The sequence below is a fragment of the Coriobacteriaceae bacterium genome (genome assembly GCA_025992705.1).
Classification (GTDB): Bacteria; Actinomycetota; Coriobacteriia; order Coriobacteriales; family QAMH01; genus QAMH01.
In genome coordinates, this window is record DAJPGJ010000001.1 from 922,742 (window position 1) to 1,384,114 (window position 461,373).

Sequence of the window (461,373 nt, forward strand, 5' to 3'; positions counted from 1 at the left end):
CAGGACGCGCGAGTTCGTGATGAAGGACGCGTACAGCTTCAACGCCGACGAAGAATCGCTTGACGAGAGCTATCGCGATATGGAGGTCGCCTACGCGCGTGTCTGCGAGCGGCTCGGCCTCGAGTATCGCATGGTCGAGGCCGATTCTGGCCAGATCGGCGGCTCGGAGACCTGCGAATTCATGGCGCTGGCCGATGCCGGCGAGTCCGACCTCGTGCATTGCACCTGCGGATTCGCGGCAGACGCCGAGGCGGCAAACGTGGGCGTGACGATGGCGCTCGGCGAGGAGCGCGCACTCGAGAAGATCGAGACGCCAGGCGTGCATACCATCGCCGATCTTGCGGGCTTCCTCGACGTGCCCGAGAACGCGACCGTGAAGGCCCTATCGGGCACCGGTGACGACGGCAAGATCTATGCCCTGTTCATCCCCGGTGACCACGAGCTCAACGACATCAAGGCTGAGAAGGCCATCGAGGGCTGGCGTCTGCTCACGGACGAGGAGATGCTCGAAGCGGGTTTGCACAAGGGCTCGATGGGTCCGGTCGATTTGCCGGAAGGCGTTGTCTGCATCTGCGATGCCGCGCTCGAGGGCACGCATGCGTGGGCCGTCGGTGCCAACGAGGATGGCTACCACTTCCTGGGTGCCGAGCCCGGTCGTGACTTCACGCCGGATGCGTGGATCGACCTCGTGCTCGCCGAGCCGGGCGACCTGTGTCCTGTCTGTGGCAAGGTCCTCTCGGGTTCGCGTGGCATCGAGGTGAGCCAGGTCTTCAAACTTGGCACGAAGTACTCCGAGGCCATGAACGCCACGTACATGGATGCCGATGGTGTCGAGAAACCCTACGTCATGGGCTGCTACGGCATTGGCGTGACACGCTCGATGGCGGCTGTCGTCGAGCAGCGCAACGACGAGAACGGCATGTATTGGCCCGTGAGCATCGCGCCTGCGCAGGTATGCGTCATTCCCCTCCAGATGGGCGATGACCTCGTCGAGCCCCTCGCGTTCAAGCTCGCCGACGAACTCGAGGCCGCGGGCATCGAGGTCGCCCTTGACGACCGTGACGAGCGCGCCGGCGTCAAGTTCGCCGATGCCGACCTTATCGGCTGGCCATATCAGCTGATCATTGGCAAACGCGGTGCGCAAAACGATATCGTGGAGTTCAAGGACCGCGCGACGGGCGAGAAGGTCGAGCTCGATACGAGCGAGGCCGTCTCGCACATCATACGCACGGTGCACGATGCGCTTGCCGCTCTCGAGCCCGTGACCACCTCGATGTAGAAAAAACCTATTCCATCGCGTGAAGTTTGCGTTACAATGTCGGTTCGTGCGCGACCCGTCATCGCGCCAGGTCTCAATTTCACGCCTGCAATGGGTGCAGGCGATAGATTGAAGGAGAAGTTTTGGTAGTCATCCGTCTGGCACGTCATGGTGCCCACAAAGCCCCGTTCTATCGCATCGTGGTCGCCGATCAGCGCAAGAAGCGCGACGGTCGTATCATCGAGCAGGTCGGCACCTACGACCCCGCGGGGGATCCTTCGGTCATCGATCTCGATGTTGCCAAGGTCGATGAGTGGATTGCCAAGGGCGCTCAGCCGTCCGATCGCGTTGCCAAGATCATCGCGAGCGTGAAGAACGAGCCGCTGCCCGAGAAGCTCGCTCAGCGTATCGCCAACAAGACCGAGGCCAATCGCATCGCCGCCGAGGAAGCCGCCAAGAAGGCCGCCGAGGAGGCAGCTCGCAAGGCAGCCGAGGAAGCCGCCGCTGCGGCTGAGGCTGAGGCCGAGGCTGAAGAGGGCGAGTCCGAAGAGGCCGGAGAAGAGTAGGCCATGGTCGAGTCGTTCGAAGACGTCACGCAGCTCGTCCGCACGCTCGTCGAGCAGATTGTCGAGAATCCCGAGGCGGCGACCGTTACCGGTACCGACCAGGAAAACGGCGAGCTGTTCATCGAGATTGAGGTCGACGAGAGCGATATCGGTAAGATCATCGGTCGTCAGGGCCGTATCATCAAGGCGATTCGCACGCTTGCTCGCGCTGCTGCCTCGCAAGACGGTTTCCGTGTCGAGGTCGAGCTCGCCGAGTAGCAGCTGTATGTCTCGTACAGAATACGAACTTGTTGCCCGTGTCGGTAAGGCACGCGGGCTTGAGGGGGAGGTTACGGCCACGACGGCCGGCAACCTTCCCTTTTCCGTCTATGAGGGCTTGCACGTCCACGTCGTCCCGCCCACGTTGCAGGGCCCGCGCGAGCTTGATGTCATATCGGTGAGCGAAGGTGCGGGCAATACCTACCAGCTGCGCTTCGAGGGCATTGACACGATCGATGCCGCCGAGCAGATTGCCGGACGCTTTCTTCTGGCTGACGTGCGCAATCTCGAAGGCCTCGATAATCCCCTGCTCGAGATTGGACGCACGGTCGTTGACGAGCGTCATGGCGAGCTTGGCGAAATACGTGAGGTCATCGAGACAGCCGCCCATGACGTGTGGGTCATTGACGGTCCGTATGGGGAGGTGCTCGTCCCGGTCGTGGACGAGGTCATCGTCTCGTATCCCGAAGCTGCGGACGAGGCCATTCGTACGCGCGTCATGGACGGTTTGATCGAGTCATGATTGCCGAGACGCTCTCCGTTTTCCCCGAGATGTTCGAAGGGGTCATGTCAAGCTCCATACTTGGCCGCGCCCGCAAAAAGGGCATACTCGACTTTCACGCCTATGACCTACGTGATTGGACTCATGACAGGCACCGCACGACCGATGACGAGATTTACGGGGGAGGGGCCGGACTGCTCATGTGCTGCCCACCCATTTTCGAAGCCATCGAGAGCATCTGCTCGACGGGCCCCAAGCCTCACGTCATCTTCTTCACGCCTACGGGCCGTCCCTTCAACCAGGATATGGCCGCCGAGCTTGCGGGCTATGAGCGCCTGCTCATGGTATGCGGGCGTTACGAGGGTATCGACGAGCGTGCCTATACGCTTGCGGATCGCTGCATCAGCCTCGGTGATTACGTTTTGACGGGCGGCGAGCTTGCTGCCATGGTCGTTACCGATGCGGTGTGCCGTTTGCTTCCCGGTGCGTTGGGAGATGAGAACAGCGCCGTCGAGGAGTCCTTTGCCGACAACCTTCTCGAGTTTCCGCAGTATACGCGACCCGCTGTCTATCGGGATATGGAGGTACCCGAGGTGTTGCTCTCGGGCAATCACGGGGCGATTGCGGCATGGCGCCGACGTGCCGCCATCGAGAGGACGGCTCTGCTGCGCCCCGACATGCTCGATGCCGCCAAGCTCACGGACGAGGAACGAGCGTACGCAGATACCATTCGTTCCGATTCTGACTGAGATACCGGTCTGGTCGCGCTATCATATACGCTTACATGTTTGTTTTTGAGGGAAGGAAAGGGGTGCATTCGTGAAGAAGAACTCGCCATTACGCCTGGTCATCGAGATACTTCTCATCATCGTGGTTGCCGTTGGCCTGGCCACGCTCTTCACGCGTTTTGTCATGCAGCCCTACGAGATTCCCTCCGGCTCGATGGAGCAGACCATCGAGATAGGCGATCGCGTCTTTTCCGAGAAGCTGAGCTACGCCTTCGGCGAGCCTGCCCAAGGCGACATCATCACCTTCGAGGATCCGTCCGACCCAGAGCGCGTGCTCATCAAACGTGTCATCGCCACGGGCGGTCAGACAGTTGACCTGCGCGATGGCGCCGTATATGTGGACGGCGTACGCCTCGACGAGCCGTACACGCAGGGCAAGCCGAGCAACGACCTGAATTCGGGCATCCAGTATCCCTATGTGGTACCCGAGGGCTATGTTTGGGTCATGGGAGACAATCGCACGAACTCCGCGGACAGCCGCGCCTTTGGCGCCATCAACACGGAAGACATAACGGGACGTGCCGTGTTCAGGTACTGGCCCCTCGACCGCATCGGCACATTGTAGAAGCAAGCAGACCATATCGCATGGTACGCACGATTGGATAGAGAGCATGCTGACCTTTCAAGACATCATTTTGACCCTGCAACAGTACTGGGCAGACCAGGGCTGCGTCATCTTGCAGCCATATGACTCCGAGGTGGGGGCGGGCACCTATCACACCGCGACGGCGCTGCGCGCGCTCGGTCCCGGTGCCTGGAAGACGGCATACGTGCAGCCGTGCCGTCGCCCGACCGACGGTCGCTATGGCGCCAACCCCAATCGCATGCAGCACTACTACCAGTTCCAAGTCATCCTCAAGCCCTCTCCCGATGACGTCCAGGAGCTCTACCTCGGCTCCCTGCGCGCCATCGGCATCGAGCCGCATCAGCATGACGTGCGTTTCGTCGAGGACGACTGGGAAAGCCCCACGCTGGGTGCCTGGGGTCTGGGCTGGGAGGTCTGGCTCAACGGCATGGAGGTCACGCAGTTCACGTACTTCCAGCAGGTCGGTGGCATCGAGTGCGATCCCGTTCCCGCCGAGATCACGTACGGCCTCGAGCGCCTCGCCATGTACATCCAGGGCGTTGACAGCGTTTACGACCTTGTCTGGAGCAAGGGGCCTGATGGCTCGATTTTCACCTATGGCGACGTCTTCTACGAGAACGAGCGCGAGCAAAGCGCATATGACTTCGAGTTCGCCGATGTCGACATGCTCTTCGCGCGCTTCGATGCTTCCGAGCGCGAGTGCATGCGCCTGCTCGACTTGGGACTGCCGCTTCCCGCCTACGATTGCGTCATGAAATGCAGCCACGCCTTCAATCTGCTCGATGCGCGCGGCGCAATCTCGGCGACCGAGCGCATGGCCTACATCCTGCGCGTGCGCACGATGGCAAAGGCCTGCTGCGAGTCCTATCTCGAGCATGTGATCGAGAAGGGCGGCGCCTACATCGCCTCGCAGGATGGCCCGCGCGAGCTAGACGGCGACGCCGAGAAGGAGGGGGTCGCATAATGAATGCATCCAAGCTTGTCCTCGAGATCGGAACCGAAGAAATTCCCGCCATGCCCCTCTATGCGGCAACGCGTGATCTTGCCGATGCGGCACAGCACGCCCTCGACGAGGCACGCGTCGCCCACGGCGAGGTCGTCACCTATTCAACGCCACGTCGCATGATTCTCGTGGTCGAGGACCTTGCCGACGCAAGCGAGGCACTCTCCATGCGCGCCAAGGGCCCCGCCGCCGCGATCGCCTTCGACGATGATGGCAAGCCCACGAAGGCTGCCGAGGGCTTTGCCCGTGGCAAGGGCGTTGACGTCTCCTGTCTCGTGCGCGAGGCGGACGAGAGCGGCAAGGAGTATGTGTACGCCTTGGTCGAGGAGCCCTCCCGCAAGACGGCGGATATCCTGTCCGACCTGCTTGCCGGCCTCATTGCAGGCATCAGCTGGCCCAAGTCGCAGCGTTGGGGCAGCGGTCATGTCACCTTCTCGCGTCCCGTGCGCTGGCTCATGGCCCTGTATGGCGACGAAGTCGTGCCCGTCGAGTATGCCGGCCTGGTTGCGGGCCGCATCTCGCGCGGTAATCGCCTCATGGCCGACCGCGAATTCGAGTTCGCGAATGCCTCCGACTTGCCGGCCGCCTACGAGGAGATGAAGGTCATTCCCAGCGCGAAGAAGCGCGCGCAGGCCATTCGCGGTCAGATCAACGCCATCGAGGCCGAGACGGGCCTCAAGGCCGACACTCCCAAGGGCACCTTCGACGAGGTCGTGAACCTCGTCGAATATCCCACCGTCATGCTCGCGCACTTCGATGAGCGTTTCCTCGACGTCCCGCCCGAGATCATCACCGACGCGATGCTCGAACATCAGCGCTACTTCCCGATGTACCAGCCCGATGGCACGCTCGACAACGCGTTTCTCATCGTGAGCAACGGTGATCCCGCCTACACCGAGACCATCGTCGCAGGTAACGAGCGCGTCGTGCGCGCCCGTCTCGACGATGCGGCCTTCTTCGTGGTCGAGGATCGCCGTGAGCCGCTCGAGAGCTACGTCGATGGCTTGAAGCGCGTCGTGTTCCAGGAGAAGCTCGGAAGCGTCTACGACAAGACCATGCGCATCGTGAAGAACGCCGAGGCCGTCTGCGACGCCGCCGGCATCACGGGCGCCGAGCGCGATGACGTCGTGCGCACCGCGCTGCTGTGCAAGGCCGACCTCATCACCAACGCGGTCGTCGAGTTCACCTCCCTGCAGGGCATCATGGGTGGTCACTATGCGCGCTTCTCGGGCGAGACGCCCGAGGTCGCCCTCGGCATCACCGATCACTATCGTCCGCGTTTTGCCGGAGACGAGCTGCCGCGCAACCTTGCAGGCACCGTCACCGCGTTCTCCGACAAGCTCGATACCGTCTGTGGCATCTTCGCGATTGGCGCGGGGCCCACGGGTTCTTCCGATCCCTTCGCGCTGCGTCGCGCCGCCATCGGCATCATCAACATCCTGCTCGATGGCCTCGACGTCTCGCTTGCCAAGCTCATTGACGTTGCGCTCGATAATTACCGCGACGTGGTCGATTTCGACTTCGACGAGGTGCGTGAGCAGGTGCGCGCCTTCTTCGCGACGCGCCTCGAGGTCATCGCACGCGATCGCGGCTACGCGCCCGATTGCATCGCCGCCGTCATGGCGACGGGGATGTTCGAGCCTGCCGAGACGCTGGCGCGCATCGATGCGCTTCAGACAGCACGCAACGAGCAGCCCGAAGTCTTCGAAAACCTGGCGACGGCTTACACGCGCGCGGCAAATCTTGCCGATGCCTCCCTTGGTTGCGATGCTGACACATCGATCATGGAGGCACAGGAGCTTGCGCTGGCCGATGCCGTTACTGCTGCCCGTGACGCGGTTACGGCCGCCCTTGCGGATGGCGCCCATCTTGATGCCATCGAGGCGCTTGCAAGTCTGCGCACGCCCATCGACAACTTCTTCGACGCCGTGCTCATCATGGATGACGACGCGGCCTTGCGTGAGATGCGCCTGCGCCTGCTCAACAGCTTCGTTGCCGTGTTCGCCAACGTGGCCGATATCGGCAAGATGGCCAAGAAGTAGGCACGTCATGGGCGATATGCCTACGCTGCCGACCATCCATGTCATCAGTGACTCGATGGGCAATACGGCCAAGACCATCGCTCGCTCGGCAGCGAGCCATTTCGGCGAGCTCGACCCGAATATCACGGTGCTTCCGTACGTCAGGTCCTTCGACCAGATTCGCTCGTTTCTCGAGGAAGAACAACGCCTGCATCGCCAGATGTACAACGACGATCGAATCATCGTCTACTACACCCTTGTCATTCAGGAGCTGAGGGATGCGCTGGAATCGTATCTTGCAGATCATCCCAACATTTACGCTGTCGACGTCCTGTCGGACTCCATTGCGGTCATCGAACAGGTGAGTGGCAAGACTCACAATCCCGCTCCCGGCGAACAGCATAAGATCAACGATCAGTACTTCCAGCGTATCGAGGCAATCGAGTTCACCGTCAGTCACGATGACGGTCTGCTCACGCAAGACCTGCCCGAAGCCGACATCGTGATTCTCGGCGTCTCCCGCACGAGCAAGACGCCGACGTCCATCTATCTGGGGCAGCAGGGGTACAAGGTTGCAAACGTTCCTCTTGTCGAGGGTCTCGAGCTTCCCAAAGAAGTCTACGAAGTTGACCGCGAGCGCCTCTTCGGCCTCATAACCGATCCCTCCGTGCTCGTTGGCGTGCGCAAGACGCGTATGGGTGGCCAATTGGGGCAGTCGAGGTATGCGGACATCGATGCCGTGACGTTGGAGCTCGACCGTGCGCGTACCATCATGCGCGGGCTCGGTTGCGTCATCATCAACACGAAAGACCGCGCTATCGAGGAGACGGCACAAGAGATATTGCGCCATTACAATGCCGCATTCCCCCGTATTCCGTCTCCCCACGGCTCGTTCGTTCTTCCCGTGTAGGGTCATGGACCAAAGGCGTTTCAAATACCCTATAATATCGAACATTGGAAACGGGGATTCTCGCACTTTGCAATGCACCGCTTCCTCTCCGACATGAAAGAAAGGATAGGCAAGATGGATCGTGACAAGGCATATGTTCTCTGGTTCGACGAGCTTCGCCGCGAGGACGTCGAGATCGTAGGCGGAAAGTCCTCTTCTCTGGGCGAGATGACTTCGGAGACCGATGTCCCCGTACCCTATGGCTTTGCCACCACGGCATACGCATACCGTCAGTTCATGGAAAGGACGGGTCTCGACAAGGAAATCCGCGAGGAGCTCAAGAAGCTCACGGACGTCGAGGACTCCGCGCTGCTGCGTGAGGTGACCGACAACATCCGTGCCATGATCGTCGCCGAGGAGATGCCCGCAGACATCGTCGAGGCCATCAAGGACGCCTACGCCGAGCTCGGCAATAAGATGCACGTGGATGATCCGTTCGTCGCTGTGCGCTCTTCTGCCACTGCAGAAGACCTTCCCGATGCCAGCTTTGCCGGCCAGCAGGACACCTACCTCAACGTGCACGGCCCCGATATGGTCGTGCAGAAGATCAAGGAGTGCTACGCCTCCACCTTCACCGATCGCGCTACCTACTATCGCGAGAAGACGGGCTTCGATCACCTGTCCATCGCACTTTCCGCGACCGTCCAGATGATGGTCTTCTCCAAGGCCGCAGGCGTCATGTTCTCGCTCGATGTCACCAACGGCAATGACAAGGTCGTCACCATCGAGGGTTCCTACGGTCTGGGCGAGATGGTCGTGCAGGGCGCCGTCACGCCCGACAACTTCGTCGTTGACAAGGCAACGGGTGAGATTACGCGTCGCATCATCTCGGACAAGCACATCAAGATGATTCGCAAGCCCGAAGGCGACGTCGAGGAAGTCGATGTTCCCGCCGATGAGCGCAAGCAGCAGGTCATTACCGACGAGCAAATCAAGGAGCTCGCAGACTACGCCAAGCAGCTCGAGAAGCATTATGGCTGCTACATGGATATGGAGTGGGGCATCGACGAGCGCGACGGCAAGGTCTGGCTGCTCCAGGCGCGTCCCGAGACGGTCTGGTCGCGCAAGAAGGCCGATGGCGAGGTTGCCGATGAGGCAGACGACGCCGCAACCGAGAACCTCGATGTCATCGTCACCGGTCTGCCGGCCTCTCCCGGCAAGGTCGCCGGCAAGGCACATGTCATCACCGATCCCGCCCTCATCGACGAGTTCAAGGATGGCGAGATTCTCGTCACCACGATGACCGCTCCCGACTGGGTTCCCGCCATGCAGAAGGCACTTGCCATCGTCACCGATGCCGGTGGCATGACCTGCCACGCCGCCATCGTCAGCCGCGAGATGGGCATTCCCTGCATCGTCGGCACGGCGAGCCGCTCGCAAGAGGCCACGGCCTCGATCCAGGACGGCCAGGAGATCACGGTCGATGCCTCCAACGGCACCGTGTACGCCGGTATCGTCAAGAGCATGGTCTCCGAGGCACCTGCTGCCGATGCCGCACCTGCGGCTGCTGCCTACGTGGCTCCTGTCACGGGCACCAAGATTTACATGAACCTCGGCAATCCCGACCTCGCCGAAAAGCACGGCAAGCTCCCGTGCGACGGCGTCGGCCTCATGCGCGAGGAGTTCATCTGGACCACCTTCATCCACGAGCACCCCATGCATCTCATCGAGACTGGCCGCGCCAACGAGGCTGTCGACATGCTCGCCGAGGGCATGCGCAAGGTCGCGAGCGCTCTTTCCCCGCGCCAGGTCGTGCTGCGCCTCTCCGACTTCAAGTCCAGCGAGTACCGTGGCCTCACCGGCGGCGACAAGTACGAGCCCGAAGAGCCCAGTGCGCTGCTTGGTTGGCGTGGCGCGTCGCGTTACTACGATCCCAAGTATCTTCCGGCCTTCAAGCTCGAGCTCCAGGCCATCAAGAAGGTTCGTGACGAGTACGGCTTCAAGAACCTCCAGGTCATGATTCCGTTCTGCCGCACCGTCAAGGAGGCCGAGATCGTCACGGGCATCATGGCCGAGGAGGGCCTGGTGCGCAGCCCGGACTTCAAGATCTGGCTCATGGCCGAGATTCCCAGTAACATCATCATGGCCGATCAGTTCAACAAGTTTGTTGACGGCTACTCCATCGGCAGCAACGATCTCACCATGCTGATTCTGGGCCTCGACCGCGATAACGAGATTATCCAGGATGTCGCCGACGGCCGTGACCTCGCCGTCAAGCGTGCCATCCGCCATCTTATCGAGGTCGCTCACAGGGATGGCAAGACTGTGTCCATCTGCGGTCAGCTCCCGAGCATCTATCCGGAGTTCTGCGAGTTCCTCATCAAGAGCGGCATCGACTCCATCTCGGTCAATCCGGATGCGGTCATCCACACCAAGCAGATTGCGGCTCAGATCGAGCACAAGATGATGCTCGACAAGCTCACAGGTCGTGGCAAGGAAGAGGCCGAGGACCTCACCTGGTAAGCAATCCAGCTTCACCACATCGAGCAGGAGAGGGGCGACCGCATTGCGGCCGCCCCTTTTTTCATGTGCCAAGGACGCACGTGTCAGGGGGTCTGACCCCTTGGCATATGCATCGTGTTGGGGCTGATGGCCCGGAGAGGGTAGGGCCGAGGTTTAAGGGAGCGCACCGTTAAGACCGCGAAGCGGGCCGTCGGGAAGCGACCATCGAGGCCCCCCGGACCATCAGACTCGCTATATATCCCACTGGTACGTGCGCATGTCAACGTGGCCGTCGTCTTTGAGCTCGATGCCCTCTTCGGTCAGGAGCGCAGCCTGCTCGTTCCAACCGGGCACAAGACGACCTACGGCGTTTACGACGCGATGGCAGGGATACTCGCCGTAGAACTGCGATTCCTTGAGCACCTTGCCCACGAGGCGCGCGTTCTTGGGCCTGCCGATGAGTCGGGCAATTTGCCCGTAAGTCGCGACGCAACCTGAGGGAATCTCGGCAACGGTCTCGAGAATCTCATAGACGAGATCATCGTCGAGCACATGACCGTTGCTTGAGCTTCGTGCCTCGCGAGAGAATATCTCCTCGAAATCCAATTAGATCCTCCTGCAAATGAATGGGCTGCGGCCAGCGAACAGACGCGCAATGACCGAAGCATCTATACGCTGCTGCCCATTTTCTAGAAAGTATACGCAAAATTGCACGGCTCACTGTGAACGAAGTGTCGCCTGAATTACAATTACCGCATCTGTGTAATCTCAACCATGAAGGAGCTTGCATATGGCTGACGCTATTGCTGGCGAACTGACCATCGCCGAGGATGTCATCACCGACTTGGCCGGTTATGCCGCCCTCGAGAGTTATGGCATCGTGGGCATGGCCGCCCCGACGCTTTCCGATGGAATTGCCAAGCTGCTGCCCGCGAGTCGCCTGCGTCGCGGTATCAACGTCGAGAGGACCGATGATGCCATCGACATCGACCTGTACGTCATCATCGAGCACGGGACCAATCTCGCCGAGGTGAGTCGCATGCTCGCCGACAAGGTCAAGTTCACGCTCGAGGATGGCGCGCAATTGCCCGTTCGCAATGTGAACGTCCACGTGCAGGGCGTGAAGGTTCGCGATTAGCAGCTTGTAGGATTCGATACTCAACAGGGATATATCCATGAACATTGACGATATTCGCACATGCATCGCCACCGCTTCCGCAGAGCTGTCTGCGCGCAAGGAAGAGATCAACCGCCTCAACGTCTTTCCGGTGCCCGATGGCGATACGGGAACGAACATGTCGCTGACGATGGAGTCTGTGGCTCGTGAGGTTGCTGCCTTGCCGTTGAATGCCGATGGCGCCGCCCTGTGCAAGGCCGTAACGCACGGCTCGCTCATGGGCGCACGTGGCAATTCGGGCGTCATAACGAGTCAGATTCTGCGCGGCCTTTGCGAGGGACTTGTGGATGCCACCGAGTACAGCACAGAGACCATTGCCCGCGCGATGGCACGTGCCGTCGAGGTTGCCTTCCAGGCCGTACGTAAGCCGGTAAAGGGCACGATCCTCACCGTACTCGAGGATTGTGCCGCCGTTGCGCAGCAAGCCTACGAGGAGGGACTCGACGTTACCACGACGCTGCATGCCATTTCGGACGAGGCCCTTGCTTCGGTCAAGCGTACGCCGGAGCTTCTGCCCGTTCTCAAGGAGAATGGCGTTGTCGATTCGGGCGGTTTTGGCCTGGCCATTCTTACCCAGAGCTTCATCGCCGCGTTGACTGGCGAGCAAGCCCACCTTGCCTCTGCCGAGGATTTTACGCATGCCGAGGCGAAGGTCGCCATCGAGCATGTACGTGACTGGGCGGGTTCGGACTACATGTACTGCACCGAGTTTCTCCTACACAGCGACGAAGTCGATACGGTCGAGGCACTCGAGTTTCTCGCGTCTGTCGGGGATTGCGAGCTGCTTGTGGGCGCTCACCCCGACTTCAAGGTGCACGTGCACACGGACACACCGGGTACGGTGCTTACCTACATGACGGATCGCGGTCAGGTCTCCGAGGTCTTCATCCACAACATGGTGCTCGAGAGCGAGGAGCGTGCCGATGGCATCGCTGCCGATGAGGCATCACGCCAGCCCGCCGAACGCAAGCCCATAGCGTTTATCGCCGTTGCCGCGGGTGAGGGCATGGCTAACATTTTGCGATCCCTCGGTGTTGACCATGTCGTTTCCGGCGGTCAGACCATGAATCCCTCGACGAAGGACCTGCTCGATGCCATCGAGCAGGTAAACGCCGACTCGGCCATCCTGCTTCCCAATAACAAGAACATCATCATGGCCGCCAACGCCGCTGCTGATAATGCCGATATCCCGTGCAGGGTCGTTCCCACAAAGTCAACGCCCGCGTCGTTTTCCGCAATGCTCGTCGCAAGTCCGGAAGGTGATCTCGATGAAATCGCCGAGGCCATGACCGAGGCGCTCGACGAGGTCAAGTGCGGCGAGGTGACAACCGCCATCAAGGACTCCAAAACTTCGGATGGTCACGAGATTCATCCGGATGACGTTATCGGTATCGCCGACGGCTCGCTCGATGTTGTGGGCAAGAGCGTCGAGGAGGTTACGCTCGCCCTCATCGACGAGCTTAACGATGACCTCGACTCGCTCACGCTCCTTGCGGGAGAGGATTTTGCCCAAGAGGATTTCGAGAAGCTCGTCGAACAGGTCGAGGAACTGTATCCCGACCTTGAAGTCGATGCGCAACGCGGTGAGCAGCCGCTGTATCCCATCGTTTTCTCGATCGAATAGGACCGGATAATTCAGGAGATGCAGATGGAGAAGATAGCGATCGTTACCGATAATTCATGCGATGCGTCTGATGCCGAGCTTGCCGAGCTTGGTGTCGAGTGTGTGCACCTCAGGGTCATCGAGCCCGACGGCACGCATTTTCCCGAGGACAACACCGTCGAAAATATCGAGGCCTTCTACGATTACATCGTCGATTGCGACGAGCTGCCCTCGACGTCCATGCCACCGCTGCTTGACTTCGCCCAGCTTTACACCGACCTTTCCCTTGCCGGCTACACGCACGTGATTTCCCTGCACATCTCGTCGCGCATGTCGGGGACCGTCCATACCGCCCGTATGGCCGCCGAAAGCGCTCCCATCCCCGTCGAGGTCATTGATACGCGTTGCAATACCGTCGCTCAGTTCCTTTTCGTGCGTCGTATTGCGCAGTTGCGCGAGTACGGTCTGAGTTTCGACGAGCTGGTCGAGGCCGCACACGAGCTTGTGGGAAAAACGAGTATCTGCTTCATGCTCGACAAGCTTCGCAATCTCGTCAAGGGGGGCCGCACCGGCAAGGCGACCGGTCTTGCCGCGGCTTTGCTCAAGATCAAGCCGCTTCTCACGGTCGATCCGGAAGGCGAGGTCGAGATGTTCGGCAAGGCCAAGTCACCCAAGCGCGCCGTCACCAAGCTCGTGCAGCGCTACAAGGAGCTCGAAGAGCACCTCGGGCCACTCGAGTGCTGTTTTGCCCATACGCGCAACATGGGTGGCGTTGATGACTTGCGCGAGGCCATGATCGAGGCGGGCATCAAGCTGGTTGAGGTCGGCGTGCGCATGGTTGGTCCTGTCATCACGACGCATGTCTCGACCGGCTGTTTCGGCTTTGCGTACATCCCGCAAGACGAGCGGGTACTAGGGCTTGCATAATGACATCACGCGGGGATTCCGACTTTCTGCTTGATTGCGATGTCGGCAAGATACGTGCCGTGAGTCCTGCACGCGCGAAGAACCTCTCCAAGCTCGGTATCTCAACGGTGCGGGGATTGCTCGAGAACTACCCACGCCGCTACATAGACCTTTCCAACGTCGAGACAGCCGCCCGCGCTCCCATCGGTCAGTTTGTGACCGTTGTGGGCACGGTCGATGAGGTTGTCGAGAAACAACCGCGCAGGCGCCTGCATATCCTCGAAGTGTCCGTCTTCGACGGTACGGGCGTCATCATCGCCACCTGGTTCAGGCAGCCCTGGATGGCTGCCAAGTTCGAGCGTGGCATGCGCGTCGCGTTTTCGGGGAAGGTCACGTTCGAGTACGGGTTCAAGCGCATGGCCAATCCCTACGTCGCCTTCTTGGGCGAGCCGGGTCAGGAGCAGACGCGCCTTGTCCAAATGCTCGCCGTGCACCCGGCTACCGAGGGTATCTCGACAACGTGGATGCGCCGCTTCATCGCAAACGCGCTTGAGCAGACGGCGGATATGAGCGACCCGCTTCCCGTCGCCTTGCGGCTCAAGCATAGGCTCATCGGCAAGAAGGCGGCCCTGCGCCAGATCCACTTTCCCGAGAACCGCACGCAGATGCTTCAGGCTCGCAAGCGCCTGGCTTACGAGGAGGTCTTGCGCCTGCAAATCGAGATGATGCGCTTGCGCCGTGCCGAGACACGCGATGGCGAGCCGACTGCCCACGTGCCAGGGCAACGGATGGATGAGCTACGCGCGCAGCTTCCGTATACGCTCACAAGCGAGCAAGAGCAGGCCATTGCAGACATCGTGGACGATATGACCGCACCGCGCAGCATGAACCGGATGCTCCTGGGAGATGTCGGTACGGGCAAGACCATCGTCGCGGCCTTCGCCTTGGCGCTCAGTGCCGACAGCGGATGCCAGGCGGCCATGATGGCGCCGACCGAGGTGCTTGCGCGCCAGTACGCGAGCAAGCTCGGCCCGCTCTTCGATGCGGCGCACATCAGCTGGGGCATCCTTACGGGAGCGACCGATTCCGAGGAGCGCGAGCGGCTCCTGGAAGAGGCGCAAGATGGCACGCTCCAAGTGCTCTTCGGGACACATGCCCTCATCGAGCCCACGGTGAGTTTCGCGCATCTCTCGCTCGTCATCATCGACGAACAGCACCGCTTCGGTGTCAACCAGCGTGCGGCCCTGCGCATGAAGGGGCCAGGCTGTGACCTACTCGTCATGACGGCTACCCCCATTCCACGCACGCTTGCGCTCACCCTATACGGTGACCTCGAGACGAGCTACATACGCACGCGCCCGGGCAACGTTCAGCCAACGCATACGGAGCTCATCTCACGCGACGCGCGGGGAAGGGCCTACGAGGCGATCAAGGAGGCCCTTGCACAGGGGCGGCAGGCCTATGTCATCTGCCCGCTCGTGGGTTTGACGCGCGAACGCAGGGCCGAGCGCATCGAGGACGGATCGCTTTTTGCCTCGCTCGTGAACGGAAGCGATATCTCCGATCCCAAGGCCGCCGAGGAGGAAGCCGCTCGTCTGCAGCGCGATGTCTTCGCGGGCTACCACGTTGGGCTGCTTACGGGTCGCATGAACGCGGAGGAGAAACAGCGGGCCATGGATGCCTTCAATGTGGGCGATATCGACGTGCTCGTTGCCACGACGGTTGTCGAGGTGGGTGTGGACGTCCCCAACGCGACGATGATGCTCATAGAGGATGCCGAGCGCTTCGGCCTCTCGCAGTTGCATCAGTTGCGTGGACGCGTGGGACGCGGTGCGTATCCGGGGACGGTCTTTCTCGTGGCAGACCCTGGCAAGGACGATGTCGATATGCGAGCACGCCTCGATGCTTTCGTGAGTACGACGGATGGCTTCGAGCTTGCAGAGGCGGATTTGCGCACGCGTCACGAGGGTGACGTGCTCGGCAGTAGGCAACATGGTGCCGAGACGCTCAAGCTCGTCAACGTCATCGATGACGCGCAGCTCATCGCCTGCGCGCATGCAGATGCGCTCGAGATCCTTGATGCCGATCCGGATCTCGTCGCGGCCGAGCACAAGGCGCTTGCCGCCGACATCGAGCGGACATTCGCAAATCTGGACGAGACGACGAGCAGGGGAGCGTAGCATGCGCATTATCGCTGGTGAGTTCAAGGGCCGCATCATCGAAAGCCCGAACGAGAAGACGACGCGTCCGACGACCGATCGCGTGCGCGAGTCCATCTTCTCGTCCATCTACTCACGTCTGCCCGAGCTTGCCGCCGTGGATGTCCTCGATGCCTTTGCGGGCAGTGGTGCCCTGGGTATCGAAGCGCTTTCGCGTGGTGCGCGCAGTTGTACCTTCATCGAGCGTGACCGTACCGCCCGTGACGTGCTTGAGCGAAATCTCGCTTCCCTTTCCCTGAAGGCGCCACGCGTGCGCGTCATTGCCGCCGACAGCTTCGATGCCGTCGCGCAGCTTGCGCCTCATGGCCCCTTCGGGCTCGTCCTGCTTGATCCGCCCTATGCCGAGGTGCCCGCGCGTGTCCACGAGCTACTTGGTGAGCTCATCGATTACGGGAAGCTCGTCCAAGGGTGCGTCATCGTCTACGAGCACGCCCTGCAAGGCAAGGAGGCCGTTGCCGAAGAGTTCGGCATAGACAGGCGCTTCGTGCTCGATGGCCAGAAGAGATATGGCAAAATCGGCGTGACGTACCTGAAGTTCCACGATCGCGAGGATTAGGCATGCATAAGCTCTTGGTTCCCGGAACCTTTGACCCCATCACCTTTGGCCACCTGGACGTCATTCGACGCGCGAGCTGCATGGCCGACGAGGTCATCGTCGGCGTCGCCGCATCGCAGGGCAAGCGTGGCGGAACGCTTTTCACGCTCGACGAGCGCATCGAACTTGCCCGCGAGGTCACGGCGGAGTTCGCCAATGTCGAGGTCGTCGGCTTCGATAACCTGCTTGTTGATTTCGCGACCTCCATTGGCGCCACCGCTATCGTCAAGGGCCTGCGTGCGACGAAGGACTTCGAGTACGAGTTCCAGATGGCCATGCTCAACTTCCGCCTTGCCCCCGAGCTGGAGACCCTCTTCGTCATGTCATCCCCCGATTACATGTACGTCTCCTCGTCCATTGCCAAGGAGCTCGCCTCGTTGGGTGGCAGCACGGAGGGCATCGTTCCCCCGATCGTGGGAGAGGCCCTCGCCAAGCGCCTGGGGTAGGATGAGGCGGGACGACATGGAAGGGGCACCGCCTCGACGGTCGCTTCCCGACAGCCCGCTTCGCGGTCTTTACGGCGCGCTCCCTTAAACCTCGGCTCAACCCCTTCCATGTCATCTGCGCCCCATCCATGCGCACAAGCGCTGCTGCTTCGTATATAATCAAAGGCTCTATAGCTAAACCTGGGCTCATGCGAGCCCATGCAACTTGAGAAAAGGAGGCGATACGTGAAACCTTTGCACATCATGGACACGACCTTGCGTGATGCCCACCAGTCACTGTGGGCGACGCGCATGGAGACGGGCGACATGCTCCCCATCCTGTCAAAACTCGATCAAGTTGGGTATTGGTCCATTGAGATGTGGGGCGGTGCGACATTCGATACCTGTCTGCGCTTCCTCGACGAGAATCCCTGGGATCGTTTGCGCGTCGTCAAGCAACACTGTCCCAACACGCCGTTGCAGATGCTCACGCGCGGACAGAACCTCATCGGCTATCATCACTATTCACGTGATATCGTCAATCGCTTCATCAAGGCCGCCCATCGTAACGGCATCGATGTCTTCCGCGTCTTCGACGCACTTAACGATATCCGCAATGTCATCGACAGCGCCGAGGCGCTCAACGAGTGCGGTGCCCATTTCGAGGGCGCCATCAGCTACACCATGAGCCCGGTGCATACGCTTGATTCCTACATCGAGTATGCCTCCGAGCTCAAGGCGCTTGGCGCCAAGTCCATTTGCATCAAGGACATGGCGGGCATGCTCACGCCGTATCGTACGGAGCGCCTGGTCAACGCCCTCAACCAAGAGGTGGGCCTGCCCGTTCACGTGCATTGTCACTACGTGGGTGGCATGGCCCCGGCCAACTACATCAAGGCTGCCGAGGCCGGTGCCTCGATTGTCGACACCGCATCCGCACCGCTCGCTTTCGGCAACTCCCAGCCGGCCGTCGAGATGATCGTCGCTGCGCTCAAGGAGTCCGAATACGATACGGGCCTCGACCTTGACCTCCTCTTCGAGATTTCGGATTACTGGGAGGAAATGCGCATCAAGAAGGGCTTTAAGCGCGGCATTTCCACGCTTTCGCATATGCGCGTCTACAGCCATCAGGTTCCTGGTGGCATGATGAGCAACCTCGTGAGCCAGCTCGAGATTCAGAAGGCGTCCAATCGCATGGACGAGGTTCTCAAGGAGATTCCCCGCGTACGCGCCGAGGTCGGCTATCCGCCGCTTGTCACGCCCATGTCGCAGATCGTCGGCACGCAGTCTGTTTTCAACGTGCTCACCGGCAAGCGCTGGTCGGTCATCTCCAAGGAGATGAAGGACTACATCGCCGGTTACTACGGCAAGGCACCCGGCAAGATCGATCCCGCGATCCAGAAAGCCGTGCTCGGCGACGAGCAACCGCTCGCCCCGGACGTTGCCCCGGGCTCGCTTGTCACGACGACCTACGACGAGCTTGCCGAAGAACTCGGGGATCTCGCCAAGAGCGAGGAAGACGTCCTCATGTACGCCATGTTCCCCAACGAGGCACGCCAGTTCCTCGAGAAACAGCGCAAGATCGAGAATACAAACTTCTTAATGAACGATGCCGTGAGCATCACCAAGGAGGAGGACTACGTGGACATCGCACAGATTCGTGACCTCGTGAAGCTCGTCGAGGAGTCCGGAGTCGGAGAGATCACCGTCGAGGAAGCCGGCGCCAAGGTCACCATTCGCACCCCGGGCATGCAGCCTGCTGCCTACGCCCCGGCCCCCGTCATGCCCCAGGCCGCTTCGGCGCCTGCTGCGGCGGAGGCTCCCGCACCCGCTGCCGCTTCGACGCGACCGGCGAGCTGGAAGCCCGTTACCGCCCCGATGGTCGGCACCTTCTACGCCGCGCCTTCGCCCGACGCCGATCCCTTCGTGACGGAGGGCGCAACGGTCGGCGCAGGCGAGACGCTGTGCATCGTTGAGGCCATGAAGCTCATGAACGAGATCGCCGCCGAGGAGGCGTGCGTCGTGCGCGAGGTCTGCATCGACAATGCCGCGCCCGTCGAGTTCGGCACCGTCATGTTCTACGTCGAGCCCACCGCCGAGTAGGAAAGGCCCGGATCGCGAATGCTTGACAAGATTCTCATCGCCAATCGTGGCGAAATCGCCCTACGCGTCGTGCGTGCCGCACATGAGCTCGGCATCAAGTGCGTCGTCGTGTATTCGGAGGCCGATAAGGACACGCGCGCTGTCGAGATGGCAGACGAGAGCGTCTGCATCGGTCCGGCGCCATCCGCGCTCTCGTACCTCAACATCCCCAATATCATCGCGGCTGCCAAGATCACCGGCGCGCAGGCCATCCATCCGGGCTACGGCTTCCTTTCGGAGAACGCCGATTTCGCCCGTGCCTGTGCCGATAACGACATCATCTTCATCGGCCCGTCACCCGAGTGCATCGATTCGCTCGGCAACAAGGCGGCGGCCAAGGCGACGATGAAGGAGCTTGGCGTTCCCACCGTGCCCGGTAGCGACGGCCCCGTCGATACCGTCGAGGAAGCACGTGCGTTTGCCCACGAAGTCGGCTATCCCGTGCTTATCAAGGCATCGGCTGGCGGCGGCGGCAAGGGCATGCGCGAGGCCAATGACGACGACGAGCTCGAGAAGATGTTCGTCGCCGCGCGTACCGAGGCGGCCAACGCCTTCGGCAACGACGAGGTCTATCTCGAGAAGCTCATCCGCCGTCCGCGTCATGTGGAGATTCAGATCATCGCCGATACGCATGGCAACGCCATGCACCTCTGCGAGCGCGATTGCTCGATTCAACGCCGTCACCAGAAGCTCATCGAGGAGGCGCCCTGTCCCGTCATCGACGAGGAAACGCGCCAGGCGATGGGCGAGGCCGCGCTCAAGGCGGTGCGCGGCGTGGGCTATGTCAACGCCGGCACCATCGAGTTCCTGCTCGATACGGATGGCAGCTTCTACTTCATGGAGATGAACACGCGCGTCCAGGTCGAGCATCCGGTTTCCGAGCAGATCACCGGTGTCGATATCATCAAGCAGCAGCTCATCGTCGCTTCGGGTGACCCCATCACCTGTGCGGACCTCGCACCGATGTCGCCGAAGGCCTGCGCCATCGAGTTTCGCATCAATGCGGAAGATCCGGCGCATGATTTCCGTCCCTGCCCGGGTACCATCACGCGCTTCGACATGCCGGGTGGTCCAGGTGTGCGCGTCGACACGCACCTGCGCACCGGTGACGCGATTCCTCCCACCTATGATTCGCTCATGGCAAAGCTCATCGTATGGGGTGACACGCGCGAGGAGGCCATTGCACGTGGCAAGCGCGCCCTTGACGAGTTCGTCATCGAGGGTGTCGCCACGACGATACCCTTCCATCGCCGCGTGCTCGACAACGCGACGTTTAACTCAGGTATGGTGTACACGGATTTCATCGAAACCGAAACGAATGGGGGACAGCTGTGAAGGAAATCGACCAAGGCTACGTGATTGATGGCATCACCATTGCTCCCGGTGTTGTCGAGACAATCATCTCGCTTGCCGCGGCGGAGGTCCCCGGCGTTGCCGGTGTGGGCACTGCCGGTGCCATCTCGACCATCCGCTCGGCCTTCAATGCGGGCAATGCCATCCCCACCAACGGTATACGCATCGAGCCGCTTGGCGATAAGCAAGTCGCCGTGACCATCTCCATTCAAGCGTATTACGGCTACCGCCTCGTCGAGATCGCCGAGAACGTACGCAAGGCCATCGTCGATGCGCTCGCTGCCCAGATTGGCGTCACGGTGACGTCTGTCGACGTGCACGTAGACGCGCTCTCTTTCGAGGCGTAGGCGAGCCATGGCCGCACTTCGGCATGAACACACGGCTGCCCGCCGCGAGGCATTGCAGCTGCTCTACACCGGTGAGCTCATGGGTCTTCCGCTCGATCAGGTTGCCGACGGTAACGAGACCGAGCTCTTGCTCGTTCCCGAGTGTCCTCAGGGCGTAAGCGATGCCGACCTCGTGGGCGTCGATCTCGTTGCCTATGCCTCGACGTTAGTCAACGGCATTGCCGGTCATATCGACGAGCTCGACGAGCGCATCGGGTCGACAGCCGAGAACTGGACGCTCGAGCGCATGCCCATCGTCGATCGCAACATCATCCGCATTGCCACCTATGAGATTCTCCATTGCGATGAGATTCCCACGGGCGTCGCCATCAACGAGGCCGTCGAGTTGGCAAAGGCCTTCGGGACCGACGAGTCACCGAAGTTCGTGAACGGCGTCTTGGGACGCATCGCGAGCGAGGTCTGCGGCGAGGATGCCGCTCAGCTCGATGCGAATGCGCTCGAGCCGCAAGCTTCGATAGATGAGGTATGACGATGTCAGAGAGTTCCAAGGAAACATTCGGCGAGGTCCGAGCGCGGCTCGATGAGATTGTCTCCGAAGTGCGTAGCAAGGACGTCTCCCTCGAGAAGAGCCTCGACCTTTACGAGGAGGCTATCAGGCTTGGCAATCGCTGTGCCGAGCTCATCGACAAGCCCGATTACACGGCGGCCGAGATTGCCGAGGCCAACGAGGTCGTCGAAGCTGGTCAAGAAGAGGGTCCCGAGATTACGATCTAACATCGAAGATCGGACAGGATTTGACTGAGAAGATTCTGGATACGATAGAGTCGCCCGCTGACCTCGCTGATCTAAGCTATGAGCAGCTTAATCGTCTGGCCTTCGAGCTGCGCGCCGAGATGATAGCGGCGACGTCGCTGCATGGCGGACACCTTGCGCCATCGCTTGGTAGCGTCGAGCTCATCATCGCGCTTCATCGCGTGCTTGACTGCCCCCGTGACCGTCTCGTTTTCGACGTCGGCCATCAAGCGTACGCCCACAAGCTCTTGACGGGGCGGCGCAAGCAGTTCAAGACCTTGCGCACGTATGAGGGCATTTCCGGATTTCCCAAGATTACCGAAAGCGCATACGATGCCCACGATTCGGGCCATGCATCCGATTCGCTCTCGACGGCGCTTGGCTATGCCCTTGCACGTGACCTTGACGGATCGGATGCGACCATCGCCGCGCTCATCGGCGATGCCTCGTTTACGGGCGGCATGGCACTTGAGGCGCTCAACGACATCGGTCGTGCCAATACGCCGCTTCTGATCGTGCTCAACGATAACGGCATGTCCATCTCGCCCAATGTCGGTGGCTTTTCGACCTATCTTGCCAAGGTGCGCATGTCGGATCAGTACACGCAGCTGCGCAACCATGTCGAGGACGCCTTCAACGCGAGTGGTACGCTGGGACGCCTGCTCATGCGTGGCGGCAACGCCGCGAAGGAGTCATTCAAGCAATTCGTGCTTCCCGGCGCGACCTTTCTCGAGGGCTTCGGCGTCACGTATATCGGCCCGGTGGACGGACACGACATCCAGACGCTTGAGGAGATCCTCCGTGATGCCAAGGCGCTCGAGGGCCCCGTTGTCATCCATGCGGTGACGATGAAGGGCAAGGGCTATGGTCCCGCCGAAAAGAACCCTGCGCTCTTCCACGGCGTCGCCCCCTTCGATATCGCGTCGGGTACGCCCAAGCCCAAATCGAACGCGAATCCTACCTGGACGCAGGTCTTCTCCGACGAGCTCATCAAGCTTGCCGAGGATGACCCGTCAATCGTCGCCATCACGGCGGCGATGGCGAGCGGTACGGGACTTTCCGCTTTCGCGAAGGCCTACCCCGAGCGCTTTTTTGATGTCGGCATAGCCGAGGAACATGCCGTTGGCATGGCAAGTTCGCTTGCGCTTGCAGGCAAGAAGCCCGTCGTCGCCATCTACTCGACTTTCATGCAGCGCGCCATTGACCAAGCTATCGTCAATGTCGGTCTACAGAAGGCCCATGTCGTCTTCTGTCTTGATCGAGCGGGGCTCGTGGGTGATGATGGCCCTACGCATCATGGTGTTTTCGACCTTGTCTACCTGCGTATGATTCCCAACATGCGCATCCTCGCCCCTTCCAGCGATGAGGAGCTGCGCATGGCGCTGCGCTGCGCCATGGCGCTCGAAGGGCCCGTGGCCATTCGCTATCCGCGCGGCAGCGCCCCCGTCGCTCCAGGTGTATGCGAGCCGTGGCAGGAGGGCCATGCCGCCAAGGTCAGGGACGGTGCCGACGGGGCGTTACTCGCCTTGGGTCGCATGGTCGATGTCGCGTGCGAGGTTGCCGAGGTAGCCGCGCATCAGGGAGTCGAGCTTTCCATCTGGGACATGCGCTGGGCCAAGCCCATTGATGCCGACGCGTTGCGTGATGCCGCCCATACGGGCCATATCTTCACGCTCGAGGATGGCGTCATCACGGGAGGATTCGGTTCGGGCGTGCTCGAGCTGCTTTCCGATATGGGTGAGAGTTGTCCGGTCAGGCGCTTCGGCATCCCCGACACCTTCGTGACCCAAGGTCCGGTCGACAAGCTCTTTGAAGTGCTCGGACTCGATGCGGAAAGCATCAGCGCCGAGGTGCTCGCAGCGTATCAATCCTAGAGGTTACCCATGCGACTTGACGAGCTTCTCGTAGAGCGCGGGCTCGCGCGTGATCTGCATGATGCTCAGGCGTATGTCATGGCTGGCGAGGTCGTGGTGGGTGAGCATCGCGCCACGAGTGCCGGCATGAGCGTGAAGCCCGATGTTGCCTTGCGTCTTAAAGACGATAAGCGGCGTGGTGGCTTCGTGTCGCGCGGTGGTCTCAAACTCCAACAGGCCCTCGATACCTTCGGCCTTGAGGTCGGGGGCCTTGCATGTGCTGACTTAGGCGCTTCGAGTGGCGGTTTTACCGACTGCCTGCTCCAGCGAGGTGCTGCGCGTGTGAGCGCAGTCGATGTGGGCGTGGGACAATTCGACTGGCGTTTGCGCAACGACCCACGTGTGAGCCTTTTCGAGCGTACGAACATCCGCAACGTGAGTGCTGCCGACATAGACGGTCCTTTCGATCTGGTTGTTGCCGACCTTTCGTTCATCAGCCTTGCGTCTGTCATGAGCGATGTCGCCGCGTTCCTGAAGCCCCAGGGTTGCTTCGTCTCGCTTATCAAACCGCAATTCGAGGCATCCAAGGAAGACGTTGGAGAAGGGGGCGTCGTACACGATCCCCAGGCACACGCTCGCTGCATCGAGGCGGTTTTCGAGAGCGCGCGTGCCTGCGGATTCGAGGTCTGCGGTCTCACGTATTCACCCGTCACGGGCCCTGCGGGTAATATCGAGTTTCTCTTTTGGGCGAAATCCCGGCCATGCGATTCCCCGCGAGAGGGTAGTATGTGCTTCGATGAAATCGAGCGTGTCGTCGCAGAGGCGCATGCCAAGCTGAAAGGTGAATCGTGAAGGTTCTGATCGTGCCAAGCAACGTGGACGAGGTTGGTACCGCGGCCCACTATCTCGCTTCGCGCCTTGTCATATCCGGCATCGATGCCCTCGTCCAGGACTCCAAGGCGCCTGACCAGCTGTCTGTCCCCGTCGACGAGCTCGCGCTTGTCGTTTGCATGGGTGGCGACGGCACCTTCCTGCGTGCCGCACGTCTTGTCGATTTTGCTCCCGTGCCCATGCTTGCTCTCAATTACGGCACCCTCTCGTTTCTTTCCGGCAATCCGGCACGCGATGATGTCGAGCTCGTCACGAACGCCCTGGCTGGTGACATGGTCTTCGAGCATCGCTCGACAGCCGACATCACGATAGAGCAGGCTGACGGCCAGGTCATCAACGCGACCGCTCTCAATGAGATTGCCTATACACGCGGTCGTAGCGGGCGCGTGGTCGAGTATCGCTACGGCATCAACGGAATCACCATTGCGCAGCTCAAGGCCGATGGCCTGGTGGTTGCCACGCCCACAGGATCGACGGGCTACGCGCTCTCGGCTGGTGGCCCCATCGTGTCTCCGGCCTATACGGGTCTTGTCGTCGTGCCGGTTGCGCCCCATGCGCTCAACACCCGTGCCATTGTGCTCGCGCCTTCGGATGTGCTCGAGGTCATCATGGATACGACGCGTTCGCGCGATGCGTCGGTGTTCGTAGATGGGGTCATGATCGATGTCGACCAGCCCTCCTCGATAGAGGTGCGCCGCGGAGAGCGTGACTTGCTCCTGGCACGCGGTGGCGACGCCTTCTTCCGCAATGTCTCGCGCGTCTTCTTCGGTGGTCCGCATCCGGACATGCCCGAGCGAGAATAGGGGAGGGGCGCATGCTCGACGAGCTCCATGTATCCAATATCGCCCTCATCGAGGACGCGACCATAGCCTTCGCACCGGGTTTGACCGTTCTCACGGGCGAGACGGGTGCGGGTAAGACGGCGCTTCTCGCGGCCCTCAAGCTCATATGTGGTGCGCGTGCCGACAATTCGGTGGTGCGTGATGGTGCCGAGGAGGCGCTTGCCGAAGCACGCATCGTCGATGAAGACGAGCATATCGTTCGTCGGCGTCTGAGTGTCGCCGGGCGTAGCCGTTGTACGATTGACGGAGCAATGGCCACCGTTGGCGAGCTTGCCGTACTCACGTCGTCGATCGAAGTGCACGGGCAACATGAGCAGGTGCTTCTCCTGGAGCCGGCTCGCCAGCTCGCCTATCTCGATGCGTGGGCGCAAGATGACGAGCTCTGTGCTCGCTACGCCGAGGCTCGCACGGCCTACCAGCAGGCGCGGGCCACTCTTGACGAGCTCGAACAGGCTCAAGGCAAAAACGAGCAGGAGCTCGAGTTCATGCGCTTCACCTGCGAGCAGATCGAGAAGGTCAATCCGCAGGCAGGTGAGCTCGAGGAGCTTGAGGAGCAATTGCCGCGTCTGCAGCATGCAGACCAGCTCGCTCAGGCTTTGCAAGGTGCCTGCGCCGCGCTGCATGATGACGATGGCGCCCTCGACCTCATTGCTCGGGCGACTTCGGAGCTCATGCGGCAACAGGGAATCGATGAGGATCTCGATGAGCTCATTGGTCGACTTGACGTCCAGATGCAGGAGCTCGAGGACCTCACCCGTGACCTAAGCGCGTATGCGCAGGGCATCGACACGGATCCGAGCAGGCTCGAGGAGACGCTTGATCGTCTCGATAAGCTCAATGGCCTTATGAAACGCTTTGGCCCTGGCATGGACCAGGTTTTCGTCACCTGGGAGGCGGCGAAGCGCTCGCTTGAACAAGCCCAGGACTCGCCCGAACGCATGGAGCGGGCACGTGCATTCCTCGCTCAGGCGCAAGACGCATATCGTCAGGCCGCCGCAGCACTTAGCGCTGCGCGACACGAGGCAGCGCAGAGCTTCTGCGAGCAGCTCGCAAAGACCGTAAGCGAGCTTGCGATGGAGGGGGCGAGCTTCGAGTTCTCGTTTGACGAGCTACCCTTCGAGCGTTGGGGTGAAGCTGGTAGCGAGCAGGTCGAGCTTCTCTACCAACCCGCCCCGGCGTCTAAACCCCGTCCGTTGCGTCGCATCGCATCTGGTGGCGAGCTCTCGCGCATCCTGCTTGCGCTCGAGTGCCTGCACTACGATTCTTCCGATACCGGTGCGTCACGCTCGACCATCGTCTTTGACGAGGTCGATTCCGGCATTGGAGGTGCCACGGGTAATGCCGTGGCACGCAGGCTCGCGGCGCTTTCGAAAGACGCGCAGGTCATCGTCGTCACGCATTTGGCGCAGGTTGCCGCACTGGCCGACGAGCACTATGTGGTGAGCAAGCAGAATGGCGCTGACGGGATGCCGCATACGAGCGTCGAGCCCGTCGTGGGCGAGGCGCGCGTGACGGAGATTGCCCGCATGCTCTCGGGAGACGATGACGAGCGTGCGCTCGACCATGCACGCTCCCTGCTCGAAGGGACGCGCTGATGACGGCCTCCACGCTTTCTCGGGCGCTACGCGATGGACAAGCCGTGATCGTCGCGACCGATACCGTCTACGGCCTTGCGGCTCTTCCCGGCTCTATGGGATACGCGAGCATCTTCGAACTCAAGGAGCGTCCCGCCGATCAGGTGCTGCCCTGGCTCGTGCATGATGTCCACGTGCTCGATGCGCTCGCAGACGACGTTCCAGCCTATGCCCGTCGTCTGGCCCAGATGTTCTGGCCTGGTGCGCTCACCCTCGTCGTGCGTGCCTCGAGTGCCGCGCGCGAACTTGGTGACGTCGCAGACGATGGGACTATCGCGCTGCGCAGCCCTGATGCGCCCGAGCTGCTCGCGCTCCTCGCAGAGCTCGATGCCCCGCTCGCCTGCACGAGCGCGAATGTCCATGGCGAACCCGCGCCCTCGCGCCTGACGGATGTCCCCGCATCCATGCGCGAGTTGCCTGGTGGCGACTCTCTACCCGAAGTGTGTTGCGTTGGCCGCGCGTCAACGATCGTGGATTGCACGGGCCCTTATCCGAAGATACTGCGTGAAGGGCCGATACCCGAGCAAGTCCTACTCGATGTAGCTGCCTTCGGTGCTACACTTACAAGCCACGAGTAAAACGGCATCACTAGTGGGGACGTACCGCATTTTCGAGCATCTGGAGCAGATGAGCGATTTTCGCGAAGCGGTCTTGCGAGGACTGTCTGAGCACGCGGTCTTTGCGTGCGAGTTCCGCAGCGGCTTCGCGACAATCGCTCATCGGGTGCGAGAGCAAGCTCGAAAATGCGGTACCTCTCTTGACTGATTTGCACATAGCGACGAGAGGGCATGACAATGGCACAACTGCGTATCGCCTTGGCATCGGACCATGGCGGCTTCGAGCAGAAGGAAGCGCTTAAGCCGTGGCTCGAGGATCTTGGCTTCACGGTTGATGACTTCGGCTGCGATAGCGAGGAAAGCGTCGACTATCCCGATTACGCCAAACGTGCCGCCCGTGCCGTGGCACAGGGCGATGATGATTACGGCGTGCTCGTCTGCGGTACGGGTATCGGCATGATGATTGCCGCCAACAAAGTGCATGGTATTCGTGCCGCCAATCTTACGTCCACCGAGTTCGCCAAGCTTTCGCGCGAGCATAACAACGCGAACATTGCAACGCTTTCGGGACGTTTCACGTCCCTCGAGGACAACAAGGCAATTCTTGAAACCTTCCTCGGTACCGAGTTTTCGGGTGATAGGCATGCCCGCAGAGTCGAGAAGATCATGACCATCGAAACCGAAGAGTAGGAGAACTTCGCCCATGAATAACGAGTTACTTGCCCAAGCAGACCCCGAGATTTCCGCCGCCATCAACGACGAGCTGACGCGCCAGCGCAACACGCTCGAGCTGATTGCATCCGAGAACATTCCCTCGCTGCCGGTCATCGAAACGATGGGCACGATCCTTACCAACAAGTATGCCGAAGGCTATCCCGGCAAGCGCTATTACGGTGGTTGTGCCAATGTCGATACCATCGAGACCATCGCGCGCAACCGCGCTTGCGAGGTGTTCGATGCGGCATACGCCAACGTCCAGCCGCATTCGGGCGTCTGCGCCAACTCGGCAGCCTATTTTGCGCTGCTCGACCCGGGTGCCACCATTCTGGGCATGTCGCTTCCGGCGGGCGGTCATCTTTCGCATGGTGCCAAGTTCTCGCTCTCGGGTCGCTTCTACGACGCCCACTCCTACGGCTTGAATCCCGAGACCGAACGCATCGACATGGACGAGGTTCGCGCCATTGCCCAGGAGGTCAAGCCTGATCTTATCGTTGCCGGTGCGTCGGCTTATCCGCGCATCATCGACTTCGAGGCATTTGCCGACATCGCCCATGAGGTGGGTGCCTATCTTATGGTCGACATGGCGCATATCGCGGGTCTCGTTGCCGGCGGTGCGCATCCCTCGCCGGTGCCTCATGCCGACATCGTTACCTCGACCTCGCACAAGACCTTGCGCGGTCCGCGCGGTGGCTTCATGGTCACGAACAACGAGGAGATTTACGAGAAGTACAACAAGGCCGTGTTCCCCGGTTGGCAGGGCGGTCCGCTCATGCACGTCATCGCCGCCAAGGCCGTCGCCTTTGGCGAGGCTGCCCGTCCGGAATTCTCCGACTACGCGCATGCCGTCGTCGAGAACGCCGCCGCCCTGGGCGAGGGCCTCGTCGAAGGTGGTCTGCGTCTCGTTTCGGGCGGCACCGACAATCACCTCTGCCTCGTCGACCTCACGCCTGCCGGCATCACCGGCAAGGAGGCCGAGGAGCTGCTCGAGCCGCTCGGCATCACGACCAACAAGAACGCCATCCCCAATGATCCGCTGCCGAGCAGCATCACGAGCGGCGTGCGCGTAGGCAGCGCGACGATTACCTCGCGCGGCTTTGATGCCAACGAAGCTCGTGCCATCGGCGGCTTCATCGCCCAGGTTATCTTCAACCGGGATAATCAAACCGTTCTCGACAAGGTAGCGGGCGAGGTGCACGACATGCTCGAGAAGCACCCCCTGTATCCTGAGATTGCTTAGTAAATAGATAGTAGGAGGAAGACGCATGGCTGATACGCGCCCGAGCTGGGACGAGTATTTCATGGATATCACGAAGCGGGTCGCCACGCGCTCGACCTGCCTGCGTCGCGCCGTCGGTGCCATACTCGTGCACGACAAGCGCATCATCGCCAGCGGTTACAACGGCGGACCGACGGGGCTTGCGCATTGCCTCGACATCGGATGCCTGCGCGAGAAGCTCGGTATCCCGTCCGGGCAGCAGCATGAGCTCTGCCGTGGCATTCATGCCGAGCAAAACGCCATCATTCAAGCCGCGCGTTACGGCGTTTCCATCGAAGGCGCCACGCTCTACTGCACGACGCAGCCCTGCACGCAATGCACCAAGATGCTCATCAACGCGGGCATCACGGAGATTGTCTATGCGGAAGGCTATCCCGATGACCTCGCGCGTGAGCTTCTGGACGAGTCGGGAATCGTCGTCCGAAGATTCGAGGACTGACGCCGTACGGTCGTTTCATGATCGCGAGTTCGTGACCTTAGGTTTTTGCCAAAGCTAACTTACGCATGCCGTTCGCCTGAAATAGCGGCAGTTCACTGGGATTGCCACTATGAAGTACTGCGGCCGCCATTATACTTTGGAGTGTTTTGTGTGAGTGCTGTCTTTGGGGAGAACTAGCTACATGGCGATAGCGATCATCGCGGGCATTCTCGCGGGTTTGGTAAGCTTGGTTCCCATGTGGGCTGGAGTTCGCAGCGCGAAGCGAATGGATGCGCAGCAATCGGCTGCCGGGTACCTCACTCCGGTATTGCTGGCCGTCGGAGGCTCGTTTGTGGTCCTCGCTTTGGCGACAGTCATTTGCGTTGTCGTGGCTCGATCGAGTGTCGTGCCCTTTGCTTTGGCAGAGGCCTGCACACTTGTTGTCGCGGCGCTCGGTTATGGAATAGCGAAAGCTATACGTAAGTAGAACGGAGAGGGCGAAAGTGGATATCAATCCGTTAGAGGTACTTCAAGGAGAGCCTCTCGAGGAACTGCAACACTCGTTCGATTCGATGTACCTTATTAGTGGAGGCGGCGAGGTCGGCCTCACGCAGTACATCTTCTGGATGATCATCTCGATGGTGCTTACCGCGCTCGTCGTCATTCTTGCCGGCAAACGTCTGAGCATCATCCCCACCAACAAGTTCGCCAATATGGTCGAATGGGGCTATGAGCGCATTTGCGTCAACATGGGCGAGAACGCAATCGGCAAGGGCTATCAGAAGTTCATGCCCGTCATCCTCACCTTCTTCTTCTTCATTCTCATCTCAAACGTCATCGGACTCATCCCGGGTTGCAAGACTCCCACGGGTTCGCTTTCCGTGACGTGGGCGCTTGCAACGGTCGCCTTCATCTACTTCAACTGGCAGGGCATCAAGAGCAAGGGCGGTCTTGGCTATATCAAGTCCATCGCCCCGTCTGGTCTGCCCGTCGTGATGGTTCCCATCATCTGGCTCTTCGAGTTCATCTCGCTCGTGCTGCGTTGGCTTACCCTTGCCGTCCGACTTTACGGCAACATGTTCGCCGGCCACATGATTCTTGGCATCTTCGCCCTTATGACCACCATCTTCCTGCAGTGCAGCATCGAGGCTATGAACTTCGTCATCGGCCTGCCTGCCATTGCATGGGTTCTCTTGCTTATCGTCATGTATGCCATGGAGTGCCTCGTCGCGTTCCTGCAGGCATACGTGTTCTCGATACTTACGGCCGTTTACGTCGGTCTTGCGGTTTCCGAATCGCACTAATTTGGTTCTCGGTCGGGTACCGTGCCCGACTGGTTCATAGGAAGTTAGGCTTGCACGGAGAAGGCCGTGCAGGTCGTCACTTAAGGAGGAACAAGTGGAAACTACCCTCATCATCGCCGCCCTCAAGGTTGTCGGCTACGGTCTTGGCGCCATCGGCCCAGGCATCGGCATCGGTATTGCTTGCTACGGCTGCTGCGTCGGCTCCGCCCGTCAGCCCGAGCTCGCAGGTCGCCTCTTCACCAACTTCATCATTGGTGCGGCACTTGCAGAGGCCCTTGCACTTATCGGCTTCGTGCTCTTCTTCCTTGCCTAGTCAGGTTTCGTTACGTTGGAAACAATGCCTAGGGAGGGATCAGTGAAAGCACAAGTCAAGAAAATTGCCACTCGCGGCACTGCCGCATGCGCGCTCGCGAGTGCCATGGCTTTCGCAGCCCCCACGCTTGCATTTGCGGCCGAGAAGGAGACCGCGGGCATTTCGGCGATTCTGCCGGCAATGGATGAATTCATCCCGATGCTCGTCGCCTTCCTCATCCTGCTTGCGATTCTCGCCAAGTTCGGATGGCCCATGTTCAACGGCATTCTCGAGAAGCGCGAAACCACCATTCGCGAAGCACTCGAGAAGTCCGAGCAAGCTCGTATCGAGGCCGAGCGTGTGCTTGCCGAGTACCAGGACAAGCTCATCGAGGCCCGTCAGGAAGCGGCTACGATCATCTCCGAGGCCAAGCAGCAGGCTGAGGCGCAACGCGCTGCCACCACTGCCAAGGCCCAGGAGGAAGCCGAGAAGATCATCGCCAAGTCTCGCGAGGCGATGCAGGCCGAGAAGAACGCCGCCATCGCCGAGCTTCAGGCATCCGTCGCTGACATCGCATGTGCTGCCATGACACGCGTCGTGCAGGAGGACTTCACCGATGCGGATCATCGCAGGCTCATCGAGAAGAGCATCGAAGAGATAGGTACGCTCAATGCCTAAGAATCGCCTGCTCATCAAGAAGGAAATCGAAGCGTACGCCGAGGTCTTGCTCGAACTTGGCGAGTCCAAAAACGACGTATACTCGATTTCCGCACAGCTCGAGGAGATGAAGAAGGTCGTCAACATGCATCCCGGTCTCAGGGAAGTGCTTGCGAACGACTCCATCGACGAGAATACGCGTGCGACGGTCATGCACGAGGTTTTCAAGGAGTTTGATATCGAGCTCATCCAGTTCGTCATCTTCATGGCCTCGCGCCATGACATCACGCTTCTTCCCCGTGTGGCCGAGCGCTACGACAATATGGTGCAGGACAAGTACGATGTCGTCATTGTCGACGTCGCGACCGTCATCCCGCTTGACGACGAGCTGCGAGAGAAGTTTAAAAGTAAATTTTCCGCCCAATTTGGCAAGGAAATCGTCCTGCGCGAGCATGTCGATGCCTGGCTGCTTGGCGGTACGAACGTGAGAGCAAATGGAAGGCGTGTCGATTGTTGCACTGCTACGCGGATCGAGATGGTCCGTGCCGAGCTCTCTTCAGCAATGACTGGAGGTGAAAGGTAAATGGCGGAAATCACCGCGAGCGACATCGATCAGATTCTGCGTGAGAAGCTTGCTTCTCTGCAGACCAGCGTCGAGACTCGTGAGTTTGGTCATGTCATTCAGATTGGCGACGGCATTGCGCGCGTCAACGGTCTGAAAAGCGCAATGGCCGGCGAGCTCCTCGAGTTCGTCGCCCATGACGGCACGACTGTCTATGGTCTCGCCCAGAACCTTGAAGAAGACGAAGTAGGCGCCGTTCTCCTGGGCGACTACACCTTGATCAAGGAGAACGACGAGGTCCACACCACGGGCCGCGTCGTCGAGGTTCCCTGCGGCAAGAGCCTGCTCGGCCGCGTCGTGAACCCGCTTGGCATTCCGCTGGACGGCAAGGGCCCCATCGAGGCCGAGGGCTATCGCCCCGTCGAGTTCCGCGCCCCGGGCGTCATCGAGCGCCAGCCCGTCCACGAGCCCGTCCAGACCGGTCTCATCGCCATTGACGCGATGATCCCCATCGGACGCGGCCAGCGCGAGCTGATCATTGGCGATCGCCAGACGGGCAAGACGTCCATCGGCATCGACACAATCATCAACCAAAAGGGCAAGGGCATGATCTGCATCTATGTCGCCATCGGCCAGAAGGCCTCCACGGTCGCGACCGTGGTCGAGGCCCTCGAGAGCCATGGTGCCTTGGATTACACGATCATCGTCTCCGCTCCCGCATCCACGTCCGCACCGCTGCAGTACATCGCTCCCATGGCGGGTGCCGCAATGGGCGAGTACTTCATGTACAACGGCGAGGATGGCCAGCCCGCAAGCGCCACCAACCCTGGCCGTCACGTGCTCTGCGTCTACGACGACCTTTCCAAGCAGGCCGTCGCATATCGCCAGATGTCGCTGACGCTGCGCCGTCCGCCGGGACGCGAGGCCTATCCTGGCGACGTCTTCTACCTGCACTCCCGTCTGCTGGAGCGCGCCGTCAAGCTCAACGACAAGAACGGTGCCGGTTCACTTACGGCGCTGCCGATCATCGAGACCCAGGGCGGTGACGTCTCGGCATACATTCCGACCAACGTCATCTCCATTACCGATGGCCAGATCTTCCTGCAGCAGGACCTGTTCATGCAGGGCCAGCGCCCGGCCGTCAACGTCGGTATCTCGGTTTCCCGCGTCGGCGGTTCCGCGCAGATCAAGGCAATGAAGCAGGTTGCCGGTACGCTGCGTCTTGACCTCGCCGCATACCGCGAGCTGCAGGCGTTCTCGCAGTTCGGTAGCGACTTGGACAAGGCGACGCAGCAGCAGCTCTCCCGTGGTGCTCGCATGACCGAGCTTCTCAAGCAGGGCCGTTACGCTGCCATGGATGTCGAGGACCAGGTTGTCGCGATTTTCGCTGGTGATCAGGGCTTCCTCGATGGCATGCCCGTCTCCGACACGCTGCGCTTCCGCGATGATCTCGTGCAGTACATGCACACGGTTCGCAAGGACCTCAAGGATAAGATCGCGACCGAGAAGCAGCTGACCGATCAGATCAAAGAGGAGCTCCTCGAGGCCATCACGACCTTCAAGCAGAGCTTCATCATTGCGAAGAAATAGAGGTTAGCGCATGCCCAGTCAACGCGATATCAAGAGGCGTAAGCTCTCGGTCGAGAGCACGAAGCAGATTACGCGCACCATGGAAATGGTCGCCACTGCCAAGATTCGCCATGCGACTGAGCGCATCGCCGCGGCTACCCCGTATTCCGAAGCCATGGTCAAGACTCTTTCCGGTGTGGCTGCTCATTCGCTTTCCGTCGAGCATCCACTCCTGGAGGAGCATCCGGAAAAGAAGAACGCGATTGCAATCGTCGTGGTTTCCGATCGCGGACTTGCCGGTGGTTTCAACAGCAACGTCTTTCGCATGGTTGACAAGTACCGTGCGGATAACACCGCTGCCGGCATCAAGACCAATGTCATAGTCTGCGGTAAGAAGGGCGCAAGCTACTTCCACTACCGCAGACTCGAACCACTCATGGTGTTTCGTGACATGTCCGCGGATCCCACGCTTCAGGAGGCACGCGAGATTTCCTCGTACGTGCGCAGCAGTTTTCTCGACCATGCGGTCGACGAGGTCGTGATTTTCTACAATCACGCCCGCAACGCCGCTGATCAGGACTTGCGCCAAGAGGTTATCCTGCCTGTCCAGGCCGATGCGCTGAAGGCAAACGAAGACGAAAACGGCGAGGCGGAAATCGCTGCCGACACGAGCTTCGAGCCTTCGTCAGAAGAAGTACTTGACCGCCTCCTCCCGGCCTATGTCGAGACGGTGGTCTATCACGCGCTTATCGATTCAGCCGCTGCCGAGCAGGGCGCTCGCCGCAAGGCGATGAAGTCCGCGACCGACAACGCGACCGAGATGATCGAGACGCTGGATCGTCTGTACAACCGCGTGCGCCAAGGTGCCATCACCACTGAGATTACCGAAATCGTCGGTGGCGCTGCCGCTTTGGAGGATTAGAGAATGACGAGTAATGATAAGGACACAACTATGAAGAACGTTGGACGCATCGTTCGCATCGTTGGTGCTGTCGTAGACTGCGAGTTTGCGGCTGATTCCATCCCTGCGATCTACAACGCGCTCACGGTGGATGCCGATACTCCAGTCGGTCACGTTTCCACCGTGCTCGAGGTCCAGATGCACCTCGAGGGCAACATGGTTCGTACGGTCGCCATGACCAGTACGGATGGCTTGCAGCGTGATACCGAGGTCGTCGATACCGGCGCACCTATCCAGATGCCCGTCGGCAACGAGACCCTCGGCCGCATTTGGAACGTCATCGGCCAGCCGGTCGATGGCAAGCCGATGCCCAAGATCGACCAGACCTATCCGATTCACCGTCCGGCTCCCTCCTTTGACGAGCTGACGACCAAGACCGAGACCTTCGAGACCGGCATCAAGGTCATCGACCTCCTCGAGCCCTACATTCGTGGTGGCAAGACCGGCCTGTTCGGTGGTGCAGGCGTCGGCAAGACGGTTCTCATCATGGAGCTCATCAACAACCTCGCCCAGGAGCACAACGGCACGTCGGTGTTCACGGGCGTCGGTGAGCGCACCCGTGAGGGTACGGACCTCTACCTCGAGATGAGCGAGTCGGGCGTTATCAACAAGACCTGCCTTGTGTACGGTCAGATGAACGAGCCTCCCGGAGCGCGTCTGCGCGTCGGTCTGGCGGGCCTGACGGTTGCCGAGTACTTCCGCGACCAGGGTCAGGACGTTCTGCTGTTCATCGACAACATCTTCCGCTTTACCCAGGCTGGTTCCGAGGTTTCCGCATTGCTCGGTCGTATGCCGTCTGCAGTCGGTTATCAGCCCACGCTGGCCACCGAGATGGGCGACCTGCAGGAGCGCATCACCTCGACCGCCACGGGCGCCATCACCTCCGTCCAGGCCGTCTACGTTCCCGCTGACGACCTGACCGACCCGGCTCCCGCCACCGCGTTCATCCACCTTGATGCGACGACGGTTCTGTCGCGCTCCATTGCCGAGCTCGGCATCTACCCCGGCCGTTGACCCGCTGGCTTCCACGAGCCGCGCCCTCGATCCTTCTGTTGTGGGCGACGAGCACTATCGTGTCGCCGTGCAGGTGCAGGAGATCCTCCAGGCCTATTCGGACCTTCAGGACATCATCGCCATCCTTGGTATGGACGAGCTTTCCGAAGACCAGAAGCTGGTCGTCGCTCGTGCCCGTAAGGTGCAGCAGTTCCTGGGCCAGCCGTTCCATGTTGCCAAGCAGTTCACTGGCATCGACGGTAAGTACGTCAAGGTCGAGGATACGGTTCGCTCGTTCAAGATGATCATTGACGGCGAGATGGACGACGTTCCCGAGCAGGCGTTCCGTAACAAGGGTGACATCGAGGAAGTCCTCGAGGCCGCCAAGGAACTCGCTTAAAGAAAGGGTGCAATCAAACCATGCTGCAATGTGAAATCGTCACTCCCGAAAGCAAACTGTATTCCGACGAAGTCAATTTCGTGGTAATACCCGCTTCCGAGGGCGAGATGGGCATCTACTCCAAGCACGAGCCCGTCGTGACTACGCTCAAGGCCGGTACCGTGCGCGTGACCGAGACAGAGGGTCAGGAGCCCGTACGCTACATTGTGGCCGGTGGATATGCACAGATTGAGGCGAATCGCGTCATCGTGCTCGCCGATCACGCGGCCGCCCTGCAAGAGCTCGATGAGACTGCCATCAAGGTCCATATTGACGACCTCAAGGAGAAGATGGCCGACCTTAAGGATGACGATCCTAATCGTGCGTTCATCGAAGACGAGGTCAAGTGGAACCAGGTTCTTCTCGAGCAAACCAAGTAGTGCCAGCGAGCAAGTTTCCACTTATGCGAGGGGCCGCCATGGGCGGCCCCTCTTGCGTTTGCGTGTGGATTTGCGATGGCTTGCTTGCGCACGCTATTGTGCAACGAAGCGCATTTTCGCGATGTCGATGTCGGTAAACGTGAGGGGGACGAGTTCTCCGACGGGCAAGCTCGGGTCACAGGCCACGGTGTGGTAGGACTCGCTCGTGCCGATTCCTGGTCGCTCGATAATCACCTGCTCATTCGTGCCTATGCGACGCTCCATGTCTGCGAGCGCAAGGCGCTGGCCAAGTTCGATGAGCTTCTGGGAGCGCATGGCCTTCACGCGGGCGTCAATCTGGTCGATGCGCGCGGCTGCTGGTGTGCCCGGACGCTTCGAGTAACGAAAGACATGCAATCGCATGAAGCCGCAGTTCTCGACAAGCTCGCATGTCTGCTCGAAGTCCTCATCGCTTTCGCCGGGAAAACCGACGATGACGTCGGTTGAGAGGGCGCACTGCGGTATTGCAGTACGTAGCTGCGTGACAAGTGATGCAAATGCATCAGCGTCATAGTGGCGGTTCATCTCGCGCAGCACCTTGGAGGAGCCTGACTGCAAGCAGAGGTGCAGGTGGCGGCAGAGACGCCCGTCGGAGCGCGCCAGCACATTGACGAGCGAAGGCGTAACGCTTTGGGGCTCGACCGAGGATATGCGGACGCGTCCTATCGTGCTTTGCGTGAGGAGCAGCGAGCTCAGACGTGCGAGGTCAGTGTCACCGTCGGCGTATGCGGCGAGGTCGATGCCAACGAGTACCAGCTCGCGCACGCCTCTGTTGGCAAGTTCTTGAGCCTGATGGAGCACCGTGGCTGCAGGTATCGAGCGCGCTGGCCCACGAGCAATGTGGACGATGCAATAGCTGCACGCATTATCGCAGCCATCCTGAATTTTGAGGTCGAAACGCGTCCTGAAACCGTAGCTGCCATGAGCTCGAAGCTCGATATGCTCGAGCTCGTCGAGACGAGAGGGCTCTGCGTTACCAAGAAGACGTGCCGCAAGGCTCGGCACCTTGCACTTGTCTGCCTCACAGCTTATGCGGGCGTCGATTCCACCATATGCATTGTCATCGATGTTGATGGCACATCCCGTCACGATGAGCGGCATGTCTCCTACGCGAAGTAACGAGCGAATTGCCTTGCGGTTCTTGGTATCCGCCTCGCCCGTGACCGTGCAGGTATTGAGAATGTTGACGTCACTTGTATCGGCGGTTTCGGCGCGCGTCCATCCAGCGCTCAATAACGCGGCGGCTATGGTCTCGGACTCGGCCTGATTGACCTTGCAGCCCAGGGTATGGATGTGAAAGCGCGGAATGGGAGCCCTCGCGTTCTTGGTATGGTGCTGATGTCTCTAGCGATGGTTGCCGAGGCCACCGAGTGTGTACATGCACAGGGCTGTGGCAACGGTACCGGCAGTCTCGGTGCGCAAGATAAGCTCGCCGAGCGAGACGATTTTGACAAAGCTTCCCAGAGCCTTGATCGCCTCGACCTCCTCGGCGGTAAGACCGCCTTCGGGACCGATGACGAGCGCGACATGGCTATCGATGTCGCAGCCTTCGAGCGCATCGGTGACAGACAATGGTGTGCCGTCAGCACGCTTGTCGGCTTCCTCCCAGGCAATGACGACGCGGTCGTAGTCCATGAGCTCGCGGCAGATATCATCGAGGCCCGTCGGGTCGTCGACGATGGGCAGGATGTTGCGCCCCGACTGCTTGGCAGCGGAAAGCGCGATGCGGCGCCAGCGATCCCCCTTGCGACCGCGCTCGTCAAGCGCGAGACGCACGACCGTGCGTGCGGAGAGGAAGGGGATGATGCGACCGATGCCGAGCTCGGTTGTCTGACGGATGGTCTGTCCCATGCGGTCGCCCTTGGAGATGCCCTGCACGAGCGTAAGGTCGGGCAATTTCTCGAGCGGCATGTTTTGGATGCAGCGACCCGTTACCTCGAACTCGTCAATCGTGACGATTTCGACCTCCCAGCACTTGCCGCCAGCGGCGACAGCGGCGATGTGCTCGCCCTCCTTGATGCGGCGTACGGTGAGGTGATGGAGCTCCTTATCGGAGAAGGGGAGGGTGACGATATCGCCTTCGGGCAATTCGCCTTCCATGAAAAAACGAGGTATGGACATGTACATCTCCCATTGGGACGCGTGCGAAAGACACTCGCTGATTAGTACCTTGGCTATCTAAACAGGTGTATTGTAGCGGTTTTCAGGTCATGCTATAGTGGCACAGTCAAAAGGCGCGGCAAGCGTCTCGACTTTCCTTTTCACAGTCAATCCCCGTTTGAAATTTCGTTCCTTGCATACCCCTGCTCAGGTTCACGAACGGTGAAGACAATCAATGTACGAAGGAGCCACAGTGAAGTTTTTCCTGGATACTGCCGACCTGTCCGAAATCGAAGAGGTTGCATCGTGGGGAGCCCTCGCCGGTGTCACCACCAACCCGAGCCTCTATGCCCGTATTGGTGGCAAGCTTGAGGACTTCGAGAACCACCTTGTCAAGATTTGCAAGCTTGTCGATGGTCCCGTGAGTGGCGAGGTCACCGCCGAGGATCGCGATGGCATGATCGAACAGGGCCGCACGCTTGCGGCGCTTGCCGATAACATGGTTGTCAAGATTCCCGTCTGCGTCGAGGGTCTTGCTGCGACGCGCGTGCTTGCCGAGGAGGGCATCGACGTTAACATGACGCTCGTGTTCACCGTGCCCCAGGCTCTGCTTGCCGCACGCGCTGGTGCACGCTACATTAGTCCCTTCGTCGGACGCTTCGATGATATTGCCGAGGATGGCCTTGGCCAGCTTGATGATATCGTGACGGCTATCCAAAACTACGATTTCGGCCATCCGGTCGAGATCATCGCCGCGTCTGTGCGCTCCGCCAATCATGTGACGCAGGCAGCTCTTATGGGCGCAGACATCGCGACCGTTCCCTACGGTGCGATGAAGCAATGTATCTATCATCCGCTCACCGAGCAGGGCCTCGAGAAGTTCAAGGCCGACTGGGAAAAGGTTAAGAACGCATGAGTGAAGAGACCGTAGTCCCCGCCGAGGCAACCGAGGAGAAGCCTGCGGCAAAGAAGACCACGCGCAAGCCCGCTACCAAGACGGCGGCTAAGGCAACGGCGTCAAAGAGCGCTACAGCCAAGAAGACGGCGGCTGCAGCCAAGAAGACAACGACGGCTGCCAAGAAGACCACGACGCGCAAGACGGCAACGCGTAAGACCGCGGCGAAGAAAGCCGAGGAAACCTCGGCAGCTCCCGTTGCCGAGGAGCAGCTCTCTCTCGTCGACGTGCCCGAGCTTCCGGTTGCAGATGAGGCTCCCGAGGCTGTACCCGAGAAGAAGCCCGTGCGTAAGCGCAGGACATCCAAAAAGGCCGAGGATGCCGAGAAGCCCGTTGAGGCCGAGGTCGAGAAGACCGAAGATACGGATAAGCCTGTTGAAGCCACAAAAGCCGAAGATACCAAGGCGGCCGATGCGGAAACCGCGAGCGAGGAGGCTGCGTCCCAGGATAAGGCTGACGCGTCTGCACAGGCGGGTTCCGAAGCCGAAGGTGGCTCCACGCCCGATGCGCCAAGCGCCGAAGGCGCTGATGACGGCGAGGCCGGTGAGCAGCGCGAGGGTAAGCGCAATAGGCGTCGCAATCGCCGTAGTCGCAACAACCACCAGCGCAAGGAGATCGTTCCGTCGGCGACGCGCGATGAGCTCGCGTTGCTCGATGACGATGCGCTCACGGCCAAGGCCATCGAGCTCGGCGTTGACGCGAGCGAGTACGGTGAGCGCGACGATCTCGTATCCGCGGTCTACGATGCGCTGCTCCAGGCCGAGGGCTTCGTCATGGTCGAGGGCATACTCGATTTGCTGCCCGATGGCTACGGCTTCATCCGCACCAACGGTTACCTGCCCGGCGAGCATGATGTCTACGTCGGCGTGAGCACCGTGCGACGCCAGGGTCTGCGCAAGGGCGACTACATCACCGGTCGCGTGCGCCCGCCGCGCGAGAACGAGAAGTACCCGGCACTCAACACGATCGTCACCCTCAATGACGAGCCGTTCGAGGGCCCCACGCATCGCGTGAAGTTCGCGAACCTCACGCCTGTCTATCCCGACGAGCGCCTCTTCATGGAACATGGCAAAGACACGCTCACCGCACGTTCCATTGACCTGGTCGCCCCCATCGGCAAGGGTCAACGTGGCCTCATCGTCTCGCCGCCCAAGGCCGGCAAGACGACCGTCCTCAAGGACATCGCGGCTGCCATCAGCGCCAACAATCCCGAGGTGCACCTCATGTGCCTGCTTGTCGACGAGCGCCCCGAGGAAGTCACCGACATGGAGCGTAGCATCAACGGCGAGGTCATTTCCTCGACCTTCGACATGCCCTGCGAGAACCACATCGCCGTGGCCGAGCTTGTGATCGAGCGTGCCAAGCGCCTTGTCGAGAACGGTCAGGATGTCGTCATTCTGCTCGACTCCATCACGCGCCTGGCGCGTGCGTACAACCTCGGCCAGCCGGCTTCCGGTCGCATTCTTTCCGGCGGCGTCGATTCCACGGCGCTGTATCCGCCCAAGAAGTTCCTTGGCGCGGCCCGCAACATCGAGGATGGCGGCTCGCTCACCATCCTGGGCACCGCTCTGGTGGATACGGGTTCGAAGATGGACGAGGTCATCTTCGAGGAGTTCAAGGGCACGGGCAACATGGAGCTCAAGCTCGACCGCGCCCTGGCAGATAAGCGCGTTTTCCCCGCCATCGACCCGGTCACGTCTGGCACGCGCAAGGAGGAGCTACTCATCGACCCGCAGGAGGCTCCCCTCATCTGGGGCGTGCGCAGCCTGCTCGCCAACATGAACAACACCGAGCGCGCGATGAAGATGCTCGTTTCGTCGCTCAAGGCGACCGAGACCAATCGCGAATTCCTCATCAAGTCGGCTCGCAAGGCATCCAAGGCGGCACAGAGTCTCTAGGCTGTTTCTTATGCATATGCGATGGTGACGCCCCGGCTCATTGTGAGCCGGGGCGTTTCTTCCTGCTCCGAGAGACTATCGTAGGCTAGAAATGGTATCCGAAGCTATCCGCCGTCAGGATGTCAAAGCTGTATCCCTGGGATTTGAAGAAATCGATGATTTGCGGCAGTGCATCGGCCGTCGTCGGTTTGAAGTCCGAATCGTGCATGAGCACGCAGCAGGAGTTGCATCCTTCTGCCTCGCGTTTGATGTTCTCCACAAGTGCCTCGACCGGGGCGGGCGGTTGAGTCGAGTCCCCGATGCTCACGTTCCAGTCGAAGTAATGCCAACCCTGGTCGGCTGCCGCTTGCTTGAAGGCGTCCGAACGACCGGCGTTGTAGCCATTGACGCTGCCACCTGGGAAGCGAATGAGTGTTGGCATGAAGCCGATCTGCTCGCTCACGGCCGAGCCGATTTTGTTAATGTCGGCGACGAAGTTATCCGCGTTCGCGTAGATGTAATCGTAATCATGCTCATCGGAATGCAATCCGACTTGGTGACCGGCATTCCAGATGTCCTTGACCGTATCGATGTGACCGGTATTGCCGAGGATGAACCACGTGGCTTTGATGCCGTAGCTGTCGAGCGTATCGAGTATCTGTTGGGTATGTCCCGAGGGCCCGTCGTCGAAAGTGAGGTAGACGACCTTTTCGGTGGGCTTGACGTCATTGGCACTGGCGCTCGTCTTGGTGCGATCCTGGGGATCAGTCGCGATTGCAGTCGCCTTATTGTCTGCAGGATCGCTGGCTGCAGATACATCGGTGCTTGTGGAGGAAGAAGTGGCGATGCTCTGCGTGGATTCGTTGGCGGGTGCGCAGGCGACGAAGCGGATGATGCACACAATCACGATGATGACGAGAATGGGGATGACGAGCAGGAAACGGTTGCGGGGTGGCCGAGCGTTGGAAGAGCCTCGTGACACCTGACGCTGCGTGTAGTTGCTTCTCTGGTACTGCTGATGATATGGCTGTCGCGTGCGAGTCGAATGCTGGGTTTGCGGCGCGCGTCGGGATTGTGTTTGGCGCCGAGGCTGCGACGAGCGATATCTTCTCTCGACCATGACCTGCTCCTTGGTCTGTTGTCTTTCGCCCAAGGGTACACCCGTTTTCCAAATACGATGCGAACAAATCGATATGTGGCGATATGGCGAAATAAGGGCTGGATATGCGGTTGCGATGCTGGTATCATACTTTAGACTGTTTCACGCCTTGGTCGGAAACTAAGGCACATCAAAGGAGCAAGAATGAAACCCGATATCCATCCCGATTACGTCGAGTGCACGGTGCGCTGCAGCTGCGGCAACACCTTCAAGACCCGCTCGACCAAACCCGAGCTCGTCGTCGATCTGTGCAACGAGTGCCACCCGTTCTTCACGGGTCAGCAGAAGTTCGTCGATACCGGCGGACGCGTCCAGCGTTTCTCCAACAAGTTCGGTTCTGCTGCAGACCAGCTCAAGGAGCGCAAGGCAGCCGAGAAGGCCGCCAAGCAGGCTGCCGCCGCCGAGAAGGCCGCCAAGGCCGCCGAGGAGCGCGCTGCCAAGCAGGCCGCCAAGGAAGAGCGTGCCAAGAAGTATGCCGAGAAGGCCGCTCGTGATGCCGAGAAGGCCGAGAAGGAAGCTGCTGCTGCCGAGGACGAGGCCAAGGAAGAGGAAGGCGTGTCCGAGGTCGCCGAGGCTGCTGCGGAGGCAGCTGAGGCCGAGCAGGCCACCGAGGAGGCTACTGCCGAGGAGAGCGCCGAGTAACCCTCGCATCCAAAGAAGCGTAAAACGCCGTCCCATTCGGGGCGGCGTTTTTCGTTCGTCTGCGCAATTACGTTCAAGAATGTTTCTCGCTATGGCAGTATGCTTGCGAGACATTGGCAATGGCAAGCGTGTTGACTGGAATGGCACGGCATGGTTCACATCAGAAAAGACGATGCGGTCAGCCCGACGCAAGCGAATCCCGCATGCGTGGTTGCGCCACTGCGCCATATCGAGGGCGAACGGAGGACCTACGAAGGCTTTCTACAGCCGTTTGCATCTCATTCCCATAGCCACTATGCCATCGGCTTTGTTCGTCGTGGCATGCGGACGCTCGAGTGCAATGGCGAGACACATGCGCTTGTGCCCGGTGATGTCGCCGTATTCAATCCCGGTGACGTGCACGGGTGCGTTCAGAGTGGGGAAGGACCCTTCGCGTACGACAGTTTCGCCTTGCCTGAACGCGCGTTTGGCTCGACAAAGCTTGCGGGGCCGGTTCTGAGAAACTGTGGCGCGCGTGATGCGTTCACGATGTTTGCGGATGCCGTGAAATGCGCCGCTGACAGACATGGGGCCGAGGATGCGCTGTTCGCCTTGCGAGATGCCCTTTCGAAGGATGGTGTGGCGGAATCGATCGCATCGGTCCCGCGGCGCAATCGTGAGGCCGCGTTAAGGACGTACGCCTACCTTCGTGGGCACATGGCAGACCCTGTCGTGGTGGGGGAGCTCGCGCAATGGGAGGGAATCTCGGAGTTTGCGCTTATCAGGGCGTATAAGAGCGAGTTTTCCATCACGCCGTCCCAGCACCTCCTCTCGATGCGGGTCGACTGCGCTCGCGATCTTCTTGTCCGCGGGGTGAGTCCTGCTGACGTGGCGGCCGCAACCGGCTTCTCCGATCAGGCCCATCTCACGCGTGCTTTCAAGCAGCGCATCGGTTCTACGCCCGCTGCCTATCGTGCGATGGTTACCGGGGGCGACGTTCAGTGAGGTACCATCTTGTCGCGTTGTTCACCATTCTCGTCTGGGGTCTCACCTTTGTCTCGACCAAGGTGCTCCTCGTCGATTTCACGCCATTGCAGATCCTGGCGATTCGCTTTGTCATCGGCACGATCGCGCTTTGTATCCTACGTCCGCACGCCATGCACCTGCACGAGCGTCGTCATGAATGGCTCTTCGTTCTTGCCGGGGCAACGGGCATCGCCGCATATTACCTGCTCGAGAACATCGCGCTCGTGTTCACGACGGCGACGGCCGTGGGCGTCATCGTGGCGGCTTCGCCGTTGTTCACGGCAATCATCGCGATGGCGCGCGGGGATCGCTCCGCCCTGAGCGTGCGCTTCGTCATCGGCTTTCTATTGGCGATGGGCGGTCTCGTGCTCGTCGGCGTGAGCACGGGTGGCGAGGACGCGATGTCGGCCTTTGGCGGCCTCTCATATCTCGGCGACCTGCTCGCTCTTCTGGCGGCCGTCGTCTGGGCCGTCTACTCGATGCTTGTCAAGCGCATCGGCGAACTTGGCTACGAGACCATCGCGTCCACCAAGCGCACCTTTCTCTGGGGTCTCGTCTTCATCATCCCGACGAGCATTTTGCTTGGTGGCGACTTGCTCGCGGTGCACGAGGCGCTTGCCTGGTATAATCTCGCGAATCTGCTTTTCCTGGGACTAATCGCCTCCGCGGCGTGCTTCGTAACCTGGAACGTGGCGGTGCGCAGGCTCGGCGCCGTGGTCTCGACGACGTACATCTACCTCGTCCCCGCTATCACGGCGACCGCCTCGATCATCCTGCTGGGCGAGCCACTCACCGTGCCCATCGTCACCGGGTTGGCGCTCACCATCGCGGGCCTGGTCCTCTCGCAGCGTGGCCAGGCCGAACGAGAGGTATAATCTCGTCGTGCTTTCGATGATACCTGCAGGGGACATTCGAGACGTATTTTTCGAAGACGAGGAACGCATGGCTCTCGAGAACAAGCTCGGCATACAAGATGATATTGAGTTGGCTCACGAGGAGGAGAAGCTCAGCAAGATGCGAGCGCTCGAGCTCTTCGAGAGCGGTATGTCCGATGAATTCGAAATCGGGACGTTTGCAGGTCTTGCGCAAGTTCACGCGCAGCTTTTCCAGGATGTCTACGACTTTGCTGGTCAGATGCGGACTGTCGACATCGCAAAAGGCGGTTTTCGCTTCGCCTCTGTGCTCTATCTCGATGATGCGCTTGCGGCGATAGATAGGATGCCGCAATCGACCTTCGACGAGATAATCGAGAAATACGTCGAGATGAACGTCGCCCATCCTTTCAGGGAAGGAAACGGTAGGAGCATGCGCATCTGGCTCGACGCGATCTTGAGACGTGAGCTCGGCGTCGTGGTGGATTGGAGTCGCGTGGGTAAGGAAGACTACCTCTCCGCGATGGAGCGCAGCCCCTTGAAGGACGTCGAGATCAAAGCGCTTCTTGCGGAGGCATTGACCGACCGCATCGATGATCGCCAGGTCTACATGAAAGGTATCGACGCGAGCTATCGCTACGAAGGCTATGGCACGTACACGACCGCCGAGCTCGGTGCATAGCGAAGGTGACGCAGGACGTAGTATTGTTCTTTCCAGGACGAGACGAGGTTTTCATCTACGGTAAGAAAATACCACCAAGACGGCTTTACATCGTTGGCTTGGAAGCGCCCTGCCATGTCAAAAGGTCTTTACATGAGTCGCTGGGCTGGGGTTTGCCGAGGCTGCCTCATTGCATAGGGTCCAGGGCGAGCAGCGCATCGCATATGTCGTTCTGGACGAGCGACCTCATGCTGTCAGCATATGCCGATGTGTCGGCGTGCCTGAGCGAGGAAACGATACGCGGCATCAAATGCGGTTTCGTTTCGGCAAGCTTCGGGAGGGATTTTATGCACTGTCGGGCGGTGATGGGCTTGACGTCGGTCACGTGATCCAGATACTCATCGATGATTCCATCGATCTTTCCCGCCTCATCCCATTTCGCATTGCAGGCAATCAAGGCCAGCCCACGAGTCCGGACATAGGAATTGGAATCGCGCATCATCTCGATGAAGCTGTCGATGTGAGCATAGACGGCTTCGTCCGAGTCGCTCGTCCCTTGCAGCGATTGCAAGGCGCGATAGGCATCGCGGTTGTTCGGGCATCGGAGCATGCATACCTGTTCTGCAATGTTCAAGCAATCAGGCAATGCTCTTCTTCCTTCTCAATAGTTTGCAGTGGGGACGAATCGTTGCAGCCCCGGCTTCTTTTCGCCTCGTCCCAATTCAGTCGCCTGTGGGCCGTTGAGAACCTGCATGTGCTTTCGACGGCGTAGTATAAAACATCGAATCATGCTTAACTCATCCTTGTTTGTCTTGGCGCTAGGTTGGAGGAATGATCATCCTGATAGGTGGAGCAAGCCATACAGGCAAGACCCTTTTAGGCGACCTTGAGGTCGACTCCCTGCTTGCCGACGATTACGATGCGGCTGCACGGTTGTTTTGCGACACGGTTCATGCGGTCAACGCTCGCGATTACGCAGCCGATCAGCTCGATGCTTGGGCGCCCTGCGACGACCAGCACCGTGCGCAAATCGTCAAGAAACTTGCGGGGCAGAAGACGGCCAGCGTCAAGGAACGCGGCATCATCGTGGGATTCGGGAGTCTGGATGACAAGGGCGACGTCGACATGCTCTTCGTGCATAAGGACAGACAGGGTCAGGGCATAGGGAGCACCATCCTAGAAGAGCTGGAGCACATGGCGGTCGAACGAGGAAAAGAACACGTTTCATTGTTCTCGTCGATAACGGCAAAGCCGTTCTTTGAGCATGTGGGATATGCGGTCGAGCGCGAGAACAGTGCGGTCAGAAACGGCGTGCCGCTTGCGAATTACCTGATGAGCAAGCGGTTGCAGGAGGGGAAGACGCCGCGAGACGTTGATGCCGGCTGGGCCTAGGTCGACGGACAGCCCCGATATCCATGCCCCAACAGTCCACAACCAACTAGTCCGCCTCCTACTAGGTTTCGAGATTCTTCTGTAAGGTAGTGTATTGCAGAGTCTTATCGACGCGCATTTTTGCCGAAAGTCTAGGATTGCGGGGCATCTCGTGCGCATTTTTGCCGAGAGTCTAGGGCTTGTCGGTGCTGCATGCGCATTTTCGACGAAAGTCTAGGATTCATGGCGAGAATTCCTAGACATGCAAGGAAAATGCGCAGAGGCTTCGACAGTGCGTGACGCGAGCCATTGCATGAACCCCTTGACTTCTCATATCTTCATTTCAACTTGCTCATCGCGTAGTCCGGACCTCCGTCGTTTCTGGTGAAGAGTTCGACGATCTCCACGTCGAGGCCCGATGCGATTTTGGAAAGCGCATCAAGGGTGGGATTTGCCTTGCCGCCCTCGATGCTGCAGATGTAGGCATAGTCCATGCCGACCATGTGGGCGAGCTTACGCAGGGAGAGGCCCTGTTCCTCTCTGAATCTGTTGATCGCGGCGCCGACCAGACGCCTGTTCTGCAGGCCCTGCGAATCCATTTCCTGAGCGTATGTGATAGCATGATGCGGGCGTTGGGCTAAGAAACAACAAACCGTATATGATTTATAGCAAAGGCAGATAAGAGCGTTTTGCACAGCGTATATCGCTCTGTAGAAGCTTTTTCGTGTATGAAAGTCGATATGACATTTCGAGACATATCACATATGGGCGCCGAGGACCTGACTTGTCAGGTTAACGAGCTTTATTGCGAGTTGGGCAAGCGCATCTTCGAGGACAAGAAGGCCGACGAGGAGCTCTATCTCCAATATTCCGATCTCTTCTTCCGGATTACGCAGGCGCTCGAGGCACGGCAATCTTCTGCTGCCGATGACTCATCAGGAAGCGCGACGCCCTAGCTTACGAGCGCCGCTGATTTGCGAATTCTGACGATTCGGTGCATGTTTACGCTCTGTTCTCATACTAGTTCGCGCTTTTGACTAGTATGGTGCAATCACTGACGATGAGGCTACGCACTTCATATCTCACGCCCTTGGAAAGGATGCTTTCATGAACGTCGAGCTGCTTTATCACACGCCCGATCCTCAGCGTGCCGTTGCGACGGCAGCGCGGCTTTGCTATGCCCCCGTGGGCGCCGCCGAGCTCATGGAGGCCCTGTCCGAGGAGCGCATCGAGAAGGTCCTGCACACCATTCTCGAGAGCGGCCACTTCTCGACACTCGAGCATGCGAGCTATACCTTTGCCATCGACGGCGTCTCGCGCGCGATGACGCATCAGCTCGTCCGTCATCGTCTCGCTTCGTACAACCAGCAGTCGCAACGCTACGTCACCTTCAAGGAGGAGCCGGAGTTCATCGTACCGCAGACCGTCATCGATGCCGGTGCCGAGGCCGAGTATGATCAGGCTGCCCGTGCCGCGTTCAAGGCGTATGCCGACCTCGTCGAGCGAGGCGTCCCCGCCGAGGACGCTCGCTATCTGCTGCCCAACGCATGCGAGACCAAGATAGTCGTGACCATGAACATCCGCGAGCTTCTTCACTTCTTCGAGCTACGCTGCTGCAATCGTGCCCAATGGGAGATTCGTGCGGTCGCTTGCCGCATGCTCGAGCTTGTACGCCCCACCGCGCCGCTCATCTTTGCCCAGGCGGGTCCCGGTTGCGTGAAGGGCGCATGTCCCGAAGGCAAGATGACCTGCGGTAATCCCTGGCAGCGAGTGGAGTTGTAGGCTTTGAGCGAATCACGCAAGGCATTTGCTGCGGATTGCGACGTCCAAACGCGGACGCATATCGGTGGGCAGGCGCTCATCGAGGGCATCATGATGCGCGGTCGCTACAATTGGGCGGTTGCCGTCCGCCAGCCAGATGGTGAGATCTACACCGAGGAACACGATCTGGCTTCCGGGCGCAAGAAGAACGCCTGGATGTACTGGCCCGTTATCCGTGGCTGCACCGCCTTCGTGGAATCCTTGGCGCTTGGTTACAAAGCGCTCGGTATCTCGAGCGAGCATGCTTACGATTGGGACGAGGAAGAGGACGAGCTCGCCGAGGACGGCGAGACGAAGAAGAAGTCCGCTGGTACGAGCGTCCTCATGACCGTCTCGATGCTCGTCGGCATCGTGCTCGGCATCGCAATCTTCATCATCCTGCCCGCAGCGCTGAGCAATCTCGTTCTCGGTGAATCGAACATGAACTCCGTTGCCTGGAACATCTTCGACGGCATCGTGCGTGTGGCCATCTTCATCGTCTACATATGGCTCATCAGCCTCATGAAGGATATCCGGCGCATGTTCAGCTACCACGGAGCCGAGCACAAGACCATCCATTGCTTCGAGCATGGCGAATCGCTTGAGCCCGGGGTCGCCATGCGTTTTCCGCGCTTGCACGTACGCTGTGGCACGGCCTTCATCATCATGGTCATGCTCATCGCCATCTTCGTCTACACGGCGCTCGGTCAGCCCATCAACGCGCTTGTCGATCTGACGGGCGTCACCGAAGGCCCGTTGCGCTTCGTCCTCATCATGCTCACGCGCATCATCCTGCTGCCGCTCATTGCTGGCGTATCCTACGAGGTGACGGTCAAGTGGGCTGGTACGCATCCAGACAACAAGCTTGTCCGCATCATTCTGTGGCCTGGCATGCAGATGCAGCGTCTGACGACGAATCCTCCTGACGAGGGTATGATTGAATGCGCTATTGCGGCGATGAACATCGTGCTGGCGCGTGAGGAGCTCGAGGCACGCAAGGCCGCGCAGCAAGATGGCGCGGGCCAATAGAGGGAAAGGGAAGAGCATGGAGTTTGTCACGGCAGGGGAGTCGCATGGACCAGCGCTCACGGCGATCGTCTCCGGCATGCCGGCGGGCGTTTCCATCGACATCGATGCGATCAATCGCGATCTTGCACGTCGCCAGGGCGGCTATGGTCGCGGTGGTCGCCAGAAGATCGAGCATGACACCGCGCAGATACTCTCCGGCGTGCGCTTTTCCCAAACGCTCGGCACGCCCATTACCCTGCAGGTCGTCAATGACGATTTCGCCAACTGGACTGACCGCATGGCGCCAAACGGGGAGGCTCCAGACGACCTGAAGCGCGAGACCTGTCCGCGTCCTGGCCATGCGGACCTCGTCGGTATGCTCAAGATCGCGACCGACGATGCCCGCGACATCCTCGAGCGCTCGAGCGCACGCGAGACGGCGGCGCGTGTCGCAGCTGGCGGCATTGCCAAGGCGCTCCTGGCTGAGCTCAGCGTCGAGGTCTATTCCTACGTGCGCCGCATCGGCACGGTGGAGCTGCCCGAAAACGCGCAGATCGAGCGCGCAGCCATCGGGGCATCCGAATGCCGATGCCCCGACGAGGAGACGACACAGGCTATGAAGGCGCTTATCGATGAGGCGCGGACCAAGGGCGAGTCGCTCGGTGGCGAGTTCGTCGTCGTTGCCGATGGTCTCGTTCCCGGCCTTGGCAGTTACGCCTCCGGTCCTGACCGCCTCACCTCGCGTCTGGGCGCAGCGGCGTTTTCCATCCCCGCCATCAAAGGCGTCGAGTTTGGCTTGGGCTTCGAGGCAGCGCGGCGTCCTGGAAGCCTCGTGCACGATTCCATCTACTATGACGAGGCGCGTGGCTTCACCCGTTCCGGTAACAATGCCGGCGGCCTCGAGGGCGGCATGACCAACGGCGAGCCCCTCGTCATGACGTGCGCGATGAAACCCATTCCAACCATGATGCAGCCACTTGATACCGTCGATACCGATACGCTCATGCCCGTCAAGGCATCCAAGGAGCGTTCGGATGTGTGCGCGGTGCCTGCCGCGGCCGTCGTGGCCGAGGCTGAGGTCGCCTTCGTGCTCGCCGATGCCTATCTCGAGAAGTTCGGTGCCGACGTGATCGATGACATCATCGCTGCACGCGATGCATATCGGGAGCGCATCGCATTATGACGCGCGAAACATGCAACGATCACATACTCCTCGTTGGGTTCATGGGCTCGGGCAAGACAAGCGTCTCGCGCAAACTGTCTGCCATCACGGGACTTTCGCTCATCGACCTTGACTATCGTATTGAGGCAATTCAACACCGCAAGATCCCCCGCATCTTTGCCGAGGAGGGCGAAGCGGGTTTCAGGCGCATCGAGACCGAGACCCTCCGTGGCCTCGAGCATGAGGGCCGCTCCATCATCTCCTGTGGCGGTGGCATCGTCTGCAATCCGGTCAACCGTCCCATACTCAAATCCCTCGGTACTGTTGTCTTTCTTGACGTGCCATGTGATGAGGCCATTGGGCGCATCTCGAATCCCTCCACGCGACCGCTGCTCTCGGGCGAGCGTCCCGTCGATGAAATCTATGCCGAACGCATGCCCTGGTACCGTGAAGTTGCGGATATCACCATCGAGTCATCGGGTAAAAGCGTCTATCAGGTGGCCAACCAATGCAAGGAAGCTCTGGAACGAGAGGGGCTGTTATGAGCCGAGACCGCATCATCCACGTCGCCTTACCGGGCGGCCATGTGTACGATATCCGCATCGGGAGCGGTGCCCTTTCCGCACTCTCCTCGACGGCACGCGATCTCAAGGATTGCCAGCGTGCCCTCGTCATCTCGGATGAGAACGTGGGGCCTGCCTATGGCAAGCTCGTGAAGAAACGTCTCGAAGAGGCTGGATTCGAGGTCTACGACCTGCTCATCGCGCCGGGGGAAACCTCCAAGTCCGTCGAACTCGCCAATGAGCTCTGGGAGGCTATCGCCCGCTATGGTTTCACTCGCGATGATTTCATCGTTGCGTGCGGCGGTGGCGTCGTGGGCGATTTGGCCGGCTTCGTCGCCTCGACCTACATGCGCGGCATCGACTTCATCCAGGTGCCCACGACCCTGCTTGCGATGGTCGACTCGTCCATTGGCGGCAAGACGGGGGTCAACCTTCAGTCCGGCAAGAACCTCGTCGGCACCTTCCATCAGCCCATCTTCGTGTGTTCCGACATCCGCTGCCTCAAGACCCTTCTCGAGGAGGACTGGGCAAACGGCTTTGCCGAGATAGCCAAGAGCTCCTTCGTGGCCCCGCGTCGTTCCTTCTACGAATGGCTGCGTGACAACGCCGCGGGTCTCATGGCACATGACGTCGAGTTGCTTGAGGAGGCGGTCTACATGACCGCCGAGTTCAAGGCATCCGTGGTGAGCAAGGACAGCACCGAATCCGCCGGTGTGCGCGAGTGTCTCAACTACGGACACACTCTCGCACATGCCATCGAGAACGCCGCGGGCTATGGCACTATCGCGCATGGACGCGCCGTTGCCGAGGGAATGCGTTTCGCAGCACGTCTATCCGTCGAGATGCTTGGCTGCGACATGAGTGTCGTGAAGGCGACGGATAGCCTGCTCGACTCGCTGGGCTTGCCAGCGCTTCCGTGGGTGGCGCCACCGGAGCGCCTCTTCAAACTCATGAAGGGCGACAAGAAGGCACGCGGTGGCCAGGTCAGGTTCGTTTTGCTCGAGGACATCGCCAAGTGGAAGCTCGTGGCCGTGCCCGATAACGTCATCATGGAACACTTGCGGGCATGGTGCGCGGCCAAGGAGCGCTTCATCGAGCAAAACGGCGGAAAGATGTGGGGGCAGGCATGAGGCTGCTGTTGATGAACGGCCCCAATCTCAACTTGCTGGGGCAGCGCGAACCTGACGTCTACGGCACGACGACGCTCGCCGACATAGAGGCCGATACGGTTACCTATGCGCGTGAGCACGGTGCCGACATGGACTGCTTCCAGTCCAACCATGAGGGCGAGCTTATCGACAAGATACATGCGAGCCAGGGTGTCTATGACGGTATCGTCTACAACCCCGGCGCGCACACGCACTATAGCTACGCCTTGCATGATGCGATCAGTTCGGTCACCACACCGGTTGTCGAGGTGCACATCTCCGATATCTCGAAGCGCGAGGAGTTTCGCCGGCATTCGGTGCTTGCCGATGCGTGCATCGGGCAGATCAAGGGGCTCGGACCTCAAGGCTACCTGCGCGGCGTCGACATGCTGCTGGAGCATCTGGGGTAAGCGTGATATGACGTGGCTCCGCCATTTCGAGCGGAGACGCCACGTCGCACGCTGTCATTTCGAGCGAAGCGAAGCGAAGTCGAGAAATCTCTGCTGTTGGAGATTTCTCCACTCCGGCGCTGCGCGCCTCCGGTCGAAATGACAGAAGTGGCCGCTGCGCGCCTCCGGTCGAAATGACAGAAGTGGCCGCTGCGCGCCTCCGGTCGAGATGACGGCAGAGGTATAGATATGCCTTACTCAACCACCATGAGCTCGTGCGTGATGTCACAGAAGCTCTCGAATCCGGTCTCGGTGACGACACCGCAATCCTCGATGCGCACGCCCATTTCGCCTGGTAAGTAGATGCCCGGCTCGTCGGTCACGACGTTGCCGGCGACAAGCGCTTCCTTGTTGGTGGGCGAGAGCAGGGGAAGCTCATGGATATCGATACCCACGCCATGCCCGAGCGAGTGGCCCATCTTGTGCTCGAAGCCCGCCTTGGCAAGCTCGCTTTCGGCGAGCGTATGCATCTGCGCGCCTGTTACATCCGGTTTGATGTTTGCGGCAACCCATTCGTTTGCCCGGCGTACGGCCTCGTAGACGCGTATCTGCTCCTCGCTTGCCCCACCGATGCATACCGTGCGTGTCGTGTCCGAGCAGTATCCGCCTACGCGTGCACCGAAGTCGAAGACGATGAAGTCGCCCTGCTCGAACTGGCGCTCTGACGGTATGGCGTGGGGTTTGGCGCCGTTGGGTCCGCTTGCGACGATGTTCGCGAACGCGAGCTCGCTTGCTCCCAGGCGTTTCATGTTGAACTCGAGCATGATCGAGGCGTCACGCTCGCTCATGCCGGGCTGTAAATCCTCCAGCGTTTCCATGAACGCCTCCGAGGCGATGGCCTGGGCTCGTTTCATGAGGACGATCTCGTCGGCATCCTTGACGGCACGCAGCTTGAGAATGTCATCGGAGCGCTCCTTGAAGCGCGCGTTGGGCATTGCATCCGAATACTTGCGATAGAGGCTCAACGGCATGGTCTCGTCAATGGCGACACGTCCCGTGACGAGCTTGAGTTCCTTGAGCATGTGGGCGATGAACTCGACCTCACGCTCGCGCGAGGCGTCAATTTGCCAGATGCCTTCCTCGTGGGCCTTCTCGCGCATGGCGGTCACGTAGCGCGTGTCCGTATGCAGGATGCAGTCCTGGCGCGTGATAATGGCGACATGAGCTTGCTCGCTGTCGAAGACGTCCTCGAAACCCGTGAGCCAGAACAGGTCGCTGTTCGCCCGTACGATGATTGCATCGAGAACCTGGTCCTCGAGAAGTCTCTGCACTTGTTCGATCCTGTGTAACGCCCGCATCCTCCATGCCTTTCCATATCCATTGTCATTCCAAGCGAAGGCCGTGCCCCATTGTCGTTTCGAGCGAAGCGACCGAAGGTCGCGAAGTCGAGAAATCTCTGCCGTTGCTTGAGATTTCTCCACTTCGGCGCTTCGCGCCTCCAGTCGAAATGACAGGACGTACGCTTGCACATGCGCTTCATTGTATGGAAACGCGTGCTTCGTGCAAGAATCGGATGCGTTTCGCACGATTACGGGCATTTTGCGCACGCTCAAAGCTGACCCTCACGTTTGCGGGTCGATAGAGTAGAATAGTGCGGATATGTCGAGAGAAAGGCAGTGAAAAGTGAGCGTTCAGCCCTCAAACTTTAAAAACGGCATGTGCATCAAGTACAACAACAAGCTTTGCACCATTGTCGAGTTCCAGCACGTCAAGCCCGGCAAAGGCGGTGCCTTCATTCGCACCAAGCTCAAGGACGTCTCTACGGGTCGCGTCGTCGAGTACACCTTCAGGCCCAACGACAAGTTCGACGATGTGCGTCTCGAGACCAAGGAGATGGAGTATTCCTGGACCGACGGTGACACGTTCTACTTCATGGACCCTGTGACCTACGAGCAACCCGAGGTCCCCGCGGCCATCATCGGCGATAACGAGAAGTGGCTCAAGGAGGGCGACACCTGTCTGGCACAATACGCCGACGGCGAGCTCATCAACGTCGAGCCCCCCATGTTCGTCGAGCTCGAGATCACGGAGACCGAGCCCGGCTTCAAGGGTAACACCGTTCAGAGCGGCACCAAGCCTGCCGTTTGCGAGACGGGCGCCGAAATCAAGGTTCCGCTCTTCCTCGAGATTGGCGACAGGGTCAAGATCGACACGCGCGACGGCCGCTTCGTCGAGCGCCTCTAATTGCGATTCCATCCCGAGAAGGGGAGCCACATGGGCAACTACAAGTACAAGCGTGTCTTGCTCAAGCTGTCGGGCGAGGCGCTGCAAGGCGAGCAAGGCTATGGTATCGATCCCAAGGTCATTAGCGAGATTGCCTCGCAGATTCGCGAGATTGTCGATGGCGGCATCGAGCTTGCCATCACCGTCGGCGGCGGCAACATCTTCCGCGGTCTTGCTGGTGCTGCCGAGGGCATGGACCGCGCCCAGGCCGACTACATCGGCATGCTGGCGACGATCATGAACGCTCTCGCCCTGCAAGAGGGCCTCGAGCGCGCCGGCGTCTTCACGCGCGTGCAGTCTGCCATTAGCATGCAGGAAGTCGCCGAGCCCTATATCCGTCGCAAGGCCATCCGCCACCTCGAGAAGGGACGCGTCGTCATCTTTGCCGGTGGTACGGGCAATCCGTACTTCACGACCGATACGACGGCTGCGCTGCGTGCTTGCGAGATCGATGCCGAGGCCATCCTCAAGGCGACGCAGGTCGATGGCATCTACGATAGTGACCCGCACACGAACCCCGATGCGGTCAAGTTCGACGAGATTTCCTACATGGAAGTGCTCTCGCGCGAGTTGCACGTCATGGACTCGACCGCCACGACGCTGTGCATGGACAATGATATTCCCATCATCGTGTTCAACCTGCATAAGCCGGGCAATATCGACCGCGTGCTCAAGGGCGAGCACGTCGGAACGACCGTCAGCTAGAGAAGGAGACCCAAAGTGTCAGAAGAACTCGATCAGGCAAAAGAGGCAATGGCCCGTGCGGTCAAGGCGCTCGACCAGGATTTTTCGAAACTCAACACGGGTCGTCCCTCGGCGAGCATCCTCGACAACGTGAAGGTCGACTATTACGGCGTTCCCACGCCCGTTTCACAGGTCGGTGCCATCAAGATTCCCGAGGGCAACCTCATGACCATCGAGCCGTGGGACAAGTCCCTGCTCGGACCCGTCGAGAAGGCCATCCTCTCTGCCAATCTGGGCATCACGCCCAATAATGATGGCTCGGGTATCATCCGCCTGCCGTTCCCCGCTCCCACCGAGGAGCGCCGCCGCGAGATCGTCAAGGAGTGCAAGGCCGCTGCCGAGAACCGCCGCGTTGCCGTGCGCAACGCTCGCCGCGATGCCAAGAACAAGATCGAGCGACTCAAGAAGGACGGCGAGATCAGCGAGGACGAGCAGCATCGCGAAGAAGAGCAGCTCCAGAAGCTCACCGATGACTTCATCGCGAAAATCGACGCGGCCCTTTCCGTGAAAGAGGCCGAGGTCATGGAGATCTAGGGAGCATTTTTGAGCGAGAGACCATCCACGCTGGAGGAGATCTTTCCCGAACCTCCCGCAGAGCTCGACGTATACGCACTCGATACGAGCAGAATCCCCGAGCACGTTGCCATCATCATGGATGGCAACGGGCGCTGGGCCAAGCAGCGCGGCCTTGACCGCGGCGAGGGCCACAAGGCTGGCATCCGCGCCGTGCGCGAAGCCATTACCACCTGCAACGATATCGGCGTGCGCTACCTCACCATCTACTCGTTTTCCACCGAGAATTGGAACCGTCCCAAGACCGAGGTCACGGGCCTCATGGATCTCTTCGCCAAGACCATGGGCGCTGAGGTCGACGGCCTTGACGAGGAGAAGGTTAGGATCAAGCTGCTCGGTCGTGTCGAGGATCTGCCACTCACGACGCGCACCATCTTCAAGCAGGCCGAGAAGCGTACAGCCAAGAATGGTGGCATGACGCTTGCCATTGCGGTCAACTACGGTTCGCGCCTCGAGATTACCGATGCGGTCCGCGCAATCACGCGCATGGTCGAGACCGGAGATCTCACGAGCGAGGCGGTTTCGGAGGACCTGCTATCCGCTCATCTGTACACGGCCGGCATGCCCGATCCGGATCTCCTCATTCGCACGAGCGGTGAGATGCGTCTTTCCAACTTCCTGCTCTGGCAGCTTGCCTACTCTGAGTTCTACGTCACCGACGTGCTCTGGCCCGACTTCGATCGCTACGAGCTGTTGCGCGCGCTTCTCGATTACCAAGCGCGCGATCGTCGCTTCGGAAGGGTCGATGAGTAAATGATCGGTGGTGCGTGATGGCAATTAACGTCAAGGACCTCGGTCGTCGTGTCGGTGTCGGTGCGGTGTACGTCACCATTACCTCCGTCGCGACCTTCGTCTCGTGGTATACGACGGTCATTGTCATCGCCGCAACGGCTGCCCTGTGCTGCTACGAGTTCCTTCGCATGGCGCAGGGCAATGGCTATCACCCTTACATCATCATCGGCACCGTCACGGCTGGTCTCATACCCCTGGCCATGTGTCTTATTGTCCAGACCGGGCATGTGGCCGTTGCCGCTTTGACCGTCTCGTTCATCGCGGGCATCATCATGCTCATGCGCTACTTCGCGCACGTGGAGGACACGATTGTCGACGTCGCGCTCACGCTGTTCGGCTATCTGTATACGGGTCTCATGCTCTCCTCCTTCGTGATGCTGCGTGGTGTCATTCCCGGTTTCGAAGGTGGTCTCATGTGCTTCCTGGTCTTGGGAAGCATCTGGGCCAATGACGGTTTTGCCTACCTTGGTGGTTCGGCATTTGGCAGGCACAAATTCGCTCCGCACATCTCGCCCAAGAAGACCTGGGAGGGTGTCGCATGCGGCATGGTGTTCAGCGTGCTTTTCTGGGTGCTCATCGTCGTTTTCGTTCCCGATTGCGGCTTTGGTTGGGTCTGGGCCGTCATCTCCGGTTTGGTCGTGGGCTATGCGGGCATCATCGGCGATTTGACGGAGTCCCATATCAAGCGCGGGTTTTCTGCGAAAGATTCGGGTGACATCATGCCTGGGCATGGTGGTCTGCTCGACCGCTGCGATTCGGTCATTTTCGGCTCCGTGGCGGCATATGCCATGGTCGCCGGTGCCCCCTACATATTCTCATTCATAGGGTTCGCACTGTAGGAAAGGAACGCACATGAGCAAGATGCGTCTCGTCATTCTGGGCGCGACTGGTTCTATTGGCACGCAGACGCTTGATGTCGTGCGCATGCATGCTGATAAAGTCGAGGTCGTTGCGCTCGCGGCAGGCCGACGTGTCGACGAGATGGTGCGCTATGCGCAGGAGTTCGGCTGCAAGCACCTTGCCTTCGGCGATGAGACCGTGCGCGACGCTCCCGCGTTGGCACAGCTCGATGACAAGGTGTCTGTCGGTTTTGGCGCCGCCGCCGTTGCGGCCCTCACGCAACTTGACGATGTCGACATCGTGCTTAACGCGCTTTCCGGCGAGGCGGGCATGCGCGCCTCCTACGACACGCTCAAGGCGGACCGCATCCTCGCGCTTGCCAACAAGGAGTCGCTCGTCGTGGGCGGCGACCTCATCATGCCGCTCGCCACGCACGATACCCTGCTCCCCGTCGATTCCGAGCACTCGGCAATCTACCAGTGCTATCTGGGAGAATTCGCAAACGAGGCGCGTAGGATTTGGCTCACCTGCTCGGGTGGCCCCTTCCGTGGCATGACGCGCGACGAGCTTTCGCAGGTGACGGCTGCGCAGGCGCTTGCGCATCCCACATGGAACATGGGACCCAAGATCACCATCGATTCGGCAACGCTCATGAACAAGGGCCTCGAGGTGATCGAGGCACAGCACCTCTTCGACGTGAAGACGGATGACATCCGGGTTGTCGTGCATCCGCAGTCATGCGTGCACTCGATGGTCGAGTACGTCGATGGCTCGGTCAAGGCTCATCTGGGTGTTGCCGACATGCGCATACCCATCCAGTTCGCGCTGAGTTATCCGCATCGCTGGGAAAGCCCGGCAGCGCAGGTCGATTTTACCCAGATGGCGTCACTCGAGTTCCTCGATCCGGATTTGGATACTTTCCGTTGCCTGACGCTCGCGCTTGAGGCGGGTCGCGCAGGTGGCACGCTTCCCTGCGTGATGAACGCGGCAAACGAGGTCGCCGTGGCGGCCTTCCTTGCCGATGCCTGCCGCCTGACCGATATCGACGCGACCGTCGAGCAGGTTATGGAGCGTATGGGAAGCGAGCCGGTCGAATCGCTCGAGCAGCTCGAGGAAATCGACGCGCGCTCTCGTGCGCTCGCGTCCGACATTCTGGCGAGGGGATAGTCCGCCTCGTGAACATCCTCGCGATCATATTCTGGTTCATCGTCATTATCGGCGTGCTCACGCTCGTGCATGAGCTTGGCCACTTCATCGCTGCGCGAGCCTTTGGCGTGCGTGTGACCGAGTTCATGATCGGCATGCCGGGCCCCAACATCGGCTTCGAGAGAAACGGATGCCGCTACGGTGTCACCTGCATTCCGCTAGGTGGCTACAATCGCATCGCGGGCATGGAAGGCGATGTCGAGAACCCGAATCTGGCCAAGGTGCTCGCCTACGTATATCGACACGGCACGGCTGACGTATCCCACGTCGCGCTGGGCTGCGACCTCGATGCGGAGTCCGCGGAGCTGGCGCTCGTCATTCTGGATGGCTGGGGCTCCATCATCGCGCCCAAGAAGCACGGTCCTGACGATGTCTATTCCGCACCGGCACGCGATGGATTCGAGCTTGGGCAGGCACGTGAGGTCGATGATCCGCAAGCGTTGCTCGACGAGGAGCGCTCGCACACCTATCGCGCGCTGTCGTTTCCCAAGCGGCTCGTCACGCTCTTTGCCGGCCCGTTTATGAACGTGCTGCTTGCCTTCATCCTGCTCATCGTCATCTTCTGCGGCATCGGCTTGACCGTTGCCTCGACGACGCTTGGCGATGTCGTCGAGGGCAGTCCCGCGCAAGAGGCGGGTTTGCAGGCGGGTGATACCATCGTTGCCATTGACGGCACCGACGTGCCCGATTGGCAGACGTTGTCCACCGTCATCGCCGGACTTGCGCCGGGCGAGGCGATAGACGTCGCCTACGAACGCAATGGACAGACGACGAGCACGACGCTCATCGTCGGGATGGACGAGAACGGCTCGCCGCGCCTCGGCATATACGCTGGCCAGGAGCAGTATCGTCTGCCTATCTGGGAGGCGCTGGGCGCGTCTTGGGAGTACCTCGTGCTCACCGTGCAGGGCTACCTCAGCCTCTTCAATCCCTCTACGGCGGGCGAGACGCTCAGTCAGTCGACCTCGGTCGTCGGTATCGCCGTCATGAGCGAGCGGGCGGCATCTGCCGGCATCGTCCCGCTGCTCTTCATCATCGCAATCGTATCGCTGTCGCTTGCCGTCGTGAACCTGCTGCCCCTGCCACCGCTTGATGGCGGGCGTATCCTCATCGAGGTCATTCAGCGCGTCACGCATCGCGCGGTGCCGGCGCGCGTCGTCAATGTGATCACCTTTATCGTCATCGCGCTGCTACTTGTTCTGTTCGTCTTCCTGTTGCGACAAGACATCGTCAATTTCTTCCTGAAGGGGTAGCCCATGGACTTCGAAACGCCTCGTAACGCGACGCGTCGTGTACATGTCGGCAAGGTTGCCGTTGGGGGAGGGGCGCCTGTCAGCGTGCAGTCGATGACCAATATCCCCATGATTGATGGTCCCAACGGCCCGTGGCTTGACGTTGAGGGCAACCTCGCGCAAATCGAGCGCCTGGCCAAGGCCGGCTGCGAGATTGTTCGCGTTGCCATTCCCAATCGCGCGTCAATCGCGCGTTTCGGGCAGGTCGCGGAGGCAAGCCCACTGCCCGTCGTTGCCGATGTGCACTTCGATTATCAAATTGCGGTGGGAGCCTGTCATGAGCATGCAGCGGGCCTGCGCATCAATCCGGGCAATATCGGCGCCATGAACAAGGTCGATGCGGTCATCGAGGCGGCGGGGGAGGCCGGCATTCCCATACGCATCGGTGTCAACGCGGGCTCGCTCGAGGATGCCCTTGCTGCGCGCAGTGACCTCACCCAAGCGGAGAAGCTCGCGCTCTCGGCCGAGGGCTTCGTGGAGCATTTCCGCGAACGTGATTTCGATGACATCGTCGTCTCGGCCAAGGCGCATGACGTGATGACGACCGTGAACGCGTATCGGAGCCTCTCGCGGAGCTTGCCCGAGGTGCCGCTGCACATCGGCGTCACGGAAGCCGGCGGTGTGCGCCAGGGTACGATCAAGTCTGCTGCAGGGCTTGGCATGCTGCTTGCCGAGGGCATAGGCGACACCATGCGCGTCTCGCTCACGGCTGATCCCGTCGAGGAGATTGCCGTGGCCTTCGATATCCTCTCCGCCGTCGACGTGCGCCGCTGCAAGCCCGAAATCGTCTCCTGCCCCACGTGCAGCCGCTGCCAGGTCGATCTCATCCCCATCGCCGACGAGGTCACGCGCCGTCTCGCGATGATTAACAAGCCGCTCAAGGTCGCGGTCATGGGCTGCGTCGTCAACGGGCCGGGCGAGGCGCGCTTCGCCGACGTGGGTGTGGCCTGCGGTCGCGATGAGGGCGTGCTCTTCGCGAAAGGCGAGAAGCTGCGTCGCGTGCCCGCCGATGCAATCGTCGACGAGCTGTTCGCGCTCATCGAGACGCTTTAAGGGAGGGAAAGCCATGCCGCCTATTCAGACTTGCTCTCACACCCGATGAGCGTTTTTCGCAAAGCTGCTGCGGCGACGCGAAGCTAGTCCTTTAGGGAACTCGCACGCAAAGACCGCGTGCTCAGACAGTCCTCGAACTCGCTTTGCGAAAAACGCCCATCTGTTCGAGATGTCTGAATATGCGGCAGGCTTTTCCTAGGTTTATGAGGTAATAATGGTTCATTCCGAGACATACGAAATCGAACCTATCGCGCACATCCGCACACCGTTTCCCGAGAAGTTCGGGATTCCGCGGCAAAGCGGACTGGTCGCCGAGGCGAAGGGCACCATCGTCTTCGATCCCAAGTACCGCGACCCCGACGCCCTACGCGGTATCGAGGGATTTAGCCACCTCTGGCTGATCTGGGGATTCTCGGCTGTCGAGCAAGACGGGTTTACGCCGCTCGTGCGACCACCGCGTCTGGGAGGCAACGAGAAGCGCGGCGTGTTTGCGACACGATCGCCCTTCAGGCCCAACGAGCTCGGGCTGTCCGTCGTCAGGCTCGAGGGCGTGGAGAAGACGAAAGGCAAGGGTGTGGTTCTGAACGTGAGCGGCGTTGACTTGCTAGACAAGACGCCCATTTACGACATCAAGCCCTATATTCCCTATGCTGATGCACATCCGGAGGCTTCGGGTGGCTTCGCATCCGACCCTGACGAGGGCGTGCTCATCGTTGATTGCGATGACGAGATTCTGGAGCGCCTGGACGATGACGCGACGGCCGTATTGGCTGCCCTGGCACGCGATCCACGCCCGGCTTATCACGATAACCCCGAGCGTGTCTACGAGATGCGTTATGGATGCTGGACCGTGCGTTTCTCCGTCGATGGCGATACCCTCACCGTACATTCGGTGGAATGATGAGACACATTGGACAGGTACATCTGTCTCATTTGGGTTTAAATGAGACAGATGTACCTGTCCAATGTGTCTCATCTGCCTTGTCGTTCTCTGCTAGAATACTGCGAGCTGGCTCTGTAGCTCAGGGGATAGAGCACCGCTCTCCTAAAGCGGGTGTCGTACGTTCGAATCGTATCAGGGCCACCATGAAACCTCAGGCCAGCGGCTTGTGTCGCTGGCCTTTTAATATCGAGTCAACAATGAACGAGGAGACCCGTTGGACCAGCAACATCTCATCGCCTACTTCGATCGCATCGGCCTTGACGAAGAGCCTACGCGTGATATCGCGGGCATCGGCATGATGCAGCGGGCCCATCTCGAGACGGTCCCTTTCGAAAACCTCGACATCCTTGCGGGCAAGGTTCCCCTAGATTTGAGCGAAGAGGGGCTTTTCGACAAGATCGTGGGGCGTGGGCGTGGCGGCATCTGCTACGAGCTCAACTTTCTCTACGCTGCGGCTCTCCATGCTCTCGGCTTCGACCTCGAGCTTAGGGGCGGACGCATTTACGATGACGGGGACGAATTCGACCATGTCTTTCTCATGGTGACCGACCCCGATAATCCCGCATCGGACCCCTGGATCACGGATGTCGGCTTTGCCTACAACATCGCCGCACCCATTCGCTTTACGCCGGGCATCGTACAGGATGACGGGCGCTGCCAGTACCGCATCGACGAGATCGACGTCGATGGCGAGTCCTGGTATCACGTCATACGCATCGTCAATGGCGACGAGTCGCTCATGTTCGCCTTCCGCGACGTGGCTCGCGAACCGACCGACTTTGACCCACGCCGCACCTTCTTCGAGACCGACCCGTCGTCGCGGTTCCTCAAGGGTCCGCTCGTATGCATCGATGGCGAGGAGGGTCGTGTCACGCTTTCCATGCGCCGCATCAAGGAAACGAGGGATGGCGTGGTCACCGAACGCGATATCGACTATCCTGACGAGTTTGACGACCTGCTCGCGAGTGTCTTCAAGATGCGCGTTAACGATCAAGCGAAACCAGATGTCATTGCATGAGAGGGGATGGCACCGTGGCCGATAAAAAGAAAGACAAGCGCAAGCAGATTCCGCTGACCGTACGGCCCAACGCCTTTGCCCGCACGGAGCGCAAGGCACAGCACGCGATTAGGGAAGTAAGGGAAGACGTCGAAAAGCGCGTAGAGGACTCTGTCGAGCGCATCGAGCATTCTGCCGAGCACTTTGGCGAGGAGCTGCACGAGACGGTGCCGCCCTCGACCATTCCCAAGGCCAACCGTATCATCGCCGCGCTCATCATCATCTCGCTCGGCATTTCGGTATTGCAGGTCATCTCGCAATGCGTGCTGAGCTGGGGACACCTGACCGAGCTCTTCACCGGCACGGTCAACAGTTACGGCATCGTCGCCATCGTCTACGGCTTTCTCGCCGCGCTCAACTTCGCCGGCCTTATTGTTCTCATCAGGCTCGACCGCAAGGGCAAGATATTCGAGGCACGCATGCTCCTGCGTGTGCTCATAGTCTTCTTGCTTGCCGGCTTGCTTACGAGCGTTGCCCTCAACGGCGTTGTCTGGCTCGAAATCACCTACTTGTTCCAGTTCATCTGTGCCATTGCCTACCAAATCTACAATGATCCCAACCTCAATCGCGCGCCGGCGTTCAAAAACCCCTTCAAGGAGGGCAAGGAGGCTCGCAAGAAGGTCTACGAGCAAGACCCTGATCGTCGTGGCTACATCCCGCTTAATTTCTTCAACTTGTTCTGGATTTTCATGACGGCGTGCGTGCTCGGCCTATGCATGGAAATGATCTTCTGCCTGCTCGTCAATCACGTCTGGGAGAGTCGCGCAGGGCTTCTATGGGGGCCGTTCTCGCCCATCTATGGCTTCGGCGCCTTGCTCATGACCATTGCGCTCAATCGCATGTGGTATCGCAATGCGCTCTTCATCTTCGTCGTCTCCGGTCTCATCGGAGCCGCCTTCGAGTTTTTCGTCTCTTGGTACATGCAGACGGCTTTCGGCGTGGTTGCCTGGGATTATTCCGGCACCTTCCTCTCGATCGACGGCAGAACGGATTTCGCACACGCCTGCGCTTGGGGGCTTTGCGGTCTCGTGTGGATACGCATCCTCTTGCCCGGCGTCATGCAACTTGTCGATATCATTCCGCTCAAGTGGCGTGCGATCATTACGGTGCTTGTCTTCACGTTCATGGTAGTCAATGCCATCATGACCTTGCTCGCACTTGATTGCTGGTCGCAACGTGAGGCTGGCCTGCCCGTCGAGAACGAGGTGCAGGTGTGGTTTAACGAACATTACGATGATGCGTTCATGAAGGAACGTTTTTCGACCATGGGCATGAGCGAAGAGAGCGCCTTGCGTGCTCAGCAAAACCTGCACTAGGTCTTGCGTCTATCTGCTAAACTAATGGTTCCTTTTGTCGAAATCGAGGCGAAGCATGCAAGTTTACACATTTCCCGATCCCGTGTTGCATGAGGTCTGCGAACCGGTCGAACCCGGTGACGAGACCGTCTTGCGCTATGTCGATAACATGTTCAAGGAGATGTACGGGTCGGATGGTGTCGGCCTTGCCGGGCCGCAGGTTGGCCTGCTCAAACGCATGGTCGTCATCGATACCGATTACGTGACCGAAGACGAAGACGGCGAGCTTTTGCCCAGTCGTCCGCTCGTGCTCATCAATCCCGAGATTATCGAGCATTCAGATAACAAGATTCCCTCGACCGAGGGTTGCCTCTCCCTCCCAGGTCTATCCGTCAACGTGAAGCGCTGGGAGTGGGTGAGGGTCAAATGCCTGGATGCCGATTTCAACGAGGTCGAGCATTACGGCGAGGATCTCTTCGGAATATGCATGCAACACGAGATGGACCATCTGGACGGCGTGACGCTCATCGAGCGTGCCGATCCCATCGCCCGTCTCAAGGCGCTCAGGGAATATCGCGTCGCAACTGGCCAGTAGGAAAGCTCGCTATCTGGGTCCTGACCGCTGATGGAGGTGGATGCACAATGAATATCGTCTTCATGGGCACGCCCTCCTTTGCCCTACCCGCGCTCGATGCGCTCGCGGCATCTCCCGATCATGTCATCAGCGCGGTCTATACGCGTCCCGACGCACATGCCGGCCGCGGCAACAAGATGCAGCCGACGCGTGTCAAGATGCGCGCCGAGGAGCTGGGCCTGCCGGTCTTCACGCCCTATTCGCTGCGTGAGGACGGTGTCGTCGAGCATCTGACCTCGCTTGCCCCCGACGTCATTATCGTGGCGGCGTTCGGTGCGTTGCTCACGCGCGAGGTTCTGGACATTCCCCGTTTTGGCTGCCTGAACATCCATGGCTCTCTGCTGCCGCGCTGGCGTGGCGCCGCACCGGTACAGCGCGCCATCCTCAATGGCGACGAGCTCGCTGGCGTCTGCCTCATGCAGATGGAGGAGGGTCTTGATACGGGTGCCTACCATACGCTCGGTGCAGTCGAGATTGCACACAAGACGACCGAGGAGTTGCTTCACGAGCTTGCCGAAATCGGTGCTACCGGTTTGCTCGAGGCGCTTCCGCAAGTCGAGGCGGGTACCTACGAGTGGTTCGAGCAGGATACCGAGTTCGTGACCTATGCCGAGAAGGTTGCCAAGGACGAGACGCTGCTACGCCCCGGCCTTACCAACGCAGAGTTTTTGCGACGCGTGCAGGCCTCCTCGCATCGTACGCCATCCCGTTGCGTGGTATGCGGACGCCGGGTCACCATCTTGCGCGCCCATCCGGCCGATATCGTCTTGGAGCGCGGCGAGGTCGTGCTCGAGAAGAAGCACATCTATCTTGGCCTCAAGGGTCGTGCGGTCGAGATTGACGAGGTCAAACCCGAGAACAAGCGCGTGATGTCTGCCCAGTCGTGGATTGCCGGTCTGCACGACTGCGATGATCTTACCTGGAACGTCCTGCCCGAGTACTACCACAAGCTGCCGGTCTATGGCTAACGGACGTCGTGCGAGCAAAGCGACGCCTGCTCGCCTGCTCGCTCTCAAGCTTACCCGCGAGGTTCGTAATCGCGACGCCTACCTGCGCGAGCTCGTGAGCAGTGCACGAGAGACAACGCAGCTTCCTCCCGAAGAGTTCGATTTTGCCCAGGTGCTCGCCTTTGGTGCCGTGATGTGCCGGGGCACCCTTGACGAGGCTATCAATCGTTCGCTCTCCTCGCCACGTGATGTCAAGCCCAAGGTACGGGATGCGTTGCGCATATCAGCCTACGAATTGCTGTTCCTGCACAAAGCCGAGCACGTGGTCGTGGACCAGGGTGTCGAGCTCGTGCGCTGCGTGACGCCACGCGCTGCGGGTTTTGCCAATGCCGTGCTGCATAAGATGGCCCGTGACGCGCGTGACTTTCCCTGGGGCGATGTGAGTACGGACGATGCCGCCTGGGCGCGTTCCTTCGGCATGCCGCTGTGGCTCGCCGAGCGTCTCGCTGCGCAGTACGGGCGCGATGTTGCCACGGCGGTCATGGAGGTGGATCTACGACCGGCGCCGCGCTATCTGCGGGATAACCCGTTTGATCCCGATAACCCCTTCGCCTGCGATCTCTCGGCCCAACGTGTGGCGGACCTTGTGCCGCTTGATGGGACGATGCTCGAGATAGGGGCGGGGAGAGGCACCAAGACGATGTTGCTGGAGAGCCGGGCGTTCGAGACGCTCGGTCATACGGTACCCATTCATACTGTCGACCTTCACGAGTACCGCGCGCGGCTCCATGCCGAGCGCATGCAGCAGGCGGGTATCGAGGACGTGCTCTCGCTCACGGGCGATGCGCGTGATCTTGACGGTATCGATGGGGTGTTACCGCTTTACGATGCCGTGTTGCTTGACGCGCCGTGTTCGGGAACGGGCACGATGCGCCGTCATCCCGAGATACGCTGGAACCTTACGCCCGATGACGTAAGCGACCTCGCGGAGCTGCAACGCGCGTTGCTCGATGAGGCAGCGTGCCACGTTGCCGTGGGTGGCACGCTCGTCTACGCGACCTGTAGCATCCTCGATGAGGAGAACCAACAGGTCGTCGACACTTTTCTCGCGGCACAGCCACAAGATGCCTGGTGCATCGACGAAGGCTCGTTTGCGACGCTTCCCGCGCTCGACGGCCCCGATGGCCACTTCGCCGCCGTATTGCAGCGGGTGAAATAGTCGCGAACATGTGTGCAGGGAAGTCGTCGAGCGGAGGTCCAAGGGAGCGCTTGGGCGCGTGGCGCGCCGCCCGATGAGCAGAAGCTCCAAAATCGTGAGGCGGTCTTGCGAGGACTGTTTGAGCGCGCTGGTCTTGCGCGCGAGTTCCGCAGCAGCCGAACGATTTTGGAGCTTCGGGTGCGAATCATTGGCAAGCACCATGCGCCTGAGCGCCACTCTTAACGTGGCGCAATCTCCCTGGCTTCGGTGACAATCGTCTTCGTGTCTTTGTCGAAGCTCTTGATGGCATAAAGCGTGAAGTGCTCGTCTGTGCGCGTGAGCGCGTATCCCTGCAGTCCCGTCGTCTTGCTGTACGCCGCCGACATGCCGCCATCGATGCAGATGACGCGGCCGCCCGCCTTAACGGGATTCTCGCCGTCCTTTGCCTTGACCGGCACGTGACCGCAGATGATGCGGGCGTGAGCGGGGTCGAGCCCGAAATCCTCGAAGATGCGCTCGTACGGCTCTGCCTCGTCAAGTAGCAGGTAGAAGGCGTTCTTGACCTCCTTGCGCGCCGTCTTGTCCTTGCAGAGGTAGATCTCGAAGGTCGCCATCTTGCTCTTGGCGAAAAGCGGTGAGCCCGGTCCGAGCCACAGATACCAGATGAGGTCGCGGCCTTTCTCGCGCATGGCCTCGTCATCGGACTCGAAAGCCGTGCGCACCCATTTCTGCGCCTCATCGTAGAGACTTTTGCCCTTGCAGGTTACTCCGAAGATGTCGACCTCCTTGAGGGTGCCATCGTCGTTGAGCGGCACGCAGGCATGCGCAAGCAAATTGCCGTCGCAAATCTTGTACAGGCTTCCGTGCTCGAAGAGGAAGCGAATGTGCCGCGCGAGCTTTTCGCAGCCGGTGAATGCGTCCACGAGGTAGTCCATGACGGCCTGCTCCTCATCGGTGAGCTTATACGGGTCATCGCGGTCGACGGTGGGAAAGTAGATGTCGGTGAGTTCGTAGGTCACGCCATCGACGACGACGGTCTTGGCGTCGTAATCGATGAGATGCAGAAGCTTCCTATCTTCGAGCCCAAAACTGGGATACTTGTCTATGAGCGCCGCCTCGACCTTGAACTGCAGAACTGCCATTGCCTTTTGGATCTTGACGTTCATTTCGAGTTCCGCGTCAGTGAGCCCGGGGTTTGACTTGAGCGCGAATGCGTCGCAGGGGTCATCCGCATAGGCGGTGAGCGCGAACGTCGCCAGGGGTTCCAGATTGATTCCGTATGAACTAGTCAAGATGTCTAGATTACCATAGCGTGCACAGTTACGCACAACATGGGCAATGCAACCAGGCTGCCCGAGCGCAGCACCCATCCACACCACATCATGGTTGCCCCATTGGATGTCGGCATCAGGATAGGCCATGAGCAGATCGATAATCTTGTCCGGGGCGGGACCGCGATCGTAGATGTCGCCGACGAGATGAGCCCAGCGCAGGTCATCGCGCCAGCCATCGAGCAGATAGGCGAAGGTATCGAATTCGCCGTGAACGTCCGAGAGGTAGAGTACGCAATTGCTCTGCGCATCGCTGTGTGTCATGACGAGCTCCTCGGGTCGAGTCTTTCGGTGTACAGGTCCATTGTACTGTTCGAAAAACGATGAGGATGCCACGCGAATCCGTTCGCGTGGGTATTTGGCCCAAATCATGCGAAATCCATAAAAATTTTTGGGGAAATGCCCCACCCCTCAAAGAGCCCACAAATGCGATTAGACAAAATGGCGAACACAACATCTTGTGCAGATTTCGATAATCTCCGGGGAATGGGAGGATATTTAGATGGGTCATATGGGGAGAAATGCCCATAATAGTGTTGTGAAGTGGGATGTGATGGGATATTATTCTCGCTGCGACCCTCCAAGAAACGTAGAAATCAAACATAGCCAGGAGGGTCGCCAAATTTTCGGGACGGCGAGGGATGTGACGAAATGCGCTTCCGCGGTGAATATCAACATAGCGTTGATAACAAGGGCCGCGTTTCCCTGCCGGCTAAGTTCCGTAAGGCCCTGCCAGATGAGGTGACGATCGTTCCGGTCGCCAATGCGGATTTTGGCAAGGCGTTGTACGTCTTTTCAGATGAAGCGTACGACGAGTGGATGGATTCGTTCTTCGATAGCGAAGAGGGGGGCTATAACCCGCGCAGCAAGAAGCACATCGCTTTGCACAAGTATCTCAACTCGAGTGCGGAGTCGGTTGCTGTCGATGCCGCTGGGCGTGTCAAACTCTCTCCGAAGCAGTGTGAAAAAGTCGGCATCGACAAAAACGTGACCATCATCGGCGAGGGCGATCATATCGAGATCTGGGATAGCCAGGCCCTTGATGAGTACATGGATTCCATCGATCCGTTCGGCAGTTTCCTGGAAGACTAGGGACGGCACGTTGACAGCTGAATACCGGCACATTCCCGTTCTGCTCCATGAGTGCATCGATGCACTCGCATTGTACGATGGAGCCACAGTGCTCGATTGCACACTCGGCGGAGCGGGACACTCCGAAGCGATAGCAAGAAGCATCGCGCCTCATGGTACGCTCATCGGCATCGACCAGGATGACATGGCGCTTGAGGCGGCGAGAAAGCGACTTGACAGTGCGGGACTTGACTCGGACCCGATTCTGCTCAAGGGAAACTTCGCTGATTTGGATGAGTTGCTCGTCGTGGCGCGCGTACCAGGCGTCGATGCCGTCCTCTTCGACCTCGGAGTGAGTTCTCCACAATTCGATTTTCCTGAGCGTGGCTTCTCGTATAGAGAAGACGCTCCCCTCGATATGCGCATGGACCCGAGTACACATACTCTAACCGCAGCAGAGATTCTGAACTCCTACACCACAGATGATCTCGCTCGGGTCCTGCGTGAATACGGTGAGGAAAAGTGGGCTGCCCGTATCGCTCGCTTCATTGTTGACGCGCGTTGCGAGCAGCCCGTCAATTCAACTTTTCAGCTGGTAGACATCATCAAACGAGCAATACCCGCAAGCGCGCGTAAGAAGGGCGGTCATCCCGCCAAACGTACGTTCCAGGCGCTGCGCATAGAGGTAAACCATGAACTTGACGTCTTGTCTCGCGGGCTTGAGGCGGCCATACGCTGGCTCAACCCAGGTGGCAGGATCGCCGTCATCTCATATCACTCGCTTGAAGACCGCATCGTGAAAGACTGCTTCCGTCAGATGGAGAATCCCTGCACCTGTCCTCCGGAGCTTCCGGTGTGCGTGTGTGGGAAGAAGCCGGTATTGAAGGTCGAGACGCGTAAGCCGCTTGTGCCGGCTGCGGATGAAATTGAGGAGAACAACCGGGCGCATAGCGCTCGATTACGGGTTGCAACGAAGCTGTAATGTAGAAAGGACGCCCGTCTATCATGGCGCAGGCTGCTCGACAATACTACGGTTATTCTCGGTTTGCCGGTCAGGCTGCCCGTGACCTGGCGCCCGAGCGCCAGGCGCGTCCCGATGTCCATGTCATTCCCGGACAGCGCACGTCGAATCCCGCGCTGCAGGCCATCTCCCCCGAGCATGCCTTCGCCTTCAAGCTCGCTCTCGTTATCATCGTCACCATCGCCGTGCTGTGCTCCGTGCGCGTATGGCTCTCTGCCTCGACAGTGGCGATGCTCGACAACGTCAATACGATCGAGAGCACGTTGACGAGTGCCCAGGCCAAGACCAACGAACTTGAGATTCAGCATTCCATTCTGTCGAGCTCGACGCGCATCGAGGAAGAGGCAAGCAAGATTGGCATGATCGCGCCACCTACCGTCAAGTATCTGAAAGTCGTCATTCCCGGCAAGGTCGTTTTGAATGCGGACGGATCAATATCGCTTACGGGCACGCTCCAAAACGTCGAAGACTACGTTGCCGCAAGCACGGGGTAGGTTCTTTGTATGAGGCATAGTCAAGACAGAGCACGCAGCGTGATGCCGGAGCGATGGTCCAGGGACTGGATCATCCTCGTGCTTTTTGCGGTATTTCTCGTCGCCATCATCGCAAACCTCATTTACATCCAGGTCATCCGTGGCCCGGCGTATGCCCGCATGGCGCAATCTTCCCATACGACCGAGGTGAGCCTCTCTGCGCGACGTGGCACCGTCTACGACCGCAACGGAGAGGTCATAGCATCCAATGTCGATGCGACGACCATCTACGTGAATCCTCAGGAGGTCACGAACCCTGACCGTCTCGCCACCGTGCTTGCCGAGGTCCTGGGGCAGGATAGCGGCAAGACCAAAGAAGACTACCTCAAGATCATCGACCAGCCCGACCTCTCGTTCGCCTACATCCAGCGCAAGGCGGATACCGTGTCTGCCGAAGCCCTCAAGAACCGTCTGAGCGATGAGAAGCTCAAGGGCATTCACTATCTCGATGATACGAAACGCGTGTATCCCAACGGGGAGGTGGGCAGTCAGGTCGTCGGAGTGGTCGACATCGATGGCAAGGGCATTTCCGGCCTCGAGCTCGAGTACGACGAGTTGCTCAAGGGCGTGGATGGCAGCATCGTCTTCGAACGAGGCATGAACGACATTCCCATCACCAACGGCGAGACCTCCCGCGTCGAGACGGTCGATGGCACGGACATCGTGACGAGCATCGACATCAACCTGCAGAAGCTCTGCGAAGAGCGGCTTCTGGCGACGGTCATAGACACGGAGGCGCAAGGCGGTAGCATTACCGTGATGGATGCGGCCACGGGCGAGATCTATTCGGCCTGTTCATACGCGAAGAAGAGCGACGAGGAGCGCAACGCCGAGTATGAGGCGGCCGAGAAGGAAGCGGCGGCGATAGCGGCGTCGGGTCAGCCGAGCGAGGTAAACCCATTCGACGAGCTGTGCGACTACAAGCTCGAGGTGGGCAAGCTCGCCTCCGTGACCGACATCTACGAGCCGGGATCGACCTTCAAGGCGTTCACGGCATACTCGGTGCTCGCCAATAACGCCAATATCGACGAGAGCACGACCTACAAGGTTCCGTATGCCCTTGAGGTCTACGATACCGTCATCACCGATTCGCATGACCATCCCTTCGAGGATATGAGCCTGCGCAGGATTCTGGCCGATTCCTCGAACACGGGCACGACGCTCGTCTCTCGCGAGGTTGATCTCGCGCAGCTCTACGACAGCTATCACGCCTTCGGGTTTGGCGCGAAGACCGGGTGCGACTTCCCCGGCGATACGGCCGGCCAGCTCGAGGAGAGCAAGGACTGGGATGGCGTGCAGAGTGCGACGGTCACGTTTGGGCAGGGCCTTACCGTGACGCCGCTGCAACTCGTACGCGCCTATGGTGTTTTGGAGCAGGGTGGTACGCTCGTGACCCCGCACTTCCTCACCGATGTTCCCAACGACGCCGAGACTGCGCAACGTCTTATGCAGGACTTGACGAAGCGCGAGACCGTTGCCGATGCGGGCGTATGCAAGGAGGTAAGCGAGATGCTCACCTCCGTCGTGACCGAGGGAACGGGCGAGGAAGCCGCCGTCGACGGATTTACCGTCACGGGCAAGACGGGCACGGCCGAGATCGCAAGCGTCTATGGCGGCTACGAGGAAAACGCATACGTCATGTCATTTTGCGGCTGGCTCTACGGCTCCTCGAGCGATCTTATCTGTCTCGTGACGGTAAACAGACCTCATACGAATCTTGGCGCCGGCGGCCTGTGTGGCCCGGTCTTTTCCGAGATCATGACATACGCAACGAAGCGCTACCAAATTGACGCGCAGAGCAAGTAGGGAAGAGCGAAGAGACGATGATGCGGAGTGCATGCAACATAGAATCCTTGTTCGCGGGTGTGGCCCATGAGGCGCTGCATTGCGAGGATGGCCCGTACGAGGTGAACGCCCTCGAGTTCTCCTCGCGTGACGTCAAACCGGGTGCGCTTTTCTTCTGCGTTCCCGGTACCGTCGTCGACGGGCATGATTTTGCCGCCGATGCGCTCGAGCATGGTGCCGTTGGCCTTGTGGTCGAGCGTGAACTCGAGATTGATGCGCCGCAGTTTCTCGTCGAGGATGCGCGCGCTGCCTTGGCGCTTTGCTCGGCGAACTTCTACGACAGCCCGTCGCGCAAGCTCGACGTCGTTGGCATTACGGGCACGAATGGCAAGACGACCACCTGCTTTCTCGTCGAGCATCTCCTGAGACATGCCGACATGCGCGCCGGTCTCATCGGCACGGTCGAGTGCCATGTTGCCGACGAAATCTACCCTTCCGCGCATACCACGCCGGAGTCACGTGATTTCCAGGAGCTCCTTGCCCGGATGGTCGATGCACATGTCGATGCCTGTGCATGCGAGATCTCGAGTCACGCGCTCGATCTCGGGCGTGTCAGGGGAACGCACTTTAGGGTGGCTGCATTCAGCAATCTCACGCAGGATCATCTTGACTACCACAAGACGATGGAGGAGTACTTCGCGGCGAAGGCGCGTCTCTTCACCGAGTACGAGCCCGATGCATGCGTCATCTGCACGGATTCGAATGCGGGCAAGCGCATGGCGCAGCTCTGCAGCGATGCGGGCCGTGCGCTGTATCGCGTCGGCTCCGATGCCGATTGCGAGGTGCGTCTCGTGGAAGCGCGCTTTGATGCCCGCGAGACACGCATCGACGTGGAGGCCGCGGGGGAGTGGCTGCATCTGACGCTGCCGCTCGTCGGCCGCTTCAATGTCGAGAACGCGCTTATCGCCTTCGGCATCGGTATGGCGCTTGGCCTTACCAACGAGGTAATCGTTTCCGGTCTCGAATCTGCGCCCCAGGTCCCCGGACGTCTCGAACGCGTCACGGGCGCCAAGGGAACGCATGCGCCTTTCGGCGTACTCGTGGATTACGCGCATACGCCCGATTCGGTCGCGAAGGCCATTGATGCGGTGCGGGCCGTCACGCAAGGCCGCATATTCTGCGTTTTCGGTTGTGGCGGAGATCGGGACCATGGCAAGCGCCCCAAGATGGGCGCTGCCGCACTCGCAGCCGATTTCGCCATCGTGACGAGCGACAATCCGCGCACGGAAGATCCTAATGCGATCATCGAGCAGATCGTCGCAGGCATGCAGGATTGCGAGGAGCGCTACACCGTCATACCGGACCGTGCCGAGGCCATACGCTTTGCTATTGAACAGGCCCGTGAGGGCGATGTCGTTCTCATCGCCGGCAAGGGTCACGAGGACTATCAGATTATCGGAGATGTCAAACACCACTTCGACGACCGCGAGGTCGCCGCTGCGGCAATAGAGGAGTTGGAGTCATAGCAATGGATATTTCTGTTTCCGACATTGCCAAGGTCACGGGCGGTGAGTATATCGGTGACGAGACCGCGTTGCGTCGCATCGTCTCGGGGCTGACCTGGGATTCGCGCACCATCATGCCCGATAACATCTTCCTCGCCATGCCCGGCATGCGTGTCGATGGCAACGATTACGTGCGTGCGGCGATCCAGCGCGGAGCGGGCGCCGTCGTCTGCACGCGCATGCCCACCGAGAACGTCATCGCCGTTGCCGGTGAGTTTGCCTGTCCCATGATCGTCGTCGATGATGGCGTCGAGGCACTCGAGAAAATCGCGGGGTCCTGGCGCGACAGACTGCATGCCATCGTCATTGGCGTGACGGGCTCCACGGGCAAGACCTCGACGAAGGATCTCCTGAGCTCCGTGTTCTCCCAGCGTTTCAAGACTACCGCAACGCAAGGCAACCAGAATAACGAGATTGGCGTGCCGGCGACGATACTTGCGGCCGATGAGGACACCGAAGTGCTCATCGTCGAGCTCGGCATGCGCGGCATGCATCAGATCGAGCACCTTTGCACCTTCGTCAAGCCGAGCATCGCCGTTGTGACGAACGTCGGCGTGAGCCATATGGAGCTGCTCGGTAGCCGCGAGAACATAGCGCATGCCAAATCGGAGCTGCTTTCGGCTCTACCGGATACGGGATATGCGGTCCTCAATGCCGATGATGAGTATACGCCCCTGCTCGAGAACTTCGCGCATCTCGCGGAACGCGGCGTGACCGTGCATAACTACGGATTTTCCCCCGAGGCCGAGACGCATGCGCAAAATGTCAGCTACGATGCCGAGGCCTGCGCGAGCTTCGAGATCGTCACGGGCGATGCCGCACCGGTGCCCGTCACGCTTGGCATGCCGGGCCGGCACAACGTCCTCAACGCGCTTGCAGCCTATGCGGCTGGCATCAACATGGGCATAGCTCCCGATGACATCGCACGAGGCCTTGCCGAGGCAAAGGCAAGCGGGATGCGCATGGAAATCGAGCATACGCCTGACGGCGTGACCATCCTCAACGATGCGTACAACGCCAATCCGGATTCGATGCGCGCCTCGATCAGCACGCTCATGACCCTCGAGGGGGATGGAAGGCGCATCGCGGTCCTGGGCGATATGGGCGAGCTTGGCTCGGATGAGTATCAACTGCACGTTGACGTGGGAACCTTTGCAGCACAGGCAGACCTTGATATGCTCGTGTGCATTGGAACGCTCAGTGTCGGCATCAAGGCAGGCGCGCTCGCGGCAGACATGGACGCCGCACGCGTCAAGAGCTTCACGGGCGTTGACGAGGCGATCGCGTTTCTCGAAAAGAACGTCCAGGAGGGTGACCTTGTTCTGGTTAAGGCATCGCGTTTCATGGAGTTGGAGCGCATAGTCAAGGGGATAATGCAACGATGATCAGCGTTTTTAGCCAATATCCGACGTATCAGGTCTTCCTTGCCTTCATTTTCTCGATGGCATTGACCATGATCGTCATGCCCTTCTTCATCAAGCTTCTCAAGGTGCGCCAGATTGGCCAGCAGGTACGCGCAGACGGCCCGCAAGGTCATCTCGTCAAGCAGGGTACGCCCACCATGGGCGGTATCGTCATTTTGCTCATGATGACCGCCTCGATCTTCCTCGTGGGCACGCCCGATCCGCCGCTGCTGCTCATCCTGGCGGCAACGCTGCTTACGGGTTTGCTGGGATTCGTTGACGATATCTCCAAGGTCGCCAAGGAGCGCTCGCTCGGACTGCTTCCCTACCAAAAGATGGTTGCGCTCACACTCATATCCGTGAGCTTTTGCCTTATCGCAGTCAACTACCTGGGCATCGAGCCGTACGTGACCATCCCCTTCACGCAGTTCAACCTCGACCTGGGTGTTCTCACGACCGTTCTTCCCTTCGGGGATGGTTTCGAGATTCCCTGGCTTTACGTCATTTTCGTCTTCCTGCTCATGGCCGGTATGGCCAATGCCGTGAACCTCACCGATGGTCTTGACGGCCTTGCCGGTGGCGCGATCATGATTGTCATGCTCATCATGGCGGCCATCGCGTTTCGCACGGGCAAGCTTGACGTCGCGGTGTTCGCGACGGCCGCTGCAGGTGCCTGCGTCGGCTTCCTCTGGTTCAACTGCTATCCCGCGAGCATATTCATGGGAGATACGGGCTCGCTTGCGCTCGGCACGGCGTTTGCCGCCATTGCTGTCATCACCAAGACCGAGCTCTTCAGCATCATCATCGGCGGCCTCTTCGTCGTCGAGGCGCTCTCGGTCATGATCCAGGTGCTGTACTTCAAGCGCACGCGCAAACGCGTCTTCCTCATGGCACCGCTACATCATCACTTCGAGAAAAAGGGCTGGTCCGAGACCAAGGTAGTCATCAGGTTCTGGATCATCACCGGCCTCTGTGCGGGAGTGGGCTTCGCCGTCTACTTCATCGGGTCAATGTAGGGGAGGTGCTGTAACCATGGCTTCCATGCTCGTACTTGGTCTCGGGAAAAGTGGCGTTGCCTCCGCGCGGCATGCGCTGAGCGCCGGCGAGGAACTCACCATTTACGCGGGCACCGCAAATGATGCGACAAAGGCTGCCGCGCGCGAGTTCGAGGAGGCGGGCGTTCCCGTCATCTTCGATGTCGAGGATATCGAGGGCAGCTTCGACACCTGTGTCGTGTCCCCTGGTATTCCGCAAAGCGGGAACTTCTATGCGAGCGCCAAGCGCGCAAGCAAGGAGATTATCAGCGAGCCGGAATATGCCTGGCGTCTCTCGCCCCGGTCCTGGATTGCCGTGACGGGAACGAATGGGAAGACCACGACGACTTCGTTCGTGACGCACCTGCTGAATTGCTGTGGCAAATCCGCCTACGCCTGCGGCAATATCGGGATGACCTGCATTGGCGCTGTCGAGCATCGTGGCGAGGACGAGGTTCTCGTTGCCGAGATGTCCTCGTACCAATTGGCGTCGACTGTCGATTTTGCCCCGCAGGTTGCCATTCTGCTCAACATCACGCCCGATCACATCTCCTGGCACGGTAGCTTCGATGCCTACGCGCAGGCAAAGTTCAAGGTTTTCGAGAACATGGAGGCAGGTTCGACGGTTATTGTCGGCGCAAGCGTACTCGATGCCTATCCCGAACTGCACGCGCTGTTAGAGGGACGGGGCGTCAGGCTCGTAACTGTGGGCGTGCGGGTCGATTCGACGTGTGCGTTCGAGGATGCCGAGGGCATGCTCGTCTACCAGGATGAGTCCGGCCAGAGCCATGAGCTCGTCTCGACTCGGGAGCTTGGCATTCAGGGTGCTCACAATGTCGAGAATGCCCTCTGCGCTGCAAGCGCCGCTCTCGCCTGTGGTTGCGAGTTCGCATGTGTCCGGGAGGGTCTCAAGAGCTTCAAGCCGCTCGAGCATCGTCTCGAGCCCTGTGGCAGTGTCGATGGCATCGATTTCTTCAACGATTCGAAGGCAACCAACGTCGATGCCACCCTCAAGGCGCTCACGGCTTTCCCCGATCGCAAGATCGTGCTGCTGCTTGGCGGCAGGGACAAAATGACCGCGCTTGACGAGCTTGTCGAGGCTTGTGCGGACGTTTGCCGTGCTGTCGTCGTATATGGCGAGGCGGGCGAGCGCTTCCACGAGGCCTTTGCGGACAGCCCCGTCGATTCGTATCTCGAGACGGGCATGAAACAGGCGCTCGATTGTGCCTGCGAGGTCGCGCAGCCCGGTGACGCGATCGTGCTCTCGCCTGCATGTGCCTCCTTCGACGAGTTCGACTCGTTCGAGCATCGCGGACAGGTGTTCAAGGAGTGCGTTTCCCTGAGGACGCGGGCATAGGTGCATCATGGCGCGCAAGCAGGTGACATCCAAGACGAAGGCCAGGGCAGGCTCCTCTCGCTTGCTCTCGGAGCCATCTGCCATCATGGCACCGCGCCTGCTTTTCATTCTGAGCGTTGTCGCACTGTGCATACTGGGCATCATCATGGTCTACTCCGCCTCGTCGATAGCGGCCTATAACGAGTTCGGTGACGCCGCGTACTACGTCAAGCGCCAAGCGGTCTTCCTTGTCCTCGGTCTCGTCTTGTGCATCATCTGCTGCCGTGTGCCCTATTCCTTCTGGGGACAGCCGGTTGTCTTCATCGCCTTCTGGCTCGCCACCGTTGCCATGCTCTCGCTGACCGCGTTTGGCATGGGTGTAAGCGCCCTGGGTGCCGAGCGTTCCATCGTCATCGCCGGTTTCAATTTGCAGCCGGCTGAATTCGCCAAGATCACCGTGCTCATGGCCGTGGCTTCCATCGTGCAGATGCGCATGAATGGGGTAGTGAGCGGGCGGCGTTTCATCGTCATCGTGCTCGTGGCCACCATCGTTCCCTTGATCCTGATTTACCGCCAGCCCGATTTGGGCACGGCGATTATCCTTGCCGTCGGACTCATCGCATTGGCCTTGCTCGCGGGAATCTCCTGGAAACTCATCGCGCTGATCTTTGGCGTCGTCATCGCGTATATCGTCGTGGCCTGCATCACGCAGCCCTATCACCTCGATCGTATCGTTTCCATGCTTGACCCCTGGGTCGATCCGCAGGGTGATGGCTATCAGGCGATTCAATCTCTGTACGCTTTTGGAAGCGGCGGCGTCTTCGGTACGGGCCTTGGGCTTTCCCGTCAGAAGTACCTCTATCTGCCTTATGCGCACACCGATTTCATCTATGCGATCGTTGGCGAGGAACTGGGCCTCATCGGTGCCGTTTTCGTGGTGGTGCTTTTCGGACTCTTCATCTTTGCCGGCATGCGCATCTGCCGCAATGCACCGGACATGTTCGGATGCATGCTGGCCGGCTCGTTTACGGTCATGATCGGGTTTCAGGCCTGCGTGAACATGGCCTGCGTCACGGGCATTGCCCCCGTAACCGGCAAGGCGCTCCCGTTTATCAGCTACGGTGGCTCGTCCCTTATCGCGACGATGATCATGATCGGCATCATTCTGTCCGTCTCGCTGCGCTCGAAGGTCGGCATGAGCCACGAGCGCAAACGCGACAACCTCAGGGTCATCGATGGTAGGGACAGGATGCGGAGCGAGGCGCCATCGCCACATGTCGAGCGCGATAACGTCATCCGTCTGCATGATCCTGCCCGCAAGAGAGATGTCGCGGCATCGGGTCCGCGTGCTACTTCAACGCGAAGAGAGGGGCTTCGCTCGGCTCAAACGGCGAGGAGCACGGGTACGCACGGTGCGGTATCGTCGCAGCGAAGCGGATATGCCGGTTTGGCGAGAAGACGCAGCTCTGGGTATAGGCGCTAGCTGCCTGTCGTGATGCCCTGCTCTGCCAAGGGCCTTGGGTATGGGGTACACTTCTCGCTACGTTTGAAAGGGAGTCTGCCGTGTATTTCGTCATTTCTGCCGGTGGAACCGCCGGCCATATCAATCCGGCGCTTGCCGTTGCCGATGAGCTGCGCCACCGTGGGCATGAGATTCTCTTCGTGGGAACGCCCGACCATATCGAGTCGAGGCTTGCGACGCAGGCCGGCTTCGAGTTTGCGGGCTTCGCGGTAAGTGGCTTTGACAAGGCGCATCCCCTCACCATGCTGACGTCGGGCGTCAAACTCCTCAAGGCAACGCGTTGCGCCAAGAGGCTCTTCGCGCGCAAACGCCCCGACGCCGTCGTCACCTTCGGGGCCTACGTATCCATTCCGGTGGGCAGGGCCGCCTTCGAGATGGATATCCCTCTCGTCATTCACGAGCAGAACTCCGTGACTGGCATGGCAAACGTCTATCTTGCCAAGCACGCCACGGCAATCGCGCTCACCTACGCGGAAAGCGCCAAGGGCATCGAGGGCGCCCATTGCGAGCCAGTCGTTCTTGGCAATCCCGTGCGCGCTTCCTTCGAGAGCTGCACGCGCGAGCAGGCTCGGGCCGCACTCGGCATTTCCGATGATGCGACCGTCTTGCTCGTCATGGGCGGCAGCCTTGGTGCGCAGCATATCAACAAGGCGATTTGCGAGATGAAGGAACGCCTGCTTGCCATCGACGGGTTGCATGTCATTCAATCCACGGGCGAGGGCGACTACGAGAACGTGCTCACTCAGCTCAATCTATCCGATGACGAGCGCGAGCGTTGGCGCGTCTCGCCCTATATCGATTCGATGAACGAGGTTCTTGCCGCAAGCGATCTGGTCATCAGCAGGGCTGGTGCGACTTCCCTTGCCGAGATCATGACAGTTGGCGTCCCGGCGGTGCTCGTTCCCTATCCGCACGCCCGTGCAGATCACCAGACGCTCAACGCGCAATCATGTGTGGAGCTTGGTGCCGCACGGCTCGTTCCCGATTCCGAGGTGGAGACGGTAGGCTTTGCTGATTTGGTGATAGGTCTTCTCGACGATACCGCATGTCGTGATACCATGAGGCAAGCTTGTAAGAAACTCTCCGGCTCGGACGCGCGCATGCGTCTTGCCGATATGGTCGAACAATGCGCACGAGGGAACAATGGTGAATAAACCCAAGAAGATACACTTCATCGGCATCGGTGGTGTTGGCATGTCGGGCATTGCGCTCGTCGCCAAGTCACGCGGCGTGGAGGTGAGCGGCTCGGACATGAAGGAGTCGCGTGCCACCAAGCGTCTGGTGGATGCGGGCATCGAGGTCATGATCGGGCACGATGCGGCAAATCTCGCGGATGATCTTGACGCGGTCGTTATCTCGAGTGCCATTCCCGAGAGAAATCCCGAGCTCGCCACGGCGCGCAAGCGCGGTATCCCCGTATGGCATCGCTCTCAGGCGCTTGCCTCGCTCGGGGAGGGCAAGAAGACGCTTGCCTGCGCTGGCACGCACGGCAAGACGACTACTTCCTCGATGCTTGCGACGACCATCGATCGCATGGGGCTCGATCCGAGCTTCGTCATCGGCGGCACGGTCGATGGCTACAACACCAATGCCAAGAGCGGCACGGGCGAGTATTACATCGTCGAGGCCGACGAGTCTGATGGTTCCTTCGTGCATCTTTCCCCGCACGTCGCGCTCGTGACAAACATCGAGCCCGACCATCTCGACCATTACGGTAGCCTCGAGGCGATATACGACGCTTTCGCCGATTTTCTCTCGCTGCTGCCTGACGATGGCGCTGCCGTCGTCTGCGCGGACAATCCACGACTTGCGCAGGTTGCGCGTGGAGTTGGCAAGCGAACCATCGTTTACGGCGAGAAGGGGAGTGCCGATCGCGACGTCTGCTTCGAGGTTACGGGCAGACGCGGTCTCGGCTATGCCTTCACCGTGAGCTTCCCCGATGGCACGAGCGTCGAGACGGAGATTACGAAGAACCCCGGACGTCACAACGTCCTCAACGCCACGGGCGTGCTTGGCGTCGTGTGGGCCTGCGGTCTCGATGTCGCGCAGGCGGCTCGCGCACTCGCGACCTTCTCCGGCGTGCGTAGGCGCTTCGACCTCGTCGGCGAGGAAGGCGGCGTTGTCGTCGTCGATGACTACGCCCATCATCCCACCGAGATTCGGGCAACCATCGAGGCTGCCTCCAAACTCGATTTCAATCATGTGCACGTCTTGTTCCAGCCGCATCGCTACTCGCGCACCGAGTCACTCGCGCGTGAGTTCGGCCCGGCTTTCGACGAGGCGGACTCCATCATCGTCATGGATGTGTATCCGGCTGGCGAGACACCCATCCCGGGGGTCACCGGCAAGACGGTCATCGATTCCATCTTGCGACATAACCCCCGTCAGCAGGTTGCCTGGTTGCCCCATCGCCCCGAGATCATCCCCTTCCTGCTGCAAAGGCTCTCGGCGGGCGACCTCATCATCACGATGGGGGCGGGGGATGTCACGGCGATGGCACCGCTGCTCACGCATGCATTGGCCGGGGAGTAGAATTGCTCATACGTCGCGCGTGATCGCGTGAAGGAGTGCTATGGCATCAGCCTCTCGCTCGAGGTCAGATTCCTCGAGCTCCCGCTCGAGGCGGGGCAGAAAGCAGAATACAGGAGCTAGCTCGCGGGCACGGCGCTCGTCGGTCAAGGCTCACCAGAACAAGAAGTCCGCACGTCTGCAGCGTACCAACAAGGCGCGCCAATCATCCGAGAACGCCCAGAAGCAGGCCAACGAGTCCAAGAGGAAGGCCCTCGACAAGGGCAGGCGTGCCGGCGATATCCGTGCCGAGCAGCGCGCCAAGCGTCAACGCTGGCAGTACCTGCGCTATATCGCCCGCATCGCCATTGTCATCGCGGTCATCCTCCTCGTCATCTTCGGAAGCATCTTCATCTATCGCTCTGACCTCTTCCATGTTAACAACGTGCAGGTCAACGGCTCGGCTCATCTTACGAGCCAGGAGATTACGAGCATTGCCGCCGTGTCCGATGACTCGACGTTGCTACGTCTCGATTCCAAGGGCATCAAGGAGCGTCTCGAGGACAATGCCTGGGTGCAGAACGCGGCCATTCACCGCGTCTTTCCCGATACCATCGTGATTGACATCACCGAGCGCGAGCCGGGCGCTGTCGTCAAGATCAACGATCGCTCGAATTGGGTTATCTCGACGGATGGCGCATGGCTCTCCGCTGCCACGACCGACGACTGGGAAAACGCGATGAAGATCATCGACGTGTCACCGTCCATGCCGGCGCCCATCTCGGGTGCCATGTGCGCGGATGGTGGTATCAACAACGCGCTCGACATCCTCAATTCCATCAGCGATGACCTGCGCTCGCGCATCGTGAGCATCTCGGCCGAGTCCTCCATCAAGACCTCGCTCAATCTGGTTGACGGCGTGACGGTTGCCTTTGGCGATTCGAGCGACATCGAGGTCAAGGAAGCGGTCATCAACTCGCTGCTCAACGAATACGAGGGGAGGATCTCCTACATCAACGTCCGCGTCCCGACGCGCCCCACCTATCGCATGCTCGAAGGGGAGTAGGAGCAATCCGCAACCTGGCTTTTTCGTCAATCGTCTAGAATTACCAGGAACCCGAATGCTCGCATATCGCCATGCGAGCATGCTGGTTTTCCATGCAGGCGTATGAAGGGAAAGCGAAATGGATCGTTTGAAGGACAAGGTCGCCATCGTCACGGGATCGACGAGCGGCATCGGAACGGGAATTGCCAAAATGTATGGCGCCGAGGGCGCGAAGGTCGTCGTGTGCGGCCGTCGCGAGGAGCGTGGCCAGGCCGTGGTCGATGCCATTGCCGAGGCAGGTGGCGAGGCAATGTTCCACTTCCTCGATATCACCAAGCCCGAGACCGTGGACGCGCTCTTTGCCGATACCGAGGCTGCCTATGGCAAGATCGACATCCTCGTGAACAACGCTGCGGGCATGGCCCTCAAAGACGGTCGCGTTGACGAGATCTCGCTCGAGGAATGGGATGCCGTGTTTGCGAGCGACATTCGCAGCACCTTCTACTGCACCAAGGTCGCGCTGCCCTACCTGCAGAAGAACGGAGGCGGCTCCATCATCAACATCGGCTCGATGGCATCGTGCTCGGGCGATTTGGGCACGACGGCGTATGCCTGCGCGAAGGCCGGTGTCGAGATGCTCACCCAATACACCGCACTGCAATATGGCAAGCAGGATATCCGCTGCAACTGCGTGCGCCCTGGTCTCATTGTGACGCCCGAAAACGAGTCGAAGGTCCCCGACGCGCTCAAGCAGATCTTCCTGGATAACATCGAGGTGACGCGCTACGGAAGCCCCGAGGACATCGCCGCAATGTGCGTCTACCTTGGCTCTGACGAGAGCGCCTACTTCACCGGTCAGGTCGTCACCGTCGATGGCGGCCTCAACGCGCATGTGCCCACGGTGGCGCAGTTCCGCGCCATGGCATCGCGCACCTGGTAGAAAGCACCTGGCGGCCCGCATGACAGTGACATGCGGGCCGCATAGTATCTTGCGCCTTGCGGTTGAATAGCCGAGCGAATGCAACGGTTTGGAGTGATTCCAAGAAACTGGGAACGAGATGATCAACGCTCGTTTCAAAACCGTCGGCGGGAGAATGGTAGTCACATAGGTGTGAAAGGGCTTTGTTGATGTAAATTGCTCAAAACACTAAATTTGACTAGAAATCATAGAGGAAAACACGCAAAATTCACCTAAAAAATGATGGATATCGTGGCGATACTTTGCGCGAAGTGTATACTTGTCTGGACTGATTTTTCTAACATTTGACAGACTAAACGGAGCACAAAAAGGAATCCAGACGGATGACGAGGATTCCTTAAACGTAGGAAGGACTGACATGCCCGAGTACACAGGATCTGACCATCTCGCTGTAATCAAGGTGGTCGGCGTTGGCGGCGGCGGCACGAATGCCGTCAATCGCATGGTTGAGGCCGGCGTCAAGGGTGTCGAGTTCATCGCCATCAATACCGATAGACAAGCACTGCTCATGTCCGATGCAGACCGCACGGTTCACATCGGCGAGGAACTTACGCGTGGCCTCGGTGCCGGTGCCAATCCCGAGATTGGCGCGCAGGCGGCAGAGGAGTCCCGTGCCGATATCCGCGACGCGCTTGCCGGTGCAGACATGGTCTTCGTCACTGCGGGCGAGGGCGGCGGAACGGGTACGGGTGCCGCTCCCGTCGTGGCAGAGATTGCCATGGAGGAGATTGGCGCTCTTACGGTTGGCGTTGTTACCAAACCCTTCGGCTTCGAGGGACGCAAGCGCATGAACCAGGCCGAGGAGGGCGTCGCCCTGCTCGCCCAGAAGGTCGACACGCTCATCGTCGTTCCCAACGACCGCCTTCTCCAGGTCATTGAGAAGCGCACCTCCATGCTCGACGCGTTCCGCATCGCGGATGACATCCTGCGTCAGGGCACCCAGGGCATTACGGACCTCATCACGATTCCCGGTCTCATCAACCTCGACTTCGCAGACGTCCGCGCCATCATGAAGGATGCTGGCTCCGCGATGATGGGCATCGGCATCGCCTCGGGCGAGAATCGCGCGGCCGATGCTGCCAAGGAGGCCATCTCCTCGAAGCTCCTCGAGTCTTCCATCGTGGGTGCAGATCGTATCCTGTATTCCATCACGGGTGGTAGCGACATGAGCCTGCAGGAGATCGACGAGGCCTCGCAGATCATCAACTCCGCGGCTGACGAAGATGCGAACATCATCTTCGGTACCGTCATCGACGAGTCCATGGGCGACCAAATCCGCGTCACCGTCATCGCCACGGGCTTCGATGGCACCGAGCAGCAGGCGAGCATGGATCTCGGCGGCAGACCGAGCGTGAGCCAGTCCTTTGCGGCATCCGCTCCCGAGGACAACCTTACGCCCGCCTTCGATGACGACATCCCCGACTTCCTCAAGCGCAGCCGTTACTAATGCCTCGCGGGATAGCCAACTCCCACATGCACGCAACCAAGAATCTCCGCCTCCCGCTTCCGCAGCTGGCGGAGATTCCTTTTTGTGCTGACGATGCCGAGCTACGCGTTCTCAGCGATGAGACGCTCTTCGCGACATGTGGGACACGCATCGCATTCACGACGCGCGCCGGGGGAGTGAGCGAGGGCTCCTATGCTGGCCTCAATCTTTCGTACAGCGTTGGTGACGATGCAGGACGTGTCGATGCCAATAGAAGATTGCTCTGCGCTGCACTTGATGCAGATAATTGTATAGAAAGTCTAATTTCACCATTTCAGGTGCATGGAAGTGATTTCGTCGAAATTAGACAAGTTGTCGAATCGCAGCTGAAAACAGCTGGTGAAGCTGATGGCATCGTGTGCGTTCAGTCAGAGATACCCGTGCTACTTTGCTTCGCGGATTGCGTCCCCGTGATTCTCGTTGCGCCAGATGGATCGTTTGCTGTCATTCACTCCGGCTGGCGTGGTTCCATCGCCGGCATCGCGGGCAAGGGCCTGCGCAAGCTGCAGCTGGCAGCACGGTGTGCTGCATCGGATATCAACTGCTACATTGGTCCCCACATCGGGTCGTGCTGCTACGAAGTATCCGCTGAACTCGTTGGGCAATTTGTTGCCGAATTTGGCGAGAGCTGTGATGCAGGTAACAATCACCTGGATCTATCAGCTGCGGTCATAGCCTCGCTTACGCGGGCGGGCGCTGCGGAGGATAGAATTGCAGATGCAGGTGTCTGTACGTCATGTCACCATGACGCGTACTATTCGTATCGAGCCGATGCTGGCGTCACGGGACGCCATGGAGCATTTGCGATTCGGAAAGAGGAATCATGAGTCTGGAACAACGCTGGGAAAGCACCCGTGAGGATGTCGCACACATATGCGAGAACTGCGGCAGGGATCCACGGGGCGTGAGGATCATCGCCGTGAGCAAGACGGTCGAGCCTCCCGTCGTCGGAGAGGCAATAGCCTGCGGCGTCACGGATTTCGGAGAGAACCGTGACAAGCCGTTTAACGAGAAGTGCGCTCTCTATCCAGACGCGCGTTGGCATTTTATCGGGACGCTCCAATCGAACAAGGCGCGCCACATCGTCGGCAAGGCCTTCCTCATCCATTCGCTTGACCGTCTCACGCTTCTCGATGCCATCGAGAAGGCGGCTGCGCACGGGGAGTGCGTCCAGGATGTGCTCGTCGAGGTCTCGGTTTCGGGCGAGGAGAGCAAGGGCGGCATCCGCCCTGACGACCTGCCCGCCTTTCTCGAGCGCATTGCGCAGTGCGAGCATGTCGCCTGCAAGGGATTGATGACCATGGCTCCCCAAGGTGACATCGACATTGCCCGGAAAACATTTGCCGGGTTGCAAAACTTAAGCCAGATGATGTCAAAATATTGCGATGAGCGTGATAGTATTTCTATGAGCGAACTATCGATGGGCATGTCTGAAGACTATCCCGTGGCAATCGAGGAAGGCGCCACCATGGTTCGCATTGGTAGAAGGATTTTTGACGATAACTTCAAGGCACTCTAGCGTCACCACGAACCTGGGTGCCTGTTTCATATGAGCGAGGCACTGACTATGAGTCTTTTGGGCGGTATGAAGGACCGGCTCGGATTTGGCGGAAAACCTGAGTGGGCTGATGATGACGCCGAGTACTACGAGGACGATGTCGTCTATGACGACGATTACGATGATTACGGAGATACGGGCGTAGAGGAGAGGCGCGGTAGCACGCGTCGCAGCGAGGTCATTTCCTTCGACTCCTATAATCCCAGCAATTTCGAGCACGTGACCCTGTCGTCTGATCGCAAGCCACGTGTCGCCTCCTACGATAGTCTCGATTCGTCGACGCGCTCTTCGCGTGGGTACTCCTCGCGTTCGTCGTCGAGTTCGTATGGCAGGGGTGTTGGCACATCCTCTTCGCGTCGCGATACATCGCGTTCGGTGGGGGAGCCCACCTGGTCGGCTCCTCAGGACCCGTCCTTCCTGGACTCGCCGGCACCCACGCACACGAGCCGCGACCCATATGCGTCGCTCGGCTCCGACTTCCTCAAGATCAAGGGCAATCCTGCTGGCAGGCTCGAGATCGTCTGCCCCAAGGCCTATGCTGACATCGAGAAGGTCGCCAATGCCGCAAAGGCCGGCAAGACGGTCATCCTCAATGTCGTCGACACCAAGGCCTCACTTGCCAAGCGCATCCTCGACTTCTCCTTCGGTGTCGCAAGTGCTCTCAACCTCAACGTCGGCAAGGCGGCCGAGCGCGTCTTTGTGATTTCGAAGAGCTCCGAGCCTCTAAGCGAGGAGGATCGCGAATATCTCGTTTCGCAGGATGTTCTCAAGATAGAAGACGATAACGCACGATAGGGCAAGATGAAAAACACCATAGCAAACGAACTCCAAAATGTACTCATCGTCGGTGGTGGTCGCATGGGTCAGGCCATTGCCCAGGGTATGCTGCGTATCGATGGCATGTCTGCGGACAACCTGACCATTGCCAATCCCGGGCAGGAAAAGCGCGATCGCATCGCGGCCGAGCTCGGTGTGCGTACCGTTGCGAGCGCGGCAGCCGGCATGCCTGCCAGCTGCGTCGTTCTTGCCGTCAAGCCCGCCAAGGTTCCCGAGGTTTGCACAGAACTCGTCGATGCGGGCATCGATACCACGACCCTCGTCATATCCATCGCCGCGGGTGTCTCCACGGATAAAATCGCGAACGTGCTCGGCGCCGATGTCCCCGTCGTGCGCGTCATGCCCAATACGCCGCTTCTGTGCGGCTGCGGCATGTCTGCGGTGAGTGCCGGCAGTGCCGCAAGCGATCGGGATTGCGAGCTTGTGCGCGCGCTCTTTGCCAGCATGGGCCAGGCCATCATCGTGGACGAGTCCGAGCAGGACATCGTCTGCGCCGTGAGCGGTTCGGGTCCTGCCTACTTTGAGCTCTTCGCGGAGGTCATCGCACAGGCCGCAGCCAGCCTGGGGATGCGCTACGAGGATGCACGAGAACTCGTCCTGCAGACCATGCTCGGCACCGCGCGCCTGGTCATCGAGACGGGGCAGAGCCTGCCCGATGCCATCGATGCCGTCAGCAGCCCTGGTGGCACGACAGTCGCCGCACTTGACGCCATGCGCACGGCAGGTGTCGAGGAAGCCTTGAGGGATGGTGTCGTCGCGGCGGCGCGCCGATCGAAGGAGCTGGGCGCATGATCTCCTCGACGCTTATATTCCTGCGTTCGCTTTTGCTGGGCATTTGCGATTTATATGTTGCGGTCATCCTCATCTACATTCTCATGAGCTGGCTTCCCAACCACCAATCCGGATGGGTTGGCGACATCTATCGAGCGCTTGGTCGCATTTGCGATCCCTTTCTCAATATCTTTAGGCGTATAATTCCGCCTATTGGCGGTATGCTTGACATAAGCCCGATTTTCGCGATTATCGTCGTGCAGCTGGTGGGCCGGCTCATCGCCGCGCTCCTGTAGGAAAGGAAGATCAAACATGGCCATCACGATGCAGGATATCCAGGACGAGGGATTCGAGCACGCACTGCGCGGCTATGACGTTGGACAGGTCGACGTCTTCCTCGAGCGCGTCGCCAACGAGGTCGATGCGATGAACAAGCGGATCGAGGAGCTCGAGTCCGAGCTCAAGGAGGCAAAGGACGAGCTCTCCAAGACGCGCGAGGAGCTTGCCGAGGCAAGCGCCGCGTCGCTCACGTCGCCTGCCGAGCTCGAGCAGGCCGGTCTTGTCGAGCGCGAGCTGCGTAGCGAGCTCGAGATCGCCCAGGGCCGCCTCGCTGCCATGACCGTCCGTGCTGAGGAGGCCGAGGCCAAGCTCGAGCCCATGCAGGAGCAGCTCGGCGAGAAGAACAAGCTCGACAATGCCATTGCCGAGGCATTCATATCCGCCCAGCGCAGCGCTGCTCAAATCAAGGAGGACGCGCGCATCGAGGGCGACCGCATCTACCATGAGTCCGAGGCGAAGGCTCGCGAGTTCATCCGTGAATCCCTGGCCAAGAAGGCCGCCATCGACAACGAGATCAAGGCGCTTGACGATTACGCGCAAAAGTTCCGCGAGCAGTACCTCGACATGCTCGAGCGTTTCGCCGCCCATGCCAAGGAGGAATTCAACAACCTCACCACGCAGGGCGTGACCGAGGCTCAGGTCGAGGCAGAGCTTCCCAAGCTCAAGACGCGCGGTGCGCACGACCGCACGGATGGTGTACCCACCATCGACGAGGACGAGCTGCCGCGTCTCACGACCCAGCAGATTCCGCAGATCAACATTCCCTCCATCATGCCCGACGGTGACAAGTAGGGACGTGCTTCATGCGCCTACCCGTGCATGTCACGCCCAAGTCCGGGCGTGCGGAGGTCATTGGATGGCGTGAAGGGGCGGACGGCCAGTGCGAGCTCGAGGTAAAGGTCAAGGCGGCCCCGGAAAAAGGCAAGGCTACGAAGGAGGCGGTGGCACTCATCGCCTCCTTCTTTGATGTTCCCAAGAGTTCCGTCACCTGCGTGCGCGGCGAGACGAGTCGTCACAAGATGTTCGAGGTTCCTGATTCGGTGGGTATGGATATTTGACGGGGGGGGGGTCGAGGCAAGAGGACGCTCCGCTTCGCTCCGACGGTCGCTCCCCGACAGCCCGCTTCGCGGTCCTTACGGCTCGCTCCCTTGGACCTCCGCTACACGGAGCGTCCTCTTGCCGTGAAACCCAGGCGCTCCAAAATGGCATCCCCAACCCTCGTCAACTTCTCCGTTTCGTGTGTCATGGGGTCAGACCCCTTGTCACACTCCCTGTCGCCCGCTTCTTCGCTGACCCTTCGTTGCCGTTTCGCCCAATCGCATACGCTATAATCAAGCGCGCAAAAGCGGGCTGGATGATCGCGGCGCCCGCCCCTTCGCATGAAGGGGTCCGGGTGATGAGGAAAGTCCGGGCTCCGCAGGGTAGGATGCCGGCTAACGGCCGGGCGGGGTGACCCGACGGATAGTGTCACAGAAAAGAAGACTCCCCGTGCGCGCACGGAGAAAAGCTGAAACGGTGTGGTAAGAGCGCACCAGCGTCGTGGTGACGCGGCGGCTTGACAAACCCCATCCGGAGCAAGGGCAAATAGGGATGCCATGAGTTGACCCGACTCGCATCCGGGTTGCCTGCTGGAGGGTGCTGGTAACGGCACTCCTAGATAAATGATCGTCTTAGAAGACAGAACCCGGCTTATAGGCTCGCTTTTGCATTTAGCCTACTGGATGACCCAAGCGCGTGTAAGACCCGCCACGACACGTGATTGGCTCGAACCCCGGCACTCCCCGTTCCATGATTCGGCAAGCGGGATGCGTGACCCGGCCTTGTAGTTGGCGGGATCGGCGCAGTAAAAGGTGTCGGTTTCCTCGTCGTAGTCCGTCAGAAGAACGGCGTGGGGGACGTTCGGGTCGTATGCGGCGATGCCCTCGGGATGCTCGTCGAGGAGCTCACGCAGCGCATCGGAGGTACCTGCGACATCGATGACGCCGATATCGTAGCCAGCTGTCTCGAAGTTCCATTTGACGCCGGCGGAACACCAGCCATCGGCAGTGACCGAGGCAAGGCCAAGCTCTTGCCAATCCGACCTACCATCGAGGAAGGCGGCGCGGCGTACCATCATCGCAACGGATGTGATGGTGCAACGCCCCGATCCGTTTTGCGCGAAGTAGAAATCCTCGGCACGGGATTCATCGACGAATGCCTCGCGTTTGGCGCTACTGAGGGCATCGGAGAACGCTGCCTCGATGGTCTCCGTGAGAACCGGGGATTCTCCGGCGACAAGCTTCGTGAGCTTCTGGGAGAAGATGGTCGCCTCGTCTGCATGGGCAGTGGGAGCAAGACAAAGGGTAGCACCCAGAGCGAGTGCGATGCTCAGGAGAAGCGCTGCCAATGCGACACAAGCGCGAGATATGGAGCGTGACATAATCATCCTTCGGCGTGCATGTTCGTAGTTCGATTACCGAATCACCCGAATTGGACGGGTTGCTGCCGTATATTACTGGTTCATGGGGCGATGCACGCGTTTTTCGCATGCACGACACATCATCTGAACGTTTTCTTAACAGCTTCTTCTCGAAACCTTCACATTAGCGAAGCTCTAGAAGCGCAGTGCGCACACCCAATTTCCGCCGCTACCATAGCTTACGACGGCTCCCGTATGCGGCGCGTGAATGTAGTTGGTGCCGCCGGTGGAGATGGCGACATGACCCGGACGCCATAGGATGTCACCAGGCGCGGCATCGCGTGGATTGAGACGCGCGCGAGCTGCGGCGTATTGCGACCTGTCGTAGTGGGGTAGGCTGATGCCGATTTGGCGATAGCACCACATGGTGAGACCAGAGCAGTCAAAGGTGTTGGGTCCCGATGCACCCCAGACGTAGGGGCATCCCAGGCGTGATACCGCATAGTCGACGACCGATCCATGCGAGGGGATGCTCGAGCCAGAGCTATATCCGCCGCCCGAGGAAGATGACGACGACGATGACGAGGAAGAAGGGCTCGACATGGAGGGCGTGTAAGCGGCGGATGCTGCTGCCTGGCGACGGGACTCCGCCTCGCGTTCCTGTGCGATGAGCTGCTGGTATTCGGAGCTTAGGCTATTGTACTCAGCCTGGTAGGCAGCTTCCTGGGCTTCGATGGAGGCCTTCAGGTCGGCCTGCGTGTCGAGCTCGGCCTGTGCGGCTTGCTCGTTGGCGTCGAGTTCGGCCTTGGCGGCATCAAGCTGTGCCTTCGTTGCCTTGGCGTCGTCCACGAGCGAGGCGTCCTCGGCATTGAGCTGGTCGAGCATGTCCCAGGTGCTCGCGAAATCATCGAAGGAGTTCGAACCCATGAGGACGTCCAGATACGAAGTGGCCCCCTCGCGATACATGGCAGTCGCCCTATTGCCGAGACGGCCTTGCAGGGAGGATATCTTCACGTTTGCCTCGTCGATCTTCACTTGGCATTCGGCGACCTTCGCTGCGGCGGCATCGTATGCGTCCTGCGCGGCGTTGAACTGCGCGACGGTTTGCTCAAGCTGCGATGTCATCGAGTCGAGGCGGGCCTTTGCCGCTTGAACCTCGGCACGCTTTTCGGCGCTCGTGACGGCATGTGCCGAGGGAGTGGCGACAAGGCTTGCGAGACCGGCTATGCCACCGGCGATGGCGGCGCCGAGGAATGACCTGCGGTTCAATGATTCTTCCATGTTTTTCACCCAACGTTTCGATTGGTGATGTGCGTTCCTCTGTTGAGGTTCGTATTTAAACAGCAACTCATGGGCCTCACAAGGTTTCGGGGCATTCCAGACAATTTCACCATGATTCACGATTGCGGAGGCGCTGGCGCGAGTTTCCCACCCGCTTGTCATAGCATGAGGGGCATGCCGACGAAGCGCCGCGCTGTTGGTATAGAATGAAAGACGCAAAGAAGAATTGCCCCATCGCATGAACGTAGGTGAGAAGATGGATATTGCCAAGCTCCAGGATGCCGGTATCGATTACGAGGACGGGCTTCGTCGCTGCGCTGGTAATGACACGCTCTACGAGCGCTTGCTTGGAATGTTTGCTCAGGATACCAACTACGCCGAGTCCCTCGAGGCTTTCGAGAAACAAGATTGGGACGGCCTCTTCTCTCATATGCACGAGATCAAGGGCATGAGCAGCAACCTCTCCATGACCGAGGTCTACGCGGACGCCGCAGAGATCGTCGCCTTGCTGCGTGCTCAGGATTACGATGCGATTGCTCCGGTTATCGACAGGCTCAGAAAGTCCTATGCCCTTGTGATCGAGGCTATCGGAGCCTGATTCGTCATGAAATCATCGCCCGTGCGGTTCGTGTTGGGACGGAGTGGCCGTGTACGATAAGACTATTCTTATTGCAGACAACTCGATAATCAATCGTATACAAATGGGTGGAATCCTCGCTTCCGAGTACAACATCCTCGAAGCGGATAATGGTCGCGATGCCCTCGACATCATGTGCGAGCGCGGTGAGCAGGGCATTGACGTTGTGTTGCTCGATTTGCACATGCCCGGACAGACCGGCTTCGACGTGCTCGCCGAGAAGCAGGCGAATCCCGCCATTGCGGATATTCCCGTTATCGTCATCACGGCAGATAGCGTGACCGCCGCCGAGGTACATGCGCTTGATGCCGGTGCCTCGGACTTCCTCACCAAGCCCATCGAGCCCGAAATCATGCGGCGTCGCATTCACCTTGTCATCAACGCGCGTGAGCTCGAGGAGCAGCGCGTGCGCGTGCGCATGCTCGAGGAAGCGGCTTGGATTACCGACCATGACGATTTGACGGGTCTCTACACGCGAAAGGCCTTCCTGCGGGAGATGCAGGACATGATCGCCGTTCATTCGGAGAAGAAGTATCTGCTCGTCGTCTGGGATTTCGAGAACTTCAAGACCTTCAACGAGCTATTCGGCACCGCTCTGGGCGATAGGATGCTTATTGCGGCGGCGCACTGCATGAACAGGCTCTTTGCCAATGGTGGCGTCTATGGGCGTCTGGGAAACGACAACTTCGCCTTTTGCCTCGAAGAGGGCGAAGCCGATGTCGAAGTCATTATCGAAAGCATCGCCGATGAAATCAGTTCCCTCCTTGCGCAAAGCAACATCGACTTCACGCCCTCGCTTGTTGCCGGCGTCAACCGTATCGAGGATAACGACGTCGAGGCCAGCGTCATGCTCGATCATGCCATGATGGCGCGCGACACGGTCAAGAGGGATTATGATCGTCATATCGCCTACTACAATTCCGAGCTCACCGAGCGCATGCTCGAGGAACAGGATATCCTCAACAACATGGAACACGCGCTCGAGAACGGCGAGTTCCATGTCCAGCTTCAGCCCGTCTACGATGTCGCGACAAATCTTCCCGTCAGCGCCGAGGCTCTCGTGCGCTGGCATCGTCCGGGGCATGGCATCGTTTCGCCTGGCATTTTCGTCCCGCTTTTCGAGGAGAACGGCTTCATTTCGAAGATGGACCACAACATCTGGGAGCAGGTCTGCCAGATTCTCGCGAGCCGTCGGGATAGGGGGCTTCCCGAGATTCCCATTTCGGTGAATCTCTCCAGGCGCAGCATCTTCAACGCATCGCTCTTCGATGAGATCGTCGCCCTTGTCGAGAAATACGATGTTGACCCGAAGCTGTTTCGCATCGAGGTCACGGAGTCGTCGTATACCGAGACCGTTGACCTGATCATCTCGATGGTCAAACGGCTGCAAGATTACGGTTTCACCGTCCTCATGGACGATTTCGGCAGTGGGTACTCGTCGTTTAACGCCTTCAGTGACATTCCCGTCAACATACTCAAGGCCGATATGGTCTTCATGCAAAACCTCGAGCGCAATTCGCGCGTTGCGAGCATATTCACTTCCATCGTGAACATGGCCCATGGTCTTGGGATTCCCGTCATCGCAGAGGGCGTGGAGACAGAAGAGCAATACGACTTCCTTCGCTCCGTTGGATGCGACTATGCCCAGGGATACTTCTGCGCTCGCCCCATGGACCCCGAGACCTTCGAGGACCATGTCAACGAGCGGCTTTCGTGAGTTTTTGCCGCCGAGCGCACAACAGCATGCATAGCTCCCCGTTGCGGAAAAGAACGCAGAGCGGCGTTTTGGCGTAGTTCCAAAAAAATAATGCGCCAATCGGAATTTTTTCTTGCATACCCCTCATGAAGGTGTATAAAAGTGACCATTACATTCAGAAAGGGAGGAACGCCATGAATCCGAACATCAAGGAAATAAGCAACCGGATTCGCTCGATGCGCGAGGACCTCGATCTGTCGCTCCAGGAGATGGCCGAGGCCACGGGGCGCACGGTTGCCGAGTACGCGGCGCAGGAGTCCGGCGAGGAGGACCTTTCCTTCACCTTCCTATACAAGTGCGCGAACATCTTCGGCGTTGACGTCATCGAGCTGCTCACCGGCGAATCCCCGCATCTGCGCGGCTATTCGCTCGTACGTGCCGGCGAGGGTCTCTCGATCAAGCGTCATGCCGGGTTCGAGTACCTGCACAAGGCACCACATCTCGGCAACAAGCTTGCCGAGCCCTTCCTCGTCACGATTCCCTACGTCGAGGAGGACCAGGACAAGCCCATTCACCTTTCCTATCATAAGGGGCAGGAGCTAGATTACATTATCTCGGGCCACCTTCGGTTTTCGTATGAGGGTCATACCGAAGATTGCGGCCCAGGTGACGTACTCATGTACGACTCGGCGCGAGGTCACGGACTTCTCGCCCTCGATGGCGAGCCGGTCGTACTCTTGGCTGTAGTAATAGAGCCATCTGACAAACAGGTAATCTAGCATTATGAGAAGGAACCATGAGAAACATAAACCTACGCTACGTAGAGGAGACCTACGCAAAAGATAAGACCCTCCAGTCTTTTTCGCTTCACTATCCCGATACCTTCAACTTCGGCTATGACATCGTCGATGACATAGCCGTGAATGACCCCACGCGCCGTGCCATGATCTGGTGCAACCCGGAAGGCGAGGAACACGTCTTCACCTTTGCGGACATGAAAACGTGGTCTGACAAGACGGCGAATTTCCTCAAATCGCTCGGCATTGGCAAGGGCGATATGGTCATGGTCATCGTCCGCCGTCACTACCAGTTCTGGTTCATCGCAACGGCACTCGCCAAGCTCGGTGCCGTCATGGTGCCGGCTACCTTCATGCTCAAGGAGCATGACCTCGAGTACCGCCTCAATAACTCGGAGGCAAAGGCCGTTATCGCGACCTCGGTGGGGGACATCGCCGACATCATCGACAACGTGCGCGAGAGCTGCCCGAGCGTCGAGTCGTTCATTCTCGTCAATGGCGCCGGTGGGGGAACGACGAAGTTCACCGAGAACGGAGAGCTCGACGTCGAGGAAGGTGCGCTCGTCGGCGGCGTGCTCAGTGGTCCCGAGGGCATCTGCGCCGCTTCGATCGACCGGGACGGTTGGATCGACTTCAACACCGGCGTGCGCAACGCGTCGCAAGACTTCGAGCACGTGCAGACCAACGTCTACGATCCCATGCTCATGTACTTCTCGAGCGGCACGTCGGGCAATCCCAAGATGGTCCTGCACAATTCGACCTACGCGCTCGGGCATATCCCGACCGCAAAGCATTGGCATAACGTGCGACCCGACGGCATCCACTTCACGATCGCCGACACGGGCTGGGGCAAGGCCGTATGGGGCAAGTACTATGGTCAATGGATCATGGAGGCGTGCGTCTTCACGTATGACTTCGACCGTTTCCATCCAGCCGAAATCCTCAACCTCATAGACAAGTACCAGATCACCACGCTGTGCTGTCCGCCCACGATGTATCGCCTGATGATGCAGGAGGATTTCGAACGCTTCGACCTCTCGTCACTCGAGTACTCCACCACGGCGGGCGAGGCCCTCAATCCCGACCTCTTCGACTTCTGGAAGGCCAATACGGGTCTTACCATCTTCGAGGGCTTCGGTCAGACCGAGACGCCGCTTACCTGCGCGAACCTCACCCATTCGGTTCCGCGCCCCGGTTCGATGGGCAAACCCAACCCGCTCTACGAGCTCGAGATAAAGCGCGAAGACGGCAGTCGCTGTGACGTTGGCGAGACGGGTGAGATCTGCATCAAGATGGACCCGCGTCCCGAGGGCATCATGATGGAGTACTACCGCAACCCGGAGAAGACCGACGATGCCATTTACGATGGCTGGTATCACACGGGCGATATGTGCTGGAGCGACGAGGACGGCTTCTTCTGGTACGTCGGCCGCAACGACGACGTCATCAAGTCGAGCGGCTATCGCATCGGCCCCTTCGAAATCGAGAGCGTGCTCCTGGAGCATGACGCGGTTCGCGAGTGCGCCGTCACGGGTGTCCCCGATCCGGTTCGTGGCAAGGCCGTGAAGGCGACCGTCGTTCTGGCCGATGGCTACGAGCCCTCGGATGCGCTTACGACGGAGCTGCAGCGTTGGGTGAAGCGTCGCACCGCTCCATATAAGTTCCCGCGCATCGTCGCCTATGTCGACGAACTTCCCAAGACCGTCAACGGCAAGATCCGCCGCGCCGCGATTCGCGATAACGACGAGAACGAGAACAAGGACGGTCTGGTGTAATGTCGCATATGCCAGGGAGCCTCGAGGCGGCACTCGCACCCATCACGATCGTTGCCGGACACTATGGATCGGGCAAGACGAATTTCTCCGTCAACCTTGCGCTCGACCTCGTTGAGGCGAGACGTGAGGTGACGCTTGTGGACCTCGACATCGTCAATCCGTACTTCCGTGCGAGCGAGCAGCGCGCGCTGCTCGAAAGCGCCGGTGTGCATCTCGTCGCCCCCGTCTTCTCCGAAGCCGGGACAAGCCTCGACGTGCCAAGCCTCACGGGCGCCATCATGCCTACGCTTGAGGACGCAAGCGAGGAGCATCTCGTCATCGTCGACTTGGGTGGAGATGACGTGGGGGCAGGTTCGCTGGCCCGCTTCTCGGCAGCCGTGCGCAGGCAAGGCCATGCGGTGCTCTACGTGCTCAATCGCCACCGTAACCTCATGGCAGACCCGCACGATGCGGTCGAGAACCTGCGTGAAATCGAGGCGGCGACGCATCTGCAGGCGACGGGCCTCATCGACAACGCGCACCTCAAGGACGAGACGGACCTTGATGCCCTGATGGATGCTGACGCCTATGCCCAGACGGTAAGCGAGCTCTGCGGCTTGCCGCTCGTGGCAAAAACCATCCCCGAATCGCTCGTTGAGGATGGTAAAGAGGCATTCGCGGAGACCAAGCTTGCCTCGTTGGTCTATCCTATACGTCTATATGTCAAGAACCCCTGGGAATAATCGGGTCGAGAAAGGAGCTTACACATGGCGAAAATGATCGTTGACGATGCATTTTGCAAGGGCTGCGGCCTCTGCGTCGATGCATGTCCCGTGCACATCGTCGAGCTCGACCAGGACAAGATAACGGATAAGGGCTACCATCCGGCGCATTGCATCGATATGGATAGGTGCACGGGATGTTGCTCGTGCGCGCTCATGTGCCCCGATGTCGCGATTACGGTCTGGAGGTAGCACGATGTCAGAGAAAGTGCTCATGAAGGGAAACGAGGTCTTGGCAGAAAGCGCCATGCGCGCCGGCTGCAAGCACTTCTTCGGGTATCCCATCACGCCCCAAACGGAGCTGTCCGCCTACATGTCCAAGCACATGCCCAAGATCGGCGGCACCTTCCTGCAGGCCGAGAGCGAGGTCGCGGCCATCAACATGGTCTACGGCGCTGCTGCCGCAGGCGCACGCGCGATGACCTCCTCATCGTCGCCTGGCATCTCGCTCAAGAGCGAGGGCGTTTCCTACATTGCCGGTGCCGATCTTCCCGCCGTCATCATCAACGTCATGCGTGGCGGTCCGGGCCTTGGTTCCATCCAGCCCTCCCAGTCCGATTACTGGCAGGCTACCAAGGCACTCGGACATGGCGATTTCCAGATGGTCGTCTACGCACCCTCGACCGTGCAGGAGATGGCCGATTACACCTACAAGGCCTTCGACATCGCCGACGAGTACCGCATGCCCGTCATGATCTTGGCCGACGGCCTACTTGGCCAGATGATGGAGCCGGTCGAGCTGCGCGACCCCATCGAGAAACTTCCCGAGCGCCCCTGGGCCTGCACGGGACACAACAACGAGCGCGAGCACAACGTCGCGAACTCGCTCTACCTCACGGCCGAGGACCTCGACCGCATCAACCATGAGCGTTTCGAGCGTTATGAGCTCATCAAGGAACGCGAGCAGATTTCGGAGGAGTTCCTCTGCGATGACGCCGACATCATCGTCGTCGCCTTCGGCGCGGCGGCGCGTATCGCGCGCAATGCCGTGCGAGCCGCTCGTGAGCAGGGTATCAAGGCGGGCCTTTTCCGTCCTGTGACGCTTTGGCCGTTCCCGGTCGATGCGCTCGAGAAGACCGTCGGCCATGCCAAGGGCTACCTCACGGTCGAGATGAACATGGGCCAGATGGTCGAGGACGTGCGTCTCGTCATTGCCGGCCGTGCCCCCGTCGAGTTCTATGGACGTACGGGTGGCGTCATCCCGACGCCTGGCGAGGTGCTCGACGCCATTGTCGCCTTCGACCAGAAAGTGGGTGAGTAGCATGGCGGAAAAAGAGGAGAAGGTTGTCTTCGAGCGCCCCAATGCGCTGCTGCCTGTCGTTACCAACTTCTGTCCGGGTTGCACCCACGGTATCGTGCATCGCCTTGTCGCCGAGACCATCGACGAACTCGGCATCGAGGGCAAGACCGTCGGTGTGACGCCCGTTGGCTGCTCGGTCATGGGCTACAACTTCTTCGGCTGCGATATGGTCGAGGCCGCCCATGGACGTGCTCCTGCGGTGGCGACGGGCATCAAGCGCGTGCTGCCGGATAACGTCGTCTTCGCCTATCAGGGCGATGGCGACCTTGCATCCATCGGCACGGCCGAGACGGTGCATGCCGCAACGCGCGGTGAGAACATCACCATCATCTTCATCAACAACGCGATCTACGGCATGACCGGTGGTCAGATGGCCCCGACGAGCCTGCCGCACCAGGTCACGCAGACCTCGCCCTACGGACGCGACACCTCGAGCGCAGGCTACCCCGTGCGCATCTGCGAGATGCTCGCCACGCTCGACGGCCCTGCGTATCTGGAACGTGTCGCCGTGGATACGCCGGCAAACGTGCGCAAGGCCAAGAAGGCCATCAAGAAGGCATTCCAGAACCAGGTGGACGGTGTGGGCTATTCGCTCATCGAGGTCGTCTCGACCTGCCCGACCAACTGGGGCATGACGCCGCAGGATTCCTTCACGTGGATGCGCGAGAACATGCTGCCGTATTATCCGCTTGGCGTGTATCGTGACGTGCTCGCAGAGGGCTACGAGAGCGTTGCCGCTGCCGCGACCGAGCGCGCCAAGGACAGCAAGATCGTCGCCGAGGGAGGTGCGCAGTAATGAATCAGGAAATGCGTTTCATCCTCTCTGGCTTTGGTGGACAGGGTCTGCTCTTCGGCGGCAAGGTCATTGCCTACGCTGGTCTCATCGAGGACCGTCAGGTTTCGTGGCTGCCCTCGTACGGCCCCGAGATGCGAGGCGGAACCGCGAACTGCTCGGTGACGCTTGCCGACGAGCCCATTGGCTCGCCGCTCATCACCAATCCCACGGCGGTCATCGCCATGAACCAGCCATCGGTCGACAAGTTCGAGGATGCCATCGTGCCTGGTGGCATCATGGTCATCGACAGCGCGCTTACCAACAACGGTCCGTCGCGTAGCGACATCACCTCGTTCATGATTCCCGCGACCTCGGCTGCCGAGGAAGAGGGACTCAAGGGTCTCGCGAACATCGTGTGCGTGGGCAAGCTCTGGGCCGAGACGCAGTTCTGCGCGCGCGAGACGCTTGATGCGGCTATCCGCAAGGCCGTCCCCGCACGCAAGGTCGAGATGGTCGATAAAAACCTAGCCGTACTTGAGCTTGGCATAGCTATGTGATGAGCCCGACATGGTCTATTGTGGACGGCTCCTCAATGTGGGGAGCCGTTCTTGGATATACGTGGTACTGTATGGGATTTACTCGCTTGGATGGCGAGTGAAGAATAGCAAGGATAAGGAGAAAGGCATGAGCGAAGAAGCAAACAACAAGCTGGGAAACAAAATCACGACCCTGCGCGAGGCGCATCACCTTACGCAGCAGGATCTGGCAGATCGCTGCCAGTGCGAGCTCGAGACCATCGTTGGCCTTGAGAACGGCGAGCTTCCCCCTTCGCTAGCGCCCCTTATCAAGATCACGCGCGCTCTTGGCGTGCGTCTTGGCACGCTCATGGATGACGATGAGGCTTTGGGGCCCCTGTACATCTCGTCCGAGCAAATGGAGGAGGTCACGCGCCTCAAGAGCCTCGAGACGAATAACGATGCGGGCGATTTGTCCTACTTCAGCCTAGCTGCCGGCAAGCCATCGCGTCATATCGATCCCTTCATCATCACCGTCGATCCTTCTGGCGAGACGAGTCACAAGCTCGTCGGCCACGAGGGCGAGGAATGGCTCTATGGCATGGAGGGCGAGATCGAGATCGAGTATGGCAAGGAGCTTTTCGTATTGCATCCCGGCGAGTCCATCTACTACGACTCCATCGTTCCGCATGAGGTTCGTGCCCATGACGGCCAGAAGGCGAAGTTTCTCGCCGTCGTATATACGCCGGTTTAGAAGGGGGCGTTGCTGACAATGACAAAGGTTATGGAGGAATCTCCCGCCTACATGGCAACGGACCACCTCGTCGCGGAAAACGGGTGGACCCAGGAGGAGATTGACTTTCGCCTCGAGCGCGCGGAGGAGATCATGCATCCGTCTGCGCGCGAGGATGGTAGCGTTCCGCAGTTTGGTGACCAGGACTACCCGTTGCTCTCCGAGATGACGCTCGGCGATTACCTGCGCTTCCAGACTGCGATCGATCCCGATCATGAGTTTATGGTCTACCCCGATCGCGACTTGCGCTGGACCTATGCGGAGTTCAACGACAGGACCGACCGCCTTGCGCGCGGCATGCTCTACATCGGCATGCGCCCAGGCGATCATCTGGGTGTCTGGGCTCGCAATATTCCCGACTGGGTCACCTTCATGTACGCCTGCGCCAAGATCGGTGTCGTCATGGTTACGATGAATCCGGTCTTCAAGTCCAACGAGCTCGATTACGTGCTCAAGCAAAGCGATATGAAGGCGCTTTGCATCATCGACCAGTATCGCGACATCGATTACAAGGGAATTATTCGTGACCTCGTGCCGGAATCCCTCACACAGCAGCGTGGCTATCTCAACACAGAGGAATACCCCTTCCTCAAGAACCTCATTTACATGGGGCCCGAGAAGCATCGCGGTTTTTACAATGTGCCCGAGCTGCTCCTGCTTGGCGAATACGTCGATGCCGAGGAGCTCGTGAAGGTCACCCAGTCCTTCGATAACAACGATTGCTGCATGATGCAGTACACGAGTGGCACGACGGGCTTTCCCAAGGGCGTCATGCTCACGCATCGCAACATCCTCAACGACGGATTCTTCATCGGCGAGGGCATGAAGCTCACGCCCAACGATCGTGTATGCCTGCCGGTACCGTACTTCCACTGCTTTGGCTGCGTGCTTGGCATCATGGCCATACTCACGCACCGCTGCACTATCGTGGGCATCGAGGATTTTGACGCCGAGATGGTCCTGCGCGGCATTGACCGCGAGAAAGCCACCGCGGTGTATGGCGTCCCCACCATGTACATCGCCGAGCTCAACCATCCCGATTTCGACAAGTACGACATGTCCTCTCTGCGCACCGGCATCATGGCCGGCTCACCTTGTCCTCCCGCGACCATGCAGGAGGTCATCGACAAGATGAACATGCGCGACATCACCATCTGCTACGGACTCACCGAGACAAGCCCGGTGTTCACGCAGACGAGCGTGGATGACGATGTCGAGCACAAGTGCACGACGGTGGGTCGCAAGCATCCACCGGTATCGGTCAAGGTTGCCGATGTCAACACAGGTGAGCCCTTGGGTCCGGGCCAGCACGGCGAGCTGTGCTGCCGCGGCTACAACGTCATGAAGGGCTACTACAAGATGCCCGAGGAGACAGCCGAGGCCATCGATGAGGACGGCTATCTGCACTCCGGCGACATGGGCACGATCGACGAGGAGGGCTACTTCCGCGTCACGGGTCGCATCAAGGACATGATCATCCGCGGCGGCGAGAACATCTATCCGCTTGAGGTCGAGAACTTCCTGCTCACGATGCCCGGCGTTCTCGACGCGCAGGTCGTGGGCTGCCCCGACGAGAAGTACGGCGAGGTCGTGACCGCCTTCATTCGCACGCGCGAGGGCTACGAGGACATGACGCAGGAGGACGTGCGCGAGTACGCGATCCCGCGTATCGCCCGCTTCAAGGTGCCCAAGTTCGTGTTCTTCGTCGACGAGTTCCCCATGAACCCGGCCAACAAGATCCAGAAGTTCAAGCTGCGCGATATGGCCAAGGAGCTCACCGGTCGCACGGATCAAGAGGTCTTTGACGAGGAATAGCGTTTGGGGCACGCGCGATGTGCCCCAAACGAACATCTCTGTCGCTTTCTGACGAAAAGCGAACGTTGGGGCACGTTTCATGTGCCCCAAACGAAATGCTTCGTCACGCCGCAGAGGCGCGCATGAGCTTGGGAGTGTCGTCTTTCTCATTTCCCATCGTTGCATTGTCACCTGTATGCACATCCCTGGTATGGGTTAGTGCATACAGGTGCTTTCGTTTTAGCGGAGTATCCGATGATTCAAGAACGAGATAACGCCTTGCGCATGCATCTCACGCTTGCATGACTGCGCTCCACGGTGACATAACGCCAAGACGTTATGTCAGAACCGTGTAAGGAGTGAGCAAATGGACAAGGGAAACAATACATATGGGTATGCGCGCGTGTCGGCCCGGGACCAGAATCTTGCGAGGCAATACGAGGCGTTGCGTCGCTTTCCGATTGAAGAGCGTTTCATATACGCCGATACGGCCAGTGGAAAGAACTTCGACCGTCCTTCGTATGTGCGCCTCATGCATATGATGCAGCCCGGTGACGTCATGGTCATCAAGAGCATCGATCGGCTCGGGCGCAAGTATGACGAGATCATCGAGCAATGGCGCACCATTACCAAGCAGATGGGGTGCGCGATTGTGGTGCTTGATATGCCATTGCTTGATACACGAAGACAGGCGGATGGACTGACCGGCGCCTTTATAGCAGACCTCGTCTTGCAGGTCCTAAGTTATGTGGCGCAAATCGAACGTGAGAATATCAGGCAGCGCCAGGCAGAGGGCATCGCCCTGGCCAAGGCCCGCGGCGTGCGTTTTGGTCGTCCGGCGATCGAGCGCCCAGAAATCTATGGCAAGGTCAGTTGGCAGGTCATCCATGGGGAACTTTCGCGCGGGGAAGCAGCTCGGGTCTCCGGTGTGAGCGTTACGACCTTTGAGAAATGGATGGATGCGGACAACCCAGGATGGCGACATCTATCAAAAGGTGCACGTAACGAAGGGCATCACTGTAGATAAGCGGGGAAGGAAACCTCCGTTTGCCAAATAAAGGTAGACATATACGGGAAACCAAAAGTTGGCGATCGGGTCAGTGAGTCTAAGGCGTTTCCCAATGTAAAGGCATTATACGTGCTCGCTTTGCCTTTTCCCGTATATGTCTACCTTTGTGGAGGATGCGCTATGTACTGTTACTCATGTGGTAAAGAGAATAGTGATACTGCCAAGTTTTGCAAGTATTGTGGTACGAGAATGCCCGATGTAGGCGGAGCAGCAAACAATCCAAACGCCTCAAATCAATCGTCGCAGACATTTCAAGGTGCGCCTGGTACTCCGAACATTAATATGCCGCAGATTTCAGTAGATGCCTTTACCAATAACGAGAATGTAAGGAATGCAGTTTCTTCTAAGGTATGCACTGATAAGCGTTTGAATCTTTTTTTCGGCGTGGGGCATATTGCTCTTTTGCTCCTTACGTTTCTTCCCTGGTACAAAGCGGGAATAACTGATTGGAGCCCTTACTCAATGATTAAACAGCTTGTCGATTCTATCTCCCAGGGAGGGGGAGATATGCAGTATAAAATCGGCACCGTACTGGTTGTGATGGGTATCGGTATTATCATTCTTTCTAGTATCTACGGTGCATACATGCGATTTGCAAAATCCCGCACTGCAAATATAGCGAATATCGCTGCGGTTTTAGCATGCGTGATGGTTTTTGCCGGGGGTTTCATAATCGGATCATCTGAAGGCGTTAATGCGAGTGGAACAATTAATCCTATCTATGGGTTCTACATCACTTTCCTTCTTTCTATTGTGCTCTCTATTTTGGGTTCAGGCCGGATTGACGTGCAGAAGTATCTGAATGGAAATGGCGCTCCGAGACAGTAAACACAGGGGCTTGCCAAGTTCTTGCCTCATATAGCCCGGGGAGGGAATGGAATACATATGTTTTGTCCCAATTGCGGCATGGAAACCGAGGGCGATTCTGTTTTCTGCGATAACTGCGGCGCATCCCTTCTTGATGATGCGGGCGCTTCAGCTGTCCAAATGCCTTCGTCGCCTCCCTATGCTAACCAACCGGTCATGACACCGCCGGCGCAGCCTGTTCAGCAGATGCCGGCTCAGAAGAAGTCCAAGGCACCGCTGATAATTGTCATAGTCGTTCTTGTTCTTGTCATTGCGGGCATCGCAATCGCCTTCGCGATGGGAGGAGGAGACGGCAAGAAAGCGTCATCTGACGCCATCGAGCATCAGGTCGTCTTCGAGACTTACGGCGGCTCTCAGTATAAGGATGCGACCTTTAAGACCGGAACCATTATCGATACGCCGAATAATCCGGCACGAGCTGGATCGACATTCGAGGGTTGGTTTGCCGACGCGACGTTCACTGAGCCGGTCACGTTTCCGTACACCATTGCCGCCGAAGATCCGGAGACCATTACGTTTTATGCGAAATGGAGCGAAAACGCCTCAGCGAGTGCCGCTACTGGATCGATGGATTACATGAGTGACACCACCAGCGTACTTCCTCTCAGCAGTACGACGTATCTGACTGAGGCAGACTTGCGCTTGCTGACATCCGATCAGCTTCAGCGGGCGATAAACGAAATCTATGCGCGCAACGGCTACATATTCCAGCAGTCCATTACGGAAAAGCAATATTTCGAATCGAGGCCGTGGTATCGGGGGACGGAACTCAACCAGGATGTCGTGAAAGCGCGGTTCAATCAATTCGAAGACGCTAACGTCAGGCTTTTGCAATCCTATAGGGACAGCCATTTCTAGGCTTCCGAGGTGAAGTGAGATGGCCCTATCGGGAGATGGTTCCGCAATTCGTTCCAGGTCGGCATGGGCTCGCGCATGTGCGTGGAGCGTGCGGGTCGCCGTTGCACTCGGAGTCTTTGCCTGTCTGACGGGATGCAGCCTGCCCTGGCAGGGAGACTCTGATGTGGAATCGATGGCGGACGAGAAACACGAAGTCTATGTCCCCGTCGTTGTCGAGGAATCTGAATCTGCGGACACGATGTCGGTAGATGCCGATGCCCTTCTTGCCGATCTTGACCTGACTGTTAGCTATCGACCTTCTCTGTCACATGGTCCCAAGACGGGGGAGTATCAGAAATACATAGTGCTCCACGATACCGAGGGAGACGGATCTCCCATGTCGGTAATCGATTGGTGGGAGGGAAACGGCAACCTCGTCGCTGCGCAGTTTGTCGTGGGCAAGGATGGTTCGATCGTGCAATGCGTTCCCCTTGATGAGATCGCCCACCATGCTGGTTATGGAAATGCCGGACATAACGCGTTGTACGGAATCGTCGAAGACGGCAGGGATGACATGTTGGGCACACAGCCAATCGGGCTTCCCGACTATGGTATGAACGCCTGGTCCATAGGCATTGAACTGGTGCATAGCGGCGATACGACACCATATCCGGAAGCCCAACTCGTCGCGCTCGACAAGCTCATTGCCTATATCGACGCCTACTACGGATTCGAAAGCACGATCATCGACCATAAGGACTGGCGCGAGGGAAATAGCGATACGTCAAGCGCCTTTTCCGCATACCTGTCCAATTACAAGCAGGCAAGGACGCATACGGGCCTATAGACGATTGGCAACCATGGGTAATGGATGGAGGACGAGAGCATGAGCGAGCTGTTTTGCGTAAACTGTGGTAATCGTTTGGAACCGGGAACCGTGTTCTGCGAGAATTGCGGAACGCCGGTCGAAGACGAGGTGGGGCAGGCCTCTGCGGCACCCCCTCCCCAAGGCACCCCAGTGCACCCTCATGCTCCTGTTGCCAACGGCGGACAGTCCGGACAAGCCTCCAGAAAGTGGCCTATCTTCGTCGTTATCGCCATTGTCGCCATCGCAATTATCGTTGCCGTCGTCATCTTCACACAAGGTGAAAAGCCTGCGGAAAGCGAAGACGGGGCTATCGAGCAATCTCAGGAGCAGAGTTCTTCCGCGAGCAGCTCGGCTTCCACGGATTCCTCCTACGTCGCCGCGCCATCGGTTGTCGCATCGGCGCCGGTGTTTACGACGGTCGAGACTTCTTCGGTCCTTGCTCCCGATAGCACGACGTCGAATTACGGCGGCATAAATGTCGTCGATGGTCTTGCGGAGACTGCGTGGAATGAGGGAGCGGCTGGTGATGGGACGGGCGAATGGCTAGAGTTAATCGCACCCTCTCCGCAGCGCGTGTCCTCTGTGAGCATCATGGGTGGATATCCCAAGCCCTACCGCGACGGATCGGATGTCTATTACAAGAACAACCGCCCGAGGCAGATAACCATTTCCTACGATGGCGGCTCGCAGTCGTTCATGCTGCAGGATTTGCGCGGGCAGTTCCAGACCTGTACCCTTTCGCATCCCGTCGAGACGACGTTCGTCCGCATTACGATTAACTCGGTATACAAGGGTGCGAACTATGACGACTGTTGCATTGCCGAGGTAAAGGTCTCATGAGAAGGGGCCTGACAGTTCTTGTCATGACTGCGGCGCTGGCAGTTTGTCTGCTCTCATCCGGATGCGCGGGCAATGATGATTTGCGAGAATCTGCAGATTCATCTTCGCATGTTGTCGTGCAGCCCGAGATGCTAACTCCGCAAAGGGTGATCGACACACCCGATCCCGCTGATCTGCCTGCAGAGACGATGCTGACTTCCGAAGAGGTTGCCGCTTATGGGGAGGACGCGTGCTTTACCGTGAGCGCTATCTCTGACGACGTGTTTGCGCGCATGGTCGGCAAAACTTATAAGAGTAACTGTACCATTCCCCGTGACGAGCTGCGTTATATTCGCGTGCTTCACAAGAACATCGATGGCGATATCCTCACGGGCGAGATTGTCATGCACGAGTCTGTTGCAAATGAAATATGCGAGATATTCCACGAACTCTATCGGGCGGACTATCCGATAGAGCGCATGCGCCTCGCTGATGATTACGACGCCGATGACAGGGCGAGCATGGGGGACAACAACACGTCTGGCTTTAACTTCCGTCTTGTCGAAGGGACAGACCATCTCTCTAACCATGCGAGGGGACTCGCACTTGACATCAATCCGTTTTATAACCCCTATTGCATACCGAGTACGGGCTATGTCTCACCGCCGGGTGCGCAAGACTATGCCAACAGGTCTGCCGATTTTCCCTATAAGATCGCGGAAGGCGACCTGCTCTACACCCTTTTCATGGAGCATGGTTTTAGATGGGGCGGCCATTGGAATAGTCCGAAGGACTATCAGCATTTTGAGAAAAACGGCGCCGTAATATATTAAGGTGATGTTAGGAATAGATTGTTTTCGAAAATCTTCATCATCTATCGCTCCGGTGTCACGCGCATTCCCGTGCTGGAGAAGCCAACGCTGATAGCCCCTTGCTTGTCGGTGCGGTAGATACGTACTCCGTGGTCTTCGAGCATCTTTACGGTCTCGGTGCTGGGGTGTCCGTACTTGTTATCGGCTCCCACGCTGATGAGCGCGATCTCGGGGGAAAGCCCTGTGAGCTGTTCGTCTGTCAGGCCGCCCTTGCTGCCGTGATGGGCGACCTTGAGAAAGTCGATATCGCCTACCTGCGATACGACACGATCTAGCGCCTCGCTTTCGGCATCGCCTGTGAGCAGCCCGCGCGCCTCGGCATTGCCGTCACCGTCCGCGTCGAACTCGAGCAACCCGACGAGGCTATCCTCGTTCTCGCTCTTTCCGCCGTCTTGTGGCGCAATGATATCGAGGGAAAACCGTCCAGCCCGCAAGGTGGTACCAGGGCGCACGCCCTCGGCTTCGCGTCCGTTCGTCACCCAGCGTGCGGATTCGAGAACCTTCTCCATGAAAGCCCGGCCGATCAAGTCTGCATGCACGTATACGTGATCGACCGCGACGACACCAGCGAGCTTCTTGAGCGCTCCGGCATGGTCGGCGTCCTTGTGACTGATGATGACGGCATCGAGGTGCGTGATGCCCTGCTCGGCAAGTTCGCGCAGGAGCACATCCCCTTGTTCGCCTGTATCCACGAGGATGCTGGCCGCCTTGCTCTGGATAAGGATGCTATCGCCTTGTCCCACGTTGAGCATCACCATGCGTGTATCTGCTGTCTGCCATGGTCTTGTCGATTGTCCAAAACCCAGAAGAAGAACGAGCACGATGGGCACTATGAGGGCGGCGCATGTCTTGAGAAGCTTGTTGCGCGGCAGGGGAGGGCCCTGTCTTCTCTCGGGGTCTACACTACGTTGAGGAAGTGGCCAAAACACCCACAGCGCGACGAACAGAACGCAGAACAAGGCTGCAATTGCGTGCGTAGCGTTCGAAAGGGGAAGGCACGCAAGCGGCATATCGGCAAGCATGCGCACGAGTGCGGCACAGCATGATGCAAGGGTCGCCGCGATTTGCAGTAACAGGACTCCGAGAGGAGCGAAGACGCTGCCGGTAACGAGCGCGATGATACCGAGACAAAGCATGCCGGTGACAAGAGGCGCTGCGAGCAAGTTGGCTACAGGTGATATGAGCGGCAACTGCGCGAATTGCGTCACGGTCATCGGGAGCGTGGCAGACGACGCGACGATGGTTGCCGCCACTGATGAGACGAGACTCGGGGGAAGTCGCGGCAGCGCATGCCCGAGCCAGCAATCAGCAAGCCTGGCGAAGATGATGAGTCCAAGCACCGAGAGTACGGAGAGCTGGAATCCGAGGGAGAAGGCTATGGGCGGGGAGAGGCCAAGGAAGACGAGTGCGCACAGAGACAGCGCGCTCAGTGCCGAAGCGCGCGTCTTGAGCGCCCCCAGGACAAGGGCAACCGAGCACATCGTGGCGGCACGCAAAGCTGACGGGGCAAAGCCTGTAATCGCCACGTAGATAATGAGGCCAATGATAAGTACGGCGCTACGAACCTTGCGCCGCAGGGGGCTTCTCGCGAGCAATGCGGAAAGCAACATCGTCACGATGGCAAGATGCGTACCCGAGACGGCCATGAGATGCGCAAGTCCCGTTGTCTGGAACGCTTGCTCAAGCTCGGAACCGGCATAGAGCGTTCGGTTTCCGAGCAAGATCCCGGCAAGCAGGCCCGCTGCATCACCTTCAATCGAGGCAACGCGCGCGAAGGAGTCGTCGCGAAACGCGGTCACGAATCCGCGCAAGCCCGGAGAATATCCGAGCTCCTCGACGTGCGATGCTCGCAGCATGCCCGCAAAGCCGTTGCGATGGTTCCATCGGCCGCCATCGTCAAGTTTGGGAGATGATACGTTGCCCGTGACGGCGATGCGATGTCCCGCAGCGAGTGGCTCGGCACCTTCGGGCCAGATGAGCCGCATACTGATGCTACCGGCATTGCAGTTTATGCGCGCTGTCGAGATGGTGCCGTAATCTCTTGCTGCCGGATCTCCCGTCAAGTCAAGCTCGAGTGTCGGAGTCTGCTCAAGAAGGGTGGGAAGACGTTCGACGTCTTTGGCCCATCCGCCCCACCAGAAAAGCCCGCATATACATACGCTTATGAAGGCGATGCAGACGACCGCGAATCCATGATGCTTGATGGCAAGAATGATCGTGCCAATGGCAACCAGGACAATGAGGCACATAAGAAGAACGGCCGCCATGCGTGCGTCTGCATAGAGTTGCCAGCACAACTCCTCCGAGAGGCAGACTGCAATCCAAGCCGAGAGAGCGGCAAGCAGGAGAGGTGGCAATGATGGGCGTGAGGGAAGGTCTCTCTCATGGGAGCTCATACGCAGATCTTGTCCTTGAGGTTCTCGAAGCGGGTCTCGCCAATGCCCGAGACTTCCTTGATGTCCTCGATTGAGGAGAAGCGCCCCTTCGACTCGCGATAGTCGATGATACGTCCCGAGAGGGCAGGCCCCACACCCGAGAGCTCCTGTAGTTCTTCGGCGCTTGCCGTGTTGATATTGATCTTCCCATCTCGCTTCGATGATGGCATCGCAGCTTTTGAGACAGCGCTCGTTGCGCCCTGCGTCTCTTCGATGGTGGGGACGAAGATTTGCTCGCCATCGGAGAGTTTCTGCGCGAGGTTGGTTGCTCCTGGTTGGGCGTCTGAGGCAAATCCGCCCGCTGCCTCTATGGCCTCGCCTACACGCGAATCAGCTGCAAGCGTATAGAGTCCGGGCGCGTTGACGGCACCCTCGACGTCGATCACGATTTCGGCCTGCGTAGGGGCCGTTTGCTGCACGTTCGCGTCTGGTGCCTCCTGCTCTTGATTTGTGGCTACGACATAATCCGCATTTGCACGAGGCCAGAACTGCCAGATACCGGCAAGGATGAGTACGAGCCCGATGATGAGGATGCCTGCAAGAACGGGGCGGGGTAGCTCGGCCAGTCCTGCCTGCCTTAGGAGAGAATGTGCTCTGAGCTTTGCTTCCTCGATGTTCATGGCACCTCCATCATGCTTGCATTGCAGCGTGATGGTAGACGTGGGGCATCCGAGCAAACCACCCCGAGAATCTGAGCAAAACCAGACCATATTCGGAGAGAATTCGGACTTGACGGGTGCGCCATGATGCCGTCAGGCCAATACCGCAAAATTAATCGAGTCTTTCGCTTGACGTGGCCTGTGCGATTCCGTAATATGCAATCTCGCGCCACACAGGGTTCGGCACTTGTTACTGGGGTGTCGTCTAATGGTAGGACAGCGGATTCTGGTTCCGTCAGTGAGGGTTCGACTCCTTCCACCCCAGCCAATGGCGCATGAAATGGCCCGTTCGTCTAGCGGTTTAGGACGCCGCCCTCTCAAGGCGGAGATCACCGGTTCGAATCCGGTACGGGCTGCCAAAGATGACGCAGGTCAGGGCATGTAAAAGCTCTGGCCTGCTTTCTTTTCCCGGCTCGTTCGGTGCAAAAGAAGTGCAAACTCATTTTCGTCTCCCGCGTTAGCCGTTTGCCTGATTGAAAACGTCTGCGGCGCCCCCTCGTATTCATGGCGCGTATCCTGTGCAGTGCGGTTCTGGCAAACGGGGAGACGGTATGGAAACCATGACATTTGATCGCTATCGTAAGACTCTTTTGGGTGCATCTGGGGCTATGTTTCAAAAAGTGTGTCCGGCGGGACATCACTGACGGTACCTCGTCGGCATGTGAAACTCGTTCCAGTCGAGGGCTATGTTTCAAAAAGTGTGTCCGGCGGGACATCACTGACGGTACCTCGTCGGCATGTGAAACTCGTTCCAGTCGATGGCCTTCCCATACCTCTCCGGGCTTCCATCCGAATGCCGGCCCTCGCCCGAGACGGTTGCGAAAAGCCCGTCGACGTCTTCGTCCCTCGGCATGCGGCGCAGGATCTCCGCCGGGCTCTCGGGCTCTTCGGTGTGCATGTAGCACCACCACATGACGGCCTTCACGCGGTGCAGCAGCGGCAATCCCCGATGCAGCCTGAGCATCTCCCTCAGTTGCGCGTTCAGGCTCTCGATCGGGTTGTTGGTGGAATCCCAGCGCCCGCCGCGCTCCCTTTGCATCTCGATGAATGTGAAAAGCGTCCCTTCCTTCACCAGGCGGTTGAGGCTTCCCCTGGCCCGCCGCAGCCTCTCGTGCGTGTAGACCCTCCTGCCGTCTTTCACCGTGAACTCCTTCAGGAACTCGCTCCAATCGGAGCACCACTGCGCGTAGTCGACGAGCCACTCCCTCATCGCGTCCTCGTCTTTGGCCCTCGTCAGGCGGTTCGCGATGCCCAGGAGCTCGCGGCCGCACTCGAGCTTGGGACTCTTGGTCGTGTAGCGCTTGACCTGGCGCGCGGCATGCACGACGCAGCGCTGTATCCTGGTGCCGGGCCATACGGTGCGCGCCGCCTTCGCGAGCCCGGTGGATCCGTCCGACACCACCAGCATCGGAGCGGGTATCCTCATCATCAGCGCCGCCCAGGAGCTCGAGCACTCCCTTTGCGCCAGGTGCCATGCGATCACGTGCTCCTTGGAGCGCGCGACGAGCACGACGGCGTCGTGGGAAAACCAGATGCCGTCGAGAAAGACCGTGTCGAAGACCTCGCCGGTGAAAGGGGCGATGGGCCAAAGCTCCCAGAACCCGGCGCACTTTCGCCAGAAGGTCGACCTGCTGTATCCGAGATCGGCGATCGACCTCTTGGAGAGGATCCAGGCAAGGAAGGCCCGGAGCAGCTTGGCGGCGTTGTCAATCCTTCTCGTCTTGGAGGCACCGCACGACTTGCACCGCCAGCGCTTGGTCCCTGCCTTCGTGTATCCGTTCCCCTTCATCTCGCTTCCGCAAACGTCGCATCTCGGGCTACTCAAGGCGTCATCCTGTCCACTAGGCAACTTTTCCCTTCGGAAAGCTTGCCTGAACAGGCACGTCAAGAGGAAAGCGGACACACTTTTTGAAACACCTTCGAGTTGGGCGATTCCAACTCAAGGACCTGATTTGCTTGTGTTCAACTGGGGTAACGGGTCTTATTCGGACACACTTTTTGAAACATAGCCCTGCATCTGTCATCTTTCTGATAGGCATGCTGTTCATGTTGTTCGCTTCGGGCATCATGGCGGCGACGCCCGCCTACGCGGCAGAAGACGCCGGGACTACCGACACGACGGTTCCCGATGGCGCCGTGACGACCGATCCCGACGACGGCCAGGACGCGACCGGGCCTGACGATGCGGCGCCGGGGGACGCCGACGATCCCGGCGAGCCGACCGACCCCGACGCGCCGGCGACGCCGGACGAGGGCGACGATGGCGACCAGACGGACAAGCCCGCCGGTGACACGCCAGATGACCAGGATAAACCTGACCAGGATACCCCCGAGACTCCCGGTGAGACTCCTGAGGAGCCCGAGGTGAGCTACGAGGACTCCCACGCCAACATGTACCGCCTCTACAACCCCAACTCCGGCGAGCACTTCTACACCATGAGCCTCTACGAGGCCACGAGCGTGGCCGAGGCCGGTTGGCAGTGGGAGGGAATCGGCTGGGTCGCCCCGCTCGAGGGCACGCCGGTCTACCGCCTCTACAACGCATACGCCGGCGACCACCACTACACCACCTCCGACGTCGAGCGCGCCCACCTCATCAGCGTGGGCTGGAACGACGAGGGCATCGGCTGGTACTCCGACGGCGAGGACCACGTCGCGGTGCTGCGCCAGTACAACCCCAACGCCATCGCCGGCGCCCACAACTTCACGACCTCGGCGGTCGAGAACGACCACCTGGTCGGCGTCGGCTGGAACCACGAGGGCCTGGCCTGGTACGCGACCGACGGCCCCAGCCTCTCGATTGAGGGCCGGTGGCTCGTCACGAGCGCCTGGGGAAGCCTCGAGCGCTACTGGATCGGCGCTGACGGCAACATCGTCAAGGGTCGCCTCATCGACCCCGACGAGGGAACCGGCTACCACGCCTACGCCACCGACGACGGCGCCATCGTGCGCGGTGCGTGGGATGACGGCGCCGGTCATGTCTACGTTGCCGATCAAGAAGGCCGACTCGCCTCGACTGATTCGGGCGAGACTGGCTGGCTTGTCACCGATCGCTATGATGGCCAGCTTGAGCGTTACTATTACCTTGCCGACCTCCATGCCATGCGCTCGGGCCTCTTCGAGCTCGATGGAAACCAATACTTCGGCAAGAGTGGAAGCGGCAGCATTGCGCGTAATACGGTATTCACCGTTGATGGCACCACGTATTCCGCAGATAACGATGGCGTGCTTACCGTGACGCTTTCCGAACATGACATCACCCTTGCCCGTGCTGCTCAGGAGCTTTCCGCATGCACGAATGCGTCCATGAGTGCCGACGAAAAGCTCCGGGCCGCGTTCAACCACATACGTGATGATTTTGGCGAATACAATCCGCGCATCCCGCATATGAAGGAGCTCGGATGGGAGACCATCTACGCCAACGATATGTTTGTGGGACGTGGAGGAAACTGCTTCAGCTATGGGGCCGCCCTGGCATTCATGGCCAAGGCCATTGGCTTTGCAAACGTCTACGCCTGCAATAGCGGAGGACATGGCTGGGCCGAGGTAGACGGTCGCGTCTACGACCCCGAATGGGAGAGAAGCAATCGCGGAAATTCATATTACGGAGTGGACTATGCCACGAGCAGCAGTCCCAACTACAAGGTTGTCCTTGGCGGGGCGGACTGGATGCGTGTCGCGATTTAATCGTCGGCGGGGGCTACTCCAAGCATGGTATTCAGCTCGCTAGAATTTATCTGCGTTTTCCTCGTTGCAGTTTTTCTGCTCTATAGCGTGCTGCCCTCCCTTAAGCTGCGCAACGCCCTTCTCATCATCGCGAGTTTGGGCTTCTACGCCTATGGCGAGCCGGTCTATGTCCTGCTCATGATATTCAGCTCGCTCGTGAACTACCTATGTGCGCTTTGGGTGGCGCGATACGCCGGGCAGAACAATCGGTTCGCAGTCATTGTTGCCATCGTCATTAACCTTGGGATACTCGTCCTGTTCAAGTATTCGGGCATGCTCGTGTCGACGGCCAACAACGTTTTCGGACTCGGGCTTCCAGTACCGGATATCGCCTTGCCCATCGGCATATCGTTCTTCACGTTTCAGGCGCTTTCGTACGTTATCGACGTGTATCGTGGTGTTGTAGACGTGCAGCGCAACTACTTCTATGTCCTCCTGTACATATCGTTCTTCCCACAGCTTATCGCCGGTCCCATCGTCAAGTACCGTGACATCCAGGAGATGATCACCGAACGCCATCAGACGATCGAGAACATAGCGAACGGGTTCAGGCGGTTTGTCTGCGGCCTTGCCAAGAAGGTCATCATCGCAAATACGATGGGGCAAGTTGCCGATATCATGTTTTCCACTCCTGCTAACGAGCTCTCGTTTTTGGCGGCCTGGATTGGTGCCATTGCCTATCTCTTCCAGATTTACTACGACTTTAGCGGGTATTCGGATATGGCCCTTGGACTGGGCCTTATGTTTGGGTTCAAGTTCAAGGAGAACTTCAACTATCCATACTCTGCCAAGAACGTGCAGGATTTCTGGCGTCGATGGCATATCTCCCTCTCGACCTGGTTCAAGGAGTACCTCTATATCCCACTTGGCGGTAATCGAAAGGGGAAGGCAAGGACGGCCGCTAACCGCTTGATCGTCTTCGCGCTGTGCGGTCTTTGGCATGGCGCGAGCTGGACCTTTCTTATCTGGGGCCTCTGGCATGGTTTCTTTCTCCTTATCGAGGAGTACGCTCCCTGGATAAAGAAACTGCCCGTGGTTCTCGGTCGTATCTATACCCTGCTCGTCGTGTGCATCGGCTTTGTCCTGTTCCGTGCCGATACGCTCGGCTACGCTCTTCAGTTCCTCGGGAGGATGTTCTTCGGTTTCGATTTCTCCGACCCGGCTATGAGCCTCGTTGTTTCGCAACTCACGCCGTGGTTCATCTTCGTACTCGTGCTGGCCGTCATTGGGTGTGGCCCCATCCAACCGATCGCCGCCAAGATTCGTCATGAGCTGTACGAGGTCTCCGAAATCGGACCTCGGTGGAAGCTTGTTACGTATCTGCTTTACGCGGCCGCCCTCCTCGGCCTCATCTGGTGCATACTCATTCTCTCGTCGAGCGGATATAACCCGTTCATTTACTTCAGGTTCTAGGGGATGCCATGAAGAAGTCGCCGATGTTCGTGTTCATCGCTCTTTGCCTGTGCGTTTGCATGGTCCTTTCCGTTGGCATGCTGTTTAGGCCCACCACCGAGCCCATCGGCAACGAGAAACGCGCCATGCTTCCTTCGCTTTTCACCGAAGACGGCGCATTCAATACCGATTACATGACCGAGCTTGGGGAATACTTCGAGAAGAGCTTCGCATTCCGACCGGAAATCATCACCGCTGACGCTTGGGTCAAATCCAAGCTCTTTGGGGTATCCAATGTCGACTCGGTTATCGTCGGCACGGATGACTGGCTCTACTATTCCTCGACGCTCGATGACCACTTGGGGAGAAACACCCTTACGGACTGGCAGATTGCCGGCGTTGTTCATAATCTCGAGATGATCCAGAGTCGGGTCGAGCAGTCCGATGCGGACTTTCTCTTCACCGTGGCACCGAACAAGAATACGCTCTATCCGGAGCACATGCCCTATCAGTACGCTATCAAGGCGAGCGAGAACTTCAATCGCGACGCCCTCGGAGAGGCCCTTACGCGCAGCGAGGTCAACTACTGCGACCTGTTCGCCACGTTTCAGGACCGCGAGGAGGTGCTCTACTTTGCCCGCGACTCGCACTGGAACAGCAAAGGTGCGTTGCTTGCCTATGATGAGATTCTGGACAAGCTCGAAAAGCCTCATGACGACTATACGGCAGCCACCGTTGAGCGTAGAAAGGACTTCGTCGGCGATCTGGACAAGATGATTTTTCCTGCGGCGCCGCATCCGGAATACAACTACTACTACGGGGCCGAGGAACGCTACGAGTACGTTACGGCGACCACGTCGGTCGAGGACTCCCTCATTCGCACCAAGAATCCCGATGCCACGGGCTCGCTCTATATGTATCGTGACTCCTTTGGGAATTTGCTGCTTCCCTTCTTCGCCTCGGCTTACGGAACCGCGACGTTTACGAAGTCGTTTCCCATGATGCTCGACTACGACCTTCGCTCAAACCGACCAGATACGGTGGTTTTCGAGATCGCGGAGCGAAACATCGATTGGTTCATAAGCACGCCGCCCATCATGGAGGCCCCCGTTCTCGATGCATCGGGCCTGAATGTTCAGGATGGGGGACAAATTGACGTTGACGTCGCGCCCTGCGAGTACTCGCCGCTCTACCTCGTTTTGAGTGGCGTGCTTGATGCCGGCGAACTCGACTCGTCATCGGTCATATGCGTTTTCGTCGTCGGTGACGATGGCGAGGGTACCTTGTACGAATGCTATAATTACCTGACTTCTGAAGGCGATGATGGATTTCTCGCGTATCTCGATGCGAGTCGCTATGCAGGTCAATCGCAGCTTACGGTCTCCGTCGTCGTGCAGGAGGACGGAGGATATCGAACTCTCGGTACGGACGTTTCGACCATAAGGGAAAGCAATGAAGATTAAGAAATCACTCGCAGGCCTGATCACCGTTCTCGTTGCCGCCATGTTTACCATGGCGCTCGCGGGGTGTGGAGCCCAGGATGTCAACGTCACCATAGACGACAATGGCACGACCACCGAGGTCTCGGTCGCTTCGGGTAAAACCGTGGGCGATGCCCTGGCTGCTGCCGACATAAAAGTGGGCGATAAGGATGTCGTCGACCCGGCTCTCGACACCAAGATCGACGGGCAGACGAACAAAATCTCCATCAAGCGCTGCGTCACCGTCAAGGTGGACGATGATGGCCAGGTGAAGGATGTCGAACTTGTGGGAGGGACCGTCGCCGATGCGCTCACGCATGCCGAGATTGTCCTCTCTGATGGCGATAGCGTCGACGTCGATGTGAACGCTCCGCTCCAGGACGGCATGACCATTGTCGTTACGAGGGCGCAGGCGACTTCCCCGCAGTCCGGAGATGCCGGATACAGCGGCTCTTCCTATGATGGGGGCGCTTCGGATGACGTTGCTGCGGATGAGCCGCCAGCCGAGCGCAGCCTCGTGAGCAAGACGCCGGTTCCCAACTGCAATGACGAGAACCACGGATACTACGAGATCCTGTATTCCGATGGGTCGATGGAATACGAGGAATACTAGCGAGAGCTCTAGGTTTTCACTCTCATGGCAGACAACGATTTTCTCCCCGTATACCTCATTGTCGGCGCTGACGAGCTCAAGCGTGAGTTCGTCTTCGGTCGCCTTAACGAACGCATGGCAAAGCTCGGCGACCTCGACTTCAACAAGGACGTCTTCGATGGCGGCGCCCTCACGCCTGATGAGATCACGGGAGCCTGCAACACCTTGCCGTTCATGAGCGAGAAGCGCCTTGTGGTCATTCAGGGTGCCGAGCGTCTCAAGAAGGCGGCGTCAGAGGCCATCGTCTCGTATCTCGAGAATCCCAATGACACGACCGTCCTCGCGCTCATTGCCGAGAAGCTCGCCAAGAACACGCGCCTGTACAAGGCGATTGCCAAGGTCGACAAGAAGGCCGTTATCGATTGCGCGCCGCGTAGCGCCCGCGAGCTTCCCCAGCAGGTACAGCAGTTCGCGCAGAGCAAAGGCGTGACGATCACGCGCCAAGCGGCCGAGGAGCTCATCTCGCTCGTAGGCGAGTCAACCGTCCATCTGGATGGTGAGCTCACGAAGATGGCCATCGCCCTTGGACGTGGAGCACTCATCGATTTACCCGAGGTCCAAGCTCATGTTGCACGCGTGGCCGAGCCCAAACCCTGGCACCTAAGCGACGCGCTTTCGGCACGTGACGCGAAGAAGTGCGCGGTGCTCCTTACGCGTATGAACGCACAGTCGCCATTCGGCTTGCTCACCATGTGCGTCAACAGGATTCGTGACTTGCTTATCGCAAAGGACTTGCAGGGGCAGGGCACGGGCGCTCTTGCATCTGCGCTTGGCAAACCCGATTGGCAGGTCAAGAACTACGCTCGTTGGGCTGACGGCTTTTCGCAGGCCGAGCTCGAGAAGGCGCTCATCAGCGCCGCAGCGTGCGATCAGGCCATGAAGACGGGGGCGGATAAAGATGCCGTCTTCGAGCGTTGGGTTTTGGACGTTTGCGTGGCCTGAGTTTCGGAATCGATGCGTGACATGACGCGCAACTGTGATATTATCTCGTAGTTTCGTCGCACCCCACTGCGAGAGACAATGGGTTTTATCGAAAGGAAAAGCCGGAAATGGCGAACATCAAAAGTCAGAAGAAGCGTATCAAGACCAACGAGAAGGCCCGTCTGCGCAATCGCGCTGCCAAGGCCGAGATGAAGACTGCCGTGCGCCGCGTGCGCGAGGCTGTCGAGGCCGGCGACAAGGCTCTCGCGACCGAGGCTGCCAAGAAGGCCTGCCGCCTGTTTGACAAGGCCGTCAGCAAGGGCATCATCCACAAGAACCAGGCCGCCAATCGCAAGAGCGGTGTTATGGCCCTGGCTAACAGCCTCGACAAGTAGCTTTCGGGCTTTTTGGGCTTCTTGAGGAGGCCGCCCTCGCAATGGGCGGTCTCCTTTTTCACGTTGACGTTCCTGCGTTAGAATGGGCTTCATGGACCGCTCGCACATCAGAAACTTCTCGATCATCGCGCATATCGACCACGGCAAGTCGACCATTGCCGACCGCATCCTCGAGATGACGAACACGGTCGCGTCACGTGACATGGTCGAGCAGGTGCTCGACTCGATGGATATCGAGCGCGAGCGTGGCATCACCATCAAGTCGCAGGCCGTTTGCGTGTTCTACGAGGCCGATAACGGCGAGACCTACCAGTTCAATCTCATCGACACGCCGGGTCATGTCGATTTCACGTATGAAGTGTCGCGTTCGTTGGCCGCATGCGAGGGCGCCGTGCTCGTCGTCGATTCAACCCAGGGCGTCGAGGCGCAGACGGTCGCCAACGCATTGCTCGCGATGAACGCCGATCTCGAGATTATCCCCGTCATCAACAAGGTCGATCTGCCCGCCGCCGATCCCGAGCGCGTGCGCGCCGAGATCGAGGAGGGTCTCGCGATTCCCGCCGACGATGCGATACTGACCTCGGGCAAGTCGGGTATCGGCGTGCATGACCTGCTCGAGGCCATCGTGGAGCGCATTCCCGCGCCGCAAGGCGATGCGGACGCCCCGCTCAAGGCACTCATCTTCGACTCCTATTTCGATGCCTACCGTGGCGTCGTCGCGCTCATCCGCGTCGTCGACGGTTCCATCAAGGCGCGTCAGAAGATTCGCTTCATGGCGACGAAGAACGAGTGCGAAGTCGAGGAAGTCGGCGTGCGTCGTCCGGCGGAGACTCCCGTCGACGAGCTCAAGGTTGGCGAGGTTGGCTATCTTGTCACGGGTCTCAAGGATCCGAGAATGGTCAAGGTCGGCGATACGCTCACGCTTGCCAAAAACGGTGCCGACGAGCCCTTACCCGGATACCGTGACGTCAAGCCGATGGTCTACACCGGTCTCTTTCCCATCGATGCCGACCAGTATCCCGCGCTGCGCGACGCGCTCGACAAGCTCACGCTCAACGACCCGGCTCTCGTCTACGAACCCGAGACCAGCCAGGCGCTCGGCTTCGGCTTTCGCGTCGGCTTTCTGGGCCTGCTGCATATGGAGGTCGTCAAGGAGCGCCTCGAGCGTGAGTTCGGCCTTGACCTCATCGCAACGGCACCTTCGGTCGAATACCATGCCTACCTTACCGATGGTGAGGAGGTGACCGTGCACTCTCCACAGGATATGCCCGATCCGTCATCGATCGAGCGCATCGAGGAACCGTACGTCAAGGCCGACATCATCATTCCGCCCGACTACATTGGCGCGGTCATGGAGCTTTCGACCGAGCGTCGTGGTAAGTTCATCGACATGCAGTATCTCTCGACGACCACCGTCGAGCTCAAGTTCGAGATGCCACTCTCCGAGCTCATCATGGACTACTTCGATTCGCTCAAGAGCCGTACCAAGGGCTATGCCTCGCTCGATTACGACGTATGCGGCTATCAGGCGAGCAACCTCGTCAAGCTCGAGATCTTGCTCGCGGGCAATCCGGTTGACGCGCTCTCGGCCATCGTGCACAAGGATGCCGCCTATACGCGTGGCAAGGCCCTGTGCGAAAAGCTCAAGGAGATCATTCCGCAGCAGCTCTTCGAAGTGCCCATACAGGCTGCCGTGGGCAGTCGCATCCTGGCGCGCCAGACGGTGCGTGCGCGTCGCAAGGACGTGCTTGCCAAGTGCTATGGCGGCGACATCACGCGCAAACGCAAGCTGCTCGAGAAGCAGAAGGCGGGCAAGAAGCGCATGAAGAACATCGGCAATGTCGAGGTGCCCCAGGAGGCCTTCATGGTCATCCTCTCCGTTGACGACGAGTAAGCTCCTCGTGACGCAAATCGAGACATACCTTGCGACGCCCTTGTGGCTTGCGCCCATGGCCGGCGGGACCGATCGGGCCTTTCGTACCCTTTGCATACGCTATGGAGCGGGCCTGACGTTCTCCGAGATGGTGAGCGCCAAGGGCCTCGAGTACAACGGCGTCAAGACTTTCGCCCTGACCGACCCGGCCGAGGAAGAGACCGTGCTCGCCGTGCAGCTGTTCGGTTCGGAGCCCGATTGCATGGCGCGTCAGGCCGCGCGCGTTGCCGAGCGTCTGGGCGATAGGCTCGCGCTCATCGACGTGAACATGGGATGCCCCGTGCGCAAGGTCGTGCGACGCGGGGAGGGCTCGGCTCTCATGCAGACCCCCGAGCTGGCGGCCGATATCATACGCAGCATCGTCGATGCCGTTGACGTGCCCGTCACCGCCAAGTTCAGAAGCGGCTGGACGAACGAGGAGAAGAACGCCGTTGACTTCGCCAAGCGTCTCGAACAGGCGGGCGCCTCGCTTGTGAGCGTGCATGGGCGCAGCGCGCGCCAGATGTATCGCGGCAATGCGGATTGGGATGTGATTGCGCAGGTCAAGGAGGCGGTCGATATTCCCGTTGCGGGTAGCGGGGACGTGTTTTCCCATGACGATGCATGCCGCATGCGCGAGCGATGCGGTGTCGATGCGGTGCACGTCGCCCGTGGTGCACGCGGTAATCCGTGGATATTCACGGGCCATGAACCTTCGCATGCCGAGCGCGTCGCTGCCATGCGTGAGCATTTCGAGCTCTACCTCCATTACGCCGATCCGCTCAAGGTGCGTGACGAGCGTCCCTCGACGAGCGACGAGGCCATACCCGCGCCTCTCGATGCGCCTGCTCCGTACCTGAGCCCGCTGCGTGCACAGCTTGCCTGGTACGTGCATGGTCTGCCGTCTGCCGCTGCGTTGCGCCGTGCTCTGAGCGAGGCGCGAAGCATTGCGGATTTCGAGCGGATCTTCGACGAGGCGGGCAAGCTCGCGGAAGACGATTCGCGATGATTGAGGCTCTCTACCTGCATATTCCCTTCTGTGTCTCACGTTGCGCGTACTGCGACTTTGCGACGAGTGCTTGCGCGGATGAGCAGCGCATGGATGCGTATGTGGAGGCGTTGTGCCTGCAGCTGCGCCGTGCGGCGAAGGCGGGGTTGCTCGGCCAGGTCAAGACGATCTATATCGGCGGTGGTACACCCACGCATCTTGGCAGCAGACGTCTCAATACGCTCGTATACACGCTTTCGCTTTCGGTCAATCTCGAGAACGTCGTCGAGTTCACCTGCGAGGCCAATCCCGAATCCATCGACGAGCGCATGGTGGCAGATCTCTTCTCGCTCGGCGTCAACCGTTTTAGCATTGGAGCGCAGAGCTTTGACGATGCGGTTCTCGCAGGCTACGGTCGCATCCACGATGCCGTCGCGATCGATGCGGCTCTCGCCGCCGTCCGCACCCGCACCAACAACATCTCCCTTGATCTCATCTGCGGAGGCCCGGGCCAAAGTATGGAATCATGGACGCAGGACCTGCGCCATGCAATCGATGTCGATGTGCCGCATGTCAGCATCTACCCCCTTACCCTCGAAGACGGCACCGCGCTGACAAATCGTGTCGAGATAGGGGAGTACGAGGTCGCTGACGAGGACCTGCAGACCGACATGATGCTCGCGGCCGAGCACATGCTCACGGCCGCGGGGTTCGAGCGCTACGAAGTCGCTTCCTACGCCAAGCCGGGCTTCGCTTCCCACCACAACACGGCGTATTGGACGGGTGCTGAGTACCTCGGCCTCGGGGCCGGGGCGTCGAGCATGCTGTCGGCCGAAAGTGCTCAGGCAGCTTTCGATGCGGATATCTTTGATATAGGCAAGGAGACGGATGGGCGGCAGCGCAGTCGCTCGGACAGTGCTCGCTCGGTGCGACAGTCCACTGGACTGTCGCATTCGCTGCGCAACTCGCTTTGTGCATCTGCCACCCATCCTCAGTTTCCTCGTAACTCAACTGACATTGCTCGCGTTCGCATCGCGGCGTCTCCCGACGACGTTGCTTTCTCGCAATCGTTCGGCCGGCCCCATGTCGAGCTTGAGTTATTGGGCGGATATGAATCTGCCGTCGAAGACCTCATGCTCGGTATGCGCAGGAGCATCGGCATCACGCATGAGCAGGTGCTGGCCGTCGAGGGGGCACCTGCCGTCTTCGAACGTCTCGAAGCTCTCGGGCTCGTGCGCGAGCAGGGCGCTCGCCTCGTTCCCACGCAGCGCGGCTGGCTGCTTGGAAACGAGGTCTACGGTGCGATTTGGTCGCTGGCGGGCGACAGGTAAACGCTCACGTGTAGCTTGGTGACGAAACGCTTACGGTTCACGCCGTCTCCTGTCTGGTATCCCAAAATACTCGCAGTCCATTTGAGTGCGGGGAGTTATTGCGCATGGCGTATGAGTACTACGAGATTCTCGGCGTTTCGCGCGAGGTCAGCGTAACGGAGATAAAGAAGGCGTTCCGACGCAAGGCCCGTGAGCTGCATCCGGATGTCAATAAGGCGCCCGATGCCGAAGAGCGCTTCAAGGAGCTCAACGAGGCATACGACGTTCTTTCAGACCCCAAGAAGAAGTCGCTTTACGATCGCTATGGCACACCCGAGGCAGCACAAGGCTTCGGTGGCTATCAGGCCGTCGACATGAGCGACATATTCGGTGGCATGGGCGATATCTTCAGCTCGTTCTTCGGCGGCATGGGCGGACGTGGCGCCCAGCAGATCAGGCGCGATGGCCGCGACATGGGCATTGGCCTGCGCCTCACCCTTGAGGAAGTCGCTCGCGGTGCCAAGAAGGACATCGTCTATGACCGTCTCGCGACGTGCGAGGAGTGCGGCGGCAGCGGAGCTGCCGAGGATGGCCATGAGGTCGAGTGTCCCACGTGCCACGGCTCAGGCCATGTCGTGAGCGTGCAGCATACCTTCCTCGGCGATATGCAGACGGCTGTCACCTGTCCGGATTGCGGTGGCACGGGTCGTACCATCGACAAGCCCTGCCCCGAATGCCAGGGCCAGGGACGTGTTCCCGACCGCGAACACCTCACGATCGAAATTCCCCTCGGTATACACGATGGCCAGCAGATTCGCGTCCAGGATCGCGGTGAGGCTGGTATGCAGGGTGCACCGGCTGGCGATCTGATCGCAACGGTTCGCATTGATCCGCACGAATACTTCGAGCGCGATGGCGACAATCTCCACACGCGTGCAAACATCACCGTCGTCCAGGCCATGGTCGGCGCAGATATCACCGTCTGCGGCATTCTCGAAGACGAGGAAGTCCCCGTGCACATTCCGGAGGGCTGCCAGCCAGGGCAGACCCTGCGTATCAAGGGCTATGGCCTCCCGATGTTCCGTCGCAACAACAAGCGCGGTGACCTGCTCGTGCACGTGACGGTCGTCGTTCCGCGCAAGCTTTCGCGCAAGGCGAAGAAGACCGCCGAGGAACTCGGCGAGGAGATTGGCGATGAGGTCTCCAAGGAACGTGCCCCTCTCATTCAATAACACCTGAAGAAGCATCTCATGCCTATCAAGATTCCCAATGCCCTTCCCGCAACCGAGGTTTTGGAAGGCGAGAACATCTTCGTCATGACCGAGACCCGCGCCATGACACAGGACATACGTTCGCTCCATGTCCTCTTGCTCAACCTCATGCCCGATAAGGTAAAGACCGAAACGCAAATCGCGCGCGTGCTCTCCAACTCGCCTCTGCAAGTGGAGCTCGAGCTCATGCATACGAAGAGCCATGCGGCAGCCAATACGTCACCAGACCATATGCTCGCCTTCTACAAGACCTTCGACGAGATACGCGAGCGCAAGTTCGATGGCATGATCATCACGGGTGCCCCCGTCGAGGACCTCGATTTCGAGGATGTCGACTACTGGGATGAGCTTTGCGAGATTATGGAATGGAGCAAGGAACACGTCACGAGCACGTTCCACATCTGCTGGGGTGCGCAAGCTGCGCTCTATTACCATTATGGCATTCCCAAGTACCAGCTCGAGCAGCGTGTGCATGGCGTTTTCGAGCATACGGTCGATCGCAAGTCATCGATGCTCCTGCGTGGTGCTGATGACACGTTCTGGGCGCCGCATTCCCGCAATACCGAAAACCGTCTCGAAGACATCGAGGCAGTGCCCGAGTTGCGCGTCATCGCGACTTCGCGCGAGGTTGGTCCCTATGCGCTCATGACCGACAACGGCGCGCAGGTTTTCATCATGGGACATCCCGAATACGATGGTCGCACGCTGGGGGAGGAATACCGACGTGATCTTGACGCCGGCAAGAATCCGGCCCTGCCTGCGCACTATTATCCGCACGATGATGTGACCAAGTTGCCCATCAAGCGCTGGCGCGCGCACGCCAATCTGCTCTACAGCAATTGGCTCAACTATTACGTCTACCAGACCACGCCCTACGACTTCATCACGCTGGGTTAGAGGTGCATGGTATCGGCCATGTCCTGTTTGAACAGAATATGGTATTCCGTAAGAAATAAAACAATCACTCCACCTTTCAGACGGGAAATGCGTATACTTAGCAGCACATTGCACGGCCAATCCAAAAGGAAAGAGGATTACCATGGATTTGAAGGGCAGCCAGACTGAAATCAACCTCCAGACTGCTTTTGCGGGTGAGTCCCAGGCTCACACCAAGTACGAGTACTACGCCAGCCAGGCGAAGAAGGACGGCTACGAGCAGATCGCCGCTCTGTTCCTCGAGACCTCTCACAACGAGAAGGAGCATGCCAAGATTTGGTTCAAGTATCTCCATGGTGGCGAGATGCCCGAGACGCTTGCCAATCTCGAGGATGCCGCCGCAGGTGAGAACTACGAGTGGACCGACATGTACGCTGGCTTCGCCAAGACCGCTCGCGAGGAGGGCTTCGAGGAGATCGCCCTGCGTTTCGAGATGGTTGGTGCCATCGAGAAGACGCACGAGGAGCGCTATCGCAAGCTCATCGAGAACATCGAGGACGGCCTGGTCTTCAGCCGCGACGGCGACGCCATCTGGATCTGCCGTAACTGCGGCCATATCGTCATCGGCAAGAACGCTCCCGAGATTTGCCCGGTGTGCTCGCACCCCAAGGCTTTCTTCGAGCTTCGCGCCGAGAACTACTAGTAGCTTTTCAACAGGCAAAGACGACGGGCCATCGGGGTTTCCCGGTGGCCCGTCTTCATTGGTGATGCTATGAAACTTGTCGAAATCACATCTTTGGACCAGGGTGAGCTGGACGTGTACGCACGTCTTACCGAGGCCCAGCTGCGTAACAGACTCGAGCCGGAAAAGGGCATCTTTATTGCCGAGTCGCCCAAGGTCATAGTGCGTGCGCTCGATGCTGGCATGCAACCGCTCTCGCTGCTCATGGATCGTTCGCATCTCGATGGCTGCGCCGATCTCATCGCGGCTTGTGGCGATGTTCCCGTTTACACGGGTCCTACAGACATGCTCAAGAGCCTTACGGGCTTCGAGCTGACGCGCGGCGTGCTATGCGCCATGCGGCGTCCCCAGCTGCCCGAGGTCGAAGAATTGCTTGCCGGTGCGCGTCGCATTGCCGTACTCGAGGGGATCGTCGATCATACGAACGTCGGCGCCATCTTTCGCTCTGCTGCCGCACTCGAGGTCGATGCGGTCCTCGTGACGCCGACTTGCTGCGACCCGCTCTATCGTCGAGCAGTGCGCGTGTCGATGGGCACGGTCTTTCAGATTCCGTGGACGCGCATCGGAGATGCGGCAGGTGATTGGCCGCAGGCGGGCATGGAGCGCTTGCATGGACTCGGGTTCAAGACGGCTGCTTTCGCATTGAGCGATGAGTCAGTGCCTCTCGACGATGCGGCGCTTAACGCCGAGGAGAAGCTCGCGATGATATTCGGGACCGAAGGTGATGGACTGGCTCCCGCGACGATTGCGCGTTGCGATTACACGGTGCGCATCCCGATGGCGCATGGCGTCGACTCGCTCAACGTCGCCGCCGCAAGCGCTGTCGCGTTCTGGCAGCTCTGCAGATAGGGAAGTGTGATGGGTACGTTTTCCGGCAAGACCGTTATCGTGCGCGGATGTGACGCGCAGGCAAGCATGGCGCATGCCATCGCCGTTGGCTTTGCGGCGCAAGGCGCCAATATCGTGGCCGTCGGACCGCATGCGAGCGTGAATGACTTTGCCCGGTCGCTTACCGATGAGACGGGTGCCGAGGTCATGGCATTGCGCGTTGCGCATGAGGACACGCCAGCTGTGCGCAAGGCCACGCAGGATATCGTGAATCGTTTCGGTCGTATCGACGTGCTCGTGAACTGCTCGCTCGTCGCGCGTGCCGAGCTCTTGAGTGCAACACGCGACGAAGATCTCGAGCGTGCCTTCTCGAACTGTACTATCGAGGCCTTTGCCTGGATGCGTGAGTGCCGTCCGCACTTGGCTGCCGTGCACGGATCGATTATTAACCTTGGCTCGCGGATGGCGATGCAGGGTCAGCCCGGCCTTGGCATGCTGGCGGCCGCGGTCGAGGCGCTTGCCGGTCTCAGCCGTGTTGCTGCACGGGAATGGCTCGAAGATGGCATTACCGTCAACGTCGTTTGCGCACGGGCGGCGACTGCGCAGTTCGAGCGTTGGGCACGTGAGTTCCCCGATGCGCAGGATGAGGCGCTTTCGTCTCTGGGATGCGATGCGCTCTCCACGTCATATGATAGTCTCGTGGATACGTGTCTCTTTCTCGCGGATGAGGCGGGACATCATGTCACGGGCCAGGTGCTCGAGGCATCGTAGATTTGAGGGGTTGATTGCATGAAGTTCGTATCGTGGAACGTCAATGGTCTGCGTGCTGTTGCCAAGAAGGGCTTCGACGATATCTTCCGCGCATTCGACGCGGACATCTTCGCCATACAGGAAACCAAGCTCCAGGAGGGACAATCTCCGCTCGATTACGATGACTACTACGAGTATTGGAGCTATGCGGAAAAGAAGGGCTATTCGGGCACGGCCGTCTTCTCGAAGGTCGAGCCCCTTGCCGTCTCCTACGGTATCGGCGACAGCCGCTTCGACTGCGAGGGACGTAGCATCACGCTCGAATTCGAGAGCTTCTACTTCGTCTGCGTCTACACGCCCAACGCGCAGCACGAGCTCGCACGCATCGACTACCGTTGCGATTTCGAGGACTGTTTTCGCGAGTACTTGGCTGGGCTTGCGGCGAAGAAGGGTATCGTGGTCTGCGGTGACATGAATGTGGCGCACGAGCCCATCGACTTGGCGCGTCCCAAGGAGAACATCGGCAACGCCGGCTTTTCCGACGAGGAGCGCGGCAAGTTCGATGAGCTCTTGGCAAACGGCTTCGTCGATACCTTCCGGCTGCTTCATCCCGATACTACGGACGCTTACTCTTGGTGGAGCTATCGCATGAAGGCCCGCGAGCGCAATGTCGGGTGGCGCATCGACTACTTCCTCGTGAGCGATTCGCTCAAGGACCGCGTCGTCGAGGCAGATATCGAATCCGATATCTTCGGCAGCGACCACTGCCCCGTCTCCCTCGTGCTCGATATTGACGAGTAGGCATCAGCATACGCCCGCGGTCCCGCGGCATTATCTGTCTGCGGTATCATGTGTCCATGGATAGCTCGATGGACACGCTCTTCAGCGAAGTAGATGGGCAGACGCGCTTTGCGGCGGCTCCGCTTGCCGTGCGCATGCGTCCGCGCACGCTCAACGAGATCGTCGGCCAGGAAGATGCGGTTGGCAAGGACACCTGGCTCAGACGCGCGATTGCCAACGACACGCTTTCCTCGGTCATTCTCTTCGGTCCTGCGGGCACGGGCAAGACATCCATCGCGCATGTCATCGCCAATTCCACGAACGCCGCCTTTGTCGAGGTTTCGGCCGTTTCGGGTACGGTGGCAGACCTGCGGCGCGAGATCAAGGCGGCAGAGGAGCGGCTTCTTGCCTTCAAGCGTCGCACCATCCTCTTCATTGACGAGATTCACCGCTTCTCGCGCTCGCAACAGGATGCCCTGCTGCACGCCGTCGAAGATCGCATCGTAATCCTGGTTGGCGCGACGACGGAGAATCCCTTCTTCGAGGTCAACTCGGCGCTCATCTCTCGCTCGCGCATCGTCGAGCTCAAGCCCATCGGCAATCACGGCATCAAGATGCTCGTCAAGCGTGCGCTCGAGGACGAGCGTGGCCTTGCCGACGAGTACGAGATTACCGATGATGCGCTCAACGCCATCGTCATCACTGCAGGTGGCGATGCCCGTACGGCGCTCACGACGCTCGAGATCGCGGCCGCCGTCACGGAGCCGGGGGAGAAGATCGATGTCGAGCAGGTTCGTGAGGCATCGCCGCGCCGCCAGCTTCCCTACGACAAGGATGGCGACACGCACTACGACGTCATCTCGGCCTTCATCAAGTCGATGCGGGGCAGCGACCCTGATGCGACCGTCTACTGGCTTGCGCGCATGATCGAGGGCGGAGAGGATCCGCGCTTCATCGCGCGCCGCATCTTCATTCTGGCAAGTGAGGATGTGGGCCTTGCCGACCCGCGTGCGATTACGATCGCCGCGGCGGCATTCAAGTCGGCCGAGAGCATCGGGTACCCCGAATGCCGCATCAACCTGGCCGAAGCGGCCATCTACATGGCGCTTGCCCCCAAATCCAACGCGGCCTACCTCGCCATCGACGCCGCACTCAAGGAGGTGCGCGAAGGCCCGTTACGTAGCGTTCCGCCCCACCTGCGCGACCGTCATCGTCCCGGCTCCGAGAATTACGGCACCTATCTGTATCCCCATGACTACCCGAATGCCCAGGTCGAGCAGCAGTACCTACCCGATGGCCTCGAACGCGGATGCTTCTACAAACCGACCAGCATCGGCTGGGAAAAGCTCCGCTTCCCGAACGAGGGATAGGTTAGTTGCGCGCAGGCGGGCTGTCGAACGGAGGTACAAGGGAGCGCGCCGTAAAGACCGCGAAGCGGGCTGTCGGGAAGCGACCGTCGAAGTGAGACAGCACGCCTGCGCGCAAACCAAGCGGATTCTTTATGCGCAAAAGAGGACATCGCGTTTCGCAAGCGGGGCAAACTGCGCTATCATCTAGGTCTGTATATGCACACGTGAACCCGATACGATTTTGGGGGCTTTCATGGGAGACTTTCTTTCACAGGCATGGCCGTTCGCGGCAGCCGTACTCGTTATTCTGGGCATCGTTGCCCTCGTCTTTCTCATCATCATCCTCTATCGCGCGAGCGTGACGATGAAGTCGGTCCAGAACATCGCCGCTGACGCCGAGAAAGAGGTTGCGCCTGCACTTACCAAGGTCAACCCCATGGTGGACAAGGCCGAGCTCATGCTCGATACGGTCAATCTCGAGATGCTGCGCGTTGACGCCATACTCGAGGACGTCGAGCAGATCACCGATGTCGCTGGCAAGGCCGCCACTACGGTCGATGCCGTGACCTCCGCACCTGCCGAGGCCGTGACCTCGATTGTCGATCGCATTCGCGGTTCGCTTGGCACCAAGCGCAGCAACAAGGTGAAGCAGGAGCGTCTGGTCTATCCCATCGGTGGCGCGCGCGAGACGGACGAGCAACCCGCGCAGGACGCCCAGTCGCAGACGAGCCCTGCCGATGACGAGGCGATGAAGGCCGCCGCCCAGCAGGCCGCAGATACTGCAGCCGAAGGCGTGGTAGTCGAGGAAGTCGACATCGTCATCGAGGCAAACGGTCAGGCTGTCCCGCATGCGCCTGCTCAGGAGGAGCATGACGAGGCTGCGGCCACCTCGACCAAAACCGCGTAACACGTATCTCATATCCCTATAGAAGCACGAACAAGCAAGGAGCATCATGGCGTCCAAACCCATCACGTCCGCAGAGATTCGCGAGGCATATCTGAATTTCTTCGAGGAAAAAGGCTGCCAACGCTGGCCATCATCCTCGCTCATCCCCGATGACCCATCCTTGCTGCTCACCGTTGCGGGCATGGTGCAGTTCAAGCCCTACTTCCTGCAGCAAAAGCACCTCGATCCCCGCTACGTGGGCACGACCACCGCACAGAAGTGCGTGCGCACCAATGACATCGACATCATTGGCACGGATGGCCGTCATCTCTCGTTCTTCGAGATGCTCGGCAACTTCAGCTTCGGCGCATACTTCAAGAAGGAAATGTGCGCCTGGGCCTATGAGTTCTCCGTCGACGTGCTCGGTCTCGACCCCGATCGCATCTATGTCACGATCTACGAGGAGGACGAGGAGACCGCCGACATCTGGCAGGAGGTTGGCGTCCCGGCGGACCACATCTCGCGCCTCGGCGCCGACGATAACTTCTGGGTTGCCGGCCCCACCGGCCCCTGCGGTCCGTGCTCCGAGCTCTACTATGACCAAGGCGAGGACGTTGGCTGCGGCAGCCCGGATTGCAAGCCCGGCTGCGATTGCGATCGCTTCCTCGAGTATTGGAACCTCGTCTTTACGCAGTTTGACCGCCAGGAAGACGGCACGATGATTCCGCTCGAGAAGAAGAACATCGATACGGGCCTCGGCCTCGAGCGCATGGCCGCCATCATGCAGGGCGTGAGCTCCAACTTCGACACCGACATCCTCCATGGCCTCATCGAGGTAGGAGAGCGCCTGAGCGGCCGTCACTATGGCGATGACGAGCTCACGGATCTCTCGTTGCGCATCATGGCCGATCATTCCCGCGCCATCGTCTTCATGATCGGCGACGGCATCCTGCCCTCCAACGAGGGACGCGGCTACGTCCTGCGCCGCTTGCTGCGCCGCGCCGTGCGCCATGGCCGTCTCATCGGCATCGAAGGCCCCTTCCTCAAGAGCTTCCTCGACGCCATCTGCACGGAGATGGGCGCGGTATACCCGGAGATCATCGAGAACAAGGCCCTCATCGAGAAGGTGCTGCTCTCCGAGGAGGAGCGCTTCAATCGCACGATCGATACGGGCATGCATTACCTCGAGGAGACCATCGAGGATATGGACGAGGGTGACGTGCTCGATGGCGTCGCCGCCTTCACGTTGCACGATACCTATGGTTTCCCCGTCGAGCTCACCGCCGAGATTTGCCTCGAGCACGGAATTAGCGTCGATATGGAGGGCTTCGAGCGCGAGATGACCGCCCAGCGCGAGCGTGCGCGTGCGGCGCGCAATGACGAGGCCTGGAATGGTTTCGGCGACATCTTCACGCACATCCTTGACGTGCACGGGCCGAGCGAGTTCGTGGGCTACAAGGATGACGAGTGCGACGCACGCATCGTCGACATCATCGTCGATGGCTCGATTGTCGATGAGGCCAACGAGGGCGACGAGGTCGCCATCGTGCTCGACAAGACGCCGTTCTATGGCGAGATGGGTGGCCAGGTGGGAGACACCGGCACCATCACGAGCGAGCTTGGCACCATCGTCATCGATGACACGAAGCGCCCGGAGGAGGGTCTGCCCGTCCACTACGGCACGGTCACGTCGGGCTCCATGCACAAGGACGACGTCGTGCACGCCGCCATCGACAAGCGCCGTCGCGCGCTCATCGCCCGCAACCACACGGCGACGCACATCTTGCAGCGTGCGCTCACCGAGGTGCTCGGCGAGCATGTCAAGCAGGCCGGTTCGCTCGTCGCACCTGACAGGCTACGCTTCGACTTCACGCATTTCGAGCCCATGACGCACGAGCAGATCCTCGAGGTCGAGCGCATCTGCAACAACATCATCATGTCCGACCTGCCCGTATACGCCTACGAGACCTCGCTTACCGCCGCGCGCGAGGCAGGCGTCCTTGCGCTCTTCGGCGAGAAGTACGGCGAGTTCGTTCGCGTCATCGAGACGGGCACCTTCTCCAAGGAGCTCTGCGGCGGAACGCACGTGGGCAACACGAGCGAGATCGGCCTGTTCAAGATTACGCAGGAGACCTCGATTGGCGCCAACACGCGCCGTCTCGAAGCCGTGACGAGCATCAAGGCCTACGAGTACATGTCGCGCATGGAGGAGGAGCTGCGCGAGACCGCGCGCTTCCTCAAGGTGCCGCCCCTCGATGTCTCCGAGCGCGTCGCGAAGATGCAGACGCAGCTCGACGAGCTCGAGGGCATGCGCAAACGTCGCATGAAGGCGGCTGCCGAGGGCAGCGTCACCGATTTCGTCAAGGCCGCGGCTCAGGTCGATGGCTACAAGCTCATCGTTGCCGATTTGGGCGAGTCCGTTGTCCAGGGCATGCGCGAGATGTGGGACATCGTCAAACAACGTGCTGGCGGTGAGCCCTTTGCCGTCGTGCTCTTCGCGCGCAATCCCGAGGGCGGAAACCCGCTCATGTTGGCTGCCGGTACGCAGGATGCCGTCGATGCCGGCTTCAACGCCAAGGACGTTATCGCAAACGTCGCGCCGCTCATCGGTGGCGGTGGCGGCGGCAAGCCCGCGATGGCCCAGGCAGGCGGAAAGAACGCCGAGGGCATACCGGCGGCTATCGAGAAGGCGAAGGAGCTCTTCGGCATCTAGCCGTACGTATGCGAGTCTTGGGGCTTGACATAGGGGAGAAGCGTATCGGCGTTGCCGTTGCCGATACGACGACGGGCCTTGCCATGCCGCTGCGGGTCATGAATGCCCAAGAGGTGATTGACAACGCGCAACCCTGGCGCATGCTCGTGCAGGATAACGAGCCGGACTTGCTCGTCTGCGGTCTTCCCAAGACCATGCGGGGGGCTACGGGCCAGCAAGCGACGCGTATTCGAGAGCTTGCCGAGCGCATCGCGCAAAGCTGCGGCGTGCCGCTCGAGTTTGCCGACGAGCGCCTGAGCAGTGCGGAGGCAAAGCGCGTGCTTTGTGCGCAAGGGCTTTCCGAGCGCGAGATGCGCGGCAAGATCGACAGCGTGGCTGCCTCGCTCTTTCTCGAGACCTGGCTTGCCGCGAATAGTGAGTACAAGATGGAGGAACGATGACCCAGGGTCAGCATTATGCACCGTCAAACTACACGGAGAAGCGCAAGGGAAAGTCGCGCAAGCGCGGACTCATCATCGGCCTGATCGTAGTCATTGTCCTCGCTATCATCGCCTGCTTCTTTGCCTACCAGAACTTCTTTGGCGACAAGACGGGCGAGGTGAAGCAGGGTGAGGAAATCACGGTCGTGATTCCCGCCGGCTCCTCGACCGACAAGATCGCCTCGATACTCGTCGATGATGGCGTCATCGGCTCTGCGAACGCCTTCACGAATCGCGTCAAGCAGCTCAACCAGGCTGCGAGCCTGCAATCGGGCTCCTACGTGATGATCGGCGGCGATGACCTCGACAACATCATCAAGATGCTTGCCAATGGCCAGACGGGCAGACAGCTTGTCATCCCCGAGGGCTTCAACCTGCGCCAGATTGCCGATAAGGTCGAATCGACCTGCGGCATAGACGCCGAGGACTTCTACGCGCAGACGCAGAAGGCTTCCGACTACGTTGCCGATTATCCCTTCCTCGAAGGCGTGTACAACAACTCGATGGAGGGTTTCCTGTATCCGGACACCTATCGCGTCGACCCTTCGGCCACGGCTGACGATATCATCCGCATGATGCTCGACCAGTTTGCCGCGCAGATCGCCACCGTTGACATGAGCTACGCCGCCTCGAAGAACCTCACGCTCTACGACGTGGTGACGCTTGCCTCCATGGTCGAGAAGGAATACCAGGCCGAAAGCGACAAGGCCCCCATCGCCGCCGTCTTCTACAATCGCCTGCGTGATGGCATCACCTTGGGCAGTGACGTGACCACCTATTACGCCGTGGGCAAGGACATGACCGAGGAACTCACGGCTGCCGACTTGGCAAGCGACAGTCCCTACAACACGCGCAACCCAAGCCACTTTGGCTTGCCCGCGGGCCCCATATGCAACCCCTCCGTGTCGACCATCCAGGCCGCGGCAAGTCCCGCCGACGTGGATTACCTGTACTTCTTCTTCTCCAATAGGGAGGGGAAGACGATGTTCTTCAACAACGATGCCGATTTCAACGCCGCCTGGGCGCAGTACGGTGACTAGGCGATGCTGGGCATGAGGCCAGATGCGTATTACGTGTCCGTGCTCGACATCGAGCCGAACGCGCTTGTCGAGCACGGGTATCGCGCGGTGCTGCTCGACCTCGACAATACCTTGCAGCCGCGCGGCACATCCGAGCTCTCGCCCGAGGTCATCGCCTGGGTGCGGTCGCTCAAGGATGTCGGTCTTGGCGTGGCACTCGTCTCCAACAGCGTGCGCAAGCGCACGCTCGAGGCGGCACGTACGCTCGACATTCCCCTCGTGCGCAACGCGAAGAAGCCCTTTGCGCGTGGTTACGTGCAGGCTTGCGCGATGCTTGGCGTCGCCTGCGATCAGGCCGTCATGATCGGTGACCAATCGTATACGGATGTCCTGGGGGCGCATCGCGTGGGGATGGACGCCATTCTCGTCGTCCCGCAATCCGGGGCAGATCCGCTGCACACGCATTTTCTGCGCATGCTCGACCGTAGGGCCGTGCATGGCATGCGAGCCATCGGGAGCGCTTCATGAGTCCCGAGTTCGTTCTCATCGGCGATCCCGTTGCCCATTCGCTTTCTCCGGCAATGCACAACGCGCTGTACCAGGAACTCGGCAAGGTGAAGTGGCCCTTCTCGCGTTGGCACTATAGCGCGGTGCGCTGCGAGAACGCGCAAGATGCACGCGAGCAGATCAACCTCGTGCGTACCGGGCGTTACCGGGGCATGAACATCACGATGCCCTGGAAGAAGCTTGCCTTCGATAACGCCGACTTCGCCGATGCCGCCGTCGTCGCGGCAGGTGGCGCAAATGTGCTCGTGCGCGACGAGGACCTCAAACTATGCGCGTACAATACCGATGGCCTTGGCGCCGTGCGTGCCATCGAACGCATGACGGACAAACCGCTCGCGGATGCCCGCGTGCTCATATGCGGTACGGGCCCGACGTCCCTTGCCATTGCCACCGCGTCCGCGCAGGCGGGTGCTGCCGAGGTCACGCTTCTCTCACGCGACGAGGCAAAGGCGCTGTCCTGCGTGAACCGCATGAGGACGAACGTTGACCCGTCCGAGGCAGCCGTTCTGCATGGAAGGGACTACTCGCATGTCGAGGGACTCATCCCGCAGGTCGATGTCATCGTCGACGCGACACCGCGCGGCATGGCTCCGGACGACGAGGCCATCGTCGATACGGGCCTGCTGCACGAAGGTCAGGTCGTTCTCGATACCGTGTACGGCCATGGCGAAACGGCGCTTCTTGCCGGTGCCGAGCGTCAGGGTGCAACTTGCATGGATGGTTTGGAGATGCTTGTCGAGCAGGCGGCACTCTCGGTGGAGATATGGGCCGATGCCATGGCGCTCCCCGTCGAGGTCGATCGCGATATCATGCGCCATGCGGCCCTGCATGCCATTGCATGACACAGGTCCCTGGTACGCTAGTCTATAGATGAGTTTGATGGTTTCACGAGGAAGGCGAATGTGAAATGGCCGCAGAGGATGCCCCTTCGCAAGACAATCTCTTCGATTTGATAAACGATACGCCTGCCGACGCACCGGCAGATGCCGTCGAACGCGTCAACGAGCTGCGCGCGACGCTGCAGAGGGCCCGCGACCAGTACTACCTCGAGGATGCCCCCGAGCTTCCCGACGCGGTCTACGATTCGCTCAATCGCGAGCTTGCCGAGCTCGAGGGGCGCTACCCACAGCTGAAGACGGCCGATTCGCCCACCCAAACCGTCGGCGGCGGCGTGGCCGAGCAGTTCACGCCGGCCGAGCATCAGCACCGCATGTACTCGCTCGATGATGCGATGGACCTGGACGAGCTCGACGAATGGCTGCGCCGCACGCGCGAGGCAGTGGGCCATAGCCTGTCCTATTGCTGCGAGCTCAAGATCGATGGCTCCTCCATCGCGCTCACCTACGAGCGCGGCACGCTCGTGCGAGCCGCCACCCGTGGCGATGGCAGCGTGGGCGAGAACGTGACGGCAAACATCATGCAGGTCAAGGACGTTCCCAAGCATCTTTCCATCGAGAGCGGCGCCATGGGCTTCTCCCAACCCATCGAGGTGCGCGGCGAGGTCTACATGCCCCGTTCCTCCTTCGAGCGTCTCAACGACGCCATCAGCCTCGAGAACGACGAGATCATGCTCTACAACGCCGAGATCGATGCCGGTGAGCGCACGGGACGAAAGCTCGCGCTTAAGAAGAGCTTCGCCAACTGCCGCAATGCCGCGGCGGGCTCGCTGCGCCAGAAGGATTCGACCATCACGGCCGAGCGCGACCTGGCCACCTTCATCTACGCCATCGCCGAGACCACGCAGCTTGGTGTGGAAAGCCAACACGAGTTCCTGGAATGGCTGCGCACGGCGGGCTTCACGGTCAATCCCAACATCCGCGTCGTGGACAGCGAGGCCGCGGTGCACGAGTTCTGCAAGAACGCCCTGGAGCATCGCGGCGACCTCGACTACGACATCGATGGCGTCGTCGTGAAGGTCGATGACTTCGCCATCCAGGCCGAGCTCGGCTTTACCGCCAAGGCACCGCGCTGGGCCATCGCCTTCAAGTTTCCGCCCGAGGAGAAGACCACCATCCTGCGCAACGTTGCCGTGCAGGTGGGACGCACCGGCGTGCTCACGCCCGTGGCGGAGTTCGATCCCACGACGGTGGACGGCTCGGTCGTCTCGCGTGCGACGCTGCACAACTACGACGAGCTCGCTCGCAAGGACGTGCGCATCGGCGACACCATCATCATCCACAAGGCCGGAGACGTCATCCCCGAGGTCGTCGGGGCGGTCATGGATTTGCGTCCGCCCGATGCCCAGGTGCCGCCAGTTCCGAGCGTATGTCCGAGTTGCGGCTCGCCCGTGTTTCGCGACGGGGCCTTCCTGCGCTGCGACAGCACCGAATGCCCGGCTCAGCTGCAGACGCGTCTGGAACACTGGGTATCTCGTGGGGCCATGGACATCGACGGCCTGGGCACCAAGATCATCGAGAATCTCATCGCGACCGGCCTGCTCAAGGATGTCGTGGACTTCTACAAGCTCGACGTCGACACCCTTGCCGACGTCGCCACAGGCGAGGAGAAGAAGGACGGCTCTCCGCGTGTCTTTGGCCAGAAGAACGCCACCAAGGCGATCGAGCAGATCGAGGCATCCAAGCAGCGTCCCTTCGAGAACCTGCTCTTCGCCATCGGCATTCGCAATATCGGCAAGACGACGGCCGAGGCCCTGGCCAAGGCGTTCAAGACGATGGACGCCCTCATGGATGCGAGCGAGCCGCAGCTATGCCAGGTAGATGGCATTGGCGAGGTGGTGGCCGAGGGCATCCGCGAGTTCTTCGACACGCAAGACAATCGCGACCTCATCGAGCGCTTGCGCGAGGTGGGCCTGCAGATGGCCATCGACGAAAGCGATGCCAAGCCCCAGACGCTTGCCGGTTTCACCTTCGTACTCACCGGCTCGCTCGAGCGCTACGATCGCACGACGGCCGAGGAGCTGCTGCGCGAGTACGGCGCCAAGACGAGCGGCAGCGTGAGCAAGAAGACCTCGTACGTGGTGGCTGGTCCCGGTGCGGGCAGCAAGCTGCGCAAAGCCGAGGAGCTGGGGATTCCCGTGCTCGACGAGGACGCGCTCGTGCAGATCATCGACACGGGCGAGGTCCCGGCGTAGGACTGTCATTTCGAGCGAAGCCGCCGAAGGCGGCAAAGTCGAGAAATCTCACCACCCTCATGCCTAAATTACTTCCCGTACGCTCCGTTTTCATTCCGAAATCGGTCCGGTTTTGTTCAGGTTCTCGGGGTGGTTCGCTCGGTTCGTCCTGCTGCATAATCGCAAGCTAGCAAAATGCACGTATGGCCTATCCGTTGACGGTAAGGTGTGCATGTGCAGGGTGGCGGGCTAAGTAACACCCCGGTTTGGGGGTGATGCCTATGGTTACCTGGATGGAACTGTTGACATTCTGCCTGGTCGTCATCGCGGCAAAATCGCTCTACAAAGCGAAATAGCCGCCCCTAGCTAAAGGATCGGCTATCTCACGTGCCAAAAACACTTGGGGATTAGCCAAACCGCGGCAACGGTGGCCACCCTGTACAGCCCATCTTACCATCGGCAATAGGGTGCGTCCACCTGTTGTACAGACGTCTGCGGGTCTTTCTCTTGTGCTCGTGGGGTTGTCCTCGAGAAGAATGCATTTTCGGGACGCTCGCCTCGTCTCTTGGAGCGATTGTGACGTGGGTGTGCATGTGGCCTCATGTTTGTAGCCTTCCGTGCGCAGAATCCGCCAACCTCTAGGGCTCGCTGTCTCCGCATGCGCAGAATTCAGGAATGCCTAGCCTTCGCACGTCTCTGGTCCTAGACATTCGCTAAAAATGCGCTGGCTGACTGTATTCGCGATTCCCCGATCCTAGACTTTCGCCATTTTTGCGATGCTCTGGTGTCATGCCCTCTGCCGAGTGTCATTTCGAGCAGTGGCAAGGGCCTCTCTGTCATTTCGAGCGGAGCCGCCGAAGGCGGCGAAGTCGAGAAATCTCACCCTCACCATCTCCCGTCCTTCATGCCCTCTGCCGGGGTGTTGCACGCGCTGGCGACAAAACTGAGACAGGGCCATTGCAACTAACCGAGAAGAAGGTAGCGTTCATGATACCTTTGACGACTTGCCCAAAATGGATCATGGTTTCCTGGAGGTGCTTCATGCGTAAGGGCAATGGCATCTTAATCACCCTTCTCACGCTCGCGTTGACGATGGCGCTGTGCCCGGGAGTTGCACTTGCCATCCCGCAGAACAATGACTCGCCGTTGACGGCGCAGTCGCAGTTGCCGCCTGATGGCAGCTGGGGTACGTGCGCCTGGCACATCGACGATGCGGGTACTCTCACCGTGAATCCGGGTGAGGGCTTCGAGACGGTCGGCGAGTCTCCCTGGCAGGGATACGAGGCAGTCGTGAAGCGCATCGTCTTCGTCAAGAATGCGGAAGGCGAAATGGTCACCGCTCCTGTCGAATGCGGTGCGCTCTTTGCGGGCTTCGGATTGCTCGAGTCTGTCGATTTCTCGGGATTCGACACCTCGCAGGTAATGTACATGGACAAGATGTTCTCCGGTTGCTCGTCGCTCGCCGCCTTGGACCTCTCCGCTTTTGATACCTCGCAGGTGAGAAGAATGGACAGGATGTTCTCCGGATGTTCGTCGCTTGCCACCCTGAACCTTGCGGGACTTGACACGTCGAACGTGACGGACATGGGAAACATGTTCAGGAGCTGTACGTCACTAGTCTCACTTGACCTTTCTGGTATCAAGACCTCCCAGGTGACGAACATGGGCGAGATGTTTTCCGGCTGCTCGTCGCTCGCTTCCCTCGACCTGTCCGGTTTCGACACTTCCATGGTGACGGACATGAACTACATGTTCTACAACTGCTCGTCACTCAGCTCTCTCGATATTTCGGGGTTCGACACATCCAGGCTGGTGAACAGCTCTCTGATGTTTGAGGGCTGCGGGAAGCTCGCGTATGTCAGCATGTCATCGAAGGCAACGAACATCAGCTTGCCACGCATCGAAGTGAACGGCCATGCGGACTGGTTCTCCGTGGCTGAGAGAAAGTGGTTCACGGTCAGCGAGATCGAGTCGTCGCGACGTGGCATTGCGGATACATACGCGAAGGAAGAGATTGACATATCCCTTGATAGGCTGGCCATCGAGTTGAGCCAGAGGGAGTTTACGTACGATGGAACCGAGAAGAGGCCCTCTGTCACGGTCAAGCATGGTGATAGGACGCTTGTCGAGGGCAGGGACTACTCGATTACCTATCCCGAAAGCGCGATCAACGTCGGAACCTATAGCGTGACCGTGACTGGTATGGGAGCCTACTCGGGCACGAGGGACCTCTCGTTCGAGATAACGCCAGCTCCCGAGAAACCCGATGACCCCAAGCCTGTGGATCCGGACAATCCATCTCAGCCGTCGGACCCTGACGAACCATCGGATTCCGATGAGCCATCCAATCCCACGGTTCCCGATGATCCTTCAGCGCCAGATGATCCGGACGCCACCGATAAGCCGGGTGCTACCGACCCCGAGCCAGACGATGCCGACAAGCCGGGCACGAGCGACCCCGAGTCCATGGCCACCCAGGTGATGTACCGCGCCTACAACCCCAACTCCGGCGAGCACTTCTACACGGCGCACTATGACGAGGTGGAGAGCATCGTGGCCGCCGGCTGGCAGTACGAGGGCGAGGCCTGGACGGCACCGGTCACGTCCACCGTACCGGTCTATCGCCTGTACTCGGGTACCGATCATCACTACACCACCTCCGTCATCGAGCGGGATCACCTCATATCCGTGGGCTGGTCCGACGAGGGGATCGGCTGGTATTCCGACGACAACGAGGGAGTCGGGCTTCACCGCCTGTTCAACCCCAACGTGGATCCCTCGGCGCCCACCAACAACTCCGGAAGTCACCACTACACCACGAGCGAGGTCGAGCGAGACCACCTCGTCTCCATCGGCTGGCAGTACGAGGACTTCGGCTGGTACGGGGTGAGGTAGTCTTTGTAATCAGTTGCATCGCTATTTGTTCAACAATTTGTGTTTACGATTGTAAACTCCCCTCTTCTCGTTTATCATCATAAACAAATGGCGGAAGGTTAAATTGATGAACAAACAGGGGCTTCTAAGCGCTCGGCAAGCAGCGGCAATGCTAGGCGTGTCCAAAGTGTATGTGTGCCGGCTTTTCTCCAAGGGCATCATCCGCGCAGAAAAGGTCGACACCGATTGGATTGCAAAGGCAAAGGATATTCGGCGGTATCTCGACGAGAGGGCAGGCGTTCCGGTTTACTACCGCAATACGGACGGTTGGGAGTTCGGTGATTTCTACTTCCTGTACCGTGTTATCGACAAGATGGTGAACGATCGTCGAGGAAGGTATAACGACGAGCTCGCCACGATAGAGCCCAAGAAACTCAGCGAAGCGGCTGCCGCGATATTGAAGGCGGAAAAGGCGTACGAGAAGTTTCCGAATCTGGACGATATAAAGGAGCAGAGACCCCTATCTCCGCCTCTGATCCTCTCGGCCTATCCTAGCCTCGGGGCTTTTCCCTCGTTCGAAGAGATGGGTGTCATCCTATGATTCGAGAATTGAACACGGACGAGCTGTTGAGTCTCATTAAGGAGCTCGACGAAGAGATTGACGAGCCAATCGTTATTCGCGCGGTTGGCGGTTTCGCCCTCGCCTGGAGGGGTGTGAGGACAGAGGGTCTGACGGCAGACATTGATTCGGTAACTGATGATTACTCTCCATCCGTCTCTGCAGCAATAGCTGCTATTGGCGAGAGGCATGGATTAGACCAGTGGTGGCTCAACAATGATGCAGCGGCCGATGATGCTGATTTTCTTATCGAGTCAATGGGACTGAAGTGGGAGACCATTGAAATTGGATTCAAGAACATAACTCTATGCATTGCAGATAATGATTCATTGCTGATGCTCAAGTTATCAGCGATTGAAGACAGTGCGCTTTCAGGTCGGACGCGCGATCTTGATGATGCAATACGTCTTTTGAAGACGGCTGGGTTTGATAAGCCTACGTTCAAGAAGAAGTTCGCTTACTTGCGCGAGGAGCTACCTTACGCATTCGAATTGATTGTAAGGGCTGTTTGGTAAGACGCCCCTTGCACGCCCTTTGTCGATGTATTGCGCTCATCTGCGACTTTGCCGCTTCTTCGGGCTCTCGAATGGCTATTGGCTACGAGCCCAGGCGGTTCATGACATTGAGGTCGCCGAACATGAGCTCGCCGAGGAGCTCGCGAAGATCACTCCACTGTACAGCGTCGCGTAAACGCAGCGGCAACTTATAACAATCTTTTTGCCACACATCTCGCCGATGTATTGTGCTCACCTGCGATAAACACCCCTCATAACCATTGAAAATAGTCGGGGGGGGGGGGGGGTAGTTTTCTTAGCATCTTTGATGGACGGCTCAGGAAGGGCTGTGGCTCCGGAGGTGCTTCATGCGTAGACGCAATAGGATTCTAGCCGCTCTTCTTTCGCTCTCACTTGTAATCGGTCTGTGCCCGGGACTGGCGCTTGCCGCATCAGGTGACAGGAACGGCACCTGGGGGACCTGCAACATATCTTTTACTGCGGAAACAGGGACGTTAAGGGTAAGTTCAGGGAGAGGGGAAGAGTTTGATTCCAGAAATCCGAAATCCCCATGGTCTGTATTTGCCAGCTCAGTGGAACGCGCTGTTTTCTTCTATGACGTTGAATTACCCTATAACATATGCTTTCTTTTTAATGAATTTACTAACCTCAAATCTATCAGTTTATCTTCTATAGATAAAAGGTACAAACAAGTCAAATATATGCGCAGAACTTTTTATGGTTGCTCTTCGCTTGAGTCTCTTGATCTCTCTGACTTTTGCACCGCATATTTAGGTACCGTATATTTACTTAGCTTGGATGAAACCTTTGCTGGCTGTTCATCACTAACCTCTTTAGACCTCTCCAGCTTCGTTACCTCTAAACTGCAAGGCATGTCTGAGACTTTTTCCGGCTGCTCTTCACTTACGTCTCTTAATCTCTCAAATTTCGTTACTCCCATGGTGACAGATATGACGGGGCTCTTTTCTGGCTGCTCCTCACTTGAATCTCTTGATATTTCGGGCTTCGATACTTCTTCAGTGACGAGCATGACGGGTATGTTCGACGGCTGCGAAAAACTCACGACGGTTTCTCTGGGCAATGGGTTCTCTTTCAAGGGCGCCGGAAATGATGTTCAGACCGCTTTTCCGGAAGGCAACTGGTTCTCCGCAAGGGATTGTCAGGTTTATACCTCTCAGCAAATTGCAGAAAACCGAAATAATATGGCGGATACGTATACGAAGGTTCCAGATGCATCACCTTTAATTACACGAGGTGATGGTACCGTGTGGATTGCAGGTAGCGCTTCGGGAGTAACTTTTGCGTCCGATGCCGATTTTGTTTTCTTCTCTGGTGTGCAAATTGATGGTGTGGACCTCGAAGAATCCGACTATGTTGCTAGTGAAGGTTCGACTGTCGTCGAGCTTAAGCCTGAATGCCTGGAAAGTCTCACCGCAGGGGAGCATAAGATTGGTATCGTTTCTGCGAACGGGATAGCAGAGGCGACCTTCACGATTACGAAGTCGCTCGAATCTACCGCGGAGCTGAACCTCACTCAAAAAAAATTTGTCTACGATGGGACTCAGAAGAGACCGGCAATCACGGTCAAGGCCGGTGATGAGGTACTGAGGGAGGGCGTGGACTACATCGTCACGTACCCTGTCTCCTCTAGCGTAGTCGGCACCTATACCGTGACCATCACCGGCAAGGGCAACTACACTGACACGAAGAACACTTCCTACGAGATCGCCCCCGCCGCCATCACGGATGTCGCGCTGGACGCGACCAAGTTCACCTGCGACGGCGTGGAGAAAAGGCCGCCGGCCACCGTCAAGGCGGGGGAGGTGACGCTGCGGGAAGGCGTGGACTACATCGTAACGTACCCTGCCTCTTCTAGCGCGGTCGGCACCTACGCGGTTACCGTCACCGGTAAGAACAACTACACCGGCACGAAGCAAGCGACGTTCGAGATCGTCGAGACATCGAAGCCGACACCTGACGAGCCAAAACCAGACAATCCCGGCAGCGTTGATCCAAAACCCGATGACCCTAGCACGCATCCGGACAATCCTGGCACCACTGATCCTGGCCCTGGCAATCCAGGCACACAACCCGAAGGTCCTGATATCGCGGACCCGCAGCCGGATAATCCAGGCGCGATCGACCCGACGCCCGACGATGGCAACAAGCCCGGTGCATCCGACCCCGAACCTGTCGCCAACCAGATGATGTACCGCGCCTACAACCCCAACTCCGGCGAGCACTTCTACACCGCCAGCTACGGAGAGATCGAGGCCATCGTGGCTGCCGGCTGGCAGTACGAGGGCGAGGCCTGGACCGCGCCGGCAACCTCGGCGACGCCGGTCTACCGCCTGTATTCGGGCACCGATCACCACTACACCACGAGCGCCTACGAGCGAAACGAGCTCCTAAAGGTGGGCTGGTCCGACGAGGGCATCGGCTGGTATTCCGACGAAGCAATGGGTGTGGGTCTGCACCGCCTGTTCAACCCCAACGTGGACCCGAACGCGCCCAGGAACAACTCCGGCTCACATCACTACACCACTTCTGACGAGGAGCGCGACCACCTCGTCTCCATCGGCTGGCGTTACGAGGACTACGGCTGGTACGGGGTGAGGTAAGAGAAGCTTTGTCCATTAGGGCGTAGCTATCGACGATGTGAAGCGCTGGGATTAGAGATCGCTTGCCTTCTGTCGATAAAACCCGGCAAGTTTGAAAAGCTAGATGAGCCAGAGGCCTTTCCTGTTTACAATGTTCGTATCACGAGGATGCGCTTTTCGCCTAGGGAGGGCCCATGGCTCAGAACAAGTTCTGCACGCAATGTGGTTCGCCACTGGGACCGGAGGATAGGTTCTGCACCGAATGCGGTACAAGCTGCGTTGACGATGACAAGGTCTCAGGTCCATACGATGCATCCGCGCGTCCATCTGAATCTGCCAATCCAGTCGAGACGCCTTCCTCTGTAGAGGAGCCTGAAGCTCTGGCGGTCGAGCCAGAGCCAGAGCCAGAGCCAGAGCCAGAGCCAGAGCCAGAGCCAGAGCCAGAGCCAGAGCCAGAGCCAGAGCCAGAGCCAGAGCCAGAGCCAGAGCCAGAGCCAGAGCCAGAGCCAGAGCCAGAGCCAGAGCCAGAGCCAGAGCCAGAGCCAGAGCCAGAGCCAGAGCCAGAGCCAGAGCCAGAGCCAGAGCCAGAGCCAGAGCCAGAGCCAGAGCCAGAGCCAGAGCCAGAGCCAGAGCCAGAGCCAGAGCCAGAGCCAGACAAGAAGCCCGTCTCTAAGCCAAAGACAGCGAGCTCGCGCTCAGGATCGAAGTCTGCTGCAAAACCGAAGGCGAAGCCCAACAAGGTAAAACCCGCTACGGCATCCAAGCCCAAGGTCGCGCGAGGGTCTGCATCCAGGGCAACATCGGGCCCGGATAGCAAAGGCTCAGTGGTGTACGGAGCACGGGATGGGGTGCCGGTCTTGCGATATCCCGCGTCGGGCTCCGGTGGCAAATACGCCGCTTCCGCTGCGGCTGAACAGCCGATATCAAGCACACTGGAAGATTCGGAATCAGCAGAAGTCTCGAACGGGCTTCGAAAGGGACCCCTCGTTCTCATCATCGCACTCGTTATCGTCATCATTGCGCTGACCATCGCTGCGGTTGTGTCAATCTGGAGCCCCAAACCAAGTGTCGCTGATACTGCGGTGTCCGTGGTTCAACAACAGGTCAAGACCTCTGGGGACATGGCGCCGCGCATGGGTTCATAAGAGGTGCATGGACCAAGCTTGCCGGGCTCGGTTTCAGAGGCCAAGTACGATTAAACGAACTCAACTTTGAGGCGTTTGCCCATTCCCTGAGCAAGGCGATGAAGAGTCCCAAGGGTGGGATTCGTATCGCCCGTTTCTATGCGACTTATAGCGTTCTGCTTCATGCCTGTTTTTCGGGCGAGGTCAGCTTGCGTCATGCCACAGTTTTGTCGAGCATCAATGAGGGCAAGTCTGAAATTATATTCGTCTTCGCTATCCGCCCAGGCCTGTGCAAATTCAGAATCCTTGAGCTGCTTATCGATATATTCATCAAGAGTTGTCATTTTCAGCTTTCCTTTGTGCATAGTAATCCGCCCTATACTGTTTCGCTCGCTCTATTTCTTGTCGAGGCGTTTTGCGCGTCTTTTTGATAAAGCCGTGTGTAATGACGATGACCCGATGCTCTGCGTAAAAGAAGAGGGCCCTCTCTATATCGCTGCCAAACGAGGTCCGCAACTCGAATATGCCATCGCCTAGGTCGTCTGTTTCCGGATATCTGAGCAAGTTTCCCTTCTCTTGCAGTAAAGACATATTTCTCAACACCTTGGCGCGCATTCTGGAAGGCAGCATGTCCAGGTGCGTGATTGCTGGCTCGTCGCCGTTTGGTTTCTTGTAAAAGACAATCTTGAACATGATCGGCACTCCCTGAGTATATCACAAATATGTTATGTAACTGTGTAACGATGAGACGGAAGCATGGGGTTAACAAGAGAGCTGAGAACGGAAATTCAAAGGCGACACTTCATCATCTGGAATCAGAGTAAGCGATTTGAGGAAAGAATTCATCTCCTATTTTGCTCCGAAATCGCTCCTTATTTGCTCTGAGCTCACCCCGAAATCGTTCAGATTCTCGGGGTGGTTCGCTCGGTTCGTCCTGACGCACAATCGTAAGGCCTGGCATGGGGCCGGCGCGATGCGCGAAGGATGGCGAACGTGATGAAGACACATGTGCATATGGATACGCGGGGTGGGAGTCGCCTGCTCATGGCGTTGCTTGCTTTTGCGTTGCTCGCGTACGCGATGTCGGCTGGTGCGGGAATGGAGATGGTCTGGGGTGACGAGTCCGTTGGAGAGCCCATCGCAAGCGATGCTTCGTACAACGAAGCAGCTGGCTTGGATGATGCGCCAAGCGACGATGAGGACAATCGGGAAGCGCTCGAGCCCCGCGACAACTCGGAGCCCGAAGAGTCGAATGAAGAGGAGCGGCGCATGCTTGAGGGGCTGTCCTCCCTTCGAGCGGGGCTTGATGCTGCACGCACGCAGCTCGTGTCAGGGCGGACTGCCTTCGATGATGCTCGCGCCGCGTTCGCGCGAAGCACATGTGCGCAGGAGACTCTCATGCGTTCTGATAAGGATGCACAGGAACGCGTTGCCGGGCTCGAAAATGCGCGCCATAGAGCGCTCGTGCTCCTCAAGCTCGTTCAAGATGAGCTGATGCAAAGCGATGAATACACCACGCATGCACTCATGACAGGATCATTCACCTTGCGTGACGTCACGCTTCGGCACGATATGCTCGAGCGTCTCATGATCGCCGAGGGTGAGCAGATGCGCAGGTTGATATGCGACCAAAAGCGCTTGCGCGCAGCCATCATGTTAGACGCCGCATGCGCCCACCATGTACGGCAAGAGCTGCGTGCCTCGGTTCAGTCGATCAACGAACTGGCCTACAAGGTCGAGGAGGGGTGCGCACGCCTGAGACAGTGCGTGAAGGAGGTCGAGCATTCGATCGAGGGAGGAAGCGATAGCGTCCCGGCGCTTGTCGAGGCGAAAGATGCCATGCGCTCCGCAATCCGCGACGCCCTCTCTTTGCTTGCCGATGCAGAACAGGATGTTGGCTCATGGTATGACGAGCTCGATGCGCGGGCAGGTGCTCAGGGCGCTCTCTCGTTTGGCGAGGGCCTCGACTTTGCGCTTGACGAGGATGCATTCATCGAGATCTGGGGCGTTGCGATAGACGAGTATTTCGCAGATCGCGCTCGAACGGCTGGGGCGATGCCCCTGCAAGGTCACGGGCGCGAGATGGCGGCATCGGCCTATCTCCACAAGGTCGATCCGCGTCTGTGTGCGGCAATTAGCGTTGCCGAGTCCGGTGGTGGACAATCTTGCATCAGACCCTACAACGCCTGGGGGTGGGGTGCAGCCGATAGCGATCCATACGGCCTTGCTGCAGAGTGGTCATCCTTCACGGAGGCGATTGGGGCATGGCATGAGGGTATGGTGACGTCGACAAGCGGGCTCGCGTCGGCAAAGACCGTAAGCGGTCTGGGTGGCATCTACTGCTCATCGCCTGCTTGGGGCGTCACGGTTATCGAGGAGATGAGGCGCATCAGCGAATATGCACGCTAAGGGAATGGGCCCGCCTGTGCTACCATGCTCGGCATGTTAAACGAGCTGTATCATTCCATCGACCCTGTCCTTTTCAGCATCGGCCCGCTGAGCGTCCGCTGGTACGGGCTCGCCTACGTCGCGGGCTTCATTTGCGCGGGCCTCATCGTGTACTTCTATGCCAAGCATTGGAAGTTGCGCTTCAGCTCCTATGACACGCTTGTCTTCGTCTGCTACTGCGCGTTTGGCATCATCATCGGCGCGCGTCTCGGATACTGCCTCTTCTATGGAGACGGATACTACCTTGCGCATCCTCTCGAGATCTTCGCGGTTTCGAATGGCGGCATGTCCTTTCACGGCGGGCTTGTCGGCATTGTCATCGCCGGTCTCATCTACTCGCGCGTATACGACGTGCCCTTTCTCACGCTTGCCGATCTCGTCTCGTGCGCCGTTCCCGTGGGACTCTTCTTCGGCCGCTGCGCGAACTTCGTGAACGGCGAGCTCTATGGCGCCCCGACGGATCTGCCCATCGGCGTTGACTTCACCGGAACGGGGGTCATGTACCACCCATCCCAGCTCTACGAGGCGCTGCTTGAGGGCCTTGTCATCTTCTTCGTGCTTTTCGCGCTGTCGCGCAAGACGGATCCTCCACGTCCGCGCGGCTTCTTCCTCGGGACCTTCCTCGTGCTCTACGGCGTCTTCCGCATCCTCATCGAATTCGTGAGGCTACCCGATGTGCAGCTCGGCTACTTCTTCGGAACCTGGGGCACGATGGGACAGCTCCTTTCGCTCCCGATGCTCGTCGTGGGAATCTGCCTGCTTACATGGAGTCTCATGCGCAAAGACCCCCAAAGGGGCATGCCCGCGAATCGTGTATGAACGGTTTGCTACACGAACATAAGCGGGAGTGCTAGAATACTGCGGTCAATCCAATAGCACGGAAGGATTCATTCATGTCCGGACATTCCAAGTGGGCAACCACCAAGCATCGCAAGGCGGCGCAGGACTCCAAGCGCTCGGCGATGTTCTCCAAGCTCAGCCGTATCATTACCGTCGCAGCGAAGACCGGCGGCGATCCCAATCCCGAGAACAACGCCTCCCTGGCGGCAGCCATCGCCAAGGCCAAGGGCTATTCCATGCCCAAGGACAAGATCAAGGTCGCGATTGACAAGGCCTTTGGCTCGGGTGCCGATGCGGCGAACTTCGAGGAAGTTACCTACGAGGGTTATGGTCCTGCCGGTATCGGCGTGTACGTCGAGTGCCTGACGGACAATCGCAACCGCACTGCCGCGGACGTGCGCAGCGCGTTTTCGCATTCGGGCGGCAATCTGGGTGCAAATGGTTCGGTCGCCTACATGTTCGACCGCAAGGGCCAGATTACCGTCCTGAAAGAGAGCGAGACCGGCGACAAGAAGAACCCCACCGCCCCCAACGGCGCGGCTGCTGATTCCGACGAGTTCGAGATGGCCGTTATCGAGGCTGGCGCGGACGATTACGAAGAGGCCGATGACGAGTGGGTCGTCTTCACCGAGCCGAGCGACCTCATGGCCGTGCGCAGCGCCCTCGAGGAGCAGGGCATCGAGGTCAAGGGCGCCGAGCTCATCTTCGAGCCCAACAACCCCACGGCTATCTCCGTTGCCGATGCCAAGAAGGTGCAGCGCCTCATCGACAAACTCGAGGAGTTCGACGACGTCCAGAACGTCTACAGCACGATGGATATCACCGACGAGATTGCCGCAGCCCTCGAGGAGGACTAGGGATCATCTCATCCGATCGTCGAGAAGGCCCGTGCATTTCGCACGGGCCTTCTTTGTCACTATCTGAAGGGGTCGTCGCTGTGGGCTATGGCCTCAAGCGTTTTCCTGCGCCGATGCAGCGCATAGGCGCAGCAGACGCAGACACATGCCACGAGAGCGAGTGCCGCAAGAGCTACCCGTGCGAGAAAGTCACCGGTGAGAGGTGATCCTGCAAGGGTTGCGATGCCGGTTGATTTGCCGTCTGTCGTTGGTATCGCGGCGTCGGGGTCAAGCTCGCCGCTCGTCACCGTCTGGGCGACATCTTCGAGGTCCGCGTGCTCGGCAACCACGTTACCGTCGTGCTCGAGCGTTTCGAAGGCGACAAGCACCTGGCTCGATTGCGAACTTGCGTCAAACCCATATTCGACATCTACGGAGCCCGAGACCTCCTGCGGGACGAATGGCACCTCGGCGCTCACGGCAGCACCGTCTGCGGTTAGGGCGCAACCCGTCTCCTTGTCCATGAGCACGCCCTTGAACCGGTACTGCTCGCCAGGAACGAGATTTGCATAGCTGACCGTATCGATGATGGTCACGGCCTCGGCATGCGCGTCGATGACCTTGTCGCCATCAGATTTGTCCGTTGCGCTTGAGCTCAGCTTCACGGTCTTGACCGTCTGCCTTTCGTCCTCGAAGTCCTGGTGGCTGGCGATGAGGTGTCCCTCCTCGTCAGTGAGCTTGTCGAAGACGACGATATCATGGCCGGCTATTCCGGTCGTATCGACGGGAAGCTCCATGTCGACATGTCCCTCGGATGCATCGGGTGTGAACTCGGCACAGGCGAAGATGACCTTGCCCTGGGCGTCTCTGAGGGCGTTTCCGGTTGCCTTGTCGTTGAGCGTGCAGCTCGCCGTATACGATTGCCCGGGCTTGAGACCGTCGTAGCTGATGCATTCCATGATGGAGGCATCGGCGCCCATGACGTAGTTATCGAGATCTGCCGCGTCTTGCGCCGTTGCGATGATGATGGGCTCGACGCTGAGCGTTTGCTCGGCGGTATCCGCACCCTCGGATGTGATGCTCATCCCGTCATCAGAGACAAGCTCGACGCGTAATATGATGTTCTCGCCTGCGAGCTTCGAGGTGTCGAGCGTGACCTGCATGTCGAGCTTGCCGTTTTGCCGCTGGGCGACGAATTCCTGCGATGCGAAGGCGGGCGTGCCATCGGGTCCCGGTACGCTCTCGTCCGTGCTCTGGACGAATGCGGAACAATTGACGCGGTAGCTCTTGGCGATAACGAGATTGCGATAGTCGATTGACTCACTGACGATGGCGTTTTCTATGGGGCGGATGAGCTTGTCGGCATCAGCTGCATCGGTTGCTGAGCCCGAAACCCCAGGTCGCGTATTGACGATATTATCGAGTTTGACGGTGAAGTTGTCACGATTGATGGAGAACTGCGTCGAGATGAGGTTCGTCCCCGCGTTTGCGGCGCATGGCAGCTCCTGGAGCAGGTACGAGCCGTAGGGGAGGGCGCCACGGGTATCATCGGCAGGGGAGGTCATGCTCATCGCATCCATCGAGAACCAGGTGCCGCATGCACTCGTGAGCTTCGTCTCGTCGAGTTTGTAGACGCCATCGATGTTCGCGAGGATGGCGGCGTCGCTCCTGTTCGTATCGAGAGCGTGAGGGGAGCGTTCTGCGCTGGACGTGAAGTCCCCGTGCTCGTTCGTCACGACCACGTGGCTTTCGGTGAGATCAGGACCTTCGTCATTGGCATACGAGAGCAGGAAGGGAATCCCCGCAAGCGTTATGCCGGCCTCGTCCACTTTCCTGAACATGACGTCGCCACGCATGACGGCGAGGGTTTCCTCGAGGGACTCGAAGTTGAGCAGGGGCTCGACCTCGGTCCTGTCCCGTGTCGCGATATCAAAGCTCAAAACGTCGTTGACGGGGAAGAAGCCGGCGGGTGCGTGCTCGAGGGTCACCGTATAGTGCCCGAGGGGCAGGACGAGGAGGCCATGCGGCCCCTCGTAGAGGGGAGAGCCCTCGACAAGATGCTCGCGTGAAAGAAGCACTTCGCCGTTCTCGTCCGACGTGAAGGTCCAGCTGCGCGTGGGGCCGGCAATGATCTTGTCATCATCGAAGCTATCGAAGTGGGAGATGACGTAGCGGGCGTTGCCGAGGCGTGCTCCGGCAACATCGGCCGCATTACCCGTCTCCGCGTTGATCTCGCGGATGAGCAGCTCTGGCGCGGCAAAGCCCGGAGCTGCGCTTGCCTTGATGCAGGTGCTTGCCCCGACTGCGACGTCGACTTGCTGCAAATGCGTGGAGAGGGCAAACCCCGGGGAAGCGAGCTCTTCACGTACGAAGTATCTGCCGGGATGCAGGTTTGAGAGGCGTGCGTGGCCAGACTCATCGGTTATGAGCTCTCCGGCTTTTTGCGTGCATTGATAATCCACATACACGCCAAAGCGCGCATCCGCGAGGGAGTAGAGGGAATTACCGCTGCTCAAGCCCGGCAGGTCGCTCGTGTACTCGAGCTCGATACCACCCTCGTCGTTTGCCAGGGACCGTGCCATGGGAAACGCCGGTAGGGAGAAGAGAACGACACATGCAATGGTCACAATCAGGGCAGTGGCGGCCCGCCAATTAGAATCGTGCGTTCGACTGCGTGTTTTCATACGAATGTCCTTTCCGTGCTTCATGGGATAGCCTGAGTGCCCATGCGACGATGCCGCATGGGTAGCTGGGAAGCTATCGCAGATGCAACGGAGCGAACCACCCCGGGAATCTGAGCGTTTTCGGAGCAAAACAGGAGCGTTTTCGGAGCAAAATCAGAGTGAAACCGGAAAGCGGCAGCTAGGTGGGGCTGTTATTGTTGGAGAGATTTCTCGACTCCGCTGCGCTTCGCTCAAAATGACAATAATTGTCATCTCGACTGAAGCGGCCGTAAGGCCGCGGAATGGAGAGATCTCGCATTTTCCGAAATGACCGCGAATATCCTATTCAACAGGATATGGCACGCCCAGATGCGCGAATGCCTTGTGCGTTGCCTGGCGCCCTTTGGGGGTGCGGTTGACGAGACCCTGCTTGAGGAGGAAGGGCTCGTAGACGTCCTCGATGGAATCGACTTCCTCGCCCAATGCGCTTGCGAGCGCGGACAGGCCGACGGGACGGCCTTCGAAGGTGTTGACGAGCATGTCGAGGATGCGGTTGTCCATGGGGTCGAGGCCAAGCTCGTCGACTTCGAAGAAGGCAAGCGCCTCGCGGGCGACTTGTTCGTCTATGAAGCCGTTGCAGCGCACTTGCGAGAAATCGCGTACGCGTCTGAGCAGACGATTTGCCAGGCGTGGCGTCGCGCGTGCACGCGAGGCAATCTCGTACGCACCGGCATCGTCGATGTCGATGGAGAGAATGGTGGCCGAGCGTACGACGATGTCCTTGAGTTCGTCGCTCGAGTAGTAGTCCATGTGGAATGCCGCGCCGAAGCGGTCGCGCAGTGGGCCGGTGAGCATGCCCGTACGCGTGGTGGCGGCGATGAGCGTGAAGCGGGGGATATCCAGGCGTATGGAACGGGCTGCAGGACCCTGGCCGATGACGATGTCGATCGCGTAATCTTCCATGGCGGGGTAGAGGACTTCCTCGACGGCCCGGTTGAGACGATGTATCTCGTCGATGAAGAGGATGTCGCCCTCCTCGAGGTTGGTGAGGATGGCGGCGAGATCCCCTGCGCGGTCGATGGCGGGACCTGAGGTCGTGCGTATCTGGACGCCCATCTCGTTTGCGACGACGCTGGCAAGCGTCGTCTTGCCGAGACCCGGAGGCCCCGAGAAGAGCAGGTGGTCGAGTGCCTCGCCACGCATGCGTGCGGCTTGGATGAGAACGGAGAGGTTGTCCTTGATACGACCTTGGCCAAGGTAATCGTCGAGGGTCTTGGGGCGCAAGTTTGCCTCTGAGCGGGCGTCCTCGGGTTGCTCGTGCGCATCCACGATGCGTTGGGTGTTCTCGAAATCGGGGGCCTCCCAGATCATTGCGTGCCTCCCATGTGCTTGAGTGCATAGCGAATGATGCTGCTCGTGTCTGTCTCGGTGCAGCCCTTGAGCGCCGTGGCGACTTCCTCGGTGCTGAAGCCCATGGACTCAAGTGCTGCGGCGGCATCTTGCAGGGGGCGGTTTGCCTCGTCAAGCGCGAGAGTCTCGAAGGTGCTACTTGTTTTGAGGACCCCCTGAAGCTCGAGAATCATGCGTTGCGCGATTTTCTTACCAACACCGGGGATGGTCGATATGGCGGTGACGTCACCGGCGGCAATGTGCGCGACGAAGTCGGCGGGCTTGAAGGTGGAGAGGGCCGAGATCGCCATCTTGGGGCCGATGCCGCTCACGGCAATGAGCTTCTCGAAGAGCTCCCGCTCGGCGGGCTCCGAAAATCCGAAAAGCGAGACGTCGTCTTCCTTGACGTGCAGGTACGTCCAGACCTGGGCAGGGTTGCCGCAGGCGGGAAGCGTGGCGAGCGCATGGACGGACATCGCAAGCTCGTAGCCAATGCCACCGGCCTCGATGATGGCACTCTCTGCATCCTTGTAGGCGACGATGCCCTTGATGAAAGCGATCACGCTACTTCTCCTTGCCGTGTGCGATCTTCAAGCTGCTGTTGGACTTGTCTCTCGATGGACCTTGCCGTGCGCAGGCGCGCGTGTGTGATGGCTGCCGCCAGGGCGTCTGCCGCGTGGTCTGGCTTGGGCTCGTGGTCGAGCTTGAGCACGGCTCGTACCATGTACTGGATCTGCTTCTTGTCTGCCGAGCCCGTGCCCACGAGCGTCTGCTTGATCTGCATGGGGGTGTACTCGTCGTATTCGAGGCCCTTGTATGCACAGGCGACGAGAGCCGCACCACGCGCCTGTGCCGTGGGGATGGCTGACTTTGCATTGGTGCCGAAGTAGATGCCCTCGACTGAGAGCTCCGAGGGGAGATAGCGATCGATGATCTCGAGAAGGTTGTCGTGGATGATTGCGAGGCGCATGGGCAGGTTGTGGTTCTTGCTCGTGGTGATGCAGCCGTAGGCGACGGGACTTACCCGCGCGCCGTTGCAGCGGATGATGCCCCAGCCCGTATTGGCCAGCCCTGGATCGATGCCCATGATGATATGTGAGCCCACGCGCATTCCTTCGATACAAACAAATGTTCGTGAATAGGATACCCGTTCGATTCTGCGCATGCAAGCCGGTCTTGCCAGATGGCGAGTTTCAACTCGGTGGCATTGTTCTTCATCGAGAGTAGCGTTGTGATAACCTATCGCCTATATGTTTTTGGCCGTGCGCGGCCACGCTTCTAGGAGCTGCTGGTAATGAGCAAGAATTCGTATCTCTTCACCTCGGAATCCGTCACCGAGGGACATCCTGACAAAATCTGCGATCAAATCTCGGACGCCATTCTCGACGCGGTGCTTGCCAAGGAGATTCAGCTCGCCGAGGCAAACTACACTGCCCCCAACGGCATGCCCGCCGATCCCAAGAACGCGCGTGTCGCATGCGAAACGGTCACGAGCACGGGTCTGGTCATGGTCACGGGCGAGATTCGCACGCAGGCCTATATCGACGTCGATCGCATCGTGCGCGACACGATCCGCGAGATTGGCTACACGCGCGCCAAGTTCGGCTTTGACGGCAATACCTGTGGCGTCATCAATGCCATCCACGAGCAGAGCCCCGATATCGCCCAGGGCGTCGACGCGAGCTCCGAGTTCAAGGAAGACGGCGCCGACGAGCTCGACGTTTTCGGTGCCGGTGATCAGGGCATGATGTTCGGCTTTGCCTGCAACGAGACCTCTCAGCTCATGCCCATGCCCATCTACCTCGCTCATCGTCTGTCCGAGCAGCTTACCAAGGTGCGCAAGGACGGTACGCTCGAATATCTGCGTCCGGACGGCAAGACGCAGGTGTCGGTCCGCTACGTCGATGACAAGCCCGTTGCCGTCGAGAAGATCCTCATCTCGACGCAGCATTCCGACGACGTCACGCAGGATCAGATTCGCGCCGACATGATCGAGCACGTCATCAAACCGGTCTTTGCGAAGGAGGGCATCACCTACGAGGATGCCCAGATATACGTGAATCCCACTGGTCGCTTTGTCATCGGTGGCCCGATGGGCGATGCTGGCCTCACGGGCCGCAAAATCATCGTCGACACCTATGGCGGCATGGGTCGTCATGGCGGCGGCGCGTTCTCGGGCAAGGATCCCACGAAGGTCGACCGCAGCGGCGCCTACGCGGCACGTTGGGTCGCGAAGAACGTCGTGGCCGCCGGCCTTGCCGACAAGTGCGAGGTGCAAGTGGCATATGCCATCGGCGTGGCCCGTCCCTTGAGCCTCATGGTCGAGACCTTCGGCACCGAGCATGTCGATGCGGATGCCATCGAGAAAGCCGTCGAGGAGGTCTTCGACCTGCGTCCCGGTGCAATCCTGCGCGATCTCGACCTACAGCGTCCCATCTATCGTCAGACGGCCGCGTATGGTCACTTCGGCCGTGCGGAGTTCCCCTGGGAGCAGACCAATCGCGTCGACGAGCTCAAAGCTGCTTGCGGCCTGAGCTAACGGCTGCATGCTCGTCGCATCGGTCATAGTCGATATCGCGACTCGGGCACTTGACAGGCCCTTCAATTACCTCGTTCCGCCGCAGCTCGTGCCGAGCGCACAGGTGGGCTGCGCGGTCAGCGTCGATTTCGGGAATCGTCCCGTCGTCGGCTACATCATCGAGCTCGCCGAGATGGACGAGGCACGGTGTGCGGCGGTCGTCGGTGACATCTCCAAGCTCAAGCCCCTGCTCGGCGTGCTCTCCGAGCCGTATTTCGATTCGGTATCGGCATTGCTTGCCACCTGGATAGCGCACGAGTATCTCTGCACCTTGCCCGAGGCGCTCCATCTCTTCACGCCGCCTGGCGGTTCCCCCAAGGTGAAGCGCGTCGAGGGGGAGTGGCAACTCGTTTTCCCCGGCGTCGGTCCGGTCGATGACCGTTGGGCCGTCCTCACCGAGGAGGCATCGGGGTTCGTGCCCGCCAAAAACGCCGCCAAGCAGCAACGCGTCCTCGAGGCGCTCTCGTGCGGTGGCATGCGTGTCGTGGAGTTGTCCGCGCTCCTCGGCAACGTCAGTGCGACGCTCAAATCCCTCGAGAAGCGAGGCGTCGTGCGCATCGAGAACCGCAGGCACATGCGCGGCGCCATGCCGGCCGTACGTGGCGCGTGCTGTGCCGCCGACCAGCTCACGCAAGGCCAGGAGCATGCCCTTGCCGCGATTCACGCGACTGTCGCCGGCGAAACGGCTTCCAACGTTGTCGTGCTCGATGGCATCACGGGTTCGGGCAAGACCGAGGTGTACCTGCGTGCCATTGACGAGACCCTGCAAGCGGGAAAGTCCGCCATCGTGCTCGTCCCCGAGATAGCCCTCACGCCCCAGACGGTAGGCAGGTTCAGGGCGCGTTTTTCGGATGACGTCGCGGTTTTGCATTCGCGTCTCTCGGCGGGTGAGCGCTTCGATCAGTGGGACCTCATTCGCCAGGGCAGGGCGCATGTCGTCGTAGGCACGCGCAGCGCGCTGTTCGCGCCCGTGACAGATCTTGGGCTCGTCATCATCGACGAGGAACACGACTCCTCCTACAAGCAGGACAACGCCCCGCGCTACGATGCGCGTGTCGTAGCCCGCAAGTTGACCGAGATGCGCGAGGCGATGCTCATCTTGGGTTCGGCCACGCCGAGCATCGACACGCTTGCGTCATGCGCGGGTGGTGCGCGCTGCGAGCGCGCCTGGCAACGCGTCGTGCTTGGCGAGCGTCCAAGCGGTCAGCCCTTGCCCGACGTGCAAATCGTCGATATGGCACGGGAGTTCAAGGGTGGCTCGCGTTCGATGTTTTCCCAGGTACTTGTCGATGCGCTAGCAGGCGTATACGAGCGCAAGGAGAAGGCCGTGCTGCTGCTCAATCGGCGCGGCTTCGCCTCATTCGTGCTCTGTCGTGAATGCGGTTTCGTTCCCGAATGTCCACACTGCTCGACTTCGCTCACCTATCACGAGCGTTCGGCCACGCTCGTCTGCCACCACTGCGGCCACATCGAACCCATGCCGGCAACCTGCCCCCAATGCGGCAGTCCGTACCTGCGCAAGTTCGGTGCCGGTACCGAGCGCGTGGAGGCCGAACTGCGCCAGGTCGTTCCCGACGACATGCCCATCATCCGCATGGATGCCGATACCACCAAGGCAAAGGGCGCGCACGAACGCCTTCTTGGGGAGTTTTCCGCGAGTGAAGGGGGCATTCTCCTTGGCACCCAGATGATCGCGAAGGGCCTCGACTTTCCCGATGTTACGCTCGTGGGCGTCATCAATGCCGACACCACGCTCAAACTCCCCGACTTTCGCGCACCTGAGCGCACGTTCCAGCTGCTCGAGCAGGTGAGCGGCCGTGCGGGTCGTGCCGACAAGCCCGGTCGCGTCATCGTCCAGACCTACTGGCCCGAGCATCCTGCGATTCTCGCCGCGGCCGCGCATGATAGGGGGCTCTTTCTCGAACAGGAGCTACCCTCGCGCGAGGAGCTCGGCTATCCACCCTATGTGCGCCTCGCGAACGTGCTCGCGTGGGGCAGGAACGAACAGGCGGTGCGCCAGGTCATCACCGAGTTGACGCTTGCCATCAACTCGTCCATGATCTCGGCAGGGCAGGAATGGGAGGTGCTCGGTCCTTCACCGTGCCTGCTCTCGCGCCTACGCGGGCTCTACCGCTGGCATACCCTCATCAAGGCACCCGTGGGCGCGGATATCTCCGCCATAATCGAACCCGTCCTCAAGGCGCGCAAGGCCAATGACGAGGTGCGTATCGCCGTGGACATCGACCCCGACAACTTGTTCTGAGATGAGACAGTTGCTCAGGGACGCTGTCTCATTAACCATTATCCTGTGCAATGCGAAGATGGGGCAATCGTCCTTGAGACATTTGCCCATATGATGCGTGCAGGCAAGCTGTGAAGCGGAGGTCCAAGGGAGCGCACCATCAAGTAACCTAACGTCGGACAGGCCGTCGAGCCGAGGTCTAAGGGAGCGAGCCGAAAGGACCACGAAGTGGACCGTCGGGGAGCGACCATCGAGGCAAGACGGCCTGCCCGACGTCACCGCGAAGCGGGCTGTCGGGAAGCGACCGTCGAAGCGAAGCAGCCTGCCTGCACGCGTATTATGAGGTAGAGATCAAAAAATCGTTGCCTCGTACTTCGCATTGCTGTATTCTGTCTCTTCGCGTCGTTTCCTCCGTGAGGATAGGCCTGCACGTGAAACGAATGGCACGATGAGAAAAAGGATCAGACAATGGACTACATCCGCGCAATCGAGCAGCAGCAGATCAAGGAGATTCCCGAGTTCTTCCCGGGCTCCCATGTAAAGGTTCACTACCGCATCAAAGAGGGCAACCGCGAGCGCATCCAGGTGTTCGAGGGCGACGTCATCCGTCGTCATGGTTCCTCCAACCGCGAGACCTTCACGGTCCGCAAGGTGTCCTTCGGCGTAGGCGTCGAGCGTACCTTCCCCGTACATTCTCCCAAGATCGAGAAGATCGAGGTCGTTCGTCATGGTGCCGTACGTCGTGCCAAGCTCTACTATCTGCGCGACAAGGTCGGCAAGGCCGCCCGTCTGCGCGAGAAGGGCTTCTAATCGGCCTCACCAAACAAGAACGCGAAGAGCTCCGCAGGGTACATACCGCGGAGCTCTATTCTTATATGCGCGAGCTTGCGCCCGACGGCATCGTCGTCGGCATTGACGAGGTAGGCAGGGGAGCGTTGGCCGGCCCCCTTGTCGTTGCCTGCGTGGCCCTTTCCGATGAGCCGCAGATCGTGGGGCTCGATGATTCGAAGAAGCTCTCGCCCAAGCGGCGCGAGGAACTTGCCGCGCAGATCGACGAGCTGGCCCTTGGCGTGGGCATCGCACGCGTCGAGCCCGAGGAGATCGACGCCTGCGGTATGGCCGCATCCCTGCGCGTCGCGATGGTTCGCGCGCTCGCGGCGTGCAAAGGCGATCTTGCCGCCCGTGGCAACGATGACGATATCGCCACCGTGCTCATCGACGGCAATCCCGTGCACATTCACGAGGGAGAGCTTTGCGTTGTCAAGGGCGATGGAAAGATCGCCTGCATCGCAGCGGCGAGCATCGCCGCAAAGGTCGCCCGCGACAAACTCATGTGCGCGTATGCCCAGGATTATCCGGCATATGGCTTCGAGAGCAACAAGGGCTATGGTTCTGCCGCGCACATTGCCGCGCTCAAGGAGCACGGGGCGAGTGGTATCCACCGCCGGAGCTTTCTGGGCAACATACTCGCAGAGCAACAATCACTGTTGTAGAATGTTGGGTCATGCGCGTATGGCCCGCGTGCACGTATTACGAGCCTGCGCATACCGTATACACCGAGGAAACTTGCATCGAACGTACAGGAGTCTTTAATGGCGCAACGCAAGTCGTCCGCAGGCGGCTCAGGCAAGAAGGCCGAATCGGACATCGAGAAGCAAAAGCGCGCTAAGGAGCGCGAAAAGGCCGCCAAGAAGCGTGCCAAGGAGCGGGCAAAGCAGGAGCGAGATGTCGAGCGCTACCGCAAGGCGGCCGAGGCTGCTCGCAAACGCGCGGCAGAGGAGCGCTCCAAGCAGGCCGCTCGCGAGAACGATCCCGTCTATCAGGAGAAGAAGCGCAAGGAGGCCGAAAAGCTCAAGGAGCGCGGCAAGCGCGAGATGGAGAAGCAGCGCAAGCGCTCGGAGCGTCGAGGCGCCGCAGCCGCACGCTCCAAGGCAAAGATAGACGAGCGCGAAGCCCAGAAGAAGAACGGCATCTCGAGCGTGGAGCGCAAGCGTCGTCAGCGCGAATACGCCGATCTCGAACGTCGCCAGGCCCTTGCGAAGCAGAAGAAGGCCGGCGCCTCCAAATCCAAGCGCAATAGCAAGAGCCTCGCCTGCCTCGTCCTCATAATCATCCTTGCCATCGCCTCGGCAATCGCACTGTACCCGCCGCAAGACAAGATCACGATGGGTCTGGACATCCAAGGTGGCGTCTCCGTCAACCTCAAGGCATCGACCACCGATGGCTCGCCCATCACCGCCGAGCAGATGGAACAGACGCAGCTCGTCATCTCCAACCGCGTCAACGCGTCCGGTGCCGCCGCCGCGACCATTCAGCAGCAAGGCAGCGATGCCTTCCTCGTGCAGGTTCCGGGTGCGGCCGAGAATTCCCAGGCCATCCTCGACACGTTGAGTAGCCAGGGTGTTCTGGAGTTCGTGGATGTCTCCACCATTACCGACGAGACGGTACGCAACTACATCAACCAGGGTCTCACGGGCATGAACCTCAAGAAAGAGGGCGTGTCCTACACGCCGTTCATGACGGGCGAGAACGTCGAGAACGTCACGGTCGATCGTCCGCAGGCTTCGGCCGAGTACGCCGTCAACCTCCAGCTTGACGCGACGGGTACCTCCGAGTTTGCCTCGGTGACCCGCCAGCTCGTGAGCACTAACGGCAAGATCGCGATCTTGCTCGACGGCGTCGTCGAGTCGGCCCCGGCGGTCCAGTCTGCCATCACCAATGGCCAGGTGCAGATTACCGGCAATTATACCGTCGAAGAGGCAAACGCCCTCAAGACCATCATCGACTCCGGCTCGTTGCCCGTCTCGCTCTCCATCGAGCAAGCCTCGACGGTCGGCCCCACGCTCGGTCAGCAGGCGCTGTGGTCGGGCATACTCGCGGCCCTTATCGGCATCGCGCTTGTCGTGGTGTGGCTCCTCATCTTCTACAAGGGGCTTGGCTTGTTGCCCGCAGCGTCGATTTTCCTCATGTCCGTCGTGTACCTCGGCTTGCTTGCCCTGCTCTCCCAGGTGGGATGGTTCTCGCTCACCTTGCCTGGCATCGCGGGCATCATCGTCAACATAGGCATGTCCGCCGACTCCTCGATTCTCATCATGGAATGTTTCCACGAGCAGATACGCGAGGGCAAATCGGTCAAGACGGCGGCAACCGCGGGCGTCAAGGAAGGCATCTTCACCTCGCTTGACGCCGATGTGGTAACGCTCGTCTCGGCACTCATCCTCTACTTCTTCGCCATGGGTGACGTTCGCGGCTTCGGCCTTACGCTGGCCCTCGGCATCATCTGCGACCTTGTCGTCATGGCACTGTTCAGCGGCCCCATCATGCGTGTTCTCGGCCCGCGCGCCATCGATCGCCATCCTGCGTTCTGGGGAATTGTCGACGACGTCAACGAGGGCGAATACGTCGTGAAGGAGGCGATGTAAATGTACTCGTTGAGACCTCATACCAAATTCGATTTCGTCAGGCTCTGGAAATACGGTTTCAGGCTTTCTGGCGTCCTGATCGCACTGGCAATCGTCGGTTTCATCGTCAGCACGGTGCTTACGGGCGCACCCCTCACGCTCGGCACCGAGTTCTCGGGTGGCACCTCCATCCAGATCAATGACGCCGGTGACGTTACGGAAGACGAGATAAAGGACGCGTTTGCCACGGCTGCAAGCGAGCTCGGCTACGAAACGCAGATTTCGTCGATCCAGACGGCCGCAAGCATGTCCGGTGGCAATGGCTACATTGTCAAGACGACCGATACCGTATCGACCAACGCGAGCGAGATCATGGGCCACGTCGAGCAGACCCTTGGTATTGACGAGGGATCGGTCGAGATCGAGACCATTGGCGCGAGCTGGGGTGCTTCGGTCATATGGAGCTCCATCCTGGCGTTCTTCCTCTCATGTCTCGGCATTTTGGCCGTCATTGCCATTCGCTATCGCGAGCCGCGCATGGGTGTCGTCGCGCTTATCTGTCTGTTCCACGATATGATCGTCGTGCTCGGCATCTATGCCTGGGCCGGTTTGTTCTTCCACATGGAAATCACCTCCGACGTTATCGCGGCTCTGCTGGCCATCATCGGCTACTCGCTTTACGATACCGTCGTCGTGTTCCACCGCATTAGCAGGAATGCCTCGCCGCAGATGAAGTGCAGTCTTCTTACCTGCGCCAACCGCTCTCTCAACGAAGTTATCGTGCGTACCATCAACACGTCGATCACCTCGGTCATCCCCGTTCTGTTCATGTTGATCATCGGCACTGACACGCTCGTTGACTTCGCCTTCGCGATGTTCTGCGGCATGGTCGTCGGCGTGTACTCGACGCTGGCCATCTCGGCCCCGATCTACACCAAGTGGAAGGCGAAGGAGCCCGCCTACGCCCGCCTCGAGAACAAGTACCCCTACGAGGTCGTGCAATCGCCGTTCACCAAGCAGATGATGATCGAAGCGCGCAAGGAGACGGCTGCCAAGCTCAAGGTCGAGAAGGAGGAGCGCGCAAAGCTCAAACAGGAAGAGCGAGAAGCCGCTGCCAAGATCAAGCAGGAGGAGAAGGAAGCCCAGCGCGAGGCCGCACGGGGTGAGCATGACATCGCCAAGACGACCAAGCGCAAGGCCGATCAGGCGCATGAAGAGCTCAAGCAGGCCGAGAAAGACGCCAAGGCTGCCCTCGATGAGGAGTTTGCGCCTGATAGGCTCGCTGTCGAGGCGGAGGAGGCCGAGGCTGCCGAAACGCCTGCCGAGAAAGCGACAGGGGCTGACGATGAGAAACAGCCCACCACGCCTGCTGGCACCGAGTCACAGGTAGACGCCGTGCAGGATGCTCCCGTGGAAGCCGTTGAGGAAATCGACGAAGAAGTCGTCGAAGAGACCGCGCCTGCTGAGGCTGCAGGGTCTGACGAAGAAACCGAAGTCGAGGTAGGTGAGGAGACCACCGAGCAACCCGGGGAGCCGGCGGAGGAGTCCGAGCACGCACGTGGTCGCTACTCGGCCGAGAAACGCTCCAATCAAGATGACGATGTCATCACGACGACGAGCTTCTCGTATGGGTACACCACGGATGTAGACGAAGGGGAGGACCGTCGGGACTAACGGGTCGTGACCACTCGTCTTTTCGGTGCATGAACTACCAGGGCGGGCCGTCATGTGCGGCTCGCCTTTTTACATTTGATCAGGGAAGATGCCGGAAGGAAAAACCATGTCTCAACCCCGTGCGAGAATCTCAGCATGAGCGGATTCGATCAACATAACACTCTGGTAGCACAGCCCATCGACGAGGCAGCGGTGGCCAACGTTGCAACCACGTGCGCGGTCGGTCCGCTCGTTTCGCGCGTCCTCGTCGCACGCGGCTTCGATACGCCCGAGCGCGTGCACGAGTTTCTCTCTCCCTCGCTCGAGCGTGATTGGGTTGATCCTGCGTGCATACCCGGCATGCTGGAGGTTGCGGATTGTCTGCAAGCTGCCATCGAGTCTGGCAAGCGCATACTCGTATTCGGCGACTTCGACGTAGACGGCATCACGGCAACGGCCATCTCGGTGCGTGCGCTACGTGCGCTCGGTGCACAAGCGCAAGGTCTCATCCCGCATCGCTACGAGGAGGGCTATGCGCTCTCGGATGCGGCAATCGAGCGCGGCATGGCATATGAGCCAGATCTCATCATGACGGTCGATTGCGGTATCTCCTGCGCTCATGAGGTCGAGACTTTGCTCGAGCGCGGGGTCGAGGTCTGCATCACCGATCATCACGAGCCGGGTGACGCGGTTCCCGTCGGCGTTCCCATGACGGACCCTAAGCTCGACCCAAGCTGTCCCTCGCGCGACCTCGCCGGGGCGGGCGTCGCTCTCAAGCTCTTCTGCCTGCTGGGCGAGCGCATGGGCCAACCCGAGCTCTGGCTCGAGCTTACGGACCTTGCCGCACTCGGCACCATAGCCGATCTCATGCCGCTTCTGGGTGAGAATCGCGCGCTCGTTGCCCATGGTCTTGCACGTATGCGCAACGCAACGCGTGTTGGTCTCCTGGCACTTTCCGCTGCTTGTAATGTCGAACCAGAAGCGCTCACTGCCACGCGCCTCTCGTTTTCGCTTATTCCGCGCCTCAACGCCGCAGGTCGTATGCAGGAGGCAACGATTGCCTACGATCTGCTCATGTGCGATGAGCTCGATCAGGCGCAGCGCATCGCGGTCGAGCTCGAGCAAATCAACGACCTTCGCCGCCAGACGGAAGGCGAGCTCAACCTTCAGGTCGAGGAGCAACTCGCTGGAGCTGGTTCCGATGACGCGGTCATCGTGGCTGCCGGTGAAGGCTGGCACGAGGGTGTCAAGGGCATCGTCGCCTCGCGTATCGCGCGAGCCAAGAAGAAGCCCGTCATCATCTTCTCGATCGAGGACGGACAAGCTCGCGGCTCGGGACGCACCTATGGCGATATCAATCTCTTCGAGCTTGCCAGCACATGCTCCGACCTATTTGAGAAGTTCGGCGGTCATGCTGCAGCCATCGGTATCACGCTTCCTGCCAACAAGCTCGATGAGCTACGTCAGCGCCTTTGCAGCCAAGTGCTCGAGATGCGGCAAGAGGCACCCGATACCGGCATCCATGTCGACACCATCGCGTGCGTCGAGGAGTGCACGGTCGAGCAATTTAGCGAACTCGAGCTGCTGCAGCCTTGCGGCAACGGCAACCCGACGCCACTGCTTGCCCTGCATGATGTCTTTCTCGAAGACCGTGCCGCAGTCGGCAAGCAAGCCAATCACTTCCGCTTCAACGCAAGCGACGGCATTGCACAAGTGCCCGGCATCTATTTCGGGCCAGATAACATTCAAGAGCTCGTCGATTGCAATGCGATATGCGATGTCGTCTTCGAGCCGCTTGTCGACGAGTATCGCGGTCGCAAGAACCCCAAGCTCATGACGAAGAACATACTTTTGAGCTCTCGCGTGCCTTCGCAGACGGACATGTCTGCGCGCATCGACGAGCTCTTTCTTGTGCAAGATGAGATATGCGAGACGGGTGATTACGCGGGCATCACTCAGGTGGCACGTTTCAACACCAAGGTTGTGGGCGTGAGCTACGAGAACCGCCAGGATGTCCTCGCTGGGCTCGAGGCAGGTGTCGAGCTTGCTCTCAGACGCGATGCACACAACGAGTACGATGCCAACGCCATTGCCGTGACCTTGATCGACGGCACGCAACTCGGTTACCTCAACAAGCATCTCGCCAAGCAGCTTGCCCCCGCCATGGATTCCGGCATTGCCTATGACGCGGCTGTAAGCGCCCTGACGGGCGGACCGCTCGATGCAAACGCCGATATGCGCTCTCCCGGCCCTCTTGGCGTGCGCGATCCGGGTGCGACCACCAGGAGCTATGGCGTGAACATCGTCGTGCGGCGCATTGACCTCGACCTGAAGGAGCCTGCCGGTGATGCCGCTCCCTCGCTTGACGAGGCACGTGAGCGTTGGCAGACGCTTTCCCCTTCCGAGCTCGAGGATTCCCTGCGCATGGCGCTCATCGGCAATCATGAGCTGCATGAGGCGCAGGCCCACGCGCTCGATGCGCTTTCCCATGGGCGCAACACGCTCGCCATCATGGCGACGGGGCGCGGCAAGTCTCTCATCTTCCACTTGCATGCAGCCCGCATGGCGCTTCTCGAGGGCAAGGCGAGCATCTTCATCTACCCCTTGCGCGCCCTCGTGGCAGATCAGGCATTTCATCTGCAGGAGGTCTTCGCGCAGTTCGGGCTCGCCGTATCCGTGCTTACGGGCGAGAGTTCCGAGGAGACGCGCAAGGACGTCTACGCAGGCCTGGCGCAAGGGCGCGTCAACTGCGTGCTCACCACGCCGGAGTTCCTTGCCATCCATGCCGATCGCTTCGCCCAATCCGGGCGCATCGGCTTCGTCGTCGTGGACGAGGCCCATCACGTCGCCCTCGCACGTGCGGGCAATCGTAGCGCGTATGCCGGGCTTGCCACCACGCTCGATGCGCTCGGCAACCCCCTCGTGCTTGCCGTCACGGCCACTGCCGGTACGGACGAGTCCCAGACCATATGCCGGGTGCTCTCTATCGAGGAGCTCATCCTCGATCCGACGGTGCGCGAGAATCTCAAGATCGACGATCGCCGTGACATCCGCAATCGCGAGCAGTATCTCGCGGGCATCGTCGCAAACGGGGAGAAATGCGTCGCATATGTCAATTCGCGCGATCAGTCACTCTCGCTTACGCGCATGTTGCGTCATCGTCTGCCCGCGCTCGCCCCATATGTCGGCTTCTATAATGCAGGCCTGTCAAAGGCAGACCGAAAGGCGATAGAGGATGCCTTCAGGAGCGGCGAGCTGCGCTGCATCATATCCACGAGCGCCTTTGGCGAGGGCATCGACATTCCCGATATAGAGCATGTCGTGCTCTATCATCTTCCCTTCAACGACATCGAGTTCAACCAGATGTCCGGGCGAGCGGGCCGTGATGGGCGCGATGCGACGATTCACCTGCTCTTCGGCTACGGGGACGCTCGCATCAACGAGAACATCCTCGAGTCCGGCGCACCATCACGCGAGGCCCTCGTCGTTCTCTACCGTGTCTTGCGCGAGCTTTCCCAAGAGGCGGCCAAACGGGGGGAGGCCGGCTTCTCCTGTACCAACCACGAGCTCGCCGGGCGTGCCATGAAGCTCGACAGGCGCGTCAAGCTCGACGAGTCGAGCGTGTCTTGCGGCATCTCCGTCTTTCGCGAGCTTGGCTTCATCGAGACGAGCGGCGCGAGCGTCGCACGCTATATCACGCTCGTTCCCAATCCGGGGCATATGGAACTCGAGGAGTCCGTGCGCTATCGTGAGGGTCTCGAGGAGCTCGACACCTTCAAGGCATTCAAGAGCTGGGCACTCAAATCCGATGCGCAGGAGCTGCTCGAGAGGTTCAATCGTCCCATTCTGCCTGACGATGAGGTCAAAGGCGCATAAGATATAGAGGAGGTGATCCACGTGAGCGACCAGAAGAGCATAGTGACACAGGCGCAAGATGAGCCGGCAACCGATCGCATCGATGTACTCATCGAGAATGCGTCCGTATATCTGTCCGATGAGGATTGCGAGGCAATCGAGGAAGCATACCTCTTTGCCAAGGATGCTCACGAGGGCCAGTTCCGCAAATCCGGCGAGCCTTTCATCATGCATCCGGTCGAGGTTGCCATCATACTCTCCGATTTGCGCATGGACAGCGACACCTTGCGCGCCGCGGTCTTGCATGACACGGTCGAGGATACCGAGTACACCCTTGACGACATACGCAAGAAGTTTGGCGATACGGTCGCAGAGCTCGTGGACGGCGTCACCAAGATCAACAGCCTCGAGATCGAGTCCCTCAGCCACGCGCAGGTCAACAACCTACGCAAGATGCTCATGGCGATGAGCAACGACATCCGCGTCATCGTCATCAAGCTCGCCGACAGGCTTCATAACATGCGCACGCTCATGGCGTTGCGTGAGGATCGCCGCCTCTTCAAGGCGCGCGAGACCATGGAGATATACGCGCCGCTCGCCAATCGCCTCGGCATGGGCTCGATCAAATGGGAGCTCGAGGACCTTTCGTTCTTCTATCTCGAGCCTGCCAAATACCAGCAGGTCCAGAAGATGGTCAACGAGACGCGCGAGGCACGCGAGAAATACCTCGCCCAGGCCATGGAGGCACTGCGCGAGGAGCTCGACCGCGTGGGCCTCGCAGATGCGAAGATATACGGCCGTCCCAAGCACTTGTACTCCATCTACCAGAAGATGAAGAAGAAGGAAAAGGGCTTTTCGGAGATTTACGACCTCATCGGTTTGCGCATCATCGTCGATTCCATCCCCGAGTGCTATTCGAGTTTGGGCGCCGTTCACAACCTATGGCATCCCATCCCGGGGCGCTTCAAGGACTACATCGCGATGCCCAAGTTCAACATGTACCAATCGCTGCACACGACGGTCATTGGCCCGGCGGCGCGTCCCCTCGAGATTCAGATTCGCACCGAGGAAATGCACCGCATGAACGAGTACGGCGTTGCGGCGCACTGGCGCTACAAGGAAGGTGCCACGAAGGACCGCGCGGCGCGCAGCTTCGACGAGAAGCTCACCTGGTTGCGCGAGATGCTCGATTGGCAGCAAGAGACGAGCGATCCGCAGGAGTTCATGGAGTCGCTCAAGGTCGACCTCTTCGAGAGCGAGGTCTTCTGCTTCACCCCCAAGGGCGAGGTCATCAGCCTGCGCGCACGCTCCACGCCGCTCGACTTCGCCTATGCCATTCATACGGAGGTCGGAAACCACTGCGTCGGCGCGAAGGTCAATGGTTCGATCGTTCCGCTCACGTATACCTTGCAGATGGGCGATCGCGTCGAGATCCTCACGCACAAGAACGCCTCGCCCTCACGCGACTGGCTGTCCATTGTCAACACCCCGCGCGCTCGCTCCAAGATCAGGGCGTACTTCGCCAAGATCACACGCAACGACGATCTTGAGCGTGGACGCGACTACATCGTGCGTGAGGCGCGTAAGAACGGCGTCACGCTTTCGAGTGCCAAGATGACGCCGGCCTTCGCCGAAGTCGCCGAGGCGCTCAACTTCAAGAACGCCGACGAGATGTACGTCGCGGTTGGTGCCGGTAATCTCTCGCCCAAGCAGGTCATGCACCGGGCGGTGCGCATCATAAACAAGGCAGCGGGTGCCGGGGCCATCGCAGCGACAGAGTCGGCAACGGAGCACATCGTCCTTCCCGAGGTAACGCCACGCGGCGAGGGCAAGCGCAAGAGCAAGAAGTCCACGCACAACAAGACAGGCGTCGTCGTCAAGGGGCTCGATGACGTCTACGTCCGTCTTTCGCATTGCTGCAATCCGCTTCCCGGTGATGACATCATCGGCTTCATTACGCGCGGACGCGGCGTCTCGGTGCATCGCTCCGATTGCCCCAATGCGGATGACCTGCGTCGCAATCCCGAGCGCATCATCGAGGTCGCCTGGGAGGGCGAGACCGAGGCCGTCTATCAGGTCGAGATTTACATCGAGGCCATCGACAGGCTGCGCCTGCTGCAAGATATCGTCATGTTCCTCGCCGATTCCGGCGTCAATATCGTGTCGTGTACGACGACGACGCACAAAGACGACATTGTCGAGATGCGCTTCGTGTTCGAAGTCTCCGACCTCGCCATCGTCAACCGCATTCTGTCCGATACCAAGAAAATCGACGGTGTCTTCGGTGCGTCCCGCGTGCTGCCGGGCAAGCAGAAAGACACCGTGCCCAAGAACGCATAGGGATAGGGAGTGTCATGAACATCGAGACATGCAAGGTCGGTCCCATCCAGACCAACTGCTACATCATCGAGGACGATGGGGAGCTCCTCGTCATTGATCCGGGTGACGATCTCACGATTATCAATGCGGATATTCACGCGCGTCCTGTCAAGGAGATTGTCGTTACGCATGCCCACTGGGATCACATCGGCGCTCTCTCGGGCCTTGCCCATATTAGCGGGGCTCCCGTTGCCATGTCAGCGGCGGATGCGGTGCTTGTCGATGGCGTTGCTCGTCAGGAAGGGCACGATCTTGATCGCGGCTATGGGGCACCGCACGTCGATTGGCGCTTGCACGAGGGTGATGAGCTCACGGTTGGCTCCAAGGTCTTCACGGTCATCGAGACGCCGGGGCATTCCGAAGGTTCCATTTGCCTGTACTGTGCGGAGGACGGCGTTCTCTTCTCTGGCGATACGCTGTTTTCGGGCGGCCGTTTCGGGCGCACGGATTTCGATCACGGCTCCATGGAGCAGATGATCGAGACGCTTTCGACCAAGTTCGCGGACATCCCCGATGACGTCATCGTGTATCCAGGACATGAGGGCGCATCGACCATGGGCGCCGAGCGCAGCCTCAATCCGTATTTGCGGTAGACAAGGCGCATATCAGACCGCATTTGACGCGTTTGCCAACTTTCTTCTTGCGTACCGTCACGTTTCGTCTATAATCTCGACTTGCGCATGTGCGCGGTATTCCTCGGTAGCTCAACGGCAGAGCCCTCGGCTGTTAACCGAGTTGTTGTAGGTTCGAATCCTACCCGGGGAGCCAGCATTTTCCAGGGCCGCCTTTTCGCGGCCCTGCTTATACGGGCGTATAGCGCAGCGGGAGCGCACTTCCTTCACACGGAAGGGGCCACAGGTTCGAACCCTGTTACGCCCACCATGAAACCAAAGGACCATAGGTAGGCAACCTATGGTCCTCCGTCTTAGTCATGCGATAGATAATAATCTTGGGGCTATGTTTCAAAAAGTGTGTCCGGCGGGACATCACTGACGGTACCTCGTCGGCATGTGAAACTCGTTCCAGTCGATGGCCTTCCCATACCTCTCCGGGCTTCCATCCGAATGCCGGCCCTCGCCCGAGACGGTTGCGAAAAGCCCGTCGACGTCTTCGTCCCTCGGCATGCGGCGCAGGATCTCCGCCGGGCTCTCGGGCTCTTCGGTGTGCATGTAGCACCACCACATGAGGGCTATGTTTCAAAAAGTGTGTCCGGCGGGACATCACTGACGGTACCTCGTCGGCATGTGAAACTCGTTCCAGTCGATGGCCTTCCCATACCTCTCCGGGCTTCCATCCGAATGCCGGCCCTCGCCCGAGACGGTTGCGAAAAGCCCGTCGACGTCTTCGTCCCTCGGCATGCGGCGCAGGATCTCCGCCGGGCTCTCGGGCTCTTCGGTGTGCATGTAGCACCACCACATGACGGCCTTCACGCGGTGCAGCAGCGGCAATCCCCGATGCAGCCTGAGCATCTCCCTCAGTTGCGCGTTCAGGCTCTCGATCGGGTTGTTGGTGGAATCCCAGCGCCCGCCGCGCTCCCTTTGCATCTCGATGAATGTGAAAAGCGTCCCTTCCTTCACCAGGCGGTTGAGGCTTCCCCTGGCCCGCCGCAGCCTCTCGTGCGTGTAGACCCTCCTGCCGTCTTTCACCGTGAACTCCTTCAGGAACTCGCTCCAATCGGAGCACCACTGCGCGTAGTCGACGAGCCACTCCCTCATCGCGTCCTCGTCTTTGGCCCTCGTCAGGCGGTTCGCGATGCCCAGGAGCTCGCGGCCGCACTCGAGCTTGGGACTCTTGGTCGTGTAGCGCTTGACCTGGCGCGCGGCATGCACGACGCAGCGCTGTATCCTGGTGCCGGGCCATACGGTGCGCGCCGCCTTCGCGAGCCCGGTGGATCCGTCCGACACCACCAGCATCGGAGCGGGTATCCTCATCATCAGCGCCGCCCAGGAGCTCGAGCACTCCCTTTGCGCCAGGTGCCATGCGATCACGTGCTCCTTGGAGCGCGCGACGAGCACGACGGCGTCGTGGGAAAACCAGATGCCGTCGAGAAAGACCGTGTCGAAGACCCTCGCCGGTGAAAGGGGCGATGGGCCAAAGCTCCCAGAACCCGGCGCACTTTCGCCAGAAGGTCGACCTGCTGTATCCGAGATCGGCGATCGACCTCTTGGAGAGGATCCAGGCAAGGAAGGCCCGGAGCAGCTTGGCGGCGTTGTCAATCCTTCTCGTCTTGGAGGCACCGCACGACTTGCACCGCCAGCGCTTGGTCCCTGCCTTCGTGTATCCGTTCCCCTTCATCTCGCTTCCGCAAACGTCGCATCTCGGGCTACTCAAGGCGTCATCCTGTCCACTAGGCAACTTTTCCCTTCGGAAAGCTTGCCTGAACAGGCACGTCAAGAGGAAAGCGGACACACTTTTTGAAACACCTTCGAGTTGGGCGATTCCAACTCAAGGACCTGATTTGCTTGTGTTCAACTGGGGTAACGGGTCTTATTCGGACACACTTTTTGAAACATAGCCCTAATCTTGAAATAGGTTGCGGAGGATTCTGGGACCCCTCCACGTTTCCCCATCTTGACAAAATACGTGGGGGGGGGGGTAGCCTTTCAAGGATATGTTTCTTGATTATTATTGAAGGCAACTAGCACATGGTCAATGCAGAGTTTGCTATCCCAGAAGACAATATCTTGTCAACAGATGACGAGGCTTCTTCCGAAGAGTCATTTTCGGCAGAATTTGAAGATCAAAGCATCGCATATTCGGGAGTTGATCTCGAACAGAAGAACGAGGCGGCGGCTGAATTATCCACCGATGACATCAATACACGCCCGTTTGAATCGATATCCGATTCAAACGAAAGTATTCCCGAAGACAAGAACGATGACCAAAGCTCATGGGATGGCGCCACCGAGCAGATTATCGAGATGCTAAATAAGCTAGAAGGCATGTTTGCTGCCAAAATTGATCGCAGCGAGTATGAGCTAGAGACTCTCAAGAAGCAAAGTGAAGAAATTCAGGAATACAAGGCAGACTTATATGCGAGCATCCTGGCTTCCGTTCTCAGACCGCTCGTTAAAACCCATGCATACATGAAAAGGGCGATATTGAAGACTCAGGCCTCTGGAGCCGATTCGATTCCGCTCGATGAATTCGAATTCGCATATGACGATGTGAACGATGTTATCGAAGATAGCGGTGTTGAAATCCGCTCATTCGAAAAGGGGGGACCTCTTCGAATCTAACTACATGAAGATATCAGGTCAGAACAAGGTTGTGGAACCGGAGAAAAACAAGACGGTGAGCGTGGTATCAAGCGATGCTTATATCTTCAAGAATACGGTACTCGAAAAAGCACGCACTGTCGTAAATGTGTATTCGGACGAACAGTCGCTGGCGCAAAACGAGTGATGGTCTTCAGAAAACCTGACAACGTTCTTCGGATTCGATAAGAGGAGATAGAGAGGAAAACCATGGCGTCATCAGTATTTGGAATCGATTTGGGGACGACGTATTCGTGCATTGCCTACATCGATGAAAACGGCAATGTCCAAGTGGCAAAAAATCGTGATACGGGCAAGACAACGACACCGTCTGTTGTTGAGTTTGAGGATGCCGGCAATGTAATTGTTGGCGAGGACGCCAAGTCAGATGCCATATTCAATCCCGAAAAAGTCGTCACGTTTGTCAAGCGCCTTATGGGGCGCACCGATCAAGCTACCTTCATCAATGGCGAAAAGAAATCTCCTGAAGAGGTGTCGAGCTATATTCTTCGTAAGCTTGCGCAGGATGCAAGTGTTGACACGGGTCTTGAGGTGAAAGACGTTGTCATAACCGTGCCTGCATATTTTGGTGATTCCGAGCGCAACGCCACAAGGGCAGCTGGAGAGATTGCAGGCCTTAACGTTCTCCAGATAATCCAGGAGCCTGTTGCCGCTGCGGTGTACTACGGGACGACAAAGGCAAAAGAGGATTCCGTGGTTCTGGTCTATGACCTTGGTGGTGGCACCTTTGATGTCAACGTCATCGAAATAAAGACATCCGACAATGGGAACACCCTTGCGGTGAAGTGGACCGACGGTGATGATACGCTCGGCGGTAAGGATTGGGATGCGGCTATCGTTGACTATCTCCAGGAGAAGTACCGCGAAGAAACCGGCTTTGAAGACGAATTCGAGGAGGAAGCCGAAGAGGAGTTTCAATCCCAAGCTGAAGCAGCGAAGCAGGCGCTGACCCAGAAGAATTCATACAATGTTCGTCTTCGCATGACCGAGACACCGTTCAAATGCGAATTGACCCGTGACGAATTCGAGCGAATCACCGAGCATCTCCTTCAGCGTACGATAGATACGACACAGCGGTGCATCAATGAGGCGGCGAAGATTGGCGCCAATGTTGGCAAGATCTTGCTTGTGGGCGGGTCTACCCGCATGCCACAGGTGGAAAACGCTCTTCGCGAAATTTATCCGGATATTCCCATTGAGCTTGCAGATCCGGATGAGGCCGTCGCACGCGGCGCTGCCCTTTGCGCATTGGATGCGGCGTCTACCGTAATCGATAGTGAGGCAAACAACCCTACTGCTGTTTCCGGCATGGAGAAAAAGGAGATTGCCGAGGACAATATCGTCAGGAAGCTACAGCTTGGCGGCACGCAAAACGTCATAGCCTACGCAACATCCAAGAGCTACGGATTGAAGACCCTGCAGGGTATATCGAATCTCATAAAGAAGAATCAGCCTATTCCCACGGACACTCACGTATTTGTCGCAGAGGATACGTTTGCCACCGCCTTTGAAGGTCAACCAAATGTTGAGCTTGAGATTTTCGAGAGTGACACGACCGACGACATCTACCAAACTGATGCCGAGCCCATCAAGAGGCAGACCTTTGACCTGGGTGGCCCAAAGCCCCAGGGCTATGCGATACGCGTGACCTTTTCCTTGAACGAGGAGGGTCTGCTCTCGATTACCGCGGTTGATGCTCAAACGGGAACAACTTGCGACTTTGACGTGCAAGTGACCACTGGCCTCGATGCTGGAAGCATCGAGGAGGTAAAGCGAAACGCCCTTTTGGCGAGCATAGATTAATCATACTTATTGTTGCGATTCGTTAGGAAAGACAAAGAGGACCTTAAAGATGAATTGGATTTTGGCCTTCAACTTGGATTTCGTTAATCCGAAACCAATGTCTAAGGATGAGGCTGAAAAGGCAGTACAGGAACTGACTAGCAAGGTCTCCCGGCAGTTCACGAAGGGGAAGATGGCGTACAAGGAGCTCAACGAGGCGCTATCTTCCTCCTATGCCGATGCCGTAGCGGTTCTGAATAATCCATCGTCTCAAGCCACTGAGGCGAAGAAGATTGTCTATGGAATCATTGCCGATGAGACATCGGTCTTTGGGAGCAGTGTTCCCCAAGATCAGATAGTCAATATCAAGAAGGCCGTCATTAGCAAAGTGAAGACGGATTATTCGTTGCCTGTGTACAAGTTTCTGGATGGCCCCGATAAGGAAGCGACAGAAGCCCGCGCAACCGAGATCATCACCTTGGGCATAGAGGCTGCGGGAGCACATGTCGCTGGGGAAGATGAGCAAAATGGCTATTCGGCGGCAGAGGCAAAGGATAGATACAGCTCGTTCCAAAAGATGTTCGAATCTGTAGATATGGAATATGTGCAGATAAACAAATCCCTCGGCAAACTGGGAATGTCGAACCTCTACGCTCTTATCGGCAACGGGGACGAGGTTTCTGCGAAGAGCCTTCCGTACGCCATACTCCAATCGCGATTGAATAGCCTTGAAGGGGAATTCGAGAGTGGTGCCGAGATAGAGAATCTCAAGCATCTTGCAGCTGATGTCTTTGTGAACGAGATAAATCGCGCGAAATACGATAACTATCTTGATCTGTATGCGAAGGAAGACATTTTAAAGAATCTGGAGAAACGCTCGAGCAACGGTACGATTAATTCAAAGCTCTTTATGGAATCCGCTGTACGTTTCGACGCGCTTTTTAATGATGCCGATGAACCACTTTTGATTCTTTATGGTTTTGCCGATTCTAAAGGATTTGATACAGGTACCGATTATGTGGTGATGGAATCCTTTCTTGCTATGAAGCGGGAAGGGTCTTCGAATGCGCATGGCAATGCTGCACCCAGCCCTTCACCTGAATCCACATACCAAGAAAGCCCACATACTTCAAATTCTTCTTATCAGGATAGTTCATCGTATGAAACGTATGATAGTCCTCAAAGATCAGAAGAATGGAAGACCAAGAGCCCAGAGTATTATACGGCCGAAGATTTCTCTGATGCCTTTGAGGCATTCCAGGAGTGGCAAGAAAAAAGAAGCGAGGCCCCAAAGCAGCCCAGTCCCAATACGAACTTGAATAAGAGCAAATGGGTGGCAGGCTTTCTTGCCATATTCTTCGGATGGATCGGCGCTCAGAAGTTCTACCTCGGACATAACGCAGCAGGAATCATAACTATTGTGATTACGACGCTAGGCGCAATCGTTCTTGTAGGGCCGCTTATCACTTCTGTTATCGGTATCGTTGAGGGAATCAAGTATCTGACTAGAAGCCCAGAGCAATTCAAGGAGGCCTATCTCATCGAAGGCAAGACATGGTTCTAGGGTCTATGGGATGCATCCATGATGAGAAGGGCTTCATTTCGCTACGGTACTCGAGAGGGTTATGCGAAATCAGGGCGTGCATCAAATTACTCGGTTTACGGAAGGAAGAATGATGAGCGCAAGTTGTAGAAACTGTATACATTACATTGGTGGCGCTTATGGGTGCAAATTCACTTTAACTCCTGATTTGTGCGCTCGTTATCAAGCCGACCCCGAGTACGTTGCTCGCGTCAATGCGCAGGCTATGGAAGAATCGCAGCGTAGGCTTCAAGAAGACCGCGACAGGCGAACGGCTGAGCTTCAGCGACAGCAAGAAGCACGATTAGAGGAGCAACGTAAACAAGAAGAAAAGCGGCTGAGGAAAGAAGAAGCACGTCGCAGGGACGCGGAGAGGCGCAAAAACTATGAGGAAATCAATGACGAGCCATACACGCCCATAGCCGTTCGGGCTGCTCTTGGCATATTGCCTCATCTCTTCAAGAAATAACTGGTCGATTGGGTAGCCATGATTCCACATCTCTTGGTATTGATGACAATCGCCTTATCCATAGCCGTGAAGTTGGGCGGTTAGCTGCCCGACTTGCCAGCGATGTCTTCGGTTGGAACAAGACGCGTTGCCAGCAGATGTTTTTGCTCGGCCTTGTTCATGATTGCGGCTATGGCTTTGTCGATGACCCTCTGGATCATCCCATAGCTGGATCAGCCGTATTGAAAGAAGCGGGTTACTCCTATTGGCGCGAGGTACGCTGGCATGGCATGCCCTGTGCCCCCTATTATTCGGACGAGTTACTTGTGCTGAATATCGCGGACATGCTTGTGAGTAAAGGCGGTGAAAGAATTCCCCTTTCACAGCGTCTAGATGATATAGGGCGGCGTTACGGACTCGATTCGGAGCAGCTCGTTCAGGCCAAGCGGCTTGCATGCGAGATTGACTGCTCTCTCAAGCTACGCAGAATAGATCTTGGAGAGCTCCAGAAATTATGGGACTTTCGAGACGCATGCATCTAAAGGCGTCTATTCTGGCCTTTTATTGCCAGAACTCGCGTAGAATAGACCACCATGATTCTCAATGTCGACAAGGTCACCAAGTCATTCGGTACACGCGTTCTCTTCTCGAATGTCTCGTTTCGCATCAACGAGCGCGATCGCTATGCCCTCGTCGGTCCTAACGGGGCAGGCAAGACGACGCTCATGAACATCATCGCTGGCCTTGAGTCCGCCGATTCCGGCCAGGTCGTCTTTGCGCGCGATGCTCATCCAGGATACCTCGAGCAGGAATCCATCGAAATGGAGGGACGCAGCGTCCTCGAGGAAGTCATGACGAGTGTCGCCGATGTCGCAGAGCTCGGAAAGCGCCTCGAGGCTCTTGAGCGCGAGATGGAGAGCGCAGATGAATCGCGCGCCGATGACCTTCTCGCGGAGTACGGTCGCCTGCGCACGCGCTTCGAGGCCAAGGACGGTTACAACATCGAGTCCCAGGCACGACGTGTGCTCTTTGGCCTGGGCTTTCATGAAGAGGATATGGAGCGCTCGACCGATGAGTTCTCCGGTGGCTGGCAGATGCGCATTGCACTTTCCAAGCTCCTCTTGAGGGCACCGGAGATTCTGCTGCTTGACGAGCCCACCAATCACCTCGACCTCGAGAGCGTGCGCTGGCTCGAGAACTTCCTCAAGACCTATCGTGGCGCCGTACTCGTCGTAAGCCATGACCGCGCCTTCATGAATGGCATGGTCGACCACGTGGCTGATATCTCCAATGGCAAGGTCAGCATCTACACGGGCAATTACGATGCCTATCTCGTCCAACGCGATGAGGCACTTGCCCGCTTGGTTGCGATGAAGGAGGCCCAGGACCGCGAGATTGCGCACATGGAGGCTTTCGTCGAGAAGTTTCGGTACAAGGCGACGAAGGCCAAACAGGTGCAAGACCGCGTCAAGAAACTCGAGCGCATCGAGCGAATCGAGATTCCCGAGGAAAAGAAAAAGGTGCGATTCGTCTTTCCGCAGCCCGCGCGTACCGGTGACAACGTCGTGCATATCGAGGGGGTCTCGAAGTCCTTCGGCGAGAAGCATGTCTACGAGAATCTCAATCTCGATATTTGGCGCGGCGAAAAGATCGCGCTCGTTGGTCCCAACGGATCGGGCAAGTCGACGCTGCTCAAGATGATTGCCTGTGAGCTTGGTCATGATGCCGGTTCAATCACCTATGGTGCTCATGTCGAGCTCTCGTACTTTGCCCAGCATCAGCTCGAGGAGCTCAATCTGCGCAACACCGTCTTCGCCGAGCTCGATCATGCGGCGCCAGGATGGACGCAGACGCAGGTGCGTTCGCTGCTCGGCGCCTTTCTCTTCAAAGGCGATGACGTCGACAAGAAGGTGAGCGTGCTCTCTGGTGGCGAGAAGGCACGTCTCGCACTTGCCAAGATGCTCGTTTCCCCTGCACCCTTGCTTTGCCTCGACGAGCCCACCAACCATCTGGACATCTCGAGCGTCGACATACTCGAGCAAGCCTTGCAGAGCTTCGATGGAACCATCGTTCTCATCAGTCATGACCGGCATCTCATTCGCTCCTTCGCCAATCGCATCATCTACATCGATGGCGGTGTAGTGACCGACTACCCTGGCGATTACGATTACTTCCTCTACAAGTCAGGACAAGTTGACGCTTACGGCAACGCTATCGATGCGTCCGAGCAGACGAGCAACCTCAAGCTGTCGGCGCGTGACAAGACCATGGATGCCAAGCCCGAGCCACGCGAGCATCAGAAGCCGCGCCGCACGGTTGCGGTGAGCTCCAAGGGTTCCGCTCCCAAGACCAAAGAGCAAAAGCGCGCCGAGGCCGAGGCGCGTAATCGCGTGTACCGCAAGCTCAAGGACGAGCGCAAGCGCGTTGCCGAGCTTGAGAAGCAAATGGAAATAGATGACGCACGCCACGAGGAACTCGTCACGCTCATGGCCGATGAGGCCCTCTATGCAGACCAGGAGCGCTTTGAGGCGGCAATGACCGAATACAGCGAGCTCAAGGCACGCATGACGGCCAACGAGGCGGAATGGCTCGATCTTTCCGCCACCATCGAGCTCGAGCTCAAGCAGATGGGGGAGGACGCATGAGCAACGCGATGCTGACGCAAGTCATCGAGGTCGTCATCATGGTCGCGGCCTTCATCCCGGCGCTCGTCTTGCACGAGGTCGCGCACGGTTACGCCGCATACAAGCTCGGCGATCCGACCGCCAAGAACGCCGGGCGTCTCTCGCTCAACCCGCTCAAGCATATTGACCCCTTCGGTACGGTCATCTTGCCCGCTTGCCTCATTGCGATGTCGGTGCTCGGTGGCGGAGGCGGCATGCTCTTCGGCTACGCGAAGCCCGTCCCCTACAATCCGCGCTACTTCAAGAACATTCGCAAGGGCGAACTCATCGTCGGACTCGTGGGGCCCGTCACGAACCTCATGCTGAGTCTCGTGGGAGCCGCGATAGCCTGGGGTGGCATCTACCTCTACCAGATGCCCGCCATTCCCGCCGCCGTTGGCTTCTACATCTGGTACTTCGGCACCTACTTCTGCACAATCAATCTCTGCCTCGCGTTCTTCAACCTCATCCCGATTCCACCGCTTGATGGCAGCTCGATTATCGCGGCGTTCCTGAGCGACAAGGCGCTGCGCACGTACTACAAGGTCCAGCAATACTCCATGTTCTTCTTCCTGCTCATCATCCTCGTGCTGCCGTATTTCCTCCACGTGGACATTTTCGGCATCTACCTTGATGTGACTGCCGGCGCGATTTCTCGCTTCCTGTTGCCCATCTAGTGAGAGCGAAGGGGGAGGGACGTCTCGTGACACGTGACAATCACGACATCCGCGTTCTCGTTCTCGTCGCTGCGGGGCTCTTCGTGCTGTCGAGTGTCGTGCGTTTTTGCCTTGCGGACTTTCCGAAGTGCATCGGCGTGCTCCCCGATGAGATTCGCTACCTTAATCTCGCCGCGAGTCTCTTCAACGAAGGACAGCTTATCGAGCGTGGTGGTTTCTCGAGCTTCCAGAAGATTCTCTATCCGCTTGCACTCTCGCCCGCGTTTCTGGCAGATGATCCCCTGTTGCGCGTGCGTCTCATCGCGCTACTCAACAGTATCTACGTCTCCTCGGCCGTCTTTCCGGCGCTTCTGCTTGCCCGCAGACTCTTCACCGGCAAGGCGCCGGTCATCATCTGCCTGCTCTTCGCCTTGATCATGCCCGACATGTGCTATTCGATGACGTTCTTGAGCGAGTGCATTTACCTGCCGCTTGCGTTATGGCTCATCGCCTGCTGCCTGCGCGCCTTCGAGGCACGGGGAAGGGCGGGGTATGCCTGGTGCGCCGGCGCGGGACTACTGTGCTATGTCACTTACCTTGCCAAGGAAGTGGCCCTTGGCTTTGCCCTTGCCTCCATAGTGGTGATGATCGTGCGAATATGCCGCGCGAAAGATGACGGAAGAGCGCAAGCGGACGACGGCCTGCGGACGACCGCAGGCATCTCGAGCAGATCCGCGATGAGCGCGATGCGGTCTTGCGAGGACTGTCTGAGCGCGCCTGAGGCGCGCGAGTTCCGCAGCAGCATCGCGCGAAGCGCGGGTCGGGTGCGAGGGCAAGCCTGCGGTCGTCCGCAGGCCGCTGTCCGCAGCGGCATCGCGCGAGTCGTGGGTCGGGTGCGAGGGCAAGCCTGGCTTCGCGCCTGCCTCTCCCTTGCTTGCTTCGTAGTCGGTTTCCTCATTCCCTTCATCATCCTCAAGTTCACGCTCTTCTCGGGGCTTCTCAACTCGTATAACCAGACCGATCCGTCGGTGCTGCTCAATCCCTACGCGCTGCTCTTTGCCATCTACGCGCTGGCAAGCGATGCGACGCATTTCGTCATCGCATTCGCGTTCTTCCCGCTCGCCCTGCCTGCTCTTACCTGGCCACGCTTGACGAGGCGGGAACGTGACCTGTACCTCTTCTGCCTGCTCGCCTTCGTCTTCATCCTCCTCATCGTCGTCTACACGATATCCATACGCGAGGATCTCGGGCATGTCGGCATTCGTCCGCACGTGCGCTACGTCGCCCCGATTTTCCTACCGCTGCTCTTCCTGACCATCAAGCAGCTGCTGCGCGGCGATGGCACCGCCATCATGCGCACCCCCTTCGCCTTTGCCGCGGCCATCGCGATGACGTTGGGCATGTGTCTGCTCGTTGTCTTCATGCTAGGAAATGGCGATTACTCGCAGGGTTTCGACAATGCGCAGTTCCATCCCCTGCGTCTGCTCGGAGAACACCTGTCGCCTCTTCCCATCGACCCGAACGTTGACCCGTCCGTTAGCTCGGGCGCCAAGGACATCTACCACGGCGCGTTCCTCGAGATAAATCCCGGCATCTGGCTTGCCAAGGCGCTTGTCTGTATCTACCTTGTCTTTGGTATGTGGGCGATTGCCTCGAGACATCATCCCAAAGTCGCAATCGGCGTTCCCGTGCTCATCGCGCTCGCCATGATAGCGGCCAATGTCGGTGCCTACCAGTACAACGACTCCGTCTATCGTATCGATGCAGAGGAAGCTGCCGAGACCTGTGCCGTGAACGAGTTCGTCTACGCCTTGCCCGATGGCGAGCAAGTTCTCGTCGTGGTCGATGACGAGAACTCCTCCTTCAACAACCTCATGGACGTCTATCTCGAAAACGAGCGTCTCAACTGTGCCTACATCCTCGAACGCCAGCTACGCAATGCGCTCGAGGAGGGTGCGATATCGCAGAGAGAGCTTTTGCTCGCGAGCGACGATACGGTGGGGGATAACATCTTCGATGCGAACGGCCGCACTTGCGATGATGATGCGGGCATTGCCTACATCGTGATGCCCAAGGCCCAGAAGCTCGAGTTCGAAGAGGGCGCTACGCTCGACGTCACTCCTGAGTGGTTCGAGGATATCGTGGTGCTCCAGCTTGTACCCGACGCTTCCGTTGCCCTTGTGCCATCGGCTGTTCGGATGTCATCGACGCGCTAAAAGCAGACAAACGCAAGGTGCATCCGCCCGATTGACATGTTCCTGCGCTAGAATAGCGAACCAAGCGCATGTTCGATAAACGGGAGCCCAAACGTGTCATATCGCGTTCGCATAGATGCCTATCAGGGGCCTTTTGACCTCCTGCTCACGCTCGTGTCACGCCAGAAGATCGATATCGGCGCCATTTCGATTGCGGACATCACTGACCAATATCTTGCGGAAGTCGAGCGCATGAAGGACCTTGACCTCGATATCGCGAGCGATTTTCTTGTCGTGGCGGCAACTCTGCTGCAAATCAAGGCATCTTCGCTTCTTCCCAAGGACGGCATCGAGCAGATCGAACTCGATGATGAGTTCGCGGATCTGACGCCGGAGCAGACGCGTGACATCCTGGTCGAACGTCTCGTCGTCTACAAGCAATTCAAGAATGCCGCCGCTGCCCTAGGCATGCGCATGGAAAACGAGGCAAAGATGCACCCCCGGCAGGCAAGTCTCGAGGAGCAGTTCCTCGGTCTCATGCCGGATTACCTCAAGGGCACGACGCTTCACGGACTCGCGGTTATCTGCGCTGACATCGCCGCACGACGTGACACGTTCCTGCTCGAGGCCGAGCACATCGCCGCTGTGCCCATTTCGATGGAAAAACACGTCGAGGGCATCTATCGCTCGATGCGCCGCCGCGAGAGCTGTACCTTCAGTCAGCTCGTCGGGGACACCCCCACGCCCGAGCTCGTCGTCGTTACCTTTCTGGCAATACTCGAACTTTACAAGCGCGGCGTCATCAGGATTTGCCAGGATGCGGCCTTTGCCGAGATACAGCTCGATATCGATGCCGATGCACCGGAGATCACCGATTTCTCCGTGCCCGATTGGGGCATGCCGGAAGACCCGTCTCTCGAGCAGCTTGATGACGAGGACGTGCAGGATGCACCAAATGAAGACATGCAAGATGAGGAGTAATCATGGCACGTGACGAGCGATATGCGGACTTGATGAGCGCTGCCGAGGCACTGCTTTTCGTATCGGACGAGCCCGTGAGCGCCGCGCGTCTCTCGGAGATTCTCGACGTGAGCCCCGTGCAGGTCGACGAGGCGCTGGTCGCGCTCGCCGCCGAGTACATGGACGAGAACCGCGGCATACAGTTGCGTGAGGTCGCGGGCGGTTGGCGTTTCTACACGCATCCCGCCTATCACGAGGCCATCGAGCGCTACGTTGTCTCCTGGGACACGCATCGCATGTCGCAGGCCGCTCTCGAGGCGCTTGCGGTCATTGCCTATCATCAACCCGTAACGCGTGCGACGGTCAACGCCATACGAGGCGTGAATTCGGAGAGCGTCGTTTCCTCGCTTGTCGAGAAGGGCCTCGTGCGCGAGATGGGCCGCGATAAGCCGGGAGGATCCATCCTCTACGGCACGACGCGCACCTTCCTCGAGCGATTCGGCCTCAAGAGCGTGAAAGACCTGCCACCTCTTGAGGATTTTGCGCCGGACGACGCAAGCCGTGAGCAGATTCGCGAGCGCTTGAGCGGTGTGGACAAAACCGATGACATGCAACTCGAGCTTTCCGGCGAGGACGAGCCAATCGAGTTGCTGCAAGCTGAGGCGGCTGCTGCGCTCGATGCCGCTGCCGCGCGCGTCGAGGAGGTCGATGCGGGTGATGAGGCACGCGTTGACGATGCCGAGGGCGTTGCCGATGTCATCGCCCAATCCATGACCGAGAAGGTTGACGACTACCTTGGTGTCGATATCGAGGACGTTGACGGTATCCTCGACGCGTACTTCGGAGATGATGACGAAGTCGAATCTGACGAAGACGATGCCGATGACATGGACGATGACGAGCTAGTCGATGAGTACGCAACTGATGAAGACGACCTCATCGACACGGCTGATCCTGAGGAAGAGGAAGCATACGTCTATATCGATGACGATGACGAGGAACCCGATGAGGACGAGCCTGATGATGACGATATCGAGTTGGTCGGGTAATCATGACGGATGCAACGCCCGAACAACCGTTTCCCATGCGCCTGCAGAAGTTCCTCGCCCGTGCGGGCGTTGTGAGCCGGCGTGGCTCGGAGGATCTCATGACCGCCGGGCGCGTGAGCGTGAACGGCCGGGTCGTGACCGAACTCGGGAGTAAAGTCGACCCCAAGGTCGACACTGTCTGTGTCGACGGCCGTGAGGTGCACCTCGAAGACGATTCCGTCTACCTCATGCTCTACAAGCCCAAGGGCTATCTGACGACCATGGACGATCCGCAGGGACGTCCCTGCGTCGCGCAGCTCGTGCCGCGTGATCTATATCCTGGCCTCTATCCCGTTGGCAGGCTCGATAAGGACACGACGGGCTTGCTCCTGTTCACGACCGATGGCGACATGGGCCAGCATCTCCTGCATCCCAAGCACCATGTCGACAAGACGTATCAGGCACATGTGGATGGCGTTCCCAGCGCAGAGGAGATCCAGGCACTTCGTGATGGCATCATGCTCGACGACGGTCTCACGGCGCCGGCGCGGGTTCGCATCGTTGCCGAACGCCCCGATGGCAGTTCCGATATCGAGCTCGTCATTCACGAGGGCAGAAAGCGTCAGGTCAAGCGCATGTGTTCGGCCGTGCATCATCCGGTGCTCGACTTGCACCGGAGTAGCTTCGGCCCACTTGAGCTCGTCGATGTCGAGGAGGGCGCCTGGCGTCTCTTGCGTGATGACGAGGTTGCGAGCTTGCGCGAGGCTGCGGGCCTTTAGACAGGGAGAAGCTGGTTATGACGAAGCACGAAGACGATACGACCCCGAACCCGCTTGCGACGGGAGTCAAGGATGAGATGCCACGGGTCTTGCTCATGCGGCATGCCCAGACGCACGCGAACTCCCAGGGTTTCTTTCTCGGGAGAAGAGACGAGGGCGTGACCGCACTCGGTGAGGAACAATCACGCCGCGCCGTCGAGGGGCTCGTCGCCTGGCGTCCTGACCGCATCATATGCTCGCCCCTCAAACGTTGCAGGATGATGATTGCCGAGCCGGCAGCACGCGAGCTTGACGTCGAGCTGCGCGTTGACGAACGTCTCATCGAGTTCGATTTTGGCCCCATCGAGGGCATGACCTTCGATGATGTCATCGAGCACGACTTGCCCTTCCCTTGGGGACCGCGTGCGGCTACGTGGCCACCCGCGCAGGGAGGGGAGAGCTTCGACGATTTTCTCGCACGCATCCGAGAGGCGAGTGAGGAGCTCGAGTGCCTGGAAGGCCGTACGGCCGTCATCGTACATGGTGGCGTTATCAGGGGGTTTCTCGCGAATTGGCTTGCGATGGGGCCTGATGAGGTGAATCACCTCATCGTGCGCAATGTCGATAGCTTCGTGTTCAGGACGCGTCCGGGGTTTGCCGAACTCGAATCCTACGGTATCCATCCCGAGGATTTGGGCAATTACTAGCCGTACGTTTTTTCAGATGGTGTACCATCTTGCAGACATTTTCGAGAGAAAGGCAGCTCCAACATGCCAAATGAAGGCAGCTTCGAGGCGGCAAAGCGCAAAAGCGATGCGATTCGCGCGGACTTTGACGTCAATCCCAGCAAGTACTGTATGCTCACGGGTGACCGCCCTACGGGCAGGTTGCACCTCGGGCATTACTTCGGGACGCTCAAGGGGCGTGTCGATCTGCAGAACCGCGGCATACACACCAACATCGTCATTGCAGATTATCAGGTCATTACCGATCGCGACACGACGGATAATATCGCCGATAACGTCTATAACATCGTCATTGACTACCTTGCCTGCGGCATCGACCCAGCCAAGACGATGATCTTCACGCACTCCGCAGTTCCCGCGCTCAATCAGCTCATGCTGCCTTTCCTCTCGCTCGTGAGCGAGTCCGAGCTCGAGCGCAATCCAACCGTCAAGGCCGAGCAGGAGGCATCGGGCCATGCGCTCACCGGCCTGCTTTTGACATACCCGGTCCACCAGGCCTGCGACATTCTCTTCTGCAAGGGCAATGTCGTGCCCGTCGGCAAGGACCAGCTGCCGCACATCGAGCTCACGCGCACCATCGCCCGCCGCTTCAACGAGCGCTACGCCCCGGTCTTTCCCGAGCCCGAGGGCGTCCTCTCGGATGTCATCGAGGTTCCCGGCCTGGACGGTCGCAAGATGTCCAAGAGCTACAAGAACGGCATCTCATTGTGCATGACGGCAGACGAGACGGCCAAGATCATCAAGAAGTCCCCGACGGATCCCGATCGCAACATCACCTTCGACCGCGAGAATCGACCCGGCGTCTCCGCGCTGCTTACCACCGCCGCGCTGTGCTCGGGTCGCACCGAGATGGACATCGCCGCTGAGATTGGCGATGGAGGAGGCGGCGCGCTCAAGGCGTTTGTCACCGAGGCGGTCAATGACTACTTCGCTCCCATACGCGCGCGCCGCGAGGAGCTTGCGCGTGACCTCGATTACGTCAAGGACGTGTTGCATGAGGGCAATCGCAAGGCGAACGAGATCGCCAATGCGACGCTTGGCGAGGTGAACGAGGCGATGGGAATGGTCTACTAGTTCGCGTACCTGCGCTTGTAGTAGAATGACTCGTCTATGAAACGCCTGCTGTACATCCCCATCGCGTGCATCGTCTTGTCCTGCACCATGCTCGCCTGCGTGCTCCTTGCCGGATGCGCATCATCGACGTCTGTGCAGACCGATACGCAGAAGTCGGACTCAGACGAGGTGCTCGTGCATGCTCCCGTCGAGGAGATCGACTACTCTAGTGGCATCCATCATGCCGAGCTCGTCTTCGAGGGCTACGAGTCCTCGCCGCTTTCCATCGAGGTCTATTCGCACTCCGCACCTGTCACGGCCGAGAAGTTCTGCCGTCTCGTCGATAGCGGTTTCTACAATGGCAAGCCCGTCTACTGGATTCTGAACGAGATGTACCTGCGCGTTGGCAATACGCAGCAGGACAACAACTATCTCATCACGGGTGAGTACGAGGAATCCGAAATCAAGAACTCCAACTCGCTCAAACGCGGTGTCATCGCCATGAACCGCGCGGTCGACGGGCAGCAAAGCGACGCATCGAGCCTCATCATCTTCATGAGCGACCTCTCCTTCCTCGACGGCAAGTATGCCGGCTTTGCCAAGATTGTCGAGAACTACGAGGTCATCGAAGAGATCGCCAAACGCACCACCGCGGCCGATGAGGATTTCCGCATCATCGTCGATGACAACGGCAGGATTATCGACGAGACCAAGTATCCGCGCATCGCATCGATAACCATGATTGATTGAGGTATGACATGAAGAAGTTCGCCCGCGCTTTTGCAATCATCGGGCTCAGCGCCCTGATCTGCTGCACGCTTGCTGCGTGCGGCTCGTCCTCGTCCTCGTCAAAGAGCGTCGATCCCAATACCGTGACCACGAAGGCATCGGGCAAATACGCCACAGGCACGCATCATGCCGTCGTCAAGGTCGAGGGCTTCGACCCGTTCACTATCGAGCTGTATGCCGATTCGGCACCGGTCACGGTCGCGAACTTCTGCAGCCTCGCCGAGGACGGATACTACGATGGTCTCAAGTTCTACCGCATCGTCGAGGGCTTTTGCCTGCAGGGTGGCACGAAGGGCAATAGCGCCTCGGGCAATGACCCTGCGCTGCCTCCCATCATTGGCGAGTTCTACGAAAACGATGTCGACAACAGCTTCGCCGACGAGTTCAAGCGCGGCACGGTCGCCATGGCACGTACCGGCGTCTACAACAGCGCCAAGACCACCTTCTTCATCACGCTTGCCACAAGCGAGAACGTCTCGCTCAGCCTTGATGGCCAGTACGCCGCGTTCGGCATGGTTGACGATGCCGGCATGCAGACGGTGGATGCAATCGTGAACACCTATCTCAAGTATGCCACGGGCCAGGGCGGAGCAATCAACAACCCCGACAACATGCCCACGATTGAGTACATCACCATCGAGGACTAAGGATTAGTTGAGATCGACGGGGATGAGACACATTGGACAGGTACATCTGTCTCATTGCGATCGCAATGAGACAGATGTACCTGTCCAATGTGTCTCATCCCCGCATTTGACCAGATAAACGAGATAGAAAGCTGTTAGAACTCATGTCAATACCATTCAAGAAGGTCGTCATCATTGGCGTTGGCCTCATCGGAGGCTCGATTGCCGCGGCAATGAAGGAACTTGACGACCCGCCCACCATCATCGGCATCGGTCGCCATGCCGAGCCGCTCGAGAAAGCCCGACAGCAAGGCGCGCTCGACGAGTACGCGCTCGTCGATGACCCACGTGTCGACGAGTGGCTTTCGAGCGGCGAATGCGATCTCGTCATCATCGCCACACCCGTGCACGCGGCGCGCGAGTGGTTCGAGCGCCTCGAAGCCGATGGCTACGATGGCGTCATCACCGATGTCGCTTCGACCAAGGCGGTCATCACCGGCTATTCCGATGAAGTCCTCTCGCGCCCCGATCTTTACCTCCCCGGACATCCCATGGCGGGATCCGAGGCCAATGGTTTCGGTGCCGCGCGCGCTGACCTCTTCCAAGGTGCCTACTGGATTCTCTGCCCTGAGGGCGACAAGCAAGACGAGGTCTTCCTCAAGCTCTACGAGACCTTCAGCGCGCTCGGTGCACGCATCATCTCCATTAGTCGCGAGCAACATGACAGCGCCATTGCCATCGTGAGCCACGTGCCGCACATGGTTGCCTCCTCGCTCGTCGAGCTTGCGGGTAATCACGTTGACGAGCGCAAGGAGCTCCTGCGCTTGGCCGCCGGCGGTTTCAAGGACTCCACGCGTATCGCAGCCGGTTCCCCCGAGCTGTGGTGCGGCATCGCGCTCGACAACAGCGAGGCACTCTCACAGGGCCTGCATGAGGTCGGCGAGATCATCGCGCGCTTCGAGACGGCCATTCGCGAAGGTGATGCCGAAACGCTCACGACCATGCTCGAGGAGAGCGCGCGTCTGCGTCGCAGCCTGCCTGCCAAGTGGATTCCCGATTCGGCCAAACTCACGCAGGTGCGCATCCCCATGACCGACCATCCGGGCATCATCGCCGAGGTGACGGGTATGGCAGGACATGCCGCCTGCAACATCCAATCTATCGAGATCGACCACATCAACGAGGACACCGCCGTGCTCGAACTTATCCTGACCGACGAGGGCGATATGGGCCGCTTTGGTGGCGAGCTCATCACCAAGGGTTACGACTTCTCGATAAGAAGTCTCGAAGAGGAGCTCTAGACATGCCCTTCGTTGGCACGATTCGCGTCCCTTCCGACAAGTCCATTTCGCATCGCGCCGTGCTTTTCGCCGGTCTGGCGCAGGGCGTCTCGAGGCTCGAGGCCGTGCTGCCAAGCGATGACGTGCATGCGACCATCGAGGCGATCAGGGCGCTCGGCGCCCATGTCAAGCTGGCACCGGGATCCCGTGGTCTCGAAGGGGAAGTCGAGGGCATTGGAAAAACTGGGACAAATGGACAGGACATTTGTCCCAGTTCGTCTTCTGCGGCGGGACTCGTCATAGATTGCGGCAATTCCGGCACGACGGCGCGTCTGCTCATGGGCGTTCTCGCGGGCCTCGGCATGGACGCGACGCTTGTCGGCGACGCTTCGCTCTCCCGACGTCCCATGGAACGCGTCATGGGGCCGTTGCGCCGTCTTGGCGCGGCGTTCGAGAGCGACGAAGGCCATCTGCCCGTCCGTGTTCTTCCAAACCAGGGCCTGCATGCCGCACAGCTCATGACCGAGCAAGCTTCGGCCCAGGTGAAGTCAGCCATCTTGCTTGCCGGCATGCAGGCGCAGGGAACGACCTCCGTTACGGAGCCCTCGAAAAGTCGTGATCATACGGAGCTACTCTTGCCTGCCTTTGGCGTCGATGTCGAGGTGAACGGCCTCATGGCATCTGTCGAAGGCCCCGCGCGCATGCACGCGCATGACATGTCCGTTCCCGGTGATCCCTCCTCGGCGGCCTTCGTCGCCGTTGCCGCCGTGCTTTCCCCTGGCTCCGATGTCACACTCGAGCAGGTCGCGCTTAATCCGACGCGCACGGGCGCATTCGAGGTGCTGCGTCGCATGGGAGCTGCGCTCGCGTATCGAGACGAGCGTACGGAAGGGCGCGAACGCGTGGGTGACGTACACGTTGCCTATACGCCGCAGCTTACTGCGACTCGTGTCCTGCCGGACGAGATTCCCACGCTCATCGACGAGATACCCATCCTCGCCATTGCCGCGGCACTGGCATGTGGCGAGAGTGTCTTCGAGTCATGTGGCGAGCTGCGCGTGAAGGAATGTGACCGCATGACCGCCATCATCGAGGGGCTTGCGGCCTTCGGCGTTACGGCTTATGCCGATGGTGACGACCTGCACATCATGGGCTTGGCCGGTGACCTAGGCGACATGCCTCCCCATGTCTCGCTTCCGACGTATGGCGACCATCGCCTTGCGATGACCTGGTACCTTGCAGGCGAGCTCTTCGGCGTCGATGTCAAGCTGGATGACGTCGAATGCGTTTGCGTCTCGTGGCCTGATTTCTTCGCCGACATGGAGAGTCTGAAACGCTGAGATGGTACACTGACCTCACGTCAGATGAGCTAAGGAGCAGTTTGTGATAATTGCTATCGACGGGCCTGCGGGTTCCGGCAAATCCACCATTGCCAAGCGCGTCGCACGCATGCTCGGTTTTCATTACCTTGACACGGGTGCCATGTACCGGTGCATCGCCCTCTATGCCATCGAGCACGGCATCGGTTTTGACGATGCCGCTGCACTTGAGCCCGTCGCGCGCGAGGTTCCCATCGTCTTCTCGCACGAGCCGGGCAATCCCGTTGCCAGCGCCGTCTCCTTCGATGGCGTCGACGTGACGGCTGCGATTCGCACGCCAGAGGTCGACAAGGCCGTCAGCCCGGTGTCGGCCATCCCCGAGGTGCGCACGGCCCTCGTGGAGCAACAGCGTCGTATCGCCGCGCATGATGACATCGTGATGGAGGGCCGCGATATCGGGACGGTTGTCTTTCCCAACGCGGATCTCAAGATTTTCCTGACGGCAAGCCCCGAGGAACGCGCACGTCGCCGTGCGTTGCAGAATGCCGAGCGCGGCTTCGGCGACACGGATCCGTCGGTCATACTCGCCGACCTCATTGCTCGTGACAAGGCCGATAGCACGCGCGCCACTTCGCCGCTCAAACCGGCAGACGATGCCAGCGAACTCGATACGACGGACATGAGCATCGACGAGGCGTGCGATGCGATCGTGAAAATGGCTCGTGCGGTACACGAAGGGGAACAATAGGGCATGAAGTCTCTCGAAGAGATATTCGACTCGGGTGTCTGGGTTCCCAAAGGCAAACCGCACAACTGGTTCATCTATGTGGCGGCATACTTCGTGCGCCCCATCCTCAAGGTGTGCTTTCGTTGGAAGATACGTGGCATCGAGAACCTCGAGGCCATTGGCGACGAACCCGTCGTCTACGTCTGCAATCACGTCTCGTACGCCGACCCATGTGTGCACTGGTGCGCGTTTTACGGGCAAAGGCGCTTCAGCCGCATCCTTGCACGGCATACGCTGTTCAAGCCTGTGCTCGCGCAGCTCATTGCCCGCGTGGGGGCGATTCCCGTCAATCCCGACTCTGCTGACCGCACGGCGGTCAAGCGCGCCGCTGCCTGTCTCAAGCGTGGCGAGAGCGTGCTCATCTATCCTGAGGGCACGAGGATGAACAAGCCGAACAAGGTGTACCATCCCCATGCCGGCGCCGTTCTTATTGCTAATATGGGCCATGCGCGCATCGTGCCGATTGGCATCGAGGGCACGGAGAAGATCATGCCCTACGGCAAACCTAAGTTCATCCGCTTCCCGCGTGTCTACCTCAACGTGGGCAAACCCATCGACCCACGAGGCGATCAATTCGAGAACCTTCCCAAGAAGGGGAGGGCGGATGCGATCATCGCCTCGATCATGGACGAGGTCTTTCGTCTGCGCGATACGGCACGCGGCTAGGAAGCTTTCGTGTCCATCATTATCGAAATCGCCCAAAATGCCGGCGCATGCTATGGCGTGAAGCGTGCGCTCGAGATGGCGCATGGGGCTGCCGAAAGCGCCGGTCCCGTGCATACGCTTGGTCCTCTCATCCATAACCCACGCGTCGTCGATGATCTTGCCGCCCAGGGCGTGCTCGTCGCCGACACGCTCGATGAGGTGGCGGAGGGGACACTCGTCCTCAGGAGTCACGGTACCGCTCCGCAGATTGTCGATGCCGCGCTCGATCGCGGGCTTGCCGTCGTAGATGCGACCTGTCCCTATGTCTCGAAGGTCCAACGCAAGGCGCGGCAGCTTGCCGAAGAGGGCTACGCCGTCGTCATCATCGGCGAACCTGGTCACGCCGAGGTCGAGGGCATACGCGCTTGGGGCGGAGAGGCGGTCATCGCCGTTGCCGACGTCCCCGAGAAGCTCCCAGATGAGCTGCCTGCAAGGGTCGGTGTCGTTATCCAGACGACGCAAAGCGCCGATCGCGTTGCCGCCGTGCTCGGCGCGCTCGAAGGGCGTGTCGAGGAGCTTCGTGTCGAGAAGACCATCTGCTTCGCAACGCAGGAGCGCCAGGACAGCGCTGCCCAGATTGCCTCGCAGGCCGAGCTCATGATCGTCATTGGTGGCAGGAACTCGGGAAACACGCGCCGCCTCTACGAGATATGCAAGGCACGTTGCGCAGCGACGCATCATATCGAGGATAGCGTCGAAATCGAGGCTTCCTGGCTTGACGGCGTCGAACGCATCGGCATCACGGCGGGTGCGAGCACGCCGCAGGAACATATCGATGCCGTGTGCGCGTACATACGCGAGCTCACCGACAAGGCGACGGATAATGTCTGACGCCTCTCGCATGACATGCCCTTACGGCTCCTCCCGGACGCCGGCACAACCTCAGCCCTGTCGTGCCCGTGTCGCGTATGTCGAGGAGGGGTCGCCGGCCGATCGCGTTGGCGTTGAGGCGGGCATGGTCATCACGGAGGTCGAGGGGAGCAATCTACGCGACCTCATCGAGTGGCGTTGGCAGGCCGATGGCTTCGATGTCGAGGTGACGTTTGATGACGGACAGACTGCGCTGCTCGAGCGCGAGTTGGGGGAGGACTGGGGCATCACCTTCGATGACTGCATCTTCGATGGTGTCATGACCTGCCGCAATGCCTGTAGTTTCTGCTTCATGGGCATGCTTCCCAAGGGCATGCGCAAGACGCTGTACCTGCGAGATGACGATTATCGTCTCTCGTTTTTGCAGGGAAACTTCGTGACCCTTACCAACATCGATGATGACGAACTCGAACGCATTATCGAGTGTCACCTCTCGCCGTTGCATGTGTCACTGCATGCGGTGAGCCCAGACGTGCGTGAGACGCTCATGGGCAAGAACGCCGCGCGCGGCATGGAAGTGCTCGAGGCTTTGCTCGATGCCGGTCTCGAGGTGCACGTGCAGGTCGTCGTCGTTCCCGGCGTGAACGATGGGGCGGAGCTCATGAGGACGCTTGCGTGGATCGAACGGCATCCTGGCGTGCTTTCGGCAGGATTCGTCCCTCTTGGCTACACGAAGCACCAGCGCCGCTTCTCCTCGTCGTTTTCAGACGATCCCGATGCGGCTGCTGCAGTCATCGAGCTCATCCGCGAGTTCCAGGAGGATTCCGGCGTCGAGCGCCGCAACCCGCGTCTGCAGATCGCAGACGAGTTCTATATCGATGCGGGATACGATTTTCCGCCTGCCTTCATGTATGCGGGCTACCCTCAGTTCCAGGACGGCATCGGCATGATGCGTTCCTTCATCGACGAGTGGGACGAGAACGCCGAGCATATTGCGCAGCTCGCAAAGTTGCTTGATGAGGCACGTCCTGCATATATCGTCTGCGGTACGGCGTTTGGTCGAGTGCTTCAGGGACTCATCGATGCATCACCGCTTGTCGGCAAGCTCGAGATACTGCCTGTCGAAAACGAGTTCTTTGGCGGAAACGTCGATGTGACCTGCCTCATTACCGGAAGCGATCTAATCCCGGCGTTGCGCGCGGCGCACCCCGAGGGCATCGTCCTCGTAGCACGCGAGATGTTCAACCAGGATTTCACCTTGCTCGACGACGTCACGCTTGCCGAGGTCGAAGCGGCAAGTGACGCGACCGTGCGTCTGTGCACCTACACGCCTGTGGATATCATCGACGCGTTGATGCGGTAAGATACGAATCGTAATCCTACGTTAAGAGGTGTTCATGAGTCTCCCGCTCGTTGCCGTGGTCGGTCGTCCGAATGTCGGAAAGTCCACGCTCATCAATCGTATAACGCAAACGGAAGATGCCATCGTGCACGAGATGCGCGGCGTAACGCGTGATCGTTCGTACCATCGAGCGGACTGGAATGGCCTCGACTTCATGATCATCGACACCGGTGGCATCGCCCTCGGGGACACCGATATGTTTCAGGGCTCCATCACGAGCCAGGCGCTCGTTGCCTGCGAGGAGTCCGATTGCATCATTTTCGTCGTCGATGGTAGAACGGGCGTCACGAGCGAGGATACCGATATCGCGCGCGTGTTGCTCAAGAGCAAAGTTCCCGTCGTGCTTGCCGTCAACAAGCTTGACAATCCCGATCGCGAGGACGAAGTGCTCTGGGAGTTCTACTCGCTTGGACTGGGCGATCCCATGCCCATTTCCGCCTCGCATGGCCATGGCACGGGTGATCTGCTTGATGCTGTCGTACGCGAGCTTCCCGAGGATGCAGGTGATGACGAGACGGATGACGAGATTAGCGTCGCGATCATCGGGCGCCCCAATGCGGGCAAGTCATCGCTTACCAATCGCCTCGTCGGCGGCGAGCGCTCCATCGTGAGTGATGTCGCTGGCACGACACGCGATGCGATCGATAGCGTCGTCGAGCATGATGGCGTGCGCTATCGCATCGTGGATACGGCGGGTATTCGCCGCAAATCCCAAATCGACGAGGACGTCGAGTACTATGGGTACGTACGATCGCTGCGTGCCATCGATCGTGCCGACGTCGTGCTTCTCATGATCGATGCCACGCTTGGCCTGACCGATGCCGACCAGAAGGTCGCGGGCATGGCTGCCGAGCGTGGTTGCGCCATGGTCGTGCTCATCAACAAGTGGGACCTCATCGAGGACCCCGATCGCCGCGACGAGATTCGAGAGCTCGTGGGCGATCGTCTCGAGTTCGTCGGGTATGCTCCCGTCATCTCCATCTCGGCCAAGACGGGTCGTTCGGTGCACCGCATCTGGGATGCCATCAACACCGTCTACGATAATTACTCCTGTCACATTCCCACCAACCAGCTCAACGCGCTGCTCACCCAGCTGCGCGACTTCGGCCATACCATCGTGAAGGGCAGCAAGCGCCTGCGCCTCAATTACGTGACGCAGGCCGCGACTCAGCCACCCGTCTTCACGTTTTTCGCGAATTTTCCGGAAATCATCGATGACACGTACCGTCGCTATCTCGAGAACCGTCTGCGCGAGAACTTCGACCTTGTCGGTACACCCATTCGCATCAAGTTCAAGAGGAAGAACTAACCATGTCTCCTGTCATCCTGCTCGATTTCGTCCTCGTTGCCGCCGTCTCCTTCCTGATAGGCAGCGTTCCCTTTGGCGTGCTCATCGGCAAGGCGCTCTACCATTCCGACCCGCGTTCGGGTGGATCGAGGTCCATCGGGGCGACGAACATGAGTCGACTCTACGGTTGGAAGGCCTTCGTCATCACCTTCTTGGCCGATGCGAGCAAGGGAGCGCTCGCCGTCGTGTTCGCGCGCATTGTCACCGGCTTCATGCCCTTTGATGCGGCCTGGCAGTTCGACCTACTCATCGTGCTCGCCGTCCTTTTCTCCATCGTCGGCCATGTCTTCTGTCCGTGGCTTGGCTTCAAGGGCGGCAAGGGCATTTCCACGGGTTTTGGCTCGATACTCGTGGCGTACCCCTTCGTTGCGTTGTGCCTGCTCGCCACTTTCCTCGTCATTGCGGGAATCAGTAAACGGATTTCGGCGGGTTCCATTTGCGCGGCCATCAGCCTTCCCATTTGGTCATTTGTTTTCTATGGGAATAACGTCCCGTTACTGGTCGTCAGCGTCATCATTGCCATCGCCGTCGTCTTCGCGCACCGCAGCAATATCCAGCGCATGATAAACGGCGAGGAGCCCAAGTTCTCCTTCAAGCCCACCGGCGAGAAGACCGCCGTGAACGAAGAAGAGCTGGAAGAAGAACTCGAGGAAGAGCTGTGATGGGCAACGTCGCAGTTATCGGCTCGGGCACGTGGGGAACGGCCATCGCTCACCTCATTGCTGGCAAGAACGTCGCGGTGAGGATGTGGACGCGTTGCGCCGATGTGGCCGATGCCATCAATGCGACCCATCGCAATCCGCGTCATCTGCCTGACGTCGAGCTTACTGGCGTGACAGCGAGCGCTTCGTTCGAGGAGTCGCTTCGCGGCGTCGATGCCGCCATCTTCGTCTGTCCCTCGTCGTACCTGCGCTCCATCGCCTCGTCATGCGCGCCCTTTATCGCCTCCGATCTGCCCGTCATCGTCTTGACGAAGGGCATCGAGGCGCAGACTGGCTTCACGATGGTCGAGCTTCTCGAAGACGTGCTCGGCAATCCGTCGCGCATCGCCTGCCTCTCCGGCCCCAACCATGCAGAGGAAGTCTCGCGCGGCCTGCCGGCTGCCACGGTAGTCGCCTCATCTGACAAGGCATGTTCCCTCTACTTTCAGAACCTCTTCAATACCTCGACGTTTCGCGTGTACACCACCTCCGATGTGACGGGTGTGGAGCTCTGCGCCGCCTCGAAGAACGTCATCGCCATCGCCAACGGCATGAGCGTGGCCATGCAACTGGGCGATAACGCGTCGGCATCTCTCATGACGCGTGGCCTTGCCGAGGTAACGCGTCTTGTCGTCGCGCTTGGTGGCGATGCGCGTACCTGTTTGGGCCTTGCCGGCGTGGGCGACCTTATCGCGACCTGCTCTTCGGAGCATTCCCGCAATCGTGCGCTCGGCGCCTTCCTCGTTGGGGGAGGCACGCTTGCGGCTTTCGAGGAGAAGATGCAGATGGTGGCCGAGGGTGCCGTCGCCTGCAAAACCGTGACCGAGCTCGCGCGCCAGCATGATGTCGAGATGCCCATTGCCGAGGCCGTGCGACAAGTGCTTTGGGAAGGACGCGACCCGCATGAGATAATCGAGACGCTCTTCGAGCGCCCCGTGAAGGCCGAACAGGAATGAAGGGATAGGCACCCATGTTCACGGACATCCAAATTGCCCCGTCCATACTGAGCGCCGATTTCGCTAATCTCGAACGCGACGTGCGCATGATTTCTGCGGCAGGAGCCGACTGGATACACGTCGACGTGATGGATGGCCACTTCGTTCCCAATCTCACCATTGGCCCCGCACATGTCAAGATGCTCAAGCGCGTGACTGACGTGCCGCTTGACGTGCATCTGATGATCGACAACCCCGAGGTACAGGTGCCCTGGTACATCGAGGCGGGTGCCGATTCCGTAACCGTTCATGTCGAGGTTTGCGACGATGCCGCATCCATGCTTCGCACCATTAGGGATGCCGGCGTGAAGGTGGGCATCTCGCTCAACCCCGAGACGGATGTATCTGCGCTCGAGGGCCTGCTCGGGCTCGTTGACCTGGTGCTCGTGATGAGCGTGCATCCCGGTTTTGGTGGCCAGTCCTTCATCGAGAGCTCGCCTGCCAAGATCGCGGCAATTGTCGAGATGTGCAAGGCTGAAGGCGCAGCGCCGCTCATTGAGGTCGATGGAGGCATCGGCGTGGCGACGGCGCCGCTCGTACGTGCCGCCGGCGCTGACGTGCTCGTGGCGGGAAGCGCCATCTTCTGTGCGGATGACCCGGCAGCGGCATTGAGAGGCGTCCGCGATGCCTGCCGCTAGCGCCCATCGCGTCTATCTTGACTACGCCGCGACCGCTCCCTTCGACGAGCGCCTGTATCCCGTGCTGCATGATGCTAGCTGGGCAAACGCCAACGCACTCTATACCGAGGGTCGCGAAGCGGCTACGCAGCTGCGTGATGCGCGCGCCCGCATAGCCCGTGCGCTTGGAGCGCATGCACCCTCCGAGGTCATCTTCACTTCGGGTGGCTCCGAAGCTGACAACATGGCCATCAAGGGGCTTGCAAAACCCGTTGCAGGAGCTGCACATACGCATGTCATCGTCTCGGCAATCGAGCATCATGCGGTTCTGCATGCTGCCGATGCGCTCAAATCCGCTGGCTACAAGGTCGATAGGCTCATGCCGGGTTCTGATGGCATCATCGTCCCCGAAGCACTCGAGCGCCAGCTTGCCGCAATCGAAGATGCAGGGGATGCCTGCTGCCTCGTCTGCGTGCAGGCGGTCAATAACGAGCTTGGCACGATTCAGCCCATCGAAGAGCTCGCGCTCATCACACACGAGCATGGCGCCCTATTCGCATGCGATGCCGTGCAGGCACTTGGCAAGATCGCCCTCGATCTCGAGGCAAGCGGCGTTGATGCCTGCGCGTTTTCCGCTCACAAGATTGGCGCGCCCAAGGGCGTCGGGGCGCTCTACCTGCGACGCGGCACGCGTATCGCGGCGCTCATTCACGGGGGCGGTCAGGAGGCCGGCCTGCGCAGCGGCACCTCCAACGTGCCCGGTGCCCGTGCCTTCGCCCAGGCAGTCGAATACGCCATCGCCGAGCGCGAGCAGACCTGGAGCCATGTATTAGCGCTACGCACGCGCCTGCTCGATGCCATATCCCGCGCGGGTTATGCGCACGATTTGCGCGTCACGCTCAAGGACGATGCGGATGTCGTTCCGCACATCCTCTCCCTGTACGTGAAGGGCCTCGAAGGCGAGACGGCCGTGCTGCGCTGCGACAATGCTGGTTTCGCGATCTCGTCCGGATCGGCATGCTCAACGTCCTCACTTGATCCGAGTCATGTGCTCGCGGCCATCGGGCTTTCCCGCGATGACGCCCTCGGTGGCATTCGCCTGTCCTTCGGCAGGAACACGAGCGTCGAGGACATCGATCGCTTTATCGAGATCCTTCCGGAGGTGCTGCGATGAACGAACGCATAGACTGCCACTCGCATTCGGCTTACTCCGGCCATGGCTCGGGCTCAGTTGCCGACATGGTTCTTCGTGCCGAAGAGCTCGGGCTCTCGACCTTCGCGCAGACCGAGCACCTCGTCCTTCCCGAAGGCATGGACCCGGATTTCGAGACCTCCATGTCGCCGCAGACGATGGAGCGCTATCTTGCCGAACTGCACGAGCAGCGTGAACGGTTGCGCGAGAAGGGGAGTGCCCTCGAGCTCGTGATCGGCATCGAGGCAGATTGGCTACCCGGACGCACCGATGAACTCGTCGAGCTCTGCAAGCCATTCGAATACGTGCTCGGCTCGGTGCACTTCATAGACATGCGTCCCATCGATGACTCGCGCGACCTGAGCGTATGGGACGATTATGGCGTCGATGGCCTTTGGCGGGCCTATTTCGAGTCCTGGCTCGACATGGCGGCACACCCCGGCCCCATCATGTGCTTTGCGCATCCCGACCTGCCGAAGAAGTACGGCTGGCATCCGGGTTTCGACGCGAGGGAGTACAATTACGAGATGGCACAGGCGGCAGCGCGTTCGGGCCGCATGGTCGAGGTGAACACCGCCGGTCTGCGCAAGGACGCGCACGAGATGTATCCCGCGCTCGAAATGCTCCGCTCCTTTCACGATGCGGGCGTCGAGTGCACGATCGGCAGCGACGCCCATGCGCCTAAGGACGTCGCGGCGAACTTCGACGATGCCGTCGGACTCATGCGCCAGGCAGGGTATGGGAAACTCACCGTGCCGACGCCCGATGGCGATCGGCGTCATATCGTGATCGAAGACTAGGACGGGGAGAGGCTATGACGGCTCCGAAGACGATAGGCGAACTCGAGAACGGGCTCTTCGCGGCCTTTCCGCGCGAGGATGCGGAATGCTGGGACCAGCCGGGCCTGGCCGTGGGCAACCGCGAACGTGCCGTAGGCAAGATTGCCGTCGCGCTCGACATGAGCGACGCGAACGTCATCGCGGCATCCGACGCTGGGTGCGACGTCCTCGTGACGCATCATCCCGCCTTCATCAAGGAAGGACCCGCCGAGTTCGGCCCCGAGTCACAGCCGAGCGCGCCTGGTCCCGGGCGCATGGTCTACGAGGCGATCGAGCGGGGCGTGGCGACGATTGCCATGCACACCAACGCCGATCGCGCGATAGCGACGCGCGAGCGCTTCGCGGCCATTATGGGCTGCTCGTGTCTGGGTAACTGCGAAACGGTCCTTGATCCGCGCTTGTGCGCGCAGGACAAGGGCTTTGGCGCCCTCCTCGTTCCGGATTGGGACACGAATCCGACGCTTGGCGTTATCGCCGAGCTTGCGGCGCGCAACTTCGATTGCCATCCGCGCGTCTGGGGTGACCCGGAGCGCCAAATCAATCGCATTGCCTTCTTGAATGGCTCCTGGAGTGATTCCGAGCTCTACGAACGATGCATCGCTGCTGGTATCGACTGCATGATTGTCGGAGAGACGCGTTATCATCTGTGCGTTGACGCGCAACCCTATCTCTCGGTTGTCGAACTTGGCCACGATTGCTCGGAGCTTCCCATTGTTGATGTGCTCATCGACGCTTTGCTTGCATGTGGCATAGTCCGAGACGATATCGTTGATCTGCGAGGGTCTCACCGTAATTGGTGGACGGCGTGAGAAGGAGATTGACCCATGTCCGATAGCAAGGTGCTTCTCGATTTGCAGGACTGCGATACGCAGATCATGCGTTCCAAGCGAGAGCTGGACGAGCTACCCGAGCTCAAGGCGATCATGGATTGCCGCGCAAAGCGCAAGGAAATCAAGGGCAAGCAAGACCAGGTCGTGGAACTTCTCGACGAGGTCGAGGGCAAGCTTGCCAAACTCCAGGCCGAGGAGGAACGCGTCATCGCCAAGATCAAGGCCCTGCAGGAAAAGCTCGACACGAACGCAGATTACCGTGCCACCGCATCCATCACACGCGATATGGAGGGCCAGGTCAAGCGTCAGAAGAACATCGTCATCGAACAAGACGAGTTGCTCGAGCGCCAGATAAAGGTCGATAACCTTGCCGAGCAGGTGGCTCAGGCCCTTGCCAAGACCGATCACGCCGAGGCGCATCATACCGAGAGCTTCAAGCAGAAGGGTGGCGCGATCAAGGCGCGTATCGGCGAGCTCGAGACCAAACGCGCTGAGCTCATCGCCCAGCTCGACCCGGCCATGGCGCAACGCTATGAGGCATTGCGTGCCGAGAAGAACGGCGTCGCCGTCTCCCGTCTCGAAGACGACCATTGCACGGCATGTCGATCGACCATCCTCGATGGTATGCTCGCCAAGTTGCGCAAGGGCGACGAGATCGCCGAATGTCCCAATTGCCATCGCATGATGGTCGTCTCGCAAGGGGAGGGGGATGCCTCGTGATTTTGCTGGGCGTCACGGGCTGCATCGCGGCCTACAAGTCGTGCGAGATATTGAGGCTGCTTCAAAAGGCCGGTCAAGATGCCAAGGTCGTCATGACCGAGCATGCCACCGAGTTCGTGGGCCCTACCACCTTTCGGGCGCTCTCGGGCCATGAGGTTGCCGTCGGGCTCTTCGACGAGCCGGGTGATCCCATCCATCACGTCTCCCTTGCCAAGGAGCCTGACGTATTTCTTGTCGCGCCTGCCACGGCGAACGTCATTGCGAAGATTGCGCGAGGAGTTGCCGATGAACTGCTTACCACGACGGCACTTGCCACGAAGGCGCCACTTGTCATAGCGCCTGCCATGAATGTCGAGATGTGGCGCGATGCTGCCACGCAGGAAAACATTGCCACGCTCGAGGCACGCGGTTGCACCATCGTGTATCCCGATAGCGGCTACCTTGCCTGCGGAGATGTCGGAGCGGGACGTCTGGCCGAGCCGGAAGCCATCGTGCAGGCAACGCTCGACGTGCTTGCGCGCTCGCGTGACATGGAGGGCATGCACGTTCTCGTAACGGCAGGCCCCACCCAAGAACCGCTCGATCCCGTACGCTATATCAGCAACGGAAGCAGCGGCAAATCCGGTTATGCCATCGCGGCGGAGGCACGAGACCGGGGAGCGCAGGTCACGCTCGTTTCTGGCCCTGTCGCGCTTACCGCTCCCGAGGGCGTCGAAGTCATCCCCGTGCGCACGGCTGACGAGATGCTTGATGCGTGCTGGAGTCCTTTCGCCCATGCCGATATCGCCGTCTTCGTCGCGGCCGTCTCGGATTGGAAACCAGAGGCGGTTCGGGAGCAGAAAATCAAGCACGATGGGGAGGACCTGCTGGTCAGGTTCGTTCCCAACCCCGATATCGCGGCGACGCTTGCGGCAGACAAGGGCGCTACCAAGGTCGTGACCTACGCAGCAGAGACGTGTGACGTGCTCGAGAACGCCAAGAGGAAGCTTGCCGCGAAGAACGCCGACCTCGTCGTCGCCAATGACGTCTCTGGCGAGCTCGGCATGGGCTCTGCCGACAACCGCGTTTGGTTCGTGAGTGCCGATGGTACAGACGAGCTTCCCGTGCTCCCCAAGCGCCTTATCGCCCGCACGCTCTTCGACCGGTTGCTCAATCGTCCGTAGACGAGCGTGATCGGGGGCAAACAATGCAACAAGAACTCGTCATAGGCTGTCATCTCTCGTCGAGTAAGGGTTATGAGGCGATGGCCCGCACGGCGCAGGACATCGGAGCCAATACGTTTGCCTTCTTCACGCGCAATCCTCGCGGTGGTGCCACCAAGGCCATCGACCCCGAGGACATCAAGCGCTTCGAGAGTGCTTGCGAGGAGATCGGCATGGGAACGATCGTCGCGCATGGTTCCTATACGATTAATCCTTGCTCTGCCAAGGAGTCAGTACGTGAGTTTGCATGTGTGGCGCTCGATGATGATTTGGCACGCATGGAGTACACGCCTGGACAGTACTTCAACATGCATCCGGGCTCTCATACGGGTCAAGGCGTCGAGGTGGGTATCGAGCAGATTGCCGAGACTCTGAACCAAGTCATCACGGCCGACCAGACGACGACGCTGTTGCTCGAGACGATGGCGGGAAAGGGGTCGGAAGTCGGCTCGACCTTCAAGGAACTTGCCGCGATTCGCGAGCGCATGGACCATCCCGAGAAGGTCGGCGTATGCCTCGATACCTGTCATGTCTGGGATGCGGGCTACGACATCAAGGATGATCTCGACGGCGTACTTGACGAGTTTGACAAGCTCATCGGTATCGACCATCTCAAGGCGCTACATGTCAATGATTCGCTCAACGTGTGCGGGGCTCATAAGGATCGCCATGCACGAATCGGCGAGGGCGAGATAGGGGCAGATGCCCTCGTCCGCGTGGTCAAACATCCCGCGCTGCAGGGTCTCCCGTGCATCCTCGAGACCCCCAATGAGCTTGATGGCTATGCAAAGGAGATCGCTTTCTTTCGCGATGCGGTGAGGGGATAGCGCAGTGTAATTCGTCTGCGCCTTTGTCCATTAGCATCCAGACGTTTCTATATCGCCGGCGCACATTCGAGCGTGATGGCATCGCGGTTCGCGAGGCTTGCGTAGTCGCCGCTGAACCAGATTGGCAGTTCTTCTTGACGCACGATGAGTGGCATGCGGTGATGCACCGGCATCATGCTTGCGTTTGCCTGCGTCGTCATCATCGAGAAGCAATCATCCTTCCAGATGCAGCCGACGAGCATGACATCGCTGGCGGAGGACACGAATTCGTAGGGACGTTTGATGGGCCGTCCCGTCTTGGGTGAGGAGACGGTCTCTGACTCGTGCGTCTCGAAGAACGAGCGTACGGGAAGTATGCAGCGACGATGCGTTATCGAGTCGTGCCACAGGGGCTTTGCGGCGCTTTCGATGCGTGTGTTGAAGATGACACCGGGCTTCCACGATTGACCGAAGCCCCAGGATAGCTCGCGAGCGAGTAGCGCACTGTTGGGAACGCTCCTGGAGCCGAGCGCGGTATCGAAGTTAGCCACGATGAGCGGGGCGTTTGACTGAGGGTACACCTTAATGGGCAGCTCAAGTTGGCGGGGTTCAACGCACAGAGGCTTCCGGGCAGTGATTTCCTCTATGAGCTTGAGCACCTCGTCATAGGTAAGTATGTCGCATTCCTTGCACATGGACCCATGGTAGCCCTTTTTGATTCATTGTCACGGCGGGCAGGCGCTCCATGAAGCGGAGGTCCAAGGAAGCGAGCCATAGAGAACGTGAAGAGAGCGGGCAGGTGCTACGCGTAGCGGAGGTCCAAGGGAGCGAGCCGTAAAGACCGCGAAGCGGGCTGTCGGGGAGCGACCGTCGGAGCGTAGCGTAGCGCCTGCCCGCCCGGGCTTGAGATGGAGGTAAAAAACGAGATTTCTCGACTTCGCTCACTTCGTTCGCTCCGCTCGAAATGACAGGGGGGGTAGGTCGCTGTATCCTCGCTCGAAATGACAATGCGTCCGTGCTAGTATGACCTGGACAGTTCCAAACCTTTAAATGGCGGTCCCGAGAGGCCGACAAGGGAGTAGGTGATTATGTCAGATCTGACGAAGACGGTCGTCATGGACGCGGCTGCCATCGACCGCTCGCTCACGCGCATCGCGCACGAAATCCTCGAATCCAATGATGGTGCCCAGAGCATCGCGCTCGTCGGCATCGTGACCCGCGGTGACCTTCTCGCCGCGAGTCTTGCCAAGCGCATCGAGCAAATCGAGGGGGTGAAGGTACCCGTTGGCAGGCTCGACATCAGCTTCTACCGCGACGATGTCGAGAACTTCCTCGCGCCGGTCGTGCATACAACCGAAATCCCCTTTACACTCGAGGGCAAGACGGTCGTGCTCGTCGATGACGTGCTCTATACCGGACGCACCATTCGCGCGGCCATGGACGCCCTCATGGATTACGGTCGTCCCGATCGCATCCAGCTTGCGGTGTTGGTCGATCGTGGCCATCGCGAGCTTCCCATTCGTGCGGACTTCGTCGGCAAGAACGTTCCGAGTAGCAAGGATGAGTCGGTTCGCTTTTTCGCCGACGTTATCGACGGTCGCACGAGCGTCGAGATACTTCAGGCGCAGGGTCACATCGGATCGGCGCCCGTTCAGAGCACGGGCGAGCTTTCGCAAGCCTTCAACAAGGTCCTCGGAGGTGAACGCTGATGTTGCAGCACAAGCACCTCATCGACATCGACGAATACTCTGCAGATGAGATAATCGAGATTCTCGACACGGCAAAGAGCTTCAAGGAGGTCAACGACCGCACAATCAAGAAGCTCCCCACGCTGCGCGGTCGAACCATCATCAACCTCTTCCTCGAACCCTCGACGCGCACGCGCACGAGCTTCGAGATCGCCGGCAAGCGCCTTTCGGGTGATGTCATCAACTTCTCGGCATCGAGCTCCTCGACCACCAAGGGCGAGACCCTGGCCGACACGGCCGAGACGCTCGACGCCATGAACTGCGATCTTATCGTCGTGCGCAGCAAGCAGGAGGGGGCTCCGCGCATCCTGACCCAGCACATGGGCGCCCATGTGGTCAACGGTGGCGATGGCAAGCATCAGCATCCCACCCAGGCGCTGCTCGACGCCTTCACGATTCGCGAGACGCTCGGCCACATCGACGGCCTCAAGGTCGGCATCGTGGGTGACATCGCGCATTCCCGTGTCGTCGGCTCCCTCGTGCCGCTGCTCAAGATTATGGGGGCCGAGCCCATCGTAATCGGTCCGCCTACGCTCATGCCGGCACGTCCCGATGTCCTGGGAGCGCGTTGCTCCTATACGCTCGATGACGTTTTGCCGGAGCTCGACGTCGTCTACATGCTGCGCATCCAGCAAGAGCGCCTCGAATCCGCCGCGTTACCATCGCTACGGGAGTACGCGATGCTCTACGGCATCAATCTCGCACGCATGGACGCGATGAAAGACGATGCGATCATCATGCATCCGGGTCCCATCAACCGCGGTGTCGAGCTTTCGCAAGATGCCGCCGATTCCGACCGTGCCGTGATTCTCGACCAGGTCAATTCGGGAGTTGCCGTGCGCATGGCCGTCATGTACCTACTGCTTGGAGGCGAAGACAATGGCGCTGCTGCTTAAAGATGCCCATGTGATCGATCCGCAAAACGGAATTGACGAGGTAACGAACGTCCTCGTGCGCGACGGCCTCGTCGTTGCCGTCGGCACGGATATCGAACTTCCCGAGAAGCTTCTCGTGAAGGATTGCGCGGGCAAGTACCTCGTCCCCGGCATGGTCGACGTGCACGTGCACTTCCGCGATCCGGGCCAGGAATACAAGGAAGACATCATCACCGGCATGCGCGCCGCCGCCCATGGGGGGTTCACGGGTGTCGTGCCCATGGCCAACACCAATCCCGTGATCGACACGGGTGCCATGGTCGAGTACCTTCTCGAGAAGGGCGCCTGGGAGCCAGGTCGCACGCGCATCTATCCGCTTGGTGCCTGCACCAAGGGGCTTGCCGGCAAGGAGCTCGCCGAGATGGGCGATATGGTTGCCGCCGGTGCCGTCGCGTTTTCCGATGACGGCCATGGTATCCAGGACGGCGGCATGATGCGTCAGGTGCTCGATTATGCCAAGATGTTCGACACACCGGTGCTGAGCCACTGCCAGATGGAGGATATCGTTGGCGCTGGCGTGGTCAACGAGGGTGTCGTCTCGACACGCCTGGGCCTCGCCGGTTGGCCTGCCGCAGGCGAGGAAACGCAGATCATGCGCGATATCGAGCTTGCGCGCCTCACGGGTTGCCACGTCCACATCCAACATCTCACCACGGCGCGTGCTGTCGACATGGTCGCTCGCGCAAAGGCCGAGGGTGTTCCCGTTACCTGCGAGGTCACGCCCCACCACCTCTTCCTCAACGAAGATGACATCAAGGCAGACAATTACGACACAAATCTCAAAATGAATCCGCCGCTGCGCACCAAGGAGGATAACCTCGCCTTGCAGGAGGCCCTCATCGACGGGCGCATAGATATGGTTGCCACCGACCATGCTCCACATGCCGCCCACGAGAAGGCTCTCGAGTTCAATCGTGCACCCTTTGGCACGACGGGCCTCGAGACGGCGCTTGGCCTATTGCTTACCGAGCTCGTGCTGCCAGGTAAGATGTCCTGGCAGCGTCTCGTCGAGGTCACGTCCATCGCTCCGCGCAATCTCATTGGCGTGGAGCAAGTCGAGCTGATCGAGGGTTCCACGGCTGACTACACCATCATCGACCCGGCTCTTGATTGGGTGGTCGAGGCCGATGACTTCTACTCGCGCTCCAAGAACTCGGCGTTTCTCGGATGGAAGCTCACCGGGCGTCCAACGGACGTCTTCGTAGATGGTTATGCCAGCATGGAAGATGGTGTCGTGACCTTCTAGCTTTTCGTTTCAAGTATGTGAACAAATGCACCCGCACTTCGATGCGGGTGCTATAGTTCCCTGCGGTCATACAACCTTTAACGAGCGGTCCCGTGAGACCGACAAGGGAGATGAACATGTCATTGCACAGCACTATGCCAGCCGTTCTCATGCTCGAGGACGGAACGACCTTTGAGGGTCATGCCTGCGGATGCGCGGGCGAGGCCTTCGGCGAAATCGTCTTCAACACCTCGATGAGCGGTTACCAGGAAATCCTGAGTGACCCCTCATACGCAGGCCAGATTGTGGCGATGACCTATCCGCATATCGGCAACTATGGTGTGAACGAAGCCGATGCCCAGTCACGGGGCTGCTTTTGCCGTGGTCTCGTCGTGCGCGCCATGTGCGACGCTCCGAGCAACTTTCGTGCGGAGATGCCGCTTCCCGCGTATCTTGCCGCTCGTGGCATCGTTGCCATCGAAGGTATCGACACACGCAAACTCGTGCGGCACGTGCGCGAGCACGGCGCGATGAAGGCGGTCATCTCGACGGAATGCGATGACATTCCGAGCCTCGCGAAGCGTCTTGAAGGGTCTTCCGGAATCATCGGGCACAACTTCGCCGCCGAGGTCTCCTGCGAGCAACCTTATGAGCTCGCGTCGCTTTCCGGTGCCGGTCGTCATCATGTCGCCGCCCTTGATTGTGGCATCAAGACGGGCATACTCGATGGTCTGCGCACGCATGGATGCGACGTGACGGTCGTGCCCTGGGACACGGCACTTGACGATGTTCTCGCCCTCAATCCCGATGGCGTCTTTCTCTCCAATGGACCGGGAGATCCGCAGGCGGTTGCGCCGGCATACGAACTTGCCCACCGGCTTATCGGAAAGCTTCCGGTCTTTGGCATTTGCCTTGGCCACCAGATGCTCTCCATTGCCGCCGGTGCTCGTATCGAGAAGCTCAAATACGGCCATCATGGTGGTAATCAGCCCGTCATGAACCTGCGTACGGGAGCTGTCGAGATCACGGCGCAGAATCACGGCTTCGACCAGGTCTTCGAGAGCATCGGACCGCTCGTGCCCGAGCTCTCGGGCGGTCTTGTCGAGCATCCCGAAAGCCTATTGTTCTGGAGCGGGCATCGCATCGCCCCCGTCGTCGAGTCGAGTGAGTTTGGCCGTATCCAGCTCACGCATCTCAACCTCAACGACGGCACGCCGGAGGGCATGGCGTTTCTCGACCATCCCGTGTTCTCGGTGCAATACCATCCGGAGGCAGATCCCGGTCCGCACGATTCCTCGTATCTCTTCGAGGCGTTTTCCCGTCTGATGGATGGCCGAAGCGACTATTTGGATATCGAGGTACGCCAGGCCCGCGAACTCGCGGATGGAAAGGAGCGTGCCTGATGCCACGTAGAGACGATATAAAGAAGATTCTCATCATCGGCAGTGGTCCCATCGTCATCGGGCAGGCCTGCGAGTTCGATTACTCGGGCACCCAGGCGTGCAAGGTGCTCATGGAGGATGGATACGAAGTCGTCCTCGTGAATTCGAATCCGGCGACCATCATGACCGATCCCGCCATGGCAACGCGTACCTACGTCGAACCCATCACGGCTGCGGTCATCGAAAAGATCATCGAAAAGGAGCGTCCTGATGCACTTCTGCCCAACATGGGCGGACAAACCGGTTTGAACTGTGCGGTCGAGCTTGCCGAGTCGGGCGTACTCGAAAAGTACGGTGTCGAGATGATTGGCTGTGACCTCGCCGCCATTCAGAAAGGAGAGGATCGCAAGCTCTTTGCCGAGGCCATCAAGCGCATCGGCTTGGAGGTTGCGCGAAGCGGCTACGCCTATTGCGTCGCCGATGCCGAGAAGCTCGCCGGCGAGTTTGGCTTTCCGCTCGTATTGCGTCCGAGCTTCACGCTCGGTGGCGCCGGCGGTGGTATCGCATACGGCATGGAGGATCTGCGCGATATCGTGCGCGAGGGCCTCGAACTCTCGCCCGTAGGCGAGGTACTCGTGGAGGAGTCCATCATCGGTTGGAAGGAATACGAGATGGAGGTCATGCGCGATCGGTGCGGTAACGGCATCATCGTGTGCTCCATCGAGAACTTCGATGCCATGGGCGTGCATACGGGCGATTCGATTACCGTTGCCCCGGCCCAAACCCTCACGGATGTCGAGTACCAGCGCATGCGCGATGCATCGCTTGCCATCTTGGAGGAGATCGGCGTTGCCTGCGGCGGATCCAACGTGCAGTTTGCCGTGAATCCCGAGGACGGTCGCCTCATCGTCATCGAGATGAACCCGCGTGTGAGCCGCTCGTCCGCGCTTGCCTCCAAGGCCACGGGCTTTCCCATCGCGAAGATGGCGGCCAAGCTCGCGGTTGGCTATACGCTCGACGAGATTCAAAACGACATCACCAGGGCCACGCCCGCGTGTTTCGAGCCGTCCATTGACTATGTCGTCGTCAAGATTCCGCGCTTTGCCTTCGAGAAGTTTGCGGGAAGCGATGCGACGCTCTCGACGCGCATGAAAGCGGTCGGTGAGGTCATGGCCATCGGAAGCACGTTCGAGGAGGCGCTTGGGAAGGCGTTGCGCTCGCTTGAGAACGGCAGGAGCGGCCTTGGGCGCGATGGCAAGGACGAATTCGACGAGACGCACTTCACGAGCCTCGTCTCGACGCCGACCGAGCATCGCATCTACTACATGGCAGAGGCCTTGCGCCGGGGAATGAGCAAGGAGGAACTTGCCTCCCTTAGCCTGATTGACCCGTGGTTCATCGACCGGCTTGCTGACATGGTCGAGGTCGAGACCATGTTCGAGGGCCGTGATATTGCGAGCGTTGACAGGCGCCTCATGCGTCTTGGCAAACGCTACGGGCTTTCCGATGTACAGATCGCGCAGCTCACGGGTTCGAACGAAGGACAGGTGCGTGCGCGTCGCAAGGAGCTCGGTGTCATAGGTGTCTTCAAGACGGTCGACACCTGCGCGGGGGAGTTCGCCTCCCAGACGAATTACTATTACAAGACCTATGGGGACGAAAGCGAGGTGCGTCCTTGTGACAAGCCCAAGGCCATGATCATCGGTGCCGGCCCCAATCGCATCGGGCAGGGCATCGAGTTCGATTACTGCTGCGTGCAGGCGAGCTACGCGCTTTCCGCGATGGGTTACGAGACCATCATGGTGAACTGCAACCCGGAGACGGTATCGACCGATTACGACACCTCCGACCGTCTCTATTTCGAGCCGATTACCTACGAGGACGTCATGGACATCGTGGATGCGGAAAAGCCCGATGGCGTCATCGTGACGCTCGGCGGGCAGACGCCGCTCAAGCTTGCCCAGATGCTCGCCGACGAAGGAGTGCGCATCATGGGCACGCAACCGACGGCAATCGACCTTGCCGAGGATCGCGATCGCTTCTCCGCCTTGCTCGATGAGCTCGGCATTCCCTACCCGGTTGCCGGTGTTGCCGAGTCGCTTGAGGAGGCGCTTGCTGTTGCCGAACGCATCGGCTATCCGCTGCTCGTGCGTCCGAGCTACGTGCTTGGCGGACGTGGCATGGTCATCGCCTACGACGAGCATTACCTCGAGCGCTATATGGCGCAAGCCGCTCGTGTCACACCAGACCACCCCGTCTATCTCGATGCGTTTCTCGAGTCTGCGACCGAATGCGATGTCGATGCCCTCTGCGATGGGGAAGATGTTTTCATCGGTGCAATTCTCGAGCATATCGAGGAAGCGGGCATACATTCGGGTGACTCGGCCTGCTGTACGCCGCCCTTCTCGTTTTCCGATGCCGTGCTCGACACCATCACCGACTACACACGCAAACTTGCGCTTGCCGTCCAAACGCGGGGTCTCGTTAACGTTCAGTTTGCGGTGAAAGATGGCAAGGTGTATGTCATCGAGGTCAACCCTCGCGCAAGTCGTACCGTTCCCTTTACGAGCAAGGCGCGTGGCGTTCCGCTCGCGCAATATGCCGCACGCATCATGGCCGGGGAGAAGCTTGCGGATTTCGACCTACCTGCAAGCGGCGATGAGATGGGGTATTACGCCTGCAAGGAGGCTGTCATGCCCTTCGGACGCTTTCCCGGTGCCGAAACCATGCTTGGGCCCGAGATGAAGTCGACGGGCGAGGTCATGGGCATTGCCGCGGACTTTCCGAGCGCGTATGCCAAGACGCAGCTTGCCATCGACTATTCGCTGCCCAATGCGGGCAAGGTCTTCATCTCGGTGTGCGACCGCGAAAAGCGCAACATCGTTCCCATCGCCCATGCGCTTCAGGATTTGGGATTCTCCATCGTGTCAACAGGGGGGACGGGACGTCTGCTGCGTGCCAATGGGCTCAAGGTCGAGGTCACGCGCAAGATGCAGGAGGCACGTCCCAACATTGGCGACATGATTGCCAACGGAGAGATAAACCTGCTTGTCAACATTCCCTTCGGCCAGGAGACGCGTGGCGACAGCTACCATCTGCGCAGCGCGGCCGTGCGCCATGGCATTTGCTATGTGACGACGCTCGCCGGTGCCAACGCCTTCGTCCAGGCTATCAGCGCCGTGCATGATGGCCGCCTTGCGCCGGTGGCATTGCAAGACTTGTAGGAGCGGCGGACATATTTTGCGAAGGGTGTTGCTTTTACGGGCTGGCTCTCGCACCCGACATGCATCTCGCGCGATGCTGCTGCGGAACTCGCGTGCGCAAACCGCACGCTCAGACAGTCCTCGCAAGATCGCATCGCGCTCGACGCATGTCTGCTCGAGATGCCCGTAAAAGCGACACCCTTGCGCTACAACAGTGTGCCAAGGGGTCCGACCCTTTGACACATCCGCCCCGTAAGTTTTGTCCGGTCCCCCTCTCTTGTGCCCTCCGATGCATTATCATGATGTCAATTCACATCGGATGTTTCGAAGGGAAGTTCGCGAGAACATGGTCCAGAAGCTTCAGGAGAGTGGCCCGGTCCTCTTCAATAGGCAAATTGCCGAGGGTATCTATCACCTGTCCGTGTTGGCTCCTCGCATTGCCGCTGCCGCATGTCCCGGTCAGTTCGTTCAAGTCAAGGTTGCAAGCAAGCCTTCGGTTCAGTTCCTGCGCATGCCCTTTGCCGTCTTCGATGTCGATGTAGACGCAGGTTCCGTTGACATCTGCTATCAGGTCGTCGGCGACGGGACCGAGCAGCTGACGCATGTTGGCATTGGCGATGAGGTCGATCTCGTTGGCCCCATCGGTAACGGCTGGCATGTTCCCGCGGGGGTAACGCATGCGTTGCTTGCTTGCGGTGGTGTGGGTACTCCGGCTCTCAAGCTTCTTGCAGACGAACTCGCCGCGCAAGGTGCGCGCGTCGATGTCGTCATCGGAGCCACGACGGCCGATCGTGTCGCCTGCACGGAGCAGTTCGAGGACAGCGTGCGCCGCTCGCAGGGCGCTCTCTATATCGCAACCGATGACGGATCGATGGGCGTCAAGGGCTTCGTGAACGCCGTCACCGACGAGCTCCTCGCCACAAATGACTACGATTACGTCGCCGTGTGCGGGCCGCCTCTCATGGAGCGCTCCGTGGCGCTTCCCGCCATCGAGCATGGCGTGACCTGCGAGGTCTCGATGGAGCGACTCATGGCCTGCGGTGTTGGCGCATGCCTGGGTTGCGTTGTCGAGACAACGGGCGGTCTCAAGCGCTGTTGCGTCGATGGTCCCGTCTTCGATGCAAGCGAGGTGATCTGGTGATGAGCATGCCCGATATGCATGTCGACGTCGGCGGCTTGTCGATGAAAAATCCCGTGACGGTTGCCTCGGGGACTTTCGGTCATGGCGAGGAGTTCGCCGATTTCCTCGACGTTTCGCGGTTGGGTGCCGTTACGACGAAAGGTGTCTCACCCAGGCCCTGGGACGGCAACGCAACGCCGCGCATTGCCGAGGTGCCATGCGGCATGCTCAATTCCATCGGTCTGCAAAACCCCGGTGTCGAGGAGTTTTGCGCAAGTCAGCTGTCGTGGCTTGCGACGCAGGACACGGCTGTCATCGTGAACGTTTCGGGCCATACGCTCGACGAGTACGTACAGGTCATAGAGCGTCTCGAGGACGAGCCGGGCGTCGATGCCTACGAGGTGAACATTTCGTGCCCCAACGTGGATGCTGGTGGCATGACCTTCGGCACCGACCCGGAACAGGCCGCGCAGGTGACCGCAGCCGTGCGTCAGTGCACGAAGCGCCCCCTTATCGTGAAGCTCACCCCCAACGTCACCGATATCACCGTCATCGCCAAGGCCGTCGAGTCGGCCGGTGCCGATGCGGTGAGTCTCATCAACACCCTGCTTGGCATGGCGATTGATGCCAAGCGCCGCAAACCCAAGCTGGCACGTGTCGTAGGTGGTCTGTCTGGCCCCGCTATCAAGCCCGTTGCGTTACGCATGGTATGGGAGACGTACAACGCCGTCGACATCCCCATCATCGGCATGGGCGGTATCTCGTCTGGTGAAGATGCGATTGAGTTCGTGCTCGCCGGTGCGACGGCGGTGGCTGTGGGTGCGGCGAACTTCGTCAATCCGCTTGCAAGCGTGCACGTGCTCGACGGAATGATTGCATATTGCGAGGAAAATGGCGTTTCACGAATAAGCGAGCTCATTGGAGCATTGGAGGTATAGCGCATATGGAATGGAAGAGCGAAGCTGCCAAAGACCGCATCATCGTCGCGCTCGACTGCTCGGGTGATGAGGCCGTCGTGCTCGGCGAGAAGCTCGCGGGGCATGCCCGGTGGGTGAAGATCGGCATGACCTTGTATTACGCAGTCGGCCCCTCCATCGTGAACACGATGCACAAGCTCGGCTTCAAGGTCTTTCTCGACCTCAAGCTGCATGATATTCCCCACCAGGTCTATGGTGCTGCCAGTTCCATCGCACAAGCTGGTGCAGACCTCTTCACCGTGCACGCGAGTGGCGGCGAGCTCATGCTCGAGTCTGCCGAGCGCGGCGCACGCAAGGGCGCTGCCGATGCCGGCCATGAGGACAACGTCCCGGCGGTCTGTGCGATTACGGTGCTCACGAGCATGGACGCCGATCAGCTCGCCTCCGTCGGCATCGACGTGTCGCCTGCCGAGCAGGTCGAGCGTCTCGCCACGCTTGCGTCCGAGGCGGGGCTTGACGGCATCGTGTGCTCTCCCATGGAGGCAAATCAGATGAGGGAGCTCCTCGGTCCCGATGCCATTATCATCACGCCGGGCGTCAGGCCCAAGGGCGCTGCGTTGGGCGATCAGAGCCGAGTTGCCACACCCGCCGAGGCTTTTGCGGCAGGTGCCTCGCACCTTGTCATCGGTCGTCCCATCACGCGTGCGGCAGACCCCGTCGCCGCGTTCGAAGAGATTGCCGCCGAGCTCGACTAGAGACGGATGAATCTATGGATCAAGGAACGCTCTATGTCATATCGGGCCCTTCGGGAGCGGGCAAGGGGACGCTCGTCTCCGCACTGCTGAAAGAGTGCCCTCACATCGTGTTGTCGGTTTCCGCCACGACGCGTCAGCCCCGCGAGGGCGAGATTGACGGCGTGCATTATCATTTTCTCACCATCGAGGAGTTCGAGAACACTATCGAAGAGGACGGCTTCATCGAGTGGGCCAAGGTGCATTCCAACTATTACGGCACGCCGCTCGCACCCATTGAGGAGCATCTTGCGAAGGGGGATACCGTGCTGCTCGAGATTGACGTCCAAGGCGCCTTCCAGGTGCTCGATAAGATCCCGCAGGCCAAGCTCATTTTCATCGCTCCTCCGTCAATCGAGGAACTCGAGCGCAGACTGCGTGGCCGCGGGACCGAATCCGAGGAGGTCATCGCCCAGCGTCTTGCCAATGCGGCTGGCGAGATGGAGGCTGCGGATAGGTACGATTACGTCATCGTCAACGACGATGTGCAGGGGGCTACCAAAGAGCTCGCGCGCGTGTTAGAATGCTAGGTCGATTCAAAAACAACTCGTTCATTTGAGGAGCTTACCGCATATGTCTATTGTCGAACCACGTATTGACACCCTTCTCGATAAGACCCACGAAGACAAGTACCTGCTTTGCGCTATCGCTTCCAAGCGTGCGCGTGATATCAACGACATGATGCGTGGCCAGCGCGATCGTGCCGTCGCCCTGCAGTCTGTCAGCGAAATCGCCGAGTTCGCGGGTCGTAAGCCGCTATCTCTTGCCATGGAGGAGATTGCCCGTGGTGAGGTCTCCTACGACAAAACGGCCTTCATGAACGACAAGAGCTAGGAGGAGCGCTTGTTCGAGCGTATCTGCCTCGTTCATTATCACGAGGTCGGCCTCAAGGGTCGCAATCGTGCCTCTTTCGAGCACCGTCTCCTCAGCAACATGGAGGCGGCGCTCGTTGCTTTTGACACCAAGGAGATATGCCGTATCTCCGGGCATCTTCTCGTCGTGTTCGAAAATGCGGACGATATTGAACCAGCTGCCCGGATTCTGCTGCAGGTTCCCGGCGTCGCACGCGTGTCACGTGGCTGGCGCTGCGCACGCGACCCCGAGGAATATAACCTTTGCGCCGAGCTCGCGATGATGGATTGCGGTGAGTTCGAGTCTTTCAAGGTCGTCGCGCGCCGCTCAAACACCGATTATCCCATCGACTCCATGCAGCTCAACCAACTCGTTGGGGCGCATCTATGCGCTTTTGCCCCCGACAAGAAGGTCAAGATGAAGGACCCGGACGTCAAGGTTCACGTCGAGATCATCCAGGGCAGCGCCTATGTCTTCTCGCGTAGCGATCGTGGCATTGGCGGCTTGCCCGTGGGAACGGCCGGCAAGGTCGTGAGTCTCATGTCCGGTGGTATCGATAGTCCCGTTGCCACCTGGAAGCTCATGAAGCGTGGCGCCGTCGTCGTGGGCGTCCACTTCTCGGGTGCCCCCGTGACCGATGACGCGAGCGAGTACATCGTTGATGACCTTGCGCATGCGCTTGCGCCGGCGGGTGGTATCGGCCGCATCTACACGATTCCCTTCGGTAACTACCAAAAGGCTATCGCAAGCGAATGTCCACCCAACTTGCGCATCGTACTCTACCGACGCCTCATGTTCCGTATCGCACAGGGTATCGCGCGCATTGAAAACGCGAAGGCGCTTGTCACCGGCGAGTCACTCGGTCAGGTTGCGAGCCAGACTCTCGAGAACATAGCCGCCGTCAATGCCGTTGTCGATATTCCGGTGCTGCGTCCACTCATCGGAAGCGACAAGCTCGAGATCATCGACGTCGCCAAGCAGCTCGGCACCTTCGAGATCTCCTCGCGTCCGGCCGATGACTGCTGCACGCTGTTCATGCCTCGCTCGCCCGAGACGCATGCGCGCATCAAGGATTGCGAGGCGGCCGAGGCCCTCGTGCCGATAGACGCATGGATCGACGAGATTCTCGATAATCTCGAGTACCGCGACTATCCCTGCCCATCGTACAAAGCGCCGCGTAAGATGCGGCGAGAGGGGAGTGACTGATGCATTCGAGCCAAGTTACGCTTCCCCTGCCCGACGGCATTGACCTTGCCCTCTTCTGTGGTCCCCAGGATGCCAATCTGCGTGCCATCGAAGATCTCTTCGATGCGACCATCGCGTTGCGCTCCGATAGCATCGTCATGACGGGTGATGCCCTCGAGGTACCACTCATCTCGGCGCTTGTCTCCGACCTTTTTGATATGGTCCAGGCTAACAAGGCGCCGACGGTCGAGGACATCCGTCGCGCCGTCGAGGTGCTGCGCAATTCCGATTACTCCCCGAGCTCCCTGCGTGAGGACATTCTGCTTACCTACCGCGGGCGCGCGATTCGCCCCAAGACGAGTGGTCAGAAGCGCTACTGCGATGCCATACGCGACAGCACCGTCACCTTTGCCATCGGTCCGGCTGGCACGGGTAAGACCTACCTCGCCATGGCAATGGCCATCGCCGCACTCAAGCGCAAGGAGATCGGTCGCATCATCCTTACGCGTCCCGTTGTCGAGGCGGGCGAGAACCTCGGTTTCTTGCCGGGTACGCTCGACGAGAAGGTCGATCCTTACGTACGCCCGCTCTATGACGCGCTCTTCGATCTGACCGACATGGAGAAGGGCAACCAGCTCATCTCGCAGGGTGTCATCGAGATCGCCCCCCTTGCCTTCATGCGCGGACGTACCTTCAATGACGCCTTTCTCATTCTCGATGAGGCGCAGAACACCACACCCGAGCAGCTCAAGATGTTCCTCACCCGTCTGGGCTTCGGCTCCAGGATGATCGTCACGGGTGACATCACGCAAGTCGACTTGCCGGGTGGTGTCTCGGGTCTGCACGGCGTGCGCGACATCCTCAGTGATATCGATGAGATTTCCTTTATCGACTTGACCGGTGCAGATGTCGTGCGCCATAGCCTCGTTGCGCGTATCGTGCATGCGTATGACGAAGCAGCTCGCGGCGCGCGTAACGATTCCGGGAGGTCGAAGTAGCATGCTCGTGAACATAGACAGCCGTGGCGGTGCACTAACCTGGGATGACGCGGCTATCGAGAGGCTCGCGTGCTTCGCGCTCGAGTACATGGATGCTCCCGATGCCTGTGAGGTTTCGATTAGCTTAGTTGATGCTGATGAGATTCACGAGCTCAATCGCACGTACCGAGGCATTGACAAGCCCACCGATGTCCTTTCTTTCGAGTGCGATGACCCATGGGATACATACGAGCCGGGTACCCCCATCGAAATCGGTGATGTCGTCATCGCCCTGGATGTCGTTGATGGACAGCGTGCCCAATTTGGCACGAGTCTTGAGCAGGAGGCGTCGCTCATGCTCGTGCACTCGTTGCTGCATCTCCTCGGCTACGATCACATCGACGAGACCGAGGCGCTCGAGATGGAGGCGCTCGAGAAGGAGATTCTCGACGCCTATGGTCTGACGGGGATACGCTGATGAAGAACCAGTCACAAGCCAAGAGCTTCGCCGTTGCGTTCGTGGGTATTGGCAGGGCCTTCATGAGCGAAGTTCACATGAAGGTGCATCTCGTCTTCGCGCTCATGGCACTCATCGCCTGCTGGGTCTTGCAGGTCGAACCTTGGGGCTGGTGTGCCGTCATCGTTTGCATTGGGATGGTCGTATCCGCCGAGGTGCTCAACACGGCAATGGAAGCGTTGTGTGACAAGGTGAGCCCCGATTACGATCACCTTATCGAGATAGCCAAGGACGCGGCCGCAGGCGCCGTGCTCGTACTCGCGATTACCTCGGTTGTCGTCGGCCTCATCGTCTTCATCCCGGCGCTCATGAAATTCATTGCGTAATAAGGAGAGACCATGTCCGACCTGGATGAGATGCTCAAAGCCGCAGGCATTGCCGATGATGCGTATGCGGCAGTCAATCCCGAGACCTTTCGCAGCGGCTTCGTGACGCTCGTCGGTCGGCCCAATGCGGGCAAGTCAACATTGCTCAACCATATCATGGGCACCAAACTCGCCATCACATCGCGTACGCCCCAGACCACGCGTCACCGCTTCCGCGCAGTATACGATACCGATGACATGCAGATGGTCATCGTCGACACGCCGGGCATCCACAAACCGAAGGACGCCTTGGGTGCCGAGCTCAATGAGTCAGCCCTGCAGGCGCTGGCGGATGTCGATATCGTCGCCTTCCTCATCGACGCATCGCAGCCTGTTGGCACGGGGGATGAGTGGATTGCCAACCACATAAACGAGCTTTCGTGCCACAAGATCCTTGTTATCTCCAAAGCCGACCTCGTCAAGAAACCCGTCATCGCTGAGCGCCTTGAGCAGGCACGTGGCCTGTGCGACTTTGATGCCGAGGTCGTCGTTTCCGCCAAGCACAACCGTGGTCTCGACGACTTCATTGACGCCGTCTACGATCTGCTTCCGGCAGGTCCACGCTGGTTTCCCAAGGATACGGGTGTCGATCTTTCTGACGAAGTGCTCATTGCCGAGTTCATTCGCGAGAAGATCCTGCGTTCGACCTTCGATGAGGTTCCCCATTCGGTCGGTGTCGTTGTCGAGGACATCGAGCGCATCGAGGACCGGAGCCTCATGCGCATCTGGGCGGTCATATATGTCGAGCGCGATAGCCAGAAGGGCATCATCATCGGTGCCAAGGGCAGCAAGATCAAGCAAATTGGCATGCAGGCGCGTGAGGATCTCGAGCGCATCTTTGGCTGCCAGGTGCATCTCGACCTCACGGTGAAGGTCAAGAAGGACTGGCGTCAGAACGCCGCGCAGGTCAGGAAATTTGGCTATGGCGAAGGCCTATAACGAGCGCTGCATCGTCCTCAAGCACACGAAGCTTGGAGAGACCGACGTCATCGTCACCATGCTCGGCGGGGACGGACGTCAGATACGAGCCGTTGCCAAGGGGCTGCGCAAACCCGGCAACCGCATTGGGGCGCGCCTCGAGTTGTTTGCCGAGGCAGATTTGCTCTTGCATGAGGGGAAGTCCCTCGACATCGTGCGCGAGGTCAAGACGATTGCCACGAACGCGTCGATACGCGAGGAGCTTGAGCGCACGGCAGCCGCAAGCGTCGAGACGGAGTTCCTCGAGAAGCTCGGACGCGACGGCGTTGTCCTGGGCGAGCGCATGTACGAGATGAGCGCGGCGTCGATGCGCACCATAGCTGAACTACCGGCACGTAAGGCGGCATTCATAGCAGCGGCCTTTCTCTTCAAGGCGATGGCCATGCAGGGATTTGCACCTGCAACGCGCGAATGCGCACTCTGCGGCACACCCATCGAGCAGGTGAAAGCCTTCGACGTGAGCTATGGTGGCGCACTCTGCGATGATTGCCTTGGGCGACTCGGGATCTGCACGACCATCGACTCGCGGGCTGCGGCTTGGATCGAGGCTTTGCTGTTCTCGACCTTCGCCCAGATTGCCGATATCGAATCCTATCCCGAAATCGAATTGCTCGATCTTGCCCACATGTGGGTCTGCGAGCATGCGGGTTTCGAGCTCAAGAGCATTGCCTTTCTCAAGACGCTGCTGATGGGATGAGACGCATTCGCCACAATCGGCCAATTCCGTCACCTGCGTTTCCCCGAGCGATCGGCCCCGCGTAAGCGTCTCAAGGAACCTGACTTCTCCCTGGCGCAACGTGCCGTTCGCTGCGATTTAGGCGTCCCTGCGAATTCGTGGTGTACGTGCATCCCTTTTAGGCTACAATGCCACGGTACGAAACTTTACTACGCTAGAGTGATGTAGGGAGAGAAAGATGAAGAAGAAACTCGTATCGATTGCGCTTGCATGCTGCATGCTCTGCTTTGGCGCCCTTGCCCTGACGGCATGCGGTGGTAGTGCTGCATCTTCGAGCAGCGCGGCTGGAAATAACGCACCTGAGGACAACGTCTTTATTGTCGGTTTCGATCAGAGCTATCCGCCGTACGGCTTCAAGGACACCACGACGGGCGAGTTCACTGGTCTCGATCTCGATCTTGCCAAGGAGGTTTGCGATCGTAACGGCTGGACCTTCCAGGCCGAGCCGATTGACTGGGATGCCAAGGACGCGCTCATCAACCAGGGCAACATTACCTGCATCTGGAACGGTTTCACCTACGAAGGCCGTGAGAACGATTACTCCTTCACCGACATGTACATGATCAATGGCCAGGTCATCGTCGTTAAGGCTGACAGCGGTATCAACTCGCTGGCCGATCTTGCCGGCAAGACCGTCATGACGCAGGTCGATTCTGCTGCTCTCGAGGTACTCGATGGTGACGAGAAGAGCCTGCAGGATACCTTCGCTGGTGGCAAGGTCGAGACGATCGGCGATTACAATAACGCCTTCATGCAGCTTGAGAGCGGTATGGTCGATGCCGTTGCCTGCGATCTGTCCATTGCGCAGTATCAGATGGCCGCCAAGCCGGGCGTGTTTAAGATGCTTGACGAGCAGCTCTCCAGCGAGCATTACGCCGTTGCCTTCAAGAAGGGCAACGATGGTCTCGCCGATCAGGTTACCATGACGCTCAAGGAGATGGACGCCGACGGTACGGTCAAGGAGATTTGCGAGAAGTACTCTGCTGACGGCATCAGCTACGAGAACTGGTGCCTGGGCAAGTAAGCTCGCTTCATATCCTGGAATCTGCGGGGCGGTCGTCTTGAGGCCGCCCCGTCGTACGCTGTAGACGAGGTGATGCGTGTGGATCCTGCATTTATGCAGATGATGTCCGTGGTCCTGCCCGATCTTGGGGCGGGTTTTGTATTGTCGCTCGAGATATTCGTCGTGACGCTTGTCGGAGCGCTACCGCTTGGCATCGTCATTGCCCTTGCCCGCATGAGCAAGTTCAAGCCGCTTTCACTCGTGGCTCGTGTCTACATCTCGTTCATGCGCGGAACGCCCCTCATGCTCCAGCTCATGGCCCTCATGTTCGGCCCGTATTACCTCTTTGGCATTAACATGGGCTCGGGCTGGAAGTTCGGGGCCTGCGCAATTGGCTTCATTCTCAACTACGCGGCCTATTTTGCCGAGATCTATCGCAGCGGTATTCAGTCCATTCCCGTCGGTCATTACGAAGCGGCCGAAGTACTCGGCTACTCGCGTGCACAGACATTCTTCTACATCGTCTTGCCGCAGGTCATCAAGCGCATATTGCCGGCGATGGGTAACGAGATCATCACGCTGGTCAAGGACACTTCACTTGCCTTCGTGCTCGGAATCGCAGAGATGTTCACCGAGGCAAAGGCGCTTGCCGCGTCCTTCGTGTCCATGATTCCCTACGTCATCGCCGCGATCATCTACTGGGTCTTCACGCTCGTCGTCGAGTTCATATTGAACAAGGCCGAGAAGAAGCTCGCGTACTACCATGACTAGGGGAGAGGAGATAGCACCCATGTCCAAGGAGATTCTCTCCCTCAAGAACGTCGAGAAGAGCTTTGGCGACACGATGGTTCTCAAGGACATTAGCCTCGAGGTCACGCAGGGCGAGGTCGTGAGCATCATCGGGTCGTCCGGCGGTGGCAAATCGACACTGTTGCGTTGCGCGACGCTGCTCGAGACCTTCGAGCGTGGTTACCTGGCATACGAGGATATCGTCGTGGCCAAGCCCGGGCCCGATGGTCGCGCTGTCTACGCAGACAAGGCCACGCTCAAGGAGGCGCGTTCGAAGTTTGGGCTCGTGTTCCAAAACTTCAATCTCTTTCCGCATCGCACCGTGCTGCAAAACGTCATGGACGCACCCGTGCGCGTGCAGAAGGTCGACAAGGAACAGGCACGCACCATGGCGATCGAGCTTCTCGAAAAGTTTGGCTTGGCTGGCAAGGAGGACATGGTGCCCAATGAGCTTTCGGGCGGTCAGCTCCAGCGTGTCGCCATTGCCCGCGCGTTGTGCACGAAACCTGACATTCTCTTCTTTGACGAACCCACGAGCGCACTTGACCCCGAGCTCACGCAGGACGTACTCAAGATCATCCGCGACCTCGCCGAGGAGCACATGACCATGGTCATCGTCACGCACGAGATGACCTTCGCACGTGACGTCTCGGATCGCGTCATCTTTATGGACAAGGGCGTGATCGTCGAAGAGGGTTCGCCCGAACAGGTCATTGACCATCCGCAACACGAGCGCACGAAGAGTTTCCTGCGGAAGATTTACGACTAATACGCACGTGTGCAATTGCCGCGAGGCAAGTTGCTATGGTACGGTTGCACGGTTTGAAAATGAGCGTTGTTTTGTTGGTTAGAGTAGTAAGGGAGAGAGATGTTTAAGGGAAAGTTATCTAAGGTTCTCGTGCTTGGCGTTGCTTGCGTTGCCGTTGTGGGCATGCTTGCGCTGAGCGCATGCGGCGGCGGCTCTCAGTCGAGCTCCGCAAGCTCCAGCTCCGCTGTCTCAGACGAGTACAAGCTCGTCACCCCTGGCACCCTCACGGTTGCCACGAGCCCTGATTATGCTCCGATGGAGTATCAGGAGAACGGCGAGATCAAGGGCTATGACATCGCCCTTATCAAGGAGATCGCCAAACAGCTCGGCCTCACCGCCGACGTTCAGAACCAGGCCTTCGATTCGCTTGTAACCCAGGTTGCCGGTGGCAAGACCTTCGATTGCGCGATTAGCTCCATCACCATCAGCGACGAGCGTGCCGAGCAGGTTGCCTTCACTGATGCATACTATGATTCCAACCTCGCGATTGTGGTCCTCAAGGGTTCTGACATCACGAGCCGCGACATGCTCAACGGCCAGCCCATCGGTGCTCAGTCCGGTTCTTCGGGCGAGGATTGGGCCAAGGAGAACCTGAAGGACTCCGACTACACGCCGTTCCAGGAGACGCCGGACATGCTCGCTGCCCTGCGCACGGGCAAGCTCAAGGCCGTCATCTACGACGAGCCTGCTGCCGCATACAACATCGCGCATGAGTATGACGATTGTGACATCCTCGAGGTCATTCCGACGGGCGAGCAGTACGGCATCATCGTGAACACCGATAACGTCGCACTGGCCGAGGCTATCAACAACGCTATCGCCGAGCTGCAGGCCAACGGCACCATCGCCAGGCTTCAGACGGAGTGGTTCGGCGCGGCAAAGTAACCCGTTTTCGAACTGACCGATTTCTCTTCGGCATTAATAAGGCAAGGGCGTATAATTCGTCCTTGCCTTATTTGTTTTATGCATATTTATGGGAGATTCATTCATATGTCATCGTATCTAAAGCCCATGCTCAAGCATGCGCTCGTGACGGCACTTGCGCTTTCGCTCGTGCTGACCTTCGTCTCGCCGCTTCTCGCCGGCGCCATGTCCGTCGATGTGACCACGGCCAAGAGCAACGAGACAGGCACCGGCAAGGTACTTGGCGGTGAGCCGACGCGCGTCACCTGGGAAGCGCTCGTCGGTGATGGCGAGCAGGTCTCATCCGTGCGTGTCGAGCTTCCCGAGGGCTCCTCGATTACCGATGACTCGTCGGTCAAGTTGACGGTGCTCGAGGGCACGACGCGTCTGAGCCCCGAGAACACCACGACCATGAACAAGGGCGATGCCTCGATTGACGTGAGCTTCTCCGTGCCGCTGCAGCCAGGCCAGCGTCTGCGCCTCGAAATGTACAAGGTGTCGCTGCCCAACGTGAATGGCGAGGTCACGCTTTCCGGAACGTATACGCTGGAAAACGGTCAGACCCTCGATTTCGCGCCTTCGCCCGCCATCGAGGTCACGCACGCTTCGACGGCCGAGAAGATCTCCACCTGGCTCGGCGAGCAACCGGCTGTCCAAGCCTGGAACTCGGTCACCTTCTTGCGCCTCTTCTTCCAGCCCGAGCTCATCGTCTCCTCGATTCCCGTCGTGGCCGTCGGTTGGCTCATCTCCCTCGGCCTCGTGCTTGTGGGCTTTCCGCTGGCCATCCCCATTGGCCTCATCGCCGCGTTCATGAAGATAGCCCGCGCGCGCATTCTGCATATCCTTGCCGCCATCTATACCGGCGTCGTGCGCGGTACGCCGCTCTTCTTGCAGATCTACATCGCGTTCTTCGGCCTGCCGCTGCTTGGCATTGACATCAACCAGTACGTGCTTGCCATCGTGGTGCTCGCGGTTAACTCGGGCGCCTATCTCTGCGAGATATTCCGTGCGGGCATACAATCGGTACCTAAGGGCCAGTTCGAGGCGGCTCGCTCGCTTGGCATGACCGGCCCGCAGACGATGTTCTACGTCATCATTCCCCAGACCATCCGCCGGGTTATCCCGACCATGACAAGCGAATTCATCCTGCTCTACAAGGACACCTCGCTGCTTGCGGCCGTCGGCGTCATGGAGCTCATGCTCTACTCCCGCTCCATCGTATCGCTCACCGGCAACATGACGCCCTACATCGTCGCCGCGTGCTTCTATCTCATCGTCACCTTGCCGCTCATCCGCGTCGTCGGCAACCTCGAGAAGCGTCTCGCGCTTGCGGATTCAGGTGGCGCCGCTCCCAAGAAAAAGGCCCGCAAGAACCGTCGTGGCGCGTTTAGCCAGATGTGCGAGGAAATCGCCGACAGCACTGACGATGCACGTGACGAGCTTCAGGAGCAGACGCGCCTCGAAGCCGGTCTTACCGGTGACCTTTCGTCAAAGGACATGGAGCAGGCTATCGACGAGCTCCAAGAAGAGGTAGCTCGCGATGCTCAACTTGATTCCACCGAAGAGAGGGGAGGCGCGCGATGAGCGGACAGGATTCCATGATTTCGATCCAGCACCTCTCGAAGAGCTTCGGCGACAACGAGGTCTTGAAGGACGTCAATATCGAGGTCGCCAAGGGTGAGGTCGTTGTCGTGCTCGGTCCTTCGGGTTCTGGCAAGTCGACGATGCTGCGTTGCATCAACCTGCTCGAGAAACCCACGGGTGGTCACATCTTCATCGAGGGCAAGGAAATCACCGACCCGAAGACCGACGTGAACAAGCTCCGCGAGCACGTGGGCATGGTGTTTCAGCAGTTCAACCTCTTCCCGCAGCTCACGGCACTCAAAAACGTCATGCTCGCCCAACGCAAGGTGCTCAAGCGTTCTAAGGAGGAGGCAGAGCGCATCGCTCATTTCGAACTCGACCGTGTCGGGCTGGGCGATCGCGCCGATTACTTCCCCGCGCAGCTCTCCGGCGGCCAGCAACAGCGCGTCGCCATTGCGCGCGCCTTGGCGATGGAGCCCCACGTGATGCTCTTCGACGAGGCCACAAGCGCTCTTGACCCCGAGCTCGTACGTGGTGTTCTCGATGTCATGCGTTCCCTTGCAGAGGAGGGCATGACTATGGTCGTCGTCACGCACGAGATGCAGTTCGCCAAGGATGTGGCAGATCGCGTCATCTTCATGGAAGGTGGCGTCGTCGTCGAGGAGGGTACGCCCGACGAGGTCTTCAATCATCCCAAGCACGAGCGTACGAAGAACTTCCTCGGACATATTCAGTGATGCTCTACAAGTTTCTCATCGTCCTGGCTACCCTGATTTGGGGTAGCTCGTTCGTCATTGTCAAGGATACGACCGATACCGTCTCTCCGGCATGGATTCTCGTCGTGCGCTTTGGTCTGGCGGCGCTCATCCTTGCGTTGGTGTACCTCAAGAAGCGCGAACTCTATTTTCGTAAGGATTACATTGCCCTCGGAGCGCTCTTCGGCTTCCTGCTCTTCATGGGCTATTATCTGCAAACCATTGGCATCACGGATACGACACCGGGCAAGAACGCCTTTCTGACGGGAACGTACTGCGTCATGGTGCCGTTCTTTGCCTGGGGCATATCCAAGCGTCGTCCGCACGCCTTCAACATCGTCGCCGCGCTCATGTGCATCGTCGGCATCGGGCTCGTGAGCCTCGGCTCGGGCTTCTCGATGAGCTTCGGCGACCTGCTCACGCTCTGTTGCGCGGTCTTCTACGGCCTGCATATTTGCTTCGTCTCGAAGTTCTCGCAGAATCGTGACATCTACGTGCTGACGATGTGGCAGTTCTTCTTCGTCACGATCTTCTCGTTATGCTCCGGCGCCGTCTTCGAGCAGCCGCCGAATTGGGGCGCGCTTGGCTGGGAGACCTGGGCAAGCCTGCTCTACCTTGGCATTGCCTGCACGGCGCTGGCGCTGCTCTTCCAGAACATCGGTCAGCAGAAGCTCCCGCCTTCGACTGCATCGCTGCTTCTATCGCTCGAATCGCCCTTTGGCGTGGCGTTCAGCGTCGCCTTGGGTGCAGAGGTGCTGACGGGGCGCATGGTATGCGGTTTCGTGCTGATCTTCGCGGCTATCTTGGTCTCCGAGCTTGCTCCCGGCTTGCTTGCCAAGCGCAAACCGAAATGATTTTCTGCCAGCGCGTAGGGAAGTCGCCTCGCTCCGACGGTCGCTTCCCGACAGCCTGCTTCGTGGGGGGGCGTCGGGCAGGCCACTCGCCTCGATGGTCGCTCCCCGACGGCCCACTTCGTGGTCCTTTCGGCTCGCTCCCTTATACCTCGGCTCGACGGCCTGTCCGACGCTAGGTTACTTGCTATTCTTTTAGTTAGTAGATGCTTCGTAGAGCGCGATGAGTGCGCCGATGGAGACGTCCTGCGAGTACTTCTCGCGCGCGTAGACGGCGACCTCTTCGCGGTCGAAGTCGATGTCGCCATCGAGCACGAGTTGCACCTCACGCGCCAGGTCCTCGGGGTTTTCGCTTTGGAACAACAACCCGACTTCCGGCGTGATGATGTCGAGGGGGCCGCCCTCGTTGCTCGCGATGACAGGCGCTCCACAAGCAAGCGCTTCGATGGCGACGAGCCCGAACGCCTCGTTGCGTGAGGTGAGCAACGATACCGTGGCGCAGCTGTACAGGCGGCGCAGTACCTCGTGCGGCTGGTTGTGCAAGAAGTAGACGTGCTTGAGTCCGAGCTGGGTGGCAAGCGCGGTCATCTCGTCGAAGAGTTCGCCATCGCCGGCAAGTAGGGTTGCGACACCATCTCGCTCGTATAGTGCGGCTGCATTGAGCAGTATGTCGATGCCCTTGAAGTACGTGAACTTGCCCGCAAACGATACGATGCTGTCGTAGTCGCCTTCGATGCCGAAGTGGTCGAGCACTTCGTGCACGCTGCAGGCCTCCGGATAGAACATTGTGGGGTCGTAGCCGTTCTGGATGAGATGAACCTTCTCGGAGTCGCCGAAGAGTTTCTCTACGAGCGCGGCGCTGTCCTTCGAGATGGCGATAACGGCACTGGCGGTGTCAAACGCCTTCTTCGCCTGTTCGCGAAAGCGTTCTGACTTTTCGAAACCGATCAGGTCTGTGCCATGGGCGGTGATCACGAGCGGTATGCCGTAATCGGCTGCATAGCTTGCCTGGACCCAAATATGGCCGCAATGGATGACGTCGGGATCGAAAGCGGCAATCTCGTCTTCGATGGCAGCACGAAATGCACCCTCATAGGCGGCCATCTGCGCGTCATCGAGCTCGTAGAAGGTCGTGACGCTTCGCGGATGGGTGGTGAAGCACGGAAAGTCGAAGTCCAGTGCCTCGTCGACGCAGGAATCGAAGTAGACGGGATGCAGGCGCACGCCGCCCGTCTCGAGCTCGGCAAGCTCCTCGTTCTCGGGCATGATGATGCAGACCTCGTGACCCTTGCGAACGAGCGCGCGGGCGATATTGATCGTGTAGACGCCGCTGCCCGAGCCCTGGAGCGGAAAATGGTTCATGAGTAAGATGCGCATGCCGTAATCCTCTCTTCGCATAGCCAACGTCTAATTATACGTTTTTATTGCATGTGATGGACCTGACATGGGCTTACCAATGCATGCAAGGCGTGCTATCCTCTCTGCGGCAAAATGATGACAGAAGCATTCGAATACGGTTTTATCTCATATGAACGAACACAAAGCAGAAACTCCTATGCCCGATCAGAAAAAACTCGAGAAGCGCGAGGAAAAGGGGGAAGACAAGGTCACCCGTATGGGCACGGCGCCCATTGGCAAGCTCATGCTCGAGTTCTCCATTCCCGCCGTCGCAGCCGTCGTCCTCAATTCGCTCTACAACGTCATCGACTCGATCTTCCTCGGGCAGGCCATGGGCGAAATCGGCCTTGCCGCAACGCAGGTCGCGTTTCCCATCATGACCATCGTCAACGCGTTTGCGATTCTCGCGGGTAACGGCGGAAATTCGCTCGCGGCCATCTTGCTCGGCGAGGGACGCAAGGATGATGCCGAGCGCGCGCTTGGAAATTCCGTGACGGTCATGATCATCGTGTCCATTGCCGCGGCCATCTACGCGACGTTCTGGATCGACCCGCTCCTCATCCTCGTGGGCGCAACCGATGTGACGCTTCCGTATGCGCGCACCTTCATCCAGATCATCATCTACGGCATGATGATCTGTAACATCAGTTTTGGCGTCAACAACTTCATCCGCACGGCAGGTGCCCCCAACCTGGCATTATGGACGACGGTCGTGGGAACGGTCGTCTGCATCGCTCTCAACTACGTATTCGTCCTCATGTTCGGTTGGGGCGTGGCGGGATCGGCGAGTGCGACCATCATCGGTCAAGCCGTCACGGCAATCATAGTGCTGTGGTACTTTGTCTCACCGCGTTCATCGGCCCCTTTCAAGCTTCGCTTGCGCAATCTCGCAATCGACCCCAAAATCTGCAAGCGCCTCATCGAGCTTGGCCTGGCTCCCTTCGGCTTGCAGGCGGCAATGGCCGTGACGCAGGTCATCAGCAACATGTTGCTCGCCTCGCTCGGCGCGGCTGACCCGATCGGCGTCGATGGCGCACTCGCGAGTATTGGCGTCGTCTCAAAGATCACGGGCGTCGTCTTCTTCCCGGCCCTTGGCATCGCGATTGCGGCACAACCCATACTCGGCTTCAACACGGGTGCGCGCAAGTACCGGCGCGTGCTCAGGACGCTCTACGTCGCCTTGGGGGCGGCAACGGCGATTCTGACGGCGTTCTTCGTGCTCATTCACGTATTTCCCGAGCAGATTATCTCCGTGTTCGGCATCGAACCTTCGCTCATGAGCTTTGCGGTGTGGGCGCTCATCGTCCAGACGGCGCTCATTCCGCTCATTTCCGTCCAAGTTATCAGTTCGAACTATTTTCAGGCTACCGGCCAGCCGCTTAAGTCGGCGTTTCTTTCGCTCACACGTCAACTCATCTTTTTGCTCCCCGCGTTTCTCATTACCCCAACGCTTATTCCAAGTCTCTTTCCGGGGATGACACCGCTCATGGGCTACTGCTTTGCATTCCCGGTTGCCGACGGTCTCTCGGTCCTGCTTTCGGCCGTTCTCATCATCGCCGAGGTTCGCAAGCAACATCGTCGTATTGCGGATGTTGAGGCAAAGGGCGCGGTGACACAATAACGTGCAGTTACAGTAATGGCAGGATGATAGGGGAGGGGATGACGGGGGACAGCAAAGAAAAGGGAGCTCCGACATTTGCCGGAGCTCCCTTTCGCGCAAGGTGACAAGCGAGAGATCACTCTCCGTTGTACATTTCCTTGAGCTTGAGCAGATGAGCATGACGCGCCATGGCGTCTTGCTCGTTCTTCTCGAAGAGCTCGGTTGCGCGCTCGGGGAACTCGCGCGTCAGACGGCTGTAGCGTGCCTCGTTCATGAGGAACTCCTGGTATCCACCGGCCGGCTCCTTGGAGTCGAGGGTGAACTTCTTGCCAGGCTCGGCAGCCGGGTTATAGCGGAAGAGATTCCAGTAACCGCAATCAACGGCTTTCTTCATCTCGGTATCGCAGCAGGCCATGCCGCCCTTGATGGAGTGCATCTCGCAGGGGCTGTAACCGATAATGAGAGAGGGGCCGTCATAGGCCTCGGCCTCGTTGATGGCCTTGAGCGTCTGGGCCGGGTTGGCGCCAATGGCAACCTGTGCGACGTATACGTAACCGTAGGTCATGGCAATCTCGGACAGGCTCTTCTTCTTGATGTCCTTGCCCGCGGCTGCGAACTGAGCGACCTGACCGAGGCGAGACGCCTTGGAGGACTGACCGCCCGTGTTCGAGTAGACCTCGGTATCGAAGACGAAGATGTTCACGTTCTCCTTGCTGGCGATAACATGATCGAGACCACCGTAGCCGATGTCGTACGCCCAACCATCGCCACCGAGGATCCAGAAGCTCTTCTTGGTAAAGAAGCTCTTGTCCTCGAGCAGTGACTTGGCGAGATCGGACCCATCGGCCTCGAGCGCGGTAACGAGGGCTGCGGCCGTCTCCTTACTGGCCTGTGCATCATTGCGCGCCTCAAGCCAGTTCTTCGCGGCGAGCTTGACGGCATCATCTGCATCGTTCGAGTCGATAAGAGCCTGCGCCTTGACGGCAGCACGCTCCTGCTCGGCCATGTAGCCGAGATACATGCCCAGACCATGCTCGGCGTTGTCCTCGAACAGAGAGTTGTTCCATGCGGGACCATGTCCATCGCGGTTGACCGTGTATGGCGCAATGCCACCAGGATTGCCCCAGATCGAGGAGCAGCCGGTTGCGTTCGAGATATAGAGACGATCGCCGAAGAGCTGGGTGAGCAGGCGCGCGTACTGCGTTTCTGCGCAACCAGCGCAGGCACCGGAGAACTCGAGCAGCGGTTGCTTGAACTGGCTGGCTTTGACGTTGGTCGTACCGGCAAGCTCGGGCTTCTCGGTAATGTTGGCAACGCAGTAGTCGAAGACCTCCTGTTGAGGAAGCTCGTCCTTGATGGGCATCATCGTGAGCGCATCACGCGGACAGGCGGTTACGCAGACGCTGCAGCCCATGCAATCGAGCGGACTGATAGCCAACGTGTACTTGAGACCAGCTTCCTTGGCCTCCTTGCCGTTGGCATCGAGCAGCTGCATGTTGGCGGGAGCAGCCGCGACCTCGGCGGCGTCGAGCGCGAAGGGCCTGATGGCAGCGTGTGGGCAGACATAGGAGCAGTTGTTGCACTGAATGCAAATCTCCGAGTCCCAGCGTGGAACCGTGACGGCAACGCCACGCTTTTCGTAGGCCGAAACGCCCAGCTCGAACTGGCCATCCGCATGGTCTACGAAGGCTGAAACCGGGATGTCGTAGCCGTTCATCGTGTTGATGGGCTGCATAATCTCTTTGACCTGCTTGACGAGGGCCGCGGGGCCCTCGATCTGCTCCTCGACGGGGTCGCTTGAGGCGCTCTTCCAACTGTCGGGGATATCGACCATCGTGAAAGCGGTGGCACCGGCGTCGATCGCCTTGTGGTTCATCTCAACGACATTTTGGCCCTTCTTGAGGTAGGACTTGGTCGCCGCGTCTTTCATGTATTCGATTGCCTCGGCCTGCGGAAGCACGTTGGCGAGTGCGAAGAAGGCGGACTGCAGGGTAGTGTTGGTGCGCTTGCCCATACCGACACTTGCCGCAAGATCGATGGCATCGATCATGTAAAGCTTGATGTTGTTGTCGGCGATGTAGCGCTTGTCTTTGCTGGAGAGGTGGTTCTCGAGCTCCTCGAAATCCCACTGGGAATTGATGAGCAGCGTACCACCCGGCTTGACGCCGGCGACGATGGGGAAGCCCTTGGTGATGTATGCGGGCACATGGCAGGCGACGAAGTCGGCCTTCGTGATGTAGTAGGGCGAGCGGATGGGGGAATCGCCAAAGCGCAGATGGCTGATGGTCACGCCGCCCGTCTTCTTGGAGTCGTACTGGAAGTACGCTTGGATGTACTTGTTGGTGTGATCGCCGATGATCTTGATGGAGTTCTTGTTCGCACCAACCGTACCGTCGCCACCCAGACCCCAGAACTTGCACTCGATGGTGCCCGGTGCCGCCGTATTGGGGCTATCCGGATTCTCGGGAAGGGAGAGATGGGTGACATCATCGTTGATGCCGACGGTGAACTCACGGGCGGGATTGTCCTTTTCGAGCTCCTTGTAGATGGCGAAGGCACTCGAAGGCGGCGTGTCCTTGCTACCGAGACCGTAGCGGCCGCCGACGACGGTGATGCCGGTACGGCCTGCCTCGAAGAGCGCGGAAACGACATCCTGGTACAGGGGCTCGCCGATGGAGCCCGGCTCCTTGGTGCGATCCATGACGGCAATCTTCTTGACCGTGCTGGGCAGAACGTTGACGAAGTGATCGATGGAGAAGGGACGATAGAGCCGAACCTTGATGAGGCCAACCTTCTCGCCATGCGCGTTGAGGTAATCAACGACCTCCTCGACGACATCGCAGAAGGAACCCATGGAGATGATGACACGGTCTGCGTCAGGTGCACCGTAGTAGTTGAACAGGCCGTAATCCGTACCGAGCTTCTCGTTGATCTTGTTCATGTACTCCTCGACGATGGCGGGAAGCTCGTCGTAGGCGGCGTTGCAAGACTCGCGATGCTGGAAGAAGACGTCGTCGTTCTCATGCGAGCCACGCGTGTGGGGGTGCTCGGGGTTGAGGCAGTGGTCGCGGAACGCCTTGACCGCGTCCATGTCGACCATGTCTGCGAGGTCCGCGTAATCCCACTGGGCGACCTTCTGAACCTCGTGGGAGGTGCGGAAGCCATCGAAGAAGTTGAGGAAAGGCATGTGACCCTTGATGGCGGCAAGATGCGCCACCGGCGCAAGGTCCATGATCTCCTGGACGTTGCTCTCGGCGAGCATGGCGAAGCCCGTCTGACGACAGCTCATGACATCGGAGTGATCGCCGAAGATGTTGAGCGCATGGGTCGAAAGCGTGCGTGCGCTTACATGAAAGACACCCGGTAGCTGCTCGCCGGCAATCTTGTACATATTGGGAATCATGAGGAGCAGACCCTGGGATGCCGTGTAGGTGGTGGTGAGGGCACCCGTACCGAGCGAGCCATGCACCGCACCTGCGGCACCTCCCTCAGACTCCATCTCGATGACCTTGACCTCTGTTCCGAAGATATTCTTGGTACCATGTGCGGACCATTGATCGACGAGGTCTGCCATGGGGCTTGACGGGGTGATGGGGTAGATGGCTGCGACTTCCGTAAACGCATAGGACACGTAGGCGGCGGCAGTGTTGCCATCCATCGACTTGAATGTTCTCTCCATGTCTTCCTCTCTCCTTGGGTCATCTTAGTTATGTGCAATTCACATAAAGCAATAGCATAGCGTATTGGGAACACGGAGATTGTGTGACGAGCTATAAACCGGTGCGCGTAGGTTCAGAGTCGGCGAATTTATCAACGTGGCACATCCGCATATTTCATCTACCGAACGGGGAAGTTAAGGCAAAAGACGCTATCGCAAAAAAGCTTTATGCGTATAATTTTTTGGGCTGAAATGCCGCCAAGCATTTTCAGTTAGCAAGACCGTGAACGTTGCGGGGGTGTGAAGATGGCGCATATCCAGATCGATCATTTGACTTTCACTTATCCTCATTCTTCCAAACCGGCTCTCGATGATGTGTCTCTTGATTTAAAGCCCGGTTCTCTTCTCATGCTGGGAGGAAAGAGCGGGTCGGGAAAGAGCACGCTGCTCTCGCATCTTACGAGCGCGACAGCTCCCGCGGGGCAGCGGTCGGGTTCAATTTTGATTGATGGGATTCCGCTCGAGGGCATGACGACGTTTTCCCAGATGAGCAACATCGCCTTTGTTCCCCAGCATTCCGATTTGCGCGGTGTCACCGGAAAGGTCATTGACGAGCTTGCGCGTGGCCTCGTTCGCATTAACTGCGAGCAGTCGACCATGCGTTCACGTATCGCTGAGGCCACGGCATACTTTGGCATCGAAAGCTGGCTCGATCGAAACGTCGAGGAGCTTTCCGATGGCCAGAGGAGACTCGTCAGCCTTGCATCTGCCATGGTGGTGAGCCCGCGTGTCCTTATCCTTGACGACCCTATTTCCCAGCTCGATCCGACTTCCGTGGCAAACTTCCTCTCCATACTCTATGACCTCTATAAGGAGCTCAAGGTCACTGTCATCATGAGCACGAGTGTCTTTGGTGAGATTTACGCGGTCGCCGATGAGATCGTTGTTCTGGATGCTGGCAAGATTGCCTACGAAGGCACACCGAGCGACATCGCCTGTTCCCTTTACCGGGGAAACGACCAGTTCGTCTATGCGCTTCCCTCGTCCATACGCATCTATCATGGGGTGCATCCTCAATCCTCGCCAGACGCGCTTCCCCTGACGGTAGGTGCGGCACATAACTGGATGAAAGCCGAGCTCGAGACAAAGGGGGCTACCGCGCGACACCTGCCCGACAAACGCATGGGAGGCTTTTCCGAGCAGCCTGTCATCAAGTTCGAGAACGTCTCTTTTTGCTACGGCGGGGAACACGAGGTGCTTAAGGACGTTTCGCTATCCGTGACCAAGGGCAGCGTCCATGCCATCGTCGGAACGAACGGAGCGGGCAAGTCGACCATGCTCAGGATGGTTGCCGGCCTCGTCCCCTGCGATCGAGGCACGGTGATGATACACGACAGCAGAAGGGGCAGGTGGGCCAAGGCGAACCAGTCCACCTACGAGGTTGCACTCTTGCCCCAGGACCTTGACGGGTTTTTCACGAGGGAAACCGTGCGAGCCGAGCTCGAGAGCATGGTGGCGGATAGGCATTTCTCGCAGGACGAAGTCGATCGATACGTGGAGGACTTCTCGAAGACCATTGGGGTCTTCTCCTACCTGGATGCCAATCCCCGCAGTCTCTCACTCGGAGAACGCCAGCTTGCCGCCATTGCCAAGGTCATGATGCAGGAAACCCCCATACTCCTGCTCGATGAGCCTACGGAGGGCGTCGATCCCTTTACCCATCGCAAGGTCGGCAAGCTTCTGCACGAGCTTGCCAAACGCGGCGTCGCCATTCTCATCGCTTCTCAGGACCTTAGGTTCTGTGCCGAGTACGCCACCGGGGTTTCGCTCCTTTTCGCGGGCGATGTCGCCACGACCGAGACGCCGCAGGCGTTCTTCTCATCGAATGTTTTGTACACGACGCAGGCGAGCCGTATCAGCAGGGGCGTTTATTCCAATTGCGTGACCGACGACGAGGTCATCGTCCTGTGTCTGGAAAATGGTTGGCAGAAATCCTAAAGCGGCATTATCGGAGGTTAGACGTGCAAAACAACGGGACGAGAGGGTCTTCGTCAGATAACGTAAATCACTACTCGCGCGATCGCTACAGGGCCCGCTCATATGATGATGCGCCAGAAGCGAGCCAACATCGAACGTCCCGTCCGCGTGTGACTCGTCAGGAGAGCCCGCATCCTGCCAATTCCCGGCGATCTCAGCAAGGGACCACTTCATCGCGTCGCCCCGTTCACCAGGATGCGCCCTACATGCAGGTGCAATCGCATCGGCGCAATACCTATGCAAGCGGAGCGGCATCGTATTCGCTTTCAACCGGCAATGCCGCTGCCTTTCAAAAGCATGGTAGCAAGCGCTTTATCGTGATTATCGCGCTTGTGCTCATCGCCATTGCCGTTGCTGTCTGGTTTGTCTTCTTCCCGCCCATGTACGATGTGAACGTGAATGGCAAGACCGTGAGCGTTCCGGCAAACGCGACTCTCCAGAAGATTGTCGATGACGGGCATGCCGCGCCTGTCGCAGGAGACCTTCTCGCCGTTGATGGCAGCATCGCCAAGGCGGGGGAGGGAAATCTCCTCTCGGCTACGATCAACGGCGAGGCGACGAGCGATCCGCAGGCGCGCGTCTCGAAGGACGACGTTATCGTCATAGAAAACGGAGACGACGTGACCGAGGAATACGAGGAGACAACGACGCGCCTGCCCTATGAGGCATCCACGATGACGGCGACGCCGGATTCGTACTATCGCGGTTCCGTGCATTTGTATTCGGCGGGTGTCGATGGCGTTCAGGCGGTGCGCACGGGCAAGGTTTCGGGCAAGACGGTGACGAGCGTCGTCGAGCAACCAGTCAACTCGGGATTCACGGCGTATTCGCCCGATACCAAGGGCGAAAAGGTCATTGCACTGACCTTTGACGATGGTCCGTGGCCTGAAAGCTCGCGCGAGATACTCGACATCCTTAACGACAACGATGCCCATGCCACCTTTTTCGTCATCGGAAACCAATGCAAGGACAATGCGACGGTGCTCAAGCAAATCGCCGATGCGGGCAATCAGATCGCGACGCATTCCTACGATCATGCGGATGGCTCGGGCCAGGGCGTTAACATGACGCTCATGTCAACGGACGAGCAAATCGCCGAGGTGACTAAGGGCTTCAAGGCCATCGAAGACGTGCTTGGCTACCAGGTAAGCCACGTGATGCGCGCCCCGGGCGGCAATTACTACGGGCCGATGGTCGAAACGCTCGCCTCGCATGTCACGGCCGAATTCGGCTGGGATGTCGACACGCTCGACTGGAGTCGTCCCGGCGTCGATGCGATCGTGCAACGCATACTCTCGGTACAGCCGGGGCAGATCGTGCTCATGCACGATGGGGGAGGCGACCGCAGCCAGACTGTCGAGGCTCTTCGCATCGCGCTTCCGCAGCTCAAGGAGCAGGGTTATCGCTTCGTAACCGTCGATGAGATGCTCGAATACGGCGTTGCGGGTGGTGCAAGCGAGGGCTAACGGCGCGCCGCACATGCATATGCAACTGAACTGTTGATTTACGCGACGCATCTCAATCTATACTTGTGAGCGAACATACACACGTCGATCAGGAGCACATACTATGAGCACGATCAAGCTTGCAGTTCCGACCATGGGCCAGGCTGGCCTTGATTCCGAGCGTAGCGGCCACTTTGGCAAATGCGATTGCTTTACCCTCATCACCATCGAGAACGGTCAGATTGCCTCGGTTGCAAACATCGACAATCCGCCTCATGAGGAAGGCGGTTGCATGCGTCCGGTCATGCTGCTTTCCGATGCAGGGGCCGATGCGATTGTCGCAGCCGGCATGGGCATGCGTCCGTTCATGGGCTTTACCGAGGCGGGAATCGACGTTTACTTCGAGAACGAGACGCCCAAGGTGGGCGATGTTGCCGAGCTCATCGCGCAGGGCAAGGTCGAGAAGATGACGGCTGACAACACCTGCCATCACTAGATCTCGAGCGGGGCGCACAGGGGAAGGATAGCCGCATGGAGCGCACGGGCATTGTCTGCGGTGGCGAACACGATGGCGAATCCATCTCCTGCGAGCCCTTTGGTTACACCCCCGACACCATGAAGATCTGGTGGCTTCCCGAGACCAAGGAGAAGTTTAGCTGCGAGGATGGCTGCTTCTATCCCTATGACGGTCCCGTGATTCACGGGACGGGCTATACCTTCTAGGACTCGATACTATCTCTCTAAAAGTATAATATATCCATTGTGATTCTACTTAGGGAGGTAGCATGAACAAGAAAGTCATTCTTGCAGCGATCGAGGCATTGGAGTTCGGGGAGACGCCAGTCTTCACCACGGAGGATGTTCCTGCATTCAGCGAAGATGCCACGCGTGGTAATGCGCATATGTCGCCTGCATCTCTCGATACCATCATGGCCTCGTTGACGAAAGCCGATATCCCCACGCTCGAGCGCGCCGTGCGTGCCATTGACGATGAGGAACTCGCCTGGCTCGGCTTCAAGGTCGTCTATGATCCGGCGTTGGCCGTGAACAACGTCGACAACGCCGTCACCAGGAAGTACGGCGATGTTGGTTCGGCCGATGGCGATCCGCTCCTTTTCTTTTGCAACGACGCCAAGGAGATCGTCTGCTCGCGCCCTGTTTCCGACCGTGACGTCTTCCAGATGAAGGACGTTACGCGTGGTCCCTCCATGCATAACGAGCAGTTCGAGGGATTGACCTGGGCAAGCGTCGCGCTCTTCGAGCCCGTGCGCGTGTGGTTGCTCGGTGCCTCCGACGTTGCCGTCGAGCTCGCAAAACTCGCCACGCACGTCGGCTTCGAGGTGACGGTCGTCGACAACGATGTGGCCTATCTCAACGAGCGCCGTTTTCCCGACGTCGAGCGCATCTTGCTGTCAACGGAGGACTTCTCGGCCCTCGGCGAGCTTACCGCAAGTCCGGCCGATTACGTGTGCGTGCTGACGCGCGGTCATATGTACGACCCTGAGTGCTGCGTCTGGGCCGAGCGCTGCAACGCCCACTACGTGGGCATGATGGGGTGCGCCGGCAAGAATGGCACCGTGTACGAGATCGTCAAGGCATCTGGTCTCACCGATGCGCAGTGGGAACATGTCAAGCGTCCCATCGGGCTCAAGTTCGGCGCCAAGACACCGGCCGAACTCGCTATCGCCATCGTTGCCGAGCTCATCGACGTGCGTTACATCCAGCGTTATGACGCCGAGGCCCGCGAACGCCATGAACGCGGCCTGGGCCGTTAGGACGGCATGAACTGGGACATGAACTGGGACAAATGGACAGGTCATTTGTCCCAGTTCCATACGTCGTATCCACGTTCGCGCGTTTTCCACTACAATGGTGCGGTTTTGTATTCGTCACTTGCGGAGTGAGCATTATGCAGGCGAGCTGATGAGCTGAGGTCTAAGGGAGCAAGCCGTAAAGACCGCGAAGCGGGCTGTCGGGAAGCGACCATCGAAGCGAAGCAGCTTGCCTGCATGGATTCTTGACCGCATGCGTATGGAGACGCGTTGACCCAGCTCTACTCGTTACAATTCGTGAGCTTCTTGCTGCTCATGATCGTCGTCTACTTCATGGTCGGACGAACGCGTCATCGCGGCTCGCAATGGATCGTTCTGCTCGTGGGCAGTCTCGGCTTCTACCTCTTCTCCGGTTGGGAGAACCTCGCATTCATCGGCGTTACCGCGATTTCGGTCTGGCTCGTTGGTTTGCGTTTCGACAAGCTCGACCAGCTCGAGAAAGAACTCAAGAAGGAAGCGCCCGATCGTGCGGCAAAGAAGGCGATCAAGCAGAGCATCAAGCATCGCAAGTGGGTGTTCCTGCTTCTCGTCATGCTGCTCAACTTCGGCATCCTGAGCTACATCAAGTATTGGAATGTCATACTCGGCATGTTCGGGGCCGCCGACGGTTTCCTTGCATCCCATTTGCTCTTGCCGCTTGGCATCTCCTTCTACACCTTCCAATCCATCGGCTACATCATCGACTGTTACTTCGGGAAGTATCCGTCCGAGCGTAACTTTGCGCGTTTCCTGCTCTTCGTCTCGTATTTTCCCCAGCTCATTCAAGGTCCCATTAATCGCTTCGATGCGCTGGCAACGCAGCTCTACGAGCCTCATCGTTTTGACATCTACAATGTGCGCAGGGCGCTTTTGCTCATTGGATACGGCATTTTCAAGAAGTATGCGATTGCCGACGTGCTCGTTGGGAGCGTGTCGAGCGCGCTGGACTCAATCGATGCTTCCACGCCGGGAAGCATCATCGTCTATGGCATCTTCTTGTATGCGATTTACCAATACGCGGACTTCTCGGGTGGCATCGATATGGTGCGCGGTGTTTCGCAGCTCTTCGGCATCAAAATGGCCGAGAACTTCCGTCAACCCTATTTCTCGATTTCCATCGCCGATTTCTGGCATCGCTGGCACATCACGCTCGGTGCCTGGATGCGCGACTATGTCTTCTATCCGATGGCCCTGCGTCCGTCCATGAAGGCGCTCACCGCATGGGCAACGGCACACATCAGCAAACATGTAGGTCGCACCATTGCCGGCTGCCTTGCCAACATCGTCGTGTTCTTCCTCGTGGGCCTTTGGCACGGTGCCGAGATGCACTACATCTTCTGGGGTCTCTATAACGGTCTGCTCATCGCCTCCGCCGACTTGGCACGGCCGTTGTTCACCTGGCTTATTGAAAAGCTCAAGATCAACGTCGAATCAGCGCCGTATCACGTGTTCAGGATCGTACGCACCTTCATTCTCGTATGCGTCGGGTATTACTTCGATCGCCTCATGCATGCAGACGATTTGCCCATCGCGTTCTACAACACGCTCTTCAATTTCCAGCCTGCCAACTTCGTGCCCTATCTTCAACTGCATCCAACGGCAAACTTCACGCTCTGCATCTTGCTTGCCGCCGTGTCGTGCCTCATTCTGTTTGCCGTCAGCGTCATGTCCGAGCGCGGCATTGACGTGAAGGGGCGCATCTTGGCGGCACCACTCATCGTGCGCTTCCTCGTCTACGCCGTCTTCGTCGCACTCATCCTCTTCTCCTTCACGCTCGTACAGTCGTCTGGAGGTTTCATGTATGCAAACTTCTAGACTCAAGAAGGTCCTCTCCGCACTTCTCGTTGCCGCACTCGTGGTTGGTCTGTTCGGCATTGCCAACTTTGCGCTCGAGCTCAAGGGAACGAAGAGCAACATGGTCTGGACCAATTTTGCCCAGACCGAAGAGCTTGACACGATCTACATCGGCACTTCTGTCGCCGCTTCTTCCTTCAACCCCAATCTCATAGATGAGGAATACGGGTCGTCGTCTGCCAACATGGCCTCACCGCTTCAAAAGCTCGACGAGACATACCTTGGCATCCAGAGTGCATACGAGCGCTTCGGTATCAAGCGTGTCGTGATGACGCTTGACTTCACGACGCTGCAACTCAACGAGACGCCGAATCTGGGATCGGCCTACCTTACGCAACGCGGACGCGTCGTCGGCCTCTCGCAGTACCTTTCCTCGGCTGCGTGGCTTATCGCGGAGAAGGGCGCCGCAAGCGCACCGGGGTCAATCAACATGCTCTTTCCCTGGATATCCAATCATCCGGCTTGGAAGGATGGCGTTACGGGAATCAAGCGCAATATCGAGACGAAACTCGATGGCTCGAGTGTTGCGGCGGCAGTCGAAGCGATGGAACCGGGCTGGATCTACTTTGGCAAGGGCTATGGCAACAAGTATGCGCAGCTCGATTACAACAGCAAGGATGTTGCCCTCTTCGGCGAACTCGAGAAGATCGAGACGCTTTCCTTTGACGAGGCCGCCATCGCAGGCGTGCGCGAGATATGCTCCTACTGCGCCGATCATGACATTGAGCTTATCGTCGTCAATGTTCCCATCCCCGTCTTCAACATCCACGGCTACGGGCAGTTCTATGTGGATTCGCAGCAGGCCGTGTCCGACATGCTGGCAGATATGGGCGTTGCCTATTATGACTTCGTCTACGCCAAACCCGACCTGCTCCAGATCACGCCGGAGGACTTCTACGACAACCAGCATCTTAACGCCGTGGGAGCCGACAAGTTCAGCCGCGCCTTCGTCACCTTTATGGAGACGCTTGATGCCGGGGGAGATACGAGCGCGCTCTTCTACACGCCGCAAGAGTATCTCGCGACGATTGACTACATTTCTGCCGTGAAGGTGAGCGCGTCGTCCAAGGGCGACGGCATCGAAATCAAGGCGCATGCCTATGCCGGTGCGAACGTTGACGTGGAATACCAAATGCTTGCCAAGCCTGCCGATGCGGACGAGTGGACACTCGTGCGCGATTATGATGATGCGAGTTCTGCCGTGTTCACGCCCGGCGCAAAGGGGACATACGACGTTCGCGTAAACGTGCGCGTGAAGGGAAGCAATGGTGACTACGACCATTTCAATACGGCTGAAGTCATATACTGAGCGTTTGCACGTGCTATATTGACTCACGAACACGGTTCGTATCCTATTCTACGGAAGGTAGGCATTATGGGTGGATTCTGCGGTGTGGCGTCAAAGCGCGACTGCGTCTTGGACGTCTTCTTTGCGGTCGATTATCATTCGCACCTCGGCACGCGAAGAGCAGGAATGATCTTCCACGACGAGGATGGTTTCCAGCGTCAGATTCACTCAATCGAAAACACCCCGTTTCGCACGCGTTTCGAGGATGACCTTGCCAAGTTCCATGGCAATTGCGGCATCGGCTGCATCAGTGACACCGATCCGCAGCCTTTGCTCGTTCGCTCGCATCTGGGTGTCTTTGCCATCACGACCATCGGCTGCATCAACAATGCCGACGACCTCGTTGACGAGTACTTCTCCAAAGGCGATAGGCAGTTCATGGCGATGAGTTCAGGCAAGGTCAACTCGACCGAGCTCGTCGCGGCGCTCATCAACCAGCGCGAGGACTTTGTCGCGGGCATCAAGTTCGCCCAGGAGGTCGTGGACGGTTCGCTCACCCTCCTTATCATGACCGATGACGAGCATATCATCGCCGCACGTGACAAGATGGGGCGTCTGCCCATCCTCATCGGCAAAAACGCCGATGGCTACTGCGCCTCGTTCGAATCATTTGCCTATGAGAAGCTTGGCTATATCACCGATTACGAACTCGGCCCCGGAGAGATCGTCGACATAAGCTGCGAGGGCTATCGAACGCTTGCGGAGCCAGGCGACAAGATGAAGATCTGCGCCTTCCTGTGGATTTACTACGGGTATCCCAATTCCAAGTACGAGGGCGAGAATGTCGAGGTCGTGCGCAATCGCAATGGCGCCATCATGGCACGTGATGAGAAGGCGCGCGGCATCTTGCCCGATGTCGATTCCGTCGGTGGCGTGCCTGATTCCGGTGTCGCGCATGGTATCGGCTATTCCAACGAATCGGGCTTGCCCTATGCGCGTCCCTTCATCAAGTACACGCCCACCTGGCCACGCTCCTTCATGCCGCAGGACCAGTCCATCCGCAACCGTGTCGCCAAGATGAAGCTCGTTCCCGTTCCGGAGCTCATCGAGGGCAAGAAGCTGCTCTTCGTCGATGACTCCATCGTGCGTGGCACGCAATTGCGCGAAACGGTGAGCTTCCTGTATGACGCTGGCGCAGCCGAAGTGCACATGCGCAGCGCCTGCCCGCCCATCATGTACGGGTGCAAGTACCTTACCTTCTCACGTAACAAGGATGATATGGACCTGCTCGCGCGGCGTGTCGTTCAGCAGCTCGAGGGTGACGAGGGCCAGGAGCATCTCGACGAGTACGCCGATGCCACGACCGAGCGCGGCGCCTGCATGCTCAAGACCATCTGCGAGGAGATGGGCTTCGATTCGCTGAGCTACCAGTCGCTGCCGGGCATGCTCGAGGCCATCGGCATCGACCCGTCCACGGTCTGCACCTATTGCTGGGACGGCAGGGAGTAGGGGCTAGTCTTCGTCCCAGAAGGCGGCATCGGCCTCTTCTTCGAGACGCAGCTGACGCTCGCGCTCGGCCGCTTCTTCCTCGATGCGATGCAGGACGCGCATCGTGTCGTCGTCATAGCGTCCGTTCTCGAACAGGTAGTCGTAGAGGGCTTGGGCGTTGTTCGCGTAGCCGTAGAACTTCACCCGCTTACCGCTCAAATCGAAGATGAAGTAGGCGTTGCGACCCGGATGAAACGAGACGCTGACCTGATCCCATGCATAGCTTTGCCTCTTGGCCATCCAGCTGGTGTAGACGACGCCTTCGTCAGACACGGTGATCTTCTTGTTAAGGAAGCAGCATATGTAATAGAACCCCAACACGATGGCGGCGATGCCACAGATGCAGGCAAATAGCATCCCGAAATTGACCGAATCGTTGTTGAGGACGGAATAGAGCATGATGGCGTCGCCACCGAATATGAAGAGCAGTCCGAAGACCGCATTCATGCGAACGCGTTCGGTGCAGGTGACGGATGGGGGCACGTTCATCTAGAGCGCCTCTCGTATGGCCGCAAGCAGCTCGTCATAGGTCTCGAGTGCGGGGATATCGGGATATGCCGCCTTAAGCTCATCGGTGGTCCTGAAGAGGAAACCCGCCTTGGCATCCTCGATCATGCAGATGTCATTGTGGCTGTCACCAGCACAAATCGTCTCGTAGCCCATCTCGTTGATGAGGCGCGTGACCTGGACCTTCTTCTCTGCCTTGCGCATGCTCCAACCCGTGATGCGTCCATTCTCGTCGACGACGAGCTCATTGCAGAGGATGGTCGGCCAGCCAAGCTTTTTCATGAGCGGAGCGGCGAACTGCGAGAAGGTGTCACTCACGATCATGACCTGCGTGAGCGAGCGCAGCTCGTCGAGAAACGCACGTGCTCCATCAAAGGGATCGAGTGTCGCGATCGTCTCCTGTATCTGGGAGAGCTTGAGGCCATGCTCATCGAGTATGTCGAGGCGGTACTGCATGAGCTTATCGTAGTCGGGCTCCTCTCGTGTGGTGCGCGTGAGTTCGGGGATGCCGCATGCTTCGGCAAACTCAATCCAAATCTCGGGAACGAGCACTCCCTCAAGGTCTAGGCATACAACGTTCATGATCGTGATCTCCTCTCGTGATCAGTTTATCCGCAATAGTAAGCGCAGTTATTGGGCGTTTCGTCTACTTCGACCTTTGCCACGGGAAAGCCCATCTCGGAAAGCCGGTCGAAGAAGTAGCGTGCAAAATTCTCGCTCGTAGTGCGCCAGGGGACTACGAACAAGCGGAAGGTTTCGGACTCGAGTGCGGCCATGGTTGCCGGAGCAAGCGAGCCTTCCTCGACGATGAACATGTGGTCGAACTCCTCGGTGAGCGAACGAAGGGCATGCTTGAAATCCGAGAAGTCGACGACCATGTCAAGTTCCTGGCCGCTTCCTTGCAGATGCTCGACTTCAATCCAAGCGATGACACGCCAACGATGGCCATGGAGGTTCTCGCATTTTCCGTCATAGTTGGTGAGGAAGTGCGCGGCGTCAAAGGAGCTCTCTGTCTTGAGTCCGTACATGGATGCATCCGTTCTCGAGGCTATTTGACGATGATTTCCTGGTTCTTGAGCACGACACGCGAATGTGGCGGCACCGATTCGGTGACGAAGCTATTTCCGGCGATGACCGAACCTTCGCCGATGACTGTGTCGCCACCAAGCACGCTTGCACCCGAGTAGATCGTGACGTTGTCCTCGATCGTCGGATGGCGCTTGGTGCCCTTGAGCTTCTGGCCTGCGCGCAACGAGAGCGCACCGAGCGTGACACCCTGGTAGATCTTGACATGATTGCCGATGACGGTGGTCTCGCCGATGACGACGCCCGTGGCATGGTCGATGAAGAAATACTCGCCGATTTGCGCGCCTGCGTTGATGTCGACGCCAGCGAGCTCGTGGGCATGTTCGCTCATGATGCGCGGAATGAGGGGCACGTCGGCTAGGTAGAGTTCATGGGCGATGCGATAGACGAAGGTTGCGTAGAAACCGGGATAGGAGAAGATGACCTCCTCTTTGGATTGCGCCGCCGGGTCGCCATCGAAAGCCGCCTGTACGTCCTTGAGCAAGAGGCGCTGTATCTCGGGAAGGCGATAGAAGAAATCGGAACATATCTTGCTGGTCTGTTCACGCACCTCTTCCTTGGAGAGGCTTTCGTCTCGGAAGAGCAGTGCCTCGCGCACCTGCTTGCGCAGAGAATGCTCGATGCGCGTGAGCGTATCGCCGATGAAGTATTTGGGGCCCGTCTCGCAGGGGACTTCCCAGCCGAAGTAGCGAGGAAACATGATGCGCCGTATGTCATCGAGAATCTCGATGATCCGATGCTTGTTCGGGAAATGCCAGTCCTGCTTGGTGAAGAAGATTTCCTCTGCTTCGTAGTAGTTCTTTTCGAAGTCTTCGACGATATCGTCAAGTTTGCGGTTAAAAATGGCCCTGCTCCTTGCTTACGAAGAATGTCTGTTGCACACGATACCAATAAAACCACGCACATGTTTGCCACATTTCGATTTTGTCAGCTTTTCAGGGGTTTCATGCCGCATGCAGAGGCAAAACGGATGCAAGCTGATGCTATAGTTGTTCGGTTCACTTCATTTGCGACGGGGAATGAGTATGCTCGAAGAGAGAGACATCATCAGACATTGCGAATCGCGCATGCTACGCCGCGCTCGCAATATCGCCCGCACCGATGACGCGATCTTCGATAGACGCTGCAGCTACGATACGGGTGAGAAGCCTATCACGCGTCTGCGTGCGCGGGTCAAGAGCACGGCGGATTGGCGTACCAACTACGAAGTCGAGCTTGCCTTCGACGAGGACCAGGGCAAGGTCATTGACTACGCCTGCACCTGCGCCGCCTCCGTATCCAACCCCGGCATGTGCAAGCATGTCGCAGCTGTCGCCCTCATCTTCCTCGAAGCCCCTGCGAGCTTTACCGGTCACATGTCCGTGCGCGTCACGCAGTCTTCGGCGGGTGTCAAGAAGGCCCTCAAAGAGGCGGTCAAGAACCTGCATGTCGAGGATGCCCTCACGGGGGAGCCCTCCCTGCAGGGTCTCGTCGACCTCGAGCCTTGCCTCGTGTGCGTCAAGGAAGGCTGGGGCCTGCGCTTGAGCGTTGCCGGGCTCGAGGGCAAGTACGTCATCAAGGACATTCCGCTGTTTCTCTCATTGTGTCGTCAGGGCAAGTTCTACAGCTACGGCGAGCGCCTCGCTTTCGAGCACGAGCGTGCTGCATTTACGCCGGCTGCCTGGAAACTCGTTTCCTTCATCGAGCGATCCATCGACATCCGCGAGCAACTGAGTTCAGATGCTTTCAGTTCGTATCGTAGCATGCAAGCCGACCTGCGCGGGGCGCTGATGCTCTCGACGCCCGAGCTTGTCACTTTGCTGCATGTTCGCAACGGCGAAACGCTCTATGTTGATGACTGCACCAAACTCAACCATAAGCCCGTTCATACGCGCATCATCGAGGGGAATCCGCCTCTGCACATCGTTTGCGTACCTCAGGGAAACGGTGGCTACGTGTTGCAAAGCGATGTCGATGCTCGCATCATCAAATACGATGACGATATCTACGTATGGGCCGATGACTTCTTCTACCACTGCGATGCCGGTTTCGTGGATTGCCTGCCTTTCCTCGAGAACGTCTATTGCAACAAGAGCGAGCAGGCATATCTGAGCTCTGGGGATGCCGCGACTTTCTGCAAGGCCTTGCTTCCCGCTATCGAGCCCTTCGTAGAGCTTGACCTGCCCAACGAGCTTGCCATGCTGCGTCCGCGTAGCTGTGAGATCGAGATATACCTCGACCGTGACGGTGCTGCCTGCGTATGCGAGGCCTATGCGGTCTATGACGAGGAACGCATGCCGATTGTCGAACCCACGGGATCGGCGCATGCGCTCTCGTATGGCCTGCGTGACGAGGAGCGCGAAGGGCGCGTGCGCAAGACGCTCAATCGCTACTTCCCGATTGTCGCGGAAAGCTCCGCAAGCGATGCAGAGCATGGCCTGCGCGTGTCCGATGATGCCGACATCGCGCGCATACTCTCGACCGGCACCGAGGAGTTTCGTGCACTGGGCACCTTGTTCACGACGCCAGGTTTCGATTCCTTCATCTCGTCACGTCGTCCCAAGGTCGTCTTCGGCCTCTCCATTCAGTCCAATCTTGTCAACCTAACGGCATCGGTCGATGACCTTCCCAAGTCCGAACTTGCCGCGTTGCTTCACTCGTACCGACGACGCAGGCGCTTCCATCGTCTCAAGGACGGCAACTTCGTCGATCTGTCCGAAAGCGACCTTTCGCGTGCCGAGGAGTACGCCGGCGAACTCGGAATGGATGCCGAGACGTTGCTGGTTAACGGAGCGCATCTGCCCCTATACCGCGCCTTTCAACTTGACGGTCTTGTCGAGGGGGCACGTCGCGATCATGCTTTCTATGACTACGTGCAATCCATCGAGCAAGCCGCACAAGTCAAGGCGCACATACCCACTGGTTTCAACGGCGAGTTGCGTCCTTATCAGATAGAGGGCCTAACGTGGCTCAACACCATTGCGGCCATGGGCCTTGGCGGCATTCTTGCCGACGAGATGGGTTTGGGCAAGACCATACAGCTCATTGCCCATACGCTTGTCGATCTCGACGGCATACGAGATTACGGTCCGGCGCTCATAGTCTGTCCCGCATCGGTCGTCTACAACTGGGTTGCCGAGTTCGAGCGTTTTGCGCCGAGCGTGCGCGTCGTTCCCGTTGCGGGAGGCAAGGAGGAGCGCGAGGCAACACTTGCATCCTGCGCCGTCGATTACTTCGAGGGGTCGGAGCTTCCGGACGTCCTCGTGACTTCGTACGACTTGCTCAGACGCGATGTCGAGTGTTACGAGGCACTCAATCTGCACACGGTGACGCTCGACGAGGCTCAGTACATCAAGAACCATGCGACGATCTCGGCGCGTTCGGTCAAGAGCCTCGATTCCCTCCATCGTTTCGCGCTCACGGGCACGCCCATCGAGAACAGGCTCTCGGAGCTTTGGAGTATCTTCGACTTTCTCATGCCCGGTTTGCTGAGCACGTACGAGAACTTCCGGACTCGCTACGAGCAGCCCATCTTGGACGGTGACGAACGTGCGCTCGAGCGCCTGCAGGCGCTTGTCGGGCACTTCATCCTGCGCAGGATGAAGCAAGACGTCCTCACCGATCTGCCCGATAAGGACGAGTCCATCGTCTATACCCAGCTTGGCGACGAGCAAATGCGTCTGTACCGCGCGCTCGAACAGCGTCTGCGCGAGAGCATCAATTCTCGTTCGCGTCAGGCGTTCAGCGCCGACAAGATTGCCGTACTCGCAGAGATCACGCGGTTGCGCGAGCTCTGTTGCGACCCCGCTCTCCTCTTCGAAAACTACGAAGGGGAGGCGGCCAAGCTTGATACCATCATTGAGCTCATCGAAAGTGCTCATGATTCGGGCGAGAAGACCCTCGTGTTCTCGCAGTTCGTGCAGTTCCTCGACATCATCGCCGAGAGCCTGGACAAGCATGGCGTCTCGTACTTCGTTATCACGGGTTCGACTCCCAAGCGTCAACGCATTCAGCTTGTCAACGAGTTCAACGAAGACGATACGCCCGTCTTTCTCGTCTCGCTCAAAGCTGGCGGTACGGGCCTCAACCTCACCGGCGCATCCGTCGTCATCCACTCGGATCCCTGGTGGAACCTTGCCGCTGAAAACCAGGCCACCGATCGCGCCCATCGCATCGGTCAGAAGCGTGCCGTATCCGTCTACAAGGTCATCGCAAAGGACACGATCGAGGAACGCGTCGTCGCCCTGCAACATGCCAAGAGCAAACTCGCCGACAAGCTCGTGCGTGGCGACGGAACGCCACTGGCATCCCTCACGCGTGACGAGCTGCTCCAGCTACTCGATCGATAGGATACGCACGCGATGGGTGATGAGACGCGGACGAGCCGTCTGGAACGGCTGCTGGGTGCACAGGGAGTCGCAAAGCTCGCTTCTGCGCGCGTGATGGTCATCGGCATCGGAGGCGTGGGTTCCAACTGCGTCGAGGCGCTCGCACGTGGTGGCGTGGGATCGTTCGTCATCATCGATGATGACCGTGTTGAGGAGAGCAACGTCAACCGCCAGGCCATCGCCTTCTCGAGTACGCTTGGCAGGCTCAAGGTCGATGTCATGCGTGACATGATTGCCGATATCAATCCACAGGCTCATGTCGAGACGCTCGAGCGACGCGTCTTGCCTGATGGCGTCGAGAACCTCTTCGAGGAATGTCCGGTCGACTACTGCATCGACGCGCAGGACACGGTCACGACCAAGCTCGCCATCGCCGCATATTGCGATGCGCATGACCTGCCGCTCTTGAGTTCGATGGGGGCTGCCAACACCTTCGATCCGACCAAGCTCGCCTTTGCCGACATATACGAGACCAGTTCGTGCCCCTTGAGCCGCGTCGTGCGCAAGCAGGCGCGCAAGGCCGGCATCAAGCGCATGCGCGTCCTCTATTCGACCGAACAGCCCGCGCAGACGCAGGCGCGCGAAGGTGCCGAACGCAGCGAGCGCAGTGATTTAGGCACTATGTCCTATTTGCCCGCCATCATGGGCCAGATGCTCGCGGCGCGTGCGATATGCGATGTGCTCGGAATCGAGTGGGCATGATCGAGCGCATCGAGGATGTGAATGACGAGCGGCTGCGCTTCTACTCGAAGTTCACGGATGCCCAGCTCATGAATTACCCCGAAGGCTCATCCGGCATGTTCATCGCCGAGTCGCGCCTCGTCATCGAGCGCGCCATGAAGGCGGGAGCGCGCCCTGTCTCGCTCTTCGTCGAGGATCGATGGTTCGAGCCCTCTCGTGACCTGCTCGACGCCATCGAGGTGATCGATCCCGCCACGCCCATCTTGCGTGTCACGCACGCGCAAATGCAGGAAATCACCGGCTATCAGGTCACGCGCGGACCGCTTGCCGTCTTCATGCGCCCCGAGCTGCCTGGCCTCGACGAGCTCGTGCGTGATGCGTACCGCGTCGCGGTTCTCGAGGACATCACCAATTTCACGAACATCGGCGCGATATTTCGCAGCGCGGCAGCTCTCGGTATGGACGCGGTTCTCATCACGCCAGGATGCCATGACCCGCTTTACAAGCGTGCGTCTCGTGTCTCCATGGGCACGGTGTTTCAGGTGCCGTGGGGGAGGGTTGGAAGCGTCGAGGAGTTGCGGGCACGCGGCTTTACCGCAGCGGCACTCGCGCTCGAACCCAATGCGATTACGCTCGATGACCCTGTTCTCAAGCGTATCGACAAGCTCGCCTTGGTACTGGGAAGCGAGGGCTACGGGCTAGACCGCGCCACAATTGACGCTTGCGACATGAGCGTCATCATTCCGATGGAGCATGAGGTCGATTCACTTAACGTCGCCGCTGCGAGCGCTGTCGCCTTTTGGGAGCTGCGCTACGGGAAGGGAAGGTAGCCGTGGAGCTTCTTGCACCAGCAGGCGGACTCGAGCAACTGCAGTATGCGGTGCGCTTCGGCGCTGATGCCGTGTACCTGGCATGTGACCGCTTCGGTATGCGCCAGCGCGCGAGCAATTTCACACTCGAGGAGATTCCTGCGGCAATTGGCTATGCTCACGCTCATGACGTCAAGGTATACGTGACGCTCAATATCGTCATGCACGACGATGATGTCGAGGCGCTTCCCACATATCTGACTGCTCTGCGCGACACGGGCGTCGACGCCTTCATCATCGGGGATCTTGGAGCAGCCCGTCTTGCCCGTGAAATCGCTCCGCAAGTTGCCTTGCACGTGAGTACGCAAGCGAGCGTCTCGAACGCTCTGGCAGCGCAAACCTGGTACGAGTTAGGTGCTAGGCGAATTGTCTGCGCCCGTGAGATGTCGCTCGCTGATATCGCGTCGATGCGCAAGCAGATTCCCGATGACCTGCAGCTCGAGGTCTTCGTGCACGGGGCAATGTGCATGGCCTATTCGGGCCGCTGCCTCATCAGCGATTACCTGACGGGCCGCAGTGCGCTTTCAGGGCATTGCACACAATCGTGCCGCTGGCACTACACACTCGAGGAGGAAAAGCGTCCCGGCGAGCATTATCCCATCGAGGAAGATGGGCACGGCACGTACATCATGAACGCCGAGGACCTCAACATGCTCGAGCATCTGGAGGAGCTTGAGGAAGCCGGAATCGATTCGATCAAGATCGAAGGACGCAACAAGAAGGCGTTCTACGTCGCGACCGTCGTCAACGCGTACAGAAACGTGCTGGACGGCAAGCCCGTGGAGGACTTTGCACGCGAGCTTGAGCTCGTCTCGCATCGGCCGTACTCGACGGGCTTTTATTTTGGGCCGGCGCATCAGGCGCAAGCGACTGACGAGCGCACGCAGCTCGTGGAATGGGCTGCAGAGGTGCTCACCTGCGACGAACGGGAGCCGGGTACATGGTCAGTCGAGGCACGCTGCCGCAATGGTTTTGACGAGACGACGCCGCTCGAGGCGCTCAGCCCCCACCAGCCCGTTCGCACAATCGCGATTTCAAACTTGCAACACGTCGAGGACGAGCCGCCCATCCCCGTCACACGTGCGAACCGCGCGATGGAACGCTACCGTTTCGACTGCGACATCGAGCTCGCAGCCCATACCATCATCCGCATGCCAAAGTAATCGTGGCGCTGACGTCCGGTTGCTGGCTTGCTCTCGTACCCGACTCGCATACGGCACGAGGCCGCTGCGGAACTCGCGTGCAAAGGTCGCACGCTCAAACAGTCCTCGCAAGGTCGCCTCGTGCCGTATGCGAGTCTACTCGAGATGCCAGCAACCGGACGTCAGCGCAAATATTCATGCTCAGTGTGTCACGGGGTCTGACCCCATGACACGTTTGGTGTTGGACGGGGCGCGCGATCGGAGCGAATGGGTTTCTGAGCTCCGACGCGCACCCCGCCCAACGTCTCTAGGAGTCAAGCGTCGTGATGATGGCGTTATCCACGAGGTAGCGGCTTGCTGCATAGCGTGCGGCGACCTCGCGCAGCGCGAAGCCGCGGCCACTCGACTCCATCTCCTGACGCACGAGAGCCGGATTCATGGGGTTGAGCTCCGTGCAGGCGCCCATGATGTCGTCTTCGGTCACGACAAGTCCCTCATGCTCGAAGAGCGCATCGAGGGCGTAGTCGCAGCGCAGGGTCTGGCGCGCCTGCATCATGATGCCGACCTTGTAGTTCTGCTCGCCACCTTGCTCCTCGATAAAATCCGCCATCGTGATGCCCTGCTGCGAGAGCTGGTTGCGCAGCGTTGCCTCGATGGAGGTCGCCGTCGAGTCAAATGCGGCATCGGGAATCTCGCCCTCCAGGCGCTTGGCGAGCTCGGTCTGCGCAATCGTGATGATTTGCATGTCGTAATCGTGGAGCGCCTGGGTCTCGTAGGAGAGACGAATTTCCTCGCGCAGCTTGTCGATGGAATCGTAGGTGGGCATGACGCGCTTGACCCATTCGTCGGTGAGCTCGGGGAGGACCTCTTCCTTCATCTCCTTGATGGTGACCGTGCATTCATAGGTGCGCATGGTGCGCAGACCATCGGAGTCGTAACCCTCGCCTTCGAAGGAAAAGCTCTTGGTTTCGCCTACATCCATGCCAAGGAGCTGCTCGTCGAAGCTCTCGGGCATGAATCCGCGTCCCATCGAGTAGACACGGCTGTCGGTGCTGATACCGCTGAGACGCTCTCCGTCGAGATAGACGTCGATGGCGATGAGGAAGCTGTCATCGGGACCGACGGGATGGGGGTCTGCGGTCACGAAGTCGGAATACATGTTCATGTTTGCGCGTATTTCGGCATCCACATCGACCTCGGCGGGCTTGAATGCCGGCACCGTGATCTCGACGGGGTCGTATGAGCTCAGCGTGAAGTGCGGCTTGGGTTCGACATCGATTTGGAAGCTGAACGCATGGTCACGCATGAAGCCAGGGGAAGGCTGAATCTTGGGCTGGGCGAGTGGCGTAATGCCACGCTGATCGAGCGCATAAGGCACGAGCATGTTGATGGCCTGGGATTGCAAGACGGAGTCAGCGTCGTTGATCTTGAGGTGTTCGGCAAGGGCTTCGGTGACGGACTTGGTCGGATCGGGTCTAAGGCCGAACCTGCTCGCAATTGCCCCCTGCGCGCGGTCAAGCGCGGCATTGACCTCTTGGGGAGTTGCCGTGATGCTCAGTCGAATCATGCCGTTTTCGAGCTGCTTTTCCTTGACCTTCATGCTGCGTCCTTCCTAGTCCGAAAGCCCCATCTGGAGCAGATATATCTCTTCGCGCATCTCGCGGGCGATCGCCTGGGTTATCTTACCCGACTCGTACATCTCCTGGATTTCGTCGAGCTCGAGACGCAGGCCTTCCGCCTGTACATCGGCAAAGCCCGGCAGGTCGCTCTCGTCAGTTTCGCTTGCCTCGAGGCGCAAGCTCCCCGTATCGGTGCGGATGATGCTGTGCTGACCGGCACCTTCCGGTACGTCCGTGATGATTCCCTGGGCGCTGTCGAGTGCGCGAAGCTGAGAGCGCAGTGCGGAAAGCAGGGATTTGTGCTCGCTGAGTAGCGCGAGTGCCGCCTGCACGCGGCCCTCGTCGGGCTCATGGCTCACCACTTCGAGGTAATCGACGGCGACACGTTCGACGTCGATCTTGAACTCGAGCCGCTTACGTGTCTCGTTCGTGCTCGCGACCTGGTTCTGGATCTTTCCCATCGTAGACGTCGATCCTGCGAGGGGCTGGGCTTGACGGCGAGCTGTGAGCAGGGTCTTCTTGCGCGTAAGCAACTTGAGCATGCGGTCGATGCGTTTGAGGTACCTGGTGCCAAGGCGCTTGTCGACATCGTCATGTGCAATGGCGTCTTTGATGAAGTCGCGCTGGTGCAGGAGCACTTCCTGACGCAGGTACCGTAATTGACGTGACGAGACCGAGCGACGCCGCGCGGCGGTGAGTCTGCGATAGTACATGCGCATGACCCTGCCCGTTGCCTGCTTGTTCTCTGGAGTTTGCTGACGCTTGAGACCCGAAATGACGTTCTCGATCATCTCGATCTCATATTCGGGGTCGATCTCGTCGGACTCTTCCTCGTCTGATTTAGGAGCGATGAGGGGAACGACGAAGTTCGCGAGCAAGAGCGTGACGACGATGACGCCGCAGACAAGGAAGAGCAGAAGGTCGCGTTGGGGGAAGACGGCACCCGAGGCAACCGTGAACGGAATGGTCGAGGCAATGGAAAGCGAGACCGCTCCCTTGGGTCCGCACAAGGTGGTGACCAGGGCCTTTCGGACGGCGGAGCGCCCGAGTTTCATGCGATTTCCAGCTTCGGGATGATTCGAGAGCAGGTCGCAGCAGAGAATCCAGATGAAGCGGACACCGACAATGACGGCGGTAAGTATGAACACGAGACCGAAAATCCACACGAGGTCAGCAGAGTTCTCCTTGAGTGCCGGGGCAAGCGTCGAGGAGAGCACGATGCCGAGATTGGTGAAGATGACGCCATTGAGGACGAAGGAGAAGAGGCTCCAGACGTTCTGGGATGCGATGGAGAGGCGCGTCGAGAAGGTCGAGAAGGAACGCGAACGCGGCGTGAGGAGCTGCGAGGCGTAGGAGAGGAAGAGGCCGGCCGCGACGACCGCAAGGATGCCGCTGACATGCGCCTGCGTCGCGACGAGATAGATGAAGAAGGGAAGGAAGAGCTCGAAGCACACATGGACGGTCGCACTCTCCACACCCGCACGCCTCAAGCGGCGCATGATGATGAAGGCGACCACCGCGATCGCGAGACCGAGTGCGATGCCGCCGAAGAACTCGACAACGAAGGCCCAACCGGCATCTGCAATCGAAAAGTAACCGGTCACCGCCGCGGCAATCGCAAACTGGAACGAGACGATGCCGGAAGCATCATTGAGCAGCGCCTCGCCCAGGAGGGAGGCCTTCTGACGCGTCCCGAGCTTGATGGTCTTGCCGAGCGACGCAACGGCGACGGCATCGGTGGGGCCAAGCGCCGCACCTAAGGCGAATGCAGCTGCAAGCGAGATGGACGGGACGAGCCAGTGCAGCACGAAGCCAACGACGAGAACCGAGACGACGACCAGCCCGATGGCAAGCGAAAGAACGGTATTACGATTTTCCCAGAGTATGCGGTTGCTGATGTTGCGCGACTCATCGAAGAGCAGCGGCGCGATGAACATGACGAGGAACAGCTCGGAATTGATCGTGACGTCTATGGGCAACTCGACGAAGAAGTAGATGGCGACACCGACGGCCATCTGGACGAGGGGGAGCGACACGCCACGCAGAAACTGGTCAAGAACGGAGGAGACGAGAACGGCACCAATGTAGAGCAGGGCTATGACCAGATATTCCATGGGGCCTTTCGAGTCCTTTCGCGATGACGCCTCTTTACACCTTAAGATATTGGTAAGGTACCTCATATCGCGTCGTCATGTGCGCACAGATATGAAAAAGCGGGCATATTCCCGTCAAAGCGTCCTTGTACTACAATTACGCATTCACATATAAGAACACGATCGAGGATTCAACAGATGTTCATAGAGGCAATTAAGGCGTTTATCATCGGCCTTGTCGAAGGGCTAACCGAGTGGCTTCCGATTTCATCGACGGGCCACATGATTCTCGTCGACGAGTTTATAAGGCTCGACGTCTCGTCCACGTTCCTCGAGCTGTTTCTGGTCGTCATCCAAATCGGCGCCATCATGGCCGTCATCATCCTGTACTTCACCAAACTCAATCCCTTCTCGCGCAAGAAGACTCCCGTCCAGCGCAAGGAGACCTGGCGTTTGTGGGGGATGGTCGTCATCGGCTGCATACCGGCAGCAATCGTCGGCCTGCTCTTCGATGACTGGGTAACCGAGCATCTCCATAACGCCTGGGTCGTTGCCGCGATGCTCATCCTCTACGGTATCGTCTTCATTGTCCTGGAGCGTCGTAACCGTCACCGCTACGTGCAGTTCGTTCACGACAGCGGGCAACTCGACGACAAGCCGAGCCCCGACGAGATGTTCCCGATCAAGACCGTTGACGAGATCGGACCGGCAGCCGCCATCAAAATCGGCCTCTTTCAGTGCCTTGCCATCATCCCGGGTACGAGCCGCAGCGGTGCGACCATCATCGGCGGTATGCTCACGGGATGCTCGCGTACGGCCTCTGCCGAGTTCACCTTCTTCCTTGCCATTCCCATCATGTTTGGCTGGGGCATCGTCAAGGCTTTCAAGGCGTTCTTCACGGCCGGTCTTGTCATGACCGCGACCGAGGTCGTGGTGCTTGTGGTCGGCATCGTCACCGCCTTCGTCGTCTCCGTGCTCTCGATCAAGTTCCTCATGGGCTACATTAAGAACAACGACTTCACGGCCTTTGGCGTGTATCGCATCATCATCGGCATCGTTGTCCTGGGTTACTTCGGCATCAAGCTGCTGATCGGCTAAAGGGTAGGACAGGGTTACGATGGAAGCTACCATACTCCTTGCTCTTCAGTCGCTGCGCTTTCCCGTTCTCACGCAGCTTGCCGCGCTCATATCGGCGCTCGGTAACTACGGGTTCGTTTGGATCGTGCTCGGCATCGTCTTCATCGTCTTCCTCGGAAGAAATGACGTCGGTGTCACCTTGCTCTTCACCGTCGTCTTCACGGGCATCATCGTCGGCTTCATCTTGCAGCCCATCTTTGCGCACGTGCGCCCCTACGATGCCGGTATCGGCGTAAGCGCAGTCATGGGCGTGAGCCGTACGGGCTATTCGTTTCCAAGTTTCCACGCGGCGACGTCTTTTGCGGCGGCAACGGTCATTGCAATGCTTGCCGGGCGTCGCTGGGGAACCTGGGCATTTGTCGGAGCCGTCCTCATTGCATTATCTCGCATATACCTAGGTGTCGAATGGCCCCTCGACATCCTTGTCGGCGCTCTTGTCGGTGTTCTCGCTGGCGTTGTCTCAGCTTGGGTTTACAATCAGTTCCTGCACGACCTCATTCGAGATTACCCCGGTATGAATCGCGCCAAGGGGCGACGCAAGTCCGTCAGCGAAAGCCCTGCGGCTCGCCGCAAGAAATAGCATCTCAATGATGATTGTCCGGATCGGAAAGGAAGAAGCATGACAGAAGACCAGAACGCAGAAATCGAGATCGGGAAGCATCGCGCCGTCATCGACTCGCTTGACGAGCAGATTGTCGCGCTTCTCAACAAGCGTGCGACCGAGTCGCTTGCCATCCGCATGCTCAAACCGCAGGCGCAGATGGGCCTCTATGACCCAAAGCGCGAAGAGGAGATCTTCACTCGCCTCGAAGCGCTTAATGACGGTCCCATGTACAGCAATGACATTCGCGAGATCTATGCGACCATTCTCAGGGTGATGAAGGAGATTCGCGCATGAGCAAGACCTATGTTCCCAATCGCACATCTGATGAGGTCATCATCTTCGCCGGTCCCTGTTCCGTAGAGAGTGCGGAGCAATTCGATACGGTTGCTCGCGGCCTGAGCGAGCTGGGTCTTTCCTGGATTCGCGGCGGCGCTTTCAAGCCACGCACGAGCCCGTATTCCTTCCAGGGCCTCGGCATCGAAGGTGTCAAGATCATGGAAGAGGCTGGCAAGACCTACGGCCTCAAGACCATCACCGAAGTCGTCGACACCACGCACGTCGTCGAAGTGCTCGAGCACGTCGATGGCATCCAGATCGGCACGCGCAACATGGCCAATTTCGAGCTTCTCAAGGTCATCGGCAAGGCAACCGAAGAATCGCATCAGCCCGTGCTCTTCAAGCGCGGTATGGCCGCCACCATCGACGAGTGGCTCTCCGCCGTCGAGTACATCACGCAATACGGCAATCCCAACGTCATGCTCTGCGAGCGTGGCATCCGCACCTTCGAGAACGCGACGCGCTTCACACTCGATATCGCGGCCGTTCCCGTCGTGCACCAGCGTTCGATGTATCCCATTTGCGTCGACGTGAGCCACCCCGCCGGCCAGACGGCTCTCGTCGGCGATCTTGCCAAGGCCGCTATCGCAGCCGGCGCTGACGCGCTCATGATCGAAGTGCATCCCGATCCAAAGGTCGCGAAGTCCGATGCATCCCAGCAGCTCACGCTTCCGCAGTTTGCCGAGCTCCTGGACGAGCTCAAGCAGATTGCGGCTGCCGTTGGCAAGAAGGTCGTCTAGTGCTCGACCTATCTTCACTCAACGACGCACAGAAGGAGGCGGTCCTTACATGTGAGGGGCCGCTTCTCGTTTTGGCGGGTGCGGGAAGCGGCAAGACGCGCGTGCTCACCTACCGCATCGCGCATCTGGTCGAGGATTGCGGCGTCGCGCCCTGGAACATCCTTGCCGTCACCTTCACCAACAAGGCGGCTCGCGAGATGCGCGATAGGCTGTCAACGCTTGCCGCAGGCCGCCTGCGCGGTATGTGGATCTACACCTTCCACAGCATGTGCGTACGCATCCTGCGTTCCCATGCGACGGTGCTTGGCTATAGCGATGACTTCACCATCTACGATACCGATGATTCCAAACGGCTTATCAAAGACATCATGGCCGACTATGGCTATACGGGACGGAGCTTTTCCGAAAACGCGATGCGGGCACGCATATCCGCCTGCAAAAACGAACTCGTGAGTCCGGCGGATTACAAACCACGTGTCAACGACCAGCTCGATAAGGCGTTTGCCGAGATATACAAGGCATACCAGCAACGTCTCAAACGTGCCAATGCAATGGATTTCGACGACTTGCTCGTTAACGTATACACGCTGTTATCCGAGCATCCCGACATATGCCAGGAGTACGGTCAGCGTTTCCATTACATACTTGTCGACGAGTATCAGGACACGAACAAGGCCCAGTACGAGATAACGAAGCTGCTCGCTTCAGGACATGGCAACCTCATGGTCGTGGGCGACGATGACCAGTCGATCTACTCGTGGCGTGGCGCCGATATCCGCAATATCCTCGATTTCGAGCGTGATTGGCCCGATACCAAGACCATCAAGCTCGAGGAGAACTATCGCTCCACTTCCACGATCCTACAATGTGCCAATGCGGTCATCGCGCACAACCAATCGCGCAAGAGCAAGGAACTCTTCACGCGTGGCGAGCAGGGCGAGAAGGTCGCTGTCTTTCTCGCAGCAGATGAGCGCGACGAGGGCCGCTGGATTGCCGCCATGGCAGATGACCTCCACGCGAAGGGGAGTCGTTATAACGATATCGCGGTCTTCTATCGCACGAATGCGCAGTCGCGCATACTCGAGGACATGTTCCTGCGCGCGGGCGTGCCCTATCGTATCGTCGGTGGCACGCGATTCTTCGATCGTGCGGAAATCAGGGACGTCACGGCGTATCTCAAGCTCATACTCAATCCAGCCGATGACGTGAGTTGCATGCGCATCATCAACACGCCGCGCCGTGGCATTGGCAAGACGACGATCGAACGCATTTCGCTCACCGCGCGGCAACGCGACATTCCCTTTCTCGAAGCCGCGCGTGAGGAAACGCTCGACCCGGCCTGTCGAGCTGCCACACGCCGTGCGCTCGAGAGCTTCATCTCCCTCATTGACGAGGCAAGCTCCTACGAGGGGGACCTCTACGCCGTCGTTGACATGATTGTCGAGAAGACCGGACTCATAGAGGCGCTCGAGGCACAGAACACCGACGAGGCACGTGGTCGTATCGAGAACATACGCGAGTTTCTTGGTGTCGTGCGCGAATATGCCGATGATCATGAGCTTGTCTTCGACCCGGATATCCTCGACATGCCTGACGAGGGCGATGACGCGCTCGCATTCCATGCGCCCACGCTTGGCGACTTCATGGAATGGCTGAGCCTGCGAACCGACCTCGATTCCCTGGGAAGCGAGGAAAACGATGCCGTCACCTTCATGACGGTGCACTCCGCCAAGGGCCTCGAGTTCGACAACGTCTTCGTCGCCGGCATGGAGGAATCCATCTTTCCGCATACGGCTTCCATGCTCGAAAACGGCGTGGAGGAGGAGCGTCGCCTGGCTTACGTTGCCATCACGCGCGCTCGCAAGCGGCTCTTCCTCACGTGTGCGGCACGCAGGCGCATCTTCAACGACCTACAGGCCAATGCACGGAGCCGCTTCATATCCGAGATGCCCGCCGAGCTCCTTGCTTCCGAAGGCGTCGGATCGCTTGGCTTTTCGGGTACGGGCTGGGAGAAACGCGGCGACCGGCGCGGTATATCCGGAAGCGGACAAGGCGAGGAGATGTACGGTGGTCGCGTCTATGGCAGCGGCGGTTACGCTGCCGCACACGATGCAGGTGCTGACGATGCGGGCAAGATGTCATCCGCCGCTTCATCGGCCGAGTTTGCCGAGGGGGATCACGTCGAGCACAAGACTTTCGGCCCAGGCGTCGTCGTTGGCATAGAGGGAGACAAGATCTCGGTCTACTTCAAGAAGAGCGGCAAGACAAAGACGCTTCTCAAGGGATATGCGCCCATCGTGAAGCTCGGATAAAGGTATAATCGCGATATTTCGATTTCGAGGAGAGGCTCTCATGGCACAGATTTACGTAGTTGGACACAAGAATCCCGATAACGATTCAATCATGGCGGCGTACACCTACGCCAACCTCAAGAACATGACCGATGCCGATAACGAGTACATCCCCGTACGTCTGGGCGAGTTGCCAGCCGAGAGCGCGATGATTTTCGAGGAGTACGGCATCGAGGCACCTGCGCTCATAGAGCGGGTGGGCGAGGGCGACGTGCTCGTGCTCGTCGATCATAACGAGATGGGCCAGGCCGTCGATGGCATCGAAGACGCCGAGGTCGCCGAGATCATCGACCACCATCGCATCGCCGATGTCTCCACCTCGGCACCCATCACCTTCATCAACCTGCCCTGGGGTTCAACCACCTCGATTATCACGAAGCTCTACGAGTGCTTCGGCATCGCGCCTGACAAGCAAATCGCCGCATGTCTGCTTTCGGCCATTCTCACGGACACGGTCATCCTCAAGTCGCCCACGGCAACCGAGGTCGATGCGAAGCATGTCGAGGAGCTTGCGCAGATTCTCGGCGTCGATCCCGTCGAGTTCGGCATGAAGATCTTCAAGTCCCGTGGTGGCGATGACGATGTCTCGATCGAGGATATTTGCAGCCGTGACTCCAAGGAGTTCAACTTCGGCGGTAAGAAATGCTGGATCGCCCAGTACGAGACCGTGGACCTCGATGGGCTGCGTGGGCGCACGGACGATATCGCCGCGCAGGTTGCCAAGATTCAGGAAGAGGGCGGCTATGATGCGGCCCTCATGCTCCTGACCGACATCATCGTCGAGGGCAGTGACTTCATCGCGGCTGGCGACACCGACTTCATTGCCGATGCCTTCGAGATTTCTTTCGCTGATGGCCCCGTCTGGATGCCTGGCGTGCTTTCCCGCAAGAAGCAGGTTGCCGCCAAACTCATCGATTACGCCGGATAGCACGAGGAACGCAGCGCACGCTCGTGGAGGCCATCGAGAGCACATATCTATATCATCACGGCGGCTACGTCCTCGTTGCCGCCGTTGCCATTTTCACCATTTTGGGGACGATGCTGGTCGCACACCTTCTCGTCAAGGTGATGTACCGGACGCTCAAGAAGACGACGGGGGGTGTGGTCGGTGGCTCGATCGTTGCCAATATCATACGCGTCGTCATCTGGTTCGTGAGCATCTCGTGCATTCTCAAATGGTGCTTCAACTACAACACCTCGGTGCTATGGGGAGCCCTGGGCGTTGGCGGTATCGCGCTCTCCCTCGGTCTGCAGAACACGATATCCAACCTCATCGGTGGCTTGCAGGTTTCCTTGTCACGTGACTTCAAAATGGGGGATTGGATCTCGATTAGGGACATTACGGGCAAAATCGACGACATCACCTGGCGTGTCGTGAAGATGGAAGATGCTGATGGCAACAGCTATATCATCCCCAACGCGGTCTTCAACTCAAATGCGGTAACCGTCCTTCCGCCCTTCCAGACGACCGATCTGACATTCGAGATCTCGAGCATGGCGAATTTGGAGGCGATAGGGGAGAAGTTGCCCCAGCTTGCATACGATGCGCTCAAGAAGGCCGGTTATCTCTATGAGGACATGAAGCCTGAGCTTTCCCTCGACAGCGCATCGCTCAACGCCATCAACGCGACGCTCGAGGTCTATACCGAATACACGTATGAGACGATCGACATCAGGGAATGTGTCATGTCTGCTGTCCTTGCGTATCTCAAGTCAAACAACGCACTTGCAACCTATACCGAATAACCCAAGCTACCTTGTACTTCTCGCGTATAACACGCTCGTGTTCAGCTAGAATAGTTGCTTCGTATGCAATTAGCCTGAAAGGAACCGAGCATCCGTGCGTACGTTAGTAGAAGACATCATCACATCCGCCATCACATCCGCCATCGAATCTGGCGAGCTTCCCCTCGATGGCCTGCCATCGGCGCAGGTCGAGCGTCCTCGTGACCTTGCACATGGCGATTGGGCGAGTTCCATTGCCATGCGATGCGCCAAGCAAGCGCACATGAACCCCCGTGACATCGCGCAGATTATCGTCGCGCATATTGCCGACGCGCCCGAAGTCGCCTCCGTCGAAATCGCCGGTCCCGGTTTCATCAACATCAAGCTCTCCGATGCCGCATTGCAAAACGTGTTTCGTGTGGTGCGTAGCGAGGACACGCGCTACGGCTCAAGCCATGACGGCGATGGCATCAAGGTCGACCTCGAGTTTATCTCCGCCAACCCGACAGGCCCCATGCATTTGGGGCATGGCCGTTGGGCGGCACTCGGCGATGCGATGGCAAACGTCCTTTCCTTTGCAGGCTACGAGGTGACCCGCGAGTTCTACATCAACGATGCGGGCAACCAGATGGACATCTTCGCGGAGTCCGTGGCACTTCGCTACCTGCAGGTCGCACGCCTCATTGCCGAAGGCGCCGCCACGGATGTCGATGACGCTTACGGGATCATCATCGAGAACATGGATTCGTATCGAGACGAGCTTCCCGAGAACTGCTACGCCGGCGCCTACGTCATCGATATCGCCGGCATCATCTACGATGCAGAAGGCGCCGCCTGGGTCGATGCCGATGCCGACGAGCGCGCCGCGTACTTCAAGGAGCTCGCTTACAAGACGGTCTTCGAACATACCAAGGAGGTGCTTGCCGGCTTCGGCCTCGAGTTCGACGTCTGGTACTCCGAGCGCAGCACCTATGCCGCTGACGAGGACGGAAGCTCTCGTCTCACGCGCGCTCTCGATGCGCTGCGCGAGAGGGGATACCTCTACGACAAAGATGATGCCGTGTGGTTCAGGACCACGGAGTTCGGTGACGACAAGGACCGCGTGCTCGTCAAGGCTGACGGCAGCTATACCTATTTCGCGCCCGATATCGCCTATCACAAGAACAAGTTCGACCGCGGTTTCGATCGCTGCATCGACATCCTCGGTGCCGATCATCATGGCTATATCAAACGCATCCAATCGGTTGGCCATGTCTTCGACCATCCCGGCCAGCCCGAGGTCGTCATCGGCCAGATGGTTAACCTCTTTCGTAACGGCGAGCCCGTACGTATGTCCAAGCGCACGGGCGAGATGGTGAGCTTTGAGGAGGTCCTTGACGAGGTCGGAGCCGACGCCACGCGCTTCCTCATGCTCGCGCGCTCAACCGACCAGGCAATTGACTTCGATATCGAGCAAGCCAAGAAGCAGGATTCGACCAATCCCGTCTACTATGTTCAGTATGCTCATGCACGCATATGTTCGATCCTGCGCAAGGCCGCTGGTATCGAGGATGCAAACGCATCCGGAGCAAACCCTGATGCCATCGCCGCATCCCTTATCCCAGCCGATGCCGACCTCTCGCCGCTTACGCATGAGACAGAGCTTGCCCTTGCACGCCGCATCGACGAGTTTGGCGAGCTCGTCGCAGGATGCGCGCGTGACCTTGCCCCGTTCAGACTTACGCATTACGCGACGAGCCTCGCAAGCGAGTTCCACCAGTTCTATACCCAATGTCACGTCATCGGCGATGACGTGCGCCTCACGACGGCACGTCTCTACGTCTGTGACGCGACGCGCCGCGTCCTAAGAAACGCCCTGTCTCTGCTCGGTGTGTCGGCACCTACGAGTATGTAACAAAAGGAGAAGTTCAGCATGTCAATTGCACCAACACGCGAACATGTTCTGCCCGACTACATGAAGGCATCCGACCTCCTCAAGGTTGCTCCCATGAGCATGGAGGTCGAGGGCAACAAGGTGACGCTCGACGGCATCGATTTGCGCGATATCGCCCGCGATTTCGGTACCGCTCTCTATATCTACGACGAGGACCATATCCGCAAGCAGCTTGCAAGCTATCGCGATGAGTTCCGCACCTGCTATCCGCAAAGCGACATCGTCTATGCCGCCAAGGCCTTCTGCTGCGTTGCCATGGACAAGATCGTCGCCGAGGAGGATTGCTATATCGACGTGGCAAGCGGGGGAGAGCTCGCCATCGCCAAGGCGGCGGGATTTCCGATGGAGCATGTTTTCGCGCAGGGCAACAACAAGTCCCAACGCGAGATCGAGGAGTACATCGACGCCGGTGTCGCGTGCTTCGTGGTCGATACGCATGAGGAGATCGAACGCATCTCGACCTACGCGAGCGCACAGGGTGTCACCCAGCGCATCATCATTCGCGTCTGCCCCGGTATCGAAGCCGACACACATGCCTATATCCAGACGGCCAACGAGGATTCCAAGTTCGGCTTCAACATCCGTAATGGCGCGGCTGAGGAAGCGCTCATCTACGCGTTGACGCTGCCCGGAGTCGAGGTGGCCGGTTTCCACTGCCACATCGGCTCGCAGATCTTCGAGCTCACCTCCTATGTCGAGGCCATCAACACCATGTTCGGCTTCATGAACGACATGCGTCAGGCGCATGACTTCGTCGCGCAGATCTTCGACATGGGCGGCGGCCTTGGCATTCCCTATACCATCTACGATCGTCCCTCGACCATCGCGCAGTTCGCCCAGATTGCGACGGGCGCCATCCACGCCAATTGCAGCGAATACGATTACCCATATCCGCACATTTTCGTGGAGCCCGGTCGCTCCATCGTCGCGAACGCGGGCATCACGCTCTACACCGTCGGTTCGGTCAAGACGGTTCCCGGCATCTGCACCTACGTCGCCATCGATGGCGGCATGACGGATAACATCCGCACGGCGCTCTATGGGTCGAAGTACGAGGCGTTCGTCGTGGAGCGTGCTGACAAGCCCCGTGACGTCATCTGCGACATCGTCGGCAAGCATTGCGAGTCGGGCGACGTCGTCGTGAAGAACGCCCCCCTGCAGGCATGTGAAGCTGGTGATCATATCTGCGTGCTCGGCACCGGCGCGTATTGCAACGAGATGGCGAGCAACTATAACAAGCAGGTGCGTCCTGGCATCGTCTTCGTCCATGATGGCGTAGCTCGCGAGGTCGTGCGCCGTGAGACTTATGACGATCTGCTCGCACGTGACGTATGCTCAAATGCGTAGGCATTTTCAAAAGGAGATATGCATGAAGCAAGTGAAGCTCGGTCTGGTGGGATGCGGAACCGTCGGTGGCGGATTCATTCGCATATTGCAAAAGCACCACGATGATTTCATGAGGCATGCGGGCGTTGACATGGTGATTGCCAAGGCAACGACACGCACGCGCTCCAAACTTGAAGCCCTTGGCATTCCCGATGGTGCAATCGTCGATTCATATGAGGATATCGTCAATGATCCGGATATCGACATCGTCATCGAGCTCATTGGCGGGACGGGCATGGCGGCTGACGTCGTGCTTGATGCCCTGCGCGCGGGGAAAAACGTGATCACCGCTAACAAGGCCCTCATGGCGACGCGTGGTGCGGAGATCTTCCATACCGCCGATGATCATGGCGTAGAAGTTGCCTTCGAGGCGTCCGTAGGCGGCGGCATTCCCATCATTCAACCTCTCAAGCATTCTCTCATCAGCAACGAGATCAATACCGTTCTTGGCATTGTCAACGGAACGACCAACTACATGCTCACCGAAATGGAACAGGGCCTCGATTACGACACGGTGCTCAAACGCGCGCAGGAACTCGGTTATGCCGAGGCTGATCCGACGGCCGACGTTGACGGCTACGACGCTGCCGCAAAAATCGCGATTCTCGCCTCTATCGCCTTCAACTCCCGCGTGACACTCGATGACGTCTTCACGCAGGGCATTCGCTCCATCGAGCCCGTAGATTTCAGGCATGCGGAGGATATGGGATACACCATCAAGCTGCTTGCCATCGCCCACAAGATCGATGGCGAGATTGACGTCCGCGTCCATCCGGCCATGATTCCCACGGACCATCAACTTGCCAATGTCAACGGTGTCTATAACGCCATCTACGTGACGGGCGATGCCGTGGGTGACTGCATGTTCTTCGGTGAGGGTGCGGGCGCAGGTCCTGCCGCATCGGCCGTCATGGGCGATGCCATCGAGGTTGCGCGTCACGTCGCCAACGACGTCAAGCCCATCGTCGGGTGCACCTGTACCGATAACCTGCCCTTGCGTGGCATCGGAAAGCTCGAGACCAAGTATTATCTGCGCCTACTTGTAAAGGACGAGCCTGGCGTGCTTGCTGCCATCAGCGAGATCTTCAGCCAGTACGATGTCTCCATTCGCAGCATGGTGCAACCCACGACGCATGGTGACGGCACCGCAGAGCTCATTTTCATGACGCATACGGCCAACGAGGCTCACTTCGAGGAAGCCCTCAAGGAAGTCAAGGCCCTGGCATGCGTCGCCCAGATCGGGTACCATGATTCGCATCGAGGAGGACTAAGGTGACTCTGACCGAACAGGATGTGCGCGACATCGCCGAGTATGCGCGCATCGGCCTTACGGATGACGAGCTATCCGCGATGACGGTCGACCTCAACAACATTATCGAGACGCTCAAGCCCATCACCGAGTACGAGCTCGATGGTGTCGAGCCGACCTTCCATCCCATCGGCAACCTCTCAAACGTCATGCGCGAGGACAAGGTGGGGGAGTCCTTCGAGCGTGAGGTCGCGCTGTCGAACAGCGATTCCACAAGCGAAGGATGCTTCGAGATTCCCTCCATTCTTGGTGAGGGAGGCGATCGCTGATGCAGAACTATCCTCAACTGAGCGTTCGTGAAATCCACGAGGGCCTGCTGAATGCCCAGTTCAGCGCCCGCGAGCTCACGACGTCCGCCTTCGACATGATCGATGCGCTTGACTCGAAGGTCCATGCGTTTCTCGAGCTCACCCCCGAGCTCGCCTACGAGCAAGCCGATGCCGTCGATGCGGCTATCGCCGCCCGTGAACCCATCGGCATCCTCGCCGGCGTCCCCATCGCCTTCAAGGACAACATGAACCTCGTCGGCACGCACACGACCTGCGCATCACATATGCTCGAAACCTACGTGAGTCCGTTCACGGCAACCTGTGTCGCCAAAGCACTCGACGCAGGCGGCATCTGTCTGGGCAAGACGAATATGGACGAGTTCGCGTTTGGCTCATCGACCGAGACCTCGTACTTCGGGACGACGAGCAACCCCTGGGATCTCGAACGCGTGCCCGGCGGGTCTTCGGGTGGTTCGGCGGCTGCCGTTGCCGCGGGCATGGCGACGTTGTCGCTCGGCAGCGATACGGGCGGATCAATCCGCCAACCAGGAAGCTTCTGTGGGCACGGTCGCCCTCAAGCCAAGCTATGGCGTGGTCAGTCGCTACGGCGTGGTTGCCTTTGGCAGCTCGCTTGATCAGGTCGGTCCCTTTGCCCGTAGCGTCGAGGATGCGGCATATGCGCTCAACGCGATTTCCGGGCGTGACCCGCTCGATTGCACGAGCCAGCCCTGCGACATCGACTTCACCGCCAATCTCGATGTCGGCGTCAACGGCATGCGCATCGGCATCGTGCCCGCACTGCTCGAACTCGACGGCCTCACGTCTGAAGTCAAGCATGCTTTCGAGGAAAGCGTCGCGAGGCTCGAAGAGCTGGGAGCCACGATTGTCGAAGTCGAGCTGCCCAATGCGGCAGCCGCTATCAGCGCCTATTACGTGCTCGGGCCCTGCGAGGCGTTCTCGAACCTCTCGCGTTTCGATTCGGTGCGCTACGGACATCACGCCCACGGCAAGAATCTCGAGCAGCGTTACGAGGATAGCCGTGCCCAGGGCTTTGGCCCGGAGGCAAAGCGTCGCATCATGCTTGGTGCCTGGCTACTCGCGAGTGGCGTCTATGACGAGTACTACATCCCCGCGCAAAAGGTGCGCCACGCTCATCACGGCAGATTACACGAAGGCGTTCGAGAAGGTCGATGCAATCGTGCTGCCCACGAGTCCGCGTACTGCGTTCAAGTTCGGCGAGGGTGAGCGACCCTGCATCCATGTACCTCTCGGACATTTACACCATCAGCATCAACATCGCGGGTAACGGCGGAATGAGCCTGCCCGTTGCACTCGGCGGAGGATTCCGGCCTGCCCATCGGTTTGCAAATCGTGGGCCCGCAGTTCCATGACGAGGTCATCCTGCGCGTGGGTGCTGCACTTGAGGCTGCGACCGTCGTTCCCCGCATCGCGCCGCTCGAGGAGGGAGGTCTCTCATGAAGGAACTGACTGAGGTCCTCAAGGACTGGGAAGCCGTCATCGGCCTCGAGGTTCATGCCGAGCTCACCACGCTCAAGACCAAGATGTTCTGCTCGTGCCCGATTGAGTTCGGCGCAGATCCGAATACGCACACTTGCCCGGTTTGCCTCGGCATGCCCGGCGCCCTGCCCCGTGCCCAACAAGGCCGCCATCGAGAGCATCGTGCTCGCCGGCCTGGCGACCAACTGCGACATCGAGAAGCACACGATGTTCTATCGCAAGGGCTACTTCTACCCGGACATGGCCAAGAACTTCCAGACCACGCAGGGCCCACTCGCGTTCTGCATGCGCGGTCATCTTGACCTCGAACTTTCCGCCAAGGGGCGCTGCCGAACGTGTCGATATTCCCAAGGACGAGGACGGATCGTATACGACGCGTATCGGCATCACGCGCATCCACATGGAAGAAGACGCGGGAAAGATGACGCATCTGGGTGGCTCGGAGGGCCGTATCGATGGCGCGGAGCGCTCGCTCGTCGATTACAATCGCGCCGGCACGCCGCTCATCGAGCTCGTCACCGAGCCCGACTTGCGTACACCGGAAGAAGCTCGTGCCTTCATGCAGAAGCTGCGTCAGATTTATCTCACGCTCGGCATCTCGGATTGCTCGATGGAAGAGGGCTCCTTGCGCGCCGATGGCAATGTCTCGTTGCGCCGTCGTGGATCGACGGAGCTTGGTACGAAGACGGAACTCAAGAACATCAACTCGTTCAAGAACCTTCACGATGGCCTTGCCTACGAGATCTGCCGCCAAGCCGAGGTGCTCGAGAGCGGTGGAGTCATCCGCCAGGAGACGCGTCACTGGGAGCCTGGCGCCAAGCGTACCATTGTCATGCGCGTCAAGGAGACGGCAGATGATTATCGCATGTTCCCCGATCCCGATCTGGCCCCCTTTGACCTTTCCGACGAATTCATCGAGACCGTGCGTGCCAAGCTTCCCGAGTTGCCTGATGCCAAGAAGCAGCGCTTCATGGAAAGCTATGGTCTGCCCGCCTATGATGCCGGCGAGCTTGCCGGTGATGTCGAAAATCGCCGAGTTCTTCGAGGAGGCTGCCCACGACGAAGACGCGGCTGTCGCCAAGAAGATCGCAAAACCTCATCATCAATGACGTGAGCGCGTGGACAAACGAAAACGCCACGACCGTCTCGAAAGTCCGGTATCGCCCCGGCAGCGCTGGCAAAGCTTGCCAAGCTTCTGGCCGATGACACGATCAGCTCCAAACAGGGTAAGGAAGTTCTTGCCGCGCTCATCGGGGATGGCGTCGATCCCGAGGAGTACGTCAAGTCGCACGGTATGGAGCAGACAACCGACACAGGCGCCATCGAGCAGATGGTCGAGGAGCTCATGGCGGCAAATCCCGATAAGGTCGAAGCGTACCGTGGCGGAAAGACGGGTCTGCAGGGCTTTTTCATGGGGCAGGTCATGAAGCAGCTTGGCGGTCAAGGTAACCCCAAGGTCATCTCGGCGATCGTCACCGAAAAGCTCGAGGGATAGCCTTTTGCAACTATGATGGAAGCATGCGCCATATGCCCTCGTCATTGCCATGTTGATCGTACGAGAACACATGGCGTGTGCGGCGAGGGCGATGAGGTGCGTCTTGCACGCGCCGCGCTTCACTTCTGGGAGGAACCGCCCATCAGCGGTGAGTTGGGGAGTGGCACGGTGTTTTTCTCGGGCTGTCCGCTTCGCTGCGTCTACTGCCAGAACAAGGACATCGCACGTGGCAAAATAGGTCGCGCCGTCTCCATCGAGCGCCTGGCTCGCATCTTTCTCGAGCAGCAGGAGCGCGGAGCCCTCAACATCAACCTCGTGACGCCGACCCACTTTGTTCCGCAAATCAAAGCAGCCCTCGATCTTGCCCGTTCAGACGGGTTTTCGAGCAGACCGCTTGCCTTGCCCATCGTCTACAACACCAGTGGCTACGAGCTGCCCGAGGCCATCGCTGAGCTCGATGGCTACGTTGATGTCTTTCTCACCGACCTCAAGTACGCTTCGTCTGAGCTTGCCCAGCGCTATTCGGCTGCACCTGACTATCCGCATATCGCCTCTCGTGCTCTCGATGCCATGTTCGAGCTCGTGGGGCCGCTGCGCTATGACGAAACCGAGAGGGGGGAGGAGCGCCTCGTACGCGGCGTCGTCGTACGTCATCTCCTGCTCCCAGGACATCTCGAGGATTCCAAACGCGTTATGGAGCTGCTTGCCGCAAAGCCCTATCGCGATGACATGATCGTGAGCATCATGAACCAGTTCACGCCTTCCGAGGAGCTTATTCGGGATTATCCGGAACTCGCCTTTCGTGTGAGCGAAGACGAATACGACGAGCTCATTGACTACGCCCTTGATTTAGACATAATGAATAGTTTTATGCAAGAAGGCGATACGGCTGACGAGTCCTTCATACCCGACTTCGATTACGAGAGGGATATAGCCATGCGCCATGTCGACTACCTCATCGTCGGGGCTGGCCTTGCGGGGTCGACCTGCGCATATCTCCTGCATAAAGCAGGTTGTGACGTCATGCTCCTCGAACGTCTCGACGTCTTGAAAAAGTCCAAGCTCTGCGCTGGCCTTGTCACGCCCCGCGCCATGCGCGAACTCGACATGATATTCGACAATTGGTCTAATAAGCTTGTGAAGTCACAGTTCACGTCCATGCGCTGTGATGCAGCAGGCATCACGGTCGACCTCAATGGCACCGAGATGTGCAGTGTCGAGAGACGCGAGCTCGATGCGTTCGTACTCGATGCCTTTCGTGAGTGTGGGGGGAGAGCTCGTCGACCGTTTTCATGTGCGTGCAATCGACTTCAATCAACATCGCCTTGAGGGAACGCGTGACGACGACGTGCAGGAGATTCTTGGCTATGGCACGCTCATCGCCGCCGACGGGGCGCTTTCATACGTACGAAAGGCGCTCACCGGTAGCACACCCGACGCGATTCTCTCGCTTGAGACTATGGTCGCAAACACGGGTGCGCCGCTTACGATGGACTACGAGGACGGCTTCATCGGGTACTCCTGGTACGCGCCTTGCGGCGACGGTCGCCAAGCTCGGCTGCTGCGCCTATGCGGGCGAGCCTGACCTCGACGCCCGCCTTCGGGCATTCGCAAACCAGATGGACGTCCGAATACGAGACGCGGCGCGGCGCCTTCATTCCAACCGGACGCGATATTCTCCTCGAAAGAAATGGTGTCTACTTTCTTGGCGATGCGGGCGAGCCTCATCGCGCCCGCCTTCTGGCGAGGGTATCTACCATGCGCTTCATTCGGCACGTATGCTCGCGCGTGCGCTCGTCAACAAGGCAAGCTACCCGCGCGCTCATGCAGCCTGTCGTCACCGAGATACGCCGTCAGTACAAGTTGCGCAATCTCTTCTTCGACACGCGTTTCATGCGCTGTGGCATCAAACTTGCGGATGCCACGCCTTACGGTGCCGAGCGCGCCGTCAAGTTCGCCCTCAGGCATTTCGGCGGGGGTACTAAGAAGGGGTCCGGATAAACCGGACCCCTTCGCTTACCGCAATGCATGTCGTAAGGCTACTCGCGTTTCTTTCTCGTCTTGCTCCTGATCGAGAAGCTCGATCTCCTCGACATTGGCGCCCGCGACGATCTCGCGACGCGTACTTGCCTTTGCATCGGGCATCGCCTCGATCTCGGCATAGAGCTCGCGATCGGTACCCGACTCGGGACTCGGCGGATTGACCTCGAAGGGTACTGCCCTGGTGAACAAACTCACGACCCGGCACGATGATGATCGAGAGAATCATCGCGATGGCACCGGCATTGATGGGGGAGGGCAATGAGCGGGCGTGCCCGACAAAGCCCATGATCATGTTCACGGTCGTCAGGCCCACGCCGACGATGAAGCTCGCCCACACGGCGGCCTTGCTGATGCGCTTGCTGTACAGGCCCCCACAGCATCGGGCCGAGGAAGGCGCCGGCCAAAGCACCCCAGGAAATGCCCATGAGCTGCGCAATCCAAGTTACGGAACTTTGGTACTGGAACACCGCGATAAGAGCGGAGATGGCCACGAAGACGACAAGTAGCGCGCGAATCCAGACGATTTGCTTCTTCTCGTTCATGGTCCTTGACGATGTTACCCTTGATGAGGTCGAGCGTGAGCACCGAACTCGAGGTGAGCACGAGCGAGGACAGCGTGCTCATCGACGCCGAGAGCACGAGCACGATGACGAGGCCGATGAGGAAATCGGGCAAGTTCGACAGCATCGTCGGATGATGGAGTCGTAGACCGCGTGCCGTTGGCAGCATAGGCGATCTGGTCGCCGAAGAGCTGGCCGAAGCCACCAAGGAAGTAGCTGCCACCGGCGATGACGAAAGCGAAGACCGTGGAGATGATGGCACCCTGCTTGATGGCCGGACCGGACTTGATGGCATAGAACTTCTGCACCATCTGCGGCAGCCCCAGGTGCCAAGCGATGTCAGGATGACGACACCCATCAAGTTGAGGAAATCGGGGCCGAGAAGCTCGTGAAGGCACCCAGCTGTTCGGTACCTGGTGCCTGAATCTGGGAAAGCTGAACGACGGCTTCGGAAAGTCCTCCCTGCGTTTGCAGAACGCGATGATGACGGCCGTGATACCGACGAGCATGACGATGCCCTGCAGAAAGTCGTTGACGACCGTGGCCATGTAACCGCCCCAACACGAGTATATGCATGTCACGACGGCCATGCCGATGACACACCACTCGTAGGGTACGCCGAACGCCATCGTGAACAGACGCGACAGGCCATTGTATACCGACGCGTGTAGGGGGATGAGGAACACGAAGATGATGGCTGCCGATGCGATGCGCAGTCCCTTGCTCTGGTAGCGCTTGCCGAAGAACTCGGGCATGGTCGAGGCCTTAAGTCGCTGCGTGACCTCGCGCGTGCGCGGACCGAGCACCCACCAGGCAAGCAAACTGCCAATCACGGCGTTGCCAATACCTGCCCAGGTCGCGGCCATGCCGTACTTCAGCCAAATTGGCAGCGTAGCCGATGAACACGACGGCGCTGAAGTAGGCGGTGCCGTAGGCGAAGGCCGAAAGCCAAGGACCGACGTTAGCGACCACCGAGAATGAAGCCGTCGACATCGCGTGAGGCGGCACGGCGCGTGTAGATGCCGACGCCAACGCGATGGCTATGAATATGATGATGAGTAGTATTTTGACGAACATGCTCTTTCCTTCTCACGGTAGTACAACGAACAGGCGGGAGGCGCACACGACAAGGACATCAAGCGCACGCGAGACATGGAGTGTGCGCACGTGCATCCCGCCGTGTGCTAGAGGTATCGATAATAGAAAAGATGGAGGCAAACGAGAGCGCGCTGGCATGCACGGCCGCACCGTGATGCCTCGGTATGTTCACTCGATCGTTCAATGGTCCTCCAAATCAGATTGCGAACACTATAGACCACTTTTGCACGCTGTAGTAGTAAATTACTCGATTTTTTTGCATATTCGCCTTCAGAAGATATGATGGACGACATGAAATGGAGCGGTCCTGGTGCGAGGGAGGTGACATGCGCACTCTCAAAGTCACATTGAGCATGGGCGTGACCCTTGGCATTATGGTACTCATCTTCTGCTTCTCGGCACAAAGCGGAGGAGAGTCGGGATCGTTGAGCGATTCGATTGCACGCATGCTTGCATCCACCTTCGTCGGAGGATTCGAAACCATGCCAATTGAGCAACAAGCGCAGATCGTCGCCCAGATGTCCTGGCCCATACGTAAGACCGCACACGCATCCGAGTATGCTAGTCTCGCCATATCGCTCGTGATCACATGTTGGCAGCTTTACGCCTGGCGCTGCGATAAGGAAAGCGGCCCATGTCGTCGCTTGGACGACGCGTGGCGCTTGTGGGGTGTTGCGGCATTTGTCATCGCGGTGCTCTATGCGTGCAGCGACGAGATTCACCAGCTTTTCATCGACGGACGTGCAGGACAAGTTGCCGACGTGCTCGTGGATGCCTCGGGAGCGGCCATCGGCTGCCTGCTAATGTGTTGGTAATGCATGCGTTCCTGAAGAGGGCGTCTCGCGAAGAGGGAGAGCGCCTGTTGATTCAGCCTCGTGTGATGCACTTTGTGTCGAAATACATAAGTTCCCATAAGATACATTATCAGACATAAAGTAATTGAAGATAGAAAAGCTCCGAACATGTAGAGGCGCACGTAAGCGGCTACATGTTCGGAGCCTGTGAGAATGCGCTACTTACCGGTGGAGCCGAATCCGCCAGAAGAACGCTCGGTTTCGTCAAGCTCGTTTACCTCGAGCAGCTCGACAACGGGAACCTCTTGAATGACAAGCTGCGCAACGCGGTCTCCACGTTTGATGGCAATTTTCGCTCTGCGTGTCTGTATTGAGTCCGATCACGCCGATCTCTCCGCGATACCCGCTATCTATGAGTCCCGGTGTGTTCACGATGGAGAAACCCTGCTTGGCAGCCAAACCGCTACGCGGCTGCACGAAGCCTGCATAACCCCGAGGAATGGCAATGGCAATGCCCGTTGGAATCATAACGCGCTGTCCTGGCTGCAGGGTCACGTCCTTGGCTGCATAGAGGTCAAGCCCCGCATCACCCGGATTTGCGTATGCGGGCGTTGGCAGCCCTTCATCAAGCTTTTTGAGTTTAAGCGTGATGGTCTTACTCATCTTCTAGCTCCTGAACGTCGGTGGCCGATGCTGCGTCAGCTGCGCTTTCAGTCAGGCTCTCAAGCTCCTCGCGCAGCTCGTCGATATCCTTGAAGTCCTTATAGACCGAGGCGAAACGAATATATGCAACCTTATCCAAATCACCCAATCTTATGAGAACTTGGTCTCCTAAAGATGAAGAAGGGATAGGCCCTCGATATGTGTTTCGAATATCATTTCGACCATGTCTACGAAGGCCTCAAGTGTGTGAAGCGAAACATTGCGTTTGGCAGTTGCCGAAAGCAGGCTCTTGAGAAGCTTGGAGCGATCGAAAGGCTCGATGTGCTCGTCTCGTTTGAGAACCATGATAGGTTCTTCTTCCCTTCTCTCGAAGGTCGTGAAACGTGTTCCGCACTCGAGGCATTCTCTCCTGCGTTTTATGCTTGCTCCGTCGTCAAATGAACGCGAATCGATTACCCGGGATTCTTTACAGCTGCAGTTTGGGCAAAGCATCCGTTCTCCTCACTTTGCGTTGAATTATCAAGTAGCGTGATTCTAACAGAGAACGACGGTTTTACGGCCGAGCTTGCACGAGCGTTTGTTGCCCCAGCTGCCTCCCCTTTTTTACATGAAGGAGAAGACGAAAAGAGCGCCTATGGCTACGGTGCATGCAGCGAAGGCAAAGACGCGCTCACGCATGCCGTTGAGGAAAACGTGACGCATGCGCGAATCGAGCACGTCGTGCACATCCGAGGAGAAATCGCCGCCGTGTAAATAGCCGAACGCCATATCTGCCATACGGTCTAATAGCGATTCACGTGTGCGTGGCATGCCCTGGATAACGGTAAGCTGCGGCTGTACATTGACTGATGTGAGCATCATGCTGGCTTCTTGCGTGCGGAGAGCGTTCATGTTGACCTCCTATTTGCTTCATTTACGTGCTCGTTTGTTATACCCGTTACCTGTGACACGGTTTTAAACCGAACATCTGTTCTCGATATATAATATACGAACATTTGTTTGATGCCAATAAAAAAACGAACATCTGTTTGTAATTGACGAGAGTTTCGTCTAAACTCTTTGATAACGAGTCCGGGAGGATGGCATGGATAACGAAAAGCTCACCAAGCGCCAACAACAGATACTTGATTACATTCGAAAGTGCATCGAGGTAAAGCACTATCCCCCATCCGTGCGTGAGATTGGTCAGGCCATTGGCCTGTCTTCACCCTCCACTGTCCATGCGCATCTCAACGCGCTTGAGGCAAAGGGATATATCAGGCGTGACGGGGCTAAATCACGGTCCATGGTCATTACGGGGTCAGAGCAAGAGCAGAAGACGCCGGCAAGCAATACGTCGGCTACGCAGTTCAACGAGCATTCGCTCGTTCAGCTTCCCCTGGTCGGGCGCGTTGCCGCAGGCACGCCCATTCTTGCCGAGCAAAACATAGAAGAGGAGGTGCCGCTGCCCACCTCGCTCTTCGGCGACCGCAATTCGTTTTTGCTCACGGTGCACGGCGACTCCATGATCAATGCCGGTATCTTCGATGGCGACACGCTTCTCGTGCGCGAGCAGAACACAGCCAATAACGGGGATATCGTCGTTGCGATGATTGATGATGGTGCCACGGTCAAGACCTACTACAAGGAAAAGGATTGCATACGTCTGCAGCCGCACAATGACGCCATGGAGCCAATCTTCACGCGTGATGCGCAGATTCTCGGCGTTGTTACCGGTTTGTTCCGGAGCTATTAGTCCCTATGCAATTTCAAACTGCTTGAACTGGCTCACGAGCGACGCGGGCAGGCACACTTCGAGGCAGATTCCATCCGCTTCATAGCTTTCATGATTTACGCACGCTTGCTCATGCGCAATGGTGACATATCGTCCCTGGTCATAGGGTATGCATACATGCATGGATGCATAGCGGCTCTCGAGTTCTGTCTCGAGTCTGGCGCGCAAGTCACTCATCCCCACGCCTGTCTTGGCAGAGAGGAATACGGCTTCGGGATAGAGGTCTCGCAAATGCCCGAGCTCCTCGTTGCGCTCATGTTCGAGCAAATCTATCTTGTTGAAGACCGTGAGTCGGGGAATATCAGATGCACCGATCTGGCCGAGTACGTCTTTGACGGCTTTGAGCTGGGCATCGCGCTGTGTTGAAGCAGCATCAACCGTGAGCAGAACGAGGTCGGCTTCACGCACCTCATCGAGTGTCGAATGAAATGCCTCGACGAGATTATGTGGAAGCTTCTGAATAAAACCGACGGTATCGGTCAGCGTTACCTTACTGGCACCGGGCAAGTCGAGCACACGCGTTGTCGAGTCGAGCGTCGCAAACAGCTTGTCATATGCAAGTACATCCGAACCCGTAAGAGCGTTCATGAGGCTCGATTTGCCGGCGTTGGTATAGCCAGCCAGGGCAACGCGAAAAACACCAGATTGCTTGCGATGCTTGCGCTGTGTGTTCCTGCTGCTCTCGAGATTGGCGAGCTCGCGACGTATGCGCCCGATTCGCTTGCGCACGAGACGCCTGTCAACTTCGAGCTGGGATTCGCCCTCACCGAAGCGCGAACCGACGCCGCCACCCATGCGATGTGCGGCCAGATGGCTCCACATGCCACGCAGTCGCGGATAGAGGTATTGGTTTTGGGCGAGCTTGACTTGCAGGCGACCCTCTCGGCTTGTTGCGTGCAGGGCGAAGATATCAAGAATGAGCGCTGTTCGATCGATAACCTTGACGGGTTTCCCGACAATGCGCTCGAGATTGCTTTGCTGGGAGGGCGAAAGCTCGTCGTCGAGTATAACGACGTCGGCATGGAGCGCATGTACGCATTCTGCGAGCTCCTCGGCCTTGCCAGCCCCGATGAAGGTGCGCGGATTGGGCGCATCGAGCTTCTGGGACATCGTATGCACGACCTCGGCACCCGCAGTCTGGACGAGGCGCTCAAGCTCGGCCATGGACTCGGCCAATGGCCAGTCGGGGTCCTCCGCGATCGATACCGACGAGTATGGCCCGCCTCGGGCGACTCCTCGGTGACAACTTCGAACTTCGGACGCGGCATACGTGCGTGGACCTAGAGCTCGAAGCTACCGGTAAAGCTTTCGGCGGCCGGGCCGGTCATCATGACGTGGCCATCGCTTTCGCGCCACTCGATCTGCAAGGTACCACCGATGAGTTCGAGCGTGACCTTTCGCGGCGTGTGACCGCATATGTGCGCAGCGACAGCCGTCGCACAAGCTCCCGTGCCACAGGCAAGCGTCTCACCACAACCACGTTCCCACACGCGCATGTGAATGGTATCGCCATCGACCCACGCGAACTCGACATTCGTACCTTCGGGGAAGGCCTCGCAGGTCTCGATAAGGGGGCCAAGCGAGTTGACGAGCTCGAGATCTCTCTTGTCAACGAAGGTCACGGCATGAGGATTGCCCATCGAAACGCAGGTGAAGCGCAACATGCGCCCGTCAAGATAGAACTCTGCATCACATGCGACACGCCCGAACGGCGTCTCGGTGCCACCAAAGGTCGTCGGAACTTCAAGCGGTTCGAGTATGGGAGCGCCCATGTCGACGGTGGCACAGGCAAGTTTGCCGTTATCATCGAGCGTGAAGCTGATGGGTTTGGGCCCGGCAAGCGTATCGGCGATGAAGCTCCCTGCCTGCGAATCGATGATATTGCGGTCAACGAGGAACTTCGCGAAACAACGCACCGCCGTTTCCACACATTTGCGCCTTGGTGCCATCGGAGTTGTAGTAATCCATGTATGCCGCGCACTCTGGCCGTGGGGAGGGCTTGACGATAATCACGCCATCGGCGCCGACGCCGAAATGCCTGTCGCAAACTGCCGCGATTTGGTCTGGGGTGAGAGTAATCTTGTCATTCAGGTCCTCAATCATGACAAAGTCATTGCCAAGGCCATTGAGCTTCGCAAAATCGTATCTCATGTTTGGGCAGCCCCTTCAATCTCGTCTATCGTACGTTGCACCAGTGTATCAGTAATCCCCTCATCGGCATGTAACCATATGATTTCGGAGTCGCGTCGCAGCCAGGAAAGCTGCCGTTTGGCATAGCGTCGCGTTGCCTGCTTGACCTGTGCGATGGCTTCATCGAACGTGATATCGCCTTCCAGATACGCGACGATTTCCTTGTAGCCAATGGCCTGCGGAGCCGTGAGACCATCACGGAAGCCCTCATCGAGCAAATGTCGTACCTCGTCGACAAGGCCGCTCTCGATCATGACATCGACACGTTTGTCGATACGTTCATAAAGCATCTGTCGTTCGACGTCGAGGGCCAACTTGATGCTTGGTATGCGGGCGGGCAGCGTGGCAAAGGCCCGCTTGCGCTCGGCATAGCTCTCCCCTTCCTCGAGCATTTCGAATGCCCGAATGACACGTCGCACGTTATGGGGATGGATGAGCGCGGCGCTCTCGGGATCTCGTTGCCCAAGCAGCTCGTGAAGGCCATCGCTGCCGAGTTCCTCGAGCATGTGCATGTGCTTCAGCCGAACAGGATTCTCCGTATCCCCCGGAGCAAAGTCCATGTCATCGAGAGCGGCACGCACGTAAAAGCCGGTACCTCCGCAGATGATGGGCAGACGCCCGCGCAAATGTATGTCCTCGATGGCGGCACGTGCATCATGCTGAAATAGGGCGGCGGAATAGGGTTCTCCAGGATCGAGAATGTCGATGCAGTGATAGGCGACCGCACGCTCGGATGCTGGCACCTTGGCTGTTCCGATATCCATGCCGCGATAGATTTGCATGGAGTCGGCCGAGATGATCTCCCCGCCAAGGATTGTGGCGACACGCTCGGCGAGTTCGGATTTTCCCGAGGCAGTCGCCCCCTGGATGCATACGACCTTATCGCAGGAATTCGACATCAGACGAGCGTTCCTTGCAGATAGTTTGTCGTCGCGTCATCAATGCGGACGTCAACGATCTGCCCGATGACATCCTCGATGTGCATGCCATCCGCAAGTGGCGCATGCACGGTCTGAAGTTTGGGGCTCTTTCCCGCCAGAACGCCTGCATCACGTCGCGAGCTCGCATCCACGAGCACGGGCAGGATGCGACCGACTTCGCGCCTGTTCTCCGCAAGCGAGCTTGCCTGGGCAAGCTCCTCAAGGCGTTCGAACCGCCCCTGCAAGACCTCGCGCGGCGTGTCATCGGGCATCGTTGCCGCCGGCGTCCCCGGTCGTTTCGAGTAGATGAAGCGGAACATCTGCCCATAGCCGACTTCCCTAACAACGTCGAGGGTAGCTGCGAAGTCCTCTTCAGTCTCGCCCGGAAAACCGATGATGATATCCGTGGAAAGCGAGATATCGGGACGGGCGGAGCGCAGACCACACACGAGGTCAAGATAATGCTCGACGGTATAAGAGCGGTTCATGGCGCGTAGAATGCGATTTGAACCCGATTGCAGCGGGCAGATGGAGCTGCGGCATGATATTGGGATACGTTGCCATGGCCTCGATGGTCTCTGGAAGTAGATCCTTGGGATGGCTCGTCACGAAGCGCACCCGATCGACACCCGACTCCCCCGCCAGCGAAAGCACCTCGGCAAAGCGCGGCGTGCCGTAAAGATCGCGTCCATACGAGTTGACGTTTTGACCAAGCAGAGTCACCTCGCGTATGCCTTCGTCAGCAAGCATGGCTAGCTCAGCTGCGACGTCGTCGAGCGGGCGTGACATCTCGCGGCCACGTACGTAGGGCACGATGCAATAGCTGCAGAAGTTGTTGCAGCCGGTCATGATGGGGACCCAGGCATGCCATGGCTTCTCGCGACGCACCGGCAAATCGCTCGAGAAGCCGTCGTTCACGTCGATCGTCTCGACCTGCGGCTCACCCGTCGCAAGGCGTCGCTGAATCAAATCGACAAGATGCCCAAGGTTATGCGTCCCGAAGACGATATCCACGTGCGATAGCTCGTCACGCAGTGATACGCCCTCGAGCTGTCCGACGCATCCTCCCACGGCGATGATGCGTTTGGTCTTATGTGCGTTAGGAACGTTCTTGATCGATGCGACCTGCCCCATGAGTCGCAACTCGGCCTTTTCGCGTACGCAGCAGGTCAAGAAGACAGCGATGTCTGCCTCCTCGATGGTGAGCACCGGCAGCGCGCCCGCCTCCTCAAGCATGCCCGAGACGCGTTCGGCATCGTTCTCGTTCATCTGACAGCCAAAGGTGCGCTGCCAATACGTCATACCCGCAAGGGGTCGTCTTTCGTCTACTTCGGTCATCTGTTGTATGCCCCGGTTCGTCATCCTCTACGCACGTCCACACGCAGTGAGAAACGCACGGTATTGTCCTTCATCCAAGCCACAGCCACCAAGCTGCGCCCGATGCACGTCATCGCCGTGCCAATCCGATCCGCCGCTCACGCCCAACCCAAGGTCATGGGCAATCTCGACGAGCTCGGCACTTTGCGCGGGCGACTGCATGGTATGGTACGCCTCCAGTCCCGTCATGCCTTCGTGGGCAAAACGCGCAATGAGGTCAACGATGCGATAGCGTGCGGGATGGGCCACGAAGGAGCATCCACCTGCCTCGGCAATGAGTCGCATGGCCTCAATCGTCTCGGGATAGACGGCATCGACGTAGCAGGGTGACGAGGAGCCGAGCAACCGCTTGAAGGCATCGTCGACGCTTGAGACGCACCCTCGTTGCAGGAGCAAGCGTGCGAGAAGCGGCCTATTCGGTGTTTCCTCTGACGCCAGGAGATTCTCAGCGCATACGGGATATCCCTGGTCATGCAGCAAATCAGCCATCTTGCAGGCACGTTCGGCACGTCTTCGACGATTCTCGTCGAGAAAGCCAGCAAGCGCAGAGCTGTTTGCATCGACAAAGTAGCCGAGCATGTGTACGGCGCGCCCCGCATGTCGTGTCGTGATTTCGACACCAGGAACGAAACCGACATCATGCATGGCACACGACAGCCTGGCGTCCTCAAGGGCAGCCAGGCTGTCGTGATCGGTGATGGAAATGGTATGCAGACCTTCGGTCTTGGCTGCTATATCGGCAATATGGGCAGCATCGAACGTTCCATCAGATGCGGACGAGTGCATATGCAGATCCGCAAAGACCACGTGGCGCCCCTAGACGAGCGTTACTTCGTCTACGCTCTCCTCGACCTCGACGATATCGTCAGAGTAATGCGGGTGAACAGCGAATCGAATGCCCGTGCGCGTATCACCGTTTATCTCGAGTTCGACGAAGGAGGGAACGCAGGCAACGTCAATGCCGCTCGGTGCGAGATACCCACGCGCGATGGCAATCGCCTTGACGGCCTGGTTGACCGCACCAGCACCAATCGATTGTATACGTACGGGGTTCCCGTCTTTGATAAGACCGGCAATCGCGCCGGCAACAGATGCGGGGAAGACTTGCTTGAAACCTTCAGAAAATCCATGGTGTGTCCCTAGTGCGTGTGTTCTTCATTAGTACAGTGTTTAAGCTTTCAGCGAGAGGATTATAAACCATACGGAACACGAGATTGACTAGGATTGCAGAAATAAGTGACTAGAAAATGAAATGATTTTGAAGGTCAAAATATCTTAGACAATTGGCAGGAATATGACGGGTGTATATATCCCTGCCAATTCAACGCAGCAAGCCCATCGTATACGTAAAAACGTTCAATCCAAGAGTTTTTGAGCAGCGCTAGAAAGCTCCAAAAGAAGCTGTTCTGCCTGGTCACGAGTGCTTGCCTTGCTAAAGACATACGCTTTTATCTTCGGTTCGGTACCACTGGGACGGATGATGATACGCACCCCGTCGCCAAGGTCGAAAGAGATGACGTTTGCATCGGGAAGGATCTGATGCTCGTCAGGATTTCCGTTTATCTTGGTCATAGGAGCGCCATCCGCATAGTCCAAGATACTCGTGACAGGTAAGCCAGCGATAACTTGTGGAGGATTTGTGCGCAGGCCGTCCATAATCGCTTCCATTTTGGCGGCGCCGGAGCTTCCCGGATAGGACATGTTGATGGTCTTGTTGAGATAATAGCCATAGCGCTCGTAGAGAGATTCAATGGCCTCGACCAAATCGATTCCTTCGTTCTTATACATTTGCGCCATCTCGCATATGAGCATGGAGGCGCTGATGGCATCCTTGTCACGCACATAGGTACCGGACATATAACCGTACGACTCCTCGAAACCGAACATGAACCTATCGGCCTCGTTTTGTCCGAGCAAAGCGATCTGGCCGCCGATGTACTTGAACCCTGTCAGCACGCGCCTGAGTTCGAAACCATAATAGGCAGCCTGGGCATCAGGCATGAGCGTGGAGACGATGGTCGTCACGACGAGCTTTTCCGAAAGGTCCTCTCCCCTTTCGGAGAGGCGTTTGGCGATGTAGTCGATGAGCAAGACACCGACTTCGTTTTCCCGTCAGAAGCTCATATGCACCATCATGCAAAACAGCAATGCCAACGCGATCTGCATCCGGATCCGTGGCAAGCAATATGTCGGGATTGACGCGCTCGCAAAGCCTAAGTCCAAGCTCAAGTGCCGCACGGTCCTCTGGATTGGGGTACGGACAAGTCGTGAAGTCGCCGTCAGGATCCCTCTGCTCGTCAACAATGCTCACGTCATCGAGACCCACGCGCTTGAGGATGCGCGTCACGCACTCAAGGCCAGTGCCGTTAAGCGGGGTATATACAATCTTTAGCTTGTCGATAGCGGTTGCGTCCTTTGGCTTGACAGATTGGGCGGCAACTTCGTCGAGGAAGCGATCGACAACGGTATCGTCGACCCATTTGATGAGACCAGCCGCAACCGCATCGTCGAAATCCATTCGTTTGGACGTCGTTGAAGAAATCGAGGCCGTCGATATCAGCTTGAATCTCGACCGCAGCCTGCGATGCAATCTGGCAACCATCCTCGCCATAGACCTTGTACCCGTTGTAAGCTGCCGGATTATGGCTTGCCGTTACGTTGATTCCCGCGCTGCAGTGCAGGTCACGTACGGTAAAGGAGAGAACGGGCGTGGGCTGGATAGCGCGATACACGTGGGCGACGATGCCATTTGCCGCGAGCACGCAAGCCGCGGCGGAGACGAACTCCTCGCCCATGTTGCGACTATCCCGAGCAATGGCGACGCTCGGATTCTCGTAATGCGCGTTGAGATAATCGGCAAGGCCCTGAGTCGCCTTTCCGACGGTGTAGACGTTCATGCGATTGGGGCCAAGCCCGATGATGCCGCGCAGTCCAGCTGTGCCGAAGGCAAGTTCACGGTAGAAGGCATCATGGAGTTCCTCGATGGAGTCGGCTTGTTCGCGAAGCTGTTCGGCCTCCTGGGCAGACGCATGCTCCAGCCAGCGCTCGTATTGCTCTTTCTCGGTACTCATGGACTACAGCTCCTTATCAAAGGGAAACTTGACGTTAATCGCATCCTTGCCAACGCGAATTATAGGCTCCTCGGTGAGCTCGATATAGTAGCGATGCGCGATTGTCGCAAAAGCTTTCTCGAGTTCGCGTGAGAAGGCGGACAGGTCATCCGTCGAGAGTTTGAGACCTCGGCGGTCCTGATAGAGGTCGATGGGTTGCCCCTGGCCTTGCGAGGAGCACTGCTGCGGGACGAGGCGATCAAGCAAGGGGTCAAGCGATGCGATCTGGCCGGCGAGGATACGATGCGCCGTGCGCTCCGACATGTCGAGCCCGAGATCGCTGCAGATGGCGGCGAGCTCGGCAGCGTCACCGGCAATGGCAGGCCTGAGGCTGACAGGCAGCCTTTCGATGTCATTGCAAAACAACAAGCGCGTGTCCTTGACTTGAGTCTGACCGCGCTCGATGAGCGTAGCGACGATTTCGGCAGGAGAGCCGATGAAGACGTCGATGGAACCCCGCACGTCAAGGGCAAACTCGACAAGCGTGCGATTGACGTTATGCGGACCGGAAATGACGGCAAGCTTTCCTTCCTCGTCGATGCCGACGACGGGCAGTGACGATTGATCGGTCTTCTCGTCAAGGGACTCGAGGTCAATGCGGATGGCCAGAGATGAGCCCAGCTCTGGTGCCGATGCGACAACGTGTGCGTCGGCGGCATTTGATTTGATCGAGTACAGCGCCATACCGCGACCGTGTACGCCCCAGGTGTCCATAACCATGGTCTCGAGCTTCGAGGTGACACGCGGCTCGAATATGCGCTCGTGCATGTCGGCAGGGATGCCGTCACCGTCATCGAGGAAAACGAGCGTCTTGAGGGCGCCCTCACGGCTCGTGGCCACGTATATGACGCTTGCATGCGCATCGCGAGCGTTGCGCAGCATCTCGATGACAATATCCTCGACGCAGCGTATGTCGTGCTTTGCCTGCCGCCGCTCCGCCTCGGCGGTCTTGAGACGCACGAAGCCATCACCGAGGTTTTCCTCGATGGCGAGATGGTCATCACCCGAAACGGATGCGATGAACCCTATCAGATCATCATCAGACATTCGTCCTCCACATACGCAGCGGGCCATGAAGCACGTACTCCATGGCCCGCCTTGGTCGCAAACATGCTCATCTGGCTATTTGGCGAGCGCCTCGGAACGGGACTCGCGAATCACGACGACGTGAATCTGGCCAGGGTATTGCATCTCGTCCTCAATCTGCTTGGCGATGTCATGCGCGAGGACGGTCGACTTTGCGTCGTCGATGGAATCGGGCTGCACCATAACGCGGACCTCACGTCCGGCCTGCATGGCATAGGTACGCTCGACACCCTCATGCGAGTTGGCGATCTCCTCGAGCTTCTCGAGACGCTTGATGTAATTCTCGTAGCTCTCGCGGCGTGCGCCCGGACGGGCAGCACTTACGGCATCGGCAGCCTGGATAATGACGGCAAGCACGGTAGAAGGCTCAACGTCGGCATGATGGGCCTCGATGGCATGCACGATGGCGGGATTCTCACCATAACGGCGAGCGAGGTCCGCACCGATGACGGCATGCGATCCCTCTACCTCGTGATCGACGGCCTTGCCAAGGTCATGCAGCAAACCCGCACGCTTGGCAGTAATGGGGTCAAGGCCGAGCTCGCTTGCGATGGCGCCGGAAAGCGTCGCGACTTCGAGGGAGTGTTGTAGGACGTTCTGACCGTACGAGGTACGGTACTTGAGACGACCAAGCGTCTTGACGATATCAGGATGCAAGTCATGAATGCCCATGTCGAAGGTCGCCTGCTCGCCGGCTTCTTGAACCTGTTGGTCGACGTAACGCGTAGCCTTCTCGAACATCTCCTCGACACGCGCGGGATGAATGCGCCCGTCAGCGATGAGGTTCTCGAGCGTGATGCGCGCGGTCTCGCGGCGAACCGGATCGAAGCACGAGAGCGTGACGGTCTCGGGCGTATCGTCGATAATGAGGTTGACGCCGGTGATCTGCTCGAAGGAGCGGATGTTTCGTCCCTCGCGACCGATGATGCGGCCCTTGATATCATCAGACGGGATCTGGACGGAGGTGACGGTACGCTCGGCCGTGTAATCGGCGGCCATGCGCTGAATGGCGACGGAGAGGATCTCTCGGGACTTGCGATTTGCCTCGGCCTTGGTGCGTGACTCAATATCACGGATGATACCGGCGGCTTCGGCCGTGCACTCCTCGCGGATGTCGTCGAGAACGATGTCACGAGCCTCGTCCTTGGTCAGTGATGCGATGTCGAGAAGACGACGGTCGGCCTCGTCGAGCTTGGTCTCAAGCTTCTTGTTAAGACTTTCGGTGCGCGACTGCAGGCTGTTGAGCTGCTGCTCGCGCTTATCGAGCCCGGAACTGCGTTTGTCGAGGGAGTTCTCGCGCTGTTCGAGGCGATCGGAACGTGCCTGTATGTCCTTGCTCTGCTGACGGACCTCCTCGGTCTGTCTGCGAGCCTCTTCCTCGGCCTGCTGCTTAATTTTGAGCGCTTCGTCCTTTGCTTCGATTGTTGCCTCACGGCGAATGTTCTCTGCGGATTTCTCGGCATCGGCAAGTGTGCGCTCGGCCTCGGCCATGGCACTCTTTGCATTACCACCTGAAACAAGGCGGGAGACCAGGAAACCTACGGCGAGGCAGACAACCGCGACAACGACGTAGATAACGATTTCCATTTTGACTGGTACCTTTCCTATGTCATATAAGTACGTTTGGATGTACCGATGAAAAAGGCCGGATACATCCGGCACTCATTGCAATCCATATACTATTAAACCAGCGTTGGGCTGGGAAAACCACGATATAGAATATGCAACCCGCATATATAACTCGCATACATGCGAGGGAAAAATGAATGCCACCCGTTATCCTACCATATGAGTGACAGTATCGAAGTGTTCATGTCAATGTAATATCTGGACGGATTGATGGCAAAAGCGACGAGCTTCTTGATGCAAGTATGTCAATTTATGCGGAAAGATAGTCGCGCACGACACGATTCGAAAGCTCGTAGGAAAAGCCCCTGCCGATAAGACGTCGCATGTAGGTTGCGTAGGGATTCTTGGAATGGGCCTTGCGCTTGGAAAGTTCAGCCATGGCGACTTGATATTCGTCTCTGGTCGAAGAGAACTCGTCGCTGCAAAGGGCGATGGTCTGCTCGTCGATGCCATTGGCCGCGAGACGCGCGAGAATCTTGATCCTCCCCCATCCCGAATGCGTCTTGCCACGAATGAACGCACGGGTATAGCGCTCCTCGTTGATAAGATTGACGCGCACGGCCGTCTCGATGGCATCCTCGACTTCCTCATGGGTGAAATCGCAGGAGGCGAGGCGTTCGCGAACTTCCTTGACGCTACGCTCGCGAACGCCAACAAGCACGTTGATCTTTTCCATCGCCTCGCTATGTCGTTGGGACGTAACCATCATCGAGGCGTTTACTCGGCAGCAGAGCCCTCGGTTACGGCGGAATCGGCAAGGTTCTCCGAACCGGTGAAGGCACCTGCCGGAACATCGGCAAGTGTGAAGGCATCATCGTCATCGTACTCGACAGGTAGACCGATGGCGGCACGCACCTTGTTCTCGATCTCGCGACGCAGTGCCGGGCTCTCGACCAAGGCGTTCTTCGCAGCTTCCCGACCTTGTCCCAAGCGCTCGTCACCGTAGGTATACCAAGAACCAGACTTGGTGACTATTTTCTCATCGACGGCCATATCGAGGATGTTGCCCTCGCGCGAGATGCCAGTGCCGTACATGATGTCGAACTCCGCCTGCCTAAAGGGTGCAGAGCACTTGTTCTTGACGACCTTGACACGCACGCGATTGCCCACAGCACCACCATCAACCTTGATGGTCTCGATACGACGGATGTCGAGACGGACGGATGAGAAGAACTTGAGCGCACGGCCGCCGGTTGTGGTCTCCGGGCTACCGAACATGACACCGATCTTCTCACGCAGCTGATTGATGAAGATGCAGCAGGTGTTTGACTTGGAGAGGGAGCCCGCGAGCTTGCGCAGAGCCTGGCTCATGAGACGCGCCTGCAAGCCAACGCTGGCATCGCCTATCTCCCCCTCGATCTCTGCGCGCGGGACAAGCGCGGCAACGGAGTCGATGACGATGCAGGAGACGGCATTGGAGCGCACGAGCATGTCGCAAATCTCGAGGGCTTGCTCGCCCGTATCTGGCTGCGAGATGAGAAGCTCGTCGATATCGACGCCAATCTTGGCGGCATAGACGGGGTCAAGTGCGTGCTCGGCATCAATGAAAGCAGCAACTCCGCCAAGGGCCTGGGCTTCTGCGACGATCTGCAACGAGAGCGTGGTCTTGCCGCTTGACTCGGGGCCGTAGATCTCGACGATACGACCACGGGGCACGCCGCCGATACCGAGGGCGGCATCGAGCGCAAGGGCACCCGTGGGGATGACCTCGACGTCGAGGGCGGAGTCCTCGTCGCCCAGGCGCATGATGGAACCATCGCCGTACTTCTTCCTGATTTGCTCTTTGGTAATCTTGAGTGCCTCTTCTTTGGAGGCCTCCGAGGGAATCTTTGCCTTGCTTGCTGTGCGGGCCATGGGTGAGCTCCGTTCCTCTTCTACGTATGCACGCTACGCGCATATGGTAATCGAACATATGTACGGTGTCAACAAAGGAGCCTTCAACTACCGTGGTATCACTCTACAATGTGCGCAACCGAGACATCCACCCCCAGAATCTGAGCAAAACACGAGTGAAACCGGAGCAAATCCAGAGCGAAATGCGAACGAAACCCGAATTCCAGACTACGAAAGGGCCTCGAGGAGCGCTTCAAGCGCATGCGTTACGGCTCGGGCTCGCACCTCTTCGCGCGAATCACCCACGCACGTCGTAAAGCTCGTGCATGCGTTGGGCGTCGCGATGCCGTAGCAGACGGTCCCGACGGGCTTTCCGGGTTCCGCCCCTGTCGGGCCGGCGATGCCGGTGGTGGCCACCGCGTAGTCGCATGCGAGCACATTGCGCGCGCCGGCGGCCATCGCCTCGGCCGTCTCGATGCTCACGATGCCATGCCCTTCGATAAGCTCAGCATCGACGCCCAGGACATGCTCCTTGACATCGACCCAGTAACTCACAATGCCGCCGACGAAGCTATCCGATGAGCCGGAAACGGCCGTAAGGGCCGCGGCAATCATGCCGCCCGTACAGGACTCGGCACAGCCAAGCGTTACGCCCCTCTCGCGTGCGCGGGCGAGCACGCATTCGGCAAGGCGGCGATTCTCCTCATCGATGCTATTGATCAGATCGCTTGCCAAAGCCCAGCACCTCACGAGACTTGTAGAAGTAATCAATCATGGAAACGATTGTCATGACGACGGCAGCAAGCAAGACGAGCCATGAGAAAATGGTAAAGCAGGTCGCGAAGCCATCGCCCATGAGCGTAATCTGGAGCGAGTCCTTGACCGTGAACAACAGGATCGCGCAAATCTGCAGGACGGTCTTGAACTTGCCAAACATGCTCGCGGCAATAACCTTGCCCTGAGCCGCAGCGACCATGCGAAGACCCGATACGATGAACTCGCGGGCGATGATAATGAGCGCCACCCACGAAGGAAAGGTCTGGAGCTCGACAAGCGCGAGCAATGCGGCGCACACGAGTATCTTGTCCGCAAGCGGATCGAGAAACTTGCCCAAGTCAGTAATCTCGTCACGCGAACGGGCGAGATGCCCGTCGATGGCATCGGTAGCCGAGATGACGACGAAGACAGCAGCGGCAATCCAGGGCTGCCACATCGCCCAGAATTCCGGTTCGGGAAGCCATGTTGGCCAAGGCGAGAGCAGTGCGGCAACGAAGACGGGAATGAGCAGTATGCGAGTAAGCGTGACGATGTTCGCCGGCGTCCAGATGCGTTCGGTTTCAGCAGGCATGATCTGCAAGCTCCCCCTCGATTTCGTAGAAGAAGCTACCCGTGAGCTTCACCTGGGCAAACTGCCCGGGCTTTAGTTCATCATGGACTTTGATGGGCACATGCACTTGCCCGTCCACTTCGGGAGCCTGGCCTTGCGTACGACACAGGGCCTCCAAACCGGCATCGGTCTCCTCGTAACCCTCGACGAGCACCTTTGCGTACGTGTCGACACATGTGGACACGCGTGCGGTCCCGATCGCCTCGCAGGCATCGAGCAGGCGTTGCGCGTGCTCCATGCGCTCGTCATCATCAAGCAGGCCGTCCAACTCGTATGCAGCACTCCCCTCTTCGGGTGAGAACGCGAAGACACCAGCGTAATCGAACTGCGCTTCGTCAACGAAGTCGAGAAGCTCCTCGAATTGTTCCTCGGTCTCGCCGGGAAACCCTGCCATAAGCGTCGTGCGCATCATGATGCCCGGAACATGCGCGCGCACCCGCTCGATGAGCGCGAGTATGTCTTGCGGGTTACCACTGCGGTTCATGCGCGCGAGAACTTCCGCATTGACGTGTTGCAGGGGCATATCGAGATATGAGCAAACGTTGGGAATTTCTGCCATGGCATCGAGGAGCTCGTCGGTGATGCCTTCGGGCTGCACGTACAAAAGCCTGAACCACGTTTCCGGATACCGTCGTGCGAGGGTCTCGAGAAGCTGCGCCGTGGTTGCAGGCTCATCGAAGTCGCTGCCCCATATACCCGTATCCTGCCCGATGAGGACGATCTCGCGTACGCCATTGCAGACGAGTTCGGCGACCTCGTCATCGATCTGGTCAAGCGTGTAACTGTGGTAACGTCCGCGTATGTGCGGAATCATGCAATACGAGCAGAAACGATCACAGCCATCCGATATCTTGACGTAGGCGCTGCTTGGATGCGCATGGCGCAAAAGCTTTGGGCCACCACCCATGAGGCAGCCCTCGAGGCCGAGCAGGCGATTGACCTCTTCTACGACATGGTCTTCCTCGCCTGCCGCGAGGAAACCAGCTGCCTCGACGAGCTCCTCTGACAGGGAATCGCCATAACGCGAGGGCATGCAACCGGCAACGAGCACCTTGAGCTCTTCGCCCGCGGCGTTTTCGCGACCCACCAAATCGAAGATGACCTCGATGCTCTCCTCGACAGCGCTTGCAAGGAATGCGCAGGTATTGACGATGACGAGGTTTGCGTCGTTAACGTCATCGACAAGCGAAAAGCCGGCAGCGACGAGTCGCGCTTGCATCTTGTCGGTGTCGACCTCGTTCTTGGCGCAACCGAGCGTGACGAACGCGATGCGGGGTTCTTGGCTCACGAGCCCGTACCCTAGCGATAGTTGGTGAACTGCAGCGGAATGCCGTAGTCCTGCTCGCGCAGAAAGGTGATGACTTCCTGCAGGTCATCGCGCTTGGGGCCGCTCACGCGCAGCTTGTCGCTCTCGATCTGGACCTTGACCTTGAACTTCTCGGCCTTGATATCCTTCGAGATGCGTTTGGCGACATCCTGCTCGATGCCCTGCTGGATGACGCCGACCGTGCGGATCATGCCTCCGGAGGCATCCTGGGGGGTGCCCCATTTGAGGGCCTTGAGGTCGACCTTTCGCTTGATGAGGTTCGTGTTGAGCACGTCGATGACCTGACTGCTCACGAAATCGCTGGGAGCAAGCACGGTGATGGTCTTCGCACCCTTGTCGAAATCGATCTTTGAGCCGGAATCTTTGAGGTCATAGCGCTGTTTGAGACCCTTCTCGGTATTGTTGAAGGCGTTCTCGACCTCCTGCATGTCAGTCTCGGAGACGATGTCGAAGCTGTTGTCCTTAGCCATGCTCTTCCTTTCGCGATTGATTACTTGGGAGCGGATTGGATGCTGATGTAGAGACTTCCTGACCCATCCTCGTTCTTGGCGATTTCGATGGGATTGTCGTTTTCGGTGATGGTAACCGCGGATGGATTGCTGAAAGTCGCACTAAACGATTCGGTCACGGGAAACTCGCGCGAGAACTGGCCGCCGACGGCCGTGCCCTTGTAGGCATTCGCGCCATCGTAAGTCACCTCGACGAGCGAGGTCTCGCCCTTGGCGACCTCGATCTTGATGATGACCGGATTGCCGTTTGCCGTCGTGATGGTCTTGTGTGCCGCGTTCTCGCCGTCCGTCGTCATCGTGTCGTTGGTGGCACCACCCTGCACGGGGATAATGCCGCTATTGCCGTGACCAGCCGTGCTGATGAGAACCGAAGCCGCAATGATGACGGCGATGACGATCGTGATGACCGCAATGGCAATGAGACGTGTGCGGCGCTCGCTGAATATCGAGGAGAGAAGACGACGCAGACGAGCGAAGATATTGCCATCGTCAGTCTGCGTAACGTCGTCTCGCTCAGACACCCTGTCTCGCGCGGTCGAGCGGCGGCGCGCGCTGCTGCGCACGGTCGACTCACCCGTATCGACGTCGATGCCAAAGAAGTTGGGGGTACGATTTTCGGTACTGCGCGAAAGATCCTCCGTAGGACGCGCGGTAAAGGTATCGACCGTCGAGGAACGACGCGTCGAAGCACCGCTGCGTCGCGAACTCCCCGAGCGTGAACGCGATGTGGAAGCAGGGCGCGTAGTGGGCTCGAAGCGTCCGGTATCTTCGCGGGTGGGATGAACGGACCTGAAGGACCCGGTCTGTCGTGTACCGACGACGCGTACGCTGCCGCTGCGGTAGCGTTCGTCATCTTTTGCAAGTGCCTCGTCCTTGAGATTGCGACTCAACTTGGAAGCGCTCTCGCCTTCCGCATCGCCACGTCTACGCTGAGTGCGCTGCGAGCGACCACTACGCGAGGACTCGCGACTTGTGGGGCGAGACTTATCACCGGCAATGCGCTCGCCGAAGCGACCGACCCCACGGCGCGTGTTGTTGGCGCTCTCGGCGATCTCGCGGTTCGCGCTGAAGGCCTCGTACTCGTTGTCAAAGGCCTCGACGATTGCCGCCGAGTCCAGGTCGAGATAGCGTGCGTACGAGCTGAGCATGCCGATGGCATGCCCACGTGGTGGATACTGGGAATAGTCACCAGCCTCGAGAGCCTCCAACATGCGCGCGCGAATATTGGTGTCACGCGCGGCCTGCTCAAGCGATATGCCAAGCTCGATACGGCGACTCATGAGAGCCGACCCGATGCGAGATTCGGATTTCACCTAGCTTCCTCCTGGTCTTGTTCATCAAAGGCACGCAGGGCCTCGAGATCTTCAACGCTATCGATAAGCACGTCGCGGGCACGAGATCCTTCCTGCGGCCCGACGACCCCCTTGCTTTCGAGCATGTCCATGATACGCCCCGCGCGTGCGTATCCGACCTTCAATCGACGCTGAAGCATGGAAGTGGAGCCTAGCCCGGCGGCAACGACAGCCTCGGCTGCCTCCCAGATGAGCGGATCGTCATCATCGCCAGCCGTCGAGGCAGAACCCGATGAGGAACCCGACCCCGTCGCGATCTGCTGCTGGAGAATCTCGCGATGGTATTCTGGCTCACCTTGCGATTTTAGATGCTCGACTGTCGAGGCGATTTCCTCCTCGCTCACGAAACAGCCCTGAATGCGCTTGGGTTTGCCCCACTCGGGCTTGGAAAAGAGCATGTCACCGTTGCCGACAAGCTTCTCGGCACCCGACTGGTCGAGGATAACGCGGGAGTCGATGTTGGTGGCTACAAGCAGCCCGATGCGATTGGTGATGTTGGCCTTGATCATGCCGGTGACGACATTGCTCGAGGGGCGCTGCGTGGCGATGATGAGATGGATGCCGGCCGCACGCGCGAGCTGGGCGATGCGCACGATGGAGTCTTCGACATCCTTGCCCGCGACCATCATGAGGTCGGAGAGCTCGTCAACGACGATGACGATGAATGGCATCTCATCGGGATGATCTCCGTTCTCGTCGGTAAGCTCGCCCTTTTGAATCATCTGGTTGTAGAAGCCGATGTTCTTGGCACCGACGCCTTCGAAGACCTTGAGTCTGCGCTCCATCTCGGCAACAGCCCACTTAAGGGCGCTCGCAGCCTCTTTGGGCTCGGTGACTGGCGGAACGAAGAGATGCGGGATGCCGTTGTAAAGCGACATTTCGACGCGCTTCGGGTCAATAAGAATCATGCGGACCTCGGCAGGCGTCGCACGCATGAGTATGGTCATGATCATGGCGTTGAGGCACACCGACTTGCCCGAACCCGTCGTGCCGGCGATGAGCAAATGCGGCATCTTGGCAAGGTCGACGCAGACTTTCTCGCCATCGACATCCTCCCCGATGGCAACCTGAAGTGGTCCTGCGCTACAGCTCGGCAAGATATCGCCAAGCAGCACGCTCGAGCGCACCTTGTTGGGAATCTCGACGCCCACGAGGGAAGTGCCGGGAATCTGCGCGATGCGCACGGCTGATGCCGCAAGCGCCAGCGCGATGTCATCGGAAAGGTTCGTGAGCTTCGCGAGGCGCACACCACTGGGCAGTTCCACCTTGAACATGGTGACGGTGGGACCGGCAAGCCAGCCGACGACCTTGGCCGGCAGGCTGAACTCCTCGAGCGTCTGCTGCAGAATATTGGCCGTCTGGCGCAACTCGCCCGTCATGTTGGAGCGCTTGGACTTGGTGACACCGAGTATGCGTGCATCGGGCAAGGTGAAGCCCTCGAGCGCCGAAGGCGTCGACCCATCGGGAATCACCTGCGTCTTCTTGCGGATGGGGACGGTCTCGGTCGAATCGGCGGCTTCCTGCTTTGCAGCCGAGAGATCCTTCTTCTTGCGCTTGCGTGGCTTGGCGTGCGAATGGTCGTCAAGCGTGACCGTCCGATCGGGATCATCATCGAAGACGACCGTTATGTCGGAATCCGCGCCATCAAAGGCAACCGTGGAGAGCGGGTCGGCGGAAATCTCATCGTACTCGTCAATGGGAGCGCCCTCTTCCCTGCCAAACTTTTCCTTGAAGCGCGCAAACGGCGACTTCTCCTCATCGGAGTAATCTTCGTCGTCAGCCTCGGCATCGGCGTACTGGGGCTGGCCAGCCGTGTAGATGGTGCGCTGGTAACGCGTCTGAGCGCGGTCTTCCTTCTTGCGCGAGAGGAAGTTCTTGAGTGCGAGGAAGGGGGCGGAGATGGAGACGCCCGCAATGACGAGGCCGGCGACGAAGATGCCCACGAGAATAATCGCGGTGATGACGCGCCCGAACAGGGTCATGAGCCCCCAGGAGATGCCGCTACCCACATAGCCGCCACCACCCACGAGCACTTCATCGGAAAAGAGGCTGTAAGGCAGCGCCTCGATGGTACCGGGAGCGAAAAGCGAAAAGAGCGCCATGAGCGCAATGAGCATGATGGCGAGACCGATGACAAGGCGCCCGACCTTGACCCCCTCGGTCTTGAAGAAAAAGGTCGCGCCCCAGAACACGAGCACGAAGGGCACGACATAGGCGCCCAGGCCAAGTGCATGCTTGAGACCATCGGAGATGACGACCGTGAGCATGGCATCGGCAGGCACGACGACGGCGACGAAGAGCGCGATGCCGATGACCGCCAGCGCGATGCCGATGAGATCCTCGCGCATCGAGCCGTCAACGAAGCTCTTGCGTGGAGTCTGCTCTTTAGTTGGAAGGCCCTGAGTCCTTCCGGCGCCTTTCTTTGCGGCGCTGGAAGATGACCTCGAGTTGCCCTGGTTCGATGCTGCGTTTCTCGAGCCCACTGCTACCTCCAGTTGCTACGTGCATAATTGTATCGCATCTAGATTTCGATGACGATTGGCATAATGATGGGCCTGCGATGCGCACGCTTCCACACGAAATTCGAAAGCGCATCGCGCTCCTGTTTCTTGATGCGGTTTATATCGGGCTTGTGGTTCTCGAGCGACTCGCGCACAGCCTTGGCAACGCATTCACGCGCCTCGACGATGAAGTCGTCGTTGTCGAAACCGGGAATGCCGCGCATGGTGATGACCGGATCGGCCGCAAGCTTGCCGCGCTTGAAATCAATGGCAACCGCCACGCTTGCCGCACCCTCGCCCGACATGGACTGACGATCGCGCAGGACGTTTGCGCCGATATCGCCCACCGAAGATCCGTCAACATAGACGATGCCGCTCTCGACGCCTTCGCCACGCTCGACCTTACCATTGGTCATCACGAGGGAATCGCCGTTTTCGAGAATGAAGATATTATCGGAGTCGACGCCGACGGCCTCGGCCAGACGCGCATGGGCACGCAAGTGAGAGGCCTCGCCATGGACCGGCAGGAAGTGCTTGGGATTGACGAGCGAGAGCACGAGCTTGAGCTCCTCGGCACCCGCGTGTCCCGAGACGTGCACGAGCGCACGGTTCTTGTCCCACACGTCGGCGCCAACCTTGGAGAGTTGATTGACGATACGCGTGACCGACTTCTCGTTACCGGGAACGGGCGTGGCCGAGATGATGACGGTATCACCACGCTCGATTTCGATGGTCTTGTGCTCCCCCACCGACATGCGCGCAAGTGCCGACAGCGGCTCGCCTTGGCTACCCGTGCAGAGCACGACGGTCTTTTCGGGCGGATAGTTTCCTACATCGTAGGCATCGATGATGAGATCATCGGGTACGTTGAGGTAACCGAGCTCGCGCGCAATGCGCGTGTTGGTGAGCATGGAGCGGCCCGTGACCGCAACCTTGCGGCCTGCCAGCTGCGCCGCGTCGCAAACTTGCTGGACGCGATGAATATGCGAGGAAAAGGCCGCGACGACGACACGTTGCTTGGCGGTGGCGATGACATTGCGCAGCGTCACCCCGACCTCGGCCTCGGACTTCGTGAACTGCCTGCTTGTCGCATTGGTCGAATCGCTCATGAGCAAGTCGACGCCCTGGGCGGCAAAACGCGCGAGCGCGGCGAAGTCGGTGAGCTCTCCGTCGATGGGCGTCTCGTCGAGCTTGAAATCACCCGTGTGCAAGACATTGCCGGCAGGCGTGTGCATGAAGACGCCCATGGCCCCCGGAATCGAGTGGTTGACCGTGAAGAACTCGAGCTCGAAGCAGCCGAGCTTGGTGCTGCTGCCTCGGTGTACCTCGACGAGCTTGGGCTGCTTGGAAAGACGGTGCTCCTCGAGCTTGCCCTCGATGAGTCCCAAGGTAAGCTTGGTGCCGAGTATGGGGATGGAACGGTCGAGGTCCTTGAGCAGGTACGGCAGCGCACCCGTGTGGTCCTCGTGTCCGTGCGTGATGACGATGCCGCGGAGGCGATCGGCATGCTCGAGTATGTAGGTGTAATCCGGAAGGATGAGGTCGACGCCCGTATGCTCGTCATCGGGAAACATGAGCCCGGCATCGATGAGAATGATATCGCCGCCGCACTCGAAGGCCGTCATGTTCTTGCCGATGGCGTCAAGACCGCCGAGCGGGATGATGCGCAGCGTATGCGTGGGCTTCTTTCCACGGCCCTGATTGCCCTTGCTGCGCCGACGCGGGCGCTTGCCCTTTGGCGTCGTTTTCGCAAGCGTCTTGACAGGTGCCTTCGCAAGCCCCTTGTCATTCGTATTCTTTTTTTCTGGCATGAGAGAAACTCCTCAGCCTGTGATCATGTACAGGTGTTCTTCGTTTGCTGGTTCTTTATTCTACGGGTGCACAGGCGCGCATGACCTCGGCGAGCTGAGCAGACTGCTCCGGCGTCGCCTCGATGAGCGGCAGGCGCAGGCCACCCACGGGAAAGCCCACGAGCTTGAGCGCCTCCTTCACCATGATGGGGTTCGAAGTGACGAAGAGCTCGTTCATGAGAGGCAGGAGTGCGGCATGGGCAGCGAGCGCCTCGTCATGCTTGCCGGCTGCCTCGAGCTCGACGATTTCCTTCATGCGTTTCGGTGCAACATTGGCGATGGTCGAAACCACGCCCACGCCGCCCAAGCCCATGATCTCAAGCGTGTCGGCGTCATCTCCGGAGTAAACGGAGAAGCCGGCCGGAGCACCCTTGGCTATGGCGGCAATCTGGTCCATCTTTCCACTCGCTTCCTTGATCGCGATGATGTTCTCGTGATCGTGCGCGAGTCGCAAGGTCGTCTCGGCTGTCATGTTGATGACCGAGCGACCGGGGATGTTATAGAGCATGATGGGGAGTTCCACCGCATCGGCGATGGCGCTGTAATGCTGGTAGATGCCCTCTTGCGGGGGTTTGTTGTAGTACGGCACGACGCAAAGATAGCCATCGAAGCCCATCGGCTCGACCTTGCGTGCGAAATCGACGGTGTCCTGCGTGCAGTTGTCACCCACGTAGGCAATCGTCTTGCAACGGCCGTCGACGGCCTCGAGCACGGCCTCGAAGAGACGGATCTTGTCATCGTAGAACACGGTCGGGCACTCGCCGGTTGTGGGGCAAACGGCGATCGTGTCGATGCCAGCCTCGATAAAGCGTTCGGCAAGCTCCTGCGCGCGCGTAAGGTCAAGGTCAAGATTCTCGTCAAAGGGGGTCACACTTGCGACAATCGTGCGTCCGAAAAACGGCTCCGTCATGCTCGACTCCTCATCTTTACAGTGCGTTTGAACAAAGCGTTGTGCGAATTATACAGGCAAGCGCACGGGTTAATCCATGAGCTTTTCGAGTCCGACCGTCACGCCCTGCATATCGACGACGGCACGCGTTGCCATGAGTATGCCCGGCATGTAGGATGCGCGGTCGATCGAGTCATGGCGTATGGTGAGCGTCTGGCCCATGCTGCCAAAGATGACCTCCTGGTGCGCGACGTAGCCCGCCGTACGCACCGCATGCACCGGCACGCCATCGACGAGGGCACCACGAGCGCCCTCGAAGCCGTCGAGCTCCGTCTCCTTGCCGGGCGCGTCGCTCGCGCCGTCGCGTGCCTCGGCGATGAGCCGCGCCGTGCGGATGGCAGTACCCGAAGGGGCATCCTTCTTGCCGTCATGATGAAACTCGATGACCTCGATATCGGGGAAATACTTGGCCGCCTGTTGGGCAAAGAGCATCATGAGCACGGCACCGGTCGTGAAGTTTGGTGCGTGGAAGAGCGCGGCATCTCCCGTGGCGGACTCGTCGTATATCTCCTGGAGACGCTCCTCGGAAAGGCCCGTCGTGCCAAGCACGCAGTTGACACCCATGCTAAGCGCGCAGCGCACGTTTGCCTCGGCAACATCGGGGCGCGTGAAGTCGATGACGACATCAGGCCGCGTTACCTCGATGGCCTCCTTGAGCGTGAGGAACACGGGGGCATTATCCGTGCCGACCGTGGTATCGTCGCTTGCGCTCGGATCGACGCCGGCGACGAGCCTCATGTCGTCCGCGCTATCGACGGCCTTGCAGATCTCCGTACCCATACGGCCGAGCGCACCGCTTACCAGCACCTGAATCATTTGAGCATCCTTTCGATCTTCTCTTGCTTGTAGGGACTCACGACTGCGAGCGTCATCTCCTGCGTGAATAGCTCGCGTGCCGCCTCGTTTACTTCTTCGAGCGTCACCGCACGGTATTTTTCGATGATCTCGTCAATGGAATCGATGGGCAGATCGAGCACGGCCAGGCGGCCCAAGCGCGACATGCGCGTACGCGTTGACTCGGTGCCAAGCACGAAACTGCCGGCGGCAAGCTCCTTGGCACGGGCAAGCTCGTCGGATGTCAGGCCGTCTTGGGCTGCCAGCGCGAATTGCTCCGTTGCCACCTTGACGACCTCGGCGATGTTCTCCGGACGCGTGCCCGCGTACATCTCGAAGATGCCGGCTCCTTCGTAGAGCTGCGATGATGCGTACACGGAATAGACGAGACCGCGCTTCTCGCGTATTTCCTGAAAGAGACGCGAGCTCATGCCCCCGCCGATAATGATGTCGAGCAGCGAGTAGGCAAAGCGACGCGGGTCATCGTTGACGATGGCGGGTGCGCCAAGCACGATGTTGGCCTGTTCGGAGTCCTTCTTGACGCAGGAAAGCATGACGCGTTCACGGGTATCGACGGGACCACGCTCAAGCCAGGGACCAACCGGAAGGCCCGAAAGGTAACGCACGGCAAGATCGACGATGGCCGCATGATCAACGCTTCCGCAGGCGACAACCGTGACGTTGCCCGTGGTGTAGTGCGCGTCATGATAACGATGCATCTCGTCGGTATCGAAGGAGGAGACGGTATCGGGCGTGCCGAGCACGGGGCGTCCGAGCGCGTCATGTGGATACATCGCCTCGGAGAACAGGTCATAGACGTAATCCTCGGGCGTATCTTGACTACGGGCAATCTCCTCGAGCACGACCTGACGCTCCGGGACTATGTCCTTGTGGGCAAAGGTCGAATTGACGAGCATGTCCGCGAGAATCTCGAAACCGAGTTTGAGACGCTCGTCAATGAGACGCGCGTAAAAGCACGTGAATTCGCGGGAAGTGAAGGCATTGAACTCCGCGCCCAATGCATCAAATGCGGTGGAGATATCGAGCGCGCTGCGTGTCGTGGTGCCCTTGAACAGCATGTGCTCCATAAAATGGGACATACCACCTTCGACAGGGACTTCATCACGCGAACCCACGCGCACCCAGAAGCCGAGAGCAACGGAGCGTACGCCCTCCATGTGCTCGGTGATGACCGTTATGCCGTTGTCGAGTACGGTTTTCTCGTAAAACATGAACTTCTCCGGTTGAGCATACGAATCTTTATTGTAGCCCAAGCCATCAGGGTCTAAAAATAATTCTTGTAGTGCACTTCCTCGTTGAGTGGATCATTGGGGAAAAGGAATGCGTAAAGGTCAATGAAATAGTCGTCTGTCATCGAGGCGATGAAGTCAACCGCGATGTCCTCGGGACGGTGATCCAACTCGAATGTATAGGGGTAGCGCAACATGGGCTGGTCGAGATAGTGCCTGAATATGGGCGACTCCTCACGCCCCATGCGGATATCGTCGACGAAGGTCATGAACATGCGCTCCATCATCGGCTGGACGAAGGTGATGCGCCCGGAGACCTCGTCGCTCTTATAGATTTTCTCGTAATTTTCCTTGCGCATCGCGTCAATCGCGGCAAAGACCTCCTCGTCCATGGCCAGGTAGTCATGGCCGAGCGAGTTCTTGATGATGTTACGCGTGATGTTCTGGATGATCTGGTGATTGAGCTTCCCGACAAGTGGGCTCTCGTCGTAATCGGACGTATCGAGCAGCTTGATACGTGCCGCGTCTTGGCGGTCCTTGCCGAGATAGGCGATGATGTCACTGATGCGCACGACGCAACCTTCGAGCGTGGAGGGGCGCAAGTCGCGGATGTTGCTCTGGTCGATGTAACAGGACTCGATGAGATCGTTGAGTGCATCGAAATCCGGACATGGTGCGGGCCGGTATTCGAGGAAGGTCTTCTCTCCGCAGTGCGTGAGGATGCCGTTGTACGTCTGCAGGCACAAGTTGGTACGTGCGATGGTCTTGAGCAGGCGCACGCTATGCACGTTATGGTTGAAATAACGCCCCGTGCTGGCGTGATAGAGGTCCGAGAGGTAGTCCTCGCCCTGATGGCCAAACGGCGTATGCCCGAGGTCATGACCCACGGCGATGGCCTCTATGAGATCGAGATTGAGCCCGAGCGCCATGCCGATGGTACGGCCGACGCGGCTAACCACCTGCAAGTGGAAGGAGCGTCGCGTGATATCGTCGTTACGCACGAGCGAAAAGACCTGCGTTTTATCTGCGCAACGCGAATAGAACGGGTTGTGAACGATCTTCTCGACGTCTACCACGAAGCACGGGCGCCCAAGATAGACGTCAGGATCTTGATAACGTTGGTTGAACTCGCGTATGCCCTCGTCGTCACGGCACGCATACGGCGAGAGCATGGCCTGAACTGCGGCGTGACGCGCACGCAGCTCTGCCTTCTCGTCCTCGGTAAATTCAAATAGCCTGGTATCGAATTCCACGGTGCTTCCTTGCTCGTGCCATCATCACGCACGTAGCTTAGCGCGTGAGTGTGACATGCGTTTCCTAGCGGAAGCTTGCGGACTGCGCCGACGCCGAATCCTTGAGCAGCACGTCATGCGCACCGCCCTCGACGATCGAGACGCTCGACACACGCGTGATCTTGGCCTTCTCACGCAGCTCGGCGAGATCGAGCGCACCGACGTTGCACATGGTGTGCTTGACCTTGGAAAGCGAAAGAGTCACGTTGTCATGTAGGGAGCCGGCGTAGGGCACGTAGCTGTCGACGCCCTCCTCGAAGGCGAGCTTACCGCCCTCACCATCGTCGTAGCGCTGCCAGTTGCGGGCACGAGCCGATCCCTCGCCCCAATATTCCTTCATGTAGTTGCCGTTGACGCTCACGCGCTTGGTGGGACTCTCGTCGAAGCGGGCGAAATAACGGCCAAGCATCATGAAATCGGAGCCCATCGCAAGGGCCAGGGTCATATGGTAGTCCTGTACGATGCCGCCATCCGAGCAGATGGGGATGTAGATGCCCGTCTCGGCGAAGTACTGGTCACGTGCCTTGGCGACCTCGATGACAGCCGTAGCCTGACCACGACCGATACCCTTCTGCTCACGGGTGATGCAGATGGAGCCACCGCCGATGCCGATCTTGATGAAGTCGGCACCCGCCTCGGCCAGAAAGCGGAAGCCCTCGGCGTCGACGACGTTACCGGCACCGACCTTGACCTCGTCGCCGTACTGCTTGCGCACCCACTCGAGCGTGAAGCGCTGCCAATCCGAATAGCCCTCGGAGGAGTCGATGCACAGAACATCGGCACCTGCGTCGAGAAGCAGCGGCACACGCGTCTCGTAATCGCGGCTGTTGATGCCAGCACCCACGACGTAGCGCTTCTGGCTGTCGAGAAGCTCGAGCGGATTTGCCTTGTGCGAGTCATAGTCCTTGCGAAAGACGAGCGAGGCAAGGTGTCCGTCCTTGGTGACGATGGGAAGCGTGTTGAGCTTGTGATCCCAGATGATGTCGTTGGCCTGGGAGAGCGTGATGCCGTCCTCCCCCGTCACGAGGCGGTCGCGTGGCGTCATGAAGTCGACGACCTTGGTGGACGGATCCATGCGGCTCGGGCGATAGTCGCGGCTCGTCACGATACCGAGCAGCTTGCCCGTGGAGGAGCCATCCTCGGTAACGGGCATGGTGGAGTGACCCGTCTTGCGTTTGAGCTCAACGACGTCCTTCATGGTCATGTCAGGCGTGACGTTCGTATCGCTCGGCACGAAACCGGCCTTGTAGGACTTGACCTCACGGATCATATCGGCCTCGGACTCGGCTGATTGCGAGCCGTAGATGAACGAACAGCCGCCCTCGCGGGCAAGTGCCTCGGCCATGCGCGGGCCGGAGACGGACTGCATGATGGCCGAGACCATCGGGATGTTGAGGGAAAGCGGGCACTCCTCGCCGCGTTTGTACTTGACAAGCGGCGTGCGCAGGCTGACGTCTGACGGAATGTTCTTCGCCGTCGTGTATCCGGGAACCAGCAGATACTCGCTGAAGGTATGAGATGGTTCATCGTAGTAAAACGCCATGCCTGGGGCCTCCTCTATCTCTCAATGGTTTCAGAGAAGTGTACTACACGAGCACCGAACGCGGCACCGCGATTTCCTGTGGTCGTGCAACGGAATCGTCACGAGGATGTGTGCGCAGGCAAGCTGCCGATTCAATGTAAGGCAATGGGCCGCGGGAAAGGCGCTTTGGCTCGACGGTCGCTTCCCGACAGCCCGCTTCGCGGTCTTTACGGCGCGCTCCCTTGGACCTCGCCTTCGCACCATTCCCGCGGCCCATTGCCTAGACCTTTACTCGAAGGCTTGTCAGCGTACAAATGGGCAAAGAAAAAGGGGCCGAACGGCCCCTGATAATTTTGGTGGAGATAAGGGGGTTCGAACCCCTGACCTCATGACTGCCAGTCATGCGCTCTCCCAGCTGAGCTATATCCCCGTGGGTCTTTGAAAAGACGCGAGGGCAATTATACCAATACGCTTTGTTGACGCAAGGGGGTAATTTGGTTGTTATGGCGCTCAGCTCTTCTTTTCCTGAGCTTTCCTTTTTTTCCTATTCGTCAGTACGCAGGGACGATATTGCAACTAAATTCACCTTTTCAAGCATTGCGGCAACACAGGCAAACTGCGGAACGGAGCAGCATGCCAGCGCGTATAATCCAGGGCGAGAACGGAGGCCTCATGACCCACCTCGTCGACATGCACATGCACGCGGGCTTCGCAGATGACCCTGCAACGTTCGCGCATGCGCTCGCCGATGCGGGCATCGCGTCCTTCGCCAACACCGTCACGCCTGGCGAATATGCACGCCTCTCCCCCATGCTCGCCAGCATCCCTACCATGCGCTTGGGGCTTGGCTTGCATCCCTGGTGGGTCGACACGCCCGAACTCGGCACGCTCGATGATGCGCTCGACGCCTTCGCCACTCAGCTCGCTGGCACGCGCTTCGTGGGCGAGGTCGGCCTCGACTTTTGGCCCACGCGCGTCTCGACAAAGGATGCCCAAATGAGGGCTTTTACGCGTATTGCAGCCCTCTGTGCTGCAAAAGGCGACGTGCTCATCTCGATGCACTCGGTGAAGGCAGAACGCGAACTGCTCGATGTGCTCGAAGATTCGGGGTGCCTCGGGCGCTGCACGTGCATCCTACATTCGTATGGAGGTCCCTCCGATCAGCTCGCGCGCGCAATCGAAGATGGTTGCCTGTTTTCCGTGGGAACGCGCATGCTGTCGACCAAGCGTGGACGTGAGTACGCTCGCATCATCCCCGAAGCACGACTGCTCGTCGAAAGCGACCTGCCCGCCGTAGCAGACGAGCCCACGAGCGTGCACGACGTGATACACAGCCTTGAATCAGTCCTCGACGGGCTCGCTCGCATACGCGATATCGACCTCGCGTGCCTGCGCGAGGGCATCGACATGCGTAGCCGGAGTCTCCTAGGCCTCTAGACATCCTAAATCGACCGTTATGTCCCGCGTCGGGACTTTGCGCATGTCGAAGACGTCTAGCAGCTCGGCCGCGCTCATGCACTCCCCCGCCTCGACCTGCCCCGCAAGGTGCGCCAGGTACCCGACGATGGCTTGAGGGGCGGTGCCGCGCTCGCGCATGCCCGCGATGGTGGTGTCACCATCGCGCTTGGAGAGGCGTCTGCCATCGGGTGCAAGCAGCAACGGATGGTGGGCAAAGCTCGGAACGGGCGCGTCAAGTAGCTCGTAGAGCAGAATCTGGCGTGGGGTTGAGGAAAGCAGGTCGCTTCCCCGCACGACCTGCGTCACGCCCTGGGCGATATCATCGACGACGCAGACAAGCTGGTATGCGAAGACGCCATCGCTGCGACGTACGACAAAATCCCCGCACTCGCTCGCAAGGTCCTGCTCATAAGAACCCTGGATTTCATCGACGAAGGAGATCGTCTCGTCGGGCACATGCAGGCGCAGCGCGTGACGCTGCGTTGCCGCACGCGCGTCGCGCTCAGCCGCGTCCAGACGGTAACAGGTACCCGCATACAACGGCGTGCCATCCGAGGCATGCGGGGCCGAGGCAGCATGCAAATCGGCACGCGAGCAAAAGCAGGGATAGAGCTCCACCTTCTCACCGACGCGCTCAAGGGCTTCCTCGTATGCATGCAGACGCCCGGTCTGCACGAGAGGATCATCATCCCAATCGATACCAAGCCAACGCAGGTCATCGAGAACGCCTTGCGCAAGAGCGGGGTTCTGGCAGCGCTCGTCGAGATTCTCGAGGCGCACGACGAAACCTCCCCCTGCCGAACGTGCGAAAACCCAGGCAAGCAGCGCCGAGAAGGCATTTCCCAGATGCATTTCGCCGCTGGGGCTTGGCGCAATGCGCCCGATGATCCGAGTGCCGTCGCTCATGCCGGCCTACTCGAGATACGTCGAGCTCACGTTATAGGGAAGCCCCGCGGGCATGGGCTCGATCGTGATATCCGACTCGGAGGCAAGTTTCTGGAGCCACTCATTGAAGAGCTGATCGGCTTTGATCTCGGTGGCATCGGCAACGATTTGCTCGTATATATCGGGAGGAATGGTTCTGATCACGACGGATTCACCGCCAGCACCCACGTTGAAAGCCGCATCGCAGAAGATGAGCGTCCAATTACCGTCGACCATGATGGGCTCGGATACGGTATCGACATCGAGTGCACCGACGGCCTGAATGTATTCGATGCTCATGGCATCGCGCGTGGATGGCAGCGAGTTCCAGCCTGCATGGACGGCGTTGCCGAGACGCTCGAACTCCCCGAGCGTGACACGCTCGCCCGATGCGGCAATGCGGTCACGTGCGGCCTGCGCCTCCTGTTGGGAGGCGAATTGGATGTAATAGGAATCCTTGCCGTTGTACATGGAAGCGGACTCGTTTGCCTGAGCCTGGATTTCTGCCTCGGTGGGCGTGACGGCATCGATGACCATGCTACGCAGTTGCTCCTCGAGCAGGCGGTTGAGTTCGTTTTCGCGCCATGATTCCTCGTCATACCCGTAGGAGGCAAGCACGCTGTCCCAGGAGTTCGCGCCATAGCGCTGCTCGTAATAGGATTTCTCCTGCTTGATAACCTCGTCGAGCTCCGTGTCGCCAACCTGGATGCCGAGCTTGGCACATTCTTGGCGAATGAGCTCCTGCGGGATGAAAACCGTGTTGAGCACATACGTGCGCAAGGTCTCCGAGGTGTAGCCGTTCGACTTGAGAAACTCAGCCCAACCCGAGTCGGTCTCGTACTGCGCGTTCTTGCTGCGAAAACCCTCGATGAACTCCGTGACCTTATCCTCGGGAATGGCGACGCCATTGACATGCGCGGCGATTTGAGGCGGTTGCTTCATGCCAAAACAACCCGTCAACGTGAAAAGCGGGCAGAGCGCGAGCGCAAGCGCGACGAGTGCCAAGATCGAGCGTGATATGGAACGGACTAGCGTCACGCGACAGTCTCGCGACCCGCATCGAAGGCGGCGAGGTTGGCATCCACGGTTTTGGGTGGCACGCGCTTTGCGATGACTTCGCGCCAGGTCTGCGCCTCGAAGGGCAATGCGGTCGAAAGCGCGCCCATGAGCACGACGTTCGTCGACTTGGGGCTACCAGCCTCACGCGCAATGCCGCTCGCGTCAATGCGTACGGCGTCGAGCGCATCGAGCTCCGCATCGATGTCTGCGGGCATCTTTCCGCTGCCGATCGCAACGCTCACGGGCGTGATGACCTCATCGTTGACAAAGAGCTTCCCGCCATCGACGGCAAGGAACTGACGAGCGCGTAGGGCCTCGATTGCCTCGAAGCTCACCACGACATCCGCGCAACCCGGATCGCAGATCATCGAAGCAACGTCGCTACCGAAGCGCACGACCGTGGAAACCGATCCGCCGCGTTGGCTCATACCGTGAATCTCGGAAATCTTGACATCGTAGCCACTGGCAGCGGCGGTCTTTGCAAGCAAGTCGCCTGCGAGGATGGTTCCCTGACCGCCAACGCCCACGAGCAGGACGGTTGTCGTATCCGTCGCCTGTGCCATGATTACTCCCCCTCCTTGCTGATGCAGCCAAACGGGCATACCTGAACGCACTGCGAGCAGCCAATGCATTGGGTGGGATCGATGACCGCGCGGCCCTCGGCGTCCTTGCCAATAGCCGGACAACCGATGCGTACGCACTTGCCACAAGCGCGGCACTCGTTCACGACGGCGACCGCATCGCGCGAGCGATCGATGAGACGGCAGGGGCTGTGGAAGACGAGCACCGTGAGGTTATCCGTACCCGTAGCCTGCTTGAGCGCGGCCTTGACCGCCTCGTAATCCTGGGCATCGACGCTACGGACGTCATCGACGCCGAGTGCACGACACAACGCCTCGATATCGAGTCGCTTGCCTTTTTCGACGGCGAGGGGATTCACGCCCCGCACCTGCTCATGCAAGGTGATCCCGTTGCAGGGATTGCCCTGGCAGCCGGTCATGGCGGTGGTGCGATTATCGAGTATGCACAGCGTGCCCACCCCGGCGTTGTAGACGGTACCGAGCAGGCTCGTGATGCCCGAATGCGCGAAGGTGCTGTCCCCGATGACGCCAACGACGGGGCGCTTGGTGCGTTCCGTGACATCGGCAAGCTCGAGACCGTGGGCGACGGAGAGCGAAGCGCCCATATCGATGGTCGAATGCACGGCACTCAGCGGCGGTGTCGCACCAAGCGTGTAGCAACCGATATCGCCGCTCACAACGGCCTTCATGTCACGCAGCACCGTGAAGACGAGGCGATGCGGACATCCGGCGCAAAGCGAGGGAGACCTTGGCGGCAAGTCCTCGCAGGGCGGATAGACCTCGGGAAGCCCGGCACCGAAGGCCTGCTTGATAAGGGCGGGCGTGAGCTCGCCTGCTTCGGGTAGCGGAGATACCGGTGGTTGCTCGGTGGTGATACCGAGGGCATGGACATGCTCGGCGAAGTAGTCACACGCCTCCTCGACGACGTAGAGATGATCGACGGCATCGGCGAATTCCCGGAGCTTGGCAGGTGGCAGCGGCCAGGAGAGGCCGAGCTTCAAGGTGCTTGCCTGCGGCAATGCCTCGCGCACGTGCTGATAGACCGCGCCGCTCGCGATGATGCCGATGGACGTGTCGCGCAGTTCGATGCGGTTGAGGTCACTTGTGTCGGCAAGCTCCACGAGCTTGCGCGTGCGCTCGATGACGGCCTGCCTGCGACCACGCGCATACATGGGCATCATGACGTACTTGGAAGGATCGGGCGTAAACTCGCGCAGCTCAACGTCAGCACGCTCGTCAGAGCAGGAAACGAGCGACTTGGTATGCGCGATGCGCATCGACTCGCGAATCATGACCGGTGTGTCGAATTCCTCGGAAATCTCGAAGGCGCGTTGGATGAACTCATACGCCTCGGCACTATCGGCCGGCTCGAGCATCGGCACGCGGGCAAAGGCGGCGTAATTGCGCGAGTCCTGCTCGTTTTGCGAGGAGAACATCGAGGGGTCGTCTGCGGCCAAGATGACGAGCCCGGCGTTGACACCAGTATTGCATGCGCTCAAAAGCGGATCTGCCGCGACGTTGACGCCAACATGCTTCATGGTCGCGAGACTTCGTGCCCCGCCCATGGCAGAACCAAGCGCGACCTCGAGGGCGACCTTTTCGTTGGGTGACCACTCGCAGTACACGTCATCGTAGGTAGAGAGGTTCTCGAGCGTCTCGGTCGAGGGAGTCCCCGGATAGCCGACGCCCACGCGTACGCCCGCTTCCCAGGCACCTTGGGCGATGGCCTCGTTTCCCGATAGGAGCTTCTGCATTATGTGTCCTTTCGAATGTCTAGCCCTCGTTCTCGAGCTCGACGATATTGGCAGCGCCGTAAATCTGGCGCAGCTTGGGTTTCTCGATCTTGCCCGTCGCGTTACGCGGGACATCAGCGTAGATGTACTTGCGCGGACGCTTGTAGCGCGGCAAGGCCTGGCAATACTCCTCGAGCTCGCCCTCATGTAGCTCGACATCGGGTTTGAGCTCGACCACGGCAGCGGCGATCTCGCCGAGGCGCTCATCGGGCAAGCCGATGACGGCAACGTCCTTCACGGCCGGATGCGCTGCAAGATGATCCTCGATCTGCACGGGATAGATGTTCTCGCCACCGCTGATGACAACGTCCTTCTTGCGATCGACGAGCCAGATGAAGCCATCCTCGTCCTTGCGCGCCATATCGCCCGTGAGCAGCCAGCCGTTCTTGATGGATTCGTTGGATGCGTCGGGGTTGTTGTAGTAGCAGACCATGACACCCGGTCCCTTGACCCACAGCTCTCCGACTTCGCCATCGGGGACCTCGTTGCCCTCGTTATCGCAGATTTTGACAACCCAACGATACCCCGGCACGCCGATGGCACCGACGTGATCGATGTTCTCGACGCCAAGATGCACGCAGCCCGGACCGGTTGACTCCGACAAGCCGTAGTTGGTGTCGTACTGATGCGCGGGAAAGATCTCCTTCCAGCGCTTGATGAGGCTTTGCGGAACGGGCTGGGCGCCGATGTGCATGAGGCGCCACTGATCGAGCACGTAGGCCGTAGGATCGATCTTGCCCTCCTCGATGGCAAGCAAGATGTCCTGCACCCAGGGAACAAGCAGCCAGACGATGGTGCAATGTTCATTGGAGACCGCATCGAAGATGCTCTGCGGCGTAACGCCACGCAGGAGCACGGCCTTGGACCCGGAAATGAGGCTGCCGAACCAGTGCATCTTCGCACCCGTGTGATAGAGCGGTGGGATGCAAAGGAACGTGTCATCGTGTGTCTGGCCATGATGGTGCTGCTCCATCTCCGCTGCCTGGGTGAGACTGCGATGATGATGGAGGATGGCCTTGGGAAAACCCGTCGTGCCGCTCGAGAAGTAGATGGCGGCGTCCTCGTCCTCGTTGAGAGGGATGGCCGGATCGGTGCTCGGGTAGTTGGCCGTGAGCTCACGATAGTTCTCGGCAAAGGTCGGGCAGTCCTCCCCCACGTAGAAGAGCAACCTGCCGTGGGCGATCTCGGAGGCGATCTCCTCGACGCGTCCGGTGAATTGGGGACCGAAGACGAGTATGTCGACGTCTGCCTGCTTGATGCAGTAGGCGATTTCCTCGGCGGTATAGCGGAAGTTGAGCGGAACGGCAGTGGCACCGCTCTTGAGTATGCCAAAGTAGATGGGCAGCCATTCAAGGCAGTTCATGAGCAGGATGGCAACCTTGTCGCCCTTCTTCACGCCACGCGAGAGAAGCAGGTTGGCGAAACGGTTTGCCTTCTCGTCGAACACGCTCCAGGTAATCTCGCGCCTATAGGGCTCCGGATCGGTGCTCTCGATGAGGTCGTAGTCGCGCCAGGTGACGTGCTTGCGTTCGAGAACCTCGGGGTTAATCTCGACAAGGGCAATCTCGTTGCCATACGCGGCAGCGTTATGGCGCAGGTAATCGGTGATGGGCACGGTAACCTCTATTCCCGCTCGATTATGGGCTTACTTGACGCGCTTGAAGACCATGTCGAAGGTGCCGATCTGGACATGCGTGCCCGGCACGAGCTCCGCCTCGTCCACGATCTTGCCATCGACCCAGGTACCGTTAGTCGAATCGGCGTCCATGATCTTAGCGTGTGCGCCATCGATGACGATGGTCGAGTTGTGACGCGAAACCGTCATGTTGCTGAGAAAAATGTCGCACTTAGGGTCGCGTCCGACGGTGAAGGTGCCATCACCAAGCGCGAAGCTCTCCCCCGCATAGGGGCCGGAAAGCACCTCGAGCTCGGGTGTGGAGCTCTCGAGCTCGTATGCTTGCTCGTCGACCTGCGTCACGACGGGGTTGAAGGTTTGCGTTGCCCCGACGAACTTGAAGCCGCAGCGTGGGCATGAGGTTTGCGAACCATCGACGGGCTCATTGCAGATGGGGCAGACAAAACTGGAAGCAGGCACGATACATCCTTTCAAATGCCAAAACACATGGCAGCTATTCTAGCACCGTAATGCGATACGTCAGGAGCCATAACCATAGACCGCAGCATTGTATGCAGCGACGTAATCGCGAATGTCCATCTCGAGTTCGGCGTTCATGCCCTGACCAGCCGTGCTCTGCACACGCTCGACTTCGGGCGCCTGCGCGTAGACGGTGCTCTGGGCTACGCATTGGTCGCCGGTGATCACGCCGACGCAGCGCACGAGCGAGGTAATGACCGAAGTGACGGGTGACGGTCCCATCTTGTCCTCGAGCGCGACGAGGGGAACCGAAGCGACGATGTTCTCGCCCTGACGCCAGGTGATGGTGCCGACGGTATCTCCCTTGGCAACGCCATCGGGCTTGTCGGTGAGGCGCACGTCAATCGCGATGTCACCGTTGAAGTCGAAGACCATGCCCGTTACTTCCTCCAAGACGCCCGCCTTTACGGTCTTGTCGAGAAAGCCGCTCATGGGGGCATCGACGAGCACCTGTCCGGCAGACGCGAGCGTATACGGACGATAATGGGTGAAGCCCCAATCGAGAAGCTTGTAGGCATCGATGAATCGCTGAACCTCGTCGGTGGAATCGAGCACGACGGCGTAGAGCTCGACACCGTTCTTGCTGGCGGCAGCCGCGAGGCATTGGCCCGCCTTGTTCGTGAAGCCGGTCTTGACGCCGATGCAGTCATCCCAGGTGGCGAGCAGCGCGTTGGTCGTGAGCAGCTCCTTGGGCTCTCCGCTCAGGTTGAGCGTGCAAGACTTCATGCCGACGATCTCGCGGAAGGTCGGGTCCTGCATGGCATAGCGCACGATGACGCTGATGTCTGCGGCAGATGAATAGTGATTCTCGGCGTCGAGGCCGTGCGGGTTCTGGAACTGGGTGTTCACGAGACCCATCTGCTGGGCCTTCGCGTTCATCATCTGAACGAATTCCTTCTCGCCACCCGCAATGCCCTCGGCGATGGCCATGGAGGCATCGTTACCCGAGTGAACGAGGAGACCAGAGACGAGGTCGCGCAACGTGACCTGTTGTCCGGCAACCAGTCCCGCGCTCGACTCTCCCACGGATGCCGCACGAGGCGAAACGGTGAAGACTTCGTCAAGGTCACCGTTTTCGAGCGCGACGATTGCCGTCATCGTCTTGGTGATGGAGGCCATCGCACGATGCTCGTCTTGCCCGCGCGCCCACAGGACGTTACCGTCCTCATCGACGAGTATGCCGTAGGGAGACTCGATAGCCGGAGCCTCGGTGATGTTCATGCCGCGGTCGTTGACCGTTGACTGTCCGACGTAGTCGTTTCCGTTGATGGCAGCATGGGCAGTGCCCGGCGCAACAAGACACAGCGCGCACGCAAGCACGAGCGCAAGCGCGATGCCGGCAAGCGAGGTCAGGTGCCCACGCTGACGCGCAAGCACCTGCATCTTCGAGCCTATGTCATGCGGGCTGACTTGCATGGATCTCCCTTGCGACTACTGTGCGGTCTTGTAGAGGTCCTCGGGATGAAGCACCTTGAAGCCGGCCCCTTCGAGTGTGCCAATCGCAGACTCGTCGACCTTGAAAGCGACCGTCGCGCCCTTGTCGGCATCCGCAAAGCAATAGCAATACTCGATGTTGATGCCGGCGTCATCGAGCGCGTCGAGCACGCTGGCGAGGCCGCCCGGAACATCGGGCACTTCGACGGCGACGACCTTCGTGAGGTTGGCCGTGAATCCGGCTTCGGAAATGGCTGCGACCGCGCCCTTCGGGTCATCGCAGATGATGCGCGCGATGCCGTAGTCGGTCGTGTCTGCCAGAGCCAGCGAGTGCATCTGGATGTCCGCGTCACCCAAGGCGCGGCACAGAGAGGTGAGACGGCCCTTTGTGTTCTCGAGAAATACCGTAAGCTGGTCAATCATTACTTGTCCTCCCCATCACGCAGGTCAACGATGCGCACGGCCTTGCCCTCGGAGCGCTGGATGGTGTGCGGCTCGACGATCTTGATATTGATGCTGACGGCGAGCTCGTCCTTGAGCGCCTGTTGCATGCGACGTTGCAGTTCTTCGATCTTGCGAATCTCGTCAATCGGGAAATCGGGATTGATTTCGATCTTGAGCGTGGCGATGTCGAGACCACCTTCGCGCGTGAGCTCGATCTGATACCAGTCCGCGATCTCGGGGAACGCGGCGCATACGTTCTCGATCTGGCTCGGGAACACCTGGACGCCACGGACCTTGAACATGTCGTCAGTGCGGCCATGCAGACGGTCGATGCGACGATGCGTGCGACCACAGCCGCACTCGCCGGGCATGATGCGCGTGATGTCACGCGTGCGGTAGCGCACGACCGGCGAAGCCTCCTTGGTGAGCGTGGTGATGACGAGCTCGCCCCATTCGCCGTCGGGCACGGGCTCGTGGGTCTCGGGATCGAGGATCTCGACGAAGAAGTGGTCCTCGGCGACATGCAGGCCGTTTTGCTCGCCGCATTCCATGGCAACGCCCGGCCCCATGACCTCGGTCAGTCCATATACGTCATAGACCTTGTAGCCAAGCTTGTCCTCGAGGTTCTTGCGGAATTGGTCCGAGAAGGCCTCGGCGCCATGGATGCCCGCCTTGAGCGTGAAGTCCTTGCGCGGGTCAAGACCCATCTCGATGGCCGTATCCGCGATGTGCATGGCATAGCTCGGCGTGCAGCACAGGATGGAAGAGCCCATGGACTGCAGCACCTTGATCTGGCGCTTCGTATTGCCAGCGGACATCGGGATGGTCTCCGCACCCACGGCCAAACCACCGTAGTGCGCACCGAGACCGCCCGTGAAAAGACCGTAGCCGTAGCAAACGTGCACGACGTCGTCGACGTCACCACCTGCGTAGCCAATGCCACGCGCAAAGCAATCGCCCCAGGAGCGGATGTCGGCATCGGTATAACCAGACACGGTCGCAACGCCCGTCGTGCCGCTCGACATGTGGATTTCCTTCACGTCCTCACGAGGTACGGCGAAGAGCTTATAGGGATAGGCATCGCGCATGTCCTGCTTGGTGGTGAAGGGAGCCCTTTGAAGATCTTCGAACGACTCGACGGTATGCGGGTCGAATCCCGCCTCGTCAAAGGTCTTCTTGTAAAAGTCGATGTTCTCGTAACAGTTGACGAGGGTCTCCCTCAAGCGCTCGAGCTGCAGTTCTTCGAGCTTTCCCCGATCCATGTGGGTTATTTCGTCTTGGTACGCCATGCCTCTTGCCTTCCTGGAATCGTGCCACTTTCTATCATCCGGGGGCAGCGCCCCGCAATGCCATTATTCGGCCGCAGGCGGATCGGCAGCAGAAGCCGGAGCTGGTGTGTCGGGGCCTACGGTGATGATTTCATTTTGCGCCGAGTAAATCGAGTGGAAGGTGACATCGTGCAACACCGTACCGTCAGCGGCTTTTGCGAGGTAGCGGATGTCAATGCTGCGACCATCCTGACCGCTCTGCGTCATCTTGCGCTCGCCCGGGGCAAGCTCGGGATCAACCTCGGTGATCGAGACGTACTTGTCGCCGGCCTTCCAATCGCCGCGTTGGCAGTCAACCGTGCGGCCATCCTTGGTACCCCAGAAACTGACGACGACGTTATCATCGGTCACGTTTGCCGTCATGAGCACGTAGGTCGACATGTCGTTGACCCATTTGAGATCGGGCGACTTCCACGAGACCGTGGCATCGGCGAAACCGTAATCATCGTAGGAAGCGATGTAGAAGTCGTGATTTACGCGCTCCTGGATGCCGAGGCCCGAGAAGCAGGCGGCGTTGAAGATGCATGTCGCGATCTGGCAGATGCCGCCGCCGAGTTGGTCCTCATGCTTGCCGTTGACGATGACGGGGGCCGTCTGGAAGCCCTTCTCGGCCGTACGCTCGCCCGTGGTGCCATTGAACGACCAGGTCGCACCCGGTGCCACGAGGGAGTTATTGATGAGGCGACAGAGCAACTTGATGTTGTTGATGCGCTCCGAGGAGCCCGACAGCGGAATCGTCCAAGTTGCGAGGCGCTCGGTAATGCCCATGGCCTGCGCTTTCTCGGTGGTGAGCTCAGGTTGGATGGTAACGTCTACGAGCGAGATGGTGCGGCTGCTCGCCGTCGTGGCATCCGGCTCGCCGAAAAGCAGGTCCTGTAAGGCGATCTCTGCGGCGGATCGATCGGGACCGTAGCCCTCGACGGCAGCGACGAGCACCACCTCGCCGGAGCTCGTGTCGAAGTAGGCGTCAGTGGCGCCTCCCGTTGCAGCCGCTCCAAGGATGCCGACCAAATAGCGATCGGTCTTCTCCTGATCGACGTATGCCTGCAGGACATAGCCCGAATCCGGATCGACCCAGGCCGAGGTGTCGTAATTCGAAACCGTCGTGCCGTCAGCGACGACCTTTTGCGTGCCGCTGCCGAAGACGAGCACCTCATCGGGCGTGAGCACCTGCAGGCTGATGAGCTCACCAAGGTCTGCGGTGTCGAGCGTCCAGGTGTCAGGGTCATGCACGATGGTGACGTTCTCGGCGATGGCCGCCTTGACGTCATCGGCGACCTTCTGGGCGGTGGCCGGCCTGATGTGCATCGGATCGGTCTTCATCGGGATGACGAAGGGGAAATTGTCAGGCGAGAACGCGCTCGCACTGAAGCGCTTGATAAAGGTGGGGGCATCGACCGACCAGCCGTCGCTACCGTTGGCAACGGAGACGGCGCCATCCTCGATGCGTATGGTGCTATCCACGATGGGCAAACCGATCTCCTGGTTGATCTCCGTCGCAAGTGCATTGAAGCGCTCGTCGCGCACGGAGACGGTGGCGTCGAGATGCGTGCCGCCGAACCAGGAAAAGAAGCGCTCGGCGACGAAATTGCCCTGACGACCCACGAGATAGGCCTCCTCGGCAAGCGCTTCGCCATCGACGTAGGCACCGATGGTCTCGGCCGTTATGTTCCACTTGTCGATCGTGCCGTCATCGTTGATGTCCGAGCCCGCCGCCGTCTCGTCGGCATGAGCTTGCTCGATGCCACCTGACGGAATCTGCGCCCCATCGGCCGAGGCAATATCGGCACTCTCGTAAATGGTCACGTGCGCATTGGAGAGCTTGGGGGAAAGCTCCTCGTTGATCTTGGTGGCGGCATCCTGCACGCTCATGCCACCAACCTCGATACCCTGCACGGAGACGCCAGGGTGAATCCTGCCAAACGAGGAGAAGATGTCGACGCACGTGTATATGAGCAGAAGCGCGACGATGATGAAGACCGGGATCATGATCTGGAGGTGCGACTTGGTATAGGCGATGAACTCGTTCGAGGTGCTTGGGGTGCGTGCTGCGGGCATGCCCTTTTCGCGCGCACGGGCATTGGGACTTGCCGCCTGCGTGCGGGAGAAGCGCCCGAACGCGTTGCGCGCGGACTGAGCCGAACGAGCCTTCGATTGTTGATCACCGCCGATTGCGCCAAAACCCTGCGTGGTAGACGAGCCGCTCTTCGAAGCCCAGGGAGAGGACGAGCTGCTGAGACGGCTCGGCGCGCTTGAGAGCGTACCGGCCTTGCTCGCCTTCGAGGTGGTGGTCGTGCGCGGAATCTTTGAGGCGCGCGTGGCCTTGGGAATACGCAAGGTCTTCGATGACTTGGGAACTTTTGCCGCCTTCGCGGGTTTCGAAGCCTTGGGAATGGCCTCTGCCTTGGGGGTTTGCACGGGCTTGGAGGCAGGTTGCTTCACCGACTTGCGTGCCGTCGGCTTGAAGGCAGACGCACCCGATGCGGGTCGCATTCGCTTGCTGGGCTCTGGCTTGTTAGTCGAATCGGTCACCTGTGCTCAAACCTCTTCTATCGGGCAATATGTGACTGCTAAGAATACCACCAATGACACGAGAGGTACCCTGCATAATTAAACGATTAAGCAAAATTTAATTCTCCTGCGCAAAAGCTGCACAGAACCTTGATATGCCCTGTTCAGGATGCTTTTGCGAGAAGGCGAATGCCCTTTATGACATAGATGACGAAGGCGATTATCGAGCAGATGAGACCTGCGTAGACGAACCAGATGCCGAGCAGGGCCTCATCGCCGCCAAAACCGGGGAGCCACACAGGCGCATCGGCAAGCCCGAGACCGGGAAGCAGAGGCATCCCGAGCAGGAGGAAGCAAAAGCCAATCATGATGAAGGCAGTCGCAAACTTTCCGACATAGACGACCGGCGGAACCTTGCCGACCCTGGCGAGTAGATAGCGTCCCCCGAGCAACAGGCAGAGGTCGCGCACGATGAGATAGACGAGTATCCACAGGGGCAGACGCCCAAGTATGAAGATGGCGATAACCCCGACGGCGATGAGCAGCCTGTCGACGAAGGGATCGAAGAGCTTGCCGAGCTTGGAAACCTGATGCGTGCGACGTGCGACCTGGCCATCGACCCAATCGGTCGAGGCGGCGACGGCGTACACGACGAGCGCCGCAATGTGATGGGGCGTGGCAAAGAGAAGCCAGAGAAAGAGCGGGAGAAGCAGCAGGCGCACGAGCGTAATCACGTTAGGAGCGGTGAGTACCTTGTCGAGCACTTGCTCCTCTTCGGTATGTGCCATCTCATCTGATGCCATCGAAAACTCCTCTGGCAAAATTCGGACTACTCCCCCGCTGGTGCGTTGCCAGCTGCCTCCTCGGCAGCCTTCTTCGCCGCAGCGGCTTTCTTCTTCTCTTCGGCAGCCTTGAGTGCAGCTGCCTTCTTTTCGGCGGCGATGCGTGCCTTTTCGGCTTTCTCCTCTTCGGTGAGCTCGTAGACACGCGTCGTCTGGTTGTCCGTCGTGATGGGCGGACGCTCCTTGAGCATTTCGAGGTCCTTGGTCGGGCAGGATGCCACGCAGGCGCCACAGGCGATGCACTTGTAGGGCCAGTAGGTCCAGCGCGACTCATTGCGATCAACGACGATGGAATCGGCGGGGCACTTGCGCTGGCACATGCCGCAGAAGATGCAGTTATGGATGTCGATCATGTCGATCTGGCCACGTGCGTTCTCGAAGGCCTCGCGTACCTCGTAGGGATATTTCCTCGTCGCGCGCTTGCTGAACAGGCTCTTGAGCGTCAGTCCGCCCAGTTTGAATACACCCATCTCTCTACCTTTCAGTGCAGCTGATGCACGGGTCAATCGTGAGGACGACCATGGGTACGTCAGCAAGCTCGACGTTGGAAAGCGCGGCAACCATGCCTGCGATGTTTTGACTCGTCGGCGTGCGCACGCGCATGCGGGCGAGATTCTTGGTACCGTTGCCCTTCGAGTAATAGAAAGCCTGGCCACGGGGCTGTTCGAGCGTCGTCATCGCCTGGGCTCCATCCTCGGGCGCGCCCTTGACAGGCACCATGACCTCGCCATCGGGAATCTTGTCGACGAGCTCGGCAATGATGTCGATGGATTGCAGCACCTCGCGCACGCGTACATCGCAGCGCGCGTAGCAGTCGCCGCCATCGGAGAGCACGGGTTCGAAGGAGGCGAGCTCGCCGTAGGCACCGATACCGTTGAGGCGCTCGTCGGTGGCGACGCTGGAGGCGCGTGCGAAGGGGCCGACCATCGAGAGCTCGAGGGCTTTCTCGGTCGAGATGTGCCCGACACCGACCATGCGGCTCTTGACGGAGGAATCCTCGAGCAGGGTCTTGGCGATGCTGCGGTACTCCTCACGCAGCCTTTCGAGCTTGATCACGATGCCGGCGAGCGTCTCGTTGGAGACTTCCTGGCGAAAGCCGCCTACATCGCAGGCGGAAAAGATGACGCGGCCACCCGTGACCTGCTCGAAGATGTCGAGAACGGTCTCGCGCAAACGCCAAGCATGCATGAACAGGGCCTCGAAGCCAAAGCCATCGGCCAGCAGGCCGAGCCACAACAGATGGCTGTGCATACGGGAGAGCTCGTGGAAGATCACGCGCAGGTAGGCAGCGCGATCGGTGATTTCGATGCCCATGAGCTTCTCGACGCACTCGGAATAGCCGAGCGAGTGGCCGAACGAGCAGATGCCGCAGATGCGCTCGGTCACGTAGACGAACTGCGTGTAGTCACGCTTTTCGACGAGCTTCTCGAGACCACGGTGAACGTAGCCAATGCGCGGAATGGCATTGACGACGGTCTCGTCCTCCAAGACGAGATCGAGGTGCACGGGCTCGGGAAGGACGGGGTGTTGCGGTCCGAACGGGACAACGGTGCGTTTACTCATTGCCGGCCTCCTTGTCCGTCTCGGGCTTTTCTTCGGCAGCGCGCGGATTCATCGGGAACTTCTGGGACACCTTGTAGAATTCCCCCTGGAAGTCCAGGTTGATGCCGTAAATGTTGACACCGAAGAGATCGTGCGTCTCGTTCTCGAAGACGAAGGCTGCGGGATAGAGCTCGGTTATCGAGGGAACGGGCATGCCATCGGGAACGTTCACGGTCAAACCGGTGAGGCAGCCGTCAACGGCATCAGGTGCGATGAAGGTGTAGAGCAGCTCGCAGGAATCCTCGAGCGTCGTCGCGCAGATCTGCACGAAACGGTAATCACGCTGCTTGAAGTCGGAAACCGCCTCGAAGAGCGCATCGAGTTCCACGGTCTCAAACACGTTGGGCTGAAATAGTATCATGCTCACCCTCCTACTCGACGCCCGCACCCGAGGCACCGGGCACGTCATCGACATCGGCAACGGATGCATGCGCACCCGTCGAGGCTTGCGCGTCAGTCCGGTCCTTGTCGGCCGGATTCATCTTCATGGCCTTTGCCTTCTCCTCGAGAATCCCGACGCCTGCGATGACGGCATCGAGGATTGACTCGGGCTTGACGGCGCAGCCGGGGACATAGGCATCGACGGGAATGACGGTGTCGACGCCGCCCAGGATGTTGTAGCAGGTCTGGTAGACGCCACCACCGCAGGCGCACGCACCGCAGGCAACGACAACCTTGGGCTCGAGCATCTGATCGTAGATCTGCTTGACGACCGGCGCGTTCTGGTCGTTGATACCACCCGTGACGACAAAGATGTCAGCATGCTTGGGATTGCCCGTGTTGACGACGCCGAAGCGCTCCGCATCATAGAGCGGAGTCAGCGCAGCGAGCACCTCGATGTCACAACCGTTGCAGCTCGAGCCATCGTAGTGAATGATCCAGGGTGACTTTCCCACGTTTGACATAGTTGGCACCTCCCGATTCTAGATGAACAGCAGGTAGACGATATTGATGGTACCGGCGACCAACGCGACCCACCAGGCGCTCTTGAGCATCGTCTCCCACTTGAAACGAGCGAAGTTATTGTCAATCCAGATCTCGAAGAACCAGATGACAAGCGCGACGACGATGGCCACCACGGCGGCAACCCAGCCCCCGGCCCAGATGACGAACATACCCGTCCACCCGAGGAAGAGTATGGTCTCGTACCAGTGCGAGAGCTCGACGAGGGCAAGCGTGCGACCCGAGAACTCGGTCACGATACCTCGGACGATCTCCTGGTGCGCGTGCTGCGCCATCGAGATATCGAACGGCGACTTGCGCAGCTTGATGGTGAGCACGTAGAGGAAGCCGATGAAGATGAGCGGCAGGTAGCGCACGAGCGGCATCTCGACCGAGAGCAGATCGGCGACGTAGAAGGAGCCGGTCGCCAGGAACATGCCGATGGCGACAAGCAACACCATGGGCTCGTAGGACATGACCTGCACGGTCTCACGCTCGGCACCGAGGTCTGCGTACGGAGAGCGCGAAGAGTAGCCGGCGAGGATGAAGAACAGCGCACCAAGCGTCTGGATGAAGACGCAGAGCAGGAAGTTGCCGCCGGCGAAGAACACCATGCCGGAGAGCACGATGAAGATGAGGTAAAGCCAGACGTAGAGGTCCTGCGCGCCGTTGACGGTGGCATCCTCCTTGGCAAGCAGTTTGCGGAAATCCCACCAGGGCTGAAGCAGCTTGGGACCGACACGGCCCTGCATGCCCGCGGTGATCTTGCGATCAAGACCGGCAAGGATGCAGCCGACGAAAGGCGCGACGATGAGGAACGCAAGCACGCCGATGATTGACCAGATCGAAAAGCCAAAGATCTCCATTACTGGTTCCCCCCTTCACTGCTCGAGCTATCGGAGCCCTGTGCATCCGAAGACGAGCTCTGGACGAACATCTGGATGAAGAGCGTGTCCATGAGGTCATCCATGTCTTCGATGCCTATCTCCTTGAAGGCGTCCTTGTTCTGCTCCCAAGACTGGCGATAGTACTCGTAGTATTGCTGGTAGGTGGTGAAGTCGATGTTGTTCTGCTCCCAGAGGCTGCCCTCGTAGGAGTCATGTGCCGCGGAGATTCCCACGAGCGTGTCTTTCTCGGCAGCCGCCGACTGCACGACGAAGGCAAAGGAACTGAAGATGAGCGTGAGGGAGACGACGATGCCGATAAGCACCATCTTGCGCTCGCCGAAGATGTCGTTCATGTACCAGTTGCGCTGCGTGGCGGTGCTGACCCCGTTGAAGGAGTTGCGGAAGGTGCGGGCGCTCTCGTCCACACCGACGCCCGAAAGGTACACCGGCGCGATGCGCTTCTTGGTGTTTCCGGAGAAGCCGAGGAAGATGACGGCGATGACGAGCGCGATGATTGCCATGATCCACAGGTCGCCGATGGGTATGGCGTTCGAGGCGACGCCGAACATGGTCTGCAGGTACGGGGCCACGACGGACACCGAGATGAGCGGGAAGCCGATGCAGCAGCCGACGGTGAGGACGGTCATGAGGCCAAGGCTCGCCCACTCGCTGCGAAAGACGGTGAGCTCGACGTCCTGAGCATCGTTATTGGCGATGGCGAGGATCTTGCCAAGCCACTTGGTCCAGAACATGAAGGTCGCGGCCGATCCGAAGACGAGCAAAACGAGCAGGATGACGTTCTCGGACTGCGCGAAGGATTGCAGTGCCGCCCATTTCGAGACGAGCATGCCGAAGGGCGCGATGAACATGCCCATGATGCCGATGGCCATGAGACGGGCAAGACGCGGCATGCGCTCGAAGAGGTCGTCCATGTCCTCGATATTGCGACTGCCGATGTGATGCTCGGCGGTACCCACGCACAGGAAGAGCAGCGACTTGGCGACCGCGTGGAAGATGAGCAGGAAGATGGCGGCCCAAATCGCGCCGTCAGTACCGACACCGGCACAGGCAACGATAAGGCCGAGGTTCGAAATCGTCGAGTACGCGAGCACGCGCTTTGCGTTGGATTGGCTGATAGCCGCAAGCGCGCAGAACAGGAAGGTCGCGATACCGACGGTCATGACGAGGAATCCGGGGATGGTGAAGCCGAGGCAGGGAGAGATCTTGATGAGGAGGAAGACACCGGCCTTGACCATGGTCGATGAGTGCAGCAACGCCGACGTGGGCGTGGGCGCGACCATGGCACCAAGCAACCAGCTCTGGAAGGGCATCTGGGCTGCCTTGGTAAATGCCGCGAGAGAGAACAGCAGCAGGGGCGCATAGGTGACGAATGCCATGCCACTTGACGCCATGGAGAGCGTCGTGGAAATGAACACGTCAAGCTCCATCGTGCCGTAGAAGCTACCGACCCAGACCAGCGCAATGGAGAACGCGATGCCGCCAATCAGGTTGAGCGTGATCTGCAAAAAGGAGTTGTCGATGGCCTCCTTGGTGCGCGTGTACCCGATGAGGGCAAACGAGCAAACCGTGGTGATCTCCCAAGCGCAGAGCATCCAGGTGAGCGCGTTGGAGAAGACGATCGCGAACATGGCACCGAGGAAGGCGAACATGACCGAGAAGAAGATGTTGCGACGGTCGGAGCCATCGTTGTGAGCCTCATGCACGCGCATGTAACCCAAACCGTAGACGATGATGCCCGAGCCGACGATACCGATGATGAGCGCCATGATGATCGAGAAGTTATCGATGTAGAGCTCGTTGGCAACGGTGATGTCATGCGCTACCGCGAGGTCGAGATAAGTCGCCAGACCAAGCTGGATAACGGCGAGCACGACGGCAAGCGGCTTCTTGTAGTAGACGCCCTTGACGAAGATGTAGAGGCACAAGATGACCTCGATTGCGAGCGCAACGTAATCGATGACCATCGCGGCGGTATCGCTGACGGGAAACACGTGAGTTTCCGGTGACAGGAACTGCACCGCACAGAAGATGCTACCGCAAGCGATGACGAGCGCGCCTATAACGGTGATATAGCTACGCGCACGGTCGTTGCGCACGAACATCAAGACGAGAGCGACGAGCACGGGAAACAGGATAAGAAACGCCGTCGTCGCTATTCCGATATTCATCAAGACACCCCTCCTCCGGATGTTGACGGCCGAGCCGAAAGTGACAGAGCCAATTTGACTACTTTAGTTCAGTGGAGAGTCTTTTGGTTAAGAAAAACGGTGAGCGCGTCCAATGCTCTCCCCTAGCGTATGTAACTTCTAGATAACACCAGGAAAGTCGAGCTGGCGCAGCGCCTCGAAGAGAACGATGTTTGCCGCGTTTGAGAGGTTGAGGGAAACGGCGTCGGGATCGGTCGGGTCACTGAGCGGGCCCGGCGTCGTGACGGGTGAGAGCCCCTCGCGCTCAATCATGGGAATGCGCAGGCAGCGCTCGGGATGCGCCGCAAGCACCGCATCGTCAATGCCGGTGGACTCCCTACCAAACATGAGATAGTCGCCATCCGCATAGGAAACCTCGTGGTAGTACGCATCCGCACGCTTCGTGAACATCCAGGGGCATGCATCGGGGTTTTGGGCGAGGAACTCGTCGTAGCTATCGTAAGTGACCAAGTCGATGTCATGCCAGTATCCCATGCCGCTGCGACGCACCATGCGGTCGTCGAGCGAGAAGCCAAGCGGACCTATGAGATGCAGGCGCGTGTTGGTGAGAACGCAGGAACGGCCGATGGTTCCCGTATTGGCGGGTATCTCGGGCTGAAACAAGACGACGTTGAGCATGCTGTGTATCTCCCCTAGAGCACGAGTTCGAGCGTGGAGCCCGAGCGTGTCTTCGTGACCTGTATCTGACGGGCGATGCGCTCCTTGAGATCGGGAACGTGACTGATGATTCCGATCATGCGATCATCGGAGCTGAGCTTGTCGAGCACCTCGATGGCAAGCTGGCAGGTCTCCTCGTCAAGTGTACCAAAGCCCTCGTCCACGAACATCGCGTCGATGTACATGCCGCCAGCCTGTGCCATGATGACGTCCGAAAGGCCGAGCGCGAGCGCGAGCGAGGCAAGGAAGGTCTCACCGCCGGAAAGCGTCTCGGAAGGACGCATCGAACCGGTATAGCGATCGAGGACGTCGATTTCGAGACCCGCGATCGAGCGCCTGTTGCGTCCGACATCACGGTGTGCAAGGCTATAGCGGCTTGCCGACATGACATGCAAGCGCTCGTTTGCCGCATTCAGCACTTGGTCGAAGTAAGCGCCCTGCACGAAGGTCTCGAAGGCAACCTTGCCTAGACTGCCCGCAAGTTTGCCCGCGGCCAGGCGCGCGAGCAGATCGATGGAGGTGAAGCTCTCCTCGAGCTGCGTGACATGCTTCTCGCCTTGCTCGAGAGCCGCAAGGCAATCCGCATGGCGAGCCACGAGCGTTTGCATGGACGTGAGCTTGTTCGCAAGGGCATCGCTGCGTCGCGCAAGCTCAGCTCGTCTCTCGCGTAGCTCCGCAAGATCAGGACTTTCCTGCTCTCCTTGCGCCTCGTGAGCGGCCTTGAGCTTCGCCTCCTGCTCGGATTGCGTGCGCACGAGCTTCTCGGCTGCCGCACGCGCGGTCTCGAACTCGTTCTCCATCTGCATCAGGCGTTTTCTCAAGACCACCAACGCCTCCTCGGCAGCCTTTTTGCTCGGATGCGCAAGCGCCGCAAGACGCGTCTCGAAGCTCGTCCGGGTCTGGGCGAGTTCGAGGTTGAGCTGCGCGATATGCTCCTGCAGCTCATGCTCTTGCTTGGCGAGCGTGTCAATTGCATCGCGCATGCTCGCAATCTGCGTCCCAAGCTCACGTTGGCGTTCCGCATCCGCGGCGCATGCCCTCTCGCCGGCAGCAAGCTCGTCAAGCGCGCTGCCGACCTGATCAAGTTGCATACGCAATGCATGCTCGAGATCGTCGGGCGTCTCGTCAAGAGATGCCTTGACGCGTGCGGCGAGCGCATCGCGGCCAGCCTGCACGTGAGCCGAAACCGAAGCCGCCTGGACGGCGCATTCATCGCGACGGACACGTGCCTCGTCAAGCTGACCGGCAAGTTGCTCAACTTGCGCATCGCTTGGCGCCTCGGTGCTGCGCTGCGCGAGCTGCGGATGCTCGACCGAACCACACACCGGACAGGGCGCGCCCTCCTCGAGCGCATCGGCAAGCATGCCCGCACGGTCAGCGTTATAGAGGCGTTGGGCCTCGAGCAAATCCGCACTCGCATGCGCAAGCGCATCTTCCGCATGGGAAAGCTCGTCATGACGCACGCGCAGCTCGTCTTCGAGTACAAGCTGACGCTTGCGCAGCGCCTCTAGTTCGGTGAGTTCGCGCTGCGATGCCTCCAGGCGCTCACGCATGGCTGCATGGTGCGCTGCCCGCACTTCGATATCCGCAAGTGTCGCCTGCTCCGCAAGGGCCGCCTCGAGCTTGGCACGAGACTGCTCGAGCTGCGGCCGCGTCTTTTCGAGCGCAGCCTGCGTCTCATGCTGGTTACGCTCGATCGTGGTGAGCCTCGTGCGCTGCGTTTCGAGCGCATCGTAATCATCAAGTGACGCATCGAGCGTATGCAGGCGCGCTCGCAGCTCATCACGTTGCGGAGCCTGAGCAACTAGCTCATCGCGCAGGGTAACGGCATCGGCTATACGCGCGGCGTTGCCATCAAGCCACTCACGGGCCTCACGGGCGCTTGCCCGCGTTTTCTCGAGCGCCTCGGCCGCGCCAAGCGAGGTGTCGACTGCAGCCACGGCTTCCCGAACCTGCGACAGCTCTCCCTTGAGCGCATCTATACGCGCGTTCTCATCATCGAGCGCAAGCCTGAGCAGGCTTTCGAACTCATGTGCGTGCACGGCATGGTCGGACAAGGCCATGAGCTCGTCGTATCTGACGAGAAGCTCTTCATCACAGGGGGGCGCAATGCGCGCAATTTCCGCTTCAAGCCCCGTACGTGCAGTGTTCATGTCCATCTCGAGCAGATGACGCCTCTCGTCGAGAAGCTCCTGGATGTGCGCATAAGCCTGCGTACCGAATATCTTGCGGAACAAGGTCTCGCGTTCCTTCGTCTTGGCATTGAGCACTGCGGCAAAATCATTCTGCGAGATCATGACGATGCGACTGAACTGCTCTGCATCAATCCCCAGAAGATCGCTCACCTGATCCGTAACATCCGAATCACGCGACGCGAGCGAGACACCGCCGGTGACATCCTCGAAAGAGGCCTCCGCACCAATCTCGCGCAGGCCCTCGCCGCGCTTCTTGGGACGGGACTGAGCAGGAGCACGATACACGCGATACTCGCGTCCGGCATGTTCGAAAACAAGCTCGACGTAGGTGAGCGTGTCAGCCGCGGCATGCGCCGAACGCATCTCGCGTGCCGGACGCAGCTCATCGCTCGTGACACCGTATAGGGCGAACTTGACGGCATCGAAGATGCTCGTCTTACCCGAGCCGGTCGGCCCGCAGATGAGGAACAGACCATGGTCAATGGCGGAGAAGTCGACGGTTTCCTGCCCGGCATATGGACCGAATGCCTGCATGGTGAGCATGAGGGGCTTCATCGTGTGGCCTCCTCGATGCATGCCTCGACAAGCGTGCGCTCGTCCGATGTGAGCTGCTCACCCGTCTGTTGCTCGTAGAAAGCGGAGAAGAGCTCGAGCGGGGTCGATTGCCTGACGTTTGCAAGACGTTCGCGCGCTCGGGATTGCGGCGCAACGACCTGCTCCCAATCGAGACGCAGGATGTTTGGATACAACGCACGAAGCTTTGCCATGGCATCGGGCAGGCTCTTGTCAGTAAGCGTGACACGCAGGTAATCGAGGGGGTCTCCCCCGTCAGCACCCGCACATATCTCCTCATACGAAGCGCGAATCTCGCGCATGTCATGCAGGGGTTCGAGCAGACACGTCCCGATTTCGATGCGGCCGTCTTCGATGTCGAGGATGGTCGCGCTCTTCTCGTGACGTGTTTCGGAAAACGAATACTTGAGAGGGCTTCCGGCGTAGCGAATCTGCGGACGCCCGACATGCTGGGCCCCATGCAGATGCCCGAGCGCCACGTAATCGTACGCATCGAACGCGGAAGCATCCACGTTGTCCGCACCGCCCACGCTCGCGATCTCAGAATCGCACGTGGCTGGCTGCACGCCCGATGCCGTGACGAACTGATGGGCGACGAGGATGTTGCAGGCAGCATCATCGAGCTCGTCGCAGGTAAGAGCCTGACGCACCGCGTCGTCATGAGAGACGATTTCCTCAGCTACATCCGGCAACGCCATGCGTACATCGGTTGGACGCACGAAGGGAAGCAGGTGAATGCAAACACGCTCGCCATCCCGCTCGACCGTGAAGCGATCGATACTGGCATCGAAGGCCTTGGCGATATGCAACCCCGAAGAACCGAGCAAACCAGAGCAGAACGAAAGCTGCTGGGGCGAATCATGATTGCCGGGAATGGCGAAGACCTCGATGCCGTTCTCGCAAAAACCCAAGAAGAGACGCTCACAAGTCTCGAGTGCCTCCCGCGAGGGAATGGGACGGTCGAAAACGTCACCCGCGATGAGGACGCCGGCGACGTCCTGCTCGCGGGCAATCGCCACAAGCTGGTCGATGATGTGAACCTGCTCCTCGACCATCGACAGGCCGTTGACGCGCTTGCCGATGTGGAGGTCTGCGATATGCAGCAGCTTCAAAAGCTAGAGCTCCTTGTAATAGAGGCGGCAGTGGCAGTAACCCTCGAACTCCGGATCTGCGATCTGGTCACGAAACTCCTGGCACATGCAGTGGTTCTCTTCGCTTATCTGCACTTTGCATGGGCAATAGCCCTCACGCTTGAGGATTCCCGCGCGAATCTTGTCGACGTACTCGCGGTCCTCGTTCATCCTAATTCTCACGATGGTCCTTTCCACGATGACACATGTGAGCTTATCACGCGCGAGGGCCGTGCACGCACTCAGGCAAGGTTCGGTTACTCAGATGTTGCGGGAGCCTCAAAGACACCGGCGCAATGCGGGCAACGCGTCGCACCCACCTTGACTTCCTCGAGGCAGAACGGGCAGCAAGGGGCATCGGGTTCTGCATCGTCCTTCTTGCCCATGCTCCTCATCTTGTTCACGCCCTTGACAAGGCAGAACACGATGAAGGCGATGATGAGGAAGTTGATGCAGGCACTGATGAACGACCCGAAATCGATCCCCGTTCCTGGAATGACCAATCCCCCAACCTCGGCATTTCCGCCCGTGATGAAGTTGATGAGCGGTTGGATGATGTCCGAAGTCAGCGCCGTGACGATTGCCGTCAACGCACCGCCAATGATGATGCCGACGGCCATGTCCATCACGTCGCCCTGGTTGATGAACTCCTTGAACTCCTTGAAGAAACTCATGATGTGCTCCTCTGCTCCTCATGGCAGCATGCGCCAGGTATATCTATCTCGAATTCATATTATATGCGACCAAGAAGAGAATGGGGAGACCATGGCTCGCTTATGCCTGCTCCTCGGCGACAGCAAGTTCGCTGCGAGAGCTCTTGCGCGTGAGGAAGTAGAAGACGGGCGTATCGAGAGCAGCGAGGATGAACTTGCACACGTACTGCCCCACCATCATCGCGAGAAGCGTCGGCAGCATGGCCGCGTCAAAGGCCCAGCCAATGCCGATGCCGAAGGCGACCGTGATGTAGATGACGGTGTCAATCGCCTGCGAGCTCATGGTCGAGGCATTGTTCCACACCCAGCGCCACGTGCTGCTCTTGCCACGGCTTAGGAAGAACCCCCGAATCTTGTGAAAGACGAAGACGTCCCAGCTCTGGCTCGTGAGGTATGCGAGCAGTGAGGCAACGACAAAGACGACGTTCTGGCCAAGCAGCATCTCGTAGGAACCCTGCATCTCGGGATTTGCCGCCGGCAGTACCTGCGCGATGGCGATGAGCACGCAAGCGATGACCTGGCAGACAAAGCCCCACTTGACGATGAGCTGTGCTTCCTTGCGACCCCAGATCTCGCCGACCACGTCCGTCATAAGGAAGGTGATGAAGTAGCAAATGACCGCGCTGGGAACGACGACTGCCGTGCCGAACAGCGTGAAGCCCGTCGCAATCGTCTTGGCCGCGACCATATTTGACACGACGAGCGCGATGGCGAATACCATGCCGCAGAGCATGAGGTTACGTTGAGTTTTCTCCATGGTGATTCCTTAGTTTTTTATGGCTGGATGTTGCGAACAGCCCCCGTCGCCCATGCGGCGGATTTGCAATACGACGGGCATAGTAACACAGCATCGTCCATGACGCGAAGGATGCGGCGTGCGAAACTCGCCTCGACGGTCGCTTCCCGACGGCCCGCTTCGCGGTCCTTACGGCGCGCTCCCTTGAACCTCGGCTTTGTTTCGCACGCCACATCTAACGGAAAAGGGAGAGCGCTTGCATGAAACAGGCACCCTCCCTTAGATGAACTTTCGAACAAGTGATTAGGCCAGCACCCTACATTCCGTACCAGCCAATGTCCTCGTAGTTCCAGCCAATGCTCACGAGATGGTCACGCTCAACGTCACTCGTAGTGTAATGATGGCTTCCGGAGTTGTTGGTCGGCGCAGTGGGGTCAACGTAGGGGTTGAACAGGCGATGCAGACCAACCGTCTGGGTATCATCGGAGTACCAGCCTATCCCCTCGTAGCTCCAACCCGCCTCGACGAGCGCATCACGCTCGAAAGCCGAGGTCGTGTAATGGTGGTCAGTACCCGAATACAGACGGTAGACCGGCGCGTTCGACTCCACGGGAGCTGTCCAAGCAGTACCCTCGTAATCCCAGCCTGCGGCGGCAATCGCATCGCGCTCGAACTCGCTGGCGGTGTAGAAATGCTCACCGGAATTGGGATTGTAGAGACGGTACATTATCTGTGACTCAGTAGGCGTCTCCGACGGGTTCGAAGGTTCTGACGGCTGCTGGGGATTCGATGGCTGTTCCGGAGTTGCAGGATCTGCCGGCTTAGATGGCTGCTCAGGATTAACAGGTTCGGACGGCTTCGAAGGTTGCTCGGGAGTCGTAGGCTGCGTTGGCTTGGAGGGTTGCTCGGGTTCGGTCGGCTTGCTGCTCCCCTTCTGGACACTCGTCACCTTGAAGCCCCAGCCAGTCAGCGCCGCATCGGTGATCAGCTTGATCTTCGCCGTATCACCGGAAACGGTCACACTCTTGCCAGCCAACTCGGAGCCAGTCCACGAGCTTACAAGCTTGCCACTTGCATCATAAATACGGATATAGTCGCTACCCTGCTCGACGTTCGTACGCCCATCAAACTGCAGCACGAGGGAGCTGGCACCAGGAATCGAATAGACCCAGGCGTCCTGTGAATCGTTCGAATAGGGATGCGAGCTCTCCAACTGGGACACGGCTGTCGCCGTCACGACGTTGTTTATGACGGTGACCTCGCAGCTACGCGAACGACCGCTGCCGTCCTTGGCCGTGGCTGTTATGGTGGCACTTCCCTTCTTCAACGCCGTCACCTTACCGCTTTGGTCAACCGTGGCGATTGAGGCATTGGATGTAGTCCAGGTAATCCCCTTGTTATTGGCATCGCTTGGATACACTGAAGCCGTGAGCTGCACGGTCTCACCGCTTTCAAGGGAAGCTGAACTCTTATTCAGAGATATGCTCGTAACAGGCTGCGAAACGGTGACTTTGCAGGTGGCAGATTTCTCCCCCACCGCAAGCGTAATCGTCGCAGCGCCCGCGCCCACAGCCTTGACTTTGCCGTTTGCATCCACGGTGGCAACATTGGCGTCGGAGGATTTCCACACGACGTTGCCCGTGAAGTCGAGCGGCTGTATGTCGGCACCCAAGGTCTTGCTTTCGCCCTTGAGCATCGAGATATTGCTCTCGGAAAGCTTGACGCTCGCAGCGGGCTTAATGTTGAGGACGAACTTGGCGCCCTTGCTTTGTGCCCAGGTCTGGGCAGCGGAACCCGCCTCGCCATACACGGTCATCTTTGCCGGATAGCTAAATGCGCTATCCGCAATCGAAGTCGTTGCCTTGGGGATGGTGATGCCGGTGAGCTTGGTGCACTCGGCAAAAGCGTTATTTCCAATCTTGGCGACTTGATACGGAAGAACGATCGACGCGAGTGAATCGCAGTGACGGAAGGTCTCCGACGGAATCTCCGTGAGAGCCGTGCTGAGCGTCACATCCGTGAGCGCGTCACAATCGTAGAAGGCCTGAGTACCCAGACTTGTGATGCTATTGGGCAGTACGATTTTCTTGAGCGCATCACAGTCCCTGAAAGCACCGGATTCGATAGTGTCCACGTCTGGCGGAATTGAGATGCTCGCCAACGACTTGCAGCTATCAAATGCTCCGTTACGGATAGCAGTCAGTGAGTTGGGCAACGATACGCTCGTCAGACTCGTACAGCCTTGGAATGTGTTGGCAGGGAGATTTTTTTGGCCCTGATTGATCGTCATCGTTTTTAATGAAGTGCACCTTGCAAATACATATTCGCCCATTGAGGTGACCGAGTCGGGGATCTTGATGGTGGCCAGACTCGCGCAGCCGCGGAAGGCGTTCGCCCCTATCTCGGTGAGCGTCGAGGGAAGCGAGACCGATGCCAGCCTCGGGCAGTTGTCGAATGCGCCGCCCTCGATGACGGTGACGCCCTCGGGCACCGCGATGGACTCGATCCCGGTGCAGTCGCTCAGCAGGTTGTAGGCAACGCGCGTGGTCCCCCGCTCGAACCTGACCTCCTTCAGCCCGTCGCATTCGTTGAACGGCCCGCCATAAGACACGAAATCCCCGCAGCTCTCCAGGGAAGCCGGCACGGTGACGGACGCTATCGCGTCGTCGTCGCGGAACGCGGCTGCCCCCAGCGTCTTAAGCGAAGCGGGCAAGTTCACCGACGAGAGCGCCGGGCAGTAGGCGAAGGCGAAGTCGCCCATTGAGGTGACCGAGTCGGGGATCTTGATGGTGGCCAGACTCGCGCAGCCGCGGAAGGCGTTCGCCCCTATCTCGGTGAGCGTCGAGGGAAGCGAGACCGATGCCAGCCTCGGGCAGTTGTCGAATGCGCCGCCCTCGATGACGGTGACGCCCTCGGGCACCGCGATGGACTCGATCCCGGTGCAGTCGCTCAGCAGGTTGTAGGCAACGCGCGTGGTCCCCCGCTCGAACCTGACCTCCTTCAGCCCGTCGCATTCGTTGAACGGCCCGCCATAAGACACGAAATCCCCGCAGCTCTCCAGGGAAGCCGGCACGGTGACGGACGCTATCGCGTCGTCGTCGCGGAACGCGGCTGCCCCCAGCGTCTTAAGCGAAGCGGGCAAGTTCACCGACGAGAGCGCCGGGCAGTAGGCGAAGGCGAAGTCGCCCATTGAGGTGACCGAGTCGGGGATCTGAACAGTCATCAAATATGCATTCGACTTGAATGAGTTACTCCCAATCCCAACGACCTTATGTCCATCGAGCTCGTCGGGAATGATGAGCGCCCTCGTGTTCCCATGATATTTGGTGATGGTGGCGTTGCCTACATCATCTAGATCGTACTCGTAGGTTGCGTACTCCACCCATTCGCCGGCATCGTTATAGCCCCAGCCACTGCCGCTTTCTGACATTCCGTTCAATAAATAGCCATACTTGGAGCCATAAGACCCCATTCTCCATGATCCGTAGGTGTATTTCTTGCCCCTCGTACAACTCGAGACCGTCTTGCCATCCTCCACATGACGATGCATGCGCACGGGGCTGTTGTGGGCATTCCATATTTCGACACGCTTCGTAAACGACTTTGAGAACGGTCGTATGCCAAAGGTTGCCCCCGCATACCCTTCGGCATAAAGATGCGCCTCCATGTCCTGACAGGTTCTGGGCGTACTACCAACGTAGGTGTCTTGGACGTAGTTCGCCTCAAAACCGAATCCTGCACCAACAGTCGCCGATATACCGGGCGCACCGACGCTAGATGAGATATCGAACCCGAAACGTGCTGTGGCGGTAGCCGTGATGCCAGGTTTGTTTTTCTTGAACTTCTTGACCATGCGAAATTTGTTTGCCGGATCATATTGCATGCCAACTTCGAAGTTGGCGGAAACTGTCTTGCTGAGTTTTCCTTCCGCACTGGCAAAGACGCTGAACGTGGAACTAAACCCCGCAACCCACACGGCTCCAAGAGGCACCTGAGTTTGAATCGAACCCTTTGCTTCAGCCGTGAGCGACGCGGTGCCCGAGATGGAAACATAGTATTTGTTGCTTACCAAATTTGCGCTTGTCTTTACCTTGATGCCAGCTATGGCACCCGTTACCGAGCACGGACCGGCTTTTGCCGAATACTTAAGCGTGCCTTTGTCATAGGAAACTCCCTGCGTCTGCAAGCTTTGGACAGTGATACCGCCGGTATCAAGCCCGCTTGCGGCAGCCTCATCGATGTTGGCGAACATCTGCGTCTCAATGCCTTCGGATTCCTCGAAATCAGACAGGTCGAGCTCTTCTTCCTCGCCATACACGAGACTTTTGTAGCCCTCGCTTGCCTCGACATCTTCAGTGGATATGACAGTCGTCGTACCTTCTATGGAAATGCCAACCGCCTTATAGACCATGGGTAAGTCGCCGATATACACCGCAAACTTATCTCCACTTGCCAAGGTGACAGGACAATTCGAAATCGTAACCGAGCTCGTGTCCTCGGCAATGTTCACTTCCGTCGTCGCGGGAACAACCTTCACGTCATCGGCAAGGACGATGTTGTCCTCAACCGATGTCACGTCATCACTCGAATGCCACACCTCGGCACCATCGCCAATCATCGCATCCGCTTCACCTGCCGAAATGAATGCATTTGGATTGACCTTGCCGTCCGCAAGAGCAAACCATCCGCGATTGACGGCAATCTGGAGGTCGTCAGGGTGGGTAGCATCCGCACTATCCGAATAGGTGTACGTCTCGCCTTCCTCCAGCATGAAGCCCAAGCAGTAGTTGAGCGTTTGGGCTGCAAAGTCGCGGGTCACATAACCATCGGGATCAAAATTGTCACCACCTGCAACGTCAATGATGCCAAAATCCGTTGCCATCATGATTGCCGTGTAGTTTGCGTGAGAGCTCGTGACATCCGGAAAATAATCCTCCGGATACTCGTCGGCATCTGCCACTGTCACGTCAAAGGTATCCACCAGACGCGCCACCCAAGCCGCGCGCGTGATCTCACCTGACTGGGCAGTAAAGCCACCAGGGCCTTCGGCCAGCGCAAAGGCTGGACACAGGGTGGCAACAAGAGTAACTGAGAGAAGACAGGAGGGTAATCGCTTGCCAAACGATCCAATCGAGCCAACATCCATAACGACCTCCACGGCAGCTGGGCGCAAAGCGCCATATTAGTGATAACTACAGTGGAGTCATGATTGTGAGAAGGACATCCACCACAGCTACCACACTGCCGAGAAGTCGCGGACCAAAATGGTCAACTGCAAACAAGCTCGAAAAGGCAGATGCCCTTCTGGCAACTTGTTCACAATTAACAACTGGTGACTATTCAGTTGGTTCGCGACTCCCCATAGGGATTCGACAGTGTGGTACCACGTATTTTATCAGCTGAAAGATACCTTTTGCGGTGGGAAGAAGAGTCATGCAACAAACGGCTGACGCTTGTGTAAGCGCATGAGAGATTTCTCGACTTCGCTCGCTAAGCTCGCTCCGGTCGAAATGACAGAATAGCGCGAAAGGCGCATCGAGCCGAGGTCCAAGGGAGCGAGCCGTAAAGACCGCGAAGCGGGCTGTCGGGGAGCGACCGTCGAGGCGAGAGGTGCCTTCCGCGCTCCCTTACGTTGACTATGGCATTGAGGCGGAAGGTGGTGAGATTTCTCCACTTCGGCGCTTCGCGCCTTCGGTCGAAATGACAAGAGAGATCCGTTTCGCTCGGTCGAAATGACAGTAGCGGTGGTGAGATTTCTCCACTTCGGCGCTTCGCGCCTTCGGTCGAAGTGACAACGGGGAGACGCGCCAAGAGACACTATCCGCGTGCGCCGTCTCCCGAGTCGAGGTCCGAGAGCTGCGAGAACATGCGCTCGGTGGCAATCTGCTCGTAGCCCGCGCCAGGACGCGCCCAATTGGCAAACGGGTAGATGGAGATGCCGCCGCGCGGATAGAACATGCCACGCACCTCGATGTACTTGGGGTTCATGAGCGCGACGAGGTCCTTCATGATCACGTTCACGACGTCTTCGTGAAAGTCGCCGTGGTTGCGGAAGGAGAAGAGATAGAGCTTGAGGCTCTTGCTCTCGACCATGCGCTCGTCTGGGACGTAGTTGATGTAGAGCGTTGCGAAATCGGGCTGGCCGGTAATGGGGCACAGCGTCGTGAACTCCGGACAGCGAAACGTGACCATGTAGTCGTGACCGGGGTGCTTGTTCTCGAAGGTCTCGAGCAAACTGGGGTCATAGTCTTGCGCGTACTGGGTGTGCTGGTTGCCGAGCAAGGTGAGACCCTCGGCCTCGCGCGTGGCTTGTGACATGTTGTTGCGTCCCCCTAATCGAGCTCGGTTGCCGAGGCGACCATGTTGTACGAGTCCTTCGCACCGAGTGCCTTGATGAGCTTGGCGCGCTCTTCGAGCAACTTGGACTCATCGCAGGGGAAGAAAGCCACGTATACGGGAAGCTCGTAGCTCATGTCCGCATGCACGTAGAGATTGCCCTTGCCATCGAGCTGCTTGCGCATGCCCTCGAGCATGGAGGCAGCGGCCCCCACGTAGACGTCACGATAGGCACCGGGATCATCGGCGGCAACGTCGGGCTCGTAGGTGAGAATGGCAAAGCAACCGGGTTCCTTCGCAAAGGCGAGGTCATCGCCGGGAGTGTCTTTCTCGAGAGCCGCAGCCGGACGCAGGGCAACGGCCGAGGCGATGGTCTCGTCTATCTGCTTCTCGCGCGCAAGGGCAGCGGCGACCTGGCGTTTTTGGGCACGTAGGGCACGCGACTTGCGAATTCTATGGGAGAAGTGGGCAAAAGTCGCGACGGTCAATGCCGAGACGACAACGACGCCCACGCCGATGACGGCTGCGGCATGGCGACGTTCCTCGTTGCTTGAGCCATGACGTGCCTGGTCGAAGGTCTTCTCGACAAGCTTGGGGACATTGCCCGCCGCAGACTTCATGGCGGGAAGGGCGACTTTCCCCAGTTCGAGATTGGCGGCACCGATGTACTTGGTAGCCGAGCCGATGGCGACTGCGGCATCCTGCATGGACTTGAGAGTCGACATATCCATGGTGGTCCTCCTTGCTCTTCGTCGTGAAGCCGTTTGCTCATCGAGGCTGTCGCTTTGTACCAGCCAGGTAATTGGTTCTATGCCCGCACCCGGGTTCGCGATAAAATTATTGCTTAGATTTTATCATTCGCGAGCCACTGTAAAGGACGTGAACCGTGTCACAAGAACTTTTCACCTGGATTCCCGCATACGAGGCAATCGCTGACGCGCTCCTTGCGCGCAAGTACAACCGAGGCGAGATTCTGAGCGTCTTTGCCGAGATCACGGGCGATGACGAGCGAACCAACATCGACCCCTTCACGTTCTTCACCGCCTTCAATCGTTCCATGATCGAGGTCGACCGCAGGAGCGCGATCGAGACCATCATGCAGCGCTTTGGCGTAGACGCCCCCCTACCCCATGATTTCATCGGCATTCCTTGCTCCAACCAGGAACACTGGCAGTACTTCGATGACTCGGACCAGGGCGTGGACGATTGCTGGCGCCTCTTCGAGACCGCCCTTGCGTTTGCCGACCAAGGCGAGCGCGACGAGGAGACGTTCGCGAAGTTCTGCGAGCTCTTCGACACGGTCCACAAGCAAGATGGCATCACGAAGGCACGCCTCACGCGCACCCTCTATTGGATGCGCCCCACGTTCTACCTTCCCTTCGGCGAGAAGAGCCGTGAATACCTCCATGGCCAATTCGGCATCAACACCCCCATCGTGATGAAGGGAGCACGCTACGTACGCCTCCTCAAGGAAGTCGCCGCCGTGTGCGATGAGCCCTTCTTCGAGATTGCGGCGCGTTCCTACAAGGCTGCCGACGATTCGGCTTGGTGGCCCTACGCAATCGACTACGATCCAGACATGAGCATCCACCAGTGGATCACCATCCTCAACGATGAGGAACTCACCACGCCGGAAATCATCAAGGTGCTCAAGTTTATCCACGAAAACGGCGACGAGGTCACTACCGAGGAGCTCGCTAACCAGTTCCTGCACGATCGCGAATACTACAGCAGCCTTCTACGCACCTACGCGCGCAATGTCGCACGCGAGATGGAGCGCGGTAACTTCAAGGGTTCATGGTGGCCAATCATGTTCATCGGGCGCAATGCCAACGAGACGGACAATCGCCCAGGCGATTACATCTGGCGCATGAGGCCCGAGCTCGTCGAAGCCCTCGTCGCGCTTGACAAAGACGAGCTTTAGCTAGCGCGAGAAAAACTCCCGTTGGGCGTCTGCATCCAGGCGTCCGCTCATGCGTGCCCGGACCGCCTCCTCGACGAGCGCATTGAAGAGGTTTCCCATGTGCTTCTCGCCGAGGAAAAACTCGGGATGCCATTGCACTCCGAGCATGAAGGTCTTGTCGATGGCCTCGATGGCTTCGATGAGGCCATCCGATGCATATGCAACCGGCATGAAGCCATCGGCAACCATGCGCACGCCCTGGTGATGAAACGAGTTCGCTGCCGAAGAGTCCGCTCCGAGTATGCCATGCAGGCGCGATCCGCGCTTTACGTCGATGTAATGGGCCGCCTCTGTCGGCTCCTCGACCTGCCAATGCAGGATGGGCTTTCGCGTAAGGGAATCAACGCCATCGTACTGAGCGGGCAAATCGACATAAAGTGTCCCGCCATAGTGCACGTTCATGGTCTGCATGCCCCGGCAAATGCCGAGCGTCGGCACGTCGAAGCGATGCGCGAAATCGAGAATGAGCTCCTCGACGGTATCGCGCAGCGGCGTGATTTCGCCAAGCTTCTCGTAGTCATCGGCATCCGGCGAAACTCCGTAGCGCTCCGGGTCAACGTCCTGGCCGCCCGTGAGCACGAAGCCATCGACGATGGGCAATAGGCGCTCGTAGACTCGACGGTCTTGCGAAAGCGGAAATATGAGCGGCACGCCACCGGAAAGCACGATGGAGTTGATGTAGTGGTCATTCACGCGGAAGATGTGATCTTCGGGCATCTGCGTTGGCACGATGCCGATGATGGGAAGCGTCCCCCGTCCCTGGCTGTTGCGGGCGCTCATCTAGTCGGCAAGATACGCGAGCACGCGAGCGGTATCGACCACGCGCGAGTCATAGCAACGTGAGAAGTAGTCGAGGGCATATTCCTGCGTGCCGATGAGGAAGGTGGCCGTCGCATCGGCGGCAACGACGGTCTTGTAGCCGCGGAAGTATGCCCCTGCCAGCGTCTGGAGCACGCAGATGTTGGTATCCGCGCCTACGACGATGAGCGTGTCAACGCCAAGCTCGCGCAAGGTCAGGTCAAGGTCGGTCTGGAAGAAGCCATCGTAACGACGCTTCGGGATGATGTAATCGCTCGCGCACGGCTCAAGCGCTGCCGCGGGCTGCGCGTCCTCGGTGTCGACGATGCCGTGCTCGCCCCACAGCTCGAGCTCACGATCCAGGCCGGGAATATGCGCATCGTCAACAAACACGACCGGAACGCCCGCCGCACGTGCGGCTTTCGTAATGGCGGCGCTGTTCGACACCATCTCCTCGAGGACGGGCAGGACGGGATTCGACCCTCCGAGCACGTCAACGACAAGCACGGCCGTCTTGGCCAGGTCGATGCTGTCGGACTGCTGCCAGGTGGTTTCCTGTGCGACGGGAAGATACGCCATGAGATTGCTCCTATCGGTTCGAGATGACAAGAAGGAAGATTATGAAGATGACGAAGGCGATTGCCGCGACGATGACGACGGCGCGCGCCTTCCCCGATGCCGCCTTGCTAAGCGCATGTTTGGACTCGAGACTGCTGACCTGCGCTTCCATCGCAGCCGCCGTCCTCTCGTTCTCCTCGATGCGCGCGGCCATGGCCTCGGTTTCCTCGGGATGCTCGATAACGTACTCGCAAAAGCTAACGCGCTCATGGGCGGCGGCAAGGCGCTTCTCAAGCTCCTCGATGCGCTTTTCCGCCTTCTCCTTGTCGCCGTTGAGATGCTTGATGCCGTCGAGCGCGCGCTTCTGCTTGGAGCGCTCCTCTTTCTCACGTGCATCGAGAGCCTTCTGGGCGCTGCGTTGCGCGGCCTTGGCAGCTTCGAGTTTGCCGTTGACCTTGTCGACCACGGCATCGTGAGCCGCTTCCGTCGAGGCAACCGCAGGCGAGTCCGCATCGAAGAGATCGAGGGAGTCGCGCTGGGCCTTCACCTGCTTGAGCTCGTCTTTTGCCGAGGCAAGCTCGGCGTTGCGCAGGTCGAGCTCGTCCTCGAGCGGACGACGTTCCTTCGCCTGCCTGCGCTTGAGATCGGCAAGGTCATCGTTGGCCTCGGCGATCTTGGCCTCGATATCCTCACGATTACGCGTGGCGCGTTCGATATCGGAGTTGGTCGCCGCGATAATGTGCTCCTGGTCGACGAGTATTGACTCGTGATTGAGCGCGATGTTCACACGGTCATCGTAGGCCTGTTTGAGCGTGGCGAGCGTCTTTTTGTACTCGTCAAGCGCCTTGCGTTTCTTCTTGAGATCGCGACCCTGGGCCATGCTCGTCCCGAGCGCCGAGAAGCTCTCGAGATATTCCTCGGCATCAAAGAAGCTCTTCTCGCTCATATCCTGCGTGGCGTTTTGGTCATTCGTCCGCAGCTCAACGTGATCGGCGTCATCGTAACGCGTCCCACGGTTTGTCGTCGGTTCCATTCTGGTCTCCCTCGTACAGGCACCCGAATTATGCATGCTGCCCATTGTACTCGGACGAAACGATTTGCCACGCACCTTCTGAGAAAAAGTCTATTTGTCCAAATCGACATGAGGTTATATAATTTGGTCAGTTTTATGTATTTGTCCGTCATTCAATAGAAACGGCCTCGATATGCGCGATTTAGATTACAACGCCACCCTGCAAAAGCTCTTCACCCCCAGCATCGTCGCGACGCTCACCCAAATTCACGAGGGCAAGGGCATTCTGCCCATCGCGTCCGTCACGGGTCAGGACACGCTCGAGAAGCTCAACGAAATCGCCAAGACGCGCGATGCGGGCGCCTCATGCCGCCTCGAGGGCATCAAGGTGACCGAGAAGCATTTGCGCGAGCTGCTCGACGGCAAGGAGCGAGCCAACACGGATGCCGACAAGGCCGTGCTCGGCTATCGATCCGTACTCGAGACCATCGACAACAGCTACTCCACGCTGCGCATATCTCCGGCCATTATCCTCCAGCTGCACAGCGACCTCTTCCGCTACGCCGATGACGTGAAGAGCGTCGGCAAGTGGCGTGGTGGCGATCGCGCCCGCGCGGCATCGTATGGCCAGACGAGCTTCATGCCATCGGATGGCCCGGTCAAATATCACGGCATCCGCACCGACCTCGTGAGTGCGCCGGATGTGCCGGCCATGATGCGCGAGCTCTGCAATGCCTATAGCAACGCCTTGCGTGAGAAGACCTACAGTCCCCTGCTGGCGAGCATCATCTTCCTGCTCGATTTCGTCTGCATCTATCCCTTCGACGAGGGTACGGGCCGCATGTCGCGCCTGCTCGCATCGCTCATGTTCGACAAGATCGACTTCACCGTCGGTCGCTACGTCTCCATCGACTCGGAGCTTGAGGCAACCCAGGACGATTACTTCGGCACCATGAAGGAAAGCGCCCAGGGCTGGGAGACCGGCGAGAACGACTACACGCCCTTCGTCGAGTACATGCTCGATGTCATTCTCAAGTGCTACGAGGACCTCACCGACCGCACCTCCGCCTTGAGCGTGCGCGGCAGCAACGAGAAGACCATCAGGCAGTACTTCCAGTCCATCGACGAGCCGGTGAGCAAGATCGAGATTCTCGAGTCCAACCCGATGATGAGCCAAAAGACGCTCGAGCGCATTCTGCAGAAGATGCAAAAGGAGCACTCCATCGAGAAGGTTGGCGCCGCTCGTGCCACGCGTTACCAGCGCGTCGTGCGCCAAATCCCGATGTAGGGCCTAGTCGACCGACTTGAGGCTCTCGACCATGTCGATGGCCCTAATCTTGGGGCGCATGGCGAGCGAGACGATAATCGAGAACACGATCGTGAGCGCGAAGGCGATCACGAAACTCAAGAGGTGTATGTCGCGACCGAACATCATCTCGTCGACCTCTGCCGTCACCACGACGAAGCTCTCCATGCCAATGCCCAGCACGCAGCCGATTAGCGCGCCGATGATGGTGAGCAGAATGGTCTCGCGGAAGATGTAGTCGTTGGTCTCGCGCGGTGTGAAGCCGAGCACCTTGAGCGTCGCGATTTCGCGCATGCGCTCGTTGATGTTGATGTTCGTCAGGTTGTAGAGCACCACGAAGGCGAGCAACGCGGCCGCGATGATGAGCACCCAGACCACGGCATTGACGGTGCGCAGCATCGTACGATAGGTCTCGATAACCTCATCGTAGAAGCTCACGACCTCGACGCCACCGACGTCGAGCAGCTCGTTGGCAAGCGCCGTGCGCTGGTCAAGCGGAGCGTATGCCATGCAGATGGTCTCGGCGAAATCGCATGGCGTGCCCATGACGGCCGCATAGGATGCAGGTGACATGAAAATACCCTGGCCGGTGTAGTACTCGGCAATGCCGGATACGGTGACCTCGTGCGCTACGCCCTCGCGCTCCCCGACCATGCTTTGATCGTAGATCTCGATCGTGTCGCCAACGGAGATGCCAAGCTCGCTTGCGAGTTTCTCGGTAACGACAGCCCCCGTCTCGCCAAGCGTGAGCGGCGCATGGCCAACACGTTCGCGCAACGTGTAGAACGCGTCGAAACGTTCGAGATCGGCTGGTACGACGAGCGCTGCGCGGATGTCCTTATCGGCGCCCTCCCGCGTGACGATGGCGTTTTCACGCCCGATTTGCATCGTGTCGGTCACGATATCCGAATTAGCGAGAGTCTCCTCGACGATGGACGCGTTATGGGAGTCCTGCTCCGCATTCGTCGTGATCTCCAAGTTGAAGTGCTGGATCTGCCCGAACTGCTTCTCGATGATGTCGTTGATGCCATCGCGCAGGCCTAGACCCGTGAGCAGGAGCGCCGTGCAACCGGCGATGCCGATGACGGCCATGAAGAAGCGTCGCTTGTAGCGGAAGAGGTTGCGTGTCGTAACCTTGCTCGAAAACGAGAGCCTGCGCCAGATGGGCCCAACGCGCTCGAGCAAGATGCGCTTGCCGGCCTTGGGCGCGCGCGGCAGCATAAGGAGCGCGGGGCGTTCGCGCAGCGAGGAAAGCACGGCGAACAAGGTTGCCAGCAAGGTGATGCCCACGCTCAAGGCGAAGGCAAACAGCGCAATGGGGACATCGATGGGAGAGGAACTGATGGGCAGTGCGTAGATGATGGCGTACGAGTTCATGATGAGCTGGGGCAACGCCTGTGAAAGCAGGAGTATGCCGACGATGCTTCCCATGCCACTGGCAAGCAATGCATATATGAGGTACTTGGAACATATGCGCGCATTGCCATAGCCGAGCGCTTTATAGGTGCCGATGAGCATGCGCTCCTCTTCCACCATGCGCGTCATCGTCGTGAGCGAGACAAGCGCTGCCACGAGGAAGAAGATGAGTGGGAACACGCGTGCGATCTGGTCGATACGGCTTGCATCGGCCTCATGTCCCGCCATGCCCACGTTTTTGCCACGATCGAGTACGTAGAAATCCGGAAGTTCGATGGCATCGATGTCGGCCTGGGCCTCATCGAGTTGCGTCTTCGCGTCAGCGAGCTCGCGCAGGGCGTTTTCGCGATTCGTACGATAGGCCGCAAGCCCGCTTTCGTATTCTGCGCGGCCACTTTCGTACTCGGCTTGGCCACGCGCATATGCCGCTTCGCCCTCATCGTAAGCCGACCGACCGGCATCTGCCTGGCGAAGCGCCTCTTCGTATTGTGCCTTGCCGGCGACGAGTTGGGCGGCTCCCGCGTCGAGCTGTGCCTTGACTGCAGAGAGTTCGCGCTCGCCAGCGGCAAGCTGCGCTTCTGTCTGCGTGCGCTCGGCATCGAGCGCTGCCTGGGCATGGGCACGTTGCGCTGGGTCGGGAATCTGATCGACCTGCGCCTGGGCATTCGCAAAGCGCGCTTCGGCCTCGGAGCGCGCCGCCGCTAGCGCAGCTGCCTGCGTCTCGTACTCGTGCATGCCTGCATCGACCTTTTCCTGTTGCGCGTCAAGCTCGCGTTTGGCTGCCTCGAGCTGAACCGTACCTTCGGCAAGTTCGTGCTTCGCGGCATCGAGCTCGTTACGGCTGCTGGCGAGCGTGGAGGCCGCATCGTCCAGCTGGACCTTGGCAGAATCAAGCTGGGAAGCGGCATCATCGAGCTGAGACATTGCCGAAGCATACTCGCGATCGTATTCGGCACGGGCATCGTCGAGCTCGGCTTGGGCGTCGGCCTGCACTGCCGAGAGGCGTGCGACCCGGAAATCGAGGCTCATGCTCTCGAGACGTGCGACAAGCGCATCGACAATCGAGTCATAGCCATCGCCTGGATACAGTTCGTCGGCAGCGCCCGTTACCGTGACGAAGGCCCCCGTATAGGGGAAATCCTCCGCATATGCTTCAGGAGCAACGAAGACATAGCTGTCAACATCGCCAGACCCGAGCTCTGAGGAACCAAAGTTGGAGGTCATGAGGTAATACGGCGAGCGCACAAGGCCCGTGATCACAAACTGCGTGCGTGCGAAGGTATCCACAATGTCCCCCGATCCACCGACGATCTCGATGACATCGCCAACCTGCATGGGCTCGTCGAGCACGGCGTCAGCTGCGACGACGCATTCGCCCGGCCCCGTAGGCCAGTTTCCTTCGACCAATATGGGGCGGTTGATGTACCCCTCATCATCGCTGATGGCATGCATGCCATCAGACGTATCCGAGCTACGCGCCGCGTCGAGGTCGATGCTATTGAAGCGCATGACGTACTTCTCGTCATCATGCATGGCGTATGCGTCGGCCATGCGTACCGGCTCGACGCTACGCACCCCTTCGACCCGCGCAATGGCGTCAAGGTCGGCATCATCGAGGCCGAGCGTACCCGTCACGTATAGGTCGCTCGCATTCGTCGCGTCATAGAACTCATCTGCCGAGATGTTCATGTCGATCGAGGTCATGAGCAGACCGGCGAAAAAGCCGCAGCCGAGCGCCGAAATGATGGCAATCGCCAGGAAGCGTCCCACGGAATGCGTGATGGACCGGCGAACTTCCTTGTTGAATGCGCTTGCCATAGCCGTCTACATGCACTCCCCTACCACTCGATCGAAGCAGCGGAGCTCGGAGCGTCACTCAGCTCGACGGAGGCAACCTTGCCCTCGTGGATGTGAATGACCCGATGGGCAATGGGCTTGAAGGCGGTATTATGTGTGATGAGCACGACCGTACGGCCATGTACGGTCGAGGCATCCTGCAAAAGTTGCAAGATGGCCTTTCCCGTCTGGTAGTCGAGCGCACCCGTCGGCTCGTCGCAGAGCAGAAGCTTGGGATTCTTGGCAAGGGCACGGGCAATCGCGACGCGCTGCTGCTCGCCACCGGAGAGCTGCGCCGGAAAGTTGTCCATGCGCTTGGAAAGTCCGACCATGGCGAGTGCCTCGTCGGCTGGTAGCGGGTCATCGCAGATTTGCGCCGCGAGCTCGACGTTTTCGAGCGCCGTGAGATTCTGAACGAGGTTGTAGAACTGGAAGACGAAGCCAATCTCATGACGACGATATTGGACGAGCTCCTTCTCGGTGAAGGAGCTCACGACACGATCGGCGAGCTTGATGGTGCCCGAGGTGCACGTATCCATACCGCCGAGCATATTGAGCAGCGTGGTCTTCCCCGAGCCGGAAGGGCCGACTATGCAGGCGAGCTCGCCCTCGTCTATGTCGAAGTTCAGGCCATCGGCGGCGCATACCTGCGTCTCGCCCATCTGGTAGATCTTGCGCACGTCTCTGAACTCGACAAATGCCATCGCTGGCTCCCTTGCGATAGTTTTGACAATCATCTTCAGCTGATAGTAGCACGAGCGTCATGGTGATGACACGCGGACAGCGCGCTTCGACACGATGCGCTAGAGCGTGGGGCTTGGCAGATACGTGAAGCGAGAAAGTCCGTTGACCATGTCGGCAAAGGTCTGCTCCGTGATTTGGTCAGACCCGATGAAGAAGCTCTCAGACGGTGCGGTACCCTCGCCCTGCTGACCCCAGGAATGCGTATAGTCGTATTCGAGCACGGCCACACCCTTCGAGATGCTATAGAAACTAAACGTTTCCGTGTTGGTACCCATCGTGGCAAAGACAACCTCATGACGCGCGGTCGAATACCAGATACCGGGATCATGGTTGGCACCACCGGCCGCCGAGCACAGTTCGACGACTTGATGCGAGAAGGCATCGTAGGCGTAGACGGAGCACACGGCACCCATGGCGCTAGCGGAATTGCCCGCGATGAGCAGCTCGGGCATCTCGTCACCATCGAGGTCGGCGATCTGGTAGCCAATCCCCGTACTGCCAGCCTCCTTGGCCTTTACCTCGAGGGCATCGGTCGCCGTCGTAATGCGCTCGGCCTTCTCGGCTGCAGCTTGTGCCACCGCAGCGGCCTCGTCACGCTTCTGCATGAGAGCGTCTCGATACGCCGTCGCTTTGCCCTGCTCGAATCCGGACTCGATGGCGTAATCGTAGGCGAGGGTGATTTGCTCATCGGTGATATCCGCGGGATTGGCGAACATGAACTCGAACTTTGGATAGTTTGTCTCGACGACCTCGCCTTCGGAAAGATCGGTAGGCACCTCGACCATGAGTTGCGTGTCGGGAACCTCGTAGAATTGCGCATCGTCAAGCAGCGGCGAAGATGCAACGGTAATCACGTAGCTACCGGGCGAAAGCTCGATGCCCGTGCCGTCTGGTCCGACGAAGGCGACGACGTCGACGCCCTTGTTGTCCATGTCCACACCCTCGACATGAAAGGGAATCTTTGAATCGGCAAGGTCATACCCAGGCGCATCTACCTGCATCCAGACGGGATGGACGGCAAGTGCCTCCTGATGTTGACGATACTGGTAGATGAACCACGCCGCTGCAGCGACGAGCGCACAGGTGACGAGCAGAACGAGGAAAACGATGAGTCCGCGATGCCTGCGCGGCGATCCTGCCTCTTCCGCTATCTCCGACTGAGCATCCTGCGCATCTTGCGTCTTGGGCGCGAAGGCAGCATCGCCATCAGAAACGGCGTCCGAGGGAAGAATGGAATGCTTGCCTACCTTGAAGGGGACATCGAGGGGATTCTCCTCAGACAGCACGACGGTCTCGTCAGGCGAGAGGTAGAGGTTTCCTGTTTTGCCGGCAAGATTGAGCGCCTGCGTGAGATCTGTGTCCCGCCCCGTCATGTACGCTACTTGACCACGAGGACCGGTAGGTCGACGCCACGCAAGACAGCCGAGCTCACCGAACCCAGGGCCGCGCGAATGACACCGAGACCACGCCTTCCCATGGCGATGCAATCGATGCCATGTTCGTTTGCATAATCGCAGATAACATCCTGAGGTCGGCCGTTTTCGATGACGATCTGGATGTCGATGTTGTCGGGTACGCTCGCGAAGAAGCCTTGGATCTGCGTCTGGACGCTCTTGCGATGCTCGTTGTTGTAGTTGTCGCGCGTGGCACTCAACACGGCGGCATCGATCTTGGGAACGCCGGCCATGCGGGCGGCAACCTCGAAGGTCGAGTCGTCGAAATTCATGGGAGCCGCAACCTTGAGTACTGTGATCACGACGGGCACGCTCGAGCTTGACATCTCGATGGCGGCTTTAAGTGCGCGCTGCGAGGGTTCGGATCCGTCGAAGGGAACAAGTATGTTTCGATACATGGCAGCCTCCCGTTCATGATATGACCGTGATGTCATTATACTCCATGACGATATACCGATGCGAAGAGACGGGACCAGACAAATGTCGCCGGGGCGCTTTCGTGTCCTACAGGAAGAACAGCAGGCTGTCGATGATGAAGACCGGTATGAGGAACGCGAGCGCCCAGCCGATGTAGCCGAAGAAGCTCGGCATCTTGACGCCGGCGCCCTCGGCGATATTCTTGACCATGAAGTTGGGGGCGTTTCCGATGTAGGTCACCGCGCCCATGAACACCGCGCCGGCCGATATGGCGAGCAGGATCGTCGGATCCACGGAACCCACCGTAGTCGCCACCGCGCCGGCCGCGTCGGTGCCCAGGGCCCCGGCCGTGGTGAGGAAGACCACGTAGGTCGGCGAGTTGTCGAGGAACGACGACAGCGCGCCGGTGGCCCAGAAGAACCCCAGCGGCGAGTCCAGCCCGAGCGATCCGCCGTAGGCGCGCAGGATGGCCAGCGCCGGAATCATCGTGATGAAGATGCCGATGAAGAGCTTGGCGACCTCGGCGATGGGCGCCCACTCGAAGTTGTTGCGCGAGCGGTCGTCCTTCGAGGTCGTGACCCAGGACAGGGCGGCGGCCAGCAGTATGAGGGCGATCTGGACGACGTATTCCACCCCGATGTGCACCCCGAAGACGCCGAAGCCGAAGGTCATCCCCGTCTCGGCGTCGATGAACGCCTCGAGCTGCGGGATGAGGCCGTTGAGGATGACGCCCGCGATGACGAGCAGGAGGAGGAACAGGTTGTGCCAGCCCTGCAGGTGGATGGGCACGCGGTCGTCGGCGCGGGACAGCAGCTCGAGCTTCTCGCGGCTCTCGCGTGGCTCGCGGCGCGTGAAGTAGCGGTCGACGACGACGAACAGGCCGATGAGCAGGACGGTGTTGGCGAGCAGCAGCGGCCAGATGTGTTGCAGCGTCCAGAAGAACGGCACGCCGCGCAGGTAGCCGAGGAACAGCGGCGGATCGCCCAGCGGCGTGAGGCAGCCGCCGGCGTTTGCGACCAGGAAGATGAAGAAGACGACGATGTGCGCGCGGTACTTGCGCCACAGGTTGGCGCGCAAAAGCGGCCGTATGAGCAGCATGGCCGCGCCGGTGGTGCCGACCCAGCTCGCCAGCAGCGTGCCGATGAGCAGCATGATGACGTTGTTTCTCGTCGTACCGGCGATGGTGCCTCCCACGTGTATGCCGCCGGCCACGACGTAGAGCCCGAGCAGGAGCACGATGAAGGGAATGTAGTCGCCGATGACGACCTCGGCGAGCTGCTCGGCCGTGACCTCGGCCCCGTAGGCGAAGACGAAGGGCACGAGGAACAGCAGCGCCCACGCGAGGGCGACGAGCAGCTGGTGCTTCTCCCACCACTCGGCCTTCACGAGCGGGAAGATGGCAATGGACAGCAACATGCCCGCGAAGGGGATGATGCTCCATATGGGAAGTGTTTGGCCAAGTTCCATAGGATATTCCAGAGCGCTTTAGTACAATCGAGTGTTAACTATACCATTACACGTATGGGATTGGGTCAAAAAACGCACGTCAAAACAGGTGACGGCATCGAAGCGGAAGGACTATCCATGGTTAAGCTCACTGACAAAGGCGCCTACCTTATCGATGGCACACAGCTCGTCTTGGAGGATGAGCAAGAACGCCTCGAACAGCTAGGCATCACCTCTGCTGAGCGCGACAAGGCACATGAGGGCACGATTGCCCATCGCATACTCACGTCACATACCATCACGGACAATCCTGAGCACCTTCGCATCAAATTCGACGCGATGGCAAGCCACGACATCACCTACGTTGGCATCATTCAGACCGCGCGCGCGTCTGGCATGGAGCGCTTTCCCCTGCCCTACGTGCTCACCTGCTGCCATAACTCGCTATGCGCCGTGGGTGGCACGATCAACGACGATGACCACTTCTTCGGTTTGTCCGCGGCCAAGAAGTACGGCGGCATCTACGTGCCGCCTCATATCGCCGTCATCCACCAGTTCATGCGCGAGAACTTCGCCGGTTGCGGCAAGATGATCCTCGGCAGCGATTCCCACACCCGCTACGGTGCACTTGGCACGATGGCCATCGGCGAGGGCGGTGGCGAGCTCGACAAGCAACTGCTTGGCGATACCTACGACATCGCCTATCCCGATGTCGTAGCGATCTACCTCACGGGCGCACCTCAGCCCGGCGTCGGACCGATGGACGTGGCGCTTGCCATCGTGAGCGCCGTCTACAAATCCGGCTTCGTGAAGAACAAGGTCATGGAGTTCGTCGGCCCTGGCATCGCGTCGCTTCCCACCGACTACCGCAACGGCATTGACGTCATGACGACCGAAACAACCTGCCTGTCGAGCATCTGGCAAACCGACGACGACACCAAGGCATGGCTTGACCTGCACAAACGCGACGATGACTACCGCGAGCTCAAGCCCGCACATGTCGCCTACTACGATGCGCTCGTCGAGGTCGACCTCTCAGCAATCAAGCCCATGATCGCTCTGCCCTTCCATCCTTCTAATGCCTATACGATCGACGCGCTCTACGAGAACCTCGAGGACATCCTGCGCGAAACGGAACTTGCTGCCGAGAAGGTCGCCGAGGGACGCGCACACTTCAGCCTGCTCGACAAGGTGACGAGCGACGGCAAGCTCGCATGCCAGCAAGGCGTCATCGCCGGATGTGCCGGCGGCACCTACAGCAACATCGTCGAAGCCGCCCATGCACTCAAGGGTGCCTCAACCGGCTACGATGAGTTCTACCTTTCGGTATATCCCTCTTCACAGCCGGTCTTCATCGACCTCGACCGCAAGGGGCTGCTCGCCGACCTCATGGATGCCGGCGCCATCGTGCGCACGGCGTTTTGCGGCCCGTGCTTTGGCGCGGGTGACACCCCGGCGCACAATGCCCTGTCCATACGTCACGCGACGCGCAACTTCCCCAATCGAGAGGGTTCCAAGCCGCAAAACGGCCAGATGGCCGCCGTCGCGCTCATGGATGCCCGCTCGATTGCGGCAACGGCCGCCAACGGCGGAAAGCTCACGAGCGCGACCGAGCTTGACTGCTGGGGCGATATCCCCGCCTACAACTACGACGACCGCGCCTATCAATCTCGCGTGTACTGGGGATTCGGCAAGGCCAATGAGGAGCAGGAGCTGCGCTACGGTCCCAACATCAAGGACTGGCCCGAGCAAGAGCCGTTGGCCGACAACATCCTGCTGCGGATCGTCTCCAAGATCGAGGACGAGGTCACGACGACCGACGAGCTCATCCCGAGCGGAGAGACCTCCTCGTATCGCTCCAACCCTCTGGGACTTGCCGAGTTCACGCTCTCACGCCGCGATCCCGACTACGTACGTCGCGCCAAGCAAGTGCGTGACTTCGAGCAGGCGCGCCTGGCCGGCGAACTGCCCGACGAGCTTTCCGCAATCTACGAGGCCATCCACGGCATCACGGGCTTCGAAAACGTCGATGCGAGCAGTATCGAGATCGGATCGACCATCTACGCACGTAAGCCGGGCGACGGCTCAGCACGCGAGCAGGCGGCGAGCTGCCAGCGCGTGCTCGGTGCGTTGGCCAACATCGTCGAGGAATACGCCACCAAACGCTATCGCAGCAACTGCATGAACTGGGGCATGCTGCCCTTCCAATACGCCGGCGATGTCGAGCTTCTCAACGTGGGCGACTGGGTTTTCGTGCCGGGCATCCGCGACGCGCTCGATGGCGACCTCTCGCATATCCGCGCCTTCGTCATCGGCGATGCAGGCGCACGAGAGATCGAACTGTCGATCGCCGACATGACAAGCGAGGAGCGTGCCATCGTCAAGGCAGGATGCCTCATCAACTACAACCGCGAGAAGTAAAGGTTAAACCCTCGTTTCGTCCATCAAAAGAAGGGCGCACGCGAAGACATTTGCTATAGAATCAATGGCTACGTGAACACACGGCCGATGGATGGAGATGATTGCCGTGACGCAGAAGAAGGACCTGGATTGGGGCGAGCTTAGCTTCAGCTACATGGAGACTGACTTCAGCTACGTCTGCGAGTACAAGGACGGTGCCTGGGGCGCAGGTGAGCTTACGCCCGACCACAACATCACCATAAGCGAATGCGCCGGCATTCTACACTACTGCCAGGAATGCTTCGAGGGCCTCAAGGCATACACGACCGAAGACGGGTCGATCGTCTGCTTCCGCCCCGACCTCAACGCCGAGCGCATGTACGAGACCGCGGAACGTCTCTGCATGCCGCCCTTCCCCAAGGAGCGCTTCATCGAAGCCGTCAAGGAAGTCGTCAAGGCAAACGAGGCCTGGGTCCCGCCCTTCGGGAGCGGTGCCACGCTCTACATCCGTCCCTTCATGTTTGCATCGGGCAAGGTCATCGGTGTCAAGCCGGCCGACGAATACCAGTTCCGCATTCTTGTCACGCCTGTCGGCCCGTACTACAAGGGCGGCGCCGTGCCTATCCACATCTGCGTGAGCGCCTACGATCGCGCCGCACCGCGCGGCACCGGCAACATCAAGGCGGGCCTCAACTACGCGATGAGCCTCCAGGCCAACGTCGAGGCCCATGCCAACGGCTTTGCCGAGAACCTCTACCTCGATTCGCAGAGCCGCACCTACGTGGAAGAAGCCGGCGGCGCCAACATCATCTTCGTGAACAAGGAGGGCACGCTCGTCGTTCCGCAAAGCCATACGGACTCCATCCTGCCTTCCATCACGCGTCGCTCGCTCGTGGTCGTCGCACGCGACATGCTCGGCATGAAGGTCGACGAGCGCCCCGTCAAGATGAGCGAGGTCGAGGCCGGTGACTTCGTCGAGGCCGGCCTGTGCGGTACGGCAGCCGTCATCAGCCCCGTCGGCAAAATCACCTACAACGACGAGGTCATCGAAATCAGCGGAATGGAGAAGCCCGGCCCCGTCATGACCAAGCTGCGCGAGACGCTCACCGGTATCCAAAGCGGCGAAATCGAAGGTCCTGAAGGCTGGGTCGTCACGATCGACTAGCGGACTCGCCATTTCGGCCAGAGATGCAAAATGAGACAGTTGCTCAGAGCAACTGTCTCATTTTTTCAGGTGGGACAAATGACCTGTCCCCTTGTCCCACCTGCCCGCTTATTCGTTATCGCGACCGAGGGGCTTCTTCGAGCGCGCTTCGTACTCCTCCTGGGTAAGTGGTGAAACAAGAAAGTCGTCATTGAGCATGCGCAGGAAGTCGTTAACCTCGCGGTTGGTCGTAAGCATGATTTTGCCGTCCTCGTTGAACTTGAGCTTGCGGCTGTAGTACGCGATACGATTGGCACGCATCTCGAGCTCCTCGGGCTCAAGCTCTGCAACAGGCGAACCCTCGCGCTGCATCTTGAGAAGCTTGTTTGCCACGCCCCTGCTTGCGTCGATGCGCTCATCGAGCTTCTCGAAATCGGCGACGATGCCGTCGAGTGTATCTGCATAGTCCTTGGCGCGTTGGCTCACGAGCTTGTTGAACTTGAACAGTATCTCGAGCGCGCGCAAGTTGCGGAAGAAGACATTGTCGCCGAAGAGCACGAAGTCGAAGGTCGTCCCCACGCGGATAGAGCGGCTCGCAAACGCTTGCGGCTCGCTTTGGGCACCGTCAAAGAGCAGGTAGCTCGACTTTTGCTGAATCCACATACGCTGCGTGCGCTGAAAGGCCACCACGCACTGCGCACTGCCATCAGTACCCGTCACGTACTTGAAGAGAAGACCGCATACCTGCGCGACATCCTCGGCAGCGAGCGTACGGGCAGGAGCGCCGTCAATTACACGACCGTCAATCGCCTTCAGGAAGTGGACGAAGCGCATCACATCGTCGGTCTCCTCGACTTCTTCCTCCTCGGCACCACGCGCCATACGCACGCGTGACAAGTCGTCATCGAACATCGAGCGCGGTGCGACGCCGATGCATACCTTGTCGGTGAAAAGTTCCTCGATGGGTGCATAGACAACACCCTCGAGGTTGTCCTCGCCACGCACCTCCTTGTAACCGAAATCGAGAAAGGCGCGATCGAAGAGACGCTCGTTGAGCAGACGGGACGCGTCATCCTCATTGCCGCAATCGTGCACGAGGCAGATCTCGAATGGCATGGCAGGGTCTTCGGTCTCGATGACGGCGTAGGTGGCGACATGAGCGTGCAGGTTGGCATCGGCTTGCTCGAGCGCACTGAGAAGCGCGACCTTGTCGTTCTTGTACTCTGCAATCATGAGACGTCCCTTCCGGCTAAATTGGTCACGGGCGGGTATTGTAGCTCATAGCCGGGACATTGTCGGGTATCATGCGTACAAGCAATACGATGACAACGAAGGTTATTCCATGGATACAGATACACTTGCCCGCATGCTCACAAATGCAATCGATGCCGAGAGGCTCCAGGCCAACGAGCCCATGAGCAAGCACACCACCTTCAAGGTGGGCGGTCCCGTTGACTTCTTCATCTCGATTGCCTCTGTTGACGAGCTCGTCGCCATCCTCGAGGCATGCCGTACGGCAAACGCTCCCTGGCATGTCATCGGCTGCGGCAGCGACCTTCTCGTCGCAGATGCCGGCCTCTCGGGCGTGTGCATATGTCTCGGCGAGCACTTTTGCGATATCCGCATTGATGGCACGCGGCTCATCGCCAAGGCAGGTGCCACGAACGAGCAGGTCGCCGAGGCAGCTTGCGCGGCAGGGCTCACGGGCTACGAATTTGCCAGCGGCATTCCCGGCAGCATCGGCGGTGCCGCCATCATGAACGCAGGCGCCTATGACGGAGAGTTCGCCCACGTATGCATCGAGGTCCAGTGCCTGACCCCGGATGGGCGCATCATCACCGTTCCCGCATCTGAGGCAGACTGGCGCTATCGTCATTCCATGATGTCGGATGAGGGCTACATCATCCTCGAGGCAACGCTTCAGCTCGTGCCCTGGGACAAGAAGCAGATTCGCGCTCGCATGGACGAGCTCACCGAGCAGCGCTGCGCCAAGCAGCCCCTCGAGCTCGGCAGCGCCGGTTCCACCTTCAAGCGACCGCTTGGACACTATGCCGGCAAGCTCATCGATGATGCGGGCATGCGCGGACACACCCGTGGCGGTGCACAGGTCTCTTCCAAGCATTGCGGTTTCGTCGTCAACATGGGTACGGCAACCGCCCGCGACGTGCGCCAGGTCATCGAGGACGTGCAAAACGCCGTCTTCGCCGACTCCGGCGTCAAACTCGAGCCAGAAGTCCGCATGTGGGGATTCGACGACTAGACATCCCGCGTCTGATAGAGCGTGCCATCCACGAAGCCGAGCTTGCGATAGTAGTCACGCGTCCCAACGGAACTGATGACGTTGATGCGGGTAAACCCCGCATCACGCGCGATGGCGCAGGCCCGCTCGACGAGCTGTTTACCCAGCCCCAAGTGCTGCGCACTGCCATCGACCCGATGCAAGTTCGCGACTTGCCCGTAGACGTGTACCTCGCGAATCATTGCACAGCCAAGTTCCTCGGGCAGTTCGCTTGTATGAATGGTCATATATTCCACATGCGGTAGTGACAGACGCAGAAAGCCGACGATCTTTCCCTGCGGCGTCACCCATTGCAAGAAGCGCTCACTCGTATTCGTCGTCTCGTAGGCGACTTCGTCGAGTCGCAAATCATTGGTGTCGACCTCCTCGCCGGCGATTTCGCGGTAGCGAATCTCGCGTACCGCCTGATCGTGCAGGATCTCGGAAGCCTCGACCATTTGACGCAGGTTCGTTTTCTTGCTGCCGGCAATGATATCCTGCGCCGATATGTCACGAATCATGCGCGAGACGCGCGTGAACGTTGGGGTCACGCATATATCGTGCGCAAGCAGGGCGATGAGCTCGTCTTCGCTATAAGGACGCCACTCCCCCGCATCATGCTTGGCTACAAGCCCCGTTCCTTCCACGAGCACGCAGGGATAGAGCTTGACCTCATCGGGCTGGAAGGCGACATCGCCCACGAAACGCTCGTAATCGCTCCTGTCACCCTCTGCGTCGGAGCCATACAGGTTAAGCATGAAGTGCGTATGAATCTTGAAGCCGAAGATGCGCAGCAGCTCGAAGGCACGACGCAGGGAATCTTCGCTTGCAGGGCGATTGTTGAGCGCGAGGACCTCCGGACGCAGGCTTTGCACGCCGATTTGCACTTTCGTGCATCCGAGCAGACGTAATCGCGCAAGCGTCGCCACATCGAGGGCCTCGGGACGCGTCTCGACGACGAGCCCGACGACGCGGTGCGCACCGTGTTCGTTGATATGCTGTTGCTCGCCAAGCTCGACAAGGTCAGCCGTCTGCCACGATGCGATACGCTCCCACGGACTTTCCGTACCGTAGAGGCTACCGATGGCTTCGTTATAGTCGAGCAGACCTTCGTTTACCTGGCTCTGAACCTCACGAGTTTGCTCTTCGAGAACCTTGTCACGTCCGTCGATACCAGCCATACGATAGCGTTCGCGTCGAATCCTCAGCTTTTCATCTGAGACAGGCGCCTCGTTGAGCGCACGAAAGAGCTCCGTCATGAACCAGGTCTGATAGCCCTGCGGGTAATCGGTCCAGGAGCCACCGAGAATGATGAGCTCGATCTTGTCACAAGCATGCCCCATCTGCGTAAGCGCACGTAGACGCGAGGCAACTTGCAAGTAGGGATCGAAGTAATTGCGCTCGGCGCGCTGACAGGCCGGCTCGCGATGCAGGTAGCTCTTGGGCATGCGCACGTCATTGGGACAATACAGGCAGTTGCCCGAGCAAGGCGCGGGCTTGGTGATTACCGTGATGGTGGCGACACCACTTGCCGTACGGCGCGGTTTCATGCGCAGCGTCACGAAGAGCTGACGTTCGAGCCCCTCGTCAACGCCGAGCTGCGCCCAGGCAGCCGAATCTTCTTCCTTGAGCTTGAGATAATATGGCAGCAAACGCTTCTTGGAATACTTGCGCTCACGTGTGCCGGCCCGCTTGTTATGGCGATTGAGGATCTGGCCAAGTGCAAGGGCGTCAAGCTCCCCTTGGGCACGTATGGCATCGAGTATGTCAACGAGTACTTCGTACATGATGCACGATTTTAGCGCGATACAAAGCGCGTGGGCAGCACGCCTCGCCTCGATGGTCGCTCCCCGACGGCCCACTTCGTGGTCCTTTCGGCTCGCTCCCTTAGACCTCGGCTCGGCGCGCTGTCCGCGCTTATGCTGTCTATATACGTCGAAGCACGAGGTAGCAATTGAGGTCGTCATTGGGACCATCGGCGTTGAAGCGATCGATGAGTTGCACCCTGTCGGCTACGTGACTGACGAACGCGTCAATTTCGGCCTCGGTGAAGCTGTGACAGTAGCGCCAGGTTTCGGGCTCGCTTTGCCAGTCGAGCAGCCAATCATTCTCGTCAAGTTGCAGGTTAGGGCAGCGTTCAAGGGCAAGATGCGTCGCACGAGCCGCCTTGCGTGCCAAGCGTGCATCGCGTTCGAATTGCCAGAACGAGATGAGAAGGTATCCCTGTGGTTTCGTCTTTTCGAGCATTGCATCGAGAAGTGCCTGACGGGCTTGCGCGCCCGGTATGTGATGCATGAGGCCGAATGCGCAGCTTATGTCACATTCGGACACATCATGCAAGCATGACCGAAGCGTTCCATCCCATAATCTAGACACGATGTCCATATCGATGAAATGCACATCGTGATCTTTTGCGAGGAGCTGCGGACAGGCGTCAACACCATATATGTTCAGGCGTGCACGCGTATTTGCCTGGAGAAAATCCTCGAAACGAAGGGTACCGCAACCAAGGTCGAGGACGAATAGTTCGGGTTTGGCAAGCGCATCGGGAATCGCGTTGATGCAACGCTCCCAGCCGCGCCAGGAACGCGTCCTCGTCTGCGCGAAGGAAGCGGCACAGTTAACGTAAAAGTCGCTGGTAAGGGCATTGAGCATGCGCGCGGTCTTGATATCCATGCGTCGCATTGTACGGCATTTATCTTGTCAAATGCTTGCGGACAGGCAACACGGCGTGCGAATAAAACCAAGCGCGGATAACGCGCCAAGCCGAGGTCTGCACCTTTACCCAAGCGCGGATAGCGTCTCGAACCGAGGTCTAAGGGAGCGCACCATCACGTAACCTAGCGTCGGGTAGGCCATCGAGCCGAGGTCCAAGGGAGCGAGCCGAAAGGATCACGAAGTGAGCCGTCGGGGAGCGACCATCGAGGCGAGACGGCCTGCCCGACGTCTCCGCGGAGCGGTCCGTCGGGAAGCGACCATCGAGGTGAGAGATGCTATCCGCGCCCCTTAGGCGACGAAGAAAACCCCGTCAGGTTGGTCGACAACGCCCCGCCGTTTGTCTCGCCATGTTCCCAGCCATGAGAACACAAGCATGAGCACGAGCGAAAGGCTTGCTCCGATGACGATCTGGTGCAGGTCGAAGAGCTTGAAACCCATCGCCATCGTGATGCAGTACGCTGCCACGCCTCCAACCATCGAGGCAAGGGCACCCCAGGCATGTGCCTTCTTCCAGAACAGTCCCATCACGAACACCCAGCAAAATGCCGTCTCGAGACCACCGAAAGCGAACATGTTGATCTTCCAGATGACATCGGGTGGCGCTATGGCGATCACGAGCACGATGATGCCAACGGCATACGTGAAGATGCGGGAAAGGGTCGAAATGCGTGTTTCTGCGACTGACCTGCCGCTCTTCTCGCAATGATGCATGTACATGTCTTTGATGATGGACGAGGAAGAGCTGATGAGCAGCGAAGAGACCGTGGAAATCGATGCGGCGATTGGCCCCACGATAGCTATGCCGGCGAGCCAGGCAGGAAGACTATTCATGATTGCAGATGGGATGATGTTATCTACCGAGCCGCCATATTCGTCAAGGGACCCGGGAAGCACACCCTTGGAAAGCACACCGAGCGAGGTGACGCAAATCATCATCAAGCCGATGATGACCGTGCCGACGACCATGGCGTTCTTAAGGGCCTTCTCGTCCTTGAACCCCATACAGCGCACGACGGATTGCGGCAGACAGAACGTGAGCACGCCCACGAGCAACCACTGCGTCACGTACAGTCCGATGGGCATCTGCCCGTCGGAAAGCGGATCCATCATGCCCGGATTCTCCACCATGATCGTATTCATGATGTTCTCGTAGCCGCCACCAGCGATGAGAATACCCGCCGCAAGGATGACGATGCCGACGATCATCATGACGCCGCAGATGGCATCCGTTATCGCCACGCCACGAAAGCCGCCAACCGTCGTGTACGAGATGACGACGATGCCGAAAATCAGCAAGCCGATGACGTAGCTGTATCCCGTAACAGACTCGAAGAGCTTGGCACCACCGACGAACTGGGCAACCATCATCGCGGCAAAGAAGAGCAGAATAATGACAGCGGAGATGTTGGCGATGGCATCCGACTTGTAACGCGCACGCAGCACGTCGATGACGGTGACGGCTCCAATCTTGCGGCTGATGAGGGCGAGCTTCTTGCCCAGGATGCCGAAGAGCAGGAAGAGCGCGGTCACCTGGACGGCCGACATGTACACCCAGCCCCAGCCTACGGACCAGGCCTGTCCTGGTCCACCAACGAACGAGCTAACCGAGCCGTACGTTGCGATGGTGGTCATGGCGAGCACGAAACCGCCGAGGCTTCGATTTCCGATGAAGTACTCGGAGACAAAACTGCCGCCCTGCAACGCCCTGAACCTACCAATGCTCATGACGACCGCAAATGTAACGAGCAAGAAGATGAGAACGGGTATGAGAGTAAGGGGATTACCTTCCATTGTCGGCCCCCTCCCCTTCACCATCTTCAAGGCCAACGTCATGCATGACGAACTTCGCCATGATAATTGACAAGACAACGGCAAAAACGAAGGTGCCGAAGCAGCCAGTGATAACCCAAAGCGGCGTGGAGAAGACGACTATGCCCGTCTGCGCCACGCCGAAGCCGAGCAACGCCCATACGATGATGGTCGCAACCAGGCCGATGACAGCAGCCAGCGCCTCCCTATTTGCCTGTTGGAGCTTTTCCTTGTACGTCATATGCGAGTCCCGTTTCTCTTCGAATACAAGCTCTGTACGTGGGCAATGTGATGCCCTATGGCACATGGGGCACGGCATATGCGTGTGCGGCCCCGAGGCGTACGGGTGTCGCCACCACCATGCTCGCATGCTCGGCGTATGATAGCGCAGATGCGAGGGCATGCAAAGGGGCACGCGACCCAAGCGGCCACGTGCCCCACCGAAAGGCATTCGATTGCGTTCGCGAGCCTATTCGCGCCAGGAACCTTCGAAGGTCGAGCGACCCATCTTGGCACCGCCGATGACGTGCACGTGCATATGCGGCACTGTCTGAGCAGAATCCGGACCAACATTGATAATGCAGCGGAAACCCGACTCGTTGACGCCCTTGATCTTGGCGACCTTGGGAATTGCCGCCATGATATGACCGAGAGCCTCTGCGGGCACTTCGTCGTTAAGCTCATGGTAGTGCGTCTTGGGGACGACGAGCACGTGAACGGGAGCTTCGGGCTCGATATCGTCGAACGCATACACGTATTCGTCTTCGTACACCTTGGTGGACGGAACCTCTCCTGCGACAAGTTTGCAGAAAATGCAATCGTTGCTCATGACCACTCCTCACTTACATATGAAACATGTCGTCTATACTTGCGCCACTTTATTCCCGCGTCAAGACTCACGCGCCATGACGATGCAATCGTAGCGCACGGCCTTGCCCTGTAACGTGTAGTCGGGTTTAATGCCCGCGAGGTATGACCCCTTGACCGGTCGCTTGATGACGATCTTGCGCGGATGGGCAGCGCGTGCCGCCTCGAGTAGCGCCGTCTCATCCTCGCAGGGTGCCTCGAGCCGATGCAGGAGCTGAAACTTCTTCTTCACCGCAGCACTCTTGCTGCGTCCGGGAAACATCGGATCAAGATAGACGACATCGGGCGGCGTCGAAAGCTCGCGCAAGGCTTTCAAACTGTCGCCTTCGATAACCCGCATGCGCCCGGCAACGTCCGCAAGCTCCGGGTCACGCCGTGCTTGCTCGACAGCATCGGCGAGCATCGCGGCGATGATTGAATTGCATTCGAGCAGCGTCACGGAGAAGCCGGCAGCCGCAAGCAGCAGGGAGTCCTGTCCGAGGCCGGCCGTCGCATCTACGAGCGTCGGCGCTGCAACGCCCTTGACGCGTGCGGCACGCACGAGAAGCTCGCCGTTGAGCCTGCCGTGAAGCAGACGTCGCTTCATATCATCGAAGCTCGCGCGCAGGCGCATGCCATCACCTTCGAGGATGAGTCCATCCGCATCGCGCCTCAAATCGAGTCCAGCTCGTTCCAATTCATTGACACCGTCTGCGTCCATGCATCTTTCCCTCGTGCCTTTCTAATATCAACTGAGAAGGTTGCCCGATTACGAGCATCTCAAGTCAGCGTTAACACAAAGTAACACCCCAGAAACTCGATGGAAACATTGCTCGACGAAAAATTGAGGTGTCAGGAGGAGAAGAAAGGAAGGGATACACATGTTTGATACGGGAACAACATCCTTCATGCTCATCTGCACCATGTTGGTGCTCCTCATGAGCCCTGGCCTGGCCTTCTTCTACGGAGGCTTGTCCAGACGCAAGAACGTGGTCAATACGATGATGATGGTCATGGGTGCCATGGGCGTCGTGGGCGTCATCTGGGTCTTGTTCGGATGGTCCTTCGCCTATGGTGGCGATGGGTCGATACCGTTCTTCGGAGGCATCGATCAGATCGGCTGCTTCTCGACGGTAACGGACATGCTCGCCGAGGCGAGCGAAAACGCCGAGGGCAATGTCTACCCCTCCATCGTCAATATCGGCTTCCAGCTCGCCTTCGCGATGATCACGACGGCCATCATTACCGGTGCCGTCGCCGGACGCATGAAGTTCGGCGCCCTCATGCTGTTCGTCATCCTATGGGTCCCGCTTGTGTACGCCCCGCTCGCGCACATGGTATGGGGCGGTGAGGGCAGCCTCATCGGCAGCATGATCGGAGCACTCGACTTTGCCGGCGGTGATGTCGTTCACATTAGCTCCGGTGTAACCGGTCTCATCCTCTGCCTCGTCATCGGCAGACGCAAGGGCTTCGGCCTCATGAGCTACCGTCCCCACAACGTGCCATTCGTCATGCTTGGTGCCGGCCTGCTGTGGTTTGGCTGGTTCGGCTTCAACGCCGGTTCCGCCTTCGCGGCAGATGGCATCGCTGCCCTGGCCCTCCTCAATACGGTCGCGGCATCGGCAGCGGGCATGCTCTCCTGGATCGTGGTCGAGCGTGTCAAGGTCGGCAAGCCAACGCTCGTCGGCGCCTGCACGGGCCTCGTGGCAGGCCTTGTCGCCATCACGCCCGCTGCTGGCTTTGTCGAGCCCTGGGCGGCAATCGTGATGGGCATAATCGTCTCGCCCTGCTGCTATTTCGCCATCTCGTACCTCAAGAGGAAGATCGGATACGACGACGCCCTCGACGCCTTCGGTTGCCACTCCATCGGTGGTATCGTCGGCGGCATCCTCACCGGACTGTTCTGCGTGCCGAGCCTCTCATGGACGGATTACGGCGGACTCTTCTATACGGGAGACCCCTCCTTGCTCGTGAGCCAGATACTCGGCATACTCGTGACGCTTGCCTTCGTCATCGTCGCCGGTCTCATACTGAGCTTCATCGTCAAGGCGGTCTATCGCGGCAAGGCCCGCGTGGACGAGAGCGACGAGGCCGCCGGCTTGGACGTCGCACTTCATGGCGAGAGTGCGTATCCCGCATATCTGGGTCTTGACTAAGGGAGGAAGACAATGAAGCGAATCGTTGCAATCGTACGCACGGAAAAGCTCGAGCCCCTCAAGGAGGCCCTATTCAACGCCGATATCGCGGGCATGACCATCTCGCAGGTCATGGGTTGCGGCAATCAGCATGGCTGGAGCGAGTACTACCGTGGTACCGAAGTGCTGCTCAACATGGTCCCCAAGGTGAAGTTCGAGCTCGTGGTCGATGATGACCGCGTTCAGGATCTCGTGGATATCATCTGCAAGACGGCCCGCACCGGCGAAGTCGGAGACGGCAAGGTCTTCGTGAGTCCTGTCGAAGAGGTCGTACGCATCCGCACGGGCGAACAGGGCGTTGAGGCCATCTAGCCACCTTCGGGCATATCGGATTTGCGCGTGCAGGCGCGGGGATTACCCTCGCGCCTGCGTTTGTCTGCGCATCGGAAAGCGCGAAGTTGTACGAGACGGGTTGCAAAAGCCATAGAAGGCTGCGCGCAGCATGGCCTGTGCGACGAGTGCACACAGCATGGCGAGAACGACGGCGATGATCCGAAACGGGGGCACGAGGCAGGCGAGCACGATGAAGCATGCCGCCGAGAAGCTCAGGGCAAATCCATAGCCGCGCTCGGCCTGCCATGTGACAACGCACGACAGCGCCGCGGGAACACGCCCATGGGGGTTGGCCCCGGTATCGATCTCGAGCGAGAGCCTGTGCATACGCGCGTTGCTGGCATACTTGTCGAGCGCTGCGGCGATGCCGATGCAGACGATGGAGATGAGGGCCGCGATCCACGGAGAGAGCGGAACGTCCATGTACTCCGCGGCAAGCAGCACGAGGCAGCACGCGGCCATGACGCCCACGCGCAATGCGACAGCGAGCAACTCGAACAGCGTCTCGGGACCATTCCACCCCGGTTGTCCCATGACGCGGTAGGCACGCGCGATGACGAAGACGAGTAACAGGCCCACGACGCAGGCGATGGTGCAGGCGCAAAGGGAGAGCCAACCCAATACGAGCGCCGTAAAGGCATCAACGCGTGCAAACGGAAGCGTTCCCGATGCGATGAGCGCGAAAACGAGCCACACGACGAGCACGCCCCAGAACGCCGAAACGGCGAGAATCTCACGCGAGAGCCAGGAGCTCTTCACGTTGGCAAGCGAGCGTGGAGCACGTAGGGGCTTTGCCAGATGCATCACGGACGCAAGCATGCCGACCGTCGTGAAGACGACGGCGAGCGCGGCAAAGCGCCAGCCCCCAAACCACAGCCCCGTGCTCGAGAACGCGACGATGCCTTCCATAAGCGCAACGAAGGCGACGCCGAGCGCCGCAGGCGCGCAGGTGGTAAACGCGATGAGCGGCAGCTCGTCCACGATCATCGTCTTGAGCTTGTATTCCCCGTTGTTCACGAGACGACCTCCATCATGCATCCCCGTGCTAACGAGGCATGCGTTGTGCCGCCTGCTGACGCACCCCGCGCTCGGGCTCGCCAGCTGGTCCGATGCTTATGGCCCCACCACAGCAATTCTCGACACAGGCGGGCTTGAGACCATCACGCAGGCGATCGATGCACATGTCACATTTCTGCATGAGGCCATCTGCGCCAAACTGCGGAGCGCCGAACTCACAGGCCCACGAGCAATAATGGCAGCCAAGGCACTTGCTCGAATCCACGAGCACGGCACCGAACTCGGGGTCGCGGTATATGGCCTTGGCGGGGCAGACGGCCATGCATGCCGCCTCCGCGCAATGCATGCAAGCCATCGAGACATACTGGATGGGACAGCTGGCATCGCGCTCGTAGGTGGTCATGACCTCGCGATAGCGCGGACCGGTGCTACCCGGTTTGTCCTGAGCGTTCGGACGCAGGTTATGGGCCGACTTGCAAGCGACCTCGCAGGCGAAGCACTGTGCGCAGCGATTGACGTCAAAATGAAGTTCGTAGAACATGGCCGCCTCCCTAGAGCTTCTCGATAGTGCCGAGGCACATGGTGTAGTTCGCCTGGCTCGAGATCGGATCAAGATCCTCATCGATGCCGAGATAGTTGTAATTGGCATCGACCCAACCACCGGGGACATAGATCCAATCCTCCCTGAGTATGGGCGTGACCTCGGCCTTGATCGTAATCGACCCGCGCGGCGAACTCACCCTGAGCCAATCTCCGTCCTCGATGCCCAATGCTGCGGCACGGTCGCTGTTGACCATCGCGCGTGCCTCGGGCTGCATCTCGCGCAGCCATGGGATCGTGCGGCGTTGCTCGTGCACGTACATGGGGCCGGAACGGCCCGTGAACACGACATAAGGATACTTCTCGGCAAGTTCGGGCTTGCTGCGGGGAGACTCGGAGCTGTCCTCCCAGTTGGGAAGCCCGTCGAAACCGTTTTCGAGCAGCACCTCGGAGACGATGTTGACCTTGCCTCCCGGTGCACGGAAGCCCGCCTTCGCGAACTTCTCGTACTCGATGATGCCGTACTCGAGCCCATGCGGATGAGCGAGCAGCTGCTCGTAGGTGATGCCCGAGGGCTTGAGGCACTCGTCGATGTACCAGGTGATGTCCTCGCTGGGGAACTCCTCGACAAAGCCGCAAGCGCGCCCGAGCTCGATCATGATTTGCGTGTCCGGCTTGGCCTCCCCCACTTGCACGGTTTTCTGGCGTAGCGTGATCTCCGGGAACCATGAATCGGACTTGAACCACTCGGGCTCGGTGCGTTCGAGATACGTTGCCGCCGGTAAAACGAGATCACCGCACTGGGCGGTCTCGCTCAAATACGGATCGATGGTCGCGATGTAGTCGACCTTGGCAAGCGCAGCCATGGTGACATCGGGCTGCGGTTGCGTGACGACTGGATTGGCACCCTGGAAGATGGCGACCTTGATCTTGCCTTCGGCCATGGTACGCAGAACGTCAGGTGTGGGCAGCAGCCCCTGGCCATTGAAAAGCAGGGGAAAGCGCGAGTCTTCGGGATTGTAGGGCGGAACGTGGAACATCATCGTGGGACCGGCGGGTTCGAAATCGGGCAGCACTTTGTCGATGAGCGTGAACTCCGGATTGCGCGCCGGGCTCTTTTGCGTGAAGAGATCGCAGCCTTCGCGGTCAAGATGGCCCGTGATGGTGCGCAGGATGCAGAGCGCACGCGTGGTCTGCGTGACGTTTACGCGTCCCTCGAGGCCGTGCCCGGAGGTGATGGAGGCCCGTGGCGTGGTCGCGTACTCGCGGGCCAGTGCCGTGATGTCATCGGCCGGAGCGCCGCAAATCTCGGCCGCCCACTGCGGCGTATACGCGATGCCGAGCTTGTTGTCGCCATTGATGTGCGCCGTGAGCTTGGCGAGACCTGGGTCGTTGGTGTACTCGTCGACGAAGTCGCGATCCCAGAGGCCCTCGTTGACGATGACGTGAATCATGGCGAGCATCATGGCGAGGTCGGTGCCGGGCTCGACTTGGATGAAGGTGTCGGCATGCGCGCCAAGGTGGAAATGCAGCGGGTCGATAACGACGAGCTTGGCTCCGCGTTCCTGCGCATCGTAGATCTTCTTGATGGCGGGTGCGCATGAAAACGCCGGTTGCTTGCCCCAGAAGATCATAAGGTCGACGTTAGGATAGTCGACAAAGGACGGCATGCCGCCGTAGGTCATCCCCTCGGCAATCGCACGCGGCACGAAGCACTCCGAGGCGCCCATCCCCACCTCGGTGCCCACGCAGTGCGCGAAGCGCTGCGTCATGTCGTAGGTAAAGCCCCAACCGCAGGCCTGACCGCGGCAGATGGAGACGGACGTGGGCCCGTACTGCGCAACGGCCTCGTTGATGCGCGTGGCCAGTTCGCGAAGCGCCTCGTCCCAGCTAATCCGTTCGAACTCGCCACTGCTACGCTCGCCCACGCGACGCATGGGATATATGACCCTGCGCGGATCATGCGCGATCTGCGGCGCGGCAAGCCCCTTGGAGCACAGGGCGCCGTTCGTGCGCTTGTTGCCGGGAACGCCATGAGCGAACACGACATGGTTGTCGCGCACGTCAACGAACATCGGACAAGTGTTGTGACAGCCACCACACACCGTCGCGATGGTCTCGACCTCCATACCAACAGCCGAACCCTGAACAGCATCGCTCATACGATTGCCCTCCTTCTCGTACATGAAGGCCCGCATGCATGTGCAAGCGGGCCTTTCTTCGCAATAAAATGATCGCACGGGGTGGCTATGACGCCTGGTCACCCCGTGTGAAAATCATCGTTGTCTCGCCGTCATCGCTCGTGAGCTTGCCTTCTGCCAACGTGAAGATGGCATCACCCTCACCGGCAAGCGTGAGCGTCATCTGCGTGGCGCTATTGACCTTCCACGTGGCATCTATGCTCTGGCCAAACATGATGAAGTCTGCCGAGCCATCCTCGTTGAGCGTCATGTTGATGGGCATGTTCATCTGCTTGAGGATTGTCGCGTCCACCGTACCCAGATCCGCATCCTCGATTGTCTCGAGCTCCCAGGCACCGACGAAGTTCGCCTTGGAGTCTCCGCCGCCGCAACCGACAAGCGCGAGGCACAGCGTGCACGCGCAGGCAAGCGTCACGAAAACGGCAACTAGTTTCTTGGCCATGTTGGTCTCCCTCATCGCAATGAAAAAACACGTCGATTATATCGCGATGCACGGGGAATGCCAAAGACTGCGGCACGCCCAATGATGCGTTGCAAAGAAGGCCGTCACCACGCGCTATGCAGGAAGCAGGACACCCTCCAACGCAGTCAGCAAACCGTCAATCTCGATTGGCTTGGCGATGTGCCCATCCATGCCGCAATCAAGCGCCTTCTGGCGATCCTCTTCGAATGCATCGGCGGTCACGGCCAAGATGGGAATGTGCGAGATAACCGGATCGTCCATGGAACGCACGATGGCCGCGGCCTCATACCCGTTCATGACCGGCATCTGGATATCCATGAGCACTAACTGGTAGTAGCCGGGTTCGGCATTGGACAGACGATCGATCGCATCCTTTCCATCAACCGCCTGCTCGACCACGAAACCCGCATCCTCCAACAAGGTGGTGGCGATCTCGCGATTGAGGAGATTGTCATCCACGAGCAGGATGCGCAGGCCATGCAGCTGTTCGGAAAGCTCCTGGCGTGCGTATCCCTCCTGAACCGCAATGGCGTCCTTCTCCAGCACCTCGAGGGGCAACATTACGCTAAAGGTGCTGCCCTCGCCCTTCACGCTAGTCACGCTGATGTCTCCGCCCATCATGTCCACAAGACGCTTGGCGATTGACATGCCCAGGCCGGTGCCCTGCGTGCCAGAAAGCGTCGAAGTCCGCTCGCGCTCGAACGGGTCGAAGATGTGTTTGATGAACGCCTCGTCCATGCCGATGCCGCTATCGGCGATCGTCATCGTGTAATTCGCCTTTCCATCGGCATCCGAGGCGGCTTCGGATATCGAGAACGAGACCGAACCGCCGGAAGGCGTGAACTTGACGGCATTACCGAGTATGTTGAGTAGCACCTGCTTCAGCTTGAGCTCGTCGCACATGACAATCGGATGATGCAATCCGGAGAGGTCGACATCGTAGTGCAGACCCTTCTCGCTGACCTCGGACTGGACGATGGAGCCGAGGTGCTCCGTCACCTCCATGAGATCACACGGCTTTTCCTCGACCGAGGCCTTTCCTGATTCGATACGGCTCATGTCCAAGATGTCGTTGATGAGATCGAGCAAGTGGGTGCTGGAGGCCTGAATCTTGTTCAGGTAGTCCTCGACACGCTCGACATCGTCGATGTGATTGGTCGCCAGCGTCGTGAAGCCGATGATGGCGTTCATGGGCGTACGAATGTCATGGCTCATGTTGGAGAGGAACAGGCTCTTTGCCTCGTTGGCACGGTTGGCGCGCTGTAGTGCCTCCTCGAGCTGTTCCTTTCGCTCGATCTCCTCGCGCGTCTCGCGATCGACGTTGCGCAAGCCCATGACCACCAAGCGGCCATCACCGGAGTCCTCCGCCCATGATCCGGCACGCACGAGCGTCACCTGGCGGTACCCCATCACGCCGTCGACAAACGAGCGGTACATGACGTTGATGCGCTTGCGCTCCTCGAGTTCCTCGCGCACGCGGTCGCGTGCGAGCATGTCGCATAGCATGGATCGATCGTCAGGCAGTGTTCGGATGTTCACGTAGTCGTAGAGGGACTTCTCGTAGGTCAGAGGCCCGTCAAAGATGTCCTTCAGCTCTTCGTCCGCGTCGTCCGAGATGCGCAGGAGCTCTCCCCTGCCGGTATTCAGGTCAAACGAACACACGACCAGGTAGTTTACGCCCAGGGCGCGTATGAAGGACTGTTGGCGCCGTTCACGACGTTCCTCCTCGTGCTTCTGATCGGAATAGTCCAGCAAGAAGCGCTGATACAAAAGCTCGCCTTCTTGCTCTATCAGCTTGGCGCTCCCGAGCACGTGCAGAATCTTGCCGTCCTCGTGATGAACGCTGTATTCAAAGCTCACGCTATCGCCCGCCTGTTTGAGCGTAGCGAACTTCTCGCGTAGCATCTCCTTGTCGGAGTCGACGACCGAATCGGCCACCATGTCGAATCCGTGCGCGAGCAGGTCCTCCTCGGATTCGTACCCGAGAATGTCAAGCGCCGCCTGGTTCACGCCGATGACGCGCGTACCGTCAAGTGTGTGCGTGAGAACGCCGCAATCCATGGCGGTGAACATGTTTTCGAGCGTCTGGTTCTTCTGAAGCAAGTCACGCTCGTAGGCACGCTCTTGCGTCACGTCAATCGCGACGCCCACGGTGCCCATGACGCTACCATCGAGATCGTATAGCGGTGACTTGTAGGTTGTCAGGAGCTTCGTGCCACTGCCGCTCTGAACCACCTCTTCGGAAACGCAGGTCTTGCGCGTGGCCATGACCTGAGCCTCCGACTCGATGCAGGCGGGATCATCTGTCTCGACATCCCAGATGTAGGCATGTCCGCGCCCCTGCACGTCATCCTTCTCCTTGCCGACCGTTTCGCAGAAGCTATCGTTGACCTTCTCGTGAATGCCATCGGCCGTCTTGTACCAGACGAGGCAGGGAATCGAATTGATGGTGACTTCGAGGAACTGCGCGGTCTCCTGCGCATCCGCCTGCGCCTTGCGATGCTGTTGCCAATGATCGAAACGCCAGACGAGCTCCTCTGCGGGCATGCCGTCGGGCCAGACGTCATAAAGCTCGGGCAAGAGGCCCATCGTCTCGGCCGAACGCTCGGGAGCCACGAGCGCGATCACGTCGCAGTGCTCCTCCTTGTCCTCGAGGAAGTCCTGCAAGACCCAGGTATCGACCTCCCTGCCCAGCGAAACGAGCGTGAGATCGGCGTCAAGCGCCACATGCGCATCGAAAACGGGTGCGGAAACGAAGCGGTGCGTGAAGGGAGCGAGAGCGGGAACTGCCCGAAGGGCCTGTACGTTCTCGTCATCGAGGCCGACAAGATAGATGCTGAGTTCCCCTTGGTACATTGACTCATCTCCTCTTCCGCACAATGAGGGCCGGCGTCATCGCGAGTCCGCGATGCACCATTCTGCATATTGTATGATTTCGCGCGCACGCATGGAACGAAAGCGTGCATGTAAACCGCTCCGCGTCGATGCTGCTCCCCCAGTCGGTCGTTCTGCGACCGCTGAAGCGCACCGAGAGACGTGTGATGCGCTAGAATCACGAAAACGAAAATCGACATTACGTCTTCGAGGAGGAAGCGCATGGACCCCAACAAGCGACCCGACGACATGGAACGTATCACGACCCCCGAGCTCGCCCAGGCATTCATCGACGAGCAGGTGCAGGCCATACGCGAGCAGGTCGGCGACCGCAAGGTGCTGCTGGCTCTTTCCGGTGGCGTTGACAGCTCGGTCGTGGCTGCGCTACTCATCAAGGCAATCGGCAAGAACCTCATCTGCGTGCACGTGAACCACGGCCTCATGCGCAAGGGCGAGTCCGAGCAGGTAGTGGACGTCTTCCAGAACCAGATGGACGCCAATCTCGTCTACGTGGACGCCACGGACCGCTTCCTGGACCTGCTGGCCGGCGTCGACGAGCCCGAGACCAAGCGCAAGATCATCGGCGCGGAGTTCATCCGCGTATTCGAGGAGGAAGCGCGCAAGGTCGGCGACGAGGTTGACTTCCTCGCCCAGGGCACCATCTATCCCGACATCCTCGAATCCAAGGACGGCGTAAAGGCGCACCACAACGTCGGTGGCCTGCCCGAGGACCTGCAGTTCGACCTGGTCGAGCCCGTCAAGCTGCTCTACAAGGACGAGGTGCGTGTGGTCGGCCGCGAGCTCGGCCTGCCCGAGTCCATGGTGGAACGTCAGCCCTTCCCGGGTCCGGGCCTGGGCGTGCGCTGCCTCGGCGCCATCACGCGCGACCGCCTGGAGGCGCTGCGCGAAGCCGACGCCATCGTGCGCGAGGAAATGGAAGCGGCCGGCGTGGGCGCCTGGCAGTACTTCGCCGTGGTGCCCGACATGCGCGCCACCGGCGTGCGTGACGGCGTGCGCGCCTACGAGTGGCCGGCGATCATCCGCGCCATCAACACCGTGGACGTCATGACCGCGACGGTGCCCGAGCTGGACTGGGAGCTGCTCAAGCGCATGACCGACCGCATCACCCACGAGGTTCCCGGCATCTGCCGCGTGTGCTACGACCTCACGCCCAAGCCCGTCGGCACCGTGGAGTGGGAATAGTAATAGAACATTTGTTTGTGATTTTCATACGGTTTCTAGCGGTTCCAATGGCGACCGATGACGACATTTCAGAACGTCCGCACCTGCAAACCGCATGATTCCGAAATCAGATAGAAACTCACAAGGCTCCTCGAAAGAATCGAGGAGCCTTTTCGTTTCCGCAGGTAGACGCATGGTCGGTTGTCACCCCATGGCAAACGGGCATGGGTCGAACGAGCCTGAAACGACTCGAACGGAACCGAAGGGAACCGACGCGAACCGAAGAACCTGCAAGCCGACGAGAGGCAATGATGGCGGGAGGCTTGCAGGTGCCGCCGAAAATCGACGAAACTCAAACGAAACTCACCCGGAAAAACGAAACTCAAGAATGACGGATGCCCCTGGCGGAGAGCCTGGAAGTGTCATTCTCGCAAACTCACGAAGACGGTCGGATTTCGCTATTACTCCTCCCGAGTAGCAGCAGAGGGCTTGCGGGCCAAACTACCAATCCCTGGAAGTGGGCAAGCGCAACCCTTCGAGATCGTCCCTGAATTCTTCGAGCATGCGCTTGAGGATGGGAATCGCTTTCAGCTCGCGGGTGGCTTGGTCCTTCGCCTCCTGGGGATAGTCCTCGGGAAGTCGCTCTGCGCCGTACGGGTCGGGGGCCTCTGACATCTCCTCCTCGAATTCGGAATGACGTTCGCGAAGAAGGATCTCGAAGCCTTTACGTTCTTCCTCGTCTTGGAAGATGACGACGGTTTCGAGGAACCGCCTGCGCGCTATCCTGGCATCGCCGTAGTTCTCGTCGAAGAAGAACTCGTTCAGGTTCCAATCCAAAGAATCCCTTGTGTAGTAGCAATACATGAGATTGAAATCCAGGCTGCGCCGATTCCAGCGCACGAAGGAACGCGACGGGGCGGGCGCGAAATACCTGCCGCCGTCGAGGGCGATGCCGAGAGTGTCGAATATGCGAGTCTGGAAATAGCGGATCTCGATCATATACCAGCTCGGACTAGGGTCTGTCTGGTTCAGCATGTAGTACTCGTAGCCGTCCCGCTCGTCGTCCGAATAATGGCAGACGGTAAACTCCGGAGCGTACAGATAATACTTGTCCTCCGTGCCGACCACCTCGGAGAGAAACCTCCAATGCTCCTTGTCTTCGAGCATCACCTTCACCCTCGCAAGAGGAGATTCGTCGAGCGAGAAGTGATGGCGCCAGATGTCCTCCACTTCGTTCCACGACGCTCCTTCGTCTATGGGCGTGTTCGAGTCGACGCGTCGCGTGTGGACCATATGCGCGCGCACTTTCCCCGACCCTTTCGAGAGGGAATAAGGCATATCCTCCCGCCTGCTCACGACGCATAGGATGTCTATTGTTCCCCCGTCAAGCTCCATTGGCTCCACGACCGCGAAGGGAGGCTGACCGTTGTCCCATTTTGTCTTCGAGAGCATATCGACGATCATCTGGTTCGCCTTCCGTTCGGCATGATCATTGTTCTCGACATCGCACACCGAATAGCCCTCTTCCTCGTCTATGCCGATGAAGAGGTACGACACGTCGCTCTCGAGATTGTTGGCAAGGCATAGTATGTCGTGGATCAGCTCGGAATTGTCTTTGTGCCACTCCTTCTTGAAGTCCCAGTAGGCGCCTTCGCGCTTCAATGCGATGAGCTTCGGAGCCTCTTCTTGGATTCTTGATAGAAGGCTGCCGATAAGGCGCGCCCTCGAAATCCTCCTCGAATCGCCTAGCATCCGCCAATCCCCATCTTCCAGGACTCGTATTCCTCGGGGGTTATCTCTCCGCGGTCGAGCGCATCCACCTGGGATTCCCAGGCCTTGATGGCGGCGGCGAGCTTAGGCGCCTTCTCCGCGCCGGGCGCGACGGCGAGCCTGCCTCCGCCGACGGGCCTGAGCCCGAACTCCTCCTCGATCCTGAAGAGGAGCTCGAGGGCGTCCCTGACGGATTCAGCCTGGACGGGCATGAGGGCCTCGGGGGCGACCCCGAGGGCGCCTGCAATCGCATCCAAGGCGGAGCCCTTCAGCGCCCTCCTGCCCGCCTCGTAGTTTCTGATGGCCGCGTCGGTGCAGCCGGCCCTCTCAGCGAGCTGCCGTTGCGTCATCCCCCGCGACTCGCGCAATGCCCGTATGCGGCTTCCCGTCGTCATCTCTCCTCCTCTGATCGTTTTCCCCATGATACTAGAGAACAAAAACGTTCTCAATTTGTCTTGACCGAACATTTTCGTTCTGTTAGTGTCACGAATTACAGAACGTTTCTGTTCTGTTCATCGAACGAAGGAGGAAGATATGGAGCAGAATTCTAAGCCGGTGATCATGGGCGTCGAGGAGGTCATGCACGCCCTCGGCATCAGCAGGCCCTACGCCTACCGCATCATCAGGATGCTGAACTCCGAGATGGAGCAGAGAGGCTACACCACCATCAAAGGGAAGGTGAGCCGAAAGTATTTCTACGAGCGCTTCCACTGCGGAGACGCCGCCCCCAGACAAGAGGCCCGCTGATGCCCGCCTACATGAACGGGAAGACGGGCTCCTGGTACGTCCAGTGCTACTACAGCGACATCGACGGCAACCGCAAGCACAAGGTGAAACGGGGGTTCGCGACCAAGGGCGATGCCTTGGCGTGGGAGGCTGATTTCCTGGCCTCTGCCGACGGGTCCATGTCGATGCCCTTCGAGGCGTTCGTGAAGAGGTACTCCGAAGACGTGAGGCCAAGGCTCAAGCTCAACACCTGGCTCACCAAGGAGCACATCATCCGCACGAAGATAGTGCCGTTCTTCGGGCCGAAGAGGATGTGCGACATCACCCCCAAAGACGTGGTTGACTGGCAGAACAGGATGGTGGGCTCGTACGACGACGAGGGGAAGCCGTACAGCGGCACCTACCTGAGAACCATAAACAACCAGCTGAGCGCCATCTTCAACCACGCGGTCAAGTACTACGGCCTGGGAAAGAGCCCCGCCACCCCGACAATCAAGATCGGCGAGCGGAAAGGCGCAGAGATGAGGTTCTGGACGAAGGAGCAGTACCTCGCGTTCAGCGAGGAGGTGATGGACAAGCCAGCCAGCTTCTACGCGTTCGAGATCCTGTACTGGTGCGGCTTGAGGGTCGGCGAGCTCCTCGCCCTCGAACCGAACGACATCGACCTTGGAAAGTGCCTCATCCACGTCACCAAGAGCTACCAGCGGATTCGGAGGGGGGACGTCATCACCTCCCCCAAGACGCCCAAATCGAAGAGGGATGTGGTCATGCCGGAGTTCCTCGCGGACGAGCTCGCCGATTTCCTCGGATCCATCCCTGAGGAGCGGCGCGCCTGCCGCATCTTCTGCTTCACCAAAAGCTACCTGCACCACGAGATGAAGCGCGGCTGCGCCGCATGCGGGCTCGAGCCCATCCGGATCCACGACCTTCGCCACAGCCACGTCTCGCTCCTCATAGAGATGGGGTTCAGCGCGATCGCCATAGCGGACCGGCTGGGGCACGAGACCTACGAGATGACGCTTCGCTACGCCCACCTCTTCCCCAGCAAGCAGTCGGACATGGCAGCGGCGCTCGACCAGGGAAGGAGGCCCTGATGTCCAGGCCGATCGTCGACTACAAAGGGCGCCGGCGCACCAAGACGATAGCGTTCCGGGTCTCGCCGGAGGAGGACGAGGTGATAAACGCCCTCGTCGCGGCAAGCGGCATGACCAAGCAGGACTACATAACCTCCAGGCTCGAGTGCCGCGACATAAACGTCAGCCCGAACGTGAGGGTCTATAGGATGCTGCGCGACCAGATGAAATCCGTCTACGTCGAGCTCAGGAGGCTCAGGAGCGCCGACGGCATCGACGAGCGCCTCATCGAGCTCATGCAGGTGCTGACGCGCGTGTTCGTCGACCTCGGCGCCGACGAGCTCGGGGCGGTCGGGGACGACGTGGCGCAGCAGGACGCGGCGGTTCTCAGGATGGCGAGGGGCTAGCTCCGCCGGGCGGCCCGGCAAGGGCTTCCCCCGAGCAGCCGACCCTCAGACAGCCTCCTGGGGGCATTCGCGGCACGGCGGGCTCCGTTCGATCGGATCGCCTTGCCTCCTCCTTGGGCATCAAAGGCTCGCACAGCCGCCCGATGCGCCCCGCAAGGGTCGCGATGCTTTTCCGATTTCTTTTGCCGCCCGAGAGAAAAGGCGAAAGCGGCAAAACAAAGCGCCCTCCGGGCTTCGGAAAACCAACGGCCCGATGGGGCGAGGAACGCGCCTTCGCTTCCTCCCTTGCGGGGCGCGGCAGGCGGTGCGGCCCCGATGCCACAAGGCGGGGCAAGGGGCTCCGCCCCAACCGAACGGAGGTCACCATGAACACCAATCCCACTCTCCAGGACAGGGCGGTCGAGGCGGCGGCCCGCTTCCTCGAGGTCCGCGGCTACGAGACGCTCGCGACCGGGTGGAAGTCGCCCGAGACGAGAGGAACCATCGACCTGGTCGCACGCGACCCCGAGTCCGACGACCTCGTGTTCGTCGACGTCTCCGCGCGCCCGAACTCCGGCGCCGGCTTCGGCGACGGGAGGAACGATCGCGAGACGATGGAGCTGCTCGCGGTCTCCTGGCTCGTCGAGAACGACTTCGCCGAATCGGTCGGCGTGAGGTTCGACAAGATCAGCATGATTGTCGTCGGAGAGGACCGCGCGCTGCTCAGGCACCACATCAACGCCTTCGGCGAGGCCTAGGACCTCCGGCCCGCCTGGGCAGGCCCCCTCCGGACGGAGGGGGCCGTTTGCAGGCGGCTCGCCCCATGGCGAACCGCCACCCCATGGCGAACGGTCAGTATTAACAGAACGTTTCCGTTCTGTATACTCGGGGTAAACGCCATCGACGATCGCAGAGAGGACGGAGGAAGCATGAGGACGCTCGCGATATCGAACTACAAGGGCGGGGTCGGAAAGACCACCACTGCAGTCAACCTCGCCACCATCTACGCCAGGCGGGGCCTGAGGACGCTCCTGATAGACCTGGACCCGCAGGCGTCGGCCACGGACTTCTTCGGGCTCTACGACCGCGCCGCGGCCGAGCGTCGGGGAGCCGTCGAGCTCCTCTACGGGAACGCGCCCGTCGGCGACGTTGCCTTCGAAACCGAGGCCGATGGGCTCTCCGTCGTGCCCTCGACCATAGAACTCGTCGACCAGAACGAGCTGCTCCTGCGCGAGCAGCGCCTTCGCTTCGCGCTCGACGACTGCGCGGGCGACTACGACGTCTGCATCGTGGACTGCAGCCCCACGATGAAGCGCCTCGCCTTCAACGCCTACCTAGCCGCTGCGGGCGACGGCATGGTGATCGTGCCGGTGAAGCTCGACTCCACCGTCATGCGCGGCACCGCCCTCACGGTCAGCGCCATCGAGTCCATCTCCGACGCGCTGCGCGTGCCCACGCCCGCATGGCGCATCCTGCGCACGTGCGTGCCCGGGCTCATGACCAACGCGGAGGCCACCGGGGCCGACGTGCTCGACGCGTACTTCCCCGACAACCAGTTCGCCACCGTCATCCACGCGAGCTCGAAGGTCTGCGAGGGAAGCTGGCAGTGGCAGCCCGTCGCGGCCTTCAAGCCGAACAGCCGGCCCGCCAAGGACTACGAGGCGCTCGCCGAGGAGGTGCTCCATGGCTAAACCCACGACATCGGGGTTCACCATCTCCGGGCTGCTCGACAGGAGCGCATCGACCCGCAACGACTACCCCGTCGAGAGGATCCCCATCGAAGAGATAGCCGATCACCCCGCCAACGCCGCCTACTCGATGGACGAGGCCGGCATCGCGCAGCTCGCGAAGAGCATCGAGGAGGAGGGGCTCACCGACCTGCCGCTCGTGCGCAAGCTCGACGACGGCGGCTGGCAGATGGTGAGCGGGCACCGCCGAAAGGCGGCCTACGCACTCCTCGCGAAAGAAGATGAGAAATACGCCCAGATCCCCTGCCGCGTCATCCGGGGCATCACCGACGAGCAGTCGGTCATGCTGCTGCACGCCGCCAACTACTTCGTGCGCAGCCTCACCGTGACCGAGCGCGCGGCGGCGAGCCGTGCGCTCGGCGTGGAGGTCGAGCGCATGCGCGCCGAGAACCCCGAGCTTTCCGGCGTGCGCACCGAGGACATCAAGGCGGCGATCATATCCGAGCAGACCGGACGCAAGGTATCGGGCAAGACCATCCAGCGCCAGGAGTCGCTCGCGCGCAAGATCGAGGAGAGGCTCACGCCCCAGTGGCGCGAGGCCGCGCTCGCGGACGCGCTCTCGGCGGACGCCGTGGGGATCCTCGCCGATCTGGATTCCGATGCGCAGGACCGGCTCCATGCGACATGGCGGGCGCAGCCCCTGGGCAAGAAGGAGACGACCGAGTTCCTCAAGAAGTCGACCGCCGAGCCCGCCGCCGAAGAAGACGTGAAGGGCCCCGCGCCCAAGCCCGCGGCGGCGCTCGCAAGCGCCCTTCGCGCGCTCAGGCGCTACGAGTCGAAGGCGGAAAACCCGCCGAGCGGGCTGGACAGGCAGGTGCTCGAGAAGATCTCGAGAACGGCCAGCAGGCTCCTTGGACGCATTTAGTCCCATGCAGGCGCCCGAAGGGGCTCCTGCACCGTTTCCAGCAAGTAGCCTATCTCGTATACACGAGATAGATGGCGGCCTGGGCGCACGGCGCACCCCGCCCCGGAGCCCAGAGCCCGAAGCGGAGGCGACGCCGCCGGGCGCGCGAAGCTGCCGCAAGCTCCCCGGCCCGCGCCATGCGGGGGATGCCCCGCGCCCCTGGAAAGAGCGCCGCCCGAGCCTCCACCGCATCGGGGCGGCGGAGGATGCGAAGGATGGAGAAGATGACGAAGGTCTTGAGATACGACAACGTGCTGACCGCCCGCGTGAGCGACGCGGACTTCCGCGCGGTCTGTGAGCGCGCCGACGAGGAGGGGCTCACCCGCTCCGAGTACCTGCGCTACGTCGCCCGCATGGTCGCGGACGATGCCGAGAACGCGAAGCGCGGAGGCGTGCTGCTCGACGGACTCTCAATGCGCAGGCTCTCCCGCGAGCTCGTCAGGTGGGGGCACCACTACAACCAGGGCGTGCACGCCCTCAACTCCATCAAGTTCGCGCTGGACCACGGAAGGGGCGACCTGGAGTGGGTGTCCAGCAAGCTCGACGAGTGCGCGCTTCTGCTCGCGCAGGTCGACGAGGGTCGCTGCGAGATGGCGGGCGAGCTTGCCTCGCTCGAAGGCCGTGCCATAGTGGGCGGAGACTAGCATGCCGCTGCTGAAGCCCATAGCCGGCCACACGGGATGCGCCGGCATAAAGCACTACCTCGAGAAGGGAGGGCGCGCCCTCGGGATCATGGTCATGAACTTCGCATGGCAGGAGGAGCGCGCCTTCGAGGACGTCTCGGCCGCCCCGGCCGGGTTCGACTGGGCGGACTCGATGGACGCGACGAGGCGCGCCTGCGGCAACGACACCCCGTATCGGGGCAAGCCGGCGAGGACCTTCAAGCATTTCGTCATGTCGCCCGATCCTCAAGACGGCTTGACCGCAGACCAGGTGGCGGAGCTCGCGAGCGCCTGGGCGCTCAGGCACTTCGCCGACTTCGAGGCGGCGATTGTCCTGCACGACGACAACGAGCGCAGGATCCCCCACGCCCACATCGTCGTCAACAACACCAACCTCGCCACCGAACGCAGGCTGCAGACCCCCGACCCGCTGGAGCTCAACCGCAGCCTTCAGGATCTCGCAGAGGAACGCGGATATCGCTTCATGCGCAACGACACCGTGAGGGAGGAGGACGAGGGGCAGACGCGCAAGGCGACGCCCGCGACGCTGCAGAGCGTATACATGCGGCGCGCCGAGCGGGAGATCCAGAAAGAGGGTGGCTACTCGTGGGTCGCAGACATCCGCAACCGGGTCACGGTGGCCAAGGCGCTCGCCCGCAACGAGGACGAGTTCATGGCCGTGCTCGAGGCGCTCGAAGTGGATGTTTCGCAGAACTCGGAGAAGTCGTGGCGACGTGACTGGATCTACTCGCTTTCAGACCACCCCACCTGGCGCATCGGAGGCGAGAAGCTGGGGCTCTCCTTCGGCCAGGAGGCGCTCAGGCGGCGCTTCGACAGGATCGCCGCCTGGCACCCAGCCCCGGCGGCATCCCGACGGATACTCTCCGAAGCCGAAAGCGCCATCGAGCTGAACGACCTGTCGGAGCTGGAACGTCTCGCCGGCGCGATAGAGGCGTTCATGTCCGCGAACGCGCACAGCCTGGCAGACCTCGACAGGAGGATCGAAAGGCTCGAAGGCCGCGCCGACGGCGATTCCGCCGAACGGGCGGAAGCGCTGCGCGAGGTGCGCGCATACGCGGCGGCGAACAGGCTCCTGCCCGAAACCGCGCAGACAAGGCGGCAAAGGCAGCCGCAGGGCGAGGAAGCGCCCGTCAGGCGCGGCGACGCGAAACCGCGTAGCCGCGAGACGCAGGCACAGCAGGAACGGCGGCGAGAAAGGAGGGAGCTCCGATGAGGGTGGAGGTCGCCTACCGCGGGCGCATCGAGGCGTTCGACACCGACCGTTTCACCGAGGCGCAGCCGTTCTCGGGCAAGAGCATGCTCGCCGATCTCACGCTCGACTACGCAGACGTCGAGAAGAAGGGCCTCTGGCTCACGGCGCACTGCTACGCCGCGAACGAGGCCTACCGGACAGACGGCGGAGAGGCCCCCGAGGCGAGGCGCGAGAAGGGCTGGAGGTTCCAGCTCGCCACCCCGAGAGAGGCCGCCGGAATCGAGAGCGTCACCCTGGACGGCTCGACGGTGCTCGCGAGGCTCTTCGGCGAGCTCGTGGACGTCGCCAGGGTAGATCGCGCTTGCGCCCTCTTCGTCGGGCCCGGAGGGTCGCTCGCCAGCCGCATCGTGAGGCTGAGCGGCTACCTGGCGAACGACGACGAGAGGCTGGCGGCAAGCCAGGCGCTCATGGCGGAGGCGGTCGGCGTCACTCCGCTTACACTCGAAAGGGCGGTCGAGGCCGAAGCGGCACAGGAGGTGCCAGCAGACGACATGGAAGACGATTGGATGGAAGGATTCGGAAATGATTAAAGCGGTGTTCAGGGGAATCGGGGCGTTCGTCCGCTGGATGTTCAAGGCGGTGTTCCGGTTCATGTAGGCAAGGCGCACCTTCCAATCGCCGTTTCACGCGCAATTGCATGCGAAAAGAAGGATAATTGAGAAACGGCGCGCATTCCGTCCCTCGAGACCGATCCCTATCCAAGCACGAAAGATCGAAGCTATGAACGAAATCGCAGAAGATAATAAAAGAAAGCCCAAGCTCACCGTCGAGGAGCAGATAGAGCACCTGAAGTCCAAGGGCGTGACCTTCGAGCTGTGCGACGAGGGAGAGGCCTCTCGCATCCTCTCCGAGCAGGACCACTACTTCCGCCTCGCGGCGTACCGCGTGCTCTTTCCCAAACGGGTGGGCGGCAAGCACGACGGCGAGTATGCCGAGCTCGACTTCGGGCAACTGGTCGACCTCGCGGGGATAGACCAGGAACTGCGCAGGTTCCTGCTGCCGCTCACACTCGACGTGGAGAACGCCGCCAAGACAAAACTCGTCGAGAAAATAACCGACAATCGCAACGAGGACGGCTACTCCGTCCTCGCCGACTACCTCACGCACCTCAACCACGCCGAGCGCAACAGGCGCGAAGGCGAGATCTCGCGCTTGGAGAACGACGCCTACCTCGGACCGCTCGTCGAGCGCTATCCGCTAGACGAGATGCCGGCATGGGTGTTCCTGGAGCTGTCGTCGTTCGGCGCGTTTGCCAGCTTCTACCTCTTCTGCGCAAACCGATGGGGCGATACGGAAATGAGAGATGACCATTACCTTCTCAGGCGAGCGAATTCGCTCAGGAACGCCGCTGCCCATTCGAGCGCCATCATCAACGGCTTGGGTATCTCCTCGGCCACGTCGACGAGATACCCCGCATCGGTCGCGAAAGCGCTCGGCGACGCAGGTGTCTCGAAGCGCCTGAGACGATCCAAGATGCGCAATCCGCGAGTGCTCCAGACGACGGTGCTCGCCTATGCCTGCAACCGTTTCGTCACCCGAGAAAGGCAGGCGAGAGCATACGACGGATTCCTGGCATTTAGGCAACGTGCAGAGGAGAACTCGGATTGGTACAGGGGGAACACGACTATCATCTCGGCATACGACTTTCTGTCAAAGGTCTTCCAGGCATGGCTGAGCCAACGGTGATACTGGTAAATCCTATATGCTCGATTTGACAAACGGGCCGCAATCACGATAATTATAGCCAGACAGAAACCTTCGGGTTTGCGGGGCGGGATCGCGAAAGCGTTTCTGCCCTATTTTTTTGGGGTATGTAAATATAGGGCTATGTTTCAAAAAGTGTGTCCGGCGGGACATCACTGACGGTACCTCGTCGGCATGTGAAACTCGTTCCAGTCGATGGCCTTCCCATACCTCTCCGGGCTTCCATCCGAATGCCGGCCCTCGCCCGAGACGGTTGCGAAAAGCCCGTCGACGTCTTCGTCCCTCGGCATGCGGCGCAGGATCTCCGCCGGGCTCTCGGGCTCTTCGGTGTGCATGTAGCACCACCACATGACGGCCTTCACGCGGTGCAGCAGCGGCAATCCCCGATGCAGCCTGAGCATCTCCCTCAGTTGCGCGTTCAGGCTCTCGATCGGGTTGTTGGTGGAATCCCAGCGCCCGCCGCGCTCCCTTTGCATCTCGATGAATGTGAAAAGCGTCCCTTCCTTCACCAGGCGGTTGAGGCTTCCCCTGGCCCGCCGCAGCCTCTCGTGCGTGTAGACCCTCCTGCCGTCTTTCACCGTGAACTCCTTCAGGAACTCGCTCCAATCGGAGCACCACTGCGCGTAGTCGACGAGCCACTCCCTCATCGCGTCCTCGTCTTTGGCCCTCGTCAGGCGGTTCGCGATGCCCAGGAGCTCGCGGCCGCACTCGAGCTTGGGACTCTTGGTCGTGTAGCGCTTGACCTGGCGCGCGGCATGCACGACGCAGCGCTGTATCCTGGTGCCGGGCCATACGGTGCGCGCCGCCTTCGCGAGCCCGGTGGATCCGTCCGACACCACCAGCATCGGAGCGGGTATCCTCATCATCAGCGCCGCCCAGGAGCTCGAGCACTCCCTTTGCGCCAGGTGCCATGCGATCACGTGCTCCTTGGAGCGCGCGACGAGCACGACGGCGTCGTGGGAAAACCAGATGCCGTCGAGAAAGACCGTGTCGAAGACCTCGCCGGTGAAAGGGGCGATGGGCCAAAGCTCCCAGAACCCGGCGCACTTTCGCCAGAAGGTCGACCTGCTGTATCCGAGATCGGCGATCGACCTCTTGGAGAGGATCCAGGCAAGGAAGGCCCGGAGCAGCTTGGCGGCGTTGTCAATCCTTCTCGTCTTGGAGGCACCGCACGACTTGCACCGCCAGCGCTTGGTCCCTGCCTTCGTGTATCCGTTCCCCTTCATCTCGCTTCCGCAAACGTCGCATCTCGGGCTACTCAAGGCGTCATCCTGTCCACTAGGCAACTTTTCCCTTCGGAAAGCTTGCCTGAACAGGCACGTCAAGAGGAAAGCGGACACACTTTTTGAAACACCTTCGAGTTGGGCGATTCCAACTCAAGGACCTGATTTGCTTGTGTTCAACTGGGGTAACGGGTCTTATTCGGACACACTTTTTGAAACATAGCCCTAAATATACTGGTTGAGTTCGTTAAATCAGTGGTTGGTGATACCACTTACCAGATTTGTTGAACAATTGGTTGGCCATTAACCCAAATGAGGGACCTAGGTTGTAAAATACATGGTTGGGAATGTATTTTACGGGCTATGTTTCAAAAAGTGTGTCCGGCGGGACATCACTGACGGTACCTCGTCGGCATGTGAAACTCGTTCCAGTCGATGGCCTTCCCATACCTCTCCGGGCTTCCATCCGAATGCCGGCCCTCGCCCGAGACGGTTGCGAAAAGCCCGTCGACGTCTTCGTCCCTCGGCATGCGGCGCAGGATCTCCGCCGGGCTCTCGGGCTCTTCGGTGTGCATGTAGCACCACCACATGACGGCCTTCACGCGGTGCAGCAGCGGCAATCCCCGATGCAGCCTGAGCATCTCCCTCAGTTGCGCGTTCAGGCTCTCGATCGGGTTGTTGGTGGAATCCCAGCGCCCGCCGCGCTCCCTTTGCATCTCGATGAATGTGAAAAGCGTCCCTTCCTTCACCAGGCGGTTGAGGCTTCCCCTGGCCCGCCGCAGCCTCTCGTGCGTGTAGACCCTCCTGCCGTCTTTCACCGTGAACTCCTTCAGGAACTCGCTCCAATCGGAGCACCACTGCGCGTAGTCGACGAGCCACTCCCTCATCGCGTCCTCGTCTTTGGCCCTCGTCAGGCGGTTCGCGATGCCCAGGAGCTCGCGGCCGCACTCGAGCTTGGGACTCTTGGTCGTGTAGCGCTTGACCTGGCGCGCGGCATGCACGACGCAGCGCTGTATCCTGGTGCCGGGCCATACGGTGCGCGCCGCCTTCGCGAGCCCGGTGGATCCGTCCGACACCACCAGCATCGGAGCGGGTATCCTCATCATCAGCGCCGCCCAGGAGCTCGAGCACTCCCTTTGCGCCAGGTGCCATGCGATCACGTGCTCCTTGGAGCGCGCGACGAGCACGACGGCGTCGTGGGAAAACCAGATGCCGTCGAGAAAGACCGTGTCGAAGACCTCGCCGGTGAAAGGGGCGATGGGCCAAAGCTCCCAGAACCCGGCGCACTTTCGCCAGAAGGTCGACCTGCTGTATCCGAGATCGGCGATCGACCTCTTGGAGAGGATCCAGGCAAGGAAGGCCCGGAGCAGCTTGGCGGCGTTGTCAATCCTTCTCGTCTTGGAGGCACCGCACGACTTGCACCGCCAGCGCTTGGTCCCTGCCTTCGTGTATCCGTTCCCCTTCATCTCGCTTCCGCAAACGTCGCATCTCGGGCTACTCAAGGCGTCATCCTGTCCACTAGGCAACTTTTCCCTTCGGAAAGCTTGCCTGAACAGGCACGTCAAGAGGAAAGCGGACACACTTTTTGAAACACCTTCGAGTTGGGCGATTCCAACTCAAGGACCTGATTTGCTTGTGTTCAACTGGGGTAACGGGTCTTATTCGGACACACTTTTTGAAACATAGCCCTATTTTACGCAGAGAGGTCCGACCATGGCCGATAAGACCGCGTTCGACTACGTTAATGAGATATGGAGCATCGCGAACTACGTGCGCGACGTCATCCGCCCCGCCGACTACAACAAGCTCATCCTTCCCTTCGCTGTGCTGAGGCGCTTCGAGTGCGCCCTCGAGCCTACGCGGGCGGCCGTAAGCAGACAGGCCGCCAAGGGAGTCTGGGACGACGACGACCCGAAGTACTGCGCCCTCTCCGGCCACTGCTTCTACAACGTCACGAGCTTCACGCTCTCCAACCTCGGGGCGACGAAGACCTGTGACGCCCTCATGGCCTACATCAACGGCTTCTCCGTGAACGCCCGCGAGGTCCTGCAGCGCTTCGAGATGCGCCAGACCTGCGAGAAGCTTGATGAGAAGGGCATGCTCTACGAGGTGTGCACACGCTTCTCGGGCTTCGACCTCGGGCCCGAGACGGTCTCCGACCGCATGATGACCGACATCTACGAGCACCTCATCCAGCGATACGGCGAGGAGATCTCGCAGGACGCCGAGGACTTCATGACGCCGAAGGACGTGGCGAGGCTCGCCACGGCGCTCCTGTTCGCGAACGAGGACACGCTCCTCAACGCCGACAACGGCGACATCCGCACGCTCTACGACGGCAGCTGCGGCACCTGCGGCTTCATCTGCGACGCGCTCGACCAGCTCGACGAGTGGCACGACAAGGGGCACTTCAAGAGCCCAACCAAGATTGTCCCCTACGGCCAGGAGCTCGAGGACGCGACCTGGGCCATGGGCAAGGCCGCGCTCATGCTGCGCAATATCGCCGGGGGCTCGGGAGACGTGCTCGACCAGATGACCGACCTGTCGGCCGGCATCATGCTCGGCGACACCCTCGACGACGACAGGTTCGAGGGACGCACCTTCAACTACCAGCTCACGAACCCGCCCTACGGCAAGGAGTGGAAGAAGGAGAAGGACGCCGTCCTCGAGGAGATGGGCCGTGGGTTCGATGGCAGGTTCGGCGCCGGCAAGCCCGACATCGACGACGGCAGCATGCTCTTCATGCAGAACGTCGCGGCGAAGATGGCCCCTCCCAAGGAGGGCGGCGGGAAGGCCGCCATCGTGCTCTCGGGCTCCCCGCTGTTCAACGGGGATGCCGGCAGCGGGCCATCGGGCATCCGCCGCTGGCTGTTCAGCGAGGACCTCGTCGACTGCATCGTGAAGCTGCCGACCGAGATCTTCTACCGCACGGGCATCGCAACCTACATCTGGGTGCTCAACAACCACAAGCCGGAGAACCGCAAGGGGTACGTGCAGCTCATCGACGCCTCGGAGGAGAAGACCGCCCTGCGCAAGAGCCAAGGGAACAAGCGCTACGAGATCGGCGAGGACCAGGCCGCGTGGATCGTGCGCACCTACGTAGACGGGCACGACCACGGCAGGTCGGTCATCGTCCCGGTCGAGAACTTCATGTACCGCAAGGTGACCACGCAGCGCCCGCTGCGCGTTGTCATTGAGCCCTCGGTCGATGGGCTGGATGCCCTCTTTACCCTCAGCAAGCCCATGGAGAAGCTGTCGGACGCGAGCCGCGCCGCCATTCGCTCCTGGGTTGAGAAGAACGAGGGCGCCTCGCTCACATACAGCGAGGTCCTGGCTGCGACCGAGAAGCTTCACAAAGCGATCGAAAAGCCCAAGCCACAGAAGGCCGCCCTCGCCGACGCCCTCGTCAAGGTCTTCGGACGTCGAGACCCGTCCGCGACTCCCGCAATCGATGCGAAGGGCAATCCGGTGTTCGACCCCGAGCTCAAGGACACGGAGAACGTTCCAATCGGCATGGAAATCAACGACTACATGGCGACCGAGGTGCTGCCCTACGCTCCCGACGCCGTGGTGGACGAGTCCGTAAAGGACGAGCCGAAGTACGACGCCAAGAGCGGGCTCACGGCCAACCCGCTCGGCGACGGCGGGGTTGGCGTCGTCGGAACGACCATCTCGTTCAACAGGTATTTCTACAAGTACGAGAAGCCTCGCGACCCGCAAGTCATCGCTAAGGAGATCCTCGAGCTCGAGGACGGCCTCGGCGAGCTCATGAGGGGGTTCCTGGCATGAGGGAGACGAAGGACAGTGGCGTTGACTGGATCGGCGAGGTGCCGGTCAACTGGGAAATCGTTCCGATAAAGGCGGATGTTTCAATTGGACATGGCTCCGACCCCACAACGCCTGGTGATATTCCGGTTTGGGGCAGCGGGGGCGAACCCTTTAAAACCTGTGGCGAGCATAAGAATGGGCCAGCGGTGCTTCTTGGACGAAAGGGAACATTAGATTGCCCCCAACTTGTTACCGGGCTCTACTGGAACGTCGATACAGCTTTTGATGCGAAAATCACAAGTAAAAAGCTCTCACTGAAGTTCTTCTACTATGCTGCAACCTGTGTTGACATTAAGCCATATATGACCAACACGGCTAAGCCGAGTATGACTCAATTTGACTGGGACAATTCGAGAATCCCCCGCCCTCCACTTGCGGAGCAGCGACGAATCATCTCATACCTCGATGAGCGCTGCGCGGCCATCGACGAGGATGTCGCGAAGCGTCGCGATGTCATCGGGAAGCTCAAGGAATACAAGAAGTCACTCATTGCGCATGCCGTGACGAAGGGCCTCGACCCGAACACAGAGATGAAGGACAGCGGAGTCGACTGGATCGGCGAGGTGCCGGCGAATTGGCGTCTAACGAAAATCGGACAGGTCTATGACCTGCGCAACACGAAAGTCAGCGATTGCGATTACGAGCCATTGTCCGTAACCATGCAAGGCATCGTTCCTCAACTTGATAGCGCTGCCAAGACCGATGCGCATGACGATAGGAAGTTGGTTATGGAGGGAGACTTCGTAATCAACAGCAGGTCAGATAGACGTGGATCATGCGGAATAGCAAGACAAGATGGCTCCGTATCCCTTATCAATACGGTACTTATCCCCCGAGAACATATGGAGCCACGCTTCTATGACTGGTTGTTTCACACGACCCTATTTGCTGATGAGTTTTATAAGAACGGTCACGGAATAGTAGACGACCTTTGGACCACAAAATGGGCAGAGATGAAGGGCATCACCATAGTTGAACCCCCATTTGAAACGCAAATAACCGTCGCGAACTACCTCGACGAGCGCTGCGCGGCCATCGACGAGGCAATCGCCCGCCAGGAGCAGCTCATCGAGAAGCTCGGCGAGTACCGCAAGTCCGTCATCCACCACGCCGTGACCGGCAAAATCGACTGTATGGAGGCCTAACCATGACAAAGGTCGATATGCATATCCCAGGCAAATCCGATCTCGACGTCAGTTTCGACGGCAGCCGGAAGATCCATCAGGAGGCGCCGTTCGAGCGCTACATATCTCGCAAGGTCGCAGGGCTGGAGCATTCGGGCTGGGCCCTCTCACCTGACGATACGGGGTTCGACCCGAACGACGCACTCGTGTTCGACGACTTCGTCGCCTGGCTCGAGGCCACCGCGCCGGAGAAGCTCGACAAGATGCGCCGAGAGAAGGGCGCCCGCTGGGCCGACCAGCTGAAGCGCGCCCTGGTGAAGAGTCTCGAGAGGAACGGCACCGTCCTCACGCTGCGCAAGGGCTTCCAGATGGCGGGCTATCAGACCATCGAGTGCATGGCGGGCTACCCGGACGACGAGCGCGTGCCCGGGGCGAGGGAGCGCTACGACGCCAACATCCTGCGCTTCATGCACCAGGTCCACTACCAGACCGCCGGGAGCAAGTCTCTCGACTTCGTCCTGTTCGTCAACGGCATCCCCGTCGCCACCGGCGAGGTCAAGACCGAGCTCACCCAGACCGTGCGTGACGCCATCGACGAGTACGCCGACGAGCGTAAGCCGGTGGAGCCCGACGGCGGCAGGAAGAACCCGCTGCTCATGTACAAGAGGGGCGCCGTGGTCCACTTCGCCGTCTCCGAGGACGAGGTCTGGATGTGCACGAACCTCGGCCCCTTCCCGAGCAAGTCGGCGAGGCCCCGCTTCCTCCCGTTCAACCTGGGACGCGACGGCGGGGCGGGCAACCCGGACGCGCCGGAGGGCGAGTACAGGACCCACTACCTCTGGGACACCATCCTCCAGCGCGACAACTGGCTGTCCATCTTCGACCGCTTCGTCTTCGAGGAGGTCGAGGACAGGCAGGACGCGAGCGGCCGGTGGCGCAGACAGGCGACCCAGATCTTCCCCCGCTACCACCAGTTCGACGCCGAGAGGAAGGTCCTGGCCGACGCGCGCGAGCACGGGGCGGGGCGCCGCTACCTCATCGAGCACTCGGCCGGCTCCGGCAAGACCGAGACCATCTCATGGGCTGCGCACGACCTCGCGAGGCTCCGCCGCGCGGACGGCGAGAAGATGTTCTCGAGCGTCGTGGTGGTCACCGACAGGCTGTCGCTCGACCAGAACATAAAGAAGACCATCTCCCAGCTCTCCAAGGTGACGGGACAGGTCGTCATGATCGGCCGCGACGAGAGGGGCAACGCCGTCTCGGACGGCTCAAAGAGCTCCCAGCTCGTCGAGGCCCTGCGCCAGAAGAGGGAGATCGTCGTGGTCACCATCCAGACGTTCCTCTACGCCTGGCCGGACATCGCGGTGCTGCCCGAGCTCGACGGCGCCGGCTTCGCGGTGATCGTCGACGAGGCGCACAGCTCCCAGGAGGGCAGCTCGGCGGCGTCCCTCAAGACCGCCTTCAACGCGGCGGCGGACAAGCTGAAGTTCGAGAGGATGCTCGACTTCGACGACGACTCGGGCGACGACGGGTCGGTCATGGACGCCTACTTCGCCCAGATGCAGGCGAGCAACCTCATGCCGCCGAACGTCTCCTTCCTCGCGTTCACCGCGACCCCCAAGGCCGAGACCAAGACCCTCTTCGGCACGCCGACGGGCGAGGAGGACGAGGACGGCAACCCGGTCATGGGCAGCTTCCACCTCTACCCGATGCGGCAGGCGATCGAGGAGGGCTACATCATCGACCCGCTCTCGGGATACGTGCCCTTGAAGACCCTCACGAGAATCGAGGACGAGTCCGAGGACGCCGACGGGAGACTCGTCGACGAGCGCCGCGCCAGGAGGAAGATCGCCAAGTGGCGCTCGCTCCACCCGACGAACGTCATGGAGAAGGCCAAGTGGATCATCGACCACTTCGTCGACAACGTGGCGCCGCTCCTGAACGGCGAGGCCAAGGCCATGATCGTCACCTCCGGGCGTCCCGAGGTCGTGCGCTACAAGTACGCGATAGAGGCGTACCTCCGCGCCCGCCCGGACCTCGACCCCGCCAAGGTCGAGCCGAGGCTGCGCTTCAAGGTGCCCGGCGAGCCGCTCGTCGCCTTCTCCCAGAAGGTCCTGGGCGACAGGTGCGTCCTGCCCGAGGACGAGTACCTCGAGGACAACCCGTTCGCCCTCATCGAGCGCGGATACGAGTACACCGAGGCCAACATGAACCCGACCGGGCAGGGCCCGGTCGAGAGGGCGTTCGACCGCCCCGAGAGCAGGCTGCTCATCGTGGCCAACAAGTTCCAGACCGGGTTCGACCAGAAGAAGCTAGTCGCCCTCTACGTCGACAAGCCGCTCGGCAACGCCATCGAGATCGTGCAGACCTACTCGCGCGTCAACAGGACGTGCTCCGGCAAGGACAGGGTCTTCGTCGTCGACTTCGTGAACGACCCCGAGACGGTTCTCGCCGCCTTCAAGACCTACGACAAGGGCGCGACGATGAGCGCGGCCCAGGACCCGAACGTCGTCTACGACCTGAAGGACGCCCTCGACGCGGCCGACGTGTTCGCGACGCGAGACGTCGAGGGGTTCAAGGAGGCGCTCTACAGGTCCAAGGGCCTCGCAGCCGGCGGGGAGAGCGATGCCTACAGGACCGCCCTCTACTCCGCCGTCTCCGGGCCCGCCGAGATCTTCCGCGAGAGGTTCGCGGCGGCCAGGGACTCCTACGAGACTTGGCTGGAGTGCGCCAACCGGGCGGAGGCGGCCGGCGAGGCCGAGGAGGCGGAGAGGGCCAAGAGGAGCGCGGACGAGGCGGCGGGACGCGTCGCGGAGCTGATGACCTTCAGGAAGAAGCTCTCCAAGTACTGCTCCGCCTACACGTTCCTGTCCCAGGCGCTCGACTTCGGCGACCCCGACCTCGAGGTGTTCTACAGCTTCGCAAAGCTGCTCGGCCACAGGATCGCGGGCACCTCGCTCGACGACGTCGACGTGCGCGGCCTCGTGCTCCGGGACTTCCGCATATCGGCCCAGAAGGTCCCCGAGGGGGTCGAGGGCGGCGAGCTCATGCCGATGGGCGCGGGCGGCTCAGGCGCCGCTCCCAAGCGCGACACCATGGCGAGGATCGTGGAGAGGCTGAACCGCACGTGGGGCGACGAGGGCGACCCCCTCGTGAAGGCCCGAGCCGTCAATGCGGTCTCCGACGCCGTGGCGGCAGACCCCGTGACCAACACGCAGATCACGAACACGAGCAACACGAAGGAGGCTGTCCTCGCGGACGGGCGCCTGCGCAACATCGTCATCAGGGCCCTCATGTCGATGATGAGCAACGAGCTGGGAGACCTCGCCGAGCAGGCGCTCGACGACCCGCAGGCGATCGAGCCCCTGGCCGACCAGGTGTACGACCTCATCTCGCAGGGGAAGCGCTACGACATCGCCGAGCTCGCCTCCTACCTCTCGAAGGGGGAATAGATGGGCGCGGCGGGCTACGTCGAGGAGCTGCTCGGCGTCCGGGGCTGCGAGCTCATCGGCAGTGCGACCAAGGTCGATTGCGGCAGGAGGCTCCAGCAGTTCGACCTGAGATACCGCGGGCCCGTCCCCGCATCGTGCCCCGAGTGCGGCGGGACGCTGCACAGCCACGGCGCGAGGACCGTCGGCGTTGTGTCGACGCCACACTTGGGCATCCCGACGAGGCTCGAGATAGGGTTCCCGCGGATGCGATGCCCGGAGTGCGGCTACGTGTGGCGCCCGGCGATAGGCGGGGTCGACGCGGGTCACCGAATGACGGAGGCGGCATACGCCGACATCGCCCAGCGCTCACTCAGGCTCACCTTCCGCGAGGTCGCCGAGGAGTACCCGCTCTCGCACGTCACCGTGAAGAACGTCTTCGAGGACTACGTCCGCGAGAACGCCTCGAGGCTTCGCTTCAAGGTGCCGGCGTTCCTGGGCATAGACGAGAAGAACCTCAAGAGGGTCGGCATGGTGACCGTGATCACCGACCTCGAGCACAGGACGGTCTTCGACATGGTGCCCGGCAGGACGCAGTCCGACCTCGACGCCTATTTCTCCTCGTTGGAGGGCCTCGAGCGCGTACGATGGGTCTCGAGCGACATGTACCGGCCGTTCTGGAGGAGCATAGCCAAGTACACCCCGAACGCGACATGGGTCATCGACCACTTCCATGTCGTGAGGGGAGCCAACGAGGCCTTAGACGCGGTCCGCAAGGGCCTCCAGGGAGCCCTCGACAGGAAGGGCCGCCTTGAGCTAAAGAAGGGCCTCGCCTACGCCCTCAGGAAGCGGACACGCGACCTCAGCCCCTACGAGGCGTCGGCCCTAAGGGCGCTACGGGAAGACCCCTCCTACTCGACGCTGATGACCGCGTACGACCTCAAGGAGGACTTCTTCGGCATTTACGACGACCATCCGTCCTCACGCGAGGAGGCTGAGGCGGCGTTCGACGCCTGGATTCGGGAAATTCCCGATGGCAGGGAGTTCGATCCGTTCAGAGCCCTTGCTCGGACCGTCCAGAACCACCGCGAGTTCATCTTCAACTACTGGGAATGCCCCAGCCGCATCTCGAACGGCTACACCGAGTGCGCGAACCGGCTCATCAACGAAACGGACATGAGAGGGCGCGGATACTCGTTCGAGACGCTTCGGGCAAGGACCCTCTACCGCAGGCAGAACCTCGACCGCATCATCGCGAGCAACGGGCTCACGATCGGCCCTCGCATCGATGCTCCCGGCCCGCTCTTCGTGACCGAGCCCGACCGCGAGGACGAGGCCGTGGACGAGTTCATAGACCCGAGGTCGGGAGTGAAGGTCGACGCAACGACTGGGGAGGTCCATTAATGGGGAGCATATTCACCGAGCATGTATTTCCTAGATACGTGGGGCGTCAAGTGATGAAGCCCCAGATGAACGGCTTTAACGACCCCACCCTGAGGGATTTCTCCCTGCTCGACTCATCCGTCTTGATGAAGGAAAAACTCAAGGGCGAGATGTTCGAGGAGGAGTTCATCCGCTCGTTCCTCAACGCCGCGAAGGAACTGGCGGCCGCCGGAAGAAGGGCCATCGACCGACCTGGGATGTACGTGATGCTGAAGCACTCCTATGCGATCCCGGTCCTGTTCCTCACGAGACACTGCATGGAACTAGCTATCAAGAGGGTGATTAGGAAGTGCGGAGTCGAGCCCAAGAGAGAGCACAGCCTCACGAAGCTGTGGAGCTCACTGCTCTCGAGGTTCCCAGGGCAGAGGTGCCGTGAGGACAACAGGGCCATCAAAAATATGGGCGCATTCGTAGAGGCCGTAGCCGACATCGACGACAACGGCATCAGTCTTCGCTATCCGCAGGACAGTTCAGGAAGGCTCACGCAGGATAGGCCGCTCTTCGTGAATGACGAGGAAGTCGCCTCATATCTAGAGAAGTTCGTAGAGCAACTAGAGCTGATTGACTTCGACATGATACATAGAGACGTTAAATAAGTGGTTGGATTATTGCAGCTCCAGCTGTTAGAAAGATGGTTGGATGAGTTGATTTAGACTCAACAGCAACCAACCAGAGATTTACCAATTTCCAACCACTTGTTTTACATACCCTTTTTTTGCCGAAAGCAGCCTAGGGTTCCCGCTTGCCCTCGGCGAGCATTTCCTCACGTTCGCTCATGGCGCCCACCCGAATGCAGGCGTACCCCACGATCGCGCACGCCATCATCGCCATGCCGATGAAGAAGCATATGGTCGATTGCATCACACCACCTCCTCCCGCGCATACACTATCGTCCTCTCGTGCCCGTTCCACCTGCCGTAGCTGCAGGTGCAGAACGCCTTGACGCTATCCGCCTCAACGTCGACGTCGAGCACGACGTCCGCTTCGGCCAGCAGCCTCTCGAGCCAAAAGCCGAGCTCTCCGTCGTCGGCGAACTCCAGGCGCTTGTGCTCAGCGTTCGAATCCACGACGTCCGCCGCGATGACATTCAGGCGAATGTCCCTCTCGGGTGTCTGCAGGAGAATCTCCTGATGCTCCTGCGCGAACCCCCTGTCCGAGTAGTTCGCGAATGCCGAGAACATGCTGCCGTCGTTCATGTGGTGGCCGAACATGAGAGCGAGCGGGCTGTCGATTCCCCGCCCCGCGCAGCCGGCGTCGAGGTAGGGGCATCCGTAGGGGTTCCAGCCGCGGTAGACGTCGTGGTCGAGGTAGAAGGTCGGATCGTCGGCGCTCGCCTGTACCACCGGATAGTCAATATCAGTCCCCGGGACGCTCACCCACGCCACGATGTCGGGGTTCACCGACAGCCAGAATTCCCAGTCGACCGTCGGGGCGCCATCGGATGCCGCATCGCTTCCCGAAGCATCTGCCAAGATAGGAGAGGGGTCTACATCTGCCGCCCTGTCATGGATGCTGAAGAGCCACAACCCCAACGCCGCAGCACCGACCAGCGCTGTCACCGCCACCATGATTGCAAATCGCTGCTTGATATTTGTGCTCACTTGAACCTCCAGGAAGACGGGCGGGGAGGCTCATCGCCGCCCCGCCCTCTTCGATCGACCGGGACCCGGCTACTTCTCGGGACCCTCGTCAGTGGATCCCTCGCCAACTGATGCGTTTCGACGGATGCGGCCGCGAAGCGCGTATGCGCCCGCAGCGCCGCCGCAGAGGATCAAGGCGCTGATCAGAACCCATACGGGAAGCAGGTCGCCTCCCGTCTTGTCGTAGGGGGTGCCGAGAGTCTCGGGGTTGTCGACGACCACGGTCTGCCCCTCGTCCTCGAGGTCCTGATGTACCGCGATGACGTTCCCGTTCACGTCGAGCACCTCCTCGAACGCCACGAGGGAGGCGCCCTCCTCGAGCTGGAAAGCATCGAACTCGAAGGTGATCTCTACGGTTCCCTCAGAACTTTCCGCCACGAACTCCGCGGTTGAGGTCACCGGATTGCCTTCCGAGTCCTCAAGGGGCATGCCAGTCGCCTTGTCCATGATGGTGCCGTGGGCAGTATAGGTTTCTCCTGCGACGAGCCCCTTGTACTCGACGGTATCCACGACGGTGACCGTCCCGTTCTCGACCATGTGGTCGCCGTCGGCGGCGTCGACGAGCGTGGTGCCGATCTCGACGACCGTGACGGACTGGCCCTCGTCCTCGATATCCTCGTGCACCGCGAGGACGGTGCCTTCGGCGTCGAGCAGCTTCTCGAACACCACCAGGCGGTGACCGCCGAGGCCGGAGGAATCGAATGAGAGCTCTACCGTCTGGGTACCCTCGGCAGCTTCGGGCGTGAACTCGACGGTCGCGGCCACGTCAGTCGCGAGAAGCCCCTCGCCGCTTTTCAGCGGCTCGCCCGTCTCGGCATCCATCAGCGTCGCCTCGAGCGTATAAGAGCCTCCAGGGGTCAGACCCTCGAAGGCCACCTCGTCAGCGATGATGACCTCGGAGCCCGTCACGAGCTTGTCGCCGTCGGCGGCGTCGGCCGCCGTGGTGCCGATGTCGACGAAATGGACCGTCTGGCCCTCGTCCTCGATATCTGCGTGGACTGCTACCTCGATGCTATCCTTCACGAGGCTCTCGAAGGCCACGACGTCCTCGCCCGCGAGCAGGCTCGCGTCGAAGGTGAACTCGATGTCCACCGACCCGTTCGTGTTGTTCGCCGTGAACTCCTTGGTGGCGGTCACGGGATTGCCCTCGGCGTCGAGCAGCGGCTCGCCGGTGGACTTGACCATGAGCGTGCCCGTGAGGGTGTACGTGCCTCCGAACTCGAGGTTCTCGTAGTAGACGGTATCCACAATCGTCGTCTGCTCGTTTGCCTGGGCGATCTGGTCACCGTCGGCCACTTCGGTTGCCCGCGTTCCGATCCTCGGCCCCTCCTGGTCGTCGAGCGTCATCCAGACGGCCTCCGCCACGCCGGAGTCGCGCTCGATCCAGAAGGCCTTGGTCACGAGCTCGTAGCCCTCGTTCGCCTCGCAGGGAAGCTCCTCGAGCGTGTACTGGCCGTACGGCAGCGCGCCGAGCGCGTCGTTGGCGGGAGCCGACGAGCCGTCCTCGCCCAGCCCGAACCAGATGCCCGCCGACGGGTCCATCATACCGGCCGTGATGCGGTCGGCTTCGAGCAGGACGTCGTTTCCGTTGGTGTTGGCGGTGTGCCTGTTCCAGCTCGCCTCGGTCGAAGCCTGGCCGTTGCGGTCGGTGACCAGCACGTGCGTCTCGCCGGTCGCCACGTTGGAGATGGCGAAGGGAACCTGCAGGCTCGCGTTGGTGTCCTCGGCCTTCTTGGAGAGCTTGAGGTCGTTGCGGACGACCTGGTTGTAGAAGGTGAGCTCGCCGCCTTCCGCGTCCGCCGTCACGACAAGGCCGTCGGTCCGGATCTCGAAGGTCTTCGGCTCGCCGTCGGTGAGCAGGTAGGAGTCGTTGGTCGCGGTCTCCTGGATGGTGTAGGTGCCGTAGGGCAGCGCGTCGGGCGCGGTCTTCGCGATGTAGGAGCCGATTTCCTCGTCCCACTCGGTCTCGATGGCGGCGACGACCTCGCCCGGCTCGTACCAGGCATCGCCTACGAGGACCTTGTTCTCGGAGGCGTTCGTTATGGCGAACTCGATGCCGGAGAGCGTCGTGCCGACGCCTTCTGCTGCATGCCCGTTCCCGCCGACCGCCTCGGACTCGCCGAGCTCCGCGTCGGCCTTGGTCACCTGCACGCCGCCGCGTATCGCGTCGTCATGCACGGGGTCGCCGGAAAGGTCGACGACCTGGCCGTCGCCCTCGATGGCGAACCCGAGCTCGCCTTCCCAGGGAAGGTAGCCTTCCGGAGCGTTCGCCTCAACGATGCGGTAGGTGCCGCACGGCAGCGCGTCGCTCGCGGTCTGCGCGGTGTAGGCCGAGCCGTCCCAGGAGGTGGAGATGGTCATGACCGTCTCGCCGTCTGCGTAGCTGTGGCCGTTCACGTAGGAGTTCATCCCCGATGCGTTGACGATGGCGAACTCGGCGCCCTCGAGCGAGGCGTCGCCCTGCTCGCCTGCGCCGGCTTGCGCATCGACCTTGGCGATCTTCACGCCGCCGCGCTCCCACGTGAAGCTGGCGAGCGTCTGGGCGTCTGATCCCGCATGGATCCTGATGGCCGAGAATCCCGTGGAGACCTCGTTCGCACGTGCGTTGACCTGGCTCCACACGTCGCCCGCGATCTCGCGCTCCGCCCAGGAGGCGAACTCGGCGCTCGTGCCGTAGGTCGCCTCGGCGGCAGATCCCAGGTTGGCGTACGAGAGCAGGATGTGGCTCGCCACGCGGTACTTGTCCTCGTCCATGCCGCTTCCGTCGTACCAGGAGCTGGGCCACATGGACGCGTCGAAGCCGGGTGCCCCATAGGAGAACCACATGGCCGCCGCCAGATCTCCCGCCTCACTCGTCGGATAGGTTCCCGCATCGGGCGTGGAGCGCGACGGCTCGATGCAGTAGGCGTCGTTGCCGTTGGCGCTCATCTGGGTCGTCTCGTATCCGGCATAGGGGATGCTCTTGCCGATCGAGACGTTCACGTTCCCGGAGGCATATGCCTTGGTCGGGACGATGGCGACGGACAGCACGAGCGCCATCGCCATGGCGACCCGCACGATTTTCGAGGAGGTTATCCTCTCCATCGTCTTCTCTTTCATTTCTCGCGCACCTCCTCCTACATCGCGATGCTCTCGCGGCTCTGGGCGGCGCGCCTATCGCCGTTTCCCAGGCGCTCCGAGCCCTCGCGCGCGCCGCGCGCCTTCTCGGAGAGGCTCTGCAGGTACTCGCTGCGGTTGCGGTCGAGCGCCTCCTTGATCTGCGCCGGCATGACGCGCACGATGTCCTTGGCGGGCTTTCCTCGCTCGTCGAGCACCGGCTGGCCGTCCTCGTCGAGCACGCTTTTCTTGAGCCACACCTCGCGATCCGTCAGAAGCGGGATGTCGCGGTAGTTCTCGCCGCGGTAGCGGGATTCGTTTACGAACATCGGGCTGAACTGGTAGTAGCTCACGTCAACCCCGTCGACCACCGTGCCCTTCGGCAGCGTCACGGAGTTGAAGGTGCGTACCTCTCCGGTCTCCCGGTCGGTGTACTCGATGTCGGTCCGCACGAAGTTCTTGTGGAGCGTGAGGTAGGTGTTCTTCTTCTCAGGCATTCCATGCCCCTTTCTTTGCATCCTCGCAGGCGGTTGTCGATGTGGAAGCCCGCCTGCCTGTCCGTACCGTCGAAAGCCCCTCAGCCGTCCAAGGCGATCACCCCCTTTCAGAGATCCTTCCGACAAGATCAAACCCCGGATACGATGTCGCGCGCCCAAGCGCCGCTCTTGACGAGCGACAGGATCAAAAGCACGCACATCGCCAGGTACTGGAGCGCGTAGGTGAGCCCGGTCGCGATGCCGTCGATGGGGGTTCCCGTCGAGGTGCTCGCCCCGGTGAGCCCGCCCAGGATGAGCGGGAAGGCGACGAGCAGGATCAGGATGATGAGCCCCGCCAGGCACACCGCGGTGAAGTTCTTCAGGTAGCCGATGCCTATCTGGCGCGTGTCGTCGAGCGCCATGAGCGAGAGCGGGATCGGGCCGAACGCCGCCATGACGTAGAGCTGGATGGCGCGCGCCCAGCACACGACGAGCGCCACGATGTAGGCCCCGAGCACCACGACCCAGCTGATGACGGATACCAGGAGCAGCGCGATGAGGGCCGGAACGTCGTCGTCTTCGGTCACCACGCTCACGGCAGAGAGGTCCATCGCGCCGCCCGCGCCGAAAAGCGCCATCGTGCGGTCGATGGCGAGCCCCACCACCGAGTAGATCGCCTCCATGAGCTCGAAGCTGTTCTGTATGAGGAACAGGAACACCGCGAAGAAGACCAGCAGGAAGACGACCTCCTTCACGCCGGGGAAGGAGGCGTTGCCGTCCATGCGCTGGCTTATCTGGATGAGCTTCACCGTGAACACCAGCCCGAGCACCCCGCATCCGATGGGAAGCACTGCGGCGTCCCAGACCCCTCGCGCGATGTCGTACATGGAGACATCTCCTGCGGTCGTGAGCATCTGCGAGAAGTCCGCGCCGATGATGCCCTCGTAGCCGATGCTCGAGAGCACCGCCACCTGGTTGGTGAACATCCAATTGCACGCATCCCGCAGAAGCCCGGCGAGCCATGCGTTCACGTCGTCGGCGATGCTCGCGTAGGCGGGAGACGCCGGGACGAGCATGAGCGTCGCGAAGAGCAAGGTGGAGGCGAACGCGATGCGGAAGCGCCTGTCTGAGATCATCGTCGCCACCCGCCTCATAGCGCGCTCAGCTCCCCGCTCGCGCGGTCTAGGGAGAGCTGAACGATCGTCGATGCTGCGTCGTTCAGGTGGAAGGACGTTGTGAGGACGTCCTCGTTGCAGTCGATGTAGACCTCGCCGTCCCAGGTGGCGAGCGTCGCCGTCGGGGATGCGATCGACGCCCTCTGCGCGATGGCGGAGGCGATCTCGGGATCCTCGGCATCGAGGAGGTCGTTTAGCTCAGAGGGGTGCGCGGCAAGCTCGAGCCCGGCATCGGAGCCTTCGGCGATGAGGTAGTTCTTCGACAGCGAGAACGCGTCGCAGGAGATGCTCTTTCGGCCTCCCGCATCGCTTATGGAGAGCAGTGTCTGGGAGGCGGCCTCACCCGCCGAGCGCGTGAAGGATATCTGCGCCGAGACGCCAGCGTCGGCGGACTCCTCTGAGAGCACCTCGTAGTACATCACCTGCACCCCGGCCTCTCCAGACTCGACGATCGTCGAGTCGGAAAGCGTGAGCGTGCACGCTCCGTCCTCGCTTTCCCAGGTGGTGCCCGCATAGCCCGCGAGCGACTCGTCCGCCTTCTCTATCTTCTGGCTTCGCTCCTCTACGGGAACGACGGCCTCGGGTTCGCTCGGCTCTATCGCGCAACGCGCGAGCCCTGCCCCTATCAGGATCGCTGCGGCGCCCGCGGCGCATATGGCCATCAGTTTCGTCTTCTTGTCCATCTTCTTGCTCCTTGTCTATCGATACGACAGGGCGCAGGTGAAGCTCGAGATCCCGCTTGCGATCTTCACGACCTCGCCCCGATGGGGCGCGTGGATGTAGCGGTCGCCCCCTATGTAGATGCCGACATGCCCCATGCGGTAGAGGATGTCGCCGGGCTGCGCCTCCGAGAGCGCGATCTTCTTTCCCTGCGCGTACTGGGCCTCGGTGTTGCGCGGTATCGAGATGCCGGCCTGCTTGTAGCAATACTGGGTGAGCCCGCTACAGTCCAGGCCGACGCCCGGGGTCGTCCCGCCCCACACGTAGGGGACACCGAGCTGGCTGTAGGCGGCGGAGACGATCGCATCTGCCAAGACCGCCCCGGACCTGAAGTCCTCCAGGCTCATGCCGTCGAAACGGTAGAGGTTGTAGGTCTCCATGGTGGATTTCAGGCTCTCGACGTAGCTCGAGCTCGTCGCCCATCCCGCGTCCTTGAGCCCCTCGGCCATCTTGTCCGAGTCGTGGTTCGCAATCGCCTCGCGTATGAGCGCGTTTGACGCGTAGCGATCGGCCTGCAGGAAGACGCGGCTGCGGAAGCGGATGCACTCCGCGTCGCCGACGAAGCTGATGAAGTCCGCCGTGATGGTGACCTGCTCGCCGCCGTACTCCTCGCCGGTCCTCCACGAGCTCTTCCCCGCGACCTCCTCGCACAGCGCATACGAGCTCGACCACTTCATGCCGAACAGGTTGTGGTCCTGCGTGGCGAGCCCCGAGAGGTGGTCGCCCTGCCCCGACTCGACGATGATCTGCGCGATCGTGCATCCTGCGGGGTGCCCGTACTCCTCCTGACACGCGAGCGCCTCCTCGACCATCTCGTAGGTGATGTAGGGCGGCAGCCCCTCGAGGGAGGCTTTGGACGCCTCGTTTTCCCAGAACCCGAAAAGGGCGCTCACGATCTGGGAGATTGCGAGCACGGCGAGCAAAAACGCCATGATCGCCGCGAGCACGCCCGCCACGGGGACAGCAACCGACGAGCCCGCGCTCACGACCGCGCCCTTGCCGCCGGCGGATGCCGCAGCCTTCGCAGCCCCGGCAGATGCCTGGCTGACGGCCGCATGCCGGGCCTTCGCGGCAGCGCCTTGACCGAAGGCCCCCGCCTTGGCATGCTTTGCGGCCCCTTTCAGCGGGCCTTTAGGCTTCGAGGCGGCAGTAGCCTTCTTGGAGGCGGAATGCCGTGCGATGACGGAGCGTGCGCCGCGGAAGGTGTTGCTCGCCTGTCCGATGCCGGAGAGCTCCTCGGAGTCGTCCGCCTCGGACGCGGCGGCATCGGCGATCGCGCGCTTGAGGTTCCCCTTGGCCTGGGCGGCGAGGCGGGATTTCACCTTCGGCCTGCCCGCACCGACAGGGGAGGGTTCGGCGAAGTCCGCCCTGCCCCGCCCCGGAGATTCGCCCTTCGATGAGAGCACCTCGCCCGCGCGCTCGGTCGATCCTTTCACGATCCCCGCCGAGATGGCGTCTGGCCGGTCGTCCATCCCGAGCGCACGCGCCTGCTCGCGGCTTGCCGCCTCGAGCCGTGCCGATCCGTCCGAGTATGTCGCCGCGCTCTCAGGCATCGCCGCCCTCCCGGGCCCGCGCGAACGCCTGGGCGCGCTTTATCTGGGCGATCTCCTCGGGCTTGGTGTTGAACAGGTCGTAGAGCGCGCCCTTCGGGAAGTCGTCCTTGAGCGGCACGCGCACGCCTCCCGCCACCAGGAGGCCCTCGCCGGCCTTGATCGAGTCGTCGATGTAGCCCTCCTCCTGGGCCGAGAGGGCCAGCAGGTCGACCCAGCTCTTGCGGTCGAGGTGGCTCTGCTTGTGCAGGAGCACGAAATCCGAGTTCAGCACCATGTTGCGGGCGTCCTCGTGCTCGAGCATGTAGGTCGAGTTCTGCGTGATGCCCGTGCAGATCAGGTTGAACTTGCGGCCCTCCGCCCAGAACTTGGAGAAGTAGCTGATGATCGCCGGGTGCCCGAAGAGGCTCTGCACCTCGTCGATGTAGAGCCAGGTGGTCACGCCGCGCTCGAAGTTCGCGTACATGCGGTTGCGCACCGCTTCCAGCGCCGTGAGCATGCCGAAGACCCTCATGTTCTGCGAGAGGTCCTTGAAGTCGACGTTGGTGATGCGGTTGGTGAAACCCACGTTGCTCTGGTGGTTGAAGAACGAAAGCGCCCCCTTCACGTAGCGCTCGTAGCGAAGCGCGATGTCGCGCGCCTCGGGCTCCTCCTGCTCGAGCAGCAGCTCGTAGAAGTCGCCGAGGACGGGCAGGCGCCCCTTGCCCTCACAGCGCATGTAGGCAAGCTCCACGCAGCGGCTGATGATCGACTTGTCCGCCTCGGGCAGCCCCTCGCGCCCCTCTGCCATGGTCGCGCTCGAGAGTGCCAGTATCGCGTCGATCTTGAAGGCGAGCTGCGCCTGGTTGGCCTTGTCGGCGACGTCGGAGAGGTCGAAGGGGTTCATGAACGTGTCGGTGTCCGGCGAGAAGCGTATGCAGGTCCCGCCCGCGGGCTCCACGACCGGCGCGTACTCGCCCGCCGGGTCGAAGACGATCACCTCGTCGTCGGGATAGGCCAGGATAGTGTTCATGATCTCGCGCTTGACGCTGAAGCTCTTGCCCGAGCCCGGCTTGCCGCAGACGAACCCCATGGGGCTCGCGAGCTTCTTGCGGTTGCAGATGACGAGGTTGCCCGACTGCTTGGACTGGCCGTAGTAGCCGCCGCCTTCCTGGTTGAGCTCCTGGGAGGCGAAGGGCATCTGTATGACGATCTGCGCGGTCGTCATGTAGCGCGAAACCTCCACGTGGTTGAGCCCCAAAGGCAGGATCGAGTTCATGCCCTGGCGCTGGCGGTACGAAAGCGGCTCCACCTCGATGGAGCGCTGGCGCGCCGCCGCCATGATCTGGCGGGTCTGGTGGTCGAGGGCCTCTGCCGTGTCCGCGTAGGTGAACACGAGCCCCGTGTAGGTGAACAGTCGCTGGTTCTTGTTCTGGAGCTGGTCGAGGAGCTCTTCGGCCTCCTCCTTGGAGTGCGAGAGCTCGGGAGGCAGGATGGAGAAGTCGTAGCCCTTCTTGACCGCGCTCATCTGCTCGTCGATGACCTCCTTGTCCATCCAGGCGATGCGCTTCTTCACGTAGGCCACCGCGGCGGCCTTGCCCATGGGATGGATGTGGAGCGTGACGTTGAGCGGCATCGGCAGGTCTACGACGTTGGCGATGCAGTCGTCCTCGAGATCGCTGCCAAATCCGCGGAAGACCAGCACGCGGCACCAGGTGCCGTCCGCCCGGTAGCAGTCGGCGCGCCCGTCCGGCTTGAAGTCGAGCACCGAGGGCGCAATGAGGTCCTTGGTGCGAAGCCCGCTTAGCTGGGACAGTTTGTCCCACGAGAAGGTGAACTCCGCTTTCGGCCGCAGCTGTGACTGGACGAGCTCGAGGCGCTCTGCCCCGTCGAGCATGCGCGCCTCGCAGCGGATGCGGGCGAGCGTCTGCATGCAGTCGCCGCGGGCTCGGGCGAGCCTGGGCGCTGCGGCATCGAGGTCGTCCGCCCCCACGAGGAAGGTGAGATAGCGGTGGCGCACGAGGTTGGAGACCCCCTCGCGCATCTTGTCGTTGAGGATGCGGTTGTACTCCTCGACGTACTCGTCGACGCGCGGGTCGCTCTTCTCGAAGAAGCGCTTGCGCCCGATCTCGCGCTCGGGTATGGGAGTGTTGGTTATGGTGAGCTGCACGGAGGTCTCCGAGCCGAAGTAGTCGTAGAGCTCGCTCATCGCCGCGAACACCGACTGCTGGTTCTCCTCGCGCGCGGACTGGTAGCTGATGTCCCCGAACTCGATGGTCTGGCTGAAGAGGCCCTCCTCGACCTGCGCGGTCCCGTCGGCGTACATGGCGTCGTAGCCGATCGCGGAAAGGACGTCTTTGGCCTCGGCTCGCGCGCGCCTCTTGCGGCGCGCCGCCTGCTCGACTTTCTTCTCCTCTTCCTCGAGCCTCGTCGTGCGGGCATGCGCGCCGCGCACGGGCAGCCTGCCCTTGCGTGCCGCCGCCTCCTTTTCCTTGGGTTTCTTATTGGTCTTATCGAACAGCAGCATTCGCCTCCGCCCCCTTCCTCTTCGCCTTGCGCTTGGCCTTTCGCGAAGGGCGTCCCGGCACGGGAGAGGTCTGCGCACCCTCGAGCACGGGTGTGGAGCGGTAGAGGATCCTCTGGTCCTCGAGCTTGAAGTCGAGCCAGAGCGGGACGAACTTCTCGAATTTCATGTGATGGGGCCGCCAGAACCCCGCGAGCCAGAACGGCATGGATGCGCACATGACCGGCAAGGCTGCATCGCGCACCTCGATGCCGAGGGCGAACTGGCAGAGCGCCGCGGCTCCGACGGCGGAGGCGAGTCCGCCTGCGAGGTACGCGAGCGTGCGCGCGGAGAGCTTGCCCACGATCTTCTCGGTGTACTCGCCGATGTCCTTCTGGACCCTTACGGATAGCATTTGCACATCCTCCTTCCCTTAGGCGGGGAGCCAGGACGTGTCGAGCTGGCCGAAGTAGATGGCGGCGGCGATTATGATCGCCCCGCCAGCGATGGTCGAGATCGCGCTGGCGATCTGAGCGCCTCCCTGCTGCTCTCGGATGGCGAGGCCGAGCGACACCGCGCCCCAGACGATTAAGAAACCCCCTAGGAACGTGACGCAGCCGGAGACGAGTCCGATGATGTTTGAGAGCATCTTGGCTCCTTTGCATGTCTTGCTTGTGGGCGGCCGCAACGGTTGGGTTTGAGGCGGCCGCCCCGGTTGGTACAATTGGTCGTGGAGCGCATCTCGCGCCCCTTTGCATCCGGGACGGCGCGCGGCGGGCTTGTGTGGAAGCTGGCCGCGCCGCGCTTGTCAAGGGAGTGTCGGCTCCCGCCGTCCCATCTCTCATCTCATGGGCGCATCACCGCCTCTCCTTTCCCGGTACTCCTTGAAGTCGAAACGCTCCTCGTGCCTCGCGCCCGCATGCCCGGGGTCCACCTCGGGATAGGAGGGATGCTCCTCGATGCGGTACTTCGCGCCCTTCAGGGGGTAGGTCCCGCTGATGAGCACGATCGACTCGTCGCGCGGGAGCCTTCCCACCTCGTCGGGCGTCATGAGGTCGCGTTCGATCACGTTGTAGTTCTGGGTGGTGGAGCGGTTCGCGCCCCTCGAGTCGCTTTCCGTGAGCACCTTCACGGTCTGCTTGCCGACCATCTTGGAGATCATCTCGTTGGTCTCGGTCGACTTGCCGCCGAGAAACACCACGGTGTCGCAGCAGTCCAGGATGGTCTTCGCGCCCTCCTTCTTGTAGGCGCGCTCGAGCTGGCTGGCCGACTGCAGGATGATGCTGAAGCTCACGTTGCGCGAGCGGGCCGTGGCGATGACGCGCTCGAAGTCGGGCACCGTGCCGATGTTGCCGAACTCGTCGAGCAGGAAGTGCACGGGGCGCTTGAGCGAGCCCCCGAAGCGAGCGAGAGCCGTCTTGTAGAGCACGCTCGTGGCCTGCCACATGAGCAGCGCGAAGAGGAAGTCGAAAGTCGAGTCCGAGTCCGACATGCTCGCGAAGATGGCGTGGCTGCCCTCTCCCGAGCCGAGAGAGTCGAGCGCCATCTCGTCGTATGCGACGAGATCGGAGACCGCATCGACCGAAAGGGGCTTCAAGCGCACGTTGCAGCTAATGATGATCGACTTCAGGGTCTTCCCGGCCGCCACCTTGAAGGCGCGGTAGTTTGACAGCGCGAAGTCCTCCTCCGGGTCGCGGGGCTCGGCGATGCGGACCCAGCCCCAGTCGCCCCCGTCGTCGAAGGGGCGCTCTTCCCGCGCCTCGCGCCCGCGCCCGCGCTCCATGAAGCGCATGCCCGTCTCGAGCTCCTCGAATATGAGGTCGAGCGGGCTCATGTAGGACTCGTCCTCCTCGCGCGCCTCCGCGAGGCTCAGTAGCAGCATGAGGGAGTTGAGGTCCCTCTCCTCGGGTCGCGCGTGGTAGACGAGGTAGGCCACCAGCGCCGTGTAGAGCAGGCGCTCGGAGTTCTCCCAGAAGGGGTCCGACCCCTTGCGGTCGTCGGGCGTGGTGTTCTTGATCAGGCACTCCACGAAGACGAGGATGTCGGCCTGGTCCTTCACGTATGAAAGCGGGTTGTAGTGCATCGAGCGGGAGAAGTCGGTCGTGTCGAAGGTGCGTATGTCGTATCCGGCGTCCTCGAGCATCCAGCCGACATCGCCGAGGAGGGTTCCCTTGGGATCGGTGACGAGGAAGTCGGCGTTTGCCTGCATGAGGTTGGGCTTGACGTAGTAGCGCGTCTTGCCCGATCCGGGGCCGCCGAGCACGCAGACGTTGCGGTTTCGGTCGTGCTTGAGGTCGAAGCGCTTCGGCTTGAGCGCGAGCGCGAAGTCCCTCGAGAGCAGGATGTTGTTCGCCTTGTCTTTCCTGTCCATGAACGCTCGTCCCTCCTTGAGGGTTCCCCAGCGGGCGGAGCCGTGCTCCTCGCCCTGGCGGTACGTGCCCGCGCGCACGAGGCTGCGCGCCCAGACCGCCCAGGGTATGCATGCGGCCATGAGGCCCACGGCAAGCGCCATGGGCTCCGCCGCGAGCCCCGTTTCGGGAATCGCCGACAGCAGGACTGGGGCGTCGCATGCGGGGAACCCCGACGCGGCGGCCGCAGCCGCGAGCGCGTCTCCGGCGCAGAAGCAGGCGGCGCTTGCGGCACCCGCCGCGAGCGCCTGCGCAAGCGGCCTCATTTCGCCCTCGTCTCGACGCCGCGCGACATCTCGCGCGACTTTCCCTTGGCGGCCTCCAGTCGGGATGACGCCTCCCTGGCGCGCGCCGCCTTCTCCGCGATGGGTTCGCCCTTGATACGCTCGCGCATCTGCGAGAGTTCCTTTCCCGCGCGCTGGGCGGATGCGCGCGTGGTCTTCTCGAGGTCCTTGAAAGCCTCGTTCACTGCGGGCGCATCCTCGACCATGAAGACGAGATGCTCGCCCTCCGGCATGGGCGCGAACTCGTGTCGGATGCCCTCGCGCGAGAGTTTCTCGTCGATGGCCTGGCGGATGGTCTCGTACTCGGGAAGCGCTGTGAATTCGGACAGGTCGAGCTTTGCCCACTCGGCCACGCTGCGGCCAGGTTCGGCCCCGCCTTCGATTGCGTCTTCGCCGCGGGCGCGCCTGAATGCCGATGCGAGCCGCTCGCCGCTGGCCATCATGGCCGCCTCGCCGGCATCCTGACCTATGCGGATCATCCAGTCGACGAGTTTCTCTCCGGAGTCGTCGCCGAAGTCGTTTGTCATGCTTCTTGTCCCTTCCTCTTGGTGGGACAGACTGTCCCAGTCGCTTTCCGAAAACAGAGAAGGCGGGGTGAACCCGCCTTCGTAAGTGTGTTCAGCGAAGCTCCGCCCGCGCGCCGCGCGTGGGCGTCATCGCCGTTTTGTTCAGTTGCTGGATGGAATCGCGTGCGCGTCTGGCGGCATCCTCGATGCTCGGAACCGCCTCCATGTACTCGAGGCGCTTGCACTGCTCTGGAGTTGCGCGATGCATGCACTCTATCGCATGTGAGAACCTCTCGGGCTCCTGCACGATGCGGCCGAAGGACCAACTCTCGAAGGCGAGCCAGCCGGAGTCGGTGCGCTTCAGCGTCCACCACTCGTCGCCGCCGTCGACCTGCTGCACGAAGGCGAGATCCTCGTACACGATCCCCTGGCGCAGCGCCCAGTTTCCGTGCGCGAAGAAGCCGCGCAGCTCTTCCACGCTGCCGGCCTTCGCGAACTCGTAGGGGTATTCCTCGAGGTAGGGGTCGTCTTGCCAGGGGTATCCGCCCCGCCTGAGCCAGCCGTTCTCCTGGCATTTGTCGGCGAGCTCCCGCTTGGTTCTCTCGTCGGCTTCCTTCAACCTGCCCGTCATCGTTCCTCCATCGCCTTCCGGAGTCGGCTGCCATCCGCACGCCGACTGCCCTCGATTCTTGTCGCGATTTACTCACAGACTCGCCGATGGCGTCGGCGGGAGAAGGCGCCGTCGTCCCGGCAAGTCCCGTCGGTCACATCCTTGACGCAATCCTCATATCCGGCCCCGTGAGGTGGATGGGGATGGTGGTCTCCGAGAGCCGGCTCGCGATAGCCTCGGCGGTCTCCGTCTCTCCCTTCCTTCCAAGCCTTTTCGATAGCGCCTGGGGCGAGTAGTTCGAGGTGAAGATGGTCGGCCTCATGTTTTCGTATCGGGCGTTTATCACAAGGAACATCATGTTCGAGGACCACTCCTTGGCATCCTCTTTGCCGAGGTCGTCGAGGACGAGGACGTCGCATGCAGCGTATCTGGAAATGACCGAATCGGTCTCCCCGTTCCCCGAGAAGCTCGCCTTGATCCTCTCGAGCATCGCCGATGCCGTTGTGAACACCGTGCGGTAGCCGGCGTCCACGAAGGCGTTCGCCAAGGCTGCGGCTGAATAGCTTTTCCCCCTTCCGACCGAGCCGTATATGTAGAGGCCTCGCCCTGCGCTGCCCTCGAACGACTCGAGGTAGTCGATGAGGTCCTGGTGCTGGACGGTCGCGCCGAGGAACCGCTTCGGGATCCCCGCGCGCTTGCGGCGCTCGGCCAGGCGCGCTTCCCTCTTCGCGGCTTCCATCCTCTCGGCTCGCGCCCTTTGCCCGCGTGCGCCCTCGCAGTCGCATTCGCGGAACCCCGCGACGATCCGCCTGGCGCCGAACTCGACCACGCATGGAGCGAGGGGGCGCCCGCAGTATTCGCAGCAAGCCTCCGAATGCGTCGGCTTCGATTCGCCCATGGCACGTCCTATCTGTAATCTTTGTTTTCCGTCTTTGTTATTAGCTGGCAAGGCGTCAGGGGTCGGCATGGCGTCTGGTCATGCAGAAGGCGGCACGGGCGCGGCCCGCGGTCATCCGATGGCATTTCGCCATGCGTCGACTGGCCGGCCCCCTCGATTGCCCCCTTCGCCCTTCGGGCCGCCTCGAAGTCTATGCGGTAGACCTTCGTCTCCCTCCCTTTGGAAAGCTCTTGGCGGCCTACCTCGAACACAAGGCCCACCTCCTCGAGCTTCCTCACCGCTCGGACAACGCTTCGCGTGTCGACTCCGAGAATCTTGCCCAGATGCGCCTTGCTCTCGAAGTAGGGGGATCCGCTTTCGCAGAAGCCGTAGATCCGGGCGTACACAAGGAGGGGGAGGCCTGTGAGGCCGAGCCCCCTCGTCATGAACTCCCTTACGATGATGAAAGCCTCGTCGCTACGCTCCGCCATGCCGGTCGTTCCCCGCGTCCCTAGACCGCATTGCGCTTGCTCCACTCGAGGAGCTCGTCGCGATAGGCGAAGAACCCGCGCTTCTTGCCGTTCATGCGCCTCAAAGGCAGGGGGTCGTCCTCGCGCTTGTGCCACTCGTAGACGCTGTTTCGGCTTACGCGGAACAGAATTGCAATCTCCTCGACCGAATACGTGTCCTGGACAAGGACGGGCGTCTTGACGAAGACGCCAGATGTTTTTCTATCAGAAATCATATCGAGTGCTCCTTCCGAAGGCGGCGGAACGCGGCAGCGCGCGCAAGAGCGCCGTCAGCATGCCTACCGCCTTCCAAGGGCCCGGTCGACAGCTTCGATATCGAAGCGAATGGTCTTCGCGCTGAGCCTCACGCAGGGAATCGAGCCCTTGCGGGCCATCGACAGCACCCTTCTGGGCGTTATTCCGAGATGCCGGGACACTTCCTCCGCATCAACGAGGTCGGACAGCGATTGGCTCGATCCTCCGAATCGCCGAAGGCCTCTGATGCCGTCTTCCGATACGTCCATGGGTTTCCTTTCGTCTCCACAAGGCGCTCTTAAAGCGTTTCGAGCACCGATAGCTCCAATAAAGTCCTTTCGGTCATGTTCGAGCCGGAGTCGAATGGGGTCAAAACGGGAAAAGCGGGCTTGTCCCGCTAAGTCCCTGCATGTCATTCGTTGACGAAATCTGCGCAATCCGCCGCAAGCGCCACCCAGGTAGTAGTTTTGCTTTATGTGCCTTGATTTTCGGGATGCGTCCTGCAACTTGAAGGCCTTGGCCGCAGATAATCGAGATGATGAGGTGGGGACCTGACAAGGAAGAAGAGAACGACATAGCAAAGCGGCCCCGTCCAATTCGGAGGGCCGCTTTGCTGGTAGGGGAACTCACCAGATGAATCGGGGCTATCATGAAAGATAAGCCGACTCCGCATTGCCGAAGGCGATGAGGCCGGTCGCTTGGTGATGCTGATCCCTTATCGAAGGGAATCCTGAATCCGCCCTAGGTGGGAGGAGAGCTTCTCGAAAGAATCCGTGGAGATGCAGTGCTCCATGCGGCATACCTCTTTGGAGGCAACTTCCGCATTCACCCCGGCGTTGGCGAGCAGACGCTCGAAGAAGCGGTGTTTAGATAGCGTCTCCTCGGCAAGGTGCTTTCCAGCTGCGGTCAAGCGAACGTCGTGATCGACCACCTCGACAAGGCCCTTACGAGCCAGGTTGCCGAGCGCCTTGGTGACGCTCGCCTTCGAGAAGCCCAGGCGCTCGGCGATGTCCACGTTGCGGCACGACCCGCGCAGGCGGCGGATCACGAGGATGGCCTCGAGGTAGTCTTCGGACGACTTGGTTGTCGCCCTGCTCCGTGAGCCGCGGCTCGCATCGGCTTCATCCCTCATTCAAATCATCCTCTCGTTCGCCTAGTCCCTGCAGGCGACACGGCTTCGCGAACAGTCCGCCGCACGAGCCGACCCCGCATCGGCGAAGACGATGGGGCCGGCCGATTGGCGATGCCGATCCCTCATCGAAGAGAATCCTCGATCCGCTCCAGGCAGGAGGAGGGGTTCTCGAAAGAATCCGTAGATGCACTGCTCCATGCGGCACGCCTCTTCTGCCATCCGGGAAGGGACGTGGAATCGGCTTCCGCTACGTCGAGTGAAGACAACTAGCGAACGCACCCCATGAACCTAAGGACGCTTTTGCTGGATCCGGGCGCCCGCAGGTCGACCTTCTCGCAGCCGTCTCGCCCCACCATCAGAGCCGAAGTGCAGACCTTGAACAGGAACTCAAGGTCATGGGTGATGACGGCCACGGGACGGCCTTTGGCAAGCTCCTCGATGAGCCCGGCAATCCTCGCCATGTGCATGAAGTCGAGTCCCGATGTCGGCTCATCCAGAACGACAATCTCCTTGCTGCTCAGAAAGGCGCAAGCCAGCGCCAAACGCTGCTTCTGGCCTCCTGATAGGTTTTGCGGATGCTCGGTCCTCTTGTCCCATAGGTCGATGGCCTTGACGATACGCGCCACCTCGTTGAGACGGTTGTCGTCGATGCTTTTCTGGTCGGTCAGGATTTCGTTTTCCACCGTGTCGAAGAACAATTGGTAATCGACGTCTTGCATCATGTAGTACGATCGGCGAAGCCTCTGCCGAGGCCGAACTCCCCACGAGAAGGCCTGTCGACCGCCCGCAAGGCCGCACATCGCCCGGGCGAGCGTGCTCTTTCCGACTCCGTTTGCCCCAAGGACGCCCATAACCTCGCCCTCTCGCAAAGAGAGCGTCAAGGGCCCGATCAGGGCTCGCCCGCCTGCGGAGACCGAAACGCCTTTCATTGAAGCGACCTCCGCCCCGAGCTGACGGTGGTTTTCCGGGTTCAGGCCGTGTAGATCGAGCGCGCGAAGTCCATAGCGCGCGCAATCCTCCGCGCGAAGCCGACCCGCTGCGAACGAATCGACGATTTGGCCGCCCGCCATGACGTGGAGCCTGTCGTAGAGATCCGCCAGAAAGTAAAGCCTGTGCTCGGCGATGACGACGGTCTTGCCGAGGGCCTTCAAATCGGCGAGGATTCGGCGAAAGTCCTCTATCCCTTCGTGGTCGAGGCTGGCGGACGGCTCGTCGAAGAAAATCACCTGGGTGTCGTAGACGAGCGTCGAGGCTATGGCGACGCGCTGCTTCTCTCCTCCCGAGAGGCCTATGAGGTCCTTGCCCGCCAGATGCGCGATTTTCATGCTCTCGAAAGCCGACTCGACCCTTTCGATCAGCTCCTCGCGAGGCATGCCCAGATTCTCGCCGACGAGGGCCACCTCGTCGGCCGCCTTGCGGGTGAAGAACTGATCGGTCGGATTCTGGAACACGTTGCCGATCGTGCGGGCGAGCTCGCCGGAGGAGAACTCTCCCAGGCTTTTCCCGAGAAGCTCGATTCTCCCATCGAGCTCGCCTTCGTACTGATCGGGAATCAAACCGTTCATGGCGCGCAGGAGAGTGGTCTTCCCGCACCCGGAGTTGCCGGTGAGTACGACGAGCTCGCCGCGCTCCACCGAAAACCGCACGTTCTTCAATGCCGCGAGATCTTCTCCCTTGTATGAGAAAGACCGAATGTCGACGTCAATCACATCCATACCGCGACCCCCAAAAGAACGACTCCGACGCCCAAGGCGGCTCCGTCAAGCAGACCGAAGGAGAGACTTCGGTAGCTCGTCTTTTCGCAATTCGCTTCGATTCCTTTCGAAATCACGGAGGAGACGAGCGTCTCGCTCACGTGCAGGCACTTGTACACAAGGGGAACGAAGTAGAGCTCGAAGGCGTGCACGGGACGAAGCGGGCTCGGGCGCAGCCCGCGAACCCGCATCCCGCGCTTTATCTCCTTCACGCGATCGCCCATCTCGTCGAGGAAGCGCAACCCTATGACTGCGCCGACTGCGGCTCTGTTCGGAACGTGCAGCTTGCGCATGCTCGCCAGAAGCTTCGAGGAGCTCGTCATCATGAGGGCGCAACCGATGTTGACGACGGGGAAGACCCTCACCACCAAAACCGCCACGCCCAGGAAGATGCTCGTGACATAGCCGATGTCGACATGCAGGATCAGCTGCACGACCCCGCATGCCACCGCAAAGAGCGCGAGCTGCCTCAAGAAGGACGCCGGCGAGACGTCCAAAAGGACGAGAAACGACAGCGCCAGAACGAGGGCATATACCAGCTGATTGGCGAGAAACGCTTGGATGAGCGCCAGAAGCGTCAGCGCGAAGAGCGTCAGCGGGTGCAGATGCCCCTCGCGCCCGCTGTCGAGCAGACCCGTTCGCCCCATCAACCCAGCCTGCTTTCCTTCGCGCCCTTTTCGAAGAACTTGTCGTTGATGAACATTCCGAAACGCCCGGCCAGAAGCTCGGTCACAATATTGATCAGCACGCAGATGACCATCATATCGACCGTGTACATCGCCACCATCTGCTGCGCCTGTTCAAGCGAGATGCTCTCGACGAAAGTCGCCAGCCCATCGGATCCCAGAACGAGCACGAACACTATCATGTGCATCGAGTAGATGAACATCGATGCCGAAAACGACAGCCACACCCTCTTCTTGTTTCCGTAGTCGCCGGCGATGATCTCTGCGACGATGCCCGCGATCAGGCACAGGGGCGTCGCGACGGCGAAGCCCATGATCGCGTAGAGCACGCCGTAGATCAACCAGAAGCAGAAGGCCGTCCCCCGTTTTTGCACCTTGCGCGCCATGATGGTGTAAACGGGACCGACGAAGAAGGCCGCGAATCCCGCCGAGACGTACATGGAAAGCGCGCCGAACATGCCTGTTATCATGCCGACGCCCATCCCGAGGGCGAATCCGATCACTCCCAGTACCGCTATTGTCGCGATGTCCTTCAGTTTCATGTGAGCCTCCTTTTGCTCTGTTTGCTAGACCAATTGCCACTGGGAGCTCGCGTTGCGCTTGTCCCAGAAGTCTTTGTATTCTCCTTCGAGGGCGATCAGCTCGTTGTGCGTCCCTGTCTCCGCAACCTTGCCCGAGCTATCCATGACCACGATCTTGTCCGCCATGCGCACGGTTTCGAGCTTGTGCGCGACCACGATGAGCGTGGAGCGCCGTTTGAGCGTCTCTATTGAGCGAACGACGTTCTTCTCGTTTTCCGCATCGAGAGCCGACGTCGCCTCGTCCAGGAGCACGATGGGGGCTTGCTTGAGAAGCGCGCGGGCTATGGAAACGCGCTGCCGCTCGCCGCCGGAAAGCGAGCGACCCCCTTCGCCGCACAGCGTCTCCCAGCCCTCAGGAAGGCGCTCGACGACCTCCGTCACCCCGGCAAGGTCAGCGACCGCGCGAAGCTGCTCCTCCGAAGCATCCGGGTTCGCCATAAGGACGTTGTTTCGCAGCGTGTCGTTAAAGAGATAGACGTCCTGGAAAACGAAAGACACCCGAGCGAAAAGATCCTCTGTCGTCATATCGCGGACGTCTACGCCGCCGATCCTGACCGCTCCGTCGTCGACGTCGTAAAAACGCGCGATTAGCTTGAGCATGGTCGTCTTGCCGCAGCCAGACGGGCCCACGATGGCGACCATGCTGCCTTCCGGAACGTCGAGATCGACTCCACGAAGGATTGGCTTCTCCTTCACGTAGGAAAAGCGAACCTCTCCCATCCGGACGCTTGCGTCGGTCGGACAAGCTTTCGACGCGTCCACAACCGGCAGCTCGGCCGCTTCGACGACCTCGTCCATGCCGTCGAGCATTGCCCGACGGTCCTCCATCCCGAATAGGGCTGAGGCGATCTCGTTGAGGAGCGTGGTGAACCTTAGTGCGACGCCGATCATGACCACTGTTTCAAGCGCCCCGATGCTTCCGCTTGCACCCAAGTAGCTCACCGCGATGATCATGCTCACAACGAGCATCTGCACGCTCGCCCCGGAAAGGATTTCGCCGAGGGCGCTCCACCACAGGCCGCGGACCGACCGCTTTCTGCCTTCTACGAAACTATCCTCAAGCTCCGCATAGTCGGCACCCGCACGGCAGGCGCGCAGGGCTCCCTGGCATCGTGCGAACTCGACTATCCTCGCGGCGATGTCCCGCTCGGCGGAATCCTCTAACCCGTTTCCTTTTCCGACGCATGCCTGTGAAACGCGCAGAAGAAGGAAAAGGATTGGGATGGAAAGCGTCAGCATGATTCCAATTTGCCAGCTCCAAAGCCACACGGCAGCACAGAACACGATTGCGGCGGCAGCGTTTTTTATAAGCTGGCCAACATAAAGAGCAGCGGCCTGTCCGGTCGAGATCATTTCCTGCGTAACCATGCGCGAAAGCCTTCCGGCACTATCCGCCTTAAACCAGCCAAGTGGCAAACGCGACACCTTGTTCCCGATGACCACCTGCATATTGCGCATGAAGCCTAACCCCGCTGCATAGCTGAGCTTGGTACCGAAGAACGAGGCTGTTGAGCCGACGACTGTCACCGCCGCAAGCGCGACTGCCCAGCCCCAAAACGTCAAGCCCCATTGGGGGTCGCCGGACTGGAGAGCCATGGTCGCCGGCATCATGATGGCGAGACCGATGCCGCACATCACGCCGGAAAGGGCGTAGAGCAAAGTTCCCAAACGGTGCTGGCGCCTATCACCCTCGTCCATATAACGACGAAGTCTCGGTAAGAAGCGTTTGGAATTACTCATCTGCATCGCCCTCTTCTTCACTGCCGCAGAGGCCTCCTTGCTTGAGAAGCGCCTGATAATGCTCGTTGTCTTGAATCTCCGCATGCGTTCCAAGGGCGACGATCTTACCTTCTTCCAACACGGCAATTTGATCGGCGCCTAGGATTGCGTTGAGCCGGTGGGCGATGGCCAGAACCGTTCGGCCTTCGACCAAGGAACTTAGTGCTTTCTGGATCTCGAGCTCCGAATCTGGGTCGGCAAAAGCGGTGGCCTCATCCATGATGAGGATCGGCGTGTCGGCTAAAAGGGCACGCGCTATACTCACGCGCTGGCTCTCGCCGCCTGAGAGCGAGCAGTCCGTTCCCAAAACGCTGTCGTATCCCTTGGGCAGCGACATGATGAAATCGTCGATCTGCGCCGTACGGGCAGCCTCCCGAATCTCCTCCAGGGAAGCCTCCGGCTTAGCTAAAGAAATGTTTCTTCCGATGGAGGCGTTGATCAGCATCGGGTCCTGGAGCACGAACGAAACCGTGTTGTAGAGGTCACGGGAGGAGATGTCTCTCAGATCGACGCCGCCGAGACGGATGGAGCCGCTTTCCGGGTCGTCGAAGCGTGCAATGAGTGTGGCGAGCGTCGATTTACCCGAGCCTGACGGGCCGATGAGCGCCGTCGTGGTACCGGGATTAAGGACAAGACTGACACCGCGCAAGGCCTGGGTATCGCCGTAGGAGTACGATACGTCGTTCACCTCAACGACGACCCCGTCGGGCTTCTTTGGGGTTTTCGGCTCGGGAATCGACGGCGTGTCCAGAATCTCGCACAGCCTGACTGCGGCAGCGCCGGCCATCTGGTACGACCACGTGCTGTTGGCGACAGCGCTGATGGCGGTCGGAAGCACGATGGCTATCAGCGCGCACGCGAGAACCTGGGGGAGGCTGGCCAACCCTGCCCCCATGACAAGCGCGCCGCCGCAGAGGTTGATCAGCAGCAGCAAGGGGGAGGAGATGAGCTCGCCGGCAATCGAGCAAAGCCCGATGAGCGGGGCGCACCAGTCCCAGTACGACTGCGAGAATGCCGATGCGGCGTCCGCGTAATTACGATGCGCCTCTCCTGTTTTTCCGAACGCTTTGACCACCTTGATGCCGGACACGAGCTCGACCATCGTCGAGGACACTTGTGCAAGGTGCCCGTTCATCTCGGCGGTTTTCGGTCCCATATCCTTCATAGAGAGCGCCTGCAGCAGGAAATAGAAGGGGATCGTGGCGATGCCGATGAGCGCCAAGCGCCAATTGATCCAGAACATGAAAGCCAGAAGAACCATCGGCTGCAAAACGCCGTTAAGACGGTCGACCGGTCCGTGTGCGATGACGGTGTGGACCGTCTTCGTGTCATCCTGCACAGCGCTTCTGACCTTGCCGGATTCCGTAGCGCTAAACCAAGCAAGAGGCGCGCGGCTCAACCGCTCAACGATACCCTTGCGAATGACGTAGCGCAGTTTCATATCGGCAAAATGCGTGATGATGAGCGCAAGAGCGCGAAAGAACAGCTGCGAGAGGAACGCCATGACGAGGAGGAGGGCAATTTCGTGCACCTTGGAGGCATCGGCCTGCGCGAGCGGGCCTTCCCCCGCCAGAAATAGGTCTCCCAGCCATACCAAAGCCAAATACGGGGCAAAGGATAAAAGCGCCGAGAGCACCGTGAACGCCTGCGCCAGCATGACGCGTCCCTTGACGGGGCAAGACAGGCGCCTGATAGCCTCCCGCCCCGCTTCATCCCGTTGCCGGTCTTGTTCGCTTGTCTCTGCCATGGGCACCACCTCAAGTATAGTTTCGGTTAATAATGACTTAGTTATCTTTGACGCAAAAAAAGAAAGAGCCGTCAAAGCGTGCGATATTTCTCCCAGCCCGCATTGAAGAACGTTGAAATGACCTCGGTCGTCGCGTTGAGCTCCTCGACGCTCTTCGCGTGGATGATATTCTCGGAAAGGGCGCTGTAGAACGCGTGGTTGACGATGTGGAGAGACTCTTTCGAGATGACGGTTCGAGCCTTCTCTGCGCCGTGGATCAGCTCGAGAACGCGGAGGGTGGTCCTGTCCTCCTCGTCGACGAGCCAGTCAAGGAAGTGCTCGTAGGGGGTGCCGTAGGAGCGGAACACAAGGAGCTCGTAGATGTCGCGATGGGAGTACAGCATCGCCGTGGTCGCGAGCGTCCCCGCCGCCTTGGCCTCGAGCGCGGCGCGCACCTGCTCCGGGGTCACGGGCTTCCCTTCGTCGTACCCGGCGAAACCTCGCTTCTCGCCTTGGGCGTAAGCTTTGCGAATCATGCTCGCCAGCGGCTCGACCAGCTCCGAGAAGAGCGCCTCCTTGTCTTTGAAATGCTTGTAGAACGCCCCGGTGGTCACGCCGGCAGCCTTGCAGATCCTGCGCAGGTTCGCCTTCTCGAACCCCTCTTCCAGAAACGCCGCAAGGCCGCTCTTCAAGATGCGCTCGTGCGTCTCCTGGTAGTTGCCGTTGCTCACTGCAGTCACCTCCCTCCAATAATAACTTAGCTATCTTTCGTGTTGGGAATTCTGCCACCAAAGTTAGTCACTGTCAACTCTTATGCTCATGATATCTCAGTAGAAGCGGCCTTGGCTTGATAGACGGAGGAGCCTCGATGAACCGCCTAGTTAATTTGGGCGGGAACTATCTCTACTCGAATCGAAGCGGGGCGTCCTGAAAGGTTCTGTCTGACTACAATCACGTCGCGTGCCGTTTGCTCCACTCGAGGAGCTCGTCCCTGAACGCGAAGCGCCCCCTCTTTCTGCCCATCATCCTCCTCAGTGGCAGGGGGTCGTCCTCGAGGAGGCTCCATTCGTAGACCGCGTTCCTGCTCACACGTAAGAGTATCGCTATCTCCGCCACCGAGTACGTGTCCTGTATCGGCACGGGGATCTTGACGTACGGGCATCCTGCTGATTCGACTGCCATGCGTCTGCTCCTTCCGGAGCGGCAGACGCTGCACCTCGGCGTCGCGGGGCTTGGCGGCGATGGCGCGATGCTCGTTGCCATCGCCGCCGCTCGATATCGTCCCCTCGCTCAGCGAGGAGTTGCCTAGTGGGCGGTATCCGAAACTGAGCCAGTCGCCCAGTCTGGCCTGCAAGCCGCCCTCCGTTTACCCGCCATCGCCCTCGTCTCGTCGGCTCCCGAGATAGGCCGCGAAACGTCTGTAGGAGTCCTCTGACAGGCAGTGCTCCATGCGGCAGGCCTCCGCCGAGGCGGTCTCGGCGTCCACGCCTGACTCGACGAGCAGCCGCTCGAAGAAGCGGTGCTTGTCGAGGGTGGCCTCGGCGAGGCGCCCGCCCTCCTCGGTCAGCCGCACGTCGCGGCCGACCACCTCGGCGAGGCCCCTGCGCGCCAGGTTGCCGAGCGCCTTGGTGACGCTCGGCTTGGCGACGCCCATGCGCTCGGCGATGTCCACGTTGCGGCACGACCCGCGCAGGCGGCGGATCACGAGGATGGCCTCGAGGTAGTCCTCGGAGGATTCTCGCCCGCCCATCCGCTCATCTGCCCGTCGGGACATCGGCGGCATCGCCCCTGTCGGCGGGAACGGTCCACGACGAGCTTTCCTGCTGGAGCCTCCACAGCCTCGCGTACAGCCCGTCCTCGGCGAGCAGCGTCTTGTGGTTCCCCTCCTCCGCCACGCGCCCGCTGTCTAGGACGACGATCTTGTCCGCATTGGCGACGGTCCTCAGTCGATGGGCGATGACGATCACCGTTTTGCCTGCGCACAGGGTTCCGACCGCTCTCTGGATAAGCGTCTCGTTCTCGGGGTCGAGCGAGGCGGTCGCCTCGTCGAGGAGCACCACGGGCGCGTCTTTCAGGAGAGCCCTCGCAATGGAGAGGCGTTGGCGCTCCCCGCCCGAGAGGGAGGCGCCGTTCTCGCCCAGCACCGTGTCGAACCCCTGGGGAAGCCTCTCGATGAACTCCAGGCAGTGCGCCGCCCTTGCAGCCTCGGCCACCTCTTCGTCGGAGGCGCCTTCGCGGCCGATGCGAATATTGTTCGCAACCGTGTCGTCGAAAAGGACCACGTCCTGGAAGACTATGGAGACGTGCGCGAGCCACGATTCCTCGGAGAACTCGGCGATGTCCTTTCCAGAGCAGAGGACCCTGCCGCTGTCGGGCTCCCAGAATTTGGCCGCCAGCTGGGCGCAGGTCGACTTGCCCGAGCCGCTCGGCCCGACGAGCGCGGTGACTTCCCCCTCGCGCGCGACGAAGCTTACGCCGTGGAGCACCTCTTCGTCGCCGTACCCGAACCGGACGCCCTGGAAGGACAGGTCGTGGCCGGGCACATCCGCCGAGGCGGACCCCCTCGCTTCGGGCTCGTCCATGACCGCCTTGATGCGGGCGGTCTTCGTCGAGAGGTTGAGAAGGTTGGGCAGCTGCGAGACGAGGGCGAGGATGGGCCCGTAGACGCGGGAGACGATGAGCAAGAACATGAGCAGAACCATGAAGTCCACGCCGCCGGAGGCGAGAAGCACCGCCCCGACGCAGGCGGTCAAACCGACTCCCGAGCGGAGGATGGCGCTCGCGAGGGAGACGGAGACGTCGACGGCGAGCTCGACCCGCATCGTCACCCTCTTGAGCTCGAGCATCGCCTGCTCCATGGCGGCGGAGTCCTTGCCCACCGCCCTGCAGGCCCTCATGTCCTTGATGCCCTCGAGGTAGTCCTGCACGCACGCCAGCGCATCCAGGCGGACGCGGTTCTGCCTTTCGAAAAGGCGCGACTGATGACGGCGGCTCAAGGCGATGACCCCTGCCGAAAGCGGAAGCGTGACCATAACGCAGCAGGCGAGCCGCCAGTCGAAGAATGCCAGCATCGCGCAGATGACCACGGTCGACACGATTCCGGCGATGAGCTGCGGGAGCGTCGACGAGAGCATGGACTCCTGCGCCGTCACGTCCCCCATGATGCGGTCGGCCACGTCGGTCGTGTCCCGGCGGTTGAAGAAGCTCATGGGCAGCTTCCTCAGGTGGTCGGCGAGGCGCAGGCGGGTGCCTTCGGACTCGGTGTACGCGGCCACGTAGGTTTTCTTGTAGTCGTTTCTCGAAGCGACGAAGACCACCACCATCCCCGCAAGCCCCACGGCGAAGATCGACCAGAGCGCGGCGGCGTCGAACGGCTCGCCCGCAAGGGTCCCCACGAGAGCCGCGAACGCGGCGACCGTGCAGACGAAGGGGATCATGAGCGCCAGATCGCTCAAGGTGCAAGCAATGGCCGAGCGCTTGAGGCCGACGTAGCCCTCGTCGGAAAGGTTGAACGTCCTCTGAAGCCAAGGCGCCCTGCCGCTCGACGGCTTGCCGGGTTTCTCCGCAGGGTCGTACTCCTCGGCGGAGACGCCCTGCGTTGCATGCGGGGCGGTCGCTTCGGAGGATCGGGTGTCGTCGCGCGGGGCCGCTTCGATGCCCCATTCGACCGCTTCCGTGTACTGCCTCCACATCTTCGCGTACGTCCCCGATGCGGCGAGGAGCTCTTGATGGGTGCCTTCCTCGACTTTGCGCCCGCCGTCGAGCACGACTATCTTGTCGGCACCGACGACCGTGGAGAGCCTGTGGGCGACCATGATCACGGTCTTGCCGGCCATGAGCCTCTCGAACGCCTTCTGGATCAAATGCTCGTTCTCGGGATCGGAGAACGCGGTCGCCTCGTCCAGCACCACGATGGGCGCGTCCGAGATGATCGAGCGCGCGATGGCTATCCGCTGCTGTTCGCCGCCGGACAGGTGCACGCCTTCGGAGCCTATTACCGTGGCGTAGCCATGGGGAAGGCCGTTTATGAACGCGTCCGCCTGGGCGGCCTTCGCGGCCTCGACCACCTCGTCGTCGGTCGCCCCCGGCCTGCCGCGCCTGATGTTCTCCGCGACGCTCTCGCGAAAGAGGTGGGAATCCTGGAACACCAGGCTGAGGCTGCCCATCAGCTCATCCTGGCCCATCTCGCGGACGTCGACGCCGCCGACGAGAACCTGGCCCGAATCGACGTCCCAGAAGCGGGCGACGAGGTTCGCGAGGGTCGATTTGCCCGAGCCGCTCGGCCCGACGACCGCGCACACCGTGCCGGCGGGGATTTCCAGCGAGACGTTGCGCAACGCCGGCTCCGCGTCGTCTTCGTAGGAGAAAGTCACGTCCCGAAGGGACACCGAGGCGTCCTTCGGGGCTTTCGGCGCCTCGGGACAAGAGAGCTCTTCGATGCCGAGCACGGAGTCGATGCGGTCGATGTTTGCCTGGGCGAGCATCCCGTCCTCGCTCACGTAGAGGATCTTCGTGAACACGCTCGATATCGAATGCACGAACAGGAGGTAGAAGACGAGCGAGAGCACGAACGTCGGCCAGTCCTGCGCGCCCGGGGCGAGGAGTATGCCGACGGGCAGAACGAACAGGTACGCGTTGTTGAGGACCGCCGTGAAGCCCGGCATGGAGTTCCTGAAGAAGAGCGTGACGTCGAGGGAGAGGCCGGTGTAGTCCTTTATCGCGTCGGAGAGGCGCTTGAACGAGCGCGCCGTCTGGCCGAAAGCCTTCACGACGCGCATTCCGCGGACGTACTCCACGGAGGCGTTGCCCATCTGCTCCTTGACTTCCTGGTAGCGCCCCATGCTCGCCATGACGCGCTTGTCGGCATAGCCGGAGAACTGCACGACGCATGCGACGGCGACCGCCGCCAGCGTGGCGACGCCGAAGCGCCAGTCGAAGACGAAAAGCAGCGCCGCCAAAACGACGGGCGCGGCGGCGGTGGCCGCCAGGTCCGGGATGGAATGGCCGATGAACTGCTCGATCCCGCCGACGCTCTCGTCCATGACCTTCGAGATCCTACCCGTGCCGAGCCGCGCTATGTGCCCAAGAGGGATCCTCCCGAGATGGGCGGCGATATCGAGCTTCGTGCGGTACTGCGCGTCGAACGCCGCGGCGTGAGAGCACAGCAGCGCGGCAAGATAGCACCCCACGTCAACGACTATGCCTGCCACCGCCAAGCCCGCGTAGCCCGTCATCGCCGAAACGTCGACGGCGGCCAGGTTCGGATAGACCCCGACCGCATCCCTAATCATGAAGTAGATCGCCACGTATGGGACGAAGGACGCCGCCGCGGATAGGACCGCCAGCGCCATGGAGGCGAACACGAGGGGCTTTCTTCTCCCCGCGAACCGCAGGCAGCGGGAAAGGGCCCCCGGCTTCCTTCCTTTGCTTTCCTTGCTCATTGAATACCTCTTCTCTCATGTTGCTTTGAAAAAGGGCGCTAGGCGATTCCCGCGCGCTCGAGGTGCTTCTTGAACACCGCCCGTCCGACCAGCGAGCCGATGATGCCGCCCGCGAAGGTCACGACCGCGATGATCGCGAACGTCTCGGGAGTCACCGTGGACAGAAGGGCTTCCATGTAGGCCGGGTCGATGCTGTTGGACCCCATCAGCTCGCGGTAGTAGTCCTGGGAGGCGAACATGGGAACGAAAAGGCCCGCCGCCCAGCAGGTCTCGAAAAGCGCGTACCCCACGGCGACGCCTGCGAACCTCCCGTACCCGAGCGCTTTCCGCGCCAGCTCGGAGACGGCGCCGCCGACGGCGAGGCCGAGCGCCACGGGCCATCCCGACCCGATGACGAAGATGACCACGGCGAAGACGAGGGCCATGATCAGCGAGGTTCCTGCGCGCGGCACGCGCGCATGCATGTAGACCCAGACGATCCCGGCGGGTATCGCCGCGATGGCGCAGCAGCCGCAGTACGCCACGACGCTCATGGAGGTGATTCCCACGACGAGCATGCTCACCACCATGAACAGCAGAGAGAAGACGCCGAGGGCTATGAGGTCCCTGGAGCTGAGGCTGCCGCTTTCCTTCTGTTTTGCTTTTGCTGTCATTTCCAAATCCTTTCTTTCATAGGAATCCTTCTCAGTCTTTGCAGGCCGGCTCACTCGATGAGCACGATCTGGTCGCAGGCCTTAGACAGGAACTCCGTGTCGTGGCTGACGACCGCCACCGTCTTCCCGCGAGACGCCTCTTCGCGCAAGATGAGCGCGAGGCGCTCCATGTTCCGGAAGTCCAGGCCGCTCGTGGGCTCGTCGAGGAGAAGCGCCTGCGCTCCCGATTCCGACGCGATGGCGCAGACGCACCGCTGCTTCTGCCCTCCCGAGAGCGATGCGGGATGGCGGTCGGCGACATCTCCCAGGCCGAACTCCTCCAGGACCGCTTCGAGACGAAGTTCGTCGACGTCGGAAGGAGACGGGGCCGCGGATGCCAACTCGTCGCGCACGCTCGGGCGAAAGAGCTGGTAGTCGGGGTCTTGCATGACCAGAAACGCATGATTGGGTCTTCTCTTGGGAGGGACTACCGAGCCTTGGAACCGGACATGCCCGAGCTCTTCTTTCTTGATCCCCGCCAGGCACTTGAGCAGGGTTGACTTGCCTGCCCCGTTTCGCCCGACCACGCCGACGACCCTCCCGGGGTCGAACGAGACGGTAATCCCCTCGAGGACCGGCACACCCCTCTCGTACCCCGCATAGATTCCCCTCGCCTCGACGGCGGGAAAGGCGGAGGCGGGACGGGAAAGGCGCTGCATCAGGTCGGCGAGCTTCGGCGGCTCGGAGGATCTGAGCCCGCAGGACTCTCGCTCCGCGTCGGACAGCCCCAGGAATCGCTGCGCGTCCCATTCGGCGGCGACGGAACCGCCTTCGAAGAGCAAGTACCGGTCGGCGACGCTCGCGAGGTAGGAGAGCCTGTGCTCGGCGATGATCACGGCAGACCCGCTCGACTTGGCTTTCGAGATGAAGGAGGCGAGCTTCTCCATGGAGGGAGGGTCCAGATTGCTCGAAGGCTCGTCGAGGACGTAGACGCTCGGCTTGCAGGCCCATGCGCTCGCGAAGGCCACCGATTGCATCTGGCCCCCGGAGAGCTCGAAGATGCCTCTGCCCATCAGGCACTCTATGCCGAGCTCGCGCACGACGTCGCGCACGCGCCTGTGCATCTCCTTCCTGGGAACGCCGAGGTTCTCCATGCCAAACGCAATCTCGCCGGTCGTGTCGAGGTTGAAGAACTGGGTGCGGGGATTCTGGAAAACGCTGCCCGTCAAAGACGAGAGCTCCCAATCCTCCAGGTCGTCGATGTCCCTGCTTGCTACAAGGATCTCCCCCGTCCGGCTGCCCTCGTAGAACCCTCCCGCCAGCCCGTTGACGATCCGGGTCGCGGTGGTCTTTCCGCAGCCAGACTCCCCGCAAAGAACGATGCATTCGCCCGGTGCGACGGCAAGGCTCACGTCGTCGACCGCCGGGGCATCGAACCCCGCATAGGTGAAGGAGACGCTTCTGAGCTCGACGGCGTTTTTCGTCACAGCAGGCCTCCGATCCCCTGATTGACCTTCACGGCTACGAGAAGCGAGCAGCAGATAACGAGGAACGCGAGCGACAGGAAATCGACCCGTCCGAACCGGGGCGCGTTGTAGGAGGTCTTCCTCCCGGGCCGGTCGATGCCGCGCGCAACCGCCGCAGCAGCGAGCTCGTCTGCGATCTTGGCGCAGCGCAGCATCACGGGCACGACCGCGGATTCGAACATCAGCGCCGGCTTCGAAACGAGATTCTTAAGCGAAAGGGCGAGCCCCCTCACCCTCATCGCGTCCGCTACGGCAGAAGACTCCTCCTTGAGCGTCGGAAAGAACCGCACCGCTATCACCAGCGGAACGACAACCGTCTTCGGCAGCCTCATCCCGTAGAGGGCGGCCGTGAGGTCGCCGATCTTGGTGGTAGTCGCGAAGACCGCCGCGAACAGGCAGATGGGCATGCAGGTGCGGCAGGCCAGGGCGAACGAGCCGAGGGCTCCGGCGGCGTTCGGCGGAAGCATCGTCGTGACCCAGAAGATGCCCATGAGAAAGAGATAGGCGAAAGAGAAAGAAGCCGCCATCCTTCCGCGCCCGATTGCGAAGGAGAGGAGGACGACGACGGCAAAGAGGACCGAGCCCAGAACGTAATCCTTCACGATAGCCCCGGTCGCTATGAGCACGACGAGCATGGCCACCTTCGTTCTGACATCGATGTCCTCCGCGAGTGTTTTCCGTGTTCTTCTTCGCAAAACCAGAGAGCCTTTCTTTTATCGCTATAATTGACAAAGAAATGTTAGCCTTGGTTAATATGAATCAGGTTGCACCTGGAGGGAAAAGTCCGAGCGCGCAAGAATTGCGTCCGAACGCGAATAAAAGGATCGGAAGATGTACGACAGGGAAACGATGTTCTCCCACGCCGCCCAAGCCGCGGCGGAGACCTTTGCGGCCTCGCTTGAGCCAATCGGCCTCGTCTTGGCGGACGGTTGGAACGGCGAGGGAGCCCTCTTCGAAGGCGACGGATGCCGATGCGAGGGGTGGTACTGGGCGTGGGAGGCGCGGCGGTTCTTCTCCGTCGTCTGCTGCGATTTCACTTTGAAAGAACCCCTGCCCTTCTGTTTCGATTCTGGCGGTTATTTCGCCGTCCGCCGCGAAAGACATGGCCTCATGCCGCAATCAAGCGTTTCCGCCTTTCTGGAAGCAAAGCCCAAGACAAGCTCGATCCTGCTTCCAAAAGAAGCGAGATTCTCTTACACGGAGATCGAGTACTACGACGAATACTGTCAAAGCGTCTTCGGGGAAAGAATCGACAAGGCGCTAAAACCGCTAGCGACCAGCCTGAAGGGTCTTAGGAACCAGGCTTCCTGGGATCCGGAAATAGCGGAGATGCTCGGCGAGATAACTCCAAGGGAGATCCCGGGGCCGGAAGCGAGCCTCCTGTATTCCGGAATCGCGAACTTGGTGATGGCAAGGCTGCTCAGGATGGGAGAGAGCCTGTGCGAGGGAGTGGCCGAGCAGGACCGCCTTTCGATCGCGAGAGCCGTATCGTACATCGAGAACAACCTAGGCGGTGCGATCAGGCAGAAGGATCTGCTCGAGGCCGCGAACATGGGGTCAACCAAATTCAAGAAGACATTCAAGCAGGTGACGGGATTGACAGTGACCGAGTTCGTCTCCTCGGAAAGAATCGAGCTGGCGAAAAGACTGCTCACCGACCATGATATGAGCATAGACGAGGTAGCGCATCGTTGCGGGTATGCACGAGCAACAAGCTTTTCCGCCCTCTTCGCGAAATCGGTCGGCATGCCCCCACGCAAGTGGAGATCGATCGCGAAGGTCGCTTTCGATGACGACCCGGAATCGAAATTACTGGGTGTTCTCGCAAGCGGGCGCTCCTGCGTCAGCGAGGCGGAATCTCATTCTTAGCTATCTTCGGAGACGTCGTGAGTTTGCCCTGAAATGACAGCGAAATCCTTCTGAAGAGCGAACTTGCCCCCTTTGAGTTTCGATCAGAATGATGCTTGGCAAGCCGACTCGAAATGAAGGGCATCAAGAACCCTTATCGTAGTCGCGTTCTCGATGGGTGTTTCATTCGAAAGAAAAGGATTCAATCGAACGGGGATAGCGGGTTTTCGCAGGCCGCGCACCAAATCCATCCTTCGTCGAAACTCAGGCGTAAAACTCACGAAATGGCAAAATGAAAAGAGCTGAGTTTGGGATGAGTTTTCTCTGAGAGAGGCTAACCGAATACAGCTGACAACGAGAAAAAACCACGGATAAAACGAGGACAAAATCGTAAAAATGAAACACTATTGTTTTATCGAGTGGGAGTAATCGCGCAAACCCCTAATCCTCCATGCGCGCCTGAAGGAAGGTGCGGTACTCCTCTTTGAGCCGTGCCGGGCCTGCGATTCTCACCGTGCCACCGAGGCCGGCGAGCCAACCAAAGAACGGTTCCGATACGCGAATCCTCACCGTTGCCATCGCGGTATTCGCGTCGTATTCGTGAAGCTCGGCTGCATCTCCGAAACGATCGAGCATAACCTCGATCTTGTCGGCATCGACCAGGAGTTGCACCGTGACGAGGTCTCCCCCGGAGCGGTCGAATGACTCGTACCCATCTTCATCGCAAGCATAATGCGCTATCTCGTCATTCTTCACCGCTTGCTTCCTGGAAACCCGCAGCTTGCCCATACGGTCAATGCGAAACTCGCACATCGAATCGCGCTCTTCACTCCAGGCAGTCAAATAGTAGAAGCCATCCCAGCAGGTGATATCAACTGGCGTTACCTCGTGCTTCTTTCCATCGTTCGTGGTCTTGCGCTCGCCCTCGAGGTCGTAGCGGTAGTACAAGAACCTGACTTGCCTGTGCGTACGCATGGCCTCGTGAATCAGATCGATGTTGCCGAACACGCTGTCGTTCTTCGATATGATGCGTCCGGAGACATGTATGTTCCTGTCGAGCATAAGACGCTCGCGATTGCTTGCAAGCGATTTGAGGCTCGTGACGAGGGCGACGCTCTGCCGGCGCGTGAGAGATTTGCACGACTCCACGGCATCGGCGAGAAGCATTAGCTCCGGAAGCGTAAGGGTATCCCGAATCAAGGCGTACTCGACTGGGGACCTCTGGAAGGACTGGATATCCAAGCCGAACTCCCTCAAGGTCTTGAAGTCACGATAGACGCTCTTGCGCTCTGCCGGGATGCCATACTCGTTCAGACGCGCGATGATCTGGGACATCGTAAGGCCATGCTCAGCATCGGTTTCCTCCTCGAGGATGCGCTTGAGGTAGAGCAGCTTCAGCTTGGACTTGGGGTTGTTCGCCATCTTCGTGCACCCCTAGCACATCAGGAAGCTATCGAGGTTTTCCATGCGTCGACGTAGCAGCACGTAGGAGACAATCCATCCGCACAGGCCACTGATGAGCAGAGGGAAAGGATAGAAGTCGTTGAGAAAAACGGCAGTGGCGGCGCCAATCGCCGTGATGATCAGGAACGTGACGGCACTGATGCAGGCGCCTTTGTAGTCCGAGAAGTAATAGAACACGACAATGGTGAAGTACATGCAAAACACCGTGTATACGCCCAGGCTCAGTATGACGAAGTACTGAAGAATCTGCTGACTGCTATTCAGGTACGGAAAGAACACCGTAGCCAGGCATATGACAACGATGGTGATGATGAGCTGGATCTCGTATACGAAGAAGAGCTGATGCCGCAAGGTCCTCACCATGACGCTGCGCTCTTTTTGAATCATCTCATGCGTTCCGTTGTTCAGGGCAGACACGTATCCCGTGTATTTCTCATAGAACGACGTTTCGACCTTGACGACGAAAATGACCAGGGACGGCATGTTGGCAACGATTGCCATGAAAAGCGCGATGTCGTAGACGCCAAACGAATGGAAGATGCTTACCCACTCCCCCATTGGCGAAAAGGACCAGTAGATGATGGTGGGAGTGTAGAGTCCCAACGTGTACGCAAATCCGGCAAGGGTGAGCATGGGATATTTGCGAAAGTAGGCCAGGAAGGCGAAGCACCTTCCCCGAGGCAGCCCAAACGTCTTCACGCACTGAAACACGAGAGCAAACAGGACGACAAAATAGCAGCAGGTCAGGGCAAGGCAAGCAGACGTGATCTTGCTGATTCCCAGCAGGCTATCGCAAGTGAAGTAACATAGCAGGCCCAGCACCATGCCAAAGAGGAAGCTGAAGGTCAGCGCCCTATAGTGCTTCAGCGCGGAAGCATAGGTCATCATGCTGAACCCGTCTGTGACCAGGACGCCCAGGAAATAGTAGTTCACCAGATAGGTCAGGGAGATGTCGCCGAGCGAGAAATACATCAACGTACAGGGTACGAGCATTATGACGCCGGACACCACGGTGGATAGCGTCAACACGCCAAAGGCCGACGGGCATATGTCAGATTCCTTGTTGAGAAAGATGCAGTCCGAGATATATCGCGAGACAGGCGTGGCATAGAGCACCGACACGAGCGTTGCGATGACGAACGCATAGGTTGACGTCGCGATGAAGAACCTGCTCTCGAGCATCGTAAGCCCCGTCTGCTCGAGCATGAGGACGAGCGCCAGCATGAGCACCGCAGAGATGACCGCAGGGCCCACCGTAGTCATGGTTGCGTAGATAGTGCCCCATATATTGGCAGCCAGCGTCTTTCTGCCATATATCTTGTTGAGCTCAAATCCTATTCCCGCCACGGGAATCCTCCTCTAGGTAGTTATAGATCGCACGGAACGCCTCGAGCATCCCCTTGCGGCTGTAGTACGTCTCGACACGCTTTCTCCCGGCCTTTCCCATTTCCCTCAGCATGGTCGGGTTTCGCACAAGGCGCAGAATCGCCTGGGCCATGGCCTCGCTATTCATAATGGGTACGATGATTCCCGCAGGACCGAAGTCGTCATCTTCGCGTTCGCCCTCGAGCAGCGCCTTGCAATCACCGACGTTCGTGGCGACGAAGGGCTTCTCGGCTGCCAGTCCCTCGAGTATCGCGAGCGGCTGACCCTCGCTTATGCTGGAAAGCAGCAGAAGGTCCACCTCGGGCAGATGCTCCCGGATATTGACCTGGCCAAGAAACTCGACGTCATCTGTCCCGAGTTCTTCGAGCAAATCAAGGCATTCCTGGTAATACGACGGGTCTTCAGCCGTATTACCCATGATCTCAAGCCGGGCATCCGGAACCGCATGCTTCACGATGTCGAAGGCGAGAAGCATGGTCTTCACGTCCTTGATGGGCACGACACGTAGCACGGTCCCGATCACGAAGGGACCGTCATGCTTCTCGCTGCGGCAACATGCGTAATCCTCGGCATTCACCCCATTCGGAATGATGGTGATTTTCTCGGGTGGGCACTTGAGCTCTATCTGAAGGGATCGATTGGTGCCGAACAAGGTCGTGACCACGCTTGCCTGCTGATAGGCAATGTAGGAAAGCTTCTTGAAGAAGTCGATCCACAGCTCCTTGAACTCGCCGGCAACCCAGTTCGATCGAATGATGTCCTCTTCCCGCTCACGCGTGTAAATGCCATGCTCCGACAGGAGGAAGGGCGCCTTGTTGATATACGATGCGCAACTTCCCAGAATGCCACCGTAGCCCGCGGAAACGGAATGGTAGATATCCGCACGTGGAATGTCCTGAGACAGCAAGTACATGAATGGAAAGTAGATTCCCCGGAAGTTCCACAGGAACTGGAGGAACACCTTCTTGGAATTCTGGCGATAGTACTCTTCCTTGCATATTTCGTAGAAGGACTCGCTCATGAGCAGGTCGCTCATGTGTTTGTGGTGACGCTTCGCAAGGTCAAGCACGCCAACCCAGTCTATTTCGTTCGTTGATCCGCTGACCAGCTGCTTCAGAACCGCTCGTTCGGCCTTGCTCAATCGCACCTTGCTGCCGCTTTTCGCAAACGTCGTATCGCCAAGATATATCGTGCGAATTTCCTTGACGTTCTCGGGGATCTTGTATGCGTATTCCGACATCTCCTCCCTGCTAGTTGCGATGGACCAGATCACGAACTCCACGTCGCTGAACTGCGTGCAGAGCATCTGAACCCAACTGGAGACGCCTCCTGGAATGTAGGGATAACTTCCCTCGCAAATCAAACATACGCGCATATGCGTTTATCCCTCCTCCAGCGTTATGACTCCGTGACTGTCTTGCATGCGCAGCAGGTAGTACCCGTTTCCGGCATCCTGATATGTCAGCCCCTGCGCACTTGCGATGCGTTTTTCGCAACGGTAGAAGAAGGCTTGTCCCACAACCGCGGCACCGCAGTCGAGCGATATCTGATTACCCTGTCGTTCCCAGCCGTAGTCCAAGTTCAAGTAGCTCTTCACGTCATCGCTGGTCTGGGATAGGGTCCTCCCCTCAAGCCACGGGGCCTTGCTCAAGACGTCCGACTCGAAAAGGCCAATTTGGCTCTTGTCCGCATCCCAAGCCGGACTTACGCCATCCTCCGTAATCAACGTGTCTGCATCGAACACGTGGGATACCATGCCGTAGGCACCAATTACCGAGCAGATGGCAAGGAGATTGCCATCCTCCATAACGTTTCCCCTGGTGGCGGCAGGGAATACGCAGATTTCGCCATCGTGGACAAACTGGAGCTTCTCGTCTCCCAGAACGCCTCGCACGGTCTTGATCTCCGCTTTGGGTATATCGAGCATCTGCGGAGCGTACGCGTCCGTTCCCAAAGTCAGGCTCTGGATCGTGTATTGCGGGAAGAGCTCCGTGAATTGCGCGATGAGGGTTTGGTCAAGGACCACATCCCCGGCCTCGAGACAATCTGAGCCCCATGCCAACTCTCCGTTGAACTTCAGAACCCACTTATCGATGTTCGAAAGTAGCTCTTCGTCAACCCCGCGCATGTCTTCTGCCGAGGAGGCCATGACACGCGCGCTTGTCGTGTAAGGGGTGTTCGTGCGAAGGGAGATCCCCTGGAAGGCCGGCCAAATCACCTCTTCCACGAACCCGTTGGCAGAATAGCCATACGCCCTCTTGCAAAGCTCGTCATACGAAGCGGTGTGCATGGGGAAGTCGTCGATGAAGACCGCCTTGACGCCCAACACCGGATATATGAAATCGGAGAGCATCGCCCCGATGCATCCCGTGAGGAGTCCCGCGTAGCGGATGTCTTCCAAAAAGCCTCCGTTAATCAGGCACGCACGGCCTTCTTGCCAATCGTTGACATAAAGGAGCGGAACCGCGTCCTCCTGACTTTGGAGGTACACGGACGCTTCGTCGCTCACGGCTATGCGACGGGAGCCGCTGCTCTCGGCGTAATGCGCTTGCGATGGCTGAACGGGAAGGAGTGCATCCTCGAAGACGAGCGTGTGGTAGTTCCTCGTTTCGCCGACGCTTTGGATGCCCAGCATCGGATATAAGTCCCTGTCCGCGTCCTCGTCGCTGATTCCCGCCGCGAAAATCACGTGCCCGCCTTGAGCCACGAACGCTTCCAGGGCATGACCGCTGTTATAGCGGCCTATATGACTGTCGCAGATGATCAAGACATCCAGATCAGTAGATGGAGTTGGCTGTGCCCCCAGGCTCGCTATTTCGGGCTCGACTATGGTGAAGTGGAGGCTCTTGCAGAGCTGCCTCACGGTAGCGTACACGCGGCTGGAGGAAGCATCTGATGCAGTGCCGATAATCCCCACTTTGAACGTGCGCTCTTCTGGTATCTTGACCTGCCCGATATACGTTCGGTCAGATCCAGCGCTGTTTTGCACCCTGGCACTCGAGGCGTAGTTTTCGTATATGCCGTAAATCAGGAAGATGCCGCCGAGGACGGCTACCACCAAGATGATGTAGATGAAGCGCTTGATTTGCACTATGTCACCACCGTACGATTCTCGTCATCAGGTCACCAGGCTTCCGAGCGTCTGCTTGCATCAGTCATGCACCGGCGCATTTGCAAGACGACTTGACCAATACCGAAGCTGCTCGAGCCCTTCGGGCGAGAGGCGCACCTGCCGGTTCTGCTGCAAGTCCTCCAGGATGTTTTCGAATTTCTGGCGATCTCCCATCTGGTAGAACATCTTGAGCATGCCCTGATAGGACGCCTCGCTTTTCATTCGGCCCTTGTGCGCCTGCCAGAGACCTTCTGCCTGCGCATACCGACCAAGCTCGACGAGGGAATCCAAGTACTGTTCGAACTCGTTGAGCGTAACAACGCTCTCGTCAGCGTCGATCTGATGCTGGACGAGATCGCACAGGCGCTTACGGTAGGAGTCCTGCTCTCGCGCGGAAAACACGCCGCTGTCGAGCACGTCGAATAGGGCTGCACAGGCACCGTGGTACGCCGCGGGATCAGCCGGATTCTCCTCGTAATCCTTTCGGCACTCCATCCATCGCGCCTGCTGGATACGGTAGATCTCCATCTTCGCAGCAGCCATGTAATGCGCGGATTCCGAGTCCTCGTCTTCCTGTGCCGCGAGCAGGGCCTTGTAGTTCTCGCGCATATCCTTCTTGAGCTGGTTGAGCAGCAGGGTCCTTCTCTCGGTAGTGCCACTAATGGCCATGGCATCTTCCACGGGAACGACATCGAGCTCTTCTCGAACGTTTGGGTGCTCTGGCTGGCGCTCGATGTCGTGCGCATGAGTCAGAACCGCCTCTCGATCGACACCGACCCTGTTCAGGAACGATCGAAGGAGAATGGGAACGAAGTAAACCAGGAAGCCAAGACCAGGCAGGAAGATGAAGAAGAGCGTGAGTCCCGCGCCCTGACGTCGCGCTCGTTTCACAAGAAAATAAAGCAACGAAAGGGCAAGGTTTGCTAGCAGAAGCGCTCCCAGAGCAATAAGCCTATCATCCATGGCGAGCTTCATCTCGCAGTGCGTCTTGCTCGGTAGAAACGGAACGAATGGCCATGTCGCTTTCGATGAGACGCCGCTGCAGGTTCTCGAGGTTGTCCGGACTCGTATTGTTCAGCAACGCGAAAAGCCTGCCTTCGCCATCCGTGCCGAGGCAGTCCGTTACGCGGAGCAGCTCGCCAGCTGTTTCCGCAGCCACAGCAATCGATCCCGAATACGGAAACTCCACGAGGCAATACTCCGCAATGCCCTTTTCCGCCTTTTCCTGGGCAAGGCTGATTCGCCGACGGAATGCCTCCGGCTTCAGAATGTCCGTCTTCTCGTAGTAGTGCTCCTCCCGCGACATCTCCTCATACTGCAGGGCCTTTTCCATCGAATCCCTGAGTAGCAGGGACATGGTCTTGAGGAGGTTGATGTGATAGAGGCTCTCGGACTCGTACGGCATGGTTCTGATGACGACGACGGCCTCCGTTACATCCTTGCAGATGACGGGGAGAACAATGGCGGGCTCGTCGCTTCCAAGCTCGCCCTGGTAGAGCTCGCCGCGCATGACCGCATCGTAAATGCGAGGATACTCGGAGATGTTCCACGTCTTCCCGCCCATCGTCGATTCTTCGTTCAAGGATCCGACAAGACGCAGCCAGGGGCTTCCTGCCTGCCCTTGGTAAACGGCAACCGTATTCGTGCGCACCAGCTCCGCGATGACCTGCATCGTCTCCATGAGAATGCGATCTGGCTCTTGGACCATGAGGCGACTTATCATCTTGTAGAGCTTCGGGAAGCCCGTCCTCGAGGTGAGCAGGCGCGATTCGTACTCGTTCTTGATAAGGACGTTCTCCTCGTTGATGGCCTTGAGATCAGCGTACTCGTCTTTCAGAATCTCAAGGTCAAGACGAAGACTTCGGTTCCGTTCCTTGAGCATGCTCGTCGTGTAACTCACCAGAAGGCCCAGGAACACGAATTCCATGATGGTCAACACGCTACCTGCCGCGGTGTCAAACGAATTGAAATCGAAGATGGCGAGCTGCTGGCCAAACAAATACGCGGCACTCGCGAGGATGGCCGCCAAGGCACTCTGGTAAATGTTGTATGAAACGGATATGAGGATGACGTAGATCATCATCCAGTTGACTTGGGAAAGAAGGGCGTTTTGCCCGCTGAAGTAATCTATGGCAAAGAAAGCCGCGAAAATGAGCAGGTTCTCGATGAGTTGGCGGAGTGCCTTGGGGACGATTGGTTTCTTCTCACCCTGCGTTTTACCAGAAGGCCTTTCGAAGACGATCTCGCCATCTGCCAGCTGTCGTGCGAGGTCGTGAAAATCCTTCCAGCCCAACTCATCGCGAATGAGCTCGCTACTCGCAATGGTTATGCAAGCGGGGTTTTCCCAGGTAACAGAAGAAGGCTTCACATGCTGCTGCTCGCAGATGAGAGTGCAGAGTAGGTCTGCGCCGAGCTCACGGCTTCCGCAGACGTTGAGTACCGGGTGACTTGTGTCCTCTAGTACGCGCTTGACGGCATCGGCAAGGTCAGCAACATGGAGCGGTTGAGAGACCCCCCCCCCAGGCTTCCTTTACCAAGAACAATCGCGGCGAAACTCCTACTCAGGAAGTCCTTGCCATCTGCCGTTGGGCGATCACCGTAGAGTTGCGATGCACGCAACGTCGTCGCTTCCATGTTGGGGTGCTGTCGATACAGGTCGAGGAGCTGCTCCTCGCGAGCAAACCGCATGCCGCGCTCGCTCACAGGAGCGCATGGTGATTGCTCGCTTGCTGGTTTCTCGGTATCCCCGTACACGTCCGTCGAGGAGAGCAAGACCACCTTGACACCCGAAAGCGCCGCAGCTGCCCGCAATGTCGAAGCGAGGAGCGCAACGTCTGCATCCGATTCACTGGGAAGAGGGGCCACGTCAAGATAATGATTTCCGGCAAAGACGACACAGTCGGGGGCGATGGATTGCAGGAGGTCCTGGAACGTCTCGCCCTTTCTCGGGGTTCGGTAAAACCGATGCCTCGACAGGCTTCTCCTCTTGGGAAGGGCCTTGTCCGACACAAGATATACGTCGTGTCCCTCTTGCACCAAACGCTCTACGAGCGTCTCGGCCAGTATGTCATTCGATCCTATGTAGGCAATCTTCATAAGTGCTCTTACGCTTTCTGGCAGCGCGCGTACCGTGCTGCCAACGCGACAGCCGTCTGCGCATCAGAATCAGTCATCTAAGCTCGCCGAGCAATTCTACTGCATTTCTGGAGGAAATCTGTCTTCACGTAATACTTTACCGCGTGCGCCGCAAGACACAAGGCCAATCGATGCATATCGCCTCGAAGAAACGGCACTGCTCCCCCATGAATTTCGCCAATTGTCCCATGTATGTATGGTGCCCAGTGGTGTTTCCCACCTGTCTTTCATGAGAAAATCCGAAATACTTGCAATCGCCCCTTGCTCGTGACGCGGCGTCACGTTGTAGAACTCGGTCCTGAGGAGGTGAATCCATGACCGAAGACAACACCTACACGACCGGAGAGTTGGCCGATGCGTGCGGAACCACCGTGCGCACCGTGCAGTACTACGACCAGAAGGGTCTGCTCGCCCCTTCGGGATATTCCGAGGGCGGCAGGCGCATGTACGCCGATGACGACGCGGAGCGCCTGCGCTTCATCCTCATGCTGAAGACGCTTGGACTCAAGCTCTCGCAGATCAGGGGAATCCTCGAGAGCCCGAACCGCGGGGCGATTCTCGAGACGCTCCTCGAGGAGCGCGCATCGCAACTCGAGGAGGAGATCGCGCAGAGCACGGCGATGCTCGACAGCATCAAAATCATGCAATCCGACCTCGAGCTTTGCGGCCACATCACCATGACATCGCAAGCGGCCATGGATACAAGGATGAACGACGAAAGAGCACGGAAGCGTCAGTGGATCACCATGATCATCGTGGGCATCTGCATGGACACCGCATGGATCGGCACGCTGGTATACGGCATCGTATCCGGCATCTGGTGGCCATTCCCGGTTGCCTTGGCGTTCGTCATCGCGGCAGGACTATGGCAGGTCTTTCACTACGGCGCCCATGCGACCTATCTCTGCCCTGCCTGCAAGGCGGAGTTTCGCCCACGCATGGGCGCATTCATCATATCCGGACACACGCCGCGCACCCGCAAGCTCACGTGCCCCTGCTGCGGCATCAAGGACTGGTGCGTCGAGCGCTACCACGCAGAGCCGCTTGAAATCGCACCGGGAACTTGCGTGCCCGGCACCTGCACCTGCGAAGGCGGTGATCTGCGATGAAGCGCATCCGCAAGACCAGCCTACAGCGCCGTGCCGCGCTTGGGAACGTAGAGCTCCCCCGTGTCCACGCCCTCATGCTTCAGCAGCCAGAGCTTGCGCTCGATGCCACCTGCGTAACCAGTCAGGCTTCCATCCGATCCGACAACCCTATGGCACGGGATGATGATGGAGATGGGATTGTGCCCAACCGCGCCACCAACCGCAAGAGCAGACGCCTTGCCCCGCTCACGCTTGAGTTCGGACGCGATTGCACCGTATGTCGTGAGTTCGCCATGCGGAATCGCGATGAGCCTCTTCCACACGGCTTGCTGAAACTCGCTTCCCCTGGGAGCCAGCGGCACGTCGCTGATTGGCTGCGGATCGCCCGCGAAGTAGGCCTCGAGCCACGTCCGGAGCTCCGCGAAACCCGCGGCATCATCATCGGGCACCATCTTCTCGGGAATCGTGGCACCATGGTACTTCTGCCCATCGAGCCACAGACCGCAGACAGCCTGCCCGTCACTCGCAATCGTGAGCGTACCCACAGGCGATTCGTATTCGCTGCAATAGAACATACGTGCCTCCTTGGCTATTCTCGTACATCATCCTGAAAGGGAGTCCCAAAGCGCCAGTACCGCATAGCTGCGCCACGGACGGCAATCCTCGACCAGAGCGAGTCGCTCCTTCGGCGCGAGCTCGGGCAGTGCGTGCGCAACCCCCGCGTCGGTCTCGAGAAACGCGTCGGGATAGCTCATGGTACGCATGGCGATGTAGTTGGCAGACCACGGACCGATTCCCCGTATCCGAAGAAGCGCCTCCATCTGCTCCTCTGCAATGGCGCCAATATCCAGATCGAGCTCTCCCTCGTCAATGGCCGTCGCCATCGCGTCGATGGCACGCGACCTCGTCTTGATCAGGCCGAGTTCCCCGAACGCGTCCTCGATATTCGCAAGCGAGCGCACATCGGCGACGCGGGGCCATGCCCTGTCGAGTCCCTCGATTCCCGTCTCGATTCTCTCGCCGTAGCGCTCGACGATGCGCCCGGCGAGCTTGTTGGCCGCTCTCACGCTAACCTGCTGTCCGATTACCGCACGGCAGGCTATCTCAAACGTATCGAAACAGCCGGGTACCCGAATTCCGTCGATACGCACGCTGGGAACGGCCTCCTCGAGCGGCAAGAGCGCCTGCGAAACCACCACGGGATCGCTGTCCGTGTCGAACATGCGCCGCACGCGGGCGATCACCTCGGAAACCGCGGGGACAAGCTCATCGGACATCGTGACGACAAGTTGGTTGCCGGCTGGATCGTCCTCGACCCGTACCCACCCGCATGCGACGTTTCCGTCATGGCCCTCAAGCCGGACCGTACGGGTATACGACACGTCATCGACTAGCTCGACATGCGCAAGCGCGCGGTCCCGGAAAAACGCGAGCAACTCCGAGAAGCGATATGGTGGCCGATAGCTCAGATGCACGGTGATCGTTCCAGACTGAACGGTTGCCTTCTCGCGCCTCTTACGCAAATCACTCGGAGTGAGCCGATAGTGCTCCTTGAATGCATCGTTGAAACGCCGTACGCTGCCGAAACCGGACGATTTCGCCACGCGCGAAACGGGAAGGTCAGTGTCGGTAAGCAGGGATTTCGCCAAAAGAAGCCTGCAGGTCCTAAGGTACTGGGCGGGCGTCACTCCGTATTCGGCTTCAAAGGCACGTCTGAGATGTCTGCCCGTATAGCCGAGTTTGGCGGCGACCGACTCTATGCTCATCGAAGACGCGCATCTTGCCTGCAGCATTCGGGCGGCTCTTCTCGCAAAATTTGACCTGGCATCCACGAGCGAGAGCCCCGGGGCGAGCTCGGGGCGGCAGGTCATGCAGGGGCGGAAGCCAGCTGCCTCGGCTTCCGCCGCCGTGCGAAAGAACGTGCAGTTCTCGTACTTGGGCATCTTCGCCCTGCATACCGTTCGGCAGTAGATTCCCGTCGAGGAAACGCCCACGAAAACCTGTCCGTCAAATCGCGTATCGCCGGATTCGAACACCTTGTAAAGTGCCCTTCTCTGCTTTTCCGAAGCGTTCAAATCTTCGCCCATCGCCATATCTGAGAGAATGGAGTTCAAGTTGTCCCGCTTTCTCCGCTTTCCATATATGTTCGCTCATCGAACATTTGGCTTGCTGATCCATCTGCCAGACCAGAATAGTCACAACGAAACAAACGAATTGGCTGAAATCGGACATGCAAGCGTTTTGCTTTTCTCTCGGCACTTGCCCGCCAGTTGCAAGCAGCAGAGACACCCTCCTCCATTGTCAATCCTGCAGTTCGTCTTCGAGCAGGCGACGGCGCTTGATGGCATCGTTGATGGTGAGGGCGATGGCGGCAAAGCCGATGGCGAAGCCCATGAAGAAGAACACCACGCCGATGGCAAGGTCACCGAACCATGCGACGTTTTCGATGCCGACGATCTGGATTTCCGCCAGAATGCGCATGCCGCAGGTCAAAACCCCAAGAACCGCCCCGCAGAACAGCGCGAAGCTGGCGACGTAGTCCCAGGGAATGCGATCCACCTCGGCATAGCGCTTGTAGCTCGAAAACGCCCCGCCGCGAATCTGCATGCCCACTGACGCACAGCCCGCGGCAAGAATCGTCAGTATCAGCAGAAGGTCAACGGGAACGACGGACGCGCCAAGGGGCGTGAGCACGGGATGATCGGTGGTGTTTGCGACCTGGTTAACCATGATCCAGTAGTACAGGCTCACGGTCGACCCCACGAGCAAGATATAGGATGCGACCTTCATCGACTTGTTTTCCTCGGCCTCGAGGCGCTCGTCCTTCGGGCCCATGTATTCGTTCCATTTTCGAATCAAGTACATCGTCATTCCCCCGCTTTCCAGAACAGTTCATCCAGCGTCTTACCGAGCGTTTTGCAGATGGCCATGCAGAGTTTGAGGCTGGGGTTATAGCGACCGGCCTCGATGAGCCCGATGGTCTGGCGAGTGGCACCGACCGCATCCGCAAGCTCCTGCTGCGAGAGACCGCAATCGGTGCGTGCCGCCCGCATGCGCTCGTTCTTCTCGTCTTCCAATGTGATTCCCTTGCCCTGTCTTCGTTAATGCAATATATATCGTACATGCAAAATATATATTGCACAATATGCGCATCTACGTCAATAGAAAAAACGAGACAAAAAAGGAAGCGCCCCGCAGGACGCTCCCCCTTTCGTAGCCTTATGTTATGCGACGTTTACGCCTTGTTGCGCTCGGTATCCCAGTCGACGTAGCACACGTGCGTCTCGAGGTACTCCTCGACGCCCAGCTCGCCGTCCTCGCCACCGATGCCCGACTGGCGCACGCCCTGGTGGAAGCCCTGGAACGCCTCGAAGTGCTCGCGGTTGACGTAGGTCTCGCCGAACTTGATCTCGTTCATGGCGCGCATGACCGTATCGTAGTCGGTCGTGTAGATGGAGCTCGTCAGACCGTAGACACTGTCGTTGGCCATCTCAATGGCCTCGTCAAGCGTCTTGAACGTGGTGATGGGCAGCACGGGCCCGAAGATCTCGTCGCGCATGATGCGCATGTCATGCGTGCAGCCGGTGATGACGGTGGGCTCGTAGAACCAGCCCTTGCCATCGACCTGGGCCTTGTGACCGCCGCAGGCGACCGTGGCGCCTTCGGCGATGGCGGACTGCACCATCTCGTCGACATGCTCCTGCTGGGCCTTGTTGACCATGGAGCCCATGTCGAAGGTGCCGGCGAGCGCCGGGCCGTAGGTCAGGGTCTTCATCTTCTCGATGACCTTCTTCGTGAACTCCTCGGCGATGCCCTCCTGCACGTAAACGCGCTCGGCGGCATTGCACACCTGGCCGGTGTTGATGACGCGCGAGGCGACGACGTAATCGACCGTCTCGTCGAGCTTGCAGTCGTTCATGACGATGACCGGCGCCTTGCCGCCCAGCTCGAGCGAGACCTTGGTGACGTTATCGGCAGCGGCCTTCATAATCTTCTTGCCGACCTCCGTCGAACCGGTGATGGTGACGATGGAGATCTTGGGATTGGAGGCAAGCGCGTTGCCCGTGAGCGAGCCCGATCCGGTGATGACGTTGATGACACCCTTGGGAAGGGACGACTTCTCGACGATCTTGGCGAACTCGTATGCGCCGTTGGGGCAATCCGATGATGCCTTGAGCACGACGGTGCAGCCGGCGATGAGCGCCGGGGCGACCTTGCGGCCGATGAGGAACAGCGGGAAGTTCCACGGCATAATCTGGCCGGCTACGCCGATGGGCATCTTGTAGAGGAAGATGTTCTCGTTGGGGCGGTCCGACGGGATGATCTGGCCTTTGAGGTGACGTGCCTGGGCAGCCATGTACTGCACGTAGGCGGGCAGCCAGCCGGCCTCGTCCATGGCCTGCGCGAGCGGCTTGCCCATCTCCTCGGACGTGGTGCGGGCCAGGAGCTCCTGGTTTTCCTTGAGCAGCTCTACGAGCTCCATCAGGTAGTTGGCGCGCTCGATGGCGGGAACCTTCTCCCACGACTTCTGCGCCTCATAGGCGGCATCGACAGCCGCCTCTACGTCGGCCTCGGTGGCCATGGGGAAACGCGAGATTACCTCCTCGGTTGCCGGATTGACGTTATCGCGCATCTCGCGATCGCCGTTGTCGAGGAACTCGCCGTTGATGAAAAGCTGGACTTCTTTCATTCAAATCCTCCTTTGACTTGAATGTAGGCGCGCATGCGCCTGTTTCATGAAAGCGACTCCCGTTTGGAAGCCGCTTGATCTTGAAGATAATTATACTCTCGTCCGAAGTATCCACGGAGATGAAATGCAGCATGCACCGAAAGCACATGTCTGAAGCTGCGCGGATATAACAACAACTTACGGCATGCACATCCCCCAACGCTTTGCAATGACATTTTCCAGCCAATCGTTCCGAGTTCCCCGTTCTGCGCATATCAAAGTAGTAGTATGTGTGGGCATAGACACAAATGGTACAAGCGGAGGTCATCATGACCGTGTTCCATCGCATTACCGAGGGCAAGCTCGGATCCCATGACGGATGCGTCATCGAGGACGAGGTCTCACAGGAATTTCTCGACCGCATTCCGGGCGGTCTATTTCGGTATCGTGCCGACGATGAGGGAACCATCGACTACGTGAGCCATGACGTCCTGGACATGTTCGGTTGCGAGACCTACGACGAGTTCTGCGCCATCACCGACAATACCTTTCCCGGTATGGTTCACCCCGACGACCGCGAACGCGTTCTCTACGAAATTGACGAGCAAATCAAGGTAGGCGACAGAGACGCCGTCACCTACCGTCTCAACCGTCCCGACTTCACGGAGCTCTGGGTCGACGACCGCGGCCATTACATCGTCGACGATAGCGGCACCGCCTGGTTCTACGTCACCATCATCGACATCTCCGACAAGGTGAATAGCCAGCGTCAGCTCGAGCGCGCCGAGGAGCGCGTCGACATGCTGACCATGCTTTCCCGCGACGTCATGTTCGATATCGATTGCCAGGACCAATCTGGTGAGCTCTTCGGTGATTTCGAGACGCGTTTCGGACGTCCTCCTCTCTCGAGCGACCTCATCCTGCGCAAGCGCTGCGACAAGGATTGCAACGTAGACCTCGAGATACACGACATCGATTCCCTACGCGAGATAGTCGAGAAGGGCGACTTCATCGACATCGAGACATCACTGCCCGATGCCGAGGGAAACCCCATCTGGTGCCGCTACCAGTCCTTCGTGATCTTCGATGATGAGACCGGTCTGCCCGTGCGCCACGTCGGACGCTTGCTCGACACGCACGCGATGGTCATGCGCGAGGCGTCCTTGCGCAAGATGGCCGAGCTCGATGGTCTCACGGGCATATTCAATCGCAACGCGGCAATGGCTCGCATCGAGCAGGCTCTCGCCAGCGAGGAATGCCAGGACGGTTGCTGCCTCTTCCTCATCGACGTGGACGACTTCAAGCAGGTCAACGATTGCTTCGGTCACCCCGAAGGCGACCGCGTGCTAAAGGAGATAGCGCGTTTCCTCCGACGCAGCATGCGCAAGGACGATATCATCGCCCGCCTCGGGGGTGACGAATTCGCCATCTTCGCCGCCGGCCTGGGCAACGACCCCGCCCTGAGCCGCGTGCTCGGCCAGCTTTCGGCAGGCCTCTACGCGAAACGCGAGCGTCCGGCTGACATGCCCGATGAACTGAATCCTTCCATCACCATCGGAGCGGCTGCGACCACGCGCTTCCCCGTCACTTTTGACGAGCTCTACCAGATTGCCGATGAGGCGCTCTACGTCGCCAAGCGCGCCGGCAAATCACGCGCCACGCTACGCAGGCTAGACTGAGAACGACGGCACATAGCGCAACGGTTAGCGATCCAAGGACTCCAGGGGCAAGCGCAGGGTAAAGGTGCTTCCCGCACCCAAAACGCTCTCGACCTCTATGTCCCCACCATGATAGAGGGCGGCATGCTTCACGATGGCAAGACCAAGACCCGTGCCCCCCGTCTCCTTCGAACGACTCTTCTCGGTGCGGTAGAACCGCTCGAAGATCTTCTCGCGATCCTGCTCCGAAATGCCAATGCCGTCATCGCTCACACGCACGGCAATGCACGGCTCCTCGGGCGATTCGTCAATTTCGACGCGTACGTTGACCGTGCCCCCATCGTCCGAATAGCGGATACCGTTTTCCACAAGATTCGAAACTGCTTGCTCGAGAAGCGCCTCATTGCCCAAGGTGCGTAAATCGACACCGGAAAACTCGAGGTCGATGCCGTGCTCGTGCGCAAGCGGACGCAAGCGCTCGCACGTGCGTTGCGCGAGTTCGAGCATATCGACGGGGACACGCTCGGCACTTGCAAACGACGACTCGTCAAGACGCGAGAGGGTGAGGACATCGTTGATGAGCGCCCGTAGGCGTTGCGATTCAAGATAGATGCGTCGTCCGAATTCTCCCACGTCATCGGGATCGACTAAACCGCTGGCGATCATCTCGGCCGATCCGGAGATAACTTGCAACGGCGTCTTCATCTCGTGCGAAACGTTCGCGGAAAACTCACGGCGCAGGCCATCCGCTTCCTTCAGCTCCTCGTTCTGTCGTCTGAGCTGCTCCTTCTGCTCGTCGATGCGCAGCAGGAGCGGACGCATCTCCTCGTAGGCATCTCCGGAGAGCGGGTCATGCACGTCAAGCTCGTCGAGCGGGCGCATGATGCGCGAGGTGAGGAAACGCGAGAGCATGATGACGAGAATCACGGCGATGACAAGCACCACCCCGACGGGCAAAGCCATCGAAGCGAGGAAGGCCGGCAGGGAGAGGCGCTCCTCGCTCACGCGCACGAAGTAGCCATCGGAGAGGCGCTCGGCAACATAGACGGTATCTCTTTTCAAGGTGTCCGAATGGCGTACCAGAACCCCCTCGCCTGCATGCTCGGCGGCGAGCATTTCAGGACGTTCGAAGTGATTCTCGAGAGCACCGTCCCTGACGGCGGTATCGAAGATGACGTCACCGACAGGATCGATGAGCGTGAATCGCTCGGGACCGGCAAACTGTTCCTCGAGCACGTCAACACGTGCATCAGCGGGATATCCATCGAGGACCTGGGCGCACGACCGCGCCTGTTCGACGAGCAGGTCTTCCGAACGTTCTTCTTCGGAAAAGTACGCAATCGTCACCAAGGCGATAGCCGTCGCGAGAACGGCGACGAGCGTGAAGACGAGTACCGTCACCAGGATGCTATGCGAGAGACTGCGCACGTGACGCGCGGAAACGGCGTCGCTCATGCTTCGTCCTCAAGACGCAAGCGGTAGCCGATACCGCGAACGGTCTCGAGCACGGAACTCGAACCCGGATCGGCTTGCTCGAGCTTCTGGCGCAGAGTCTGCATGTGAACGTCCACCGTACGCGTCACGCCGACAAACTCCGAACCCCATACCTCCTCGAAGAGCTGCGCGCGCGAAAGCGCGCGACCCGGATTCTCCATGAGCACCTTGAGAAGCTCGAATTCCTTGAACGTGAGGTCAACCAGGGTTCCTCCCACCTCGACCCGTCTGGCGTGGGGGTCAAGCACAATGGAATCGTAGACAAGATTTCCTTCCCGCATGGCAACGGACGCACGTCGCACGCGTCGCAAGAGTGCGTTCGAGCGCGAGATGAGCTCCATCATCGAGAATGGTTTCGCGAGGTAGTCGTCGGCCCCGGCATCAAGTCCGCTAATCGTATCGAACTCGGTGCCCTTGGCCGTGAGCATGATCACGGGGACGTCGCAAAGGCGCGTGTCGGCACGCAGCCGGGCGAGTATACCCAGGCCATCGATGCCCGGCAACATGATGTCGAGGAGCACGAGGGCGGGAACGTCATCAGCGCATGCCGCGAAAAACGCATCGGCATCGGGAAAGCCCCTTCCCTCGAAGCCGGCCTGGCGAAGCGCGTAAAGCGTGAGGTCACGAATGTTCTCGTCGTCTTCGACGTAGAAGACGAGTGTGGCGGACTCCCGTGTCGTCATGCATGTTCCCTTCGGGTCATCATATACGCGGCAATTCTACCCCAGTATGCTCATGCCGCAGAACACTCCCCAGAACCCAGAGACCCAGACGGAGCGACGATGTCATGCGGGCGCACCGGGCGCTCGGGCAATATCAGCATGACAAGCTTCATCATGAGCGAGACGAGCGGAAGCCAGATGAGCGTCATCACTACGTTGAAGCACGTATGCGCGTTGGCAATCTGCCGCGCGATGATCTCGACTCCCTCCCCTGCGGGAGGAATGGCTGCCACGACAGTCGCAAAGGGCCCGGTCAGCCCGACGAAGAGCAGGCAGCCCGACAGGTTGAAGATGCAATGCGCCAGGGCAACGCGCTTGGCATCCCGCGATTGGCCAATGGAGGCAAGAAGCGCCGTGACGGTCGTCCCCAGATTGTCTCCAAGCAAGATGGGGATGGCGCCCTCGAGACCGAGGACACTCGCCCCGTCGGCACCCGGCTGAGCGGCGAAGTTCTGCAGCACGGCAATGGTCGCGCTCGAGCTCTGCACGACGAGCGTCATCACCGTGCCTACGAGGACTCCAAGAACGGGCACACCCGCAACCTGGGCAATCATCTCCGTGAAGACGGGGCTCTCGGCTAGGGGCTTCATGACCGACCCCATGGTCTCTATGCCGACGAAGAGCAGGCCAAAACCGAATATTGCCCGCCCCGTCAGCTTCACGCGCTCGCCTCTGGCAAGCGCCATGACGAGGAAGCCCACCGCGACGAACAACAAGATATAGTCCGAGAGCTTGAACGCGATGATCTGCGCCGTGATAGTCGTCCCGATGTTCGCGCCCATGACGATGGGAATCGCCTGCCGAAGGCTCATGATCCTCGCGCTCACGAATCCGATGACCATGACCGTCGTAGCGCTTGAGCTCTGCAGCACGGCGGTGGCAAGCGCGCCGGCCAGGACGCCCATGATCGGGTTCTTCGTCACGGCGGCAAGGATGGAGCGCATCCTCTCGCCTGCCGCTTCCTGCAAGCTGCCACTCATCGTGTTCATGCCGTACAGAAAGATCGCCAGGCCTCCTGCAAGCCCCAAGACGACCTTCATGATCTCGTTGACGTCCACCTATGTCCCTCTCCTCTACTATCTGACGTAAGGAGAAGTCTACGGAGGCAATGTACGGGCAGCGTAAGGGGAAAGTAAAGTCTCTGTAAAGTCATTGCTTCCCATACCGGTAAACAGGATAATCTCCGCGTCGCGCCCTCCGAGTGAAAAGGGCGCTCGCTTGCACGAAAAGCTCTCGACCGTGACGGCTGGATGAAGGATAATATCTGGAATGGTACCCCACCACCTGAAAGGCTGGGTCACAGCATATGAAGAGCATCGACAAGTCACTTAATATCAGGCGCAACAGAATCCTTGCCGCATGCGCGGCAATCGTCATCGTAATCGCAGCGCTCCTGATATTCATGAACGTCAACACGGAGCGCATCACGCAGCAAAACGCCGACTATCTCGAGGGTACGACCGAGCAAACCGCACGACGCGTCAACGACTTGCTCAACAATGGCCTGGCCACGGTCGAGACGGCAGCAAAGGTATACGGGCAGACCCTGACCAGCCCCAGCGTCGACCCGGACACAGCGCTCCAGATGATCAACTCGACCCAGTTCAACTACGCCTTCCTCATTACTGCCGATGGCATAGGACACAACATCGACGGTCGCACCGAAGAGGTGAGCAGCCGCGAGTACTATATCAAGGGCATGCAGGGCGAGAGCGGCATCTGCGCCGTCGAGAACGCCGCCTTCAACGAGCATCGCATCATCGCGTTCTACGCCCCCATCCTCTACCAGGGAACGCCCGTCGCCGTCTTTGCCTGCGTCTACAACGAGGCGACGATGGCGCAATACATGAGCACGAGCTTCTTCGGCGTCGAGACCGCCACCTACCTCTGTGACCGTGACGGCAACGTCCTGGCAAAGTCGAGCATGAACGACGAGATCGACTACTCGGTGCTCGACTCGAAGCTCAGCGACTCGCTCAAGGACATCACTCCCGAAGAGCTCGCGCAATCCCTCGCCCAGAGTTCCTCGTTTAACTTCAGCTACAACGCCTCATCCGGCGAGGGTAGCGTGTATGTCGCCCAGCTCGCCTCGTCGGATTGGATGATCCTGCGTATCTTCCCCGAATCCGTCACGGCAAAAATGGTGTCTTCAGCTAACGCGGCGGGCATCATCCTCGTTGCGGGTGTCGTTGTCGCCTGCTTGCTTTTCATCGTCGTGCTCGTGTTCCAATCGCGCAAGCAGAAGGACCGCCTGCTGCTCGAGCGTCAGGAGGCAACACGCATCATCGACGCCTCCACCAACTTGTTTAGCCGGCTGCTCGCCATCGACCTCGTGAACGACAGCTACGAGTACCTCAAGCGCGAGGGGCTGGATGACTCCCTCCCGACGGACGGCAAGTTCAGCGATTTGCGCTCGTACTGGAAACGCGTGGCAAGCGACAGCGACATCGAGCGCCTCTGCGAGCTGGAAGACATCGAGACGCTGCGAGAACGCCTGCAGCCGGGTGTCCCCTACCTCCAGTGCGAATACCGTGTCATGCGAGGCGACGAGGAACGTTGGCTGCAGGTCTCCACGCTTTGCATCGCCCGTGACGCTCACGCGCTGCCCACGGACATACTCGTCACCATCCAGGACGTCACGGAGCAAAAGGCAGCCGAGCTCGCATCACGTCAGGCCCTCGAGGATGCGTTCCAAGCCGCCGAGCACGCTTCGCAGGCCAAGAGCGACTTCCTCAACTCCATGAGCCATGACATCCGCACGCCCATGAACTCCATCATGGGCCTCACGGCCATCGCAAGCATGCACGCCGACGACCCTGAGCGTGTAAGCGAGTGCCTCACCAACATCTCCTCTGCGAGCCATCACCTGCTCGGCCTCATCAACGAGGTCCTCGACATGGCCAAGATCGAATCGGGCTCCATCGGGCTCACGGACGAGGAGTTCGAACTCTCCGATTCCATCGAGAAACTCCTAGCCATCGTGAACCCCCAGATTGTCGCCAAGAACCTCGACCTGCGCGTCGACGTCGTCGACATCAAACACGAGCACGTCATCGGCGACCTCACGCGCCTGCAGCAGGTCTTCGTGAACATCATGGGCAACGCAATCAAGTTCACACCCGAAGGTGGCAGCATCTACATGCGCATTTCCGAGCTGCCAAGCCGCGTCCACGACAGTGGCTGCTACGAGTTCGTCTTTTCGGATACGGGCTGTGGCATGAGCAAGGAGTTCATGGAGACCATCTTCGAGCCCTTCACGCGCGCCAATGATTCGCGCACCACCGGTATCGAGGGCACGGGTCTGGGCATGGCGATCGTCAAGAGCGTCGTCAGCCTGATGAACGGCACGGTCGACGTCGACTCCGAGCTTGGAAAGGGCACCACGTTCACCGTGACGGTGCACCTCAAGCTCCGCGATGGCGCGGCGGTCGATCTCAGCGACCTCAAGGACATCAGAGTGCTCGTGGTCGATGACGACGACGTTGCCTGCGAGGGAGCCTGCGCCCTGCTCGAGGATATCGGCATGCGCGCAAACTACGAGATGTCCGGCCCGGCGGGCGTGCAGGCCGTGATCGATGCCGACGCATCGGACGATCCCTTCAAGGCCGTCATCCTCGATTGGCGCATGCCCGGCATGAGTGGTCTGGAGGTCGCTAAGGCGATTCGCGAGAGGGTCAAGCAGGCGCCCCCCATCATCATTCTCTCCGGCTACGACTGGTCGATGATCGAGCAGGAGGCGCGCGAGATAGGCATCGACGCCTTCATTTCCAAGCCCCTGTTCCGCTCGCGCCTCATCCAGGTGATGAAGGAGCTCCTCAGTGGCGAGGTTGCCGAGGGAGTCGATCCCAAGGCAATGCTCGAGGAATGTGCCTTCGACGGATACCGCGTGCTTCTGACCGAGGACAACGTCATGGCGACGGCCATCGGGCAGGAGATAATCGGTCTCACCGGTGCAGAGGTCGAGCATGCCGAAAACGGCCAGGTGGCGGTCAACATGCTACTCGAGCACGAGCCAGGCTACTACGACTTCGTGTTCATGGATATCCAGATGCCGGTCATGAACGGCTACGAGGCGACAACGGCTATCCGCGCGGCGGCGATCGACAGGCCGGACCTTGCGCAAATCCCCATCATCGCGCTTTCGGCCGATGCCTTTGCCGAAGATGTCAAGCACGCGCATTCGGTGGGCATGAACGACCATATGGCAAAGCCCATGGAAATCGAGTCGCTCGTCGCCATCATGCGCAAGTGGATGCCGAAGAGCAACGAGAACTAGAGCCCACATTGGCTTTCAAGACGAGGGGTGCCCGTCCACTTGATCGGACGGGCACCCCTATGTTTACGGCGTATCTTCCCTAAGCGAAGACGTGCAACTCCGAGCCGTCGAGGTCGGCCTTGTCCATAGGATAGGCCTCGATGGCTGGGTTCTCGTAGGTGTTCATGTAGTACGTCTTTGTCGCCATGGAGATACCGCCGGTATAGACCGTCGTCTCGAATTCGCCGTTTTCCATCTTCGCCTCGCCATCGATCATCGCAACACCGGCGAGCGTATGGAACATCCTGGAGACGTTATCTGCCTCGCCGGACTTCTGCGGATAGTGGCTGTTCAGGTAGGCGACCCTCACGAAACGGTCGGGCGAATAGCTCGAACCGGGCAGGCCCACGAGCTGTCCGCCGCTCCCGTAAGGCGCAAGCTTCTGCTTGTCCCACTGAACGTCAGCGACGTATTCAGGACTCAGGTTCATGTAGCTGCGCAGGTGCTCGACGTGCCAGTCGAAGGTGGGCTGGTTGGTGAGCACGTCGACGTCGTCGTGATGGATGTGCATGCCATCGGCCATGTACTCGACCACGATGGAACGGTCCTTGTCACCGATAAGGTAATGGAGAAGCGCGACCGGAAACTGGTCGTTCACGGGCTTGGCGACGATGGCCACATCAGCCAGCGCCTCCTCCAACTCGTCCACCGTGGCAAAGTTGCTAGCTACCCACAGGGGAAACTCGTATGCGGCGAGGTTGGTCTTGCCCTTGACGGCATCTGCCTCGAACTGGGCATAGCCGGGGAAGTTGAGCCCGGCGATGGCGAGCCCCTTCTCGTTGGCGCAGTCGAAGTAGAGCGGAACGCCCCCAATCACGATGCACGGGCCGATGACCGCGTAATCCTGCCGGGACTCGACCCCGAAGGCATAGTGGCGCTCGTAGCCGCGGGGAGTCACGGTGACCTTCTGGCCGTAGCCGCAATTCCAATCGAGATTGCGGGCAAAGTACATGTTGCCCTTGTCATCGGTGAACCTGATTCCCGAGCACATGGCTAGCTCCCTCCCACGTAAAACCGTACGTATCTTTGTTCTTGTAGGAATAGTATATAGCAAAAACTACCGTTCGCTATTTATTTTCTACCGTTCGCCAATAATTTTTGTCACTTTTCGCTATGAAATCTAGACATTTCGACATTACTTACTCTGATTTGTGCTACCGTACGGCGCAACCCGAAAGGACGAATGTGAACTACGTACACGCACATAGCATGTTTGCCAACGCGCAGGCGTTTGCCGGTGCTTGGTGGTGGCGTAGTCGAATATCGTAATCGGGTTATCGGACTTCACGCTTCTCATCACATACCTTGAAGGCCCTCGGTAATCCGGGGGCCTTTTTTATTTCCCAAACCATGAGATGCGTAAGAACGGCTAGCAAGGCAGGAACGTGGACGAGAGTCCAAAGGAAAGAGAGGAAACGACCATGGCAGACGCAAACAAGAAGCAGAACGAGGAGATCCCCTACAAGCTCTACCTGCGCGAGGACCAGATTCCGACGCAATGGTACAACCTGCGCGCGGACATGCCCGAGCCGCCCGAGCCCATGCGCCTGCCCAACGGCAAGATCGCCGAGCATGACGACATCGCCCCGGTGTTCTGCGACAAGCTCGTGGACCAGGAGCTCGACGACGAGACCGCGTACTTCGACATCCCCGAGGGCGTGCAGGAGATGTACAAGGTGTACCGCCCCTCCCCGCTGTGCCGCGCGTACAACCTCGAGCGCTACCTGAACACGCCGGCGAAGATCTACTACAAGTTCGAGGGCAACAACACCTCCGGCTCGCACAAGCTCAACTCGGCGCTCGCCCAGGCCTACTACGCCCAGGAGCAGGGTCTCGACAAGATCACGACCGAGACGGGCGCCGGCCAGTGGGGCACCGCGCTTTCCGAGGCGGCCGACCACTATGGTGTCGACCTGGACGTCTTCATGGTGAAGTGCTCCTACGAGCAAAAACCCTTCCGTCGCTCCATCATGCAGACCTTCAACGCGACCGTCACGCCGTCGCCTTCCGACACGACCGAAATCGGCAAGAAGATGCTCGCCGACCATCCCGACTCCACCGGCTCGCTTGGCACGGCGATTTCCGAAGCGGTCGAGCGCGCCCTCAACGTTCCCGAGAACAAGGGGCGTTACCAGCTCGGCAGCGTGCTCAACCAGGTCGTGCTGCACCAGTCCATCATCGGCTTGGAGAGCTATGAGGCCATGAAGGAACTCGGCGAGTACCCCGACATCGTCATCGGCTGCGCCGGTGGCGGCTCCAACCTCGGTGGCCTCATCGCACCGTTCATGCGCGACAAGCTGCGCGGCGACAAGCCCGATACGCGCTTCATCGCCGTCGAGCCCGCAAGCTGTCCGTCGCTCACGCGCGGTAAGTACGCCTACGACTTCGCCGATACGGGCCAGACCTGCCCGCTCGTCAAGATGTACACGCTGGGCAGCGGCTTTCTGCCCTCCCCCGACCATGCCGGCGGCCTGCGCTACCACGGCATGAGCCCCATCGTCTCCAAGCTCAAGCACGACGGCTACATGGAGGCCGTCGCCGTGAAGCAGACCGACGTCTTCAAGGCGGCCGAGGACTTTGCCCGTCTCGAGACCATTCTGCCGGCACCGGAAAGCGCTCATGCAATCTTCCAGGCTATGGAGGAGGCGCGTAAGTGCGCCGAGACCGGCGAGGAGAAGACGATCCTCTTCGGCCTCACGGGCACGGGCTACTTTGACATGTACGCCTACGAGGCCTATAACCGCGGCGAGATGACCGACCACATCCCTACCGACGAGGAGCTCGAGGTCGGCTTCGCGACCATCCCCTCCATCGAGGGAATTCAATAGCGGAGACTTCGCTTCGTCGCGGGGTCTTGTCCCAAAATGCGCTCTGGTGTTCGTCGCGGCGACCACCAGAGCACAGCTCTTGGCATCGACTCAAGACACCGCCCGGTTTTGTGGTGTGGTGGTCGAGCTCACAGCCACAGGAGCACATTTTGAGGCGAAAATGCCTGGAAATGCTGCGTAGTGGTCGGGAGCGCAGTCACAGGGGCACAGCTCTTGGCACCGACTCCGGATACCGCCCGGTTTTGTGGTGTGGTGGCCGGGAGCGCAACCGCGAGCACACATTTCCTGGCAGCAGTCCGACATTCACGCACGCGCCTCACGACGCACATTATCTAAGCCTCGTTTTGCAAATCGTTTATGTCTCGAAACCCACCCGTTACCAGGGGATACTCCACTCAATTGGAGTTGTAGACACCCCTTGAAGGAAAGGTGAGGATACTCTGGTTCGTGCCTCATGAAAGCCACCGCCAGACGCGAGGCTCGTATACTTCCGTTTGGATATACGCAAACGACATAAGACCAGTCTGGAGATACATGGGCAAGAACCTCGGCACGCACGATATGACAAGCACGAAGACCAAGGCCACGTCAACCAAACGACAATCGCTCGTCGTCAGGGCGCGTGGTCTTGCCTCGTCATATCTGCGATTGCAGGGCACGGCCATCGCCCACGAGGACACGCTCGTCATGTCGCCGGTCAAGCTACCCGGTGCCAATCACGCCCGCAAGCTCGACGAGAAGGCATCGTCACTGTGGCGCAAGACCAAGCGTTTCTTCTCGCAGCTCGCGCTCACGAAGGAAGACGAGACTGGCTATTTCGAGCCCCGCACTTGGGCCTTCTGGCGTGGCATCATCATGTACTTCTTCCTCTTCAGCGTTGTCGGGCACTGGATGGAGATTCCCTACTGTCTTTCGATGGATGCGCTCTTCGGCATCGTCGATACCGATTACGCCATCTTCCTCGACGAGCTCTACGTCCCCTATTGGGTCTACGGCGCCGGTGCCGCGGCGATAACCATACTGCTGCTCCCTCTCAAGATACGGCTCGTGGGCAAGCGAAAGACCATGTGGGGTGCGGCACTCGAGTTCTTCGTGCTGGCAATCGTGCTATGCGCCGCCCTCGAATGCATCATGGGTTGGATCGTCAACCAGCCAGACGCCCTGGGCGAGTATCCCTACTGGGACAACTCGCAGCTGCCTTTCAACATCTTCCAGCAGGCCTGGCTCGTCAATGACATTTTCCTGGGCCTCGTCACGCTCGGCTATGTCTGGTTCGCATTTCCCTTCTGCCAGAAGTTCTGCAAGCTCATCGGCAATAAGGCAGCCGATGGATTGTTCTGGGCCGTCATCGCGATTTTCGTGATAATCTGCGTCCTCACCTACGCCCTCTAGACCGCAAAACGGGTATCATGCGCCTATATGATTAGTGCGCGAATGCGTTCGCGCCGACATGAGGCGCGTTAGGCGTCCCGAAGGAGAATGACTATGGAAATCGATCGCAAGGCATTCCGCTCCCTGACCAGCGGACTCTACATCATCTCGTCTATCGACGCCGATGGCAGACTGTGCGGATGCGTGGTCAACACGCTTCTGCAGGTTGCATCCGATCCCGCCCAGCTGCTCGTCTCCATCAACAAGCAAAACGCGACGGCAGAAGCCGTGTCCACTAGCAAGCGTTTCTGCGCGAGCGTCCTCTCGCAGGACACGACCATGGACCTCATCGGCACCTTCGGCTTCAAGTCAAGCAAGGACATCGACAAGTTCTCCGAGTTCGACCATAGCGTATGCGAATCGGGCCTCCCCCGTCTCACGCACGACACGCTTGCCACGTTTGAGGTGCGCGTCGATTCCACGGTTGACGTGGGGACCCACCTCGTCTTCATCGGCACCGTCGAGGATGCCGAGGTCGTGGGCGAGGGAACGCCCATCACCTACGATTACTACCATCGCGTGCTGCGCGGCAAGACGCCTGCCAAGGCCGCCTCGTACAACGACGGTGACGATCCGGCAAAAGACGAGATCGTCGAGGCCGAGGAGACGGCATTCTCGGAGCAGAAGGTCGCGTGGCGCTGCAGGATGTGCGGCTATACCGTCGAGGGCTACCCGGACGGCCTCCCCGAGGACTGGCGCTGCCCCCTGTGTGGCGCGGGGCGCGACTACTTCGAAAAGGTGCTTATCTAACGAAGCGCATCCCGCATATCGGAATTAACACAGCGGACATATCGGCCCGCTCTGTCATCGCTATATAATGTGCCAGTTGCACACTTCGCGAAAGGACGATCATGGGTTTTCTAGAAGGTAAGACTGCCATCATCACGGGCGGCGGTTTCGCCGCGCTCAAAAACGGCGAGCCCGGCTCCATCGGCTACGGCATCGCCACGGCGTACGCCAAGGAGGGCGCGAACCTCGTCATCACCGGCCGCAACGTGAAGAAGCTCGAGGACGCCAAGGAGAGGCTCGAGGCCGCCTACGGCATCCAGGTGCTCCCCGTCGCCGCCGACGTCTCCGCCGGCACCGACAACAAGGCTACCGTGCAGGCCGTCGTCGACGCCGCCATCGAGAAGTTCGGCCGCATCGACGTGCTCGTCAACAACGCGCAGGCATCCGCCTCCGGCGTCACGCTCGCCGACCACACGACCGATCAGTTCGACCTGGCGATCTACTCGGGTCTGTACGCGACCTTCTACTACATGCAGGCATGCTACCCGTACCTCAAGGAGACGAAGGGCTCCGTCATCAACTTCGCCTCCGGCGCCGGCCTCTTCGGCAACTACGGCCAGTGCGCCTACGCCGCTGCCAAGGAGGGCATCCGCGGCATGAGTCGCGTGGCCGCCACCGAGTGGGGTCCCGACGGCATTAACGTCAACGTGGTCTGCCCGCTTGCCTGGACAGCGGCGCTCGAGAACTTCCAGGAGCAATACCCCGAGGCGTTCGAGGCCAACGTACACATGCCGCCGATGGGCCACTACGGCGACGTCGAGAAGGAGATTGGCCGCGTCGTCGTCCAGCTCGCCAACCCGGACTTCAAGTTCATGAGCGGCGAGACGCTCACGCTCGAAGGTGGCATGGGCCAGCGCCCGTAGGTTTCCTCGCATCGTGCGTCATCGCGCCCGGTTCGGCATCACGTCGAGCCGGGCGTTTTTTTCGAATGGGATGCGTTGCGTGTGAGACACATTGGACGGGTACGTCTGTCTCATTTTGGCTGCCAAAATGAGACAGACGTACCCGTCCAATGTGTCTCACACGTCATCCTTCTTGTCCTAGAATACAGATGCACGCTTTCATCGCATGAGGAGACGCATGAAGAAGAAGGACCTCATAACCCTGCTCGCGGGTGTGGCCGTCATCGTCTTTCTCGCGGTCTTCTTCATGCGCGGTGACCAACTGCAGCATCTCATACAGACCATCGAGCGCGGAACCCCCGTCTTCCTGCTCGCCGGCCTCCTCTTCCAGCTCGGCAAGTATTTCACGCAGGGACTCTCGTTCACCTGGTGCTTCAAGGCGGCGGGTACGTCGATGCCCATCGGCGAGAACGTCGTCCTCGTCTTCCAGACCTTCT

The 461,373-nt window shown here is 59.5% G+C and carries 410 protein-coding genes, 6 tRNA genes, 1 other RNA gene and 11 pseudogenes (2 of these 428 only partly in view); 271 read left to right on the forward strand and 157 right to left on the reverse strand.

Annotated features, from left to right (window positions below):
- The 10 genes from OIM11_04110 to ppsA all read left to right on the forward strand — a co-directional run.
- On the forward strand, positions 1 to 1,279 hold the 3' portion of the coding sequence (locus tag OIM11_04110) for a proline--tRNA ligase (GenBank protein ID HJJ00316.1). It extends 449 nt beyond the left edge of the window; the window shows 1,279 of its 1,728 coding nt (coding positions 450–1,728); its start codon lies off the left edge, out of view; it ends in the stop codon at positions 1,277 to 1,279.
- A gap of 122 nt (positions 1,280 to 1,401) precedes the next feature.
- On the forward strand, positions 1,402 to 1,824 hold the full coding sequence (gene rpsP / locus OIM11_04115; protein ID HJJ00317.1) for a 30S ribosomal protein S16: 423 nt from the start codon (positions 1,402 to 1,404) through the stop codon (positions 1,822 to 1,824).
- 3 nt (positions 1,825 to 1,827) lie between these two features.
- Positions 1,828 to 2,082: a KH domain-containing protein gene (locus tag OIM11_04120; protein HJJ00318.1), complete on the forward strand. Its 255-nt coding sequence runs from the start codon at positions 1,828 to 1,830 to the stop codon at positions 2,080 to 2,082.
- A 7-nt stretch (positions 2,083 to 2,089) separates the two neighbouring features.
- Entirely contained in the window at positions 2,090 to 2,605 is a 516-nt protein-coding gene (locus OIM11_04125; GenBank protein ID HJJ00319.1) for a 16S rRNA processing protein RimM, read from the forward strand.
- The gene (gene trmD / locus OIM11_04130; protein HJJ00320.1) at positions 2,602 to 3,333 is read left to right on the forward strand and encodes a tRNA (guanosine(37)-N1)-methyltransferase TrmD; all 732 of its coding nucleotides are present in this window, start codon (positions 2,602 to 2,604) and stop codon (positions 3,331 to 3,333) included. Before OIM11_04125 ends, trmD begins: the two co-directional genes overlap by 4 nt.
- A gap of 70 nt (positions 3,334 to 3,403) precedes the next feature.
- Positions 3,404 to 3,937, forward strand: coding sequence for a signal peptidase I (gene lepB / locus OIM11_04135; GenBank protein ID HJJ00321.1), 534 nt, complete (start codon positions 3,404 to 3,406; stop codon positions 3,935 to 3,937).
- Between the two features lie 37 nt (positions 3,938 to 3,974).
- Complete coding sequence (gene glyQ, locus OIM11_04140) at positions 3,975 to 4,922, forward strand: glycine--tRNA ligase subunit alpha (protein ID HJJ00322.1); 948 nt, start codon at positions 3,975 to 3,977, stop codon at positions 4,920 to 4,922.
- Entirely contained in the window at positions 4,922 to 7,003 is a 2,082-nt protein-coding gene (gene glyS, locus OIM11_04145) for a glycine--tRNA ligase subunit beta (protein HJJ00323.1), read from the forward strand. The genes glyQ and glyS overlap by 1 nt, the downstream gene beginning before the upstream one ends.
- A 7-nt stretch (positions 7,004 to 7,010) precedes the next feature.
- Entirely contained in the window at positions 7,011 to 7,892 is an 882-nt protein-coding gene (locus OIM11_04150; GenBank protein HJJ00324.1) for a kinase/pyrophosphorylase, read from the forward strand.
- Between the two features lie 114 nt (positions 7,893 to 8,006).
- A complete protein-coding gene (ppsA, locus tag OIM11_04155; protein ID HJJ00325.1) occupies positions 8,007 to 10,394 on the forward strand; it encodes a phosphoenolpyruvate synthase in 2,388 nt (795 codons plus the stop codon).
- 231 nt (positions 10,395 to 10,625) lie between these two features.
- On the opposite strand, the gene OIM11_04160 is transcribed toward ppsA, so the two are convergent.
- Positions 10,626 to 10,925, reverse strand: coding sequence for an MGMT family protein (locus tag OIM11_04160; protein ID HJJ00326.1), 300 nt, complete (start codon positions 10,923 to 10,925; stop codon positions 10,626 to 10,628).
- A gap of 238 nt (positions 10,926 to 11,163) precedes the next feature.
- On the opposite strand from OIM11_04160, the gene OIM11_04165 reads away from it, so the two are divergent.
- From OIM11_04165 to atpC, 27 genes and pseudogenes are all read left to right on the forward strand, one after another.
- A complete protein-coding gene (locus OIM11_04165) occupies positions 11,164 to 11,511 on the forward strand; it encodes an Asp23/Gls24 family envelope stress response protein (protein HJJ00327.1) in 348 nt (115 codons plus the stop codon).
- Positions 11,512 to 11,548: 37 nt separating this feature from the next.
- On the forward strand, positions 11,549 to 13,174 hold the full coding sequence (locus tag OIM11_04170; GenBank protein HJJ00328.1) for a DAK2 domain-containing protein: 1,626 nt from the start codon (positions 11,549 to 11,551) through the stop codon (positions 13,172 to 13,174).
- A gap of 24 nt (positions 13,175 to 13,198) precedes the next feature.
- A complete protein-coding gene (locus OIM11_04175; protein HJJ00329.1) occupies positions 13,199 to 14,080 on the forward strand; it encodes a DegV family protein in 882 nt (293 codons plus the stop codon).
- Positions 14,080 to 16,239: an ATP-dependent DNA helicase RecG gene (gene recG / locus OIM11_04180; GenBank protein ID HJJ00330.1), complete on the forward strand. Its 2,160-nt coding sequence runs from the start codon at positions 14,080 to 14,082 to the stop codon at positions 16,237 to 16,239. Before OIM11_04175 ends, recG begins: the two co-directional genes overlap by 1 nt.
- Position 16,240: 1 nt before the next feature.
- Positions 16,241 to 16,834 carry a 16S rRNA (guanine(966)-N(2))-methyltransferase RsmD gene (gene rsmD / locus OIM11_04185; protein ID HJJ00331.1) on the forward strand — a complete coding sequence of 198 codons (594 nt, stop codon included), beginning with the start codon at positions 16,241 to 16,243 and terminating at the stop codon, positions 16,832 to 16,834.
- A 2-nt stretch (positions 16,835 to 16,836) separates the two neighbouring features.
- The gene (coaD, locus tag OIM11_04190) at positions 16,837 to 17,319 is read left to right on the forward strand and encodes a pantetheine-phosphate adenylyltransferase (protein HJJ00332.1); all 483 of its coding nucleotides are present in this window, start codon (positions 16,837 to 16,839) and stop codon (positions 17,317 to 17,319) included.
- Between the two features lie 225 nt (positions 17,320 to 17,544).
- On the forward strand, positions 17,545 to 19,401 hold the full coding sequence (gene accB / locus OIM11_04195; GenBank protein ID HJJ00333.1) for an acetyl-CoA carboxylase biotin carboxyl carrier protein: 1,857 nt from the start codon (positions 17,545 to 17,547) through the stop codon (positions 19,399 to 19,401).
- Between the two features lie 18 nt (positions 19,402 to 19,419).
- Positions 19,420 to 20,775 (forward strand): acetyl-CoA carboxylase biotin carboxylase subunit, encoded by a 1,356-nt coding sequence (accC, locus tag OIM11_04200; GenBank protein ID HJJ00334.1) that lies wholly within the window; start codon positions 19,420 to 19,422, stop codon positions 20,773 to 20,775.
- A complete protein-coding gene (locus tag OIM11_04205; GenBank protein HJJ00335.1) occupies positions 20,772 to 21,140 on the forward strand; it encodes an Asp23/Gls24 family envelope stress response protein in 369 nt (122 codons plus the stop codon). The genes accC and OIM11_04205 overlap by 4 nt, the downstream gene beginning before the upstream one ends.
- Before the next feature lie 7 nt (positions 21,141 to 21,147).
- Positions 21,148 to 21,669, forward strand: coding sequence for a transcription antitermination factor NusB (nusB, locus tag OIM11_04210; protein ID HJJ00336.1), 522 nt, complete (start codon positions 21,148 to 21,150; stop codon positions 21,667 to 21,669).
- Positions 21,670 to 21,671: 2 nt separating this feature from the next.
- On the forward strand, positions 21,672 to 21,914 hold the full coding sequence (gene xseB / locus OIM11_04215) for an exodeoxyribonuclease VII small subunit (protein ID HJJ00337.1): 243 nt from the start codon (positions 21,672 to 21,674) through the stop codon (positions 21,912 to 21,914).
- Positions 21,915 to 21,934: 20 nt separating this feature from the next.
- Positions 21,935 to 23,806, forward strand: coding sequence for a 1-deoxy-D-xylulose-5-phosphate synthase (gene dxs / locus OIM11_04220; GenBank protein HJJ00338.1), 1,872 nt, complete (start codon positions 21,935 to 21,937; stop codon positions 23,804 to 23,806).
- A 9-nt stretch (positions 23,807 to 23,815) separates the two neighbouring features.
- On the forward strand, positions 23,816 to 24,637 hold the full coding sequence (locus OIM11_04225) for a TlyA family RNA methyltransferase (GenBank protein HJJ00339.1): 822 nt from the start codon (positions 23,816 to 23,818) through the stop codon (positions 24,635 to 24,637).
- A complete protein-coding gene (locus tag OIM11_04230) occupies positions 24,634 to 25,479 on the forward strand; it encodes an NAD(+)/NADH kinase (protein HJJ00340.1) in 846 nt (281 codons plus the stop codon). The genes OIM11_04225 and OIM11_04230 overlap by 4 nt, the downstream gene beginning before the upstream one ends.
- Before the next feature lie 11 nt (positions 25,480 to 25,490).
- Positions 25,491 to 27,113, forward strand: a complete 1,623-nt coding sequence (gene recN, locus OIM11_04235; protein HJJ00341.1) for a DNA repair protein RecN — start codon at positions 25,491 to 25,493, stop codon at positions 27,111 to 27,113.
- The gene (locus tag OIM11_04240; GenBank protein ID HJJ00342.1) at positions 27,113 to 27,730 is read left to right on the forward strand and encodes an L-threonylcarbamoyladenylate synthase; all 618 of its coding nucleotides are present in this window, start codon (positions 27,113 to 27,115) and stop codon (positions 27,728 to 27,730) included. Before recN ends, OIM11_04240 begins: the two co-directional genes overlap by 1 nt.
- 225 nt (positions 27,731 to 27,955) lie before the next feature.
- On the forward strand, positions 27,956 to 28,399 hold the full coding sequence (gene rpiB / locus OIM11_04245; GenBank protein HJJ00343.1) for a ribose 5-phosphate isomerase B: 444 nt from the start codon (positions 27,956 to 27,958) through the stop codon (positions 28,397 to 28,399).
- Between the two features lie 13 nt (positions 28,400 to 28,412).
- Complete coding sequence (locus OIM11_04250) at positions 28,413 to 29,666, forward strand: serine hydroxymethyltransferase (protein HJJ00344.1); 1,254 nt, start codon at positions 28,413 to 28,415, stop codon at positions 29,664 to 29,666.
- 25 nt (positions 29,667 to 29,691) lie between these two features.
- Complete coding sequence (locus OIM11_04255) at positions 29,692 to 30,144, forward strand: cytidine/deoxycytidylate deaminase family protein (GenBank protein ID HJJ00345.1); 453 nt, start codon at positions 29,692 to 29,694, stop codon at positions 30,142 to 30,144.
- 482 nt (positions 30,145 to 30,626) lie between these two features.
- Positions 30,627 to 31,427 (forward strand): F0F1 ATP synthase subunit A, encoded by an 801-nt coding sequence (atpB, locus tag OIM11_04260; GenBank protein HJJ00346.1) that lies wholly within the window; start codon positions 30,627 to 30,629, stop codon positions 31,425 to 31,427.
- Positions 31,428 to 31,521: 94 nt separating this feature from the next.
- Positions 31,522 to 31,740 carry an ATP synthase F0 subunit C gene (gene atpE / locus OIM11_04265; GenBank protein ID HJJ00347.1) on the forward strand — a complete coding sequence of 73 codons (219 nt, stop codon included), beginning with the start codon at positions 31,522 to 31,524 and terminating at the stop codon, positions 31,738 to 31,740.
- Positions 31,741 to 31,782: 42 nt separating this feature from the next.
- Positions 31,783 to 32,397 (forward strand): F0F1 ATP synthase subunit B, encoded by a 615-nt coding sequence (gene atpF / locus OIM11_04270; protein HJJ00348.1) that lies wholly within the window; start codon positions 31,783 to 31,785, stop codon positions 32,395 to 32,397.
- On the forward strand, positions 32,390 to 32,959 hold the full coding sequence (gene atpH / locus OIM11_04275) for an ATP synthase F1 subunit delta (protein ID HJJ00349.1): 570 nt from the start codon (positions 32,390 to 32,392) through the stop codon (positions 32,957 to 32,959). The genes atpF and atpH overlap by 8 nt, the downstream gene beginning before the upstream one ends.
- Positions 32,960 to 34,528, forward strand: coding sequence for a F0F1 ATP synthase subunit alpha (atpA, locus tag OIM11_04280; GenBank protein ID HJJ00350.1), 1,569 nt, complete (start codon positions 32,960 to 32,962; stop codon positions 34,526 to 34,528).
- A 10-nt stretch (positions 34,529 to 34,538) separates the two neighbouring features.
- Entirely contained in the window at positions 34,539 to 35,429 is an 891-nt protein-coding gene (atpG, locus tag OIM11_04285; protein HJJ00351.1) for an ATP synthase F1 subunit gamma, read from the forward strand.
- Between the two features lie 3 nt (positions 35,430 to 35,432).
- Positions 35,433 to 36,861 (forward strand): annotated as a pseudogene (gene atpD, locus OIM11_04290) (F0F1 ATP synthase subunit beta).
- Between the two features lie 20 nt (positions 36,862 to 36,881).
- Positions 36,882 to 37,280, forward strand: coding sequence for an ATP synthase F1 subunit epsilon (gene atpC, locus OIM11_04295; GenBank protein HJJ00352.1), 399 nt, complete (start codon positions 36,882 to 36,884; stop codon positions 37,278 to 37,280).
- A 93-nt stretch (positions 37,281 to 37,373) separates the two neighbouring features.
- Here atpC and OIM11_04300 read toward each other — a convergent pair whose 3' ends face one another.
- Both OIM11_04300 and OIM11_04305 read right to left on the reverse strand, forming a co-directional pair.
- Entirely contained in the window at positions 37,374 to 38,612 is a 1,239-nt protein-coding gene (locus tag OIM11_04300; protein ID HJJ00353.1) for a MiaB/RimO family radical SAM methylthiotransferase, read from the reverse strand.
- A gap of 51 nt (positions 38,613 to 38,663) precedes the next feature.
- Complete coding sequence (locus OIM11_04305) at positions 38,664 to 39,440, reverse strand: 16S rRNA (uracil(1498)-N(3))-methyltransferase (GenBank protein HJJ00354.1); 777 nt, start codon at positions 39,438 to 39,440, stop codon at positions 38,664 to 38,666.
- Positions 39,441 to 39,672: 232 nt separating this feature from the next.
- Here OIM11_04305 and fsa point away from each other — a divergent pair, with 232 nt between their 5' ends.
- Entirely contained in the window at positions 39,673 to 40,335 is a 663-nt protein-coding gene (fsa, locus tag OIM11_04310; protein ID HJJ00355.1) for a fructose-6-phosphate aldolase, read from the forward strand.
- A complete protein-coding gene (gene rho / locus OIM11_04315; GenBank protein HJJ00356.1) occupies positions 40,332 to 42,272 on the forward strand; it encodes a transcription termination factor Rho in 1,941 nt (646 codons plus the stop codon). Before fsa ends, rho begins: the two co-directional genes overlap by 4 nt.
- 85 nt (positions 42,273 to 42,357) lie before the next feature.
- Here the strand turns inward: rho and OIM11_04320 are convergent, their stop codons facing one another.
- On the reverse strand, positions 42,358 to 43,371 hold the full coding sequence (locus OIM11_04320; protein ID HJJ00357.1) for a polysaccharide deacetylase: 1,014 nt from the start codon (positions 43,369 to 43,371) through the stop codon (positions 42,358 to 42,360).
- A 183-nt stretch (positions 43,372 to 43,554) separates the two neighbouring features.
- Here OIM11_04320 and rpmE point away from each other — a divergent pair, with 183 nt between their 5' ends.
- The 4 genes from rpmE (at position 43,555) to OIM11_04340 (ending at position 46,611) form a co-directional block, all read left to right on the forward strand.
- A complete protein-coding gene (rpmE, locus tag OIM11_04325; GenBank protein HJJ00358.1) occupies positions 43,555 to 44,052 on the forward strand; it encodes a 50S ribosomal protein L31 in 498 nt (165 codons plus the stop codon).
- Positions 44,053 to 44,202: 150 nt separating this feature from the next.
- Positions 44,203 to 45,036, forward strand: coding sequence for an AraC family transcriptional regulator (locus OIM11_04330; protein ID HJJ00359.1), 834 nt, complete (start codon positions 44,203 to 44,205; stop codon positions 45,034 to 45,036).
- The gene (locus OIM11_04335; protein ID HJJ00360.1) at positions 45,033 to 45,932 is read left to right on the forward strand and encodes a DMT family transporter; all 900 of its coding nucleotides are present in this window, start codon (positions 45,033 to 45,035) and stop codon (positions 45,930 to 45,932) included. Before OIM11_04330 ends, OIM11_04335 begins: the two co-directional genes overlap by 4 nt.
- A 67-nt stretch (positions 45,933 to 45,999) precedes the next feature.
- Positions 46,000 to 46,611 carry a Fic family protein gene (locus OIM11_04340; GenBank protein HJJ00361.1) on the forward strand — a complete coding sequence of 204 codons (612 nt, stop codon included), beginning with the start codon at positions 46,000 to 46,002 and terminating at the stop codon, positions 46,609 to 46,611.
- A 166-nt stretch (positions 46,612 to 46,777) separates the two neighbouring features.
- Here OIM11_04340 and OIM11_04345 read toward each other — a convergent pair whose 3' ends face one another.
- The gene (locus tag OIM11_04345) at positions 46,778 to 47,224 is read right to left on the reverse strand and encodes a hypothetical protein (GenBank protein HJJ00362.1); all 447 of its coding nucleotides are present in this window, start codon (positions 47,222 to 47,224) and stop codon (positions 46,778 to 46,780) included.
- 197 nt (positions 47,225 to 47,421) lie between these two features.
- Here OIM11_04345 and OIM11_04350 point away from each other — a divergent pair, with 197 nt between their 5' ends.
- Positions 47,422 to 47,982 carry a GNAT family N-acetyltransferase gene (locus tag OIM11_04350; protein HJJ00363.1) on the forward strand — a complete coding sequence of 187 codons (561 nt, stop codon included), beginning with the start codon at positions 47,422 to 47,424 and terminating at the stop codon, positions 47,980 to 47,982.
- A gap of 317 nt (positions 47,983 to 48,299) precedes the next feature.
- Here the strand turns inward: OIM11_04350 and OIM11_04355 are convergent, their stop codons facing one another.
- Positions 48,300 to 48,560, reverse strand: a complete 261-nt coding sequence (locus OIM11_04355; protein HJJ00364.1) for a helix-turn-helix domain-containing protein — start codon at positions 48,558 to 48,560, stop codon at positions 48,300 to 48,302.
- 141 nt (positions 48,561 to 48,701) lie between these two features.
- Between OIM11_04355 and OIM11_04360 the strand changes: the two genes are divergently transcribed.
- The 7 genes from OIM11_04360 to aroQ all read left to right on the forward strand — a co-directional run bounded on the left by OIM11_04360 (position 48,702) and on the right by aroQ (position 54,052).
- Positions 48,702 to 48,917 carry a hypothetical protein gene (locus tag OIM11_04360; protein ID HJJ00365.1) on the forward strand — a complete coding sequence of 72 codons (216 nt, stop codon included), beginning with the start codon at positions 48,702 to 48,704 and terminating at the stop codon, positions 48,915 to 48,917.
- Between the two features lie 151 nt (positions 48,918 to 49,068).
- Positions 49,069 to 49,743: an FAD-dependent thymidylate synthase gene (thyX, locus tag OIM11_04365; GenBank protein ID HJJ00366.1), complete on the forward strand. Its 675-nt coding sequence runs from the start codon at positions 49,069 to 49,071 to the stop codon at positions 49,741 to 49,743.
- A 3-nt stretch (positions 49,744 to 49,746) separates the two neighbouring features.
- The gene (locus tag OIM11_04370) at positions 49,747 to 50,790 is read left to right on the forward strand and encodes a DUF1385 domain-containing protein (GenBank protein HJJ00367.1); all 1,044 of its coding nucleotides are present in this window, start codon (positions 49,747 to 49,749) and stop codon (positions 50,788 to 50,790) included.
- Between the two features lie 16 nt (positions 50,791 to 50,806).
- Complete coding sequence (aroC, locus tag OIM11_04375; GenBank protein ID HJJ00368.1) at positions 50,807 to 51,952, forward strand: chorismate synthase; 1,146 nt, start codon at positions 50,807 to 50,809, stop codon at positions 51,950 to 51,952.
- Complete coding sequence (locus OIM11_04380; protein HJJ00369.1) at positions 51,949 to 52,476, forward strand: shikimate kinase; 528 nt, start codon at positions 51,949 to 51,951, stop codon at positions 52,474 to 52,476. The genes aroC and OIM11_04380 overlap by 4 nt, the downstream gene beginning before the upstream one ends.
- Positions 52,473 to 53,624, forward strand: a complete 1,152-nt coding sequence (gene aroB / locus OIM11_04385; GenBank protein ID HJJ00370.1) for a 3-dehydroquinate synthase — start codon at positions 52,473 to 52,475, stop codon at positions 53,622 to 53,624. Before OIM11_04380 ends, aroB begins: the two co-directional genes overlap by 4 nt.
- Positions 53,621 to 54,052 carry a type II 3-dehydroquinate dehydratase gene (gene aroQ / locus OIM11_04390; GenBank protein ID HJJ00371.1) on the forward strand — a complete coding sequence of 144 codons (432 nt, stop codon included), beginning with the start codon at positions 53,621 to 53,623 and terminating at the stop codon, positions 54,050 to 54,052. The genes aroB and aroQ overlap by 4 nt, the downstream gene beginning before the upstream one ends.
- 233 nt (positions 54,053 to 54,285) lie before the next feature.
- On the opposite strand, the gene OIM11_04395 is transcribed toward aroQ, so the two are convergent.
- The gene (locus OIM11_04395) at positions 54,286 to 55,362 is read right to left on the reverse strand and encodes a Xaa-Pro peptidase family protein (protein ID HJJ00372.1); all 1,077 of its coding nucleotides are present in this window, start codon (positions 55,360 to 55,362) and stop codon (positions 54,286 to 54,288) included.
- Positions 55,363 to 55,714: 352 nt separating this feature from the next.
- On the opposite strand from OIM11_04395, the gene efp reads away from it, so the two are divergent.
- From efp to OIM11_04470, 15 genes are all read left to right on the forward strand, one after another.
- Entirely contained in the window at positions 55,715 to 56,275 is a 561-nt protein-coding gene (gene efp / locus OIM11_04400; protein HJJ00373.1) for an elongation factor P, read from the forward strand.
- A gap of 30 nt (positions 56,276 to 56,305) precedes the next feature.
- Positions 56,306 to 57,019, forward strand: coding sequence for a UMP kinase (gene pyrH, locus OIM11_04405; protein ID HJJ00374.1), 714 nt, complete (start codon positions 56,306 to 56,308; stop codon positions 57,017 to 57,019).
- A gap of 15 nt (positions 57,020 to 57,034) precedes the next feature.
- Positions 57,035 to 57,592 carry a ribosome recycling factor gene (frr, locus tag OIM11_04410; protein HJJ00375.1) on the forward strand — a complete coding sequence of 186 codons (558 nt, stop codon included), beginning with the start codon at positions 57,035 to 57,037 and terminating at the stop codon, positions 57,590 to 57,592.
- Between the two features lie 9 nt (positions 57,593 to 57,601).
- A complete protein-coding gene (locus OIM11_04415) occupies positions 57,602 to 58,384 on the forward strand; it encodes an isoprenyl transferase (protein ID HJJ00376.1) in 783 nt (260 codons plus the stop codon).
- Positions 58,385 to 58,401: 17 nt separating this feature from the next.
- Positions 58,402 to 59,262 (forward strand): phosphatidate cytidylyltransferase, encoded by an 861-nt coding sequence (locus OIM11_04420; GenBank protein ID HJJ00377.1) that lies wholly within the window; start codon positions 58,402 to 58,404, stop codon positions 59,260 to 59,262.
- 13 nt (positions 59,263 to 59,275) lie between these two features.
- A complete protein-coding gene (gene dxr, locus OIM11_04425; protein HJJ00378.1) occupies positions 59,276 to 60,430 on the forward strand; it encodes a 1-deoxy-D-xylulose-5-phosphate reductoisomerase in 1,155 nt (384 codons plus the stop codon).
- Positions 60,431 to 60,438: 8 nt separating this feature from the next.
- On the forward strand, positions 60,439 to 61,722 hold the full coding sequence (locus OIM11_04430) for a M50 family metallopeptidase (GenBank protein HJJ00379.1): 1,284 nt from the start codon (positions 60,439 to 60,441) through the stop codon (positions 61,720 to 61,722).
- A gap of 3 nt (positions 61,723 to 61,725) precedes the next feature.
- On the forward strand, positions 61,726 to 62,814 hold the full coding sequence (gene ispG, locus OIM11_04435) for a flavodoxin-dependent (E)-4-hydroxy-3-methylbut-2-enyl-diphosphate synthase (protein HJJ00380.1): 1,089 nt from the start codon (positions 61,726 to 61,728) through the stop codon (positions 62,812 to 62,814).
- Between the two features lie 214 nt (positions 62,815 to 63,028).
- Entirely contained in the window at positions 63,029 to 63,715 is a 687-nt protein-coding gene (tsaA, locus tag OIM11_04440) for a tRNA (N6-threonylcarbamoyladenosine(37)-N6)-methyltransferase TrmO (GenBank protein HJJ00381.1), read from the forward strand.
- Between the two features lie 110 nt (positions 63,716 to 63,825).
- Positions 63,826 to 63,901 (forward strand) — tRNA-Arg (locus OIM11_04445).
- A 70-nt stretch (positions 63,902 to 63,971) separates the two neighbouring features.
- Entirely contained in the window at positions 63,972 to 64,775 is an 804-nt protein-coding gene (locus OIM11_04450; GenBank protein ID HJJ00382.1) for an arylamine N-acetyltransferase, read from the forward strand.
- A gap of 14 nt (positions 64,776 to 64,789) precedes the next feature.
- Positions 64,790 to 66,130 carry a putative ABC transporter permease gene (locus OIM11_04455; protein HJJ00383.1) on the forward strand — a complete coding sequence of 447 codons (1,341 nt, stop codon included), beginning with the start codon at positions 64,790 to 64,792 and terminating at the stop codon, positions 66,128 to 66,130.
- A 55-nt stretch (positions 66,131 to 66,185) separates the two neighbouring features.
- A complete protein-coding gene (gene def / locus OIM11_04460) occupies positions 66,186 to 66,704 on the forward strand; it encodes a peptide deformylase (protein ID HJJ00384.1) in 519 nt (172 codons plus the stop codon).
- A 47-nt stretch (positions 66,705 to 66,751) separates the two neighbouring features.
- A complete protein-coding gene (gene fmt, locus OIM11_04465; protein HJJ00385.1) occupies positions 66,752 to 67,711 on the forward strand; it encodes a methionyl-tRNA formyltransferase in 960 nt (319 codons plus the stop codon).
- Entirely contained in the window at positions 67,704 to 68,909 is a 1,206-nt protein-coding gene (locus OIM11_04470; GenBank protein HJJ00386.1) for a hypothetical protein, read from the forward strand. The genes fmt and OIM11_04470 overlap by 8 nt, the downstream gene beginning before the upstream one ends.
- A gap of 218 nt (positions 68,910 to 69,127) precedes the next feature.
- On the opposite strand, the gene OIM11_04475 is transcribed toward OIM11_04470, so the two are convergent.
- Positions 69,128 to 70,483 (reverse strand): fructose-1,6-bisphosphatase, encoded by a 1,356-nt coding sequence (locus tag OIM11_04475; protein ID HJJ00387.1) that lies wholly within the window; start codon positions 70,481 to 70,483, stop codon positions 69,128 to 69,130.
- Positions 70,484 to 70,870: 387 nt separating this feature from the next.
- Here OIM11_04475 and OIM11_04480 point away from each other — a divergent pair, with 387 nt between their 5' ends.
- From OIM11_04480 to rnpB, 22 genes are all read left to right on the forward strand, one after another.
- Positions 70,871 to 71,311, forward strand: coding sequence for a hypothetical protein (locus OIM11_04480; protein HJJ00388.1), 441 nt, complete (start codon positions 70,871 to 70,873; stop codon positions 71,309 to 71,311).
- Positions 71,262 to 72,272 carry a 16S rRNA (cytosine(1402)-N(4))-methyltransferase RsmH gene (gene rsmH, locus OIM11_04485; protein HJJ00389.1) on the forward strand — a complete coding sequence of 337 codons (1,011 nt, stop codon included), beginning with the start codon at positions 71,262 to 71,264 and terminating at the stop codon, positions 72,270 to 72,272. The genes OIM11_04480 and rsmH overlap by 50 nt, the downstream gene beginning before the upstream one ends.
- A 23-nt stretch (positions 72,273 to 72,295) precedes the next feature.
- The gene (locus OIM11_04490) at positions 72,296 to 72,805 is read left to right on the forward strand and encodes a hypothetical protein (protein ID HJJ00390.1); all 510 of its coding nucleotides are present in this window, start codon (positions 72,296 to 72,298) and stop codon (positions 72,803 to 72,805) included.
- 42 nt (positions 72,806 to 72,847) lie between these two features.
- Complete coding sequence (locus tag OIM11_04495) at positions 72,848 to 74,650, forward strand: penicillin-binding protein 2 (GenBank protein ID HJJ00391.1); 1,803 nt, start codon at positions 72,848 to 72,850, stop codon at positions 74,648 to 74,650.
- A gap of 17 nt (positions 74,651 to 74,667) precedes the next feature.
- Positions 74,668 to 76,155 (forward strand): UDP-N-acetylmuramoyl-L-alanyl-D-glutamate--2,6-diaminopimelate ligase, encoded by a 1,488-nt coding sequence (locus OIM11_04500; protein HJJ00392.1) that lies wholly within the window; start codon positions 74,668 to 74,670, stop codon positions 76,153 to 76,155.
- 2 nt (positions 76,156 to 76,157) lie between these two features.
- Positions 76,158 to 77,579 carry a UDP-N-acetylmuramoyl-tripeptide--D-alanyl-D-alanine ligase gene (locus tag OIM11_04505; GenBank protein ID HJJ00393.1) on the forward strand — a complete coding sequence of 474 codons (1,422 nt, stop codon included), beginning with the start codon at positions 76,158 to 76,160 and terminating at the stop codon, positions 77,577 to 77,579.
- Complete coding sequence (gene mraY / locus OIM11_04510) at positions 77,576 to 78,613, forward strand: phospho-N-acetylmuramoyl-pentapeptide-transferase (GenBank protein HJJ00394.1); 1,038 nt, start codon at positions 77,576 to 77,578, stop codon at positions 78,611 to 78,613. Before OIM11_04505 ends, mraY begins: the two co-directional genes overlap by 4 nt.
- A 16-nt stretch (positions 78,614 to 78,629) precedes the next feature.
- Positions 78,630 to 79,988 (forward strand): UDP-N-acetylmuramoyl-L-alanine--D-glutamate ligase, encoded by a 1,359-nt coding sequence (gene murD, locus OIM11_04515; GenBank protein ID HJJ00395.1) that lies wholly within the window; start codon positions 78,630 to 78,632, stop codon positions 79,986 to 79,988.
- A gap of 7 nt (positions 79,989 to 79,995) precedes the next feature.
- Entirely contained in the window at positions 79,996 to 81,450 is a 1,455-nt protein-coding gene (ftsW, locus tag OIM11_04520; protein ID HJJ00396.1) for a putative lipid II flippase FtsW, read from the forward strand.
- Between the two features lie 80 nt (positions 81,451 to 81,530).
- Positions 81,531 to 82,643: an undecaprenyldiphospho-muramoylpentapeptide beta-N-acetylglucosaminyltransferase gene (murG, locus tag OIM11_04525; protein ID HJJ00397.1), complete on the forward strand. Its 1,113-nt coding sequence runs from the start codon at positions 81,531 to 81,533 to the stop codon at positions 82,641 to 82,643.
- A complete protein-coding gene (gene murC / locus OIM11_04530; protein HJJ00398.1) occupies positions 82,636 to 84,021 on the forward strand; it encodes a UDP-N-acetylmuramate--L-alanine ligase in 1,386 nt (461 codons plus the stop codon). The genes murG and murC overlap by 8 nt, the downstream gene beginning before the upstream one ends.
- 40 nt (positions 84,022 to 84,061) lie before the next feature.
- Entirely contained in the window at positions 84,062 to 85,063 is a 1,002-nt protein-coding gene (locus OIM11_04535) for an FtsQ-type POTRA domain-containing protein (GenBank protein ID HJJ00399.1), read from the forward strand.
- 118 nt (positions 85,064 to 85,181) lie between these two features.
- A complete protein-coding gene (locus OIM11_04540) occupies positions 85,182 to 85,982 on the forward strand; it encodes an SDR family oxidoreductase (protein HJJ00400.1) in 801 nt (266 codons plus the stop codon).
- Positions 85,983 to 86,379: 397 nt separating this feature from the next.
- Positions 86,380 to 87,468, forward strand: coding sequence for a cell division protein FtsZ (gene ftsZ / locus OIM11_04545; protein ID HJJ00401.1), 1,089 nt, complete (start codon positions 86,380 to 86,382; stop codon positions 87,466 to 87,468).
- Positions 87,469 to 87,494: 26 nt separating this feature from the next.
- A complete protein-coding gene (locus OIM11_04550; GenBank protein ID HJJ00402.1) occupies positions 87,495 to 88,334 on the forward strand; it encodes a polyphenol oxidase family protein in 840 nt (279 codons plus the stop codon).
- A complete protein-coding gene (locus tag OIM11_04555; GenBank protein HJJ00403.1) occupies positions 88,331 to 89,026 on the forward strand; it encodes a YggS family pyridoxal phosphate-dependent enzyme in 696 nt (231 codons plus the stop codon). Before OIM11_04550 ends, OIM11_04555 begins: the two co-directional genes overlap by 4 nt.
- Positions 89,027 to 89,074: 48 nt before the next feature.
- The gene (locus OIM11_04560; protein HJJ00404.1) at positions 89,075 to 89,860 is read left to right on the forward strand and encodes a cell division protein SepF; all 786 of its coding nucleotides are present in this window, start codon (positions 89,075 to 89,077) and stop codon (positions 89,858 to 89,860) included.
- A gap of 6 nt (positions 89,861 to 89,866) precedes the next feature.
- Positions 89,867 to 90,694, forward strand: a complete 828-nt coding sequence (gene proC / locus OIM11_04565) for a pyrroline-5-carboxylate reductase (GenBank protein ID HJJ00405.1) — start codon at positions 89,867 to 89,869, stop codon at positions 90,692 to 90,694.
- Complete coding sequence (locus OIM11_04570; GenBank protein ID HJJ00406.1) at positions 90,691 to 90,969, forward strand: YggT family protein; 279 nt, start codon at positions 90,691 to 90,693, stop codon at positions 90,967 to 90,969. Before proC ends, OIM11_04570 begins: the two co-directional genes overlap by 4 nt.
- Positions 90,970 to 90,985: 16 nt before the next feature.
- Positions 90,986 to 91,804 (forward strand): DivIVA domain-containing protein, encoded by an 819-nt coding sequence (locus tag OIM11_04575; GenBank protein ID HJJ00407.1) that lies wholly within the window; start codon positions 90,986 to 90,988, stop codon positions 91,802 to 91,804.
- A gap of 11 nt (positions 91,805 to 91,815) precedes the next feature.
- Positions 91,816 to 92,070: a DUF167 domain-containing protein gene (locus tag OIM11_04580; protein ID HJJ00408.1), complete on the forward strand. Its 255-nt coding sequence runs from the start codon at positions 91,816 to 91,818 to the stop codon at positions 92,068 to 92,070.
- A gap of 284 nt (positions 92,071 to 92,354) precedes the next feature.
- Positions 92,355 to 92,720: RNase P RNA component class A (gene rnpB / locus OIM11_04585), an RNA gene on the forward strand.
- Between the two features lie 6 nt (positions 92,721 to 92,726).
- Here rnpB and OIM11_04590 read toward each other — a convergent pair.
- Positions 92,727 to 93,431, reverse strand: a complete 705-nt coding sequence (locus OIM11_04590; protein HJJ00409.1) for a hypothetical protein — start codon at positions 93,429 to 93,431, stop codon at positions 92,727 to 92,729.
- 174 nt (positions 93,432 to 93,605) lie between these two features.
- Entirely contained in the window at positions 93,606 to 94,691 is a 1,086-nt protein-coding gene (locus OIM11_04595) for an NlpC/P60 family protein (GenBank protein ID HJJ00410.1), read from the reverse strand.
- 238 nt (positions 94,692 to 94,929) lie between these two features.
- On the opposite strand from OIM11_04595, the gene OIM11_04600 reads away from it, so the two are divergent.
- The 17 genes from OIM11_04600 (at position 94,930) to OIM11_04680 (ending at position 110,827) form a co-directional block, all read left to right on the forward strand.
- Positions 94,930 to 95,289, forward strand: coding sequence for an Hpt domain-containing protein (locus tag OIM11_04600; GenBank protein ID HJJ00411.1), 360 nt, complete (start codon positions 94,930 to 94,932; stop codon positions 95,287 to 95,289).
- A gap of 49 nt (positions 95,290 to 95,338) precedes the next feature.
- Positions 95,339 to 97,045, forward strand: a complete 1,707-nt coding sequence (locus OIM11_04605) for an EAL domain-containing protein (GenBank protein HJJ00412.1) — start codon at positions 95,339 to 95,341, stop codon at positions 97,043 to 97,045.
- Positions 97,046 to 97,218: 173 nt separating this feature from the next.
- Positions 97,219 to 97,803 (forward strand): helix-turn-helix domain-containing protein, encoded by a 585-nt coding sequence (locus tag OIM11_04610; GenBank protein ID HJJ00413.1) that lies wholly within the window; start codon positions 97,219 to 97,221, stop codon positions 97,801 to 97,803.
- 17 nt (positions 97,804 to 97,820) lie between these two features.
- Positions 97,821 to 99,596, forward strand: a complete 1,776-nt coding sequence (locus tag OIM11_04615) for an AMP-binding protein (protein ID HJJ00414.1) — start codon at positions 97,821 to 97,823, stop codon at positions 99,594 to 99,596.
- Positions 99,596 to 100,318 carry a hypothetical protein gene (locus tag OIM11_04620; protein HJJ00415.1) on the forward strand — a complete coding sequence of 241 codons (723 nt, stop codon included), beginning with the start codon at positions 99,596 to 99,598 and terminating at the stop codon, positions 100,316 to 100,318. Before OIM11_04615 ends, OIM11_04620 begins: the two co-directional genes overlap by 1 nt.
- Before the next feature lie 24 nt (positions 100,319 to 100,342).
- Positions 100,343 to 100,549, forward strand: a complete 207-nt coding sequence (locus OIM11_04625) for a 4Fe-4S binding protein (protein ID HJJ00416.1) — start codon at positions 100,343 to 100,345, stop codon at positions 100,547 to 100,549.
- A 4-nt stretch (positions 100,550 to 100,553) separates the two neighbouring features.
- A complete protein-coding gene (locus OIM11_04630) occupies positions 100,554 to 101,618 on the forward strand; it encodes a 3-methyl-2-oxobutanoate dehydrogenase subunit VorB (GenBank protein ID HJJ00417.1) in 1,065 nt (354 codons plus the stop codon).
- A 1-nt stretch (position 101,619) separates the two neighbouring features.
- Positions 101,620 to 102,453 (forward strand): thiamine pyrophosphate-dependent enzyme, encoded by an 834-nt coding sequence (locus tag OIM11_04635; GenBank protein ID HJJ00418.1) that lies wholly within the window; start codon positions 101,620 to 101,622, stop codon positions 102,451 to 102,453.
- Entirely contained in the window at positions 102,453 to 102,989 is a 537-nt protein-coding gene (locus OIM11_04640; protein ID HJJ00419.1) for a 2-oxoacid:acceptor oxidoreductase family protein, read from the forward strand. The genes OIM11_04635 and OIM11_04640 overlap by 1 nt, the downstream gene beginning before the upstream one ends.
- Before the next feature lie 127 nt (positions 102,990 to 103,116).
- Positions 103,117 to 103,701 carry an XRE family transcriptional regulator gene (locus OIM11_04645; protein HJJ00420.1) on the forward strand — a complete coding sequence of 195 codons (585 nt, stop codon included), beginning with the start codon at positions 103,117 to 103,119 and terminating at the stop codon, positions 103,699 to 103,701.
- An 18-nt stretch (positions 103,702 to 103,719) separates the two neighbouring features.
- The gene (locus tag OIM11_04650) at positions 103,720 to 105,555 is read left to right on the forward strand and encodes an AMP-binding protein (protein HJJ00421.1); all 1,836 of its coding nucleotides are present in this window, start codon (positions 103,720 to 103,722) and stop codon (positions 105,553 to 105,555) included.
- Positions 105,556 to 105,901: 346 nt separating this feature from the next.
- Complete coding sequence (locus tag OIM11_04655) at positions 105,902 to 106,561, forward strand: recombinase family protein (GenBank protein HJJ00422.1); 660 nt, start codon at positions 105,902 to 105,904, stop codon at positions 106,559 to 106,561.
- Positions 106,562 to 106,723: 162 nt separating this feature from the next.
- The gene (locus OIM11_04660) at positions 106,724 to 107,431 is read left to right on the forward strand and encodes a zinc ribbon domain-containing protein (protein HJJ00423.1); all 708 of its coding nucleotides are present in this window, start codon (positions 106,724 to 106,726) and stop codon (positions 107,429 to 107,431) included.
- 57 nt (positions 107,432 to 107,488) lie between these two features.
- Positions 107,489 to 108,328 (forward strand): YARHG domain-containing protein, encoded by an 840-nt coding sequence (locus tag OIM11_04665; GenBank protein ID HJJ00424.1) that lies wholly within the window; start codon positions 107,489 to 107,491, stop codon positions 108,326 to 108,328.
- A gap of 172 nt (positions 108,329 to 108,500) precedes the next feature.
- Positions 108,501 to 109,154 carry an N-acetylmuramoyl-L-alanine amidase gene (locus OIM11_04670; GenBank protein ID HJJ00425.1) on the forward strand — a complete coding sequence of 218 codons (654 nt, stop codon included), beginning with the start codon at positions 108,501 to 108,503 and terminating at the stop codon, positions 109,152 to 109,154.
- A 39-nt stretch (positions 109,155 to 109,193) separates the two neighbouring features.
- Positions 109,194 to 110,015: a zinc-ribbon domain-containing protein gene (locus OIM11_04675; GenBank protein HJJ00426.1), complete on the forward strand. Its 822-nt coding sequence runs from the start codon at positions 109,194 to 109,196 to the stop codon at positions 110,013 to 110,015.
- Between the two features lie 128 nt (positions 110,016 to 110,143).
- A complete protein-coding gene (locus OIM11_04680; GenBank protein HJJ00427.1) occupies positions 110,144 to 110,827 on the forward strand; it encodes a M15 family metallopeptidase in 684 nt (227 codons plus the stop codon).
- Between the two features lie 41 nt (positions 110,828 to 110,868).
- Here the strand turns inward: OIM11_04680 and OIM11_04685 are convergent, their stop codons facing one another.
- On the reverse strand, positions 110,869 to 113,133 hold the full coding sequence (locus tag OIM11_04685; protein HJJ00428.1) for a DNA internalization-related competence protein ComEC/Rec2: 2,265 nt from the start codon (positions 113,131 to 113,133) through the stop codon (positions 110,869 to 110,871).
- Positions 113,134 to 113,258: 125 nt separating this feature from the next.
- Positions 113,259 to 113,921: a helix-hairpin-helix domain-containing protein gene (locus OIM11_04690; protein ID HJJ00429.1), complete on the reverse strand. Its 663-nt coding sequence runs from the start codon at positions 113,919 to 113,921 to the stop codon at positions 113,259 to 113,261.
- A 233-nt stretch (positions 113,922 to 114,154) separates the two neighbouring features.
- Here OIM11_04690 and OIM11_04695 point away from each other — a divergent pair.
- Both OIM11_04695 and OIM11_04700 read left to right on the forward strand, forming a co-directional pair.
- Positions 114,155 to 114,228 (forward strand) — tRNA-Gln (locus tag OIM11_04695).
- Positions 114,229 to 114,242: 14 nt separating this feature from the next.
- Positions 114,243 to 114,319: transfer RNA gene (locus tag OIM11_04700), tRNA-Glu, on the forward strand.
- Between the two features lie 356 nt (positions 114,320 to 114,675).
- Here OIM11_04700 and OIM11_04705 read toward each other — a convergent pair.
- On the reverse strand, positions 114,676 to 115,863 hold the full coding sequence (locus OIM11_04705) for an IS1249 family transposase (protein ID HJJ00430.1): 1,188 nt from the start codon (positions 115,861 to 115,863) through the stop codon (positions 114,676 to 114,678).
- Between the two features lie 143 nt (positions 115,864 to 116,006).
- On the opposite strand from OIM11_04705, the gene OIM11_04710 reads away from it, so the two are divergent.
- The 26 genes from OIM11_04710 to OIM11_04835 all read left to right on the forward strand — a co-directional run bounded on the left by OIM11_04710 (position 116,007) and on the right by OIM11_04835 (position 146,075).
- Positions 116,007 to 117,647 carry a hypothetical protein gene (locus OIM11_04710; protein ID HJJ00431.1) on the forward strand — a complete coding sequence of 547 codons (1,641 nt, stop codon included), beginning with the start codon at positions 116,007 to 116,009 and terminating at the stop codon, positions 117,645 to 117,647.
- A gap of 24 nt (positions 117,648 to 117,671) precedes the next feature.
- Positions 117,672 to 119,099: an MBOAT family protein gene (locus OIM11_04715; GenBank protein ID HJJ00432.1), complete on the forward strand. Its 1,428-nt coding sequence runs from the start codon at positions 117,672 to 117,674 to the stop codon at positions 119,097 to 119,099.
- 8 nt (positions 119,100 to 119,107) lie between these two features.
- The gene (locus OIM11_04720; GenBank protein ID HJJ00433.1) at positions 119,108 to 120,541 is read left to right on the forward strand and encodes a hypothetical protein; all 1,434 of its coding nucleotides are present in this window, start codon (positions 119,108 to 119,110) and stop codon (positions 120,539 to 120,541) included.
- Positions 120,531 to 121,172 (forward strand): ubiquitin-like domain-containing protein, encoded by a 642-nt coding sequence (locus OIM11_04725; protein ID HJJ00434.1) that lies wholly within the window; start codon positions 120,531 to 120,533, stop codon positions 121,170 to 121,172. Before OIM11_04720 ends, OIM11_04725 begins: the two co-directional genes overlap by 11 nt.
- A gap of 24 nt (positions 121,173 to 121,196) precedes the next feature.
- Positions 121,197 to 122,153 carry a DNA polymerase III subunit delta gene (holA, locus tag OIM11_04730; GenBank protein HJJ00435.1) on the forward strand — a complete coding sequence of 319 codons (957 nt, stop codon included), beginning with the start codon at positions 121,197 to 121,199 and terminating at the stop codon, positions 122,151 to 122,153.
- Positions 122,154 to 122,260: 107 nt separating this feature from the next.
- Complete coding sequence (gene rpsT / locus OIM11_04735; GenBank protein ID HJJ00436.1) at positions 122,261 to 122,527, forward strand: 30S ribosomal protein S20; 267 nt, start codon at positions 122,261 to 122,263, stop codon at positions 122,525 to 122,527.
- 82 nt (positions 122,528 to 122,609) lie between these two features.
- Positions 122,610 to 124,421, forward strand: a complete 1,812-nt coding sequence (gene lepA / locus OIM11_04740) for a translation elongation factor 4 (GenBank protein ID HJJ00437.1) — start codon at positions 122,610 to 122,612, stop codon at positions 124,419 to 124,421.
- Between the two features lie 7 nt (positions 124,422 to 124,428).
- Entirely contained in the window at positions 124,429 to 125,448 is a 1,020-nt protein-coding gene (locus OIM11_04745) for a tRNA-dihydrouridine synthase (GenBank protein ID HJJ00438.1), read from the forward strand.
- On the forward strand, positions 125,445 to 126,758 hold the full coding sequence (hemW, locus tag OIM11_04750; protein HJJ00439.1) for a radical SAM family heme chaperone HemW: 1,314 nt from the start codon (positions 125,445 to 125,447) through the stop codon (positions 126,756 to 126,758). Before OIM11_04745 ends, hemW begins: the two co-directional genes overlap by 4 nt.
- 104 nt (positions 126,759 to 126,862) lie before the next feature.
- On the forward strand, positions 126,863 to 127,969 hold the full coding sequence (dnaJ, locus tag OIM11_04755; GenBank protein ID HJJ00440.1) for a molecular chaperone DnaJ: 1,107 nt from the start codon (positions 126,863 to 126,865) through the stop codon (positions 127,967 to 127,969).
- A gap of 18 nt (positions 127,970 to 127,987) precedes the next feature.
- Complete coding sequence (gene metA, locus OIM11_04760) at positions 127,988 to 128,905, forward strand: homoserine O-succinyltransferase (protein ID HJJ00441.1); 918 nt, start codon at positions 127,988 to 127,990, stop codon at positions 128,903 to 128,905.
- 142 nt (positions 128,906 to 129,047) lie between these two features.
- Positions 129,048 to 129,587, forward strand: a complete 540-nt coding sequence (locus OIM11_04765; GenBank protein HJJ00442.1) for a rubrerythrin family protein — start codon at positions 129,048 to 129,050, stop codon at positions 129,585 to 129,587.
- 69 nt (positions 129,588 to 129,656) lie between these two features.
- Positions 129,657 to 130,475: an RNA methyltransferase gene (locus OIM11_04770; GenBank protein HJJ00443.1), complete on the forward strand. Its 819-nt coding sequence runs from the start codon at positions 129,657 to 129,659 to the stop codon at positions 130,473 to 130,475.
- A 9-nt stretch (positions 130,476 to 130,484) separates the two neighbouring features.
- Positions 130,485 to 131,225: an SDR family oxidoreductase gene (locus OIM11_04775; protein ID HJJ00444.1), complete on the forward strand. Its 741-nt coding sequence runs from the start codon at positions 130,485 to 130,487 to the stop codon at positions 131,223 to 131,225.
- A gap of 18 nt (positions 131,226 to 131,243) precedes the next feature.
- Positions 131,244 to 132,005, forward strand: coding sequence for an exodeoxyribonuclease III (locus OIM11_04780; GenBank protein HJJ00445.1), 762 nt, complete (start codon positions 131,244 to 131,246; stop codon positions 132,003 to 132,005).
- A 68-nt stretch (positions 132,006 to 132,073) separates the two neighbouring features.
- Positions 132,074 to 133,354 carry a replication-associated recombination protein A gene (locus tag OIM11_04785; protein HJJ00446.1) on the forward strand — a complete coding sequence of 427 codons (1,281 nt, stop codon included), beginning with the start codon at positions 132,074 to 132,076 and terminating at the stop codon, positions 133,352 to 133,354.
- A gap of 232 nt (positions 133,355 to 133,586) precedes the next feature.
- The gene (locus OIM11_04790) at positions 133,587 to 134,240 is read left to right on the forward strand and encodes a DUF948 domain-containing protein (GenBank protein ID HJJ00447.1); all 654 of its coding nucleotides are present in this window, start codon (positions 133,587 to 133,589) and stop codon (positions 134,238 to 134,240) included.
- A gap of 46 nt (positions 134,241 to 134,286) precedes the next feature.
- Complete coding sequence (alaS, locus tag OIM11_04795; protein HJJ00448.1) at positions 134,287 to 136,932, forward strand: alanine--tRNA ligase; 2,646 nt, start codon at positions 134,287 to 134,289, stop codon at positions 136,930 to 136,932.
- An 8-nt stretch (positions 136,933 to 136,940) separates the two neighbouring features.
- Positions 136,941 to 137,372 (forward strand): Holliday junction resolvase RuvX, encoded by a 432-nt coding sequence (gene ruvX, locus OIM11_04800; GenBank protein ID HJJ00449.1) that lies wholly within the window; start codon positions 136,941 to 136,943, stop codon positions 137,370 to 137,372.
- A complete protein-coding gene (mltG, locus tag OIM11_04805; GenBank protein ID HJJ00450.1) occupies positions 137,369 to 138,451 on the forward strand; it encodes an endolytic transglycosylase MltG in 1,083 nt (360 codons plus the stop codon). Before ruvX ends, mltG begins: the two co-directional genes overlap by 4 nt.
- 12 nt (positions 138,452 to 138,463) lie before the next feature.
- Positions 138,464 to 138,958 carry a YqeG family HAD IIIA-type phosphatase gene (locus OIM11_04810; GenBank protein ID HJJ00451.1) on the forward strand — a complete coding sequence of 165 codons (495 nt, stop codon included), beginning with the start codon at positions 138,464 to 138,466 and terminating at the stop codon, positions 138,956 to 138,958.
- Positions 138,955 to 139,839: a hypothetical protein gene (locus tag OIM11_04815; protein ID HJJ00452.1), complete on the forward strand. Its 885-nt coding sequence runs from the start codon at positions 138,955 to 138,957 to the stop codon at positions 139,837 to 139,839. The genes OIM11_04810 and OIM11_04815 overlap by 4 nt, the downstream gene beginning before the upstream one ends.
- 65 nt (positions 139,840 to 139,904) lie before the next feature.
- Positions 139,905 to 142,088 carry an NAD-dependent DNA ligase LigA gene (gene ligA / locus OIM11_04820; protein ID HJJ00453.1) on the forward strand — a complete coding sequence of 728 codons (2,184 nt, stop codon included), beginning with the start codon at positions 139,905 to 139,907 and terminating at the stop codon, positions 142,086 to 142,088.
- Between the two features lie 1,020 nt (positions 142,089 to 143,108).
- Complete coding sequence (locus OIM11_04825) at positions 143,109 to 144,962, forward strand: BspA family leucine-rich repeat surface protein (protein HJJ00454.1); 1,854 nt, start codon at positions 143,109 to 143,111, stop codon at positions 144,960 to 144,962.
- Between the two features lie 106 nt (positions 144,963 to 145,068).
- On the forward strand, positions 145,069 to 145,542 hold the full coding sequence (locus OIM11_04830) for a helix-turn-helix domain-containing protein (GenBank protein HJJ00455.1): 474 nt from the start codon (positions 145,069 to 145,071) through the stop codon (positions 145,540 to 145,542).
- Positions 145,539 to 146,075 (forward strand): hypothetical protein, encoded by a 537-nt coding sequence (locus OIM11_04835; protein HJJ00456.1) that lies wholly within the window; start codon positions 145,539 to 145,541, stop codon positions 146,073 to 146,075. The genes OIM11_04830 and OIM11_04835 overlap by 4 nt, the downstream gene beginning before the upstream one ends.
- Before the next feature lie 715 nt (positions 146,076 to 146,790).
- Here the strand turns inward: OIM11_04835 and OIM11_04840 are convergent.
- A complete protein-coding gene (locus OIM11_04840) occupies positions 146,791 to 147,138 on the reverse strand; it encodes a hypothetical protein (GenBank protein HJJ00457.1) in 348 nt (115 codons plus the stop codon).
- A 553-nt stretch (positions 147,139 to 147,691) separates the two neighbouring features.
- On the opposite strand from OIM11_04840, the gene OIM11_04845 reads away from it, so the two are divergent.
- Positions 147,692 to 148,696, forward strand: coding sequence for a hypothetical protein (locus OIM11_04845; protein ID HJJ00458.1), 1,005 nt, complete (start codon positions 147,692 to 147,694; stop codon positions 148,694 to 148,696).
- 173 nt (positions 148,697 to 148,869) lie between these two features.
- A complete protein-coding gene (locus tag OIM11_04850; protein HJJ00459.1) occupies positions 148,870 to 149,820 on the forward strand; it encodes a zinc ribbon domain-containing protein in 951 nt (316 codons plus the stop codon).
- A gap of 50 nt (positions 149,821 to 149,870) precedes the next feature.
- Here OIM11_04850 and OIM11_04855 read toward each other — a convergent pair whose 3' ends face one another.
- Entirely contained in the window at positions 149,871 to 150,143 is a 273-nt protein-coding gene (locus OIM11_04855) for a helix-turn-helix domain-containing protein (GenBank protein ID HJJ00460.1), read from the reverse strand.
- Positions 150,130 to 150,492: a type II toxin-antitoxin system RelE/ParE family toxin gene (locus OIM11_04860; GenBank protein HJJ00461.1), complete on the reverse strand. Its 363-nt coding sequence runs from the start codon at positions 150,490 to 150,492 to the stop codon at positions 150,130 to 150,132. Before OIM11_04860 ends, OIM11_04855 begins: the two co-directional genes overlap by 14 nt.
- A gap of 300 nt (positions 150,493 to 150,792) precedes the next feature.
- On the opposite strand from OIM11_04860, the gene OIM11_04865 reads away from it, so the two are divergent.
- From OIM11_04865 to OIM11_04875, 3 genes are all read left to right on the forward strand, one after another.
- Positions 150,793 to 152,208: a hypothetical protein gene (locus OIM11_04865; protein ID HJJ00462.1), complete on the forward strand. Its 1,416-nt coding sequence runs from the start codon at positions 150,793 to 150,795 to the stop codon at positions 152,206 to 152,208.
- 33 nt (positions 152,209 to 152,241) lie between these two features.
- On the forward strand, positions 152,242 to 153,066 hold the full coding sequence (gene lgt, locus OIM11_04870; protein ID HJJ00463.1) for a prolipoprotein diacylglyceryl transferase: 825 nt from the start codon (positions 152,242 to 152,244) through the stop codon (positions 153,064 to 153,066).
- 74 nt (positions 153,067 to 153,140) lie between these two features.
- On the forward strand, positions 153,141 to 153,944 hold the full coding sequence (locus tag OIM11_04875; protein HJJ00464.1) for a YebC/PmpR family DNA-binding transcriptional regulator: 804 nt from the start codon (positions 153,141 to 153,143) through the stop codon (positions 153,942 to 153,944).
- A gap of 59 nt (positions 153,945 to 154,003) precedes the next feature.
- Here OIM11_04875 and OIM11_04880 read toward each other — a convergent pair whose 3' ends face one another.
- The 4 genes from OIM11_04880 to ruvC all read right to left on the reverse strand — a co-directional run bounded on the left by OIM11_04880 (position 154,004) and on the right by ruvC (position 159,062).
- The gene (locus OIM11_04880) at positions 154,004 to 156,607 is read right to left on the reverse strand and encodes a VaFE repeat-containing surface-anchored protein (protein HJJ00465.1); all 2,604 of its coding nucleotides are present in this window, start codon (positions 156,605 to 156,607) and stop codon (positions 154,004 to 154,006) included.
- Positions 156,608 to 156,928: 321 nt separating this feature from the next.
- Positions 156,929 to 157,957: a Holliday junction branch migration DNA helicase RuvB gene (gene ruvB / locus OIM11_04885; protein HJJ00466.1), complete on the reverse strand. Its 1,029-nt coding sequence runs from the start codon at positions 157,955 to 157,957 to the stop codon at positions 156,929 to 156,931.
- Positions 157,954 to 158,538 (reverse strand): Holliday junction branch migration protein RuvA, encoded by a 585-nt coding sequence (gene ruvA, locus OIM11_04890; protein HJJ00467.1) that lies wholly within the window; start codon positions 158,536 to 158,538, stop codon positions 157,954 to 157,956. Before ruvA ends, ruvB begins: the two co-directional genes overlap by 4 nt.
- Entirely contained in the window at positions 158,535 to 159,062 is a 528-nt protein-coding gene (gene ruvC, locus OIM11_04895; protein HJJ00468.1) for a crossover junction endodeoxyribonuclease RuvC, read from the reverse strand. The genes ruvA and ruvC overlap by 4 nt, the downstream gene beginning before the upstream one ends.
- A 207-nt stretch (positions 159,063 to 159,269) precedes the next feature.
- Between ruvC and metK the strand changes: the two genes are divergently transcribed.
- The 11 genes from metK (at position 159,270) to OIM11_04950 (ending at position 174,965) form a co-directional block, all read left to right on the forward strand.
- Complete coding sequence (gene metK, locus OIM11_04900; protein ID HJJ00469.1) at positions 159,270 to 160,514, forward strand: methionine adenosyltransferase; 1,245 nt, start codon at positions 159,270 to 159,272, stop codon at positions 160,512 to 160,514.
- 7 nt (positions 160,515 to 160,521) lie between these two features.
- On the forward strand, positions 160,522 to 162,816 hold the full coding sequence (gene priA, locus OIM11_04905) for a primosomal protein N' (protein ID HJJ00470.1): 2,295 nt from the start codon (positions 160,522 to 160,524) through the stop codon (positions 162,814 to 162,816).
- Positions 162,817 to 163,263: 447 nt separating this feature from the next.
- Positions 163,264 to 163,605 carry a 50S ribosomal protein L19 gene (rplS, locus tag OIM11_04910; protein ID HJJ00471.1) on the forward strand — a complete coding sequence of 114 codons (342 nt, stop codon included), beginning with the start codon at positions 163,264 to 163,266 and terminating at the stop codon, positions 163,603 to 163,605.
- Between the two features lie 65 nt (positions 163,606 to 163,670).
- On the forward strand, positions 163,671 to 164,288 hold the full coding sequence (locus OIM11_04915; protein ID HJJ00472.1) for a ribonuclease HII: 618 nt from the start codon (positions 163,671 to 163,673) through the stop codon (positions 164,286 to 164,288).
- Positions 164,289 to 164,387: 99 nt separating this feature from the next.
- Positions 164,388 to 166,217 carry a protein translocase subunit SecD gene (gene secD / locus OIM11_04920; protein ID HJJ00473.1) on the forward strand — a complete coding sequence of 610 codons (1,830 nt, stop codon included), beginning with the start codon at positions 164,388 to 164,390 and terminating at the stop codon, positions 166,215 to 166,217.
- Entirely contained in the window at positions 166,218 to 167,870 is a 1,653-nt protein-coding gene (gene secF, locus OIM11_04925; GenBank protein HJJ00474.1) for a protein translocase subunit SecF, read from the forward strand.
- 135 nt (positions 167,871 to 168,005) lie between these two features.
- The gene (recJ, locus tag OIM11_04930; GenBank protein HJJ00475.1) at positions 168,006 to 171,725 is read left to right on the forward strand and encodes a single-stranded-DNA-specific exonuclease RecJ; all 3,720 of its coding nucleotides are present in this window, start codon (positions 168,006 to 168,008) and stop codon (positions 171,723 to 171,725) included.
- Between the two features lie 21 nt (positions 171,726 to 171,746).
- Complete coding sequence (locus OIM11_04935; GenBank protein ID HJJ00476.1) at positions 171,747 to 174,044, forward strand: bifunctional (p)ppGpp synthetase/guanosine-3',5'-bis(diphosphate) 3'-pyrophosphohydrolase; 2,298 nt, start codon at positions 171,747 to 171,749, stop codon at positions 174,042 to 174,044.
- A 14-nt stretch (positions 174,045 to 174,058) separates the two neighbouring features.
- A complete protein-coding gene (locus OIM11_04940; protein ID HJJ00477.1) occupies positions 174,059 to 174,676 on the forward strand; it encodes an MBL fold metallo-hydrolase in 618 nt (205 codons plus the stop codon).
- A gap of 100 nt (positions 174,677 to 174,776) precedes the next feature.
- Positions 174,777 to 174,851 (forward strand) — tRNA-Asn (locus tag OIM11_04945).
- Positions 174,852 to 174,890: 39 nt separating this feature from the next.
- A tRNA-Val gene (locus OIM11_04950) sits at positions 174,891 to 174,965 on the forward strand.
- Positions 174,966 to 175,069: 104 nt separating this feature from the next.
- Here the strand turns inward: OIM11_04950 and OIM11_04955 are convergent.
- Positions 175,070 to 175,252, reverse strand: coding sequence for a hypothetical protein (locus OIM11_04955; GenBank protein HJJ00478.1), 183 nt, complete (start codon positions 175,250 to 175,252; stop codon positions 175,070 to 175,072).
- A 51-nt stretch (positions 175,253 to 175,303) separates the two neighbouring features.
- Positions 175,304 to 176,320 carry an IS1249 family transposase gene (locus tag OIM11_04960; protein ID HJJ00479.1) on the reverse strand — a complete coding sequence of 339 codons (1,017 nt, stop codon included), beginning with the start codon at positions 176,318 to 176,320 and terminating at the stop codon, positions 175,304 to 175,306.
- Positions 176,321 to 176,728: 408 nt separating this feature from the next.
- Here OIM11_04960 and OIM11_04965 point away from each other — a divergent pair, with 408 nt between their 5' ends.
- The 31 genes and pseudogenes from OIM11_04965 (at position 176,729) to OIM11_05115 (ending at position 208,221) form a co-directional block, all read left to right on the forward strand.
- Positions 176,729 to 177,322 (forward strand): hypothetical protein, encoded by a 594-nt coding sequence (locus tag OIM11_04965; GenBank protein ID HJJ00480.1) that lies wholly within the window; start codon positions 176,729 to 176,731, stop codon positions 177,320 to 177,322.
- Positions 177,323 to 177,550: 228 nt separating this feature from the next.
- A complete protein-coding gene (locus tag OIM11_04970; protein HJJ00481.1) occupies positions 177,551 to 179,164 on the forward strand; it encodes an Hsp70 family protein in 1,614 nt (537 codons plus the stop codon).
- Between the two features lie 49 nt (positions 179,165 to 179,213).
- A complete protein-coding gene (locus OIM11_04975; protein HJJ00482.1) occupies positions 179,214 to 180,707 on the forward strand; it encodes a TM2 domain-containing protein in 1,494 nt (497 codons plus the stop codon).
- 244 nt (positions 180,708 to 180,951) lie between these two features.
- Entirely contained in the window at positions 180,952 to 181,194 is a 243-nt protein-coding gene (locus tag OIM11_04980) for a hypothetical protein (protein HJJ00483.1), read from the forward strand.
- A gap of 8 nt (positions 181,195 to 181,202) precedes the next feature.
- Positions 181,203 to 181,715 carry an HD domain-containing protein gene (locus OIM11_04985; GenBank protein ID HJJ00484.1) on the forward strand — a complete coding sequence of 171 codons (513 nt, stop codon included), beginning with the start codon at positions 181,203 to 181,205 and terminating at the stop codon, positions 181,713 to 181,715.
- A 51-nt stretch (positions 181,716 to 181,766) separates the two neighbouring features.
- Positions 181,767 to 183,818 (forward strand): ABC-F family ATP-binding cassette domain-containing protein, encoded by a 2,052-nt coding sequence (locus tag OIM11_04990; protein ID HJJ00485.1) that lies wholly within the window; start codon positions 181,767 to 181,769, stop codon positions 183,816 to 183,818.
- A complete protein-coding gene (locus OIM11_04995; protein HJJ00486.1) occupies positions 183,815 to 184,513 on the forward strand; it encodes a site-2 protease family protein in 699 nt (232 codons plus the stop codon). Before OIM11_04990 ends, OIM11_04995 begins: the two co-directional genes overlap by 4 nt.
- 26 nt (positions 184,514 to 184,539) lie before the next feature.
- Positions 184,540 to 186,708, forward strand: coding sequence for a hypothetical protein (locus tag OIM11_05000; GenBank protein ID HJJ00487.1), 2,169 nt, complete (start codon positions 184,540 to 184,542; stop codon positions 186,706 to 186,708).
- Positions 186,709 to 186,801: 93 nt separating this feature from the next.
- Complete coding sequence (locus OIM11_05005; protein HJJ00488.1) at positions 186,802 to 187,668, forward strand: segregation/condensation protein A; 867 nt, start codon at positions 186,802 to 186,804, stop codon at positions 187,666 to 187,668.
- 2 nt (positions 187,669 to 187,670) lie between these two features.
- Positions 187,671 to 188,255 (forward strand): annotated as a pseudogene (gene scpB / locus OIM11_05010) (SMC-Scp complex subunit ScpB).
- A gap of 443 nt (positions 188,256 to 188,698) precedes the next feature.
- Positions 188,699 to 189,454: an rRNA pseudouridine synthase gene (locus tag OIM11_05015; protein HJJ00489.1), complete on the forward strand. Its 756-nt coding sequence runs from the start codon at positions 188,699 to 188,701 to the stop codon at positions 189,452 to 189,454.
- Positions 189,455 to 189,471: 17 nt separating this feature from the next.
- Positions 189,472 to 190,140 (forward strand): histidine phosphatase family protein, encoded by a 669-nt coding sequence (locus OIM11_05020; GenBank protein HJJ00490.1) that lies wholly within the window; start codon positions 189,472 to 189,474, stop codon positions 190,138 to 190,140.
- A gap of 63 nt (positions 190,141 to 190,203) precedes the next feature.
- Complete coding sequence (gene trpS / locus OIM11_05025) at positions 190,204 to 191,253, forward strand: tryptophan--tRNA ligase (protein ID HJJ00491.1); 1,050 nt, start codon at positions 190,204 to 190,206, stop codon at positions 191,251 to 191,253.
- 36 nt (positions 191,254 to 191,289) lie between these two features.
- Positions 191,290 to 191,982 (forward strand): peptidylprolyl isomerase, encoded by a 693-nt coding sequence (locus OIM11_05030; GenBank protein ID HJJ00492.1) that lies wholly within the window; start codon positions 191,290 to 191,292, stop codon positions 191,980 to 191,982.
- An 8-nt stretch (positions 191,983 to 191,990) separates the two neighbouring features.
- Complete coding sequence (locus OIM11_05035) at positions 191,991 to 192,668, forward strand: peptidylprolyl isomerase (GenBank protein HJJ00493.1); 678 nt, start codon at positions 191,991 to 191,993, stop codon at positions 192,666 to 192,668.
- Positions 192,669 to 192,811: 143 nt separating this feature from the next.
- Positions 192,812 to 193,948 (forward strand): prephenate dehydrogenase/arogenate dehydrogenase family protein, encoded by a 1,137-nt coding sequence (locus tag OIM11_05040; protein ID HJJ00494.1) that lies wholly within the window; start codon positions 192,812 to 192,814, stop codon positions 193,946 to 193,948.
- A gap of 2 nt (positions 193,949 to 193,950) precedes the next feature.
- Positions 193,951 to 195,267, forward strand: coding sequence for a 3-phosphoshikimate 1-carboxyvinyltransferase (gene aroA, locus OIM11_05045; protein HJJ00495.1), 1,317 nt, complete (start codon positions 193,951 to 193,953; stop codon positions 195,265 to 195,267).
- 43 nt (positions 195,268 to 195,310) lie between these two features.
- Positions 195,311 to 195,994, forward strand: coding sequence for a (d)CMP kinase (gene cmk, locus OIM11_05050; protein HJJ00496.1), 684 nt, complete (start codon positions 195,311 to 195,313; stop codon positions 195,992 to 195,994).
- Between the two features lie 3 nt (positions 195,995 to 195,997).
- Positions 195,998 to 196,699 carry a 1-acyl-sn-glycerol-3-phosphate acyltransferase gene (locus OIM11_05055; protein HJJ00497.1) on the forward strand — a complete coding sequence of 234 codons (702 nt, stop codon included), beginning with the start codon at positions 195,998 to 196,000 and terminating at the stop codon, positions 196,697 to 196,699.
- Between the two features lie 9 nt (positions 196,700 to 196,708).
- On the forward strand, positions 196,709 to 197,569 hold the full coding sequence (gene ispH / locus OIM11_05060; GenBank protein HJJ00498.1) for a 4-hydroxy-3-methylbut-2-enyl diphosphate reductase: 861 nt from the start codon (positions 196,709 to 196,711) through the stop codon (positions 197,567 to 197,569).
- Positions 197,562 to 198,911, forward strand: coding sequence for a DUF512 domain-containing protein (locus OIM11_05065; GenBank protein HJJ00499.1), 1,350 nt, complete (start codon positions 197,562 to 197,564; stop codon positions 198,909 to 198,911). Before ispH ends, OIM11_05065 begins: the two co-directional genes overlap by 8 nt.
- Before the next feature lie 34 nt (positions 198,912 to 198,945).
- Positions 198,946 to 200,259: a ribosome biogenesis GTPase Der gene (der, locus tag OIM11_05070; GenBank protein ID HJJ00500.1), complete on the forward strand. Its 1,314-nt coding sequence runs from the start codon at positions 198,946 to 198,948 to the stop codon at positions 200,257 to 200,259.
- 2 nt (positions 200,260 to 200,261) lie between these two features.
- Positions 200,262 to 200,960, forward strand: coding sequence for a glycerol-3-phosphate 1-O-acyltransferase PlsY (gene plsY / locus OIM11_05075; protein ID HJJ00501.1), 699 nt, complete (start codon positions 200,262 to 200,264; stop codon positions 200,958 to 200,960).
- Positions 200,960 to 201,955, forward strand: a complete 996-nt coding sequence (locus tag OIM11_05080; protein HJJ00502.1) for an NAD(P)-dependent glycerol-3-phosphate dehydrogenase — start codon at positions 200,960 to 200,962, stop codon at positions 201,953 to 201,955. The genes plsY and OIM11_05080 overlap by 1 nt, the downstream gene beginning before the upstream one ends.
- Before the next feature lie 14 nt (positions 201,956 to 201,969).
- On the forward strand, positions 201,970 to 202,632 hold the full coding sequence (rpe, locus tag OIM11_05085) for a ribulose-phosphate 3-epimerase (GenBank protein ID HJJ00503.1): 663 nt from the start codon (positions 201,970 to 201,972) through the stop codon (positions 202,630 to 202,632).
- On the forward strand, positions 202,619 to 203,785 hold the full coding sequence (locus OIM11_05090; GenBank protein ID HJJ00504.1) for a cysteine desulfurase: 1,167 nt from the start codon (positions 202,619 to 202,621) through the stop codon (positions 203,783 to 203,785). The genes rpe and OIM11_05090 overlap by 14 nt, the downstream gene beginning before the upstream one ends.
- Complete coding sequence (locus tag OIM11_05095; GenBank protein HJJ00505.1) at positions 203,782 to 204,603, forward strand: histidinol-phosphatase; 822 nt, start codon at positions 203,782 to 203,784, stop codon at positions 204,601 to 204,603. The genes OIM11_05090 and OIM11_05095 overlap by 4 nt, the downstream gene beginning before the upstream one ends.
- Before the next feature lie 14 nt (positions 204,604 to 204,617).
- Complete coding sequence (locus OIM11_05100; protein HJJ00506.1) at positions 204,618 to 205,451, forward strand: Nif3-like dinuclear metal center hexameric protein; 834 nt, start codon at positions 204,618 to 204,620, stop codon at positions 205,449 to 205,451.
- A gap of 15 nt (positions 205,452 to 205,466) precedes the next feature.
- Positions 205,467 to 206,192: a C4-type zinc ribbon domain-containing protein gene (locus OIM11_05105; protein ID HJJ00507.1), complete on the forward strand. Its 726-nt coding sequence runs from the start codon at positions 205,467 to 205,469 to the stop codon at positions 206,190 to 206,192.
- The gene (gene coaBC / locus OIM11_05110; GenBank protein HJJ00508.1) at positions 206,189 to 207,355 is read left to right on the forward strand and encodes a bifunctional phosphopantothenoylcysteine decarboxylase/phosphopantothenate--cysteine ligase CoaBC; all 1,167 of its coding nucleotides are present in this window, start codon (positions 206,189 to 206,191) and stop codon (positions 207,353 to 207,355) included. The genes OIM11_05105 and coaBC overlap by 4 nt, the downstream gene beginning before the upstream one ends.
- Before the next feature lie 23 nt (positions 207,356 to 207,378).
- Positions 207,379 to 208,221, forward strand: a complete 843-nt coding sequence (locus OIM11_05115) for a deoxyribonuclease IV (protein HJJ00509.1) — start codon at positions 207,379 to 207,381, stop codon at positions 208,219 to 208,221.
- A gap of 47 nt (positions 208,222 to 208,268) precedes the next feature.
- Here the strand turns inward: OIM11_05115 and OIM11_05120 are convergent, their stop codons facing one another.
- Entirely contained in the window at positions 208,269 to 208,895 is a 627-nt protein-coding gene (locus OIM11_05120) for an SOS response-associated peptidase (GenBank protein ID HJJ00510.1), read from the reverse strand.
- A 393-nt stretch (positions 208,896 to 209,288) separates the two neighbouring features.
- Here OIM11_05120 and pyrR point away from each other — a divergent pair, with 393 nt between their 5' ends.
- The 23 genes from pyrR to OIM11_05235 all read left to right on the forward strand — a co-directional run bounded on the left by pyrR (position 209,289) and on the right by OIM11_05235 (position 231,827).
- Positions 209,289 to 209,909, forward strand: a complete 621-nt coding sequence (gene pyrR, locus OIM11_05125; GenBank protein HJJ00511.1) for a bifunctional pyr operon transcriptional regulator/uracil phosphoribosyltransferase PyrR — start codon at positions 209,289 to 209,291, stop codon at positions 209,907 to 209,909.
- A complete protein-coding gene (locus OIM11_05130; protein ID HJJ00512.1) occupies positions 209,909 to 210,844 on the forward strand; it encodes an aspartate carbamoyltransferase catalytic subunit in 936 nt (311 codons plus the stop codon). The genes pyrR and OIM11_05130 overlap by 1 nt, the downstream gene beginning before the upstream one ends.
- On the forward strand, positions 210,828 to 212,129 hold the full coding sequence (locus tag OIM11_05135; GenBank protein ID HJJ00513.1) for a dihydroorotase: 1,302 nt from the start codon (positions 210,828 to 210,830) through the stop codon (positions 212,127 to 212,129). The genes OIM11_05130 and OIM11_05135 overlap by 17 nt, the downstream gene beginning before the upstream one ends.
- A gap of 116 nt (positions 212,130 to 212,245) precedes the next feature.
- Complete coding sequence (gene carA / locus OIM11_05140; protein HJJ00514.1) at positions 212,246 to 213,511, forward strand: glutamine-hydrolyzing carbamoyl-phosphate synthase small subunit; 1,266 nt, start codon at positions 212,246 to 212,248, stop codon at positions 213,509 to 213,511.
- A complete protein-coding gene (carB, locus tag OIM11_05145; protein ID HJJ00515.1) occupies positions 213,511 to 216,714 on the forward strand; it encodes a carbamoyl-phosphate synthase large subunit in 3,204 nt (1,067 codons plus the stop codon). The genes carA and carB overlap by 1 nt, the downstream gene beginning before the upstream one ends.
- A 325-nt stretch (positions 216,715 to 217,039) precedes the next feature.
- Positions 217,040 to 217,834: a dihydroorotate dehydrogenase electron transfer subunit gene (locus OIM11_05150; protein HJJ00516.1), complete on the forward strand. Its 795-nt coding sequence runs from the start codon at positions 217,040 to 217,042 to the stop codon at positions 217,832 to 217,834.
- 5 nt (positions 217,835 to 217,839) lie between these two features.
- Positions 217,840 to 218,751, forward strand: coding sequence for a dihydroorotate dehydrogenase (locus OIM11_05155; GenBank protein HJJ00517.1), 912 nt, complete (start codon positions 217,840 to 217,842; stop codon positions 218,749 to 218,751).
- A gap of 5 nt (positions 218,752 to 218,756) precedes the next feature.
- A complete protein-coding gene (gene pyrF, locus OIM11_05160) occupies positions 218,757 to 219,485 on the forward strand; it encodes an orotidine-5'-phosphate decarboxylase (GenBank protein HJJ00518.1) in 729 nt (242 codons plus the stop codon).
- A gap of 14 nt (positions 219,486 to 219,499) precedes the next feature.
- Positions 219,500 to 220,051: a guanylate kinase gene (gmk, locus tag OIM11_05165; GenBank protein ID HJJ00519.1), complete on the forward strand. Its 552-nt coding sequence runs from the start codon at positions 219,500 to 219,502 to the stop codon at positions 220,049 to 220,051.
- A gap of 43 nt (positions 220,052 to 220,094) precedes the next feature.
- The gene (locus OIM11_05170) at positions 220,095 to 220,355 is read left to right on the forward strand and encodes a DNA-directed RNA polymerase subunit omega (GenBank protein HJJ00520.1); all 261 of its coding nucleotides are present in this window, start codon (positions 220,095 to 220,097) and stop codon (positions 220,353 to 220,355) included.
- 9 nt (positions 220,356 to 220,364) lie between these two features.
- A complete protein-coding gene (thiI, locus tag OIM11_05175; protein ID HJJ00521.1) occupies positions 220,365 to 221,579 on the forward strand; it encodes a tRNA 4-thiouridine(8) synthase ThiI in 1,215 nt (404 codons plus the stop codon).
- Positions 221,579 to 222,556, forward strand: a complete 978-nt coding sequence (locus tag OIM11_05180; GenBank protein ID HJJ00522.1) for a PhoH family protein — start codon at positions 221,579 to 221,581, stop codon at positions 222,554 to 222,556. The genes thiI and OIM11_05180 overlap by 1 nt, the downstream gene beginning before the upstream one ends.
- Before the next feature lies 1 nt (position 222,557).
- Positions 222,558 to 223,013 carry an rRNA maturation RNase YbeY gene (gene ybeY / locus OIM11_05185; GenBank protein ID HJJ00523.1) on the forward strand — a complete coding sequence of 152 codons (456 nt, stop codon included), beginning with the start codon at positions 222,558 to 222,560 and terminating at the stop codon, positions 223,011 to 223,013.
- A complete protein-coding gene (locus OIM11_05190) occupies positions 223,013 to 223,378 on the forward strand; it encodes a diacylglycerol kinase family protein (GenBank protein HJJ00524.1) in 366 nt (121 codons plus the stop codon). Before ybeY ends, OIM11_05190 begins: the two co-directional genes overlap by 1 nt.
- A 12-nt stretch (positions 223,379 to 223,390) precedes the next feature.
- Complete coding sequence (gene era / locus OIM11_05195; GenBank protein ID HJJ00525.1) at positions 223,391 to 224,356, forward strand: GTPase Era; 966 nt, start codon at positions 223,391 to 223,393, stop codon at positions 224,354 to 224,356.
- Positions 224,340 to 225,092 (forward strand): DNA repair protein RecO, encoded by a 753-nt coding sequence (gene recO / locus OIM11_05200; protein ID HJJ00526.1) that lies wholly within the window; start codon positions 224,340 to 224,342, stop codon positions 225,090 to 225,092. The genes era and recO overlap by 17 nt, the downstream gene beginning before the upstream one ends.
- A gap of 217 nt (positions 225,093 to 225,309) precedes the next feature.
- Complete coding sequence (locus tag OIM11_05205; protein HJJ00527.1) at positions 225,310 to 226,155, forward strand: transporter substrate-binding domain-containing protein; 846 nt, start codon at positions 225,310 to 225,312, stop codon at positions 226,153 to 226,155.
- 99 nt (positions 226,156 to 226,254) lie between these two features.
- Entirely contained in the window at positions 226,255 to 226,905 is a 651-nt protein-coding gene (locus OIM11_05210) for an amino acid ABC transporter permease (GenBank protein ID HJJ00528.1), read from the forward strand.
- A 31-nt stretch (positions 226,906 to 226,936) separates the two neighbouring features.
- Positions 226,937 to 227,692: an amino acid ABC transporter ATP-binding protein gene (locus tag OIM11_05215; GenBank protein ID HJJ00529.1), complete on the forward strand. Its 756-nt coding sequence runs from the start codon at positions 226,937 to 226,939 to the stop codon at positions 227,690 to 227,692.
- Positions 227,693 to 227,791: 99 nt separating this feature from the next.
- Entirely contained in the window at positions 227,792 to 228,616 is an 825-nt protein-coding gene (locus tag OIM11_05220) for an ABC transporter substrate-binding protein (GenBank protein HJJ00530.1), read from the forward strand.
- A 105-nt stretch (positions 228,617 to 228,721) separates the two neighbouring features.
- Entirely contained in the window at positions 228,722 to 230,218 is a 1,497-nt protein-coding gene (locus tag OIM11_05225; protein HJJ00531.1) for an amino acid ABC transporter permease, read from the forward strand.
- Positions 230,219 to 230,232: 14 nt separating this feature from the next.
- Positions 230,233 to 230,955 (forward strand): amino acid ABC transporter ATP-binding protein, encoded by a 723-nt coding sequence (locus tag OIM11_05230; GenBank protein ID HJJ00532.1) that lies wholly within the window; start codon positions 230,233 to 230,235, stop codon positions 230,953 to 230,955.
- The gene (locus OIM11_05235) at positions 230,955 to 231,827 is read left to right on the forward strand and encodes a DMT family transporter (GenBank protein HJJ00533.1); all 873 of its coding nucleotides are present in this window, start codon (positions 230,955 to 230,957) and stop codon (positions 231,825 to 231,827) included. The genes OIM11_05230 and OIM11_05235 overlap by 1 nt, the downstream gene beginning before the upstream one ends.
- Before the next feature lie 192 nt (positions 231,828 to 232,019).
- Here OIM11_05235 and OIM11_05240 read toward each other — a convergent pair whose 3' ends face one another.
- Positions 232,020 to 233,201 (reverse strand): glycosyltransferase, encoded by a 1,182-nt coding sequence (locus OIM11_05240; GenBank protein ID HJJ00534.1) that lies wholly within the window; start codon positions 233,199 to 233,201, stop codon positions 232,020 to 232,022.
- 178 nt (positions 233,202 to 233,379) lie between these two features.
- On the opposite strand from OIM11_05240, the gene OIM11_05245 reads away from it, so the two are divergent.
- Positions 233,380 to 234,843, forward strand: a complete 1,464-nt coding sequence (locus tag OIM11_05245) for an MATE family efflux transporter (GenBank protein HJJ00535.1) — start codon at positions 233,380 to 233,382, stop codon at positions 234,841 to 234,843.
- Positions 234,844 to 234,958: 115 nt separating this feature from the next.
- Here OIM11_05245 and nifJ read toward each other — a convergent pair whose 3' ends face one another.
- A complete protein-coding gene (gene nifJ / locus OIM11_05250; GenBank protein HJJ00536.1) occupies positions 234,959 to 238,501 on the reverse strand; it encodes a pyruvate:ferredoxin (flavodoxin) oxidoreductase in 3,543 nt (1,180 codons plus the stop codon).
- 285 nt (positions 238,502 to 238,786) lie between these two features.
- On the opposite strand from nifJ, the gene OIM11_05255 reads away from it, so the two are divergent.
- The 8 genes from OIM11_05255 to OIM11_05290 all read left to right on the forward strand — a co-directional run bounded on the left by OIM11_05255 (position 238,787) and on the right by OIM11_05290 (position 248,424).
- Positions 238,787 to 240,478, forward strand: a complete 1,692-nt coding sequence (locus tag OIM11_05255) for an ATP-binding cassette domain-containing protein (protein ID HJJ00537.1) — start codon at positions 238,787 to 238,789, stop codon at positions 240,476 to 240,478.
- A 245-nt stretch (positions 240,479 to 240,723) separates the two neighbouring features.
- The gene (locus OIM11_05260) at positions 240,724 to 241,983 is read left to right on the forward strand and encodes a polysaccharide deacetylase family protein (GenBank protein ID HJJ00538.1); all 1,260 of its coding nucleotides are present in this window, start codon (positions 240,724 to 240,726) and stop codon (positions 241,981 to 241,983) included.
- A gap of 103 nt (positions 241,984 to 242,086) precedes the next feature.
- Complete coding sequence (locus OIM11_05265; protein ID HJJ00539.1) at positions 242,087 to 242,458, forward strand: NifB/NifX family molybdenum-iron cluster-binding protein; 372 nt, start codon at positions 242,087 to 242,089, stop codon at positions 242,456 to 242,458.
- A gap of 35 nt (positions 242,459 to 242,493) precedes the next feature.
- Positions 242,494 to 242,685 carry a hypothetical protein gene (locus OIM11_05270; GenBank protein HJJ00540.1) on the forward strand — a complete coding sequence of 64 codons (192 nt, stop codon included), beginning with the start codon at positions 242,494 to 242,496 and terminating at the stop codon, positions 242,683 to 242,685.
- A 62-nt stretch (positions 242,686 to 242,747) separates the two neighbouring features.
- A complete protein-coding gene (locus OIM11_05275; protein ID HJJ00541.1) occupies positions 242,748 to 243,737 on the forward strand; it encodes an XdhC family protein in 990 nt (329 codons plus the stop codon).
- A 267-nt stretch (positions 243,738 to 244,004) separates the two neighbouring features.
- Complete coding sequence (locus OIM11_05280; GenBank protein ID HJJ00542.1) at positions 244,005 to 245,588, forward strand: MBOAT family protein; 1,584 nt, start codon at positions 244,005 to 244,007, stop codon at positions 245,586 to 245,588.
- The gene (locus OIM11_05285; protein ID HJJ00543.1) at positions 245,575 to 246,936 is read left to right on the forward strand and encodes a hypothetical protein; all 1,362 of its coding nucleotides are present in this window, start codon (positions 245,575 to 245,577) and stop codon (positions 246,934 to 246,936) included. The genes OIM11_05280 and OIM11_05285 overlap by 14 nt, the downstream gene beginning before the upstream one ends.
- 66 nt (positions 246,937 to 247,002) lie before the next feature.
- Positions 247,003 to 248,424, forward strand: coding sequence for an amidophosphoribosyltransferase (locus OIM11_05290; protein HJJ00544.1), 1,422 nt, complete (start codon positions 247,003 to 247,005; stop codon positions 248,422 to 248,424).
- A gap of 3 nt (positions 248,425 to 248,427) precedes the next feature.
- Here the strand turns inward: OIM11_05290 and OIM11_05295 are convergent, their stop codons facing one another.
- Genes OIM11_05295 through OIM11_05310 form a run of 4 tightly spaced genes read right to left on the reverse strand, consistent with a single transcriptional unit; the run spans position 248,428 to position 250,756 of the window.
- Positions 248,428 to 248,952: a hypothetical protein gene (locus OIM11_05295; GenBank protein ID HJJ00545.1), complete on the reverse strand. Its 525-nt coding sequence runs from the start codon at positions 248,950 to 248,952 to the stop codon at positions 248,428 to 248,430.
- A complete protein-coding gene (thrH, locus tag OIM11_05300) occupies positions 248,953 to 249,552 on the reverse strand; it encodes a bifunctional phosphoserine phosphatase/homoserine phosphotransferase ThrH (GenBank protein HJJ00546.1) in 600 nt (199 codons plus the stop codon).
- Positions 249,553 to 249,578: 26 nt separating this feature from the next.
- Positions 249,579 to 249,998 (reverse strand): 6-carboxytetrahydropterin synthase, encoded by a 420-nt coding sequence (locus OIM11_05305; GenBank protein ID HJJ00547.1) that lies wholly within the window; start codon positions 249,996 to 249,998, stop codon positions 249,579 to 249,581.
- 20 nt (positions 249,999 to 250,018) lie between these two features.
- Positions 250,019 to 250,756, reverse strand: a complete 738-nt coding sequence (locus OIM11_05310; GenBank protein ID HJJ00548.1) for a serine O-acetyltransferase — start codon at positions 250,754 to 250,756, stop codon at positions 250,019 to 250,021.
- A gap of 325 nt (positions 250,757 to 251,081) precedes the next feature.
- Here OIM11_05310 and OIM11_05315 point away from each other — a divergent pair, with 325 nt between their 5' ends.
- Genes OIM11_05315 through OIM11_05330 form a run of 4 tightly spaced genes read left to right on the forward strand, consistent with a single transcriptional unit; the run spans position 251,082 to position 257,136 of the window.
- Entirely contained in the window at positions 251,082 to 254,384 is a 3,303-nt protein-coding gene (locus OIM11_05315; protein HJJ00549.1) for a DEAD/DEAH box helicase, read from the forward strand.
- A gap of 12 nt (positions 254,385 to 254,396) precedes the next feature.
- Positions 254,397 to 255,125, forward strand: a complete 729-nt coding sequence (locus OIM11_05320) for a tRNA threonylcarbamoyladenosine dehydratase (GenBank protein ID HJJ00550.1) — start codon at positions 254,397 to 254,399, stop codon at positions 255,123 to 255,125.
- On the forward strand, positions 255,122 to 255,934 hold the full coding sequence (locus OIM11_05325; GenBank protein ID HJJ00551.1) for an RNA methyltransferase: 813 nt from the start codon (positions 255,122 to 255,124) through the stop codon (positions 255,932 to 255,934). The genes OIM11_05320 and OIM11_05325 overlap by 4 nt, the downstream gene beginning before the upstream one ends.
- Before the next feature lie 2 nt (positions 255,935 to 255,936).
- Complete coding sequence (locus OIM11_05330; protein HJJ00552.1) at positions 255,937 to 257,136, forward strand: U32 family peptidase; 1,200 nt, start codon at positions 255,937 to 255,939, stop codon at positions 257,134 to 257,136.
- A gap of 286 nt (positions 257,137 to 257,422) precedes the next feature.
- Here OIM11_05330 and OIM11_05335 read toward each other — a convergent pair whose 3' ends face one another.
- Both OIM11_05335 and OIM11_05340 read right to left on the reverse strand, forming a co-directional pair.
- The gene (locus OIM11_05335) at positions 257,423 to 258,715 is read right to left on the reverse strand and encodes a trigger factor (GenBank protein ID HJJ00553.1); all 1,293 of its coding nucleotides are present in this window, start codon (positions 258,713 to 258,715) and stop codon (positions 257,423 to 257,425) included.
- A 12-nt stretch (positions 258,716 to 258,727) separates the two neighbouring features.
- On the reverse strand, positions 258,728 to 260,848 hold the full coding sequence (locus OIM11_05340; GenBank protein HJJ00554.1) for a sodium:proton antiporter: 2,121 nt from the start codon (positions 260,846 to 260,848) through the stop codon (positions 258,728 to 258,730).
- 177 nt (positions 260,849 to 261,025) lie between these two features.
- On the opposite strand from OIM11_05340, the gene OIM11_05345 reads away from it, so the two are divergent.
- The 19 genes and pseudogenes from OIM11_05345 (at position 261,026) to OIM11_05435 (ending at position 277,631) form a co-directional block, all read left to right on the forward strand.
- On the forward strand, positions 261,026 to 261,925 hold the full coding sequence (locus tag OIM11_05345; protein ID HJJ00555.1) for an undecaprenyl-diphosphate phosphatase: 900 nt from the start codon (positions 261,026 to 261,028) through the stop codon (positions 261,923 to 261,925).
- 19 nt (positions 261,926 to 261,944) lie between these two features.
- Positions 261,945 to 262,544 carry a phosphatase PAP2 family protein gene (locus OIM11_05350; protein ID HJJ00556.1) on the forward strand — a complete coding sequence of 200 codons (600 nt, stop codon included), beginning with the start codon at positions 261,945 to 261,947 and terminating at the stop codon, positions 262,542 to 262,544.
- A gap of 39 nt (positions 262,545 to 262,583) precedes the next feature.
- Positions 262,584 to 262,862, forward strand: coding sequence for a chorismate mutase (locus OIM11_05355; GenBank protein HJJ00557.1), 279 nt, complete (start codon positions 262,584 to 262,586; stop codon positions 262,860 to 262,862).
- Positions 262,859 to 263,644 carry a 3-deoxy-7-phosphoheptulonate synthase gene (gene aroF, locus OIM11_05360; GenBank protein HJJ00558.1) on the forward strand — a complete coding sequence of 262 codons (786 nt, stop codon included), beginning with the start codon at positions 262,859 to 262,861 and terminating at the stop codon, positions 263,642 to 263,644. Before OIM11_05355 ends, aroF begins: the two co-directional genes overlap by 4 nt.
- On the forward strand, positions 263,644 to 265,956 hold the full coding sequence (locus OIM11_05365) for a UvrD-helicase domain-containing protein (GenBank protein HJJ00559.1): 2,313 nt from the start codon (positions 263,644 to 263,646) through the stop codon (positions 265,954 to 265,956). The genes aroF and OIM11_05365 overlap by 1 nt, the downstream gene beginning before the upstream one ends.
- Before the next feature lie 40 nt (positions 265,957 to 265,996).
- Positions 265,997 to 266,923, forward strand: a complete 927-nt coding sequence (locus tag OIM11_05370; GenBank protein ID HJJ00560.1) for a manganese-dependent inorganic pyrophosphatase — start codon at positions 265,997 to 265,999, stop codon at positions 266,921 to 266,923.
- Between the two features lie 23 nt (positions 266,924 to 266,946).
- Complete coding sequence (locus OIM11_05375; protein ID HJJ00561.1) at positions 266,947 to 267,741, forward strand: mechanosensitive ion channel family protein; 795 nt, start codon at positions 266,947 to 266,949, stop codon at positions 267,739 to 267,741.
- 94 nt (positions 267,742 to 267,835) lie between these two features.
- Positions 267,836 to 269,614 carry an arginine--tRNA ligase gene (gene argS / locus OIM11_05380; protein HJJ00562.1) on the forward strand — a complete coding sequence of 593 codons (1,779 nt, stop codon included), beginning with the start codon at positions 267,836 to 267,838 and terminating at the stop codon, positions 269,612 to 269,614.
- Positions 269,615 to 269,632: 18 nt separating this feature from the next.
- Entirely contained in the window at positions 269,633 to 271,000 is a 1,368-nt protein-coding gene (gene lysA, locus OIM11_05385; protein ID HJJ00563.1) for a diaminopimelate decarboxylase, read from the forward strand.
- 22 nt (positions 271,001 to 271,022) lie between these two features.
- Positions 271,023 to 272,315, forward strand: a complete 1,293-nt coding sequence (locus OIM11_05390) for a homoserine dehydrogenase (GenBank protein ID HJJ00564.1) — start codon at positions 271,023 to 271,025, stop codon at positions 272,313 to 272,315.
- Positions 272,312 to 272,617 carry an Asp-tRNA(Asn)/Glu-tRNA(Gln) amidotransferase subunit GatC gene (gene gatC / locus OIM11_05395; GenBank protein ID HJJ00565.1) on the forward strand — a complete coding sequence of 102 codons (306 nt, stop codon included), beginning with the start codon at positions 272,312 to 272,314 and terminating at the stop codon, positions 272,615 to 272,617. Before OIM11_05390 ends, gatC begins: the two co-directional genes overlap by 4 nt.
- Positions 272,617 to 274,096, forward strand: a pseudogene (gatA, locus tag OIM11_05400) (Asp-tRNA(Asn)/Glu-tRNA(Gln) amidotransferase subunit GatA). Before gatC ends, gatA begins: the two are co-directional and overlap by 1 nt.
- Positions 274,093 to 274,176: pseudogene (locus tag OIM11_05405) on the forward strand (hypothetical protein). The pseudogenes gatA and OIM11_05405 overlap by 4 nt, the downstream one beginning before the upstream one ends.
- Positions 274,151 to 274,366 (forward strand): annotated as a pseudogene (locus OIM11_05410) (hypothetical protein). Before OIM11_05405 ends, OIM11_05410 begins: the two co-directional pseudogenes overlap by 26 nt.
- Positions 274,367 to 274,433: 67 nt before the next feature.
- Complete coding sequence (locus OIM11_05415) at positions 274,434 to 275,249, forward strand: hypothetical protein (protein ID HJJ00566.1); 816 nt, start codon at positions 274,434 to 274,436, stop codon at positions 275,247 to 275,249.
- 96 nt (positions 275,250 to 275,345) lie between these two features.
- Positions 275,346 to 275,630: a hypothetical protein gene (locus tag OIM11_05420; protein ID HJJ00567.1), complete on the forward strand. Its 285-nt coding sequence runs from the start codon at positions 275,346 to 275,348 to the stop codon at positions 275,628 to 275,630.
- A 75-nt stretch (positions 275,631 to 275,705) separates the two neighbouring features.
- On the forward strand, positions 275,706 to 276,959 hold the full coding sequence (locus OIM11_05425) for a radical SAM protein (GenBank protein HJJ00568.1): 1,254 nt from the start codon (positions 275,706 to 275,708) through the stop codon (positions 276,957 to 276,959).
- Between the two features lie 19 nt (positions 276,960 to 276,978).
- Positions 276,979 to 277,215, forward strand: coding sequence for a hypothetical protein (locus OIM11_05430; protein ID HJJ00569.1), 237 nt, complete (start codon positions 276,979 to 276,981; stop codon positions 277,213 to 277,215).
- A gap of 173 nt (positions 277,216 to 277,388) precedes the next feature.
- A complete protein-coding gene (locus OIM11_05435; GenBank protein HJJ00570.1) occupies positions 277,389 to 277,631 on the forward strand; it encodes a hypothetical protein in 243 nt (80 codons plus the stop codon).
- 15 nt (positions 277,632 to 277,646) lie between these two features.
- On the opposite strand, the gene OIM11_05440 is transcribed toward OIM11_05435, so the two are convergent.
- Positions 277,647 to 277,868 (reverse strand): hypothetical protein, encoded by a 222-nt coding sequence (locus OIM11_05440; GenBank protein ID HJJ00571.1) that lies wholly within the window; start codon positions 277,866 to 277,868, stop codon positions 277,647 to 277,649.
- A gap of 14 nt (positions 277,869 to 277,882) precedes the next feature.
- Between OIM11_05440 and OIM11_05445 the strand changes: the two genes are divergently transcribed.
- Positions 277,883 to 278,179, forward strand: coding sequence for a hypothetical protein (locus OIM11_05445; GenBank protein HJJ00572.1), 297 nt, complete (start codon positions 277,883 to 277,885; stop codon positions 278,177 to 278,179).
- A 50-nt stretch (positions 278,180 to 278,229) separates the two neighbouring features.
- Here the strand turns inward: OIM11_05445 and OIM11_05450 are convergent, their stop codons facing one another.
- Entirely contained in the window at positions 278,230 to 279,099 is an 870-nt protein-coding gene (locus OIM11_05450) for a hypothetical protein (GenBank protein ID HJJ00573.1), read from the reverse strand.
- A 558-nt stretch (positions 279,100 to 279,657) separates the two neighbouring features.
- On the opposite strand from OIM11_05450, the gene OIM11_05455 reads away from it, so the two are divergent.
- Entirely contained in the window at positions 279,658 to 280,146 is a 489-nt protein-coding gene (locus tag OIM11_05455; GenBank protein HJJ00574.1) for a VanZ family protein, read from the forward strand.
- 197 nt (positions 280,147 to 280,343) lie between these two features.
- On the opposite strand, the pseudogene dut reads toward OIM11_05455, so the two are convergent.
- From dut to OIM11_05470, 3 genes and pseudogenes are all read right to left on the reverse strand, one after another.
- Positions 280,344 to 280,788 (reverse strand): annotated as a pseudogene (dut, locus tag OIM11_05460) (dUTP diphosphatase).
- Positions 280,781 to 281,280, reverse strand: a pseudogene (gene nrdR, locus OIM11_05465) (transcriptional regulator NrdR). The pseudogenes dut and nrdR overlap by 8 nt, the downstream one beginning before the upstream one ends.
- A 111-nt stretch (positions 281,281 to 281,391) precedes the next feature.
- Positions 281,392 to 281,679: a hypothetical protein gene (locus tag OIM11_05470; GenBank protein ID HJJ00575.1), complete on the reverse strand. Its 288-nt coding sequence runs from the start codon at positions 281,677 to 281,679 to the stop codon at positions 281,392 to 281,394.
- A gap of 193 nt (positions 281,680 to 281,872) precedes the next feature.
- Here OIM11_05470 and lexA point away from each other — a divergent pair, with 193 nt between their 5' ends.
- Positions 281,873 to 282,523, forward strand: coding sequence for a transcriptional repressor LexA (gene lexA / locus OIM11_05475; GenBank protein HJJ00576.1), 651 nt, complete (start codon positions 281,873 to 281,875; stop codon positions 282,521 to 282,523).
- 3 nt (positions 282,524 to 282,526) lie between these two features.
- Here the strand turns inward: lexA and hflX are convergent.
- From hflX to OIM11_05600, 25 genes and pseudogenes are all read right to left on the reverse strand, one after another.
- Positions 282,527 to 283,808, reverse strand: a pseudogene (gene hflX / locus OIM11_05480) (GTPase HflX).
- Positions 283,809 to 283,842: 34 nt separating this feature from the next.
- On the reverse strand, positions 283,843 to 284,490 hold the full coding sequence (gene dapF, locus OIM11_05485) for a diaminopimelate epimerase (protein HJJ00577.1): 648 nt from the start codon (positions 284,488 to 284,490) through the stop codon (positions 283,843 to 283,845).
- Entirely contained in the window at positions 284,450 to 284,713 is a 264-nt protein-coding gene (locus tag OIM11_05490) for a hypothetical protein (protein ID HJJ00578.1), read from the reverse strand. The genes dapF and OIM11_05490 overlap by 41 nt, the downstream gene beginning before the upstream one ends.
- Positions 284,710 to 285,651, reverse strand: a complete 942-nt coding sequence (gene miaA / locus OIM11_05495) for a tRNA (adenosine(37)-N6)-dimethylallyltransferase MiaA (protein HJJ00579.1) — start codon at positions 285,649 to 285,651, stop codon at positions 284,710 to 284,712. The genes OIM11_05490 and miaA overlap by 4 nt, the downstream gene beginning before the upstream one ends.
- Positions 285,651 to 287,010 (reverse strand): annotated as a pseudogene (miaB, locus tag OIM11_05500) (tRNA (N6-isopentenyl adenosine(37)-C2)-methylthiotransferase MiaB). Before miaB ends, miaA begins: the two are co-directional and overlap by 1 nt.
- Positions 287,011 to 287,037: 27 nt before the next feature.
- The gene (locus tag OIM11_05505) at positions 287,038 to 287,856 is read right to left on the reverse strand and encodes a PHP domain-containing protein (GenBank protein ID HJJ00580.1); all 819 of its coding nucleotides are present in this window, start codon (positions 287,854 to 287,856) and stop codon (positions 287,038 to 287,040) included.
- A gap of 9 nt (positions 287,857 to 287,865) precedes the next feature.
- Positions 287,866 to 288,179, reverse strand: a pseudogene (locus tag OIM11_05510) (stage V sporulation protein S).
- Between the two features lie 226 nt (positions 288,180 to 288,405).
- Positions 288,406 to 290,120: pseudogene (locus OIM11_05515) on the reverse strand (phospho-sugar mutase).
- A gap of 3 nt (positions 290,121 to 290,123) precedes the next feature.
- On the reverse strand, positions 290,124 to 291,206 hold the full coding sequence (locus tag OIM11_05520; protein HJJ00581.1) for a sensor histidine kinase: 1,083 nt from the start codon (positions 291,204 to 291,206) through the stop codon (positions 290,124 to 290,126).
- A 75-nt stretch (positions 291,207 to 291,281) separates the two neighbouring features.
- Positions 291,282 to 292,832 carry a ribonuclease Y gene (gene rny, locus OIM11_05525; GenBank protein HJJ00582.1) on the reverse strand — a complete coding sequence of 517 codons (1,551 nt, stop codon included), beginning with the start codon at positions 292,830 to 292,832 and terminating at the stop codon, positions 291,282 to 291,284.
- A gap of 292 nt (positions 292,833 to 293,124) precedes the next feature.
- Positions 293,125 to 293,550 (reverse strand): recombination regulator RecX, encoded by a 426-nt coding sequence (locus OIM11_05530; GenBank protein HJJ00583.1) that lies wholly within the window; start codon positions 293,548 to 293,550, stop codon positions 293,125 to 293,127.
- 41 nt (positions 293,551 to 293,591) lie between these two features.
- A complete protein-coding gene (gene recA / locus OIM11_05535; GenBank protein HJJ00584.1) occupies positions 293,592 to 294,728 on the reverse strand; it encodes a recombinase RecA in 1,137 nt (378 codons plus the stop codon).
- A 207-nt stretch (positions 294,729 to 294,935) separates the two neighbouring features.
- Complete coding sequence (locus OIM11_05540) at positions 294,936 to 295,442, reverse strand: CinA family protein (protein HJJ00585.1); 507 nt, start codon at positions 295,440 to 295,442, stop codon at positions 294,936 to 294,938.
- Positions 295,420 to 296,055 carry a CDP-diacylglycerol--glycerol-3-phosphate 3-phosphatidyltransferase gene (pgsA, locus tag OIM11_05545; protein HJJ00586.1) on the reverse strand — a complete coding sequence of 212 codons (636 nt, stop codon included), beginning with the start codon at positions 296,053 to 296,055 and terminating at the stop codon, positions 295,420 to 295,422. Before pgsA ends, OIM11_05540 begins: the two co-directional genes overlap by 23 nt.
- A complete protein-coding gene (gene rimO, locus OIM11_05550; protein ID HJJ00587.1) occupies positions 296,045 to 297,382 on the reverse strand; it encodes a 30S ribosomal protein S12 methylthiotransferase RimO in 1,338 nt (445 codons plus the stop codon). The genes pgsA and rimO overlap by 11 nt, the downstream gene beginning before the upstream one ends.
- A gap of 11 nt (positions 297,383 to 297,393) precedes the next feature.
- Positions 297,394 to 297,891, reverse strand: coding sequence for a YajQ family cyclic di-GMP-binding protein (locus OIM11_05555; GenBank protein HJJ00588.1), 498 nt, complete (start codon positions 297,889 to 297,891; stop codon positions 297,394 to 297,396).
- Between the two features lie 20 nt (positions 297,892 to 297,911).
- Positions 297,912 to 299,243 carry a helix-turn-helix domain-containing protein gene (locus OIM11_05560; GenBank protein ID HJJ00589.1) on the reverse strand — a complete coding sequence of 444 codons (1,332 nt, stop codon included), beginning with the start codon at positions 299,241 to 299,243 and terminating at the stop codon, positions 297,912 to 297,914.
- Positions 299,240 to 301,765 carry a DNA translocase FtsK 4TM domain-containing protein gene (locus OIM11_05565; protein HJJ00590.1) on the reverse strand — a complete coding sequence of 842 codons (2,526 nt, stop codon included), beginning with the start codon at positions 301,763 to 301,765 and terminating at the stop codon, positions 299,240 to 299,242. Before OIM11_05565 ends, OIM11_05560 begins: the two co-directional genes overlap by 4 nt.
- Positions 301,766 to 301,803: 38 nt before the next feature.
- Positions 301,804 to 303,594 carry a ribonuclease J gene (locus OIM11_05570; protein ID HJJ00591.1) on the reverse strand — a complete coding sequence of 597 codons (1,791 nt, stop codon included), beginning with the start codon at positions 303,592 to 303,594 and terminating at the stop codon, positions 301,804 to 301,806.
- A gap of 55 nt (positions 303,595 to 303,649) precedes the next feature.
- On the reverse strand, positions 303,650 to 304,543 hold the full coding sequence (gene dapA, locus OIM11_05575) for a 4-hydroxy-tetrahydrodipicolinate synthase (protein HJJ00592.1): 894 nt from the start codon (positions 304,541 to 304,543) through the stop codon (positions 303,650 to 303,652).
- 69 nt (positions 304,544 to 304,612) lie between these two features.
- Positions 304,613 to 305,398, reverse strand: a complete 786-nt coding sequence (gene dapB / locus OIM11_05580; protein HJJ00593.1) for a 4-hydroxy-tetrahydrodipicolinate reductase — start codon at positions 305,396 to 305,398, stop codon at positions 304,613 to 304,615.
- Positions 305,395 to 306,648 carry an insulinase family protein gene (locus OIM11_05585; GenBank protein HJJ00594.1) on the reverse strand — a complete coding sequence of 418 codons (1,254 nt, stop codon included), beginning with the start codon at positions 306,646 to 306,648 and terminating at the stop codon, positions 305,395 to 305,397. The genes dapB and OIM11_05585 overlap by 4 nt, the downstream gene beginning before the upstream one ends.
- 53 nt (positions 306,649 to 306,701) lie before the next feature.
- Positions 306,702 to 307,919 carry an HD domain-containing protein gene (locus tag OIM11_05590; protein HJJ00595.1) on the reverse strand — a complete coding sequence of 406 codons (1,218 nt, stop codon included), beginning with the start codon at positions 307,917 to 307,919 and terminating at the stop codon, positions 306,702 to 306,704.
- 64 nt (positions 307,920 to 307,983) lie between these two features.
- Positions 307,984 to 309,501 (reverse strand): IMP dehydrogenase, encoded by a 1,518-nt coding sequence (locus OIM11_05595; GenBank protein HJJ00596.1) that lies wholly within the window; start codon positions 309,499 to 309,501, stop codon positions 307,984 to 307,986.
- A gap of 333 nt (positions 309,502 to 309,834) precedes the next feature.
- Positions 309,835 to 309,910, reverse strand: a tRNA-Ala gene (locus tag OIM11_05600).
- Positions 309,911 to 310,113: 203 nt separating this feature from the next.
- On the opposite strand from OIM11_05600, the gene OIM11_05605 reads away from it, so the two are divergent.
- Positions 310,114 to 310,917, forward strand: coding sequence for a TatD family hydrolase (locus tag OIM11_05605; GenBank protein HJJ00597.1), 804 nt, complete (start codon positions 310,114 to 310,116; stop codon positions 310,915 to 310,917).
- On the opposite strand, the gene gluQRS is transcribed toward OIM11_05605, so the two are convergent.
- The 26 genes from gluQRS to OIM11_05735 form a co-directional block, all read right to left on the reverse strand.
- Complete coding sequence (gene gluQRS, locus OIM11_05610) at positions 310,906 to 311,844, reverse strand: tRNA glutamyl-Q(34) synthetase GluQRS (protein ID HJJ00598.1); 939 nt, start codon at positions 311,842 to 311,844, stop codon at positions 310,906 to 310,908. The two genes, OIM11_05605 and gluQRS, sit on opposite strands and share 12 nt — an antisense overlap.
- Positions 311,845 to 311,850: 6 nt before the next feature.
- Positions 311,851 to 312,900 (reverse strand): SurA N-terminal domain-containing protein, encoded by a 1,050-nt coding sequence (locus OIM11_05615; protein HJJ00599.1) that lies wholly within the window; start codon positions 312,898 to 312,900, stop codon positions 311,851 to 311,853.
- Positions 312,897 to 313,484 carry an indolepyruvate oxidoreductase subunit beta gene (locus OIM11_05620; protein ID HJJ00600.1) on the reverse strand — a complete coding sequence of 196 codons (588 nt, stop codon included), beginning with the start codon at positions 313,482 to 313,484 and terminating at the stop codon, positions 312,897 to 312,899. The genes OIM11_05615 and OIM11_05620 overlap by 4 nt, the downstream gene beginning before the upstream one ends.
- A 2-nt stretch (positions 313,485 to 313,486) precedes the next feature.
- Positions 313,487 to 315,256: a thiamine pyrophosphate-dependent enzyme gene (locus OIM11_05625; protein ID HJJ00601.1), complete on the reverse strand. Its 1,770-nt coding sequence runs from the start codon at positions 315,254 to 315,256 to the stop codon at positions 313,487 to 313,489.
- A gap of 19 nt (positions 315,257 to 315,275) precedes the next feature.
- Positions 315,276 to 316,910, reverse strand: a complete 1,635-nt coding sequence (locus tag OIM11_05630; GenBank protein ID HJJ00602.1) for an acyl--CoA ligase — start codon at positions 316,908 to 316,910, stop codon at positions 315,276 to 315,278.
- A gap of 30 nt (positions 316,911 to 316,940) precedes the next feature.
- Positions 316,941 to 317,390 (reverse strand): FHA domain-containing protein, encoded by a 450-nt coding sequence (locus tag OIM11_05635; protein HJJ00603.1) that lies wholly within the window; start codon positions 317,388 to 317,390, stop codon positions 316,941 to 316,943.
- Positions 317,391 to 317,450: 60 nt separating this feature from the next.
- On the reverse strand, positions 317,451 to 318,866 hold the full coding sequence (locus tag OIM11_05640) for a D-alanyl-D-alanine carboxypeptidase (protein ID HJJ00604.1): 1,416 nt from the start codon (positions 318,864 to 318,866) through the stop codon (positions 317,451 to 317,453).
- A 15-nt stretch (positions 318,867 to 318,881) separates the two neighbouring features.
- Positions 318,882 to 319,307, reverse strand: a complete 426-nt coding sequence (locus OIM11_05645; protein HJJ00605.1) for an ACT domain-containing protein — start codon at positions 319,305 to 319,307, stop codon at positions 318,882 to 318,884.
- Positions 319,307 to 320,617, reverse strand: coding sequence for a phenylacetate--CoA ligase (locus OIM11_05650; GenBank protein ID HJJ00606.1), 1,311 nt, complete (start codon positions 320,615 to 320,617; stop codon positions 319,307 to 319,309). Before OIM11_05650 ends, OIM11_05645 begins: the two co-directional genes overlap by 1 nt.
- Positions 320,618 to 320,680: 63 nt before the next feature.
- Positions 320,681 to 323,188, reverse strand: a complete 2,508-nt coding sequence (locus tag OIM11_05655; protein ID HJJ00607.1) for a VanW family protein — start codon at positions 323,186 to 323,188, stop codon at positions 320,681 to 320,683.
- A gap of 143 nt (positions 323,189 to 323,331) precedes the next feature.
- Positions 323,332 to 323,970 carry a CDP-alcohol phosphatidyltransferase family protein gene (locus tag OIM11_05660; GenBank protein ID HJJ00608.1) on the reverse strand — a complete coding sequence of 213 codons (639 nt, stop codon included), beginning with the start codon at positions 323,968 to 323,970 and terminating at the stop codon, positions 323,332 to 323,334.
- Between the two features lie 26 nt (positions 323,971 to 323,996).
- On the reverse strand, positions 323,997 to 324,479 hold the full coding sequence (locus tag OIM11_05665; GenBank protein ID HJJ00609.1) for a 4Fe-4S dicluster domain-containing protein: 483 nt from the start codon (positions 324,477 to 324,479) through the stop codon (positions 323,997 to 323,999).
- Between the two features lie 4 nt (positions 324,480 to 324,483).
- The gene (locus OIM11_05670; protein HJJ00610.1) at positions 324,484 to 325,572 is read right to left on the reverse strand and encodes a nickel-dependent hydrogenase large subunit; all 1,089 of its coding nucleotides are present in this window, start codon (positions 325,570 to 325,572) and stop codon (positions 324,484 to 324,486) included.
- On the reverse strand, positions 325,565 to 325,972 hold the full coding sequence (locus tag OIM11_05675; GenBank protein HJJ00611.1) for an NADH-quinone oxidoreductase subunit C: 408 nt from the start codon (positions 325,970 to 325,972) through the stop codon (positions 325,565 to 325,567). Before OIM11_05675 ends, OIM11_05670 begins: the two co-directional genes overlap by 8 nt.
- 10 nt (positions 325,973 to 325,982) lie before the next feature.
- On the reverse strand, positions 325,983 to 326,516 hold the full coding sequence (gene nuoB, locus OIM11_05680; protein ID HJJ00612.1) for an NADH-quinone oxidoreductase subunit NuoB: 534 nt from the start codon (positions 326,514 to 326,516) through the stop codon (positions 325,983 to 325,985).
- An 18-nt stretch (positions 326,517 to 326,534) separates the two neighbouring features.
- On the reverse strand, positions 326,535 to 327,419 hold the full coding sequence (locus OIM11_05685; protein HJJ00613.1) for an NADH-quinone oxidoreductase subunit H: 885 nt from the start codon (positions 327,417 to 327,419) through the stop codon (positions 326,535 to 326,537).
- Positions 327,419 to 329,629: a proton-conducting transporter membrane subunit gene (locus tag OIM11_05690; GenBank protein ID HJJ00614.1), complete on the reverse strand. Its 2,211-nt coding sequence runs from the start codon at positions 329,627 to 329,629 to the stop codon at positions 327,419 to 327,421. Before OIM11_05690 ends, OIM11_05685 begins: the two co-directional genes overlap by 1 nt.
- 138 nt (positions 329,630 to 329,767) lie before the next feature.
- Positions 329,768 to 330,286, reverse strand: a complete 519-nt coding sequence (locus tag OIM11_05695) for a tRNA (cytidine(34)-2'-O)-methyltransferase (GenBank protein HJJ00615.1) — start codon at positions 330,284 to 330,286, stop codon at positions 329,768 to 329,770.
- A 14-nt stretch (positions 330,287 to 330,300) separates the two neighbouring features.
- Entirely contained in the window at positions 330,301 to 333,075 is a 2,775-nt protein-coding gene (locus tag OIM11_05700; GenBank protein HJJ00616.1) for an SMC family ATPase, read from the reverse strand.
- The gene (locus OIM11_05705) at positions 333,072 to 334,205 is read right to left on the reverse strand and encodes an exonuclease SbcCD subunit D (GenBank protein ID HJJ00617.1); all 1,134 of its coding nucleotides are present in this window, start codon (positions 334,203 to 334,205) and stop codon (positions 333,072 to 333,074) included. The genes OIM11_05700 and OIM11_05705 overlap by 4 nt, the downstream gene beginning before the upstream one ends.
- A 3-nt stretch (positions 334,206 to 334,208) precedes the next feature.
- Positions 334,209 to 334,406 (reverse strand): hypothetical protein, encoded by a 198-nt coding sequence (locus OIM11_05710; GenBank protein HJJ00618.1) that lies wholly within the window; start codon positions 334,404 to 334,406, stop codon positions 334,209 to 334,211.
- A gap of 74 nt (positions 334,407 to 334,480) precedes the next feature.
- Positions 334,481 to 334,897: a large conductance mechanosensitive channel protein MscL gene (mscL, locus tag OIM11_05715; GenBank protein ID HJJ00619.1), complete on the reverse strand. Its 417-nt coding sequence runs from the start codon at positions 334,895 to 334,897 to the stop codon at positions 334,481 to 334,483.
- Between the two features lie 100 nt (positions 334,898 to 334,997).
- Positions 334,998 to 335,693 carry a queuosine precursor transporter gene (locus OIM11_05720; protein HJJ00620.1) on the reverse strand — a complete coding sequence of 232 codons (696 nt, stop codon included), beginning with the start codon at positions 335,691 to 335,693 and terminating at the stop codon, positions 334,998 to 335,000.
- Positions 335,694 to 335,988: 295 nt separating this feature from the next.
- Positions 335,989 to 340,818 (reverse strand): leucine-rich repeat protein, encoded by a 4,830-nt coding sequence (locus tag OIM11_05725; protein HJJ00621.1) that lies wholly within the window; start codon positions 340,816 to 340,818, stop codon positions 335,989 to 335,991.
- Positions 340,819 to 341,489: 671 nt separating this feature from the next.
- Positions 341,490 to 341,990, reverse strand: a complete 501-nt coding sequence (gene queF / locus OIM11_05730) for a preQ(1) synthase (protein ID HJJ00622.1) — start codon at positions 341,988 to 341,990, stop codon at positions 341,490 to 341,492.
- Between the two features lie 14 nt (positions 341,991 to 342,004).
- Positions 342,005 to 342,739 (reverse strand): hypothetical protein, encoded by a 735-nt coding sequence (locus OIM11_05735; protein HJJ00623.1) that lies wholly within the window; start codon positions 342,737 to 342,739, stop codon positions 342,005 to 342,007.
- Between the two features lie 155 nt (positions 342,740 to 342,894).
- On the opposite strand from OIM11_05735, the gene OIM11_05740 reads away from it, so the two are divergent.
- A complete protein-coding gene (locus OIM11_05740) occupies positions 342,895 to 343,932 on the forward strand; it encodes a hypothetical protein (GenBank protein HJJ00624.1) in 1,038 nt (345 codons plus the stop codon).
- Here OIM11_05740 and OIM11_05745 read toward each other — a convergent pair whose 3' ends face one another.
- The 3 genes from OIM11_05745 to OIM11_05755 are packed head-to-tail and all read right to left on the reverse strand — an operon-like array spanning position 343,933 to position 346,360.
- Positions 343,933 to 344,751: a gamma-glutamyl-gamma-aminobutyrate hydrolase family protein gene (locus OIM11_05745; GenBank protein HJJ00625.1), complete on the reverse strand. Its 819-nt coding sequence runs from the start codon at positions 344,749 to 344,751 to the stop codon at positions 343,933 to 343,935.
- A complete protein-coding gene (locus OIM11_05750; GenBank protein ID HJJ00626.1) occupies positions 344,752 to 345,348 on the reverse strand; it encodes a cysteine hydrolase in 597 nt (198 codons plus the stop codon).
- A gap of 10 nt (positions 345,349 to 345,358) precedes the next feature.
- Positions 345,359 to 346,360, reverse strand: a complete 1,002-nt coding sequence (locus OIM11_05755; protein HJJ00627.1) for a hypothetical protein — start codon at positions 346,358 to 346,360, stop codon at positions 345,359 to 345,361.
- A 172-nt stretch (positions 346,361 to 346,532) separates the two neighbouring features.
- Here OIM11_05755 and OIM11_05760 point away from each other — a divergent pair, with 172 nt between their 5' ends.
- Positions 346,533 to 347,627 (forward strand): Fic family protein, encoded by a 1,095-nt coding sequence (locus tag OIM11_05760; GenBank protein ID HJJ00628.1) that lies wholly within the window; start codon positions 346,533 to 346,535, stop codon positions 347,625 to 347,627.
- Between the two features lie 3 nt (positions 347,628 to 347,630).
- Here OIM11_05760 and OIM11_05765 read toward each other — a convergent pair whose 3' ends face one another.
- From OIM11_05765 to OIM11_05785, 5 genes are all read right to left on the reverse strand, one after another.
- A complete protein-coding gene (locus OIM11_05765; GenBank protein HJJ00629.1) occupies positions 347,631 to 350,879 on the reverse strand; it encodes an FtsX-like permease family protein in 3,249 nt (1,082 codons plus the stop codon).
- A gap of 20 nt (positions 350,880 to 350,899) precedes the next feature.
- A complete protein-coding gene (locus tag OIM11_05770) occupies positions 350,900 to 351,601 on the reverse strand; it encodes an ABC transporter ATP-binding protein (GenBank protein HJJ00630.1) in 702 nt (233 codons plus the stop codon).
- A 99-nt stretch (positions 351,602 to 351,700) separates the two neighbouring features.
- Positions 351,701 to 353,014: a hypothetical protein gene (locus OIM11_05775; GenBank protein HJJ00631.1), complete on the reverse strand. Its 1,314-nt coding sequence runs from the start codon at positions 353,012 to 353,014 to the stop codon at positions 351,701 to 351,703.
- 5 nt (positions 353,015 to 353,019) lie between these two features.
- A complete protein-coding gene (locus OIM11_05780; protein HJJ00632.1) occupies positions 353,020 to 353,493 on the reverse strand; it encodes a universal stress protein in 474 nt (157 codons plus the stop codon).
- Between the two features lie 106 nt (positions 353,494 to 353,599).
- The gene (locus OIM11_05785) at positions 353,600 to 354,979 is read right to left on the reverse strand and encodes a sodium:proton antiporter (protein ID HJJ00633.1); all 1,380 of its coding nucleotides are present in this window, start codon (positions 354,977 to 354,979) and stop codon (positions 353,600 to 353,602) included.
- A gap of 117 nt (positions 354,980 to 355,096) precedes the next feature.
- On the opposite strand from OIM11_05785, the gene OIM11_05790 reads away from it, so the two are divergent.
- Together OIM11_05790 and OIM11_05795 are read left to right on the forward strand one after the other, a co-directional pair.
- Positions 355,097 to 357,379: a hydratase gene (locus OIM11_05790; GenBank protein ID HJJ00634.1), complete on the forward strand. Its 2,283-nt coding sequence runs from the start codon at positions 355,097 to 355,099 to the stop codon at positions 357,377 to 357,379.
- A gap of 106 nt (positions 357,380 to 357,485) precedes the next feature.
- Complete coding sequence (locus OIM11_05795) at positions 357,486 to 358,523, forward strand: branched-chain amino acid aminotransferase (protein HJJ00635.1); 1,038 nt, start codon at positions 357,486 to 357,488, stop codon at positions 358,521 to 358,523.
- Positions 358,524 to 358,631: 108 nt separating this feature from the next.
- On the opposite strand, the gene OIM11_05800 is transcribed toward OIM11_05795, so the two are convergent.
- Positions 358,632 to 359,735 carry a DUF4868 domain-containing protein gene (locus tag OIM11_05800; protein ID HJJ00636.1) on the reverse strand — a complete coding sequence of 368 codons (1,104 nt, stop codon included), beginning with the start codon at positions 359,733 to 359,735 and terminating at the stop codon, positions 358,632 to 358,634.
- A gap of 109 nt (positions 359,736 to 359,844) precedes the next feature.
- Here OIM11_05800 and murB point away from each other — a divergent pair, with 109 nt between their 5' ends.
- Positions 359,845 to 360,762, forward strand: coding sequence for a UDP-N-acetylmuramate dehydrogenase (murB, locus tag OIM11_05805; protein HJJ00637.1), 918 nt, complete (start codon positions 359,845 to 359,847; stop codon positions 360,760 to 360,762).
- Here murB and OIM11_05810 read toward each other — a convergent pair.
- From OIM11_05810 to OIM11_05835, 6 genes are all read right to left on the reverse strand, one after another.
- Positions 360,759 to 362,567: a tRNA uridine(34) 5-carboxymethylaminomethyl modification radical SAM/GNAT enzyme Elp3 gene (locus OIM11_05810; GenBank protein HJJ00638.1), complete on the reverse strand. Its 1,809-nt coding sequence runs from the start codon at positions 362,565 to 362,567 to the stop codon at positions 360,759 to 360,761. The genes murB and OIM11_05810 overlap by 4 nt on opposite strands.
- Before the next feature lie 139 nt (positions 362,568 to 362,706).
- Entirely contained in the window at positions 362,707 to 363,456 is a 750-nt protein-coding gene (locus OIM11_05815; protein HJJ00639.1) for a class I SAM-dependent methyltransferase, read from the reverse strand.
- Positions 363,457 to 363,786: 330 nt separating this feature from the next.
- Entirely contained in the window at positions 363,787 to 365,289 is a 1,503-nt protein-coding gene (gene panF / locus OIM11_05820) for a sodium/pantothenate symporter (GenBank protein HJJ00640.1), read from the reverse strand.
- A complete protein-coding gene (locus OIM11_05825; protein ID HJJ00641.1) occupies positions 365,279 to 365,548 on the reverse strand; it encodes a DUF997 family protein in 270 nt (89 codons plus the stop codon). The genes panF and OIM11_05825 overlap by 11 nt, the downstream gene beginning before the upstream one ends.
- A gap of 228 nt (positions 365,549 to 365,776) precedes the next feature.
- Positions 365,777 to 366,136 carry a histidine triad nucleotide-binding protein gene (locus tag OIM11_05830; GenBank protein ID HJJ00642.1) on the reverse strand — a complete coding sequence of 120 codons (360 nt, stop codon included), beginning with the start codon at positions 366,134 to 366,136 and terminating at the stop codon, positions 365,777 to 365,779.
- 60 nt (positions 366,137 to 366,196) lie between these two features.
- Positions 366,197 to 366,874, reverse strand: coding sequence for a class I SAM-dependent methyltransferase (locus OIM11_05835; GenBank protein ID HJJ00643.1), 678 nt, complete (start codon positions 366,872 to 366,874; stop codon positions 366,197 to 366,199).
- A gap of 160 nt (positions 366,875 to 367,034) precedes the next feature.
- Here OIM11_05835 and OIM11_05840 point away from each other — a divergent pair, with 160 nt between their 5' ends.
- Both OIM11_05840 and OIM11_05845 read left to right on the forward strand, forming a co-directional pair.
- Entirely contained in the window at positions 367,035 to 368,309 is a 1,275-nt protein-coding gene (locus tag OIM11_05840) for an ammonium transporter (protein HJJ00644.1), read from the forward strand.
- Positions 368,310 to 368,321: 12 nt separating this feature from the next.
- Positions 368,322 to 368,660, forward strand: coding sequence for a P-II family nitrogen regulator (locus tag OIM11_05845; protein ID HJJ00645.1), 339 nt, complete (start codon positions 368,322 to 368,324; stop codon positions 368,658 to 368,660).
- A gap of 42 nt (positions 368,661 to 368,702) precedes the next feature.
- Here OIM11_05845 and OIM11_05850 read toward each other — a convergent pair whose 3' ends face one another.
- From OIM11_05850 to OIM11_05870, 5 genes are all read right to left on the reverse strand, one after another.
- Positions 368,703 to 369,698: a dimethyl sulfoxide reductase anchor subunit gene (locus tag OIM11_05850; protein HJJ00646.1), complete on the reverse strand. Its 996-nt coding sequence runs from the start codon at positions 369,696 to 369,698 to the stop codon at positions 368,703 to 368,705.
- A 28-nt stretch (positions 369,699 to 369,726) separates the two neighbouring features.
- Entirely contained in the window at positions 369,727 to 370,239 is a 513-nt protein-coding gene (locus tag OIM11_05855; protein ID HJJ00647.1) for a 4Fe-4S dicluster domain-containing protein, read from the reverse strand.
- A 10-nt stretch (positions 370,240 to 370,249) separates the two neighbouring features.
- Positions 370,250 to 372,400, reverse strand: coding sequence for a molybdopterin-dependent oxidoreductase (locus OIM11_05860; GenBank protein HJJ00648.1), 2,151 nt, complete (start codon positions 372,398 to 372,400; stop codon positions 370,250 to 370,252).
- An 85-nt stretch (positions 372,401 to 372,485) separates the two neighbouring features.
- Complete coding sequence (locus OIM11_05865) at positions 372,486 to 372,881, reverse strand: hypothetical protein (protein HJJ00649.1); 396 nt, start codon at positions 372,879 to 372,881, stop codon at positions 372,486 to 372,488.
- Between the two features lie 114 nt (positions 372,882 to 372,995).
- Complete coding sequence (locus tag OIM11_05870; protein HJJ00650.1) at positions 372,996 to 375,758, reverse strand: ATP-binding protein; 2,763 nt, start codon at positions 375,756 to 375,758, stop codon at positions 372,996 to 372,998.
- A gap of 240 nt (positions 375,759 to 375,998) precedes the next feature.
- Between OIM11_05870 and guaA the strand changes: the two genes are divergently transcribed.
- Positions 375,999 to 376,979 (forward strand): glutamine-hydrolyzing GMP synthase, encoded by a 981-nt coding sequence (gene guaA, locus OIM11_05875; protein HJJ00651.1) that lies wholly within the window; start codon positions 375,999 to 376,001, stop codon positions 376,977 to 376,979.
- 480 nt (positions 376,980 to 377,459) lie between these two features.
- On the opposite strand, the gene OIM11_05880 is transcribed toward guaA, so the two are convergent.
- The gene (locus OIM11_05880; GenBank protein ID HJJ00652.1) at positions 377,460 to 378,710 is read right to left on the reverse strand and encodes a putative DNA binding domain-containing protein; all 1,251 of its coding nucleotides are present in this window, start codon (positions 378,708 to 378,710) and stop codon (positions 377,460 to 377,462) included.
- On the reverse strand, positions 378,704 to 379,123 hold the full coding sequence (locus OIM11_05885; protein HJJ00653.1) for a helix-turn-helix domain-containing protein: 420 nt from the start codon (positions 379,121 to 379,123) through the stop codon (positions 378,704 to 378,706). Before OIM11_05885 ends, OIM11_05880 begins: the two co-directional genes overlap by 7 nt.
- A gap of 139 nt (positions 379,124 to 379,262) precedes the next feature.
- Between OIM11_05885 and OIM11_05890 the strand changes: the two genes are divergently transcribed.
- The 10 genes from OIM11_05890 (at position 379,263) to OIM11_05935 (ending at position 387,186) form a co-directional block, all read left to right on the forward strand.
- The gene (locus tag OIM11_05890) at positions 379,263 to 379,475 is read left to right on the forward strand and encodes a DNA-binding protein (protein ID HJJ00654.1); all 213 of its coding nucleotides are present in this window, start codon (positions 379,263 to 379,265) and stop codon (positions 379,473 to 379,475) included.
- The gene (locus tag OIM11_05895; GenBank protein ID HJJ00655.1) at positions 379,475 to 380,548 is read left to right on the forward strand and encodes a site-specific integrase; all 1,074 of its coding nucleotides are present in this window, start codon (positions 379,475 to 379,477) and stop codon (positions 380,546 to 380,548) included. The genes OIM11_05890 and OIM11_05895 overlap by 1 nt, the downstream gene beginning before the upstream one ends.
- Positions 380,548 to 380,934: a hypothetical protein gene (locus tag OIM11_05900; GenBank protein ID HJJ00656.1), complete on the forward strand. Its 387-nt coding sequence runs from the start codon at positions 380,548 to 380,550 to the stop codon at positions 380,932 to 380,934. The genes OIM11_05895 and OIM11_05900 overlap by 1 nt, the downstream gene beginning before the upstream one ends.
- Positions 380,935 to 381,098: 164 nt before the next feature.
- A complete protein-coding gene (locus tag OIM11_05905; protein ID HJJ00657.1) occupies positions 381,099 to 381,671 on the forward strand; it encodes a YraN family protein in 573 nt (190 codons plus the stop codon).
- 171 nt (positions 381,672 to 381,842) lie between these two features.
- On the forward strand, positions 381,843 to 382,604 hold the full coding sequence (locus OIM11_05910; protein HJJ00658.1) for a ParA family protein: 762 nt from the start codon (positions 381,843 to 381,845) through the stop codon (positions 382,602 to 382,604).
- A complete protein-coding gene (locus OIM11_05915; GenBank protein HJJ00659.1) occupies positions 382,597 to 383,526 on the forward strand; it encodes a ParB N-terminal domain-containing protein in 930 nt (309 codons plus the stop codon). Before OIM11_05910 ends, OIM11_05915 begins: the two co-directional genes overlap by 8 nt.
- Positions 383,527 to 383,780: 254 nt before the next feature.
- Complete coding sequence (locus OIM11_05920; protein HJJ00660.1) at positions 383,781 to 384,209, forward strand: hypothetical protein; 429 nt, start codon at positions 383,781 to 383,783, stop codon at positions 384,207 to 384,209.
- Between the two features lies 1 nt (position 384,210).
- Complete coding sequence (locus tag OIM11_05925) at positions 384,211 to 385,461, forward strand: relaxase/mobilization nuclease domain-containing protein (protein ID HJJ00661.1); 1,251 nt, start codon at positions 384,211 to 384,213, stop codon at positions 385,459 to 385,461.
- Positions 385,458 to 386,030 carry a hypothetical protein gene (locus OIM11_05930; GenBank protein ID HJJ00662.1) on the forward strand — a complete coding sequence of 191 codons (573 nt, stop codon included), beginning with the start codon at positions 385,458 to 385,460 and terminating at the stop codon, positions 386,028 to 386,030. The genes OIM11_05925 and OIM11_05930 overlap by 4 nt, the downstream gene beginning before the upstream one ends.
- A 190-nt stretch (positions 386,031 to 386,220) precedes the next feature.
- Complete coding sequence (locus tag OIM11_05935) at positions 386,221 to 387,186, forward strand: Abi family protein (protein HJJ00663.1); 966 nt, start codon at positions 386,221 to 386,223, stop codon at positions 387,184 to 387,186.
- A 170-nt stretch (positions 387,187 to 387,356) separates the two neighbouring features.
- Here OIM11_05935 and OIM11_05940 read toward each other — a convergent pair whose 3' ends face one another.
- Both OIM11_05940 and OIM11_05945 read right to left on the reverse strand, forming a co-directional pair.
- Positions 387,357 to 388,544 carry an IS1249 family transposase gene (locus OIM11_05940; protein ID HJJ00664.1) on the reverse strand — a complete coding sequence of 396 codons (1,188 nt, stop codon included), beginning with the start codon at positions 388,542 to 388,544 and terminating at the stop codon, positions 387,357 to 387,359.
- 275 nt (positions 388,545 to 388,819) lie between these two features.
- Positions 388,820 to 390,007, reverse strand: a complete 1,188-nt coding sequence (locus OIM11_05945) for an IS1249 family transposase (protein HJJ00665.1) — start codon at positions 390,005 to 390,007, stop codon at positions 388,820 to 388,822.
- Between the two features lie 133 nt (positions 390,008 to 390,140).
- Between OIM11_05945 and OIM11_05950 the strand changes: the two genes are divergently transcribed.
- Genes OIM11_05950 through OIM11_05970 form a run of 5 tightly spaced genes read left to right on the forward strand, consistent with a single transcriptional unit; the run spans position 390,141 to position 398,846 of the window.
- Positions 390,141 to 392,216, forward strand: coding sequence for a type I restriction-modification system subunit M (locus OIM11_05950; GenBank protein HJJ00666.1), 2,076 nt, complete (start codon positions 390,141 to 390,143; stop codon positions 392,214 to 392,216).
- Positions 392,213 to 393,400 (forward strand): restriction endonuclease subunit S, encoded by a 1,188-nt coding sequence (locus tag OIM11_05955; GenBank protein ID HJJ00667.1) that lies wholly within the window; start codon positions 392,213 to 392,215, stop codon positions 393,398 to 393,400. Before OIM11_05950 ends, OIM11_05955 begins: the two co-directional genes overlap by 4 nt.
- 2 nt (positions 393,401 to 393,402) lie before the next feature.
- Entirely contained in the window at positions 393,403 to 396,831 is a 3,429-nt protein-coding gene (locus tag OIM11_05960; GenBank protein HJJ00668.1) for a DEAD/DEAH box helicase family protein, read from the forward strand.
- The gene (locus tag OIM11_05965; protein ID HJJ00669.1) at positions 396,832 to 398,211 is read left to right on the forward strand and encodes an ISL3 family transposase; all 1,380 of its coding nucleotides are present in this window, start codon (positions 396,832 to 396,834) and stop codon (positions 398,209 to 398,211) included.
- Complete coding sequence (locus OIM11_05970) at positions 398,211 to 398,846, forward strand: HEPN domain-containing protein (GenBank protein HJJ00670.1); 636 nt, start codon at positions 398,211 to 398,213, stop codon at positions 398,844 to 398,846. Before OIM11_05965 ends, OIM11_05970 begins: the two co-directional genes overlap by 1 nt.
- Positions 398,847 to 398,979: 133 nt before the next feature.
- Here the strand turns inward: OIM11_05970 and OIM11_05975 are convergent, their stop codons facing one another.
- From OIM11_05975 to OIM11_06120, 30 genes are all read right to left on the reverse strand, one after another.
- Complete coding sequence (locus tag OIM11_05975; GenBank protein ID HJJ00671.1) at positions 398,980 to 399,111, reverse strand: hypothetical protein; 132 nt, start codon at positions 399,109 to 399,111, stop codon at positions 398,980 to 398,982.
- Positions 399,111 to 399,851 (reverse strand): class B sortase, encoded by a 741-nt coding sequence (locus OIM11_05980; protein HJJ00672.1) that lies wholly within the window; start codon positions 399,849 to 399,851, stop codon positions 399,111 to 399,113. Before OIM11_05980 ends, OIM11_05975 begins: the two co-directional genes overlap by 1 nt.
- 69 nt (positions 399,852 to 399,920) lie before the next feature.
- Positions 399,921 to 402,989, reverse strand: a complete 3,069-nt coding sequence (locus tag OIM11_05985) for a VaFE repeat-containing surface-anchored protein (protein ID HJJ00673.1) — start codon at positions 402,987 to 402,989, stop codon at positions 399,921 to 399,923.
- A 17-nt stretch (positions 402,990 to 403,006) separates the two neighbouring features.
- Positions 403,007 to 403,483, reverse strand: a complete 477-nt coding sequence (locus OIM11_05990; protein ID HJJ00674.1) for a DNA gyrase — start codon at positions 403,481 to 403,483, stop codon at positions 403,007 to 403,009.
- A 128-nt stretch (positions 403,484 to 403,611) separates the two neighbouring features.
- Complete coding sequence (locus OIM11_05995; protein HJJ00675.1) at positions 403,612 to 404,598, reverse strand: conjugal transfer protein TrbL; 987 nt, start codon at positions 404,596 to 404,598, stop codon at positions 403,612 to 403,614.
- A gap of 14 nt (positions 404,599 to 404,612) precedes the next feature.
- Complete coding sequence (locus tag OIM11_06000) at positions 404,613 to 405,320, reverse strand: hypothetical protein (GenBank protein HJJ00676.1); 708 nt, start codon at positions 405,318 to 405,320, stop codon at positions 404,613 to 404,615.
- Between the two features lie 15 nt (positions 405,321 to 405,335).
- On the reverse strand, positions 405,336 to 406,910 hold the full coding sequence (locus OIM11_06005; GenBank protein HJJ00677.1) for an NlpC/P60 family protein: 1,575 nt from the start codon (positions 406,908 to 406,910) through the stop codon (positions 405,336 to 405,338).
- Positions 406,903 to 409,413, reverse strand: coding sequence for a DUF87 domain-containing protein (locus tag OIM11_06010; protein ID HJJ00678.1), 2,511 nt, complete (start codon positions 409,411 to 409,413; stop codon positions 406,903 to 406,905). Before OIM11_06010 ends, OIM11_06005 begins: the two co-directional genes overlap by 8 nt.
- Entirely contained in the window at positions 409,397 to 409,804 is a 408-nt protein-coding gene (locus OIM11_06015) for a PrgI family protein (protein HJJ00679.1), read from the reverse strand. Before OIM11_06015 ends, OIM11_06010 begins: the two co-directional genes overlap by 17 nt.
- 18 nt (positions 409,805 to 409,822) lie before the next feature.
- Positions 409,823 to 410,038 carry a hypothetical protein gene (locus OIM11_06020; GenBank protein HJJ00680.1) on the reverse strand — a complete coding sequence of 72 codons (216 nt, stop codon included), beginning with the start codon at positions 410,036 to 410,038 and terminating at the stop codon, positions 409,823 to 409,825.
- Positions 410,039 to 410,230: 192 nt separating this feature from the next.
- Entirely contained in the window at positions 410,231 to 412,063 is a 1,833-nt protein-coding gene (locus tag OIM11_06025; GenBank protein ID HJJ00681.1) for a type IV secretory system conjugative DNA transfer family protein, read from the reverse strand.
- The gene (locus OIM11_06030) at positions 412,060 to 412,608 is read right to left on the reverse strand and encodes a hypothetical protein (protein ID HJJ00682.1); all 549 of its coding nucleotides are present in this window, start codon (positions 412,606 to 412,608) and stop codon (positions 412,060 to 412,062) included. The genes OIM11_06025 and OIM11_06030 overlap by 4 nt, the downstream gene beginning before the upstream one ends.
- 91 nt (positions 412,609 to 412,699) lie before the next feature.
- Positions 412,700 to 413,218 carry a peptide ABC transporter substrate-binding protein gene (locus OIM11_06035; protein ID HJJ00683.1) on the reverse strand — a complete coding sequence of 173 codons (519 nt, stop codon included), beginning with the start codon at positions 413,216 to 413,218 and terminating at the stop codon, positions 412,700 to 412,702.
- A gap of 133 nt (positions 413,219 to 413,351) precedes the next feature.
- Complete coding sequence (locus OIM11_06040) at positions 413,352 to 414,095, reverse strand: ATP-binding protein (GenBank protein ID HJJ00684.1); 744 nt, start codon at positions 414,093 to 414,095, stop codon at positions 413,352 to 413,354.
- Between the two features lie 8 nt (positions 414,096 to 414,103).
- Positions 414,104 to 414,565: a hypothetical protein gene (locus tag OIM11_06045; GenBank protein ID HJJ00685.1), complete on the reverse strand. Its 462-nt coding sequence runs from the start codon at positions 414,563 to 414,565 to the stop codon at positions 414,104 to 414,106.
- Positions 414,566 to 414,585: 20 nt separating this feature from the next.
- On the reverse strand, positions 414,586 to 414,819 hold the full coding sequence (locus tag OIM11_06050; protein ID HJJ00686.1) for a helix-turn-helix domain-containing protein: 234 nt from the start codon (positions 414,817 to 414,819) through the stop codon (positions 414,586 to 414,588).
- Between the two features lie 63 nt (positions 414,820 to 414,882).
- A complete protein-coding gene (locus OIM11_06055) occupies positions 414,883 to 415,107 on the reverse strand; it encodes a helix-turn-helix domain-containing protein (GenBank protein ID HJJ00687.1) in 225 nt (74 codons plus the stop codon).
- A 446-nt stretch (positions 415,108 to 415,553) separates the two neighbouring features.
- A complete protein-coding gene (locus OIM11_06060) occupies positions 415,554 to 415,970 on the reverse strand; it encodes a metal-dependent transcriptional regulator (protein ID HJJ00688.1) in 417 nt (138 codons plus the stop codon).
- A 266-nt stretch (positions 415,971 to 416,236) separates the two neighbouring features.
- Positions 416,237 to 417,616: an ABC transporter ATP-binding protein gene (locus OIM11_06065; GenBank protein ID HJJ00689.1), complete on the reverse strand. Its 1,380-nt coding sequence runs from the start codon at positions 417,614 to 417,616 to the stop codon at positions 416,237 to 416,239.
- Between the two features lie 59 nt (positions 417,617 to 417,675).
- The gene (locus OIM11_06070; protein HJJ00690.1) at positions 417,676 to 418,371 is read right to left on the reverse strand and encodes an energy-coupling factor transporter transmembrane protein EcfT; all 696 of its coding nucleotides are present in this window, start codon (positions 418,369 to 418,371) and stop codon (positions 417,676 to 417,678) included.
- Positions 418,371 to 418,952: an MptD family putative ECF transporter S component gene (locus OIM11_06075; GenBank protein HJJ00691.1), complete on the reverse strand. Its 582-nt coding sequence runs from the start codon at positions 418,950 to 418,952 to the stop codon at positions 418,371 to 418,373. Before OIM11_06075 ends, OIM11_06070 begins: the two co-directional genes overlap by 1 nt.
- A 24-nt stretch (positions 418,953 to 418,976) precedes the next feature.
- Positions 418,977 to 420,731, reverse strand: a complete 1,755-nt coding sequence (locus OIM11_06080) for an ABC transporter ATP-binding protein/permease (GenBank protein ID HJJ00692.1) — start codon at positions 420,729 to 420,731, stop codon at positions 418,977 to 418,979.
- A complete protein-coding gene (locus tag OIM11_06085) occupies positions 420,724 to 422,517 on the reverse strand; it encodes an ABC transporter ATP-binding protein/permease (protein ID HJJ00693.1) in 1,794 nt (597 codons plus the stop codon). Before OIM11_06085 ends, OIM11_06080 begins: the two co-directional genes overlap by 8 nt.
- Before the next feature lie 71 nt (positions 422,518 to 422,588).
- A complete protein-coding gene (locus tag OIM11_06090; GenBank protein HJJ00694.1) occupies positions 422,589 to 423,227 on the reverse strand; it encodes a TetR/AcrR family transcriptional regulator in 639 nt (212 codons plus the stop codon).
- Positions 423,228 to 423,447: 220 nt separating this feature from the next.
- A complete protein-coding gene (locus OIM11_06095) occupies positions 423,448 to 423,678 on the reverse strand; it encodes a hypothetical protein (GenBank protein HJJ00695.1) in 231 nt (76 codons plus the stop codon).
- Positions 423,679 to 423,862: 184 nt separating this feature from the next.
- On the reverse strand, positions 423,863 to 424,246 hold the full coding sequence (locus OIM11_06100; protein HJJ00696.1) for a metal-dependent transcriptional regulator: 384 nt from the start codon (positions 424,244 to 424,246) through the stop codon (positions 423,863 to 423,865).
- A 4-nt stretch (positions 424,247 to 424,250) separates the two neighbouring features.
- Positions 424,251 to 427,937, reverse strand: coding sequence for an ABC transporter ATP-binding protein/permease (locus tag OIM11_06105; GenBank protein HJJ00697.1), 3,687 nt, complete (start codon positions 427,935 to 427,937; stop codon positions 424,251 to 424,253).
- Between the two features lie 38 nt (positions 427,938 to 427,975).
- A complete protein-coding gene (locus tag OIM11_06110) occupies positions 427,976 to 428,590 on the reverse strand; it encodes an MptD family putative ECF transporter S component (protein ID HJJ00698.1) in 615 nt (204 codons plus the stop codon).
- A gap of 50 nt (positions 428,591 to 428,640) precedes the next feature.
- Complete coding sequence (locus OIM11_06115) at positions 428,641 to 430,056, reverse strand: ABC transporter ATP-binding protein (GenBank protein HJJ00699.1); 1,416 nt, start codon at positions 430,054 to 430,056, stop codon at positions 428,641 to 428,643.
- Complete coding sequence (locus tag OIM11_06120) at positions 430,053 to 430,790, reverse strand: energy-coupling factor transporter transmembrane protein EcfT (GenBank protein HJJ00700.1); 738 nt, start codon at positions 430,788 to 430,790, stop codon at positions 430,053 to 430,055. Before OIM11_06120 ends, OIM11_06115 begins: the two co-directional genes overlap by 4 nt.
- A gap of 136 nt (positions 430,791 to 430,926) precedes the next feature.
- On the opposite strand from OIM11_06120, the gene OIM11_06125 reads away from it, so the two are divergent.
- Positions 430,927 to 431,964: an AraC family transcriptional regulator gene (locus OIM11_06125; protein HJJ00701.1), complete on the forward strand. Its 1,038-nt coding sequence runs from the start codon at positions 430,927 to 430,929 to the stop codon at positions 431,962 to 431,964.
- A 420-nt stretch (positions 431,965 to 432,384) separates the two neighbouring features.
- Here OIM11_06125 and OIM11_06130 read toward each other — a convergent pair whose 3' ends face one another.
- From OIM11_06130 to OIM11_06160, 7 genes are all read right to left on the reverse strand, one after another.
- Positions 432,385 to 433,365 carry a WYL domain-containing protein gene (locus OIM11_06130; GenBank protein ID HJJ00702.1) on the reverse strand — a complete coding sequence of 327 codons (981 nt, stop codon included), beginning with the start codon at positions 433,363 to 433,365 and terminating at the stop codon, positions 432,385 to 432,387.
- A 12-nt stretch (positions 433,366 to 433,377) separates the two neighbouring features.
- Positions 433,378 to 434,754 (reverse strand): exopolysaccharide Pel transporter PelG, encoded by a 1,377-nt coding sequence (pelG, locus tag OIM11_06135; protein ID HJJ00703.1) that lies wholly within the window; start codon positions 434,752 to 434,754, stop codon positions 433,378 to 433,380.
- Positions 434,735 to 436,168 (reverse strand): GT4 family glycosyltransferase PelF, encoded by a 1,434-nt coding sequence (pelF, locus tag OIM11_06140; protein ID HJJ00704.1) that lies wholly within the window; start codon positions 436,166 to 436,168, stop codon positions 434,735 to 434,737. Before pelF ends, pelG begins: the two co-directional genes overlap by 20 nt.
- 6 nt (positions 436,169 to 436,174) lie before the next feature.
- On the reverse strand, positions 436,175 to 437,884 hold the full coding sequence (locus OIM11_06145) for a DUF2194 domain-containing protein (GenBank protein ID HJJ00705.1): 1,710 nt from the start codon (positions 437,882 to 437,884) through the stop codon (positions 436,175 to 436,177).
- Between the two features lie 60 nt (positions 437,885 to 437,944).
- A complete protein-coding gene (locus OIM11_06150) occupies positions 437,945 to 438,868 on the reverse strand; it encodes a hypothetical protein (GenBank protein ID HJJ00706.1) in 924 nt (307 codons plus the stop codon).
- Positions 438,861 to 440,273 (reverse strand): hypothetical protein, encoded by a 1,413-nt coding sequence (locus OIM11_06155; GenBank protein HJJ00707.1) that lies wholly within the window; start codon positions 440,271 to 440,273, stop codon positions 438,861 to 438,863. Before OIM11_06155 ends, OIM11_06150 begins: the two co-directional genes overlap by 8 nt.
- Positions 440,274 to 440,362: 89 nt before the next feature.
- Positions 440,363 to 441,001, reverse strand: a complete 639-nt coding sequence (locus OIM11_06160) for an NAD(P)-dependent oxidoreductase (protein ID HJJ00708.1) — start codon at positions 440,999 to 441,001, stop codon at positions 440,363 to 440,365.
- A 353-nt stretch (positions 441,002 to 441,354) separates the two neighbouring features.
- On the opposite strand from OIM11_06160, the gene OIM11_06165 reads away from it, so the two are divergent.
- Positions 441,355 to 442,149: a MerR family transcriptional regulator gene (locus tag OIM11_06165; protein ID HJJ00709.1), complete on the forward strand. Its 795-nt coding sequence runs from the start codon at positions 441,355 to 441,357 to the stop codon at positions 442,147 to 442,149.
- 20 nt (positions 442,150 to 442,169) lie between these two features.
- Here OIM11_06165 and OIM11_06170 read toward each other — a convergent pair whose 3' ends face one another.
- From OIM11_06170 to aldA, 5 genes are all read right to left on the reverse strand, one after another.
- Positions 442,170 to 442,703: a methylated-DNA--[protein]-cysteine S-methyltransferase gene (locus tag OIM11_06170; protein HJJ00710.1), complete on the reverse strand. Its 534-nt coding sequence runs from the start codon at positions 442,701 to 442,703 to the stop codon at positions 442,170 to 442,172.
- Positions 442,704 to 442,730: 27 nt separating this feature from the next.
- Positions 442,731 to 444,203 carry a helix-turn-helix domain-containing protein gene (locus OIM11_06175; protein HJJ00711.1) on the reverse strand — a complete coding sequence of 491 codons (1,473 nt, stop codon included), beginning with the start codon at positions 444,201 to 444,203 and terminating at the stop codon, positions 442,731 to 442,733.
- 226 nt (positions 444,204 to 444,429) lie between these two features.
- Positions 444,430 to 444,963 (reverse strand): hypothetical protein, encoded by a 534-nt coding sequence (locus tag OIM11_06180; GenBank protein ID HJJ00712.1) that lies wholly within the window; start codon positions 444,961 to 444,963, stop codon positions 444,430 to 444,432.
- A 32-nt stretch (positions 444,964 to 444,995) separates the two neighbouring features.
- Positions 444,996 to 445,205: a helix-turn-helix transcriptional regulator gene (locus OIM11_06185; protein HJJ00713.1), complete on the reverse strand. Its 210-nt coding sequence runs from the start codon at positions 445,203 to 445,205 to the stop codon at positions 444,996 to 444,998.
- A gap of 158 nt (positions 445,206 to 445,363) precedes the next feature.
- The gene (aldA, locus tag OIM11_06190; protein HJJ00714.1) at positions 445,364 to 446,818 is read right to left on the reverse strand and encodes an aldehyde dehydrogenase; all 1,455 of its coding nucleotides are present in this window, start codon (positions 446,816 to 446,818) and stop codon (positions 445,364 to 445,366) included.
- Positions 446,819 to 447,126: 308 nt separating this feature from the next.
- Between aldA and OIM11_06195 the strand changes: the two genes are divergently transcribed.
- Positions 447,127 to 448,476, forward strand: a complete 1,350-nt coding sequence (locus tag OIM11_06195) for a diguanylate cyclase (protein ID HJJ00715.1) — start codon at positions 447,127 to 447,129, stop codon at positions 448,474 to 448,476.
- Between the two features lie 24 nt (positions 448,477 to 448,500).
- Here OIM11_06195 and OIM11_06200 read toward each other — a convergent pair whose 3' ends face one another.
- From OIM11_06200 to OIM11_06210, 3 genes are read right to left on the reverse strand one after another with little or no spacing between them, the layout of a single operon-like run.
- A complete protein-coding gene (locus OIM11_06200) occupies positions 448,501 to 449,910 on the reverse strand; it encodes an ATP-binding protein (protein HJJ00716.1) in 1,410 nt (469 codons plus the stop codon).
- Positions 449,907 to 450,632: a response regulator transcription factor gene (locus tag OIM11_06205; protein ID HJJ00717.1), complete on the reverse strand. Its 726-nt coding sequence runs from the start codon at positions 450,630 to 450,632 to the stop codon at positions 449,907 to 449,909. The genes OIM11_06200 and OIM11_06205 overlap by 4 nt, the downstream gene beginning before the upstream one ends.
- A 50-nt stretch (positions 450,633 to 450,682) precedes the next feature.
- Positions 450,683 to 451,729 (reverse strand): Na/Pi cotransporter family protein, encoded by a 1,047-nt coding sequence (locus OIM11_06210; GenBank protein ID HJJ00718.1) that lies wholly within the window; start codon positions 451,727 to 451,729, stop codon positions 450,683 to 450,685.
- A 248-nt stretch (positions 451,730 to 451,977) separates the two neighbouring features.
- On the opposite strand from OIM11_06210, the gene OIM11_06215 reads away from it, so the two are divergent.
- Entirely contained in the window at positions 451,978 to 454,947 is a 2,970-nt protein-coding gene (locus OIM11_06215) for a response regulator (GenBank protein ID HJJ00719.1), read from the forward strand.
- A gap of 79 nt (positions 454,948 to 455,026) precedes the next feature.
- On the opposite strand, the gene bsh is transcribed toward OIM11_06215, so the two are convergent.
- Positions 455,027 to 455,977, reverse strand: a complete 951-nt coding sequence (bsh, locus tag OIM11_06220; protein HJJ00720.1) for a choloylglycine hydrolase — start codon at positions 455,975 to 455,977, stop codon at positions 455,027 to 455,029.
- 430 nt (positions 455,978 to 456,407) lie between these two features.
- Here bsh and OIM11_06225 point away from each other — a divergent pair, with 430 nt between their 5' ends.
- The 5 genes from OIM11_06225 to OIM11_06245 all read left to right on the forward strand — a co-directional run.
- Positions 456,408 to 457,814 carry a TrpB-like pyridoxal phosphate-dependent enzyme gene (locus OIM11_06225; protein HJJ00721.1) on the forward strand — a complete coding sequence of 469 codons (1,407 nt, stop codon included), beginning with the start codon at positions 456,408 to 456,410 and terminating at the stop codon, positions 457,812 to 457,814.
- Positions 457,815 to 458,348: 534 nt separating this feature from the next.
- Complete coding sequence (locus OIM11_06230) at positions 458,349 to 459,206, forward strand: putative ABC transporter permease (protein HJJ00722.1); 858 nt, start codon at positions 458,349 to 458,351, stop codon at positions 459,204 to 459,206.
- Positions 459,207 to 459,299: 93 nt separating this feature from the next.
- Positions 459,300 to 459,995, forward strand: a complete 696-nt coding sequence (locus tag OIM11_06235; GenBank protein HJJ00723.1) for a flavin reductase — start codon at positions 459,300 to 459,302, stop codon at positions 459,993 to 459,995.
- Between the two features lie 101 nt (positions 459,996 to 460,096).
- Positions 460,097 to 460,897, forward strand: coding sequence for an SDR family oxidoreductase (locus OIM11_06240; protein ID HJJ00724.1), 801 nt, complete (start codon positions 460,097 to 460,099; stop codon positions 460,895 to 460,897).
- A 217-nt stretch (positions 460,898 to 461,114) separates the two neighbouring features.
- Positions 461,115 to 461,373, forward strand: the start of a protein-coding gene (locus tag OIM11_06245; GenBank protein HJJ00725.1) for a flippase-like domain-containing protein. Its footprint extends 728 nt past the window's final position; 259 of the gene's 987 nt are visible here — the first part of the coding sequence; its start codon is at positions 461,115 to 461,117; its stop codon lies beyond the right edge, outside the window.

What these genes read in the sequence shown, in the direction of transcription:
- OIM11_04120 (HJJ00318.1), top strand. Translation starts at nt 1,828, where the DNA reads ATGGTCGAGTCGTTCGAAGACGTCACGCAGCTCGTCCGCACGCTCGTC.
- OIM11_04125 (HJJ00319.1), top strand. Translation starts at nt 2,090, where the DNA reads ATGTCTCGTACAGAATACGAACTTGTTGCCCGTGTCGGTAAGGCACGC.
- trmD (HJJ00320.1), top strand. Translation starts at nt 2,602, where the DNA reads ATGATTGCCGAGACGCTCTCCGTTTTCCCCGAGATGTTCGAAGGGGTC.
- glyS (HJJ00323.1), top strand. Translation starts at nt 4,922, where the DNA reads ATGAATGCATCCAAGCTTGTCCTCGAGATCGGAACCGAAGAAATTCCC.
- OIM11_04150 (HJJ00324.1), top strand. Translation starts at nt 7,011, where the DNA reads ATGGGCGATATGCCTACGCTGCCGACCATCCATGTCATCAGTGACTCG.
- ppsA (HJJ00325.1), top strand. Translation starts at nt 8,007, where the DNA reads ATGGATCGTGACAAGGCATATGTTCTCTGGTTCGACGAGCTTCGCCGC.
- OIM11_04165 (HJJ00327.1), top strand. Translation starts at nt 11,164, where the DNA reads ATGGCTGACGCTATTGCTGGCGAACTGACCATCGCCGAGGATGTCATC.
- OIM11_04170 (HJJ00328.1), top strand. Translation starts at nt 11,549, where the DNA reads ATGAACATTGACGATATTCGCACATGCATCGCCACCGCTTCCGCAGAG.
- OIM11_04175 (HJJ00329.1), top strand. Translation starts at nt 13,199, where the DNA reads ATGGAGAAGATAGCGATCGTTACCGATAATTCATGCGATGCGTCTGAT.
- recG (HJJ00330.1), top strand. Translation starts at nt 14,080, where the DNA reads ATGACATCACGCGGGGATTCCGACTTTCTGCTTGATTGCGATGTCGGC.
- rsmD (HJJ00331.1), top strand. Translation starts at nt 16,241, where the DNA reads ATGCGCATTATCGCTGGTGAGTTCAAGGGCCGCATCATCGAAAGCCCG.
- coaD (HJJ00332.1), top strand. Translation starts at nt 16,837, where the DNA reads ATGCATAAGCTCTTGGTTCCCGGAACCTTTGACCCCATCACCTTTGGC.
- accC (HJJ00334.1), top strand. Translation starts at nt 19,420, where the DNA reads ATGCTTGACAAGATTCTCATCGCCAATCGTGGCGAAATCGCCCTACGC.
- nusB (HJJ00336.1), top strand. Translation starts at nt 21,148, where the DNA reads ATGGCCGCACTTCGGCATGAACACACGGCTGCCCGCCGCGAGGCATTG.
- xseB (HJJ00337.1), top strand. Translation starts at nt 21,672, where the DNA reads ATGTCAGAGAGTTCCAAGGAAACATTCGGCGAGGTCCGAGCGCGGCTC.
- OIM11_04225 (HJJ00339.1), top strand. Translation starts at nt 23,816, where the DNA reads ATGCGACTTGACGAGCTTCTCGTAGAGCGCGGGCTCGCGCGTGATCTG.
- recN (HJJ00341.1), top strand. Translation starts at nt 25,491, where the DNA reads ATGCTCGACGAGCTCCATGTATCCAATATCGCCCTCATCGAGGACGCG.
- OIM11_04240 (HJJ00342.1), top strand. Translation starts at nt 27,113, where the DNA reads ATGACGGCCTCCACGCTTTCTCGGGCGCTACGCGATGGACAAGCCGTG.
- OIM11_04250 (HJJ00344.1), top strand. Translation starts at nt 28,413, where the DNA reads ATGAATAACGAGTTACTTGCCCAAGCAGACCCCGAGATTTCCGCCGCC.
- OIM11_04255 (HJJ00345.1), top strand. Translation starts at nt 29,692, where the DNA reads ATGGCTGATACGCGCCCGAGCTGGGACGAGTATTTCATGGATATCACG.
- atpH (HJJ00349.1), top strand. Translation starts at nt 32,390, where the DNA reads ATGCCTAAGAATCGCCTGCTCATCAAGAAGGAAATCGAAGCGTACGCC.
- atpA (HJJ00350.1), top strand. Translation starts at nt 32,960, where the DNA reads ATGGCGGAAATCACCGCGAGCGACATCGATCAGATTCTGCGTGAGAAG.
- atpG (HJJ00351.1), top strand. Translation starts at nt 34,539, where the DNA reads ATGCCCAGTCAACGCGATATCAAGAGGCGTAAGCTCTCGGTCGAGAGC.
- atpC (HJJ00352.1), top strand. Translation starts at nt 36,882, where the DNA reads ATGCTGCAATGTGAAATCGTCACTCCCGAAAGCAAACTGTATTCCGAC.
- OIM11_04305 (HJJ00354.1), bottom strand. Translation starts at nt 39,440, where the DNA reads ATGTCCATACCTCGTTTTTTCATGGAAGGCGAATTGCCCGAAGGCGAT.
- rho (HJJ00356.1), top strand. Translation starts at nt 40,332, where the DNA reads ATGAGTGAAGAGACCGTAGTCCCCGCCGAGGCAACCGAGGAGAAGCCT.
- OIM11_04320 (HJJ00357.1), bottom strand. Translation starts at nt 43,371, where the DNA reads ATGGTCGAGAGAAGATATCGCTCGTCGCAGCCTCGGCGCCAAACACAA.
- rpmE (HJJ00358.1), top strand. Translation starts at nt 43,555, where the DNA reads ATGAAACCCGATATCCATCCCGATTACGTCGAGTGCACGGTGCGCTGC.
- OIM11_04330 (HJJ00359.1), top strand. Translation starts at nt 44,203, where the DNA reads ATGGTTCACATCAGAAAAGACGATGCGGTCAGCCCGACGCAAGCGAAT.
- OIM11_04340 (HJJ00361.1), top strand. Translation starts at nt 46,000, where the DNA reads ATGGCTCTCGAGAACAAGCTCGGCATACAAGATGATATTGAGTTGGCT.
- OIM11_04350 (HJJ00363.1), top strand. Translation starts at nt 47,422, where the DNA reads ATGATCATCCTGATAGGTGGAGCAAGCCATACAGGCAAGACCCTTTTA.
- OIM11_04355 (HJJ00364.1), bottom strand. Translation starts at nt 48,560, where the DNA reads ATGGATTCGCAGGGCCTGCAGAACAGGCGTCTGGTCGGCGCCGCGATC.
- OIM11_04360 (HJJ00365.1), top strand. Translation starts at nt 48,702, where the DNA reads ATGACATTTCGAGACATATCACATATGGGCGCCGAGGACCTGACTTGT.
- thyX (HJJ00366.1), top strand. Translation starts at nt 49,069, where the DNA reads ATGAACGTCGAGCTGCTTTATCACACGCCCGATCCTCAGCGTGCCGTT.
- aroC (HJJ00368.1), top strand. Translation starts at nt 50,807, where the DNA reads ATGGAGTTTGTCACGGCAGGGGAGTCGCATGGACCAGCGCTCACGGCG.
- OIM11_04380 (HJJ00369.1), top strand. Translation starts at nt 51,949, where the DNA reads ATGACGCGCGAAACATGCAACGATCACATACTCCTCGTTGGGTTCATG.
- aroB (HJJ00370.1), top strand. Translation starts at nt 52,473, where the DNA reads ATGAGCCGAGACCGCATCATCCACGTCGCCTTACCGGGCGGCCATGTG.
- aroQ (HJJ00371.1), top strand. Translation starts at nt 53,621, where the DNA reads ATGAGGCTGCTGTTGATGAACGGCCCCAATCTCAACTTGCTGGGGCAG.
- pyrH (HJJ00374.1), top strand. Translation starts at nt 56,306, where the DNA reads ATGGGCAACTACAAGTACAAGCGTGTCTTGCTCAAGCTGTCGGGCGAG.
- OIM11_04420 (HJJ00377.1), top strand. Translation starts at nt 58,402, where the DNA reads ATGGCAATTAACGTCAAGGACCTCGGTCGTCGTGTCGGTGTCGGTGCG.
- dxr (HJJ00378.1), top strand. Translation starts at nt 59,276, where the DNA reads ATGAGCAAGATGCGTCTCGTCATTCTGGGCGCGACTGGTTCTATTGGC.
- ispG (HJJ00380.1), top strand. Translation starts at nt 61,726, where the DNA reads ATGGACTTCGAAACGCCTCGTAACGCGACGCGTCGTGTACATGTCGGC.
- tsaA (HJJ00381.1), top strand. Translation starts at nt 63,029, where the DNA reads ATGGTTCATTCCGAGACATACGAAATCGAACCTATCGCGCACATCCGC.
- def (HJJ00384.1), top strand. Translation starts at nt 66,186, where the DNA reads ATGCAAGTTTACACATTTCCCGATCCCGTGTTGCATGAGGTCTGCGAA.
- fmt (HJJ00385.1), top strand. Translation starts at nt 66,752, where the DNA reads ATGAATATCGTCTTCATGGGCACGCCCTCCTTTGCCCTACCCGCGCTC.
- OIM11_04470 (HJJ00386.1), top strand. Translation starts at nt 67,704, where the DNA reads ATGGCTAACGGACGTCGTGCGAGCAAAGCGACGCCTGCTCGCCTGCTC.
- OIM11_04475 (HJJ00387.1), bottom strand. Translation starts at nt 70,483, where the DNA reads ATGACACACAGCGATGCGCAGAGCAATTGCGTACTCTACCTCTCGGAC.
- OIM11_04480 (HJJ00388.1), top strand. Translation starts at nt 70,871, where the DNA reads ATGCGCTTCCGCGGTGAATATCAACATAGCGTTGATAACAAGGGCCGC.
- rsmH (HJJ00389.1), top strand. Translation starts at nt 71,262, where the DNA reads ATGAGTACATGGATTCCATCGATCCGTTCGGCAGTTTCCTGGAAGACT.
- OIM11_04490 (HJJ00390.1), top strand. Translation starts at nt 72,296, where the DNA reads ATGGCGCAGGCTGCTCGACAATACTACGGTTATTCTCGGTTTGCCGGT.
- OIM11_04495 (HJJ00391.1), top strand. Translation starts at nt 72,848, where the DNA reads ATGCCGGAGCGATGGTCCAGGGACTGGATCATCCTCGTGCTTTTTGCG.
- OIM11_04500 (HJJ00392.1), top strand. Translation starts at nt 74,668, where the DNA reads ATGATGCGGAGTGCATGCAACATAGAATCCTTGTTCGCGGGTGTGGCC.
- OIM11_04505 (HJJ00393.1), top strand. Translation starts at nt 76,158, where the DNA reads ATGGATATTTCTGTTTCCGACATTGCCAAGGTCACGGGCGGTGAGTAT.
- mraY (HJJ00394.1), top strand. Translation starts at nt 77,576, where the DNA reads ATGATCAGCGTTTTTAGCCAATATCCGACGTATCAGGTCTTCCTTGCC.
- murD (HJJ00395.1), top strand. Translation starts at nt 78,630, where the DNA reads ATGGCTTCCATGCTCGTACTTGGTCTCGGGAAAAGTGGCGTTGCCTCC.
- ftsW (HJJ00396.1), top strand. Translation starts at nt 79,996, where the DNA reads ATGGCGCGCAAGCAGGTGACATCCAAGACGAAGGCCAGGGCAGGCTCC.
- OIM11_04535 (HJJ00399.1), top strand. Translation starts at nt 84,062, where the DNA reads ATGGCATCAGCCTCTCGCTCGAGGTCAGATTCCTCGAGCTCCCGCTCG.
- OIM11_04540 (HJJ00400.1), top strand. Translation starts at nt 85,182, where the DNA reads ATGGATCGTTTGAAGGACAAGGTCGCCATCGTCACGGGATCGACGAGC.
- ftsZ (HJJ00401.1), top strand. Translation starts at nt 86,380, where the DNA reads ATGCCCGAGTACACAGGATCTGACCATCTCGCTGTAATCAAGGTGGTC.
- OIM11_04550 (HJJ00402.1), top strand. Translation starts at nt 87,495, where the DNA reads ATGCACGCAACCAAGAATCTCCGCCTCCCGCTTCCGCAGCTGGCGGAG.
- OIM11_04555 (HJJ00403.1), top strand. Translation starts at nt 88,331, where the DNA reads ATGAGTCTGGAACAACGCTGGGAAAGCACCCGTGAGGATGTCGCACAC.
- OIM11_04560 (HJJ00404.1), top strand. Translation starts at nt 89,075, where the DNA reads ATGAGTCTTTTGGGCGGTATGAAGGACCGGCTCGGATTTGGCGGAAAA.
- proC (HJJ00405.1), top strand. Translation starts at nt 89,867, where the DNA reads ATGAAAAACACCATAGCAAACGAACTCCAAAATGTACTCATCGTCGGT.
- OIM11_04570 (HJJ00406.1), top strand. Translation starts at nt 90,691, where the DNA reads ATGATCTCCTCGACGCTTATATTCCTGCGTTCGCTTTTGCTGGGCATT.
- OIM11_04575 (HJJ00407.1), top strand. Translation starts at nt 90,986, where the DNA reads ATGGCCATCACGATGCAGGATATCCAGGACGAGGGATTCGAGCACGCA.
- OIM11_04580 (HJJ00408.1), top strand. Translation starts at nt 91,816, where the DNA reads ATGCGCCTACCCGTGCATGTCACGCCCAAGTCCGGGCGTGCGGAGGTC.
- OIM11_04590 (HJJ00409.1), bottom strand. Translation starts at nt 93,431, where the DNA reads ATGTCACGCTCCATATCTCGCGCTTGTGTCGCATTGGCAGCGCTTCTC.
- OIM11_04595 (HJJ00410.1), bottom strand. Translation starts at nt 94,691, where the DNA reads ATGGAAGAATCATTGAACCGCAGGTCATTCCTCGGCGCCGCCATCGCC.
- OIM11_04600 (HJJ00411.1), top strand. Translation starts at nt 94,930, where the DNA reads ATGAACGTAGGTGAGAAGATGGATATTGCCAAGCTCCAGGATGCCGGT.
- OIM11_04610 (HJJ00413.1), top strand. Translation starts at nt 97,219, where the DNA reads ATGAATCCGAACATCAAGGAAATAAGCAACCGGATTCGCTCGATGCGC.
- OIM11_04615 (HJJ00414.1), top strand. Translation starts at nt 97,821, where the DNA reads ATGAGAAACATAAACCTACGCTACGTAGAGGAGACCTACGCAAAAGAT.
- OIM11_04620 (HJJ00415.1), top strand. Translation starts at nt 99,596, where the DNA reads ATGTCGCATATGCCAGGGAGCCTCGAGGCGGCACTCGCACCCATCACG.
- OIM11_04625 (HJJ00416.1), top strand. Translation starts at nt 100,343, where the DNA reads ATGGCGAAAATGATCGTTGACGATGCATTTTGCAAGGGCTGCGGCCTC.
- OIM11_04630 (HJJ00417.1), top strand. Translation starts at nt 100,554, where the DNA reads ATGTCAGAGAAAGTGCTCATGAAGGGAAACGAGGTCTTGGCAGAAAGC.
- OIM11_04635 (HJJ00418.1), top strand. Translation starts at nt 101,620, where the DNA reads ATGGCGGAAAAAGAGGAGAAGGTTGTCTTCGAGCGCCCCAATGCGCTG.
- OIM11_04640 (HJJ00419.1), top strand. Translation starts at nt 102,453, where the DNA reads ATGAATCAGGAAATGCGTTTCATCCTCTCTGGCTTTGGTGGACAGGGT.
- OIM11_04645 (HJJ00420.1), top strand. Translation starts at nt 103,117, where the DNA reads ATGAGCGAAGAAGCAAACAACAAGCTGGGAAACAAAATCACGACCCTG.
- OIM11_04650 (HJJ00421.1), top strand. Translation starts at nt 103,720, where the DNA reads ATGACAAAGGTTATGGAGGAATCTCCCGCCTACATGGCAACGGACCAC.
- OIM11_04655 (HJJ00422.1), top strand. Translation starts at nt 105,902, where the DNA reads ATGGACAAGGGAAACAATACATATGGGTATGCGCGCGTGTCGGCCCGG.
- OIM11_04660 (HJJ00423.1), top strand. Translation starts at nt 106,724, where the DNA reads ATGTACTGTTACTCATGTGGTAAAGAGAATAGTGATACTGCCAAGTTT.
- OIM11_04665 (HJJ00424.1), top strand. Translation starts at nt 107,489, where the DNA reads ATGTTTTGTCCCAATTGCGGCATGGAAACCGAGGGCGATTCTGTTTTC.
- OIM11_04670 (HJJ00425.1), top strand. Translation starts at nt 108,501, where the DNA reads ATGGCGGACGAGAAACACGAAGTCTATGTCCCCGTCGTTGTCGAGGAA.
- OIM11_04675 (HJJ00426.1), top strand. Translation starts at nt 109,194, where the DNA reads ATGAGCGAGCTGTTTTGCGTAAACTGTGGTAATCGTTTGGAACCGGGA.
- OIM11_04680 (HJJ00427.1), top strand. Translation starts at nt 110,144, where the DNA reads ATGCTAACTCCGCAAAGGGTGATCGACACACCCGATCCCGCTGATCTG.
- OIM11_04685 (HJJ00428.1), bottom strand. Translation starts at nt 113,133, where the DNA reads ATGGCGGCCGTTCTTCTTATGTGCCTCATTGTCCTGGTTGCCATTGGC.
- OIM11_04690 (HJJ00429.1), bottom strand. Translation starts at nt 113,921, where the DNA reads ATGAACATCGAGGAAGCAAAGCTCAGAGCACATTCTCTCCTAAGGCAG.
- OIM11_04710 (HJJ00431.1), top strand. Translation starts at nt 116,007, where the DNA reads ATGTTGTTCGCTTCGGGCATCATGGCGGCGACGCCCGCCTACGCGGCA.
- OIM11_04715 (HJJ00432.1), top strand. Translation starts at nt 117,672, where the DNA reads ATGGTATTCAGCTCGCTAGAATTTATCTGCGTTTTCCTCGTTGCAGTT.
- OIM11_04720 (HJJ00433.1), top strand. Translation starts at nt 119,108, where the DNA reads ATGAAGAAGTCGCCGATGTTCGTGTTCATCGCTCTTTGCCTGTGCGTT.
- OIM11_04725 (HJJ00434.1), top strand. Translation starts at nt 120,531, where the DNA reads ATGAAGATTAAGAAATCACTCGCAGGCCTGATCACCGTTCTCGTTGCC.
- holA (HJJ00435.1), top strand. Translation starts at nt 121,197, where the DNA reads ATGGCAGACAACGATTTTCTCCCCGTATACCTCATTGTCGGCGCTGAC.
- rpsT (HJJ00436.1), top strand. Translation starts at nt 122,261, where the DNA reads ATGGCGAACATCAAAAGTCAGAAGAAGCGTATCAAGACCAACGAGAAG.
- lepA (HJJ00437.1), top strand. Translation starts at nt 122,610, where the DNA reads ATGGGCTTCATGGACCGCTCGCACATCAGAAACTTCTCGATCATCGCG.
- hemW (HJJ00439.1), top strand. Translation starts at nt 125,445, where the DNA reads ATGATTGAGGCTCTCTACCTGCATATTCCCTTCTGTGTCTCACGTTGC.
- dnaJ (HJJ00440.1), top strand. Translation starts at nt 126,863, where the DNA reads ATGGCGTATGAGTACTACGAGATTCTCGGCGTTTCGCGCGAGGTCAGC.
- metA (HJJ00441.1), top strand. Translation starts at nt 127,988, where the DNA reads ATGCCTATCAAGATTCCCAATGCCCTTCCCGCAACCGAGGTTTTGGAA.
- OIM11_04765 (HJJ00442.1), top strand. Translation starts at nt 129,048, where the DNA reads ATGGATTTGAAGGGCAGCCAGACTGAAATCAACCTCCAGACTGCTTTT.
- OIM11_04770 (HJJ00443.1), top strand. Translation starts at nt 129,657, where the DNA reads ATGAAACTTGTCGAAATCACATCTTTGGACCAGGGTGAGCTGGACGTG.
- OIM11_04775 (HJJ00444.1), top strand. Translation starts at nt 130,485, where the DNA reads ATGGGTACGTTTTCCGGCAAGACCGTTATCGTGCGCGGATGTGACGCG.
- OIM11_04780 (HJJ00445.1), top strand. Translation starts at nt 131,244, where the DNA reads ATGAAGTTCGTATCGTGGAACGTCAATGGTCTGCGTGCTGTTGCCAAG.
- OIM11_04785 (HJJ00446.1), top strand. Translation starts at nt 132,074, where the DNA reads ATGGACACGCTCTTCAGCGAAGTAGATGGGCAGACGCGCTTTGCGGCG.
- OIM11_04790 (HJJ00447.1), top strand. Translation starts at nt 133,587, where the DNA reads ATGGGAGACTTTCTTTCACAGGCATGGCCGTTCGCGGCAGCCGTACTC.
- alaS (HJJ00448.1), top strand. Translation starts at nt 134,287, where the DNA reads ATGGCGTCCAAACCCATCACGTCCGCAGAGATTCGCGAGGCATATCTG.
- ruvX (HJJ00449.1), top strand. Translation starts at nt 136,941, where the DNA reads ATGCGAGTCTTGGGGCTTGACATAGGGGAGAAGCGTATCGGCGTTGCC.
- mltG (HJJ00450.1), top strand. Translation starts at nt 137,369, where the DNA reads ATGACCCAGGGTCAGCATTATGCACCGTCAAACTACACGGAGAAGCGC.
- OIM11_04810 (HJJ00451.1), top strand. Translation starts at nt 138,464, where the DNA reads ATGAGGCCAGATGCGTATTACGTGTCCGTGCTCGACATCGAGCCGAAC.
- OIM11_04815 (HJJ00452.1), top strand. Translation starts at nt 138,955, where the DNA reads ATGAGTCCCGAGTTCGTTCTCATCGGCGATCCCGTTGCCCATTCGCTT.
- ligA (HJJ00453.1), top strand. Translation starts at nt 139,905, where the DNA reads ATGGCCGCAGAGGATGCCCCTTCGCAAGACAATCTCTTCGATTTGATA.
- OIM11_04825 (HJJ00454.1), top strand. Translation starts at nt 143,109, where the DNA reads ATGCGTAAGGGCAATGGCATCTTAATCACCCTTCTCACGCTCGCGTTG.
- OIM11_04830 (HJJ00455.1), top strand. Translation starts at nt 145,069, where the DNA reads ATGAACAAACAGGGGCTTCTAAGCGCTCGGCAAGCAGCGGCAATGCTA.
- OIM11_04835 (HJJ00456.1), top strand. Translation starts at nt 145,539, where the DNA reads ATGATTCGAGAATTGAACACGGACGAGCTGTTGAGTCTCATTAAGGAG.
- OIM11_04850 (HJJ00459.1), top strand. Translation starts at nt 148,870, where the DNA reads ATGGCTCAGAACAAGTTCTGCACGCAATGTGGTTCGCCACTGGGACCG.
- OIM11_04855 (HJJ00460.1), bottom strand. Translation starts at nt 150,143, where the DNA reads ATGACAACTCTTGATGAATATATCGATAAGCAGCTCAAGGATTCTGAA.
- OIM11_04860 (HJJ00461.1), bottom strand. Translation starts at nt 150,492, where the DNA reads ATGTTCAAGATTGTCTTTTACAAGAAACCAAACGGCGACGAGCCAGCA.
- lgt (HJJ00463.1), top strand. Translation starts at nt 152,242, where the DNA reads ATGTTAAACGAGCTGTATCATTCCATCGACCCTGTCCTTTTCAGCATC.
- OIM11_04875 (HJJ00464.1), top strand. Translation starts at nt 153,141, where the DNA reads ATGTCCGGACATTCCAAGTGGGCAACCACCAAGCATCGCAAGGCGGCG.
- OIM11_04880 (HJJ00465.1), bottom strand. Translation starts at nt 156,607, where the DNA reads ATGAAAACACGCAGTCGAACGCACGATTCTAATTGGCGGGCCGCCACT.
- ruvB (HJJ00466.1), bottom strand. Translation starts at nt 157,957, where the DNA reads ATGATCTGGGAGGCCCCCGATTTCGAGAACACCCAACGCATCGTGGAT.
- ruvC (HJJ00468.1), bottom strand. Translation starts at nt 159,062, where the DNA reads ATGGGCATCGATCCAGGGCTGGCCAATACGGGCTGGGGCATCATCCGC.
- metK (HJJ00469.1), top strand. Translation starts at nt 159,270, where the DNA reads ATGAGCAAGAATTCGTATCTCTTCACCTCGGAATCCGTCACCGAGGGA.
- priA (HJJ00470.1), top strand. Translation starts at nt 160,522, where the DNA reads ATGCTCGTCGCATCGGTCATAGTCGATATCGCGACTCGGGCACTTGAC.
- rplS (HJJ00471.1), top strand. Translation starts at nt 163,264, where the DNA reads ATGGACTACATCCGCGCAATCGAGCAGCAGCAGATCAAGGAGATTCCC.
- OIM11_04915 (HJJ00472.1), top strand. Translation starts at nt 163,671, where the DNA reads ATGCGCGAGCTTGCGCCCGACGGCATCGTCGTCGGCATTGACGAGGTA.
- secD (HJJ00473.1), top strand. Translation starts at nt 164,388, where the DNA reads ATGGCGCAACGCAAGTCGTCCGCAGGCGGCTCAGGCAAGAAGGCCGAA.
- secF (HJJ00474.1), top strand. Translation starts at nt 166,218, where the DNA reads ATGTACTCGTTGAGACCTCATACCAAATTCGATTTCGTCAGGCTCTGG.
- recJ (HJJ00475.1), top strand. Translation starts at nt 168,006, where the DNA reads ATGAGCGGATTCGATCAACATAACACTCTGGTAGCACAGCCCATCGAC.
- OIM11_04940 (HJJ00477.1), top strand. Translation starts at nt 174,059, where the DNA reads ATGAACATCGAGACATGCAAGGTCGGTCCCATCCAGACCAACTGCTAC.
- OIM11_04955 (HJJ00478.1), bottom strand. Translation starts at nt 175,252, where the DNA reads ATGCACACCGAAGAGCCCGAGAGCCCGGCGGAGATCCTGCGCCGCATG.
- OIM11_04965 (HJJ00480.1), top strand. Translation starts at nt 176,729, where the DNA reads ATGGTCAATGCAGAGTTTGCTATCCCAGAAGACAATATCTTGTCAACA.
- OIM11_04970 (HJJ00481.1), top strand. Translation starts at nt 177,551, where the DNA reads ATGGCGTCATCAGTATTTGGAATCGATTTGGGGACGACGTATTCGTGC.
- OIM11_04975 (HJJ00482.1), top strand. Translation starts at nt 179,214, where the DNA reads ATGAATTGGATTTTGGCCTTCAACTTGGATTTCGTTAATCCGAAACCA.
- OIM11_04980 (HJJ00483.1), top strand. Translation starts at nt 180,952, where the DNA reads ATGGAAGAATCGCAGCGTAGGCTTCAAGAAGACCGCGACAGGCGAACG.
- OIM11_04990 (HJJ00485.1), top strand. Translation starts at nt 181,767, where the DNA reads ATGATTCTCAATGTCGACAAGGTCACCAAGTCATTCGGTACACGCGTT.
- OIM11_04995 (HJJ00486.1), top strand. Translation starts at nt 183,815, where the DNA reads ATGAGCAACGCGATGCTGACGCAAGTCATCGAGGTCGTCATCATGGTC.
- OIM11_05015 (HJJ00489.1), top strand. Translation starts at nt 188,699, where the DNA reads ATGACGGATGCAACGCCCGAACAACCGTTTCCCATGCGCCTGCAGAAG.
- OIM11_05020 (HJJ00490.1), top strand. Translation starts at nt 189,472, where the DNA reads ATGACGAAGCACGAAGACGATACGACCCCGAACCCGCTTGCGACGGGA.
- trpS (HJJ00491.1), top strand. Translation starts at nt 190,204, where the DNA reads ATGCCAAATGAAGGCAGCTTCGAGGCGGCAAAGCGCAAAAGCGATGCG.
- OIM11_05030 (HJJ00492.1), top strand. Translation starts at nt 191,290, where the DNA reads ATGAAACGCCTGCTGTACATCCCCATCGCGTGCATCGTCTTGTCCTGC.
- OIM11_05035 (HJJ00493.1), top strand. Translation starts at nt 191,991, where the DNA reads ATGAAGAAGTTCGCCCGCGCTTTTGCAATCATCGGGCTCAGCGCCCTG.
- OIM11_05040 (HJJ00494.1), top strand. Translation starts at nt 192,812, where the DNA reads ATGTCAATACCATTCAAGAAGGTCGTCATCATTGGCGTTGGCCTCATC.
- aroA (HJJ00495.1), top strand. Translation starts at nt 193,951, where the DNA reads ATGCCCTTCGTTGGCACGATTCGCGTCCCTTCCGACAAGTCCATTTCG.
- OIM11_05055 (HJJ00497.1), top strand. Translation starts at nt 195,998, where the DNA reads ATGAAGTCTCTCGAAGAGATATTCGACTCGGGTGTCTGGGTTCCCAAA.
- OIM11_05065 (HJJ00499.1), top strand. Translation starts at nt 197,562, where the DNA reads ATGTCTGACGCCTCTCGCATGACATGCCCTTACGGCTCCTCCCGGACG.
- der (HJJ00500.1), top strand. Translation starts at nt 198,946, where the DNA reads ATGAGTCTCCCGCTCGTTGCCGTGGTCGGTCGTCCGAATGTCGGAAAG.
- plsY (HJJ00501.1), top strand. Translation starts at nt 200,262, where the DNA reads ATGTCTCCTGTCATCCTGCTCGATTTCGTCCTCGTTGCCGCCGTCTCC.
- OIM11_05080 (HJJ00502.1), top strand. Translation starts at nt 200,960, where the DNA reads ATGGGCAACGTCGCAGTTATCGGCTCGGGCACGTGGGGAACGGCCATC.
- rpe (HJJ00503.1), top strand. Translation starts at nt 201,970, where the DNA reads ATGTTCACGGACATCCAAATTGCCCCGTCCATACTGAGCGCCGATTTC.
- OIM11_05090 (HJJ00504.1), top strand. Translation starts at nt 202,619, where the DNA reads ATGCCTGCCGCTAGCGCCCATCGCGTCTATCTTGACTACGCCGCGACC.
- OIM11_05095 (HJJ00505.1), top strand. Translation starts at nt 203,782, where the DNA reads ATGAACGAACGCATAGACTGCCACTCGCATTCGGCTTACTCCGGCCAT.
- OIM11_05100 (HJJ00506.1), top strand. Translation starts at nt 204,618, where the DNA reads ATGACGGCTCCGAAGACGATAGGCGAACTCGAGAACGGGCTCTTCGCG.
- OIM11_05105 (HJJ00507.1), top strand. Translation starts at nt 205,467, where the DNA reads ATGTCCGATAGCAAGGTGCTTCTCGATTTGCAGGACTGCGATACGCAG.
- OIM11_05115 (HJJ00509.1), top strand. Translation starts at nt 207,379, where the DNA reads ATGCAACAAGAACTCGTCATAGGCTGTCATCTCTCGTCGAGTAAGGGT.
- OIM11_05120 (HJJ00510.1), bottom strand. Translation starts at nt 208,895, where the DNA reads ATGTGCAAGGAATGCGACATACTTACCTATGACGAGGTGCTCAAGCTC.
- pyrR (HJJ00511.1), top strand. Translation starts at nt 209,289, where the DNA reads ATGTCAGATCTGACGAAGACGGTCGTCATGGACGCGGCTGCCATCGAC.
- OIM11_05130 (HJJ00512.1), top strand. Translation starts at nt 209,909, where the DNA reads ATGTTGCAGCACAAGCACCTCATCGACATCGACGAATACTCTGCAGAT.
- OIM11_05135 (HJJ00513.1), top strand. Translation starts at nt 210,828, where the DNA reads ATGGCGCTGCTGCTTAAAGATGCCCATGTGATCGATCCGCAAAACGGA.
- carA (HJJ00514.1), top strand. Translation starts at nt 212,246, where the DNA reads ATGTCATTGCACAGCACTATGCCAGCCGTTCTCATGCTCGAGGACGGA.
- carB (HJJ00515.1), top strand. Translation starts at nt 213,511, where the DNA reads ATGCCACGTAGAGACGATATAAAGAAGATTCTCATCATCGGCAGTGGT.
- OIM11_05150 (HJJ00516.1), top strand. Translation starts at nt 217,040, where the DNA reads ATGGTCCAGAAGCTTCAGGAGAGTGGCCCGGTCCTCTTCAATAGGCAA.
- OIM11_05155 (HJJ00517.1), top strand. Translation starts at nt 217,840, where the DNA reads ATGCCCGATATGCATGTCGACGTCGGCGGCTTGTCGATGAAAAATCCC.
- pyrF (HJJ00518.1), top strand. Translation starts at nt 218,757, where the DNA reads ATGGAATGGAAGAGCGAAGCTGCCAAAGACCGCATCATCGTCGCGCTC.
- gmk (HJJ00519.1), top strand. Translation starts at nt 219,500, where the DNA reads ATGGATCAAGGAACGCTCTATGTCATATCGGGCCCTTCGGGAGCGGGC.
- OIM11_05170 (HJJ00520.1), top strand. Translation starts at nt 220,095, where the DNA reads ATGTCTATTGTCGAACCACGTATTGACACCCTTCTCGATAAGACCCAC.
- OIM11_05180 (HJJ00522.1), top strand. Translation starts at nt 221,579, where the DNA reads ATGCATTCGAGCCAAGTTACGCTTCCCCTGCCCGACGGCATTGACCTT.
- ybeY (HJJ00523.1), top strand. Translation starts at nt 222,558, where the DNA reads ATGCTCGTGAACATAGACAGCCGTGGCGGTGCACTAACCTGGGATGAC.
- OIM11_05190 (HJJ00524.1), top strand. Translation starts at nt 223,013, where the DNA reads ATGAAGAACCAGTCACAAGCCAAGAGCTTCGCCGTTGCGTTCGTGGGT.
- era (HJJ00525.1), top strand. Translation starts at nt 223,391, where the DNA reads ATGTCCGACCTGGATGAGATGCTCAAAGCCGCAGGCATTGCCGATGAT.
- recO (HJJ00526.1), top strand. Translation starts at nt 224,340, where the DNA reads ATGGCGAAGGCCTATAACGAGCGCTGCATCGTCCTCAAGCACACGAAG.
- OIM11_05205 (HJJ00527.1), top strand. Translation starts at nt 225,310, where the DNA reads ATGAAGAAGAAACTCGTATCGATTGCGCTTGCATGCTGCATGCTCTGC.
- OIM11_05210 (HJJ00528.1), top strand. Translation starts at nt 226,255, where the DNA reads ATGATGTCCGTGGTCCTGCCCGATCTTGGGGCGGGTTTTGTATTGTCG.
- OIM11_05220 (HJJ00530.1), top strand. Translation starts at nt 227,792, where the DNA reads ATGTTTAAGGGAAAGTTATCTAAGGTTCTCGTGCTTGGCGTTGCTTGC.
- OIM11_05225 (HJJ00531.1), top strand. Translation starts at nt 228,722, where the DNA reads ATGTCATCGTATCTAAAGCCCATGCTCAAGCATGCGCTCGTGACGGCA.
- OIM11_05230 (HJJ00532.1), top strand. Translation starts at nt 230,233, where the DNA reads ATGATTTCGATCCAGCACCTCTCGAAGAGCTTCGGCGACAACGAGGTC.
- OIM11_05235 (HJJ00533.1), top strand. Translation starts at nt 230,955, where the DNA reads ATGCTCTACAAGTTTCTCATCGTCCTGGCTACCCTGATTTGGGGTAGC.
- OIM11_05240 (HJJ00534.1), bottom strand. Translation starts at nt 233,201, where the DNA reads ATGCGCATCTTACTCATGAACCATTTTCCGCTCCAGGGCTCGGGCAGC.
- OIM11_05245 (HJJ00535.1), top strand. Translation starts at nt 233,380, where the DNA reads ATGCCCGATCAGAAAAAACTCGAGAAGCGCGAGGAAAAGGGGGAAGAC.
- nifJ (HJJ00536.1), bottom strand. Translation starts at nt 238,501, where the DNA reads ATGGAGAGAACATTCAAGTCGATGGATGGCAACACTGCCGCCGCCTAC.
- OIM11_05255 (HJJ00537.1), top strand. Translation starts at nt 238,787, where the DNA reads ATGGCGCATATCCAGATCGATCATTTGACTTTCACTTATCCTCATTCT.
- OIM11_05260 (HJJ00538.1), top strand. Translation starts at nt 240,724, where the DNA reads ATGCAGGTGCAATCGCATCGGCGCAATACCTATGCAAGCGGAGCGGCA.
- OIM11_05265 (HJJ00539.1), top strand. Translation starts at nt 242,087, where the DNA reads ATGAGCACGATCAAGCTTGCAGTTCCGACCATGGGCCAGGCTGGCCTT.
- OIM11_05270 (HJJ00540.1), top strand. Translation starts at nt 242,494, where the DNA reads ATGGAGCGCACGGGCATTGTCTGCGGTGGCGAACACGATGGCGAATCC.
- OIM11_05275 (HJJ00541.1), top strand. Translation starts at nt 242,748, where the DNA reads ATGAACAAGAAAGTCATTCTTGCAGCGATCGAGGCATTGGAGTTCGGG.
- OIM11_05285 (HJJ00543.1), top strand. Translation starts at nt 245,575, where the DNA reads ATGCAAACTTCTAGACTCAAGAAGGTCCTCTCCGCACTTCTCGTTGCC.
- OIM11_05290 (HJJ00544.1), top strand. Translation starts at nt 247,003, where the DNA reads ATGGGTGGATTCTGCGGTGTGGCGTCAAAGCGCGACTGCGTCTTGGAC.
- OIM11_05295 (HJJ00545.1), bottom strand. Translation starts at nt 248,952, where the DNA reads ATGAACGTGCCCCCATCCGTCACCTGCACCGAACGCGTTCGCATGAAT.
- thrH (HJJ00546.1), bottom strand. Translation starts at nt 249,552, where the DNA reads ATGAACGTTGTATGCCTAGACCTTGAGGGAGTGCTCGTTCCCGAGATT.
- OIM11_05305 (HJJ00547.1), bottom strand. Translation starts at nt 249,998, where the DNA reads ATGTACGGACTCAAGACAGAGAGCTCCTTTGACGCCGCGCACTTCCTC.
- OIM11_05310 (HJJ00548.1), bottom strand. Translation starts at nt 250,756, where the DNA reads ATGTTTCCTCGCTACTTCGGCTGGGAAGTCCCCTGCGAGACGGGCCCC.
- OIM11_05315 (HJJ00549.1), top strand. Translation starts at nt 251,082, where the DNA reads ATGCTCGAAGAGAGAGACATCATCAGACATTGCGAATCGCGCATGCTA.
- OIM11_05320 (HJJ00550.1), top strand. Translation starts at nt 254,397, where the DNA reads ATGGGTGATGAGACGCGGACGAGCCGTCTGGAACGGCTGCTGGGTGCA.
- OIM11_05325 (HJJ00551.1), top strand. Translation starts at nt 255,122, where the DNA reads ATGATCGAGCGCATCGAGGATGTGAATGACGAGCGGCTGCGCTTCTAC.
- OIM11_05335 (HJJ00553.1), bottom strand. Translation starts at nt 258,715, where the DNA reads ATGAAGGTCAAGGAAAAGCAGCTCGAAAACGGCATGATTCGACTGAGC.
- OIM11_05340 (HJJ00554.1), bottom strand. Translation starts at nt 260,848, where the DNA reads ATGGAATATCTGGTCATAGCCCTGCTCTACATTGGTGCCGTTCTCGTC.
- OIM11_05345 (HJJ00555.1), top strand. Translation starts at nt 261,026, where the DNA reads ATGTTCATAGAGGCAATTAAGGCGTTTATCATCGGCCTTGTCGAAGGG.
- OIM11_05350 (HJJ00556.1), top strand. Translation starts at nt 261,945, where the DNA reads ATGGAAGCTACCATACTCCTTGCTCTTCAGTCGCTGCGCTTTCCCGTT.
- OIM11_05355 (HJJ00557.1), top strand. Translation starts at nt 262,584, where the DNA reads ATGACAGAAGACCAGAACGCAGAAATCGAGATCGGGAAGCATCGCGCC.
- aroF (HJJ00558.1), top strand. Translation starts at nt 262,859, where the DNA reads ATGAGCAAGACCTATGTTCCCAATCGCACATCTGATGAGGTCATCATC.
- OIM11_05370 (HJJ00560.1), top strand. Translation starts at nt 265,997, where the DNA reads ATGGCACAGATTTACGTAGTTGGACACAAGAATCCCGATAACGATTCA.
- lysA (HJJ00563.1), top strand. Translation starts at nt 269,633, where the DNA reads ATGTCAATTGCACCAACACGCGAACATGTTCTGCCCGACTACATGAAG.
- OIM11_05390 (HJJ00564.1), top strand. Translation starts at nt 271,023, where the DNA reads ATGAAGCAAGTGAAGCTCGGTCTGGTGGGATGCGGAACCGTCGGTGGC.
- OIM11_05435 (HJJ00570.1), top strand. Translation starts at nt 277,389, where the DNA reads ATGCGCTTCATTCGGCACGTATGCTCGCGCGTGCGCTCGTCAACAAGG.
- OIM11_05445 (HJJ00572.1), top strand. Translation starts at nt 277,883, where the DNA reads ATGATCGAGAGAATCATCGCGATGGCACCGGCATTGATGGGGGAGGGC.
- OIM11_05450 (HJJ00573.1), bottom strand. Translation starts at nt 279,099, where the DNA reads ATGGCCGCGACCTGGGCAGGTATTGGCAACGCCGTGATTGGCAGTTTG.
- OIM11_05455 (HJJ00574.1), top strand. Translation starts at nt 279,658, where the DNA reads ATGCGCACTCTCAAAGTCACATTGAGCATGGGCGTGACCCTTGGCATT.
- OIM11_05470 (HJJ00575.1), bottom strand. Translation starts at nt 281,679, where the DNA reads ATGAACGCTCTCCGCACGCAAGAAGCCAGCATGATGCTCACATCAGTC.
- lexA (HJJ00576.1), top strand. Translation starts at nt 281,873, where the DNA reads ATGGATAACGAAAAGCTCACCAAGCGCCAACAACAGATACTTGATTAC.
- OIM11_05490 (HJJ00578.1), bottom strand. Translation starts at nt 284,713, where the DNA reads ATGAGATACGATTTTGCGAAGCTCAATGGCCTTGGCAATGACTTTGTC.
- miaA (HJJ00579.1), bottom strand. Translation starts at nt 285,651, where the DNA reads ATGTCGAATTCCTGCGATAAGGTCGTATGCATCCAGGGGGCGACTGCC.
- OIM11_05520 (HJJ00581.1), bottom strand. Translation starts at nt 291,206, where the DNA reads ATGTCTGATGATGATCTGATAGGGTTCATCGCATCCGTTTCGGGTGAT.
- rny (HJJ00582.1), bottom strand. Translation starts at nt 292,832, where the DNA reads ATGGAAATCGTTATCTACGTCGTTGTCGCGGTTGTCTGCCTCGCCGTA.
- OIM11_05530 (HJJ00583.1), bottom strand. Translation starts at nt 293,550, where the DNA reads ATGGAAAAGATCAACGTGCTTGTTGGCGTTCGCGAGCGTAGCGTCAAG.
- recA (HJJ00584.1), bottom strand. Translation starts at nt 294,728, where the DNA reads ATGGCCCGCACAGCAAGCAAGGCAAAGATTCCCTCGGAGGCCTCCAAA.
- pgsA (HJJ00586.1), bottom strand. Translation starts at nt 296,055, where the DNA reads ATGCCTGCTGAAACCGAACGCATCTGGACGCCGGCGAACATCGTCACG.
- OIM11_05555 (HJJ00588.1), bottom strand. Translation starts at nt 297,891, where the DNA reads ATGGCTAAGGACAACAGCTTCGACATCGTCTCCGAGACTGACATGCAG.
- OIM11_05570 (HJJ00591.1), bottom strand. Translation starts at nt 303,594, where the DNA reads ATGCCAGAAAAAAAGAATACGAATGACAAGGGGCTTGCGAAGGCACCT.
- dapA (HJJ00592.1), bottom strand. Translation starts at nt 304,543, where the DNA reads ATGACGGAGCCGTTTTTCGGACGCACGATTGTCGCAAGTGTGACCCCC.
- dapB (HJJ00593.1), bottom strand. Translation starts at nt 305,398, where the DNA reads ATGATTCAGGTGCTGGTAAGCGGTGCGCTCGGCCGTATGGGTACGGAG.
- OIM11_05585 (HJJ00594.1), bottom strand. Translation starts at nt 306,648, where the DNA reads ATGTTTTACGAGAAAACCGTACTCGACAACGGCATAACGGTCATCACC.
- OIM11_05595 (HJJ00596.1), bottom strand. Translation starts at nt 309,501, where the DNA reads ATGGCGTTTTACTACGATGAACCATCTCATACCTTCAGCGAGTATCTG.
- OIM11_05605 (HJJ00597.1), top strand. Translation starts at nt 310,114, where the DNA reads ATGCCAGCGCGTATAATCCAGGGCGAGAACGGAGGCCTCATGACCCAC.
- gluQRS (HJJ00598.1), bottom strand. Translation starts at nt 311,844, where the DNA reads ATGAGCGACGGCACTCGGATCATCGGGCGCATTGCGCCAAGCCCCAGC.
- OIM11_05620 (HJJ00600.1), bottom strand. Translation starts at nt 313,484, where the DNA reads ATGGCACAGGCGACGGATACGACAACCGTCCTGCTCGTGGGCGTTGGC.
- OIM11_05625 (HJJ00601.1), bottom strand. Translation starts at nt 315,256, where the DNA reads ATGCAGAAGCTCCTATCGGGAAACGAGGCCATCGCCCAAGGTGCCTGG.
- OIM11_05640 (HJJ00604.1), bottom strand. Translation starts at nt 318,866, where the DNA reads ATGCAAGTCAGCCCGCATGACATAGGCTCGAAGATGCAGGTGCTTGCG.
- OIM11_05645 (HJJ00605.1), bottom strand. Translation starts at nt 319,307, where the DNA reads ATGATTGACCAGCTTACGGTATTTCTCGAGAACACAAAGGGCCGTCTC.
- OIM11_05650 (HJJ00606.1), bottom strand. Translation starts at nt 320,617, where the DNA reads ATGGCGTACCAAGACGAAATAACCCACATGGATCGGGGAAAGCTCGAA.
- OIM11_05660 (HJJ00608.1), bottom strand. Translation starts at nt 323,970, where the DNA reads ATGGCATCAGATGAGATGGCACATACCGAAGAGGAGCAAGTGCTCGAC.
- OIM11_05665 (HJJ00609.1), bottom strand. Translation starts at nt 324,479, where the DNA reads ATGGGTGTATTCAAACTGGGCGGACTGACGCTCAAGAGCCTGTTCAGC.
- OIM11_05670 (HJJ00610.1), bottom strand. Translation starts at nt 325,572, where the DNA reads ATGAGTAAACGCACCGTTGTCCCGTTCGGACCGCAACACCCCGTCCTT.
- OIM11_05675 (HJJ00611.1), bottom strand. Translation starts at nt 325,972, where the DNA reads ATGATACTATTTCAGCCCAACGTGTTTGAGACCGTGGAACTCGATGCG.
- nuoB (HJJ00612.1), bottom strand. Translation starts at nt 326,516, where the DNA reads ATGTCAAACGTGGGAAAGTCACCCTGGATCATTCACTACGATGGCTCG.
- OIM11_05685 (HJJ00613.1), bottom strand. Translation starts at nt 327,419, where the DNA reads ATGGAGATCTTTGGCTTTTCGATCTGGTCAATCATCGGCGTGCTTGCG.
- OIM11_05690 (HJJ00614.1), bottom strand. Translation starts at nt 329,629, where the DNA reads ATGAATATCGGAATAGCGACGACGGCGTTTCTTATCCTGTTTCCCGTG.
- OIM11_05695 (HJJ00615.1), bottom strand. Translation starts at nt 330,286, where the DNA reads ATGCTCAACGTCGTCTTGTTTCAGCCCGAGATACCCGCCAATACGGGA.
- OIM11_05700 (HJJ00616.1), bottom strand. Translation starts at nt 333,075, where the DNA reads ATGAAGCCCCTCATGCTCACCATGCAGGCATTCGGTCCATATGCCGGG.
- mscL (HJJ00619.1), bottom strand. Translation starts at nt 334,897, where the DNA reads ATGAGTTTCTTCAAGGAGTTCAAGGAGTTCATCAACCAGGGCGACGTG.
- OIM11_05720 (HJJ00620.1), bottom strand. Translation starts at nt 335,693, where the DNA reads ATGGAGAAAACTCAACGTAACCTCATGCTCTGCGGCATGGTATTCGCC.
- OIM11_05725 (HJJ00621.1), bottom strand. Translation starts at nt 340,818, where the DNA reads ATGGATGTTGGCTCGATTGGATCGTTTGGCAAGCGATTACCCTCCTGT.
- queF (HJJ00622.1), bottom strand. Translation starts at nt 341,990, where the DNA reads ATGTCACAAGCCACGCGCGAGGCCGAGGGTCTCACCTTGCTCGGCAAC.
- OIM11_05735 (HJJ00623.1), bottom strand. Translation starts at nt 342,739, where the DNA reads ATGGATATGTCGACTCTCAAGTCCATGCAGGATGCCGCAGTCGCCATC.
- OIM11_05745 (HJJ00625.1), bottom strand. Translation starts at nt 344,751, where the DNA reads ATGAGCGCCCGCAACAGCCAGGGACGGGGGACGCTTCCCATCATCGGC.
- OIM11_05750 (HJJ00626.1), bottom strand. Translation starts at nt 345,348, where the DNA reads ATGGCGTATCTTCCCGTCGCACAGGAAACCACCTGGCAGCAGTCCGAC.
- OIM11_05755 (HJJ00627.1), bottom strand. Translation starts at nt 346,360, where the DNA reads ATGGAACCGACGACAAACCGTGGGACGCGTTACGATGACGCCGATCAC.
- OIM11_05760 (HJJ00628.1), top strand. Translation starts at nt 346,533, where the DNA reads ATGCGCGATTTAGATTACAACGCCACCCTGCAAAAGCTCTTCACCCCC.
- OIM11_05765 (HJJ00629.1), bottom strand. Translation starts at nt 350,879, where the DNA reads ATGGCAAGCGCATTCAACAAGGAAGTTCGCCGGTCCATCACGCATTCC.
- OIM11_05770 (HJJ00630.1), bottom strand. Translation starts at nt 351,601, where the DNA reads ATGGCATTTGTCGAGTTCAGAGACGTGCGCAAGATCTACCAGATGGGC.
- OIM11_05775 (HJJ00631.1), bottom strand. Translation starts at nt 353,014, where the DNA reads ATGACGGGGCGGGACACAGATCTCACGCAGGCGCTCAATCTTGCCGGC.
- OIM11_05780 (HJJ00632.1), bottom strand. Translation starts at nt 353,493, where the DNA reads ATGTATCGAAACATACTTGTTCCCTTCGACGGATCCGAACCCTCGCAG.
- OIM11_05785 (HJJ00633.1), bottom strand. Translation starts at nt 354,979, where the DNA reads ATGGAACTTGGCCAAACACTTCCCATATGGAGCATCATCCCCTTCGCG.
- OIM11_05790 (HJJ00634.1), top strand. Translation starts at nt 355,097, where the DNA reads ATGGTTAAGCTCACTGACAAAGGCGCCTACCTTATCGATGGCACACAG.
- OIM11_05800 (HJJ00636.1), bottom strand. Translation starts at nt 359,735, where the DNA reads ATGATTGCAGAGTACAAGAACGACAAGGTCGCGCTTCTCAGTGCGCTC.
- murB (HJJ00637.1), top strand. Translation starts at nt 359,845, where the DNA reads ATGGATACAGATACACTTGCCCGCATGCTCACAAATGCAATCGATGCC.
- OIM11_05810 (HJJ00638.1), bottom strand. Translation starts at nt 362,567, where the DNA reads ATGTACGAAGTACTCGTTGACATACTCGATGCCATACGTGCCCAAGGG.
- OIM11_05815 (HJJ00639.1), bottom strand. Translation starts at nt 363,456, where the DNA reads ATGGATATCAAGACCGCGCGCATGCTCAATGCCCTTACCAGCGACTTT.
- panF (HJJ00640.1), bottom strand. Translation starts at nt 365,289, where the DNA reads ATGGAAGGTAATCCCCTTACTCTCATACCCGTTCTCATCTTCTTGCTC.
- OIM11_05825 (HJJ00641.1), bottom strand. Translation starts at nt 365,548, where the DNA reads ATGACGTACAAGGAAAAGCTCCAACAGGCAAATAGGGAGGCGCTGGCT.
- OIM11_05830 (HJJ00642.1), bottom strand. Translation starts at nt 366,136, where the DNA reads ATGAGCAACGATTGCATTTTCTGCAAACTTGTCGCAGGAGAGGTTCCG.
- OIM11_05835 (HJJ00643.1), bottom strand. Translation starts at nt 366,874, where the DNA reads ATGGACGCAGACGGTGTCAATGAATTGGAACGAGCTGGACTCGATTTG.
- OIM11_05840 (HJJ00644.1), top strand. Translation starts at nt 367,035, where the DNA reads ATGTTTGATACGGGAACAACATCCTTCATGCTCATCTGCACCATGTTG.
- OIM11_05845 (HJJ00645.1), top strand. Translation starts at nt 368,322, where the DNA reads ATGAAGCGAATCGTTGCAATCGTACGCACGGAAAAGCTCGAGCCCCTC.
- OIM11_05855 (HJJ00647.1), bottom strand. Translation starts at nt 370,239, where the DNA reads ATGTTCTACGAACTTCATTTTGACGTCAATCGCTGCGCACAGTGCTTC.
- OIM11_05860 (HJJ00648.1), bottom strand. Translation starts at nt 372,400, where the DNA reads ATGAGCGATGCTGTTCAGGGTTCGGCTGTTGGTATGGAGGTCGAGACC.
- OIM11_05865 (HJJ00649.1), bottom strand. Translation starts at nt 372,881, where the DNA reads ATGGCCAAGAAACTAGTTGCCGTTTTCGTGACGCTTGCCTGCGCGTGC.
- OIM11_05870 (HJJ00650.1), bottom strand. Translation starts at nt 375,758, where the DNA reads ATGTACCAAGGGGAACTCAGCATCTATCTTGTCGGCCTCGATGACGAG.
- guaA (HJJ00651.1), top strand. Translation starts at nt 375,999, where the DNA reads ATGGACCCCAACAAGCGACCCGACGACATGGAACGTATCACGACCCCC.
- OIM11_05880 (HJJ00652.1), bottom strand. Translation starts at nt 378,710, where the DNA reads ATGCTAGGCGATTCGAGGAGGATTTCGAGGGCGCGCCTTATCGGCAGC.
- OIM11_05885 (HJJ00653.1), bottom strand. Translation starts at nt 379,123, where the DNA reads ATGACGACGGGAAGCCGCATACGGGCATTGCGCGAGTCGCGGGGGATG.
- OIM11_05890 (HJJ00654.1), top strand. Translation starts at nt 379,263, where the DNA reads ATGGAGCAGAATTCTAAGCCGGTGATCATGGGCGTCGAGGAGGTCATG.
- OIM11_05895 (HJJ00655.1), top strand. Translation starts at nt 379,475, where the DNA reads ATGCCCGCCTACATGAACGGGAAGACGGGCTCCTGGTACGTCCAGTGC.
- OIM11_05900 (HJJ00656.1), top strand. Translation starts at nt 380,548, where the DNA reads ATGTCCAGGCCGATCGTCGACTACAAAGGGCGCCGGCGCACCAAGACG.
- OIM11_05905 (HJJ00657.1), top strand. Translation starts at nt 381,099, where the DNA reads ATGCTTTTCCGATTTCTTTTGCCGCCCGAGAGAAAAGGCGAAAGCGGC.
- OIM11_05910 (HJJ00658.1), top strand. Translation starts at nt 381,843, where the DNA reads ATGAGGACGCTCGCGATATCGAACTACAAGGGCGGGGTCGGAAAGACC.
- OIM11_05915 (HJJ00659.1), top strand. Translation starts at nt 382,597, where the DNA reads ATGGCTAAACCCACGACATCGGGGTTCACCATCTCCGGGCTGCTCGAC.
- OIM11_05920 (HJJ00660.1), top strand. Translation starts at nt 383,781, where the DNA reads ATGGAGAAGATGACGAAGGTCTTGAGATACGACAACGTGCTGACCGCC.
- OIM11_05925 (HJJ00661.1), top strand. Translation starts at nt 384,211, where the DNA reads ATGCCGCTGCTGAAGCCCATAGCCGGCCACACGGGATGCGCCGGCATA.
- OIM11_05930 (HJJ00662.1), top strand. Translation starts at nt 385,458, where the DNA reads ATGAGGGTGGAGGTCGCCTACCGCGGGCGCATCGAGGCGTTCGACACC.
- OIM11_05935 (HJJ00663.1), top strand. Translation starts at nt 386,221, where the DNA reads ATGAACGAAATCGCAGAAGATAATAAAAGAAAGCCCAAGCTCACCGTC.
- OIM11_05950 (HJJ00666.1), top strand. Translation starts at nt 390,141, where the DNA reads ATGGCCGATAAGACCGCGTTCGACTACGTTAATGAGATATGGAGCATC.
- OIM11_05955 (HJJ00667.1), top strand. Translation starts at nt 392,213, where the DNA reads ATGAGGGAGACGAAGGACAGTGGCGTTGACTGGATCGGCGAGGTGCCG.
- OIM11_05960 (HJJ00668.1), top strand. Translation starts at nt 393,403, where the DNA reads ATGACAAAGGTCGATATGCATATCCCAGGCAAATCCGATCTCGACGTC.
- OIM11_05965 (HJJ00669.1), top strand. Translation starts at nt 396,832, where the DNA reads ATGGGCGCGGCGGGCTACGTCGAGGAGCTGCTCGGCGTCCGGGGCTGC.
- OIM11_05970 (HJJ00670.1), top strand. Translation starts at nt 398,211, where the DNA reads ATGGGGAGCATATTCACCGAGCATGTATTTCCTAGATACGTGGGGCGT.
- OIM11_05975 (HJJ00671.1), bottom strand. Translation starts at nt 399,111, where the DNA reads ATGCAATCGACCATATGCTTCTTCATCGGCATGGCGATGATGGCGTGC.
- OIM11_05985 (HJJ00673.1), bottom strand. Translation starts at nt 402,989, where the DNA reads ATGAAAGAGAAGACGATGGAGAGGATAACCTCCTCGAAAATCGTGCGG.
- OIM11_05990 (HJJ00674.1), bottom strand. Translation starts at nt 403,483, where the DNA reads ATGCCTGAGAAGAAGAACACCTACCTCACGCTCCACAAGAACTTCGTG.
- OIM11_05995 (HJJ00675.1), bottom strand. Translation starts at nt 404,598, where the DNA reads ATGATCTCAGACAGGCGCTTCCGCATCGCGTTCGCCTCCACCTTGCTC.
- OIM11_06000 (HJJ00676.1), bottom strand. Translation starts at nt 405,320, where the DNA reads ATGGACAAGAAGACGAAACTGATGGCCATATGCGCCGCGGGCGCCGCA.
- OIM11_06005 (HJJ00677.1), bottom strand. Translation starts at nt 406,910, where the DNA reads ATGCCTGAGAGCGCGGCGACATACTCGGACGGATCGGCACGGCTCGAG.
- OIM11_06010 (HJJ00678.1), bottom strand. Translation starts at nt 409,413, where the DNA reads ATGCTGCTGTTCGATAAGACCAATAAGAAACCCAAGGAAAAGGAGGCG.
- OIM11_06015 (HJJ00679.1), bottom strand. Translation starts at nt 409,804, where the DNA reads ATGCTATCCGTAAGGGTCCAGAAGGACATCGGCGAGTACACCGAGAAG.
- OIM11_06020 (HJJ00680.1), bottom strand. Translation starts at nt 410,038, where the DNA reads ATGCTCTCAAACATCATCGGACTCGTCTCCGGCTGCGTCACGTTCCTA.
- OIM11_06025 (HJJ00681.1), bottom strand. Translation starts at nt 412,063, where the DNA reads ATGAGGCCGCTTGCGCAGGCGCTCGCGGCGGGTGCCGCAAGCGCCGCC.
- OIM11_06030 (HJJ00682.1), bottom strand. Translation starts at nt 412,608, where the DNA reads ATGACAAACGACTTCGGCGACGACTCCGGAGAGAAACTCGTCGACTGG.
- OIM11_06035 (HJJ00683.1), bottom strand. Translation starts at nt 413,218, where the DNA reads ATGACGGGCAGGTTGAAGGAAGCCGACGAGAGAACCAAGCGGGAGCTC.
- OIM11_06040 (HJJ00684.1), bottom strand. Translation starts at nt 414,095, where the DNA reads ATGGGCGAATCGAAGCCGACGCATTCGGAGGCTTGCTGCGAATACTGC.
- OIM11_06045 (HJJ00685.1), bottom strand. Translation starts at nt 414,565, where the DNA reads ATGGCGGAGCGTAGCGACGAGGCTTTCATCATCGTAAGGGAGTTCATG.
- OIM11_06050 (HJJ00686.1), bottom strand. Translation starts at nt 414,819, where the DNA reads ATGATTTCTGATAGAAAAACATCTGGCGTCTTCGTCAAGACGCCCGTC.
- OIM11_06055 (HJJ00687.1), bottom strand. Translation starts at nt 415,107, where the DNA reads ATGGACGTATCGGAAGACGGCATCAGAGGCCTTCGGCGATTCGGAGGA.
- OIM11_06060 (HJJ00688.1), bottom strand. Translation starts at nt 415,970, where the DNA reads ATGAGGGATGAAGCCGATGCGAGCCGCGGCTCACGGAGCAGGGCGACA.
- OIM11_06070 (HJJ00690.1), bottom strand. Translation starts at nt 418,371, where the DNA reads ATGGGGCGAACGGGTCTGCTCGACAGCGGGCGCGAGGGGCATCTGCAC.
- OIM11_06075 (HJJ00691.1), bottom strand. Translation starts at nt 418,952, where the DNA reads ATGAAACTGAAGGACATCGCGACAATAGCGGTACTGGGAGTGATCGGA.
- OIM11_06080 (HJJ00692.1), bottom strand. Translation starts at nt 420,731, where the DNA reads ATGAGTAATTCCAAACGCTTCTTACCGAGACTTCGTCGTTATATGGAC.
- OIM11_06085 (HJJ00693.1), bottom strand. Translation starts at nt 422,517, where the DNA reads ATGGCAGAGACAAGCGAACAAGACCGGCAACGGGATGAAGCGGGGCGG.
- OIM11_06095 (HJJ00695.1), bottom strand. Translation starts at nt 423,678, where the DNA reads ATGGCAGTCGAATCAGCAGGATGCCCGTACGTCAAGATCCCCGTGCCG.
- OIM11_06100 (HJJ00696.1), bottom strand. Translation starts at nt 424,246, where the DNA reads ATGGGCGGGCGAGAATCCTCCGAGGACTACCTCGAGGCCATCCTCGTG.
- OIM11_06105 (HJJ00697.1), bottom strand. Translation starts at nt 427,937, where the DNA reads ATGAGCAAGGAAAGCAAAGGAAGGAAGCCGGGGGCCCTTTCCCGCTGC.
- OIM11_06110 (HJJ00698.1), bottom strand. Translation starts at nt 428,590, where the DNA reads ATGACAGCAAAAGCAAAACAGAAGGAAAGCGGCAGCCTCAGCTCCAGG.
- OIM11_06125 (HJJ00701.1), top strand. Translation starts at nt 430,927, where the DNA reads ATGTACGACAGGGAAACGATGTTCTCCCACGCCGCCCAAGCCGCGGCG.
- OIM11_06130 (HJJ00702.1), bottom strand. Translation starts at nt 433,365, where the DNA reads ATGGCGAACAACCCCAAGTCCAAGCTGAAGCTGCTCTACCTCAAGCGC.
- pelF (HJJ00704.1), bottom strand. Translation starts at nt 436,168, where the DNA reads ATGCGCGTATGTTTGATTTGCGAGGGAAGTTATCCCTACATTCCAGGA.
- OIM11_06150 (HJJ00706.1), bottom strand. Translation starts at nt 438,868, where the DNA reads ATGGATGATAGGCTTATTGCTCTGGGAGCGCTTCTGCTAGCAAACCTT.
- OIM11_06160 (HJJ00708.1), bottom strand. Translation starts at nt 441,001, where the DNA reads ATGAAGATTGCCTACATAGGATCGAATGACATACTGGCCGAGACGCTC.
- OIM11_06165 (HJJ00709.1), top strand. Translation starts at nt 441,355, where the DNA reads ATGACCGAAGACAACACCTACACGACCGGAGAGTTGGCCGATGCGTGC.
- OIM11_06170 (HJJ00710.1), bottom strand. Translation starts at nt 442,703, where the DNA reads ATGTTCTATTGCAGCGAATACGAATCGCCTGTGGGTACGCTCACGATT.
- OIM11_06180 (HJJ00712.1), bottom strand. Translation starts at nt 444,963, where the DNA reads ATGGGCCCGAAGGACGAGCGCCTCGAGGCCGAGGAAAACAAGTCGATG.
- aldA (HJJ00714.1), bottom strand. Translation starts at nt 446,818, where the DNA reads ATGAAAGAAGTCCAGCTTTTCATCAACGGCGAGTTCCTCGACAACGGC.
- OIM11_06195 (HJJ00715.1), top strand. Translation starts at nt 447,127, where the DNA reads ATGACCGTGTTCCATCGCATTACCGAGGGCAAGCTCGGATCCCATGAC.
- OIM11_06200 (HJJ00716.1), bottom strand. Translation starts at nt 449,910, where the DNA reads ATGAGCGACGCCGTTTCCGCGCGTCACGTGCGCAGTCTCTCGCATAGC.
- OIM11_06205 (HJJ00717.1), bottom strand. Translation starts at nt 450,632, where the DNA reads ATGACGACACGGGAGTCCGCCACACTCGTCTTCTACGTCGAAGACGAC.
- OIM11_06215 (HJJ00719.1), top strand. Translation starts at nt 451,978, where the DNA reads ATGAAGAGCATCGACAAGTCACTTAATATCAGGCGCAACAGAATCCTT.
- bsh (HJJ00720.1), bottom strand. Translation starts at nt 455,977, where the DNA reads ATGTGCTCGGGAATCAGGTTCACCGATGACAAGGGCAACATGTACTTT.
- OIM11_06225 (HJJ00721.1), top strand. Translation starts at nt 456,408, where the DNA reads ATGGCAGACGCAAACAAGAAGCAGAACGAGGAGATCCCCTACAAGCTC.
- OIM11_06230 (HJJ00722.1), top strand. Translation starts at nt 458,349, where the DNA reads ATGGGCAAGAACCTCGGCACGCACGATATGACAAGCACGAAGACCAAG.
- OIM11_06235 (HJJ00723.1), top strand. Translation starts at nt 459,300, where the DNA reads ATGGAAATCGATCGCAAGGCATTCCGCTCCCTGACCAGCGGACTCTAC.
- OIM11_06240 (HJJ00724.1), top strand. Translation starts at nt 460,097, where the DNA reads ATGGGTTTTCTAGAAGGTAAGACTGCCATCATCACGGGCGGCGGTTTC.